460 protein-coding genes, 9 tRNA genes and 7 pseudogenes (2 of these 476 only partly in view) are annotated in these 461373 nt (G+C 57.3%); 218 read left to right on the top strand and 258 right to left on the bottom strand.

Annotated elements, in window-relative coordinates:
• A protein-coding gene (gene glpA / locus MW046_RS03180; protein WP_247994124.1) for an anaerobic glycerol-3-phosphate dehydrogenase subunit GlpA crosses the window boundary here: on the bottom strand, positions 1–1188 show its 5' portion. Its footprint begins 507 nt before the window's first position; 1188 of the gene's 1695 nt are visible here — the first part of the coding sequence; its start codon is at positions 1186–1188; its stop codon lies off the left edge, out of view.
• A gap of 973 nt (positions 1189–2161) precedes the next feature.
• Here glpA and MW046_RS03175 point away from each other — a divergent pair.
• Entirely contained in the window at positions 2162–2710 is a 549-nt protein-coding gene (locus MW046_RS03175; RefSeq protein ID WP_247994123.1) for an ArsR/SmtB family transcription factor, read from the top strand.
• Between the two features lie 47 nt (positions 2711–2757).
• Here the strand turns inward: MW046_RS03175 and MW046_RS03170 are convergent, their stop codons facing one another.
• Complete coding sequence (locus MW046_RS03170) at positions 2758–3879, bottom strand: ORC1-type DNA replication protein (protein ID WP_247994122.1); 1122 nt, start codon at positions 3877–3879, stop codon at positions 2758–2760.
• A 133-nt stretch (positions 3880–4012) separates the two neighbouring features.
• On the opposite strand from MW046_RS03170, the gene dgoD reads away from it, so the two are divergent.
• The 3 genes from dgoD to MW046_RS03155 all read left to right on the top strand — a co-directional run bounded on the left by dgoD (position 4013) and on the right by MW046_RS03155 (position 6470).
• Complete coding sequence (gene dgoD, locus MW046_RS03165) at positions 4013–5164, top strand: galactonate dehydratase (RefSeq protein ID WP_247994121.1); 1152 nt, start codon at positions 4013–4015, stop codon at positions 5162–5164.
• 121 nt (positions 5165–5285) lie between these two features.
• Entirely contained in the window at positions 5286–6008 is a 723-nt protein-coding gene (locus MW046_RS03160) for a CAP domain-containing protein (RefSeq protein ID WP_247994120.1), read from the top strand.
• Between the two features lie 54 nt (positions 6009–6062).
• The gene (locus MW046_RS03155) at positions 6063–6470 is read left to right on the top strand and encodes a hypothetical protein (protein ID WP_247994119.1); all 408 of its coding nucleotides are present in this window, start codon (positions 6063–6065) and stop codon (positions 6468–6470) included.
• Positions 6471–6543: 73 nt separating this feature from the next.
• On the opposite strand, the gene MW046_RS03150 is transcribed toward MW046_RS03155, so the two are convergent.
• Positions 6544–7953 carry a sodium-dependent transporter gene (locus MW046_RS03150; RefSeq protein ID WP_247994118.1) on the bottom strand — a complete coding sequence of 470 codons (1410 nt, stop codon included), beginning with the start codon at positions 7951–7953 and terminating at the stop codon, positions 6544–6546.
• Between the two features lie 135 nt (positions 7954–8088).
• Positions 8089–10092: a MutS-related protein gene (locus MW046_RS03145; protein ID WP_247994117.1), complete on the bottom strand. Its 2004-nt coding sequence runs from the start codon at positions 10090–10092 to the stop codon at positions 8089–8091.
• 687 nt (positions 10093–10779) lie between these two features.
• Here MW046_RS03145 and MW046_RS03140 point away from each other — a divergent pair.
• The 4 genes from MW046_RS03140 to MW046_RS03125 all read left to right on the top strand — a co-directional run bounded on the left by MW046_RS03140 (position 10780) and on the right by MW046_RS03125 (position 13966).
• Entirely contained in the window at positions 10780–11331 is a 552-nt protein-coding gene (locus tag MW046_RS03140) for a hypothetical protein (protein ID WP_247994116.1), read from the top strand.
• Between the two features lie 242 nt (positions 11332–11573).
• Positions 11574–12446, top strand: coding sequence for an ATP-dependent sacrificial sulfur transferase LarE (gene larE / locus MW046_RS03135; protein ID WP_247994115.1), 873 nt, complete (start codon positions 11574–11576; stop codon positions 12444–12446).
• A gap of 48 nt (positions 12447–12494) precedes the next feature.
• Positions 12495–12824 (top strand): tRNA-binding protein, encoded by a 330-nt coding sequence (locus tag MW046_RS03130; RefSeq protein WP_247994114.1) that lies wholly within the window; start codon positions 12495–12497, stop codon positions 12822–12824.
• A gap of 68 nt (positions 12825–12892) precedes the next feature.
• The gene (locus tag MW046_RS03125) at positions 12893–13966 is read left to right on the top strand and encodes a S66 family peptidase (protein ID WP_247994113.1); all 1074 of its coding nucleotides are present in this window, start codon (positions 12893–12895) and stop codon (positions 13964–13966) included.
• Here MW046_RS03125 and MW046_RS03120 read toward each other — a convergent pair whose 3' ends face one another.
• The 3 genes from MW046_RS03120 to MW046_RS19395 all read right to left on the bottom strand — a co-directional run bounded on the left by MW046_RS03120 (position 13967) and on the right by MW046_RS19395 (position 18203).
• Positions 13967–14602, bottom strand: a complete 636-nt coding sequence (locus MW046_RS03120) for a histidine phosphatase family protein (protein ID WP_247994112.1) — start codon at positions 14600–14602, stop codon at positions 13967–13969.
• A gap of 70 nt (positions 14603–14672) precedes the next feature.
• A complete protein-coding gene (locus MW046_RS03115; protein WP_247994111.1) occupies positions 14673–15680 on the bottom strand; it encodes a phosphate uptake regulator PhoU in 1008 nt (335 codons plus the stop codon).
• A gap of 264 nt (positions 15681–15944) precedes the next feature.
• The gene (locus MW046_RS19395; protein WP_282190223.1) at positions 15945–18203 is read right to left on the bottom strand and encodes a twin-arginine translocase subunit TatC; all 2259 of its coding nucleotides are present in this window, start codon (positions 18201–18203) and stop codon (positions 15945–15947) included.
• A 273-nt stretch (positions 18204–18476) separates the two neighbouring features.
• On the opposite strand from MW046_RS19395, the gene MW046_RS03105 reads away from it, so the two are divergent.
• Positions 18477–19235, top strand: coding sequence for an SDR family NAD(P)-dependent oxidoreductase (locus MW046_RS03105; RefSeq protein WP_247994110.1), 759 nt, complete (start codon positions 18477–18479; stop codon positions 19233–19235).
• Positions 19236–19239: 4 nt separating this feature from the next.
• Here MW046_RS03105 and mutL read toward each other — a convergent pair whose 3' ends face one another.
• Entirely contained in the window at positions 19240–21273 is a 2034-nt protein-coding gene (mutL, locus tag MW046_RS03100; RefSeq protein ID WP_247994109.1) for a DNA mismatch repair endonuclease MutL, read from the bottom strand.
• A gap of 430 nt (positions 21274–21703) precedes the next feature.
• Between mutL and MW046_RS03095 the strand changes: the two genes are divergently transcribed.
• Complete coding sequence (locus tag MW046_RS03095) at positions 21704–22894, top strand: ABC transporter substrate-binding protein (protein WP_247994108.1); 1191 nt, start codon at positions 21704–21706, stop codon at positions 22892–22894.
• Positions 22895–22903: 9 nt separating this feature from the next.
• On the opposite strand, the gene mutS is transcribed toward MW046_RS03095, so the two are convergent.
• The gene (mutS, locus tag MW046_RS03090) at positions 22904–25525 is read right to left on the bottom strand and encodes a DNA mismatch repair protein MutS (RefSeq protein WP_247994107.1); all 2622 of its coding nucleotides are present in this window, start codon (positions 25523–25525) and stop codon (positions 22904–22906) included.
• 104 nt (positions 25526–25629) lie between these two features.
• Here mutS and MW046_RS03085 point away from each other — a divergent pair, with 104 nt between their 5' ends.
• Positions 25630–26340 (top strand): AAA family ATPase, encoded by a 711-nt coding sequence (locus tag MW046_RS03085; protein ID WP_247994106.1) that lies wholly within the window; start codon positions 25630–25632, stop codon positions 26338–26340.
• 4 nt (positions 26341–26344) lie between these two features.
• Here MW046_RS03085 and MW046_RS03080 read toward each other — a convergent pair whose 3' ends face one another.
• Positions 26345–26863 carry a DUF7858 family protein gene (locus MW046_RS03080; protein WP_247994105.1) on the bottom strand — a complete coding sequence of 173 codons (519 nt, stop codon included), beginning with the start codon at positions 26861–26863 and terminating at the stop codon, positions 26345–26347.
• A 172-nt stretch (positions 26864–27035) separates the two neighbouring features.
• On the opposite strand from MW046_RS03080, the gene MW046_RS03075 reads away from it, so the two are divergent.
• Positions 27036–27902 (top strand): transcription initiation factor IIB, encoded by an 867-nt coding sequence (locus MW046_RS03075; protein ID WP_247994104.1) that lies wholly within the window; start codon positions 27036–27038, stop codon positions 27900–27902.
• 100 nt (positions 27903–28002) lie between these two features.
• Here MW046_RS03075 and MW046_RS03070 read toward each other — a convergent pair whose 3' ends face one another.
• From MW046_RS03070 to MW046_RS03035, 8 genes are all read right to left on the bottom strand, one after another.
• A complete protein-coding gene (locus MW046_RS03070) occupies positions 28003–28437 on the bottom strand; it encodes a P-loop NTPase family protein (protein WP_247994103.1) in 435 nt (144 codons plus the stop codon).
• 99 nt (positions 28438–28536) lie between these two features.
• Positions 28537–29319, bottom strand: a complete 783-nt coding sequence (locus MW046_RS03065) for a DUF7856 family protein (protein ID WP_247994102.1) — start codon at positions 29317–29319, stop codon at positions 28537–28539.
• Positions 29320–29339: 20 nt separating this feature from the next.
• The gene (locus MW046_RS03060; protein WP_247994101.1) at positions 29340–29678 is read right to left on the bottom strand and encodes a DUF7855 family protein; all 339 of its coding nucleotides are present in this window, start codon (positions 29676–29678) and stop codon (positions 29340–29342) included.
• 95 nt (positions 29679–29773) lie between these two features.
• Positions 29774–30043, bottom strand: a complete 270-nt coding sequence (locus tag MW046_RS03055; RefSeq protein WP_247994100.1) for a DUF7854 family protein — start codon at positions 30041–30043, stop codon at positions 29774–29776.
• Complete coding sequence (locus MW046_RS03050; RefSeq protein ID WP_247994099.1) at positions 30043–32685, bottom strand: hypothetical protein; 2643 nt, start codon at positions 32683–32685, stop codon at positions 30043–30045. Before MW046_RS03050 ends, MW046_RS03055 begins: the two co-directional genes overlap by 1 nt.
• Before the next feature lie 78 nt (positions 32686–32763).
• On the bottom strand, positions 32764–33666 hold the full coding sequence (locus tag MW046_RS03045) for an A24 family peptidase (RefSeq protein ID WP_247994098.1): 903 nt from the start codon (positions 33664–33666) through the stop codon (positions 32764–32766).
• A 33-nt stretch (positions 33667–33699) separates the two neighbouring features.
• Positions 33700–34104, bottom strand: a complete 405-nt coding sequence (locus MW046_RS03040) for a DUF6276 family protein (protein ID WP_247994097.1) — start codon at positions 34102–34104, stop codon at positions 33700–33702.
• A 69-nt stretch (positions 34105–34173) separates the two neighbouring features.
• Positions 34174–34872 carry a V-type ATP synthase subunit D gene (locus MW046_RS03035; RefSeq protein ID WP_247994096.1) on the bottom strand — a complete coding sequence of 233 codons (699 nt, stop codon included), beginning with the start codon at positions 34870–34872 and terminating at the stop codon, positions 34174–34176.
• Positions 34873–35032: 160 nt separating this feature from the next.
• Here MW046_RS03035 and MW046_RS03030 point away from each other — a divergent pair, with 160 nt between their 5' ends.
• Positions 35033–35764 carry a hypothetical protein gene (locus tag MW046_RS03030; RefSeq protein ID WP_247994095.1) on the top strand — a complete coding sequence of 244 codons (732 nt, stop codon included), beginning with the start codon at positions 35033–35035 and terminating at the stop codon, positions 35762–35764.
• 21 nt (positions 35765–35785) lie between these two features.
• On the opposite strand, the gene MW046_RS03025 is transcribed toward MW046_RS03030, so the two are convergent.
• The 8 genes and pseudogenes from MW046_RS03025 to MW046_RS02995 form a co-directional block, all read right to left on the bottom strand.
• Positions 35786–36601, bottom strand: coding sequence for an enoyl-CoA hydratase/isomerase family protein (locus tag MW046_RS03025; protein ID WP_247994094.1), 816 nt, complete (start codon positions 36599–36601; stop codon positions 35786–35788).
• Between the two features lie 84 nt (positions 36602–36685).
• On the bottom strand, positions 36686–38137 hold the full coding sequence (locus MW046_RS03020) for a sulfite oxidase (protein WP_247994093.1): 1452 nt from the start codon (positions 38135–38137) through the stop codon (positions 36686–36688).
• A 55-nt stretch (positions 38138–38192) separates the two neighbouring features.
• On the bottom strand, positions 38193–38621 hold the full coding sequence (locus MW046_RS03015) for a plastocyanin/azurin family copper-binding protein (RefSeq protein WP_247994092.1): 429 nt from the start codon (positions 38619–38621) through the stop codon (positions 38193–38195).
• Positions 38622–38759: 138 nt separating this feature from the next.
• The gene (locus MW046_RS03010; RefSeq protein WP_247994091.1) at positions 38760–39212 is read right to left on the bottom strand and encodes a hypothetical protein; all 453 of its coding nucleotides are present in this window, start codon (positions 39210–39212) and stop codon (positions 38760–38762) included.
• A gap of 68 nt (positions 39213–39280) precedes the next feature.
• A pseudogene (locus tag MW046_RS19540) lies at positions 39281–39876 on the bottom strand (VOC family protein).
• A gap of 184 nt (positions 39877–40060) precedes the next feature.
• Positions 40061–41686 (bottom strand): alkaline phosphatase family protein, encoded by a 1626-nt coding sequence (locus tag MW046_RS03005; protein WP_247994090.1) that lies wholly within the window; start codon positions 41684–41686, stop codon positions 40061–40063.
• A 205-nt stretch (positions 41687–41891) separates the two neighbouring features.
• Complete coding sequence (locus MW046_RS03000) at positions 41892–43892, bottom strand: hypothetical protein (RefSeq protein ID WP_247994089.1); 2001 nt, start codon at positions 43890–43892, stop codon at positions 41892–41894.
• Positions 43893–43901: 9 nt separating this feature from the next.
• Positions 43902–44960 (bottom strand): glycosyltransferase family 2 protein, encoded by a 1059-nt coding sequence (locus MW046_RS02995; RefSeq protein WP_247994088.1) that lies wholly within the window; start codon positions 44958–44960, stop codon positions 43902–43904.
• A 320-nt stretch (positions 44961–45280) separates the two neighbouring features.
• Between MW046_RS02995 and MW046_RS02990 the strand changes: the two genes are divergently transcribed.
• Positions 45281–46540 carry a glycosyltransferase family 4 protein gene (locus MW046_RS02990; RefSeq protein ID WP_247994087.1) on the top strand — a complete coding sequence of 420 codons (1260 nt, stop codon included), beginning with the start codon at positions 45281–45283 and terminating at the stop codon, positions 46538–46540.
• A 14-nt stretch (positions 46541–46554) separates the two neighbouring features.
• On the opposite strand, the gene MW046_RS02985 is transcribed toward MW046_RS02990, so the two are convergent.
• On the bottom strand, positions 46555–47664 hold the full coding sequence (locus tag MW046_RS02985) for a glucosamine inositolphosphorylceramide transferase family protein (RefSeq protein ID WP_247994086.1): 1110 nt from the start codon (positions 47662–47664) through the stop codon (positions 46555–46557).
• 429 nt (positions 47665–48093) lie between these two features.
• On the opposite strand from MW046_RS02985, the gene MW046_RS02980 reads away from it, so the two are divergent.
• The 4 genes from MW046_RS02980 (at position 48094) to MW046_RS02965 (ending at position 52236) form a co-directional block, all read left to right on the top strand.
• Positions 48094–49401, top strand: a complete 1308-nt coding sequence (locus MW046_RS02980) for a polysaccharide deacetylase family protein (RefSeq protein WP_247994085.1) — start codon at positions 48094–48096, stop codon at positions 49399–49401.
• A 72-nt stretch (positions 49402–49473) separates the two neighbouring features.
• Positions 49474–50217: an FAD-dependent thymidylate synthase gene (gene thyX / locus MW046_RS02975; RefSeq protein WP_247994084.1), complete on the top strand. Its 744-nt coding sequence runs from the start codon at positions 49474–49476 to the stop codon at positions 50215–50217.
• A 173-nt stretch (positions 50218–50390) separates the two neighbouring features.
• A complete protein-coding gene (locus MW046_RS02970; RefSeq protein ID WP_247994083.1) occupies positions 50391–51479 on the top strand; it encodes a helix-turn-helix transcriptional regulator in 1089 nt (362 codons plus the stop codon).
• A 295-nt stretch (positions 51480–51774) separates the two neighbouring features.
• The gene (locus tag MW046_RS02965) at positions 51775–52236 is read left to right on the top strand and encodes a hypothetical protein (RefSeq protein ID WP_247994082.1); all 462 of its coding nucleotides are present in this window, start codon (positions 51775–51777) and stop codon (positions 52234–52236) included.
• Between the two features lie 49 nt (positions 52237–52285).
• Here MW046_RS02965 and sucD read toward each other — a convergent pair whose 3' ends face one another.
• On the bottom strand, positions 52286–53155 hold the full coding sequence (gene sucD, locus MW046_RS02960) for a succinate--CoA ligase subunit alpha (RefSeq protein ID WP_247994081.1): 870 nt from the start codon (positions 53153–53155) through the stop codon (positions 52286–52288).
• Positions 53152–54294: an ADP-forming succinate--CoA ligase subunit beta gene (sucC, locus tag MW046_RS02955; RefSeq protein ID WP_247994080.1), complete on the bottom strand. Its 1143-nt coding sequence runs from the start codon at positions 54292–54294 to the stop codon at positions 53152–53154. The genes sucD and sucC overlap by 4 nt, the downstream gene beginning before the upstream one ends.
• 277 nt (positions 54295–54571) lie before the next feature.
• Here sucC and MW046_RS02950 point away from each other — a divergent pair, with 277 nt between their 5' ends.
• Together MW046_RS02950 and MW046_RS02945 are read left to right on the top strand one after the other, a co-directional pair.
• On the top strand, positions 54572–55291 hold the full coding sequence (locus MW046_RS02950; RefSeq protein ID WP_247994079.1) for an SDR family oxidoreductase: 720 nt from the start codon (positions 54572–54574) through the stop codon (positions 55289–55291).
• A 221-nt stretch (positions 55292–55512) separates the two neighbouring features.
• On the top strand, positions 55513–56883 hold the full coding sequence (locus MW046_RS02945; protein ID WP_247994078.1) for a sodium-dependent transporter: 1371 nt from the start codon (positions 55513–55515) through the stop codon (positions 56881–56883).
• A 64-nt stretch (positions 56884–56947) separates the two neighbouring features.
• On the opposite strand, the gene MW046_RS02940 is transcribed toward MW046_RS02945, so the two are convergent.
• The gene (locus MW046_RS02940) at positions 56948–57571 is read right to left on the bottom strand and encodes a uracil-DNA glycosylase family protein (protein WP_247994077.1); all 624 of its coding nucleotides are present in this window, start codon (positions 57569–57571) and stop codon (positions 56948–56950) included.
• Positions 57572–58276: 705 nt separating this feature from the next.
• Between MW046_RS02940 and MW046_RS02935 the strand changes: the two genes are divergently transcribed.
• A complete protein-coding gene (locus MW046_RS02935; RefSeq protein WP_247994076.1) occupies positions 58277–59827 on the top strand; it encodes an acyl-CoA carboxylase subunit beta in 1551 nt (516 codons plus the stop codon).
• Between the two features lie 403 nt (positions 59828–60230).
• On the opposite strand, the gene MW046_RS02930 is transcribed toward MW046_RS02935, so the two are convergent.
• Positions 60231–61052, bottom strand: a complete 822-nt coding sequence (locus MW046_RS02930) for a hypothetical protein (RefSeq protein WP_247994075.1) — start codon at positions 61050–61052, stop codon at positions 60231–60233.
• Between the two features lie 184 nt (positions 61053–61236).
• Positions 61237–62661 carry a phosphomethylpyrimidine synthase ThiC gene (gene thiC / locus MW046_RS02925; protein ID WP_247994074.1) on the bottom strand — a complete coding sequence of 475 codons (1425 nt, stop codon included), beginning with the start codon at positions 62659–62661 and terminating at the stop codon, positions 61237–61239.
• A 152-nt stretch (positions 62662–62813) separates the two neighbouring features.
• Here thiC and MW046_RS19390 point away from each other — a divergent pair, with 152 nt between their 5' ends.
• Together MW046_RS19390 and MW046_RS02920 are read left to right on the top strand one after the other, a co-directional pair.
• Complete coding sequence (locus MW046_RS19390; protein WP_282190222.1) at positions 62814–62942, top strand: hypothetical protein; 129 nt, start codon at positions 62814–62816, stop codon at positions 62940–62942.
• A gap of 108 nt (positions 62943–63050) precedes the next feature.
• Positions 63051–63305, top strand: coding sequence for a hypothetical protein (locus tag MW046_RS02920; protein ID WP_247994073.1), 255 nt, complete (start codon positions 63051–63053; stop codon positions 63303–63305).
• A 38-nt stretch (positions 63306–63343) separates the two neighbouring features.
• Here MW046_RS02920 and pyrI read toward each other — a convergent pair whose 3' ends face one another.
• Positions 63344–63823, bottom strand: coding sequence for an aspartate carbamoyltransferase regulatory subunit (pyrI, locus tag MW046_RS02915; RefSeq protein ID WP_247994072.1), 480 nt, complete (start codon positions 63821–63823; stop codon positions 63344–63346).
• Positions 63820–64734, bottom strand: coding sequence for an aspartate carbamoyltransferase (gene pyrB, locus MW046_RS02910; RefSeq protein ID WP_247994071.1), 915 nt, complete (start codon positions 64732–64734; stop codon positions 63820–63822). The genes pyrI and pyrB overlap by 4 nt, the downstream gene beginning before the upstream one ends.
• A 151-nt stretch (positions 64735–64885) precedes the next feature.
• On the opposite strand from pyrB, the gene MW046_RS02905 reads away from it, so the two are divergent.
• The 3 genes from MW046_RS02905 (at position 64886) to MW046_RS02895 (ending at position 69659) form a co-directional block, all read left to right on the top strand.
• Complete coding sequence (locus MW046_RS02905) at positions 64886–66238, top strand: NAD(P)/FAD-dependent oxidoreductase (protein WP_247994070.1); 1353 nt, start codon at positions 64886–64888, stop codon at positions 66236–66238.
• A gap of 314 nt (positions 66239–66552) precedes the next feature.
• Entirely contained in the window at positions 66553–68133 is a 1581-nt protein-coding gene (locus MW046_RS02900) for an Hsp70 family protein (RefSeq protein WP_247994069.1), read from the top strand.
• A 68-nt stretch (positions 68134–68201) separates the two neighbouring features.
• Positions 68202–69659, top strand: coding sequence for a J domain-containing protein (locus MW046_RS02895; protein ID WP_247994068.1), 1458 nt, complete (start codon positions 68202–68204; stop codon positions 69657–69659).
• Positions 69660–70096: 437 nt separating this feature from the next.
• Here the strand turns inward: MW046_RS02895 and MW046_RS02890 are convergent, their stop codons facing one another.
• Positions 70097–70888, bottom strand: a complete 792-nt coding sequence (locus MW046_RS02890; RefSeq protein ID WP_247994067.1) for a hypothetical protein — start codon at positions 70886–70888, stop codon at positions 70097–70099.
• A 171-nt stretch (positions 70889–71059) separates the two neighbouring features.
• Here MW046_RS02890 and MW046_RS02885 point away from each other — a divergent pair, with 171 nt between their 5' ends.
• The gene (locus MW046_RS02885) at positions 71060–71767 is read left to right on the top strand and encodes a fumarylacetoacetate hydrolase family protein (RefSeq protein WP_247994066.1); all 708 of its coding nucleotides are present in this window, start codon (positions 71060–71062) and stop codon (positions 71765–71767) included.
• Positions 71768–71894: 127 nt separating this feature from the next.
• Here MW046_RS02885 and MW046_RS02880 read toward each other — a convergent pair whose 3' ends face one another.
• The 3 genes from MW046_RS02880 to MW046_RS02870 all read right to left on the bottom strand — a co-directional run bounded on the left by MW046_RS02880 (position 71895) and on the right by MW046_RS02870 (position 74975).
• Positions 71895–72041: a DUF7331 family protein gene (locus tag MW046_RS02880; protein ID WP_247994065.1), complete on the bottom strand. Its 147-nt coding sequence runs from the start codon at positions 72039–72041 to the stop codon at positions 71895–71897.
• A gap of 651 nt (positions 72042–72692) precedes the next feature.
• Positions 72693–73892, bottom strand: coding sequence for an orc1/cdc6 family replication initiation protein (locus tag MW046_RS02875; RefSeq protein WP_247994064.1), 1200 nt, complete (start codon positions 73890–73892; stop codon positions 72693–72695).
• A 534-nt stretch (positions 73893–74426) separates the two neighbouring features.
• The gene (locus tag MW046_RS02870; RefSeq protein ID WP_247994063.1) at positions 74427–74975 is read right to left on the bottom strand and encodes a MogA/MoaB family molybdenum cofactor biosynthesis protein; all 549 of its coding nucleotides are present in this window, start codon (positions 74973–74975) and stop codon (positions 74427–74429) included.
• Between the two features lie 111 nt (positions 74976–75086).
• Here MW046_RS02870 and MW046_RS02865 point away from each other — a divergent pair, with 111 nt between their 5' ends.
• Both MW046_RS02865 and MW046_RS02860 read left to right on the top strand, forming a co-directional pair.
• A complete protein-coding gene (locus tag MW046_RS02865; protein WP_247994062.1) occupies positions 75087–76178 on the top strand; it encodes a zinc-binding dehydrogenase in 1092 nt (363 codons plus the stop codon).
• The gene (locus MW046_RS02860; RefSeq protein WP_247994061.1) at positions 76168–76503 is read left to right on the top strand and encodes a DUF7977 family protein; all 336 of its coding nucleotides are present in this window, start codon (positions 76168–76170) and stop codon (positions 76501–76503) included. Before MW046_RS02865 ends, MW046_RS02860 begins: the two co-directional genes overlap by 11 nt.
• Positions 76504–76813: 310 nt before the next feature.
• Here MW046_RS02860 and MW046_RS02855 read toward each other — a convergent pair whose 3' ends face one another.
• A complete protein-coding gene (locus MW046_RS02855) occupies positions 76814–77035 on the bottom strand; it encodes a hypothetical protein (protein ID WP_247994060.1) in 222 nt (73 codons plus the stop codon).
• A gap of 344 nt (positions 77036–77379) precedes the next feature.
• On the opposite strand from MW046_RS02855, the gene MW046_RS02850 reads away from it, so the two are divergent.
• Together MW046_RS02850 and MW046_RS02845 are read left to right on the top strand one after the other, a co-directional pair.
• Positions 77380–77802 (top strand): DoxX family protein, encoded by a 423-nt coding sequence (locus tag MW046_RS02850; RefSeq protein WP_247994059.1) that lies wholly within the window; start codon positions 77380–77382, stop codon positions 77800–77802.
• 78 nt (positions 77803–77880) lie between these two features.
• Positions 77881–78942 carry an actin-like salactin gene (locus MW046_RS02845; protein WP_247994058.1) on the top strand — a complete coding sequence of 354 codons (1062 nt, stop codon included), beginning with the start codon at positions 77881–77883 and terminating at the stop codon, positions 78940–78942.
• 171 nt (positions 78943–79113) lie between these two features.
• Here MW046_RS02845 and MW046_RS02840 read toward each other — a convergent pair whose 3' ends face one another.
• On the bottom strand, positions 79114–79335 hold the full coding sequence (locus tag MW046_RS02840) for a hypothetical protein (protein WP_247994057.1): 222 nt from the start codon (positions 79333–79335) through the stop codon (positions 79114–79116).
• 562 nt (positions 79336–79897) lie between these two features.
• On the opposite strand from MW046_RS02840, the gene MW046_RS02835 reads away from it, so the two are divergent.
• From MW046_RS02835 to MW046_RS02800, 8 genes are all read left to right on the top strand, one after another.
• Positions 79898–80410, top strand: coding sequence for an Lrp/AsnC family transcriptional regulator (locus MW046_RS02835; protein WP_247994056.1), 513 nt, complete (start codon positions 79898–79900; stop codon positions 80408–80410).
• Between the two features lie 158 nt (positions 80411–80568).
• Positions 80569–81537 carry a DMT family transporter gene (locus tag MW046_RS02830; protein WP_247994055.1) on the top strand — a complete coding sequence of 323 codons (969 nt, stop codon included), beginning with the start codon at positions 80569–80571 and terminating at the stop codon, positions 81535–81537.
• Positions 81538–81601: 64 nt separating this feature from the next.
• Positions 81602–83494 carry an acetate--CoA ligase gene (locus tag MW046_RS02825; protein WP_368411414.1) on the top strand — a complete coding sequence of 631 codons (1893 nt, stop codon included), beginning with the start codon at positions 81602–81604 and terminating at the stop codon, positions 83492–83494.
• 109 nt (positions 83495–83603) lie between these two features.
• Positions 83604–85241, top strand: a complete 1638-nt coding sequence (locus tag MW046_RS02820) for a bacterio-opsin activator domain-containing protein (protein WP_247994053.1) — start codon at positions 83604–83606, stop codon at positions 85239–85241.
• 188 nt (positions 85242–85429) lie between these two features.
• On the top strand, positions 85430–87409 hold the full coding sequence (acs, locus tag MW046_RS02815) for an acetate--CoA ligase (protein WP_247994052.1): 1980 nt from the start codon (positions 85430–85432) through the stop codon (positions 87407–87409).
• Positions 87410–87467: 58 nt separating this feature from the next.
• Positions 87468–87887, top strand: a complete 420-nt coding sequence (locus MW046_RS02810; protein ID WP_247994051.1) for a DUF4212 domain-containing protein — start codon at positions 87468–87470, stop codon at positions 87885–87887.
• On the top strand, positions 87884–89557 hold the full coding sequence (locus MW046_RS02805) for a solute symporter family protein (protein WP_247994050.1): 1674 nt from the start codon (positions 87884–87886) through the stop codon (positions 89555–89557). The genes MW046_RS02810 and MW046_RS02805 overlap by 4 nt, the downstream gene beginning before the upstream one ends.
• A 2-nt stretch (positions 89558–89559) precedes the next feature.
• Positions 89560–90024 carry a universal stress protein gene (locus MW046_RS02800; RefSeq protein ID WP_247994799.1) on the top strand — a complete coding sequence of 155 codons (465 nt, stop codon included), beginning with the start codon at positions 89560–89562 and terminating at the stop codon, positions 90022–90024.
• 131 nt (positions 90025–90155) lie between these two features.
• On the opposite strand, the gene MW046_RS02795 is transcribed toward MW046_RS02800, so the two are convergent.
• From MW046_RS02795 to MW046_RS02770, 6 genes are all read right to left on the bottom strand, one after another.
• Entirely contained in the window at positions 90156–90371 is a 216-nt protein-coding gene (locus MW046_RS02795; protein ID WP_247994049.1) for a DUF8119 family protein, read from the bottom strand.
• A 101-nt stretch (positions 90372–90472) separates the two neighbouring features.
• Positions 90473–90955, bottom strand: coding sequence for a cupin domain-containing protein (locus MW046_RS02790; RefSeq protein ID WP_247994048.1), 483 nt, complete (start codon positions 90953–90955; stop codon positions 90473–90475).
• A gap of 144 nt (positions 90956–91099) precedes the next feature.
• A complete protein-coding gene (gene ileS / locus MW046_RS02785; RefSeq protein WP_247994047.1) occupies positions 91100–94312 on the bottom strand; it encodes an isoleucine--tRNA ligase in 3213 nt (1070 codons plus the stop codon).
• Between the two features lie 84 nt (positions 94313–94396).
• The gene (locus tag MW046_RS02780; RefSeq protein WP_247994046.1) at positions 94397–95908 is read right to left on the bottom strand and encodes an LVIVD repeat-containing protein; all 1512 of its coding nucleotides are present in this window, start codon (positions 95906–95908) and stop codon (positions 94397–94399) included.
• 236 nt (positions 95909–96144) lie between these two features.
• Positions 96145–97080 carry a hypothetical protein gene (locus MW046_RS02775; protein WP_247994045.1) on the bottom strand — a complete coding sequence of 312 codons (936 nt, stop codon included), beginning with the start codon at positions 97078–97080 and terminating at the stop codon, positions 96145–96147.
• A gap of 115 nt (positions 97081–97195) precedes the next feature.
• Positions 97196–99016: an acetyl-CoA carboxylase biotin carboxylase subunit gene (locus MW046_RS02770; protein WP_247994044.1), complete on the bottom strand. Its 1821-nt coding sequence runs from the start codon at positions 99014–99016 to the stop codon at positions 97196–97198.
• 583 nt (positions 99017–99599) lie between these two features.
• Between MW046_RS02770 and MW046_RS02765 the strand changes: the two genes are divergently transcribed.
• On the top strand, positions 99600–100388 hold the full coding sequence (locus tag MW046_RS02765) for a hypothetical protein (RefSeq protein ID WP_247994043.1): 789 nt from the start codon (positions 99600–99602) through the stop codon (positions 100386–100388).
• 258 nt (positions 100389–100646) lie between these two features.
• On the opposite strand, the gene MW046_RS02760 is transcribed toward MW046_RS02765, so the two are convergent.
• Positions 100647–101210, bottom strand: a complete 564-nt coding sequence (locus MW046_RS02760; RefSeq protein ID WP_247994042.1) for a peroxidase-related enzyme — start codon at positions 101208–101210, stop codon at positions 100647–100649.
• Positions 101211–101355: 145 nt separating this feature from the next.
• Between MW046_RS02760 and MW046_RS02755 the strand changes: the two genes are divergently transcribed.
• Complete coding sequence (locus MW046_RS02755) at positions 101356–101727, top strand: hypothetical protein (protein WP_247994041.1); 372 nt, start codon at positions 101356–101358, stop codon at positions 101725–101727.
• Between the two features lie 44 nt (positions 101728–101771).
• On the opposite strand, the gene MW046_RS02750 is transcribed toward MW046_RS02755, so the two are convergent.
• From MW046_RS02750 to btuC, 3 genes are all read right to left on the bottom strand, one after another.
• Positions 101772–101844 (bottom strand) — tRNA-Thr (locus MW046_RS02750).
• Between the two features lie 106 nt (positions 101845–101950).
• Positions 101951–102739 (bottom strand): heme ABC transporter ATP-binding protein, encoded by a 789-nt coding sequence (locus tag MW046_RS02745; protein WP_247994040.1) that lies wholly within the window; start codon positions 102737–102739, stop codon positions 101951–101953.
• A complete protein-coding gene (btuC, locus tag MW046_RS02740) occupies positions 102736–103833 on the bottom strand; it encodes a vitamin B12 ABC transporter permease BtuC (protein ID WP_247994039.1) in 1098 nt (365 codons plus the stop codon). Before btuC ends, MW046_RS02745 begins: the two co-directional genes overlap by 4 nt.
• Before the next feature lie 60 nt (positions 103834–103893).
• Here btuC and MW046_RS02735 point away from each other — a divergent pair, with 60 nt between their 5' ends.
• The 4 genes from MW046_RS02735 (at position 103894) to MW046_RS02720 (ending at position 106612) form a co-directional block, all read left to right on the top strand.
• Positions 103894–104964, top strand: a complete 1071-nt coding sequence (locus tag MW046_RS02735; protein ID WP_247994038.1) for a PGF-CTERM-anchored ABC transporter substrate-binding protein — start codon at positions 103894–103896, stop codon at positions 104962–104964.
• Positions 104965–105009: 45 nt separating this feature from the next.
• A complete protein-coding gene (srp19, locus tag MW046_RS02730) occupies positions 105010–105288 on the top strand; it encodes a signal recognition particle subunit SRP19 (RefSeq protein ID WP_247994037.1) in 279 nt (92 codons plus the stop codon).
• Between the two features lie 19 nt (positions 105289–105307).
• The gene (locus MW046_RS02725) at positions 105308–105541 is read left to right on the top strand and encodes an H/ACA ribonucleoprotein complex subunit GAR1 (RefSeq protein ID WP_247994798.1); all 234 of its coding nucleotides are present in this window, start codon (positions 105308–105310) and stop codon (positions 105539–105541) included.
• A 69-nt stretch (positions 105542–105610) separates the two neighbouring features.
• Positions 105611–106612, top strand: coding sequence for a presenilin family intramembrane aspartyl protease PSH (locus MW046_RS02720; protein ID WP_247994036.1), 1002 nt, complete (start codon positions 105611–105613; stop codon positions 106610–106612).
• An 8-nt stretch (positions 106613–106620) separates the two neighbouring features.
• Here MW046_RS02720 and MW046_RS02715 read toward each other — a convergent pair whose 3' ends face one another.
• The 10 genes from MW046_RS02715 to MW046_RS02670 form a co-directional block, all read right to left on the bottom strand.
• Positions 106621–107610, bottom strand: a complete 990-nt coding sequence (locus MW046_RS02715; RefSeq protein WP_247994035.1) for an ornithine cyclodeaminase family protein — start codon at positions 107608–107610, stop codon at positions 106621–106623.
• A gap of 53 nt (positions 107611–107663) precedes the next feature.
• Entirely contained in the window at positions 107664–107921 is a 258-nt protein-coding gene (locus MW046_RS02710; protein ID WP_247994034.1) for a DUF8015 family protein, read from the bottom strand.
• A gap of 326 nt (positions 107922–108247) precedes the next feature.
• A complete protein-coding gene (locus tag MW046_RS02705) occupies positions 108248–109201 on the bottom strand; it encodes an NAD-dependent epimerase/dehydratase family protein (RefSeq protein ID WP_247994033.1) in 954 nt (317 codons plus the stop codon).
• 73 nt (positions 109202–109274) lie between these two features.
• The gene (locus MW046_RS02700; RefSeq protein ID WP_247994032.1) at positions 109275–110960 is read right to left on the bottom strand and encodes a thiamine pyrophosphate-binding protein; all 1686 of its coding nucleotides are present in this window, start codon (positions 110958–110960) and stop codon (positions 109275–109277) included.
• A complete protein-coding gene (locus tag MW046_RS02695; protein ID WP_247994031.1) occupies positions 110944–111171 on the bottom strand; it encodes a hypothetical protein in 228 nt (75 codons plus the stop codon). Before MW046_RS02695 ends, MW046_RS02700 begins: the two co-directional genes overlap by 17 nt.
• Positions 111164–111439 carry a ubiquitin-like small modifier protein 1 gene (locus MW046_RS02690; protein WP_247994030.1) on the bottom strand — a complete coding sequence of 92 codons (276 nt, stop codon included), beginning with the start codon at positions 111437–111439 and terminating at the stop codon, positions 111164–111166. The genes MW046_RS02695 and MW046_RS02690 overlap by 8 nt, the downstream gene beginning before the upstream one ends.
• Before the next feature lie 64 nt (positions 111440–111503).
• On the bottom strand, positions 111504–113024 hold the full coding sequence (locus MW046_RS02685) for an HPP family protein (RefSeq protein ID WP_247994029.1): 1521 nt from the start codon (positions 113022–113024) through the stop codon (positions 111504–111506).
• Positions 113025–113069: 45 nt separating this feature from the next.
• Positions 113070–113801 (bottom strand): nucleoside phosphorylase, encoded by a 732-nt coding sequence (locus MW046_RS02680; protein ID WP_247994028.1) that lies wholly within the window; start codon positions 113799–113801, stop codon positions 113070–113072.
• 78 nt (positions 113802–113879) lie between these two features.
• The gene (locus MW046_RS02675; RefSeq protein ID WP_247994027.1) at positions 113880–114752 is read right to left on the bottom strand and encodes an ATP-dependent ribose-1-phosphate kinase; all 873 of its coding nucleotides are present in this window, start codon (positions 114750–114752) and stop codon (positions 113880–113882) included.
• A gap of 54 nt (positions 114753–114806) precedes the next feature.
• Complete coding sequence (locus MW046_RS02670) at positions 114807–115607, bottom strand: DUF63 family protein (RefSeq protein ID WP_247994026.1); 801 nt, start codon at positions 115605–115607, stop codon at positions 114807–114809.
• Between the two features lie 89 nt (positions 115608–115696).
• Between MW046_RS02670 and deoC the strand changes: the two genes are divergently transcribed.
• The 3 genes from deoC (at position 115697) to MW046_RS02655 (ending at position 118370) form a co-directional block, all read left to right on the top strand.
• Positions 115697–116332 (top strand): deoxyribose-phosphate aldolase, encoded by a 636-nt coding sequence (gene deoC, locus MW046_RS02665; RefSeq protein WP_247994025.1) that lies wholly within the window; start codon positions 115697–115699, stop codon positions 116330–116332.
• A 33-nt stretch (positions 116333–116365) separates the two neighbouring features.
• A complete protein-coding gene (locus MW046_RS02660) occupies positions 116366–116899 on the top strand; it encodes a cob(I)yrinic acid a,c-diamide adenosyltransferase (RefSeq protein WP_247994024.1) in 534 nt (177 codons plus the stop codon).
• Positions 116900–117104: 205 nt separating this feature from the next.
• Entirely contained in the window at positions 117105–118370 is a 1266-nt protein-coding gene (locus MW046_RS02655) for a hypothetical protein (protein WP_438268178.1), read from the top strand.
• Positions 118371–118589: 219 nt separating this feature from the next.
• Here MW046_RS02655 and MW046_RS02650 read toward each other — a convergent pair.
• The 4 genes from MW046_RS02650 to MW046_RS02635 form a co-directional block, all read right to left on the bottom strand.
• Positions 118590–118664 (bottom strand) — tRNA-Val (locus tag MW046_RS02650).
• A 63-nt stretch (positions 118665–118727) separates the two neighbouring features.
• On the bottom strand, positions 118728–118961 hold the full coding sequence (locus MW046_RS02645) for a hypothetical protein (protein WP_247994023.1): 234 nt from the start codon (positions 118959–118961) through the stop codon (positions 118728–118730).
• Positions 118962–119083: 122 nt separating this feature from the next.
• Positions 119084–119380 (bottom strand): hypothetical protein, encoded by a 297-nt coding sequence (locus MW046_RS02640; RefSeq protein ID WP_247994022.1) that lies wholly within the window; start codon positions 119378–119380, stop codon positions 119084–119086.
• 208 nt (positions 119381–119588) lie between these two features.
• On the bottom strand, positions 119589–120077 hold the full coding sequence (locus tag MW046_RS02635; RefSeq protein WP_247994021.1) for a hypothetical protein: 489 nt from the start codon (positions 120075–120077) through the stop codon (positions 119589–119591).
• A gap of 274 nt (positions 120078–120351) precedes the next feature.
• On the opposite strand from MW046_RS02635, the gene MW046_RS02630 reads away from it, so the two are divergent.
• Positions 120352–122769 carry an AAA family ATPase gene (locus MW046_RS02630; protein ID WP_247994020.1) on the top strand — a complete coding sequence of 806 codons (2418 nt, stop codon included), beginning with the start codon at positions 120352–120354 and terminating at the stop codon, positions 122767–122769.
• A 241-nt stretch (positions 122770–123010) separates the two neighbouring features.
• Here MW046_RS02630 and MW046_RS02625 read toward each other — a convergent pair whose 3' ends face one another.
• The 3 genes from MW046_RS02625 to MW046_RS02615 all read right to left on the bottom strand — a co-directional run bounded on the left by MW046_RS02625 (position 123011) and on the right by MW046_RS02615 (position 125007).
• Complete coding sequence (locus tag MW046_RS02625; RefSeq protein ID WP_247994019.1) at positions 123011–123595, bottom strand: DUF2150 family protein; 585 nt, start codon at positions 123593–123595, stop codon at positions 123011–123013.
• Positions 123596–123674: 79 nt separating this feature from the next.
• Entirely contained in the window at positions 123675–124520 is an 846-nt protein-coding gene (locus MW046_RS02620) for a TatD family hydrolase (protein ID WP_247994018.1), read from the bottom strand.
• A 40-nt stretch (positions 124521–124560) separates the two neighbouring features.
• Complete coding sequence (locus MW046_RS02615; RefSeq protein WP_247994017.1) at positions 124561–125007, bottom strand: NYN domain-containing protein; 447 nt, start codon at positions 125005–125007, stop codon at positions 124561–124563.
• Between the two features lie 170 nt (positions 125008–125177).
• Here MW046_RS02615 and MW046_RS02610 point away from each other — a divergent pair, with 170 nt between their 5' ends.
• Complete coding sequence (locus MW046_RS02610) at positions 125178–126818, top strand: S8 family peptidase (RefSeq protein WP_247994016.1); 1641 nt, start codon at positions 125178–125180, stop codon at positions 126816–126818.
• A gap of 16 nt (positions 126819–126834) precedes the next feature.
• Here the strand turns inward: MW046_RS02610 and MW046_RS02605 are convergent, their stop codons facing one another.
• From MW046_RS02605 to MW046_RS02595, 3 genes are all read right to left on the bottom strand, one after another.
• Positions 126835–127377 carry a hypothetical protein gene (locus MW046_RS02605; RefSeq protein ID WP_247994015.1) on the bottom strand — a complete coding sequence of 181 codons (543 nt, stop codon included), beginning with the start codon at positions 127375–127377 and terminating at the stop codon, positions 126835–126837.
• 335 nt (positions 127378–127712) lie between these two features.
• Entirely contained in the window at positions 127713–127892 is a 180-nt protein-coding gene (locus tag MW046_RS02600) for a hypothetical protein (RefSeq protein WP_247994014.1), read from the bottom strand.
• A 28-nt stretch (positions 127893–127920) separates the two neighbouring features.
• On the bottom strand, positions 127921–128742 hold the full coding sequence (locus tag MW046_RS02595) for a hypothetical protein (RefSeq protein WP_247994013.1): 822 nt from the start codon (positions 128740–128742) through the stop codon (positions 127921–127923).
• Between the two features lie 493 nt (positions 128743–129235).
• On the opposite strand from MW046_RS02595, the gene MW046_RS02590 reads away from it, so the two are divergent.
• The gene (locus MW046_RS02590) at positions 129236–131383 is read left to right on the top strand and encodes an oligosaccharide flippase family protein (protein ID WP_247994012.1); all 2148 of its coding nucleotides are present in this window, start codon (positions 129236–129238) and stop codon (positions 131381–131383) included.
• 57 nt (positions 131384–131440) lie between these two features.
• Here MW046_RS02590 and MW046_RS02585 read toward each other — a convergent pair whose 3' ends face one another.
• The 8 genes from MW046_RS02585 to MW046_RS02550 form a co-directional block, all read right to left on the bottom strand.
• On the bottom strand, positions 131441–132142 hold the full coding sequence (locus MW046_RS02585; RefSeq protein ID WP_247994011.1) for a DUF7344 domain-containing protein: 702 nt from the start codon (positions 132140–132142) through the stop codon (positions 131441–131443).
• A gap of 48 nt (positions 132143–132190) precedes the next feature.
• A complete protein-coding gene (locus tag MW046_RS02580; protein WP_247994010.1) occupies positions 132191–133117 on the bottom strand; it encodes a glycosyltransferase in 927 nt (308 codons plus the stop codon).
• Positions 133101–134123 (bottom strand): DUF354 domain-containing protein, encoded by a 1023-nt coding sequence (locus MW046_RS02575; protein WP_247994009.1) that lies wholly within the window; start codon positions 134121–134123, stop codon positions 133101–133103. Before MW046_RS02575 ends, MW046_RS02580 begins: the two co-directional genes overlap by 17 nt.
• A 16-nt stretch (positions 134124–134139) precedes the next feature.
• Positions 134140–135429, bottom strand: a complete 1290-nt coding sequence (locus tag MW046_RS02570) for a nucleotide sugar dehydrogenase (protein WP_247994008.1) — start codon at positions 135427–135429, stop codon at positions 134140–134142.
• Positions 135422–136816: a nucleotide sugar dehydrogenase gene (locus MW046_RS02565; RefSeq protein WP_247994007.1), complete on the bottom strand. Its 1395-nt coding sequence runs from the start codon at positions 136814–136816 to the stop codon at positions 135422–135424. The genes MW046_RS02570 and MW046_RS02565 overlap by 8 nt, the downstream gene beginning before the upstream one ends.
• A complete protein-coding gene (locus tag MW046_RS02560) occupies positions 136813–137397 on the bottom strand; it encodes an acyltransferase (protein ID WP_247994006.1) in 585 nt (194 codons plus the stop codon). Before MW046_RS02560 ends, MW046_RS02565 begins: the two co-directional genes overlap by 4 nt.
• Before the next feature lie 181 nt (positions 137398–137578).
• Complete coding sequence (locus tag MW046_RS02555; RefSeq protein ID WP_247994005.1) at positions 137579–138574, bottom strand: Gfo/Idh/MocA family protein; 996 nt, start codon at positions 138572–138574, stop codon at positions 137579–137581.
• Positions 138564–139670 (bottom strand): DegT/DnrJ/EryC1/StrS family aminotransferase, encoded by a 1107-nt coding sequence (locus tag MW046_RS02550; RefSeq protein WP_247994004.1) that lies wholly within the window; start codon positions 139668–139670, stop codon positions 138564–138566. The genes MW046_RS02555 and MW046_RS02550 overlap by 11 nt, the downstream gene beginning before the upstream one ends.
• Positions 139671–140013: 343 nt before the next feature.
• Here MW046_RS02550 and MW046_RS02545 point away from each other — a divergent pair, with 343 nt between their 5' ends.
• From MW046_RS02545 to MW046_RS02530, 4 genes are all read left to right on the top strand, one after another.
• A complete protein-coding gene (locus MW046_RS02545; RefSeq protein ID WP_247994003.1) occupies positions 140014–140985 on the top strand; it encodes a DUF8471 domain-containing protein in 972 nt (323 codons plus the stop codon).
• Positions 140986–140987: 2 nt separating this feature from the next.
• On the top strand, positions 140988–141569 hold the full coding sequence (locus MW046_RS02540) for a metal-dependent hydrolase (protein ID WP_247994002.1): 582 nt from the start codon (positions 140988–140990) through the stop codon (positions 141567–141569).
• A 273-nt stretch (positions 141570–141842) separates the two neighbouring features.
• A complete protein-coding gene (locus MW046_RS02535) occupies positions 141843–143495 on the top strand; it encodes a right-handed parallel beta-helix repeat-containing protein (protein ID WP_247994001.1) in 1653 nt (550 codons plus the stop codon).
• A gap of 189 nt (positions 143496–143684) precedes the next feature.
• On the top strand, positions 143685–144269 hold the full coding sequence (locus tag MW046_RS02530; RefSeq protein WP_247994000.1) for an MBL fold metallo-hydrolase: 585 nt from the start codon (positions 143685–143687) through the stop codon (positions 144267–144269).
• Here MW046_RS02530 and MW046_RS02525 read toward each other — a convergent pair.
• From MW046_RS02525 to MW046_RS02500, 6 genes are all read right to left on the bottom strand, one after another.
• Positions 144266–145078 carry an ATPase gene (locus MW046_RS02525; protein WP_247994796.1) on the bottom strand — a complete coding sequence of 271 codons (813 nt, stop codon included), beginning with the start codon at positions 145076–145078 and terminating at the stop codon, positions 144266–144268. The two genes, MW046_RS02530 and MW046_RS02525, sit on opposite strands and share 4 nt — an antisense overlap.
• Before the next feature lies 1 nt (position 145079).
• Positions 145080–145343: a DUF5827 family protein gene (locus MW046_RS02520; protein WP_247993999.1), complete on the bottom strand. Its 264-nt coding sequence runs from the start codon at positions 145341–145343 to the stop codon at positions 145080–145082.
• A 70-nt stretch (positions 145344–145413) separates the two neighbouring features.
• Positions 145414–146025, bottom strand: a complete 612-nt coding sequence (gene sod / locus MW046_RS02515; protein WP_247993998.1) for a superoxide dismutase [Mn] — start codon at positions 146023–146025, stop codon at positions 145414–145416.
• 212 nt (positions 146026–146237) lie between these two features.
• A complete protein-coding gene (locus MW046_RS02510) occupies positions 146238–147446 on the bottom strand; it encodes an acyl-CoA dehydrogenase family protein (protein ID WP_247993997.1) in 1209 nt (402 codons plus the stop codon).
• A 1-nt stretch (position 147447) separates the two neighbouring features.
• On the bottom strand, positions 147448–148020 hold the full coding sequence (locus tag MW046_RS02505; protein ID WP_247993996.1) for an SCP2 sterol-binding domain-containing protein: 573 nt from the start codon (positions 148018–148020) through the stop codon (positions 147448–147450).
• Positions 148021–148178: 158 nt separating this feature from the next.
• Positions 148179–148955, bottom strand: a complete 777-nt coding sequence (locus MW046_RS02500) for an SDR family NAD(P)-dependent oxidoreductase (protein ID WP_247993995.1) — start codon at positions 148953–148955, stop codon at positions 148179–148181.
• Positions 148956–149165: 210 nt separating this feature from the next.
• Between MW046_RS02500 and MW046_RS02495 the strand changes: the two genes are divergently transcribed.
• A complete protein-coding gene (locus MW046_RS02495; protein WP_247993994.1) occupies positions 149166–149696 on the top strand; it encodes an SCP2 sterol-binding domain-containing protein in 531 nt (176 codons plus the stop codon).
• Positions 149697–149998: 302 nt separating this feature from the next.
• Here the strand turns inward: MW046_RS02495 and MW046_RS02490 are convergent, their stop codons facing one another.
• The 4 genes from MW046_RS02490 to MW046_RS02475 form a co-directional block, all read right to left on the bottom strand.
• Positions 149999–150262, bottom strand: coding sequence for an MTH865 family protein (locus MW046_RS02490; RefSeq protein ID WP_247993993.1), 264 nt, complete (start codon positions 150260–150262; stop codon positions 149999–150001).
• A 69-nt stretch (positions 150263–150331) separates the two neighbouring features.
• Entirely contained in the window at positions 150332–150982 is a 651-nt protein-coding gene (locus MW046_RS02485) for a helix-turn-helix domain-containing protein (RefSeq protein ID WP_247993992.1), read from the bottom strand.
• An 83-nt stretch (positions 150983–151065) separates the two neighbouring features.
• Positions 151066–151758, bottom strand: a complete 693-nt coding sequence (locus MW046_RS02480; RefSeq protein ID WP_247993991.1) for an HAD family hydrolase — start codon at positions 151756–151758, stop codon at positions 151066–151068.
• Between the two features lie 50 nt (positions 151759–151808).
• Entirely contained in the window at positions 151809–152801 is a 993-nt protein-coding gene (locus MW046_RS02475) for an MBL fold metallo-hydrolase (RefSeq protein ID WP_247993990.1), read from the bottom strand.
• Between the two features lie 185 nt (positions 152802–152986).
• Here MW046_RS02475 and MW046_RS02470 point away from each other — a divergent pair, with 185 nt between their 5' ends.
• From MW046_RS02470 to MW046_RS02460, 3 genes are read left to right on the top strand one after another with little or no spacing between them, the layout of a single operon-like run.
• Entirely contained in the window at positions 152987–153757 is a 771-nt protein-coding gene (locus MW046_RS02470; RefSeq protein WP_247993989.1) for an SDR family NAD(P)-dependent oxidoreductase, read from the top strand.
• Positions 153754–154752, top strand: coding sequence for a TIGR04024 family LLM class F420-dependent oxidoreductase (locus MW046_RS02465; protein WP_247993988.1), 999 nt, complete (start codon positions 153754–153756; stop codon positions 154750–154752). The genes MW046_RS02470 and MW046_RS02465 overlap by 4 nt, the downstream gene beginning before the upstream one ends.
• 55 nt (positions 154753–154807) lie before the next feature.
• Complete coding sequence (locus tag MW046_RS02460) at positions 154808–156502, top strand: thiamine pyrophosphate-binding protein (RefSeq protein WP_247993987.1); 1695 nt, start codon at positions 154808–154810, stop codon at positions 156500–156502.
• 514 nt (positions 156503–157016) lie between these two features.
• Here the strand turns inward: MW046_RS02460 and ppc are convergent.
• Complete coding sequence (gene ppc, locus MW046_RS02455) at positions 157017–159710, bottom strand: phosphoenolpyruvate carboxylase (protein ID WP_247993986.1); 2694 nt, start codon at positions 159708–159710, stop codon at positions 157017–157019.
• Between the two features lie 617 nt (positions 159711–160327).
• On the opposite strand from ppc, the gene MW046_RS02450 reads away from it, so the two are divergent.
• Positions 160328–161107, top strand: a complete 780-nt coding sequence (locus MW046_RS02450) for an IclR family transcriptional regulator (RefSeq protein ID WP_247993985.1) — start codon at positions 160328–160330, stop codon at positions 161105–161107.
• Between the two features lie 46 nt (positions 161108–161153).
• On the opposite strand, the gene MW046_RS02445 is transcribed toward MW046_RS02450, so the two are convergent.
• On the bottom strand, positions 161154–162713 hold the full coding sequence (locus tag MW046_RS02445) for a S8 family peptidase (RefSeq protein ID WP_247993984.1): 1560 nt from the start codon (positions 162711–162713) through the stop codon (positions 161154–161156).
• A 235-nt stretch (positions 162714–162948) separates the two neighbouring features.
• Here MW046_RS02445 and MW046_RS02440 point away from each other — a divergent pair, with 235 nt between their 5' ends.
• The 3 genes from MW046_RS02440 (at position 162949) to MW046_RS02430 (ending at position 165613) form a co-directional block, all read left to right on the top strand.
• Positions 162949–163668 carry an EthD domain-containing protein gene (locus tag MW046_RS02440; RefSeq protein WP_247993983.1) on the top strand — a complete coding sequence of 240 codons (720 nt, stop codon included), beginning with the start codon at positions 162949–162951 and terminating at the stop codon, positions 163666–163668.
• Positions 163669–163670: 2 nt separating this feature from the next.
• Positions 163671–164276: an HD domain-containing protein gene (locus MW046_RS02435; protein WP_247993982.1), complete on the top strand. Its 606-nt coding sequence runs from the start codon at positions 163671–163673 to the stop codon at positions 164274–164276.
• Positions 164277–164488: 212 nt separating this feature from the next.
• Positions 164489–165613 carry a thiamine pyrophosphate-dependent enzyme gene (locus MW046_RS02430; RefSeq protein WP_247993981.1) on the top strand — a complete coding sequence of 375 codons (1125 nt, stop codon included), beginning with the start codon at positions 164489–164491 and terminating at the stop codon, positions 165611–165613.
• Between the two features lie 47 nt (positions 165614–165660).
• Here the strand turns inward: MW046_RS02430 and MW046_RS02425 are convergent, their stop codons facing one another.
• Complete coding sequence (locus MW046_RS02425; RefSeq protein ID WP_247993980.1) at positions 165661–166671, bottom strand: NADP-dependent oxidoreductase; 1011 nt, start codon at positions 166669–166671, stop codon at positions 165661–165663.
• Positions 166672–166906: 235 nt separating this feature from the next.
• Between MW046_RS02425 and MW046_RS02420 the strand changes: the two genes are divergently transcribed.
• Positions 166907–167374 (top strand): hypothetical protein, encoded by a 468-nt coding sequence (locus MW046_RS02420; RefSeq protein WP_247993979.1) that lies wholly within the window; start codon positions 166907–166909, stop codon positions 167372–167374.
• A gap of 202 nt (positions 167375–167576) precedes the next feature.
• On the opposite strand, the gene MW046_RS02415 is transcribed toward MW046_RS02420, so the two are convergent.
• Entirely contained in the window at positions 167577–168608 is a 1032-nt protein-coding gene (locus tag MW046_RS02415; protein WP_247993978.1) for a tyrosine-type recombinase/integrase, read from the bottom strand.
• Positions 168592–168993, bottom strand: a complete 402-nt coding sequence (locus tag MW046_RS02410) for a DUF5805 domain-containing protein (protein ID WP_247993977.1) — start codon at positions 168991–168993, stop codon at positions 168592–168594. The genes MW046_RS02415 and MW046_RS02410 overlap by 17 nt, the downstream gene beginning before the upstream one ends.
• Positions 168994–169744: 751 nt before the next feature.
• Here MW046_RS02410 and MW046_RS02405 point away from each other — a divergent pair.
• From MW046_RS02405 to MW046_RS02390, 4 genes are all read left to right on the top strand, one after another.
• Positions 169745–170320 carry a DNA-3-methyladenine glycosylase family protein gene (locus MW046_RS02405; protein WP_247993976.1) on the top strand — a complete coding sequence of 192 codons (576 nt, stop codon included), beginning with the start codon at positions 169745–169747 and terminating at the stop codon, positions 170318–170320.
• Positions 170321–170455: 135 nt separating this feature from the next.
• Positions 170456–171643 (top strand): outer membrane protein assembly factor BamB family protein, encoded by a 1188-nt coding sequence (locus tag MW046_RS02400; RefSeq protein ID WP_247993975.1) that lies wholly within the window; start codon positions 170456–170458, stop codon positions 171641–171643.
• A 386-nt stretch (positions 171644–172029) separates the two neighbouring features.
• A complete protein-coding gene (locus MW046_RS02395; RefSeq protein ID WP_247993974.1) occupies positions 172030–172443 on the top strand; it encodes a hypothetical protein in 414 nt (137 codons plus the stop codon).
• Between the two features lie 446 nt (positions 172444–172889).
• Positions 172890–173114 carry a hypothetical protein gene (locus tag MW046_RS02390; protein ID WP_247993973.1) on the top strand — a complete coding sequence of 75 codons (225 nt, stop codon included), beginning with the start codon at positions 172890–172892 and terminating at the stop codon, positions 173112–173114.
• A gap of 142 nt (positions 173115–173256) precedes the next feature.
• Here MW046_RS02390 and MW046_RS02385 read toward each other — a convergent pair whose 3' ends face one another.
• The 3 genes from MW046_RS02385 to MW046_RS02375 form a co-directional block, all read right to left on the bottom strand.
• On the bottom strand, positions 173257–174093 hold the full coding sequence (locus MW046_RS02385; RefSeq protein ID WP_247993972.1) for an SDR family oxidoreductase: 837 nt from the start codon (positions 174091–174093) through the stop codon (positions 173257–173259).
• A gap of 204 nt (positions 174094–174297) precedes the next feature.
• Entirely contained in the window at positions 174298–175089 is a 792-nt protein-coding gene (locus MW046_RS02380) for an enoyl-CoA hydratase/isomerase family protein (protein ID WP_247993971.1), read from the bottom strand.
• 68 nt (positions 175090–175157) lie between these two features.
• Positions 175158–176306 carry a thiolase family protein gene (locus MW046_RS02375; RefSeq protein ID WP_247993970.1) on the bottom strand — a complete coding sequence of 383 codons (1149 nt, stop codon included), beginning with the start codon at positions 176304–176306 and terminating at the stop codon, positions 175158–175160.
• A 267-nt stretch (positions 176307–176573) separates the two neighbouring features.
• On the opposite strand from MW046_RS02375, the gene MW046_RS02370 reads away from it, so the two are divergent.
• The 4 genes from MW046_RS02370 (at position 176574) to MW046_RS02355 (ending at position 182314) form a co-directional block, all read left to right on the top strand.
• The gene (locus MW046_RS02370; RefSeq protein ID WP_247993969.1) at positions 176574–177824 is read left to right on the top strand and encodes a polysaccharide deacetylase family protein; all 1251 of its coding nucleotides are present in this window, start codon (positions 176574–176576) and stop codon (positions 177822–177824) included.
• Positions 177825–178070: 246 nt separating this feature from the next.
• Positions 178071–179777, top strand: coding sequence for a nitrite/sulfite reductase (locus MW046_RS02365; RefSeq protein WP_247993968.1), 1707 nt, complete (start codon positions 178071–178073; stop codon positions 179775–179777).
• Positions 179767–181194, top strand: a complete 1428-nt coding sequence (locus MW046_RS02360) for a Coenzyme F420 hydrogenase/dehydrogenase, beta subunit C-terminal domain (protein ID WP_247993967.1) — start codon at positions 179767–179769, stop codon at positions 181192–181194. The genes MW046_RS02365 and MW046_RS02360 overlap by 11 nt, the downstream gene beginning before the upstream one ends.
• 193 nt (positions 181195–181387) lie before the next feature.
• Positions 181388–182314, top strand: a complete 927-nt coding sequence (locus MW046_RS02355) for a mechanosensitive ion channel family protein (RefSeq protein ID WP_247993966.1) — start codon at positions 181388–181390, stop codon at positions 182312–182314.
• A 34-nt stretch (positions 182315–182348) separates the two neighbouring features.
• On the opposite strand, the gene MW046_RS02350 is transcribed toward MW046_RS02355, so the two are convergent.
• From MW046_RS02350 to MW046_RS02330, 5 genes are all read right to left on the bottom strand, one after another.
• Entirely contained in the window at positions 182349–183530 is a 1182-nt protein-coding gene (locus MW046_RS02350; protein WP_247993965.1) for an alpha-hydroxy-acid oxidizing protein, read from the bottom strand.
• A gap of 24 nt (positions 183531–183554) precedes the next feature.
• Entirely contained in the window at positions 183555–184121 is a 567-nt protein-coding gene (locus tag MW046_RS02345) for an SCP2 sterol-binding domain-containing protein (RefSeq protein WP_247993964.1), read from the bottom strand.
• A 59-nt stretch (positions 184122–184180) separates the two neighbouring features.
• A complete protein-coding gene (locus MW046_RS02340; RefSeq protein WP_247993963.1) occupies positions 184181–185836 on the bottom strand; it encodes a DUF4352 domain-containing protein in 1656 nt (551 codons plus the stop codon).
• Positions 185837–185920: 84 nt separating this feature from the next.
• Positions 185921–187033, bottom strand: coding sequence for a M24 family metallopeptidase (locus tag MW046_RS02335; protein WP_247993962.1), 1113 nt, complete (start codon positions 187031–187033; stop codon positions 185921–185923).
• Positions 187034–187099: 66 nt separating this feature from the next.
• The gene (locus tag MW046_RS02330; protein WP_247993961.1) at positions 187100–187768 is read right to left on the bottom strand and encodes a helix-turn-helix domain-containing protein; all 669 of its coding nucleotides are present in this window, start codon (positions 187766–187768) and stop codon (positions 187100–187102) included.
• A gap of 235 nt (positions 187769–188003) precedes the next feature.
• Here MW046_RS02330 and MW046_RS02325 point away from each other — a divergent pair, with 235 nt between their 5' ends.
• Positions 188004–188948 carry a biotin--[acetyl-CoA-carboxylase] ligase gene (locus tag MW046_RS02325; RefSeq protein WP_247993960.1) on the top strand — a complete coding sequence of 315 codons (945 nt, stop codon included), beginning with the start codon at positions 188004–188006 and terminating at the stop codon, positions 188946–188948.
• A gap of 114 nt (positions 188949–189062) precedes the next feature.
• Positions 189063–191066 (top strand): AMP-dependent synthetase/ligase, encoded by a 2004-nt coding sequence (locus MW046_RS02320; protein WP_247993959.1) that lies wholly within the window; start codon positions 189063–189065, stop codon positions 191064–191066.
• 6 nt (positions 191067–191072) lie between these two features.
• Here MW046_RS02320 and MW046_RS02315 read toward each other — a convergent pair whose 3' ends face one another.
• The 6 genes from MW046_RS02315 to MW046_RS02290 all read right to left on the bottom strand — a co-directional run bounded on the left by MW046_RS02315 (position 191073) and on the right by MW046_RS02290 (position 195126).
• Complete coding sequence (locus tag MW046_RS02315; protein WP_247993958.1) at positions 191073–192317, bottom strand: cation:proton antiporter; 1245 nt, start codon at positions 192315–192317, stop codon at positions 191073–191075.
• A 519-nt stretch (positions 192318–192836) separates the two neighbouring features.
• The gene (locus MW046_RS02310) at positions 192837–193316 is read right to left on the bottom strand and encodes an Lrp/AsnC family transcriptional regulator (RefSeq protein WP_247993957.1); all 480 of its coding nucleotides are present in this window, start codon (positions 193314–193316) and stop codon (positions 192837–192839) included.
• Between the two features lie 50 nt (positions 193317–193366).
• On the bottom strand, positions 193367–194020 hold the full coding sequence (locus MW046_RS02305) for a helix-turn-helix domain-containing protein (protein WP_247993956.1): 654 nt from the start codon (positions 194018–194020) through the stop codon (positions 193367–193369).
• A gap of 207 nt (positions 194021–194227) precedes the next feature.
• A complete protein-coding gene (locus MW046_RS02300; RefSeq protein WP_247993955.1) occupies positions 194228–194626 on the bottom strand; it encodes a DUF5778 family protein in 399 nt (132 codons plus the stop codon).
• Positions 194627–194734: 108 nt separating this feature from the next.
• Entirely contained in the window at positions 194735–194929 is a 195-nt protein-coding gene (locus tag MW046_RS02295) for a cold-shock protein (RefSeq protein ID WP_247993954.1), read from the bottom strand.
• Between the two features lie 2 nt (positions 194930–194931).
• Complete coding sequence (locus tag MW046_RS02290; RefSeq protein WP_247993953.1) at positions 194932–195126, bottom strand: cold-shock protein; 195 nt, start codon at positions 195124–195126, stop codon at positions 194932–194934.
• 113 nt (positions 195127–195239) lie between these two features.
• On the opposite strand from MW046_RS02290, the gene uppS reads away from it, so the two are divergent.
• Positions 195240–196139, top strand: a complete 900-nt coding sequence (uppS, locus tag MW046_RS02285; RefSeq protein WP_247993952.1) for a polyprenyl diphosphate synthase — start codon at positions 195240–195242, stop codon at positions 196137–196139.
• Between the two features lie 6 nt (positions 196140–196145).
• On the opposite strand, the gene MW046_RS02280 is transcribed toward uppS, so the two are convergent.
• A complete protein-coding gene (locus MW046_RS02280; protein ID WP_247993951.1) occupies positions 196146–196754 on the bottom strand; it encodes an undecaprenyl diphosphate synthase family protein in 609 nt (202 codons plus the stop codon).
• A gap of 187 nt (positions 196755–196941) precedes the next feature.
• Here MW046_RS02280 and MW046_RS02275 point away from each other — a divergent pair, with 187 nt between their 5' ends.
• Together MW046_RS02275 and MW046_RS02270 are read left to right on the top strand one after the other, a co-directional pair.
• Positions 196942–198327, top strand: coding sequence for a DUF92 domain-containing protein (locus MW046_RS02275; RefSeq protein WP_247994795.1), 1386 nt, complete (start codon positions 196942–196944; stop codon positions 198325–198327).
• A complete protein-coding gene (locus MW046_RS02270) occupies positions 198324–198809 on the top strand; it encodes a GNAT family N-acetyltransferase (protein ID WP_247993950.1) in 486 nt (161 codons plus the stop codon). The genes MW046_RS02275 and MW046_RS02270 overlap by 4 nt, the downstream gene beginning before the upstream one ends.
• A gap of 19 nt (positions 198810–198828) precedes the next feature.
• On the opposite strand, the gene dnaG is transcribed toward MW046_RS02270, so the two are convergent.
• Complete coding sequence (gene dnaG / locus MW046_RS02265; protein WP_247993949.1) at positions 198829–200112, bottom strand: DNA primase DnaG; 1284 nt, start codon at positions 200110–200112, stop codon at positions 198829–198831.
• 263 nt (positions 200113–200375) lie between these two features.
• Between dnaG and MW046_RS02260 the strand changes: the two genes are divergently transcribed.
• A complete protein-coding gene (locus tag MW046_RS02260; RefSeq protein ID WP_247993948.1) occupies positions 200376–201644 on the top strand; it encodes a M24 family metallopeptidase in 1269 nt (422 codons plus the stop codon).
• Positions 201645–202111: 467 nt separating this feature from the next.
• Here the strand turns inward: MW046_RS02260 and MW046_RS02255 are convergent, their stop codons facing one another.
• Positions 202112–202429: a hypothetical protein gene (locus tag MW046_RS02255; protein ID WP_247993947.1), complete on the bottom strand. Its 318-nt coding sequence runs from the start codon at positions 202427–202429 to the stop codon at positions 202112–202114.
• 169 nt (positions 202430–202598) lie between these two features.
• On the opposite strand from MW046_RS02255, the gene MW046_RS02250 reads away from it, so the two are divergent.
• The 3 genes from MW046_RS02250 to MW046_RS02240 are packed head-to-tail and all read left to right on the top strand — an operon-like array spanning position 202599 to position 205994.
• Positions 202599–203867: a Single-stranded DNA binding protein gene (locus tag MW046_RS02250; protein WP_247993946.1), complete on the top strand. Its 1269-nt coding sequence runs from the start codon at positions 202599–202601 to the stop codon at positions 203865–203867.
• Positions 203864–205216 carry a hypothetical protein gene (locus MW046_RS02245; protein ID WP_247993945.1) on the top strand — a complete coding sequence of 451 codons (1353 nt, stop codon included), beginning with the start codon at positions 203864–203866 and terminating at the stop codon, positions 205214–205216. Before MW046_RS02250 ends, MW046_RS02245 begins: the two co-directional genes overlap by 4 nt.
• A gap of 4 nt (positions 205217–205220) precedes the next feature.
• On the top strand, positions 205221–205994 hold the full coding sequence (locus tag MW046_RS02240; protein WP_247993944.1) for a metallophosphoesterase: 774 nt from the start codon (positions 205221–205223) through the stop codon (positions 205992–205994).
• Between the two features lie 72 nt (positions 205995–206066).
• On the opposite strand, the gene MW046_RS19700 is transcribed toward MW046_RS02240, so the two are convergent.
• The 5 genes from MW046_RS19700 to mvk all read right to left on the bottom strand — a co-directional run bounded on the left by MW046_RS19700 (position 206067) and on the right by mvk (position 210258).
• Positions 206067–206225: a DUF7563 family protein gene (locus tag MW046_RS19700; protein ID WP_438268177.1), complete on the bottom strand. Its 159-nt coding sequence runs from the start codon at positions 206223–206225 to the stop codon at positions 206067–206069.
• A gap of 95 nt (positions 206226–206320) precedes the next feature.
• Positions 206321–206554 carry a glutaredoxin family protein gene (locus MW046_RS02235; RefSeq protein WP_247993943.1) on the bottom strand — a complete coding sequence of 78 codons (234 nt, stop codon included), beginning with the start codon at positions 206552–206554 and terminating at the stop codon, positions 206321–206323.
• Positions 206555–206622: 68 nt separating this feature from the next.
• Positions 206623–208380: a M3 family oligoendopeptidase gene (locus tag MW046_RS02230; protein WP_247993942.1), complete on the bottom strand. Its 1758-nt coding sequence runs from the start codon at positions 208378–208380 to the stop codon at positions 206623–206625.
• 160 nt (positions 208381–208540) lie between these two features.
• The gene (locus tag MW046_RS02225; protein WP_247993941.1) at positions 208541–209272 is read right to left on the bottom strand and encodes an isopentenyl phosphate kinase; all 732 of its coding nucleotides are present in this window, start codon (positions 209270–209272) and stop codon (positions 208541–208543) included.
• Complete coding sequence (gene mvk / locus MW046_RS02220) at positions 209269–210258, bottom strand: mevalonate kinase (RefSeq protein WP_247993940.1); 990 nt, start codon at positions 210256–210258, stop codon at positions 209269–209271. The genes MW046_RS02225 and mvk overlap by 4 nt, the downstream gene beginning before the upstream one ends.
• Before the next feature lie 135 nt (positions 210259–210393).
• Between mvk and MW046_RS02215 the strand changes: the two genes are divergently transcribed.
• On the top strand, positions 210394–211077 hold the full coding sequence (locus MW046_RS02215; RefSeq protein ID WP_247993939.1) for a type 1 glutamine amidotransferase domain-containing protein: 684 nt from the start codon (positions 210394–210396) through the stop codon (positions 211075–211077).
• 25 nt (positions 211078–211102) lie between these two features.
• Here the strand turns inward: MW046_RS02215 and rpsB are convergent, their stop codons facing one another.
• The 15 genes from rpsB to moaA all read right to left on the bottom strand — a co-directional run bounded on the left by rpsB (position 211103) and on the right by moaA (position 219150).
• Complete coding sequence (gene rpsB, locus MW046_RS02210) at positions 211103–211870, bottom strand: 30S ribosomal protein S2 (protein ID WP_282190221.1); 768 nt, start codon at positions 211868–211870, stop codon at positions 211103–211105.
• On the bottom strand, positions 211867–213063 hold the full coding sequence (gene eno / locus MW046_RS02205; RefSeq protein ID WP_247993938.1) for a phosphopyruvate hydratase: 1197 nt from the start codon (positions 213061–213063) through the stop codon (positions 211867–211869). Before eno ends, rpsB begins: the two co-directional genes overlap by 4 nt.
• Positions 213060–213263 carry a DNA-directed RNA polymerase subunit K gene (locus MW046_RS02200; protein ID WP_247993937.1) on the bottom strand — a complete coding sequence of 68 codons (204 nt, stop codon included), beginning with the start codon at positions 213261–213263 and terminating at the stop codon, positions 213060–213062. The genes eno and MW046_RS02200 overlap by 4 nt, the downstream gene beginning before the upstream one ends.
• 2 nt (positions 213264–213265) lie before the next feature.
• Entirely contained in the window at positions 213266–213460 is a 195-nt protein-coding gene (locus tag MW046_RS02195) for a DNA-directed RNA polymerase subunit N (protein ID WP_247993936.1), read from the bottom strand.
• Positions 213461–213471: 11 nt separating this feature from the next.
• The gene (locus MW046_RS02190; RefSeq protein ID WP_247993935.1) at positions 213472–213870 is read right to left on the bottom strand and encodes a 30S ribosomal protein S9; all 399 of its coding nucleotides are present in this window, start codon (positions 213868–213870) and stop codon (positions 213472–213474) included.
• A complete protein-coding gene (locus MW046_RS02185; protein ID WP_247993934.1) occupies positions 213864–214304 on the bottom strand; it encodes a 50S ribosomal protein L13 in 441 nt (146 codons plus the stop codon). Before MW046_RS02185 ends, MW046_RS02190 begins: the two co-directional genes overlap by 7 nt.
• Positions 214301–214648 carry a 50S ribosomal protein L18e gene (locus MW046_RS02180; protein ID WP_247993933.1) on the bottom strand — a complete coding sequence of 116 codons (348 nt, stop codon included), beginning with the start codon at positions 214646–214648 and terminating at the stop codon, positions 214301–214303. Before MW046_RS02180 ends, MW046_RS02185 begins: the two co-directional genes overlap by 4 nt.
• Before the next feature lie 12 nt (positions 214649–214660).
• Positions 214661–214745, bottom strand: a tRNA-Leu gene (locus MW046_RS02175).
• 145 nt (positions 214746–214890) lie between these two features.
• Complete coding sequence (locus MW046_RS02170; protein ID WP_247993932.1) at positions 214891–215703, bottom strand: DNA-directed RNA polymerase subunit D; 813 nt, start codon at positions 215701–215703, stop codon at positions 214891–214893.
• Between the two features lies 1 nt (position 215704).
• On the bottom strand, positions 215705–216094 hold the full coding sequence (locus MW046_RS02165; RefSeq protein ID WP_247993931.1) for a 30S ribosomal protein S11: 390 nt from the start codon (positions 216092–216094) through the stop codon (positions 215705–215707).
• Between the two features lies 1 nt (position 216095).
• Entirely contained in the window at positions 216096–216623 is a 528-nt protein-coding gene (locus tag MW046_RS02160) for a 30S ribosomal protein S4 (RefSeq protein WP_247993930.1), read from the bottom strand.
• On the bottom strand, positions 216623–217111 hold the full coding sequence (locus MW046_RS02155; RefSeq protein ID WP_247993929.1) for a 30S ribosomal protein S13: 489 nt from the start codon (positions 217109–217111) through the stop codon (positions 216623–216625). Before MW046_RS02155 ends, MW046_RS02160 begins: the two co-directional genes overlap by 1 nt.
• Positions 217112–217126: 15 nt before the next feature.
• Positions 217127–217211, bottom strand: a tRNA-Ser gene (locus tag MW046_RS02150).
• Between the two features lie 118 nt (positions 217212–217329).
• Complete coding sequence (locus MW046_RS02145) at positions 217330–218058, bottom strand: DUF2071 domain-containing protein (RefSeq protein WP_247993928.1); 729 nt, start codon at positions 218056–218058, stop codon at positions 217330–217332.
• A 135-nt stretch (positions 218059–218193) separates the two neighbouring features.
• Positions 218194–219150, bottom strand: coding sequence for a GTP 3',8-cyclase MoaA (moaA, locus tag MW046_RS02140; RefSeq protein ID WP_247993927.1), 957 nt, complete (start codon positions 219148–219150; stop codon positions 218194–218196).
• Positions 219151–219300: 150 nt separating this feature from the next.
• On the opposite strand from moaA, the gene MW046_RS02135 reads away from it, so the two are divergent.
• The 3 genes from MW046_RS02135 to MW046_RS02125 all read left to right on the top strand — a co-directional run bounded on the left by MW046_RS02135 (position 219301) and on the right by MW046_RS02125 (position 221160).
• A complete protein-coding gene (locus tag MW046_RS02135) occupies positions 219301–220344 on the top strand; it encodes an Mrp/NBP35 family ATP-binding protein (protein WP_247993926.1) in 1044 nt (347 codons plus the stop codon).
• Complete coding sequence (locus MW046_RS02130; protein ID WP_247993925.1) at positions 220341–220571, top strand: DUF7976 family protein; 231 nt, start codon at positions 220341–220343, stop codon at positions 220569–220571. The genes MW046_RS02135 and MW046_RS02130 overlap by 4 nt, the downstream gene beginning before the upstream one ends.
• Before the next feature lie 70 nt (positions 220572–220641).
• Positions 220642–221160 (top strand): SHOCT domain-containing protein, encoded by a 519-nt coding sequence (locus tag MW046_RS02125; RefSeq protein ID WP_247993924.1) that lies wholly within the window; start codon positions 220642–220644, stop codon positions 221158–221160.
• Positions 221161–221166: 6 nt separating this feature from the next.
• Here the strand turns inward: MW046_RS02125 and MW046_RS02120 are convergent, their stop codons facing one another.
• A complete protein-coding gene (locus MW046_RS02120) occupies positions 221167–223422 on the bottom strand; it encodes a twin-arginine translocase subunit TatC (RefSeq protein WP_247993923.1) in 2256 nt (751 codons plus the stop codon).
• 190 nt (positions 223423–223612) lie between these two features.
• On the opposite strand from MW046_RS02120, the gene MW046_RS02115 reads away from it, so the two are divergent.
• Together MW046_RS02115 and MW046_RS02110 are read left to right on the top strand one after the other, a co-directional pair.
• Positions 223613–225325, top strand: coding sequence for a carbamoyltransferase family protein (locus tag MW046_RS02115; protein ID WP_247993922.1), 1713 nt, complete (start codon positions 223613–223615; stop codon positions 225323–225325).
• A 169-nt stretch (positions 225326–225494) separates the two neighbouring features.
• Positions 225495–225689, top strand: coding sequence for a cold-shock protein (locus MW046_RS02110; RefSeq protein WP_247993921.1), 195 nt, complete (start codon positions 225495–225497; stop codon positions 225687–225689).
• 59 nt (positions 225690–225748) lie between these two features.
• Here MW046_RS02110 and MW046_RS02105 read toward each other — a convergent pair whose 3' ends face one another.
• The gene (locus MW046_RS02105) at positions 225749–226519 is read right to left on the bottom strand and encodes a fumarylacetoacetate hydrolase family protein (RefSeq protein ID WP_247993920.1); all 771 of its coding nucleotides are present in this window, start codon (positions 226517–226519) and stop codon (positions 225749–225751) included.
• 167 nt (positions 226520–226686) lie between these two features.
• On the opposite strand from MW046_RS02105, the gene MW046_RS02100 reads away from it, so the two are divergent.
• From MW046_RS02100 to MW046_RS02075, 6 genes are all read left to right on the top strand, one after another.
• Positions 226687–227400 carry a metal-dependent hydrolase gene (locus MW046_RS02100; RefSeq protein ID WP_247993919.1) on the top strand — a complete coding sequence of 238 codons (714 nt, stop codon included), beginning with the start codon at positions 226687–226689 and terminating at the stop codon, positions 227398–227400.
• A gap of 55 nt (positions 227401–227455) precedes the next feature.
• Entirely contained in the window at positions 227456–227854 is a 399-nt protein-coding gene (locus MW046_RS02095; RefSeq protein WP_247993918.1) for an OsmC family protein, read from the top strand.
• 41 nt (positions 227855–227895) lie between these two features.
• Positions 227896–228330, top strand: coding sequence for a DUF5799 family protein (locus MW046_RS02090; protein WP_247993917.1), 435 nt, complete (start codon positions 227896–227898; stop codon positions 228328–228330).
• Positions 228331–228469: 139 nt separating this feature from the next.
• The gene (locus tag MW046_RS02085) at positions 228470–228991 is read left to right on the top strand and encodes a DUF8114 family protein (RefSeq protein ID WP_247993916.1); all 522 of its coding nucleotides are present in this window, start codon (positions 228470–228472) and stop codon (positions 228989–228991) included.
• Positions 228988–229719: an RNA methyltransferase gene (locus MW046_RS02080; protein WP_247993915.1), complete on the top strand. Its 732-nt coding sequence runs from the start codon at positions 228988–228990 to the stop codon at positions 229717–229719. The genes MW046_RS02085 and MW046_RS02080 overlap by 4 nt, the downstream gene beginning before the upstream one ends.
• Before the next feature lie 406 nt (positions 229720–230125).
• The gene (locus MW046_RS02075) at positions 230126–230482 is read left to right on the top strand and encodes a HesB/IscA family protein (RefSeq protein ID WP_247993914.1); all 357 of its coding nucleotides are present in this window, start codon (positions 230126–230128) and stop codon (positions 230480–230482) included.
• Between the two features lie 20 nt (positions 230483–230502).
• On the opposite strand, the gene MW046_RS02070 is transcribed toward MW046_RS02075, so the two are convergent.
• Positions 230503–230703, bottom strand: a complete 201-nt coding sequence (locus MW046_RS02070) for a dodecin (RefSeq protein ID WP_247993913.1) — start codon at positions 230701–230703, stop codon at positions 230503–230505.
• Positions 230704–230857: 154 nt separating this feature from the next.
• Here MW046_RS02070 and MW046_RS02065 point away from each other — a divergent pair, with 154 nt between their 5' ends.
• From MW046_RS02065 to MW046_RS02055, 3 genes are all read left to right on the top strand, one after another.
• Positions 230858–231022, top strand: coding sequence for an HEWD family protein (locus MW046_RS02065; protein ID WP_247993912.1), 165 nt, complete (start codon positions 230858–230860; stop codon positions 231020–231022).
• 3 nt (positions 231023–231025) lie between these two features.
• On the top strand, positions 231026–231328 hold the full coding sequence (gene cutA, locus MW046_RS02060) for a divalent-cation tolerance protein CutA (protein WP_247993911.1): 303 nt from the start codon (positions 231026–231028) through the stop codon (positions 231326–231328).
• A gap of 113 nt (positions 231329–231441) precedes the next feature.
• The gene (locus MW046_RS02055; protein ID WP_247993910.1) at positions 231442–231819 is read left to right on the top strand and encodes a hypothetical protein; all 378 of its coding nucleotides are present in this window, start codon (positions 231442–231444) and stop codon (positions 231817–231819) included.
• Here MW046_RS02055 and MW046_RS02050 read toward each other — a convergent pair.
• The 4 genes from MW046_RS02050 to MW046_RS02035 form a co-directional block, all read right to left on the bottom strand.
• Positions 231810–232577 carry a ribonuclease H-like domain-containing protein gene (locus MW046_RS02050; RefSeq protein ID WP_247993909.1) on the bottom strand — a complete coding sequence of 256 codons (768 nt, stop codon included), beginning with the start codon at positions 232575–232577 and terminating at the stop codon, positions 231810–231812. The two genes, MW046_RS02055 and MW046_RS02050, sit on opposite strands and share 10 nt — an antisense overlap.
• Positions 232578–232674: 97 nt before the next feature.
• Complete coding sequence (locus MW046_RS02045; RefSeq protein ID WP_247994793.1) at positions 232675–233346, bottom strand: metal-dependent transcriptional regulator; 672 nt, start codon at positions 233344–233346, stop codon at positions 232675–232677.
• A gap of 103 nt (positions 233347–233449) precedes the next feature.
• The gene (locus tag MW046_RS02040; RefSeq protein WP_247993908.1) at positions 233450–234442 is read right to left on the bottom strand and encodes a DUF368 domain-containing protein; all 993 of its coding nucleotides are present in this window, start codon (positions 234440–234442) and stop codon (positions 233450–233452) included.
• The gene (locus tag MW046_RS02035; RefSeq protein ID WP_247993907.1) at positions 234442–237336 is read right to left on the bottom strand and encodes an oligosaccharyl transferase, archaeosortase A system-associated; all 2895 of its coding nucleotides are present in this window, start codon (positions 237334–237336) and stop codon (positions 234442–234444) included. The genes MW046_RS02040 and MW046_RS02035 overlap by 1 nt, the downstream gene beginning before the upstream one ends.
• Before the next feature lie 98 nt (positions 237337–237434).
• On the opposite strand from MW046_RS02035, the gene MW046_RS02030 reads away from it, so the two are divergent.
• Complete coding sequence (locus MW046_RS02030) at positions 237435–238499, top strand: glycosyltransferase family 2 protein (protein ID WP_247993906.1); 1065 nt, start codon at positions 237435–237437, stop codon at positions 238497–238499.
• Here the strand turns inward: MW046_RS02030 and MW046_RS02025 are convergent.
• On the bottom strand, positions 238454–239311 hold the full coding sequence (locus tag MW046_RS02025) for a TrmB family transcriptional regulator (protein ID WP_247993905.1): 858 nt from the start codon (positions 239309–239311) through the stop codon (positions 238454–238456). The two genes, MW046_RS02030 and MW046_RS02025, sit on opposite strands and share 46 nt — an antisense overlap.
• A 104-nt stretch (positions 239312–239415) precedes the next feature.
• On the opposite strand from MW046_RS02025, the gene MW046_RS02020 reads away from it, so the two are divergent.
• Complete coding sequence (locus MW046_RS02020) at positions 239416–240423, top strand: TIGR03557 family F420-dependent LLM class oxidoreductase (protein WP_247993904.1); 1008 nt, start codon at positions 239416–239418, stop codon at positions 240421–240423.
• A 9-nt stretch (positions 240424–240432) separates the two neighbouring features.
• On the opposite strand, the gene MW046_RS02015 is transcribed toward MW046_RS02020, so the two are convergent.
• Genes MW046_RS02015 through fabG form a run of 5 tightly spaced genes read right to left on the bottom strand, consistent with a single transcriptional unit; the run spans position 240433 to position 244737 of the window.
• Entirely contained in the window at positions 240433–240807 is a 375-nt protein-coding gene (locus MW046_RS02015) for an OB-fold domain-containing protein (protein ID WP_247993903.1), read from the bottom strand.
• On the bottom strand, positions 240804–241958 hold the full coding sequence (locus tag MW046_RS02010; protein ID WP_247993902.1) for a thiolase family protein: 1155 nt from the start codon (positions 241956–241958) through the stop codon (positions 240804–240806). Before MW046_RS02010 ends, MW046_RS02015 begins: the two co-directional genes overlap by 4 nt.
• Before the next feature lies 1 nt (position 241959).
• Positions 241960–242349 (bottom strand): DUF8022 family protein, encoded by a 390-nt coding sequence (locus MW046_RS02005; protein ID WP_247993901.1) that lies wholly within the window; start codon positions 242347–242349, stop codon positions 241960–241962.
• A 47-nt stretch (positions 242350–242396) separates the two neighbouring features.
• The gene (locus MW046_RS02000) at positions 242397–243989 is read right to left on the bottom strand and encodes an acyl-CoA carboxylase subunit beta (protein WP_247993900.1); all 1593 of its coding nucleotides are present in this window, start codon (positions 243987–243989) and stop codon (positions 242397–242399) included.
• A 4-nt stretch (positions 243990–243993) separates the two neighbouring features.
• The gene (gene fabG / locus MW046_RS01995; protein WP_247993899.1) at positions 243994–244737 is read right to left on the bottom strand and encodes a 3-oxoacyl-ACP reductase FabG; all 744 of its coding nucleotides are present in this window, start codon (positions 244735–244737) and stop codon (positions 243994–243996) included.
• Between the two features lie 297 nt (positions 244738–245034).
• On the opposite strand from fabG, the gene MW046_RS01990 reads away from it, so the two are divergent.
• Both MW046_RS01990 and MW046_RS01985 read left to right on the top strand, forming a co-directional pair.
• Positions 245035–246204 carry an alpha-1 4-glucan-protein synthase gene (locus MW046_RS01990; protein WP_247993898.1) on the top strand — a complete coding sequence of 390 codons (1170 nt, stop codon included), beginning with the start codon at positions 245035–245037 and terminating at the stop codon, positions 246202–246204.
• A 150-nt stretch (positions 246205–246354) separates the two neighbouring features.
• Positions 246355–248562, top strand: coding sequence for a DUF7846 domain-containing protein (locus tag MW046_RS01985; RefSeq protein ID WP_247993897.1), 2208 nt, complete (start codon positions 246355–246357; stop codon positions 248560–248562).
• A 123-nt stretch (positions 248563–248685) separates the two neighbouring features.
• Here the strand turns inward: MW046_RS01985 and MW046_RS01980 are convergent, their stop codons facing one another.
• Positions 248686–249387: a dolichyl-phosphate hexose transferase gene (locus MW046_RS01980; protein ID WP_247993896.1), complete on the bottom strand. Its 702-nt coding sequence runs from the start codon at positions 249385–249387 to the stop codon at positions 248686–248688.
• Positions 249388–249680: 293 nt separating this feature from the next.
• Here MW046_RS01980 and MW046_RS01975 point away from each other — a divergent pair, with 293 nt between their 5' ends.
• The gene (locus MW046_RS01975; RefSeq protein ID WP_247993895.1) at positions 249681–250049 is read left to right on the top strand and encodes a DUF7344 domain-containing protein; all 369 of its coding nucleotides are present in this window, start codon (positions 249681–249683) and stop codon (positions 250047–250049) included.
• 50 nt (positions 250050–250099) lie between these two features.
• Positions 250100–251104: an S-layer glycoprotein N-glycosyltransferase AglJ gene (gene aglJ / locus MW046_RS01970; RefSeq protein ID WP_247993894.1), complete on the top strand. Its 1005-nt coding sequence runs from the start codon at positions 250100–250102 to the stop codon at positions 251102–251104.
• Here aglJ and MW046_RS01965 read toward each other — a convergent pair whose 3' ends face one another.
• The gene (locus MW046_RS01965; RefSeq protein ID WP_247993893.1) at positions 251105–251437 is read right to left on the bottom strand and encodes a hypothetical protein; all 333 of its coding nucleotides are present in this window, start codon (positions 251435–251437) and stop codon (positions 251105–251107) included. It abuts the gene before it with no gap.
• Positions 251438–251573: 136 nt separating this feature from the next.
• On the opposite strand from MW046_RS01965, the gene MW046_RS01960 reads away from it, so the two are divergent.
• Positions 251574–251786, top strand: coding sequence for a ribbon-helix-helix domain-containing protein (locus tag MW046_RS01960; RefSeq protein WP_124955293.1), 213 nt, complete (start codon positions 251574–251576; stop codon positions 251784–251786).
• On the opposite strand, the gene MW046_RS01955 is transcribed toward MW046_RS01960, so the two are convergent.
• The 3 genes from MW046_RS01955 to MW046_RS01945 all read right to left on the bottom strand — a co-directional run bounded on the left by MW046_RS01955 (position 251775) and on the right by MW046_RS01945 (position 253788).
• Positions 251775–252176: a JAB/MPN domain protein-containing protein gene (locus tag MW046_RS01955; RefSeq protein ID WP_247993892.1), complete on the bottom strand. Its 402-nt coding sequence runs from the start codon at positions 252174–252176 to the stop codon at positions 251775–251777. The genes MW046_RS01960 and MW046_RS01955 overlap by 12 nt on opposite strands.
• A 65-nt stretch (positions 252177–252241) precedes the next feature.
• Positions 252242–252949 (bottom strand): hypothetical protein, encoded by a 708-nt coding sequence (locus MW046_RS01950; RefSeq protein WP_247993891.1) that lies wholly within the window; start codon positions 252947–252949, stop codon positions 252242–252244.
• 86 nt (positions 252950–253035) lie between these two features.
• A complete protein-coding gene (locus tag MW046_RS01945; RefSeq protein ID WP_247993890.1) occupies positions 253036–253788 on the bottom strand; it encodes a DUF4013 domain-containing protein in 753 nt (250 codons plus the stop codon).
• 623 nt (positions 253789–254411) lie between these two features.
• On the opposite strand from MW046_RS01945, the gene MW046_RS01940 reads away from it, so the two are divergent.
• The gene (locus MW046_RS01940; RefSeq protein ID WP_247993889.1) at positions 254412–255188 is read left to right on the top strand and encodes a 23S rRNA (uridine(2552)-2'-O)-methyltransferase; all 777 of its coding nucleotides are present in this window, start codon (positions 254412–254414) and stop codon (positions 255186–255188) included.
• Between the two features lie 6 nt (positions 255189–255194).
• Here the strand turns inward: MW046_RS01940 and MW046_RS01935 are convergent, their stop codons facing one another.
• The 5 genes from MW046_RS01935 to MW046_RS01915 form a co-directional block, all read right to left on the bottom strand.
• Positions 255195–255938 (bottom strand): queuosine precursor transporter, encoded by a 744-nt coding sequence (locus MW046_RS01935; RefSeq protein WP_247993888.1) that lies wholly within the window; start codon positions 255936–255938, stop codon positions 255195–255197.
• The gene (locus MW046_RS01930; protein ID WP_247993887.1) at positions 255931–256107 is read right to left on the bottom strand and encodes a ribbon-helix-helix domain-containing protein; all 177 of its coding nucleotides are present in this window, start codon (positions 256105–256107) and stop codon (positions 255931–255933) included. The genes MW046_RS01935 and MW046_RS01930 overlap by 8 nt, the downstream gene beginning before the upstream one ends.
• A gap of 72 nt (positions 256108–256179) precedes the next feature.
• The gene (locus tag MW046_RS01925; RefSeq protein ID WP_247993886.1) at positions 256180–257271 is read right to left on the bottom strand and encodes a geranylgeranyl reductase family protein; all 1092 of its coding nucleotides are present in this window, start codon (positions 257269–257271) and stop codon (positions 256180–256182) included.
• A 40-nt stretch (positions 257272–257311) separates the two neighbouring features.
• Positions 257312–258157, bottom strand: coding sequence for a formate/nitrite transporter family protein (locus MW046_RS01920; RefSeq protein WP_247993885.1), 846 nt, complete (start codon positions 258155–258157; stop codon positions 257312–257314).
• Positions 258158–258277: 120 nt separating this feature from the next.
• The gene (locus MW046_RS01915; RefSeq protein ID WP_247993884.1) at positions 258278–259234 is read right to left on the bottom strand and encodes a diacylglycerol/lipid kinase family protein; all 957 of its coding nucleotides are present in this window, start codon (positions 259232–259234) and stop codon (positions 258278–258280) included.
• Positions 259235–259544: 310 nt separating this feature from the next.
• Between MW046_RS01915 and MW046_RS01910 the strand changes: the two genes are divergently transcribed.
• The 6 genes from MW046_RS01910 (at position 259545) to hemA (ending at position 266235) form a co-directional block, all read left to right on the top strand.
• On the top strand, positions 259545–260204 hold the full coding sequence (locus MW046_RS01910) for a CehA/McbA family metallohydrolase (RefSeq protein ID WP_247993883.1): 660 nt from the start codon (positions 259545–259547) through the stop codon (positions 260202–260204).
• Between the two features lie 51 nt (positions 260205–260255).
• Positions 260256–261320, top strand: a complete 1065-nt coding sequence (locus tag MW046_RS01905) for an actin-like salactin (protein ID WP_247993882.1) — start codon at positions 260256–260258, stop codon at positions 261318–261320.
• 211 nt (positions 261321–261531) lie between these two features.
• Entirely contained in the window at positions 261532–262935 is a 1404-nt protein-coding gene (locus MW046_RS01900) for a short-chain fatty acid transporter (RefSeq protein ID WP_247993881.1), read from the top strand.
• A 245-nt stretch (positions 262936–263180) separates the two neighbouring features.
• On the top strand, positions 263181–264245 hold the full coding sequence (gene ahbB / locus MW046_RS01895; RefSeq protein ID WP_247993880.1) for a siroheme decarboxylase subunit beta: 1065 nt from the start codon (positions 263181–263183) through the stop codon (positions 264243–264245).
• Positions 264242–264889, top strand: coding sequence for a precorrin-2 dehydrogenase/sirohydrochlorin ferrochelatase family protein (locus MW046_RS01890; protein ID WP_247993879.1), 648 nt, complete (start codon positions 264242–264244; stop codon positions 264887–264889). Before ahbB ends, MW046_RS01890 begins: the two co-directional genes overlap by 4 nt.
• Entirely contained in the window at positions 264886–266235 is a 1350-nt protein-coding gene (gene hemA, locus MW046_RS01885; protein WP_247993878.1) for a glutamyl-tRNA reductase, read from the top strand. The genes MW046_RS01890 and hemA overlap by 4 nt, the downstream gene beginning before the upstream one ends.
• A gap of 23 nt (positions 266236–266258) precedes the next feature.
• On the opposite strand, the gene gcvH is transcribed toward hemA, so the two are convergent.
• The 5 genes from gcvH to MW046_RS01860 form a co-directional block, all read right to left on the bottom strand.
• Positions 266259–266648 carry a glycine cleavage system protein GcvH gene (gene gcvH, locus MW046_RS01880; protein ID WP_247993877.1) on the bottom strand — a complete coding sequence of 130 codons (390 nt, stop codon included), beginning with the start codon at positions 266646–266648 and terminating at the stop codon, positions 266259–266261.
• Positions 266645–267736: a glycine cleavage system aminomethyltransferase GcvT gene (gene gcvT / locus MW046_RS01875; protein WP_247993876.1), complete on the bottom strand. Its 1092-nt coding sequence runs from the start codon at positions 267734–267736 to the stop codon at positions 266645–266647. Before gcvT ends, gcvH begins: the two co-directional genes overlap by 4 nt.
• Before the next feature lie 68 nt (positions 267737–267804).
• Positions 267805–268653, bottom strand: a complete 849-nt coding sequence (locus MW046_RS01870) for an ABC transporter permease (protein ID WP_247993875.1) — start codon at positions 268651–268653, stop codon at positions 267805–267807.
• The gene (locus tag MW046_RS01865; RefSeq protein ID WP_247993874.1) at positions 268650–269570 is read right to left on the bottom strand and encodes an ABC transporter ATP-binding protein; all 921 of its coding nucleotides are present in this window, start codon (positions 269568–269570) and stop codon (positions 268650–268652) included. Before MW046_RS01865 ends, MW046_RS01870 begins: the two co-directional genes overlap by 4 nt.
• Positions 269571–269687: 117 nt before the next feature.
• Positions 269688–270272, bottom strand: coding sequence for a GNAT family N-acetyltransferase (locus tag MW046_RS01860; protein ID WP_247993873.1), 585 nt, complete (start codon positions 270270–270272; stop codon positions 269688–269690).
• A 171-nt stretch (positions 270273–270443) separates the two neighbouring features.
• Here MW046_RS01860 and MW046_RS01855 point away from each other — a divergent pair, with 171 nt between their 5' ends.
• The 3 genes and pseudogenes from MW046_RS01855 (at position 270444) to MW046_RS01845 (ending at position 272589) form a co-directional block, all read left to right on the top strand.
• The gene (locus MW046_RS01855) at positions 270444–270674 is read left to right on the top strand and encodes an AbrB/MazE/SpoVT family DNA-binding domain-containing protein (protein ID WP_247993872.1); all 231 of its coding nucleotides are present in this window, start codon (positions 270444–270446) and stop codon (positions 270672–270674) included.
• Positions 270675–271051, top strand: a pseudogene (locus tag MW046_RS19535) (PIN domain-containing protein).
• Between the two features lie 107 nt (positions 271052–271158).
• Positions 271159–272589 carry a replication factor C large subunit gene (locus MW046_RS01845; RefSeq protein WP_247993870.1) on the top strand — a complete coding sequence of 477 codons (1431 nt, stop codon included), beginning with the start codon at positions 271159–271161 and terminating at the stop codon, positions 272587–272589.
• A gap of 46 nt (positions 272590–272635) precedes the next feature.
• On the opposite strand, the gene MW046_RS01840 is transcribed toward MW046_RS01845, so the two are convergent.
• Positions 272636–273526, bottom strand: coding sequence for a COX15/CtaA family protein (locus tag MW046_RS01840; RefSeq protein ID WP_247993869.1), 891 nt, complete (start codon positions 273524–273526; stop codon positions 272636–272638).
• A 146-nt stretch (positions 273527–273672) separates the two neighbouring features.
• On the opposite strand from MW046_RS01840, the gene MW046_RS01835 reads away from it, so the two are divergent.
• The gene (locus tag MW046_RS01835) at positions 273673–275925 is read left to right on the top strand and encodes an NADP-dependent malic enzyme (RefSeq protein WP_247993868.1); all 2253 of its coding nucleotides are present in this window, start codon (positions 273673–273675) and stop codon (positions 275923–275925) included.
• A 50-nt stretch (positions 275926–275975) separates the two neighbouring features.
• Here MW046_RS01835 and pan2 read toward each other — a convergent pair whose 3' ends face one another.
• The gene (gene pan2 / locus MW046_RS01830; protein WP_247993867.1) at positions 275976–277196 is read right to left on the bottom strand and encodes a proteasome-activating nucleotidase Pan2; all 1221 of its coding nucleotides are present in this window, start codon (positions 277194–277196) and stop codon (positions 275976–275978) included.
• Positions 277197–277705: 509 nt separating this feature from the next.
• On the opposite strand from pan2, the gene MW046_RS01825 reads away from it, so the two are divergent.
• The 3 genes from MW046_RS01825 to MW046_RS01815 all read left to right on the top strand — a co-directional run bounded on the left by MW046_RS01825 (position 277706) and on the right by MW046_RS01815 (position 279340).
• The gene (locus MW046_RS01825) at positions 277706–277939 is read left to right on the top strand and encodes a DUF5816 domain-containing protein (protein ID WP_247993866.1); all 234 of its coding nucleotides are present in this window, start codon (positions 277706–277708) and stop codon (positions 277937–277939) included.
• Positions 277940–278216: 277 nt separating this feature from the next.
• Positions 278217–278981, top strand: a complete 765-nt coding sequence (locus MW046_RS01820) for a helix-turn-helix transcriptional regulator (RefSeq protein ID WP_247993865.1) — start codon at positions 278217–278219, stop codon at positions 278979–278981.
• 62 nt (positions 278982–279043) lie between these two features.
• Positions 279044–279340, top strand: a complete 297-nt coding sequence (locus MW046_RS01815) for a PRC-barrel domain-containing protein (RefSeq protein ID WP_247993864.1) — start codon at positions 279044–279046, stop codon at positions 279338–279340.
• 13 nt (positions 279341–279353) lie between these two features.
• Here MW046_RS01815 and MW046_RS01810 read toward each other — a convergent pair whose 3' ends face one another.
• Entirely contained in the window at positions 279354–280802 is a 1449-nt protein-coding gene (locus MW046_RS01810; RefSeq protein ID WP_247993863.1) for a DHH family phosphoesterase, read from the bottom strand.
• 95 nt (positions 280803–280897) lie between these two features.
• On the opposite strand from MW046_RS01810, the gene MW046_RS01805 reads away from it, so the two are divergent.
• Positions 280898–280971: transfer RNA gene (locus MW046_RS01805), tRNA-Lys, on the top strand.
• A gap of 1 nt (position 280972) precedes the next feature.
• Here MW046_RS01805 and guaB read toward each other — a convergent pair.
• The gene (gene guaB / locus MW046_RS01800; RefSeq protein WP_247993862.1) at positions 280973–282463 is read right to left on the bottom strand and encodes an IMP dehydrogenase; all 1491 of its coding nucleotides are present in this window, start codon (positions 282461–282463) and stop codon (positions 280973–280975) included.
• Positions 282464–282721: 258 nt separating this feature from the next.
• Between guaB and MW046_RS01795 the strand changes: the two genes are divergently transcribed.
• Positions 282722–283069: a hypothetical protein gene (locus MW046_RS01795; RefSeq protein ID WP_247993861.1), complete on the top strand. Its 348-nt coding sequence runs from the start codon at positions 282722–282724 to the stop codon at positions 283067–283069.
• 19 nt (positions 283070–283088) lie between these two features.
• Here MW046_RS01795 and MW046_RS01790 read toward each other — a convergent pair whose 3' ends face one another.
• Positions 283089–283862: a hypothetical protein gene (locus tag MW046_RS01790; RefSeq protein WP_247993860.1), complete on the bottom strand. Its 774-nt coding sequence runs from the start codon at positions 283860–283862 to the stop codon at positions 283089–283091.
• A gap of 157 nt (positions 283863–284019) precedes the next feature.
• On the opposite strand from MW046_RS01790, the gene udk reads away from it, so the two are divergent.
• A complete protein-coding gene (udk, locus tag MW046_RS01785; RefSeq protein WP_247993859.1) occupies positions 284020–284664 on the top strand; it encodes a uridine kinase in 645 nt (214 codons plus the stop codon).
• Between the two features lie 29 nt (positions 284665–284693).
• On the opposite strand, the gene MW046_RS01780 is transcribed toward udk, so the two are convergent.
• The 3 genes and pseudogenes from MW046_RS01780 to MW046_RS01770 form a co-directional block, all read right to left on the bottom strand.
• The gene (locus MW046_RS01780; protein WP_247993858.1) at positions 284694–285578 is read right to left on the bottom strand and encodes a glycoside hydrolase family 16 protein; all 885 of its coding nucleotides are present in this window, start codon (positions 285576–285578) and stop codon (positions 284694–284696) included.
• A gap of 386 nt (positions 285579–285964) precedes the next feature.
• Positions 285965–286349: pseudogene (locus MW046_RS01775) on the bottom strand (PIN domain-containing protein).
• Positions 286350–286524: 175 nt separating this feature from the next.
• Positions 286525–286815 carry an AF_0619 family ribbon-helix-helix protein gene (locus tag MW046_RS01770; RefSeq protein WP_247993856.1) on the bottom strand — a complete coding sequence of 97 codons (291 nt, stop codon included), beginning with the start codon at positions 286813–286815 and terminating at the stop codon, positions 286525–286527.
• Positions 286816–287024: 209 nt separating this feature from the next.
• Here MW046_RS01770 and MW046_RS01765 point away from each other — a divergent pair, with 209 nt between their 5' ends.
• From MW046_RS01765 to MW046_RS01715, 11 genes and pseudogenes are all read left to right on the top strand, one after another.
• The gene (locus MW046_RS01765) at positions 287025–287255 is read left to right on the top strand and encodes a hypothetical protein (RefSeq protein ID WP_247993855.1); all 231 of its coding nucleotides are present in this window, start codon (positions 287025–287027) and stop codon (positions 287253–287255) included.
• Positions 287256–287261: 6 nt separating this feature from the next.
• Entirely contained in the window at positions 287262–288272 is a 1011-nt protein-coding gene (locus tag MW046_RS01760) for a tyrosine-type recombinase/integrase (RefSeq protein ID WP_247993854.1), read from the top strand.
• 532 nt (positions 288273–288804) lie between these two features.
• Positions 288805–290952: an N-6 DNA methylase family protein gene (locus MW046_RS01755; RefSeq protein ID WP_368411341.1), complete on the top strand. Its 2148-nt coding sequence runs from the start codon at positions 288805–288807 to the stop codon at positions 290950–290952.
• Between the two features lie 31 nt (positions 290953–290983).
• The gene (locus MW046_RS01750; RefSeq protein WP_247993852.1) at positions 290984–293095 is read left to right on the top strand and encodes a DEAD/DEAH box helicase family protein; all 2112 of its coding nucleotides are present in this window, start codon (positions 290984–290986) and stop codon (positions 293093–293095) included.
• A gap of 2 nt (positions 293096–293097) precedes the next feature.
• Positions 293098–293283, top strand: a complete 186-nt coding sequence (locus MW046_RS01745) for a hypothetical protein (protein ID WP_247993851.1) — start codon at positions 293098–293100, stop codon at positions 293281–293283.
• A gap of 14 nt (positions 293284–293297) precedes the next feature.
• Positions 293298–295250, top strand: coding sequence for an AAA family ATPase (locus MW046_RS01740; protein WP_247993850.1), 1953 nt, complete (start codon positions 293298–293300; stop codon positions 295248–295250).
• 112 nt (positions 295251–295362) lie between these two features.
• Complete coding sequence (locus MW046_RS01735) at positions 295363–295665, top strand: hypothetical protein (RefSeq protein ID WP_247993849.1); 303 nt, start codon at positions 295363–295365, stop codon at positions 295663–295665.
• 98 nt (positions 295666–295763) lie between these two features.
• Entirely contained in the window at positions 295764–297986 is a 2223-nt protein-coding gene (locus MW046_RS01730; protein WP_247993848.1) for a sensor histidine kinase, read from the top strand.
• Entirely contained in the window at positions 297983–299065 is a 1083-nt protein-coding gene (locus tag MW046_RS01725; protein ID WP_247993847.1) for a hypothetical protein, read from the top strand. The genes MW046_RS01730 and MW046_RS01725 overlap by 4 nt, the downstream gene beginning before the upstream one ends.
• An 8-nt stretch (positions 299066–299073) precedes the next feature.
• Positions 299074–299856, top strand: coding sequence for a hypothetical protein (locus MW046_RS01720; RefSeq protein ID WP_247993846.1), 783 nt, complete (start codon positions 299074–299076; stop codon positions 299854–299856).
• Between the two features lie 194 nt (positions 299857–300050).
• Positions 300051–300224 (top strand): annotated as a pseudogene (locus tag MW046_RS01715) (IS5 family transposase); the annotation flags it as partial.
• Between the two features lie 73 nt (positions 300225–300297).
• Here MW046_RS01715 and MW046_RS01710 read toward each other — a convergent pair.
• The 5 genes from MW046_RS01710 to MW046_RS01690 are packed head-to-tail and all read right to left on the bottom strand — an operon-like array spanning position 300298 to position 304710.
• Positions 300298–301542, bottom strand: coding sequence for an NRAMP family divalent metal transporter (locus MW046_RS01710; protein ID WP_247993845.1), 1245 nt, complete (start codon positions 301540–301542; stop codon positions 300298–300300).
• 58 nt (positions 301543–301600) lie between these two features.
• Positions 301601–302392 carry a PEP/pyruvate-binding domain-containing protein gene (locus MW046_RS01705; protein ID WP_247993844.1) on the bottom strand — a complete coding sequence of 264 codons (792 nt, stop codon included), beginning with the start codon at positions 302390–302392 and terminating at the stop codon, positions 301601–301603.
• Complete coding sequence (locus MW046_RS01700; RefSeq protein ID WP_247993843.1) at positions 302389–302937, bottom strand: histidine phosphatase family protein; 549 nt, start codon at positions 302935–302937, stop codon at positions 302389–302391. The genes MW046_RS01705 and MW046_RS01700 overlap by 4 nt, the downstream gene beginning before the upstream one ends.
• On the bottom strand, positions 302934–304397 hold the full coding sequence (locus tag MW046_RS01695) for a PEP-utilizing enzyme (protein ID WP_247993842.1): 1464 nt from the start codon (positions 304395–304397) through the stop codon (positions 302934–302936). Before MW046_RS01695 ends, MW046_RS01700 begins: the two co-directional genes overlap by 4 nt.
• Positions 304387–304710 (bottom strand): hypothetical protein, encoded by a 324-nt coding sequence (locus MW046_RS01690; RefSeq protein WP_247993841.1) that lies wholly within the window; start codon positions 304708–304710, stop codon positions 304387–304389. Before MW046_RS01690 ends, MW046_RS01695 begins: the two co-directional genes overlap by 11 nt.
• A gap of 151 nt (positions 304711–304861) precedes the next feature.
• Between MW046_RS01690 and MW046_RS01685 the strand changes: the two genes are divergently transcribed.
• The 3 genes from MW046_RS01685 (at position 304862) to MW046_RS01675 (ending at position 307932) form a co-directional block, all read left to right on the top strand.
• On the top strand, positions 304862–306001 hold the full coding sequence (locus tag MW046_RS01685) for a helix-turn-helix domain-containing protein (protein WP_247993840.1): 1140 nt from the start codon (positions 304862–304864) through the stop codon (positions 305999–306001).
• Between the two features lie 224 nt (positions 306002–306225).
• Positions 306226–307455 carry a hypothetical protein gene (locus MW046_RS01680; RefSeq protein ID WP_247993839.1) on the top strand — a complete coding sequence of 410 codons (1230 nt, stop codon included), beginning with the start codon at positions 306226–306228 and terminating at the stop codon, positions 307453–307455.
• 33 nt (positions 307456–307488) lie between these two features.
• A complete protein-coding gene (locus MW046_RS01675; protein WP_247993838.1) occupies positions 307489–307932 on the top strand; it encodes a hypothetical protein in 444 nt (147 codons plus the stop codon).
• 8 nt (positions 307933–307940) lie between these two features.
• On the opposite strand, the gene fni is transcribed toward MW046_RS01675, so the two are convergent.
• From fni to MW046_RS01650, 5 genes are all read right to left on the bottom strand, one after another.
• Positions 307941–309002: a type 2 isopentenyl-diphosphate Delta-isomerase gene (fni, locus tag MW046_RS01670; protein WP_247993837.1), complete on the bottom strand. Its 1062-nt coding sequence runs from the start codon at positions 309000–309002 to the stop codon at positions 307941–307943.
• Between the two features lie 74 nt (positions 309003–309076).
• Entirely contained in the window at positions 309077–310324 is a 1248-nt protein-coding gene (locus MW046_RS01665; RefSeq protein WP_247993836.1) for a hypothetical protein, read from the bottom strand.
• A gap of 271 nt (positions 310325–310595) precedes the next feature.
• Positions 310596–312299 (bottom strand): ComEC/Rec2 family competence protein, encoded by a 1704-nt coding sequence (locus MW046_RS01660; protein ID WP_247993835.1) that lies wholly within the window; start codon positions 312297–312299, stop codon positions 310596–310598.
• Between the two features lie 202 nt (positions 312300–312501).
• Complete coding sequence (locus MW046_RS01655; protein ID WP_247993834.1) at positions 312502–312825, bottom strand: hypothetical protein; 324 nt, start codon at positions 312823–312825, stop codon at positions 312502–312504.
• Positions 312826–312957: 132 nt separating this feature from the next.
• A complete protein-coding gene (locus tag MW046_RS01650) occupies positions 312958–313650 on the bottom strand; it encodes an HAD family hydrolase (protein ID WP_247993833.1) in 693 nt (230 codons plus the stop codon).
• Positions 313651–314381: 731 nt separating this feature from the next.
• Between MW046_RS01650 and MW046_RS01645 the strand changes: the two genes are divergently transcribed.
• From MW046_RS01645 to MW046_RS01635, 3 genes are all read left to right on the top strand, one after another.
• On the top strand, positions 314382–316094 hold the full coding sequence (locus MW046_RS01645) for a hypothetical protein (RefSeq protein WP_247993832.1): 1713 nt from the start codon (positions 314382–314384) through the stop codon (positions 316092–316094).
• Between the two features lie 417 nt (positions 316095–316511).
• A complete protein-coding gene (locus MW046_RS01640; protein ID WP_247993831.1) occupies positions 316512–317660 on the top strand; it encodes a tyrosine-type recombinase/integrase in 1149 nt (382 codons plus the stop codon).
• An 86-nt stretch (positions 317661–317746) separates the two neighbouring features.
• A complete protein-coding gene (locus tag MW046_RS01635) occupies positions 317747–319081 on the top strand; it encodes a recombinase family protein (RefSeq protein WP_247993830.1) in 1335 nt (444 codons plus the stop codon).
• 25 nt (positions 319082–319106) lie between these two features.
• Here MW046_RS01635 and MW046_RS01630 read toward each other — a convergent pair whose 3' ends face one another.
• From MW046_RS01630 to MW046_RS01615, 4 genes are all read right to left on the bottom strand, one after another.
• Positions 319107–320039 carry a recombinase family protein gene (locus tag MW046_RS01630; protein ID WP_247993829.1) on the bottom strand — a complete coding sequence of 311 codons (933 nt, stop codon included), beginning with the start codon at positions 320037–320039 and terminating at the stop codon, positions 319107–319109.
• Positions 320032–320763, bottom strand: coding sequence for a transcription initiation factor IIB family protein (locus MW046_RS01625; protein WP_247993828.1), 732 nt, complete (start codon positions 320761–320763; stop codon positions 320032–320034). The genes MW046_RS01630 and MW046_RS01625 overlap by 8 nt, the downstream gene beginning before the upstream one ends.
• A gap of 62 nt (positions 320764–320825) precedes the next feature.
• The gene (locus MW046_RS01620; protein WP_247993827.1) at positions 320826–321914 is read right to left on the bottom strand and encodes a CRISPR-associated protein Cas4; all 1089 of its coding nucleotides are present in this window, start codon (positions 321912–321914) and stop codon (positions 320826–320828) included.
• A 66-nt stretch (positions 321915–321980) separates the two neighbouring features.
• Positions 321981–322370 (bottom strand): DUF7344 domain-containing protein, encoded by a 390-nt coding sequence (locus MW046_RS01615; protein WP_247993826.1) that lies wholly within the window; start codon positions 322368–322370, stop codon positions 321981–321983.
• Between the two features lie 202 nt (positions 322371–322572).
• Between MW046_RS01615 and MW046_RS01610 the strand changes: the two genes are divergently transcribed.
• Positions 322573–322833, top strand: a complete 261-nt coding sequence (locus MW046_RS01610) for a winged helix-turn-helix domain-containing protein (protein ID WP_247993825.1) — start codon at positions 322573–322575, stop codon at positions 322831–322833.
• Positions 322834–322873: 40 nt separating this feature from the next.
• Here MW046_RS01610 and MW046_RS01605 read toward each other — a convergent pair whose 3' ends face one another.
• The 3 genes from MW046_RS01605 to MW046_RS01595 form a co-directional block, all read right to left on the bottom strand.
• Positions 322874–323353 (bottom strand): PIN domain-containing protein, encoded by a 480-nt coding sequence (locus tag MW046_RS01605; RefSeq protein WP_247993824.1) that lies wholly within the window; start codon positions 323351–323353, stop codon positions 322874–322876.
• 82 nt (positions 323354–323435) lie between these two features.
• On the bottom strand, positions 323436–323726 hold the full coding sequence (locus tag MW046_RS01600; RefSeq protein ID WP_247993823.1) for an AF_0619 family ribbon-helix-helix protein: 291 nt from the start codon (positions 323724–323726) through the stop codon (positions 323436–323438).
• Positions 323727–324058: 332 nt separating this feature from the next.
• A tRNA-Arg gene (locus tag MW046_RS01595) sits at positions 324059–324135 on the bottom strand.
• Positions 324136–324294: 159 nt separating this feature from the next.
• Between MW046_RS01595 and MW046_RS01590 the strand changes: the two genes are divergently transcribed.
• Positions 324295–325128 (top strand): geranylgeranylglycerol-phosphate geranylgeranyltransferase, encoded by an 834-nt coding sequence (locus MW046_RS01590; RefSeq protein WP_247993822.1) that lies wholly within the window; start codon positions 324295–324297, stop codon positions 325126–325128.
• Positions 325129–325175: 47 nt separating this feature from the next.
• Positions 325176–325589: a CoA-binding protein gene (locus MW046_RS01585; protein ID WP_247993821.1), complete on the top strand. Its 414-nt coding sequence runs from the start codon at positions 325176–325178 to the stop codon at positions 325587–325589.
• A gap of 10 nt (positions 325590–325599) precedes the next feature.
• On the opposite strand, the gene MW046_RS01580 is transcribed toward MW046_RS01585, so the two are convergent.
• Positions 325600–325974 (bottom strand): DUF5798 family protein, encoded by a 375-nt coding sequence (locus MW046_RS01580; RefSeq protein WP_247993820.1) that lies wholly within the window; start codon positions 325972–325974, stop codon positions 325600–325602.
• Positions 325975–326056: 82 nt separating this feature from the next.
• On the opposite strand from MW046_RS01580, the gene MW046_RS01575 reads away from it, so the two are divergent.
• Entirely contained in the window at positions 326057–326467 is a 411-nt protein-coding gene (locus MW046_RS01575; protein WP_247993819.1) for a DUF7548 family protein, read from the top strand.
• A 104-nt stretch (positions 326468–326571) separates the two neighbouring features.
• On the opposite strand, the gene MW046_RS01570 is transcribed toward MW046_RS01575, so the two are convergent.
• On the bottom strand, positions 326572–326889 hold the full coding sequence (locus MW046_RS01570; RefSeq protein ID WP_247993818.1) for a hypothetical protein: 318 nt from the start codon (positions 326887–326889) through the stop codon (positions 326572–326574).
• A gap of 263 nt (positions 326890–327152) precedes the next feature.
• A complete protein-coding gene (locus MW046_RS01565) occupies positions 327153–328112 on the bottom strand; it encodes a twin-arginine translocation signal domain-containing protein (protein WP_247993817.1) in 960 nt (319 codons plus the stop codon).
• 265 nt (positions 328113–328377) lie between these two features.
• On the opposite strand from MW046_RS01565, the gene MW046_RS01560 reads away from it, so the two are divergent.
• The 9 genes from MW046_RS01560 to MW046_RS01520 all read left to right on the top strand — a co-directional run bounded on the left by MW046_RS01560 (position 328378) and on the right by MW046_RS01520 (position 337954).
• On the top strand, positions 328378–328650 hold the full coding sequence (locus MW046_RS01560; protein WP_247993816.1) for an NADH-quinone oxidoreductase subunit J: 273 nt from the start codon (positions 328378–328380) through the stop codon (positions 328648–328650).
• Entirely contained in the window at positions 328647–329003 is a 357-nt protein-coding gene (locus tag MW046_RS01555) for an NADH-quinone oxidoreductase subunit J family protein (RefSeq protein ID WP_247993815.1), read from the top strand. The genes MW046_RS01560 and MW046_RS01555 overlap by 4 nt, the downstream gene beginning before the upstream one ends.
• Entirely contained in the window at positions 329000–329302 is a 303-nt protein-coding gene (gene nuoK, locus MW046_RS01550; protein WP_124953296.1) for an NADH-quinone oxidoreductase subunit NuoK, read from the top strand. The genes MW046_RS01555 and nuoK overlap by 4 nt, the downstream gene beginning before the upstream one ends.
• A gap of 4 nt (positions 329303–329306) precedes the next feature.
• Complete coding sequence (gene nuoL / locus MW046_RS01545) at positions 329307–331340, top strand: NADH-quinone oxidoreductase subunit L (protein ID WP_247993814.1); 2034 nt, start codon at positions 329307–329309, stop codon at positions 331338–331340.
• On the top strand, positions 331337–332932 hold the full coding sequence (locus tag MW046_RS01540; RefSeq protein WP_247993813.1) for a complex I subunit 4 family protein: 1596 nt from the start codon (positions 331337–331339) through the stop codon (positions 332930–332932). The genes nuoL and MW046_RS01540 overlap by 4 nt, the downstream gene beginning before the upstream one ends.
• A gap of 98 nt (positions 332933–333030) precedes the next feature.
• Complete coding sequence (locus MW046_RS01535; protein ID WP_247994792.1) at positions 333031–334473, top strand: NADH-quinone oxidoreductase subunit N; 1443 nt, start codon at positions 333031–333033, stop codon at positions 334471–334473.
• 106 nt (positions 334474–334579) lie between these two features.
• Positions 334580–336055 (top strand): DHH family phosphoesterase, encoded by a 1476-nt coding sequence (locus MW046_RS01530; RefSeq protein WP_247993812.1) that lies wholly within the window; start codon positions 334580–334582, stop codon positions 336053–336055.
• A gap of 59 nt (positions 336056–336114) precedes the next feature.
• Positions 336115–336924 (top strand): CBS domain-containing ParB/RepB/Spo0J family partition protein, encoded by an 810-nt coding sequence (locus tag MW046_RS01525; protein WP_247993811.1) that lies wholly within the window; start codon positions 336115–336117, stop codon positions 336922–336924.
• A 55-nt stretch (positions 336925–336979) separates the two neighbouring features.
• Positions 336980–337954, top strand: a complete 975-nt coding sequence (locus MW046_RS01520; protein WP_247993810.1) for a Gfo/Idh/MocA family protein — start codon at positions 336980–336982, stop codon at positions 337952–337954.
• A 22-nt stretch (positions 337955–337976) separates the two neighbouring features.
• Here the strand turns inward: MW046_RS01520 and MW046_RS01515 are convergent, their stop codons facing one another.
• From MW046_RS01515 to MW046_RS01435, 17 genes are all read right to left on the bottom strand, one after another.
• Entirely contained in the window at positions 337977–339146 is a 1170-nt protein-coding gene (locus MW046_RS01515) for a pyridoxal-phosphate-dependent aminotransferase family protein (protein WP_247993809.1), read from the bottom strand.
• Between the two features lie 64 nt (positions 339147–339210).
• Positions 339211–339633: a hypothetical protein gene (locus tag MW046_RS01510; RefSeq protein ID WP_247993808.1), complete on the bottom strand. Its 423-nt coding sequence runs from the start codon at positions 339631–339633 to the stop codon at positions 339211–339213.
• Positions 339630–340865 carry an outer membrane protein assembly factor BamB family protein gene (locus MW046_RS01505; RefSeq protein WP_247993807.1) on the bottom strand — a complete coding sequence of 412 codons (1236 nt, stop codon included), beginning with the start codon at positions 340863–340865 and terminating at the stop codon, positions 339630–339632. Before MW046_RS01505 ends, MW046_RS01510 begins: the two co-directional genes overlap by 4 nt.
• Positions 340866–341066: 201 nt before the next feature.
• Complete coding sequence (locus MW046_RS01500; RefSeq protein ID WP_247993806.1) at positions 341067–341564, bottom strand: hypothetical protein; 498 nt, start codon at positions 341562–341564, stop codon at positions 341067–341069.
• Positions 341565–341594: 30 nt separating this feature from the next.
• On the bottom strand, positions 341595–342620 hold the full coding sequence (locus tag MW046_RS01495; RefSeq protein ID WP_247993805.1) for a tyrosine--tRNA ligase: 1026 nt from the start codon (positions 342618–342620) through the stop codon (positions 341595–341597).
• 118 nt (positions 342621–342738) lie between these two features.
• Entirely contained in the window at positions 342739–343815 is a 1077-nt protein-coding gene (locus tag MW046_RS01490) for a methionine synthase (RefSeq protein ID WP_247993804.1), read from the bottom strand.
• Entirely contained in the window at positions 343816–344808 is a 993-nt protein-coding gene (locus tag MW046_RS01485) for a 5-methyltetrahydropteroyltriglutamate--homocysteine methyltransferase (protein WP_247993803.1), read from the bottom strand.
• Between the two features lie 45 nt (positions 344809–344853).
• Entirely contained in the window at positions 344854–345429 is a 576-nt protein-coding gene (locus MW046_RS01480; RefSeq protein ID WP_247993802.1) for a HemK2/MTQ2 family protein methyltransferase, read from the bottom strand.
• A complete protein-coding gene (locus MW046_RS01475) occupies positions 345422–346291 on the bottom strand; it encodes a 16S ribosomal RNA methyltransferase A (protein WP_247993801.1) in 870 nt (289 codons plus the stop codon). The genes MW046_RS01480 and MW046_RS01475 overlap by 8 nt, the downstream gene beginning before the upstream one ends.
• A 52-nt stretch (positions 346292–346343) precedes the next feature.
• The gene (locus tag MW046_RS01470; protein ID WP_247993800.1) at positions 346344–346898 is read right to left on the bottom strand and encodes a DUF655 domain-containing protein; all 555 of its coding nucleotides are present in this window, start codon (positions 346896–346898) and stop codon (positions 346344–346346) included.
• Positions 346899–346994: 96 nt separating this feature from the next.
• Positions 346995–347351, bottom strand: a complete 357-nt coding sequence (locus MW046_RS01465) for an RNA polymerase Rpb4 family protein (protein ID WP_247993799.1) — start codon at positions 347349–347351, stop codon at positions 346995–346997.
• Positions 347348–347638 carry a 50S ribosomal protein L21e gene (locus MW046_RS01460; protein ID WP_247993798.1) on the bottom strand — a complete coding sequence of 97 codons (291 nt, stop codon included), beginning with the start codon at positions 347636–347638 and terminating at the stop codon, positions 347348–347350. Before MW046_RS01460 ends, MW046_RS01465 begins: the two co-directional genes overlap by 4 nt.
• A 76-nt stretch (positions 347639–347714) precedes the next feature.
• Positions 347715–348959, bottom strand: a complete 1245-nt coding sequence (locus tag MW046_RS01455) for an inorganic phosphate transporter (RefSeq protein WP_247993797.1) — start codon at positions 348957–348959, stop codon at positions 347715–347717.
• Positions 348960–349056: 97 nt separating this feature from the next.
• Entirely contained in the window at positions 349057–349323 is a 267-nt protein-coding gene (locus MW046_RS01450; RefSeq protein ID WP_247993796.1) for an elongation factor 1-beta, read from the bottom strand.
• Between the two features lie 10 nt (positions 349324–349333).
• Complete coding sequence (locus MW046_RS01445; protein ID WP_124953315.1) at positions 349334–349510, bottom strand: HVO_2753 family zinc finger protein; 177 nt, start codon at positions 349508–349510, stop codon at positions 349334–349336.
• Positions 349511–349574: 64 nt separating this feature from the next.
• Entirely contained in the window at positions 349575–350990 is a 1416-nt protein-coding gene (locus MW046_RS01440) for a zinc ribbon domain-containing protein (protein ID WP_247993795.1), read from the bottom strand.
• A complete protein-coding gene (locus tag MW046_RS01435) occupies positions 350987–352186 on the bottom strand; it encodes a thiolase domain-containing protein (protein ID WP_247993794.1) in 1200 nt (399 codons plus the stop codon). Before MW046_RS01435 ends, MW046_RS01440 begins: the two co-directional genes overlap by 4 nt.
• 151 nt (positions 352187–352337) lie before the next feature.
• Here MW046_RS01435 and MW046_RS01430 point away from each other — a divergent pair, with 151 nt between their 5' ends.
• Positions 352338–353576 carry a putative manganese transporter gene (locus MW046_RS01430; RefSeq protein ID WP_247993793.1) on the top strand — a complete coding sequence of 413 codons (1239 nt, stop codon included), beginning with the start codon at positions 352338–352340 and terminating at the stop codon, positions 353574–353576.
• Positions 353577–353663: 87 nt separating this feature from the next.
• Positions 353664–354842 (top strand): DUF8743 domain-containing protein, encoded by a 1179-nt coding sequence (locus MW046_RS01425; protein ID WP_247993792.1) that lies wholly within the window; start codon positions 353664–353666, stop codon positions 354840–354842.
• Positions 354843–354942: 100 nt separating this feature from the next.
• On the opposite strand, the gene MW046_RS01420 is transcribed toward MW046_RS01425, so the two are convergent.
• Positions 354943–355026, bottom strand: a tRNA-Leu gene (locus MW046_RS01420).
• Positions 355027–355141: 115 nt separating this feature from the next.
• Between MW046_RS01420 and MW046_RS01415 the strand changes: the two genes are divergently transcribed.
• The gene (locus MW046_RS01415) at positions 355142–355450 is read left to right on the top strand and encodes a transcription initiation factor IIB family protein (RefSeq protein ID WP_247993791.1); all 309 of its coding nucleotides are present in this window, start codon (positions 355142–355144) and stop codon (positions 355448–355450) included.
• A 2-nt stretch (positions 355451–355452) separates the two neighbouring features.
• Here MW046_RS01415 and MW046_RS01410 read toward each other — a convergent pair whose 3' ends face one another.
• Both MW046_RS01410 and MW046_RS01405 read right to left on the bottom strand, forming a co-directional pair.
• Positions 355453–355944 (bottom strand): phosphopantetheine adenylyltransferase, encoded by a 492-nt coding sequence (locus MW046_RS01410; RefSeq protein WP_247993790.1) that lies wholly within the window; start codon positions 355942–355944, stop codon positions 355453–355455.
• Positions 355945–356029: 85 nt separating this feature from the next.
• On the bottom strand, positions 356030–356605 hold the full coding sequence (locus MW046_RS01405) for a winged helix-turn-helix domain-containing protein (protein WP_247993789.1): 576 nt from the start codon (positions 356603–356605) through the stop codon (positions 356030–356032).
• Positions 356606–356907: 302 nt separating this feature from the next.
• Here MW046_RS01405 and MW046_RS01400 point away from each other — a divergent pair, with 302 nt between their 5' ends.
• From MW046_RS01400 to MW046_RS01390, 3 genes are read left to right on the top strand one after another with little or no spacing between them, the layout of a single operon-like run.
• A complete protein-coding gene (locus MW046_RS01400) occupies positions 356908–357477 on the top strand; it encodes a hypothetical protein (RefSeq protein WP_247993788.1) in 570 nt (189 codons plus the stop codon).
• On the top strand, positions 357474–359048 hold the full coding sequence (locus tag MW046_RS01395) for a sodium/proline symporter (RefSeq protein WP_247993787.1): 1575 nt from the start codon (positions 357474–357476) through the stop codon (positions 359046–359048). Before MW046_RS01400 ends, MW046_RS01395 begins: the two co-directional genes overlap by 4 nt.
• The gene (locus MW046_RS01390) at positions 359045–359491 is read left to right on the top strand and encodes a hypothetical protein (RefSeq protein WP_247993786.1); all 447 of its coding nucleotides are present in this window, start codon (positions 359045–359047) and stop codon (positions 359489–359491) included. The genes MW046_RS01395 and MW046_RS01390 overlap by 4 nt, the downstream gene beginning before the upstream one ends.
• Positions 359492–359522: 31 nt before the next feature.
• Here MW046_RS01390 and MW046_RS01385 read toward each other — a convergent pair whose 3' ends face one another.
• Complete coding sequence (locus MW046_RS01385) at positions 359523–360242, bottom strand: helix-turn-helix domain-containing protein (protein ID WP_247993785.1); 720 nt, start codon at positions 360240–360242, stop codon at positions 359523–359525.
• Between the two features lie 106 nt (positions 360243–360348).
• Between MW046_RS01385 and MW046_RS01380 the strand changes: the two genes are divergently transcribed.
• Positions 360349–361218 carry an SDR family oxidoreductase gene (locus tag MW046_RS01380; RefSeq protein WP_247993784.1) on the top strand — a complete coding sequence of 290 codons (870 nt, stop codon included), beginning with the start codon at positions 360349–360351 and terminating at the stop codon, positions 361216–361218.
• 1 nt (position 361219) lies between these two features.
• On the opposite strand, the gene MW046_RS01375 is transcribed toward MW046_RS01380, so the two are convergent.
• From MW046_RS01375 to cyaB, 5 genes are read right to left on the bottom strand one after another with little or no spacing between them, the layout of a single operon-like run.
• Positions 361220–362383, bottom strand: coding sequence for a glutamate--cysteine ligase (locus tag MW046_RS01375; protein WP_247993783.1), 1164 nt, complete (start codon positions 362381–362383; stop codon positions 361220–361222).
• 31 nt (positions 362384–362414) lie between these two features.
• A complete protein-coding gene (locus tag MW046_RS01370; RefSeq protein WP_247993782.1) occupies positions 362415–363275 on the bottom strand; it encodes an alpha/beta fold hydrolase in 861 nt (286 codons plus the stop codon).
• Positions 363276–363315: 40 nt separating this feature from the next.
• A complete protein-coding gene (locus tag MW046_RS01365; RefSeq protein WP_247993781.1) occupies positions 363316–363783 on the bottom strand; it encodes a DUF5804 family protein in 468 nt (155 codons plus the stop codon).
• Positions 363784–363824: 41 nt separating this feature from the next.
• On the bottom strand, positions 363825–365030 hold the full coding sequence (locus MW046_RS01360) for a methionine adenosyltransferase (protein WP_247993780.1): 1206 nt from the start codon (positions 365028–365030) through the stop codon (positions 363825–363827).
• Between the two features lie 60 nt (positions 365031–365090).
• Positions 365091–365654, bottom strand: coding sequence for a class IV adenylate cyclase (cyaB, locus tag MW046_RS01355; RefSeq protein ID WP_247993779.1), 564 nt, complete (start codon positions 365652–365654; stop codon positions 365091–365093).
• Between the two features lie 109 nt (positions 365655–365763).
• On the opposite strand from cyaB, the gene MW046_RS01350 reads away from it, so the two are divergent.
• The 3 genes from MW046_RS01350 (at position 365764) to MW046_RS01340 (ending at position 367544) form a co-directional block, all read left to right on the top strand.
• Positions 365764–366741 carry an FKBP-type peptidyl-prolyl cis-trans isomerase gene (locus MW046_RS01350; protein WP_247993778.1) on the top strand — a complete coding sequence of 326 codons (978 nt, stop codon included), beginning with the start codon at positions 365764–365766 and terminating at the stop codon, positions 366739–366741.
• A 98-nt stretch (positions 366742–366839) separates the two neighbouring features.
• Positions 366840–367349, top strand: coding sequence for an FxsA family protein (locus tag MW046_RS01345; RefSeq protein ID WP_247993777.1), 510 nt, complete (start codon positions 366840–366842; stop codon positions 367347–367349).
• A 121-nt stretch (positions 367350–367470) separates the two neighbouring features.
• Positions 367471–367544, top strand: a tRNA-Ile gene (locus tag MW046_RS01340).
• Between the two features lie 1908 nt (positions 367545–369452).
• Here the strand turns inward: MW046_RS01340 and MW046_RS01335 are convergent.
• A complete protein-coding gene (locus MW046_RS01335; RefSeq protein WP_247993776.1) occupies positions 369453–370628 on the bottom strand; it encodes a ComEC/Rec2 family competence protein in 1176 nt (391 codons plus the stop codon).
• Positions 370629–370630: 2 nt separating this feature from the next.
• Positions 370631–370999: a hypothetical protein gene (locus tag MW046_RS01330; protein WP_247993775.1), complete on the bottom strand. Its 369-nt coding sequence runs from the start codon at positions 370997–370999 to the stop codon at positions 370631–370633.
• 467 nt (positions 371000–371466) lie between these two features.
• On the opposite strand from MW046_RS01330, the gene MW046_RS01325 reads away from it, so the two are divergent.
• A complete protein-coding gene (locus MW046_RS01325; RefSeq protein WP_247993774.1) occupies positions 371467–371706 on the top strand; it encodes a hypothetical protein in 240 nt (79 codons plus the stop codon).
• Between the two features lie 177 nt (positions 371707–371883).
• Positions 371884–372297, top strand: coding sequence for a peptide-methionine (R)-S-oxide reductase MsrB (gene msrB / locus MW046_RS01320; RefSeq protein WP_247993773.1), 414 nt, complete (start codon positions 371884–371886; stop codon positions 372295–372297).
• On the opposite strand, the gene arcS is transcribed toward msrB, so the two are convergent.
• The 3 genes from arcS to MW046_RS01305 form a co-directional block, all read right to left on the bottom strand.
• Positions 372294–374048 carry an archaeosine synthase subunit alpha gene (arcS, locus tag MW046_RS01315; RefSeq protein WP_247993772.1) on the bottom strand — a complete coding sequence of 585 codons (1755 nt, stop codon included), beginning with the start codon at positions 374046–374048 and terminating at the stop codon, positions 372294–372296. The genes msrB and arcS overlap by 4 nt on opposite strands.
• A gap of 65 nt (positions 374049–374113) precedes the next feature.
• Positions 374114–375586: a tRNA guanosine(15) transglycosylase TgtA gene (gene tgtA, locus MW046_RS01310; RefSeq protein ID WP_247993771.1), complete on the bottom strand. Its 1473-nt coding sequence runs from the start codon at positions 375584–375586 to the stop codon at positions 374114–374116.
• Positions 375587–375616: 30 nt separating this feature from the next.
• Complete coding sequence (locus tag MW046_RS01305; RefSeq protein ID WP_247993770.1) at positions 375617–376171, bottom strand: NUDIX hydrolase; 555 nt, start codon at positions 376169–376171, stop codon at positions 375617–375619.
• Between the two features lie 181 nt (positions 376172–376352).
• Here MW046_RS01305 and MW046_RS01300 point away from each other — a divergent pair, with 181 nt between their 5' ends.
• From MW046_RS01300 to cofG, 3 genes are all read left to right on the top strand, one after another.
• Positions 376353–377066: a TMEM165/GDT1 family protein gene (locus tag MW046_RS01300; protein ID WP_247993769.1), complete on the top strand. Its 714-nt coding sequence runs from the start codon at positions 376353–376355 to the stop codon at positions 377064–377066.
• Between the two features lie 118 nt (positions 377067–377184).
• Positions 377185–377916: a CofC family guanylyltransferase gene (locus tag MW046_RS01295; RefSeq protein WP_247993768.1), complete on the top strand. Its 732-nt coding sequence runs from the start codon at positions 377185–377187 to the stop codon at positions 377914–377916.
• A 342-nt stretch (positions 377917–378258) separates the two neighbouring features.
• Entirely contained in the window at positions 378259–379314 is a 1056-nt protein-coding gene (cofG, locus tag MW046_RS01290; RefSeq protein ID WP_247994791.1) for a 7,8-didemethyl-8-hydroxy-5-deazariboflavin synthase subunit CofG, read from the top strand.
• Positions 379315–379320: 6 nt separating this feature from the next.
• Here cofG and MW046_RS01285 read toward each other — a convergent pair whose 3' ends face one another.
• The gene (locus tag MW046_RS01285; protein WP_247993767.1) at positions 379321–380832 is read right to left on the bottom strand and encodes a J domain-containing protein; all 1512 of its coding nucleotides are present in this window, start codon (positions 380830–380832) and stop codon (positions 379321–379323) included.
• A 54-nt stretch (positions 380833–380886) separates the two neighbouring features.
• Positions 380887–382524, bottom strand: a complete 1638-nt coding sequence (locus MW046_RS01280) for an Hsp70 family protein (protein ID WP_247993766.1) — start codon at positions 382522–382524, stop codon at positions 380887–380889.
• Positions 382525–382765: 241 nt separating this feature from the next.
• Between MW046_RS01280 and MW046_RS01275 the strand changes: the two genes are divergently transcribed.
• On the top strand, positions 382766–383785 hold the full coding sequence (locus tag MW046_RS01275) for a phosphoribosylaminoimidazolesuccinocarboxamide synthase (RefSeq protein WP_247993765.1): 1020 nt from the start codon (positions 382766–382768) through the stop codon (positions 383783–383785).
• A 152-nt stretch (positions 383786–383937) separates the two neighbouring features.
• Positions 383938–384759 carry a M14 family metallopeptidase gene (locus tag MW046_RS01270; RefSeq protein WP_247993764.1) on the top strand — a complete coding sequence of 274 codons (822 nt, stop codon included), beginning with the start codon at positions 383938–383940 and terminating at the stop codon, positions 384757–384759.
• 77 nt (positions 384760–384836) lie between these two features.
• Here the strand turns inward: MW046_RS01270 and MW046_RS01265 are convergent, their stop codons facing one another.
• Positions 384837–385349, bottom strand: a complete 513-nt coding sequence (locus MW046_RS01265; protein ID WP_247993763.1) for a hypothetical protein — start codon at positions 385347–385349, stop codon at positions 384837–384839.
• Between the two features lie 225 nt (positions 385350–385574).
• Here MW046_RS01265 and MW046_RS01260 point away from each other — a divergent pair, with 225 nt between their 5' ends.
• On the top strand, positions 385575–386498 hold the full coding sequence (locus MW046_RS01260) for a helix-turn-helix domain-containing protein (RefSeq protein ID WP_247993762.1): 924 nt from the start codon (positions 385575–385577) through the stop codon (positions 386496–386498).
• Here the strand turns inward: MW046_RS01260 and MW046_RS01255 are convergent.
• On the bottom strand, positions 386495–387184 hold the full coding sequence (locus MW046_RS01255) for a phenylalanine--tRNA ligase beta subunit-related protein (RefSeq protein WP_247993761.1): 690 nt from the start codon (positions 387182–387184) through the stop codon (positions 386495–386497). The two genes, MW046_RS01260 and MW046_RS01255, sit on opposite strands and share 4 nt — an antisense overlap.
• A 302-nt stretch (positions 387185–387486) precedes the next feature.
• Here MW046_RS01255 and purS point away from each other — a divergent pair, with 302 nt between their 5' ends.
• Together purS and purQ are read left to right on the top strand one after the other, a co-directional pair.
• On the top strand, positions 387487–387738 hold the full coding sequence (gene purS / locus MW046_RS01250) for a phosphoribosylformylglycinamidine synthase subunit PurS (RefSeq protein WP_247993760.1): 252 nt from the start codon (positions 387487–387489) through the stop codon (positions 387736–387738).
• Positions 387735–388424: a phosphoribosylformylglycinamidine synthase I gene (purQ, locus tag MW046_RS01245; RefSeq protein ID WP_247993759.1), complete on the top strand. Its 690-nt coding sequence runs from the start codon at positions 387735–387737 to the stop codon at positions 388422–388424. The genes purS and purQ overlap by 4 nt, the downstream gene beginning before the upstream one ends.
• Before the next feature lie 9 nt (positions 388425–388433).
• On the opposite strand, the gene MW046_RS01240 is transcribed toward purQ, so the two are convergent.
• From MW046_RS01240 to MW046_RS01220, 5 genes are all read right to left on the bottom strand, one after another.
• Positions 388434–392129, bottom strand: coding sequence for a tetratricopeptide repeat protein (locus tag MW046_RS01240; RefSeq protein WP_438268176.1), 3696 nt, complete (start codon positions 392127–392129; stop codon positions 388434–388436).
• A 56-nt stretch (positions 392130–392185) separates the two neighbouring features.
• Positions 392186–393256: an archaeosine biosynthesis radical SAM protein RaSEA gene (locus tag MW046_RS01235; protein ID WP_247993757.1), complete on the bottom strand. Its 1071-nt coding sequence runs from the start codon at positions 393254–393256 to the stop codon at positions 392186–392188.
• Positions 393257–393320: 64 nt separating this feature from the next.
• Entirely contained in the window at positions 393321–394994 is a 1674-nt protein-coding gene (locus MW046_RS01230) for a Na+/H+ antiporter NhaC family protein (RefSeq protein WP_247993756.1), read from the bottom strand.
• 60 nt (positions 394995–395054) lie between these two features.
• Positions 395055–396569 carry an ATP-binding protein gene (locus tag MW046_RS01225; protein ID WP_247993755.1) on the bottom strand — a complete coding sequence of 505 codons (1515 nt, stop codon included), beginning with the start codon at positions 396567–396569 and terminating at the stop codon, positions 395055–395057.
• A 325-nt stretch (positions 396570–396894) separates the two neighbouring features.
• On the bottom strand, positions 396895–397836 hold the full coding sequence (locus MW046_RS01220) for a cation diffusion facilitator family transporter (RefSeq protein ID WP_247993754.1): 942 nt from the start codon (positions 397834–397836) through the stop codon (positions 396895–396897).
• 163 nt (positions 397837–397999) lie between these two features.
• Here MW046_RS01220 and MW046_RS01215 point away from each other — a divergent pair, with 163 nt between their 5' ends.
• Together MW046_RS01215 and MW046_RS19385 are read left to right on the top strand one after the other, a co-directional pair.
• Positions 398000–398518 carry a metallophosphoesterase gene (locus MW046_RS01215; RefSeq protein WP_247993753.1) on the top strand — a complete coding sequence of 173 codons (519 nt, stop codon included), beginning with the start codon at positions 398000–398002 and terminating at the stop codon, positions 398516–398518.
• Positions 398519–398567: 49 nt separating this feature from the next.
• Complete coding sequence (locus tag MW046_RS19385; RefSeq protein WP_282190220.1) at positions 398568–398702, top strand: DUF7859 family protein; 135 nt, start codon at positions 398568–398570, stop codon at positions 398700–398702.
• An 84-nt stretch (positions 398703–398786) separates the two neighbouring features.
• On the opposite strand, the gene MW046_RS01210 is transcribed toward MW046_RS19385, so the two are convergent.
• Together MW046_RS01210 and MW046_RS01205 are read right to left on the bottom strand one after the other, a co-directional pair.
• Entirely contained in the window at positions 398787–399794 is a 1008-nt protein-coding gene (locus MW046_RS01210) for a threonine aldolase family protein (protein WP_247993752.1), read from the bottom strand.
• Between the two features lie 152 nt (positions 399795–399946).
• Positions 399947–400159 (bottom strand): YgaP family membrane protein, encoded by a 213-nt coding sequence (locus MW046_RS01205; RefSeq protein WP_247993751.1) that lies wholly within the window; start codon positions 400157–400159, stop codon positions 399947–399949.
• A gap of 244 nt (positions 400160–400403) precedes the next feature.
• Here MW046_RS01205 and MW046_RS01200 point away from each other — a divergent pair, with 244 nt between their 5' ends.
• On the top strand, positions 400404–401498 hold the full coding sequence (locus MW046_RS01200) for an aminopeptidase (RefSeq protein ID WP_247993750.1): 1095 nt from the start codon (positions 400404–400406) through the stop codon (positions 401496–401498).
• Between the two features lie 7 nt (positions 401499–401505).
• On the opposite strand, the gene MW046_RS01195 is transcribed toward MW046_RS01200, so the two are convergent.
• Positions 401506–401910 carry a hypothetical protein gene (locus tag MW046_RS01195; protein ID WP_247993749.1) on the bottom strand — a complete coding sequence of 135 codons (405 nt, stop codon included), beginning with the start codon at positions 401908–401910 and terminating at the stop codon, positions 401506–401508.
• Positions 401911–402003: 93 nt separating this feature from the next.
• A tRNA-Arg gene (locus MW046_RS01190) sits at positions 402004–402079 on the bottom strand.
• Positions 402080–402177: 98 nt separating this feature from the next.
• Here MW046_RS01190 and MW046_RS01185 point away from each other — a divergent pair.
• Together MW046_RS01185 and MW046_RS01180 are read left to right on the top strand one after the other, a co-directional pair.
• A complete protein-coding gene (locus tag MW046_RS01185; RefSeq protein WP_247993748.1) occupies positions 402178–402723 on the top strand; it encodes an AAA family ATPase in 546 nt (181 codons plus the stop codon).
• Positions 402707–403159, top strand: a complete 453-nt coding sequence (locus MW046_RS01180) for an RNA-binding domain-containing protein (protein WP_247993747.1) — start codon at positions 402707–402709, stop codon at positions 403157–403159. The genes MW046_RS01185 and MW046_RS01180 overlap by 17 nt, the downstream gene beginning before the upstream one ends.
• A 77-nt stretch (positions 403160–403236) precedes the next feature.
• On the opposite strand, the gene MW046_RS01175 is transcribed toward MW046_RS01180, so the two are convergent.
• Positions 403237–403422, bottom strand: a complete 186-nt coding sequence (locus MW046_RS01175) for an HVO_0416 family zinc finger protein (RefSeq protein ID WP_247993746.1) — start codon at positions 403420–403422, stop codon at positions 403237–403239.
• A 117-nt stretch (positions 403423–403539) separates the two neighbouring features.
• Between MW046_RS01175 and MW046_RS01170 the strand changes: the two genes are divergently transcribed.
• A complete protein-coding gene (locus MW046_RS01170) occupies positions 403540–404559 on the top strand; it encodes a PrsW family intramembrane metalloprotease (protein ID WP_247993745.1) in 1020 nt (339 codons plus the stop codon).
• Positions 404560–404566: 7 nt separating this feature from the next.
• Here MW046_RS01170 and MW046_RS01165 read toward each other — a convergent pair whose 3' ends face one another.
• A complete protein-coding gene (locus MW046_RS01165) occupies positions 404567–405223 on the bottom strand; it encodes a riboflavin synthase (RefSeq protein WP_247993744.1) in 657 nt (218 codons plus the stop codon).
• A gap of 106 nt (positions 405224–405329) precedes the next feature.
• On the opposite strand from MW046_RS01165, the gene MW046_RS01160 reads away from it, so the two are divergent.
• The 3 genes from MW046_RS01160 to MW046_RS01150 are packed head-to-tail and all read left to right on the top strand — an operon-like array spanning position 405330 to position 407546.
• Entirely contained in the window at positions 405330–405701 is a 372-nt protein-coding gene (locus tag MW046_RS01160) for a DUF7532 family protein (protein WP_247994790.1), read from the top strand.
• Complete coding sequence (locus MW046_RS01155; protein WP_247993743.1) at positions 405698–407077, top strand: ribonuclease FAU-1 family protein; 1380 nt, start codon at positions 405698–405700, stop codon at positions 407075–407077. Before MW046_RS01160 ends, MW046_RS01155 begins: the two co-directional genes overlap by 4 nt.
• Before the next feature lie 49 nt (positions 407078–407126).
• Positions 407127–407546 carry a hypothetical protein gene (locus MW046_RS01150; protein WP_247993742.1) on the top strand — a complete coding sequence of 140 codons (420 nt, stop codon included), beginning with the start codon at positions 407127–407129 and terminating at the stop codon, positions 407544–407546.
• A gap of 45 nt (positions 407547–407591) precedes the next feature.
• On the opposite strand, the gene MW046_RS01145 is transcribed toward MW046_RS01150, so the two are convergent.
• Together MW046_RS01145 and MW046_RS01140 are read right to left on the bottom strand one after the other, a co-directional pair.
• Positions 407592–408575, bottom strand: coding sequence for a hypothetical protein (locus MW046_RS01145; protein ID WP_247993741.1), 984 nt, complete (start codon positions 408573–408575; stop codon positions 407592–407594).
• 510 nt (positions 408576–409085) lie between these two features.
• On the bottom strand, positions 409086–409904 hold the full coding sequence (locus MW046_RS01140; protein ID WP_247993740.1) for a sister chromatid cohesion protein PDS5: 819 nt from the start codon (positions 409902–409904) through the stop codon (positions 409086–409088).
• A 444-nt stretch (positions 409905–410348) separates the two neighbouring features.
• Here MW046_RS01140 and MW046_RS01135 point away from each other — a divergent pair, with 444 nt between their 5' ends.
• Positions 410349–410591, top strand: coding sequence for a hypothetical protein (locus tag MW046_RS01135; protein WP_247993739.1), 243 nt, complete (start codon positions 410349–410351; stop codon positions 410589–410591).
• A gap of 84 nt (positions 410592–410675) precedes the next feature.
• Here the strand turns inward: MW046_RS01135 and MW046_RS01130 are convergent, their stop codons facing one another.
• Genes MW046_RS01130 through MW046_RS01115 form a run of 4 tightly spaced genes read right to left on the bottom strand, consistent with a single transcriptional unit; the run spans position 410676 to position 413668 of the window.
• On the bottom strand, positions 410676–411356 hold the full coding sequence (locus MW046_RS01130; protein ID WP_368411413.1) for an HAD family hydrolase: 681 nt from the start codon (positions 411354–411356) through the stop codon (positions 410676–410678).
• A 36-nt stretch (positions 411357–411392) separates the two neighbouring features.
• Complete coding sequence (locus MW046_RS01125) at positions 411393–412178, bottom strand: ABC transporter permease subunit (RefSeq protein ID WP_247993737.1); 786 nt, start codon at positions 412176–412178, stop codon at positions 411393–411395.
• Positions 412175–413089: an ABC transporter ATP-binding protein gene (locus MW046_RS01120; RefSeq protein ID WP_247993736.1), complete on the bottom strand. Its 915-nt coding sequence runs from the start codon at positions 413087–413089 to the stop codon at positions 412175–412177. The genes MW046_RS01125 and MW046_RS01120 overlap by 4 nt, the downstream gene beginning before the upstream one ends.
• 51 nt (positions 413090–413140) lie before the next feature.
• A complete protein-coding gene (locus tag MW046_RS01115; RefSeq protein WP_247993735.1) occupies positions 413141–413668 on the bottom strand; it encodes a GNAT family N-acetyltransferase in 528 nt (175 codons plus the stop codon).
• A gap of 110 nt (positions 413669–413778) precedes the next feature.
• Here MW046_RS01115 and MW046_RS01110 point away from each other — a divergent pair, with 110 nt between their 5' ends.
• Positions 413779–414516, top strand: coding sequence for an SDR family NAD(P)-dependent oxidoreductase (locus MW046_RS01110; RefSeq protein ID WP_247993734.1), 738 nt, complete (start codon positions 413779–413781; stop codon positions 414514–414516).
• A 3-nt stretch (positions 414517–414519) separates the two neighbouring features.
• Here the strand turns inward: MW046_RS01110 and engB are convergent, their stop codons facing one another.
• Both engB and MW046_RS01100 read right to left on the bottom strand, forming a co-directional pair.
• Complete coding sequence (engB, locus tag MW046_RS01105; protein ID WP_247993733.1) at positions 414520–415137, bottom strand: GTP-binding protein EngB; 618 nt, start codon at positions 415135–415137, stop codon at positions 414520–414522.
• A gap of 5 nt (positions 415138–415142) precedes the next feature.
• Positions 415143–416114, bottom strand: a complete 972-nt coding sequence (locus tag MW046_RS01100) for an NOG1 family protein (RefSeq protein WP_247993732.1) — start codon at positions 416112–416114, stop codon at positions 415143–415145.
• 100 nt (positions 416115–416214) lie between these two features.
• Between MW046_RS01100 and MW046_RS01095 the strand changes: the two genes are divergently transcribed.
• The gene (locus MW046_RS01095; RefSeq protein ID WP_247993731.1) at positions 416215–416574 is read left to right on the top strand and encodes a DUF5518 domain-containing protein; all 360 of its coding nucleotides are present in this window, start codon (positions 416215–416217) and stop codon (positions 416572–416574) included.
• Between the two features lie 2 nt (positions 416575–416576).
• Here the strand turns inward: MW046_RS01095 and hisE are convergent.
• From hisE to MW046_RS01075, 4 genes and pseudogenes are all read right to left on the bottom strand, one after another.
• Positions 416577–416847, bottom strand: a pseudogene (hisE, locus tag MW046_RS01090) (phosphoribosyl-ATP diphosphatase).
• Positions 416840–417337, bottom strand: a complete 498-nt coding sequence (locus MW046_RS01085) for a bifunctional nuclease family protein (RefSeq protein WP_247993730.1) — start codon at positions 417335–417337, stop codon at positions 416840–416842. Before MW046_RS01085 ends, hisE begins: the two are co-directional and overlap by 8 nt.
• 42 nt (positions 417338–417379) lie before the next feature.
• Positions 417380–417976, bottom strand: coding sequence for a pyridoxal 5'-phosphate synthase glutaminase subunit PdxT (pdxT, locus tag MW046_RS01080; protein ID WP_247993729.1), 597 nt, complete (start codon positions 417974–417976; stop codon positions 417380–417382).
• A gap of 40 nt (positions 417977–418016) precedes the next feature.
• Positions 418017–418175 (bottom strand): preprotein translocase subunit Sec61beta, encoded by a 159-nt coding sequence (locus tag MW046_RS01075; protein WP_247993728.1) that lies wholly within the window; start codon positions 418173–418175, stop codon positions 418017–418019.
• Between the two features lie 101 nt (positions 418176–418276).
• On the opposite strand from MW046_RS01075, the gene MW046_RS01070 reads away from it, so the two are divergent.
• The gene (locus tag MW046_RS01070) at positions 418277–418546 is read left to right on the top strand and encodes a thioredoxin family protein (RefSeq protein ID WP_247993727.1); all 270 of its coding nucleotides are present in this window, start codon (positions 418277–418279) and stop codon (positions 418544–418546) included.
• Between the two features lie 33 nt (positions 418547–418579).
• On the opposite strand, the gene MW046_RS01065 is transcribed toward MW046_RS01070, so the two are convergent.
• Entirely contained in the window at positions 418580–418852 is a 273-nt protein-coding gene (locus tag MW046_RS01065) for an ArsR family transcriptional regulator (protein ID WP_247993726.1), read from the bottom strand.
• Positions 418853–419059: 207 nt separating this feature from the next.
• Here MW046_RS01065 and MW046_RS01060 point away from each other — a divergent pair, with 207 nt between their 5' ends.
• Complete coding sequence (locus MW046_RS01060) at positions 419060–419377, top strand: EMC6-like membrane protein (protein WP_247993725.1); 318 nt, start codon at positions 419060–419062, stop codon at positions 419375–419377.
• On the top strand, positions 419377–421200 hold the full coding sequence (locus MW046_RS01055) for a ribosome biogenesis/translation initiation ATPase RLI (protein WP_247993724.1): 1824 nt from the start codon (positions 419377–419379) through the stop codon (positions 421198–421200). The genes MW046_RS01060 and MW046_RS01055 overlap by 1 nt, the downstream gene beginning before the upstream one ends.
• Before the next feature lie 50 nt (positions 421201–421250).
• Here MW046_RS01055 and MW046_RS01050 read toward each other — a convergent pair whose 3' ends face one another.
• Entirely contained in the window at positions 421251–421436 is a 186-nt protein-coding gene (locus MW046_RS01050; RefSeq protein ID WP_247993723.1) for a hypothetical protein, read from the bottom strand.
• A gap of 139 nt (positions 421437–421575) precedes the next feature.
• Positions 421576–422097 carry an archaemetzincin family Zn-dependent metalloprotease gene (locus MW046_RS01045; RefSeq protein ID WP_247993722.1) on the bottom strand — a complete coding sequence of 174 codons (522 nt, stop codon included), beginning with the start codon at positions 422095–422097 and terminating at the stop codon, positions 421576–421578.
• On the opposite strand from MW046_RS01045, the gene MW046_RS01040 reads away from it, so the two are divergent.
• Entirely contained in the window at positions 422092–422544 is a 453-nt protein-coding gene (locus MW046_RS01040) for a UPF0146 family protein (protein WP_247993721.1), read from the top strand. The genes MW046_RS01045 and MW046_RS01040 overlap by 6 nt on opposite strands.
• Positions 422541–423410, top strand: a complete 870-nt coding sequence (locus MW046_RS01035; protein WP_247993720.1) for a TIGR01548 family HAD-type hydrolase — start codon at positions 422541–422543, stop codon at positions 423408–423410. The genes MW046_RS01040 and MW046_RS01035 overlap by 4 nt, the downstream gene beginning before the upstream one ends.
• A 48-nt stretch (positions 423411–423458) precedes the next feature.
• On the opposite strand, the gene dnaK is transcribed toward MW046_RS01035, so the two are convergent.
• Entirely contained in the window at positions 423459–425357 is a 1899-nt protein-coding gene (dnaK, locus tag MW046_RS01030) for a molecular chaperone DnaK (RefSeq protein ID WP_247993719.1), read from the bottom strand.
• Between the two features lie 190 nt (positions 425358–425547).
• Here dnaK and MW046_RS01025 point away from each other — a divergent pair, with 190 nt between their 5' ends.
• The 4 genes from MW046_RS01025 (at position 425548) to MW046_RS01010 (ending at position 429350) form a co-directional block, all read left to right on the top strand.
• Entirely contained in the window at positions 425548–426924 is a 1377-nt protein-coding gene (locus MW046_RS01025; RefSeq protein WP_247993718.1) for a signal recognition particle protein Srp54, read from the top strand.
• 112 nt (positions 426925–427036) lie between these two features.
• A complete protein-coding gene (locus MW046_RS01020; protein WP_247993717.1) occupies positions 427037–428182 on the top strand; it encodes a DNA-methyltransferase in 1146 nt (381 codons plus the stop codon).
• A gap of 44 nt (positions 428183–428226) precedes the next feature.
• On the top strand, positions 428227–428799 hold the full coding sequence (locus MW046_RS01015; RefSeq protein WP_247993716.1) for a magnesium transporter: 573 nt from the start codon (positions 428227–428229) through the stop codon (positions 428797–428799).
• Positions 428796–429350: a magnesium transporter gene (locus MW046_RS01010; RefSeq protein WP_247993715.1), complete on the top strand. Its 555-nt coding sequence runs from the start codon at positions 428796–428798 to the stop codon at positions 429348–429350. Before MW046_RS01015 ends, MW046_RS01010 begins: the two co-directional genes overlap by 4 nt.
• Positions 429351–429378: 28 nt before the next feature.
• Here the strand turns inward: MW046_RS01010 and MW046_RS01005 are convergent, their stop codons facing one another.
• The 5 genes from MW046_RS01005 to MW046_RS00985 all read right to left on the bottom strand — a co-directional run bounded on the left by MW046_RS01005 (position 429379) and on the right by MW046_RS00985 (position 433938).
• Positions 429379–430335, bottom strand: a complete 957-nt coding sequence (locus MW046_RS01005; protein WP_247993714.1) for a DUF8108 domain-containing protein — start codon at positions 430333–430335, stop codon at positions 429379–429381.
• 26 nt (positions 430336–430361) lie between these two features.
• Positions 430362–430892: a DUF2617 family protein gene (locus tag MW046_RS01000; protein ID WP_247993713.1), complete on the bottom strand. Its 531-nt coding sequence runs from the start codon at positions 430890–430892 to the stop codon at positions 430362–430364.
• A gap of 13 nt (positions 430893–430905) precedes the next feature.
• Positions 430906–432645: a spermidine synthase gene (locus MW046_RS00995; RefSeq protein ID WP_247993712.1), complete on the bottom strand. Its 1740-nt coding sequence runs from the start codon at positions 432643–432645 to the stop codon at positions 430906–430908.
• A gap of 46 nt (positions 432646–432691) precedes the next feature.
• Positions 432692–433351 (bottom strand): hypothetical protein, encoded by a 660-nt coding sequence (locus tag MW046_RS00990; RefSeq protein ID WP_247993711.1) that lies wholly within the window; start codon positions 433349–433351, stop codon positions 432692–432694.
• Between the two features lie 86 nt (positions 433352–433437).
• Entirely contained in the window at positions 433438–433938 is a 501-nt protein-coding gene (locus MW046_RS00985; protein ID WP_438268192.1) for a DUF6789 family protein, read from the bottom strand.
• Positions 433939–434124: 186 nt separating this feature from the next.
• On the opposite strand from MW046_RS00985, the gene MW046_RS00980 reads away from it, so the two are divergent.
• The 8 genes and pseudogenes from MW046_RS00980 to MW046_RS00945 all read left to right on the top strand — a co-directional run bounded on the left by MW046_RS00980 (position 434125) and on the right by MW046_RS00945 (position 441429).
• On the top strand, positions 434125–434466 hold the full coding sequence (locus MW046_RS00980) for a hypothetical protein (protein WP_247993709.1): 342 nt from the start codon (positions 434125–434127) through the stop codon (positions 434464–434466).
• Between the two features lie 35 nt (positions 434467–434501).
• A complete protein-coding gene (locus MW046_RS00975) occupies positions 434502–435335 on the top strand; it encodes an MBL fold metallo-hydrolase (protein ID WP_247993708.1) in 834 nt (277 codons plus the stop codon).
• Positions 435336–435430: 95 nt separating this feature from the next.
• Positions 435431–436603 carry a hypothetical protein gene (locus MW046_RS00970; protein ID WP_247993707.1) on the top strand — a complete coding sequence of 391 codons (1173 nt, stop codon included), beginning with the start codon at positions 435431–435433 and terminating at the stop codon, positions 436601–436603.
• Between the two features lie 479 nt (positions 436604–437082).
• Positions 437083–438291, top strand: coding sequence for an outer membrane protein assembly factor BamB family protein (locus MW046_RS00965; RefSeq protein ID WP_247993706.1), 1209 nt, complete (start codon positions 437083–437085; stop codon positions 438289–438291).
• 72 nt (positions 438292–438363) lie between these two features.
• Positions 438364–439251 carry a phosphoribosyltransferase HisG-related protein gene (locus MW046_RS00960; protein ID WP_247993705.1) on the top strand — a complete coding sequence of 296 codons (888 nt, stop codon included), beginning with the start codon at positions 438364–438366 and terminating at the stop codon, positions 439249–439251.
• Positions 439252–439479: 228 nt separating this feature from the next.
• On the top strand, positions 439480–440757 hold the full coding sequence (locus MW046_RS00955; RefSeq protein ID WP_247993704.1) for an MFS transporter: 1278 nt from the start codon (positions 439480–439482) through the stop codon (positions 440755–440757).
• A 324-nt stretch (positions 440758–441081) separates the two neighbouring features.
• Positions 441082–441144, top strand: a pseudogene (locus MW046_RS00950) (hypothetical protein); the annotation flags it as partial.
• A gap of 9 nt (positions 441145–441153) precedes the next feature.
• Complete coding sequence (locus MW046_RS00945; RefSeq protein ID WP_247993703.1) at positions 441154–441429, top strand: hypothetical protein; 276 nt, start codon at positions 441154–441156, stop codon at positions 441427–441429.
• Between the two features lie 27 nt (positions 441430–441456).
• On the opposite strand, the gene MW046_RS00940 is transcribed toward MW046_RS00945, so the two are convergent.
• A complete protein-coding gene (locus MW046_RS00940; RefSeq protein ID WP_247993702.1) occupies positions 441457–442320 on the bottom strand; it encodes a DUF5694 domain-containing protein in 864 nt (287 codons plus the stop codon).
• A 103-nt stretch (positions 442321–442423) separates the two neighbouring features.
• On the opposite strand from MW046_RS00940, the gene MW046_RS00935 reads away from it, so the two are divergent.
• The 8 genes from MW046_RS00935 to MW046_RS00900 all read left to right on the top strand — a co-directional run bounded on the left by MW046_RS00935 (position 442424) and on the right by MW046_RS00900 (position 447503).
• Complete coding sequence (locus tag MW046_RS00935; protein WP_247993701.1) at positions 442424–443020, top strand: AsnC family transcriptional regulator; 597 nt, start codon at positions 442424–442426, stop codon at positions 443018–443020.
• 66 nt (positions 443021–443086) lie between these two features.
• Positions 443087–444154: a histidinol-phosphate transaminase gene (gene hisC / locus MW046_RS00930; RefSeq protein ID WP_247993700.1), complete on the top strand. Its 1068-nt coding sequence runs from the start codon at positions 443087–443089 to the stop codon at positions 444152–444154.
• Entirely contained in the window at positions 444151–444645 is a 495-nt protein-coding gene (locus MW046_RS00925) for an adenylate kinase family protein (protein WP_247993699.1), read from the top strand. Before hisC ends, MW046_RS00925 begins: the two co-directional genes overlap by 4 nt.
• The gene (locus MW046_RS00920; protein ID WP_247993698.1) at positions 444642–445253 is read left to right on the top strand and encodes a CDP-alcohol phosphatidyltransferase family protein; all 612 of its coding nucleotides are present in this window, start codon (positions 444642–444644) and stop codon (positions 445251–445253) included. The genes MW046_RS00925 and MW046_RS00920 overlap by 4 nt, the downstream gene beginning before the upstream one ends.
• 128 nt (positions 445254–445381) lie before the next feature.
• A complete protein-coding gene (locus MW046_RS00915) occupies positions 445382–445903 on the top strand; it encodes a multiprotein bridging factor aMBF1 (RefSeq protein WP_247993697.1) in 522 nt (173 codons plus the stop codon).
• A 68-nt stretch (positions 445904–445971) separates the two neighbouring features.
• Positions 445972–446616: a triose-phosphate isomerase gene (tpiA, locus tag MW046_RS00910; protein ID WP_247993696.1), complete on the top strand. Its 645-nt coding sequence runs from the start codon at positions 445972–445974 to the stop codon at positions 446614–446616.
• A gap of 68 nt (positions 446617–446684) precedes the next feature.
• The gene (locus tag MW046_RS00905) at positions 446685–447233 is read left to right on the top strand and encodes a hypothetical protein (protein ID WP_247993695.1); all 549 of its coding nucleotides are present in this window, start codon (positions 446685–446687) and stop codon (positions 447231–447233) included.
• 63 nt (positions 447234–447296) lie between these two features.
• A complete protein-coding gene (locus tag MW046_RS00900; protein ID WP_247993694.1) occupies positions 447297–447503 on the top strand; it encodes a DUF8527 family protein in 207 nt (68 codons plus the stop codon).
• Positions 447504–447506: 3 nt separating this feature from the next.
• On the opposite strand, the gene MW046_RS00895 is transcribed toward MW046_RS00900, so the two are convergent.
• Positions 447507–447815 (bottom strand): lycopene cyclase domain-containing protein, encoded by a 309-nt coding sequence (locus MW046_RS00895; protein ID WP_247994789.1) that lies wholly within the window; start codon positions 447813–447815, stop codon positions 447507–447509.
• Positions 447816–447911: 96 nt separating this feature from the next.
• Between MW046_RS00895 and MW046_RS00890 the strand changes: the two genes are divergently transcribed.
• On the top strand, positions 447912–449054 hold the full coding sequence (locus MW046_RS00890; RefSeq protein WP_247993693.1) for a CBS domain-containing protein: 1143 nt from the start codon (positions 447912–447914) through the stop codon (positions 449052–449054).
• Between the two features lie 389 nt (positions 449055–449443).
• Entirely contained in the window at positions 449444–450502 is a 1059-nt protein-coding gene (locus tag MW046_RS00885; RefSeq protein WP_247993692.1) for a S8 family peptidase, read from the top strand.
• Between the two features lie 24 nt (positions 450503–450526).
• Here MW046_RS00885 and MW046_RS00880 read toward each other — a convergent pair whose 3' ends face one another.
• Together MW046_RS00880 and MW046_RS00875 are read right to left on the bottom strand one after the other, a co-directional pair.
• Positions 450527–451912, bottom strand: coding sequence for a S8 family serine peptidase (locus MW046_RS00880; protein ID WP_247993691.1), 1386 nt, complete (start codon positions 451910–451912; stop codon positions 450527–450529).
• Positions 451913–452385: 473 nt separating this feature from the next.
• The gene (locus MW046_RS00875) at positions 452386–453297 is read right to left on the bottom strand and encodes an MBL fold metallo-hydrolase (protein WP_247993690.1); all 912 of its coding nucleotides are present in this window, start codon (positions 453295–453297) and stop codon (positions 452386–452388) included.
• A gap of 109 nt (positions 453298–453406) precedes the next feature.
• Here MW046_RS00875 and serS point away from each other — a divergent pair, with 109 nt between their 5' ends.
• From serS to MW046_RS00840, 6 genes and pseudogenes are all read left to right on the top strand, one after another.
• A complete protein-coding gene (gene serS / locus MW046_RS00870) occupies positions 453407–454765 on the top strand; it encodes a serine--tRNA ligase (protein ID WP_247993689.1) in 1359 nt (452 codons plus the stop codon).
• A gap of 72 nt (positions 454766–454837) precedes the next feature.
• Positions 454838–455596, top strand: a complete 759-nt coding sequence (locus MW046_RS00865) for a CPBP family intramembrane glutamic endopeptidase (protein ID WP_247993688.1) — start codon at positions 454838–454840, stop codon at positions 455594–455596.
• Between the two features lie 60 nt (positions 455597–455656).
• Complete coding sequence (locus MW046_RS00860; RefSeq protein ID WP_247993687.1) at positions 455657–455941, top strand: DNA-directed RNA polymerase subunit L; 285 nt, start codon at positions 455657–455659, stop codon at positions 455939–455941.
• Between the two features lie 85 nt (positions 455942–456026).
• Positions 456027–456832 (top strand): annotated as a pseudogene (locus tag MW046_RS19530) (AAC(3) family N-acetyltransferase).
• Between the two features lie 186 nt (positions 456833–457018).
• Positions 457019–457972: a DUF3592 domain-containing protein gene (locus tag MW046_RS00845; RefSeq protein WP_247993685.1), complete on the top strand. Its 954-nt coding sequence runs from the start codon at positions 457019–457021 to the stop codon at positions 457970–457972.
• Between the two features lie 108 nt (positions 457973–458080).
• Positions 458081–459217 carry an acyl-CoA dehydrogenase family protein gene (locus MW046_RS00840; RefSeq protein WP_247993684.1) on the top strand — a complete coding sequence of 379 codons (1137 nt, stop codon included), beginning with the start codon at positions 458081–458083 and terminating at the stop codon, positions 459215–459217.
• Here MW046_RS00840 and MW046_RS00835 read toward each other — a convergent pair.
• Positions 459203–459679: an NUDIX hydrolase gene (locus MW046_RS00835; protein ID WP_247993683.1), complete on the bottom strand. Its 477-nt coding sequence runs from the start codon at positions 459677–459679 to the stop codon at positions 459203–459205. The two genes, MW046_RS00840 and MW046_RS00835, sit on opposite strands and share 15 nt — an antisense overlap.
• Positions 459680–459876: 197 nt before the next feature.
• On the opposite strand from MW046_RS00835, the gene MW046_RS00830 reads away from it, so the two are divergent.
• The 3 genes from MW046_RS00830 to MW046_RS00820 form a co-directional block, all read left to right on the top strand.
• Positions 459877–460149: a hypothetical protein gene (locus tag MW046_RS00830; protein ID WP_247993682.1), complete on the top strand. Its 273-nt coding sequence runs from the start codon at positions 459877–459879 to the stop codon at positions 460147–460149.
• Between the two features lie 108 nt (positions 460150–460257).
• Entirely contained in the window at positions 460258–460809 is a 552-nt protein-coding gene (locus tag MW046_RS00825; RefSeq protein ID WP_247993681.1) for a hypothetical protein, read from the top strand.
• 265 nt (positions 460810–461074) lie between these two features.
• On the top strand, positions 461075–461373 hold the 5' portion of the coding sequence (locus tag MW046_RS00820; RefSeq protein ID WP_247993680.1) for an HAD family hydrolase. Its footprint extends 217 nt past the window's final position; 299 of the gene's 516 nt are visible here — the first part of the coding sequence; it begins with the start codon at positions 461075–461077; the stop codon falls past the right edge of the window.

Genomic DNA, 461373 nt, shown 5'->3' with positions numbered 1-461373 from the left:
ATCCTCACTGCCGGGCAAGGGTTCGTCAGCGGTCCGGCAGTCGGCCCTGATCCCGAACTGTTCACACACGTGATCGGTGATCCGTTCGGCCATCATCCGATAGGTGGTAAACTTCCCACCGACGATACTGGTCATCCCCGCCAGCCCGTCGCGTTCTTTGTGGTCCAACAGGAAGAAATCCCGCGTGATGTCCGTCGGATCTGTCGTCCCCGTTCCCGGCGGTTCGTACAACGGCCGAACTCCCCAAAACGAGCGGATAGTCCGAGACTCCCGAAGGATGGGAACCAGTTCCGACAGCTCTTCGATCATCAGATCAACCTCCCACTGTTCTTCGGGATACTCTTCCGGATCGTCCACCTCCTCGTCGGTCGTTCCGAGGATCGCCGTCGTCTCGTGAGGCACGATGATATCCGCATCGCCTTTTGGACGACAGCGGTTGATCACCGTATCGACCTGCCGAACGTTCATGATTACCATCGCCCCTTTCGAGGGACGAACCTCGATATCGACACCTGCCAGATCGCCGATCTGACCGGCCCACGCTCCGGTGGCGTTCACGACGTAGTCCGCCCGGATCTCCTCGGTCGTTCCCGGTGTTCGGTGGGTGCGCTTTCCCGGGCCAGTGTCGTGGCGCACCACACATCCGACAACGGTGTCGTCTTCGACCAACACGTCGGTGACCTCTGCGTGCGTCTCGATGCGCGCCCCGTGTCGTTGGGCACTGAGAGCGTTGGCGACACAGAGCCGAAACGGGTCGATCGCCCCGTCGGGAACGGCGATCGACCGTTCGATGTCCCCAGCCACCGCCGGCTCTTTCGCTTTGGTTTCCTCCGCTGAGAGCACGGTCGCCGGGATGTCACACTCACGACACCCCTGTAACTTCTCTTGAAAGTACGCGTCGGAGTCTTCGGGCCGCTGGATGAACAACCCCTCCGTCATTTCCACACAGTGACTGGCGATGTCGCGCAGGACGCGGTTCTCCTTGATACACTCTTTGGCGCTGGCTTGGTCGGAGACGGCGTACCGCCCACCGCTGTGGAGCAACCCGTGCATCCGTCCGGTCGTCCCGTTCGTGAGGTTGCCTTTCTCCACGAGCGTGACGTCAAATCCCCGCATCGCGAGATCACGGGCGATCCCACAGCCGGTTGAGCCCCCTCCGATCACGAGCACCGCCGGAGCATCTACCATCGTGTAGACGTACGTTGCCCACTACTTTACTTTATCTCTATTGCGCGGTTATCGGTAAACATAATGAACGAACAGGGTGACCGCTCCGATTACCCTGCTGTATGCAAATATACGTCTCATTTACTATCGTTTGATCGCTGCCATCGTCTACTCATCAATGATTACTGCTGAAGGCGTAAGGGACAGTAAAGAATTAATGACGGACCCACAGCAGTGGAGGATCCCCGGTGCGTACATCGATGTTCTGACAACTAATGTCCAGAACTAAGATTGCCAGGGGGAACAATGGTCGTTCCCTTCGAGAGAGAGACCAGATGGGGGTCGGCGGGGGAGTACCTTAGCAGGATCATGGTACTGCTGTAGGGCCATCGTATAGCGCATGGTGCATTCCCGCGCGACATCAAGTTTATAGGCAAACACCTGTAAAAATCTTCCTATACACACTCGATCGTCTGACAAATATAAGATAAGTAATAAAATTACGAATTACTGTATAATATTGGCGACATGCAGGGGGTAAGCGTGTCGAACTGGAGTGGTCGGAAAGCATCGTAATCCGGAACAGGTATTAGGGCTCGGTAAGATCCAGCACATATGTTCGGTCTCCTGTTTGTAACACTCACTCTCGATTCGCTGTTTTTGGGAGCGGGATTGTTCACTTTATGTGTCGGTTTCACGTTTCAATCGCTGCGAACACGCGATCGTCGGGCGGTAGCGCTTTCGATCGTGTGTGCAAGCGGGTTCGTGAGTATCGTCTGTGGTCTCCTATCGCCAACAACGGTAGCTACGTACATGCTCCTCGCGGCGCAGATCGGTGGTGTGGCGTTCTTTGCTCTCTTTTTCCACCAGTGGCTCAATTCTCTTCCTCCATCCACGTCCGAACGGCACCGTCGATTTTGATCGGTCTGAATGTATCAAATGAAAGTTTGAAACATCAAAACGATCATGGGTGATGACGATATACAGTTATCTGATGAGTTTGTTGCCGCTACGTGGGGAGACACAATCGACCCCAAACGAGCCGCGCGTTCTCGGTCTCGACAATGAGGCGGCGGAGGAGGCCTTCGAGACGTTGACGGCCTCAACAACCCGGAAAGTGCTTTCGATCATCTATGAACAGCCATCGACTCCCACAGAGATCCGAGATGAGATCGATACGTCACTACAGAACGTCCACTATCATTTGGGGAAGCTAGAGGACGCGGGACTCATCGAGCCGTCCGGTGTCGGCTATTCGGAGAAAGGAACGGAGATGACCGTGTATGCGCCGGCGAACGAGGCGGTAGTGTTGTTCGCTGGCCGCAAGTCCGACCGGCTTCGTCTCCGTGATTTCCTTCGCCGGGCGCTGGGTGCGGTCGTCGTGCTCGCCGGGGTGAGCACCCTCTTCAGCTTCCTGTTCACCGTGAATAAAATGGGGGCGTCCACCGCCCAGCTCTTCGTGGCCGATTCGGTGTTAATGTTCCTCGTGGGCGGTCTCTTTTCGATCTTCGTTATCGGTGTATTGTGGTATTTCGATCAGTGATATCCCGTGGTGGTGGCTGCGAGACACCCATTTCTACTGACAATAAGTCACTCGATGCGTTCGCGCACGGCGGATTCTTCGTACGTTAGCGATAGCTTACGCGACCGTCCGCGCCCGTCGACGCTCGTATACTCCGCGTCGATGAGGTCGAGCTGATCAAGTTTATTGATGAGTTCGGAGTACCGGGTGTAGCCCAACCCAGTTCGGTCCTCGAACGACTCGTACACCACGCCCGCGCGCTCGCCGTTGTGCTCTGCGATCGCTTTGACGAGCGCGATCTCGGTATCGCTGAGATCTCGCAGCCGACGAGATAGATGGATGTACTTCGATTTGTCGTACGCTCGGTCGATGTCCTCGATCTCGACCGTAGTGCTTGCGCGCATTTCGGCATTCAACCCGGCCCGTCGGAGAAGATCGATTCCGACCCGAACGTCACCCCCCGTTCCGGCGGTAAGCTCCGCTACCCGGTCGAGGATATCCCTCCCGGCGACGCCCTCGTGAAAGCCCCTGTCGACCCGTTCTTGTAAGATATCCATTAATTCTGGTTCGTCGTACCGTGGGAAGTACACTTCTTCGGGTCGAAACACGCTCTGAACGCGCGTGTCGAGCTCTTCGATGATGTCGAGATCCAAATCCGAGGAGACGAGGATCACGCCGATCTTCGCCCCTGTGTGGGCTTCGTGTGCGCGCAAGAGCGAATAGAGGGTGTCCGACGCTTCACTCTCATAAAACAGGTAGTTCACGTCGTCGAGCGCGACAGCAAGTACTTCCTCTTGTTCGACGAGGCGGTCGGTGATCTGTCCGAACAGCTTTTTGAACGAGATACCGCTCGTGGGCGGTTCGTACTCGAACATCTCCTCGAACAGCCGCGAGAAGACCGCGTATCGGGTCGAATCGACCTGACAGTTCACGTGTGCAACGTTTACGTTCGAATGTGTTTGGAGATCGGACGCGAGCAGTTGTAATGCTGTGGTTTTTCCCGTTCCTGACGGTCCTCGTACCATCACGTTCAGTGGACGCGAGCCCCGGACGGCGGGACGCAGGGCGTATTGGAGCTGTCGTGTTTGTTCTTCCCGGTGGTGGAAGGTTTCGGGGACGTAGTCGATCTCGAAGACGTGTTCGTCCCGAAACACGGTTTCGTCCCACGACAGCATCTCTTCGTCCGACATTCCACGTGCATCTCACCTGCGAGAACACATAAGGATTGGGCGCGAGCCGATCAGAATGCCTTCGCTTCAGAACGGCTTGTACCCGTCGACGGACATCAAACGCGTTATCCGTACGCGTCCGTACGATCACCAAATGGAGATCGTAGAGTACGAGCTGTTCGAGGTTCCGCCACGATGGCTGTTTCTCAAGGTATCGACGGATACGGGACTCGTAGGTTGGGGTGAGCCGATCGTTGAAGGACGAGCGAAATCCGTCCGAAGCGCTGTCGAAGAGCTGATGGACACCTATCTGATCGGGACTGATCCTCAGCACATCGAGAAACACTGGCAGACGATGTATCGCGGCGGCTTCTACCGGGGCGGTCCCGTGTTGATGTCGGCGATTGCCGGAATCGATCAGGCTCTCTGGGACATCAAAGGCAAACAGTACGACGCTCCCGTCTACGAGCTGCTCGGCGGGCGAGCACGGGACCGCATCCGAGTGTATCAGTGGATCGGCGGCGATGAACCGTCCGAAGTGGGAAGAGCCGCCCGCGAAAAGGTCGATGCCGGGTTCACCGCGCTCAAGATGAACGGAACAGCGAAGGTTCGCCACATCGACACGCCTGCCGTGGTCGATGATGCGGTACGACGGCTGTCGGAGGTTCGGGATACCGTCGGCGAGGATATCGATATCGCCGTCGACTTCCACGGCCGGGTTTCGAAGTCGATGGCCAAACGCCTCGTGGAAGCGCTGGACCCCTACGATCCGATGTTCATCGAAGAGCCTGTACTTCCGGAGCACGAGGAGGCGCTCCCGGCGATCGCCGAATGTACGACGACGCCCATCGCTACCGGAGAACGCATGTTCTCGCGGTGGGATTTCAAAAACCTTCTCGAACAGGGCGTCGTCGATCTGATCCAGCCCGACCTCAGTCACGCCGGCGGCATCACCGAGGTGCACAAGATCGCATCCATGGCAGAGGCGTACGACGTGGCCATCGCTCCGCACTGTCCACTCGGACCGATCGCATTGGCGTCGTGTGTCCAGGTGGACGCAACTTCGCCCAACGCCCTCATTCAAGAACAGAGTCTCGACATCCACTACAACGAGGGGAGCGACGAAACCGAATATCTGTCCGATCCGACCTTGTTCGAGTACGAAGAGGGCTACATCGATCTGCCGACCGAGCCAGGACTCGGCATCCGCATCGACGAGAAGACGGTGCGCGAACGCGCTCAGGAAGACGTCGACTGGCATAACCCCGTCTGGGAGTATCCGGACGGGAGCATTGCGGAGTGGTAACTGGGATCTAAGGAGGAGCGGAGCGAATCCCTCCCATGGAGCGTACAGCCACGTCCCGCCCAGAACAGACGTTTCGGCATCGATCTGCCGAGGAACGATCTCCACCGAGGTAGTACCAGTCATGCGCCAACCGATCGGTCGCTTCGTCGCTGTTGTGATGCGGCTCCTGTTCGGTGTCATCCTTGTATCGGTGCTACTCTCGGTGGCCATCTCGATGGGAGCGATCGACATCGATTCGACAGATAATGGAACCATAGACACGCCGGAGCCGCTTCCGGACTGGCCACTCGTGTGGGAGGTGCCGGTCGACACGGAACTCGAAACCGAGCAGCCACCACGGCCCGACCCTGTCGAGACCACGAACGAAAGCAAGCCACATACGGTAGATCCGGGACCAACGCGCCTCAATACCGGCGGGACATCGATTCAGTCCGATGCGATCGAAACACGCATCCATGACCGAATCAATACGATCCGCTCCGAGAACGACCTCTCTCTCCTCGATCATAACGATGAGATTGCTAGCATCGGCCGGACCTACAGCTACGATATGGCCGAACGGGGGTATTTCAGCCACGTTAGTCCTGAAGGGGAAGGCCCTGATGACCGGTTGAGTGGCCTGTATCCGAGCACGTGTCGGGCTGTCGGTGAGAACCTCGCGTACGTCGGTATTGCCGGTGCTACTGATGCTGACGAACTCGCAGAACGGATCGTCACCGGCTGGATGAACTCGAAGGGACACCGTGAGAACGTTCTCACTGGTCGATGGGACAGCCACGGTATCGGTGTCTACATCGGTGACCAGCGGGTGTACGCGACACAGAACTTCTGTGATGAGTGGTGAGGACCGTGTCATCACTCAGTGACATAATACTTCCCGAACACATACCAATGCAGTATGAACGATCAGCTGCTTGGAACACCTACGTCTCAACGCTGGGCGAGTGGGATGATCATCAGCAGCATCGGACTGGTAACTGGGCTTGCCCACCTCGATCATCTTATTGAGGATGCGTATGCGATGCCGGTTGTTTCCAGCATTTTGTTCCCTTTGGGTCTCTCAGTGGGATTGCTTCGTGCCGGATATTGGCTGGCGAAAAGTGACTATGGGAGTGAACAGGCCGTGAGTATCGTTATCTGGAGTGTCATCGGCGCTGTCGCGCTCACGCTTTCGGGGGCAGTCGTCCAACACGCTGTATCGGTAACAGGCGATACGACGGTCATGATTGTCCTTCCGAGCAGTGTGACGGAAGGCACAGCCATCGGCTTCGCGTACGGTGTGTACGCGATTTGGAACGATGAGTAGGGAACAGGCTGGGGGCAGTAGCCAGCAGAACGGCAGTGTGAGAGCGCCGAACAACTGCGCGAACGAACAGGCGTTAATCGTTATTCGGGCGACCAGCCTGGAAAAGCGATCCAGTAACCGGGAGGCCGGTAAGGACTGTTAATCCCACAACCGCCACCGGTGGAAGTGAGATTCCGAGGAGACTGATGACGTTCGTATAGAACGAAAACAGCAGGAACAACGGGAGTATCGTTCCGACGGTGTACCGCCACGGCACGCCCACCGTTCGCGCGATCGTTCCACCCCCCTTGGTGAATTCCTCGACGGCTTCATCACCGAGTATCCACGCGGTGTAGAGCATAAAGCCGATGAGACCGAGCGTAAGCAGTTGGTTTACGATCGGCCCGGCGACGATTTCGAACACGTTCGAATCGAACGCGTTGATCGCTCCTGCACCCAAAACCAGAGCGAACAGTCCACCCGTAGCCTGAGGGCGGTCGTAGTCGAACTCGTCGACGAGATACGCAACGGGGATTTCGAGCATGCTGATCGAACTCGAGAGCGCTGCCAGTAGAATCGTGAAAAAGAACAGCCCGCCGATGAGTCGGCCACCTGGCAGGGTAGCGAACGCGCCCGCGATGCTCACGAACAGCGCGCCGGTACCGCCGCCGGTCGGTTCACCCACGAACGAGAACAGCAAGGGAAAGACGACCAACCCCGCAAGCACGCCGACGCCGAGGTTCAACAGGGCGATGATCGATCCATCAGCCGGTAATGATCGATCCTCTTCGAGGTAGGACGCATACGTAAGCATCGTTCCGCTGCCGATCGAGAGCGTAAAAAGCGCCTGCCCAGCCGCTGCACCCAACACTGCGATGAAGTTATCAGCGAGATACTGCACGTCGAACGCGAGATAAAACTCGTACCCGCTGGCGGTGTCGGGCTGGTAGAACGCCCACACCGCCAACCCACCCAGAAGTAGTATGATGGCCGGTGTCATGAGTTTGGTCGTCGCTTCGATCCCTTTTCGAACGCCAGCCATGACGACCACGACGGTCACGAGCAAAAAGACCACCTGATAGAAAAACGCCTGCGTGCCAAAGGCGATGCTGTCGAAATGAGCCGCCGGTTGAGTGAAGTATGCGCCAGTGAAGCTTTCGAGGAGATACCGAAGGATCCACCCGCCGACGACGGTGTAAAAGGAGATGAGCACGATCGACGTGACGACACAGAGTCCACCCAATGCTGTCCAGACACGCCCACCCCCGAGCGATTTGAACGCCCCCACTGGGTTTCGTTTCGAGCGTCGACCGATGACGAACGACGCCAACAACCCCGGCACGCCGACGCCGAGCACGATGATCAGATACACGAGTAAAAACGCGCTGCCACCGTTCTGTGCGGTCAGCCACGGGAATCGCCAGATGTTTCCGAGACCGACCGCACTCCCGACGGCCGCGAAGATGAATCCCGCCCGCGAAATCCAGGTTTCTCGTTCTACCATGGTGATAGTACTGCTATTGAGCGGGGAGTTATAACTCCCTCATTACTACCCCCAATCAAATTTATTTGGTATTATATCTTTGCATTCCATATTTGAGTGGATCTATACTGCGCGTGTCCACGACCGAAGCGTCGATCACTCAGGATCGTCGAACCGTGCCAGCAGCCGCTCGTAAAATTGGTGTTCAGTTTCGTCGGCGGTGGCGAGCTTTTCGACGATGAGTTCTGGCGTCGATCGTGCCAGTCGTCCTTTGACGGGCGAACGGTTGACTTCTAACTGGCCGTCTACGAGCCCAATGGCCTCGATTCCGTCGATCTGCACGTCGATGTCGGCGGCGACTTGAACTTCTTCGGCCAGATGCGAAACGAACACGCTGGTGGCCCCTTGTTCGTTCAGTGCCCCGAGGATTCCAGCGATGATCTTCGCGCTGGCCCCCGGTTCGGTGATGCTCTCCAGTTCGTCGACGAGGATCAGACGGGTTCCTGTACCGGCGACGAGATCGCCGAACGAGCGGAGCGTCGCTTCAAATGCCCCCGCATCGAGGGTACCTTGACTTTTGGCTTGATAGTACAACGAATCGAACCGTTCGAGACGGACATGATCCGCGGGGACGGGGAGCCCCATCTGGGCGAGGATCACGATGAATCCGACGAGATCGATCAGCGAGGTTTTCCCACCACTGTTTACCCCCGAGAGGATCGCGTTGCCCTCGACAGCGTAATCGACCGGTTCGACTGCTCGAAACGGAACGTCGAGCAGCGGAGAGCGTCCGCCTTCGATGTGAACGCCGGTGTTCGTTCCCGTTCCATCGTTATCAATGATGGGCATCGTACAGTCGAACTCCCGAGCGAACCGCGAGATAGCAAGTTTGACATCGAGTTCGAGCGCCCGCCCGACGAGCGTCTCGGCAGGATCTCGGAGCACGGACAGTTCGGACGCGAGATCGGATTTCAATCGCTCGGCCCGGCGATCGCGAGCAGCCGTCAATTCCGATCGGAGTTGTGAAACGGTTTCGGGGCGTCGTTCGACCGGGAACGCCGGTTCGTCCGGAAACACCCGCTCCGCGATGGCGTCGTACTCCTCCACAGCAAGCGTCTCACACAGGTGCTCTCGGGCTGCCTCGATTGCCTCGGTGAATTCCTCGGACAGCTCGCGTTCGAGCAACGAATCGACGCGTGCGCCTTGCTCGACGAGTGAGAGGAGATCGGCCCCCTCGATAGTGACGTCACGTTCTTGGATCGCTTCCCGCAGCTGGTCGTTTGCCACGCGTTCGGCGGTGGCGATCGCCGCGTCGAGATCGTCGAGTGCGCGTTGGAGTCGGGCGAGTTCATCATCGCCTGTGATCGTCCCATCCCCGTTCAAGCGTTCGAGACAGCCATCGAGTGTGTCGAGATCGCACGGCGGATCGAGGCCTGCGATCTCGTGGACGGATGCGGCAGCGCGCAAGCGATCCCGATTCGTTGCGAAGAACGCGAGCAGTCGTTCGGGGACGATCTCGTCGACTCGATCGAACGCGTCCGGACGAACTCGCACGTTCTCCCCGAGATCCAACCCGGCGAACGTCTCATCAACCGCGATCACCGTCGAGTAACCACGGGCCAGCTCGGAGAGATCGCGGGCGTCATCGACCAGTTCTACCGACAGCGCTGGAAACTGTTGTTCAGCACGGGCGTACGTTTCGGCGTCGGCGGTTGCGATACACCGCTCGCGCACTCGCAGTTCGGTGGGAGACTCGATGGGTGATACGTCGGACAACGCCTCGATCACCGCTGGCCCCGGTTCGTGGTCGATGGCCTCGGTCACGAACGCCCTGACTTCCTCGATGCGTGACCGAGTGGTGCTCGGATACAGCGTTTCGAGGTGTTTTCGGGCGTGGTCGGTCACAGCGCGCTCTTGGAGCAACGACAGCGCCGACTGATACAGCTCGCGCGCGCGATCGGTTTGGAGGAACTCCGCCTGATCCTCGTGTCGCTCACGGATAGCGTTGCGAGCGATGCGGGCCGCGCGCCCTTCGCTGATGTTCGGTGCCCGTGCGATCGTCGTCACATCCCCCTCTCGGAGCGCACGCTCGGGATCATCAAGCACAGACAACTGCTCGGCGGTCCTCGCGCCGACGCCCGGAACGGTCTCCAACTCCATCGACTGAGTGCTCGACACCGAAGGGAAAAAAGACTCCCACATTTTGTACGCCCACCTTTTTTGCGTGAGGGTGGCGCAGCCACCCGAACGCAAAAAATCTGGACCAAAAAAAGCCGCGAGCTTCGCTCGCGGTGACTACACCTGCGTCTCCCGCCTCCGCGACCGCACCGCACGGTTCGGATTGGACTACGTCCTGTCAGTACGATATCATCAGATAGAACGCGACCCGATCCGATAGCTCGGTCCCATCTCGACCGGGATTTGACTGAAGAACAGTTGTTAGTACGACACGACATTACTCATTACATCAGTACCTTTATGTGTGATGACGGAAGCAACGATAAACGAGGACGCCAGCAGCGCCATGAGGGCGTGCGCGTTCACTGAAACGCGCCGGGTGTGCATACCACCCGACGCTGGGGTTCTCATGACCGCTAGAACCCATGATTGGGAACGAAGCAGAGACATGTAACGGTGTCGAATCGTATCAGAAAAATAAACAGCGACAGCGATGTCCCCGCTGTGGGCGGCCAGTCCGTACCCGCCTCGACCATCGGATCGGCTGTCCGTTAGGGCGGTGGTGGCGATGACCCTCCACCTTTTTTGTGCTCGGGTGGCCGTCGGCCACCACTCCCACAAAAAACGTGGGCGAAAAAAGCCGCGAGCGAAGCTCGCGGGGCAAACGAGATGACGTTACCAGTGTTTCAGTTCTGGGATCGGCTGGGCGAGTCGGTAAACCTCTCGACGGTCGAGGATCGATCGACAATCTCGAAGGCTGAACTGTATTACGTCGTGGACGTGGGGACAGGAACGTGGTGTAGACCGTGTCGGAGTACGGGTTGCGCGCACGCTACCCAGATCGAGGAGATACTGGCGACGGCCGGGCTTGGTCGGTCACAGACGGAGTACGATGATCTGCCCGGCATAGCGAACGTCACGCGCTACAACGCGGCAAAAGAGTCGGTCGTCGCTGGCTGGTTCGAGAACGGTGGGCGCGTGCGCTATCACGAACAACGTGATGGGACGGTGGTTCAGTCGGTGTACACCCCCGAAAACGATCGAGAGCCAGCCGAGGTGACCGAACAGCCCGAGGCGAAGAGTGCACCCGCCGCGTTGGTCGCAACGCTGGCGGAGTATTGCCACTATCGCCAGCATGGGGATCTCGATGGACTACGGGCCTGTTATCCCGAGGTCGCACGCGTCGTTGGCGAGTCGCCGGTCATCCACGCTGACGACTGAGAATCAGTAGAGCTGGCGGGAGCAGTGCGGAAGCGGTCGCGGAGCGGTCGCGGGAGAGGCAAGGTCACTCACCGCGAGCGAAGCGAGCGGCTTTTTTTGGTCTTCCCGCGAGCGAAGCGAGTGGGAGCCTGCAAGAGCTTCGCTCTTGCAATGCAGATTTTTTGCGGGAGGGTGGCGCAGCCACCCGAGCGGAAAATAGGTGGATCCGAACGCAAAAAAGGTGGGGGTGACAAACCCATTGCATGAGTATCGCGGACAAGCTGAGTAACGCTCGTGAGGATCTCGCCGGGCGCGATGGGGTGCTCATCGCCTTCTCCGGCGGTGTGGACTCGAGCGTCGTCGCTGCGCTCGCCCACGAGGCGCTCGGTGAGAACGCGGTGGCGTGCACCGCGAAAAGCGAGACGCTACCGGCCGAGGAACTCGCCGATACGAAGCGCGTTGCAGACGAGATCGGCATCCGCCACGAGATCGTCGAGTTCTCGGAGCTGGAAAACCCGGCGTTCGTGGAAAACGACGACGACCGGTGTTATCACTGCCGGACGATGCGGCTGGGGAAGATGTACGAAACCGCCCGCGAGTTGGGTATCGGGACGGTCTGTGATGGGACGAACGCCTCCGATCCGGGCGAAGGCCACCGGCCGGGACTCAGAGCCGTCGAAGAACTCGACGTCTACTCCCCGCTGCTCGCACACGACTTTTCGAAGCCGGAGGTCCGAGACGCAGCTGACCACTACGGGCTGTCAGTCGCGGACAAACCCTCGATGGCATGTCTCTCCTCGCGTATTCCGACCGGACTCGACGTGACTGAGTCGCGGCTCACCCGGATCGAAAAAGCAGAGCGACTCCTCCGAACGTGGGGGTTCGAACAGTTCCGCGTGCGCGATCATGACGGACTCGCGCGCATCGAAGTCGGCAGCGACGAACTCGACCGCGCGCTCGATCCCGACTTCGTCCGTGCAGCGCGAGAGCATCTCTCGGAGATCGGCTTCGAACACGTCACCCTCGATCTCCACGGCTACGAAACCGGAAGCGTCAGCCCCGAGACGGAGCACCCCGACGATTCCGAGCCGGTGGTCGAAAACGTGTTCGACACCGACTATCCGACTGCCGAGTGACACACCACGATCAACGGATTCTATACGGACGGCGACATGCAGCGGCGTATGAGCGACACCGAAACGCCGTTCGATGTGCAACTCCAAGTCGGCGAGATACTGCGTGCAGAGCCGTTTCCGGAGGCAAACAAACCCGAAATGGCAAAGCTCTGGATCGACATCGGAACCCAAGAGCTTCCATCGGCGGCCCAGACGGGCTATAACTACGAGCCGGACGAACTGGTCGGTCGGCAGGTTCTCTGTGCGACGAACCTCGGTACAGTGCGGATCGCCGGGTTCAAATCAGAAGCGCTGACCGTCGGCGTGCCCGACGAGGACGGTCATCCCGTCTTGGTCACACCCGACGCGGCAGTTCCGCTGGGTGGCGCGCTCTACTGACGAACAGTCAGGTGATGTGGTGATGACACCAAAAAATATTTAATTTGTGTGTGATTTGATGGGGGGAAATGACGTTCAGGACCCCCCCAGCGATGACCCCCGGTGATAGCGTCGCCGTGATCGCCCCATCGAGCGGTGGTGCACGGAACGCTCCCCACGTGTTCGAACTCGCGCTCGAACGGCTTCGGACGGTGTTCGATCTCGATCCTATCGTGTACCCGACGGCCCGTCAGGGCGACGAGTTCCTCGCGGCGAACCCACGGGCGCGGGCGGCAGACGTTCACGCCGCGTTCGAAGATCCGGACATCACTGGCATCTTCGCAACGATCGGCGGCTGGGAACAGCTCCGGGTCCTGAAACACCTCGATCCTACAGTATTGCGCGAGCATCCCACACGTTTTTTCGGGATGAGTGACAACACGAACCTCTCGCTTGCGCTCTGGAACTGCGGCATCGTTTCCTACAACGGTGCCCAGCTGATGAACGAAATCGCCGTGCCGGGCGAGCTGCCGGCGTACACGGAGCGATACTGCCGTCGGGCGTTTTTCGAGGACTCGCTCGGCGAACTCACCCCGTCTTCGGAATGGACGGATGAACCAGTGCCGTGGGGCGATCCGGACGCTTTCGAATCATCACCATCGTACGAACCCAATCCCGGTTGGCGCTGGGCGGGCGATAAAACGCCTACAACGGGCCGGCTCTGGGGTGGTTGCCGGGCCATCGTTGAGTGGCAGCTAGCGACCGATCGATATCTCCCGGAGCCGAACGCGTTCGATGGCGCGGTACTCGCGATCGAAATCGCAGAGGATCTCCCAGATCCAGAAATCGTCGCGGGAACGCTCGTCTGTCTCGGCGAGCGGGGACTCCTCGAACGGTTCGAAGCTGTCGTCATGGGTCGAGCACCGGGTCGAAGCTTCCTCAAAGAGCCGCCACGGGACGAGCGAGACGCCTACCGCGAACAGGTGTACGACGTCGTCATCGAACAGGTGGAGCGATACAACCCCACTGCGCCGGTCGTGTGCGGCATCGACTGGGGACACACCACCCCGATCGCACCGCTCCCGATCGGGGACACCATCACTGTCGATCCCGAGCGAGAAACGATTACCCTTGGAGTGGATCCGGCAGACCAGAATCCGTGATCAATCGTCAGTCCAGGGGACCACGTTCGTGCGGACGATCGACGGATCGGTGTCGGTGCCGTCGGGAACGTTTATCTCGGCAAACGAGCAGTTGATGGGGGCTTCGTCGATCAGCGCTTGCTCGAGTGGCACGTTTCGGATGTGCCCGAGCACGATCTGGATCGGTCCTCCGTGTGTCACCACGAGAACATACTCGTCCGGTTCGCTCAGTTCGAGCAGTTCTTTCCAGCTGGTGATGACCCGATTTTGGAGGTGAACGAAGCTTTCACCGCCCTCGGGCGTTCGATCGGAAGCGTTCGCCGCCGTCGTGCCGAGACCGAACTCTGGGAAACGGTCAGCCACCGTCGAAAGCGAAAGCCCCTGGTACACGCCCAGATCCCGTTCGCGCCACGCCGTTTCGAACCGGACTGGTACATCGATCGCTGATCGAACTAGTTCGGTCGTCTCCTTGGTGCGCGTGAGATCCGAGGACACTACTCGATCGGGCGTAACTGTGTCCTCCTTGTCGAAATACGCTCCAGTACTGGTCGCCTGCTCGCGGCCCCGATCGTTCAACGTGACCGGAGCCCATCCCTGTAATCGTCCCTCCAAGTTCCAGGCCGTTTCACCGTGTCGCAACAGCATCACCGTCGTCATCTTTGTTTACGTTGACGTATTGTATACATGTGTATTACGGATTGAAAAATGTGACCGGAACACTGACGAACTATTCGGAGAGGCTACCGGTCCTGACGGCGCGCTGAATCATCGTTTCGGCGATATTACCTCCGTACTCGGATGTTCTGCGGACACTGTCGAGGAGGAGCCCCGCGGGGTGTTGATCGGAACTATCGCTGTCGTACAGCCGTTTGTCCGATCGATCGAGTTCGGCCAGGAGGGTATCGCGGTCATCGAGCGCCCGGTAGGCCATCTCGACATCTGCACCAGCGAGCAGAACGCTGGACGCGTCAGTGACGATACCTCGTGCGGAGCGGGCAATCGAGTCGAAGTTGGGAATAGTATCTGCTGCTGATACATCGAGTCGATCCGCGATCACTGCCATCTTTTCGGCGTGGTCTGCGACCCGTTCGAGTTGCTGGGCGGTCGTGTAGTAGTCCGCGATCGACGGGCGGTCGATATCGAGTTGATCGATGGCTTGCAAGTCGGATAACGACTGCTGATAGTGGCGGCTCACCATCCCGAACAGCCGGTCAGCTTCGTCATCACGGTTACAGACACGAGCTGCGAGCTCGCTATCTCCGTTGATAGCTGCGGTCACTGCGTTCTCGTGCATCGACAGCGTGATCCGTTGGAGTTGGATCACTGTCTGTCGAATAGAGACATCACTCGTGTCGAGTAAGCTTTGGAGCACGACACGGCGTCTGGATTCCGAGACGATCTCTAGTCCAACAAGCCCGTCTACAGTTCGTGTGACTGCTGTGCGCTGGGAGTCGTCGATGCCACCGGTAGCAACGAGCGTGATCCTATCGAACCCTGATACGTAGCCGGCCCGGACCGTTTGAACGATGTCTTCATCACTGCGGTGATCGACAGTGAGGGCGATCTCTCGTTCTCCGTTGTTCGTGGGATCCGGACGAACGAGCAACGATCCATCACTGTGGGGGTACAGGTGCATTTGCGCGCCCGATTCGAGACCATGCTCTTTCGCCCACCGTTTCGGGAGTGAAACGGTGAACGTCGACCCACCGGTAAGCTGGATCTTACGAGTTTCCATGCGGTGGCTCCTCCCTCAGTGGCTGGTCGACGATGGCGCGCTCTTGCATGATCGGTCGGCTGCCATACCGGTCGATCCCCTTTCGCTTCGGTTGTGTCGGCTGCATCCGTTATTATTCATGTATTGGTTGTTGGTTCTAAAATAACTATATATGTCAGATATATCTACGAAATATTCATCAATAGTTCTTTGTAGGGAAACGATATTGGGGGAGAGATACATACCTCTCGGTAGTTACTATCCGAACGGGAACCGTGGGTCGTGTTAGCCGCTATCGGTCCACTTGAGGAGGAGTAACGTGGATTCGAAGAGAACCACCATCGAAATTGCCACGATGATCGGGGCCATACCGGTCGGATCCGGATTCGTGACGAACGCGAGACCGAGAAAGCCGCCCCAGAAGTAGAGCCGACGGTCAGTGAGCCACGTTCGGCTCGTTACGCCCATCATGACAGCGAGCATGATGAATAGGGGTATCTGGAAGATGAGCGCGAAAAAGCCCATCAGAAGGAGCATTAGCCCGAACGTATCTGACAGTCCGAACGCGATTTCAGCGGTTCCCTCCGTGTATCCCAGGAAGTACATGAAGATGAGAGGCAGAACGATAAAGAAGGCGAATGCGACGCCGAGCGTGGCGAGCACGAGGCTAGTCGGGATCGCAGCGATGTAGTATCGCCGTTCACGCGGATACAATCCGGGGCGCATGAAGAGGTACGTTTCGTACACGAACACCGGCATTGCGATGACGAAACCAGCAAGAGTAGCGACTTTCAACCGTGCGAGCACGAGCGCAAGCGGATGATACACCCGAGGTTGTACCGTTTTCGTATCCGCCAGTCCAAGAATCGAATACCAGATATTATTGATAAGCTGATCGGCAAACGGAAACGTGAGCGCACTCACGATAGACATCACCACGACAACAACTAACACCCGTCGGACCATCTCCTCGATGTGAGCACTCAGAGGCATCTCCTGGTCCTCGGAGGGACCGCTCGGAACGAGCGAATCGTCCTCGTTCGAAACGTCCGGCGTCGAGGCCGGTTCGAGAGCGTTCGTGGTGCTCGCCTCTGCCGATGTTTTCGGTTCCGTCGTGGTAGACGAATCAGCCGAGGACGGAGGAGCCGGTACCCCTGAGCGCTCTTCGTCCGTTACCGGCGCCGAGGCGTCGGCATCCTCTGGAGATGAGGACTGTGTCGTGTTGTGGTCGTTCTGGTCCGAACGAGAGGCCGATTCGCGTTTCCACGGAACTCCGGATCCGGATCCACCGAAGCCCTGAGATCCATCGGACTCTTCGTCGGACGACTCCGACTCTTCGGGAGGGTCTCTGTCAGACGGGGATGATCGTGCCGGCTCAGGATCCTGATGATGTGGTCGTTCACGATCCGTGTCGGTCCCTGATCCGGGGGAATCTCTCGTCCCCCCCGTGAAATCATAGCCGGGAGAATCCGTCGGCTCCCGGTCTCGAGACCCACCAGCGTCGGAGGTGAAATCATAGCCGCGGGAATCCGTTGGGTCTCGGTCTCGAGACCCACCAGCGTCGGAGGTGAAGTCGTGGCTGGGAGAATTCGTCGGCTCCCGGTCTCGAGACCCACCAGCGTCTGAGGTGAAGTCGTGGCTGGGAGAATTCGTCGGCTCCCGGTCTCGAGACCCACCAGCGTCTGAGGTGAAGTCGTGGCTGGGAGAATTCGTCGGCTCCCGGTCTCGAGACCCACCAGCGTCTGAGGTGAAGTCGTGGCTGGGAGAATCCGTTGGGTCTCGGTCTCGAGATCCACCAGCGTCTGAGGTGAAGTCGTGGCTGGGAGAATCCGTTGGGTCTCGGTTCCGGGATCTCCCAGCGTCTGAGGTGAAATCATAGCCAGAGGACTCCGTCGAGCTTTGTCGTCGGGAGCTTTCTGCGTTCGTATCGAAGTTATTTCGTGGCTCGTTTCTATTTCGTGACTCGTTTCTATTTCGTGGCTCGTTTCGGTCCGTGTTCCTCGAATCTGTCGGATCTATCGTCGATTCTCGACTCTGGGTGTGCGTATCGAAGCGGTCTCGATCCGTGTCGGTACTCCAGTCCTGTGAGCGCATCGAATCCGAATCCACACCCTGCTCCTGGAAGGAGGGTCGATCGGAATCCACGTTGTTCCGAGACGATGTTCGGACGTGTTCTCTCGGTTGTCGTGTGGGAGTGGTCTCCGTATCCCGGTTCGAAGTAGTCGATCGACGGCGGTCGCGCCGAGCGTTTTGAGAACGATTCCGCTCGTTCGAACTCGACGTGTACGACCGATCACGCGCATCGGAAGACGCAGTCGTTGGATCACGGCTACGTCTCCCCCAGCCTCGTTCGGGCTGGTTGGTCGAATCTGAACCGCTGTTGGGAGGATTCGAACGGGCATCCTCATCTAGCTCGTCGAAAAAACCGGAATCATCGGAGAAGACGAAACTCTCCCGATCTTGCATCTCATCATCGGATGAAACGTCCCGTGATCCATTTCCTGGCGGGTTATCACGGGACCTGCGTCCGTCGTCTCCGCCCATTAGGCTACTCTCGTATCCCATCGATTGTAAGCCTTCTCACCCAATAGCACACGGGGTAAACCATTGAAACGTTCCCAACATATCTCGATACATTGAATTCAGTGCGTATCCGTACTGAGCCTCGATCACGTGCGGTCTGTGATGGCTCTTACTCGGATCATCATGCGATAATACACCTCAGTCGATCTGACATCAAAACTGCGGGGCGATCTCTGGATGGCTGAGTGCCAATGATTATTAGCCAACCAGTCGTACTCGTGTTCGTATCAGAAAATGTTAGATAACAAAACTGTATTTATTACTGGAGCCGGTGGTGGAATCGGGAGCGAAACGGCACGCCAGTGTGCCGACGCTGGTGCGCGTGTCGTCCTTACGGACGTGGACAACGACGGCGTCGAGTCGGTCGCGGAATCGATTCGAGAGACGGGTGGCAACGCCGTTGCCCACGATCTCGACGTGACGAACAACGAGCAGTTCGAGGATCTCGTTGCCGTGACGGCGGAGGAGTACGGACTCGACGTGATCGTGAACAACGCCGGGATCGGACACGACGCGGCGTACACGGAAGATCTGCCGGAGGATGCACGAGACCGGGTGATGTCAGTCAACATCAACGGCGTCTGGAACGGTTGTCAGGCGGCGCTACCGATCATGAAAGAGCAAGGGCACGGATCGATCATCAACGTCGCCTCGTTGGCGGCGATCGTCGGACTCCCGAAACAGGCAGTGTACTCGCTCACGAAAGGAGCAATCGTCAGTTTCACTCGTGCCGTTGCTGTCGAGAGTGGGCCCAGCGGCGTGCGTGCCAACGCAGTCTGTCCGGGCTTCATCGATACCGGCGTCGGCAAGGAGTATTTCGATTCGGCAGACGATCCACAAAAAGCCCGCGAACGCAGCAAACGAGCGTATCCGTTACGGCGGCTTGGCGACGCCGAAGAGGTCGCAGCCGCGATTCGGTTCCTCGCGAGCGATGAGTCGTCGTACATCACGGGGAACGCTCTCAGGATCGACGGCGGCTACTCGGTCGCATGAATCGCTACGTTCGGTGTCCGTCGTGGCCGGGATAATCGCGTTCGAAGCGTTCTTCTAACTCCTGTTCACTGAGTTCGATGATGACCGGGCGACCGTGCGGACAGGCGTACGGATTCTCACACGCATCGAGCTCACGGAGGAGATCGACGATCGACCCCTCCATGAGTGACGTGTTTGCCGTGATCGATGGATAACAAGCGAGATCCGCGAGCAGATCGTCAGCGGCAGCCTCGACTGTGCTTGCGCCGTCGTCAGTGACCAACGTCGCGAGAAGATCACGAACGAGTTCCGGCCCAACCGATTCCGCCAACAGTTCGGGAACGGTTCGCACTTGTGCGATTCGGTCGTCTAGAAGCGAAGCGTGGAAGCCGAGCTGTGCGAGTGCATCGATGTCGTCTTCGAACAGCTCCGCTTCCCGGGCCGTGAGTTCGAGTTTGACAGGCTGAGCGAGCGCCTGAACGGCCATTTCATCGTCGAACGTCGTTCGTAACCGCTCGTAGTTGATCCGCTCGTCTGCGGCGTGTTGGTCGATGAGTACCAGTCCGGACTCCGTTTCGGCGACGATGTACGTCTCGTGTAGTTGACCGAGAACGGTCAACGGCGGCAGCTGTTCCAGATCGAACGATAGTCGATCGGTCGACTCCCGGTCGGTCAGCTGTGATTGAGTGGTTGGGCCACGAAGCCGGTGTGATCGCTGCGTTTCGCTCCCCGTGTCGGCATCGACGGTCGTGGTCTCTGTCTCTCCCGCCTCTCCGGGCGCTGTCGTCGTTTCTTGCTCGGATGTGGAGTCGTCTCGCTGTCGATCAGCCGGAGAGGTCGCTCGCTCGTCCGACGGTTCGGTATCTGTCTCGTTCGTCGTCGTAGTCGTCTTAAGAGTTGGTCCGTCGGTCCGTTTCTCGTTTTGAGAGTTGGTTTCGCTCGTCGTGCTCGTTCGCTCCGTATTTGCGTCACCCCCCGAAGTGATCTCGGTCTGTTCGGGTGCCGATCGTCCGCGAGGGGCACTCGATCGAAGTTCCCCTGCCTCTTGGAGTGCGGTTTCGACCGCGTTGGTGACTTGAGCGTGCGCTCGTGTGTCGTCCACGAAGCGAACCTCCAACTTTCGAGGATGGACGTTCACGTCGACGGCCTCCGGGTCGAGGGTCACCGCTACGACAGCAAACGGATAGCGGTCAGCGGCGAGTTGGGAGCCGTACGCCTCGATGATTGCCTCGCGTACTGATCGTGCGGTTACGTACCGTCCGTTGACGAACGTCGTACAGTAGTCCCGGCTCGCGCGGTTGGTTTCCGGGTGACTTACCAACCCCTCCACAGCGGTGAGTGGTCCCTCCGGAAGATCCCCTGTGCTGTGCTCGACATCGATCATCGCGCTCGCGACCTCCCGTCCGTAGACGGCTAGCACCGCTCCGCGGAGATCGCCGCGACCACTCGTCGAAAACAGTTCGCGGCCATCGTGTTCGAGCGTGATCGATACTTCAGGATTTGCGAGCGCATAGCCCGTCACGATCCGCTGAATGTGGTCGAATTCGGTACGCTCCTGTTTGAGATACTTCCGCCGGGCAGGGACATTGTAGAAGAGATCGGTCACCTCGACGGTCGTTCCGTGCGGACAGCCAGCCGGTTCGACGTGGGTTCGTTCGCCACCTTCGATGTGGATCTCGGTTCCACGTGTCCCACCGTCTGCCTTCGTAGTGATCGTCGTTCGGGATACCGCACCGATCGCGTGTAGCGCCTCGCCGCGAAATCCCAGCGTCCGGATTCCCGTTTCGAGATCCGTGATATCGTCGATCTTGCTCGTCGTGTGCTGTTTCACGGCGCGTTTCGCGTCCGCTTCGTCCATTCCGTGGCCGTCGTCGCTTACCCGGAGCAGTTCCGTTCCGTCTGCTTCGACGGCGACTGTCACTCGTGAGGCGTCCGCGTCCAGACTGTTTTCCAACAGTTCCTTTACGACGGACGCCGGACGCTCGACGACTTCCCCGGCGGCGATGCGCTCGATCGTCCGCTCATCGAGTTCGTGAATCTGTCGCTCCTGAGCGTCCATTCGGTTACACACACGTAATAGACGCGTATCAATCTACTTGGTTGGTGGTAGGCCGGCAAACCGTTCCGTTTCACTGCTACAGTGGAGAGAAGACTGTTCCGAACGATCCCGGTCACTGAGTGAGGCGAGCGATTCCGACTATGACGGTGAACAGAGACCAGATCAAAACGATAGCGATCAGCAGTCGAAGACGACCCGGAATACGGAGGATAAACGACATGATCGTGGGGGGATCTGGTCCGGAGATAAGCATTTCGACGATCGAAATGGCAGTCCGTCCCCGTAGACCATGAACCGGCTTGGTCACGGATTCACGACGTTCGTCTCGACGGTACCTAGATCGGTGCCGATCTGACTCGGACCCGGAATCGATAGCCAATCCCATCTACAATTCGGTGTGCTTATGCTGTATTAGGCCAGCCTAAAATACATGGTCGAGAGAGACCGTTCAGTGAGACCTCCAACGCGGCGCGGGGTGCTCAAAGCCGGGGGTGGCGTTCTCGTTGGGGGGCTGCTTGCGGGGTGTATCGACGGTCGGTCGGGAACTGGATCGACGTCCTCTCCGGATGGGGAGGGTCGTTCCGTAGCGGTAGCACCGGTGGGGGACGTGTCGTTGGATACCCCGCCGGAACGGATATTCAGCGTGTATCCACAGTACGCTGATATGGCAGTCGCGCTCGGGTACAGCGACGCTGTGAACTCGGTGTACGTCCCGGAGATGTCGGGATCGACGATGAACCACTACTACAATCAGTTGGAGGGTGTTTCGTTCGATTGGGAAGATCTAGAGAGTCCGCTGAGTGATGGGTTGGCCAAGGAGTTGCTGTACGAACTCGACAGTGACGTCCATTTCGCTGACCCCGCGTGGGTCTCGACCCAGAAAGGCTGGACACAAGCGGACATAACCGATGTTCGAGAGCACGTCGCCCCGTGGATCGGGAATTTCTACAGCGGAACGCACGCCGATCCACCGAAGGGATACGCCGATCGATACGAATACTACACGCTCTGGGAGCTGTTCGGTGCGATCGCGGAGCTGCTGGGAGAACAGAAGCGATACCGCTCGCTCAAAAAGATCCACGCCGACATGCACTCGACGATCGAATCGAAGCTTCCACCGAAAAATGAACGGCCGACTGCGGTCCGGGTGACGCTCGGTGACGGCGTGTTTTGGACCTACCACCTGAATCGACCGGGCTACTGGCTCGCGGATACCCGTCCACTCGGCGCGATCGACGCGTTCGCCGATCGGAACTGGGAGCAGCTCTGGGGAGAGGTCGGCTATGAGGCGATGGTCGAGGCTGATCCCGACGTTATCCTCCATCTCTGGGGCATGACACCCGATTACAGCACCGAGCAGGTGCTCGATACCATGGCGAACCATCCCGTCGGAAAGCGGCTTTCGGCCGTATCGAACGATCGGGTGTACGCGCAGGGCATGCGCTACCAGGGACCGATCATGAACCTCTTCCAACTAGAGATGACCGCAAAGCAGCTGTATCCCGACCAGTTCGGAGCGTGGCCGGGGTACGTCGATGGGGATCCTTATCCTGAGATCCCCGAGGACGAACGGCTATTCGACCGCGGACGCGTCGCGGAGATAATCACCGGAAACGCGTGAACGATCGCGTCACTCCTCCAACCGTTCCTGCCAGCGTTGGACGGTCGACAGCAACTCCACGGGAGACTGTTCGTTCACGTCGATGTCACTCAGCTCTTCGATCACGGCCTCACGTTCGTCATCCGTTTCGTCTCCGCCGTCAGCACTCGCCCGTTTGAACTGTCCCGATCCCAGATCAAACACCACCTGTTGGGTGTCGCCAGTGCCGCTCTTTGCCCCTCGAACGTCGATCGCTTTGTCCTCGCGCAGACGTTTCAGAACGGTGCGAGATCGATCGACCACGGGCGAGGGGACGCTCGCTAACTCAGCGACATGGATCCCATACGACCGATCGGCGGGACCGTCCTCGATCGTCCAGAGGAAGGTGACATCGCCGCCTCGGTCCTCAGCCGCCATGTGGACGTTGTGAACGCCGGGCAATCGATCCGCGAGGTCGGTCAACTCGTGGTAGTGGGTGGCAAACAGCGTCTTGGCGTTGATCCGGTTGTGAAGATACTCCGTGGTGGCCCACGCGATCGAGATTCCGTCGTAGGTGGCAGTCCCCCGGCCTACCTCATCGAGGATCACGAGCGACTCCTCAGTCGCGGAATGGAGGATGTTGGATAGCTCTTGCATCTCGATCATGAACGTCGACCGGCCTTGTGCGAGCTCGTCGATCGCACCGACCCGCGTATAAATCCCATCGACTAAACCGATCGTCGCCTCTCGTGCTGGAATGAAACTGCCGATCTGAGCGAGGAGCACGATCAACGCGGTTTGTCGCATGTACGTCGATTTCCCGCTCATGTTTGGACCGGTTACCACGAGAAAGCGCCAGTCCTCAGTCATCGAGAGGTCGTTAGGAACGAACTCAGTCTGTGTTTCCACGACGGGATGACGGCCGGCTTGAATGTCGATCGGACCGGGGCCGGTGAGCATCGGCCGAGTCCAGTCGTGGCGCACGGCATGACGGGCGAGACTCGCAACCACATCGAGTTCGGCCAGCGATCGACCCACGTCTTGAAGCAGGCTAGCATGCTCGGCCACGCGCGTGCGCAGTTCCTCGAACAGTTCGTACTCCAGTTCTCCCCGTCGTTCTTCGAGTCGGAGAACGTCGCGCTCGCGTTCGCGGAGTTCGTCGGTGACGTACCGCTGGGAGTTTTTCAGCGTCTTGATCCCTTCGTATTCGTCGGGAACGGCGTCAGTTTCGGATTTCGGCACCTGAATGTAGTAGCCGTCGGTTTTGTTACGATCGACCGACAGCCGTCCGATGTCGTGACGACGACTCTCCCGTTCCGCGAGTGTATCGATCCATTCGACGGCGCTTTCGTACTCCTTGATGAGTGCATCAAGTTCGTCGTCGTACCCCCGACGGATGAGTTCTCCTTGGGTGAGCGTCTGTGGTGGATCATCGGCTAACGCGTCCGACAGCGCTGTCTGAAGCTCCACAACGGCAGTGTGGTCGGGCCGTCCGACGATCTCCGACAGTGGCGAGCCGGCGAGGCGATCAGATCGTTCGATCCGGTCGGCCACCTTGGGTAGCAGCGCGAGCGTCTCCCGAACACGAAGCAGGGTGTGGGCGTCCGCGCTGCCCGATACCGACCGACTAGCCGCTCGTTCCAGATCCGAAGCGTCGTCAAGCAGCTCGCGCAGTTCCTCGCGTACCATCGCGGATTCACAGAGCGCTTGGACACACGCTTGGCGGCGCTCTAACTCGCTTTGTGAGCGCCGTGGACGTGTGAGCCACTCTTTTAACAGCCGTCTACCGGCACTCGTCACAGTGTGATCGATCGTTTCGAACAGGGATCGTCCCCCACCGGTCATGGTTTCGACCAGTTCGAGATTACGCTGGGTCGTCGCATCCAGTTCGACGTGGTCGTCGGGGTGATATCGGTGGAGTCGCGTTACGGCAGCGAGCACGGAGATCCCTGTTTCATCGATGTAGGACAACACGGCTCCGGCTGCACGGATTGCCGTCTCGCGTTCGAGGCCGACGCTCTCTTTGACTGCACCGAACTGTTCGCGTACAGTGTGTCTGGCACGGCCGGGTGCGAACGCCTCAGTCGTGTGGAGTGTGGTGTTCGTTTCGACGCGCTCGGCAAGCCGTTCGAGGAGCCGATCGTTGCTCCGCGTGTCGGGTCCGGGGAGGACCTCCGTCGGCGTGAATCGATACAGTTCTGTGAGCACGGCGTCCTCGCCCGTTACTGTCGTAACGTGGAACTGTCCGGTCGTGATGTCGACGAAGGCGAGGCCGTACTCGGTGTCCTCGGTTTGGTCCGCCCCCTCCACGACGGCCGCGAGATACTGGGCATCTTCCGTCGTCGTTTCGAGCAGTGTTCCGGGCGTAACCACCCGCGTGATCGATCGGGCGTGGCCGTTTTCGGTCTCGTGTTGGTCCGCCACTGCCACGCGATACCCTCGTTCGACTAGTGCTCGTACGTACGGTGTGAGATCGTCGACCGGCACCCCTGCCATTTGGTAGGTTTCGCCGCCGCTCGATCGTTCCGATACCTTCAGATCCAACTCCTGACCCACCGTCTTCGCATCATCATGAAAGAACTCGTAGAAATCACCCATCTGCATCGCCAGCAAGTCCGCGTCCGAATCGCGCTTTAACGCGAGATACTCGCCGACGATTCCCTCCGCGGTCATACAAATCCGGTGGTGCGCCATCGGGTAAAACGCTATGGGTTTGATGTCCGTCTCGTCGATCGGACGCGTAGATTTATATTCCGAAAGGGGGCCACCACGAATCTATGAGCAGCCTCGCAGTCGTCGGCGCAACCGGTGGAGCAGGTACGACTCGGACGTGTTTGGAACTCGCAGGAATGCTAGCGCGGGACGGTCGCTCAGTCGTGATTCTGGACGCCGCATACGCGACTCAAGGCTTGTCCGATCACATATCGGATCGGATCGCTCCCGATATGACTGCGCTCGTGTTGGACGACGCGCCGCTGGCATTGGGTCTCATCGAGTTCGAAACGCCCGAGGGGCGACTAGCGTGTTGTCCGGCCCGAGCGCCGTTCGAACGGCTCGCACGGGCTAAGACGCCGACAGCGGCCCGCCGATTCGGGGAGCTGATCGAGGAGGCCACCACGTCGTTCGATCACGTACTCGTCGATACCCCGCCAGTCGCGTCGAACCAAGCCATCGCCGCTGTCACGAGCGTCGATCACATCGTCGTCGCCATCCGTGCGAACAGTCCGGGTATCGACGGATGGGTGCGGATTCACGACCGCCTCGCCGATCTGGGCTGTCCCGAACCGACGATGATTCGGACGAACGCGGATGGAAACGGGAGCAGTGAGCGGCGGCTCCCCCCACCCGACACTACCGATCCAAATCGGACACCGACAGTACTTCACGCAGACACCTCCTTCACTGCCGCCGTGGCTAGAACTGTCGAAACAGTGTTCGACACCACGCTCGACCTCACGATCGAAACCGGACGAGACGGTCTGTTGTAACCCCTTAGCGGAGATCGTCCGCATTACTCATCGTCTCGGCCAACACGTCGCGTTTCGTGATCGTCGACCGTTTGGCCGAATCCGGTGTGAACACCGGTTCGAGCGTTTCACGCACGCCCGGCAGTGGATCGTGGGTCTCTACGAACACTGCAAGCGCGAACTCCACCTCGCTGGCGTTCGAAAGTTCGAGGGCCTCTGCCCGCGTACACTGGGCATCGATCCACTCCCGAACCACACGGCGACCCATCGGTGAAAGTGGTGCGATCGGCTCGCCAAGTAGATGCAACGTCTTCGCGCCAGTGACGGGGGCAAGACCAGCCGTCCGGGCGCTCTTTCCGACGCTCGACCCGTCAACGTACGACTCGACCAGCGTCACAGCCGCTTCGACAGTACACGGAAGATCGTCGGCGAACGGAGCCAAACGATTGGAGAGCGGCGTATCGGTCGCATCGACCGCCGCGATACTCCGATCATGCTGCTTCGATGTCACCTTCACCCCGGAGGCAATGTCAGATAATCCCACACCCCTGTGAACGGATCATACTACCTTAAATGTTTATTCATATGGGCGTGTTATCAAACCCCGTAGTTCTCGAACCTACCAATAACCGATACGCTCTCGTCCTCACATCGGTCGATATTCGCCCTCATCGACTTCATTTTTAAAGGTCAGATGGAGCATAGTTTCATATGTGATGCATTCCACAGCAATCCCATCATGTCCAGAATGTGATAGTCGTGTGAGACACGATGGAACCGAAAGCGTTTGTGAACAGTGTGGTCTGGTACTTGGTGAGGATCCGATCGATCACGGTCCGGAGTGGCGCTCGTTCGATGACGACGACACGAATCCTGTTCGAACGGGGGCACCCCTCACTCGATCGCGCCACGATCGGGGTTTATCGACCGAGATCGGCTACTCATCGCGGGTGAAAGGACGAAAACGGCGTCAGCTCGCTCGGATGCGCCGCCAGCACAGTCGGGCCCAGATCTCGACGAAGGCCGAGCGCAACCAAGTGTACGCCTTTACCGAGATTAGACGTCTCACGAGCGCGCTGTCTCTACCGACGTCGATTCGAGATCGTGCATGTGTGCTGTTCGATTCAGCCCAGAACGCGAATCTGCTTCGGGGTCGATCGATCGAAGGGTTCACAGCAGCAGTCATTTACGCCACGTGCCGGGCGGATTCGGTGTCACGAACGCTTGAGGAGATCACAGCGACGGCCCGTGCATCGGAAGCCGAATTGAAAGCGGCTTATCGCGCTCTCAACCGCGAACTCGGATTGCCGACGGGACCCATCGATCCTACGGAGTATCTCCCACGGTTTGCGTGTGAGCTTGATCTCCCCCAGTCCATCGAACGCCGTGCTCGGGAACTGGTCACGGAAGCCCACGAACGAGGCCTGATAGCCGGCCGAAATCCGGGAGGGATCGCCGCTGCTTGTCTGTACACTGCTGCCGAGGAAGCGTCGTATGGTCTCACTCAAGATGACGCTGCTGCCGTTGCCGGAGTGACGCCTGTGACCCTCCGGTCGACGTACTACGATCTCACCGACGTCTGAACCGAATCAGCGAGTCGACGGAGCGCTCGTTGGATCGGTTCCGCTATGAAATGATCCGACGTCATCGAAACGGTCGAACTGGGAATCCCCGGAATCGGTGTTACAGCGCCCGAAACTGCTGTTCAAACCGTTTAAAGGCTGCTTCTGTCGTTCTGTCGGCACCGAGGAGTGCGATGGCCACAACCGTGTCGAGCATCACATCTGGCCCGCACGCTTCATTCCGATCGAAAACGGCGGATGTCCATACTAGTACCACACCCTGAGAAGTGGACGATACGTTGTGCATCGTCCTCGGCCAGTCGATAAGAACTGTGTTGTACTCGTGCTCGACGGCGTGGAGAACTTCAGCAAGCTCCACCTCCGGGGTTTTATCGATGGAACGTCCACACGGAAGGATTGCCACAGGACCGTCTTGACACACCGCCTCGATCGGGGACGCTCGTCCTGCGAGCACATCGTGGATGTCCGGTCCTCTGGTGGCTGGGTCGCGTTCCCAACTCAGTTCCAGTGCGCCGTCAACGACGACTGCGTTCATATGTACACCGAGGTGAGAAGTGACCGCCGATCGCTCCCTACTCGGCCACCCGGTCACTGTGAGAATCACACGGTGTGTGGGTTCGTCATCGGTTATCAATCACAGGCCGATGACCGGCACGTTCAGCCAGTCGGCGGCCGTCTGAACAGTGTCGAATCGACCACATTCGAGCACGATCGGGGCACTGATCTCTCCCAGACGGACGAGCGCAAGCGCGGTAGCCACTGGGCCGTCGTCCGCTCCCGGAACGGACTCGACCGTCCGTGTAAACTCGTCGTGGAGACGGTCACACAGATGTCTGCGAGCGGCTCGCGCTAAATTCGCGGCTCGGTCTTCGAGCGCGAGCCGCTCATCGTAGCGATCGTGGAGTCGACGTTGGCGTTCCCGTGCTCGTTCCAGCGTCTGCTCGGCCGCAGCACGTTCGGTTTCGAGCTCGCTGAGCTTCTGTATTGCACGTTTGAGTTCCTGATACGGTTCCGATGTTTGCTGTTCCGGACGCTGTCGGAGGGCTTTGACCTCTCCTTGTAGCCGAGCAACCCGTTCTCGCTGTCGCTCGATTTCGTCGGTGGTTTCAGCCAATCGCCTTCGTGCGTCATCGGTGTCGATGCCTGCTATCGACAGTTCCTCGATGCGGTCCTGTATTCGGCTGTACTCCTCGTCTTGGGGTGCCGACCATCCCCGAGACCGAGCGGCCGCGGCAAGCGCAGTGGATCGCTGTACGGTCATCTCTGGCTCGATCCGACCCACGTGTGCGTAAAGTTCACACGGCTCTTCACACACGACACGAAGCTTCTCGCGCGTCCCTGCTATCGCATCGATGATCTGTGCCCCGTCGAACGGAGGGGTGACACCTGACAGATCGATAGCTCGTCCCCGCCACACCGAGTCGCCTCGTTCTATTCTCACAGCTCCCGCCGGGCCATCGTCGCCACATCCGGGTGGTCCGTTCCAGCGGCGAACGCTACATACGGTGTACTCCTATGCTCACGCTCTGTGTACGCCCGTACCGCTTCTCGAACGCGCTGGGGTACTTCCCTATACTCGTTGAACGGTCGAGTCCGTTCGATCTGGACCGCCTTCGGGTGTTTTTCCCGAAGGCGAAGTCCATGGAACGCACCGAGCTCTGTCGCCTCGAACAGCGCCGATCGACCGAACCACCGAACCACGACATCTTCGTGAGAACGACGGACGTTTCGGAGGCTGCTCCGAGCGGACCGAGTGTATGTGATGATCAGGAGCATCCAATTACTACTCGTATCCACTTGATATTTAATTCTATATTAAGATTTATAAATATGATTGTTAGATTGTTAGAATAGAAGACATGTTGTCGATGTTAGTCGACTGTCTCGACGTCGAACCGGTCGACATCGTCGACGAGACTTCGGATCCGTTCGCGCGCATCGTGGGGAGAATCAGCAACGACGATGAGACCGTCGACCGGTGGGGGGCCGCTGGCTTTGTACGCGTCCCGTTCTTCGAAATTCGTCGCGTAGGTACGAAGGATCGACCGTACCCGGATCTCCATCGATCCGAGATCGATCTCGCCGTCCTCGAACTCCGTGAGAGCGTCTTCGACGTTTCTGAGGGCGGATATGCGGTCCATCACACCGTTCGGAACGTATCGGCTTGGGGTTCGTACACGTCACCTTGTCGGCGTAGCTTTTCGAGTTCGTATTCGGCTTTCTCTCGGTCCATTCCTGCTGCTTCCACACGATCGAGCACGTCCTCGCGTGGGGCACCCACGTCGTGGTCCTCTTCGACTTCGGCGATGATGCCTTTGAGGTTGCGGATCCGGTCACGTTGACTTTTCGACGTTCCTGTTTCGATCACGTCGGCATCGAACTCTCCAGTTTCGGGATCCATCCCGATATCTTCGAGTGATGCAGTCACGATGTCTAGAACGCGATCGACGTCTTCGGAATCGACGGTGTCGGACAGACGAACACGAGCACTCGCTTCGGCCAAGCGCACGAGTGCTTCGAGTTTCCGGGCCGTTACCGGGACCGGTGCGTCGTTGTCCGTCCCCTGTGATCGAAGATCCACGTAGAACTCCTCGATGGCGGTCTTTGCCTCCTCAGTCATCATCGGGAAGCAGCTCCGTCTCGCGTACGCGATGTATTTACGCAGAAGATCAGCGTCGATCGCCGGCTCGACGTCTTCAGTAACCGTGTCGACTTCTTCTTGGGAGACGTCCGACGCGCTGTTTTCGGCCCGATGGGTGTGTAACTCTCCAGCGTAGTTCGTGTTGAGGATGTGTTGTGCGAGTTTCTTGTCCTCCTCGGGATCCGGCTTGTCCGTCACGGTGAATATGATATCGAACCGAGATATAAGGGCTGGTTCGAGATCGATCTGTCCCGCGACTGCCTCGAATTCGTCGAACCGGCCGTATTTTGGGTTCGCAGCCCCGAGCAGCGAACACCTGGATTTGAGGGTGGCGTTGATGCCAGCCTTACTGACGCTGATCTCCTGCTGTTCGAGGGCCTCGTGCATCGCCGATCGATCCTCGGAGTTGTGGACGACCATCCCGTTGGCGATGAAGTTGTGTGTCCCCACGACGGTAAGATCGTACACCGACTCGTGATCGTGATCTTCGATCATCCGAGTGGTCTCGACCCGACGATAGGAGATATCTCGTGTCGGTTCTCGAATCGGTGAGACGGCTGTGCGGTGGACGGTTCCACCATCGGTGATCGCTCGGGACCTATCGGGAACAGCCACCGAATCGCCGGGCGTGATCGATCGAGCCGGCGTCTCGGTGCGCTCTCCCGCATCGAGAACGAAAAACGGATGGTCCGGCGTCGCCGTGAGTTGCTCGCCGGATTCGAGTGTCACCTCACACAGGCGGTTCGGGGCGTCGTACTCGTGGACCGCCTCGACAGATCTGCGAACCACGCGATCGTGGTCGGTCGCTGTCAACACGTCGATGTCCGTTCCACGGATCGTTTTGCCGTTTCGATGGTGTTCGGTGTTACCGTGCTGTGATGCGTCGTGTGCGAGTTCTCGGATGGGGACGACATCATCGTCGGTTCGGACGAGGGTATCACCGGTCACACACCGCATCTTGTCCAGTTCGTCGACCGCCGCAACACCTTGGTCTGCGAGCACGAGTGCGCCCGCTTCGAGCGACCACTGCTGTCCGTCACCGAAATCATCGCGGACTGCTGCGGCCGTGATTCCTGCCGCTGAGGACCCCTTCCCGGAGGTGTACACCGAACGGGGTGCGATGTTTCTCACGTACTGCAACAGCTGGGACTTTCCCGTTCCCGGATCACCGATCAACAGGATGTGCATGTCACCCCGTATCCGCGATCCGTCCGGGAGATGTTTCGTTACTCCGGAGAACAACTGTAGCATGATGGCGAGCTTTTCCTTTTCATAGCCGTAGATCGAGGGAGCCATCGATGCGACCATCTGCTGGTAGATGTCCTTTTCGTCGGACAACGAAATGATGCGTTTTTTCTCCTCCTCACTGATCGTCATGTCTTCGAACCGGTCGTCCTCGATCTCGACCGTCACTCCGTCCATGTAGATATCGAACATCGTGGACTTCTCGCCGTGGGACTCCTGCTGATCGAGATGTAACACACCTGTTACTCTGACTGTGTCCCCGGCGGTAACCTCGCCGGTGATGTCGTCTTCGATGTTGATATCGATGCTCTGGGGTCGTTCGCCACCGCGTAGTCCTTCTGGACTCTCCTGCACTCGGAGTTTCTGAGCGTCGACGAACTCCGATTGATCGAAGTTGATCCGGAACGGACCTTGCCGTTCACACCCCTGACACTCGTGTGGAGAGTGGAAATCGCCGCCAGCCTGAGGAATACGCGTCAACGTCCCACACCGCTGGCATTCGAACGCCGCATCTTGGATCTTCGGACGGACGTTCGTCGCTTTTCGGATGATTCCACGGAGGCTCACCAGCTGTCCGTGGTGGTGCGAACGAATATCTCGGATCCCGGTCGTCTCCGGAAGATCATACACGCGGACGTGTGCCTGTCCGAGGCTCACGTCCACCGGGAGATCGTAGAGACGTAACGCCTCTTCTGCGTACTCTTGGAACTGCTCGGGCTGTGTTCGAACGTCCTCAGCGAGGGACTGATCGAAACGGTACAGGTCGTTCCACGAGATGTACAGTGAGCGCTGATCGTTCGGATATTTGCGCGCCAGCTCACCGATCTCGTTGCGGTAGTACGTGCGGTAGAACTCCTCGAAGCGATCGATGATGTCGGTGTTCTCCGCGCGGGCCATCGAGTCGTGGTTATGCATCTCCGGATAAGTACCTTCGCACAGTCGGGTGAAAGTGAATGTAGATGTATGAGGGTCATCTCATACCAGTCCGAACGCTCCTAACACCGTGCTGAGTACGTCTCCGTGGGTGAGCGCGATCATCAGCCCGAGACAGACGACGGCGAGAAACGGGATGCCGGGAGTGATCCACACTGATTCGACCGTCGGTGTACAGAGCCACTCCAACCCCCTACGCAGCTGATCTGGCGTAGTTCCGTACGCAGTTCCCTCGATCTCGGAGAGAAACGCCGTCGCTCCCCACTGGTCTCCGGCCGACGCGCTCGAACAGTTCACGGGATCGCGGTAGGTATCGGGGGCGGCACGGAGGGCAGCGAGCGACGTTTCCCGCCACCGAAGATACATCCGAAGCGCATCGAGATCGAGTCCGCCGGTGAGGATACGACCGGTTTCATCTTCGAGTAGTTGTCCATAGATTGACGATACGTCAGCGATACGGTACGGACGACCCACGAACATTGTGGGACGGATCCGGCCGTTGATACCGTTGTAGACGGCAAGAACGATCGGAATCACCAGCCCCACGAGCACGGTGTTCGTGAGGATCGTAAGCGCGAATACGCCGTGGGACGCCCGTTCGATCGGGAGGACACCCCATCGAAAATAGATGGTGGGATAGACGGGAAACACGAGCGCAAGCGTTCCGATCGCTTTGGCATCCGCACCGCCAACGATCCCCAACCGCGAGCAGAGCCACCCGATCGGGGCAACCACGCCGAGACTTACGGCACACCGGAGTACGAACGCGGTTCGAACGGGGCCAGCGACGACCGACGTGTCAATGAGGAGGGCAACGACACCACCAACGGTGAGCGGCAGCCAGATCCAGTTCGGAATCCGACGGGTCTGGATATCGTGATACCCCGTCCAAGCGATACAGGGAACGACGAGCAACCGGAGCAGATCGGGCAGTGTCACGAACACACCGGCCGTGGATCCGGTTTCGAATATAAGAGTTCACCCCCCCAAGAACTGCTCCAGTTGGTGGCGACGGCGGTCAATATCCCACTCTGGATCGACACTTCCCTGTCGATCGAGTTCGCCGAGGAACGACAACGGATCGGCTCCTGCTCGTTCTACCCGCTCGATCAGATGTTCGATCTCCGAGCGATTGAGTGCCAGCGACTCCAAAAGTCCGAGCGCGAGAGCCATCGGGACCGCGGCCTCCCCCGTCGGAAACGCATTGCTGATGCGGCTGAAATCGGACGCTTCTTCGGTGGCTGTGGACGACGCTGTGGGTGGATGTAAGGTGAGACATCGAGTGCAGATAGCGAGCGTCTCCATCGTGGTTGGGGCGTATTCACGAAGTTCGGATGGGACAACGAACGAAACGAGGGGTGCATCGCAATCGGGACAGGACATACACAGCGTTGGACGACCGCTTTGAAAAAGCGTTATACTCGATGTGGACAGCCGAACACGAGGGGGATTTCAGGCGGTCGGTGGAGCAGTCTCGTGTTCCTCTCTGTCGTCGGTAGACTGGTCGTTAGCTGCCTCCGCTTCTTCCGCTTCCTTTTTGTTTTTGATCTTCTTCAGCCGGAAAATCTCCTCACGTTCCTGTTCTTCGAGCTTCTGCTCGATGTACTCCTGGCTTTCGTACAGATCCGGAAGGAGCTTGAATTCGAGGGCATTGACCCGGCGCTTGGTCGTTTCGATCTCTTCGAGCATCTTTTTCATCGCGGTTTCGACTTCTGCGGCGAGAATGATCTGTTCTAGGAGATCCTCGTACGCTTCGGCGGCCTCGTCGATCCGAGCGCTGGTGCCGACGACGCCGTAGCCGCGTTCGTCGAGCGATTTTTTGACTTTCGAGGACTCGATCTGTGGCACCACCACACCCATGATGTTCTTCGATTGGGTGGTGATCTCGGGATACTCTTTCAACGCCGCCGCAGCCCCACGCACCGCGATATCGCCGTCCATCGCCCGCGCCATGTTGATTTTGCGCTGAGCGTCGTCGTAGGCGGTGTTGAGATCCGAGCGCACGTCTTGGGCCTGATCGAGGATGTCCATGAACTCCATGATGAGCCCATCGCGTTTCTGTTCGAGCGTGTCGTGACCGCGTTCGGACAGTTCGATGCGGTCCTCGATCGCCATGAGGTTCTTTCTGGTCGGCTTGACGTCCGTGGCCATGGTTGGATGTCCGGAAGTTACCGATGGAGGCTCTTACGTGTTGTCGTTGCCTGTAGACGAAAGTCATCCGGACACGGGAGACGATGGTCTCGGTCGGCGACCTGAATGATATACGATCCTACATCGGTAATGTCATAACGTCAACAGCCATGTTGAAAATATGAACAGACGGCGCGTCCTGGTAGGACTTACGGCAGGACTCTCCTCTCTCGCCGGATGTGGCACGTATTTTGATATCGACGGGAACGACACGGCGACCCGCTCTCCCACGACAACGGTCACCGAAACGGCGCGTACCACGGCTTCCAACACCCCGGTTCCGACGGCCACAGCGACACCTCCCTCGGCCGCAGACACGTGGCCGACTGGCACGGTCACAGAGGGCGAGACGGCCCCCGATTTTTCGACCCGCGAGACGTACACCAACGACCGCTATGCATACACCATTGAGTATCCGATGGGATGGGTAGTCGACGCTACGGATCCGACCGCCGTGACGATCGGTTCGAACGTGGGTGCCTTGGTCGTGGAGGTGATGGAGGACGTTCCATCGTCGCTCACGGTTTCGGACATCGTTCCGGTGTTTATAGAAGGATACAAAGAGTCGATCGAAGAGGACGGTGGAACCATCGAAGAACTCGATCGGAAGGACGAAACTCTCTCTAACGGACACGACGCCATGATGATCGATCTGCGGATGGAACAGAACGCCACCGTGCTCCAACAAAAAATACTCCTCACCGTTGCTAACGAAATCGCCTACGTAGCTGTCATCGTGGTCTCTGATTCCGTCTATACGGCCGCTGTCGAGGGGAACATGGAAACGATCCTGTTGACGTTGAGCATCACTGAATCGACCATCAAGACCGAATCAGCCGGCGTGCCGGTGTGATCGGTCGACCGTCGGTGCTCTTTATTCCTCCGATCGGGGGGGCCGAACACCGTCGAAGCCACGAGGATCGAGTTCCTCATCGGCGAGAAACGCCGCAGCTCGTTCCCGGAACTCCTCGGAATCCCAGACGCGTGCGGTGAGATCACGAGCCATCTCTTGTCCGAGAAGACCGAAATTCGTCCATGGTTTCATGATCGCCTTGATTGTTCGGTACGCCTGTGGACTCGTGTGATCGACGATCGTTTCCGTGAGATCGACGGCGCGGGTTTCGGCGTCGTTCTCGGGAACCACGCGATTGATCAGCCCCATCGCACGAGCTTCTTCGGCTTCGATCATACGCCCGGTCAACAACAGATCCTTGGCGCGTTTTTCGCCCACGATGAGCGGGAGTAGTTGGACGCCACCGCCCGCCGCCGTGGCACCGACGCCAGCTTCCGGTTGGGTGAACCGTGCGGTTTCGTCGGCGACGACCAAATCACACGCAGACACGAGTTCGTTACCGCCAGCGGCACAGATTCCCTGTACACCGGCGACGGCCGGCTTGCCCGTGTCTCGGAGCAGATCTAGCGCTTCGAAATACGCCGTCATAAAGCGGGTTCCCTCCTCGAACGACAGCTCTTTGAGATAGTTCAGATCCGCCCCCGCGCAGAACATCTCTCCGGTCGCGCTCACGACAATCCCCTCGACGTCATCGTCGCGGTCAGCTTCGGTGACGGCCAGGGTGAATTCCTGTATCATCTGCATATCCAGCACATTGTTCCGGCTGGGAGCGTCGAGTCGTACGATTGCGATTCGATCGCCAGCAGCGTGGTCCATATCGATGGTATCGTACGCCATGGTCCGATCTCTCATCGAGTGCTCATAGTTCCGATGGCCCCTCCCGAACATCGCGACGAACGGCCAGCGACGCCGACGGTGATCTCAGCTCCCTTCAGAGACCGTCACAGTGATCGCTTCGGGCATGTACGCATTGACACCGTACCCTTTCTGGTTCCACGGGTATTTGTCGTCTTCTATCCCTCTGAGCCCTTCCTCAAGGTCCGAGACGGTTGCTGGTTGTGTCCGTCCCTCGTCGTCGGTTGCCCGCGAAACGAGCGTATGCTCACCCGGCGTCGCCTCCCACTCGAACCGGAACAGCCGCCACGCAGTCGGGCCGTGTTCGGGACCGGTGAACTCGGCGTCGGCGAACTCCTCGCCGCCGTCAGTCGAAATCTCGACCCCTTGTAGCTCGTTGTCACCGGCCCACGCCACTCCGCGCACCGTTACGGTGCCGTCGTCGGGCGAGACGGTCGTCTCCTCTACTGGCGACGTGATGAGTGATTTCACTAGCATATCATACATGTAGGGCTGTTCGATCTCGTCGGCAGCCATCTGTGCCTCCGTGTCGAGCGTATCGATGCTCGTGTGCTGGCGCGGTTCGTTGTCCTGTTCGGGAAGGATCCGGTACGAGGACTGTTGCCAGTGGGTGTATCGCTCTGGGTTGTCCATGGTGTCGTCCTCGTCGTGGAGCATCGTCTCCATGACGCGCATCCGATCGACCCACTTGACACTGTTACAGCCATACCATCCCGGAACGACGAGCCGGACCGGAAAGCCGTGTTCGGCGGTGAGTGGCTCACCGTCGCGTTCATAGGCGAGGATACAGTCCTTTTTGATCTTCGACATCGGGATCGAACGCGCGAACACCTTTTTTCCCTCGGGCGCGTCGGCACCCATCACGGCCAAATACAGCTCGTCGTCCGTCTGTGCACCGTGCTGTTCGAGCACTTCCCCGACCGGCGTGCCCGCATAGATCGCGGTGCCCATCGCGCCGAACGTCCATTGCGTCCCGGCGACGTTCGGATCGAGATAGCTCCGTCCGTTGCCCGCACACTGCATCGTGTGCGCCACCTCGACGGTCGAAAACTCTGATTTGAGCGCGTCCATCGAGAGTTCTGTCGATTCCTCGATTAATCCCTCCAACGAGATAGTGTGGTCGGCTTCGGTGAGCTTTGGGGAATCGTAGTGGCTTCGGATGTACGTCGCATCGACGCTCGTCGTGAACTCAGTGTACTGATCCCGGCTCTCGGTCTCGGCGTTCGGCGGCTGGTTCGAGAAGATCCGCAACGCCGGATATTTCTCCTCCAGTTCGGACGTGCTGTACGTGTGATAGCCGGGCCGCTCTTCCACACCGGGTTCCGTTCGCGTCGCCGTCGGTGTCCGCTCATCCCCTGTCCCTGTCAGTTGACTACATCCAGCGAAAGCGCTCACACCGGCAGTCAACCCCACAGCAAGATACTGTCGCCGATTCAGATATCGCTCGTAGGGAGCAGGTGTTTCGTTTTCGGTGTCCGTCGACTCCTCGTCCGATGTCGATCCGCGCGTGGGGGGCATCGTCGTGGTACTCTGTTACCCACCGACGTATTTCTATCTTCATATCGGTTGGATATTATTGAGAAACGATTACATCTCCGATCATCCCAACCGCAATGTGTGGCACACAGACGTACGTGTACGTTCCAGCGGTCTCGAACGTGTGGCTGTACGTTTCCCCTTTGGGTATGAGTTCGTACGTGTTGTCTCCCTCGAAGCTCGCAAACGGCGTTGCGCCGTCAGGAATCTTCACCTTCGGGTCGTCTTCCGGCCGTGCGCTCACGTTGTGGCCGTCGCTTTCGAACCGCCACGTGACTGTTTCGCCGACCGAGATTTCGATCGATTCGGGATCGAAGACGGGGTTACCGTTCGGCCCAGCGATCACTTCGTTCGTGTCGGTCTCAGTCGGGGTCTCACTCCCATCCGACATACCGAGACAGCCCGCTCCAGTTACTGTAGTTCCAAGCATACCCATCCGCATCAGAACGCTTCGCCGCGTTACCATCATCTACCTCTTCGAACAGCCCGGATACCAAAACCACATGTACCGGATATAATCTCCGGAAGATCGTCATCCGACGTCCGGACCGATTCGGTGGCTGAGCCGAGAGGAGTGAGTCCCCCCTACGTTCTACCGGAATATTTATCTATTAATAACCGTAACGAATGTGTCCCCGTCGCAGTCGGGACTGTCGCCACGTCGACCATGAGTGTAGACATTGTGATCGCTGATGGTTCGATTACAACGTAGGAACAACCCATGACGCACGACGAGATAACCAGCAAGAACGAACCACTGGAGGTACGGCTTCGGATCACGCCACGGGAGGGCAAGCCGATCGAGTGTTCGATCCCCGCTGTTCGGTGGGCCATCGTACAACGGGGCGGTTCCCGACTCCTGTACTGCCCCAGCTGCAACGAACTCGTCAAAGAAACAAACTGCCGTCCCCCCTCGGAGATCGAACAGTATCCGGATCGATCCTCCTTGTGTGCACACTGTCATGAATGGATGGTGATCGTGGATTTCATCCAGCGCCTTGATGTTTCGCTGCCACCCAGAAAGAACAGTCGGGAGATGTGGACGCCGGTTCGTCACCGACCTTCTATCCCCTGAACGCTGTCAGGTCTTCCGACACCATCAATTATTTCATATTACGTTCGGCTCTACATATCGGGGAGGTCGTACCGTTCGATCGAGATTCCTAGCTCGGTGAGTGCGGACTCTATATGTTCCGTTTCGACGTGATGAGCTCCTGCTTCCGTGCAAATTTGATGGACGATCGCAAGCACTTCACCTCGTCTTTCATCCGGTATTTGATACTGTTCGGCAGTCAGTTCGATCGTGAGACCGTTGTGATCGCGGGTGTGCAGCGAGTGAAACGCTCCACGATCGACTCGTTGACCCGGTGGCCCCCTCCCTGAGCGCCTGTCGTACGTCGAGAAACCGCTTCGGGTCGAGACGGAACACCAGATGATGGACGGCACCGACAGAGGGACGTCGTGGCCCGTCGTGGGATTTACGAAAAACGAAAGCATACGTCCATCCCCTGTGTCGAAAAACGGGTGAGTCACGTCGGGGCATCGAGGTTCAGCTGTCGGAGCACGAGCGACATTCCGAGCACGTCCCGGTAGAACGCGATCGTCTCTGCCTCGTTGCTACCGACGGGTGTAGTGTGATCCGTACCGGCGGTGTGAATCGGACTTTCGGGCGATTCTGAAGAAATGTCGCCATCGGTCGGCTGGTCGGGGGAATCAACTATACCGTTCGTTCGCGCTGGAGAATCGTGGGATTATCCCTCGTTTGAAGAGTCGTCCCGTCTGATTGAAATCGTCCCGGAATCGTAATATTAAATGTGACTATCTGTGTGAATCATCAACCGTGAATATAGCGCCCCGGGTGCTTTGTTCGACGTAAGAGGCGCAAACGGACACGTTGTCGCGTTCTCAGAGATAACCAAGATCGGCCAGCCTGCTTTCGACAGCTTCGTCGGTAACGTTGTCCTCAACATCGTCACCGTATTCGGGGTATTCGGCCGTGCCAGTGTCCTCGACGACTGGAAGAACGCGTCCATCCATGCGGTCGCTGCGAGGAACGCCAAGCGCAGCCATGATCGTCGGAGCGACATCGTACAAATGCGCGTCCTCAATCGATGCGGAGTCGTTGATACCCTCACCCATTGCCGCGAACACCCCGTCTCGCTTATGATTCCACGGTTCGGTTGGTGGCCCGAACTGATCGCCGAGCAACTGTGCTGAGAGGAAGTACTCGAAGTCGTTGGGGATGGTCACGATGTCGACGGCGTTTTCGGTGTACGATCCCTCATAATACTCCTCCCGGGGGGCGACAGTCTCGAACATCGGTTCACCTTCGGGGGTCTCCACGGCTTTTAATCGATTGATGAGATCGGATCGAACCGATTCGTACTCGCTTTGAGCTACGACCCCGTCCGGTTCGCGTCCTTCGAGGTTGATCCGCACCCCCAATTCGATACGTGCACGCATGTACGCTGTCGATTCCGGAAAGTTAACCTGCTCGCTAGCCGTCCGCGCGACGTTGTCGGGTACGTACTGCTTTACGATGTGATTGAGACCGATCTTTCGGAGACCGTCGCCGACGCGCGAGGCGGTGACGCCGTGCTGTGCGACTTTTGCTGCGAGCCGTTCGAAGAGACCGGGTTCCCACGTCTCTTCGTTTTCGCCCTCCCGAAGCTGGTTCCGGATCGGGTTCCACGAGGGCATCCCTTTACCGCCCTGAGTCGTTACGACGAATCCCTCGTCTTTGAGGAACTCGTTCATACGAAACTCCTGTTTGTCGTAGGGACCCATTCCGTGGTCACTCGCGATAAAGACGCGTTTCGCATCACACTCTTCTAGGAGCTTTCCGATCTGACGATCGGTCTCCTTATAGACAGCTTTCACCTTTTCCCAATCACCGCGGAACTCGTGAAACACGGTGTCCGGTTTTTGGAATTCGACGAAGCCGAACTCCGGCTCGAACCGCCCGTGAAGATACCGGAACGCTTCACCGCGCATCCGAACCAACGTCGTGTATTCGTCCATCTTTTCTGCGTCCGTCCACGTTTCATCATCGCGTTCGTAGATCGGATACACTCGATACTCCCCGAGTTCCTCTTGGACATCTTCGAGAATCCCCTCGGGGTGTGATTCCGGGTGCTCCGGGCCGATGAATCCGGGAATGATCGCCCCATCGATCTCATCTGGCGGATGGGTGACTGGGACGTTTACCACGACGCTCGACATATCGTGTTCTTCTAACAGCGTCCATACCGCATGCTCGCGGACGTGATCAGAACTCACGACGTGCCAGTCGTACCCATCGTAATCGACGAAACCGAACGTTCCGTGTTTACCCGGATTCACGCCGGTGTACATCGACGGCCACGCGCTAGGCGTCCACGGTGGAATCTGTGAGGTGAGCGGTCCGGTAGCGCCTTGTTCACAGATCGATCGAATGTTCGGTATGAGATCGTCTTCCATCAGACGCTCAAACACCGGTAAACAACCGGCATCGATCCCGATCAACAATGCCTCCATCCGATGATCACTCATCGTGATTCACCATCCGCTGTCGTTCCATTGTCGTGTATTGTATCCGTTTGTCTATTAACCATCCGTTCAAGATCTGGTTGACGAGAGAGTGATCTGACTGACATCCATACGTTTCTCATTGTTATTTCGGATCGCTCCGTGTGCACTTATTCCTTCCTTCCTTTCCACGACAGTGAAGACAACACGTGTCGGAACTGTGCTATATCTACGCTTCCGGCTGGCTACATATTTTCACCTGACTATTGCTATATAATATATTCATATTATCGCCACAGGTCTGTTGGAAGGAGACCGATGGCTTATGTGCTATACTCGAATGGTTGTGATAGAAGTTGAAATTCGCTGCCCCTTTTCTGTGATAATCACGGTAGATGACTGTTTCACTCTCGTTTAGGGTCTCATTGCCAGTTGCATCCGTTCCGACCCAGCCCTGGACAGAGCCGTTTTTGAACATCGACGCCGCCATGTAGCCGTCGGATCGTGCTTCCGTGCGTTCGAACACCGTGTAGTACGGCTGATCAGTCGACCACATCGTCCGGTTTTTTTCGAAGTAGGTGTCGACGACGTTGACGGCAGCTATCTCCGATTCGGTGTAACTGTATCGGGTTTGGGTGTCCGAGAACGGCGGACTCTCTTGGGTGCTGTCGCTTGCGAGGAACGACGTCGCTGGGAAGGCGATGATGAACACCAACAACACGACTACGACAACCGACGGATTGGTGTTGTTCACGAGATACGACAGCCCGATCGCCGCGACGACCGCCATCGGTGCCGCGACGAATGGGAACCACCGTCCGGGAACGAACGTCCGCACCCCAAGCATCGGGAAGCCGAAGACGAAGATGAGCATGAGGACGGTGGCAACCACGCTCGTGAACATCGCATGAGAGATGTTCTCTTGGCGGATGATGTAATAACAACCGACGATCGTTAACATCAACATCAACAGGAACCCCAGCACGTCGAGATACTCGACGACTGTACTCATAAACGAGGGCTGGGGCGCAACGCTGGGCGGGACGGTTCCCCCAGCCAGATCACCCACGCTTCCGGATTGGAGCGTCTCAGTGAAGTAGCTAACCATCACCGTTAGAAACGTTCCATCATACTGGGGAGTGAGCGACCACATGAACGTGATCAGCCCGAGATCGAACACCAACAGCCCGGTGAGGTTCACCGACTCCCGGGTCGAGGAACGCGCCCAGTTGGGGCGTCCGATGTCGAACAGTCCGAGTCCGAGCGCGAAGTACGCGAGCAGTCCGGATCCGGTGAACACGAGCATGATGAACGCAGAGATCTGGTGTGTCAGGATGACCGCAACGCTGAAGAAGACCACCATCCCGAAATCGCGGGGTTTGTAGTCGATCCGTAACATCCGATCGAGGCTGTAGAAGACGGCAAGGAAGAATACCAACCCGAGACTGGTCGGGATGATGTGGATCCCCCACTCGATCACTGCTGCACTCATCGCGTAGATCGCTGTGGCGAACACCGCCCATCGTTTACGGACGAAAAACGTCGCTGTCGAATAGATGAGCAACACCACTAGCGGCATCGCCACCCCGAGAACGAGATACAGCGCCATTTTGAGGGGGACATCCAACAACAGACTCGATCCAACGACGAGTAGGTGGTACAGCGGCGCAGCGTAGTACTTTCGACCGGAGATCGGCTGGAGCGACTGTGCTTCGAGGATGGCCGGACCCCAGTTCCCCATGTGGGTCCAGATGTCGATCCCGATGAATCCAGGCGTCGTGTACAGCGCCGTAAATCGGAACACCATCCCGAACAGGACGACCAGAAACAACAGTAGGGATGGAGAGAAGTGATCCCTATCCACGAACAAGATCGTCACTAACAGCGTCGTCCCGATGGCGGCTGCGATGTCGTAGAACAACAGCGTCCGCTCGCCTTGTATCCCCGCGAGCAAGATGAGCAGCGCTGACCCCAACACGATGAGTGAGGGGAGCACCCGCGACAAGGTCGGCGACAGCGTCGGTAGATCGCCAGGATACTCGTCCCTGGCCGCGATCAGGTACAACAGCGAAGCGATACCGAGAACGATCGGAAGGGTCCGGACGTACACGTCGTCCAGAAACAGCTGCAAAGGCAGCATAGCGATCGCTGCCAATAGTCCGAGCAAGCCCGCGATAATATCGAGACGGCCCTGTCGTGCCATCCCGAGGAGGCCAGGTCGAGTACTCATCGATATCGATCAGTCGTCGTCGGCTGGAATAGCTTTCGACTCAGTACGTCCGTTCTTCGAAACGTCGGTCGTTGTGAGTGACGTCGGTGTTTCCCTGACTTGTACGCCTTTATCCTCGTTTTCGATTCGATCGAGCACCATCGCCGCCAGCAGGAGCACGACTCCCGACAACGCCGTGAAGAACCAGCTATTGGACTGTTCACGCCGGGTGGCGAGCGTCGAAACCAGTTTCGCAACACCGAGACCGGTGACGCCGGCACCGAGGTAGTACGCCGCTGCGAAGGGCCGGAAGTCCTTGAGGATGTATTTCTGATTCAATCGCCACAAAAAGCGATGGAGCAGCATGTACGACACCTTCGGAACGTACGCGGAGTAGTTGATGTGGCTCTTCCAGTCGTCGTCGTAAACGGTGTCCGCCGAGTGAACGACATCGGCGACACGACAGTCCGCGAGGTTGAGCCTGACCAACAGGTCGTTGCAGTACCCATAATACTCGTACATTCCATCGATGTCGACGCGCTGGAGTGCCTCCTGTGAGATGGCTGTGTATCCGTTTTGTGGGTCGGAGATGTTCCAGTAGCCGCTCGAAATCTTCGTCAACAACGAGAGGAGGGTGTTACCAAACAGCCGGAATCGGGGCATCGCATCGAGGGTTTGGAACTTCATAAACCGATTTCCTTTCGCGTAATGGGCCTTCCCCTCGACGACGGGATCGATGAATTTCGTCAGCACGTCCGGATCCATCTGCCCGTCACCACCCATTACGGCCGTGACATCGATGCCGTCCTCCAATGCTTGCAAGTAGCCAGTTTTGATCGCACCCCCAACCCCTCGATTCACCTTGTGTTGAATGGGTACGACACGAGCGTCGTACCCGTTCGTGGCCGAATGTGTCGCGTTATACTCCGTGGAGTGCTCGGTTATTTCGAGCCACGTGTCGTCCGTCGAACCGTCGTCTATGACGTACGCCCTATCGACAAACGAGGGCAACGTGTCAATAACCTCTCCTACGTAGCCTTCTTCGTTGTACGCCGGTATGACGACGCCGATCGTGTGTTCGTGATACATATTATCGCGTGTCTACTCTCTCGTCTCCTGTTTATTGGTGGAGGGATATTACAATACACCCCCTAAACCCGGAGACCCGGTCTTACTAGATGCATAGCTTCCTACGGTCTTATTATCGTTTCTAGATCGAACGACAGACGACAGACACACGTCTAACGACGATAACCGTCCGGTACATCCGTAGCTATGGGTCATTTGGGGTAATATAACTCCGGGGTAGTTGGTACCATACTCCATTGTAGCCAACGAAAGCAAGTAATCAAGAGTTCGGAGCCGAGACCGGACAGACATGACCAAGGTTACTGATGGGGTGAAACCGCGTGAATGAACGGCTGGATGTAGGCTTTATTCCCGCAGAGTGTCCGGGTGCGGCTGGTACCGGTGCTGTCCGTACATCGACGTTGCTCATCGAACGACTCTCGAAACACCACGATTTGACCGTCTACGTGTCGAGCCAGATGGACGCATCGAGCGCGACATTACCGGCCGAGGATCGGGTCAATTACGTGATTCACGATAATCTACCGAAGCTCCCTCACCCACTCACGAACAAGATCGACACGTTGGAAGGGGAGATTGACGCGCTCGAACGACACGAACTGATACACTCTTATTCTTCTGCGTTCATTCCCGTGCTCGCAGAGCTCGACACACCGACGCTCTCGACGCTCAACTCCTATCTTCCAGTCTGCCCGAAGGGGGACATGATGTACGACGGAGAGCGGAAATGTTCGGGACCTGGACGACTGAAATGCGCTAGTTGTATCTCAACGACGGCACTCAAACGCCGGCAGGGCGTCGATGCAGAGCTTCGCAGCGGGTACGTTTCGCTCGGACAGATCGAGTTCGTCTTCGACTCGATCGATCGGGCGTGGGAGATAGACGCATACCACGCGCTATCACCGCATCTCGCCAAGGATTTCGGTGCGATCGGCTTTCCCGACAACCGGATCGAGGTCATCCCCCACTTCTACGACGAGACGTTCGCAACGATCACCGACGAAGGAGAAAGCGAGCGCGAACCGACGCCGGAAGACGACGAGCCGATCACGCTCTTGTATGTGGGTGCGCTCCAAGATATCAAGGGCGTGCACGTCCTTATCCGCGGCCTTTCCCGCATTCTCAGCCGAGGATACGACATCGAACTGCAGGTTGCTGGTTCGGGTCCCTACGAGCAGCAGCTCCACGAACTCGCTCAGGATCTCGATCTCGACGAAGCAATCCGGTGGCTCGGATACGTCGACCACGATCGACTCGCAGCTGTCTATGAGAATGCGGACGTGTTCGTCTATCCAGGACTCCTCGATGAGCCGTTCGGGCGCGTGCTCCTTGAGGCACTGTCGTCTCATACCCCGATCCTCGCTGCCGATGTTGGGAGTACCGACTACATCGTTGGACCGGCTGGAGAGCAGTTCATGTCCGGCGAACCCGAAGCGCTTGCGGACGCCTTCGAACGACTCATCGACGATTACACTGCCCATTACGACGCTATTCCCGAGCACATCGAACGGTTTGCTCCCGAAACGGTTGAACGGGCATTCTCCGAACGATACCACGACGTCGCCTCGATGGCCGATTGAGAAGCGACGCTAGGTCAACTGGAACCGAGCGTGCTGTTCGGCGGAATATCGAGTATTCCGATGGTCCACTGGTCGTCAAGTGACTCCTGATCGCGGACGCCGTCGACGGCACAGCGCCACCCCTTATCGGGCCCGCGCCACCACGGATCGAACGTGTGCATGCCGTTGTTCGCCCATCCGGTGCCGAACTCTTCGAGCACCGGCGACCCCGAAACTTCCTGATCCGTGTATGTAGACGGGGATAACTGGGTCACCTCACAACACCGGATCGCATCGCCGTAGTTGTCGACCAAATCTTGGAAATACAGGTACAGGCGACCGTCGTGGATGATCGGCCGCCCGCCCTGTCGGGCAGCATCGCGGCGGTCGGTGACGACGGGATTCCGCTCGTGGGGCGTCCAGCCTTCCCGTTCGAGGTCTCGAGAGTGATACACCATCACCTGCTCGTTACCCCGGTCGGTGAACAGCCACCACCGGCCGTCGTACCGAACGAACGTCGGATCGTGGGGATAGTAGTCCACGTCGATCGCGTTGCCGATGTGGGTCCACTCGGTCGGAAACCGATCGGCTTTGTACAACTCGACCTTCTGGCCCGTCGGCGGACACATGTAGTAGCTCCCGGCGTGTTTCCACACTAGCGGAAACGACGTGTGATACCGCTTTTCCAACACCACCTGATCGTACGTCCAATCCAGCCCATCGGAACTGGTGGCGTGGCCGATCGGCGCGTCCGGCTCCCGATCGCTGTTCAATATCTCGAAAAACATGTGCCACTCACCCTCCTCAACGAACAAAAACGGATCGGCAACGTACTCCACGTCGCCGTAATCCGTCACATCGTCCCCTGACAACACCGGCTGGGCGGCCGACGGCTGAACGTGGCTCCCCGTCGGGGGGGCCACATCGGCTGGCGCATGGGGCGACTCCGGAATCCTCGGACCGACGTACAGCGTCTCAGTGTCGGCGTCGGAGGGTTCGGTCTCCGTTGTTCCCACTTCCTCCGGTGTTGGTGGTGATTCCGGCTCGGGTTCCCCGTCAGTCTCCGTCCGTAGATCGGTCTCAGGAGACGTAGCATTCGGGCGCGTCGAGGATCGGGGGAGAACCGTTGTTGACTCTGAAGACATATTTGATGATCTAGTGCGAATTCGATGAATGTCTGAGGTGGTCGTCCCATTCGAATCGAGGTCAGGTTGTTGACATCCACTACATGCGGCTATGAGTGCTGTGCTCCACAGGAATCGACGTCGCGTCCACTCCATTAGTCAGAAATCAAATAGACAGACGTTAAATCTACTGGTTGCGGCCCTGTCAAATGAAACTGTAATATGATATATCTAACAATATACAGCCTATTCTGAACATCCGCGGTTATTTTCCACTATAGAAATAATTTTGATAACTAGTTGTTGGTATTACCCACCACATACATAATAAGAAAAATATACAATTCGGATAACGTCCCACGGTATGACCGAGGGAGCTAAGACACACTTCTCCAAGATTATGAGTTGGATTATAAAGTGTTTTGACTCCGTTGGGAGAGAGTACAATCAATGAGGCGCCCAACAACCCGCCGCACATTGCTTGCAACGCTCGGAGCAGCCAGTACATTCTCGCTCGCCGGTTGTTCTGGTATGATTCCGACTGGTCCCAGCGGTGATAGTGAAACCACGAGCACCCCGACGGGCACGCCGGACGGTTCCGGAACGGAGGGAGACGGCTCTGGGTCGTCTTCGGGACCCGGTGGATCGGTGATAGACGATTTCGAGGGTAACGTCAAAGACCGCTGGGAGGTGGATGCAGGCAAGTTCACGACAGATACGGAAAACGCGTTCCAGGGAGGCCAATCCCTCGTGTTACAGGCTAAGGGAAAACAGGGAGAAGGAAACGCCACTATCTCTCGTTCGTTCTACTCGGATTCAAACGACAGCAGTGCTCTCGATCTGAGCAGTCACGACCTTTCGCTGGCGGTTCGATTCGAGAAGCCAAAAAGCGGCCACATCGCGATTAGCTGCCACGCTCCAACGGAGAGCAGTAGTCTCACGTGCCGTCGATTCATCCCGCAGGAACTGAACGGATGGACTCGTTTCGATCTCGGCTACACCGGGAAACAGGGCCAACCAGACCCTTCTAAGGTGTTCACCGTACAGATCAGCGTCATGACCGACAATGGTGAACCGATCAAGGTCGGGATCGACGATCTCCGAAAGGTCCCGAAAGCCAGCAAAGGAAAGGTGATGTTCCAGTTCGACGACTCGGTCAAGTCTGCCTACGATACGGTGTTCCCCATGTTCAACGAACGCGACTGGCAGGCGGGGGTCGCCATTATCCCCGACGTGATTGGCTCTCAGGGCCGATTGAGCACCGGAAATATGCGTGAGATGGCAGATGCCGGATGGGATATGATGTCACACACATCGACGGACAAGCTCCCGACACAGTCCAAGCAGGACCAGAAAAAAGCGATCGAACAATCGAAACAACAGCTCAAATCGATCGGATTCAAGACTGGATCTAGGCATTTCGTCGCGCCCAACGGTCGAGTCAACAGAGCGACTCTCGACATCATTCGAAACAACCATAAGACCAATTTCATGTTCGGGGCCGGACCGGGTAACGCCAAACAGCCTACGAACATGTACACCATCCCCCGCGTGATGGGTGCTTCACCCGACGCAGTCGTCGATCTGCTGGATCTTGCCGAGCAGTTCAACCAGCTGGTCGTCGTTCAGTATCACGGGATCGGTGGTGACGACAAAGAGACAACGACAGCGGAGTTCGAACAGGTCGTCAAGCACGTGGAGAAAAAGGACATGGACGTGGTCTCACCGAGCCAGTTCCTCGATTCGATCGGGAACTAACTCATCGACGATCGGGTAGACTCGTTCAACCCAAACCAAACTTAAGGACTCGTCGCGTTTCCGGAACCGACTATGGACGTACACTTGCTCGAAGCGACCGATACCCCCGAGCGTGTCATCTGTACAGCTGCGAGAAACGATTACTCGAGCAGTTTCGTCGGCGAGCAATCGTTCGAATCCACGATGGAACCGGTCGAAGGAGAGACGATCGAGGAGAAAAAGCGTACCCTCATCGGCCGCCTTCTTCGGCACGGTCATTTCGGACCGTTCGAACACGTTCATGCGACGTTCGCCGTGAAAGGTATCAGCCGTTCGTGTATGGCCCAGATCACCCGTCACCGGCACGTCTCGTTCGATATTCAGAGCCAGCGATACGTGTCGTTCGATGACATCGATCCCGAGGACGTGCGGGAGGGTGAGTTGGTCGTTACGCCACCGTCCGTGAGTGATGCCGATTGGATCGGACGAAACCAACAGAGTGGCTCCGTTTCCGAGGAAACGCTCGAAGAACGCGAACGAGTGTTCAAAGAGTCGGTCAGTCGCTCGGTCGAGTCGTATCAGCAACTCCTTGATCTCGGACTCCCGCCCGAAGACGCTCGGTTCGTGTTGCCGATCGGAAGCAAAGTGAACATGGTGATGACGCTCAACGCCCGGATGTTGATGCACGTCGCGGATATGCGATCGGCTGCTGATAGTCAGTGGGAGATCAGGCGAATGACCGAGCAAGTACTCGATCTGGCTGGTGAATGGTGTCCGATCACGTTCCAGCACTACGAAAAGCACATGAAAGGACGGAAGAATAGGCTAGCACCATGATGTCGCCTCTCTTTGATGAACGGACGGTTGACCTGATTTACAACACAAAGACGGTCACTCGGGACGAGACCAACCACGAGTCGTGGGTCGATCGCGCAACTGCCGATGAAACGGGTGCGGTCACACGGATAAGTCACACCCGTTTTATATCCTCACGAGAAGAGTAACGAACGATGCTACGGGTGTTCGCTGCCGTGGTCCTCGTGTTCACAGCTGCTGGTGTGGCAACCGTTGCTGAGCCTCAGCCGACGTCGTCATCACCCGACACACAGCCGGAGTTGGTCGTCGACGGACAGGAGTTCGACCGGCAGACGTTCCGAATCGACGTCGAAAAGAACGGATCTGTACGCTGGACATACGTGTATCGCCGTGATCTGACGAGCCAATCGGAGCGAGAGCAGTTCACGTCGTTTGCCGAGCGATTCAACGAACGAGAAAATCCAGAGCTGTACGCCCACTTCAAGCAGGGTGCCCACCTGTTGACCGACAAAGGAACGAACCAGACTGGACGACAGATGAACGCGTCGTCGTTCACTCACGAGGCCTACGTGAGCCGGCTGGACAACTCCGGTATCGTTGAAATGTCCTTTCTGTGGTCAAACTTTTCGAAGGTCGATGAAAACCGGGTGATCGTCGGTGACGTGTTCACCGGTGGACTGTACATCCGGCAGAACCAACGGATCGAGATATCGTGGAGCGACGAGCTGTCAGTCGTAAGTGTGAGTCCGCAACCGGACGATCGGTCGTCGAACACGTTCACGTGGGTCGCCTCGAACACTAGCCGGCAGTTTTACGACAGCAAGCCCCGGGTCGTGCTCGAAACGAACAGTGGAGAGACGTCCGAGTACGCAGCGACGGCGGATTCGGTGCCCCGTTCCTGGTTCGTCGGACTCGCTGTGGTGGTGCTGGTGGGACTTGGTGGCGGTATCGCGTTCCACCGCGGTGTTCTCACCCTCAGATTACCGGTCGAACTGCGTGATCGGTCCACTGAGGAGAGCGGCTCAGAGATGCCAGCAATCACCGAGACGGATCTCATGACTGATGAAGACCGCATCTTGTCGCTGCTGCGCGATAACGGCGGTCGAATGAAGCAGGTAAAGATCGTAGAAGAAACCGGTTGGTCGAAATCGAAAGTCAGCATGCTCCTTTCGGAGATGGATGACGAGGACCTCATCAGTAAGCTCCGGGTTGGTAGAGAAAACATCATCAGTCTCGTCGGCGACGAACCTGAAGCCGTTCGATCCCCGTTCGAGGACGAGTAGACGGCGGTACCAGATCACACACAATTGTCATATTTTTATTACCTTAGTCCAGTGGTCGACAGAACCCTGATCGATACCCAAATTATTGTGAAACACACCAATATATAAGAAATAATACTATTTTTATCATGCGGCAGCATCGCATTTTCTCCAATCTGCATCAGATATCCGATTATTTTGTTCATACAGGCAGGTATTTATGCTGTGGGACCTTTGAATGTAGTACGAGGGTCACAGAGTGCTGAGTCTCAGCCCGTATACAGATCGGGCGGTGGCTCTCAGGGTGAGTGCAACCATGCAAACGACGGAGGCAGACGGACACGACTCCAACGAACAGGAGACCGGGCAGGACCAGAGCGATACCTACGAGTGGTGGTGGGACGATCGGCTGATGACGTTCCTTCAAACCGCCGACGACATCGCTGAGAAGTGCCTCAATCAGGTGTTCGGCTCAGCAGTACAAGATCACGTCCACGTCGATAACTTGGCGGACATAGAGGAGATCGAAGAGTATCACGATACGCTCACACCTACCCGGTTCATCGAAAGCGAGGGGGGAACGTACGATCTCAACTGGGAGATCGAGACGACTGACGGAATCGTTACTGATGTGTATATGACGTGTCACGCCGAATACGTCGATGAGAATCGGGAAGTTTCGACGGAAGTCGACGTGGCGATCGTTGCCAGTTCTGACGCAACGGAGACGGAATGTGTAACGGAGCCACACATCATTCACCGACCGAACAGCACATGAGCAACTACTTTCGGTTGAATGGCCGAAATACGTAGGGGGACGGACGTTCTTACAAGCGGTTCTCGACGTAATCAGCGACAGCTGCTGGTGTATCGCCAACGGGAACGTCTGCGCTTTCGAGTGCTTCGATCTTACTCGCTGCGGTGCCCGTTCCCGAACCGCTCACGATAGCTCCAGCGTGTCCCATCCGCTTTCCAGGTGGGGCGGTACGACCGGCGATAAACCCGACGACGGGCGTCGTGACGTTGTCGTCGATGTATGCGGCGGCCTCTTCTTCGTCCTCGCCGCCAATCTCTCCACACATCACGATGGCGTCGGTGTCGGTGTCGGCTTCGAACAGCTCCAGAGCATCGATGAAGTCGGTACCGATGATCGGATCACCGCCGATACCGATCGCAGTCGACTGACCGATATCGCGTTGCGTGAGGTTGTCGACAACTTGGTACGTGAGTGTGCCCGATCGGGAGACCAGCCCCACGTTCCCCTCGGTGAAGATGTTCCCGGGAAGGATCCCGAGCTTGGACTGTCCTGGCGTGATGATCCCTGGACAGTTGGGACCGATGAGCCGCGTGTCGGTTTCCTGAAGACGCCGGTAGACACGGCTCATATCCTGTTGGGGAACGCCCTCGGTGATCGTCACGACGAGATCGACACTGGTGTCGAGCGCCTCGAACATCGCATCCGCAGCGAAGGCGGGCGGGACGAACACTACGACAGCGGTCGCGTCGTGTTCGGTCACCGCCGACTGAAGAGTGTCGTACACTGGTACGCCGGAAACGCGCTCTCCGCCGCGGCCTGGGACGGCACCGGCGACGATGTTCGTACCGTATTCGATCATCTGGTCGGTGTGGAACTTGCCTTCCCCACCGGTGATTCCCTGTACTACAACGCGCGTGTCATCATCGACTAGTACGCTCATCTGTCTGCCTCCTGTGCGTTTTCGACAGCGTGTTGAACGGCCGCCTCAAGCGTCTCCTCGACCGAAACGAGATCGGTGTTCAGTATCTCCCGTCCTTCTTCTGCGTTGGTCCCTGCTAATCGAACGGTGACCGGTTTGGGGATCTCATCGAGTTGTTCGAGGGCTTCGTTGATCCCAGCTGCGACCTCGTCGCCGCGGGTAATGCCTCCGAAGATGTTGAACACGACCGACTCGACGTTTTCGTCCGAGAACACCATATCCAGCGCGTTCGTCACTCGTTCGGCTTTCGCTCCACCGCCGATATCGAGGAAGTTCGCGGGTTCACCCCCGTAGTAATCCACGATATCGAGCGTCGTCATCACTAACCCAGCACCGTTGCCGATGATGCCGACGTTGCCGTCGAGACGAACGTAATCGAAGTCGTACTCGTTTGCCTTCCGTTCGAGATCGTCGTCTGCCGCCTCGCTTTCCATCTCGGCGATCTCGGAGTGACGGAACAAGGCGTCGTCGTCGACGTTCATCACCGCATCAGCCGCGATCACCGACTCGTCGTCGGTGACCATCAACGGATTGATCTCCACTTCGGTCGCGTCGTTGTCCTCCCACAGCTCATACAACGTAGATAGCACACGAGCAACGTCCGTGGCAACCTCTTCAAGACCGGCCTCGAACGCTACACGCCGTGCTTGATAGGGATGTAGCCCGAACGCTGGATCGACGTGTTCGCGGGCGATCGCATCAGGATCTTCGGCGGCGACTTCCTCGATATCGACGCCACCACGGGCGGACACCATCACGACGGGTTTGCCTGCCCCACGGTCCATCGTCACACCCACGTACAATTCGTCGGTGAAATCGACTGCCTCCTCTACGAGCACTTCCTCGACGTGCAGCCCCTTGAGATCCATTCCGAGGATATCGGAGGCCACAGAGCGAGCCTCATCTTCGTTTTCGGCGAGTTTGATTCCGCCGGCTTTTCCACGCCCACCTACGTGTACCTGAGCTTTGATGGCGACGGGATAGCCGATCGCGTCGGCTGCATCGACCGCTTCCTCGACGCTCGATGCGAGTTGTGAGGACGGTGTCGGGATACCCGTATCCGCGAACACTCCCTTCGCCTGATGCTCGTGTAACTTCATCAATCGATTAGTTGACCGTCACGCGCATAAATCCCGTCCATTTGTCGTTGTAGATGGTCTTTGATCATGAAGAATACGCAGCTTCGGCTAGTTAACAGACAGGAGAATGATCAGTACAACCAGATCGTGTGCGTTTCCACCCAGCGATACGCATTATTCATTTATATTTTATCTTTCATATGAATTAAGATTCTAGGTACAGCAGGTTGAATTTGGAAATAGTCAACTCGGATTGGCTCGACCTAGATTTATCCGATGGACGGCCGTGATCGTCGGTATGTCCCGATCATTCGACGTCGATTTCAGCGATTCGGTCGTGGTAGTGACGGGAGCCTGTGGTGCGCTCGGAAGTGCGGTTGTCGATCGGTTCGTACAGGCAGGAGCAACCGTCTGTGGGACCGACATCGTAAATCCCGACGATGAGGAGGCGCTGCTCGACGCCGGGCACGAATCGGTCCACTTCTATGAGGGTGATTTCACTGACGAGACCGATGTCGAGCGCGTGATGGCAGCGATCACTGACGACCATGGGCGTATCGATACCCTCTGTGCCATCGCCGGTACGTGGCGTGGTGGTGACCCCATCGAAGAGACCGACGTCGAAACGTTTGAGTTGCTGTTCGATGTGAACCTCAAAACTATGTTCCTCGCAACGAAACACGCACTGCCAGCGCTCAAGCGCTGCGAAGGTACCGTGATCGCCGTGTCCTCACGCTCCTCGCTCGAAGGCGGGGAGGGCGACGGGCCATACCGCGCCGCTAAAGCCGGTGTCAGACGACTTACTGAAACTGTTGCAGCCGAAAATACGGGTTCGGTCCGAGCGAACGCCATCATGCCCAGCGTCATCGACACGCCTGCAAACCGCGAGGCAATGCCTGATGCCGATCACGAATCGTGGGTCGATCCCGATGACATCGCTGACGTGGTCGTCTTTCTCTGTAGCAGCGGAGCGAGCGTCACCAGCGGGGCGGCGGTCCCCGTGTACGGTACTGCCTGACAAATCAAACGAGCGAGTACTGCTGGAGTCATTCGCACGCTACGATCGCAGAAGGAAATAACACCATGAACGTCATTTTATCACCGGGAATAAACATTTATATCAAGATTATATAATATTATCTCGACGGATGTAGTGATAACGCCAGTTTCACTGTGATATCGCGTACCACGTTATTCATCGTCGCACTTATATGGATTCGTTCATTCAGGCAAATGTTAATGGCTGAACGAGAGACTTGGACTACACGGATCGGTTTCATTTTGGCAGCGGTCGGCAGCGCCGTCGGACTCGGGAACATCTGGCGATTTCCGTTTAGCGCTGCTGAATCGGGCGGTGGAGCGTTCCTCATCGTGTACCTGATTGCGATACTTATCGTCGGGATTCCGGCATTGCTGGCGGAGTTCGTGATCGGACGGCGTGCCAATGTAGATGCAATCGGTGCGTTTCGTGCGATCGGCAAAGGAAACTGGCGGTTCATCGGTGCGATCGGGGTGCTCGCCAGCTTCTGGACGTTATCCTACTACAGCGTCATCGGAGGCTGGGTGTTTCGATACGTGATCGGCAGCGCGACTGGGTCTGCACTCGCCGATCCGGAGGCGTACTTCGGTGCGGTATCAGTCGGTGGTAGCTCGGTGTTGACCCACGTCGTGTTTATGATGGTCACGATCGGAATCGTGGCGTTCGGGATCGAGCGCGGGATCGAGCTTGCGACGAAGTTCATGGTACCCAGTATCGTCGTGCTGTTGCTCGGACTCGCAGGGTACGCGTTCACACTTCCGGATGCAGCGCCGGGGTACGACTTCCTGTTTGATCCGGATTTCGCTGCGATCACGTCGAACCTCGCACAGATCATTCCGGCTGCGACAGGACAAGCCCTGTTTTCCTTGTCGGTTGGATTCAGCGTGATGATCACGTACGCGTCTTATCTCGGTAAGGACGACAGTCTCGGGGCTGATGGGCTGTCGATCGCCGTCACGAACACGTTCATCGGTATCCTCGCTGGGATGGTCGTGCTCCCGTTGTTGTTCGCCGGGGGGCTGTCGGTGGGCTCGGGTGCCGCCGAAGGAGGCGGTATCGGTGCCGTGTTCGTGGCCATCCCGATCGCGCTCGGTGATTTCTCGTCGTTGATCGGCCACACTCTCGGTATCGTGTTTTTCTTTATCGTTCTGATTGCAGCGCTCTCCTCCGCGATCAGTTTGTTGGAGGCCCCCGTCGCCTACGTCGTAGACGAGTTTGATGTCCCTCGGATGCAGGCGACGCTGGGAATCGGTGGCGCTGCCTTCGTGCTCGGCGTTCCGTCCGCATGGGACACCGCGTGGCTCGGCTGGTTCGACGGGATCGGCGTCGCGCTGTTGCTTCCCACGACAGTGCTGTTCGTCGTGATCTTCGTCGGGTGGATCATGGGCGAAGATGCTATTGACGAGATCAAAAAGGGCATGGCAAACGGCTCCTTCGGGAACATCTGGCTGTGGTCGCTCCGAACGTTCGTGTTGGTAGCGGTCGTCGTCGTGTTCCTCTTGAACATCCACGACCTGTTTTTCACCCTTGAGGAAGGAACGTCCATCCTCCCACCGCCATTCCAGCAATAGATTTGCTGAACAAACGGTTCTCTGGGCTTTTTTCGAGCGGATCGAGTGATCTCCCAGTCGGTCGTTACCGCACGTGATACGGTTCGTCGGAGGGGAGAAATCGCCCTAAATCTGCCTGTCGGGAGTAGTCGGTGGCTCGTAGTTCAGTGAGAGAAGCGATGAGTTGCTCTTTGTCCTCGTCGTTCCATTCGTGGGGATCGAGGATCGGATAGACGAGAAAGCCACTGCCACGGATCTCCGTGGCGTGTCGCTCGGTGAGCGTCGCTCCGTCCACCGCCCGCGCAGTGTACGTTCCGAGGACGTGTCTGGTCGCGCGCTCGCCGACCGGCAACAACACATGGGCTGAGATAGCCCGGAGCTCGGCGTCGAAAAACCGCTCCATATCCGTGTACGCGCGCTCGGTCGGATCGCCGTCGGGCACACAGAGATGCAGATAGGAGAAAAACGTCCCATTCATCGTGGGCTGCTCACCAGATTGTTCGACCAGTCCCGCCGCGGCGAGCGCGCGTTGGAGGGACAATCCAGCCGCGTTCGTGAATGGCACGCCCGTCTCGCGTCCCCCGTGAACGCCGGGGTGGTCACCGATGACGTGAAAATCGGCGTTGGCGTCCCCATACCCGGGCACGTACCGGTCACAGGACGGCGACATCCCGAACGGGTTACTCGTGCGATCGGTTACGTTTTCCACATCTAAGTAATCGCTTCCGATCGCTAAATGGTCCTCGGTTCGACAGCAACCATCACGATCGATGAGTATCGTCCTGAGAGTGGAGTATGGTCGTCTTTCAGGAAATCCTGACTGATGGCTCTCACAATGCCATTTATGTGTAAACCCTACACATAGACGTGCTGTCAGAGGAAACTCCAGCCAGTTTCAACACTCTGACACCGCAGATAGAGCAGGCCGACACCGTCGCCGATCTGCTTGATAGTTCCCGAACGAATCGGCTTCGAAACGGTCGAATCGGTGCTGGGGACCGAAGAAGCGATACGAACGAGACTCCATCGGGATTCGCTGGACCGCGAACCGCCGAAACCGCAGATCAAAGACGACGAACGATCGACTTCTCCACATTTCCTATGAATTTTCTTATATAATGTCGGTGTCTGTATCGAACAGTTTTCTGTGCGAACATAGAGACCAAACCGATGAGTGAGATAGCATCCATCATTTATCGTTCGGGAATCACAGCACACTGTTTCGAACTCTACTGCCCGTGTTGTCGGCATACCATCCATATCAGTTCGAGGAACGCACGAACCGCGTGACGTAACCAGTATTTCGACGAAAATATTATTCAATGAAATATTAGCAACGAAATAGAAACGCCGGACGCGTTTTCGAGGTTCGGTATCCTTTTGCTTTCGGTGGTGGAAACCACGGTATTCAGCCATGACGATGGACGAGAAGATTGAGGCGTTGCGCGAACGCAGAGAGCGAGCGCTACTCGGCGGCGGGAAGGATCGTATCGAATCCCAGCACGAAAAGGGAAAGATGACCGCCCGCGAGCGAATCGACTACTTCCTCGATGAGGGGACGTTCGAGGAGTTCGACCAGCTCCGGACCCACGACTGTCACAACTTCGACATGGAGGAGACTCAGATCCCGGGCGATGGGGTCGTGACCGGCTACGGTGAGGTCGAGGGACGGACAGTGTTCGTGTTCGCGCACGATTTCACGGTGTTCGGTGGCTCGTTAGGTGAGGTGTTCGCTGAGAAGGTGTGTAAGGTGATGGATCGGGCGATGGAAGTCGGCGCACCGATCATCGGATTGAACGACTCGGCCGGCGCTCGGATTCAAGAGGGCGTCGATTCGCTGGCGGGCTATGCAGACATCTTCCATCGGAACCAGCTTGCAAGCGGCGTTGTGCCCCAGATCTCGGCCATCATGGGACCGTGTGCCGGTGGCGCGGTGTACTCGCCCGCTATCACGGACTTCATCTTCATGGTCAAAGAGACCAGCCACATGTTCATCACTGGGCCGGACGTGATCAAAACGGTCACGGGTGAAGAGGTCGGGTTCGAGGAGCTTGGTGGCGCTCAGACCCACGCCAGCGAGAGCGGGGTTGCACACTTCTCGGTGGACGCGGAGAAGGAGGCGTTGGACGACATCCGCCGATTGCTGTCGTACGTCCCGCAAAACAACGTCGAGGACCCCCCCCGCGTCGAGCCGTGGGACGATCCCAATCGGGCCGCCGAGGAACTCACCGAAATCGTCCCCGATGAACCACAGAAACCGTACGACATCACGGCGGTCATCGATCACATCGTGGACTCAGATTCGTTTTTCGAGGTTGCCGGAGAGTTTGCCCGGAACATTGTCACTGGATTCGCCCGCCTCGATGGCCACAGCGTGGGCGTCGTCGGTAATCAGCCCCGAGCGAACGCAGGGACTCTCGACATCGACGCGAGTCTGAAAGGCTCACGGTTCGTTCGCTTTTGTGATGCCTTTAACATCCCGATCGTGACGTTCGTCGATGTACCAGGATTCATGCCCGGTACTGACCAGGAGCACGGTGGCATCATCAAACACGGCGCGAAGCTTCTGTACGCGTACTCGGAGGCGACTGTTCCGTTGCTCACGGTCATCACCCGGAAGGCATACGGCGGCGCGTACGATGTGATGGCCTCCAAGCACGTGGGCGCGGACGTCAACTACGCGTGGCCGTCCGCCGAGATCGCCGTGATGGGACCACAGGGTGCGGTTAATATCCTGTACGACGACGAGCTTGAGGCGGCCGAGGAGGTTGAGGAACGCAGGCAGGAACTCATCGACGAATACCGCGACGCCTTTGCGAACCCATACACCGCTGCGGATCGGGGCTACGTCGACGACGTGCTCGAACCCCCCGAAACCCGCAGGCGTCTCATTGCGGATCTCGAAATGCTACGGAGCAAGCGCACCGATCATCCATCCAGAAAACACGGAAATATCCCCTTGTAACCACCGATTTCTGGGTGGGAACCTACGTTGACGTGGGGTGCGCCAAAGACGGATCAGTTTGGAGATCATCGTTCATGGTGAGCGATTAGTGTCAAATGAGAAGTGAGAGAAAGCATCGGTTGGGAGAGGGGGAATCGGAGCGTCGGACACGGAGATGAGTGCCATCCAACCCGTTCGGGTCGATGAGCCCTGGGATGTCAGCCTTGGGGGGTGTGTCTGTACGACGCCCGATCCATGTGGAAGAGTGACCGATACCCATAAGTGTTTTGTGGCTGATCCTTGCCGCGCGCAGGTTCTCTGCGCCTAGGAGATGCAGAGCAGACCCAACTCGTCATGTTCTTCGAGACCACTTGCCGTAACAGTCGTTCGCGACCGGTTTCTGAACGTATGACAGTACGAGTGCTTAGGGTCCGTACGACTTTCCGTCCTGCGTAGCAGCGTTCAGTCGGCGGAGGGCTGCTCGAGCGGTGCTCGCGTCGTAGCCGAAAACAACGTCCTTTGCATAGGTCTGGGCGACCTCACTCGCCGCGATGAGGTTGTCGATGTCGACGTTGACGGCGTACAACTCGATGCTGAAGGGTGTCGAAAGTGCGTCGACAAACCCCTTGGCGAGGATTTCGAGCCAGTACGTGGTGGCGTACGCCGTGTCGTAGAGCGGGACGACGAATTCATCGACATAGTCGAGCGCAGCCACATCGATGCCGGTTCGTCGATAGAGATGTCCCGGATACGGGTCGGGGTACAGCGTGAGATACAACCGGCCCGGAACGCGCTCGCGGACCGACCGAACGAACGACTCGATGACCGACGCGCGCCACGCAAAGCGATCGTCGTACTCGCTGTCTGCGAAGGCCTGCTCACACCGTTGGCAGTGACAGTACTCCGCTCGCGGAAATCCAACGTCGTCCAGACGAACATCCTCGTTGACCGTAGTACACTCCTCGATCGTCTCTAGCAAGCCTCGTCGGTATGACTCGTGACTTGGACAGACGTGCGCCCAATCGAAATACGGCTGCTCGCGTGTGGCGCGTTCGCCCGTCTCACTCACCGGTACGACATCGGGTGAATCGCGCGCAGCAGCGTTATCAGCGAAACACGACACCGCGTTCACTGCATTGGGCTGTGGAGTCTCGGCCCGGCCCGAAACGGATTTCACTTCATAGAAAGCCGAATCGAACTCCGGCCACGTCAACTCCCCCTCGTTACGGGTGATAACGCCGTACATACCAGTGGTTTACGGAGCCGCCGGGTAAGTCGTTCGCTCGGGAAAAGTGGATGTGTCTGTGCGTCGACGCAATTATCGTTTCATGGCAATCGCGGCAACGACGACTGCAACCAGTGCGAACGCAACGAGTATTTTCTTGGACATCACGCTACCTGTGGGCACCGATCGCTAAATCATTTTCCACTCAATGGTCGGCCGTGTACTCCTCGAGGGACTGCTGGGGGAGCTGTTCCGTGTCATGAGTGCCCACCGGCGGACGGTTTACCTCCGCTGCAGAGGTGGTTTCGAGATTAGTCGTCTCATCGAGCGAATCGAGGGCATCGAGATCGCCCGCATCGCGGGCATCCTGATCGATGCGCATCGAACAAAACTGTGCGCCACACATCGCACAAAAGCGCGCGTCTTTGTAGTTGTCACCCGGAAGCGTCTGATCGTGATACGACTGTGCTCGTTCGGGATCGAGCGCGAGGTCGAACTGCTCGCGCCAGTCGAAGGCGTACCGTGCTCGTGAGAGCGCGTCGTCCCAGTCGCGGGCGCCGGGCAGCCCGTTGGCCACGTCCCCGGCGTGTGCGGCGATCCGGTAGGCGGCCAGCCCCTCACGTACGTCCTCCTCGTCGGGTAATCCGAGGTGCTCTTTGGGTGTCACATAACAGAGCATCGCCGCGCCGGCACGGGCGGCTTCTGTCGCACCGATAGCGCTCGTGATGTGGTCGTATCCCGGCGCGATATCCGTCACCAACGGTCCGAGCACGTAGAACGGAGCACCGTCACAGACCTCCTGTTGGCGCTCGACGTTCCCTTTGATCTGGTCCATCGGGACGTGCCCCGGTCCCTCCACCATCACCTGAACGTCGTATTCCCACGCCGTCCGCGTGAGTTCGCCCAACGTGTCGAGTTCGGCAAACTGAGCCGCGTCGCTCGCGTCCGCGAGACTCCCCGGGCGAAGCCCATCACCGAGGCTGAACGTCACATCGTGTTCGTGGAAGATCTCACAGATCGATTCGAACTCCGTGTACAAGGGGTTCTGCTCGCCGTGTTCTTCCATCCACTGGGCGAGGATCGATCCTCCACGCGAGACGATCCCGGTCGTCCGTCCCTCCGTCAGGGGGAGATGTTCCATCAACACCCCAGCGTGAATCGTCTGGTAATCCACTCCCTGTTCGGCGTGTTTTTCGATCACCTCCAACAACAGTTCGGGAGTGAGCGCCTCAACGTCACCTGCTCGCTTGAGCGCCTCATAGATCGGTACCGTTCCGACGGGGACCGGGGAGTGCTCGACGTTCATCTCCCGAATTGGATCGAGATCCTCACCCGTGCTCAGGTCCATCACGGTGTCGGCTCCGTGGTGCACCGCCGTGTGGAGTTTCGTTAATTCCTCTTCGCGGCTACTCGTCGTCTCGCTGTTGCCGATATTTGCGTTCACCTTCGTCGAAAATTCACGGCCAATGACCATCGGATCTAGCGACTCGTGGCTGTGGTTCGAGGGAATGACTGCCTGACCCGTTGCGACCTGCTCGCGTACGAACTCGATGCTCCTGTTCTCCCGCTCGGCAACCCGTTTCATCGCCGCCGTCACCTCGCCAGCGCGTGCTCGCTGTAGCTGCGTCATCAAACACCTAGTGGTATCACTTGGTGATAAATATTGCTGTGACCCAATTAGAGTAATAAATAAGGAAAAATACATTGTCAAGTGCTTTCCTTGCTCGGGTGACGTTTCCACGGTTGGGAACAGCTATAGGTTACAACCACCATTCATCGATAGTGACAGACTTCAAACAGTGCTTCGAGTGTGGGAGCGGAAACGTGACAGAGTACGCTGGCGACCAGTACGAAGATGGGTGTTTGGTGTGTGATGACTGTGGGATGCTCATCCCACAGTGGCGCGGATGACATCGGGAGTCGCGGTACACCACACTGCTCAACTGATCAGCTGATCACCTTATGATATTTGCATATCCCAACAATATAAAATACTACTAGCGTATAGTAGTTATAATCATGGATTGGGACCGGTCGCCGGGTGTGATGGATGACGGGGTGAAAGTCCGTGTGATGACGTACGTAGACGAGGAAATGGAGTGTACACTCGACGCCGAGGAGTGGGCCGCCTTCAAAGACGACACTCCAACTCTGTATGGGTGTACGTCGTGTGAACTCCTTTCTGAAAGTACCCGTCCCTATCCGGGTGCATGGAGCAAATGCCCCAGATGCAAGCGCCGAATGGCCGAAGTGAAATACATGATAAAGAAGTAGCCGAGCTGGAACGGGAGGGCAGCTATCGCGTAGGACGTTCACCCAGTTTGAATATGCTCGGCGAGATCATCGCGTACGATGGTGTCACAGTAGATACACCGCACACCGTCATCGACCACGTCGAATTTGGAGACGACGGGTTCGCTTTGTGTCGTGATGCAGTTGCGGTTTGGACAGGCGATCACGTCGGTTACGGTCGCGGGTCGATCCACGCGACTCTTCTCGATAACATCGAACTCTCGGATGATGTTGATCGACGCATCGGGCGCGATGAGTGAGATCACGTCCACCTCGTTTTGGCTCAGCTCGCGGCTTTCGACTTTCACGATGTCCTTTCGACCGAGCTTCTCACTCGGGATGTTCATACCGATACTGACAGTTTCACCAGTAGAGCCGTCGATATCAAGGATCGCAAGCACTTTCAGGGCTTGACCCCCCGGAACGTGGTCGATGACAGTGCCGTTTTCGATCTTGCTGACGCGCAGTTCGCGGTCGTTATCGGTTGGGTGATCGGTCATTTGTTGGCTCCTCCGAGTAGTAGGTCTAACAGCGCCATCCTGACGGGGACACCGTTGTGGGCTTGCTGGAAATATTTCGCGTGCGCCGTTTCGTCGACATCGGGAGCGATCTCGTCCACCCGCGGGAGTGGATGCATTACGATGAGGTCGTCGTCAGCCCCTTCGAGGAGATCCGGAGTGATGTGATACTGGCCGGCGACTTTTCGATACTCGTTTTCGTCGTGGAATCGCTCGCGTTGGATTCGGGTCACGTACAACACGTCTAACGAGGAAAGCACGTCCTCGATCTCGGTGTGTTCGCGTACGTTCGCTCCCGCCTCATGGAGATCGTATCGAACCGAGCGGGGCAATCGAAGGCTCTCCGGGCTGATGAAATGCTGTCTGGCGTCCAGTTTCGTGAGCGCGTGTGAGAGCGAGTGAACGGTTCGTCCGTATTTCAGATCGCCCATGATCCCGATCGACAGATCGTCGAAGCCGACGTTTTCTCGGATGGTGTACAGATCGAGCAGCGTTTGAGTCGGATGATGGCCGGCTCCGTCACCGGCGTTGATGAGGGGTACGTCGACGAACTCGCTGGCCATTTTCGCGGCGCCCTCGCTCGGGTGACGGAGGACGATCCCATCGGCGTAGCCTTCGATGACACGGACAGTGTCGGCGAGACTTTCACCCTTCGTGACGCTTGATGATCCGACGGGACCGAGATCGACTGTCGTACCGCCGAGGCGCTTCATGGCGGTATCGAAGCTCATTTTCGTCCGTGTACTCGGTTCGAAAAAGAGCAACGCAAGTATCGTGTCCTCATACTGCGATCGATCCGGGGGATCACGGGCGATGTCGACGGCTCGGTCAAGCACCGCCTCGATATCGCTCCGCGATAGCTCTTTCGTGGTGAGAACGTGCTCGCGACGCATTGTTCGATAGGGGGGTATGAACTGTCTTGAATCTCCCGACCGACGTAGATCACTGTCATGGGTTCTCGATCCACCCTCCGCAGGGAGCTGTGTACTAAATCACTACCGGAGAGCGAAGGCGTTTTCTCGTTCGATGTGAGCAACTACTGCTATGCAACGTGTGGATGTGGCCGTCGTGGGTGGGGGTCCAGCCGGTACTGCTGCGGGAACCGCTGCCGCCGAAAACGATGCGGATGCTCTCATCATCGAAAAAGGGGTCCCTCGAGCTGATCGAGAACAGCCGGGGCCGGACTCGACCGACGCTGCGGGAATGCTCGACTACTGGACCGATCTGATGGATTTAAACGAGCCGGTTCCTGAGTGGGTGAAATGCCGCGAGTTGGACGGGACCGTCTTTCGCGGACCGACGGAAAACGTGACGATACGATCGACGGGAATCGATAGCTCCTATCCCAACTTCGGCTTCACGTTCAATCGGGCGCGGTTCGACGACTGGTTACGCGAACGGGCCGAAGACGCTGGAGCGACCTATCGCGTCGGCAACGGCGTCCAACACGTCGATGTCGATCCCCGGGCGGGGCACACTCTCACGCTTCGAGACGGTGAGGAGATCACTGCCGAATACGTCATTCTGGCGGATGGTCCACAGCGCACCGTCACGAACCGAGTGCTCGAACCACTGCTTTCTGACGATGCGATCGATCGGCTCGCCTCCACGCGGGCGAACCACATCGCCTACCAGGAACACCGCGAGTTCCCCGAAGAGGTGTTCGATGAATCACTCCTCACGTTCTGGTGGGGATTCATCCCGGGACACACGGCCTATCCATGGGTGTTTCCGAACGACGGCACGGTTGCCCGTGTCGGTCTCACGATGCCGATCGGACTCGATCTCTCGACGGTCGAGAGCCACAAAGAGTATGCGCTCCTCCGAGAGAGCGACGATACGGTTCCTGCCGGTAACGTGTACATTCGTCGGCTGCTCGAACGCGAGTACGGCGATGAATACGACATCGACGAAGCGTTTCCGCTCGTCGAGGACCGGGGGAAACGAAACGGGACCGAAACGTATCCGATCTCCTCGACACGGCCGATCGATTCGCCCACAGCGGCGAAGGTTGCCATCGTCGGTGGCGCGATGGGAGCAACGTCGGCGTTTCACGAGGGAGGTGACCACGTCGCAGTCCGTACAGGAAAGATCGCCGGTCGCCTGGCCGCGCTCGGAGCGTTGCGCGCGTACAACTCCGAATGGAAGCACGCTATCGGTGACGAAATCCTCCGCAACGTCTCGCTCGCGGACGTAGTGCGCGGATACGAGCCGAGCGATTGGGATCGCGCGTTCGGTGTCGTCGACCGGATGTTGAACGATGGCAAATATCATACCCGGAAAGCGCTGACGTCCGGCTTGCGAGGACTCAGTCTGCTCGGAACCTACGAATGGACGAAGTTCGGCTACCGGAACCATCGCTACGTCCAGATCCAAGAGGAACAGTACGAACGGTGAAACGGCGTGCATCAGCGCGCGACGAACGGATGCCTTCGAACGCGCGCCGATCGATTCGAACGAGCGAACGGCTTCAAACGATGTGGATCACGATGCTTCGGAACGGACCGTAGCCCCTGAATCGTCGAGATCATATCGTTTGGGAAACGGTGATGGGACCCGTCGCTCGACCAGCTCGACTTCCCGAGGACACAAACAAACATTGATAACTCATTGCAGTAGTATTTGGCAGTGACGTGAGACCGATCTGGGATGTATCGGAGCGAAGCACCGGCCACCGTGACACGGATTCGGATAAGCTGTGAGCACGTGATATGACGGGGACACCAACTATCGGCATCGATCTCGGGACGACGAACAGTGCGATTGCGCACGCGAAAGATGACGACATCAATATACTCCCGGCAGCGACGGGTGACCGAACGATACCGTCGGTAGTCGCGTTCGAGGAGAAAAGTGGAGAGGCTCTCGTAGGTAGACAGGCGGTGAATCAGGCCGTCGCTCACCCGGACCGAACCGTCTTCGCCGTCAAGCGTTTCATGGGAACCGAGGAGACGATCCTCCTCGGATCGAGAGAATGTGAGTTCACACCGGAGGAGATATCTGGACTCATTCTACGGAAGCTAAAACGCGATGCGCAAGCGTATCTGGAGCGCTCCATCGAGAACGCGGTTATTACGGTGCCAGCATACTTCAACGACCGGCAGCGTCAAGCGACAAAACACGCTGGAGCGCTGGCTGGGTTGGAAGTCGACCGGATAATCAACGAACCGACGGCGGCCTGTCTCGCCTACGGGCTCCAAACAGCTCAGGACAAGACGGTGTTGGTGTACGACCTTGGTGGCGGAACGTTCGACAGTTCGTTGATCGAGATCACAAACGGCGTCTTCGAGGTTGTCGGCACCAGCGGCGATACCCGGCTAGGTGGAAACGATTGGGACGCACTCATCGTTGAATGGCTCGAAGATCGAATCGAACGCGACCACGGTATCTCGGTCGCGGACACGCCACTTGCAGAGGAACGGCTCTTCGATGCGGCACAGACCGCTAAGCACGAGTTGTCGAACCGACACGCGACGACGATCACGATCCCGTTTTTAGAACACGACGACGGCACCAGCGACATCGAGCAGACACTCCACCGCGATACGTTCGAAGAGATGACGCAGGAACTGCTCGATACGACGATCGAACGCTGTGAAACGCTGTTCGATCAGGCAGGGTACGACCGATCCGAGATCGACGAAATCCTGCTCGTCGGAGGTGCGACGCGAATGCCACAGGTCAGACGCCGAATCAAAGATCGGTTCGGTGTCGAGCCATCCAAGCGCATCAACCCCGATGAAGCCGTGGCGATCGGCGCAGCAGCCCAAGCGGCGATTCTTGACGGCGAGTTGCTCCCCGGACAGTGGTCACAGACACACCGACGCACACAACCGACCGAACTGTCACCCACTTCGGCTTCGGATAACGTGGTGTTGCTCGACGTCACTCCACAGTCGTTCGGCGTGGAGTTGATCGATAGAGAAACGTACGAGCCGTACTACCACGTCGTTATCGAACGCAATTCTCCGATTCCCGCTCGGAATTCTTATATGACGACGACTTCACGAGATAACCAAACCGAAATCGAAATACCGGTGTATCAGGGGCACAACGATCAACTCGAAGAGAACGAATTCCTCGACTCGTTCGAACTCGGACCGATCCCACAACGACCTGAAGGAGTACCGAACATCGAAGTCAAATTTATGCTTGATGAGAATGGAATCTTGAACGTAAGCGCAAGGGATGTCGATCACGAGATCGGTGATGCAATCGAGATTCAATCGGTGTTTGGCTTCACCGACGACGAACTCTCTGTCATGCAACAGAACTTGCCTGAAATCAAATAAGATACAGAGGTGAACAAGTGTGAGCATGAGCGTCAACGGGGGTGTAAGACATCCATAGTCCGACCAGCATGACCGAATCGTATTATGAGCTGCTTGACGTCAGTCCGAACGCTTCCGAATCGGAGATCCGAAAAGCCTACCGCGAGCAAGTAAAGCGCCACCATCCGGACGTGAGCGATGAGCCGGATGCTCGTCAGAAGATCATCCAAATCCGCGAAGCCAAGGAGGTGTTGACGGACGAGCAACAGCGAACCGCGTACGACCGCAAGCGCGCCTCGGGCAACGGGCGGAAAGAAGGGACACGGGGTGCAAGTGCGAGTCCGAATTCGAGTGAGGACCGCCATCAACGTGGGTCAGAGAACGATCGATGGTGGACGCGGACGCGTGCGAACCGTTGGACTCGAACACGGACCCGTGAGCGTGAACGGACTGCCAGTACCGAGCGCGTCGATCCGACGATGCGCGAACAAATCGAATGGGCCGCTGATCGACTCCGAGAGTCGACTGCGTTGTTCGTCCGGGCGATCACGGAACCACCGCCCAATCCCGTACCGTTCGTTCGAGGATGGCTCGAAGGTAAGATGCAATCACCGACCGCCATCCGACTCGGGTTCGCGGCGTTGCTCGTGCTCACGTTTACCCAGAGTCTTCCCTCTGTGATCGATGCGTACTCCCCGAACGATCCCGTGTTCGGGATGGGAATCGTGCTCGGTTCCCTGTTCATCAGCTACGCTGGATATGAGTTCGTTTCACCCCTCCCGTTCGAGCCACCAAGACAGCGCGAACGGTACAAGCCTGCTGGAAAGCTACGGCTCTGGCCGATCATCGGTGCGAATCTAGTTAGTCTTCTCATGATTGCTCTCGGCTATGCGATGGGGGCAGCCAACGGTGGAACAGGCTTTGCTCTCGCCTCAGTAGTGGTGTTTGGGGTGTTCTTCGTCGTCATTCCTTCGGTGTTCGGTAACGGATTACGGTTCCTCGTCGGAGGCAACGAAGACGTTGCTAAACACACGACCTGGGTCGGCGTCGGTCTCGGCGTGCTCACTGCTATCGTGGTGTTGTTCACCCCTATCGGCGGGGAAACGTTCCAGCGATTGATCTCGCTCGTGGGTGATCCATCCTCATCGCCATGGGTCGATCCGTTTCTTTTGGGTCCGGTTCGAATCGGAACCCTACTGAACTTCCTGCTCGGGATGACGCTGATCAGTGGCCTTCTCTGGAGTAGCGTGGCGATGTGTCGAGACCTCACTGCAGCGCCGTGGAGCGATCGGTACGATCACGGCTACCGGATCCATCCCGCTATTTGGAACGCTGCCCTTGCCGCTCCGTTCGCTGTCGTCGCGTGGATGATCGGTTCGGGAATTCATCAGATACCCCTTCAACTGCCGTTCGTTGCCACGCTCATGATCACACGCCACAGCATGGCTTCGGTCATCGTGTTGTTACCCACCGTACTCACCGGTGTGTACATCCTTCGCCGACGCGCCGAACCGTTGTTCCGAGAACGACTGTACGGCCAACAGTAGGATGGTACTCTGGTTGTGGACGCAACTTCTTAGTTCGTCTCGCCATTAGTACGGATGCGTGCCAGTAGTCCCCGCCCGAGTACATCCCCTAGGGATGCGATGACAGCGCGGCGAACCCGGGCACGCGACACACCCGACACGAGGGTTTCCCGGCCGACACGGCACACAGCCCGGAATGACGCCGGACGTTAGTGTCTCGGGTGATATTTCGTATTGCTTCTCACGGTGGGACGAATCGATTCACGACGATGAAACGGTGTAGCTATATAACAAGATAATCTCATTACTGAGACTGACGTTGATACGTCGGACCTGCTAGTCACAGGCAGATAACCCGTGGAAATAACACTGTGACGATCGATTCTACAACGGGATCGTTCCGCTTCATGATCGGCACTGGAAACTCCAGCAGTTGGGAGGTTACCTTATGCCTGTGATCACGCTGTTATTTGCACGTCATCAAGGACGAACCCCTTATACTGGTCTTGATCCTGTTGACTATCTCTCGATTCGATCAGCTCGGGTCCGTCGGGACTGAAATCGATCGTGGTCGTGTCAGAGGCACTTGCCTCTCCACTCGTCCTGAGGCGGGCGTACGCGGCGTAGGTGGTGGTTTCAGACGTCGAAAGCAGCACGGACTCCCTCACAGTGGCGCTGCGAACGATCGCCGTGCCGTCCTGCACCGCTTGGTCGAACAGTTTCCGTTCGTGAATAGTGTCCGTTGAGAACGTGGGTGACGTATCGAACCCCAGTGCAGCTCCGTATACGGTTTCGTAGGGACCCACTCCATAAACCATACTCGTTGTCACTGATGAGTCCATACCCGCTTGGAGTGCGCCCTTGTACCGTCCATCGAACGCGACGGTGAGATCGACAGTCTCGTCGGTGACGACAGTGAACGGTGTGCCGATCACTGCCGTCTGTGTGAACTCGCCAGTGCGTTGCTCCGGAACAGTGGCGTACGCTGTCGCCCTGTTCGTCGGCGTGCGTGCGGCCTGTTCGGTTTTAACGAACTGCCCGGACGTAGCCTCGATTCCCCAGCCGATCGATGTCTCTTCAATGCGGAGGAGATCATCCTCGGCTGGGATGAACGTCGGTGTCGTTTGGGAGGGCTGCAAACGAGTCCTACCACTACCAACATTCCCTGCCGTAGCAGGGAGCAGCGAGATGGCTGTGAGACCGGTAAGTGAACACAACACCCCGCGTCGAGTGGACGTCGTATCGCCCATACCCCACATGGGTGATGAGACTACTAATAAATTTTTCACAGAATTATGCATGAATACATCCCATGTTGTGCCTTACAATAGGAATGTACATACAATAACCTCCGTCAACGGTTGGCGTACGAACCGCCGCTCGATGACAACTGCTATTTCGCTCACCCGATATCGCTCGGTATGAAGCTCACGCGCATTGAGACAACGGACGGGATCAAGACGGGAGAGTACGTGGATGGAACGGTCATCACGGACGATGATCGATACGAGCCGACGGAGTACGAACTTCTCTCGCCGTGTGAACCTTCAGCGTGTTTCTGTGTCGGACGCAATTTCGGCGAGAAGGTAGACCAGATGGAGTACGACGTTCCTGAGGAACCAGACTTTTTCATCAAGCCTCCGATCGCAGTGCACGCCCCTGAGACTCCGATTCAACGTCCTGATTTCACGTCTGAGCTCACCTACGCAGGTGAACTGGCCGCTGTCATCGATCGGGAGTGCTCACACGTTCCGAAATCGGATATCAATACCGTGGTACGGGGCTACACCATCCTAAACGATCTCGATGCACTGGATCAACCTCGACGCACGGCCCGCAAAGCCTTCGATGGGAGTGCGCCGCTCGGTCCTTGGATTGAAACCGACATCGATCCCGTTGGTATCGAGATGCAGACGACCATCAACGGTGAACAGCGTCAGTCGGACAACACCGATCGGATGTTCTTCAAGCCCGCCGAAATTATTTCGTTCTTATCTGAAAGGTTTACATTCAGGAGTGGCGACGTTATTTCCTTCGGAAGTCCCGCAAACCCTGGTCTCCTCGAACCAGGTGACGAGATCGAGATCACCTACGAGGGTATCGGAACGCTCAGGAACACAGTTCAGTGAAACGTTGATTGACTCATGTCTATACATGAGTGACGTATCGCTGATAGCATCGCTGTTTAACACCGGATGAAGCGATAGTGATCCTCAACACCGATCGGGGGTTGCGTGGAATACGGTTCGATCGTCGCTACTCTTCGAGGATCGAGATGGTATCCGAACGAATCCATGCGTTCGGATTGTCGTGCTCGTACACCACGAGGAGTCCCTCACGGGTTTCGAAGCGTCCGTAATTTTCGTATCGACCGTCCGTTCGTGTGCGAGATCTTTCTTCCATGGCGTCTCGTTGGTGGCAACCGAACGGACAACCCAACACACCAACGCCGACTGAACGTCAAACACCGCCGAGACATCGCGTCAACCCATTGTCACGATGGCCGTCCGGTATCGTTGTGTACAACGATAAGTCTTACAGTTATAAGGATGTTCCTAAATTGTCTTGGATTCATTTATACTCATTTAGGGAAAATGGTTTGTTTTTGTCATAGCGATTTCTTCTGATATCGTCGTTGGGAACTGTCTCATTGGGTGTTGTCTACAACTAATGAATAGAATTCATCATTTATTATTGGTGCTGGTTCTCTGGTGTAGCTGTTTGTAGATCGTATTGTTTCCGTTGTAGCTGGCGGTTCGGTGGAGGAGTAGCGAGTCGAAAGACTAGCGGCAGACCCGGCCGAATATCTGCTGATAGCCGAAACCGGCCGGAGGCTCTGGAAGTGGTCTACCGCTTACATTACCATTTCGTGTGGTGTCCGAAATACCGGTAGTCGGTGTTCACCAGCGAGCAAAGGACCGTCTCGAAGGCCTCATCGAACGATTGTACAATGAAGGCGTTGCGACAGTGCATGTCGGCAAGCTTATCGAGGCGCTAATGCCTGTCCAAGAATCCAGCGTGAGCAACTCCACGGATTTAACCGTGTAGGGGATGTCAAGTTGTGCTTTCCTCTTCGATCTCTTTTCGGGCAGTGAATACGGCGTCCGCGTCCATCGCTAACTCGTACTCGTAGTAAGCACCACCGGCTCTTCCGTCGTTTCGTTCCGTTCTGCTGAGAAAGCCGAGCATCTTGAGCTCCGAAAGATGATCTTGGACACTGCGTAACGAGGAGAGTGGATCGGTCCCCCAGTACGTAGCGACTTGTTCGTAGGTGCTTTGAATAGTTTTCGATCGAACAGGTGTTTCCTGGCTCTCTTCTAATTGCGCGATCGCTTCGAGTATCAGCTGTGCGTGTGGTGTCTGATCACGTATCTTATTTCTCACACGTCCTCGTTGGACACGAGTCTCCGCAGCTAGGATGTGGTCGTCGGTAACGGTGTCGTCGCCGTTGTCTTCGGCGATGTCCCCGCCCGTGCTGAGAAGATCGAGTGCTTGTCGGGCGCTTCCTGTGTCCTGTGCAGCCTTTGCTGCACAGAGCGCGATAGCGCTCTGGACGTACGCGTCCTCGACGAACGCTTTTTCAGCCCGGTGAGAGAGGATCGTCCGGAGTTCGTCGGCGTCGTACGGCGAAAAGGAGAGTTCCTTTTCCATTAAGGTGCCTTTGACTTTCGGACTGAGGCTGTCTCGGAACCGATAGTTGTTGCTGATACCGATAACGCCGATCTTTGCTTGGTCGAGATGCCCGTTCGATCTTGCCCGAGGGATCTCATAGAGGAGTGAATTGACCTTCGCGAGATGGTCGATTTCATCGAGCACGAGCAGGAACGTTCCGCTGATCTCATCGAGTAACGAGTAAAACTCCTCCAGTGCATCACTCGTCGACAGTCCCTTTTTGGGGAACGTTGGAGCATCGTCGCTCCGAAGTGTGTTGATGAACGCACGGAGCGTCCCATAGGCCGAGTCGTTGTTGCAGTTGTGGAACAGAACGTGGAGTCGATCGGCTTCGTCACGTTTTTCGACCTGATATTGTAAAGCATCCATCATATATCTCGTGACGGCTGTTTTGCCGACACCAGTTTTTCCATAAATAAATATATTTGATGGGCTACGACCAAAGAGCACGTCTTTGAGGGCGTTTCGATACGCTTCTATTTCGGCTTCCCGCTCGAGAATCGTTTCTGGATCGTAATCTTCTTCGAGTACGTGTTTATTATCAAAAATCTGACTTGTTAGACCTTCGAATGGATCGTTCATGTCAGTATCTTAGACTAGGTGGGTTTTACACAGCAGACATAAATAGATACCGTTCGTCTGTTTCGTGTGTTCTCACTCTTTAAGTAGAAGACACACAGTACGTTTCGTCTGTTTTCTAGCTAGAAAACATCCACTCCGTTTCGGATGTATGGGGATCTTATTGCTGCTATCGAAAGATTCAATCACTATAGAGAGGTTCGACAGAACAGACGAAACGTACCGTGGGTCCAACCCGCGAACGAGGCAGGTCGTGAAGCAGGAGGGGGGGATCTCTTCGAGGAAGAACAGACGAAACGTACTGTGTGTCCCCCCACCTCCCCGGGTCTGATCCCTCTGGGAACAGACGAAACGTACTGTCTGTGTGCTCGAAACAGACGAAAATACCTCTTACATTCGAACAAGTCTATGCTGTATCTCTCGTCGAACACGTAATGACCGACGCGGCCGGACTCGTATTCTACGATCGAGTTTCACACGGGCGCGCAACGACACCGACAATGTCGTGTGACTGCGAGTTACCGTGAGTTGGAGCTATTACCGCTGTGCGAGACCAATGAGGTGGGGTAGTTCGGAGATGATGATCTCAGAAACACCCAACTGCGCAGCGTTTTCGCTTCCCGGTAAGCAGAACACTGGCATCTCAGCCACGACACCCGCAGTGGCACGCGTTCCGATGACACGCGTTCCGATCTCATCGGCAGAGCGCCGTCGAAACAGTTCACCAAACCCAGGCAGATCCTTCGTGAACAGCGACGAAACTGCTTCGACGGTCACGTCATCAGGAGTTACTCCCGTCCCACCGGTCGTGACGACGGCATCGACACGCTCGTCGGTCGTGTAGGATTCAACGCGCGATCGGATCGCGTCGTAGTCGTCACCGACACTCTCGCGCTCGACAACGCGGTAGTCGGCATCATTGAGCGCGGTTTCGATCGCGTCACCGGATGGATCGTCGTCGACTGACCGCGAGGAGGACACGGTCAGAACGGCCACGCCGGGATCTTCTACATCGTGGTGGTGATGGTTGTGCTCGTGATTTCTATCTGATTCTTCCTCGGACCGATCGTATGGTTGCGTTGGCATACTTCTCATTGGTGTGTCCCCTACAAGTGGTTTGATTCCGGTGACAGACCGTCCGCCATAACGGGTTGGAACTATCAACAGTGTTTTGCGTCCAGACACGGAGAATCGAGCATGAAGGCCGTACAGTTCACCGAGCACGGCGATAGGAGCGTTCTGTCCTACGAAGAGCATCCAGATCCCGAGATATCGGCTGATGAGGTACTGCTCGACATCAAAGCAGCGGCACTGAATCACCTCGATATCCACACCCGTCGTGGACTGCCAGGCGTCGATCTTGCGATGCCTCACATTCCCGGCAGCGACGCGGCTGGTGTGGTCAGCGAGACCGGTTCGGCAGTGAGCCGTTTTTCGGACGGTGATCGCGTTGCCGTCTCGCCCGGACGATCGTGTGGAACGTGTGAGTACTGTCGCCATGGACAGCAATCGATGTGTGAGTCGTTTCATCTGATCGGAGAGCACGTGACTGGCGTTCACGCGGAGTTAGCTGCCATCCCGGCTGACAACCTCGTTCCCGTTCCTGAGACCGTCGAGTGGCCGACCGCCGGCTCGGCTGCACTGGTTTTCCAGACCGCGTGGCGGATGCTTCACACACAGGCCGATATCGCCGCTGGCGAGCACGTCCTCGTCCACGGTGCGAGCGGCGGAGTCGGACATGCGGCGGTCCAGATCGCGGCCCACGCTGGTGCTGTGGTGTACGCCACGGCGAGTAGCGATGAAAAACTCGATCATGCGCGTGACTGTGGTGCGGATCATCTCATCAACTACGAGGAAACCGAATTTACCGATGAGATCTATGCTCTGACCGACGGGCGAGGTGTCGACGTCGTCGTCGATCACGTCGGTCCTGCAACATGGGAAGACTCCTTGAAATCACTCGCTAAAGGGGGACGATTGGTTACGTGTGGGGCAACCACCGGACCGACCGCCGAAACGAACATCAACCGAATCTTCTGGAACCAGCTCCGTATTATCGGCTCCACGATGGCGACCCCGGGAGAGACCGACGACGCGTTGTCACTGGTTTGGGACGGTACGTTCGAACCCCACCGCCGGACGATACTCCCGATGAGCGATATCGCGCGCGCTCACGAACTCCTTGAGGAACGCGAGGGATTCGGCAAGGTCGTCGTCGTTCCTGACAGCGAGGTACAACGCGCCTCGGACAGCCAGACACAGTCTGGTGACAGTGCATATGACCGGTGAGAACGACGGTTACGTCCATGATCCCGAGTCGTTCCGAGACCAGACCGATCACGATGAACCCGACCGGACGACAAAGGCGTATCTCGATGGGCCGAAAGGAGACCGCTCCGACCAGGCGTTTGGACGGCGTGGCTGGTTTCTCCTCGGAATGCTTGCTGTCGCCTTCGTCGTCGCTCCTGCGACGATACTGTATCTCCCGTACGCAGAACCTGTTATCACCGCGCTAGGACTGTCTTTTCGGGATGCGTATCTCGTTTTGCCCCTCGTGCCAGCACTCGCACTCGGATCGGTCGCTGTCTGGACTGCTATCAGTGGTGTACGCTGACCCCTCTCTTCTGACTCACTGAGAAAAAACCGAGGCAGGACGTTTGTTCGAATGAGCTGCCTCGTGGAGAGCAAACACAGATCGCAGACTGCCCCTCTGTTGTACTAAGTATCGTATGCCGTCTCGTCTATTCAATCGTGGACAGTCTACTTTGGTGGTCCCACTCGAACCCTAAAAACGCATCGAAACATATCCATAAGTAATGAATTATTAACAATTATGAAGCGTGTTGTGATACGATTTCTGCTATCGGTATTGCTTGCTATCTGTTTGAGACAGCACATCAAAAAAATCGTTTGGTCGGTTCACCCTATACGATGTCGAAGAAATCCTTATCGTCGAAGCCGTCGTCGTCGCTACGGTCCTCGTAATCAACGACGACGTTACCGCCTTTATTATCGACATCGACATCATCATCGTCACTGATATCGTCTCCTGAGCAACCGTGCGCTGCAACTGGTGTCGCGCCGGCTCCCGCAATCATGCCCAACAGCATGAATGCGGCCAACGCAACGCGGATAGATCGTTTCATGGGTATATGGACTGGGATCCACTATGATCCCTCCAATGAGGGAATCGTGGACTGCTCGCCCAGCAGATATTCATTCGAGCACATCTGCAATAAATATTTCTTCGACTGATAGTAATGAAACAATCGATTCAATTTAACTTATCATGATACGTTACTACCTGATGTGAATATATTTTGTCATCTCATACTTGACTGCACGGCGTCGATAGTCCGATTTCCACTGTTATTGGTGTATCACTTATCCATAATGAAGTGCATTCGTAACATATCAACAATTACATTAAACGAGAACAATAGTGAATGGTATGGAAAACGTTTAATCTGGAGACGAGAGGACGTGATGCATGGCGAAGTTAGGTACTCAGGGACCGGCATCTCTGATCCTCATCAGGCTGTTAGTTGGTGGCGTTTTCATTACAGAAGGAATACAAAAACTGCTGTTCCCAGGGATACTTGGCACAACGCGTTTTGCCACGATGGGCTTTCCCGTCCCCCAAACCACAGCTACCGTTGTGGGAGTGATTGAGGTTATTGCGGGCGGTGCTGTACTCGTTGGGCTTGCAACGCGATTGGCTGCCGTGTTTCTGTTGTTGATCGCTTTCGGTGCGATTGTCACAACGAAGATTCCGATTCTCGTTGGTCACGGCATCTGGGTATTTCCGGTTCAAGACGCCGAACGCTACGGAGTTTGGGGATTCCTTCACGCGTGGCGCGGTGATATCGCAATGCTACTTGGATCACTTTATTTACTTATTGAAATCGATTGACGTGTGCGTCGGAATGTGAGAACATACACATAATTTACAAAAGGTCGAAATACCTCCCACCAGAACCAATGGATCGATATGCTCGAAGAGAATGCGTCCGCGAGTGGGACGAGTGAAGACGGAGGGGATGTCCCAACCCCGGTCGGTCTCATTGTCGGTGGCGTTCGAACGGTCGCTGCTCGGTCGGTGGACGACACCGTTCAAACGGAGGTGGCTTTGACGTGCTCGGCGACGTATCAGGACGTGCTGACGGGCAAGCGCCGAACTGTTTACGGCGACCGAGCGGCGACCGAGTACCCTGACCGAGCGCAGTTCATGCTCCAATCGGAGCTGACCGACGAGCGGGCCACTGTAACGCATTCGTTTCTTGATGCGTTTGCTCGGGCGAACGAGCTTCCGTCTAACAGCGTCGTGGTGTATGCGATCCCCTCGTTCGACAACCGAGCGACGATGCTCGACACCATCGTCGAAGAGAGCATCGGTGAGCGTCTTCTCTGTGGCTATCCGATGGCATTGTGCGGCTCGATTCCGGTGTTTGAAAGCGGATTGGATGCGCTCGATCGGATCTTTATTGCGATCAATGCAGGATCGACGAATCTTGAAGGATGCGTGTATCGTCGTGGAGAGCAGCTAGCACGATTTTCGACGGGATCGGTCAGGGGCTTTGAGGTCGATAAATGGATCATCAACAACGTCGAGGAAAGAACTCAAGGTCGGGTTCACATCGATCGGACCACGGCACGAGAATACAAAGAAGGACGCACCGATCACGACGATTTTCGACCGTTTACTGACAGTGCCACCAGCACCGGGAAACCGATCCACGAATCCACTGTCGAACACGGGGTGAGCGACGCAATCGATCGATACGTTGAGAAAGCCGTCGACGAAATCGCAAACGGGTTTCTCCCCCGCCTTGCCAGTCGTTCCATCAAAATCTACAAACGGACCTTGGAGAAGCCGATCGTCCTTACCGGTGATATGGCTGTCGTCCCTGGCTTGGGTAAAGCGTTCGAGGACCGACTCAGCACGGAACTCCAACGGAATATCGTGGTGATCGCTCCCGAAGAACCGACAACTGCCGCTGCACGTGGTGCCCACCGTATTGCGCGACGACTCGTCGAGACCAAAGAGTACTGATAGCTCCGACACTGGCCAGTCACCGGTGTTAGAGAATCACAGCATATAATACACTGCCCGAGAACCTGTTGAGTGGGTCGGTAACAAACGACCAGCGCAGACGTAGCTCTCACCGGCACGAAACGGAGGTAATCACGAGCGTCAACGAGATGGAACGAGGCTCCCTACACCTTACAGGATATCCAAGCCGAGGTCTAGGAAGTCGTTGTCTTCGCTATCGTCGATGATAACGTTGGAGGAATCATCGACATCGACGCCGTCGTTGTCGACGCCGTGGTTGTCATCGTCGTAGGTGACGTCTGTGCTCTCTGCCATAGCGGGTGTCGCGCCGGCCCCCGCGATCATGCCCAACAGCATGAACGCGGCCAACGCAACGTGGATAGCTCGTTTCATGGGTATCATCTGGGACGAATCCCACGTTGACGATTTTTTGCCGAACTGATCCACACCGGAAGTCGGCAAATCGATCGTGGAGTTTCCCAGTACAACCATATTCAAACACATATATTATAAACGTTACTACTCAGATGGACATAGAACATTACTATACAGCTCTTCTATCTCTCGTCAGGACTAATGTATTGACTCTCCTACATCCCACGGTTTTCTAGTTAATTATCTAACACCAAACTAATCAAAATTTCATTATCATCTCTCACAGAGCTACTATACAGGTATAAAAATTCATTGTCAGGAATCAGGTGATCGACCGATAACTGTTACTAGTGATCAAATCGCCACTAGATCCTAACGAATTCCTTTATACACATCCCCCCTAGGAACGGTCGCCGGACCATGGCAAATTAGCCCTGTGTTCCCTCGTTGGCGGCGTACCTCCGTCGTTTCGCCGGTCATCGATCGACAATGCCTGAATACTTTTCGAGTGGTTGCTCGTAATCCCCACGAGCGGCCGGTCGTTGTATTGTCGTTCAATACCGGACGAAAGATTTGAGAGATGGACCAGCCAGATACGGATATGGACGTCGATGAAAAGGACATCGATATTTTGAAAACCATCGCAGACACGGAAACCCGAAGCCCGGATCGCATCTCGGAGGTGACTGGAATCCCCCTTTCGACCGTGAACTACCGACTGAAACAGCTCCGGGAAGCGGAGGTCATACGCAACGATCATTACGACATCGATCTTGAGGCGCTTGGCTTTGAGATCACGTTTGTGATTCAGATCATTGCCGGTTATGAGGAAGATACCTACGAGCCACTCGGTGAGAAACTCGCCGACATCGACGGTATCACCCACGTTTACTTCACGGCGGGCGACACCGACTTCTTCGTGATCGCACAACTGTCTGATCCCGAAATGGTTGAGGACCTCATCACCACACTCGAACGTCTCGACGGAGTCGAACGAACGATCTCCACGTACACGATCAGCACGCTGCTCGACGGTCACGAGCCGCTACAACAGATCTCTCGGGAAACGATGCGTGATCGCCTTCTCGATTGATCTTATACATACAATCGATATAATCAGCATTTATCGTACCACAGTTCAACCAACAGCTATATCATACACTACTCTACAATATTTTCCATGAACGCGATCCGTTCACTACGTCGTATCGGCGAGGGCGTGTGCTCTCGCCACTATCGGAGTGATAGCCAATGAGACGACAGCTGGTCGGGGCATTTTTGCTTCTCGGTACGCTGTGGGGAAGTTCGTTTGTGGCGATCGATATCGGGCTGGGATATTTTCCACCGATCGAGTTCGCAGCACTGCGGTATCTCATCGCGGGCGTCGTCGTGCTCGGTTACGCCTGGTATTCGACACCACAGTGGTATCCCCGCTCCCACAGGGAGTGGTTAGTCGCCGGAATCGCTGGGAGCTTTCTCATCGGTGGCCACCACGCGTTTCTGTATCTCGGTCAACAACACGTCAGTGGTCCGATCGCAGCGGTGATCGTCAGCCTGGGTCCAGTGTTAACAGCGTTGTTCGCGGCTGGACTGCTTGACAATCAGGTGACGTCGATGGATTTCGTCGGATTTGCCCTCGGATTTCTGGGCGTGTTTTTCGTCGCCCAACCGGGCGTGCCCGAGGGTGTCGGGCAGTCGTTAGCTGTGCGATTTTTGGCCTTGGACCCGGGCGCGCTGTTGACAGGAGATGGGATCGGCGTTGCGACGGTGTTTCTCGGTGCCGTCTGCTTCGCGCTTGGAGCGGTGTTGACTCAACCTATCGAGACGTCGCTTCCGCCTCGGACGGTACAAGCGTGGGCGATGCTCATCGGCTCAGCGTTGCTGTTCGTCGCTGGTCTCGTTCGCGGCGAATCACTGGCAGCGATTCAGTGGACACCGATTGCTGGCATCTCCCTCGTGTACCTCGGAATCGTCACTGGTGCGGGGGCGTTTCTTCTGTATTTCGAACTGCTCGATCGGATCGGTCCGACACAGATCAATCTCATCGGGTACCTCGAACCGGTCTCGGCTACGGTTCTCTCATGGTTGTTGTTGGGTGATCTGATCGATCCGCTCACGGCGTGTGGTTTTTTCACGATTCTCGCCGGGTTCGTCTGCATCCAGCGGCGTTCGTTCGTTCCGATCATCGCATCCCGATTCGACGCCATCTCTTTCCGGTGAATTACCGGCCGGGACACCGATGGAGGCCAATCCTTTTCCGGCGGTACGGCCTATCGACACACCGATGGAGGCCGACGATTCGGTCGAGCCGCCGGTGTCGTTCCGCGAGCAGGCAAACCGTGTGAATCGGGACTTCCGATCCCAAACGGCCGATACGTCGTGGGATAGGGCAACCGACGTACTCGATTGGTACGAATCCTACGAGTCGGTTCGAGCAGGGGATGATCCCCCGTTCGATTGGTACACTGGCGGTCGGCTCAACGCCTGCTATGAGTGTCTCGATCGTCATCTCGACGCGCGGAAAAACCGGCTCGCCCTCCGGTGGGAAGGTGAGTTAGGAGAGACGCGGAGCTACACGTATCTAGATCTCTATCGGGAAGTAAATGCGATCGCCGGGGCACTCCGAGATCTCGGCGTCGAAACCGGTGATGTCGTCACTCTTTATATGCCAGTACTGCCCGAACTGGTCGCGTCGATGCTGGCGTGTGCCCGCCTCGGTGCGCCTCATAACGTCGTGTTTGCCGGGCTATCCGCAGACGCGCTTGCTGCCCGGATGGATCGGGCGGATTCGGCGTGTCTCATCACGTGTGATGGTTACTACCGTCGGGGTGATGCGATCAACCAGAAGCGTCGAGCGGACAACGCTCGGATGGCTCTCGATCACGAACTCCACGACACCGTGGTCGTCGAACGGCTCGGCGAGCCGTCGCTCGGTGAAAACCAACACAGCTACGATTCGTTGCTTACCGAGTACGCTGGAGCTACTGTCGAGCCTATCATCCGTCGGACGGACGACGTTCTGTTTCAGCTGTACACGTCAGGTACGACCGGCGAACCGAAACGCGTTACCCACACTACAGGCGGTTATCTCGCTCACGTCGCAGTGACTGCACAGGACGTACTCGATATCACTCCGGAAGACACCTACTGGTGCACCGCAGACATCGGCTGGATTACCGGCCATTCCTACGTCGTGTACGGTCCGCTCGCGCTCGGTACCACGACCGTCATGTACGAGGGCACCCCCGACCATCCCGATCCAGACCGCATCTGGTCGATCGTCGAACGCAACGCTGTCGACGTGTTGTACACGACACCGACGGCCATCCGATCGTTCATGAAGGGTGATGAGGCGTCTCCCGACGAGCACGATCTTTCGAGCCTCCGGCTGTTGGGCACCGTAGGAAAACCCATTGATCCCTCCACGTGGGAGTGGTATTACACTCACGTCGGCGATGAAGACTGTCCAGTCGTCGATACGTGGTGGCAGACCGAAACTGGTGGAATTCTGGTCTCGACGCTGCCGGGGATCGACGTGATGAAACCCGGTTCAGCGGGACCATCGTTACCCGGCGTCGAAGCTGCGGTCGTCGACAGTGATCGGCAGGAACTTCCACCGGGTGAGCGAGGGCTGCTCGCAATCCGGACACCGTGGCCTGGGATGGCCCGCGAACTCGCGGACGCATCGGAGTGGGGGCGTAGCGCTGCGGGCGAGGAGTGGATGTATCTACCGGGCGACGAAGCTGTGATGGATGAGGACGGTTACATCACCCTACTGGGCCGAGTCGACGACGGTCTCACTGTCGATGGCCAGCGGATCGGGACCACCGAGATCGAACGAGCGATCGTCTCAGTCGACGGCGTCGCTGAAGCGGCCGTCATCGGTATCGACCGTCCGCTGACGACCGCCGTTCACGCTTACGTCAGTCCGACACTCAGAACGGATATCGATCCGCTCCGTGATGCGGTGCGTGATGCCGTCGAGGACACATTTGGGCCGGAACTCACGTTCGACCAGATCGTGTTTACACCCGATCTTCCGAAAACCCGGTCGGGAAAGATCATGCGTCGAATGCTCGTTGCGATCGCCACCGGTCGGGAGTACGGCGACACTAGCGCGCTTCGGAATCCGGAGATCGTCGGCGAACTCGAACGCCACGACGATTCGGAAACGTAGCGAATTCCGAAACGGATTCGATCTTCTTCTCGGAGTGATTTTATTCTTTACAGTCGTTACTGCCCCTATTCCGGAATTACTATTTCGTTCTATTAGCTATATCCGAAACATGGCCGAGATAGTTCGGTTTCTCTGTGAGGGTGGATACGATCGTCTTCGTCGGGCGACGCGCACCCACCGGAGCGATCTCATCGTTCGGCTGTGTGGAGAGGTCGGACTTCGGCCTAGCGAGGTGGTGGAAGTACGACGGGACGACATCGTAACTGTCGATGGGACGCGATTTCTCGACATTGGAGATCGAGAAGCGGCTTTGCCAACAGCGGTTGCCCACGCCTTCGAGAAGTACGCTCGATCGAACGGTGCTGAAAGAACACTGTTTTCGGTTTCTGAACGACGGATACAGATGATCGTCAAAGAGTGTGGAAACAGGGCTTCGACTGCGACTGGCGATGATCGCTTTCGGGAGGTGTCGACCCGAGAACTGCGGGCTACTCACGCGATGGGGCTGCTTCGCGAGGGAATCGATCCACAGGTCGTCCTCGCCGTCACCGCGTACGATCGGCTGTCCGCGCTGGAACCGTACGTCGAACGCCCGGATCGTGAGCAGATCGCGGCGACGTTCGCCAACGAACACCAGCCGATGGAACAGCCCACACAGCTCCACCGAACCCTGTCGGTTGCGGCGGACGTTGGTGATGCGCTCGCGGCGGCCACTGCTCCTTCGGAGATCCACGACGCCGTATGCGCCAGACTGGCCGAAACGGAGGGGTATCGCTTCGCGTGGGCCGCCGAGACGACTGGTGACGGACTGGTCACACAGGCCCATGCTGGCGCCGAGCGCGAGATGATCGATCGATTGGTGTCCGATCATCCGGAACTCATGGCATCGGCGATCGAAGCGCAAGCGGTCAGAGTGAAGGACACGCCGACAGCCACCCTGATCGCGGTTCCACTCGTCGGTGGAGAAACCCCTCGCGGGCTGCTCGGTATCGGGACGGAGCCGGACGGATTCGGTGCCGGTGAACGCGATCTTCTCACAGTATTGGGTGCGCAGGTCGGCCACGCGCTGGCCGCAGTCGAGCGAAAGCGACGGCTGCTCGCCGATACCGTGACCGAACTGACGTTCGGCGTCGATTCGAAAGATGCTCCCCTTCCGGCCACCGCAGTGGCGCTTTCGTGTACGTTCGAGCTGAACGGAGTCGTTCCAGTCGAGGAAGGGATACTGTGTTACGTCGTCGCTCGCGACACCACCCCCGACGCGGTGTTCGACCGGACGGATACTACCGATGCGGTAGTAAACAGTCGGTTCGTTGGAGAGAACAACACTGAGTGTTTGCTCGAACTGACGCTTCGGCGTTCACCGATACGAACGTTCACGGCAACCGGCGGTCGCGTTCGGTCGTACACCGTCGATCCCAAGCGTGGACAACTGGTTGGGGAAGTTTCGACTGATACTGACGTCCGCGGCGTTGTCGAACGGCTCACCGACTCGTTTCCCGGCGTATATTTAAAAGCAAAACGACAGGGCGAACGAACGGTCACGACCGATACGGGGTTGGTGGAGACGCTTACCGACCGTCAGGCGGCGGTGCTCCGCTCGGCGTACTTCGGCGGGTACTTCGAATGGCCCCGTGATTCGACGGCTGAGGAACTGGCCGATTCGCTTGGCGTTTCCTCCCCGACGCTCCACCACCACCTCCGAATCGCACAGCAGAAGCTCCTTCGTGCCATCATCGAAGACGCGTGACTCGCCCCGGTGTCGAACCTAACTATCTAGGCGCTATCCAACCGGTTTCAGACGGTTCGTGTCCCTGTGGGAGAATAAACCCGTGAGACACACTGTGATAGTTGTTTTCGATCTGGTCCACCACACAGCCGAGTTGTGATAATTAGCGGGGTCGTTTATGGTCGATGGTTAATGACGTGGAGTCATCCATGGCGGATGATACTGGAGAATTGGAGGCACGACTGGCCGAACAAGACGAGTTCGCTCCTCCTGAGTCGTTCGTCGAGCAGGCGAACGTCTCAGATGAGTCGATCTACGAGCGGTTCGAGGAGAACTGGCCCGAATGTTGGAACGCAGCGGCCGAACTCATCGATTGGTCGAGCGACTACGAGACGACCCTCGATGATTCGAATCCACCGTTTTACGAATGGTTCACTGGGGGAGAACTCAACGCCTCCCAGAACTGTCTCGATCGGCATCTCGACGAGCGGGGTGAGGAGGTCGCCATCGAGTGGATCGGTGAACTGGGCGAGACGCGGCGCTACACCTACTCAGAACTTCACCGAGAGGTCAACGAAGTGGCTGCCACACTCAGGGAGCTCGGTGTCGAGGAAGACGACGTCGTCACGCTGTACATGCCGATGGTGCCGGAGCTACCGATCGCCATGCTGGCGTGTGCGCGCATCGGTGCGCCCCACTCGGTCGTCTTCGCGGGCTTTTCGGCCGAAGCACTGACGACCCGGATGAACAGCGCCGATTCGGAGTATCTCATCACGTGTGACGGCTACTACCGGCGTGGTGACGCGCTCGAACACAAGGAGAAAGCTGACGAAGGCGTGTCCGGCGTCGACCACGACGTAACGGGGATCGTCGTGGACCGTCTCGGTGAGGAGTACGACCACCCGATGAGAGAGCGCGACCACGATTACGACGAACTGGTCGCCGAACAAGCGGGAGCCACCGTAGCTCCCGTCGATCGGGACGCCGAAGACATGCTGTTTTTGATGTACACCTCCGGCACCACGGGCAAGCCAAAAGGCGTCAAACACACCACAGGGGGCTATCTCGCGTGGGTCGCGTGGACCGCCCAAGCCGTACTCGACATCAAACCCGAAGACACCTACTGGTGTTCGGCTGACATCGGCTGGATTACCGGCCACTCCTACATCGTGTACGGTCCGCTCGCGCTCGGCACCACGACCGTCATGTACGAGGGCACCCCCGACTACCCTGAGAAAGATCGGATATGGGAGATCGTCGAGGAGTACGACGTTACTCAACTGTACACCGCTCCCACCGCCATCCGGGCATTCATGAAATGGGGCACGGAGTATCCCGACGAGCACGATCTTTCGAGCCTCCGGCTGTTGGGTACCGTCGGTGAGCCGATCAATCCCCGCGCGTGGAAGTGGTACTACACTCACATCGGCGATGAAGACTGTCCGGTCGTCGATACGTGGTGGCAGACCGAAACTGGTGGGATGATGGTGACGACGCTGCCCGGCGTCGGAAACATGAAACCTGGTTCAGCAGGACCGCCATTGCCGGGTCTCGACGCACAACTCCTCGACAGCGAGGGTGATCCGGTCGACAATGGACGGGCTGGCTATCTCACCATCCAGAAGCCGTGGCCCGGCATGCTCCGGACGCTGTACCAAAACGACGAGCGATTCGTCGAAGAGTACTGGTCTGAGTACTCTGACACCGATTCGGACGATCCCGACGACTGGGTGTACTTCCCGGAGGACGGCGCGAAAGTCGACGACGATGGTTACATCACCGTTCTCGGACGGGTCGACGACGTGATCAACGTCTCGGGCCACCGGCTCGGAACGATGGAAATCGAAAGCGCGATCGTCGGCGTCGAGGGCATCGCGGAAGCCGCCGTCGTCGGTGGCTCCCACGAGCTGAAAGGTGAATCCGTATACGCCTACGTTATCACCGAAGATGAGTATGAGGAAAGCGATGACCTCCACGACGCGATCGTTGCGAGCGTCGAGGAGGCGATTGGTCCCATCGCCCGCCCTGAGGAGGTCGTGTTCACGCCCGAACTCCCGAAAACCCGGTCAGGGAAGATCATGCGTCGACTGCTCGAAGATATCGCTAACGACGACGAGCTGGGCACCACAAGCACGCTGCGAAACCCGAATGTCGTCAGCGATATCCAACAGAAGGTCACCGACAACTAACCCTCGAATATTATTTCGATTACAAAAACCACGAAAAACGATTCACATCACAGCACCCATGACAGATAACACCAATCACGACACTGAGTTGACCGAGAGTACGGCCGTTGAGACGGACGGCGGCGTTGTGACGGAAACGTACCTCGATAAGGAAATAAACATCTTCAAACCGGCGACCCCGTTCATGCGGGATCACCTGCGGGTGATCGGGATTTCGTTCATCGCGTGGGTCATCGTCGTCTTTGGGCCGACGACGGCGACGCTGCTCGCCCCCGACACGATGACGGGAATCACGGTTTTCGGCGGATTCCCGTTACACTTCTTTCTGACGGCGGTCTTCACACCGCTTGCGGCGCTGTTACTGTCGGTCGCCTACGCGATGCAGCGGGACCGACTCGACAGCAAGTACGGCATCTCTCACGACACTGAGGAGGCACAAGCCAATGGCGTTGCCGCTGACGGGGGTGAGGGCGAATGATGGAGGCCATTGCGACGATCGACCCAGTTATTTTGCAGGGAACCGCGTTAGACGTCGGTGAGTTCAAACTGCTCCCGGCACTGACGGTTATTTCCATGCTGGGGCTGTTCCTCGGCGTCGGGTACCTTTTCCGTGTCGCCGCAGTCGACGAACTGTGGGTCGCAGGTCGGTCGATCGGTTCGATCGAGAACGGGATGGCGATCGGCGCTAACTGGATGAGTGCCGCGTCGTATCTCGGTGTCGCTGGCCTGATCGCGACTGCTGGCTACTTCGGACTTGCGTACGTCGTCGGCTGGACCACGGGATATTTCATTTTGCTGATCTTCATGGCCGCGCAGTTCCGCCGCTTCGGGAAGTACACCGCCCCCGACTTCGTCGGTGACCGGTTTTACTCCGACTGGGCGCGCGGTATCGCGGCGTTCACCACGCTCGCGATCGCGTTCGTCTACGCGGTCGGTCAGGCCAGCGGTATGGGTCTGATGGGCCAGTACATCTTCGGCGTCTCCTATGAGGTTGGCGTCATCCTGCTGATGGCAGTCACCATCGGCTACGTCGCCCTTTCCGGGATGCTTGGCACGACCAAGAACATGGCGATTCAGTACATCATCCTCATCCTCGCGTTTACGATCGGTCTTTATGCGACCGGTTGGGCCGAGGGGTGGTCGATCGCCGTGCCGTATCTGGAGGCGGGTCCGCAAGTCGCCGAGGCCGCCAGCATTGAGGCGCAGTTCGTCGAACCGTTCGCGAACGCGGGCTACTTCGCATGGACCGCACTGGCCTTCAGCCTGATCGTCGGGACCTGTGGTCTCCCGCACGTGCTCGTGCGCTTCTACACGGTCGACAATGAACGAACCGCTCGCTGGTCGACCGTCTGGGGACTGTTCTCTATTTGCCTCCTCTACTGGGGGACGGCAACCTACGCTGCCTTCGGTGGCCTCCTCTACAACCGTGAGGTCAGCGACGGTACGGGCTTCATGGGGATGGCCGGATCGGAGTCCGACGCGATCGTTCTACTGACGGCTCAGCTTGCGGGTCTTCCGGAATGGCTTGTTGGCCTCGTTGCTGCAGGCGCGGTTTCGGCCGCACTCGCGACGACAGCGGGACTGTTCGTCACCGCCTCGTCGGCAGCCGCCCACGACATTTACACGAATCTCTATAAGGACAACGCGACACAGCGCGAGCAGATGATCGTCGGCCGGGGAACGATCATCGGGATCGGCATCCTCGTGACCGTCGTTGGCCTCAATCCTCCCGCACTGATCGGTGAACTCGTTGCGATGGCGTTCGCGATCGCCGGTTGCATCTTCTTCCCGGTGTTCTTCCTCGGGCTCTGGTGGGAGAACACGACGAGAGAAGGTGCCCTCGCCGGGATGATTGCGGGAATCATCATCTCGTTCGGTGCGATCATAAACGATACCGTGATTCCGATGTACACTGGTGTCGAAGATGCCCTTCTTCCGGGACTTGCGACCTGGCTTCCCGGAACTTCCTCAGCGCTCGTCGGTGTCCCGATCGTCTTCGCCGTGATTATCGCCGTCTCGATGGTGACTGACAATCCGCCCGAGGACATCAAGCGTCTCGTCCGCCAGTGTCACAGTCCAGAACCGATGAGTCAGATGGAAACCGCCGAAGATGTCGCTACCGATGGCGGGACTACGGAGGGTCGATGACGGTGTACGACACGATACTCGTTCCGACCGACGGTAGCGCCGTCGCAGAGGGTGCTGTCAATCACGCGCTCAATCTCGCTGAAATGTACGATGCGGACGTCCACGCGCTGTATGTCATCGACACCAGCGCGATGGACATCAGCCTCGGCACCGAGCAGGTCGATCGAATTAGGCAGGGTCAGTACGACGAGATGTCCGAGATTCAGGACCGAGCTAACCAGGCGACCGGTGCGGTCGCCGAGCAAGCCGTCCAGTATGGGCTCGAGGTAACGGAAGCGGTCGCTGCCGGGCAGCCCCACGATCGAATCGACGGGTACGCCGAGGATCACGGCGTCGATCTCATCGTGATGGGATCGGCTGGCCGCGGCGGTGTCAAACGTGTCCTGCTGGGTAGCGTCGCCGAGCGGACTCTTCGGACGACGACCGTTCCCGTCCTCGTGGTTGACGTTCATGAAGGTGAAGACTAGCGCTGGTTGAGCAGCGAGCTTTTCGGCGTCGACGAGACGGTTCTCGACCTTCGGTCGATGACGAGATACAGACACACAGGGTCGTGAAACGTCCTACATACCGGGAGCGATCGGTACCGAGCCACTGGTCCTCACCGCTGGCTTTTCGCGAGTTCGAGGTTCCAGAACAGTCCGAAGTACGCGATGATACCCGCAAGCATGAACATGTAGTAGGCCCAAACAGGTCCTTCGAGGACCCGAAAGAGGAGATCGACCATCGTCACCCACACGATCGCGAAGACGAGGTCGACGAGCAGCCCCCACCGCTCCTCGCGGGCTTGCTGGAGCCACTCACGGAGGCTCGTCATCGGCTACTCACCCGGTTCGAGTCGCTCCGACTGGTAGTCATACGTGAGTCTTTCTCAGGGAGTTGAAAAAGCCTATCGACAGTTGAGAACGGCCGTTGTCGTCACTCGTTCCAGTACTCGGTCTCGGCGTTGCTGTCGTAGTAGCCCTCGAACGATCGTTCCTCACGCCTGCCGGGCGGTGAGCCGACGTAGACGCCGAATTTCTCCATCTCGGGGTAGATCGTGATATCAGGCTCGTTCATCGTCGAAAGCAGCAGGTATCGGAGCGGTTCGTCGCTGTCGTTGATGATTCGATGACCGCCGCGTTCGTCCGCCGGAAACGCGACGAAGTCTCCCGCAGCGAGCGGCTTCTCGCCGTCGGACGCGACGAGCAGACCTTCACCCGCCAGCACGTACAGCGCCTCTTCGTTCGCCGTGTGGTAGTGGTACGGCCACGAGCGCATTCCTGATGGGAGTTCATAGAGGCTACAGCCGAGTTCGCCGCCATCGGTGTGACTTGAGAGCTGTTTGCGCCGAAACGCTACGTCATCAGGGTCAGGATCGTACTCAGTCCACTCGATGTCGGACTCGTTGATTTTCTCCATCTCCTGTTACCGACACCAGTCACCTGTATAAGGGTTCTCAAGGCTCGGAGGGAGACGATCCGAATGCGAACCGACCGCCGGGGAGACGTTCGGTATCGTTTGCTTTGAGAGCGTGACGACTGAGCCGTACTCGTTTGGATCGAACTACGTCGAAGCTTTCTGTGGTGCCACCGGCTCGATGGTAAGCGTGAGCGCAACCGGCGTATCGTTGTCGACGTTCGTGATCTCCCATTCTTTCCGGTATCCGTCTTCGACGGTTCCGATCGTCTCCGCACGAACCTCCTCCCGGATGAGTTCCGATCGTTCGGTGATGTGTTGGGCGATTCGCTCGTCGTCGACCGTGATATCGAGTTGGATGCGCTGGCTGTTGTCGAGTTCCAAATCGCTGCGCATCTCGTTGACCCGTCGGGTGACTTCGCGCGCGTACCCCTCGTTTCTGATCTCCGGTGTCAACGACGTATCGACGTAGACGACACCGCTTTGCTCGCCGTTGGTATCGAACGCCGTTCCGGTCACATCGGCGGGTGTTTTGGTGACGATTTCGACCATCTCTTCGGTCAGCGAAACCGGCTCGTAGGTTTCTGACACGGCCGTTTCGAGCGCCTCGACGGTCGGTTCTGTGACGCTTGCATCGTTGAGCGCGTTCATGATCTGCCCTGCGTCGTCGCCAAACGTGGGTCCGAGAACACTCATATCCGCCTCAGCGGCGTATCGAAGCTCTCCCCACTGTTCGCCCGGTTCGACGAGTTGGATCTCCTGAGCGTTGAGTCTGTTTTTGATGAGATCACGCCGGCGGTCGACGGCTGTGACAGTCGTTTCGGTCTCGGCGGCAACGACGATCCGCTCGACCGGCCAGCGCAGGCTCCGCTCTGCTTTCTGTCTGGCGTTCGATCCGGCTTCCTCGACCGCTCGGACGATCTCGATATCGGCTTCGAGGGTTCGATCGCGCCACTGGTCTGCTGGTTCGGGCCAGTCGCACATGTGGACGGTGTCGTACTCGGTGTCGCCCGTGAGATGCTGGTATAACGTGTCTGCGACGAAGGGCGCAAACGGGGCGAGAAGTGCGACCGTCTCTTCGAGAACGGTGTACAGAGTGGCGTACGCCGCCGTCTTCGAGGGAGAGTCCGCTTCGGGCCACACCCGATCACGAATCTCTTGTACGTAAAACCGAGAAACGTCCTCGACGACGAACTCGATCAGTCGGTTGAACGCCTTGTCTTGCTCGAACGCCTCGAAATGCTCCGCCATCTCCGCTTCGACGGTCTGTAGCCGCGACAGTACCCATTCGTCGACGACCTCCGTTTGTGCGTCCGCGACCGAGACCTGTTCGGGATCGAAGCCGTCGGGGCGCATGTACTGCAACGAGAACCGGAACACGTTCCAGAGGATGTTGAGTCGGCGTTTCATCTCGGCCACCTCATCCCACGAGAACTTCATGTCTTCGGCTCTGGCGGTGAACGACAGCAAGAACGCCCGCATGGGATCAGTGCCGTACTCATCGATCACCTCGTGTGGATCGATGAGGATGTCCTTGGATTTGGACATCGCCCGGCCGTCGGGCATCAGCGCCCAGCCGTGCATCAGCACCTGCTCGTAGGGCACCTCGCCGAGTGCGGCGGTGCCCATCCCCAACTGGGACCAGAACCAGCCCCGCGTCTGGTCGTGAGCTTCGATGATGAGATCCGCCGGCCACAGCTCCTCGAACGCCGCCTCGTTGTGGGGATAGTCGAGTGTGCCCCACGTGGCGACTGCTGAATCTATCCACACGTCGAACACGTCGCTGATGCGGGTGTACGTGCGTCCGTCCTCAGTGATGGTCAGCTCGTCAACGGTGTCTTTGTGAAGATCGACTGTTTCAGGATCGATCGCTTGGTCCACCCGATCGGCCAGTTCCTCGCGCGTGCCAACGACGATCACCTCGTCCATCTTCCCCGACCACTCCTCGGGCGTCCAGATCGGGATCGGAACGCCCCAGTACCGCTGTCGGGAGACGTTCCAGTCCGGTGACGCCTGCACGAAGTCTTTGAATCGGTTGTCGCGGGCTGACTGTGGATACCATTCGCTGTCTTCGATGTTCTCTAACAGCTCGTCTTTGATCTCCGAGACGGTGATGAACCACTGATCGGTGACGATCTGGATGATGCCCGTATCACACCGCCAGCAGTGGCCGTAATCGTGAGAGACGGTGCCTTCAGCGAGCAACAACCCCTTACGGTCGAGATCCGCCATGATCTCCGTGTCGGCGTCTTTGACGAACTGCCCGGCGTACGCCCCAGCGCGTTCGGTGAACACACCGTCTGGACCGACCGGACAGACGACCGGCAGCCCGAGTTCCTGTCCTCGTTCGAAGTCTTCCTCACCGTGCCCGGGGGCGCTGTGAACGAGACCGGTGCGATCGATCTCGACGTAGTCGCCGGTGTACACCTGAAGCGCGTCCTCCCCCTCGGGATGGTCAGGAACTTCCTCGTCAAGGGGATGTTCGTACGTCCACCCCACCAGCTCCTCGCCGTCGAACGACTCGATGACTTCGTACCCATCGTATCCACCCCGGTCGAGAACCGCCTCGACACAGGACGCTTCGAGATACAGCGTCTCCGTCCCTCCGTCAGTTTCGGCCCGAACAGCCTGGTAGGTTGCATCGCCATCGATGGCGACGAACGTGTTCGCCGGAATCGTCCACGGGGTAGTCGTCCAGATTACGAGCGATCCCTCCCGCTCCGTCAGCGGAAACTTCACGTAAATGGATGGATCGTCTACGACCTCGTATTCCACTTCGTTGTTGGCGATGGCGGTCTCACACCGGGGACACTGGCTGATCGATCGTTGTCCCTGTTCGACTAATTCCCGTTCGTGGGCCTGCTTGAACCCCCACCATGTGGACTCCATATACTCCGACGAGACCGTCTTGTAGGGGTTCTCCCAGTCCATCCACACACCGAACGACTGGAAGTCCTCCTGAAGACCATCTAACTGCTCATCGGCGAACGATTTACACTCCTCGATGAACCGCTGTTCTCCGAACGCCTCGATGTCTTTCTTGTTCTCGAAGCCGAGACGCTCTTCGACGCGGGTCTCGATCGGCAGCCCGTGCATGTCGTAGCCCGGTCGGTCCGTCACGTCGTAGCCCGACATCCGGAGGTACCGAATATAACAGTCTTTCAGTGTTTTATTCCACGTGGTTCCCATGTGGGCCGACCCTGACGTGTACGGCGGTCCATCCACGAAGAAGTACGGCTGTTCCCCATCCCTGTGTGCTTTCGTCTGCTCGTAGGCGTCGACCGCATCCCAGTATTCGGCGGTCTCACGCTCGACCGCGTGGGGATCGTAACGGTCGTCTATCTCCTCGAACCGGCTCATAGGGAAGCTATCCACTGCAATCATTAAAGGAAGATCGGTCTGGCAGCTTCGGCTGTCGCGTCGTTTCGATCGAGAACCGAGCCGTTACATGGTGGTCGCGCTCTGTGATGCCGCATCGACACGCCGTTCGATCTCTGCGAGAACCTCGTCGGTCAACACCTTCCCTCCGGTGTTCGGAACGGTCGCGTGTTCTTCGTTGTAGTGTCTGGCGAGATCGAGTTCCCGAGCACCGATCTCGCCGGTCGGTTCGAACGATCGAGCGAGTTCTTCCTCGATCGTCCGGAACTCGAAGGAGTCCGCGGAGATGTCGAAGACGTACGCGCCAGTAATGGAATCGCTCGCAAACACGAAGCCCCGTGTCTCGTTGTATTCGGCAGACCACACGAACGGGGGATGTATCGAATCGAGGGAATCGATGATTGGGCCGCTTCCTAACTGTTTTGCGCGGTGTTCGTCTTTGCGGGTCTGGAACTGCTGGGAGGGCGTCGGATCCCTCGGATCGGTGATGTCTGCGATCCAGACACCTTCGTGATAGCCGCCGTCTACGAGGAGGGTGGTATCACCACACGATGCCACGTCGTGGAAGTGGGTCGTCCAGAAGAACTGCTCGTCATCGCCTTGCTCGGTGGCGTTGGGTGAGTGGGTGAACCCGAGGTGGACCGGATCCTCCGGGGAGCCGTCGCCCCATCCGATGTCGAATACGTGCTTGCCGCCTGGGATTCCCGTCCCTCGTTCGTCGCTGAGGACCGCAAGTTTCCGTTCAGGATCGAACCGTGCTGAATGACACGCTTCGAATCCGGCGAGATCGATCGCCTCGTAATCGGGCCGGTCGGCGTAATCAACCCGGCCACGTTCGGTCGGTGAGGTGGGATCCGCGATATCGAACACGACGTATCCGACGAACCGCCCATCGATGTACGCCACATGTAGAAGGTCCCGATCGGCTTCGACAGTGATGTCGTGGGCGTAGCCGTACGGACCAGTCACATCGATCAACACCGGGTCGGTCGGATCGCTCGTGTCGTAAGTGAGCACGCCCGGCTCGTTCCCCTTTTTGTCGACGGCGTACACCAACGGCGCTTCGGGATGGGACTCGATGTGGTGGACCCCCGTTCGTGGCGTATCCACGTCTGCGACGATCGTCGGCTCCGAAACGGTACCCGTCGCATACCCGTAATCGACGACCTGAAACCCTCGTTCGCCGTCTTCAGTGTTCGGCTCCTGAGTACGGTAGTACAACCCATCGCGGGCGTCGAACGCCACGTCATTCTGTCGGTTCGTCATCGGTGATCTGAGACGGTGGGCCTGTGTGGGATTCGAGAGATCTTCGAGATCGACGAGAAAGCTTCCACCCTCCCCGTAGTATCCACCCAACAGCCCGTATCGTCCGTCGTCTCTGAGCACGCCGTTACTGTAGATTCCCGGTGGATTGTCAAGAAAAGCGTGTCCAAGTAGCTCAAGCCGTCCCGGGACGGTGTGAGATGCTCTCGCGTTGGTTTCCGGAGTCCTCCGTGCCGTTCCTGGCCTCGCCGAACCGATTGCGGTGGTTACGATCCCAGTGTACCTCAGGAAATCGCGTCGTGAACGATCGATCATCCGCAACTCCCTACTCACTTTACTATCTTATGTCTGTTTATCAATATATTGTAATTGAAAATAAATGCAATTAGATTGTGAAACTAGACAAAACTATGATATTTGAGGGAGCGTACCGTTGGAAAACGGCGACAACTAGGGACGATTACATTCTGCCGTACGTTTGTTTTTCTCCATCTGAATAAAATGGCATCGGTGATTTCGTTTCGATCGACTCAGAGTGATACGCTTTCGGCTTATACGTCGTCCGACCATCCTCTCGTTCGTGGCGTTGAGGAAAGCACGTCGTCGAGCGTCATCTCCTCGGTGAGGTCTGCTCTCGGGAGCTGGATCCGTTCGGTGTACTCTTCGCCGAACACGTCTTCGTACGTGATCTCGAAGGAGAGGTCGACCGCTTGGACACCGTCCTCGTAGAAGACGCGCATTGCATCCGTGAATCGACACGTTACGGTGTGTTTCCGAGCCTGCTCGGGAAGATCCTCAGAAACATCGACTAGAACGACCATTCCGATATCCAGACCGTCGGCGTACGGCGGAATCCGAACCGACTGGTGTCGATTGTCGGTCCGGGTCGCCGGACAGATCGCGTGACTCCCGCTGACGCTGTACTTTTCGGGCGGATCGACCAGTTCGATCTCCGAACGGACGGTAACGTTTAGCGCAGCACCAAACGACAGGTTCGTAACGGTGAACTGGGCTCCATCTGCCGATTCGTCCCCGTTGGTCGATCGGAGCCAATCGATTTCGAGCGATGGGGCATACAACGCGCGGTGGGTTGCCTGTTGTTCCGTGAGCAGTCCCATCGCTTGTTGGAGTTTCTCGGTTTGCTCGTGGAGGTCTGTGAACCCCTCGGAACCTCGTGTGCGATGTTCACGAACCGATGCGACCCCTCGGTTTATCGCTTCGCTCTGACGGAGATAGCCCAAGAAGTTTGTACTGGCCAACAACAGCACAGCGAGGATTCCCATGATGAGAAGGGCGTCCTCCCGCGGTGCAACTCTGAGCTCGGTCAAAACGGTGATGTACGCGAACGCAACGATTCCGGTTCCGGCAGCTAGCACGACCGTTGCAGCAACGACAGTTCGGAACGGCTGATCGAAAACGAATTCCGGTAGCTTCGATCCCGTTTGAGATCGAGTACTCGTGGCATTGGAGTCGGTTGTCGCACCCATCTATCTGGTATATATCCAAGGTGTGATTGGTAAAACCCGTTGATTCGATTCCATCTCGGTCGGTTCGCTGCAGCCGTTCCGACGCGATCACAGACGGTGTAGTCGGACTATCCTATCAGTCGATGACGACGAGCGCATCGCCCATGTCGACGCTTTGTCCTTGCTCTACGGCGACTTCCGTGACGGTTCCGCCGTGACTGGCGACGATGTCGTTTTCCATTTTCATCGCTTCAAGCACACAGAGTACGTCTCCTGCATCGATCTCGTCGCCTTCCGAGACGTCCACCGAGAGGATCGTCCCTTGCATCTCTGCAGTAATGCGTTCACCTTCTGCTGTGGTGACCGGACCGTCATTGCTTCCCCCGCTGCTTCCGCCTGCGCTGTTGGTTTCGGGGTTGTTCGGACGGGATCCCCGTTCGTTGCCCTGTCCGTTCGTCGGAAGCGGTGGTGCACCGCGTTCCTCGAGATTCACCTCAAAGCGCTTGCCGTTGACCTCCACGGTGAACTGACGTTCGACGACCGATTCCTCTTGACCGTCCGTGGATGGGTCGATCGAATCGGATCCCCACCGGGTTTGGGCCTCCTCGATGGCGCTGGGATCGAGTTCACTATCGAGATACTTCGTGGTGTGCGTTCCAGTAGTGAACGCTTCGTCGGTGAGCATCAGCCGGTGGAACGGGATCACCGTGGTGAGTCCGTCGATGTCGTACTCTGCGAGTGCCCGACGTGCGCGCGCGATGCACTCCTCACGGGTGCTCCCGTGGATGATGAGTTTTGCGACCAACGAGTCGTACTCCCCGCTGATGGTGTCGCCTTCCTTGAGCGCGTCGTCGAGACGGACACCGATGCCACCCGGCGGGTCGTACGTGGTGAGGGTACCGGTTTCCGGAGCGAACTCCTCGGCGGCGTTCTCGGCGTTGATACGAAACTCCATGCCGTGGCCGTCGAATTCGACTTCCGACTGGTCGAACTCCAGTTCGTCGCCGTCGGCGACCCGGAGTTGCCACTTCACGATGTCGATGCCAGTGATCTCCTCGGTAACGGTGTGTTCGACCTGAATCCGGGTGTTGACTTCGAGGAAGTAAAACTCCCCGTCCTCGACGAGAAACTCCACAGTGCCGGCGTTGGTGTAATCGGATTCGCGGACGCCTCGTCGTGCGGCTTCACCGATCTCCTCGCGGAGATCGTCGTTGAGCGCCGGGGAAGGTGCTTCCTCGATGACCTTCTGGTGACGGCGTTGGAGCGAACAGTCCCGCTCTCCGAGGTGGCGGACGTTGCCGTGCTGGTCGGCGATGATCTGTACCTCGATGTGACGCGGCTGTTCGAGATAGCGCTCGACGTACACCGAATCGTTGTCGAAATACGCCTCACCCTCCCGCTGTGCGCTTTCGAGTTGATCTTCGACTTCGTCAGCGTTCCGAACCACTTTCAGACCACGACCGCCTCCGCCGCCCTCGGCTTTGATTGCAAGTGGGTAGCCGTGTTTCTCGCCGAACGCCACGATCTCCTCGGGATCTGTGACCGGCTCGGTCGTCCCCGGCACGATCGGGACGTCAGCGGTCTCCATCACCGTTCGGGCTTTCGTCTTCTCGCCGAGCTGTTCCATCGACTGACTCGATGGGCCGACCCACGTAACGTCGTCCGTTTCCTCTACGAGCGCTGCGAATTCGGCGTTTTCGGCGAGGAATCCGTACCCCGGATGGATGGCGTCCGCTCCCGAACGGATGGCAACGTCCACGATCGCCTCCTGGTCCAGATACGAGTCGGCTGCACGGGCCGGACCGACGTTGTACGCCTCATCAGCGTATCGGACGTGACCGGCGTCTTTGTCGGCCTCGCTGTAGATTGCAACCGTGGCGATGTCAAGCTCCTCACACGCGCGCATCACACGGACGGCGATCTCTCCCCGATTCGCAATCAATACCTTCTCGAACATGGCTATCCCTATCAGGAGTTTCCCTATAAATCCACAGGTGATGGCTCCCATGTGATGTGCGCTGATTGGTTTCCCTATGGGACTGTTCCGAATGGGTTTTGACTGCTGTTTGCCGTTCTTCCCACCTTATCCACCGAAACGAAACAGCTATCGGTAGTTCACGAGAGTGCCGTGGTACCACGCTCGGCGCTGGGTCAGCCGAATTCGACCACGATGTTATTCGTATTAGGTGACAGAATATGTGAGTGTCGAGCATACCATCAGCAACGTTATACAGATTCGGAAAATATCAATATAGCTATGGTAGTCATGATGGTTTGGACGAATTCTTGTCTAGAAGTGGTAATATATAATCATTACCCAATGACTCGATCGACATGGGCGACTACAAACCCGTTATTTCGTGGTCTGTGGGATGTCTCTGGAGGTATTGGTAGACAGTCATATCGCGTTCATCTATGTCGTTACTATTAAATAGTGAGACTATCACGTGTTAGGTAGACTCATTCGATCGGCACGAACCGGAAACCGGTTCCCTCGAACGTGATACCAACACGTTCGAAGAATGGGTTTGGACAAATCTATGTTCAATCAACCCAATGGTACGGACGGTCGGAGCACAGTTAAATTTACTGAATCTGATGCTGTTGTCGATAAACTCATCAGTGCGATTCACGAGACCCGCGACCGGGTAACGGAGCTCGAAGAGACGGTGAGTGAACAACAGGATACGCTCGCTGAGCAACAGGAGACGATCGACGAACAGGCGACGACGATCGAAGAGCAAGACGAGCGGATCGACGCGCTCGAAGAAGAGCTCGCCAGCTACCGGACGGAAAACGAGCGCGACAAGGCCGACATTCGGAGCACGGTCACCGATGCCGACGAACAGTCGTCGGTCAACCTCAACGTGATCGACAAGCTCAACACGAAAATGAAAGAGATCACGGGAGAGCTCAAACGGGTCAACGGCGGGCGCAGCTCCTTGGAACAGATCGTCAGACTGCCCGACGCGATCGCCACCGAAGCGCTCTCAAAGAATCAACTTCGAAGTCGAGCGATCGTCAGCGAGATCAAAAGCGTCAAATCCAAAACAGCGATGAAGGGACGGAAGGTGATCGACTCGCGGGCGATTCGGGACAAACTCCGTGAGACGTACAGCAAGGCCCACCACCAGACGGTGAGCCGGGTGATGGAGTTCATCGAAGAGATGGGCGGGGACGATGTGCGGCTGAAACAGGGGAAAAAACGCAAGAAGCTCGTGTTCGAACCCGAACTGATCGAGCAGTTGGATCGAGCCGAACAGCTGGACGGTGAGGAAATCGATGACGTGCACACGAACGGTGTGATGGCCACCGTCCGTGGAGGGTGACTGATCGTGATGAGCACTCCCCTAATAGGGTAACTATCTAGGCCAACGCAACAACAACAAAACAACAACCTCGTTCACTAGCGACAGCCACGAATAAACCTCCTTTATTCATAATACTAATACAGTGGATTATGACGAAACTCGTCGTCGTTCTCACGTTTGCGCTCGGTGGTGATCACACCAAACGTGATGAAAGTGCGGCCCACGACGGTGTGCGTACTTGAGTAGCGTTCGTGGCAGTTGAGCCAGCGAGCTGGTTTATCGACCGAGTTCGTAGAACTCCTTGTTAGGGCGCAGATCGGCCACGGTTGCCATCCGGTTCGAGAGGTTGTAGAAAGCGACGACGCTGGCGATGTCCCAGATCTCCTCCTCGGAGAAGCCGACGTTACGGAGTTGGGCGAGGTCGCCCCGGGTGACCGTCTCCGGTGATTCGGTGAGCTTCACAGCAAAATCGAGCATTTCTTGGTGGTTTGGGCTGAGATCCGCACTTCGGTGGTTGGTAGCGAGTTGGTCGGCCAGCTGCGGTGCCTCGGCGTAGATTCGGACCAGCGCGCCGTGGGCGACGACGCAGTACAGACAGTCGTTTACGCCGCTGACGGTGACGACGATCATCTCGATCTCTTCGCGTTCGAGCGTGGTCTCCTCTACTAGCGCATCGTGATATGCGAAAAAAGCCCGGAAATGGCTCGGCTTGTAGCCGAAGGCGCTGAACACGTTCGGCGTAAACCCTGTCTGTTCGGTCTCGTCTTCGATCCGCTCGCGGAGATCCTCGGGTAGTTCCTCGTGATCGGGTACCGGAAAGTTTCGCATTGGTTTGGACATACGAGTGCATGACTCCGCAGGTACTTATTCATCGTGTGGGTTCGACTTCCATCCAGAACCGTCTCGAAATCGGGTTTGTGAAGGTCTCTTGACGCCGCTTTGAGTCGACAGAAGAGACTTATCGCTGCATCACCAACCGATAGATATGCGGTACCGACCGAGCTTCAGACAGGCCGTTGTAGTAATGGCGCTTGTTCTCGTGACGCTCGGAGCGACGAGTGTCGTTGCCGGAGCCGGATCAGCGGCTGCGAGCGCAGACACGGAGGCCAAGCAGATCGGACAGGTGGACATCGAGATATCCAACGAACAAGTAACGGTGGGTGATATTCACGTTAGCGGGTCGGGGCTTCCCACTGTCGACATCCAGGAACGCACCTACACCGTCCATAATGCCTCCATGACGACTGACGGATTCACTGTCTCGCTCAACGGGCAGGATTATGAGGTCGGTTCAGTCTCGATCGTCGTTGAGGACGTCTCGGTGACGCTCGAAAACGTGCAGGTTGATTCCGAGTGAATTCCTCTCTGGCTGAAGATTATTTCAAGAATAACGAAGTAATAAGCCAGTGAAGGGATTTGAACCCTTGGCCTAATCCTTACGAAGGATTCGCTCTGCCAGCTGAGCTACACTGGCGCAACCCGCGATTCGCTTCACATACAACTCGACTCAAGAGCAGTATAAGGATTCCGGAGTGAACCGATATCGACACGGACTCACACACCGTGTGGTCAGACGGCGCTTACGGATCCCCCGATCGAAGCATCGTGATCGATGGTGAGTCAGTGGCAGGATTTTCGTGGATGTGAACCCGCGTCTCTCCGCCGAACGCCTGCTCGATCACTGACTCGGTGAAGACGGTCTCGGGCGATCCGCGAGCGAGCACCTGACCGTCGGCGAGCACGACGATGGCGTCACAGAATCGTGCGGCGAGATCGAGATCGTGGATCGCCGCGAGCGCAGTCTTCCCCTCGTCGACGAGTGTTCGAACGAGCCCGAGCGTTCGCACTTGATGGGTGACGTCGAGACTGGCTGTCGGTTCGTCGAGCACCAATGCGGGTGTTTCTTGGGCTAACGCTCGCGCCAACAGGACGCGCTGGCGCTCACCTCCGCTTACTGTCTCGATCGACCGATCGGCCAGCTCGGCGGTTCGTGTTCGTTCGAGCGCCCGCTCGATCGGCTCCCGTTCCATGCGTCGGAACCGCGATCGGTGGGGTGTGCGTCCCATGGCGACGACGTCCCGAACGGAAAATGAAAAGGAGACCGTCGTATCCTGAGCCACCGTTGCGACCGACCGGGCGATCGCTCGGGATGACAACGACTGTATATCCCGCCCATCGATCGATACGGATCCCCTGTCGGGAGTGAGGACGCCGTTGATCGTGCGCAACAGCGTCGTTTTCCCAGCCCCATTCGGCCCGACGAGCGCGACGAACGAACCCGACGGCACCGACAGCGAGACGTCACGGAGGATCCGTGTCTCTCCGAGTGCCACTGACACGCTATCGACATCGATCAAGGGATCACTCACAGTTGATGTACCTCGCGTTGGCGTAGTAGATACAGGAAAAACGGTGCACCGAGTGCTGCTGTCACGATGCCGACAGGCAACTGTGTGGCCCCTCCTCGCGCGACGGTGTCGGTCCCGACGAGAAATATTGCCCCTGCGATGGCGCTGGTCGGCAACAACACCCGGTGATCCGGTCCGACGAGCAACCGAAGCATGTGGGGAACGATGAGTCCAACGAAACCGATGACGCCGGCCACGGACACCGCGGCGGCAGTAGCGAGGGTCGCCACCGTCAACAGGATGCGTTTCGTTCGTTCGACATCGATCCCCACCGTTTGGGCTTGTTCTTCACCCAACAAGAGGACGTTCAGATCCTGCGCGAAGACGAGCAGAACGGCGAACGAACCCAGCGACAGAACCAGCGTTCCAGTCACGTCATCCCATCCGGCAGTGGCGAGGTCTCCCATCAGCCAGTGCAACACCGCGTTGACGCTCTCACCCGCTTGTAACAATAGATACGAGACGACTGCACCGAGGAACGTCTGCACGGCGACACCAGCGAGAAGGAGCGTCTCGACTGGTGTCCGTCCGTTTGTCGTGGCGATGAGATACACGGCAAACGCCGTGATGAGTGCCGACAGAAAAGCGACTCCTTGTAGTCCGAACGGGACCGAAATCCCAAACACCAGTAGTGTGACTGCCCCGACGGCGGCTCCCGAGGATACCCCGATGACTGAGGGGTCGGCCATCGGATTCCGAAACAGCCCTTGCATGACGGTCCCGGCCGTAGCGAGCGCGAATCCGACGATCGCAGCGAGTACGATCCGTGGCAGACGAATCTGCGCGACGATGATTTGTTTGGCGCGTGGAACGGGAAACGAAAATGGATGGACGAACGCCACGTCGATCCCCACCCACGGAACGTGAGCGATCGGAGCGCTCGTTCCGGGATCGACCGTCACCGATGTGGGAATCGCCACCGTGTTGAGGATCGCCTGTACCACGGTAGCCGCCGGAACGCTCACCGGACCGACGGTAACGCTCCAGACGATGGTCACGCCGAGAAACACCGACAGCCAGAGTGACCACCACAGGGTCCGCTTCCACCGTTCCATGTTCACAACCTCGTTTGGATTAGCCAAATATTTATTGCAAACGAACCCTCCGCTCGAGTGATGAACCGAGTGATCGTGTTCCTCGTCGGAGTGGTGCTTTTCAGTACGATGCCAGCGGCTGTTGGCGCACCTGTGTCCGTATCGGCCCAGTCAGCACAGCCGTCGTGTTCGTTCCCGTTCAGCGCGACCGACGCGACGGGGACTCACGTGACCGTCGATAGCGAGCCTGAACGTGTCGTCGCGCTCCAGCCAAGCGCGGCCCAGACGATGTGGGAGATCGACGCGGATGGAAAGGTCGTGGGCATGCCGATCGGTCCGACGACCTCGTATCTGAACGGGTCTGAGTCACGAACGGACGTTACTGGCGACGACGGCTTCTCGACATCCATCGAGACGGTCGTGTCGGCGGAGCCGGATCTCGTGCTCGCGCCGAACAGCGTCCCGAACGAAACGGTCGAAACGCTCCGAAGCGCGGGGCTAACGGTGTACAAGTTCGGATTGAGCGAGTCGATCGAGGACGTTTCGACCAAAACGTCTCACACCGGACGGCTCGTCGGGGCGTGTGAAGCGGCTTCCCAGCGTGCCGAGGCGATGAACGAAACCGTGGCGTCGATCGAATCGGCTACGACGGATCAGGACCGCCCGCGGGTGCTGTACGTGATGTCCGACGGCTACACGCCGGGTAACGGGACGTTCATTCACGAGATCATCACGAGCGCAGGCGCGGAGAACGTCGCCGCTACCGCCAACATCACGGGCTATCAACAGATCAATCCGGAGACGGTGATCCAACGGGATCCCCAATGGATCATCACGCCGGATCACATGTCTGCCCTCCCGAACCGAACCGCGTATGCGGAAACGACCGCGCTCCAGAACGACCAAACGGTGAGCGTCGATTCGAACTACGTCAGTCAGCCCGCGCCGCGGGTGGTGCGCCCGATGAAAACGCTCGCTCAAACGTTCCATCCCGATGCGTTCTCGGCATCGACCGCGTCATCGCCCGGTGACGAAAGAACGGACGTTACCTCCGGACCACAGGCGACAGCCACCACCGGCCCCGGCTTCAGTGTCGTTGCCGCAGTGCTCGCGGTGCTGACCCTCTCGGGCGCGTTGTTCGCCCGGCGGTAGGGACTTCCCGTAAGATTCGTTGCCGTTCCCCCGATACGCCCCGGTATGGTCGAAAACGTGATTTGGCCCGCCGCATTCGATTCGACGTTGTCTCGAAACGAGGGCCGTCGTGTGTCGCTGGATCTCGCGGTCGAAAATCCGACCGTTGACGAGATTGCTACCGCCGTTCAACAGGTCGGATACGACGCCGTCATCGAACGAGAGATGACGTATCCCCGCGAGTACGAACCGCGTGGGCGCGTCGTCGTTCGAGATGCCGACGACGCGAGCAAGAGCGATCTGCTCCAGGCCGTCGGCGCGTACGTCACTGCGATCCGAGGGTGACCGATAGATGCCAACGGGGATCCAACGCGTCGGAGCAGTCGTGAACACCGCTCAAGGACTCGCAGTCGTCCGCGCATCGGACGCGTCGTATCCGGATCTCGGCACCACTGTAATCGACGAACGACTCGACACTGTCGGACAGGTGGTGGACGTGTTCGGTCCTGTGGACCGTCCTTTCGTGGCGGTCTCGCCGGCGTCGGAGACCCAGCTGGCCCCGCTGCTTGGCACCGTCGTCTACGCTCGGTCCGAGTGAGGATGCGCTTCGGGTCCGGAACGGACCAAGAGCGGGAAAGACTTGTCGATCATCTCCGTGTGTATTCGTATGACCAAGCGTCTGTACGTTGCTGGAGGTGTGACGATCGCGGTGTTCGTGTTGGTTCAGATCGGTGCAGTGGCGCTGGTCGAACCGTTTCGTGCTGCTGGCTACCAGCCCGTCGAAGATCCGTCGGATCCGACAAACACCGTGTTGTATCTCCTCGGTGTGTTCGTCGTGACCGGAGTGATGCTTCTTGCGTTTCGGTTCGATGCCGATACGTTGATTCGAATGTTTATCGTTGGTTCGAGTGCACTGCTCACTTACTACGTTTTTTCGGTGTTCCTACCGCCCATCGAGGTCGGTCCCGGAATCGTTGGAGTCATGAACGGACCGGCTGCCCTCACAGCACTCGCGGGCTCGTTCGCGCTGTGGTTCTACCCCGAGTGGTACGTCATCGACGCCGCTGGCGTCGTGATCGGGATGGGTGCTGCCGGACTGTTCGGGATCAGCCTCGGTCTCCTTCCCGCACTGTTGTTGTTGATCGCGCTTGCGGTGTATGACGCTATCAGCGTGTACAAAACCGAACATATGCTCACGTTGGCGTCGGGGATGATGGATCTCAAAATTCCAGTCGTACTCGTGGTCCCACTTACGCGTTCGTATTCGTATCTCGACGCTGCCGACCGAGACGAGCACGGAACGGAATCGACTGACACTGCTAGCAACGATTCCGATCGACCCGAGACGATGTCCGACTCTCGCCCCGAACGCGATGCGCTGTACATTGGTTTGGGCGACGCCGTGATGCCGTCGGTGTTGGTCGCAAGCGCAGCGTATTTCCTCCCTTCAGAACCGGTCGTCTTGGGCGGTCTGCTTTCGGTCCCTGTGCTCGCTGCGATGGGTGGTACTCTCGTCGGTCTCCTCGTACTCATCAAACTGGTGACAGCAGGTCGGCCTCACGCTGGGCTCCCGCTGTTGAACGGGGGTGCGATCGCGGGCTACCTGTTCGGAGCGATCGCCAGCGGCGTCCCGCTTCTCACCGCGGTCGGTCTGACGCCGTACGTCTGATCGGTGCGTTACTCACCGGTCAACGCTGCACTTCCGGGTGCGATGTCGATGTACTCGCCGAGATCGTGCTCGATCGCTTTTTCGTACAACATGTACGCGGCGGCGACGGTTTCGATGCCAGTGCCGCCACTGTCGAACACCGTGATCTCGGTCTCCGTCGTTCGCCCCGGCACCTCCTCAGCGAGCACCTGACCCAGATCACCGTGGATGTCCGCTTCCGTCAGCCCTCGTTCGTCCATCGCCTGTAAGAACGCGCCCGCATCGCTGGTTGCGCGAGCGCGGAGATCGGGCACGTACGTCGCGCGTTCGACGGTCGTCGCATCGATCTCTCTGACATTGGGATCGTACTGACCCATCGCCGTGACGTGAGTGCCCGGTTCGAGTCGGTCGCCGTCGAACACCGGTTCTGTGGCGTTCGTGGCCGTGATGACCACGTCAGATCCTTCGACGGCAGCCTCGCTCGTCGCTACCGGTCGAACCGTTGCATCGTATCGGTCGTTCATCGCGTCGGCGAACGCTTCGCGGCTCTCCGCTGTCGGCGAGTACACCGTCACCGTCTCGAACGGGCGGACCGTCATCGTAGCCCGGAGCTGGCCGCGTGCTTGTGCGCCACTGCCGATGAGTCCGAGAGTCCGGGCATCTTGGCGCGCGAGCGCGTCAACACCGACTGCTCCGGTCGCTCCCGTTTTGAACGGATTGAGGCTTGCCCCATCCAACAGAGCGAGAGGCCGTCCGCTGTCGGCGTCGAACAACGGAAGGAAAAAGTGGACGTCCTCGTCTCCGAATCCTGCTGCGTACGTATATCCGCCCATCGCCCCCGTTTCTGGAAGGATGGCTAAGTACCCGGTCAGCATCCCCGCGTTATCATCGGCGACGAGTTTCGTTCGAGGTGCAGCGGATCCTTGCTGTCTATACCCTTCCCGAACTGCCGATACGTACTCCGAGGGAGTCGCCAATCCTGAGAGCTCCTTACTTCGTAGAAACAGCGTCTCCGTCATACGTATACGAAACGCAGAGTGGAGGCTTAACGATGGTGTCTGGACGTCGGTCGTTAGTCAGATCTGACTGGATTCGTCTCGACGCGAGCTGAGCGTTCCGTGCTCTGGTCGGTCGACAACTGCTCGGCTGGCTCCTGATCGGTCGGCGTCCGAACGAACAACGCGTGGCCCATGAATGCCACTGCGATCGACGCCGCGACCAGTACGGAGAGTGTTGTCTCCACCCCGACAACGGTCAACACACCCGATACACCGAATAGGGACAACGGTATCACCCCCAGCACAAAATCGTAATATCCAGTCATAGTCATCATAACGTAGTGCTTGCTCCATTAATAAAGCTTTCCCCGTCACCAACCGATACCATCTGGTGTAGCCATAGCATACCCACAAGCGACTCTTTAAAAATCCTCTCCATAACTTATGAATGGGTTTCTCAGCGGACACGCCTGCTACCGGTGCTTTTCGAGATATATATGAGTTTCGTACCATGGTAGACAATACCTAACATATTATCCGATAACATCATGATGGTCTCAAGCGAGAAACGTTGGCGTAGATTTCGGCCAGCGCTAGTAGACGTATGTTATCAAACAGCTGTGCTATCGGTCATGTGCGCCGGACACGTCGAAGAATTTCACACCGGCTGTAATCCTCTGTCTTCTCTAAGAATATTGATGTATTCTTTGATGCCTCGTTCGAGATCGTAGTTTACCTCATAGCCCATATCCGATTCGATCGCGTTCATATCGAGTTGCTGCGTCCACGGTAGTTCACCGTCATCGGAAACGGTGAGATCGGCTTCGGGAAGGATCGCTTCGACGGTTTCGGCGGCGTCTCGGATAGTGGCACACTCTCCACGAACGTTGTAAATCCGGCGTGATAGCTGTGAATCGTCAGTGAGGGTCGCAAGGCGGAACGCTTGTGCGATGTCTTTGACGTACTGCCAGTCGATGATCTGATCGCCGTACTCGACGCTGAACGGCTCGCCGAGCGCCGGTTTTTCGATGAGGTTTGCGAGAAACGCCGATCCACCCGTTTCTCGATAGGGTCCGTACGCGACGGTCGGACGAAGCCCGACGTGAGAGACGCCGTATTCTTCGTGGTAGCACCGGGCTTGGTGTTCGTTGTACTCCTTCGTCGCACCGTACAGCGTGTCGGGATACACGAGATCGTCCTCGCCGACCCAGCCGTCGTAGTTCTCTGGGGGTGCGAACACGGCTGCACTCGACGCCCACGCGACGCGCTCGATCTGGTCGTCGAGGATCCGAGCCGCCTCGAACACTGTATTCGTACCGCCAATGTTGACCGCATGAGCGAGTCGGGGCTGTTCGCGCGCGCTGCTCGTCAACAACGCCGCAAGATGAACGACGTGCGTTGCACCCGTCTCGGTTATCGCGCGCATGAAGTCAGTCGGATCGGTAACATCACCGCGTCGGATCGAAATCCGATCTGCGATACCGAGCTGTTCCAGTACGTGTGTGTCGGTCGACGTATCGTACGCGATTACTTCGTGACCCGCTTGGATGAACTCTTGTGCGACATACGATCCGATGAATCCGGTACCGCCCGTGATGAGTACGGATACCATACAGGTCTTTCTTTGAGCGAGTGGAAAAAGTTGCCGATACCAGATATCTTGTCAGCAATGATCTATTCTGTGCTCACTCGTGGAGTCCTCCGATGTCGGCGTAAAATGATGATTGAAGCGTCTCGCTCATCTGGATCTCGGGATCGATTCGCACGTCGACCACCGTCGGTTCGTCGGCTTTCATTCCCGCAGTGAGTGCGGGTTCGAGATTCTCGGGCGCTTCGACGCGTTCGGCGCGCGCACCGAACGCGTCTGCAACGTCGGTGAACTCCGTATCGGAGAACGTGACACCGGGGATCCGGTCGTCCATCTGGCGCACCATGCCGAGACCGGTGTCGTTGAGTACGACGAACGTCGGCGCCACGCCGTATTCGAGCGCGGTTTCGACGGCGGTCATCGTCATCGCGAATCCGCCATCGCCAGCCACGGCGATCACGTTTTTGTCGGTGACGAGCGCAGCGCTCACCGCCGCTGGCGGTGCCCATCCCATTCCGCCGACGCCACCGCTTCCGAAGTAGGTCCGGGGAGCGGGCGTTTGGAGGTACTGTAACAACCAAAACCGGTTGTTTCCCGAGTCAGCCGTGACGAGAGTCTCACTATCCACGACCGAGTCGATCGCCGCCACCGCGCGTTGGGGTGTGATCGGGACGGCGTCCGATTCACACATCGGATCGGTGAAGTCCTCGCGTGCGTTTGCCGCTCGATCCAGCGCCCACGACGACGATTGATGGCCGGACTCGGCGAGCAGGGACAGGGTTTCACGGGCGTCACCGACCAGCCCGATGTCCGCTGGATACACCCACCCAGTGTTGCGCGGGTCGATGTCGGCGTGAATGATCGTCTGTTCGTCAGGGCGGATGAATCCGGGTGCCTGCCAGTTGGTGTCCATCGGGTTGAGTCGACAGCCGACCACCAACAGCACGTCCGCTTCGCTTACGATCCTGTTGGCCCCTTCGTGACCGAACGAACCGATCACGCCTGCCGCGCGGTTGTGGGTTTCAGCGATCGTCGACTTCCCGAGGTAGGAGGTCGTTACGACGGCGTCGTAGGCAGCCGCGACCGTTCGAAGCTCCTCGTAGGCCTGCGCCGCGTGGACGCCGTTTCCAGCGACGATGACCGGCCTTTCAGCCGATTCGAGTGCTTCAGTCGCGGCTCGAACGTCCGTGTCTGGGGGGGCGGTAGTCCACGTTCGAGTTTGTGCTGCCGGATCCCAGACGGGCGGTATCGGATCGGTAGGCACCGTCTCAGTGATCGCATCGCCGTCGAAGACGACTGCTGTCGGACCAGGCCGTCCCGCGACAGCGTGTTTGAATGCGAGCTGTACGCTTCGGAGCGTCTCGGCGGGCGTTCTCGGTGACCAATGCTCTTTGGTGATGCCATCGAGCACGGTCGAGAGATCCAACCCCCCATAATCGCCTCGGGCCTGCTGATAGGGGGCCAGCGTGGAATACTCGCCTCGCTCCGAGGACTCGGTGAGTACGACCATCGGAGAGGAGCCGAGCCGAGCTTCCATCTGCCCGATCGCACCGATGCTACCGATCCACGGTCCCTGTCCAGCAAGCACACCGGGCTGTCGGGTGAGTCGGCCACACGTTTCGGCCATCACGCTCGCTTCCCGTTCATCGCGCGGGCGAACGACCTGAATATCCGATTCCGCGAGCGCTTCGAACAGTTCGATGACGCGTCCACCCGGATACCCGAACACGAACTCGATGCCGAGCGTTTCGAGCGTGTCTACGACGCTATCGACCGTTTTCATCGTCAGCCTCCGTGTGATTGCCGTTGGGCTGTTCGGCTTCTCGTCGACGCATCGTGATCGGTACCGATGTGTTGTCACCGGCTTGGATAGTCGGGACCATCCCATTGCTAGCCGGGGGCAGCCGACTTCGTTCTAGGGATGTCGGAAGCGATCGATGAACGCTTCGGCGGTCTCGATGGATCGACGGGATGGTATCGACCGACCTACCCACCGCTCACCGGCGGAAACAAGGCCAGTTCATCATCCTCTGCAACCCTCGTATCGAGCCCGTCGTTCGTGAATGGATCCTGTCCGTTCCGAAGCAGGCGGATGTGATCGTACAGTTCGCCCTCCCCATCGAACACCTCCTCGCGGAGTTCGGGGTGGGCGTCAAACAGCGCTTCGAGGGCCTCATCGAGGGTTGCACCTGATTCGACGTCGACCGACACTTTCCGCTTTCCAGCGGTCTCGCTCAGCGTGGCAAACAGTTTCCAGCGCATACGTTCCGGTATGGGATCCACAACAGCGTAGTCGTTCCGTTCGATCGAGGGGTCGGAGATACCGTCACATCCGGTAATTTCGATCGAGGATCGCCACGTCGGAGTCGAGCGAGTCGATCTGATAGAAGGTAGGTGGTGAGATGAACCGAGAGGTCGCACTCCGTTCTTGACTCGCACCGATGATGACCAGATCGTAGCCACGTGTGTAGGTGTCGAGAAACGACTCGATAGCAGCCCGGGCGACACGTGTCTCACAAGCGATCGTCACGGTTTCTGTGAGGTGGGACAGCATCTCTTCGGCAGTGCGCCGCTGGCGTTCGTTCGAGATGCAGTGGGCAACGGAGACGTGTCCTGTTCGTCCGACTAATCGGACGGCGAAATCGATCATGCTGTGTGCCACGTCGCTCTCCTGTCGAACGGGCACGAGTACACGTTTCCAGTCGGTGCGTTCATCGGCCGATCGGTGGACGAGTACGTCGGTGTCCCCCCTAAACAACTCCCGGAGGAACGGTGATAGCGATCCATACCGCGTTTCATACGGTACCGCGATGAGATCACAGTTCGTTTCATGAACGGTGTGTAGCACCGTTCGGGCCGGATTTGCTCCTTCACTGGCCACGACGACCTCACAGGGCACGCCGACTTTCGTTCGGATCATGTGTGCCCGTTTTTCCAACGCCGACGCGAACGCCGATGCGGCGCGTTCCTCGACCGACTGTGATTCGTCCGCTTCGTCCACGTCGATCTCCCCCTCGTTTCGGGCTGCTTCCGAGCTAGTCGTGACAGTCTGTTCCCCTTGGACTGGGGTGCTGTCTCCCGTATCGTCGGAGCCGGATCCGCCGACGCTTTCGATCGCGTCATTGTCGGCCATCTGTAGCAACACGACCTTTCCGGCGTCGTGGGCGCTGGCGAGTCGCGCACCCAACATTGCGGTCGCATTGGGATGTTCACCGCGCATCACGACGAGAACGTGGTCGTCCCCTTGGGTTGATTGGTACAGATACTCCGCGCGTTCGGCATAGACGCTCTTGCGCCAAAGGACGAACACGACTGCGACCAGCGTACTCGACACCGCGATGCTCAAAACGTAGATGCCGGCCCGATCGGGTGTTCCGGTAAGCAACACGAGAAGCGCCGTCGAGAACGCCGAGGAGATCTCTGTATCCAGCACCCACGTGACAACCCCCGTGAAAAAGATCGACATCGCTGCGCCTGCCGGTGAGACACCCCCGATCGTTCCCATCGGAAGCCATCCCGTGTGAGGAATGATCAACGTGAGCCAGCCACACAACGCCCCGATCGTCAACCCACCGACGAAGTTCCACGGGGTGGAATACGTGCCCTCGGGATCGGAAAAGAGGGTGTGGGTTCCCGACGCGAGTGGCGGGAACAGGAGAAACGAGAGTGCCGGATTTACGTGTGAGATGAACGTGACCAGCGCGAGCAACAGGGGGATTACCACCAAACTTGTGAGGCGGATGAGGTTTCGTGTCGTTTCGATCCACGCCCGAAACTCTCGGAGTTCACGCCGTTCGATCCGATGAAGCCTCCGAGCGTACGCCCATAGACGGTCCCCCCCGAACATACAGCCTGTTTCGTCCGAACTGAGAAAAAAGCTGTTTCGTTCGCCTCACAGCTCTGCTGCCGCGGACAACGACAGCTCGATCGCGCGGCCAACGTTGTCGCGTGCTTTCTCCGGAAGCTCCTCGGCATCGGTCTCGCCTTTCTGGGTGCCGCGGACGAGATTTCCATCGACGGTACAGATCGCGCCCGCTCGTAGTCCCTTCCGACGGGCGAGGGTGAAGATCGCCGCCGCTTCCATCTCCACGGAGAGTAGTCCCGCTGCCTCCCACGCCTTCACGTATTCGTCAGTTTCGGCGTAGAACGCGTCGTCGGTAGCGATCGGTCCGACGTGAACGGTCTCATCGTTTCGGTTTGCCGCATCGACCAGTGCCGACAACACCTCGAAATCCGCCACTGCCGGAATCGTCGACGATTCATAGCGCTTCGTAGTGCCTTCGTCTTTGGCTGCGGCTGATGCGACGATCATGTCGCCGATCTCGATATCGGACTGCAACGCGCCGGTGGTTCCGACACGGATGAACGTCTCGACGCCGACGGCAGAGAGTTCTTCGACTGCGACCGTTGCGGATGGGGCACCGATGCCAGTCGAGCAGATGGTGAGATCACGACCCTCATACACGGCGTTGACGAGCTTGTATTCGCGGTTTTCGGCGATCGTTTCTGCGCTGTCACACTGTTCAGCGATGCGATCGACCCGTCCGGGATCGCCCGGCACGAGTGCGATGTCTGCTGTCTCGTCCGGCCCGACGAGCAGATGTGGCTGCTTTTGTTCGCTCATACCATCCACTTCGAGGGCGGAGACAAACGTTTGCCGGATCGCGTTTTCCTCTGGTGATGGACACGGAGTATCTAACAGTCACTGATTCGATCCGGTGGCCGACTCCCGAACCGATTCGATCGCATCCCATGATAGTTCCGGGCGGGTGCCACTCGATCGGGCAGCGATCGCCCCACACGCGTTGCCGACGGTGAGCGGCCGGTGGTATCCTGCGTCGGACCCGGAGAGATAAGCGTAGATGAAGCCCGCGGCGAAGGCATCACCGGCTCCTGTCGTATCGACCGCATCGATGTCGTACCCCGGATGGTGGGCCGTTCCGTTTGGCGTGTGTGCGTCCGCTCCCCCTTCTCCGTGTTTTCTGACCACGATACATTCTTCGGGGCTGTCGATCATCTCGGATTCGCGGCGATTCAGAAAGACGATGTCAGCAACCTCGAGCGTCCGGTCGTACGTCCGCCCAGTGCACCGCCGCCCGGGATCGAAGCTCACACTGACGCCGGCTTGTGTGGCGATCTCAGCCAGTTTACCAGCAGTCTCGGGGTCCTGGCCAGTTAGATGGAGGTGGTCGGCGGCTCCGATGTACGCTTCGGAAACGTCGTCGAGATCGACAGCTTCGTTCACGCCGTCGGTGCCAAGAACGAACGCCTCCCCGTCGGGAGCGACGACGAGGTATTTCACGGCCGTTTGTCCCTCTACGATCTGTAGCTCCGTAGTGTCCACGCCACGTTCCCGTAGCTCAGAACGAGCTGATCGACCGTTGGCGTCGGCTCCGACGCTTCCAATGATCCCGGTCGAGACACCCAGTTGTGCGAGCGCTACAGCCGTGTTCGCTGCGCTCCCCCCTCCTCCACTGTGGCGCTCGTAAATTCGTGCCTCGCTGTCTGCTGTCGGAAGGTGCCCGACGTGGAGTGTGACATCCCAGTTGGCGTGTCCGGCACAGATAACGCGCATTATCACATCGTACATCCGACCGACCCAAAAACGTCTCCTCTTCGAACACACCGGTCATCCCACGATGGCGAACAGAACCACGTTGTGAACACCCGGACCCAGACCGACGGCGGCGATGGCTGCGAGCAGTAGATTCCCTTCGGAGGGTTCCTCTCTGACGTAGTCGGTGAGAAGACCAACGATCACCACTGCGAGAAGCACTTTCACGACGACGAACAACCCCACGCCACCGGCATCGATCAGGAGTTGGGAGAGCGGTGTCTGCTCGCCGAATCCGAGAAACGCCAGTCCGACGGCAGTCGATAGGCCATCGAGCGCGTGGCCGAACACGACGAGCAGTCCAGCCCCACCGGTTTCCTCGATGGCTGTCGGAAAAAAAGACCGAAACAACAGCCATCCTCCACCGGTGATCGCGGCGGCTCCCACGACGGCAACGCCCGGCCAAAACACGTGTACCGGTGGTGACTGGACAGCAGCGATACCTGCAACGGCGAACACACCGATAGCCACCACTGTTCCCGTAATGAGCACCACCCCGGGTGTGCTATCGATCGCGAACCGAGCGGGTTGGCGATCCCCAACCACGGCAACGATCGCTCCCACGACGACGAACGTCGTGAGATACACGGTTGGCGCACTCGCAAACGGTGCGAGCACTGCCGGAACCACCGTAGCTTGTTCGAGCGCGTACAGTCCGGCTCCGACCGTCATCCATGGCGCGAGCGCGACGACTGTCTGCTTTGTAATTCGTGGCGTCTGCCGGTACAGCACACCAACGATCACGAGGCTCACGAGGACGATCCCGACCAGATACGGCAGTGGCGGGAGTACGAACCCTTCGGGTAACAGTTGCATTGAGCGAACTGTTCCGCGCTGGCGGCAAAGCCCTACCGACATTTAACGACCACCGACGGACGTATCTCACTCCGTGTGTATTCCTCCGTATGGACGATTTTCCCGCTCGCATCGATCACACGGTTCTCGGCGTAGACACGACGGCAGCTGACGCCAAACGGGTCGTTAGAGACGCCGAACGGTATGGAATGAACGCCTGTATTCCGCCCTGCTACGTTCCCACCGTCGAAACGGATGTGGTGTTGACGACAGTTATCGGCTTTCCTCACGGACAACACACGCCGGAAACCAAACGCGTCGAAGCCCAACAAGCCTACAGCAACGGCTGTGACGAGCTTGATATGGTCATCAACGTCGGCCGACTCAAGGCAGGTGCGGATGAAGCCCTCGTCGCCGACATCGAGACCGTCGTCGATGCCGTTCCGATTCCGGTGAAAGCCATCATCGAAACGGCGGTGCTCGAACCCGAGGAGAAACACCGCGCCTGTGAGCTTGCGGCCGCTGCGGGCGCGGATTTCGTGAAAACTTCGACCGGTTTCGCCGATGGGGGCGCGACCGTCGACGACGTGGCGCTCATGAGCGAGTATCTGCCTGTGAAAGCGAGTGGTGGGATCGGTTCGTACGACCGAGCGAACGCCCTCCTTGAAGCCGGTGCCGAACGCATCGGTGCCTCAAGCGGCGTTCAGCTCGTCAAGGAGTATCGAACGGTAAACGATCGGACGTGAGAATATAAGACAGTAGCAGCCGAGTATCGATCCATGAAGATCTACACGGGGCGTGGTGATGAGGGCCAGACCGATCTCCGAAACATGTCTCGCGTCTCGAAGACGAACCCGAGAATCGAAGCCTACGGCACCGTGGACGAAGCCAACGCGCTCATCGGCGTCATCGTTCCGTCCGGTCACGACGACGTGGACCAACGGCTCCGAGAGGTTCAAAACCACCTTCACATCATCCAGGCTGACTTCGCCGATCCTGACGAAGACAGCGACAGTCCACGACTCGACGACCCGGAGATCGACCGCCTCGAAGCGTGGATCGACGACTACGACGAGGAACTCGATCCGCTGGAATCGTTCGTACTCCCCGGTGGCAGTACAGCGGGCGCGAAACTCCACCACGCACGAGCTGTCGTCCGCCGCGCAGAACGCCGGGCTGTCGCGCTTGCGACGAACGAACCCGTGAACGAAACGGCCATCACGTATCTAAACCGGCTTTCTGACGCGCTGTTCGTCTTCGCACGAGTCGTAAACGAACGCGAAGGTATCACTGAAGAATCACCGACATACTGATAGGAACAGAGATGTACTGTCGGCGAAAAGAACTACGAACCGACAGTACTTTCGCCCACTGTCATTTTTGACCGATGCGTACAGCTCGGCTCTCCCCGAGCCGTAGTCTTTAGGTATGCCTAAAAGACTGTAAATGTTTTGGCTATGCAGACGACGGTTTCGGTTCGGATGTCCCGCACCGTAACTGTTCTTGGGTGGCCAGCAGATGAACGGTCATATGGCAAGCGCAACACCACTTTCGGAGCCGATGGTCCTCGCCCACACCAAAGACCACCTTTTCTCCGATCTCGCGGCATCGAACACGTACGCCGTCGTCGACACGCAGTTTGCGGTAGAAGAGTGGCTTTCCGGTCGCCCGATTCCGTCGCCCGTTCGTGAGCGGTTGGCTCCTTTCAACCACGTCGAACTTGGATCGGGGTTTCCGGATCTCGTTGGCGTCTGCTCGCCCGGGCCGGAACTGCTTGCAGTCGAGCGTTTCGGTGAGCGACCGCCGCTGATCGCTGTCGAGGCAAAAGGGGATACCGACGCTGAGACGGCCGATGTCGAACGGGGGATTATCCAGGCGTACGACCGTCTTCACCAAGCCAATGCCGCGTACGTCACAGCACCCGCCGAGACCGTCTCCCAAACCGACCGGGCGCTCGCTCGAGAACTCAACGTCGGTGTCCTCGGCGTCGATTCTGACGGGACCGTCACACCGCTTGAAGTCCCCCGTGTCGTCGGCAACCGAACGTCCGGCGATGCGAATGCGATTCGGTTTCAGGCGACTGCTCACGGCGTTGCTGGCAAATCTTTCGGACTGAATCATCCGAAAAACTATCTTGGATATCCGCTCGCGCTGTGTCATCCTGACGACACCGCCACCGTCTTCTCCAAGCACGTCATCGACGCCGTCGAAGGCGCTCGCAGGGGTGCAGCCTTTCTCGGTCTTATCGAGGAACGTCCCAGCGGTGTCGTTCTCACATCACTCGGTGAGGAGGTGATCAGGTTCGCTTTGCGTCGGTATGAATCTATCACTGCTGCGCTGGCGTCGTTCGAGGCGTGGAACGGATCGAGACGCCGGTTCTGTGAATGTGCGCCCGAATGGGGATCGTTGACGAGACGGGTCGTGTGGGAATATCCGGCAACGAAGCTTCTCGTCACGGAACTCCAGACGATGCACGACGACGGGTTCACCACGCCATCGCTCGTGGATCTCGTCGAGTGGTTACACATTACATATCCAACATTCACTGTGGAGCTGTTTCTCCGTGGTACGGAGGACGTTCGTCGTCGAGTACTCGATGTGAACGGTGACCTTCGTTCTACTGCGCTCAAAGAGGGCGACGTTTTCCATTCACCGACCGTTTTTCAGTTGAAAGCGATCCTCTATCACGCGGGCATCCTCACGGATCGAGGAGCCGAGCCACACCGCCTCGAACCAGCCAACGACGTGTGGAAACTGCGAGAGCCGTTGGACAGGACGTCTTAACCACTCTGGTTGTCACTGGCTGTAATCCAGTCGTGAATCCAAAAATCGGCGTGTAAATGACAGTGACCTGCAGCTAGTCGGTAACGATCTACAGGAGCAATAGGTCGGGGTGAATTTGAACCTCGGTCGTTCCGCACGCTCCATTCCCTGATTCAAATCCGATCCAATCCAATCCAGTCCAGTACAGTACAGTCGCTCACGTTCGTTCGCGCCAGAACATGGGTTGGGGCGGATTTGAACCGCCGACTTCCTCCGTGTGAAGGAGGTATCATAACCAGCCTAGATCACCAACCCACAATCGGTAGAAACGAGCGCGGTAACTTAAGGATTCCTTTCGACTCCGCGGTCCGGAGTGGTTTAGATTCGGGTCTGTGCCCGGTGGTACATTCGTTTCGCTCGGCTTCGGTACGCTTCGAACTCCGCTTTTAGTCGTTCACTCCGAGTCCGTTTCGACTCCGGCTCGATCGATTTGATCCCGAGTCGGGTACGGAGGTCCTTTTCGAGGGGTGAAACTGCTTCCATTACGCCGAGTCGACTTTCATGGCTGGCTCGCTTGAGGTAGTACCACGCATCTTTGAAATGCTTATTCATACCTCACAGTAGTCGTCGAGTGGATAAAGTGCTTTTGCCAGTTTGAGCGGCTGGGTCCGTCACTCGGTAGTTGTAAGAGCCGTTGATCGAAGAAGATCGAACATCAGGTAGCCGGGGTGGTTTCAGCGTCCTGTGCGTTCGTGGTATTCGTCTCTCGCTTCGGTGATCGCGGCGGCGAAGATAGCGAGCATGTCGAACATGTCGAGCTCTCGTTGATTACTGGTTATCGATTCCGTCATGCTCGTCGGTTCGCTAGTGGTGCTCTCCTCTGAAACCGTTTCTGTGTCCGTTGGTTCATGTTCGTCTTCTTCGGTCTCGCTCGTTTGGTCACTTCCCCGACGCCGCAACAGGATGGACACCCCAACGATCGCCAACAGAACGATCGTTAGCTTGCGCTTGGTCTCATTACCGTCTTTCATACCTACTAGCATCGTGTCAACTAGTGTCGAGCGTATTGTCATGGAACGATGTGTACGTCTTCTCGCTTCATCCCTGTATAGTTATTTGATTCTCAGTCCCCGAACTGTACTACTTTGATAGGAAGTTCCGAACTACCCCTTTGGCGATCGATCTCGATCGAACGCGAACGATACGGAGAACGGACGGATCTCCGACGGCCGAACGGTCTCAGGTGGAAAGACAGACCGCGATGGTACTTTGTCCGATCTGGAGGACGCTAGTGATAACGGTTGGGAAGAGTGCTCCAGCGAGCGAGAACGTCGGACCCATGATATCCGGCGTCTGACTACCCGCTCGGCTGAGCCTTATCATCGACCGAACGAGGAATTTGGTGAAAAAGACGATCGTCGTGAACTGTAACACGGTCGCTATCATGGGGGCGATCCCGAGACCCATCCAACCACTGGTACAGAGTATCCGTCCAACCACGATGAGTCCGAAATCGTACGCCGCAACGAGGATGAGCCACAGTGGACCGACAAGTCCAACCGTTACGATCGCCGATATGCGAAAATCCTCCCAACCGGACTGCGTTACGATCCGTACGAGTTTGTTCCAGATCCACCAAACCACGTAGCTTACGCGGCGATACCCACCCCTTACCTGTCCGAACGACGATGATACAGATTCAGGAACACGGTCTGAAATCCGCCCCATACAGTAAGTATCACACTAAGTTAGAGGGTAAAAAAGATATTGAGAGAGCAGTTATATTTATTGAATGTATTTATTTCACTACGATATATGGTGGGTTCTATGACGTATCGATATCGATGCCCACCGTATGAATGAAGTCCTTATGCGCCATGGGTAATAATACTAACCAGTACCCAAAGAAAGATAGAACGATGAATTCTTCCTCTGTACCGCTGGGTGTCACGTCACCTCTTTCGAGAAGCGTTATCTTCCGGCCAGTCCTTTGGAGGTCACGATGAGCGTACGCTGGACCGATCAGAGGATGATACGGTTGGGAATTGGGTTTGCATTGATCTTTATCGTAATTATCATCGCTCAGAGGATTTTCGACACGTTTTTCGATCAGCTCGCCCCTTCTACCGCGGCTAAAAACGTAGTACTCATCGTAGTCATCGTGATACTAGCCGCCATATTTTATTTCTATGTTCTGAGGACGTTATGGAATGGCCGACTCCGAAAACGCGCTCAGGAGTTACAGGAGCGTTCGACGCCGGAGGCGGGTGCGGAAGCGATTTCATTACTCGGTCGGCGAGACAAGCAGGTACGAACCGTTGCCGCTTCAGTGATCGCCCACAGTTGTCGCGGTGCCCCGGGCAAGGTCGTAAAGCAGTCTTCGAAAGACGCTGAAGAGATCGTTGCGCGGCTCGTTCGTCGGCTCGGTGATTCAGTGGGTAACGTTCGTGCCAACGCAGCTGTGGCGTTGAAATTCTTCGCGCGGGACTATCCTGATGCCGTGATTGAACACGCAGACGCCGTACAGAACGCACTCACCAGCTCCGATTCGTCGGTCCAAACTCATACTGCGCTTGCGGCTGGCAATCTCGTTGCAGCGTTCCCTGATCGCGCTGACCAGTTCAGAGAGCCACTTTCCGAACTGTGCTCCGACGAGGATCCGGAGGTTCGTGGGGCGGCGTGCGTCGCGTTCGGACACTTCCCCGGCTCGATCCCTCCCGATCTCAACGAACTCTCTGACGATCCCAGTCCGGTCGTTTCGGAGGCGGTTGCTGTAGCACAGGCGATGTCGAACGGTGATCCACACGCCGCTAATCAACTCTTTGCTGGCGTGGCCACCGGACGGTCCACCTCACAAACGGAACTCGTCGACAACTCTCCCGATTTGGATTTCGACGACGTAGCCGGGATGGAATCGCTCAAAGAAACGTTGCGACGACAGATCATCGAACCGTTTTCAGGCAATAACGTGTTCGAAAAGTACGGTGTGGCAGCGGATAACGGTGTGCTCTTTCATGGGCCGCCCGGAACCGGGAAAACTCATATCTCGAAATGTCTCGCCGGTGAGATTGGCTGTCAGTACATCAGCATCGATGGGGGAAGTATCGATCGTCAACGAGGAAATGTGATGGCACAGCTGTTCGAGGAGGCCCGGCAGAATCAGCCGTGTCTCGTGTTCATCGACGAGATCGACGCGATCGCCTCCGATCGATCGGGGATACATCAGCGTCCAGAGGACACGAAACTGATTTCCCAACTGCTCAGTGAACTCTCGACCCTCGGTAGCGAGGATGACATCGTCGTGATCGGCGCGACGAACGCCCCAGAGAGCATGGATGATGCGATGCTTCGAACGGGTCGATTCGACTCCAAGATCCACGTTCCCCCGCCCGACGCTGAGGCTCGCATCGCTATTTTCAACCAGCACATGAGTGCCCCCATCGACGCGATCGATCTCGACCAGTTCAAACGCAACACGGACGGTCTCGTGGCGTCGGATATGGTCGAGGTCGCGCGGCGAGCCAGCGTCAAAGCGGCGACCAGAGAGCAGGAAACGGGACGTGAGAGTGTTGTCACCGAATCAGATCTGTTCAGTGCTATCGACGAGATCACGTCCCAACAGGGAATGACGGGGTCGTACGTCCAACGTTCCCCAGCGATGGACTTTTCGGACGTGGTTGGCGCGGATGAACTGAAAGACCAGCTTCGACGAACCATCATCGATCCCCTCACACAGCCGGAATTTCACGAGGAGTACGGTCTGGGCGTTGAAAACGGTGTACTTCTGCACGGTCCACCCGGAACCGGGAAGACGTACGTTTCGAAATGTCTTGCTGGTGAACTCGACTGTTCGTTCATCAGCATTAAAGCGAGCGATCTCGTCAGCAAATGGATCGGTGAAGGTGCACAAAACGTCGGAGCGATGTTCGAGGAGGCCCGGCAGAATCAGCCGTGTCTCGTGTTCATCGACGAGATCGACGCCCTAGCCACAGACCGGAACGTACACCAAGTCAAAAGTGAACGCCAGATGGTCAATCAGTTCCTTGCTGAGCTCTCACAACTCAACGACGACGATGAAGACGTCGTGGTGATCGGTGCAACCAATAAGGTGGACGATATCGATCCGGCGATGTTGCGAACGGGTCGATTCAGCGAGCTGATCGAGGTCCCTCCGCCGGATACAGACACCAGAATTGCGCTGTTTGATGCGTCCCTTTCAGCGCCAACTGATGGGCTTTCACTGGATGATGTCGGTGCTATGACCGAGGGGTTCGTCGCTAGTGACATCGAACACGCTGCCGAACTGTCCGCCCGGAAGGCGATGCAACGCGCGAAAACCGGAAGCGGTCCGAAAAACGTCACACAACGGGACGTAACCGAATCCGTCCAAGAGATCCGAGCGAGTTTGGACAAGCGGTAACGGTCGCCGTTTCTTGGTGGAACGGAGTACACCGGATTTCGACGCCACGACAGTCTCGATTTCTCGTGTGGGGTGATTTGGACGCTCTTGTCCTCGTGGCTTCTGTAGAAATCGTCCGAATCGAGGGCGTCGACCGGTTCGATGTAGAGCGTTCAATGGCTGTACTGGTCGTCGTGATTCCGTTCCTGAAACCCAGGAACAACCGTGATTCGGACCGTCGGGCTATGACTGTGGTTTCGTTTCAGCTGTCTTCAGGCTCGACCACTTCGGGATCGGCCATTGCGCCTTGGAGGCTTCGCAGGCCAGTGATCCAATCAGCCACGGGTCCGTACTCGATCTCTTCACCGGCGTCAGCCGGTAGTTCCTTTCCGGCGATGATGGCCGCCCCCGCTTGTGCGCAGTACCCAAGTGCTGTTTCGAACTCCTCTTGGGCTTCCGCGTCGCGCGCGGCATGAATACACTGTTCGACGTCCGTTTCGGTGTCGGTGTCGACGACGTACTCTTCTGCGGCATAAAACACACAGACGAGTGCCGTCTGAACGGCGTTCACCAACATCAGTGTGTTTTCGTTTTCCTCGTCGAGTTCGAGATCCGTAAGCACGATCTCGCGCACGTCAGTGAGTTCCGATAACGCCGTCTCCTCATCGAGTATCTCGTCGTCGTAATCGGAGACGATCTTTGCGATCGCGATGACCGTATCATCCTGAAAATTCTGAAGCAGACGCCCCGATTCTTCGTCTTCGAGGTCGATCTCTTCCGATGTTAATCGATCGATCCAGTTCTGCCAACGCTCTTCGGTGTAATACTCACCCTCGGGAGCACTCATATCACGATACAACAGCCAGTCGATGATATGCCTTTCTCACTCATCGTCGGTTTTCGGACACAGCGACAGATGGGATGGCTCACTCAAGCGTCTCGTTCGTATCGATGCCGTACACGCGGTGGGGCGTTTCGACGTGAGCGATTTCGAGGGCGGTCTCGTAGCCCTGCTCTCGGAGCCACGTCGTTCTACGTGGAACGGTCTTGGGTCCGAGTACAGCTCCCGGTCGCTCGGGATCATCGATGAAATCCGTTTCCATCATGAACGGCTCACCCGCCTCGGCTGCCCGAAGTAGCTCGTCTTTGTCGGAGAGAACGCTGGGTGTCGGACCGGTCACTCGTCCCCCGGCGTAGTGTTTCACCACCCGGTGACGAGACATCCCAGCGTCGGCTGCCCACTGTGCCACTTCGGTGAACTCCTCACCCCCTTCGGTGTGGAGTTGGACGGCACAGTCGTTGGCGGCTCCGAGTGAGAACGCGTGGCGCATCACCGAGTTCGAAGCCGTCCAGACGGCCTCGTCCACTTCGTAGTGAGGCCGGCCCGATTTGAGCGCGAGTGCATCGCCCGAGGCGACGTATTCAGCCGCCACATCGAGACCCGTCTGCATGAGATCCCGCGCTTCTTCGGGTGTGAATCCTTGGTCTGTGAGCCGCGAAATCAGTGTCGGGTGAACGCCGAGTACCGCCCACGCGCGGCCCGGTAACACTGCTGTTGACCGGCGCGTCACGTCGAGCGTGTGTTCGAAACCCGCGCGGAAATCGTCCGCATCCGTGATCTCCCCACCGTAGTGCCACGACGGTTTGTTCAATACGAGCAAATGCGTCCCACCGACGGCAGCGAACTCTTCGGCTGCGGCGACACCACGGCCGTTTACCGGATCAAGGTGGAGATGGTTGTCGAGTGTCGGTGTCGGTTGTGTCTCGTCCATGGTTAGAGTGGCTCTGTGTCCCTTAGAAAAAAGACCGTTGTCACTCGAGGGTGATCGCAGTGTGAGCCGCGTTCTGTAGTCCGTCCGAGCGTCCGTATTCGCCGGGTGCAACGGCAAGTGTCTGTATCCCTTCTCTCGCTGCGACTTCGAGAACCGGCTTGAAATCCATGTCTCGTGAAACGATCGCTAACGTATCGAACTCGTCGCGCACGGCGGCCGAAGCGGCGTCCACTGCGAGCTTCACGTCGACATCACCACTCGTGACGACGATTTCGAATCCGCGAGCCTCGGCGGCTTGGATCAACTCGGGTGTCGCGTGCTCGTCGACGTACAACCGTGTCACAACTGCTCGACCGTGTTCTCGCGTCGCTGATCGCACGTCATCGAGATCGACATCGAACTCCGATCGGAGTACGTTCGGCCCATCTACGAACACTCCTATCCGAGAATCGCTGGAAAATCGGTTATAAAGCCTCTCCATGTCCATTACAGGCTCTCGTCCTTCAAAGTCGTTACTAGAACACACTACCGCGTTTCGAACTGCATCGCTTACGATCCATCATATTATTTAACCAATAGGTACTATCCGTATAATTGGAAATTGTGTGCTGATATAGTAAGCTTTAACGTATTATTGCTAATTCTGTTAACCAGAATATGATGGGCCGTTCGGGGCTTGACCGACGAATGTTCCTTCGATTGAGTGGCGCTGCCAGCTTGGGGGGCTTTTCGGGCGTCGCTTCGGCGACTCCCGGCCGTGATCCGGGACCGAAGCCGACTGAGTGGATCGTTGGTGTCGGAGTTGGGGAGAACCGTCTACGGGACGAGGTCGATCCGTACCTCCCGAGCTCGGCCAGCGTGGTTCATGAAAACGACACGATCGGCTACGCTGCCGTCGAGCTGCCAGGAGATGAGGACGCCACACAGACGCAACAAGCGTTGTCACAGGCGGTAACGGACACCAGTTCCGTTAAATACATAGAAAAAAACGAGACGTATCACGCGCAGTTCCTTCCGAACGATCCTCGCTACGAGGAGCAGTACGTCGCCGAGGCGATCAATGCACCCACAGCGTGGGAAGAAACTCTCGGAAGTTCCGACGTAACGATCGCCATGGTGGATCAAGGGGTACAGTACGACCATCCCGATCTGGAGCCGAACATGGCGTCTTCCCCCGGTCGGGACTTCGTCGACGGTGACAACGATCCGTATCCGGAAGATCTTTCGAAGGAACCCCACGGAACCCACGTAGCGGGTATCGCGGGTGCCCACACGGACAATGACCAGGGTGTCTCCGGTATCAGCGATTCGACTCTGTTGTCGGCTCGAGTGCTTAATGGTGGGGGGTGGGGATCCGTCTCCGACATCGCGGACGGCATCGAATGGGCCGTCGACCAGGGTGCGGACATCATCAACCTCTCGCTGGGCGGTGGTGGTCGCTCCCAGACGATGCAAAACGCCGTCACATACGCCAGTTCCAACGGCGCACTCGTCGTCGTTGCTGCCGGTAACAACGGAAGCAATGAGACGGCCTATCCCGCAGCCTATGACGAGTGTATCGCCGTATCGGCTCTCGACCCGGACGAATCGTTAGCGTCCTATTCGAACTACGGCGATGCGATCGAACTGACGGCTCCCGGGACGAACATCGTCTCGACGTGGACAGACGATGGATACAACACCGCTTCCGGTACATCGATGGCAGCACCGGTCGTTTCGGGGGTCGCAGCGCTTACTCTCGCGAAGTATGATCTGACGAGCGAGGAGTTGCGAACTCACCTTCGAAACACCGCCGTTGATACTGGGCTTTCGGAATCGAAACAGGGTGTCGGTCGAATCGATGCGGGCACAGCGATCACGACGTCACCCGGTGACACCACCGGGTCCGATTCTAACACCGATTCCGATGCTCGACCGGATGATTCAAACTCCGAGACGGGTTCGGATCGGAACACGAACGACGGTGGTTCCGATATCAAGTCGACTGCGACGGAGGTGGGCGGTGCCCTTTCGGATTCCAAGCCAAAAAACTACTTCTCCTACACGTGGGGGTATGACTCACCGAGCAAGGTCGTGATCACCCTCAATGGTCCGTCGGACGCCGATTTCGATCTGTACGTGATCGATGGACGGGATATTCTTCCCACAGGAGGGCAACACGACTACGCCGGTCAGTCGAGCAACAGTCAAGAACGGATCACGATCGAACCACCCAAAGCGATCGCTCCCATGTATGTTGCTGTCGACTCCTTCAGTGGCAGCGGAGAGTTCACGCTGTCGTTCGAGGAGTTCGCTTAAACGTCCGTCCTGTTAGCTATCCTTCTGTGTCGTTCCCGAGACCAGGTGGGATGACGGGGTCTTGTGGTGTGGTTTGGGGCGGTGTTGCTTCCGTTGTCTGGGTTGGTGTCGGTTCAGGTGTCGGTGTCGATGGGGGAGGGGATTCGGTCGTGGTCGTAGTGGTCGGTTGGGTTTCCGTCGGAGTGGTCGGTGATTCGATAGTAGTTGTCGGGGCTGATGTGGTCGTGGTGGGGTTCGTCGGATTCGTCGGATTCGCCGGATTCGAATCGGAAGTCGTGGTGTCGGCTGGTTCCTCGGTGGACGACGGATCCGACGGTTCTTCTGTCGGTACTGCTGACGGTGTCGATGGTTTCGGCGTCGACGTGTCGTTGAGACTGGGTAGTGATGGAAAGCCCCCGAGCAGGGTGATGAGGATGCCGACGGCGAACAGCCCGATCCCGGCGAGTACCAATCCTCCTTGCACGAGGCGCTGTTTTCCGATTGATCGATCCCCATCACGGGATGATCGTCTGTCTCGGTTGCGTCGTGATCGCGACCGACGCTTATCGCGGTTTCCCATGCGTTACTTAGTACAGGGGATGCTTAATTATTTTAGCACACTACTATCGCGATGAATATTGGACAGATGACACTACTAATATGGATATGTCCCCTTCCGGAGACACAAGCACGCTACCAACGGGATACCGAGTGTGGCTGGTAGTGGCGATGGCACATAGGGTTCGATATCCCGTTTCGACCCGTGCAATCAGACACCTCCAGTGGAGGCGCAGTTTCTCCTAGCTCGTACATCACCTTAGTTATCTGCCCCATAACTGTTTTTGTGATCGTTACTCCTATGACACCGTTTCTCTGGTAGGTAACAGCTGTCCGTGCCTCATCTAGAAAGTGCGCTCAAAGATCGTCCTGCTCCGTATCCGAAGTCGTGTCAGTACGGACTTTCCGATGGATCATCGAAACGCAGTGCGTTTTTGAAACGGGTCGGTCTCCGTCGTGATGGCGAGAGTGGACGGTTCCCTCGTCGAGAAAATCGAAGTAGTTGTGAGCGTACGCGAACCCGGTGTACGTGCCCAAATCTCCACCTGATGGCGGAGCGAGGGTCTCACCCGGAACACACGGTGGTCGAGAATTCGACGATCATGTTCTGAAGTGCGTCGCCTTGATCAGTATCGAAGATGCCTTGTCCGTGTCCCTCTGTCGGGAGCACTTCGAGCCGTTTCGGATTGGATGCCTGCTGATGCATCCCTTTGGTGACTTGGACATATCGGGTTTCATCATTCTTTCCGACGATGAACAGCAGTCGACCGGAGAGTTCACGAGCGTAGCTCTCTGCCCCGCCAGCTGAGATGATGACCGAGCCGTCGATAGTCGTTCCGGAAATCGTGCTCGCTCTCACGACAGCATTGGCTCCGGAGCTGGCACCGATAGCACAGACTGTCTTTGCACCCTGTTCGTCCCGGAGATACGAGACGGCACCGGCGATCGTCTTGGCCTTTGTGGCGGGGGTGTCGGTGTCCATCGTTACCGCCAGGGCCGTGTGACCTTCTTGGGCGATTGCGTTTGCCTGAGGCTCCCAAGCCGTTCTGTCGTATCCATCCCCGGGAACGAGGATGGCCGCACAGGAGCCGCTGCTGTACAAGGTTCCTTTCGCCGTTCGACCATCGTTCGTCGAAAAGGAGACACTCTTTCCGCTAGCGTCCGATTGTTCGGTCGTTTGAGTGGTCGTCGTCGTATCCTCGGTGGCTGTCGGTTCTGCAGTTCCCGTCGACGGCGCAGTGGTTTGTGTCGCTGTGGGCGTCGATCCTTGCGTCGTGGTAGTCGTGTTGTTTGCTGCTTCGTCCTCTGTACACCCAGCAAGGCTACCTGTAACAGTTAATCCACAGAACAGCTTCATTGTCTGTCGTCTGCTGATTGAGTGGTCCATCTTCTACCTCTACTGTGTGATGCGTCGATATTACTATCCGCCACATAAATCGGATAACAACTGTTTCTCAACGATTGAAACAGTTGTTTCCGACTGCGACCGTACTCACAGCTGGCTAGTGATTCGTGAGCAACCGTCTTCGTGTGTTTCTCATCATTCATAGCCGCTCATTGCTCTGTGACGTTTGGAGTAGTCTTCCTATCGAACTTGGTCGGTGGAGATGAAATACCAATATAAATAATGAGATAGAGATGTGATTCATCTCGTTTTTGTCTCTTCGCTCAGCAAGTCATTAGATGGTCTATAATAATGTGGATCAGACGTGTAGTACCGGTACGCCAAATACTGACGTCGCTATGCCCTCACACACACATTCCTCAGGTCGATGTATCCTCTCCGGTGGCTGTTGTCTAACGGTATCGATGGGAGCAGATGCTCCGTCGAAGCGAACCGATAAAGAGAACCCCCCGGCTCACATTCGTGTGGACAACGCGTGAAACGGAATCTCGTTACTGCATTTGCCGCGGTTGCCGGTTCACAGGTGCTGATCACGATCGCCCAGGCGCTGTTTTCTCCCCTCCTTATCCGTACCCTCGGTCCCACCACGTACGGAGTATTTGGGACACTGTCCGCAGGGTTCGGTATACTGATGATCCTGGTTAGCTCTGGCATTAACGGCGGCGTCCGCAAGTATATCGCCGAAGAACATGAGGCGGAAATGTGGAAAAACAATGTATTTGCGTACTATTTCCGGCTCGCGCTTCTCTTTGCGGTCATCGCAGCGATCGTATTAGTGCTCGCTGCCGAGTTCGGTATCGTCGGAACGATCTTCGATCCCAGATACACCCCGTACCTCTACATACTAGCGCTGCTCGTGTTCGCAGCGCAGTTCCGCGAGTACGTTCGTCGGACGCTGATGGGGCTGAAACTCGAACACATCGGGGGTATGTTGAACGTAGTGTACAAGATCACCTACTACATCGCGGCGATCGGGCTCGCGCTTCTCGGCTACGGCGTTGCTGGCGTTTTCGTCGGGCAGGTCTTGGCGAGCATGATCGCGTTCGTCATTGGATTCATCTACATCTCGAAATCACTCTCACTCAAATTCTTGTTCCGGTCGACACCGTCTGATTTCCCTCGAAAAGAGCTGTTTTACTTCAACCATAATTCGATCATTTATTTCTTCTTATTAAAAACGATGTATGAGTTCGACATCCTCATGCTCAGTGCGTTCACCAACAGCACGTTAACGGGCTATTACAGGGGTGCACTCACTCTGGTACAGTTCCTCTGGTTGCTCCCGACAACGCTTCAGGGACTCATGATCCAGTCCACGTCGGATCATTGGGCAAAGGAACGCCTTGGGAAGATCGAGGAGTTAGCGACGCGATCGACCCGATACGTTATGTTGTTGATGTTGCTGTTGGCGATCGGTCTCGGGGCGCTTGCCTCGGAGTTCGTGCCGTGGTATCTCGGTACTGCGATGGAACCAGCAGTAACGCCGCTGCTCATCTTGCTCCCCGGAACGGTCGGGTTCGCAATCGCCCGTCCTCTGTTGACGATCAATCAGGCGAGTGGGAACATGCGGACCGTGATCGTGGCGACTGGGGTTTCAGCCGTGATAAATCTCCTTCTCAACTTCCTGCTCATTCCCCAGTATGGAATGCTCGGGGCAGCGCTGTCGACTTCGATAGGGTACGGCTCCCTACCGATCTTTCAGATGTGGGGTGCGCGGGTACTGGGATACTACCCGTTCAAAAACGCCCGTCTGGGCCGGATCAGCGCGACGGCGATCCTCAGTGCCAGCGTCATCGCTATTATGTCGATGTCGTTCGGCTCGACGACGTTCGCTGATTTGGGACCCTCGTGGCTCGGCATTTTTGGGGCGATTCCCATCGCCATCGTGATCGTCCCGCCGCTGGGTTTTCTGCTCTACTCGTTGATCGCTATCGCCACAGGGGCGATCGATCTCGGCGAGATATTCGAAATCCTCGTGAAAATCCCCGATCCCGTCGGGTCGACCGTTCGGCCGATCAAACGCCGGTTTGAGGCGTCCGAACAGTTCGGGAACGAACAGAGCCGGGCGTCCGCGATCAAACTGATCGTCGGACTCGCGGCGGTGATCGTGGTCGTTAGCGGTGCTGTCATGGCTGCTGGCTTCCCGTTGTTGGCCATGACACCGTTCGGATCGGCGGACGAGGGTGTGCTCGGATCGATCGTGGATCGGCCTCCGGCTCCACCATCGTCACCGGAAGGACCGAGCTACAATGGAACCGTCGGACTCACCCCTGAGCCGACGCCGTCGGATACCCCGATGACGGCTCCCACGTCGTCATCACCAACGGACGATACGAGCGCCGCACCACCACCGGCGGACGACGGTGGAGAAACCGTGCCACCACCGGCGAACGAGACGACAACGACGGTCCCTTCACCGGCGAACGAGACGACGACGACGGTCCCTTCACCGGCGAACGAGACGACGACGACGGTCCCATCACCGGCGAACGAGACGACGACGGTCCCATCACCGGCGAACGAGACGACGACCGTTCCCTTGCCAACGAACGAGACGACGACGGAACCGGACGACGGACTGTTCGGATTCCAACTATCACCGCCATCGGTGAACGGCGTCTAATACATCGAGTCGATCGCCGTTGAGAAAACGTTAGTTTTGAACCGTCGACCGGTTCGTTCAGTTCGGTAGTAAGTCGCGTTGGAACGCTGCAATGCCGACGGTAACGGTGACGAACAGTGCCGTGACGAGGGCCGCTAAAACGCCCTGAGAGAGGGTGATAACGTCGGCCATCGAAGCAGCGATCGACAGGACGCTACCGACGGTCGCAACGCCATAATACTGGAGGAAACGAGTGGAACGAACTGTGGTCTCCGGGTCGTTCGCCTCCGTCTTTCGTTCGTGAGTGCTCGATGGATCCGATGGATTCGATGGATTTGTGGATGATCCGGTGTCGGGTGCGGACGGCTCGATGTTGAGATACGCATCGAGCTGGTCGGCCAGATCCGTCCGCGAGACGATGCCTCGCTGTTGGTTGTACGTGAGCACACCGGCATCGTCGAGTTTGGGAAGGTGGGATTGATACAGCGCGATATACACGCGCTGGCGCTCATTGGAGTCAAGTGCGTCGATCGTCGTGTCGTTTTCCCACGCCGCAACCTGCTCCGCAACGTCGCGCATGTTGATTTCGCCATCCGTATCCTGGAGAAACTCCAGTACTTGTCGGCGTCGTTGATTCTGAAGCAGGTGAAACAGCTCGTCTTTCGACAGTTCGGACGACCGTTCGTCCGATTCCGTCGAACGTGAATCCTCACCTGCTCGCGGTTCTGGGTTCGTATCTACACCAGTGTCTGTATTCACCACTGCGTTCATAGTACTCATCCCTATGTGCCAGGGAAAGGGTGCCTTCAGTGTGGGTAAGTGTCCGATTCAGTTAAGAACCTTCTGATAGACGTGAACGAGATCTCGTCCGAGCCGATCGAGGCTTCGGTCGAGGACGGCTCGTCCGTTCGACTGCTCGTCGGCGTCGAGCACGTCCGTGAGCGCAGCGACGAGTTCGTCTTCGGTGTCGACGATCCCGCTCGGCTCGACGTCATCTAACACGTCGGAAACGAAGCCGACGTCCCGTGAGACGACGGGAAGGTTACACGCCGTGGCTTCACAGACGCTCATCGGTCCGCTCTCGTGATCAGACGTTACGAGCAACGCGTCGCTTGCGTTCATGTAGTCGGGCATCGTCTCGTATGCCGCCCCCGTGACCGTCTTGAGCGTCGCGTTTGGAACGCGGGCAACGACGCGTTCGGCCAACTCGTGGTTTTTGACCGGCCGATCCGGATCGTAGGGGAACAAAACGACCCGTTCGTCGGTGTCCCACCCCACGCGCTGGCGGGCAGCATCACGATCAGCTGGCTCGAACAAGTCAGTGTCGACACCGAACGGCACGTACTCGTGTGGTACGTCGAGCCGGCGAGCGAGCGGTTTCGATGGCGCGATGACGGCATCGCTCCCCCGCGCGGCGACGTGGCTCACCTTCCGGAGCCACCGCGGTCCCATCACGTCCGATCCCCACAGCGTCATCACGACCGGCCGGGTAGGCTGACAGAGCGCGAGCGGACCGACCAGCCCGTAGTTGACGTGCACGAGATCGAAATCAGCGATCCCTTTACCGAGCAGTTGAAGATACGCGCTCAGATACTCCCGCGGACCGCGCCCACCCGATCGGGGACGGGGGACGATCAACGTTTCACACTCGACGCCGCGCTCTTCTAGTACCTGTACCTGTTGCTGGAAGAACGACCGGTTCGAGGTCGTCACTTGCAATACACGAAGGTCGGATGGATCAGTTTCGGCTGTCATCGAGTGCGTTCAGTATCACGTCAGTCGTATCGACCGTCTCTGCTAGCAGCTGTTGACGGCGCTCCTCCCAGTCGGTGTCGTCGGTGAGGATGTCCACGGCGGTTTCGAGCGCGTTGTGGTGTCGGTACGATCCTTGGCAGTTGTACAGCAGACCGTATTTGGCTTCGATCTCGTCGGTGTAGCCCATCCGAAGCGTGTTCACGTACACCGCTGGTGTGCCAAGCACTGCGCTTTCGACCGCCATCGTTGCACCCTCTCCCACGAAGAGATCCGCGTACGCGAGGAGATCGTGCATTCGATGGGGTGGAACGGTCGCGCGATTGTCTTCGAGACGACTCGGCAATTCCGTCTCCGAGGTAATGAGCACGCGCGCGCCGGTCGCCTCTAACCGGTCGACAACGTCGGTCACGTCGTCGAATCCGCTTTCACCCATGTCGTGGGAGGCGTCCCACGAGACCAACCGGAGCACGACGAACCGATCGTCTGGTTCGAGATCTACGCTGTCGAGGACGCTGGGATCCGGATCGAACCGGTTGGGATGGAGGTAGGCCAGTTCGTGATAGCCGTCGTATCGCTCGTGTGTCACCCTCGTCTCGTCGGTGAAACATGCTGGGGTCCAGATCTCATCAGCGAAGGGAAACGTGATCGTATTGCCTGGCGCGTGTTCCGTGTCAGTGAACACGACGCTTTTGGCCCCACAGATCGTTGCGACGTGGGCGACGGCCGTTCCTCCGATCGCGGCCATCACGTCGGGTCGTTCCTCGCGTGCGCGCTGGAGCAGCCGATACTCCCAGCGGGGTTGGTCGACGAGCAGCCCTTGGATCCCGTTCGACTGTCCGTCGACGAGCACCTCGTGATCGATGTCGTACGCATCAAGGAGATCGACGGCCACCTCCTTGTCGCGGGCGAACACCGACACGTCGTGTCCATCGGACCGCAGTTCCCTGATCGCGTGTTTGAAGAAGTGGACGTGGGCCGGGTGCTGGATCGTGATGCAGTAGTGCATGATGTTCGATCCTCGATCACAGCCGGTTGTAATCGAAGTTCGCTTCGATCGCCCGGTCTTTCTCCCACGCACCCGCCACGTCCACGAGAATCGGCTCCTCGTCGAGTTCGGACGCCACCGTCTCAGGCGACAGCGTCATGAACTCCTCGTGGCCAGTTGCAAGTACGACGCCGTCGAACTCGGTAAACGACAGCTCGGATTGGATCTCGATGCCAAACGACTCGCGTGCGGTGTCGGGATCGACGTGTGGGTCGTAGCCGACCACGTCGACGCCGTACTCCGCAAGCGCACGGATCACGCCGTGGACTTGGGAGGTGCGGATGTCCCCAACGTTGGATTTATACGAGAGTCCCAGCACGAGGATCCGCGATTCTTTGAGTACCTTTCCGCTCCGATTGAGTGCCTGTAGTACGAGCTCCGCTGTGTGTTTTGGCATGTACTCGTTGACTTCCCGCCCTTGCATGATGAGCTGGGGCCGGTAGCCGACCCGTTCTGCGCCGTGGGCGAGATACAACGGATCGATCGGAATGCAGTGCCCGCCGACGAGTCCGGGTCGGTACTGGTGAAAGTTCCACTTCGAGCCAGCAGCTTCGAGCACCTCGTGCGTGTCGAGATCCATGTGCTCACAGACGATCGCCAACTCGTTCATCAACGCGATGTTGATGTCGCGCTGGACGTTCTCTGTTACCTTTGCGGCCTCTGCGGTCTCGATGGTGGGCGCGCGGTAGATCCCCTCATCAACGACGGATCCATACAGCTCCGCGAGTCGGTCCAACGTCTCCTCGTCCGACCCACTGACGATCTTCGTCACCTCGCGCAGTCCACGACCGGCGTCGCCGGGGGAGAGCCGTTCGGGTGAGTACCCCAACGACAGTTCCTCTCCGACGGTCAGCCCGGAATTCTCTTCGATGATCGGGCCCAGAACGTCTTGGGTGACGCCCGGATAGACGGTCGATTCGAGCACGACCGTCGTCTCTTCGGAGACGTGTTCGCCGACCGTCGTGGCGGCTGCCTCGATGAACGAGAGATCGGGGTTTTTCGAATCGTCGACCGGCGTTGGAACCGTGACGATTATGATTGACGCGCGTTCGAGCGTGCTTGCATCCGTGGTAAACGTGATGTCGCTGTCAGCGATCGTCTCGTCACCGTGGTCGCCCGTCGGATCGGTGCCCGACGTGAGCGTGTCGATCTTCTGTTCGCTGATGTCGTAGCCGATGACGTCATATCCTTCCTGGTCGAACGCCAGCGCCAGTGGCAACCCAACGTATCCTTGGCCGATAATACAGATCGTCGATGTTTCAGACATTGATACCTATTCCTCGGTAATGAATTGCGTCGTGACCACGTAGGCTTTTCAGTTCTTGTCGACCGTCGACGAGCACGAGCCGTTGATCCGTCTCCGTTGGCCCGAGCGCAGGAACGTCGAGATCGTCGAACGCCGGCTGTGGCGTCACGAGCACCACCGCGTCGTAGTCTTCGCCTATCTCCGCGATCGAAACGATCGTCGCTCCTGCCACCTCGAACGGTTCGGTGTGACTGTTCACCGGATCGACGGCGGTCACAGCCGTGCCCGCGTCATCCAATTTCTCAACGATCGGCAGTGCTGGGGTGGCACGGATTTCGTTGACGCCGGGACGGTAGGTCAGTCCCAACACCAGTACCTCCGCATCTTCCGGATCGATCCCCTCCGCTCGGAGTCCATCGAGCGCGTGGGTCGCCGTGTAGTGGGGCATCTCTTCGTTCGTCTCTCGTGCCTGCTCCATTACTGGCGTCTCGCTCTCGACGGTTCCCATCACGAACCGGGGATAGTACGGAATGCAGTGGCCGCCAACGCCCGCTCCGGGCTGGTGGATCTCACAGAACGGCTGTGTGTTCGCGGCATCGATGGCCTCGGTCACGTCGATGTCAAACTCCTCGGTCAGGCGGGCCAGCTCGTTCGCCAATCCGATATTGACGTCGCGGTAGACGCCTTCGAACACTTTCACCGCTTCGGCGGTCGTCGCATCCGAGACCGAAACGATCTCGTTGTCGTTGATCTCTCCGTAGATGAGCTCGGCCACGCGGGTGCTTTCCGCGTCGAGTCCGCCCACGATCTTCGGATACGCCCCTCGGATGTCTTCGAGTGCCCGACCGCTCGCGGTTCGCTCGGGACAGAAGGCCATTCCGAACTCCCCGAGCGACAGACCACTTTCGGCTTCGAGCACCGGCAGCAACCGGTCAACACAGCTCCGTGGCGGCAACGTCGATTCCGCGATCACGATGTCGCCCGGTTCGAGTCCGCCGGCGATAGTGCGCATGGCTGTCTCCATCACCGACAGATCCGGCTGGTCGTTTTCGTCGATGAGCGTCGGGACGATCGCGACGTGAACGCGCGCGTTCGTGGCGGCTGCCGTGCCGTCGGTAGTTGCAGTGAGCTTTCCGGCAGCGACCAGCTCCGATACGAGCTCGGGGAGTCCCGGCTCGCCGGTGATGTGACACTCTCCTTCGGTGATCTGATCGACCACCGCCCGGTCGATATCAACGCCGGTGACGTTGCTAGTCACGTCGGCGTACACCGCTGCGAGGGGTAGCCCCATCTTCCCGAGTCCAGTCACCGACACCGGGACCGCGCCGTTTTTCAGGGCGTTCCGTTGTTCTGCGATCGATGCATCCGAATTATAAAGTCCGACGCTCGTCGTCTGTGTGTCGCTCATCGTAGCATGTTCTCCGGGGTCAGTTCCTGTGGTAACTGTTGGTGAACCGCCGGTGTGCCGACCGCCAGCGTCTTCGGCGGTACGTTCCTCGTAACCACGGCCCCAGCGGCCACAAACGCGCCCTCTCCGACGGTTACGTCGGGGAGTATCGTCGCGTTTGCCCCGATCGAGACGCCATCTTCGATGACCGGTCCGACGAGATCGACATCCCGGCGTACGGGATAGGGATCGTTCGTCAGTACGGCCCGGGGTCCGATAAACACGTTGTCCCCGATCTCCGTGTCGCGTGGCACGTACACTCCAGTTTGGAGGCTCACGTGTGAACCGATGCTTGTGGTTCCGTCGATAACGGCGTCCGTGCCGACGACCACCGAGTCACCGATCGTCGTCTCCTCTCGCACGAGTGCCCGGTGGCCCGTGGTGAAATCGTCCCCGATCTGTACGTCCGTGTAGATGATCGTGCCGGCCCGGACCCGTGCCCGATCGCCCAACACCGTGGCCGATGCGTCGTCGTCGTGTCGGTATCCAACGGTCGCCCGCTCGTCGATGTCGACGTCAACCCCCGCGTCGTATGCGGTCATCGGACGCCCCTCGCGCTCACTGTGGCTATCTTGCCGATCTCATTCCTTCCCGCGTCGATACCGTTCGTCTTCGATCCCGAATCAGGATGTTCGCGTGTGATTCCTCGTTGCTTCATGATCGTTCAGTTGTCATCGGTGTGAGTCGACTTGTGTGTTTCGTCGCTTCGGCGTCGGTTACTGGTCAATCGACGGCGGAGTAGGAAAATGGACTGGATTGTGTCTCTGCCGTTTTGTCGTTTACCTTCGTATCGATCGTCTGAGTTAGTTCGAGCGCCCGAAGTCCGTCTTCACCCGTCACGATCGGGGCTTCGTGGTTCCGAACCGCGGTTGCGAACGACGTTAGTTCGTTTTTCAGAGGCTCGGTTTGGTCGATCGAGAGTCGCTCAACGACGTTCGAATGACGATGGTGGATATCACCTTTGTTGACGAACTCAGAAGAAGACTGTCGGTGGACCTCGACAGACTGGTTGATGTAGTCGAGTTCGACCCAACAGCTTTCAGCGGAGATCGTGAGCCGCCTGATCTTTCGCTGAGTCACCCGGCTCGCGCTCAACTGCCCGATGATCCCCGATTCGAATTCGAGTAACGACTCGGCGTATCGTCCCTCGTGGTTTCCAGCGGCTTGGACCGACGCCACCGGCTCGCCGACGATCGCGAGCATGATCTCTACGTCGTGGATCATTAGATCCATGACGGCGGTGTCCTCGATGGCTCGACTCGGCGGTGGTCCCAACCGCTCGACGTTGATACCGATGATGTCGAGATCGTCGACCATCCCCATGAGCGCTCTCACCGCCGGATTGAACCGTTCGATGTGCCCGACCTGCAGAATGACGTCGCGCTCATCCGCGCGCTCGATAAGATCGCGTCCTTCCGCTGGATCCCCGACGAACGGCTTTTCGATGAGAAGATCTACGTTGGCAGCGATACAGTCGCGCGCGATCGTGCTGTGATACTGAGTCGGAACGGCGATCGACACCATGTCCACGTGATCGAGTAGCGAGGCGATCGCGTAGGCGTCCGTTCCATACTCCGACGCGATCGACTGCGCGCGCGAAGCGTTCGCGTCAGCGACGCCAACGAGTTCGGTTTCCGATAGCTCGTTGTACACTCGAGCGTGGTTCTGTCCCATGCTCCCAACGCCGATCACTCCCGCTCGAAGCGACTCATCGGACATGCTCGACCTCACTGTCTCGTATCGTTTCACCGATTCGATCTACGTCTGCGTCTGACAGCGACGGGTGAACGGGGACGGAAAGCACTTCCTCGGCGCACCGTTCTGCGACCGGCATCGACGCGTCGTGCCCGTCGTACACCGGGAGCTGGTGGATCGGTGTGGGGTAGTAGATGCTCGTTCCGATTCCTGCCTCGGTGAGCGCTTCTTGTACTTCGTCCCGGTTACCACACCGAATCGTGTACTGGTTGTAGGCGTGGTATCGCCCGTCCGGTTCCGTCGGCGTGACGGCAGGTGTCGTTTCCAGATAGTCGGTCAGCCGGGCCGCGTTTTCCCGGCGCTGTTCGACGTACTCGGGTAGTCGCGGGAGTTGATTCTGTCCGATGGCTCCCGCGATGTTCGTCATCCGGAAGTTGTGTCCGAGGGATGCGTGTTCGTAGCCGTAGCCACCATCGGTTCGTCCGTGGTTGATGAACTGCCTCGCGGCCGCTGCGATCGATTCGTCGTCGGTCGTGATCATCCCTCCTTCTCCCGAAGTCATGTTCTTGGTGGGATAGAAGGAGAAACACGCCACGTCCCCGAGCGATCCGATCCGTTCGCCGTGATATCGCCCTCCGTGGGCCTGTGCGGCGTCCTCGATGAGCGTTGTGTCGTACCGTTCGCCCAGCTCTCGAAACCGATCCATGTCCGCCGCCAACGCGAACAGATGGACCGGCATGATCGCGTCAACGTCCCCGTCACGCTCTTCGATGCGCGCTTCGACCGCATCGGGATCGAGCGCGTACGTCGATGGATCGATGTCCGCGAACACCGGCTCGGCTCCGGCGAGTCGGATCACGTTCGCGGTTGCGACGAACGAGAACGGCGTCGTAATCACGGTGTCGCCCTCGCCGATTCCGGCGGCGACGAGCGCTGTATGCAGCGCAGTCGTCCCGTTCGTGGTTGCGACCGCGTGCTCGGCGTTACAGAACTCCGCGAACGCTTCCTCGAACGCGGCTACCGCCTCCCCGGCCGCGAGATCACCGGCTTCGAGTACGTCGAGCACTGCGGCTCGCTCGGCTTCCCCGAGTTGGGGATCGGCGATCGGTATCTCGGACACAGCTATCTCACCCCGCTTGCTGATCGCGCGCTACGACCACTGACATCCCACTGCCTGCTGAGCTCGAAGCCCAGACGTCGCTTCTGGTTTTGGTGCCTCAACCCGTGCATTTTCGCTTACCACGAACTCGGTGCTCTTTATTATAGGTTGTCTAATGCACTCGCCGAGGTACTCGGTAGCATTGTTGTGATCTGTTTCCATCCACTCCGAGGAGGGGTTTTCCCGTCTCGGCTGTTTTTCCGGGTCTGAGACTATAGCTGGAGCGTATTCGTTTGGAAGCCAAACTGCAACGATGGAAACAGTCTAGTGAGCTTTAACCTCCTCCAACCGCTACAGCGCCTAAATGGTACGTTGGCTGCTCGACCTCCTCGCCGTCGCGCTCTTATCGGCCGTGGCGGGTGTGGCCCTGTTTACGCTCGATGGACCGGCACGAACCGCCCTCGTCTACCCACTTCTGGTGTTCCTGCCCGGGTACGCGTTTCTCTCGGCATTGTTCCCCGAAGAAAGTCAGCTCTCCCGGTCGCGCCGGGGTCGCCAGCCATGGGGCTCACCGAATCGACAAGCCCAACAGGGTTCCGAGACGGACTTTCTGTTGGGTAACATCGAACGGTTCGTGCTGTCGATCGCGCTTAGTCTCGCTGTCGTTGCATTCACCGTTTTCGGGCTGAATTTCACGGTGGGATTCGACACGCGACGGATCGCTATCATGCTGTTTGGCTTCACTGGATCGATGATTATCTTCGCCATCGCTCGACGGATCGTTCTTCCTCCGGAAGAGCGTTACACCGTCGAAATAACCACGAAAGGGATCCCGATGGACGCGTCTTTCCTCGGGATGTTCGGCCTCAGTTTACTCGTGTTGGTTGCCAGCACCGCTGGCTTTGTGTTCATGGATCCAGCTCAATCTTCTAACTCCGGATTCCTCGTCGTTGCACAGAACGAAAGCTCCAACAACGTGTCGGCACAAGCAGCGGAAACGGCGGTCGTAGAGGGACGACCAGTGACGGCAGTGATCTGGAACAACGAGAGTGCGGCCCAAGAGTACACGGTCGTCGTCACCAACGATGGCGAGGAGATCAATGAAACGACTCGAACCGTCGATGGCGGCGAGGAGGGACGCATCAGATACGACCCACCCAACGATGGAGAACAGCTCACGTTTTACATGTACGAGGGTAGTGCGCCCGACCAACATTCGCTCAATTCCACCGACTACGTCTCTCGATTCCAGCTTTCCTCGTCCGATGGTGATGAACAGGAGTCGCTCGCTGCGCCAGCGGTTCTGGAGCCATCACGCGCCCTAGGGAGTTCATAACGATGTGGCCATGGGGTCACGCCGCGTTCGGCTATCTGCTGTACTCCTTTGGATCGAGGTTGTTCGGTCGAACGCCACAGGGGTATCCAGTGATCGTGCTCCTGCTCGGGACCCAGCTCCCTGATCTCGTCGATAAAACGCTGTCGTGGGTGTTTGAGCTGTTCCCACAGGGGTATTCGGTTGCTCATTCGGTGTTCGTTGCGGTTCCCCTCGGGATGCTCGTGGTTGCGGGTGCCGTGTGGCGACGACGGACCGAATACGGGTTGGCGTTCCTCCTCGGCTACTGGTCACACATCGTCGGCGATCTCCTCTTTGGGTTGTTCTCCGGCAATCCCTACACCTTCGCGCGTGTGTTGTGGCCAGTCGTGACCCTCCCACCGTATTCTACCGATCTCAGCGGACTCGCGCGCGTGCAAGCCTACATCATCTCGTTCCTCAATTTCTTCGCGGACGAGGGGTTGGCTGCCGTGCTGGTCCTTCTCGCGGTGTATTTCGGTCCGGTGGTGCTCGCCGTCGTCGTCTGGCTCTTCGATGGTGCGCCGGGGATCACCGCGATACGGCGCTTTCTCACTCCGTCGAACTAACGGATCCTCGCGCGGGTGATGTTTGAGGATGATGCTGCAAGCATATGGGGAGGAAATAACACCAAATATCAAGAAATAAACCCGGATGATTAGCATTGAATATATATTATTCCTACATCTAGTAGGATACTAGTACGCTACGTTTCCATAAACCGGAGTTATTGGCTGTTACAGTACTATATTCTTTTTGGCTGCTGGACCGTATTTGTCTGGCAGATGGCTGATCGATATAGTAAGTTATTTTGTAGAGTACTCCCGTGATCCCAATGGACTATGCCAGAGAGAGAAGAGGCCAGTACACTGTCGCGTCTGTCACCAGGCGTCAGTCGCCGATCGTTCCTTGGAACGACCGGTGCTGCAGCAGCATCGCTTTCGGTGTCCGGGACGGCCGCTGCGTCGTCCTGTTCGCGGCAGGATACGGGCGATATCGACCAGGACGTGGAGCTGAAAAAGGCATCCACGGACGAGGTCGAGCTTCAGACCGAGGCGCCGGAGTCCGAGTCGGAGCCAGAAATCGAGTACGACGAAGTTATCAACGTCGTCGAAGCGGGAGCGGACAACACCGGGGGAAAATCGATTTCTTCCGTAATCCAGAAGTTGGCTGGCGATAACACGCTACTCAAGTTCCCGGAAGGACGCTACTACATCGACGAGCTGGTTCGGCTTACCGGCTTCGAGAACTTCGGAATGATCGGTAACAATGCCACGCTCGTGCCAGCTCCTGCGGACGAGTACAAGAGCGAGGCCCGGATGTTCAAATTCGGTGTGCGCTACAATCCGGGACGGAACCTTGAGGTTAAGAACTTCACGGTCGATTACTCCGCGCCGAACACCGGCCTGCGCGCGTTCGATATGTCGGTTTCCGACGGATTGATCGCCGAGAATATCACCTTCGAGGGAGTTCACGATGCTGGAACGTGGGGACCGATGCACGTCGACATCGTCGGTTCCGATGGATACGGCGTCGTCAGGAACGTCGAAATGCCCGAGGGAGGCGAATTCACGAAAAACACCTCCCAGGACGCTATGCCCACTGTCGAATGGGGACCGACTGCATTCCTTCTGTCTCCCTATCACACCGGTCGCGTCGACATCGAAAACTGTGTTATCGGCGCGTTCCCCGACAACGGCGTGTATGACTCCAACAGCCCCGGTCAGGTTCTGGTCAAAGGGGGACGATTCCAGAACTGTAAATCCGGGAGCATCCGCATTACGGGCGACAACAGCGGTGTGTACGGTGCCCACGTCGTTATCGACCAGAACCGTCCTCTCGACGATGGACAACACGGCATCCGTCTCGATGGCGGGAGCAACATCACCATCTCCGATTGTCTCATCGAGATGCCCCGACCGAACGGTCACGCCATTTTCGCCCGTGAACCAGTCGAATCCGCGGTGATCAAAAACACCGAGATCGTCACTGAGGACAACGACGCACGGGACAGTATCGATTCGGTCGCCATCCGTAAGGGTGCTGGTGAGGTTCTCATGGAAGGCTGTTCCATCACTCATAACCACCCAGGGCAGGCACTGCAGATCAAAGACGGTGATCTTCCGGTTGTCGTCAAAAACCTCACCCTCAAAGGGGAAGCGACCGGTGAAAGCGGTGGTCGCAACGCCATCTACTGCGCACGCGATGGGTGTGAGTTCCACGATCTCGATGTCGATCTGCCCGCAGGCGACCACCGTCGCGCGCTCGGGATCTTCTCTGACAACGTTCTCGTCAAGGGCGGTGACTACGCGTCGAGCGGTCGTCCGCTCACTATCGAAGGGGAGGGAGTCAGTGTTCGTGAGATTACTGCCGGTGCTTACAACGGCGACGTCGCTGTCAAGGTCGTCAAAGGAGCTGCCGAGCTCGTTAACAACACCCTCTACCAGGGCATCTCTGGTTCGAACGTTGCAACCAGTGGTAATCAGTACAAATAACGGTACTACACTAGCAACGATCAGACAAGTATTTTATAACAGTGCGGGAGGTTTTCCTCCGGGCGTCTCTGGAGGATGTCACCTCAGATCAGGCGTGTGAGCCACCGTCTGTATTGACGACGATCGATCAGGAGTATATCCATCTCCAGCGATCGATATGCACAAACGCCCATCTATTGTACTGGGTGTATGACGGAAATCACGAATCTCGCGCAGGGGGAACAGGGATTTACGAGCAATGCGTTTCTCCTTTCAGGAGAGCGGACGGTCGTCGTCGATCCGGGGAGCGGATTCGACGCGTCCGCCCGAATTCGTGACCACGTATCGGACATCGATGCGGTCGTGCTCACTCATACACATCCGGATCACATCGGCAATCTTTCGGAAGTAAAAACGTCCTTTGGCGTTTCAGCGTGGGGATTTGACACTGATCAGGCCGGTGTCGACAACGCGATCGACGATGGTGACAGTGTTCAGCTAGGTGATCACACGTACACCGCGTTGCACACGCCGGGCCACAAAAACGACCATCTCTGTTTCTATGCAGCTGCTCCGGGTATCCTGTTCGCGGGTGATCTCGTTTTTGCGGGCGGGAGCTTCGGGCGTACGGATCTCGAAGAAGGTGACCGCAAACAGCTCATCCGAAGCATCGACCGCGTTCTCGATACAGCCGATACCTCGCTATCGGAGATGCACACCGGTCACGGTCAGAGTGTGCGTTCCGATCCGTACCGCGACATCCAACTGGCGCGCCAAGCGGCGGAGATGTATTAGGTCTCTCGTGCCGTCGTACACAGGGCGTCGTACGCCGGTGCGTACGCGTTTGCGATCCGTTCGGGTTTGGCTTGCGTTTCGCTGTCGAGTGCTGGGAGTTCGACGGTCGCTTGCCGTTCGATGAGATCGACCACCCGATCGACCGGCACTTCGAGTCGTCCTTCCCGTGCGCTCCCGCTGGCTACCGTACACGCCTTCGCGTACCGCGCACCGTCGTAAATCCGCACGATCCCGGGTTCGACGACTGCGACTGCATCGGGTTCCAGCGTCGTGATCGGACGAGCGATGGCTCCGTAGGATTCGATCACGGATCGATCGGTCGCTTCGATCCGGTCGCCGATCCGTTCCAGTGCCGGGAGGTGAACACGTCTCATCACTTCGTTGAACTCTTCGAGCGAGGCGACACGGATAGCCGAGTTCAGTGGGAGCTGCGTGGTGATCGACGCCGGTAGCTCGACCGTGTCGTTTACGACGTAGGTGGGGTCGTCCCATCCCACCCGGTCGACGACGAACTCGCGGTCCGTACGACCCAACAGCCCCTCGTTTGGGCCGGGCGATGGTTGCCATAGCCGATGGATCGGGTTGATCGTCTCGGGTGATCGGTCGTCATTCACGGCTGCAAGCCGACGGGCGTCTTTCCCGTAGAGGCGGCCTGCTGTCGTGGCATGGCAGTAATCGTCGTGATCGAACCAGTAATCGTTGCCAGCGCGGGGTTTGAATCCGGTTCCACCGACGTGATCGAGCAATCCGACCGAAAACGTCGTCTTTCCCGCATCGACCTGCGTGCTGCCTGCGACGAGCAGTTGCATCTCACTTGAGTCCATAGTATCCGGGCTCGTCATCGGATTCCGGGGCGGCGAAGACGAACGAGTCGGCGTTGACCATTATCCACGGGATAGCCCAGTCCAACAAGACAGATTCCGTTTCGGCATCGAGTTCCCAGCCAGGATCGAGTCCCTGAAGCAACCGGGCGATCTCATAGGTGGTGTACATCGTCTCCTCCTCCAGCACCTCCTCCGGTGATTTGAACGTGAGCGGCTGTGTGCGTTCGAACGTTTCTTTTGGACGAGGCATATCGATGTAGACAGCCCCCCAGAACTAAAGCCGCTTGATCCAGCCACAAAAACGTGAAACGACCGGGCCGCTACTCGTAGGTCGATACGACCTTCGTGTACTGATCTGAGACGCTCGACCAGTCGATGACCTCGAAAAAGGCGTCGATGAACGAGCTACGATCCGGTCCGTAGTCGTAGTAATACGAGTGTTCCCACACGTCGAGCGCGAGGATCGGATGCGCACTCCACAGCGCCCCCTGATCGTGTCTGTTGACCCTGAGATTTCGGAGTTGCTTTGCGATGGGATCGTACACTAACAGCGCCCACCCGCTGGCGGCGCTTCCAGCCGCCTCGAACTCGCCTTTCCACCCCTCATACGAACCGAAATCCTCCTCGATGCGGTCGGCCAGCGCACCCTCTGGCGTTCCTCCACCGTCTGGAGACATGTTATCCCAAAACAGGGTGTGAAGATAATGACCACAGCCGTTGTGGGTGACGTTTGCCAATGCGCCGCCGGTCGTGGAAAAGTCACCATCTGCGCGGTTTTGCGCCAACTCTTCTTCGGCGCTCTCTAACCCGTTTACGTAGCCCTGATGGTGAGTGTCGTGGTGCCAGGTGAGCACCTGCTCGGAGATATGTGGTTCAAGCGCGGTGTAGTCGTACGGTAGCGATGGCAGCTCTGGATTTGAACGTTCAGCCATTGTCTTTCGCCTCAGAGCAACCATCTACGGGGGGGCTGTTAAATCTTGACCATCAATTCGAAGATAATAAAAATAATTCAAATTAAACCAATTAATTCTGTGCGATCGTTGGCGGCGGTACGGTTTACAAACGTGTTGTCGTTTCGATCATGGGGTTAACACTCATGACCGCGGTCGGGAGGCGATCGACGCCCGTGTCGGAGGGCTCGGTATCAGTGGTAGGCACTCATGTCGGTGAGTTCCGATCCGACGATGAGCTTTTGAATTTCGGTCGTCCCATCGGGGATGGTCATGACCCGTGCATCCCGGTAGTAGCGTTCGAGACGGTTTTCCGGCTTGAGACCCTCTGCTCCGAACACTTGAAGCGCGTCGTCGGCCACTTGCTTGCTAGTTTCTGACGTGTAGCCTTTCGCCAGCGACGACATGAGTCGAGCGTCGGGGTCACCGGATTCGAGCAACTCGGCCGCTCGACGAGACAGTTGGCGAGAGGTTTCGAGTCCCACTTTCATGTCGTATAACTTCTCTTGGACGAGTTGGTGTTGTGCGATTGGCTTTTCGAACGTCTCCCGTTCGGTCGCGTAGCCAAGCGCTTCATCCATGGCGGCTTGCATGATGCCGACTGCCATGAACGACATCCCGGTTCGCATGAACGAGAACGTCGCATTGAGCGGCTTCTGTTCGAAGAACAGTTGTGTGACGCTCTCGGGGAACGGAACGATCTCGTTCATGTCGTACCCTTCCATGATGGCGTTACTGAAAATGTTCGACAGCCGATTGTCCGCCGGGACGCGCACCGAGTCGAACGTTATCTTCGCGTTCGAGACGCCTTTCCAGCCGAGCTTGTCGAGCTCCTCGGTTTCGAAGGAGGCGTTTTCTCGGTCGACGAGGAACATGTCCTGTGCGCCCGTCGATTCGTCATGAGCGACAACCAGACATACGTCTGCATAATGAGCGTTCCCGACCCACGTCTTCTGTCCGTCGATCACGAACTCGTCGCCATCTTTGCGGGCGGTCGTCCGCGGGCGGGCAGTGTCGCTGCCGCCACTCGGTTCAGTGACTGCGAGGCTTCCGAGACACTCGCCGGTTTCGAGTTTTGGAAGCATCGCCTCACGGGTTTCTTCGGCGGCAAAACGCACGAATACGGAGGGGAACGACATCATCAAGCCGACGTTCAAGCTGGGCCAGACGTAGCTGATCTCCTCCGCAGTGAGCATGAACTTCCACACGTCACCGAAAAAGTCGGGTGCTATCTCGGGATCGAACCCGATACCTAGCTCCCGTAGGTCGGTGATAAAGCCCATCAACGTATCACGATCCATCGGTCCGTTTCGGTCCAATTCGTCGACCACCGGATCGACGTTCTCCTGCAAGTACCCCCGGAGATCGGCCCGAAACGCCTTTTGTTCGTCAGTTAGGCGCATCTCACTGATCGACTTGAGCCTGTTCGGACAGCGTGTTCATGATCGGTGCCAATCGGGTGCCCTTCTGAACCGGGCCATCCATCTGATACTGCTGTTGCATGAACCCTTGGATCGGATCGACGTTGCCGGTGATGAGTCCAACGAGTACGTCTGCCGGACCGGTGATCGCGATGTCGGGATCGTCGAGTACGCCCGCCCCGCCCGTTACGGTCGATTCGGACTCATTAACTTCCACGTGGCCCGTCATCGGACAGTCGTCGGCCTCGAAGTTGACGGTGATGTCCTCGTTGATCTGCTGTTGGACTTCCTCATTGCCCTCCGCGACGATACGCACACCCGACCAGAGCAGATCCTGGAACTGGTCGGCGGTTTCGGGGTTCTCAGAGACGAACGACGCGATATCCATCTCGCTCATGCGGTTCAGGATCTTCGAGACGATTTCGGGCTGTTGGCGCACCAACTCGTCCGATTTTCCCTCGATATCCGCGAGGAGCCCCGGAAGTTCCGATTCGAGTTCGTCGTCGTCTTTCTCGAATGAGGTTTCGATCCGTTGAATGAGTTCGTCGTCTACCATCGTCGTGTCTCACTGTACCACCGAAACCAGAATGGATCTGTCTCATCGGATAGGAGGGTGTTTATATACGTTGTTTTGGTGGTCGTCGAAACGATCCTGCACTCTGCCATCTACCGGTCAAAAGCTACGAGAACGGGGGCTGACCTGAATCGACTCGTTCAGAAGCTGAACAGATCGACACCACCGGTAACGCCGACGACCTGTCCGGTGATGTATTCGGCCTGTTCGCTGCACAAGAAGGCGATGAGGTTCGATACGTCTTCTTCCTTACCGAGCGTTCGCATCGGTGTTGCCTTTGCGATGCGGGCGAAATGCTCATCGACCTGTTCGAGCTGTTCGATGGGAAGATCAGCGAGTGCGCCGACGACGATGTTCGGTGCCACCACGTTGCAGGTGACGCCGCTCTGTGCGCCTTCGAGCGCGAGCGTTTTGCCAAAGCCGATCAGCGCCGCCTTCGTCGTGGCATACGACGCTTGGCCGAACCCACCCTGTATACCTGTGATCGAGGACATATTGATGATCCGTCCCCATTCACGTTCACACATCCCCGGGAACACCTCATGAGTGATGTTGTACGTGCCGGTGATGTTGATCGACATGTCCCGGTCCCAAGTGTCGTCATCGAAATCCTCCATTCGAGCACGGGCGTCGACCATCCCTGCATTGTTGATGAGGATGTCGATACCACCGGTTTCCTCGCGGAGCGCATCGACAGTCGCGCTTACTTCTTCTCTATTGGTGAGGTCACACTCGACCGCGTGAGCTGTCCCGCCGTCTTCTTCGATCTCGTCTGCCACGTCTTGGGCGGCATCCTCTTTCACGTCGAGGACGACTACCTCTGCGCCCTCCTCTGCGAGCACGTGACAGTCTTCACTCCCGATCCGTCCAGCACCGCCCGTCACGAGGGCTGTCTTGTCGTCGAATCCGAAATCCATTACGGCGAACGATTGGGGGATGACTGACTAATACTTTCCCTGCCGAATACGCGGTCGCTTATACCGACCGGTCGGGACGGGTGTCCCCAACCGTGGCCGTCTGGTTTGCCCGCGCTCGCGGTCGATCGGGCTTCATCCATGAGGGGTTTTAAACCGACGTCCATATCCCGAGATAGATTTATACCAGCCGCGAGGTTCCTGTCGGACGCAATGGTCGATGTGGATTACGATCCAGACCCGATGCTCTTTCCGAGCCAAGCATGGTTTATCGAGTACGGAACGCGTGTCGACGAAGACGAGGAATATCAAGACGTGAGCGAGGGATGGGGTGTCGATTTCGACGGTGACTTCATCTTTGAGATGACTGACATGCCGATCGACGAGATGGACGTCGACGCGATGCCGGAGTATCTCCAAGACGAACTCGGAACGTACGTTACAGAAACCAGTGATCGAGGATACGTCGGACAGGCGTACATAGCCCTCGAAGACGGCAACTGTTCTGAGTGTTATCTCATCGAAAGTAAGGACGAGGTCGAAAACGGGTTTTATCTGAGTGCGGACACCGACACGTGGAAGGCCTTGTTGCGTCAGGAACTGGGCGTCATTGACGGCCTGATGGGTGGAGACTTCGAGCTGGACGGTGACATGCAGAAAGTGCTCCAGTACTCCGATGCTGCTGTCCAGCTCACTGAGGTGGCGTCCAGTATCGACGCGGAGTTCGCTGACGAGCGGTTCTAGCCCAACCGGTCGCTGCTATCGAATCGGTACCGGGGTCGCTCAGCCTCCGAGCGACTGAGACAGAGCGCTAGTCGTCACGAACCGGAATTCATCGGTATCGGTGACACGTCGAATCCGGATAGCAAGTGCTTGAGGAAACAATGTGGTTTTGGGTACAGCTGTCAGCTGTGAAATCTCCATGAGGAGGACGAGGCTGACAGCAACTTCGAGACAGCGATCTCACCCATGACTCGCAGTCGGTGAATTTCAAACGATAGCCGACCGTCGTTGTAGCCGTGGTCGGACCTACTGTGGATGTACCGTCAGGCCTCGTCCAGATAGCCTTCGTCTTCGAGACCGTCCATGATGTCGTTGACGAGCGTGTCGACGCTGTCGTAAGGGAACGATTGTTTGCTCCCTGCCTGTGCGTTGAGTTCCATCGCAGTGAAGCTTACACCATCGGATTCGAACGTCGTGGCGGGACCGTTCGGCAGCGCCGGAACGAGATCCATGGGACTGTTAACTGGGTAGTCAGCGTCTTCGAAGGCGTCGGTGAGCTGCTGTCTGAGGTCGTTTTTATCGACCATTGTGACTGTTCGTACCGAATCAGAACACCTAATCCCACTGCCTTTGATACCCGTGGTATTAAGTCGAGATCAGGGCGTAATCTCGTTGAGGAGTTTCGCTTCGATCTTTCGGAGGTGTTCTCCGACAGTTCCACCCGAACAGTCGAGCGATTCGGCAACGTCTTGGTGGGTGACCTGTCGAGGAACTTCATAATACCCCTGCCGAATGGCTTCCATCAGGATCTCCTGTTGGCGGTCCGTGAGTAACGAGAACAACCGCTCGGTGGTCGGTTCGTACTCTCCGAGTTGTTCGAGCTTGAACCGAAGCGAAGCGGGAATCTCTGGCATCGCTTCCCGAAACACCGTTTCCTCACCGATGATCGTCACCCGAAGTCCACCGCGGTGAGTGTACACCATCGGCGTATCGACGACGAGCTCGTACTCGTTCGGGATGGTGAGCAACTCCGAGATGATTTCGTTCGTTTCCAAGTGGATGTACACGTGGTGGCTCTCCCGCGTTTCAGTGATATTGTATTCTAGTACTTCGGGTTCGGTGTCGAGGATCGCTTCGACTGCGCCGATCTCTCCATCCAACTCGAAGATGACTACAGCTGTTTCGTCCGCGAGTAGATTGATGTGTTGGATCGACCGGCGCGTGATGTTCGGCGCGGTCCCGAACGCCCGATCGGTGTCGGTCAATCCGCCATTCGGAGGGATGATGACGAAGGTAATGTACCTCATAGCACACGATACTACTTGCGAGACGTATATACCTTCGACCCGGAATATCGGGGGAACTATCCACCCAGCCCGTCTATACTCCCTTAGAGGCCGACGAGATCACACAGCTCACCGAGGTCATCGATCACGTGATCGACAGCAGCACTGTCGGCGTGTTCTGTGGCACTGCCGCCGTAGGCAACTGTAACCAACCCGATCTGGCTGCCGCCTTTCATGTCGTGCTCGTAGCGATCGCCCACGTACAGACACTGCTCGGGCTCGATGGGTGCCTTCTCGATTGCTGTTTCGAAGATCGCCCGATCGGGTTTGGTCCGGCCGACCTCTTCGGAAGTGGTGATGTGATCGAACCGATCTGCGGTGTCGAACTGTGCGAGCATCGACTCCGCTTCCCAGGTATCAATATCGGAGATCACCCCGAGATACAGTCCCGCGCGATCAAGCGTTCGGATCGTCTCGGCTGCGGCGGGGTTCGGCTCTAAACACGTTGTACTCGCCGCTTCGAACGCCGGCATCCACTTCGGTTCGGGTAGCTCGTATCCGATTGCCGTGTCGACAGCGTGCTGATAGCCCGTCTTCGCCCGACGATATTCAGTGCCATTCCGTTCTCGGAAGTACGTTCCCAACGTCGAGCGCCACTCCTCGATGAACGTCTCCACGTTTTCGACGCCTTCCTGTTCGGCCAGTCGGGTTAGAAAGTCGACGTGACCGTCCTTTACTGACGTGAGATCAAGGATAACCCCGCCGATGTCGAAGAACACCCCATCGTATTCGGTCATCGTTGGTGATCGTATGATATTTCGTGTGACGGTATCACGTCCTTTTCGGATCACTCTGGAACGTAGTGTCTCATGCCGTCCCTCTCGGTGGCTCGGATCTGTCCCGTTGAGCGGAGGTACGAAAGCGCTGCCACCACCTCCACGGCGATGTAGGTGGTGTCACGACTCCCGGTGCGTTCTGTAGCGACGTCCGCTGCCGTCATCGGTGTTTCAGATCCATCACCGTGTCCTTCACCCACCGTGTCCACGGCTTTTTCGAGCGTTCGGTCGAGGCTGTTCCGGTCGCGTTCGAGTGTGGCTTCGAAATCCGTGTGAACTGGGCCGTGCCCGGGGTACACCCGATCGATGTCGAGCGCACTGATCCGATCGAGTGCCGTATAGAACCCCTCGACTGCCCGCTCGACGCCTTGATCCAACCCTGCGTGGAGAATCACCGGTCGGAACGGTTCGATGACCATATCACCGGAGATGAGTACGTCCTCACCGTTCAGTTCGAGACGGTAACAGCAGTGATCCGCTTGGTGGCCCGGTGTGTGGAGCACGTCGACGACCGCTTCACCGATCTCGACGATGTCACCGCCATCAACCCACACGTCGACGACCTCCGGAGCCAACAGCTCCCGGTTGCGTCGGAGCGATTCGACGGCTTTGTCGACCAGAACATCACGTTCTGCCTCCGAGAACCCTGCGGTACGCGCGTTCTCCCGAACCGTGGTTTCGAGTCCTTCGAGATTCCGTTCGAACCGCGTTTGGACACCAACCGGTGCGTACACTGTGGGTGAGGCCGCATCGACGATTTCGGATATCTGTCCGATGTGATCGATGTGGGGGTGGGTGACGATGAGATGTTCGATGTCGTTGAGATCATACCCGTGGGTAGCGAGTGTCTCACACAGTCGTTTCCGTCCGTCTGCTCCCGGCATCCCAGCGTCGACTAACACCGGCTGTTCACAACCGATCAGATAGCTGGCTACGTGTTCGGGTGGCCAGTTGACATCGTATTCGATCCGGTGGATCGGAACGGTTCGCTCACATGACGCCATTACCGACACATCCCGGAGCACGAGAATAAGGCTGGCGTCCCGCCTTTTTTGCGGAGGGTAGCGCAGCTACCCGAGCGGAAAAAGTGGGGTGACGAAACCGGCGGTCGGTACCGGAATCACTGTTGTTTATATACTGTCTTTCTTAACGAACAATGGAGAACAACGATGAATATGGTGACAGGAACATGAAAACCGATCAGTTCAGTGTCGACGGAAAAACCGTCGTTATCACCGGCTCTTCGCAAGGAATCGGGAAAGTTACTGCGGAACGCTTCGCGGCCAGTGGTGCGAACGTGGTCGTCTCGTCGCGGACCCAAGAGAAGATAGATGAGGTGGTAGCGGGGATCGACGGTCCGGGCGAGGCGCTCGCCATGGAGTGTGACGTCCGAGAGCGCGATGCTGTCGAAGCGTTGATAGAGGCGACTGTCGAGGAGTTCGGTAGTGTTGACGTGCTCGTGAACAATGCGGGTGCGAGCTTCATGGCGAACTTCGAAGGAATTTCCGAGAACGGCTGGAAAACGATCGTCGATATCAATCTTCACGGCACATACCACTGTACCCAGGTCGCTGGTGAGGAAATGCGCGAGCAGGGTCACGGTAACATCATCAACTTCGCTAGCGTTGCCGGGACCGAGGGCGCGCCGTACATGAGCCACTACGCAGCAGCGAAGGCTGCGGTCGTCAATCTCACTCGGACGCTGGCGTTCGAGTGGGCGAGTGACGACGTGCGGGTAAACTGCGTCGCACCGGGATTCGTTGCGACACCCGGCGTCGAGTCTCAGATGGGGGTGACTGCCGATGAGATCGACCGAGAGACCGTCGATCGTCGGATCGGACTGAGCGAGGAGATTGCTGACACCGTCCAATTCCTTGCCTCTCCAGCGTCATCCTACATCACCGGCGAAACCATCACGGTTCGTGGCGTTCCCGATATCATGGAATCACCTGACGTATGACCCGTATCGACGTCTCGCTTCCTGTCGCTTCACAACCCAGCGTAGACGTCCTCAGCGATCAGGCGACGCGTGCCGAGTCTCTGGGGTACGATCGCGTATGGATGCCGGAGACGTGGGGACGTGATGTGGTAACGTTACTTACCACCCTTGCCGAGCGGACCGACACCGTCGGCATCGGTGCGTCGATCATGCCGGTGTACTCCCGTTCACCCGCGCTCATCGGTCAAACGGCGGCCACGCTACAGGAGGTATCCGACGGACGATTCCGTCTGGGTCTCGGTCCTAGCGGGCCGATCGTCATCGAGAACTGGCATGGCGCTTCCTTCGATCGCCCACTCCGTCGGACGCGGGAGACGATCGAGATCGTCAAGCGCGTGCTGTCGGACGAAACAGTGACCTACGACGGCGAACAGTTCGAACTGTCCGGATTTCGACTCCGGTGTGAGTCACCCGACCCACGACCGTCGATCGATGCAGCCGGAATGGGACCCAAGGCGGTGGAACTCGCCGGTCGATTCGCCGATGGCTGGCACGCGATCATGCTCACGCCACAGGGCGTAGAAAGCCGACTGGACGATCTCCGGCGTGGCGCAGAACTCGCCGATCGTGATCCAGCCGAGCTACGAACGACGCTGTCGTTGACCTGCTGTGCGACCGAGGATGAACACCGAGCGAGAGCACTCGTCAAACAACACCTCGCGTTTTACATCGGTGGCATGGGAACGTTTTACCGTGATACGATCGCCCAACAGGGGTACGACACGGCTGCCAACGAGATTTACGAGCGGTGGAACGCTGACGATCGTGAGGGAGCAATGGATGCGATTCCTGAAGCGTTGGTAGAACAACTCGCTGTCGCTGGCACGCCCGAACAGGCTCGCGATCAACTCGAACGGTTCACGGCGATCGACGGCGTCGATGCGCTTTCCGTCTCGTTCCCTCGGGCAGCCGAGCCGAACGATATCGATACGACCTTGGCTGCGCTCGCTCCGTGAGTATCTGACCAACGATGAACAAACAACCGTTCCCGAACGATCGGAGGAACCGCGTATGAGTGACTCGTCCACTGGCGCAGAGCTATTCGTGGATACGCTCGAGGAGTACGGCGTTTCGCGCGTCTTTGGCAATCCGGGTACTACCGAACTGCCAGTTTTGAACGCCATCGCGGAGAGCGATCTCGAATACGTCCTCGGTCTCCACGAGGACATCGCCGTCGGAATGGCTGCCGGCTACGCGAGCACGCGCCGCTATCATCACCACAGTGACGACGCCGATAGCCAGCCACCGGTCGGTGTCGTTAATCTGCACATCACACCGGGCGTCGCTCACGGTCTGGGAAACTTGTATGCGGCTCATTGGGCAGGTGCGCCCGTCGTTCTCACTGCTGGTAATCACGAATTGGATTTCCGCCACGAGGAGCCACTGCTGTCAGGCGATCTCAAGGCGATGGTCGAGCAGTTCACGAAGTTCAGCGCGGAAGTAACGGACGTGAGTGCCCTTCCGTTGTTGCTCAGACGGGCGTTCCGGACCGCGCTTACCCCCCCGACGGGACCGGTTTTTCTCGGATTACCGATGGACGTGATGCTTACCGAAACCGATGAAACCTCCCAACGGCTCGGCGCGATCCCGAACGCCGGACGGGGGGACCCAACGCAAATCGCCGCGGCAGCTGACGCACTCATCGAAGCTGACGATCCGGTGTTGATTGTCGGTGACCACGTCGCCCGCGCCGGTGCCGTCGATGCAGCTGTGGCGCTAGCCGAAGCGAGCGGCGCGCGCGTTCACGGAGAAATCCTCGCTTGTGAGGTGAATTTCCCCGGTGATCACGAACAGTGGATCTCTCATATCCCACCGAACGAAGGCATCGCGTCGATGCTCATGGACACCGACACCATCGTCTTCGTGGGCTGTTCGACCAACACCACGCTGTTGCGCCACGAAACCGATCTCGTGGGAGACACGACCACTTGTGTCGCTATTACCGACGCCCCCCGGGAGATCGGAAAGCGCAATCCTGCCGACATCGCCGTCATTGGAGATCCCGGTCTCGTCATGGACGATCTCACGACGCGCGTTCGAGATCGTCTTTCCTCGGAAACACACAGTCAACGACTCGAATCCGTACGGGCACTGAAACAGTCGCTATCGGGGATGATCGAATCCATGGGTAAAGACGAAACACCGCCTGAGGAAACCCGAGCTTCTAAGGCTGATCTCGTCGATGCGCTGTATACAGTCGCTCCCGACTGTTTCATCGTCGACGAAGGCGTCACTGCCAAATACCCATTGTTGACCCGGTGGCCACTCGAACGACGACAGCTCCTTTCGAACAAGGGCGGTGGATTGGGCTACGGACTCCCAGCATCGCTCGGCGCGGCGTTTGCCGAGAGCGAACGAGCGAACCCACGCAACGTGGTTGGATACGTGGGTGATGGATCGTATCTGTATTATCCACACGCGTTGTACACCGCTGCTCGATACGATCTGGATCTCACGGTTGTGATCCCCGATAACCGGAATTACCGCATCCTCAAGGACAACACGAACGCCATCTTCGGTGGCGACGATGCGGATCACACCTTCGTTGGCATGGATTTCGACCCGCCTGTCGACCTCGTCAAAAACGCGGAAAGCCATGGAGCGTGTGCACACCGCGTCGAAACTCCCGAGGACATTCGTCCGACACTTGAGATGGCTCTTTCCAATTCTGGCCCGGATGTGCTTGACGTGCTCGTTCACGACTGATGTCGCTCCGAAAATAATAAAACGATTTGTATTATACACCGATAGCATCGAGCGGCGAACAATCGACCAGCCATCAACACGATTCGGTCTGACAACTGTGTAGATTAGCTGATTTATAATTGTTATTTTGTGTAGTTAGAAACGATAGAACGCTACGTAATGACGATATATTCTCTAATATATAGTATTAAATTTATATTGAGGGATAGACGTGGTACATGATGATTCGATTCGCATGACTACTGGGAGATGCCTGGTACGATCCCTGACGTTTTCGTGCGTCAAACAGTAGCAAGTGCATACAATCAATTATGTGTGATTAGCGTGCTCTTTCCTGAGATTTGGTAACTACCCACAATGGCGTGGGCGATAAAACACGTTCTCGTTTTCATCTCCCAGCGGTAGCTATTACATAGTTACCATTGTAATCCGTACTGATCAGTACCACAACAGAGTACGCATAGGCAAGTCGTGGGACGTACAGAGTTAGGTGGGTACGATTCGTTTCGGTGCGCTACCCGGTGTTTTTCATACCGGCAGCGATCCCATTCACCGTGAGTCGGAGCGCACGTTCCTCTTCAGGCGAACGATCGTCTGCGTCTGTTCCGAGGAGCTGGACTTGTAGAAGATTGAGTGGGTCGACGTATGGATTGCGTCGTTCGAGGCTTTTTCGTAACCACTCGCGGTCGATGAGGTGTTCGCGATCCGTGATCGCTAAGACGAGTTCTCGGGCGCGTTCGTGCTCATCAGACAATCGGGGGAAGATTCGATCACGGAGTTCGTCGTCGGCGAGCGTGGCGTACTCGGCAGCGATTTCCATATCTGTTCGTGCGATCGCGAGTGCGGCGTTATCGAGCGTCGTTCGGAAGAACGGCCACTGCTCGTACATCTCCTGTAGCGTTTCGACAGTACCGTTCTCGAGGTACGCCTCGATCCCAGCAGCTAACCCATACCAACCCGGTAGTATACACCGCGACTGGGTCCAGGAGAACACCCACGGGATCGCCCGAAGGTCTTCAACGGAGCGCTCGTCCGAGCGCGAGGCCGGTCGTGACCCAAGATTGAGCGTCTCGATCACCGTAATCGGCGTTGCCTGCTCGAAATACGAGACGAACCCGTCGGTCGTGAGGAGATCCTGATAGGCTTCGCGCGCGGCATCGGCCATCGTTTCCATCGCGTCCACCCAGTGGGATTCGATCGGTGCTTTGGACGCTTGTATGGCCTCCAATCGGGCGCGGAGCTGTGCGGTAAGCATCTGTTCGAGATTACGTTCCGCGATCCGAGGGTTGGCGTATTTCTCTGCGATCGCTTCACCTTGTTCGGTGAATTTGACCTCACCAGTCACCGTTTCCGGTGGGAGTGCGAGGAGTGCTTCGTTCATCGGCCCGCCCCCTCGTGAGATCGAACCTCCTCGACCGTGGAACAGGCGCAGATCCACGTCGAACTCCTCGGTGATGTGGCCGAGGCGGCGTTGGTTGCGATACAGCGCCCAGTTCGCGGCGAGAAAGCCGTTTTCCTTGTTGGAATCGGAGTAGCCCAGCATGATCTCTTGGGTGTCTCCCCGCAGTGAGAGCGCCCGCGCGTATGCCTCGTTCTCGAAGAGAGTTCCCATGATCTCACGAGCGTTCGAAAGCGCATGCTTCGTTTCGAGTAGCGGAACCACGTCGATACCGGCGTAGTCTGGCAACGAGACGACGTCGGCTTGATCCGCTAAAAACAGCACTTCGAGCACGTGGCTTGGCTGTTCAGTCATGCTGATACAGTACGTATCGATCGCGTGGCTTCCGTATTCGGCTTGCCAGTCGGCGAGCCGAACGAACCGCTCACAGACGCGTGCTGCCGTTTCCGACAGCTCCGCGGTGTCGGTGAGATCGATCACCGACTGCGTTTGAGTGATCGCATCGGTGAGCAGTTCGACGCGTTCGGATTCGCTGAGGGTTTCGTACTCGATCCCCTCGCGTTGGAGCATTTCGGACACGGTCGCGGTGTGGTTCTCGCGGTGATCCCGAAGATCCAAGCTCGCGAGCGTGAAATCGAACGTGTCGACCTGCCGTTGGAGTGGAGCGAGGTGGGACTCGACGATCGACTCGCCACCGTTGTTCCGGACGCTCTCGGCCAGGATTGCGAGGTCCTCGGCGAAGGCATCGGCGTCGGGGTAGCCGCCGGGACGAACGTCACCGATCCGATCGAGTCGTTCGCTCATCAGTCGGATCTTCTGTCGGTACGGCTCGTCCGAGTACGCTTCTGAAGCCGTGTCGGCCACCTGAGGCAACTCCTCTCGATCCGTTTTGAGTGATTGACGGAACTCCGAGCCCAGCGATAACCGTGTGCGGTCATGACTTAACACCAGCCGTAACGAATCGAGCGCATCCTGGTACTGTTCCAGTACGATCTCACGTTGGCGAGCTAGTGTTCTCGAAGTCACCTCCGGGGTTACGTAGGGATTTCCGTCTCGGTCGCTGCCAGCCCACGACCGGAATTCGAACAACTTCGGTACGTCGACCGATGCGGCCATATCCGATTCACACACCGATTCGAACTCCGTGTACACATCACCGACCACGTCGAACAGCACGTGTTCGAGGTACCACTGCACGTTGTGGGCCTCGTCGTCCGGCGTCGGCTGACGGCTACGGACCTGAGCCGTCTGCCAGAGACTCGTCACCTCGGTGTGTAATGCCCGCTCTACGTGCTCCCGCTCGATATCTGTCAGCGTCCGCTCATCGAGCGTTTCGAGAAGCGATTCGATCGACCGAAGTTTGGCTTTGATCGTCTTGCGTCGTGCCTCCGTCGGGTGCGCAGTAAACGTCGGTTCGATCAACACGTCGTCCACGATCTGTTGTACCGTCGACTCGTCTACGTCGTCCAATGCGGTGGCTACGTCCGAAAAGCTGCCCGCAAGCTCCTGATTCTGAGACGCAGACCGGACTGAACGGATCCGCTCTCGTTCTTCTGCGAGGTTGATCAGCTCGAAGTACGTCGTAAATGCCCGAGCAACGCTCCGTCTGCGTTCGGGTTCGAGCGCCGTGAGATCCTCGTGTAACACCGATCGTGAATCACGTTCACCACGGCGGTATTCGATCGCTGTCGTCCGAAGCGATTCGACCGCGTCGAATGCTCCTTCGGAGGCCTGGTTTTCTAGCACCTCTCCGAGCAAGGATCCAAGCTCACGAACGTCTTGACGGACATCTCTGCTGTGCAATGCCATACCACCAATCTGTGACCGATCTATTAAACTTTCTCGTTTGCGGACAATTCCTGTCGGTTGTTCATGAGAATCACACCCGAAGAATATCTACTGCAACTGTCTCGCCATGGTGAAGGTGAACCGAGAGCAAAGAAGTCTAACGGCTGATAGAAATATATCAGGTTTCATCGATACATTAGAACGATATGGGTTCAAAATTACTGGAATGCGAGACGACGGACGCAACAAATCACCGTCCTGAGTATGGCCGAAAAAACGACGTATATTCAGTTTCTTCGCAGACATCGACCGATACTACCTTTCTATACGCTTATTCCATCGTCATTAATTCAATAATTCATATTATTTACAGTAATTAAGACATATATGGAAATATATGAGATAGTAATAGAATTGGTGTATTCTGTGTTCTACCACTCTACAATTACTTGAATGGGAGCCGCACTGCAGTCACGTTCCTGTAGGTGGTTACATCAGTACTCGCGTAACGGCATGCTCGGGGTCGGTGGCCTCATCCCCAGTCGTCTCAGCTATCTGTCATCCTTAGCATCCAAGCTTCTTGGACGTCCGACCGTGGGTCGGATAAGAACTATACCATTGATCGCCTAACACGAACCATGTCGAACACCGACGGTCCGAATCGCGCGGTTACGACGACTGAGACGTCGTTTCGGATTCTCGAACGACTCGAACAGAGTGATGGGCTTACACTCGGGGAGTTGGCGGAGGAGTTAGCCATCGCTCGGAGCACGATTCATCGACACCTTCTCACACTCGAATCCAATGATTTTGTTGTCCGAGATAACGGGACGTTCCACATCGGACTTCGATTTCTTGAGTTCGGCATCAGTGCTCGGGACGGCGTTCCGTTTTTCGATGTCGCCCGCGAACCTGTTGATCGGCTGGCGGCAAACACCGGTGAGAAAGTCTGGTTGGCCGCAAAAGAGGGGGATTTCAGCGTTCATCTGTACAAAGCGTTCGGTGACAATCCACTCAAAACATCGGCGCGGATCGGACAGCGTCGCTATCTGCATCAACTCGCAGCTGGCAAGGCAATCCTCGCGGCACTTCCTGTCGGGGAACGCAAGGAGATCATCGAACGAAGGGGGCTTCCCGAACAGACATCGAACACGATCACCGATCCGGATGAGTTACTCGATGAGTTGGCGACGATCGAAGAGCGCGGTTATGCTTTCAACCTCGGTGAATCGATCGAGGGACTGAATGCGGTGGGTGCAGCGATCTGTGATTCGAATGAGGATCCGATCGGGAGTATCAGCATCTCAGGCCCAGCGAATCGGGTCAAAGGAGACCTCCTTCGCACTCGGCTTCCGGATCAGCTGCTCGCTACGATCGACGAGATCCACATTCACCTTCGATACTCTTCGAACGGATAGCTCTCTACTGGACGTGGCCCACGCGAAAATCACCGTGTCGTCGTTCCTACGCAGATTCGGTAACGGTGAGTGTGTACTCTCCGCTGCCGCTGTAGGAATCGACGAGCATGTACAGAGCAGCTGACGTATCGGGATTCTCTATCGTGATCGACTCCTGGCTGTTGGTTGACCAAGCGTTGTGTGTGTAGTTGGATCTGGATGGACAGCTTCCCGTGCCTTCGTTGACGAAGAGATCGAAGTCCGCACTCGACGGACCGTCGAGTTCAACGACGATCTGTGTCGGATCGCTGAACTCCCAGTTCCAGGAGTGACATTCGCTGTCCCAATATCCGGACAGTGAACTCGTAACGCTGTCCGTGATAGAGTCGTCGCCTCCACCACCGCCTCCTCCATCTCCTGGCTCGGTAGTGACCGCGTTGCCAGCGTCGGCGCGGCCGCTCCCCTGTTTGTCGCTGGAAAGATCGACGTCGACAGCGGTGTTCTTGAGATGACTTCGGAGTTCGCTATTGGTGAGATCCCATTTGGCGAGGGTGAGTCCTGCGATTCCCGCAACTACCGGCGTCGCCATCGACGTACCGGAGATCCTGTTGTAGCCGTCGTCGGTCCACGCCGAGAGAACGTCCGTCCCCGGCGCAGCAAGCTCGATGTCAGTCCCATATTGGGAATACGATGCGAGTGAACCGTCGGAATCGAGTGCCGAGATCGCCACACATTCGCTGTACGCTGCCGGGTAGGAGACGCCTTGACTCCCAGAGTTCCCCGCAGCCGCGACGATGAGTGCCCCGTTGTCGGTGGCATACGAAACGGCGTTTTTCATCGTCTGGTTATAACCACCCCCACCGAGTGAGAGATTGATTACGTCTGCCCCCTGATCGGCAGCCCACTCGACGGCGTCAGCGATGTCACTGGTCGAACCCGTCCCGTCTTCACTCAGTGCGCGCCCGGAAATGATCGTCGAATTTCCGATTCCCGACACCCCTGTACCGTTGTCGACGCCAGCGGCTGCGATCCCGGCGACATGTGTTCCGTGGATCTCTTCGGATAGATTGTCCGGATACGGATCCCCGTCGCCGTCGACGAAATCCTGTCCTGGATCACTAGCCATGTTCCCCGACAAGTCCGGATGGTCGTACTTTATCCCTTGGTCGACAACGGCGATCGTCACACCCGAATCCCCTAGCGTGTCTTCCCACGCGGTAGGGGCGTTCACCATCTGATCGGCGTACTGATCACCGTACTGAGGATCGTTCGGCGTGTAAAACGCTCGGTGGGTCGTATTCGGCTCGACGTACTTCACTGCGCCCCGGTTCTCTACGGCTTGTTTCAGAGATTCGTAGGCCTGATCGTTAGCTTGATCGGGAAGTTCGACAGCGACGTATCCCAAGGTATCGTTCTCGTGAACGACGTTCGCTTGGCTTGGAAGATGCGACTCGACTGACGCACGCGGACTACTCGCCGTCGCGCTCACACCGACCAGCAGTTCATCGGTCTTCGGTCCTGGCTCTCGACTCGGGGTTGCAACTGAGACCCCTGTCGCGCCTGCAAGACCGGACATTCCCAGCAATTGCAGGAATCGTCGCCTATTTACAGAGTGATCTTCTCGCATACCCAGCACAATGGTTAGCTCACTATAATATAAAACTTTTTCTTATTCAAATTCATGTCATATTGTAAATTTAATATTGTATATCTAGATGTATATTATATTTATGAAACTGTTGTTGGTATGTATATGGAATCTACGACGGTCGGTATGCGCCAGTTCGGGGGACGAAATAGTTCTCGGTGCTATCGTGTTCGGCCCTATGTTTTATCAAGACGGTATACCAATAGTTTCCCGGATGTACAAACACGTAGCCCTTCTCGTCCGCAAGGCGGGGCTGAGTCACGATGCGTTTCTCGATCACTGGCGCGAGACCCACACGCCGATCGCCCGCGACATCGAGGGGGTCGTGCGCTACCATCAGGTTCTTCCGGTGGATCGGGCAGCAACCGAGTTCGATGGGATCGCAGAGCTATACTTCGAAGAGTTAGATGCACTGTACGACGCGCTCGGAAGCGAAGGGTCACGAGATTACGATCCGTCACGCCGCGTTGCGGCGCAGGCCCGAGCGGATGTGGACAGTTTTCTCGACGTGGAACAGCGTCCCCGGTTGATCGGCGAAGAGACTGTCGAGTTAGATGCGGTCGATGGTGATACCGAGGGCCTGTACAAACACTCGGCGTTTCTCGTCCGTAAGGACGGAATGAGCTACGATGCGTTTCTCGATCACTGGGTGAACGAACATGTGCCGCTCGCTCGTGAGATTCCCGGTGTGGTCCGGTACACTCGCGTCACCCCGACCGATCCCGAACACGCGGAGTTCGATGGAATTGCAGAGCTGTATTTCGAAGAATTGGACGCCCTCCGGGCCGGATTGGGACACGAATCGTCCCGCGACTACGACCCGAACCATCCGAAAGCGTCCGCTCCCCGCGAAGACGTAGACAACTTCCTCTCGATCGAGGATCGACCTCGCTTTGTCGGTCAGGAACGACTCATCAAAGACGAAACCGAATAGCGATGTCCGAGTCCAACGATCCAGCGTACGAGACACAGGTCCGAACCGCATTTCCAGAACTCGAACGGGTTGAGGACGACCAGCTCCGTGAACAGATCTCCGAGGCATGGGTGCTCGGATTGGAGCGGGGGGGGTGGCGCGACATCGCAGACATCCCCTACGCGTGGAACATCCACGAGGTGAACACCGTCGAACACGTACGTGGGGTAACTGAAATCGCGCTCGAATCGATGGCAGTTCAGCGTGCCCGTCACGGTGCTACACCGGATTCGGACGTGGTCGTTGGGGCTTGTCTGTTACACGATGTCGGAAAGTGTTACGAGTACACTGAGTACGTGGACTCGTCACTCCTCGAGTCCCCCGATCGCCACCGGTATGCCGACGGTGTGATTCCACACTCCATCTCGGGGTACGCGCTCGCTCACGAGGTCGGCTGTCCGCTTTCGGTGCAGCGAGCGATCCCTCATTATCACGGCGAGATCCCTGCGCGAACGCTCGAAGCCGAACTCGTCAAAAGCGCGAATGCAGCGTCATCGAACGCTATCACACAGGCAACGATGGGTATCACTCTCCAGGAGTGGATCGAGGAACATAGCCAAACGCAGTGATCGATCTATGTGAACTACAGCCACGGAACTATTAAGTATCAATCACCACTTTATTGAAACATGCCGGCAGACAGAGCTTTAGCGTCCAGTATGTCGATGGAGTCAGATCGACGTCCCGGTGGGTCTGTGACGGATATCGCGGCCCATCGAGCCGTGCTTCCGTGCGTTTATCGGGTATCGATGAGCGGTCACGCCGCGTACCACCGATCGTCATGAGTACACACGACGATCCCGACCGGGTCCGAAGGACCATGACGGATACGGAGCCGTTTTCCGTGCTTGACCGCGATGGTCATCTCCGGGTGGAGACGGAGACGCTCGGACTGTCCAAAAGCGATCGACTCGCGTTGTACGAGCACATCAAGCTCGCTCGACACTTCGATCAGCGAATGCTCAGTCTTCAGCGTCGGGGACAGATCGGAACGTACGCACCGATGACGGGGCAGGAAGGGTCACAGGTTGCGACGAGCTACGCGCTTGATGCGGGTGATTGGCTGTTTCCGACCTACCGCGAGCACGCCGCGAAGTACGTTCACGGTATCGATCTCGCGTCGGTGATCCGTTCGCTGTTGGGGTATGAGTATGCCGTACCCGAAGATGTGAACGTCATGCCTGAGTACATCCCTATTGCAACGCAAATTCCCCACGCAGTCGGTGTCGCGTGGGGCTGTACGCTTCAAAACAACCACGACACCGCTGTGTTGTGTCACCTCGGGGACGGAGCAACCAGCGAAGGAGATTTCCACGAAGGGTTGAACTTCGCCGGTGTGTTCGACGTTCCTGTCGTTTTCGTTTGTAACAACAATCAGTGGGCGATATCGGTTCCGCGTGAACGCCAAACTGCCAGCGAGACGCTCGCAGTGAAGGCCCGTGCTTATGGATTCGACGGCGTTCGGGTCGATGGACTGGATCCACTCGCCGTGTACATGGTTACGCAGAACGCGCTCGAAAAAGCAAAAAATCCCCGAACGGACGAACGCCGCCCGACGCTCATCGAGTCGGTTCAGTATCGATACGGTGCCCACACGACCGCTGACGATCCCAGCGTTTACCGGGAGGAGACTGCCGTCGAAAAGTGGAAAGAACGCGATCCACTCGACCGCCTCGAAACGCACCTATATCGAACGGGGATCCTCGACATGGACCGCCAAGCCACGATCGACGACCGGATCGAATCACAGGTGCAAACCGCTATCGACACGGCGCGATCGGTGTCGGTCGATCCCGGACGGATGATCGACCACACGTACGAGTCACTACCGGACAGACTTCGGAAACAACGAGAGGAACTCTCTGCGTTCGTGGACCACGATACGTCCATCACGGACGGAGCCTGACGCTCTCCGGATCGGGATTGTTCGCGTGCGTCCGAGATACTCGGACGCTACTCGTCTGTGACCTGCACGAGCTGTTTTCCGATGTTCTCTCCCTCGAACAGTCCGAGGAACGCATCGGGTGCGTTTTCGAGTCCCTCCGTGATGGTCTCGCGGTAGGTGATATCACCGGCTGCGACCCAATTCCCGAGACGTTGGGTCGCTTGCTCGAATCGAGGAGCATAATCACTAACGATGAAGCCACTGATCGTCGCGCGAGTCGGAAGAATCTGGGGGAGCTTTCGCGGCCCGGTTACTACTCCTTCCTCGTTGTAGTGTGCGATCTGCCCACACACCGCGATGCGGGCATCGGTGTTGAGTTTGGTGAACACGGCGTCACTGATCGGTCCGCCAACGTTATCGAAGTACACGTCTACCCCCTCCGGCGCAGCGTCATCAAGCGCAGCACGATAGTCGTCGGTTTGCTTGTAGTTGATCGCGGCGTCGGCCCCGATCTCTTCGAGATACTCGATTTTGGTATCGCTACCGGCGAAACCGACGACGCGACACCCCGCGATCGACGCGATCTGAACAACGGTGGAACCGACCGCTCCGGCCGCGCCCGAAACGACGACGGTGTCACCGGGGGTTGGCTTGCCTTCTTCGAGTAGTCCGAAGTACGCCGTTCGGCCGGGCATGCCGAGCACACCGAGATACGTCGAGAGGGGTGCCAGATCGGGATCGACTGGATGGAGGGCGCTACCGCCGGTCACTGTGTACTCTGCCCAGTCAAGTTCACCGGTAACGTAGTCGCCTTCGTTCCACTGACCGTTCTCGGAGTCGACGACGCGACCGACGACGGCTGCCTGCATCGGGTCGCCGACGTCCCACGGCTCTGCGTACGACTCGCCCGCCCGCATTCGATCGCGCATGTACGGATCGACGGACAGGTACACGGTCTGAACGAGTACTTGACCCGTTTCAAGGTCGGGGATTTCGGTCTCTTCGAGTTCAAACGTTTCTTTATCCGGAACGCCCTCGGGACGCTTTGCGAGCACGTACCGCCGATTCGTTTCGTGCATATTGGTGTTTCGAGAGGATCACATTATGCCTCCGCGATCCCGGACAGTGTAACCGGATCCGTAATCACACTCTGTTACACTGATCGATGCGTGTTCTACCGACGTGTCGTACCCACCGCAGTGTACTCGAACTGTACGAAATCATGCGATTTGAAGTAATATCTATATATGTATTATATCACATAGCTGTTTTATCTATGAGAAAGTTGATATCGAATCACACGCAGGATAAGGTATGCGACGACGTACCCTCTTTCGATCGGTATCAGGGTATCTAACGCTGTTACTCGGTGGATCTACGCTACTTCTTACTCGTGATGATACAGTCGAACCTGAGCAATCAGCTAATTTCAAATTATTAACTGATGTGCCGAATGGACGGACTTCTGATGGTCCAACGATATCGATCGATCGCGGTGCTACTGAAACGATCGTTACGGGAACGATAGAGCGGGGAAGTTCCTGTGAAACCGTAGAACCCACGAAGATATCGTACGATGATTCCGATGAAACACTTGACATCGTGATTGCATCGGTGCAGTCCCCTCGTCCGGTATGGATGACTAGCTGCCAACCGTCGCTTGGCGTGGAACCGTATCGGTTGGTAGTCGGGTTCCCGGACAGTCTCCCAGCCACAATCACCGTCACGGAACGACCGACCGATGGGTTCGAACACCGAACGGCGACGAAGACAGTGCGGTGAACCCCCCGAGTGCAATCGATTTCTGATCCGCTTCGAAAGCCATATTTGTCTTGTTACCGTTCAGTCTATATTCGCAGCTGATCAGTCCGGAATGTTCATACGATAAAACCCATTCCGTACCGACTGATGACAAGCCTCGATCACTGAGAGAATCATATTTCATATAGTGGTATGTGATGTACACTCGTGGTGGCGTTGTGGGTTAGCGGAGCGAGTAGATGTTTGATTCGTACACCGCCCGAACACGGTTCCCCCAGTCGTGGGTGTAGGTATCAATGATGTCCTGTGCGACGTCTCCCCGAAGATATTTCACGATCCCACGGTCACCAGTCCGGTCACGCAGATAGGTCGTGAAGAAGTGACGAAAATAATGCGGGGTGACGTTCTCCGAGGCACCGCCACCGACACGGTACCATCCTCTCCGTTCGGCGTGCCTTCGGACGAACGTCCGCACTTGGGACGGTTTGAGACGATGTCCCCAGCTCCGTCCCGTGTCCGCAAACAACGGCTTTGCAGATGAGGGCGTTCCGGGACGGATCGCAAGCCATCTGATGAGCGTCTCTTTTAGCTCCGCGTCGATGGGAATCATCGTCACTCGCTTTCGTTTGTTCGAAGCGGTTCGCTCTTCGCCGTTGACCGTCTGTCCGGCCGCGATGTCGTTCGAAACGAACAGTGTGTCGGCCCGTCCGTCCAGTTGTGGTCGATGGGTGTAGTCGTACTCCGCACGGACGGCCGGTGCATCGAGATTGAGATCCCGGAGGTCGAGATTGCAACACTCCCCGACGCGCAGTCCTGTTTTCAAAAGCAACAGCGTGACGGTCCGTTCCAGCGGATGGGTGATCTCATCAAGGAATGTGCGCATCTCTTCGATAGAGATCTCACGCCGGGTCGGATCCGTGTTGATTGATTCGTCCATTTCGGCCATCACGAGAGTCATCGGGTTCGTATCGAGTTCCCCCGTTTGCGTCATGTAGGCGTAAAATCGGTGAACGTAGGACGCATACGACGCCACGGTACTCGTAGCGAGTGAGTCTCGAAGCGAATGGACGAACGCCATGCAGTCGCGTTGGGTAGCCGTCGCCGGGGTAGCGTCTCGATCGGCCACGAACCGCTCGAAACGACGAAGTACCCGCTCGTACGCCTTGAGCGTGCGTTCGGATTTTCCGTGGTAAGTGAGGTCGTCGATGAAGTATGTGATCGGATCGGATCCGTCCGAGTCAGTTCGTGCTTTCATTCTGTATCGTGTAGCCGCCGTTTCGGCCGCTGTATTTGATCTGGTTGGTTTCTTGGAGTGAATCGAGCGTTGCTTCGAGCTGTTCTTCGATGTCGTCAGTGACACCGGCGAGAAGTTCTTCCCAACCGAGATAGTCGAGGTCGGAATTCCGGAGCACATCGAGGACACGTGTTTCGAGGTCGTTACCCCTAGGGGTAGCACCGTTGGAACCGGTCTCTGGCGGCTCCGAAGATTCCCCACCGAACCCTCGACGACCGGCCTGTACCATCGACCGGACGAACTCGCTTTGGGTCATGTCGAGTTGGTCGGCGTTGGCAACCCAGCGCTTTTTCTGCCACCGAGGCATATGTACTTTTATCGACACCCTGTCGTCGTCTTCAACCATGATCGTGCGATCTTTCTCGGGGCCTATCAATCTGTCCCTATCTATTAGGATAAGGATTCTTATCCCGATTGATGTCGAAAGATATCGGAACTATATCCCGCTTCATATGGTCACTACATTCACTATTCACCCCATGAGATGGGATATATTTTTGCGCTGTGAATGACCATCGGGTATGTATCCGTAGGATATATCAGTATCATGGCAGTATGTGTCCCGTCCCGGAGAAAGGATTCAGCGTGTCGGGTAGGTACTCTGCGGAGTCGCTTCCATCGGTCCCGATGGATGTGAATACGTCTCAGACGAGAACGCTCGTCTGTCATGATGACGCTTCTGTCTGCGCCACAGCGTCGAACGGCGGTTCATGTGGCCGTTGTCGTCAATGCTCGTCATGGGGACAACCCACGACTGAAAACGAGACCACAGCAGAGGCACGGAAAACCCTGTGGCGATCCCTGACGTTCCACGACATTCATTTCTATATTTTATAAATTCATCTAAACCCACCATTACTCATACTCAGACTATATTTTAAACAAATAAATTATATATCACTGTATAGAATACGGGGTGATTCCGTCTCCGTGACTGACGGCGTCCGGATCCCTTGATAGGTGGTCGTCTTCGGAGAATATTGAGACGAGGACGAGGCGATGATGAACACGGACAGCTCGACGATTTCGTACTTTGATGCCGTTCGGTGACATGGTAACGCAGGGTTTTTCACGTATGGTGTCCCCCAGACGGAACGATGGAACCGTTACGGACCGACCCAGTCCTTGCGGAGGTCATCGATACGTACGGACCGCTCTCGCTCGAACCCACAGACGATCCCTTCGTGCAGTTGGTCGTTTCGATCATCGAACAACAGCTTTCGACCGCTTCGGCGAACGCGATCCGTGAGCGTGTATTCGCTCGCTTTGAGATCGCTCCTGAAGTGCTGATAGATGTTGATGCGACTGAGCTCAACGATCTAGGCGTATCACACAGGAAAATCGAATATATCCAGGACGCTGCCCAAGCGTTTATGGAAAACGATTTTACCCGTGATTCGTTCGAAGAGATGACTGATCAGGAGGTGATCGAGAAATTGACGACGATCCACGGAGTAGGTGTCTGGACGGCGAAAATGTTTTTGATGTTTTCACTCGGTCGTGAGGACGTTTTCCCCTTAGAGGATCTCGGTATCAGAAACGGGATGATCAAGTTGTATGGGGAATGTACCCGGAAAGAGATGATCGAAGTGGCCGAACAGTGGCGACCGTATCGCAGTATCGCAGCGTTATATATCTGGCAATATTATGAAGATACACCAATAAAAGATTGAATGCTGCCGATAAAAACATGATATTCTATGGGTCATTTCGTGTTTTCGAAGAGAATTGATCTTGGCACCACCCAACAACACTCATGTACTGTCCATACCACAAAACACATAGCATTCGTTTATTAATTCTATCCAATGGTATCCCGTCGTGTATTTCTCAGCGGAGGAGGGGGTGTACTAACGGCAGTGCTTGCTGGCTGTCTAAACAGTGATAATTCGTCACTCGCCCCCGGAACGGATACGAGCACGGATTGGCCCTACCCTCGAGCTGATACTGCCAATACGGGATACGTTCCGGATGCGAAAGCACCTCGGGAGTCCGTCCGCGAACGCTGGACCGTCGGGAGAGAAACGGCGACTGGGATACCAGCGATCGTGGACGAGCGGATCTATCTTCCGACAGCAGGTATGCTCCTTGCTCTAGACGCCGAGAGTGGAAACGAACTGTGGCGGTTTACCCTTCCAGAGGCGAGAGACCCCTCTTCTCCCATCGTCTACGATGGGCGGGTGTATATGACGAGTGAAAAACGCCTGTACGCTCTCGATCCAGCGACAGGTACCTCCCACTGGTCTTACGGGGCCGACGGTCACGAGTATACCACACTTACAGTCGTCGCTGGTGAGGGGGTTCCCACGCCACACCTCATCGCCGGTACCACATCTGGAACGATAGTGGCAGTTGCGCTCCAGACAGGCGATGAGATGTGGCAGAAAGATCTTTCCAGTGCGATCTCTGCGTTCGGATTCCGTTCGTTCGTTCTGTACGTGGGGACTGACGAGGGAACGGTGTATGCGTTTTATTGGAAAGAGACCGATACGTTTCCACATGAAGCGTGGCGCAGTACGGTAGACGGTGCTATTGGAACGACGATTCCGTCTTCGGATGGTGTCGCCGTCCACACGACCGATGATTCTCTGAGCTTGCTCCAAGGCGGGGAATCGAATGGAACCACCCTCTGGACGATCGATCGTAAACTCGCACGTGTAGCTCCCATTTACACCAATCCTACGTTCTATACGGCTGGAACGCAGGGGATCACGGCGATTCGAGAGTATAACGAGCAGACGGACTGGCAGATCGATGGACGATACGACGCTGTTGCTCCCGTCGCTGCCGGGGACACTCTGTATCTCAGTAGTGGTGATACGGTCCATGCGTTCGCGGCTGACGGCGGTTTTGGAATCGGCTCGATACGCACGGGCGCAAAACGATGGTCTCATTCGACATCGTCCACTGTTCAGGGACTCGCGATCGCTAACGGTGCCCTCTTCGTCGCGTGTGAGGGATCCGATCAAACCTTGTACTGTCTCGAAGCAGCGTGACACTTCTGTGATGACTGATTGTACGGAACTGTCTCGCTCTACCATCATTCGAACACTCACAAAACCCCGACACTGCTGTACGACGGTTGCATCTCATTCAATCATACCACCGTTTGATGCTTCATCACGTTTTATACCCTCCTCCTCGGTAACATCGATACTGGGGAATGATACGAGACGGCACTCACAATCACTGTTGGATATGATGCATGATGATATAATAGAACAAGTATAAGTATATCCGATACTATAAATTTTGATCAATATGTGTGTGGAGATCAGTCAGTATCGGTCGTGCTGTACCCTGTTCTGGTCGGATTGCTCAGTGCTGCTGTGAGTGATACGTACTTCGTCTAGTGGTGATCGGACCCCAGCAAGAGACAACCATGACACGAACATTCCGAACCGCATTGACTGCTATCCTGCTCGTGACGCTCATCGCAGGCGGAGCTGGTACCGCTGCTGCCGAACAGACCGACATTAACAGCGGTGAGACGACAGTCGTTAATGACAACGATCTCGTTGAACTTGACAACGTTCTGAATAACATCAGCACCAACGTGTTGGGCGTTCAGGTCGACGACTCCAACGTGATCATCCTCTCAGCGCTGGATAACGATCAGGTGGATGAACAAGACGATGCTCAACAGAGAAGCGAACGAACCGAGATCAACAGTGGCGAAACCACGGTCGTCAACGACGACGACCTCGTGGACGTTGACGACACGGCCAACAACATCAGCACCAACGTGTTGGGCGTTCAGGTCGACGACACCAACGTACACGTCCTCTCTGGATAAAGAAGAAATATAATTTTTTATTTTTTGGTGTATTATTGGTATGATATATGTAGATACATCGTTACCGAGCTTTGTATCCGGGTGCCCTCTTTTGTTCCCATTACCAAATTTGATCGCGGTTCTTACTGATTCATCAGAGTTCGACTACAGGCCCTATCAATCATATCACTGTTTGATACTCCACCATATTTTATATCCTCCTCCTCGGTAGACAGCGATACTGGGGAATGACACAAGGCATCATCGAAAGTTATTTCGATATATTAAATATATTGGTATGATCGATAGATGATCAGGACAAACGACACTACCGATTTCGATTGGCATGCCGGTCGAATCGGTCGGTATCGGCTGTGCTGATCTCCCTCTCGATCGGATAATCGGCGCCGAGAATGGATGATGTACTCATCGTTCAACCGTGATCAGGCCCCAGCGAAGATCCAATCATGACACGAACATTCCGAACCGTACTGACCGTTGCCCTGCTCGTGACGCTCATCGCAGGCGGGGCTGGTACCGCTGCTGCCGAACAGACCGATATCAACAGTGGGTGTACCACTGTCGTTAACGACAACGACCTCGTGGACGTCGACAACACGGCCAACAATATCAGTACCAACGTGTTGGGCATTCAGGCCGACGACACCAACGTGCACGTCCTCTCTGGATAGAGAGACACGCGGTCGCATCCGTTTTTTGCGAAGACACAACCGCCAGCACTCGCTATCCTCGGTGTATCGATTCAGTGTCGCCCACAACGTTACTCTCCTGTCTGGGCCACCGACCGCCACACCAGAAACGATTCGTGGACCGTTAGGGACGCTCGTACTCCGGATCGAACATTTGGGCAGAGAGCGGTGCTGGGTCTCCTTCTGTGAGATTGTACTGCGAGAAGTCCTCGATGCCAGACTCTCGAAGGACCTCTTCGTCATAGAGTGCGTTCCCAGTGAACTGGTCAGGATCACGAGCAAGGATTTCGAGCACCGCATCCGCCACGACGTCCGGTGACCGCCAGTCGTCTTCGGTACCCATTCCGAAATACCGCGTTGCACGGGTATCGATGGCGGTAACGGGCCACAGGGTGTTGGCTGCGATCCCGTCGCTGGCGAGTTCCTTAGCGAGCGAGAGAGTTGCGAACGTCATACCGAGCTTCGACCACGAATACGCCGCGCTGCCCGGCGAACGATCCGTGGTGATCGGCGGTGCGTTTGTCAGGATGTGACCGCCCCCGATCTCGCGCAGGTGTGGAATGAACGCCCGACTGGTGAGATACGTTCCTCGCACGTTGACGTCAGTCATTAGATCGAATCGGTCGGCCGGCATCTCCTCGACAGGGGCTAATTGAATGGCGCTCGCGTTGTTGATGACGATGTCGATCTCACCGAACACGTCGATCGCCTCCTCGACAGCCGCCCGCACGTTCTCCTCGTCCCGGAGATTCAGCCGAATGGCATGGGCCTGTACGCCGCGTTCTTCACACTCTTGAGCGGTTTGGTGGATCGTCCCCGGCAACTCCCCACCCTCTTCGGTCGTCTTTCCCGTAGAAACGATGTTACACCCTGCCTCCGCGAGGCTGAGTGCGATCTGTTTTCCGATCCCTCGGGTTGTCCCCGTGATAAATGCGGTTCGACCATCCAAATCCGGTACCATACTCGCTACTCGATTCGCCCACAGATAAGCGATGTGAGTGTGACAGAATCGGCCGCACTCTCTTTGATTTCCAAACTACGATTTTCAACGAGTGTAATGTCGTATTTGGAAAGTTCTTGCTGTCGTGTCCGAATCGCGTCTTCAAATTATCATGTGACTGTCGAGATATGCGTGCTCACCGATAAGCGCCGCAGTCTCCGGGGGCTATTCGCCGGTGAAATCGGGCTCCCGGCGTTCCATGAACGCTGATGCACCTTCCTTGTGGTCGTGGGTTTCGAAGACGGCCGCCTGATGGGCAGCTTCGCGGGTCATCGCCTGATCGAGTGACTGTTCGAGACCTTGGTTGAGTGCTCGTTTCGAGGCTTCAAGCGCGATGGTGGGACCGTGAGCGAGTTGAGCGACGAACTCGGCGGCCCGTTCTTCGAAGTCCTCGTGGTAGACGTGGTTTATGAGACCGAACTGCTTTGCTCGATCGGCCTCAAGCACTTGACCGGTAAAGACGAGTTCTTTTGCGGTGTTCAATCCCACCAGTCGTGGGAGCAGATACGACGTTCCGGTGTCAGTCGCAAGCCCAACGTTCCGGAAGCCAAAACTGATCTTCGCATCACTGCTTCCGAGTTGGATGTCACACGCAATGGCGAGGTTCGCTCCCGCCCCGAACGCCACGCCCTCGATCAGCGCGACGGTCGGAAGATGACACTCATACACTCGTTGAACAGCGCGGCTCGTCTGCTGATGAATCCGCCGCACAGCCTCGTACAGTTCCACGTCGCCGCTCATTCGCTCCATCATCGCGGAGACATCACCCCCCGAACAGAACGCATCGCCAGCACCCCTGATCACGACGGCGCGGGCGTCGCTCCCTTCGATCGTGCGAATCGCTTCGATGATACCGGTTGATACGTCCTCGGAGAGTGCGTTTCGCATTCCGGGGTTGTTCAACGTGATCGTCGCGGTTCCGTCTTCGATGTCGAGCAGGACTGCATCCTCGCTCATTGGATGAGCCGCGTCGTCCACCAGCATAATTCTTCCGGGTCACTGAAACGATCGGATCGCATGCGCGCTTACACGCGTTCGATGAGTGTAGCAATACCCTGTCCGAAGCCGATACACATGGTCGAAAGTGCGGTGTCTAAGCCGGTACGGTCGAGTTCGTGGGCGAGTTTCGTTACGAGTGCAGCTCCGGTAGCTCCGAGTGGGTGTCCGTGAGCGATCGCCCCGCCGTTGACGTTAGTTCGATCCCAGTCTGCACCGGTCTCTTCGAGCCACGCACAGATCACCGGCGCGAACGCCTCGTTGACTTCGAACAGATCGATATCGTCGACCGTTATGTCGTGTTGGTCGAGGAGTTCCTGCGTGGCTGGAATGGGTCCTGTGAGCATCGTGATCGGATCGACGCCGACGACGTGGCTGTCGACGATCCGGGCCATCGGCTCCCAGCCGTGTTTGTCGGCAGCATCGGCACTTGCGATCAACAGTGCTGATGAGCCGTCTACGATCCCCGAGGAGTTCCCTGGATGAACGACACCGTCGCCCGGTGATCGAAACGCGAGTGGTAGATTGTGAAGCGTCTCCTCGGTCGTCTCGGGACGTGGGTGTTCGTCTCGCTCGACCGTCACAGGTTCGCCGTCGATCTCAGCTTCGACAGAGACGATCTGATCGTCATAGTGGCCTGCCTCCCACGCATCACCCCATCGATGTTGGGAATCGGCAGCGATCGCGTCGACGTCCTCCCGCGTGAATCCCCACTGCTCTGCGATCCGTTCGGCTCCCTCTCCTTGTGTTGTAAGCTCATCGAACTGCTCGAAATACGTTTCTGATAGGGAATTCCCATCCGAACCCATCGGCACACAGGACATGTGCTCGATACCGCCCGCGATGACCACGTCGTGTGTTCCCGCTTGTATCTGCCCGGCTGCGAAGTTGACTGCCTGCTGGCCCGACCCACACATGCGATTGAGCTGAACACCCGGAACGCCGTCACCCCACCCAGCGACCATCGAGGCGATCCGGCCGATGTTCAGTCCTTGTTCTTCGACTGGGGTTACACAGCCGTAGATCACGTCTTCGATGCTCTCTGGATCGAACCCGTTGCGCTCTTGGAGTCCGACCAACGGCTCGGCTGCCAGATCCTGTGGATGAATGTCACTGAATACACCCGATTGCTTGCCAAACGGAGTGCGGACGGCGTCGACGATGACTGCTTCTCGCATCGCTGTACCGTATTGTCTGATCACTCAAATAACTCATCGAGGGGATACGAGCCGTTTTATATAAGCTACTGGTTCACTGAGTACGGTTGCGTTGTCTCACACTGATTCGATGTAGCGATGTCGAATAATACTACGACTCGGATTCAGAGAATATTGCATTATTATAAATAATAAATAAAACATTAAATTTCATATATCCTAATTAAATTGGCATACAATTCAGGACGTCCACAAAACGTATAATGACTACCAACTGATTGACGATACATGCAACGACAGTCAACTCGACGGACATTCCTTACGACAGTCGGTGTAGCTGGGGCGATGTCGGTTGCTGGGTGTTCCTCGCTTCCGGGAAGCGGTGGATCAACGTCCACCCCTCCTACCGACACGAAGAACACGGATAACGGAACGAACGACGATTCCGGTGCACCTGGTACGTCGGTTGATGACTTCGAGGACATCTCGAGGTGGGAGGTCACCAACGGGCGGTTGCGAGGCACCGGTCAAGACGTGTTTCAGGGCAGTCAATCGATGGTGCTCGAACCCAAAAACGGTGCGAGCGAACCGGTTGCCAAGATTTCCCGCGCATTCTATCCGGAGGCGTTGAACCTCAGTAGCCACGACCTCTCATTGGCAGTAAAGGTAAATAAACCCGACAGTATCAAGGTACGGGCGGAGATCATCGCTCCTGCCCAAAGCACGATGCTCACGAGCACTCGACACATTCCGATCGAACTCGATGGCTGGGTCCGCTTTGATCTCGGGTACACTGGCAAACGGGGGAATCCGGTGTTGGACAGCGTGACCAAGGTGAACGTTCAGATCGGACCCGTGGACAAGCCGTTTCAGGTGTTGGTCGACGACCTGCGGAAGATACCGAAGCCCGACACCGGAAAGGTGATGTTTCAGTTCGACGACGGACACGTGAGTGCTTACGAAACGGCCTATCCGACGTTGAAACAGAACGGCTGGTCGGGCGCTGTCGCCGTCGCTCCGAACGCGGTCGGTGGCGATGACCGCATTACTGAAGCCGACATGCGTGAGATGGGCGGGGATGGATGGGATATGATCGGACACGCCAGTGAACTCCTCCCGGATCACTCATCTAAGGAACAACGACAGATCCTCCAGCAAACCAAACAGTATCTCGAAGTCAAGGGGTTCACGAACGGCGCTCGCCATTTCGTCGCTCCCTACAGCCGGGTCGATACGACCACTCTCAACCACATCAACGATCTGTTCGAAACCGGGTATCTCTTCGGAGCAGGGCCGAACAACGCCAAGCATCCGAGTAATTCTGCATTCATCTCTCGCGTACAGGGTCCATCAGCCGACGGAACGAGCCAAATCGTCGATATGGCCGCGGAATTCAACCAATTAGCTGTTATCTCGTACCACGAAATCGGAAGTGAGGGCGTTTCCGTCGATACGTTTGAGCAGATCGTCGACCACGTCAACAGCAAAGATGTCGATGTCGTCACCCCATCGCAGCTCATCGACAGCGATGGCTGGTGACGTTCGATGGAATCGATACTTGATCTTCCGTGGCGTTTTCCGGTAGCTGGGACGCCGTGATCATCACCGTTCTCCGTGAGTAATCGTCTGTCGAGCACTGTCTGCTACGTCTCGACTGATCGTTCGGTGTTACTCTGTCACACATTATGGCAAAACCCGCCTCGATCGGGTAGCATCGACATGACTGGCCGCAAGGCAGAGATACAATCTCATGGGTGAGCTTGTATCACAGGCCACGGAGAATTCATGAATACTGTCGAACAGTGGAAACAGGACAAACATCCGTTAGACGTTATCGACGACGTGTACGAATATGCTCACGAGGGATTGACGTTCGACGAGATCGAAGCCCGTGCCGGAGAGGGGGAGTGGGAGCGGCTGAAATGGGCCGGGCTGTACACGCATGGCCAACATCAGGGGTATTTCATGCTCCGAACGAAGGTTCCGGGGGGGTATTTGACTCCCGAGCAAGCCGAAGTGATCGGTACCGTCGCCGAGGAGTTCGCTACTGCTCCCGAGGCATTCGGCGGGAGCGAGCAAAACGAGGAGTGGGGTGACGGTTTCCTCGATATCACGACCCGTCAAGACGTCCAAATGCATTGGATCGAGATCGAGGACATCCCTGAGATATGGAAGCGATACGATGCGGTGGGTCTCACGACGGTACAGGGGTGTGGCGATGGTGCACGAAACGTCTTGGGCTGTCCGGTCGCAGGTCTCGACGATCACGAGTGTTTCGACGCTCAGCCGGTCGTGAACGCGGTTTCGGACTTTTTCACGGGGAATCGAGAGTATGCGAACCTTCCTCGGAAGTTCAAAATGACGATCACGGGCTGCCGGGAGGATTGTGCCCAATCACAGATCAACGACGTGGGATTGATACCGGCAAAGCGACGCATCGACGGCGAGTGGTACTACGGCTTTCACGCCCGCGTCGGTGGCGGGCTGTCGGATGGACCGCGGATGGCCTCACCGCTCGATGTGTTCGTCCCTCCGGAGGATACAGTCGAATTCTGTCGTGCCATCGCGCAGGTGTTCAAAGAGTTGGGTGACCGTCACAACCGCGGGGTGTGCCGAATGCGGTATCTTGTCGAACAGCTCGGTCCGGAAACGTTCGAGCAAGCCGTCCGTGACCGGTGTTCGGTTCCCTTGCGTGACCGCGGCGTAGATCTCACCGAAGGATACACCGGCGACCACGTGGGCGTTCACGAACAGAAAGACGACGGACTGTCGTACGTCGGCTTCAACGTCGTCGCCGGACGGATCGGTGGATCGGAGTTCGCGTCAGCCGCTCGTGCCGCTCGCCGATACGGTACCGACGAGGCCTCGGTTCGGTTGGCGACTGAGCAGAACTTCCTGCTCAGTCACGTACCGAACGACGCCACCGACGATCTCATCTCCGAGCCGTTCGCTGCCGAATACCAGCCCGATCCTGGTCCCTTTTCCCGGGGTGCAGTCGGTTGTACCGGCAGCGAATTCTGCAACTACGGAATCATCGAGACGAAACAGCGCGTGAAGCAGTGGGCGCGAGAATTAGACGACCGCATCGAGACGCCGGAAGATTTGGACGTCGTTCGGATGCACATGAGCGGTTGTTCGGCCTCCTGCGCCCAGCCCCAGATCGCTGATATCGGTTTCCGAGGCGAGACGGTCACGATAACCGATCCCGACCGAAGCTCCAACGACGAAGGCGACACCATCGTCGAAGGGATGGATTTCGGACTCGGGGGCAGCCTCGGCGTGGACAACGCCTTTATCGACTGGGTCGAAACGGCCGTTCCGGCTGAAGCCGTGATCCCAGCACTCGAACAGCTGTTTGCCGTCTACGCCGAGGAACGTGCCGATGGCGAACGATTCTATGAATGGTGTCGCCGGGTGGACAACGACAGACTGCGAACGCTCATGCAACGCGCCGATGCGCCAGTCTCACGGGGTGTTTCTCATGGGGACTGATCCGGCGTCCGCCAACGAGCGATCGCTGCCGGGCGTTCCGTCCGCTCAGCACACGGTCACGGATGGAGGAAGCGTTCCGACGAACGTTGATCGGGACGGCGATCTCGGCGAGATCGAATTCACCCAGCCAGCGGACGACGCCAGTCAGGACGTCGATCACGGCCGGCCCGACGAGCGCGTCGGCGTTCCCGATGGCGTGGCGCTCGATACGCCGGGATACGGCATTCGTGATGAGATGAACGGGATCGAAACGCCCGACGAGAAAACGTGGTTCATGGAACTCGACGAGGCAGTCATCCAGGACGACCGGTGTATCCAGTGTGGGACCTGTGTCGCGTCCTGTCCGTCCGATTCGATCGGAATCGGTGAGGACGGACTCCCGAAACTGGTGAAGATGTGTACGGGCTGTTCTCTGTGTTGGGACTTCTGTCCCCGGGGTGGACTTCGGTACGAGCGTCAATGGAAGATCACCGGCGGCGAGGACAACGTAAGCGGTGCGGGCGATCCAATCACCGAGTTCTCAGCCAAAGTCAGAGACGAGTGGCGCGAAAACGCCCAAGACGGCGGCGTCGTCACGAGCGTCCTGATTCATTTGCTCGAGGCCGACGAGATCGATGGGGCGCTCATCGCCACCGAATCCGAGACAGACCCTTGGAAAGCCGAGTCGTTCCTCGCAATCACACCCTCAGAGCTGATCGAGAACGCCGGGAGCTTCTACAACCAGACGATGGCGCTCGGAAATCTCGACATAGCCCGCTGGGAGGACAAACTCCCGGATAAATCTCCAGAAGATCTTTCGTTGGCGCTCGTGGGAACGCCGTGTGAGATCGAAGGTGTTCGGGCGCTTCAGGACTTCGAGTGGGACTATCAGTCTCAAAATGTGGGTGTGCGCGCGATCGATTACACGATCGCGCTGATGTGTACGAAAAACTTCAACTACCAGAAACTCATTGGAGAGCAACTCGAAGCAAAGCGAGGGATCGATCCGAATGACATCGGCAAGCTCGACGTGCTTCACGGGAAGATGATGGTGTACGACCGGGAGGGGGAGATGCTGCTCGAAGAGGACGTCGAACAGTTCCACGACGCGGCGCTCAAAGGCTGTGATGAGTGTGCGGATTTCTCGGGACTCTGTGCGGATCTGGCCGTCGGTTCGGTCGGAAGCAGCGAGGAGTTCTCTAGTGTTATTGTTCGCACTGAGACGGGCATGGCCGCGTGGGAACTGACGGCTGAGGACCTCGAGTACCACGATCTCGAAGACCGCAGCGCGATCGGCAAGCTTCAGGGCTGGGACAAAAAGAAGGCCTTCGACTCGCTCGAACGACCGTTCGATCCCGATGCACCTCGGTTCATCGAGTACACGGACCACGCAGATCAGTACGCTACCGAACCCAACCCCCACGACGCTGACCACTGATCGGGCGCGGATAACTCATTATTTGAAGCCTACAAATAAGTATTTGAATTTTTATTGATTGTAGGGGCAGATACGTGGACGGTCTCGAACCCCCCGAGACCGTTACTGTCGCACCGGATAGTACAATATAGTTGTTTGATTAGTTTCGAAAACAACCGCAACGGTTATACGACTATTACTGTTCATACCAACAATGCATCCAATACTCCAGGCGAGCGCTTCGACGAACAATTCGACAGTTTCGGATTTCGACAAGCTGATCGAGCAGTCCCAAGGAACGGCGTTCGAAGCGCTCGGGACGATGATAACGTTCGTCGCTGCGTTCGCGCTGTTGTACTACGCGCTGAAACGGGTATTCAAGCCTGCACTTCAGCGTCTTCTCCACTCCCGTGATGTGGACCCGACGGTGGTTAGCCTCTCGATGAGCATTGTGGAGGCGGTTGCCCTGCTCATTTCGATCGCGGCCGCCTCGACCATCGCGGGCTTCGAGGTCGTGATGTCAGCGTTTGCAACGCTCACCGGAGCAGTGGCGCTGGCGGTCGGGTTTGCCGCTCAAGACATGGTCAGCAACTTCGTGTCCGGCGTCTTCATCCTTCGCGACGAGCCGTTTCACGTCGGTGACTGGATCGAGTGGAACGACAACGAGGGAGTCGTACGCGAAGTTCAGCTTCGAACGTCGAAGATCGAGACGTTCGACAACGAAGTGATCACCGTTCCGAACTCCCATCTCGCGAACAACGCGGTTACGAACCCCGTTTCGAACGACACGCTGCGGATCACGTTCTTGTTCGGGATCGACTACGACGACGACATCGAACACGCAAAGCAGGTCATCCTTGAGGAAGCACGCAGCACACCGGGTACGGTCAGCGATCCGAGTCCTGTCGTCAGACTCACGGAGCTTGGTGATTCATACGTCGGATTGACGGGCGCGGTCTGGATCGCCGACCCGACACACAGTGACTACGTGAAGGTTCGATCCGATTTCGTCCAAGCAGTCAAAGAGCGGTTCGACGCCGAGGGAATCGACATGCCCTACCCCTTCACCGAACTCACTGGCGAGGTTTCGGTCTCCGATCCCGTCATGCCGCCCCAGCGTGACGCGACGGTCAACGACTGAACCGGTGTAAAACCGTCCGTTTTCCGATCACCGATCACCGAGCAACGAGCAGCGATCGGTCGAGGTCGGCAACGTTCGTTCGGCCGGTGTTTGCGAGCGTGAGGTCCAACCCCGCCCGGATGTTTTCGAGCACCGATCGAACACCATCGGCACCGTCAAGCGCCAACCCGTACACGACGGGACGACCGATTCCTACTGCATCGGCACCGAGCGCGAGAGCCGTGAGCGCGTCGGCTCCCGATCTGACGCCGCTGTCGAAGAACACGGCGCTCCGTCCAGCTACCCGTTCGACGATCCGGGGAAGCGCCTCAAGCGCGCCGAGTTCCCCATCGACCTGCCGCCCTCCGTGATTGGAGACGACGATACCGTCCACGCCATGGTCTACGGCTGTCTCAGCATCGTCGGGGTGGAGTACTCCTTTGATGACCACTGGGAGATCGGTCATCGAGCACAGATCAGACACCGCATTCCACGTAATCGTTGGATCGCCGAACACGTCGAGAAAGTGTTGGATGGCAGCGTCCTCGTTTTCCGCCGGTGAATCCGAAAGCCCATCACAGAACGCCGGATCACTCGTGTAGTTCGCGATCCCGTGTCCTTCGAGCATCGGGAGATACCCCTGTTCGAGATCTCGCTCACGCCACCCCAAAAGCGGCACGTCGACCGTGAGAACGATCGCGTTACACCCGGTGTTCTCGGCCCGCCGCACGAAGCTCTCGGTGATCGAACGATCCGACGACCAGTACAGTTGGAACCACGTCGGTGTCTCTCCCAGTTTGGCCGTGATCTCCTCGATCGGAGACGATGAAACCGAGCTCAGACAGATCGGAACGTCGAGATCCGCAGCTGCTCGTGCGGTTGCGAGGACTCCGTCCTCGTGGACGATCGACTGCACGCCGATTGGCGCGATCTGCAATGGGAGATCCCACTGTCGTCCGAACACGTCGACACTAAGATCGCGCTCGCTCACATCCCGAAGCAGCCGTGGCACGATGCGCCACTGGGCGAACGCACGGCGGTTCTCGTCCACCGTTTCCCCGCTACCGGCACCGCCAGAGACGTACGCCGCTGCCCGGTCGTCCATCGCCTCGATCGCTGCCGTTTCGAGGGCAGTCCATCGAACCGGGATCTCCGGTGGCTGATCGGCAAGTGTCCCCATCGCGTAGATCTCCTGTTGACGATACTCCCCGTACGGCTCGCTCGGATCGAACGTCATATTGATATGATAAATATGAACGGTTCAGCTTGGAAGTAGCTTCGTGAGCTGGCCCATGGTAGCTGCGAGCTGTGTACCTTTCTGGATCTCGCCATCCAGCTGGTAGTTCTGTTGCATACCGCCCTGAGTCGGATCGACAGCGCCAGTGATGAGATCGACGAGTTCGTCTGCCGGACCTCTGATGGTGAGGTCAGGTGCATCGAGCAGGACCGTTCCACCTTCGATCGTCTGCTCGTCTTCGATCACTTCGAGGTGGCCCGTCATCGGCGCGTCGGTCGCCTCGAAGTTGACGCTGATATCTTCGGTGATCGACTCGCGCACGTCGGGGCTGGCGCGTACGAGCAGCCCCATTCCGGTCCACAGCATCCCTTGAAACTGCTCGACCGTCTTGGGGTGTTCGGTAGCGAACGCACCGATATCCACCGCTTCCATCCGTTGGGTGATCTGTGCGAACAGCGCCGGATTGTCGAGCAGCACCGCCTCGATATCCCCTTCGATTTCATCGAGCAGCGCCGGCAGCTCCGCGGCGAGCTGATCGTCGGGCGCGTCTAGCACCGTCTCGATCCGTTGGGTGATGTCCGTAGTCGTCATCGACGCTTCAGTTGTGACACCACACGTATATTGCTATCACCTCCCATGATGGGATGTTTTTATTTTTTGCTCCACTCCACTTTCGAGACACCCCTATCGTTATACTCCTTTTCGAGAATGACGGTCGTGTTTTCTGGGGTAACGTCCGATGGAACGTCGAAGCTAATCCATCCCGTCCACGGTTCTTTTGCCCGGATCTGACTGCCGCTGAGAGCGGAACGGTAAAACCGACCTTCGATCGGTGAATCCATCGGTCCCTTGAGGCTCCCGGATTCGGGATGTATCGTCCCGTTTGCTCGGATCGAGAAGTGATCGTCGTCAGGCATGTTCGTGACATCGCCGCTGTCGGGAATGAACTCCACGTACGCAAAGAGGAACGCATCGCCGTTATCTGGTGTGTAGGTGGTCCCTCCCCAACCACTGTCCACCACGTAGGACGACTGTGTCTGTAAGTCGTTCACTCGGATCTCTCCGTTCGGAATCCGCGCTTTCTCTCCGAAGGACAGCTTCGGAGCCGTGATCTCGACACTGTCAGTTTTGCCGAACGGACGCAGACGGAAGTCGACAGTTCCGACGGACAGATAGCTGTTTTTGACGTCGAACGTTTTGCTCTGATCGGGATCGAGATCAGCCTTGAACCGCGAGAGCGATTTCCAGTTGCCTTGATCGTGTCTGTAATCGAGTGAGCCGTAAAACGTGCCTGTGGCCTTCCCGGTGTTTTTCACCGTGACGTGCTGGGTGTACGACCCCGTTACCTGATCTCCGAGTTTCTCCCACGTTTCGAGGCTGAACGAGGGAATATCCCTCGATTCGACGGTCCACGCTCGCTCGGGGGTTGTTTTCCGTTCGTCTCGTTGCCATTCGACTGACGTACCGTTTTTTGCCTGCGGTTTCGGAACCGCTCCGAGCAGCCATCCTCTGATGTTCTGTCCTCCTTTCACCGACGTACCGCTGAGAGGTGTGCCATCCACGGTGGCAGCTGCATCCATGGGTACGCCGTCGAGATCCGGGAGAAGAGACGACCCATTCATCGAAAACGATGTCGAATTGACCGACACTGGTTCCGTTCCCTTGTTCTCGACTTCGAATTGAAGTACTGCAAGAACGTTTCCGGATTGGGGTAACGTCGTTCCCGCCACCGTCTCCGAAGAAAAGAACCCCTGTTTTTCCGTCTTGTATTCGATACCGTGTCGATACGTCACGTCGGTCAGCGTCGCCCGGAGCTGCTCATTCAGGTCGAACGTTTCTCCGACCGGTTTCTCCTTTGGCCCGACTGTGACCGTCGACGTGGTCACCGGCTTTTCCATCGCCTGCGGGGTTGACGACGGGGGCGTCTCGAACACCCCTAGAACGAATTCATCTCCCACCGAAAACTCCAGTTCGACAGCTGTCTCTCCCCGTGAGCCGGAGTCGACGTCGGTGAGTTTGACCGGCTTCGAGATCGACTGGGCCCCTTCGACGGCGGCGAGCGTTGCGCTGACACCGCCGGCTTGCGAACCGTAGTTAAACGCGGACACCGTCACACTCACCGGCGTGTCGACAGCCGCGTTTCCCGGCGGTTCGATCTTGTAGTCGGTGAACTGTGCAGGTCCTTCGACGATCGTCGGGGTGGGCGTCGTAGATCCCTCATTACTGTTACTAGAAAGCATACTACAACCAGCTAGTCCCGAGAGTCCGATCCCACTCACCGCAGCGAGATACATACGACGATCCATCATGTATGAATTACTATTTATATTAAAAAACATTTCGATAGCATATCGTATTAGCACCAGTTCATCACGTATACGTGAATCACCCTACGCACACATCAATCCACGATCGGCGTGATTCAGTCGTTCACAGCCATCCTCGGTGACGACCATCAGATCTTCGATCCGAACGCCGAACTCATCAGATACGTACACCCCGGGTTCGATGCTGAACACCATCCCTGGTTGCAGGGTTCGGTCGTTGTCAGCCACGATGTATGGCTCTTCGTGGACATCGAGACCGACACCGTGACCGGTTCGATGGATGAACTGGTCGCCATATCCAGCCGATTCGATGACGTCGCGCGCTGCGGTGTCGACCGTGCTCGCTTCGACGCCGGGCGCGACGGCGTCGACGGCCGCTGCCTGGGCGTCCATGACGATCTCGTGTACGTCGGTGACTTTTTCGGGGGGCTCACCGTCGAAGACGAGCGTTCTCGTTTGATCACTGGGATATCCCTCCACACGCGTACCGAAATCCAGTACCACCGGCTCCCCAGGACGGATTTCGCGGTCCTCGTGGCTGTGGTGGGGTTTCGCGCCGTTGGGTCCGGATCCGACGATCGGTGCGAACGACACGCCCGATCCGCCCGCTGCCTGCAACCGCTTTTCGATGTCGGCTGCGAGTTCGGATTCAGTCAGTCCGATCGCATCCGAGCCGAGTCCTCTGACCGATGCGACCACCTGATCGGTGATCGCCGCTGCCGTTTTGAGAGACTCGATCTCTGCGTCGTCCTTTCGACGTCGAAGCGATGCGAGCACTTCGCTCGCCAGCCCGAACGTTGCTGTCGGAAACAACGAACGAAGCTCTTGGGTGAATCGTGCTCCCATCGTATCATCGACGAGAAGACGGTTCTGTGGGTCGATCGATGAGTTTCGCACAACTGTTTCGATGAGAGTGCGGGGATCGTCACTGTCCCCCCACGTTCGTACATCTGTCACCCACGTCTCGGAACGAAGCTGTTTCCCATACAGTTCGGGAACGACGAACACCGGTTCTCCCGCCGCAGGGACGATGAAAAACAGGTGTCGCTCGCCCGGCTCCTCTACGAATGACGTCGTGTACTGAAGGTTTCGGCTCGGAAACAACACGACGGCCTCGGTCTCCTGTTCGCGGAGTCGTCGTTGACAGGCGCGTGTTCGACGCTCGAACGGTGTCATACACCGGCTTCGAACGGCGGTCACTAATCCGTTCCTCCTGTCAGCAGATCACGGTTGGCACGTCGGTCACGTGTCGCCCTCCGTTTCCGTACCACCGAGCGTGTTCTTGATGAGAAGATGACAGCCTCGACGGAGGCGTTCGGACGCTGCTTGGCGAGAGATGTCTAACTCCTTTGCGAGGTCTTCGAGTGTGATCGTCCGTGGAACGGTGTAATATCCACGACTTACTGCCTCTTGTAGCGCGGTTTCTTGCTTCTGAGACAGCCCATACTGACTGTTTCCGGCTGCTCCGTCGTCTTCGTACAATCCTTGGAGCGAGAGAGTGACGCCGTATTCATCACATATCTCCCGGAATCGTCGAAGCGCCCTCCGGTCGGGAAGTCGCATTCTGGTCTCAACGCCATTTTCGCTGACCGAAACCGATAGCCGCGACGTGCCAGCCTTGAGTTCTGCCGGGTACAGCACCATCTCCGATCGCTCAGTGACCTGCACCCGATAGAGCCGACGATCGCCCGTGTCCTCGATCCGTGTCGAATCCTCTACGGTACAATCGGCTGTGAGTGCCGACTCGAACGTCTCGAAATCGTCACCGCTTGCCCACAGAAACAGGATGGGCTGGCCCGAGTGTTCGGCAATCGCCTGTTCGACCCGTAACCGCATATCGGGAACTGTAGAGAGCGAATCCATGAGTGGGAAATTCGGATTGAAGAGACGAAACTCAGCGATAAGACTCATAACCTAGTTGGGACGGCGATTGGTAAAACGTTGATCGTACGCTGCCCTCCGTCTCGTATCTTTCACAGGCCGTTCGTACGTTTCCCGTCTGCTTCGAATTCTTCACACCGGATCGTTGTTCGTTTGTATCCGCACACCCTTCGACTACCACATACCATCAGCTTACTAGCAGATATGGCAGGGATAGCGTAGCGGATGTCTCAACGCTGAAGGTGATGGCCGGTGTACCTTGGTCATGACCCATCCACGCCACCGCATCGCGCGGGCGCTTGCAGACAGTGACGGATCGGTGTCCGGACCGACGCTTGCAGAGGAGCTTTCGGTTTCACGGACAGCAGTGTGGAAACAGATCGAAGGGCTCCGGGAGGAAGGATTCGAGATCGAAAGCGACGAGAGCGGCTACCGATTGATCGGCGTTCCGGAACGGGGCTCGACAGCGCTTGCGTTGGGGCTCGATGCGCCGTTCGAGGTGGAGTACCACGAGACGATCGACAGCACGAACCGGCGCGCGCGGGAACTAGCAGAGAGTGGTGCGACGGACACCGTGATCGTCGCTGACGCACAAACCGCGGGACGAGGGCGTCTCGACCGATCGTGGGAGTCTCCTCCCGGTGGCGTCTACGTCAGTATCCTTTGTCGTCCCGACCGTCCACCCGCCGAAGCCCCCTTGTACACCCTTGCTGGGGCTGTAGCGACGACGCATGCGGTGCGCGAGACGGGACTCGACGCGCGGATCAAGTGGCCAAACGATGTCCTCCTCGTCGATGACGACTCGGAGAACAAGATCGCAGGGATCTTGACCGAAATGCAAGGCGAGACAGACCGCATCGCGTGGCTCGCCGTGGGTATCGGGGTGAACATGGACGATCCAGGGATCGAAGGAGCCACCGGTCTCCGGGCCGCGCTCGATGATCACGTTCCGCTGCGGACGTTCGTCCACCACCTGCTAGAATCGTTCGATGCGCTTCGAAAGCAAGAATCCGAATCGATCCTTGCTCGCTGGCGTGAGGCTGCTGCCACGCTGGGACAGCACGTTCGCGTCGAAACGCCGGACGGCGTCGTCGTCGGACGTGCTGTCGATGTCGAACCACCGGGTGCACTCGTGGTCGAAACGGACGACGAAACGGTCAGCCTTCACGCCGGTGACTGTGAACATCTGCGGTGTGCACAACTCCATTGAGGCGATATCCCGAACGGATGGCTAGCGTGTGAACGGTGTGAAGGGCCGAACTGGTCGATGCTACCGATTCCTCACGCAACATTGATTTTTCATGGGCCGCATACGATCGGGATAATGGCTGATAGCGAGGAGAGTGATGTCTCGAACTGGCGAGAGGCCGAAAGCCGACATGGGACTGACGATGAGGTGATCGGCGTGTCTACGCTTGGACGGCTGTTCGAAGGGAGTACTAGTCGCAACCGCGACCGGAATGCACAGCTGTACAAAGGCGGCGTGTACGACCGTTCGCTCGTTTCGGAGGGGGTGATCGATGCCTCGGCAGCCGGACGATACTCACCGTTGACCTACAACGAGATGCAACATATCGTCCACAATCTCGCTGCGGGCTTTCGAGACATGGGCATCGAACCGGGCGACCGCGTCGGACTTTTTGCGAGTACCCGGATGGAGTGGGCACAGGTCGATTTCGCGCTGCACGTTGCGGGTGGCGTCGTGACCACTGTGTACACCGAATCCTCGCCGGAACAAGTGCAGTTTCTGCTTGGAGATTGCAGTGCCTCGGCAGTCGTCGTCGAGAACCAAGAACTGCTAGAGCGCGTCCTCGCCGTTGAGGACCAACTCGACCTCTCCTTGATCGTCGTCATGGACGAGTACGCCGGATACGACGACCGAGAGGACATACTCACACTCGGTGAACTACATCGACGAGGAGAGGGGATTTCGTGGCCGTTACAGCTCGAAAGCTGGCTCAACGAACGAGATGTCGACGATCTGGCGAGCATCATTTACACCTCAGGAACGACCGGAAAACCCAAAGGTGTGAGACTCACACACAGGCAGCTCAGATCGAACATCAACCAGACCAGAACGCGGCTCGGTCCGCGGCCGGATAAGGACCCGGAACTGCCCGTGATCGATAAGGAGGTAACGACGCTGGCGTTCCTTCCACTCGCACACGTGTTCGAGCGGACCGCCAATCACTTCCTGATGTTCGCCTCCGGAGCGACGGTGGCGTACGCCGAGTCGTCCGATACAGTAGCCGACGATCTCCAGACCGTGCAGCCGAGCAATATAGCGAGTGTGCCCCGGATCTACGAGCGGATCTACGACAGTATGCTCGAAGAAGTCAGTGGGTCGTCGCTCAAAGAACGTATCTTCGATTGGTCCGTTGGCGTTGCCCGCGAACATGCTCGAAGCGATTCCCACGGGATCATCCACCGACTGAAATACGCACTGGCAGATCGGTTGGTGTACAGTGACGTGAAAGAGCAGCTGGGAGGAAACATCAACATCTTCATCAGCGGTGGGGGAAGTCTCTCGAAGGATCTCTCGGAACTGTTCTTGGGGATGGGTGTTCGTATCGTCGAAGGATACGGACTCACCGAGGCCTCCCCCGTCGTGAGCGTCAATCCCCTAGAGAACGTCAAACCGGGGACGCTCGGACCTCCCCTGCCCGGCGTAGAGGTCGGCATCGATCAGACGGTTCTGAGTGAGGAGCAAAAACAGCACATGTCGGGCGACGTCGGCGAACTGCTGGTTCAAGGTCCGAACGTCACGGAAGGCTACTGGGAAAACCAAGCGGCGACCGAAGACGCGTTCACCAATGGTTGGCTCCGAACCGGTGATATCGTCGAGCAGACCGACGATGGGTATCTCATCTTCCACGATCGACTCAAACAGGTTCTTGTCCTCTCGACGGGGAAGAACATCAGTCCTCGACCCATCGAAGACGAGTTTGCAACCAGCGATCGGATCGAACAGATCATGGTCATCGGGGATAACGAGAAGTTCGTGGCTGCGCTGATCGTTCCGAACTTCGAGACCATCGAACGATGGGCCAACCAGCGACAAGTCAATCTTCCTGATAACAAGGCAGCCATCTGTCAAAATGATCTGGTAAAACGATGGGTTCTCGAAGAGGTCGATATGGTGAACGAACAGCTCGAATACGAAGAACGGATCAAGATGTTCGAACTCATTCCCGAAGAGTGGACACCTGACAACGATCTCCTCACTCCGTCACTGAAGAAAAAACGCCGCAATATCTTACAGCGGTACGCCGGACAGGTCGATCGGATCTACGCCGATACCACGCGACCAGCCCTCCCCGAGCACTGATCGCCATCAATCAGCATTGATGTCGGCAGCTTCTCGGGTGTACACCAACTCGTCGGTTTGGGACAGCCAATCGACGCCCCATTTGACAGTCACCGGCACCAGAGCTGTCGTGAACACCGCGATGAAGACGAGGATCGAGAACATCCCTTGACCGATGATCCCGTTGGAGAGACCGATCGATGCGATGATGATCTCGACGGTTCCACGACCGTTCATTCCGAACCCGATGACGAATCCCTCCTTGGAAGAGAGATCCGTCGGTAGGGCAAACAGCCACGACCCGACGATCTTTCCGACGAACGCAATGCCCACGAGCAATACGAGAAGCGGGAGGTTTTCGGTAAACACACCGAGGGTTATCTCGAAGGCAACTGTTACGAAGAAGATCGGTGCGAAAAATCCGATCGCCAAATCGTAGATGACTGCGTGCATATGTTCGTACAGTGCCTCCTGAAGGTCGGCTTGTCGCAGAAACATTCCGGCTATGAACCCACCGATGATCATGTGCAGTCCCGCGAGATGGGCGAGCTCCGCGAAGACGAGCGCGACGAGCAACGCGATCGAGAACACTGACGTCTTATCGACGAATCCATACTGCTCTCGCAGCGACTCAACTCGTTCCCAAACGTGGGGCAAGAACCGGTATCCGATGAAGAGAGTGATAGCGAAAAACGCGATCGCCTTGAGAAGTATCGTCCCCAGCGTGACTATCTCCACTGTACCGGCCTGAATGAAGCCCAGAACGCCCGCGAACGCGACGAGCACTCCAACATCAGAGACGAGCGCACCCCCTAACAGGATGTTGGCGATCCGCGTATCGAGGATGTCGAGATCGACGAGGATCCGAGATTTCGTCGCCAACGACGTTGCCGCCATTGCGAGTCCGAGAAACAGTGCCCCGTCGACGCTTGCGACGGTCAAGATACCGCTTGCGTAACCGAGCGCAAACGGAATGATGAACGCACCGATCGCGATGACGAGCGCTTGGGGACCCATCGCGAACAGGTCGTCGAGATCCACTTCCATTCCGACGTACACCATCAGAAGGAAGACGCCAAGCTCAGCGAACACGTCGAGCGTTTCAGAGGGTTGTAACATTCCCAACAGCGGTGGTCCGAACACGAACCCAGCGACCAGCTCCCCCATCATCGCCGGATAACTCAGCCGCTCGGCAATAGCGCCACAGATCCACGCTACCACCAACACCAACAGGAGATTCAGAATATCGAATCCCGCAGCTGCTTCAACCATCTTGACACCCCCTAATGATCGCTTCAAACGGGTCGAGTACTCGATCGTCGATCCGGTTATGCGGTGCTATCGTGTGTGTTATTGTCATAATGTTGAATGTTTAGTACGGTTGTGTCCCTAGTACTCCGATGCCGGCGCGTATCGACATTGGACCGAGGACAGCGGCTTGGTAATCACTGTTCGTTTCAGAGTGCATAGTCAGAATAGTGGGATCACACCCACAGCGCCATGTTGTAGAACCGTACGACCCGCTCGATCGAACCGGTCTCGTTCTTACTCACACCTACTTATAAAGAACATATCGTGATAAAACTTCCGAATGAATTACCAGAACGTGAAATATTAGGGCGATATATGACGATATGGTAATCCATGTCGAGCGGGCGACCTGCGTCGAGTAGACAGTGGGTTTTCGGCGATATTCGTATCGAGGGTCGAAACGAGTGACCGGTAGCGTCCCGACCATCGTGGTTATGCTGACAGCTGCTCGGCATCCTCAGCTTCGCGAAAAACGACGCGTTACCGTTCGATATCGTCTCGTGCGAGAAAGCCGCGATAGGAGCAGACGTACTCGTTGTGAATTATCTGTTCGTCTTCGATTTCGAGTCCCAGATCGTACAGGTCCTTTCCGATCCGGCTTAGATCCTCGTGGTCGGTCCCGAGAACGTTGATGTAGACGTTTTTGTGCCCGTTCATGATCTCGCGTACCGCTTCGACCCCTGGTATCTCAAGCGCCTGCTTGGCGAGGGTTTCCCGTTCCGGTATCGGTGCTGAACAGATCAGTTTCGCGTACAATGGGAATCCAGCCGCCTCATAATCGATGTCGACGTGATAGCCGGTGATGACCCCATTCTCTTCCAACCGTTGCAAGCGCTTTCGCACCGTACTGGACGAGACCCCCCATTCTTCAGCGATATCCCCCGATGAGGTGTTTCGAGCGTCTTGCTGGAGGGAATAAAGGATGTAGCGGTCGAGTTCGTCAAGCCTCCCGTTTTTCATCACCGTCCAGTAGTGAGAAACCCGTAATGAATGTTTTGTGTGATGGACGGTCAGTCTACGAGCGTCGAGAGAACGCGTGATTCGGCTTTTCGGAGGTGTTCATCGATCGTCGAGGGGGCACAGTCGAGTTCGTTTGCGAGTTTTTCGTGCGTCGTTTGGCGTGGAATCTCATAGTACCCCATCTCGACCGCTAGTTGGAACACTTCGGCTTGGCGTTCGGTGAGCAACGAAAGGAGATACGGCCGTTCGGGTGAATACTGTCCGACCTGTTCGACGGAGATCTGGATGTCTTCCGGCAGAGCTTCGAGCGCCCGGCGTAACATGTCGTGAGTTCCGACGACGGTCACTCGAAGCCCACCACGGTCGGTAAACGCGAGAGGCGTATCAATGATGAGCGCGTATTTCTGAGCAAGTGCCATCAGCTTTCCTGCTGGCTCTCCGGGCCGAACATGGAGATACAGGTGAAACACGTCCCCCTCAACGTCGAGAACGTCGTGAGCGATGACGTCGGCAACCTCGGTAAGTGCCTCTTGAATCGGGGCGGCATCACCGCGAAGTCGATACAGCATGACGCCAGTGCCATCCCCGAGTGCGTTGATGTGCAACAAAGCCTCGCGTGTCACGCCGGCGTGCTCCGCGATGATCGTATCTACCGGATGAATGGATCCCTCCTCGGGTGTCAGCGTGAAATCGAAATACCTCATCGGTGGGCTAGCCGTGCTATCCAGAATATACCGCATGATTGTTTATCCTTTTCGTTCCCGCCACTTCCTTCGAGGAGAGGATCCCGCCGTTTACGGCGACACCAGACTGCATCTGGCGACGGGCGTAAATCCGACCCGTCCTCCACGATCCACGACGGATTACGAAAGTGCGAGGAGAAAGCCCTGCCCTTTAGGGCATGGGGGATATCAATCGCCTTCCACACTCGTTACTCGAACATCTTCGCTTTCGACATCGTCGAGGAGTGCTGACTGATCGACGGTGGCCTCGTAGTAAAAGACAACATCGAACGTGCCGTCTCGGAGCAGCTGTTGGCACTCCCAAACGAACGCATCATCGGCGAGCGTGAGTCCTTGGTGTTGGTTCAGCCCGAACTCCGGATCGTCGTTTCCGGAATACACGTACGTCTCGCCCGCATCGGCGTGGTTAGCGATCTGTTCTCCTACATCGAGTGTGAGTTGATGGAGACGGGACTCCTGGTCGCTTTCCAGTTCGGTGTGGACGATGAGTCCGTTCAGTTCGATCTCACCCGGTTCGAGCAATGCCTTCGTCCGTTCGATGAGATCTTCTTCGAGAACGTTGTCCATATTCGGATATGGACCGCTGATCCGTATACTTCTCACGATTACACAACCGGACCCGCCACTCACGATCGTGTCTCAAAGAAAACCGCATTCAGTCCAGTACAGACTGTGTTACAATCGAGTGAGTTCCGAGGCGCGCGGGCCTTTATCGGCCTGCACGATCTCGAACTCGACTTCTTGACCTTCTTCGAGGTCAGGGCCTCCGACGTCTTCCATGTGGAAAAACACGTCCTCGTCAGCGTCCTCTGTATCGATGAAACCGTAGCCCCCAGTGTCGTTGAAGAAATCAACCTTACCAGTCGCCATGATTAAAGCCTCGTTAGATCCTTCGCACGCGGGCCTTTATCGGCCTGCACGATCTCGAACTCGACTTCTTGACCTTCTTCGAGGTCGGGGCCTCCGACGTCTTCCATGTGGAAAAACACGTCCTCGTCGGACTCGTCAGTATCGATGAAACCGTAACCGCCAGTGTCGTTGAAGAAATCAACCGTACCGGTCGCCATTGCGTTTTACTGGTAGAGACGACCCTATTAAAATCCTCTGGGTGATGCTTCCCGCGCGGAAGCGACCAGACACCGGTCACAAGTTTCATACGCTCAGACGGACACCTCCCGGTATGTTACGACGGTTTCGTCGGTGGGCGCTCGATCTGTATGAGCGAAATCTCGAACGCGAGTTCTCCGGCGTACCGAGCCACATCGCGGTCATTCAGGATGGTAACCGCCGATACGCTGACGAACGCGGTGAAGGAACGGCGTTTGGCCACCGAGAAGGAGTGAAAACCACGGAGTCGATCCTCGAATGGTGTGCGGATCTTGGCGTCGAAGAGCTTACCTTATACACGTTTTCGACCGAGAATTTCAACCGCCCGCCCGACCAACGAAAGGAGTTGTTTGATCTCATCGAATCCAAGCTCAAGACGTTTGCGGACGAGCCAGAGATTCACGAACGAGGGGTACACATCCGTGCTATCGGGCAGATCACCCGTCTTCCGGAGCGGGTGCGGGACGCGATCGAGTACGCCGAATCGAAAACCGCCGATTACGATCGCTTTCATCTGAACATCGCGCTCGCGTACGGTGGACGCGCGGAGTTGCTTGATGCCGCACGCGACGCCGCCGCTGCCGTCGAACGCGGTGACCTCTCGCCCGCTGAGATCGATATCGATGACATCGAAAAGCGGTTGTACTCCCACTCCGGGCGCGATGTCGATCTCATCATTCGAACGGGAGGCGCAGAACGCACGAGCAACTTTCTCCCGTGGCACGCCAACGGCAACGAAGCCGCCGTGTTCTTCTGTACGCCCTACTGGCCCGAGTTCAGACGGATCGATCTCCTGCGCGCGATCCGGACTTACGAATCACGCCAACAGTCGTGGCGCAGAACGCGCGTCCAACGCGCGATCACGTTAGTGCGTGTTCTCGGATCGGACGACGGACTTCGGTCTCGGCTTCGCAGACAGGTGGGCGAATTCGATGGGTTCGATATCGAGGACGACCCCACACCCAAGCAGTGAACGTCGTCACGTGCCAAACCGTCGTTGTCGCTCCTGGTAGTCAAGAATCGCGCGTAGATAATCCCGCTTTCTGAAGTCCCGCCAGTTGATATCGGTGAAATACAACTCGGAGTACACCGACTGCCAGATCATGAAGTCCGACAGCCGTTCGGCGCCGGTCTTGATGATGAGATCGGGATTTGTAGGAAAGACAAGGTGTTGCTCGATCTGTGGCTCGTCGATCGCATCTGCGGTCAGTTCACCACATTCGACGCTTCGAGTGACTTGTTGTACGGCTTTCGCAAATTCGGCCTTTCCGCCGAGTCCGATGCTCACCTGAATCGGCGTGTCCACCCGTTCGTTGTCATCGGGAACTCGGATCGCAAGCTCACGGGGAGTTTCGATCTCGGCGAGTGCACTTTCGAGCGTCGGTACTGCGGCTTCGTCGAGAACGCTCACGTACACCATGACGCGGCGGGCACCGTTCTCGAACGTCCATCGAAAGAACGCCTCAAGCGTCGAGTAGGCTCCCGGATTGAGGAGATCCCGCTCGGTGATCACGAGCGCGATGCTCTGAGGAAGATCCGCATCGTTCCACCGCGTCCGGGCAGCGAGATACCGATCGTAAAGGGACACGTACGCAGAAAACGGATAAACAAGCCTAAACTTCACGCCTCGATCTTCGCACTCTCACTGTTCCATAGGCCATAAATACAATAAATTTTATATTAATTTATTCACCAGTATGTTTGGTTTCATAATTCAGGCTGAACGTCGATCTGGCACCCGAGAGGATTAAGTGACCGACAACAAAATCGAGGGTGTGGCATCCACAGTCCGGCGGGCGGTAGGGTTCGCCTTCGTTGGGTCGTTTGCCCTTCTCGTGCCGGTATTCGTTGGGTGGGGCGAACTCCAGACGATAGTCGGCACCATTCCGGTCGGTTCGGTTCTCGATCCAGCACAGGCAACGACGATCTTGGTCAGCGTCCCGTTTCTCGCAGTCACAGCCCTTTCGCTGATCACAACCCGGGGTCGGTTGTTCGATCTGTTTGCGTTTCCGGCTGACCACGAGGAAGGACGACTGTACGGACTCGCGAGTTTCTGTTTCGTAACCGCGGGATTGACGATGTTCGCCCTCCAGTTCGATCTGTCCCTCCCTGCGTTTGTCGCCAGCGTGTTCTTACTAGTGTATGGGAACCTCGCGGAGAAGGTAGCTCATCAGTTCACTAAGGATCCGTTCGTGTTAACGACCATCTTCGCCGGAACTGCCTTCTGTATGGCAGTGACTGGACAGGTTCTCACGTCCTCGATTTTGGGAACACCACTGTCACTTTCGCTTGCAGTCTTTCTCGGAGCGAGTGGCAGCCTTCTAGCTGCGCTGTTGCGGTCGATGCTGTTCGATCGGGACGATCCGATCGTTCTGCTTGCAGTGGCGTTCGCTCTTTGGCTGTTCGCCGATCTTCCACTTTCGCTGAATGGGATTCACGTGGTCGGGGCGCTCTGTCTAACCCTTGTGTTTGGCTATCTTTCCTACGCGCTCGAAACCGCATCGGTCACTGGAATGCTGTCCGGTGTCTTGCTCGCGTTGTTGACCGTCGTCCTCGGTGACTACGGCTGGTTTGCGGTGTTGATTTCCTTTTTCGTCGTCGGTGGACTTGCGACCAAGTTCCGGTATGAGACCAAACGTCACCGCGGTCTCGCCCAAGAGAACGAGGGTGCCCGTGGCAGCGGGAACGTGCTTGCCAACTCGGCCGTCGCTCTCATCGCCGTCATCGGGGCGGCAGCGCACACCACGTTCGGCGTTTCCGAATCGGTGTTTCTGTTCGCATTCACAGGAGCGATCGCCGCAGCGATGAGCGATACACTATCGAGCGAGATCGGCGGGTTGTTCGGACCTCCCCGGCTCATCACGACGATGCGGCCCGTACAGCCCGGAACCAACGGTGGAGTGACGTGGCAAGGTGTCGTCGCCGGCATCGGTGGCGCTGCCGTTGTTGCAATGATCGCTGTGATCTTCTTCGATCTCACTGCGCTCGGTGCGGGTATTGTCGTTCTTGCCGGGGTCGTCGGTATGACGGTCGATAGTCTCCTAGGGGCAACCGTGGAGGGACCACTGCTCGACAACATGGCTGTCAACTTCCTCGCTACCCTCTCTGCGGCGATCGCCGCCGTGGGGATGTCGCTCGTAACTGGCGTCGTGGTACTGTGATTCGAGACGTCACTCCTGCCGATCGTTCCGTTCTCAAGGCGATTCAACGCGAGTCGCTTTTGGCACCCTGGCCGGAACTACTCGACACCGCCGTTCAGGCATCTGATCTCGACCTGGACGGTCCACTCTGTCTCGTAGCAACGTCTCCAACGTCGAACACGCCCGTCGGCTACGTATTAGCGGTCGAGGGTCGCCCCGACGAACAGGATGCGGTCGGTTACGAAGGGACTGAGGGACAGTGTTACGTGGCGGAGATCGCCGTCGCAGCCGATCACCGCCGTGAGGGCTATGGCTCTGCGCTCCTCAAAGCTATCGTCGATCGAACTGACGCGGAGGAAATCGTTCTGACTGCCCGGGCCAAAGCGGACGCTACCCGAGCGTTTTACACCGCTAACAGTTTCCGCGTGATCGATCGGCTTACCGCCTACTACGACGGTGAAGAGGGACCAGAGGACGGACTATTGTTTTCAAAGCGAACGTGAGGACGGAAATCGGTTCGGGCTAAGACTCCGTTTGGACGAGCTGGTCTCCCGTTCGGACCCGCACGCTGGTCGGTTGTTTGACGAACGCCGCTGTTTCGCGCGCGACGATCTGGGCCACCCCGCGCTGGGCAGCGATGTCGAGTATCCGCTGGCTCAGCTCGTCGTCGAGGACCACCGCCGCCGGAACCGGCTCGCACGCTTTGATCCGATCGAACGCCTCCTCAGCATTGCCTTCGTCGAGCGTGTCGAACTGCTCATCGAGCAACCGGACAGAACCGGTGTCCTCGACGATGACCGATCGGGTGTGTCCACGGAGCGTTTCTGGCTCGGTTTGTGGCGTGTGCTCGTCGGACGGTGCTCGTTCGTCTGTGATCTCCGTCCTGGCATCGGTATCGGCGGGCTCGCTGTCCGCCACGTCCGAAGACGGCGGTGTGGCAGCCGGCGGAGCAGGACGAGCACTCCCGTCGGTTGCGGCCATCGCATCGCGTGGGGTGCCCGCGTCGGCGACCGTCTCGTAGGGGACTTTCTCCCTGAGCGCTTTCATCACAGCGCTCCGAGAGAGATCTTCGACGTTTCGTCCTGGTGGCGTGATGGCGACGTAATCGATGTTTGCGACTTGACTGAGTTCTTTGAGGATGAGATCCCCACCGCGGTCGCCGTCGAAAAACACCGTAACAGTGCGCTCGGTCGCGAGTTCGGTGATCGGTGCTGGGACGTTCGTCCCTTCGACGCCGATCGCGTTTTTCACACCGTACTGGAGCAGCGTGAGCACGTCCGACCGGCCTTCGACGACGATGATGGCATCGGAATCTTCGACGCGTGGACCGGCTGGAAGCCCGTCGTATTCGGTGATGTCCTCGACTCGGATCGATCGACGAACTTCCTCGACGAGTTCCTCACTGGTGAGGATTCCCCCGTCGAACGCCTCACCGAGCAGCGTTTTCGCCCGGTCAACGATCTGTCGGCGCTTTGCAGCCCGAACGTCCTCGATGCGGTCGATCTCGACGCGGGACCGACAGGGACCGACCCGTTCGATCGTTTCGAGCGCGGCTGCGAGGATCGCGGTTTCGACCTGATCCAACCCACTCGCTATCGTAACGGTCCCGAACGACTGACCCTGTTCGGAATCAATCTCGACGTCGATGCGACCGATCTTCGAGGAATCCTGGAGATCACGGAGGTCGAGTTCGTCCCCGAGCAACCCCTCGGTCTGTCCGAAGACGGCCCCGACAACATCACTCCGTTCGACCACCCCCTCCGCAGTGATATTGGCGTGTATAAGGTATTTCGCTGTATCGTACATGATTGTGTGAGTGCCCGTATGGGCGTGATTGTGATGGTGTCCATGCCCTGCGCATGAGACACTATAAAATCGGGGCTATCGACACATAAACCATACGGGATAGGCTTTTTCGAGCGCTGTTTCCGTCCGTCTGCTGTCGGATTTCGAGACCTACGACTAGCGCTTATATGCCCGTATCACCGTCGTGGTTCGTCGAACGATGATACCAGTTAGTGGCAACATTTGTGTGGGGTTTCAAGGTGCCCGTCGCAGTACTGACAGCTATGTACGAGCGCGACTTCATGGAAGGAACGCGCGGAACGATGGCGGTCGACTGGGAGGAACGCATCGACGTGGGGCGGCTTCGGAGAGAGCGAAAAGAACGCGCACTCGAGCGCCTACAGGACAGCGAGATGGGAAGCATGCTGTTGGTGTCAGACCCCAATATCCGGTACGTCACTGGACTGGCGATGACCGGTGGGAGTGGGGCTGATCACTACACGCTGCTCACCGAAGACGGTGATGTCGTCCACTGGGACACCGCCGATCACGCGAGCAACCAGCGGTTTAACTGTCCGTGGCTCACCGACGTCCGATACGCCTGTCCTGGACTTGGAAACGTCCCAAGAGCGTCCGGACGGGCCTCTGCTCGACAGTTCCTACTGGACACGATGGTCGATGAGATCGTCATGGCGATGGACGAATACGGCGTGAAAACGGAGCCGATGGGGCTTGATGTCGGTCATCAACGACTCCTCAACGTGTTCGAAACACGGGGCGTCGACGTGCGATCCGAGGAGTGCACACAGGCGATGGAGGATGCCCGGAAGATCAAAACCAGAGATGAGATCGAATGTCTCAGGCAGGCCGCGGCGATCTGTGAGGCTGGGTTCGGTCGTATCACTGAGGAAATCCGTCCCGGAAAGCGGGAATCGGAGGTATGGGGTACAGCGGTCAAGGAACTGTGGCGACACGGCGCGATGGTGCAGGGTGGCTATCTCACGTCGGGACCGAACACGTGGCCCAAACACCAAGCCAACACGACTGATCGGCTGATCCGGCCGGGAGATCTCGTGTACGCCGACTTTTACAACGTCGGCTACCTCGGATACCGGTCGTGTTACTACCGGACGTTCAGCGTCGGACAGCCCACCCAAGCCCAATGCGATGCCTACGAGATCGCCCGTGACAACCTATACGACGTACTCGAACGGATCGAGCCGGGTGCCACGACGGACGAGATCTGTGAAGGGTTTCCAGATATGGAGGGCGAACACGCCGAGTGGTACGGTGCGAGCGATCATTGGCAGATGACCACCAACCACTGGGCGCACGGGCTGGGTCTCCAACTGTACGAGGTGCCGTTGATCTGGCGCGGACTCTCTCCGGAGCACCCCATCGAAATCGAGGAAGGAATGACGATGGCCGTCGAAACGATGGAGCCGGCGAACCGGCAAGGCGTCCGAATCGAGGAGATGGTAGTCGTCCGCGAAAACGGCGTCGAAATCCTTAGCCAGTGGCCGATCGAAGAGATAACGACAATTAGTTATTAACTAGTACTCAATGATATGTGGTTAATCAACAGATTACATTCCTAGAGGAGTTTCACAATCGTTTTGTTGATCGGATCGGTCTGTACCGATGTCGTCCATCAGACCTGACCCACTCGGCGGACACGGACGGCACAAAGCCCCGGTGTCGATCCCTCCTACCTTTTCCGGATGGCACCGGTCGGTTTCTTGGGGGAATTCTGTTCCCGGTTCGCGTTGCTTCAGGTATTTTTGGCCTATATTTCCATAAGATTCATAACAACCTACAATGAATAATGAACTGGACGATGGGGCGAGATAACGGCCGTGCCTTAGCTCCGTGCGCCAGTGGTCCCATCGTTCGCACGCTCCCTAGCACGTTTTCCCAGCGGACGGGTGGTGTTTGAATCACCTGTCCGATACCCTTCTGTGGCCAGCAGTCGCTCAGGAATCGATCGTATACGCCGTTATTTTGGGGTGTGCCGTCCGTTTCACTTGACTCCGATTTGTTCTCGGATTTCGTCTGCGTGATTGAGCATCACTTGGACACCGTTTGCCCAGAAGAGCTGGTTCGGTTCGAGCCTCTCTCCGTACCGTTGATAGAAATCTCCATCCAGCTCGTCATACAGCGAAATAATCTCGTCCGCAAGCTCGTCAGGCAACCGCATCTGTACCGTGGTTCCCTCTTCCTCGTCATTCGAGTCGGAAGGCAACCCCACCGTTCCACGGACTTCCACGTGGCTTTGTCCGCTTTCTTGGGCGTCGTTGACCCAAACGAATTCACTCGAATCGGACTGGTCCTCGACCATCATCTGCTATGTGGAAACTAATACAAATATACCTTGGGAGTTGCTGGTGTGTATCGTGAGTTACCTCTCAGCTTATGGTCAAATTATTGGCTACTGGGGATGATTGCCGAGAGAACCGGTGTATTGGCACGAACGCTTTTTGTGAGTGTACACCTACGGATAAGATGCGATGGATATCGACAGCCACGCCGGGGAACTCGCCTCCGATCTCGGCGTCGAGAAACAGGAGGTCGTAGCGGATCTCAAGACGCTTCTGGAGTACGACGTTCCCTTGAACGAGGCCAAACAGAGCCTTCGTCGGAAGTACGGTGGGACCAGCGGGGGGACATCGCCCACCGCAACTTCGATCGGTGACATTACGACCACGGATTCGAGCGTGACGATCACCGGTCGCGTTCTCACACTCGGGACGCGAACGATCATGTACAACGGAGAGGAACGAACCATCTCAGAGGGTGAGATCGCCGACGAAACGGGTGTGATCTCCTACACCGCGTGGGATACGTTCGGATTCGAGGTCGGTGATACGATCACTATCGGAAATGCAGGTGTCCGCGAGTGGGATGGCGAGCCACAACTCAATCTCAACGAGAACACCTCGGTCACGACGGAGTCGGAGTCGCTTTCGGTCCCCTATGAGATCGGTGGAGAGCGCTCCCTCGTCGATCTCGAACCCGGCGACCGTGGCGTGGTGGTTGAGGTGACCGTGATCGAATGTGAACAGAGAACGATCGACGGGCGGTCCGGTCCGACTGACATTCTGAGTGGCGTGCTCGGTGACGACACCACACGACTCCCGTTCACCGATTGGGACGTTCACCCCGAGATCGAACCCGGCGCGTCGGTTCGTCTCGATGACTGTTACGTTCGGGAACACCGTGGTGTGCCGTCGGTAAACGTCTCTGAATTCACGACGGTCGAACTGTTGGATCGTTCGGTCGCAGTAACCGAAACAGCGCCGACCATGGCGATCGGAACGGCGATCACCGAGGGAAGCACGTTCGACGTCGAGTTACACGGAACCGTGATCGACGTTCGTGACGGTTCTGGACTGATTCAGCGGTGTCCGGAGTGTAATCGGGTTATCCAGAACGGACAATGTCGAAGCCACGGCGCGGTCTCGGGTGTCGATGATCTCCGGGTGAAGGCCATTTTCGACGACGGAACAGGGACGGCCACCGTCGTCCTTGGTCGGGAGCTAACCGAGCGTGTCTATGGCGGGACGATCGAGGACGCACGCGATCAGGCCCGTGACGCGATGGATAAGGACGTCGTTACCACCACGATCGCCGAGGAGATCGTCGGATTTGAACACCGCGTACGGGGATCGCTTAGCGTCGATGAGTACGGTGCGACACTCGATGCCACCGAATTCGAACCGATCACGGACGATCCGACGGATCGCGCCCGAACGCTGCTCGCGGAGGTGGATGGATGAGCCGCAATTCGTCGTCCACGGTTGGTACCCCTAGTGGTCGGGAGGTTGCACGCCGACTGTTCGCGGCTGAGTACACGGATGCGACCTATTCGTATTCGGAGAGTGATGAGGAACGAGCACCCAACTACGTCGTCACGCCGACCGGCGTGCGTATAAACCGCCTGTTCGTCGCAGGGGTACTGACTGAAGTCTCACCGGCCGGTGAGAGCATGCTCCGCGCCCGTATCGTTGATCCAACGGGCGCGTTCGTCGTGTACGCAGGCCAGTATCAGCCCGACGCAATGACGTTTCTCGACAGCGCCACCCCCCCTGTGTTCGTGTGTGTTACCGGCAAAGCCCGGACGTTCTCGCCCGACGATACGGACGTCGTGTACACCTCGATCCGACCGGAGATGATCGCGGAGATCGACAGCGATACTCGCGATCGATGGACGGTCTCGACGGCAAAGCGAACCCTCGAACGGATCGCTACCGTCACCGGTGCGCTTCGGAGTGACCGCTCCGAACGTAGTGGAGACCTCACGACTGCTCTTAGGGACGCGGGTGTCGATCCGAGCCTTGCAGCTGGCGTTCCGATCGCGATCGAACAGTACGGTACCACCGAGGCGTACCTTGCGGATTTACAGCGTCTCTCACTCGATGCGGTACAGCTCGTTGCCGGAGAGATCGACGCCGTCGACGAACTCTCCCGTTCACCCGATGAGAAGGCAACTGACGTGTCGTTCACACCGGTGATCGATCCTGCTCTACAGCCTGCGGCGCCGGACAGCAAAGCGAAGCCAGAACCATCCCCAGTGGACCGCGAGACCGTCGACGAACCGGCGCTTGAGGACTCGACGGAGACGCCCCCCGAAGCCGTATCCGAGGAGACCGACGCGGCGTTTGATATCGAAGCAGACATCGATGAGGAGTTCGATCCCGAGGAGTTCGAGCTAGACGCCGAGATCCGAAACGAGGTTGAATCGGAGTTCGGAACGGAGTTTTCGACGGCTGCTGAGGTCGATACATCCGAAGAGCCTACATCCGAAGAGTCGTCGGCTGACGACGGTATCGGTGGTGAGAGTGCAGAACCGTCCGACAGTGACGCCGATGCTCCGGTGGCGTCGGTGACCGACGAGGCGAGTGACGAGGCTGCGACCGACGACGCCACCGAGCGTGACGTGACGACAGTGTTGCTCGAGACGATGCGTGATCTCGACGACGGTGACGGTGCGGATCGGGACCGACTCATCGAACGGGTGAGCGAGACGACCGGTGCGTCCGAGACGGCGGTTTCAGATGCGATTCAGGACGCGCTGATGAGTGGACAGTGCTACGAACCCGACGACGAGACGCTGAAACCGATCTGATCCGATGGTATCTTTAGAGCCGGTACCGGACGAACCGGCGGCAGTTGCCTCCATCGGTTCCGAGCGTGCGCTCGTCGTGGCGGACTATCACGCCGGAATCGAAATCGAACTCCGTCAGGAAGGCGTCGAGCTTTCGAGTCGTGCGACCGACCGCAGAGAGGCCATTCTTTCGTTGCTCGATGAGACGAACGCGAATCGGTTGATCGTGGTCGGTGATCTCACGACCGAGATCGGAGAGCCGAGTCCACCGGAACGCAACGAGCTTCGAACGCTGTTAGAGCAGGTCACAGAACGGGTTCCGATGACGATCGTGAAGGGCAACCACGACGGATCGATCGAGACGATCGTCGAGACAGTCGTGAGCGAGCACGATCCTCCACATGAGATCCACGTCACACCGACCGACGGATATCGCATAGGTGCCATTGGATTCGTCCATGGACACACGTGGCCGACTCCAGATGTGCTCAATGCCGATGTGATCGGGATGGGACACGAGCATCCGATGGTCCGGCTGACTGATGCGGTCGGTGGGAGCCGAACGGAACGGGTGTGGCTCCGGGGATCGCTCTGTCCGGAGCCGTTCGAAACACACCACGGAACCTCGATCGACATCGATGGTGATCTCGTCGTCTTCCCTGCGTTCAACGATCTGACCGGCGGAACGTGGACCAACACCGGGCAAGGGTTTCTCGCTCCGTATCTTCCAGCGGGCGTCAGGACCACTCAGGCGTATCTACTGAACGGAACCCGACTCGGACGATACGACCGAATCTGAGTCGCTTCTCGATCGAGAAAATGAGACGACAGGCTCAGATGTCGCTGCCGACAGTGCCTGTAGAAGTCCGAATCAGTTGCCGCGAGAGGACCGAGCCTGCCGAATCGATGCACCGTCACGGAGCTTATCTTCGCAGTTTGGACACACGCGAACGGACTCCATTCCGTTCGGAGCGAACACTCGTACATAAGCTTCCGTCACGAACGATCCACAGTTCTGGCACTCTGGCATCCTCTGAAGCAATTCCATTCGTGTACATACATCTTACGTATTTGAACGAGAAGAAATAATGTTCGTATCCGAAAGACTGATCAGCTTTGATATTTTTATGACGTGTCGAGATATTCGAGTATGCGTTCCGATTCGGCCATCGTAATACCCCGTTCGTCGTCGACGAGGACAGGAACGGCTCGCTGTCCGGAGACACGTTTGACCTCGTCGCGTTTCGAATGGAGGCCGTCCACCCATACGCTGTCAAAATCGACGTCGAGTTCGTTCAGGCGGTCGACCACTCGTTCACAGTAGGGACACCCTTCGAGCCGGTAGAGTGTGACGGTCATACGAACAGTATGGCGTGATGGAATAAATAGTCGTGGGCGGTCTCTCGCCGATGCCCGAGTGACGGCGGCTACAACCGATCGAGATACTCTTCGAACGTGGTGGTAGCGCGTTCGTACGGCACCGTCCGTCGGATATCGAGTCCGATCCGTTCGAACAGTTCCACGGACGGATGTCGGCCCGTCGATTCGAGGAACATCCGATACGCCTCCGGATCGAGAGTACCGGTGTCGAGTTGATCACGAACGGCGAGTGCCCCGACCACGCCGAGTACATACTGGTAGGAGTGGTATGGCTGTCTGGTGAGGCTCCCGGCGAGCCACGCCCGGGACGCCCGTTCGGGCCAGTCGACCTCCGGCTCGAACGTCTCGAGGCAGTCGGCGTACGTCTCGGAGATCCGGTCGGTGGTGAGTGCCGTGCTCTCCTCAACGGCGCTCGCTAAACGGTGGACGAATGCGGACCACATGGCGGTGCCGTACAGCAGGTACCCGATCGAACGGAGCAGCCTGTTTCGAGCGTGATCGGCGAGCGCCCCACCCGCGTCGAGACAGTACTCGATCAACAGGAGTTCGTGGAGCGTACTCGGGATTTCCGATACCGGTCGTGGACTCCCGACGTACCGCGGCGGGCCCTCCCGGAGCTGCTCGATGTGAATGGCGTGTCCGAGTTCGTGGCACAGGATGAACATCGATTCAACATCATCTTGATAGTTCATCAGGATGAACGCGCCGTCATCGGCAGAGGACGGACAGTATCCGATGTCGTTTCGTCTGTTCTCGTGTGGATACGCGTCGATCCGGTCGGCGTCGAGAAACGCCTTGGTCGCCTGCTGATAGTCGGTGCCCAGCGGTGTGAGTGCTGCAACGATGTGATCGGCTGCGGTCTCGAACGAGACGGTCGGCTCCGGTGTGTCGGTGATCGGTGCACGGAGATCCCACGGCCGAAGCTGCTCGACACCGAGCCGGTCGGCCCGGAGCCGTCGGGCGCGGTGCCACGGATCGAGGTTCGCTTCGATCGCAGCAAGCATCGTGTCGTGCACATCGGTCGGCAATGCGAGTGCTAGCCCCGTCTCCGGGTAGTACGCGCGGCGAAATTGTAGCTGGCGCACCGAGTCGTAGCCACGAGCGTCCGCGAGCGTGCTCGCAGCCGCCAGCTTTTCGGCGTACGCCGTTGTGATCGCTTCCACGTGGCTGTCGAACACCGAATGATAGGCGTCGTACACCCGCTTTCGATACGCTCGGTCGGAATGGGCGAGTTCCGTCCGAAACCGGCCGGGCGTGATCTCGACCCCGGTGCCGTCGGGCCGTTCTACTTCGGGCGGATCGAAATCCTCGGTCGTTACCGCGCGGAGAATCCGGGTCGATGCCGTTCGGGTCTCCTCGTACGCTGTGATCGTCTCCTCGACCACGGGATCTCGGGCGTGGTCGGCTTGTTCGCGGAGGTTCTCGAAGTAGTACGCACACTCACCGAGATCGAGATCCGGATCGGCCGATCGGAGCGTCGGGTATACACGAGACATCGTCGAGTCGAACGTCGATTCAACGTCCCGAAACCGTCGCAGTCGATCCTCGGCCGCTCCATCGTCGGTGTGCACGTTTCGGAACAACGTTGCGTACAGTTCTAAGCGCTGCTTTCGGCGGTGACACTCGGCGATCCGGTCGAGCAGGTCGATCCACTCGTGGGGTGTCGTCGGGCGGTCAGCGTCGAGTGCCGACAGCTCCGACCGGAGCGTGGTGAGACAGTCGTTCCATTCGGTGGGTGTGGTAAAGATTTGAGTGAGATCCCACTGATACTGGTCGTCGATACCGTTTCTATCTGGTGGTGACATGTATGTCTGTGTTGATGATCGAACGCGATACGAACGCACAGCTACCGGTGTGCTAACCGAACGAACAAGGAGATCAGCAGGTCATCGTTCGCCTGTGTTACCTTTCTGTTAGTGATTGGAATGTAAATATGTGTGGGTACGAACGGGCTTTTTCAACAGCCTATCCGATCCGTGTTCCCGGCTGCCTTCCCATCAAGAACGGTTCGAGACCACCGCGGTCGAAGACGAACGCGGGCGTTTCGAGATCGAGTAGCGCCCGCACTTTTCCGGCCATCCCGCCGGTGACGTCGGTCGATTCACTCGCTCCGAGCACGTGGGCCACGTCCTCGAAGTCGTTGATCTCGGGGATCACGTCCTCACCGTCGAGCACGCCGGGCACCGCCGAACACAGCCCGACTCGGTCGGCTGACAACGCCTCAGCGAGCGCACAGACCAACTCGTCCCCACTGAGGATGGTTGCCCCCATCGCCTCGTGGCCGATCACGTCGCCATGTAACACGGGAACGAACCCTTCAGTAAGCAACGTTCGCACCTGTTGGGATGGGAGCCGTAGCTCATCCTCCATCGATCGATGGGCGACCGAGAGCGGATGTACTGGAATCGCAGGCACATCCACAGCGGCCAGCGCGTCGACAACCTGTTCGTTGAGCCGCTTCATCGCTCGGTGAACGTCTCGAACGGCAGTATCGTCGTGGGTGCCAGCCGTTCGACTGACGCCGTGAGCGGCGGCGTGGTGGTGGCCGAAACTCCCGCCGCCGTGAACGATCACGAGATCGGTGTCGCCGTATGCGGCGATCGTGGAACTGGCTGCGTCGAGTGCCGCTCGATCGACGGTCTCGGGTGTATCCTTGTCCGTGATGACGCTGCCACCGAGTTTCAACACGACAGTCACTCTGATTCCACCCGGACTCCGTCGTGGTCTAGTTCGGCACGGAAGGTTTCCTCACAGCCGGGCGTGTACTGGAGTGCAGTCGCCGTATCCGGCGTGGGATCGAGCGCAACGATACAGCCACCTCCGCCTGCCCCCGTCAGCTTCGCACCGAACGCACCCGCGTCGCGAGCCGCCCACACCATCGCATCCAGCGATCGGGAGGATACCCCGAGCGCCGACAACAGTCCGTGGTTGAAGTTCATCAGTCGACCTAGCTCCCGTTGGTCTTCCGTGGTGATCGCTCGCTCGCCCGTACGTACGATGTCACCGATCGTTCTCACCGTGTCCGCGGCGAATTCGTACTCCTCTTTGAGATTTCGTACACCAGCGACAAGCGTGCCAGTGTCTCCAGCACTCCCGTCGAAACCGACGACAAAGGGAAGTTCCGGTGGCTCCTCGATCGGCCGACAGTCGTCGCCTTCGACGCGAACCGCTTTCCCCATCGCAGAACAGAACGTGTCGGCGCGGGAGGCCTGTCCGTCCTGAACGTCGTATTCCACGCGGTAGGCTCGCTGTGCGATCTCTTCGGGAGTGAGTTCGACGCCCATCTCCCGCGTGGCGGCGTCGATGGCCGCAACCACGACCGCAGCCGACGATCCCAGCCCGGCACCCAGCGGAATGTCGCTCTCGATAGTGATCGTGAATCCGGTGGTGTCGACCACCTCCCTGACCTGCTCGATCGCTCCGTCGACGTAGCCCACGGCAGCCTCGATGAGCGGATGGGGAACGTCGATGTTTGCGGACTCATCCACCACGCCGTCACCATACTCGACGGAAAATCCATCGATCGTCAAATCGCGGGCCTGTACTCGGATCCGATCGTCGTCCCGTGCTGTCGCGGTAACTGTCGCTCGTCGGTCGATGGCACACAGCACCGCTGGCTCACCGTACACGACGGCGTGTTCGCCGAGAAGATACACCTTGCCCGGCGCGCTCGAAACGGTCATACCTCATCTTCCGGAGCGAACAGTTAAAACCATCTGAAAGCTCCTCGGATACACGATCAATAGTCCATTGATTGCAGAGATCCTCCGGGGTTGCACACGACTTTTCTTCGAACTCGGCGTACGACGATCCGTATTATGCCATCAGCACTGTTCATCGTCAGCGAAGAGGGCTACTGGGGCGAAGAGTGTATCGAGCCGTTGACGGCGCTCTCGGAGGCGGGTGTCGACGTCACAGTGTCGACACCATCAGGATCTCCGCCAGTCATCGACGAACGGTCGGTCGATCCTGAGGAAGTCGGAGCCGAGACCGCAGATCACATCCGTTCCGTTCACGAGACCGACGAACGGTTGAACGATCCGATCCCGCTTGCCGAAGTCGACGCCGATGCCTACGACGCCGTGGTGTTTCCTGGCGGCCACGGAACGGTGTGGGATATCAACCACGACCGCCACGCCCGCCGAGCACTTGCCACCGCTGTGGCGGGTGAGACAGGCGTCGCACTCGTTATCTGTCACGCAGTCGGGATCTTCGCGTTTGCCCGAACGGAAACCGGTGAACCGCTCGCTGAGGGACGGGACGTGACCGGCTTTCCAGACGCGTGGGAGGAGGGCATCGTCGACGACCACGACCGGCTACCCGATGGCCGGAAGATCCCTTATTGGGTCGAAGACGAAGTCACTGCTGTCGGAGCCAACTGGGACGCTGAACTCGACGCCGACACGAGCGTCACTGTCGATGGAGATCTCATCACCGCACGCGGGCCGGAATCCTCGACAGCAGCCGCTCAAACACTCCTAGAAGAACTCGAGATCGCGTAGAATAGAACTTCCTCTACCGGCTCGCTCACATTCCCTCTTCGAAATCCTCGAGCGCGTACGTGGGTTCGCCGCCACGGTTGTCGATCACTTCGTTAGCGAGCAGCCAGTAAACGACCGACAACGCGCGCCGACCTTTGTTGTTCGTCGGAACGACGAGATCGACGTTTCCGGTCGTGTTATTCGAGTCACACATCGCCACAACGGGTATTCCGACCGTGATAGCCTCTTTGACGGCCTGTGCGTCGCCGATTGGGTCCGTGACGACGATCACGTCCGGTTCGATGTAGCCTTCGTATTCGGGATTCGTGAGCGTTCCCGGGATGAACCGACCCGTCCGAGCGCGCGCACCGACTGCCGTCGCGAACTTCTCGGCCGGGAACCGACCGTATTGACGCGATGACGCGACGAGGATCTGGTCGGGTTGGTAGTTCGCGATGAACTGTGCTGCCGTCCGGATACGTGAGTCGGTTTGACTCACATCGAGCACGTACAGCCCATCAGTTCGAACGCGGTGAATGAACCGCTCCATCGACTCCGTCTTTTGTTGGGTTCCGATGTGAACACCGGCAGCCAAGTATTCCTCGACTGGGATGAGGAGATCCGCCTCCTCGTCCGGCATCACGTTTTCGTCGAGCACCGGTTCGTTCTCCTCGGCCGGGTCGTCCTGTTCGGGCGTTTCCTCGGGTGCTGATTCGGTTTCGCTCTCTACTTTCGTTGTCATGTCGTCCGTGTCGGTTTGGGAAGCCTCGACATCGTCGTCTGGCTCCTCTAGTCCTTCTTCGTTGTTGCTCATACGTTCGTCTCGATTCGGATGAGTTCGTTCAATTTCGCCGTTCGCTCGCCGCCGACCGCGCCCGTTTTGATGTACGGTGCTGCGGTCGCCACTGCGAGGTGTGCGATGGTGGTGTCTTCGGTCTCGCCGCTTCGGTGTGAGATGACCGGCGCGTAGCCGTTTTCGACGGCCAACTCGACGGCGTCGAACGCGTCGCTCAGCGTTCCGATCTGGTTTGGCTTCACCAAAATACTGTTTGCGGCTCCGTGCTCGATGCCGTCTTCGAGCCGATCGGTGTTCGTTACGAACAGGTCGTCGCCACAGATGAGCGTTCGATCGCCGACCCGTGAAGTGAGTTCGGCGAATCCCGCATAATCGTTTTCATCGAGGGGATCTTCCACGTAGACGAGATCGTACTCCTCGACGAGGTCGGCGACGTATGCGATCTGTTCGTCGGCCGTTCGGGTTTGGTCCTCGTATTCGTATTCCTCCCCATCGAACAGTTCGGATGCCGCAACGTCGAGTCCGATTTCGATCGTAAAGCCCATCTCGTCGCCGACGACTGCCGTCGCCTCGGCCATGATCTCGAACGCCTCACTGTCAGCAATCGGAGGTGCCCACGCACCTTCGTCCCCTTTCTCGACTGCAACACCCTGTTCGGAAAGGAGTTCTCGTACCTTGCCGTGAACAGCTGCGTTGGCAAAAACGGCGTCGGAAACACTCGGTGCGCCGACCGGGACCGAAAGGAACTCCTGAATGTCGGTTCCACCGGATGCGTGCTCGCCGCCACCGATCACGTTGCCGAGTGGCGTCGGAGACGTGGCTCCACGGAACGCTCCACCGAGATGCTGGTACAGCGGTGCTCCGAGCATGTCAGCGCCCGCTTTCGCTGCCGCCATGCTGATGGCGACTGCGCTGTTCGCGCCGATCTCACCGAAGTCGTCGGTACCATCGGCTTCGTGGAGCAGTTGATCGACTGAGCGCTGATCGCCAGCGTACACCTGCCCTTCGAGCCGTGGAACGGCCAACTCCCGCGTGTTGGCGATCGCCTCGTCGACAGGGAGCTCGATCGCTTCGTACTCGCCCGTGCTCGCCCCGCTTGGGGCACTCGCACGACCGAACCCGCCACTCTCGGTCGATACGTCCGCTTCGACCGTCGGATTCCCCCTAGAATCCAACACTTTCCTGAGTCGAACTTCGGTGATAAGCGTCATCGTGCTTCCTCCGTATGGCTGCCCGTCTCTCGTTTCACGGTGAACGGGAGCACCCCCGCGTCGTACTCTTCGGCTGCGACGAGGATCGGTTCCTTCCGGTCGGACTCGATGAGAACGGGCGCACCATACGTTACTTGAAGCGCTCGCGCGCCGATGATGCGAGCCTTCTCATACCGATTGTGTCGTTGTTGTGTCGACATAGTTACTGGTAGGGGGAGACGATATCGACGAGATCCTTATGCGAGACGAGCATCCGTCGACAGCACGGTCGTTCGATACCGAGGTCGTCGAGTACGGATTCGGCGGATTCGCCGTTTTCGTTGGTCCGCTGTTTGAACTCCTCCCAGTGTTCGCCGACGACCTTACCACACGTGAAACATCGAACGGGTACCATCATACGTGATCACCTCAGCGGTAGGATTTTTGATAGCGAGCACGCGCTCCGGGACCGCCCCACTTTTTGGCTTCCGACTGTCGGACGTCGTTCACCAGCAGCGAGCGGTCGAAGTTCATGAAGGCGTCGCGCAGCTCTGCGTCGTTCGTGTGGTCGACCAGCCCGCGTGCGATGGCCGTCCGAACGGCGTCGGCCTGTCCACTGACCCCACCACCGGACACCTCCACGTTGATGTCGACGTTCTCGCGCAGTTCCGAACCAGCGATGCGGAACGGTTCGAGCATCTTCAGACGGGACTGTTCTGGCTCGACCAGTTCGATCGGTTGTGCATTGATACGAACACGCCCCTCGCCATCGTCAACCGTGGCGCGGGCGATTGCCGTCTTTTTCTTCCCACTCGTGTTAGTTACCATGTGACGTTAGCCCCCAACTGCTCGCTGATATCACTCAGCTGAATGAATTTGATGTTCGATAATCGATCGAGAGAGGTGTCTTCGAGCACCTCCGAATCCACATCCTCGTAGGGATCGCCGACGTAACACCGGACGTTTTCGAACGCCTGACGTCCGCGTTGGCGTTTGTACGGCAACATCCCGCGAACCGAGCGTTTGAAGATCCGATCGGGCCGTTTGGGGTAGTACGGTCCGCGATCGGAACCGATGTTCAGTCGCTTTTCGTACACCGACATGATGTCCTCGTCGTTGCCAGTGATCACTGCCCGCTCGGTGTTGACGACGGCGATGCGCTCTCCTTCAAGCGCGCGATCCGCGACGGTGCTTGCAACCCGTCCGAGGATGCAATCGCGGGCGTCGATGACCACGTCAGCGTCGAATTCGGTGACACTCATCGAATCACCCGGACACCGGTGCCGTCTGGATTGCGTTCGAGTGCCTGTTCGAGATCGATCGCTTCACCGACTTGGCTAATTTTCGTTTTCGCAGTCCCGGAGAAATCAACGGCAGCGACGGTAACTTCCTTCTGGAGCACGCCACTACCGAGCACTTTTCCGGGAATGAGTACCGTCTCGTCCTCTTTGGCGTATCGCTCGATACGTCCGAGATTGACTTCGGCGTGGGTCCGGCGGGGTTTTTCCAACCGTTCGGCGACATCACCCCACACGGAGCCACCGCCTCTGGCTGCCCGTTTACAGTCGGCGATGAGACTCGTGAGTCTCGGATTCGTCTTATTCATGATTCTGAGAAATGCAGGGAGCAGGATTTGAACCTGCGGACCTCTACAGGACAGCGCCCTGAACGCTGCGCCGTTGGCCTGACTTGGCTATCCCTGCTCAATGTGTGTGTAGTTTCTGCCCCCCACATACCACTTTCGGTACGCCTGCCCTCTCCCGATCGCAGACACCACGTACTCACTGTCCGAGCGGTCGTGTGCGCCGAGAGTGAAAGCGCGGCCGATGTGGATGTGGGATGCATGTGTTACAGTGAAACTGCTTGTTCGAGTTCGTCTGCTCGGTCGAAAAGCGTGTCAGTGGCCGTGAGCACCAGCTCGTCGATGCTCATCGAGCCGTCGCTCTCGACGTGGAACACGAACGCTTCCGGTACGTCGTGTACCTCGACCTCCTTATCAGGGTACCGCTGTGAGAGGTCGTTGTCGAACGTTTCGGTTGGGACGAGCTCACCGTTTTCGGGGGTCTCACCGTCAGAACCAACGGCCTCTTCGGCCGCTTGTTCCTCGATGACGCCACGAAGAATGGAATCCTCGGTGCCGTCGTCGAATGCGTCACGGTCACCGACGATGTCGACGGTCTGGAGATGCCGGTAACCGACGGCAATCCCGCCCTGATTTTTAGCGTGGTCACGTCCACGTCCCATCACGGCGTCGGCTTCGAGTTCCAAACGCTGTGGGGAGTCCGCCGTTTCCGGATATTTCAATTCGATGATCGGAATGTTCTTGTCGGCGGGTTCGACGAGTTCGTGATTCGAGACGAGATCACCGGAGTAGGCCGTCTCCGGCCCCTCGACGTCGAGCGCGAGCGTAACGCTGTCGCCCTCCTCGAACTCGTCCGGTGGCGTGGTGAGCGGGACTAGCCCCAACCGAAGAGCGATCTGCTCGTCGAACATCACCGAGGAGTTCTCGATGATCCGGACCGAGTCGATCGAGAGTGTCGGCACGTCCGCGATGATCGCCCGTCGAAGACCGTTTGCGAACGCGGGCGTCACCCCTCGGACGACAAAGCGCGCTGTGCGCTCGCCGCGGTCGATAAACTGCACCTCGAAATCTCCTGTCATTTCAGAACCCGCTGTTTTTCGGTGGTCGCGTCCCATCGTGTGGGATCGGTGTAACGTCCTCGATGCGCCCGATTTCCAAGCCAGCGCGGGCGAGCGCACGGATCGCAGCTTGTGCGCCCGGTCCAGCGTTCTTTTGGAGATTGCCCCCCGGCCCACGGACCCGAACGTGTACGCCTTCGAGCCCCTGAGCCATGATATCCTCGGCGACGACTTCCGCCATCTGCATTGCGGCGTAGGGTGATGCCTCGTCTCGGTTCTGTTTCACGACTGACCCACCGCTGGATTTCGCAAGCGTCTCCGCGCCCGTCTCATCCGTGATGGTGATGATCGTGTTGTTGAACGATGCGTGAATGTGAGCGATGCCCCAACGTTCGTCTGATCCTGAACTCATGTTATTCCTGTCCCTCCGCCCGTGCTGGGTGTAGCTCATCAGCAATCGGGCTGGTTTCATCGTACGCGATGCTCCCTTCCTCATCGGTGTTTACAGTGTATGAGGGGGTCGTCACCCGGTGGCCATCGATCGTGATGTGTCCATGGGTGATGAACTGGCGCGCCTGCTTCGGTGTGTTCCCGAGACCCTTCCGGTAGACGATCGTCTGGAGCCGTCGTTCGAGCAGGTCGGTCACTTCGAGACCCAACACGTCGTCGGCGCCGTCTTCACGTCCGAGAACACCGACCCGTCGGAGCCGGTCTAGAAATTCCGTCGCCTCTTCGGCGATCGCCTCGGAAGCGCCTTGCTCGCGTCCGAGCAGTGATCGGGCTTCCCGACGGAACGACCGAAGCTCCGACTGGGTGCGCCACAGCTCTTCTTTGTTCTTCAACCCATACTGGCCGATCAGCCCGCTTTCCTCGGCGATCCGCTCGCCTTGGTAGGGATGGTTCGGCGTTTCGTAGAACTTCGTGTTTTTCCCGAGTGTCATTACTCAGCCTCCTCCTCTTTGATCGCTTCGACGTTGACACCGATCGTCCCCTCCGTACGGCCCGTAGACTTGGTGCGCTGTCCGCGAACCTTCTGGCCACGCTTGTGTCTGGTGCCCTTGTAGGAGTCGATCATTTTCATACGGTTAACGTCCTGTCGAACGGTCATTTCGAGATCGTTGCCGGTCTCGTGGGTGGTTTCTCCCGTGAAGTAGCTCCGTCGATGGTTCGTGAGCCACTCCGGGACGGTATCTGCGTACGCATCGACCTGATCGATGACGGCGTCGATCTCCGAGTCGTCAAGCTGTCCGAACGTCGCGGTACGGTCGATACCGACCTTCTGACAGATGATCCGCGCCGTTCGTCGCCCGACACCGTTCATTTCGCTCAACGCCCGCTCGGCGGATTTCGTTCCGTCGAGATCAGTTTGTCCGATGCGGACGAAGTAGCGAATATCCTCCTCGTCCGCTTGTGTGTCTTCGGAACTCATGGATGGATGATCAAACGTCGTGGCGGGGATTCGAACCCCGGAGGCTTAACGCCACTGAGTTAGCAACCCAGCGCCTTGGGCCAAGCTTGGCTACCACGACCCGCACTCTCGCCCGTGAGGACTCGGGGGTAGCCCCCCTACATTCATTCGATTGCATTCGTACCAACCCCGTCGTCGTACTTAAACACACCGATGATATCGGGACGGTTGTGGCTCGATCACATTGCCACGGATAGTTCACTACAGCCGCTACACGACGCTTCTCCGTCGTGCCATTCGTGATCAATATCGGACATCAGTAGCGCGTGGTCGAAGGTGATGTCGTCGGGAATCCGGTCGAGGTAGTTCGAAGACACCTCGGTGACGGAAAACGGCGTCACGTTCCACTCATCGGTGCGTAGTTCGAGTGCCTCGAACTCACCCCGCCGTTCGTTCGGAGAGTAGCCAACGACATCCTTCTCGACAAACGCCGATGCGTCCGCCACTGACTCGAACATCGAATCGACGGGCAGTGAATCGGCTGGCTCGCCAGCCACCTGCACACGGATTTCAGTGCTTTGCATCGTGAGTTTGTACTGTGTCCGCGATTCGTCGATATCGAACGTGCCGTGATAGTGGCTCCCCGGGAAGAGGCGTCCACCACACAAACGATTTATCAGGGAGTCTGTGTGGCGATGAGGAATGTACACCCCGGTTCGTTCGTCTCCGTTTTCCCGCCATTTGACGGCGAACTGGTGGGCTTGGTTCTCCGAGGTGAATCCGATCCGACGGGGAATCCCCGTCGGACGGAGATCACGAAGTCTAATGAGACAGATACCGCCAATGGCGTTCCCTGCTACCGTTTGGGGTTCGAACGGTTCCGGCAGCCAATCGGATAACACCTCCGGAGCGATGCGGAAGTTCACAAGAATACGACGGTCGATGATCCCACGAAGTGATGCAAACATATGTTTGGTTCGATAGTATCTAGAAAAATTCTATAATAGATGAAAAATGCTATGATTTGATTACTGTGTAGTGGTGAGCGTCGTTTGTTCGGGTACACACCAGATACCGTACAATCAAGTGACTCTCCCGGTCAATCACGCATCGATGTACTTCTCATTGAGCACCCATTCGTCGCCGTCTTTGATCATGTACTCGCCGTAGTAAGGTACACGGTCGTTGACGACCTCCCGGAACGCCGTTCGGATTTCGGGTTTCGTCATCTCACCCATGGGTTTGAGATCGTCGTTTCGGTTGAGACAGCCCTTGAGATGCCCCGTATGAGTCACGCGGACTCGGTGGCAGTTGGCACAAAACTCCTCGTTGCCGACGGGATCGACGACTTCGACCAACCCGCCGTCGATCCAGTAGCGCCGTCGGTCGTGCATTTCGCGGTGTTCGATCCGATCGGCTTGATCGGCGAGCCATCCGTGAACCCGTTCGATGTCGATCGCCCAGTCGGGTCGTCCGGCGAGCTCGGGCATGTACTCGATGAGTTGGAGCTGTAATCCCTCGCGTTCGGCAACGTGTTCGACCATCTCCGGAACGTAACCCGCCGTCGCCTCGAAAACGACCATGTTCAGTTTGACAGGCGTCAGTCCGGCGTCGACCGCCGCCATCACTCCCTCGATGACGTCGTCGTACGCACCGCTTTTGGTAACCTCTCGGAACGCTGCCGGATCCAATGCGTCTTGAGAGACGTTCACGCGGTCGAGTCCTGCCTCGACCAATTTCTCAGAACGACCGGGAAGAAAGACGCCGTTGGTCGTCAGGGACGCCGCCATCGAGTCGGGCGTCCGGCGAACGATCGATTCGAGATCCTCCCGAAGCATCGGTTCCCCACCGGTGAACTTGACCGCTTCCACATCGAACTCCTCAGCCACTTCGAGAAATCGCACCACATCGTCGGTGCTCATCTCCTCGTCTTGGGGTTCCATCGGCCCGCGCGTATCGCCGAGTCCTTCGTTGTGACAGTACACACAATCGAAGTTGCAGCGGTCAGTAAGAGAGATCCGAACCCCGGTCACTTCACGGCCGAATCCGTCCACGAGCATGTGAAACACTACCGCTACGTACGGTTAAGCCTCGTGCTATTCCCAGTTACATTGATCTATCCCTTGACGAGACGATCACATCGTGTACTCGCTCACAGCCTTGATTTGGTGGTTCACAATCCTTATTCACGGGCCAGCGGTAGCAGGGGCATGAACAAACAGGACGTTCTCGACCGGCTTGAAGCCGTCGAGGACCCCGATTTTGAGGATGACATCGTTTCTCTTGGGTTAGTCAACACCGTCGATATCGAAGACGAGACGGCACACATCTCGCTCGCGCTCGGTGCACCCTACTCACCGACGGAAACGGCGATCGCAAACGAAGTGCGCCAAGCGCTTTCCGATACCGCGTTGGACGTGACGCTCTCGGCGTCGGTCGAGACGGGTATCGCGCCTGACGAACAGGTGTTACCGAACGTACAAAACATCATCGCGGTCGCTTCAGGGAAAGGCGGTGTCGGAAAGAGCACGGTCGCGGTGAACTTGGCTGCCGGATTAGCCGATCGCGGTGCCCGTGTCGGACTGTTCGATGCCGATATTTACGGACCGAACGTTCCTCGGATGGTCAGCGCCGACGAACGGCCGCGTGCGACCGCCGAGGAAACGATTATTCCTCCGGAACGCTTCGGCGTGCGGCTGATGAGCATGGCGTTTCTTCTCGGGGATGACGATCCCGTCATCTGGCGCGGGCCGATGGTTCACAAGATCATCACCCAGCTCTGGGAAGATGTCGAATGGGGGACGCTCGATTACATGGTCGTCGATTTGCCGCCGGGGACGGGTGATACACAGCTCACGCTGTTACAGAGCGTCCCGCTGGCCGGTGCAGTGATCGTCACGACACCCCAAGCGGTCGCGATCGACGACGCGCGCAAAGGATTACAAATGTTCGGCGAGCACGACACGCCCGTATTGGGGATCGTCGAAAACATGAGCGCGTTCCAATGTCCCGATTGTGGCTCGACACATCAGATCTTCGGTGAAGGCGGTGGGCGTGCGTTCGCCGATGAGGTTGACATGCCGTTTTTGGGAGAGCTACCGCTCGATCCAGCCGTCCGCGAGCGGGGCGATACCGGCGATCCGGTCGTTCTCGAATCGGACTCCACAACCGCCGAAAGCTTTCGTTCGTTCACCGAGAACGTGGCGAACAACGTCGGCATCGTTCGGAGACGGAAACACCGCTCTCAGTCATGAGCATCGACGACGATCCAGAAACCGCAGCGACGCTACGATCGATCGCCGAGGAAATCCGCCAGACAGACGGTACCAACACTGAACAGATCGCCGCCATGCTGTATCGCGTTTCGGATCTGTACGATCCCGAAGAGTCCACCACGACACAGGACATCTACCTGAACATGCGAAACATCCTAAACGTCAAAGAGCGCGGCGGCATTCGCCGTAGCTCGGATTCGGAGTGAACAGCGGTCGAGACCCACGATCACCGCCGCGAAGTAAGATATAGGGTGCTTGACTGTTAATGGGACCAACATGGGATGGTTCCGTGATCACCTCTTCGTGATTTCGTTGAGCGCGTTTCTCCTTTCCGTCCTCGTGTCGGTTCTCATGGTGGGTTTTGGGGGAGTCGTTGTCCTCTCAGCGTTGTTCTCCGGATCGTTGACCGTCGATGTGCTGTTGGGACTGTGGCCGTCGATACCAGTGCTCGCAGTGGCGTTCACCGTCGCCGCCCTCTCTAGTCTCGGCATGGGATGGTCGGCACTCAGCCGGATTTCGCTGCCATCGCTTGACACTCGAGCGGTCTCCGAACGAATCCATCCCCTCGTCCAAACGCTCGAACGGAAGAACGGTACCCTCGCGTCACTGTCGCTGTCGGAGTACGTTGCTCCGCCAGAGCCGTCGGACGAGGAGAAAGTCGAGCGCTTGAAACAACAGTACGTCGAGGGAACGATCGACGAGCGCGAGTTCGAACGACGCGTCGAACGACTCACGTCGGTCGACACCGCATCGGTCGATACGGATCGGAACCGAATCGTCGAGCGAGGACGGTGATCGGCCTCACGCCCTTCGTGATTTTCTCAGCGGACTGACGCGCCGTCCACCGAAGGTGTACACCCAGAGACAGCCAACCCCCAAGAGATACGCACCGACGACCGGTATCGAAAACAGGAGCATCCCGAAGACGCCACCGGGCGCTGCGACCGAGATGATGCCGATGATGAGGACCACGGCCTCCCGCCAGCGTCCTTTGATCATCGAGAACGGAACGAACCCGCTACGGTGGAGGAACACGAGCGTCGTCGGGACCGTCGCAAGCAGGCCCACACCGATGGTCGTGAAAAACACCAGCCAGCCGGCGGCGCTGATGCGGTATTTGATCAACATTCCCGAGTCGATGGCGTCGTAGGCCAGCCACGAAATGATCGTCGGTGCCACGAGAGCGTACCCGATGATCGTCCCGACGAGGAGCATAATGAAGGAGGTCATCGTCCACATGAAGATGATCCCACGATTGCCGCTGTCACGCGAGACGAAGCCTCGCTCTTTCAGCGCAGGCCAGATGTAATAGAGCAGGACCGGCAACACGGCGACGATTCCAGCGACGGCGGCGATCTTCACGTTGAAGATCAGCCCTTCGACAGGGTGTAACGGAACGACATCGACCTCACTGGCCGTGACGCCTTCGGGAAGCCGTCGTAGGAAGTCTCGCTGGAGTGCCCCCAATCCGCCCCTGTACATCGCCGTGAACACCCCACCCATCACGACGATGAACAGACCGATGATTCGGAACGTCTTGGAGGTGAGACTGCTCAGAATGAACTGGATGTCGTAGAAATACCCACCGATGTCGTCCTCCGAACGCTCCTCATCGGTGAAGGAGTTGACCACGCCTGTCGTGGTTCCGGTGATAACGTCGCCGACATCGTTGTCAGATCCAGACTCCTCGGCGGTCGCTTGTGCGGCGTCGCCAGTCCCACCGGCGGCTGATGGAGATTGATTCTGTGGTGGTGGAGAGCCACTACCCCCGCTCCCGCCCCCGCCAGCCGTCGCTTGTGCGGCGTCGAATCGATCGAGGATTGCTTCTGCTTTCTCCGGATTCTCCCGCTCCATCGCCTGATTGGCGTATTCGAGCGCCTCATCTTCGCTCATCGAGGTGAACACTTCCGGCGGAGCGACAGCGATACTGTCAGCGTCGAGTCGGGAGAGATCCACTTCGCTGGGATCACCAGCGCTGGCGGGCGCTGGCGAGTATCGCGCTTCCGTGGGATCGACCGTCTTGAACAGTTGTATGAAATACGCACTGATCCCAGCGATGAGCGCGATCACTGCGCCGAGCGCGAGCATCGCTGGCTGGCGTGACAGCGGAACGAACGACTCGATCGGCGGCAGTTGGGGTATCCCGTACGTCGTGAGATACGCACTCGCCATTGCGCCGTATCCTCTCGCGAGACTCCAGTAGACGAGCGTGCCGGCCAACAGCATGCTTCCGAGGATGATGTTCCAGTGTTTCGCCGCGATCTTGAGGAGTCCGAACTCGTCGCTCGAATATTTGATCGTGAGGATGATCCGCGTCAGCAGAAGACTAAACATGTACAGCAACAACAACGGTGTTGCCCACATGACCTGTGTGAACGGGTCCGGGGGGGTGAACACTGCCCCGAAGGTGTAAATGATTACGACTGCATGTCGCCATTTATCACGGAACGTCTGATACGGGACGATGTTGCTGTACGACAGTAACACCATGAACAGCGGTAACTCCGCGGCCAGCCCCATCCCGAGGGTGATCAACATCAGAAACCGGAACCACTTCACGAACGAGTAGTGAGGAGCCAGTCCCGACTGCTGTGCGTTGGAGATGAGGAAATCGAACAGTAGCGGCATAAAGAACGAGTGAGCGTACAGGAGACCGAGGAGGAAGAGAAAACTAACGCCGACACACAGAAGAATGAGCTGCCACAGAGACAGTGGGTTGTCCGGAAGCCATCCCCGATCTCGTAGTGTTTTTCTGGAGACGTACAGTATTACAGGGGTCGCTATCAGGATCCCACCGATCATCGATATCTTCGTCTGGAGGAGCACGACGTCGAACGCGGTGAGCGCGTTGACTGATGCCTCTGTGTTCGTTATAGTGCGTGTTTTGAGATACGGGAACAGCCACTGTCGGAGAAGATAAAACGAGCCCGCGAATCCAAGGGCGAACACGATAAAGATCTTCTGGAGCTCAGTTTGAGCATCCGACAGTATCTCCCCGGCTGCTGCGCGTCCATCATCGATCGTTCGGAGAGTGCTCTCGTCGATCGCCCCGGCCATAAATCGTCTTATTCATCGGTTGTTGTCAATCTTCCCTCTTTGTTCGCGTCCATCGCCCTGTCTCTGCCCGACGGCATTTGCCATCTTGATGTGTCATACGACACGTTCATCTCCCAGGCAAGCAATCTCCATCTACGTACTATAAAAGAGAAAGTATTTAACGGCAACTTGAATACCGGCCGGTATTACGATGACGTTCTATCGTCTCACGTTTAAACCCGCGATCGGACTGTACGGACAACACGATCCGAGCGTGGCGCTTTTCGAAGACGATCAACTCGTGTTTGCTGTCGAAGAGGAACGACTCAGCCGTGACAAACATGCCGTCAACTCTTTCCCGGGGAACGCGATCAGGGAGTGTTTGGAGTATCGGGATCTTTCTCTCAGCGATATTGACGAGATCGTTCTTCCGTACGAGCCATCTCTTCGATGGAAGATACTGCCCCATTACGTTCGAGCCTCTCTATCGCTCGACGAGCGGCTCAAACAGTTCGTTTCGCTCGGGAGCACCGTGGTCTCACAGATTCGTGGTCAGCTGTATCCGACTCGCCAGATCGAAAACGAGCTGGCATCGATCGGAACTCCGGTGCCCCCGATCGAAACCCATCCTCACCACGCATGTCACGCTGCGAGCGCGTTTCATCCTTCTGGGTTCGAGGATGCGCTCGTTCTCACCCTCGACGCCAAAGGCGAATACGACGCGACCGTCGTCTGGAAAGGGACGCTCGACGGACTGGAACGAGTCCGGACGTACAAGCATCCGAACAGTCTCGGGTTGTTTTTCGCTGCGATCACCGAGTATCTCGGCTTTCGGATGTTCAACGGCGAAGGGAAGGTGATGGGGCTTGCTCCCTATGGACGACCCAACCGCGCGATCGAAACCGGGCTTCGGGAGTTGGTCGACACCGGTGTCGACTACGACGTGACCGATCTCACGAAACACTGGGGGGCTGACGCCGGCGTCGCAGAACTCGAAGCAGTGTTCGACCGTCCCCGTCGGACCGACTCGGGGGAGTTCACCCAATGGGAGAAGGATCTGGCGTTCGAGGCCCAATCACTCCTCGAAGAGATCGTGCTCGACCTCACTGAGACGTACTGCCGACAGCTCGGTGTGAGCAACGTCGCACTCGCTGGCGGCGTCGCGCTCAACTGTAAACTGAACCAGCAGGTCGGCGCGCTCGATGTCGTCGACGACGTATTCATCCAACCGGTAGCCAACGACGCCGGGTTAGCCCTCGGTGCCGGCTGGTTCGATCAGGCACCCAGAACCGTCGCGCCGATGTCCGACGTGTATCTCGGCCCATCGTTTTCGACAGCGGCGATCAAACGCCGCCTCGACGCCAACAAGATCGAGTACACCGAGCCGGACGATCTGGAACGAGATGTCGCCCAACGGCTCGCGGACGGTGCACTCGTCGGCTGGTTTCAGGGACGGCTCGAACTGGGTCCCAGAGCGCTCGGCAACCGGAGCATTCTCGCCGATCCTCGAACGATCGCCTCCCGCGATCGGGTCAACAAGCACGTCAAACACCGCGAGGAGTGGCGACCGTTCGCGCCTTCGATGCTCGAGCGTGCAGCCAAAGAGTATCTCACGAGCGACGGCAGCACACCCTTCATGATCACCACCGCGGACGTGCGAGACGAGCGGGTCGACGACATGGCGGCTGTGATCCATCCAGCCGACGAGACGACCCGGCCACAAACCGTTCGAGAGGAGCAAAACCCCCGGTATGCCCGACTGTTGTCGGAGTTCGAAACGCTCACCGACATCCCCGTGTTGTTGAACACCTCCTTCAACGACCACGGTGAGCCGATCGTGACGACGCCAAATCAGGCGATCAAGGATTTCTACGGTATGGGACTGGATTTCCTTGTGCTCGAAGACATCGTTATCGAGAAGTAGCACTCGTAAGTGTCTCAATCGTTGGCGCTTCATTCATATAATTGTCATATAGTTGGCGTCGGACGCACCACCGACGACGGGAGCAACGGGTCCAAATCCGGCAATCGAGCGTCGTGATACCGCGACCCCCGGAACTGTTATCCGTGACCGGACAGTATGATGGCCTGTAATGGCAACCGGAACGGTTGATTTCTTCAACGACACTGGCGGTTACGGGTTCATTTCTACCGAGGATGCAGACGACGACGTGTTCTTCCATATGGAGGATATCGGCGGCCCTGACCTCGAAGAAGGAACTGAGATCGAATTCGACATCGAACAGGCTCCGAAGGGGCCGCGCGCGACGAACGTCGTTCGAGTCTGAAACACAGTCGTTTCACAGCGACACTGTTATCTTTTTCAGAGTCGCTTCCCCAGCAGCAGTTACGGAATCCGAACGGTGTGCGATAGCGTTCCGATTCCGTCGATTTCGATATCGACCTCATCGCCGTCACGCAACGGTCCCACACCCGCAGGCGTGCCGGTCGAGATGATATCTCCCGATCGGAGTGTCATGAAACTCGTAAGCTCCTCGATGAGGGCCTCGATGGGTACGATGAGCTCGTCGATGGTCGAATCCTGTTTGCAGTCGCCGTTGACCCACAGCTGGATCGACGCGTCGTTCGCGACGTTTTCGGGTCGGGAGATGACGGGACCGATCGGCGCAGAGCCGTCGAACGCTTTTCCGCGAACCCAGTTCTGTTCGATCGATTGGTCGTCGCGGTTCGAGATGTCGTTAAGACACGTAAACCCTGCGACGACATCCATCGCGTTTTTCGCCCGGACGTTCTTGCACGTGTCAGCGATGACGACGGCCAACTCCGCCTCGTAATCGATCCGTTCTTTCCCTGCTGGAAGCGTGATCGTGTCGCCGTGTCCTGCGACCGTGGAGGGCGGTTTGAGGAAATAAGACGGACGTTCAGGGATCGACTCGTTCTGTTCGATCGCGTGGTCCTCGTAGTTCAATCCGACACACACGATCTTGCTCGGGTCACAGGGCGGAAGCACGTCGATCTCTTCGGGCAGAAACGTCTCGTTTCCGAGCGCAACGCGACCACCGTAGTTCGTACGAAGCGTTATCTCATCACCTGGTTGACCACTCCACTCGCCACGCCGGACGTTCCCCGCTGGATCGCGGAATCGAACAGTTCGCATACCGGACGGCTCACGCCCGATCCGAATAAATCTGGTCGAACGTCCTCACTCGAAACAATCATTTTTATTATATGTTTGTTGGTCATACAACTGTTCTCGATCGCCGGGGAATCTTCCGGTGTGCGTTCCGATCACCTTTAAGTGTTCGAGACGAGATGTGGCTTGATATGGAACTGACTTGGCATGGCCATTCGACATGGAACGTTACTGTTGGGGACACCACACTGCTCGTCGATCCGTTTTTTGACAATCCTCACACGGAGTTCGATCCTCTCGACATCGAATCCCCGGAGTATCTCCTGTTGACCCACGCTCACGCAGATCACATCGCAGACGTCGGGTCGTTCACCGATGCCACAGTCGTTACGACGCCCGAGTTGGCGGGGTACGTCGAAGACGAACACGGCGTGACCGAGACGATCGGTATGAACATCGGTGGTACCGTCGAGTGTGACGACGCGTTCGTGACGATGCATCGTGCCGATCACACCAACGGGGCAATGACCGACTACGAACACTCCATGGGTGAGCCGACCGGCTTTCTCATCAGCGATGCGGAGCCGACACCAAACAGCACTGACAGCGCCACGACGTTCTATCACGCGGGGGATACGGCGCTGATGACGGAAATGCGCGATGTAATCGGTCCGTATCTCAGTCCCGACGCTGCGGCGCTTCCCATCGGCGATCATTTCACGATGGGACCGTGGCAGGCGGCGATCGCCACCGAGTGGCTCGGGGTTGATCACGTCTTTCCCATGCACTACGATACGTTCCCACCGATCGAGATCGATGTGAGCAAGTTCGAAACTGCCGTCGAATCGTCCGAGAGTGACGCTCGAACCGTCGTTCTCGACGGCGACGAAATGTTCTCGCTCTGAATTACTCTCAGAAATAGCCATACCTTTTTCCCGACTCGGAGTGATTCACCGGTGTATGGAAACGATCGAAGCAACGACCACGTCCGAGTCCGGTTACACGTCGGTAAGCCGTGTTGGGGAGTACGAACTGACGATCGACGCGGCCAACGAGGAGGGTCCGACCCCGAACGAAGTGCTCGTGGTCGATTACGTCTCCTGTTTCGTTCCGGCGTTTCGCGTCGGTGCAAACAAGGAGGGCCACGACGACCTCGGTCGGATCGACGTCGACGCGGAGGCCGATATCGACGACAGTGACGATCTCGACGCGGTTCGGTTTTCGATGAACGTCGAGGCGGACCTTTCCGATGAGGAGTTCGACGACATCGTCGAGCGCGCCGAAAACATCTGTCACGTTCACGATGCGCTTCGAGAGGGTCTGCACGCCGACGTCGAAGTTAACGGAAACGCATTCTGACCGACACGAACGCTCATATTCGTCCCGATTCGAACTCGTGTATGACCGAACAGTGGACCGATCGGATCGTCGGTGCGCGGATGGCGGTCGACAACGAGTTCGAAGACCGGATTCAAAGCTCCGATCTTTCGAGACAACAGTGGGGGTTAGTGATGACGGCTGTCGAGTTCGACATCGAGCACCCTGATGATCCCGGCCGCGCTCGTATCGTTGCGAACACTGATGATCTTTCCGCGATCATGCCCGAGCTTGAGACCGTTGGAAACATGTCCTCGATGGGTCCGCCGGAGCGTGACCGATCGGGTGGCATACTGGCGTCGGTTAAAGATGCGCTCGGACTCGATAGCACCGGTATCGACGAGCAAAAGCGGGAAACGGCCGAGCAGTTGGCAGACGAATACGCTCGACAGCTCCAACAATATCTCGAACGACGCGGCTCGTGGGAGGAGATACGGCGTCTCGCAACCGACCCGTAAGCCTCTGCGGCCAGCGTTCGTCTCTTGATCGATCATCCGAGTATGAAGTTCTCACAGAACAGTCCCACTCTGACGGCGTGGTGGTGGGTACAGCGGGTAAAACACCGTGTTTTTCACCGCTCACCGGCTACGTCGGCACATGACGAAGGTAAGCATCGGTCTCCGAGGGTGGCGCTTCGAGGAGGAGGAGGTGTTCGACGAGTCGGGAGCGTTTCGACCGTTCACAGAGATGGCACCCGATACGCGCGATCGAATCGGACGGCTGATGGCCATCATCGACAACCCTTGTGATGCCTGCTGGCTCATTCATGGAGAAGAGAAGCAACAGCGCTGTCGACCCGCCACTGTCGTCTACGGCGAACCACTCCGGGAGGTCGTTCTGTGTGACACCCACGAGGTGGATTTCCTCTACTGGTTCCGAGAAGCGGGTGGGCGCGATCTCGCTGGCAAGCGGACGTTCCAGAACGGCTTTCATCAGTGGTTCGCCGACGGTGGACGCGCTCCAGATGGGTACGCTGGGATCGAACACGTCGAAACGGAGCCTGATCTGGTGCCTGAGCCATCCCGTGAAGAAGCTACTTCCGTTGATGATGAGATAGCCTCGTTGAGTGAGGAAGACCGGGAATCACTCGACATCGACCTCGACGATCTGGATGTATGAGTGAAACGTCGATCTCGGTGGCGATCGTCGACGCACAAACGCCCGGCAACGTCGGAACCATCGCCCGTACGATGAAAAATTTCGGGCTTTCAGATCTGTATCTCGTCGATCCACCGTCTCTCGATCCCGACGGTGAGGCCTACGGGTTTGCGGGACAGGCGCGAGAGGACGTGCTTCCGAACGCCCAAACAGTCCAGTTCGAATATCTCGTGGAAAACTTCCACACCGTTGGATGTACGGCGGTCACCAACACCGACGACCGGCGTCACATCCGTTATCCGTTCAAAACACCCCGAGAACTAGCTGATTCGCTCTCTGGGATCGAGACCGACACTCTGGTCGTGTTCGGCCGCGAACGCGTCGGACTTCACAACGAGGAACTCGACCGACTCGATGAGATCTGTTCCATCCCTGCAAGCGCGTCGTATCCGGTACTCAACCTTGGGCAAGCAGCGACCGTCGTCCTCTATGAACTCCGAACCGTGACGCTCGAAGAAACTCAACACCCCGACGAGATCGTCCGCGCGCCCGAACGGGATCTCGAAGGACTACACGATCAGTTTGCCACCTTTCTCGAACCAATCGAAGCCGAACCTGAACAACGAACACGGCTGCAACGTCTCTGGCGACGCCTCCTCGGCCGGGCTCATCCCACACGACGGGAAGTAAGCTCGCTTCGAGGCGTGTTTCGACGCGCGCAAGCACGGCTCAAAGAACGAGACGACTAACCCGAACAAACGAATCGAGCGTCAGTGTGTCGGTCAATCACACCGGCGCTCGTGACACGCAATACGAATTACCATCGGTCGGGTCCAGAGAGGCAGCGTCCCATCACGCTGGCACATCGTTGTGTTGGCATCGAGAGAAACGAGCGCCAGAGCACCCGTCCCTCCTAATCACGATCGGACCCGTCGGATGAAGGTCGCGCCAGCGAGGGGTTAACCACTGCCGAGTTGCGTCAGCATCTGATACGCACACCCAATCAACATATATTTTCGAATTGGATATAATGTTAATGTAATATTACATATATGTCTATTCAGAAATATTATGTTGTCGTTCACGAGACGGGGTCGTCCCTGGTTCGTGTAGGTGTGCGTTAGGATTAACAGCTTCCGTCCGGTAGTGAGAACTATGAGTTCTACGGTCAAGTCGGACACGCCGATCACTGTAACAGAGACGGCTGCGGAGGAGGCAATCGATCTGTTAGAGGGCGAGGATATGGATATCACGGAGGCGGGTCTCCGGCTGTTCGTTCAGCAAGGGGGATGTGCCGGTCTTTCGTACGGGATGCGGTTCGATCTCCAGCCAGAGGCCGACGACACGGTGTATGAACACCACGGTCTACGCGTGTTCGTCGATCCAGCTAGCATGGAGTACATCGAGGGAAGCGTACTAGATTTCGAAGGAGGACTGCAGGGGGCCGGATTCCACGTCGAGAATCCGAACGTGGTGAGTGAGTGTGGCTGTGGTGAATCGTTCCGGACGTGACGCGGATGACGATCGTCCGGTTAGTCCGCTAATTCGAACGCCACTTCGACCTCGGCTTGGTACTCGCGGGTGTCCGCGGTTGCAATCTCGACGCCCAGATCTTCGACTTCGACCCAGAGCACATTGTCGAGCGTCTGCTCCGCTCGATCGATAGCGTTCGCCGTCGCCGAATCGAATCCGTCCTCACTGGTCCCAATGAGGGTGATTTTTTTGTACACCATGAGTATCGTGATTCGTCAGTGGTGATCGTTCGTCGATATCCATGCTGGAACGAAAGTGATCCAGCGACTGAAGCTACGCTCGCCGTCGTAGTCAAAGTGGTGGGTAACAGTCGCCGTCGAACGATTGATACAGGCCGGGACCACAATGTGTTGCATGGTTACGATCAACCCGCCGCGTGAACGGACGTGTGAACGCTGTGGCCGCACGGACGTGTGGCAGCCAGAACGTAACAACTGGGTCGTCGACGGCGATGTCGGCGATCCGTACTGCCTCCACGATTGGGATATCACTGGCAGCTACAATCCGATCGAGAAGTAACGTATGCCGACTGCGTTCATCACGTGTCCGCGATCGGACGCTGACGAACTCGCCACGGGACTGCTTGAAGATCGGCTCGCCGCCTGTGTCAACGTCGTCGACTGTCGATCCGTCTATCGGTGGGAAGGTGAGACCGTTGCAGACGAGGAAGCGATCCTCCTCGCAAAAACGACCGACGAGCGGTACGACGATCTCGTGACGGCAGTGCAAGCCGAGCACCCCCACGACGTTCCGTGTATCGAGCGCTTCGAGGAAACGCCGATCGACTCCTTCCGTGCGTGGCGCGATCGAAACGTCGGAGAGTAGTCCTCTTCAGTTCGTGGACTGCGTTCGACCACGAGAGTTATTACCGTTGGCGAGAGACACAATTCTATGGTTGATGGGTGCTGTGAAAATCAACTTCAGGAGTGGGTGTTTAAATGGTCGATCCGCCACAACGGGATCTGATCGGTCAGTTCGTCGGCAGTGATTGCGACCCTTGTCACGCCACCTGTAGTTTTCACGAGGATACGTGTACGCTCAAAGCAGGTGACACACTACAGATCGAAGTCGAGTACGTCGATGAAGGATGGATACCCCTGTTTCATCGCTGTACGGCCCATGCCGTCCCGTTGTTTCCCGAAGAACACAGCGTCTACGGCGTCGATCAGGCACTCATGGAAACCACCCTCTCACCGACCGGTGCACACCTTCCACGGACGAACGAGTACGTGCCGGAGGCACTCACGATCACGGATATCACCGTCGTGGATCACTCACCCGCTACGGAGGGCCGGCGACCGACCGATCAGTACTGACAGACCGACGCAAACACGTCGTCGTGCAGCGTTTCCGCGACGTGGTCCATCAATCGCCGCAGATTCACCGTATCGTCGCGGTTGTACGAGACCAGCGTCGTCAGTGCATCGGTGTCACCGCGTTCGTACTCCCGCCACAGACGGACGGCATCACGGCCCGTGATGTCTGGCCGGTCTCGATCGATGCCGACCGTCTTCTCGATCCGTTTCAAGCCGCCGGTGAGATCGAGCTGTCTACAGGGATACATGAGATCGATGTGGGGTACGTTGATATCGATATCGAGCGCCGTTTCGAGGAAGGGAACGTCGAAGCGTTTGCCGTTGAACGTCACGAGCAGTGGTGCGTCCCCGATCGTCGCGCGGATCTTCTCGGGCGCGAGCGGTTCACCGACGACAGGATCGGTGTCGTTGACAAACGTTCGGGTTGTGTCGTCCCGATGGACGCTGACGGTCGTCACCTCGTCGGTCGAGTGGTTCAACCCCGTGGTCTCAATGTCGAAAAAGCAGGCTTTGTTCCGGAAGTTCTCGTACAGCCGCCACTGGTGTTTGCTCGGAAACGCGTCGTCGAAAAAGTGGGCATCGTTCGCGTCGAGTCGCGCTCTGGCCGTCTCGATGAACGACTCGATCCGCTCGCCCGTCGTCTCACCCACCGCGTCACGTTCGAACTCCTCCCAGTGAGTGATACCCTGCTGCCAGAGCTTTCGCTCCGTCGTCTCTCCCACCCCACTCACCGGAATGAAACTGTTCTCGATGCGCACGACTCAACTGGGACGATGCATCTACCTAAATCCCACCTTTTTTGCGTTCGGGTGGCGCAGCCACCCGAGCGTAAAAAAAGTGGAAATAGGTGGGTTGTTATTGTACGAGTTCAGCGACCGGCGTAACGCGGATCAGCTGCGCGATCTCATCAGGAAGGCTCTGGCGTCCGTGCTCGCCATCGACCGTTATCATCCCGAAAGGGGCGATTTCGATGATCTCGACTTCGGTGCCCGGAGTGACGCCAGCCTCGGAGAGATACCGGAGTTCCTCGTCGGTACGGTGGCGGACCCGTTTGATGACGACGTGCTCGCCCACGTCACAGTCGATAAGCCGCTGGCCCGATTCCTCCTGTGGCGGAGAGAGATCTGCCGTCGGAATCGGATCGCCGTGTGGATCCACGCGCGGATCCCCAAGCAACTCGGCGATACGCTTCTCGAAACGTTCGCTGATGTAATGCTCGAGGCGGTCGGCCTCCTCGTGAACGTCCGTCCAGTCGTAATCGAGTTCGCTTGCGAGATACGCCTCGATGAGCCGGTGGTGTCTGAGGACCTCGATCGCAACCGTCTCCCCCTCTGGGGTGAGCTCGACGCCCTTGTACTTCTCCCGTTCGACCAGCCCGCGCTCTTCGAGCTTGTCGATCATGCTCGTAACGGTTGGTGACGTGACGTTCATCCGATCGGCGATAGCGGACGTGGCAACCTGTGTGCCAGTCTCCTGGTGGAGCACGTAGATGGTTTTCAGATAGTCCTCCATCACGTCACTGAGCATAGTCATACGAGGAGATGCCTGAATAAAAACCGTTCTATCTGCACCCTTACATAGTGAGACTAATCCAGCGACGCTCTGGCAAAATCATCGTGTGAACGATAAGTCAGTCGTTCACTGGCGTTTCGGTTCGTGGCGGTCGCTGTTCGTCAGTACCGAATTCGATGTCTTCAGTGAACTGATCGAGAGCGATCACCAGGAACGCGCCTCCGATGCCGGTGACGACGCTCGCTCCGATGAGCGCTGGGGAGAGATCACCAGCGTTCGCCGCTATATCACTGATCGGAGCTCGCAACGACCCAACCATCAGGCTCACCAGAAACGTCAACGTCGCCTCGTGATAATGTTCGAGTGCGTAGTTGACGGCGTGTGCGATCGTGAACAGTCCGACGAGTGCACCGCCGATGAACACCGCGATCGGGGTGCCGACCGCGATCAGCGCGCTCGGGTCACCGCTTCCCACGAACGAAGAGAGTTCGGAAATGAATTCTCCTGGCAGCCCACTCATGTATTCGTACAGTCCCAGCATGTAGAGGATGAACGCCCCCGAGACCCCCGGTAACACCATGGCGCTGATCGCAAGCGCGCCGCTCCCAAAGAGGATCACCAGCGAGCCGGAGCCACCACTGCCCTCAGTGAAGCCCGCAACGTACACTGCAAGCCCGAATCCTATCAGCCCCGCGGCGATCCGTCCCGGGGAATCGACCGATACGTACCGAAAGAGTACGACGGCGGCGGCCGCGATCAACCCGAAGAAGAACGCGGCGGTCGGTGTCGGGAACTGATCCATCGCCGCGTGCATGATCCCGGACATGACGGCGAGCGCCGTCACCATTCCGCCTCCGAGCGCGACCAGGAACGGAACGTCCATCTCGATGAGGTCATGAACGAACGCGGCGCGTCCGTCTTCGGTGTGCAGTCGCGGGAGATGTTCTAAGACGCGTGGATCCAATCCCGCGATGGCATCGATCAGCCGCTCGTAGATCCCTGTGATGAGTGCGATCGTGCCGCCGGACACGCCGGGTACCGAGTCGGCGGCCCCCATACACAGCCCTTTGAGATACACGATCAGCCATTCGCGTAAGCTGCTCTCCGCCATTAGGCCACCTTCGCTTTTGGTTCGTGTTCGGTTTTGCGTTGTGTGTTTGATTTCGCTCCAGTAGCTCCAACGTCGTCTACAGTGCGCATCTCGGTACTATCAACTGCTTGGCTCGTGTTGGCTGTTTCGTTTGTGGACTGGTTTCCCCCTTCTATCGTCACCGTAACTGGATCTGAATCGTTTTTGATGACTTGGGCTTCGGTCACGTTGGCCGTGGTGCTCTCGTTCGTCGCGTTCGTGCTGAACGTGTACGGACCAGTCGCTCGGACGCTCACGTTCGTGTGACCCGACTCGGGGCCCCACTTTTCGTAGCCCGTCGTCGAATACGGAAGCGTCATCGTGAACTGTCCTTGCTCGTTGGTTTCAGCGTGCTGTTCGTAGGTGAACGTCTCACCTGTACTTGACATTCGCATCGTGACGTTGGCCGTCACGGTTGTGTTCGCCGGTCCGGTCCCGTTTACGGTTGCCCCCGGAACGCGCTCGAACGTCTTCACCCACGGCTGACCGTTGACGGACTGGGGACCAGTCTCTGTGCTCACATGGACCATCCGGTAATGTTTCAACGCCGGAATCGGCTCCGACGGTGTATTCATCCCCCCGAGTCGAGATGAGTTATCCTGCTCGACGTACTCTCGAGCAGCGCTCATGTTGTCGAACTGCTTGAACGGATTCGAACCATCCGATGGCAGCGTACGGATCGTCACGGGTCCACTTTCAGTTTGTACTGGCTGCTCGTCCCAATCGAACACGACCGGTTTCGGTTCGACCGCACTGCCGTTGAACAGGTACATCCGCGTGCGCAGGCTCTCGAAGTGGCGCTGGGTCGGGATCCTAGTGATCGCTCGGTACATTCCTGTCTGTGAGTTCTCTTGGTACAGCGGAACTGCAAGATCGTTCGCTGTGATGCTGTGATTCGTCTCGAACTGCGTCGGTGCAGCGTATTTCGAGCGTACACTCACTATTTGCCAATCAACCATCACGTATCGCGTCGACTCCGCACCGTCAATGAGGTCGGTCGCGTTGCTCTCGTTAGTGGCCAGCAGGAAGTTGGCAGCGGTCTTTGCGCCCTGTTGGAACGGGTTCGCATTCGGAATACGCTCGCCCCGTGCCGTGATCCAGTGACCGTAGTCCCACCACGCCATGACGCCGTACGCTCCGTTCGGATACTGGTAGTTGTCTGTCTGATCGTACGTTCCGTAATACTCCATCGCTGTGCCGTTGGGGTTTCCGTAGCGTCCCTCCTCTGGTGTGTCGTTCGACAGCCACGAGAGGCTTGACTGCCAGGCGATCCCATCGGGAGCGTTGTTCTGACCCGCTTGGATCGTCGAAACGCCGATCCCCTGTGAACTGGCCTGTCCGGGCGCGTTTGAGTTTCCAACAGCGATAAATGGGCTGGTAATAAGGAAGACGATGGTAAGAACGGTCAACAGTTGATGAATCTCGATGTCGCTGACCGTCGAGACAGCATCGAGACCGAGAAACCGGGCGATGGTACCGACGAGATATCCCGTGAAAACGGCGACTGGCAGCACGAAGTAGTAGTTGAATCGGACCTGTGTGAACACCGCCAGCGTCATGAACACCCCCCAGACGATCAACAGCAGCTTTTCGGGATGGGTGTCGTCGTCGGTTACGATCCGAACGAGTGCGACGAACACCCCGACGATAGCGAGATAGAACGCGAGTCCATAAGCGGCGTTCATGATGCTGGCCCAGTAGTTGCGTGCGTTCGAATCCATGCTGAGTGGCTGGGCCTCGGTGACGGTGCGCTGAGCGGCGGTCGTCGACAGTCCGATGAAACGTAGCGACTGTGACACCATGTACGAATACAGGTCGGGGAACACGAGCGCGACAGTCCCTACCGTAAGAACGACTCCGCCGAGAATCACGATCGGATACAGCCGTCGATCGATTCCCTTCGCGTCGAATCCCCGTGCGATCGCGGCCATCACAGCGAGACCGAGAGCCACGATCACCAACAGCGCAGGCTGAAGCAAGGAGAAGTCGGTCGCCGTGAACGAAAGCGTCGAGATCCGGCTGGCAACGAGCAGTCCAGCAACGACGAACGCACTGATAGAGACGAACGCCGTGTGTTCCGGGCTCTGCCCTCGGAGATAATCAAGCGACAGCTGTACGATGAAAAAGACGCTGAAGACCGCGGCGATCATGATTCCCGGTGGCCACACCCAGATGTACAGCGCGATCGCAACACCCGCGATCAACGCGGCTTTGAGCGGCCGATAGAGCGCATCGGTTTCACGCGCTATGAGCAGCTCGTACACGGGTTTCTCTTCTTTGGCCACCTTGAGAGCAACCATCAGTCCGAGAACGGCGACGGCTTGAAAGAACGCCTCCGCAGCGTGATGGTCCGAAAACCCGACCAGTGTCCGCTGGAGGAACGCCCCGGTCGTGAACGAAAGCACGAGCACCGCCGTCAGTCCACCGAGCCGTCCGCTGATCCGGCGCGCGATGAAGTACACCGGGATCGCCGTGAGCGTTCCGAATACAGCGGGCGCAAACAGAAGCGTGAGCTCGATCGTTCCCTGATCCGGGCTACCCAGCCCGACGATGAGCGCGACGGTCGCAACGATCTGATCGTAAAACGTTCCGAACTGCCCTGACGCAGTCCCGATCGGGAAATGCGTCCATGGATCGAACGGCATCGTCCAGGGCCAGTTGTGGACGGTGTAGGTTGTCTGTCGAAGGTGATACCACGCGTCGTTGCCCGAGAAAAACACGCCGTTGTCGGTTACGAACCGTTGCCACGTCCGCACCCGATTCCAGAACATGAACGCGAGCAACCCGAGGAGTATCGGCACGTGATACCACTTCATCATCCACTCCAACAGCTGCTCCTGGCTCACCGTTGTCTGTTGCCCGGTTCGCTGATTCATTGGGTGAGTGGAACGCAAAAACGCGGATAAAACTTTGGAAACCATCTACACGTCCGCTGAGACGAAACACCCCTATCCATCGATCTCTGAGGAGGGATATGCGAATCTCGGTCGTCGTCTGTACCCACACTGAAGACCGATTGCCCGCCCTTCGGGATGCCATCGAGAGCGTGCTCGACCAAACGTATTCCGACCGCGAACTCATCGTCGTCAGCGACGGCAACCCGACGGTCGCTCAGCAGGTTCAAGCAGAGTTCGGCGATCATCCGGACGTGCGGGTTCGCCTCCAAGCAACCAATCGGGGGCTGCTTGCCACCCGAAACACCGGTGCATCGCTCGCGCAGGGAGACGTCGTAGCATTTCTCGACGACGACGCCGTCGCACACCCCGAGTGGCTCGCCGAACTCGCACGGGCGTATCGAGAACGGGACGTCAATACTGATCTCGACCACGAGTATCCACTCGCAGTCGGCGGAAAGATGACGCCGGAGTGGATTGCGGACAAGCCTTCGTTTCTCCCTGCCGAGTTTTACTGGCTGATCGGTGTCACTCATCGTGGCTTTGCCGACGGACCGGGCGAGGTCCGAAACACTCCCGGCTCTAACTTCTCGATGCGGCGGGCGGTGTTTCAGGAACTCGGTGGGTTCGATACGGAGATCGGCGGACGACAGGGGAACAAACAGCTCCAAGGTGGCGAGACGGAACTCTGTGCACGACTCCGAAACCGGTACGGCGTCGGTGTGTTCTACACCCCCGACGCGCGGGTCGCCCACAAAGTGTTTGAATACCGAACTGATATGCGGTGGCTCGTAACCCGTGCGTTCTGGCAAGGCTACTCGAAACGCGGGATGGCGGTGTTGCTTTCCGACACGACGGCGACAGAGAGAAACGAAGTTCCTCAAGCAATCGACAAGAAGCCGGTGACAGAGTCGAATAATCTTCGACAAGCAACCGGACAGAAGCCGGTGACAGCCGAAGAGTCTGCGTTTTTGGGTCAATTGGTCCGGAAATTCATCCCACGACGACTTTTCGAGATGATTCGACGGCCCTCGATCGCCGGGTTCGCACAGTTACTCATGGTGTTCGTCCTCACCGCCGTGGTCGGCGTCGGATACGGTTACGGCGTGTTGGCGTGGCGCTCTCCGACTTCGTCGCTCTCGTGAGTCCACACTAAATCGAAGTACCGGCCCACGCCAGCGACGAACGAGCCGTTTTCGGTGATCGCGGCTTGTCGCATGTGGTTTGGCACTTCGTCTTCTTGAACGAGCAAGATTGCGGTCCCGCTGTCATATTCCATGCTCGGATCCGCGATCGTTCCACGCCACGGCAGCGGGCGATCGCTGTACCGAATTCCGACGCTCGGATACGTGTCGGTGATGTGAGCGACGGTGTCCGCTTGCTGGTCTCGCGCCGGTGGTGCGAGTCGGTTCGGTGACAACAGCAGGATCCGTACGTCAAGCCCCCGTTCGACCGCATCGGCGAACGCCGGCTCGATGCGGTCGAGATATTCGAAGGCTTTGCTCAACACACGGACGCTCTCGGTCGCGGTGTGGTAGATTCGCCGCGTCCCGGACTCGCTCGGTTCTCCCACATCAACGACCCGAAACAGCTCTTCGGCCGGTCGGTCGCCTTCTGTCGCGTGTTCATAGCGCGGCTGGAACTCCGTGAGAAACGCCTCTCGATTCCGTTCGACCTCCTGTTTGAATCGTTCGAACGACTGTCGTTCGTTCTCTGTGGCTCGATCGAGCACTGCGTCGGGCGGTTTTGCGATGTACTCCTTCGGTCGACCTGGAATCACCTCTACGTATCCGTCATCGGCGAGTGAACCCAGTACGTCGTAGATGCGTGCCTTCGGAATCCCGGTCGCCTCAGCGAGGTTCGGAGCCGTCGTGCGGCCGAGATCGAACAGATCGATCAGCGCATCCCGTTCGTAATCAGTCAGTTCGAGCCGATCGAACACGTCTCTGGCAGTCATAGCCGTTACAATCGGTGAGAGACGGATAAGTCAGTCGCCCGTCTGCGGATCGGCTCTGGGGTCACCGTACGTTTTTCTCACTGCCCGACGAGACTGAGCGTACGATGACTCGCTTTGGCTATTTCGCGTCACTCGAAGAGTTCTCCCCAACGGAGTGTCTTGAACAGGCAGTTCTCGCAGAACAGACCGGGTTCGACAGCGTTTGGGTCAACGATCACTTTCATCCGTGGTTCGACCATCACTCGGATGGAACGCCTGCAAACGGTGGCAACTGCTGGTCGTGGCTGCCAGCAGCCCTCGAGCGAACCGACGAAATCGAAATCGGAACAGGGGTGACGGCGATCCTCAACCGGTACCACCCCGCGAACGTCGCTCACAGGCTCGCAACACTGCTCGAATTGGCTTCCGATCGGGTGTTTCTCGGCATCGGAACGGGAGAAGCGCTGAACGAGCGCCCGCTTGGGAATCCGTGGCCCGCCTACGGCGAGCGCGCCCGCCGGACCGCCGAAGCGATCCGGATCATCCGCACGCTGTTCGAAGAGGAGTTCGTCGATTACGACGGACAGTTCTGGTCGCTTGACGGAGCGAACCTCTACACCGGGCCGAACGATGCCCCACCGATTCACATCGCAGGAGGGGGCCCGACCACCGCTAGAATGGCCGGTGATCTGGGTGATGGGTTCGTCACCGTGTATGAAGACACGGAAACAGTCACCGAAGAGCTGTTTCCCGCCGTCGAACGCGGTGTCGAGAAATCCGACCGAAACGAGTCGCTCACCGACGTCGAAAAGACGGTTCATATCCACTGTTCGTACGCCCAAACCGAACAGCAAGCCGTTGAGCCGTGTCTCCCCTGGCGGCTCACGCTGCTCCCGATGGTGTTCGAACAGAACGTTGCCGATCCACGCTACCTCCAAGCCCACGGTGATCTCCTCAGTACCGAGGTGCTGAAAGATGCGTTCGTCATCACCACAGATCCCGAGGATCTGCTCGCTGTCACCGAAGAGTACGTCGAGTGTGGCTTCGATCACATCGTCTTTCAGAGTTCGAGTCCCGACCAGACGGCGTTCTGTGAGGTCGTCGCCGAAGAAGTGATGCCGTCTTTTACCTGATCGGAAAAATTACTCCACCGGCTCGAACCGGTAACCATCCCATTCTTGGCTCTCGGGTTCACGGATACCCACACCGGGTTCGCGGAGTTGTTCTGTGTACACAGGTCGAACGGTGTCGTTGATCTCCACGTCATCGTCCGTGAGCTGGCCGATCGCGCGAACCGACTGCCCGTCGATGTCGAACTCGACGATCGCCAGATGGTTCGGTTCGCGCACTCCGGGCGGCGTTGCAGTGCTGGTCGTCCACGTCACCACCGTCGCCGTGTGTTCGCTCAGATCGATGGTGTCGACTGGTTCGCTCCCATTCGGGCCGACCGGATGGCCGGGATAGCTGATAGTGCCGTCCGCATATCGGGTTGCCGTTAGTGCGTTTCGTTCGCTCATCGTTCGTCCTCCATGATCACGGTCGTGACGCAGTTGCCAAACCCACCGACGTTACAGGCCAGCCCGACATCCGCCTCGACCTGCCGCGGTCCTGCGTCGTCGATGAGCTGTTTGTATATCTCATACCCCTGTGCGACCCCCGTCGCACCGAGAGGGTGCCCTTTCGATTTGAGTCCGCCGGACGTGTTGATCGGGAGCTGCCCGTCACTGGCAGTCTCTCCGTTTTGGGTGGCCTTCCACGCCTGCCCCGGATCGAAAAAGCCCAACCCCTCTGATTGAAGGAACTCTAGAATGGTAAACATATCGTGTAACTCGGCCACGTCGATGTCTTCGGGGTAGTAGTCGCTCATCTCGTAGGCCTGTTGTCCGCTCTCGACGACGCCTCCCATCGTTGTCGGATCCGTCCGCTCGTGAACGACGTGTGTGTCCGTCGCGCCACCGATGCCCGCAATAGAAACGTAGTCCTCTGTGTACTGGGCTGCGTCTTCGAGCGGGCAGAACAACAGCGCCGAACTTCCATCAGTTATTGGACAGAAGTCGTACAGCCGAAGCGGATCGGCCACGATCGGCGAGTTGAGTACAGTTTCGGTGTCGACTTCCTTTCGGAACTGGGCGTGTGGATTGTCAACACCGTTTCTATGATTTTTCACTGCCACCGTGGCGAGGCTTTCCCGTGGCGCATCGTACGTATCCAGATACAGCCGGGCGGTCAAGCCTGCGAAACTCGGCAGCGTCACGCCGTGTTTGTACTCGACGGGATGGGTTACCGAGGCGATGATGTCGGTCGTTTCCGACGTCGAGCGGTGGGTCATTTTCTCCCCGCCGACCAGCAGCGTCATGTCGCTCGTTCCCGAGGCGATCGACTGCCAGGCGGTGTAGATGCCTGCACCGCCAGAGGACGACGTCTGGTCGACGCGCTGTGTGAATGCTGGTAGTACGCCAATATCGTGGGCCAGCGCGTTCGATGCGCCCGTCTGTCCTTCGAACTCGCCGCTGGCCATGTTCGAGACGTACAGGTGTTCGATCTCCTCCGGATCGACGTTCCCATCCCGTAAACAGGCAGTTCCGGCCTGTGCGAGGAGTTCCTGAAGCCACGCCTCGCGCTGACCGAACTTCGACATCGACGCGCCGATGACGGCGACGTCTCGCATCTTACCGCCACCTCCCGGTCCGTCCGGCCATCTTCCATTCCTCGCCGCGAGTCACCGACCGTGGTAAATCAGCGTACGTATCACAGTCATACCGACTCGCAAGCGACCAGCCATCAGCCAGCACGTCGTCCTGTCCATCGTCGGTGGCTGCGGCCGCGCGCTGTTCGCGGAGATACGCGCTCAAACACGCTGTAAGCGCCGCAGCCTCTCCGTCGGTCGCGTTCGAAGGGATATCGATCAGACGCCTGTGCCCGTTGCCTTTCTCACGATCGTTTTCCGTTTCCATGGTCGTGGTCGTGGCCGTGGTCGTCGAACTGTGCTCCGACCCGAGATCGGAATCAGCTGCCCCGTTCTCGGGCGTCCCCGTCGTTGATGCATCCGTTTTTGACATAGTTTGTGCGCTGTTTGAAGTAGAATCTGTGTGCGTGTTGAGTGCCATTACAGTGGAATATTACCGTGATCTTTGGGATGTGTTTCTCCACGTTTGGTATTGAGGAGATCAAGGTCGTCGATGAGTCGCCTGCGAGTCACCTGCGGTTCGATCACGTTGTCGATGTATCCCCGCTCGGCAGGTTTATAAGGATTGGCGAATTCCTCGCGATACTCCTCGATCAAGGCTTCGCGTTTGGTGTCGGTGTCGTCTGCGGCCGCGAGTTCCTTCCGGTAGAGGATGTTGACCGCGCCTTTCGGTCCGAGCACTGCCAGCTCGGCGGTGGGCCACGCGTAGGTTCGGTCGGCTCCTAGCTCCTTCGATCCCATGACGATGTACGCGCCGCCGTAGGCTTTCCGGGTGATGACCGTGAGCAACGGGACGGTCGCTTCCGCGTACGCGTAGATCAGCTTTGCTCCATGGCGGATGATTCCGTTGTGTTCCTGGTCGGTGCCGGGCAGGAAGCCGGGCGTGTCGACAAGGGTGATGATCGGGAGGTTGTACGAATCACAGAAGCGGACGAATCTGGCGGCCTTCGCGCTGGCGTCGATGTCGATCGTGCCCGCCATCGCACGGGGCTGATTGGCGACGACCCCGACCGCCTGTCCGTCCAGGCGGGCGAATCCCACGACGATACTTCGAGCAAATCGATCGTGAACCTCGAAAAACGACCCTTCGTCGACGATTTCACCGATCGCGTCGTTCATGTCGTAGGGCTTTTTCGCATCCGTCGGAACGATCTCAGTCAGCCGATCACAGGTCCGATCGGGATCGTCCCACGGATCAAGCGTAGGCGGATCTTCCATGTTGTTTTGTGGGAGATACGACAGCAGCCGACGGATCCCATCCAGCGCGTCGGTCTCAGTTCGGTACCCCATGTGTGCGACGCCGCTTTTGTTCGTATGAGCCGTCGCACCACCGAGTTCGGCCATCGAGATCTGTTCGCCCGTGACGGTCTCTATCACGTCCGGGCCGGTGATCATCATGTGGCTGGTCTGATCGACCATGAACGTGAAATCGGTGAGCGCGGGCGAGTAGGTTGCTCCACCCGCACAGGGACCCATGATACATGAGATCTGCGGAATCACACCGCTGGCATCGGTGTTCCGCTTGAAAATCCGAGCAAATCCACCGAGTGAATCGACTCCTTCCTGAATGCGCGCACCACCGGAGTCGTTCAGTCCGATGACGGGCACGCCTGCGTCCACAGCCTGATCCATCACGCGGCAGATCTTGTCGGCGACGACCTCACCCACCGATCCACCGAGCACCGTGAAATCGTGCGCGAACACGAACGTCTTACGGCCGTGGATCTCACCGTATCCCGTCACCACCGCATCGCCGGGAAACTGCTTGTCGTCCATTCCGAACTCCGTACACCGGTGTTCGGAAAACGGCGCGATCTCCCGGAACGTTCCGGGATCAAGCAAGTATTCGATCCGCTCGTAGGCGGTCATCTTGCCCTTTTCGTGCTGGGATTCGATCCGATCTTTTCCGCCACCTTCACGCGACCGTTCACGACGACGACGCAACTCCTCGATCGCTTCCCACTCCGATTCGCTCACGTCTGCTTTGTGAGTGGGCGTCAGTTCGTTACTCATCGGTTTACCACTCCATGCCACCGGTGATCGGAAGGATCTGCCCGGTCATGTAGCCGGAACGAGACCCTGCGAGATACCGGACGAGTCCAGCGATATCTTTCGGTTCTGCGAACCGATTCAATGGAATCTGATCCAGAATAGACTCTTGGATCTCTTTAGGGACATCTTCGAGCATATCAGTTTTGGTGAATCCGGGAGCAATGCAATTAACGGTTGTCCCTGATTTGGACATTTCGAGGGCCAGAGTGCGGGTAAGTCCGAACAGTCCGCTTTTTGCGGCCGCATAGTTGGCTTGCCCGTAGTTGCCTTTCAAACCGACCATCGACGAAACGTTGATCACTCGTCCCGTATCGGCGTTGTACACATCATCGAAATACGCCTTGATGCAGTTGAACGCGCCGTTGAGATTGACCGAAACGACCGACTGCCACTCTTCGGTCGTCATGTTATCGAACGTCTGATCGGCCGTGATCCCAGCGTTGTTCACAACCACTTCCGCCGGTCCGAACACCCGTCGAGTCGTCTCGCACATCGCCTCCATTTCATCGATTTCGGAGACGTTGCCCTGAACGGCGATCGCGTTACCACCAGATTCCTCGATAGCGTCGACGACATCGTGTGCCTGTGCTTCGGACGTGTGGTAGTTGACCACAACGTCTCCTCCAGCACGGCCTAACTCCTCGGCGATTCCTCGTCCGATACCTCTGGAGGCACCGGTTACCACACACGTCTTCTCTTCCAACGACATGGTATCTGAATTTGCTCCGTTATAACCTTAATATTTTTTATACGTGTGGCGTTGATCGCTCGCATCCCCGCCGTTTTGTTCTTTCTATAAACACATTCAGTTGGATAAACTCCTTCATCGTTGTCTCACATTTCTCCCTACAACATCGCCCATAATAAGCGTATGTTCTACGCGCATCCGAATATCGTAATACAATCATCTATAGGATTATGGAAATACTAACTCGTAAGATAGAGATGATTCTTCGATCGCAACCAACAGCTACTTTTGGATATCCTAGGTAGGGGTTGATACGGAATGACTGTAGACACGTGTGTTATTATCCCGACAATTAGGGAGTATGAATGTGTGCGAGCGTACGTTGCAAACGCCCGCGAGCACGGTTTCGATCTCGACCGGCTGTTTTTCTTGTTAGTCACAGAAGATTTCTGCGACACGGATGAGATGGAGTCGATGCTTGCAGAAGAGGACGTCGCCGGTGCGGTCTTTGACGGCTCACGCCGCGAGTCGTGGTATGACAGCCACGATATCAGCGAGTACTCCCATCTCGTCCCCGCTGCCAGCCACGCCGAGACGAGTTTCGGTCTGCTGTACATGTGGGCGAATTCGGAGTACGAGTACGGCTTTTTCATCGACGATGACACGCTGCCCCACGAGGAATTCGACTTCTTCGGGCGTCATTTCGAAAACATCGCGTTCGAAGGAGAGATCGAGAGTGTTGCCTCCGAGAAACAGTGGGTGAACGTTCTCTATCAGAACTTCGACGATCACGGGTTGTATCCGCGGGGGTACCCCTACAGCGCGATGGATGAATCGGTGGAGACGGACACCGAACACGTTGACAGCGTCGTCGCCTCGCAGGGTCTCTGGACGAACGTTCCCGACCTCGACGCCGTTCGCATCCTGATGGATGGTGATCTACAAGGTCAGGCCCAAACCCGCACGTCGATGGCAGACTTCGACGGGGACTTCGTAGCCCAATCGGGACAGTATCTCACCGTCTGCTCGATGAATCTCGCGTTTCGCCGCGAAGTCGTCCCTGCGTTCTACCAGCTTCCGATGGATGACAATCCGTGGGATGTCGGTCGATTCGACGACATCTGGAGCGGCGTCTTCTTGAAGCGGGCATGTGACATTCTCGGCAAACAGGTGTACAACGGCTACCCGCTGTGTGAACACAACAAGGCGGCGCGCTCGACGTTCGACGATCTCAACAACGAGGTTCCCGCGCTCGAACTCAACGAGCACGTCTGGGAGATCGTCGATGCGGTCGGAGACGACGCGAGCACCTACGCGGAGGCGTTCGACGCCATGGCGTCCGCCCTCGTCCAACACGACGGCGAGTACAACAACGACGACTTCCTCGTCTACGTCGGAGAGTACATGCACGAGTGGCTCGACTGTCTCGACGAGTTGACGCCGCTCTCCGAGCATCCGCGCGCAAGCGTTACCGCGACTGACGATTGATCGACTCGAACGTGGGTTGGACCCAATAGGGTCGTTCATCGATTTCGATTCGGAGTGGAGTCACGACTGTCATCGATCCAATGGATACGTATCTGATACAGAACGATTCATTCGTACCTGCCGACTTCGGTGAGACGGACAGCGCCAGCAATGAGCAGTACGGTAACGTGGGAGGCGAGGATGGAATCTAAGCGGGCGTTTCGCGTCGGTATCGCTGCTCTGTCCGTGCTTGGCGGGATCGTGGTGTTTCTCATTGCTCACGATTTGCTTCCGTATTTGTCTTCGAACCACGACGAAGGCGTCTATCTTCAGCAGGCTGCGATGCTCCTCGAAGGTAATCTCTGGCTCACGAGCGTGGTTCCGGACGCCGTCCGGCCGTGGTTTTTCGTCCAGGATGGACAGCGCCTCTACCCCAAGTATACACCGGTTGCCGCGCTCATGTACGCCCCGGGCGTCATGGTTGGGATGCCTCGGATAATACTCGGCCTGATCGCGGCGGGCAACATCGCACTCGTCGGTACGCTCGCTAGCGAGGTGTTCGATCGTCAAACGGGCATTCTCGCCGCGGGGTTCGCCCTCATAACGCCGTTTTTCCTGTTTATCTCCGCGACGTTTATGGCGTACGCACCCACGACGCTGTTGAACCTGCTGTTCGCCCTCGGATACGTCCGTATGTTCCGTCGGGAGAGCAAGCGGTACGCGGTGCTCGCGGGAATCGCTATCGGGCTTGCGTTTTTCTCTCGATCGTACACGGCGGTGCTGTTCGCCTTTCCGTTCGTCGTTCACGCCGCAACCGTTGTCGGACAGGATCTCTACCAGCGCTCGTTTTGGACGCCGACGATCCAACGGGAAGCGATCATCGGCGTCCTCGGGATCGTTGGTGTCGGGGTTGCGCTGGCGTACAACCACGTGATGACCGGGGACGCGCTCGTGTTTCCATATCAGGCGTTCGCCCCGTTGGATGGGCTGGGCTTTGGTGACCGGAAGCTGCGCGGCCGCGAGATCGAATACACGATCGAACTGGCGTGGCGGGCGAACAAACATCTCATCGCCGAGCTGTTCACACGGTGGACGGCTGCACCGCCGCTCGGTTCGCTCCTCGCGGCGATCGGTGTGTTCGCGTTCGTGCTCGGTTATCGACAGCGTCGGACAGCCCGACTGTCCGATCGCACGCTCGGGATTATACTGCTCGGAACCGGCCTGTCGATCCTACTCGGTAACATCTACTTTTGGGGAACGTTCAACACGCTTGGAGCCGTTGCTAACCCCACTGACGGCTTCATGAGCCGGTTCGGTCCGTTCTATCACTTTGATCTCGTCTTACCACTGTCGGTGTTCGGAAGCGCCGGCATGCTTTGGCTCGGTCGAACCCTTCGATCGCACCTTTCACGACAGTTTTCCTCACAGCAGATACGTGTCTTGTTCCTTGTGCTGATGGCTATCTCTGCGTTGGTCGGTGCAAGCGCGGAGTACAGCCGGATGGACACAGCCATCGAAAAACACGCGTCTACTACCGAACAGCAACGGTCCGTGGCCGCGCCGTTCGAGAATCGGACGTTCGAGAACGCGCTCGTTTTGATGCCGACCACATACGGACCGTGGCTGTCCCACCCGTTCCAACAGCTTCGAAACGGTGGATCGCTTGAGAAGGGACCGGTGTTGTACGCCCAGGACCGAGGGCCCGGTCTGAACTTCCTTACGCTCGATGCCTATTCCAATCGAACCCCCTATCGATTCACGTACCGCGGGCAGTGGCCCGGCGTCGTTACTCCTCATCTCCATCCACTGACCGTACACAACGATAGTTCTCACCAGCTCACCACGACCGTCACCCCGGTCGGAGAGGTGTCGTCCGTTCAGATCAGGACCGGAAACGATCGGGTTGTCTGGGAGCCTCCGGTCAACGAAACGGAGCGGACGATCAACGGTTCGTTCGACGTCACATGGTCGATCAACGGGACACACGCTACCCTCGATTCCATCAACGAGATGGCCGTTGCGCAGCGATCGGACGAGTACGAACGGGAACCTCCCTTGAACGGTGCAGCCCTTGCCCCCTCGACGTCACAGGGGTTATCGTCCACATCGATCGGGATCAACGGGTCTACCAGGGTGACGCTGGCGATCACCTTCGATCGACCCAACGGCGACATTCTCACCTACTGGTATCAGGTGGACGTCGATCCGAACGCTACCAACACCCGCATCCTGTGGCCCAACGAACGGAAAATATGTGATGATGCGCGCTACTGTGGACACAAGGGAACGTACATTCCGGGAGAGAAATACCCCGGAGGCGCTGCTATGAACACGACGTACACTGAGAGTTCCGACAACCGAACTGGAACCAGCGGGTAACCAGTCCTCTTTCGCTCGCTCGGGAGGCGAGGGTTCCGTCCTCGTTCGTGAACGGATCGAAAACGAGCTACGCACCGCGCGGCCCGAACGTCTGCCTGCAAAGAGCGTCGTCCGTTCTGTCGCTCATCGCAGTCGCTCTTGTAAACACACTTTCACGATGGATTTGGCGATCGCCAGCCCGCCCTCGATCGGGTCGAGTTTGGTTTCGCCACGACGTTCGCGGTACGTGATCGGTCGTTCACGGACGTTGTAACCCCGCATCAACGGTCGAATGAGCAGCTCTGCGGAAAGCCCGGTGTTTTCGGTCCACTTGATCTGTTGGACGACTTCTCGTCGGTAGGCGCGCATTCCCGTCGTCGTGTCGTGGACACGTTCACCCATCAACCCGCTGGCGAGCAGTGCGAACGCTGCGTTTCCAAACCGATTGAACGCGGGCATCTTCTCAGCCCCGTGGTACAGTCGGTCACCACTAACCACGTCGTATCCCTCATTGATCAACGAGAGGAAATCGCCAAGTGCCTCCATCGGATACGTGTCATCGCAATCAGTCGTGACGACCACCGGTCGGTTCGCGCTCAAAACGGCCTCCCGAACGGCTACACCGTATCCTTGCGGCTTTTGCTCGATGACGGTTGCCCCGTGTTCTCGGGCGATCTCGGGCGTGCGATCGCTCGAACCGTCGACACAGATGATCTCCGCATCGCCGTCGGTTACCCGCTCGATGTCCTCAAGGACGACTCCAATCGACTCCTCTTCGTTGTACGTTCCCATCACGACGCTCAGATCTTCGAACGTGAGCTGAGCCGATTCCGTTTCTTGTTGCATTAACCGCTACTCGGACGAGTGTACACTTCAGCGTTATCAAGCGCGCTACCGTCAATATCATAATGTGTGGTCATTGGCAACATTGATGTTCCGGTGTCCGTCCCTCGTTTCGGCTCCCGATACTGCTCGAACTGACGGTGTACCTCACGTTAATTTCACTATCGATATAATTGTCAGAGTGAAAGATTATTTATCATGGAGTACTATTGTTATATCATGATTGGAGATACTAATAACGTATTTATTAAACAAGGATGGCTGCATACGTTGCTTCGTCTGGTGGGTGATTTCCAATGACGGGTGAGTTGACGATCCACACGGAGTCACTTCGATCGCTGCCCGACGATACAGCGGTGTTCGAATCGATTATCAACTTCCGTCGTCGGACGATGATTCGGTATATGGGGCAGCTTCCTCCCGACGCCGCCGTGGAAACGTCAGAGCTTGCGCGCGTGTGTGCGGCCGTTGAGCAAGATCTTCCGCTCCATAAGGTAAATCACCAAACGTATCGCCACGCCTACCAAGCGGTTCGCCAGCGGGACATTCCTCATCTTGCAGACGAGAACGTTCTCAAGCGCCACGACCGGGACACTATCACTCGAGGCAAAGCGTTCCCCGTCTTCATCGAACTACTCGGCGCCATGGATGGCCAACTAGACTGATCGACGGGAGACGATGGGGTTTTTGTGGACAAGCCAGTAGTAAGCTATCGATGGCTTTCGATGACGTGTGTGTGCTCATACCGACGTTCAATGAGGCCCCGACGATCGGATCGGTCGTCGACGGCTTCATCGATCGAGGGTACACGAACGTTCTCGTGATCGACGGCGGATCGACCGACGACACTCAGACGGTCGCTGCCGCTCACGGCGCACGCGTCATCGAGCAACGCCGTTCTGGGAAGGGGCAAGCGGTTCGGGAAGGACTCGAATACATCGACACCAAGTACATCGTGTTGATCGATGGCGATTCGACTTACGATCCCGCCGACGCCGACCGACTCCTCGAACCACTGTTCGACGGACGCGCCGAGCACGTCATCGGGAATCGATTGGCCCAGTTGGACGACGAAGCGATGAGCCGACTCAACCAGTTTGGAAACCGGCTCATCAACAGTGCGTTCACGATGATTCACGGGCGCGATTTCGGCGATATTCTCAGTGGATACCGGGCGTTCACCCGTGATTCGCTCGAACAGATCAGGCTGTCTGCCGATGGATTCACCATCGAAACCGAGTTGGCGGTCGCAGCAGTCAAACATCGGATTCCGACCACTGTCGTTCCGATCGAATACGCTCCTCGACCTTCCGATTCGGAGACGAACCTCGATCCGATCCGGGACGGTGGCCGGATCATTCACGCGCTGTACAGTCTGGCTCGGAGGAACAATCCCCTGTTTTACTTCGGGAGTGTCGGTGGATTGAGTATCCTGTTTGGCAGCGGTGTCGGCGTGTTCGTGGGATACGAATGGTTCGTCCGCCACATTTCTCACGAAGCGCTCGCTGTGGTCTCGGCGTTCGCAATCCTTCTCGGCGTCCAACTGTTCATGTTCGGTGTGCTGTCCGATATGGTGGTTGCCGTGAACCGAGAACACACTCGACAAGTCCAAGCGCTGGCAACACAGCTCCGTCAAGAATCGACCGACACCACGGAAGAAGCGAGCGAAACGACGGACGAAACACCTGAAGAGACCACGACGATCGACGCTGAGAACTGATCACAACGGAAAGACCGACCGGATCCGATCGAGGAGTTGATTGCCTTCCTCTTGGCGGTACCGCTCGAACACTGGATGAAGCTCGTTCAACAGTTCCTGTTTGGTTTCAAACTCTCGAGTTGGCGTGTGATCCAGTGCTGTGTCTAACTGTATCGTATTCCCAGTGGCGTTGTAAGGTACCTCGATGTGCCCGAGGGTCTCTCTGAGGGTTCGTTTGTCCGTTGGAAACGATACGTCGGCGTCGGAGAGGTACGAATCGAGCGCAGCGATGCCGAACGCGATCATATCCTGCCCATCACCGACGCCGTTGTCTTGGGGTGGTGGAGCTTTCATTAGCTACGGTATGTTCCCCTGCGTTGAAAAGCTACTCCCTGCTCCGTGATGTCTGTCCACACATACCGTTCAGATGGTTGGTGGTACGTTCCAGCGAGGGAGAGGGTATATCCGATTGGATTGATTGAACATACGTATGACGGACTACACAACGGTTTCCATCCCGAAAGATCTCGCCGACCGCGTCGAGGACACGATCGAGGGAACGAGCTTTTCGAGTACGAGCGATCTCGTTCGGTTCCTTCTCCGAAGCATCGTCATCCAACACCAACGTTCGGGAAACCTTTCGGAAGCTGAGTTCGAGGAAATCGCCCGTCAGTTGCAGGATCTCGGTTACCTACACGATTGATTCAGTCGGTGGTTCAGCATCGATGACGGTCACCGGAAGCGAGCTGCCACTCCGGTCGAACGCAGTGATCTCGTTCCACGGCGGGATCGCCAGAAACACCACTTCGTGGAGATCGTCCTCCAAGGAAAGTTCGCGTCCGCCGTCCGGATGAGAGACGAACCGGCCCTGTGAGCGTGGCATGCCGAGATCCATGCCGAAGACGGCAGTTACCGATTCACCGGTGCTCGGGTGGTAGAAGTGGGTGAATACCGGCGTCTCGGCCGAGAGTGATTCGGCACCCGTAAGTATCCCTGCGCGCGTCACCGTCAGATCGATCGACACTTGCTCGGGATCTTGCTCGCGGGCGAAATCGAGCAGTACCGACGCGAGTCCACGAGTGATGTAGCGCACACCGACTGTTGGGTGTGTAACTGGATAACTTGTCGGGTGGGATGGAGTGTATCCTGACGATGCTGTCAGCTAAACCGTTCACGGAGCAATTTCACGCAGAGCGATGGAGCGCGCGAGCGCGAGCTACGGATCGCGTTCCGGAGCGCTTGTTGGGTGTCGTCGGTGATCCCGGAACCGTGCCCGACCAACAGACGTTCGACCGCGAGTCCGCCGAGACCGCTTGGCGGCGTCAGTCGAAGCATCGGATGCACCCCGAGGTGCTCATCGGGTGCACAGAAATAATCGACCGTTCCGAGAGATTCCGGTACGAGGAGACTCCCATCGTCGGGGCGATACAGCACCGCTTCTTTCCAGATCGGGAGATCTAGTCGTTTTCGAACGCGGTAGCCCGTTCCACCGAGTGTTGTGCCCAGCGCACGTATCGGTGCATCGATCGCTTCATCGATCGAATTCATCCACGTCGGCCGGTGCACCGCAACATCGTGACGACGAGCGATCGCTGCAGCATCGCGTTTGTGCCTATCAAGCAACACAACCGTGCCGAGGACGTCGCCAAATCCCTCGAGCAGTTCATCGAGATCGTCAGCATCGACGGGATCGACCAACCAAACACCATCCTGTCTGGTTCCGGTGTCACCGTCGTTTTCCGCCCGGTCTACGAGTGCATGGCTCGCGCGCTGCATCCGCTCGTCCGGATAGGCGATCCATCCAACACCGTCTTCTCGCCTATCGATCTCTCGTAGCTCCGTCAAGTCGGACCCCTTCATCGGCATGGTGTACGGTTTCGACCGCGAGGATATAATAAACTGGCACGTGACACAGTCACAAACGAGGTGTGATCCGGAACAATTCGTGGCACTCAGTGGTGTCCTGTCTCGGTTTCGAACGCGTTCGAAACCGACAGTCCATACAGATACTGGACGGAGACGCGCAGGTAAAACCGGAGGAAAAAGCCGATGAGCAGCGTCTGTAACGCGATCGTGATGGGAAGCAGGACGATCCGAAGCAAGCCTGCGATCACCCAGCCAACGACGTAATCCTCCGTAACGACACAGGACCGGAGTGCGACGTGATCGAACGCTGCCCGGATCGACCGTCGGGTAGCGAACAAAGCTGTGGCTGCGGGCAGGAGATACGCGGCGACGATGAGTGCGAACAGTCCGAGCAGAAGCGTTACCGCACCCATCGCGTTGAGTACCCAGTGCAGTCCTTGTCCAGTCGGTCGTCGAAGAGAGAGACCGACGATTCCCAACGCGAGCGATGGCACGAAATACCCCAGGAGGATTACGGTCGCTCTGATCCCATCGAAGACGGCACTCAGACGAAATACCGGCGCAGTGGGTTCGTCGCTTCTGACGACGGCACGCAAGACGGCGATGTCATAGCCTCGCAGAATCAGAGATATGACAGCATAGCAGACGACAGCCCCACCGAGGAGAGGGGAAGACTGACGCCACGCGCTCTCTCCAGCAAGAAAACGCGGCCCGAAATCGAAAAGTCGCGTTTCGAGCAACACTGTCGTTCCGGCACCTACAGCTCCGAGCACGCCGAACAGGACGCCTCCGATGACGACCGCCTTTGAGCCGTCGTTCCCCGACGGTGGAAAGTTCAACGCAGCACGAATCACTGCCAAGACAGTAGGCCGTGACGACTATAACAGGCTCGAAATGAAATCCGTTGAACAGCTCGTGGTTGGAGGGCGTTCGCTAACGGCAGTTACCCGGCGTCGGTGGACAAAAGCGTCTCCTCACTCGGATCGTTTGCACTCCTTGAGATACACGAAAACCGCCCGAGAGCGTCGGAAAGCCTACGGCTTGTTCAGGCCGACCGAGACGGAGCCGCTTTCGATGAAGAAGTTGTATCGAACTTCGTTCTCTTCTCTGGGAGAACACCAGTTTGGGGTGCCAGCACCACCCTGGACCGTTTCGCAGTTCATCCGGATGTTCTCGACTCCTTTGTCTAAACAATGGATGATAGACGTTTGGAATACTTGTCATAGTGTGGATGGAGACCGTGTATGACGCGGTGGGACGACCGTTCAGTAGCGGAGCACTCGAGTGGATATCATGGTAATTAACCTGATATTCATCGATTGAATTCTCAATCGATATATCTATCGGGCGTGTGCGGACCATCCGGTGTGCCTTTCCGGGTCGACCGCCTCACTCTCGGTATGACCGAGGCGTCGTCTGCAGTGTTCGCACTGAACAGAAACAGGCAGCACGTAGTGAGACCATGAGTCACCGAGATCAATACTACAATAAGGCCAAACAGGAAGGCTACCGTTCGCGCGCGGCGTACAAGCTCAAACAGCTCGACGAGGCGACAACGTTGCTCAACGAGAGTGCGACGGTGGTCGACCTCGGGGCGGCTCCGGGAGGATGGCTTCAGGTTGCCACTGAGCGCGTCGGCGAGGAGGGGACGGTGGTGGGCGTCGATCGCCAACGCATCGACCCGATCGACGGCGTACAGACGATCAGGGGCGATATGACCGACGATGAAACCCGTGAACGGGTTGCAGATCGGATCGAGGAATCCACGGGAGATGGCGTGGCCGATGTCGTTCTCTCGGACATGGCACCGAATATGACCGGAGAGTACTCCCTCGACCACGCGCGTTCGATCCATCTTGCCCGGCAGGCGTTCGACACAGCGATGGCAGTGTTAGCTCCCGGTGGAGATTTCGTCGTGAAGGTGTTCGATGGCTCCGATCTGGCAGCGTTCCGAGCGGAGATCGAATCGGAGTTCAAATACGTCCGTGCCGTCCACCCCGACGCTTCCCGTGATGAGTCTTCTGAGCTGTATCTGGTCGGCAAAGGTCACATCACGGTCCCGCTCGAAGCTGGTGTCGAGACCACCGTCGAGATCGTCGACACCGGTCACGAAGGCGACGGCATCGCCAAGGTCGACGGCTACACCCTGTTTGTTCCCGACACCGAGGCGGGAGAAACCGTCCGGGTGGTCGTCACAGACGTGAAGCCGAATTTCGGCTTCGCCGAGCGAATCGAATGACGCTTCTCAGGCCGTCACCGCGGTTTTCGATCGGTTCGATCGAACGAACCCCACGACCACGTACACGAACGGCGTATCCAGCAGCGCGATGAGGAGTTTCAGCAGGTACTGTCCCACGACGAGCGGAGCGACAGCACCCCACGAGAGCGGTGCGCCGGTGTCCAACAGAACGGGGGCGATCACGAACCCGATCCCGACGAAGACGACCGTATCGATCAGCTGGCTTGTTGCGGTTGAGCCGATGTTGCGAAGCCAGAGCTGCGCGCCGCCGGTCGCTTCTCGCAGCCGGTGAAACACGATTACATCCCAATTTTGACTGAGGAGATAGGCTGTGAGACTTCCGAGAACGATGTTCGTGCTCGCGCCAAGTACCGTCTGGAAGGCATCGGGATCGACGGCGTTGGTTTGGGCTGAGGGGGCCCAGATCGTGCTCCAGACGAGTGCTAGCAACACGATGTTCATGAAAAATCCGACGTTCACCACCATCTGGGCCGATCGCTTGCCGTACAGCTCCGTGATGCAGTCCGAGGCGAAAAACGTGAGCGCGTAGGCCAGCGCTGCACCGGGCATGGCGAGCGAGCTACCAGCGACCGGTATCGCTACCGGAAGGGTGAACTCGATCACCTTCGCGGCCGTCAGCTGAGCGGTGACGAGTGCCGTGATGAACAGTGACACCAACACGAGCGCGGAAACGGACAGTACGAGCGAATCAGGTGCCCGTGTGCTGTCTTGGGGGCGATCTTCACTCATCCGTCTCCAATCGACCGTGTCGCTCGTCGATCTCGTCGAGCAGATCGAGCGTCTTCCGGACCGACGCCCGAATGGCATCGCTCCGGTTGACGAACTTCCCGTCTTCCCCGACGTGTTCGTCGAGATCGTCGAGCAGTTCTTCTGGTATCTCTACGCTTATCTTGACCATACTCTAGGGTATAGAATTTCACGGCTAATATCCACGGTTTCGGCCGGCGGAGTGGCAATCGGAGTGACGAGCTTACCGTTCGGAAGCAGAGAGCACAGCTCGTAACTGTTCGCGTGAGAACAACGTCGACGGTCGATCCATATGAACACCGATTTCGCCAGATAGAGCGTCTAACCCGGCTGACTGGACGGCAGACGGGAGCGAATACGCACGCCGAACCCAATGCCCGAGACGGATCTCGGTGCTGAGGTCGTCTCGCCACGCGCGTTCGTACTCACCGAGCGTTCCGGGACGAGTCGGATCGATCTCGCGGGCAGCATGGTCGGCGGCGCGCATGCCATACAAGATACCGCCGCCGGTGAACGGTTTGGTCTGGCCGGCTGCATCGCCAATGAGGAAGCTGCGTCGGCCGATCACTCGGCGCGGTGGACCGATCGGGATCGCCCCCGAACAACGGTGTGAGACATCGACGCCGTAGGCATCACAGAACGAGGAAAAGCGCCCCGACACGTCGCTGTCCGGAGCGACCGCCAACCCGTACTCGACCCCCGCTTCGCCGCGTGGAATGCGCCACGCGAAAAACTCCGGAACGGTGAGATGAACGTCCACGAACGCTTCGTGGTCGGGTGTCGAATCGAACGCCAACACCCCATGGAGGAACTCCTCGGGTTGGGGCAGATCACACTCCCGGCGTACCCGTGACCGAGGACCGTCACAGCCTGCAACCATTCGCGCGTCGTGGCGCTCGGTTCCGTCTGGACCGTTCACTGTCACTGTGACGTGGTCGCGGTGCTCTTCGAGGGCTGTCACGGTGTGCTGATCACGGACATCCGCGCCGGCTCGGTCGGCCATGCGCGCGAGCGTTTTATCCAGCCCCACCCGGTCGATGGCGTTCGAGACCGGTTCGTCCTTGTAGAACGGCTCACCGTCCGTTTCCGGCCCGCCGATATGAAACCGTGCACCCCGGATCTCGTTTTGAAAGAGTTCATCCCGGGCGTCCGCAGGAACGTACTCCCAGATGTCTGTGCTAACGTGTCCAGAACAGGCGAGGGGTCGACCGATCTCCCCGTGTTCGAACACGAGCACGTCGTGGTTTCGCTCGGCCGCGCTGCGGGCAAACCGCGAACCGGCAGGTCCCGCACCCACAACGATGAAATCGTGCATTACCGGGCGAAAACACGCCAGCGAAGATATACCCCTCGAATCAGGAATCGTCCATCTCTTTCGCTTCGAATTCGACGTCTTTCTGCTCGCCTGCCAGAGCGATGTGGCCGTAATTGATCAGGCCCACGAAAACGGTCCCGCCGATTATGTTTCCGATCGTCGTACACAACAAGAAGAGTCCGAACGCTTCGAGCGTGACGCCCGTGCCGAGCGCCACTGCTGAGAGCACCTCTGTCGTGCCGAGGATAGCGTGGTGAAACGGGCCGAATCCGATGGCTGCAGTGGTGAGTAACACAAAGATGATGCGGCCGATCGTGTCGCGGCTGGCGGCTGAGAGCCACGTCGCCAATCCCATCAACCACCCGGCAATGACTCCCGAGAGCACGATGACCCACCACGGAAGCCCTACTAACGCCCCAGCAAGCGAGCCGAACGCCGCAGGCTCGGCGATACCCATCGGATCACCGATAGCGACGATCAGGGCGACGAATGCACCACACCCAACCAGATTCGAGACGTACGTCACGCTCCAAATGCGTCCCAGATCGGAAATCGACGCGCGCCCATCGAAAACGGGGAGGACCGCCATCGTCGAATGGGCGGTAAACAGTTCAGTTTGTCCGATAACCACGAACAGAAACGGGATCGAAGAGACACCAGCGAGGACGACCTGTTTCGTGAGTTCTGAGCCAAACCCACCGGAAAATGTCAGCACCATCGCCATGAACAACGCACCGAAGCTCAGGTTGAGCCCCGCAGAGAACCCAGAGATGAACGTCCCCAGCACCGGCCGATCCATCTCTTTGAGCGCGCTTTCCATCTCCCGTTCGAGGATCTTGCGATACGAGAGCGTTGCACCGGTTGGACCGTCGGAATCAGTTCCCATGTACGTCTTCCCTGCTGTTCATCCTACAAAACAGTTCGTCTGTGACCGGGGTGTGCCTTCGCTGTCGGTGTGGTTACAGAAGTACGAGAAGAAAGCCTCGCCCTTTAGGGCGGGAGGATGTCAGTCCGGCTCTGGGGCGTACTCCGGTCCCACGACGATCTCCAACTCCCGCGGGCGGATATTCAGCGACAGCTTCTGATGAGAACGTATCTCTCCATCGAGACTGAACTCGACCTCGGTGTCCTGTTGATTCGTTATCTCTAGATGATCGGACGTAAAACGCAGCATATGTTCGGTCGTTTCTCCGAACCACCGCTGTATCGCGGCTTCGGTGAGGAGGTCGTTCGTCGGCATCTCTTCGACGATCAGCACCTCGAAGAGACCGTCCTCTGCGTTTGCTTGTCCGCCGTTGCCCACGAACCGCCGGGCGTTCCCGATGAGGATACAGAGCGCCTCTCCCTGCCACGTGGACTCCGGAGCGGTGGCCCCAGTATCGATCTCTACGTGAAGCGGGTCGAACTCGGCTGCTTGTCGTATTCCGGTGAGGACGTACGCGAGCGTTCCGAACCGTTCTTTGAGTTCTGAACTTGTTTCGGAGCTTGTCTGTGCTGTGATACCCGCGATACAGGAGTTCGTGAACAGTTCACCATCGGCGACTCCAACGTCGATCCGTCGACGCTCACCTGTTTCGAGCAGCTCGAACGCCCGTTCGATGGTTTCCACGCCGAGATTCTGCGCGAAGTTGTTCCCAGTGCCAGCAGGAAGCACGCCGAACGTTACATCGGAGAGGGATCCAGCCCGATCGTACCCATCGACGACCTGGTGTATCGTCCCATCCCCACCACACGCGGCGAGCCGAGAGATGTTTTCGCGGGCGGCTTCTTTCCCCAGTTCGACCGCATCACCCGCCGCTTCCGTTTCGATAACCGTATGTCCTCGATCAGCCGCGTACGACCGAACCTCCTCAACGTGATTTCCCGTCCCACTTGAGGGATTGAGTACGATCCACCATCGATCGTTGTCGGGAGAAACGGCCGTCGACGAGTCATCGCCCGAATCGATGTGTTCATCCTTCATACTGTCGTATTGGTGGATATCAAATGCTGTTTGCCACGGTCGATCGTTCGCACGATTCGATTCCGGCGTTAAAACGGCCCATACGCGATAATTACTGACTGTTGGTGTTCCATCTACAAATAGACGTGGTTCGTCTCCGCAGGAAAGAAACCCTTTGGGCGAGAAAGACACACTGTTATCACACGCCGGGAATGCACTGTCGATTTCATTGAACCATGGTGAACGGGCCCCCATCTATCACGTGCATTTCACACATCAGTGGATTCGACCATTTCAGACCGCCTGCCAGGCCGATCATGGCGTCTACACAATGATTACAGTAGATCTTCACACCCACACCCGGTTTTTCCACGCGTTCAGCGGTCCGACCAGCTACGACCCGGTCGGCGCGCGTCTGTTAGTGGCGTTCGCACAGTGGCGTGGACTCGACGCCGTCGCAGTGACCAACCACGACTACTACAGCTGTCTCGACATCGATACGAGGGGAGTAACCCTCATTCCGGGGGTTGAGGTGTCGACGAGCGCCGGTCACATGCTGGTGATCGGACCGGACCCTCCCACGCGAACGACGCCGGGAGCACTCACGCCGGAGGAAACCATCGATATCGCACACGCCCGAGACTGTGCAGCGATCGTAGCTCATCCGTTTCGGAACAGCGTGGTTCGTGATCTTGATTTGCCGTTCGATGCCTACGAAGTCAACGGTAAGCGCTCCGTACCGATCGATCAGATCCAACAGCTGTCTGAAGCGGACGACACACCTCTCATCGGTGGTAGTGACGCCCATTACCCCTTCGAAGTCGGACGGGCGTACACGCGGGTTGACACCGAGAAATCCACTCCCAAAGCAGTCGCCGAAGCGATCCGGAACGGACGTACCGACTACCGTCTCAACGAATCGTTCCCGCTCCAGTTGCTACGGCAGCTATACCAACGTGTTCATCGACTCAAAGGCCACGTCGATGCCTGATCCACGATCGATCTGTGATCGTTTATCCGTCTGCCTTTGAAAGAGAGACGTATGCTTGGGGAGACACCGCCTGTCCGGGGAGATCGAGACGGTCCAGTTCCGATCGGGATCAAGATCGGGAGTACGCGAACCGTCATCGCTCGACCGGACGAGTCGGGGATCGAGACCCACGCAACACTCACCTGTTTGGCCCAATACGAGGATGTCCTGTCGGGAACGACGCAGGTCATCTACGGTGAGAAAGCGGCGTACGAATATCCCGAGCGGGTGGAGTTCATGCTGCGGACGGGACTCCCCGAGGACGATGATCGGGCGGCGGCCACGGCGACGTTTTTCGAGCAGATCGTCGATGAGAACGACCTTCCGACGAACAGCGTTGCAGTGTACGCCATTCCGGCGATCAACAACGAAACCGGATTGCGGAACCTGACCGACGTGATCGAACGGACCGCTATCGGTGGTCGGCTCATCCGGGGCTATCCGGAGTCGTTGTGTGGATCGATTCCCGCGTTCGGCTCGGAACTGACAGCGATCGGGCGCGTTTTTATATCGATCAATATGGGATCGACGAACATCGGTGCGTGTGCATACCGCCATGGAAAACAGCTATCGCGGTTCACGACGGGATCGATCGCTGGAAACGAAGTCGACCGATGGATCGCTACCAACGTCGAGGAAGAGACCCAAGGCCGGGTCCACATCGATGGGACCACGGCGAGAGAGTATAAGGAGGAACACGGTGATTTCAACGACTTTCGGCCGTTTACCGACGTTATCCAGCAACCCGGCGGAGGGACCCACGAGTTCACCATCGAACGCAGCGTGATGGACGCACTCGACCGGTACGTCGACGACGCTGTCGACGCGATCGCAAACGAGTTCCTCCCACAGCTGGCCACCGATCACACGAAAGTATACAAACACGTTCTCAACGAACCGATCGCTCTCACCGGTGGGATGGCCGCGGTTCCGGGGTTACCCGAAACGTTCGAACGCCGGCTCGGCGAGGAACTCCAACACAAGGTCAACGTGATCGCGCCCGAAGACCCCGAGACGGCCGCTGCTCGAGGTGCGTTCAGTCTCGCAGACCAGTTCATCGAGAAGGAATGGTACTAACCATCACAAAGAGAGGTCACACGTAATCGAGCGTATCGTATCGAGTAACGACCCCGTTAAAATCAGTATCGAACGCGAGAACGTCGTCGATTTCGCGTTGTTTACGTACTAATAAATGATCTCGCTATGAACCGTTCGATCCACACGGTAGCGGTTCTCCATCCCGTACAGTACCAACCATTAAGCAGATACAATTAGATACACGATCAGTATGTCGCCAGAATGGACAAGTGCGGGAAGCGGCAATTGGTTCGAGCGGGCGGGCCACCGGCTTGCGGGCGTCGTAGAGCGGTGGATGCCGAGTCCGTTTCTGTTTGCGATCATCCTGAGCTACGTGGTGTTCGTCGCAGGTATCGTTCTCGAAGGAGTCGGGCCGACCGCGATGGTCGGCCATTGGTTCGATGGGTTTTGGACGTTTCTCTCGTTCGGCATGCAGATGGTTCTCATTCTGATGACTGGATTCGTCATCGCGTATCATCCACGAGTGAACGGCAGACTTCGGCAGCTGGCACAGCTCCCATCGACCGGTCGGCAGGCGGTCGTGATGGTCGGCGTGTTCTCGATGGCCATGGCGTGGGTACACTGGGGGTTCAGTCTCATCCTCGGGGCCATTTTTGCCCGCGAGATGGGGATCGCTGCCGATGAGAACGGCGTCGACGTCCACTACCCGTTGTTGTGCGTGGCGGGATACATGGGACTGGGACTGACGTGGCACTGGGGGCTGTCGGGATCAGCGCCGCTGTTGCTCGCTACCGAGGGAAACGAGTTCATTGAACTCGGCGTGCTTGACGGCGTCATCAGCACCACTCGAACGATCTTCCACCCCTACGCGCTTGCGTTGACCACTCTCGGAATCGGGTACGCCGCCGTCGCATTGGCGCTGCTTACTCCCTCTCCCGCCCGGTCTCGATCCATCTCCACGTATCTTTCCGCCGAGGAACTCGACCGGGACCGGGCTGGAAGCGATCCCCCGACCGATCCACAGGCCCCAGCCCAGCGCATCGACAACAGCCGTGTGCTCGGCGGGGTGATCGCACTGACGGGGCTGTCGTACGTGGCGTTCCTGTTCGTAACCCAAGGTCTGGATGCACTCACGCTGAACGTCGTCAATTTCGGCTTCCTGTTTCTCGGCGTCGCCCTGTACACCCGGCCGGCCGTCTACCGCGAGCGGTTCGAGGAAGCGGCCTCAGCCGCATCAGGGATCATCCTTCTGTTTCCCTTTTTCGCGGGCATCCAAGGAATGATGAACGCCTCCGGACTGTCAGAGCGGCTGGCCGAAACGTTGCTGTCGGTCTCGACAGCCGAGACGTTCCCCGTTATCGCGTGGCTCACCGGTTCGGTCGTCAACCTCTTCGTGCCCTCGGGCGGTGGGGAATGGATCGTACTCGGGCCCTCTGTCGTGGACGCCGCACAACAGTTGGGCGTTCCGGTCGGGCAGGCGACGATCGCGTACGCCGTCGGGGATGCACACACCAACCTGCTCAATCCGTTCTGGGCGCTTCCCCTGCTAGCGATCACCGGGCTCAAGGCCCGTGAACTGTTCGGCTACGCTGTCGCCATGCTGCTGTTGCTTATCCCGTTTCTGAGCGTCGCCTTGTTGGTGCTTCCGTATTGAGTTCGGATACACAGTCCTCGTTGGGGATGAACCGGACTTTCTCCGATACGGGAAGCTCCAACTGTTCCCGATCTCTTTCGGGATCGTTGCTTGCCCGCTTCGAGTAACGGTGACGATTCGACCGATTATTATTCCATTATATTCATAACATTAGATTGTTGTAATGGATCTTCTCCTGTGGTCACGCTGAGACAGTACCTCGAGACGAACGCGTCGTTTATGGGAAGAAAGCCCGGAGAAAGCACATGAGCACCGAGGAGTTGGACCGTACCGATCGGGCCATCATCAATGGGTTTCAGGGCGGATTTCCGGTTACAGCACGACCGTTCGAAGCGGCGGCCGACGCGCTCGGTGACCGATCGATCGACGTGACAGCCAACGAGCTTCTTGATCGGATCCGGACGCTGTCGGAAGAGGGTGTCCTCACGCGGTTCGGACCGCTCATCAACGCCGAAGCGATCGGGGGCACGGCGACGCTGGTGGCTATGCACGCCCCAGAAGAACGGTTCGAGGAGATCGTACGGCAGGTCAATGACCACCGGGAGATCGCCCACAACTACGAGCGCGAGCACCCCCATCTCAACATGTGGTTCGTCGTGTCGGTAGCCGACGCCGACCGCGTAGAGAATGTGTTGGACACCATCGAGTCTGAAACCGGACAGCCGACGTACAACATGCCAAAACAGAGGGAGTTCCGCGTCGAGGCGAAGTTTCCGATCGATGGACCTCTACGCGATACCGGACTCGACCTCTCCGAGTTAGGACCCGCTCCCGATCCGATCTCCGCCGAGCAGACGGGACTCACGCCTGCGGAACGGGTGTTACTCCGGGAGATTCAGGACGGGTTACCACTGACACAGACACCGTACGCCGACGTTGGGCGGGCCATCGACCAGCCGCTCGACTGGACGCTCGAAACGATCGCACGATTCAACGAGCGCGGGCAGATCCGGCGCATCGGCGTGATTCCAAACCACTACGCGCTCGGGTATACGGAAAACGGGATGACTGTGTGGAACGTCCCGGACGATCTCGTCGAAGCGGTCGGACCGGAGATCGCATCTTTGGAGTACGTCACCCACTGTTATGAGCGTCCACGCCACGAGGACGTGTGGCCGTACAACTTCTTTGCGATGACCCACGGTCGCACTGACGCCGAAAGCGACCGACGGATCCGGGCGATTCGAGATCGAATGGCCGAGTTTTGGGACGTCGATGCCGACCAGTGGGACACGCTGTTCTCGACGTCGGTGTTGAAAAAAACGGGCATCAGGCTCGACGATCGGCTGTCGGACACGGGGTCAGCGTGATTCCCCTGTTACACGATTTTACCGGTACTCGGGTGCTCGTCTTTGGGGGTGGGCGGGTCGGTGCGCGCCGTGCCCGCACATTCGACCGCGAAGCCGACGTGGTGGTCGTCAGTCCCACGTTCGTCGAGGAGTCGTTCGGCTCGGCGGCTCGCGTCCGCGCCGCGCCCGAACCGGCTGCTGTCGGTGACTGGATCGACCGCGTCGATCCGGCGGTGATCGTCGCAGCCACCGATCGAACGGCACTGAATGACGCGATCGCCACCGCTGGCCACGATCGTGGTGTGCTCGTCAACCGAGCCGATCAGGCGGCTGGAGCCGACAGAACGGTCTCTGATGTCGCCGTTCCCGCTACCGTCTGGTCGGAACCGGTCGTCGTGGGCATCTCGACGGGGGGACGGAGTCCGGCGCTGACCCGCGTGCTCCGAGAACGGATCGAGCCTCACATCGAGGATGCAGGTGAGATGGCACGAGTAACGGGATCTCTTCGAGCGGCACTAAACGACGTCTCACCGGAACAACGACGATCGGCCCTCCGCGCTGTCGTGCGGTCCGATCGCGTTTGGAAGGCTTTAGGTGATAGCCATACGAACACGGAGCAAGCAGTGAGCGAAGTCATCGCTTCTGAACTGGGTGAAACGGAATGACTGCCGGGACTGGCGTCATCACGGGATGGAGCATCAGCCACAGCAACGCCGACATCGACACGATCGAGACTGCGTGTTCGAGATCCGACTCGGAAATCATCGAATCAGTGCTCGATCAGTCCGCTGTCACCGAAGCCGTCTGTATCCAGACGTGCAACCGGGTCGAAACCTACGTCGTCACTGATTCGTCTGCTACCGGTCGGGAGGCTCTCGAAACGGTCCGCCCCGACGTTTCCGACGCGGCTATCAGTGAACTGGACCACGAGGGATCGCTACGACACCTGATGCGCGTCGCCTGTGGCCTAGAATCGCTCGTCCTCGGCGAAGACCAGATCCTCGGTCAGTTACGGGATGCGTATCTGACCGCACGGTCGATGGACGCCGTCGGGCCCGTGCTTGAAACGGGGTTGACGAAGGCAATCCACGTTGGAGAGCGGGCGAGAAGTGAGACGACGATCAACGAAGGCGTCGTTTCGTTGGGAAGTGCGGCCGTGGAGTTGGCCAACCGGGAAACCGAACTTGCCTCTGCGACGGCGATGGTCGTCGGTGTGGGTGAGATGGGTACGATCGCGGCGAGCGCGCTCGCTCCCGACGTGAACCAGCTCATCGTCGCCAACCGAACCACCGAACACGCCGAGCACCTCGTGGATGCCCTTGACGGTGCCCGTGCCATCGGTCTCGATTCGCTTTCGGACACGATCGCGGACTGTGACATCGTCGTCAGCGCCACAGGTAGCGATACCCCGATCATCGACCGCTCGATGGTGAACGCAAGTGATGATCCGACGCTACTCATCGATATCGCTCAGCCTCGTGATATCGCTCCGACCGTCGGCTCATTTCCGGGCGTGGAGCTGTACGATCTCGACGCACTCGAATCGATTACGGCCGAGACGACAGAAGCCCGCCGCGGGGCCGCCCGACAGGTCGAGGAGATGATCGATGAGGCGATCGACCGGCTTCTCACTCAGTACAAACGAAAGCAGGCAGATGAGGTCATCGCCGCCATGTATGAGGGGGCAGAACGCATCAAACAACGAGAGCTACAGACTGCGCTCTCACAGCTCGATGCAGCGGATGAACTCACCGCTGAACAGCGCGAAACCGTCGAATCGCTCGCGGATGCACTCGTCGGACAACTGCTCGCTGCACCGACGAAAAGCCTCCGTGACGCCGCAGAACGCGACGACTGGTCGACGATCAACACCGCGCTTCAGCTGTTTGATCCTGGCTTCGAAGAACGGCCGTCACGGTCAGACCGATCTCCTCAGTATTCATCTCCGAATACAAAGCCGACGGCGGCAAACGCCGGAATCACGGGATCGGATGCTTCGGACGATGACTGACCGTACGCAGAACGGGAACTGACTTACTCGATCTGCTGTTCGTACTCCTCGGCAGTGAGAAGCGCGTCACTTTCGGACGCGTCGATCTCATCGAGTTCGAGTAGCCACCCATCGCCGTAGGGATCGTCGTTGAGGCGTTCGGGTTCGTCGAACACTGCTTCGTTCACCGTAGCAACGGTTCCCGACAGCGGTGAATACAGATCCGAGACGGCTTTGATCGATTCCACCACGCCGAGTTCGCCGTCTTGATCGATTTCCTCGTCCGGCTCCGGTAGCTCGACGAACACGATGTCACCGAGTTCGTCTTGTGCGAATTCAGAGATTCCGACGCGCGCGGTTCCGGCTTGCTCGTCAATACGCGCCCATTCGTGTGTTTCTAGGTAGTAGCAGTCCTCTGGTATCTCGAAGCTCATTGTTCGACAGTTGGGTGCTCAAAGGGCGGGTTCTTGATGAGTCCTGCCTTTCGATCGTCACGAATGACAACTCGGATCTCCGTTCCCGGCTCGGCGTGATCCGTGGACACGTATCCTAACCCGATCGGAACGCCGAGCGTCGGGCTGAGTGTCCCACTGGTTACGGTTCCGATCGGCGTGCCGTCGGCGCTCTCGACCGCGTATCCGTTGCGTGGCACGCCGCGCTCGGTGAGTTCGATCCCGACGAACTGCTCGTTCGGCGTAGCATCGACGAGCACGTCCCGTCCCAAGAACTGCGTATCGGTATCGACGACGAAACCGATACCCGCTTCATACGGCGTTCGTGGGTTCGATTCCGGATCAAAATCCTGTCCCGACAGCAAAAACCCCTGTTCGATCCGGAGCGTATCCCGCGCCCCGAGTCCGCAGGGCTGACCGTCTATGGCGTCCCACACTGCTCGTGTGTCCTCCCACGGACAGAGCAGTTCGAAGCCGTCCTCGCCGGTGTATCCCGTCCGCGAACAGAGACAGTCCACGCCTGCGATGGACACCGACTGGATTTTGAACCGTCCGAGATCGCGGGCGGTCTCGATCACCGCACCGACGCGCGCCTCGCTCTCAGGTCCCTGAACGGCGATCATCGCGTATCGTTCGGTGACGTTCGCAACCGTACAATCGAGATCCCACTTCTCGCGGTGGGAACGCCAATGGTCGTACAGCTCCTCGTCGTGACCGGCGTTTGGAACGAACAGGTATCCTTCGTCGTCCGGACGGTTGTAGACGACCGTATCGTCCAGCATGATCCCGCGTTCGTCGGTGACTGCCGAGTACTGACCGTCCCCCGGCTCGAGAGCGGTCACATCGTTCGTGGTGAGTCGTTGTGTGAGCTCGTCCGCGTCCGGCCCACGAACCTCGATCTCGCCCATGTGTGAGACGTCGAATTTGCCGATCGACTCCCGAACGGCCTCATGTTCGGTTTTGATCGATTCGAACTCGACCGGCATCTCCCAGCCGCCGAACGATGTGAGAGATGCCCCACGGTCCATGTGGACATCGCCCAGCGGTGGCTGTCGCAACTCCTGTGCCATACGCTCTCCACGAACTGGATCGGGTAATCGTTTGCCTTCGTTCGAACGGGTAGTGACGACCGGGAGCGTTACAGATCCACGCTCCGGAATCGGAGGGTGCCAAGCGCGGCCGGAAGGACGATCCAAGCTATGAGAATGAGCAGCGCGAACCACGCCGAGAGGTAGAACGGATCGCCGGGCTGAGACGTGAATACCTCATTGAAGCTAGCCTCTGAAACCATTGCCGCCGTCACAGTGCTGAACGCGCCGTTCGGACTCAACTGTGTGTACAACAGAAACCAGTCCGGAATGCCCTGCCTGAAAAAGAACGTTCCGCTGATGATCCAGTCGATCCCGATTCCGATCGTTTCCCACAGCCAGTTGAACAGGAGATAGACGCCGAAGATGCCGGCTCCGGCCTTCGTCGTGGATTTCGTCAGCGCGGAGAATCCGATCCCGATGCTCACGTAGGCAGCACCGAACAAGACGGCCAACAGCACGAACAACGCGAATCGGCCCGGGGACATTTCGGGATACAGGGCCAACATAACGGCCGTGGCAACAGCGAATCCGACGACGATCGACACCGTCAGCACGGATACCCGACCGATGAGCTTACCCATCACGACACTTGACCGACGGTGAGGCAGCGACAGGAGAAGCTTCACGCTGCCGTTCTCGACCTCTCCCGAAATGGCCTTGTATCCGAGCATCAGCCCGATGATCGGAACGAGCATTGTGACGGGGGTTTGTAAGAAATCGACGAATCCGAGCGAAGAGATGACGTCGTTCGCACCGCCTTGTTGGATCGCCGGGATCTGGGCGTACAGGAACGCACTGCCAGCTGCAAACAGGATGAACAGTAACGACACGACCCACAGCAGCTTCGAGCGTCCGGCGTCACGGAAGTCCTTCTGTGCGACGATCGCCCAGCTCATGCGACCACCCGCTGTTCGTCGTTGGTGTACGCCATAAACAGATCTTCGAGACTCGCGTCTTCGGTAGCGAAGTCCTCGACGGTCGCACCGCTCTCTTCGATCGTACTCAACACCGCAGATTTCGAGTCGTCACTCGATTCGACCGTAATGGCCGTCCCGTCGACCATGACCCCTGACACGCCGCTGAGCGCCCGGAGCCGCTGTTCGATGTCGTCTGGTATCCGGTCGACGTGGACAACTAACGTCGACTGAGTTCCGATCGCATCGCGCAGTCCATTGATCGTGTCCTCCGCGACGAGTTTACCCTCCCGAAGGATGCCAACTCGGTCACAGATCGAATCGACCTGACCGAGGATATGACTCGAAAAGAACACGGAGGCACCGCGATTGCACTCCTCACGGATGATTTCACGCATCTCGCGAGCGCCTGCGGGATCTAGTCCCGTCGATGGCTCGTCTAGGATAAGTAGGTCTGGCTCCCCGACGAGCGCCATTCCGAGTACAAGTCGTTGGGCCATTCCTTTCGAGTAGCCGCCTGCCTTCCGATCCGCGGCGTCGGCGATACCGACCCGTGATAGCAACTCGTCAGGGTCATCGTCGGCGTTCTTCGAATCGATGGCGAACTGGAGGTGTTGACGGCCGGTAAGCCGATCGTACACGTGATAGCCGTCGGGCAACACGCCGACGCGCTGTCTGATCTGGGTGCTCTCCTCGCGGGCGTCATAACCAAGCACCCGCGCACTTCCGGCTGTCGGGCGCACGAAATCGAGCAACACGTTGATCGTCGTCGATTTTCCAGCACCGTTTGGACCTAAAAAGCCGTATATCTCGCCGTTCTCTACTGTAAGATCGAGGTCATTCAGGGCGGTGACCTCTCCAAACCGTTTTGTTACGCCTTGGAGTTCGATGGCGGCCATACCGCTCATTGAGCGTCATGCATTATAACAGTGATTATTTCGCGCTCTAACTTTGTTATAATTCTGTATGCAACTGTTTAGCTCACGAATAATTTTTTGCCTTACTGGTCATGACAACTAGTGATTTCGGTACTCGGACTGGGCGATGCTGTAGCGCACCACGTCCATAACAGTGCCGTCTTGGGTCGCGAGGTGGTTGCGGAGTTGTCCCTCACGGCGACCGCCGTGTGCCTCGACGTATTTTCGGATCGCGCGCTGGGAGCTGTCGTTGTCTGGATGGTGGCTGACAGTCACGAGATCCAGATCCAGCCGCTCGAACGCCAATTCTAGCAGCGCATCCGCCCGCTCACCGGAGTAGCCCCGACCCCACAGCGGCTTACGTAACCAGAGTCCAAGCGTTCCCACTCGCCGTTTCCAGTCGATTCCGAGTCCCGTCGTTCCACCGAACTCACCGGCGTTGGCTTCGGTCTCCTGTGGATACACCACGTACGTTGCACCCTCACCGTCCTCCCACACCTCCTGTTGGCGCTCGATGAACGTTCGGGTCTCGTTCAGCGACCGGTGGGGCGACCAGTTGAGGTGTCGCGTGATCTCCTCGATGTGGGGGGCGTCGACAGACGCGTGCTCGTAACACTCAAACAGGTGTTCCATTGTCAACCGGTCGAGTACCAGCCGATCGGTCTCGATCGTCTCCGGAAACATAGTTGATACTATCACGAAACGATGATAAGCGTTCTGTAGCTGTGTGAATGTATGACGTGGGCGGTGTACAGCATTCCCTATCGAAGCGGAGGGCAGCGATACCGAAACTGTCTGTAGAAAATATCATTTTTCAGAGATATATTTTCATTTATTCCCATCCTTGCATTAGGTATGTCGGAGACAACGCTCGATAGTCGCGGTCGGCTCACGCTTTCCAAAGCGATACGAGAGCGGCACGGGGAGCGTTACCACATCGTTGAGCTACACGATAGCATTAAACTCATTCCCATCGCGGACGATCCGCTCTCAGCACTCCGAGAGGAGTTCGCAGGCGTTGAGCAGTCGGTCGATGAACTCCGCGAACACGCGCGACGTGACGCGCTTGACGAGACTGGTAGGTGAATGTACGTCGAAACTGATTTTCTGCTCGCCCTCATCAAAGACGACGATTGGTTCAGTGACGCCGCCGAGACGGCGTATCACGAACACCGGGAGTCACTCTGGACATCGCAGTTCACACTCATCGAGCTTCTTTTCGTCGCGTACCTATAAGAATTAAATACTGAGCGTGTCATTGCTAATGCTTCCAGTCTCATCGACGTTCGGGGTGATGCCGAGACGGTCGTTGCGGCGGCGAGCCACGTCGAAGAGCACGGGTTCACCTCCTTCGACGCGCTCTATCTCGTCGAATCGGACGGCGACACTGTCGTGTCGAGTGATGGATCGTACGAAGGGTTCGCGCCCGTCTCGATCTGAACACGGTCGATGATCAAGCGTGACTGACTCCGAACAACCTCAGCGTTAAGTTCGAACCCCTCCGAGAGCAGGTAACGAATGTGCTCGAACGGGTCGCATACGAACGGAATGGTGGTGTGCCGGTGGAACGATGACTGATTGGACCGAGAAATACCGCCCGACCACACTGGCCGAAGTCCGGGGGAACAACAAAGCCCGCGATGCGCTCCGCGAGTGGGCCGAGTCGTGGGATGAACACAGAGAGAGTGTCATCCTCCACGGCAGTCCGGGCGTCGGAAAGACATCCGCAGCTCACGCGCTCGCAAACGATATGAATTGGTCGACCATCGAGCTCAACGCCAGCGACCAGCGCACTGCGGACGCGATCGATCGGGTCGCGGGTGGTGCTGCGATGAATCAGTCCCTATCGGGCACCGGACGACAGCTCGTGATCCTGGATGAAGCGGACAATATCCACGGCAACGCCGATCGAGGTGGTGCGCGTGCCGTCACCCAACTCGTCAAAGAGACCCAACAACCGATGGTGCTCATCGCAAACGAGTATTACGACATGTCGAACGCGCTCCGGAACGCCTGTCAGGAGATCGAGTTTCGAGACGTTTCGGCGCGGTCGATCGTCCCCGTGCTTAGGGACATCTGCCGGAAAGAAGACATCGAATACGAGTCGTCGGCGCTTGATGCGATCGCAGAGACCAACAGCGGGGATCTCCGGGGCGCGGTGAACGATCTCCAAGCGATCGCTGGCAACCGTGGACGGATCGAAGAATCCAACGTCGTGACTGGTGACCGTGATCGAACGGAGGGGATCTTTCAGTTGCTCGATGCCGTCTTCAAAGAGAAGGATGCCCGGGGTGCGCTCGAATTTTCGTACGATGTGGACGAAACGCCGGACGATGTCGTCAACTGGATCGAGGACAACGTTCCGAAGGACTACCACGGGGCGGAGCTTGCTGACGCATACGAACGCCTCGCAGCTGCCGATCGATGGCTCGGACGCGTCCGTGCGACACAGAACTACTCCTACTGGCGATACGTGAGCGACAACACGACCGCGGGCGTCGCTGCCGCGCGTCAAGAACCCAAAGGCGGCTGGACGCGCTACAGTCCTCCCAGCTACTGGTCGAAGCTCGGCCGATCGAAAAGCACCCGAGCCAAACGGGACTACGTCGCTCAGGGGATCGCTACGTCGAGTGGAACGAGTATCGCAACCGCCCGCAAGGAGGTACTACCCTACCTCGCTACGATGACTCACCACTGTACTAACCGCGAACTCACTGTCACCATGGCCGCCCGCTACGATCTCGACACCGAACACGTCGCTTTCGTCACTGGAAGCGGTGAAAACACGAAAAAAGTCGAATCGATCGTTGAGGAGGCCCAGCGGCTACGATCGATGCCTGACCCCATGGACGGGAACGATACCGCTGACGATTCGACGACTGAGGAAACTGTTGACTCCGACGAGACAGGAGAGTCTAACGGAACAGGGGACACCGACCAGACGGACGATCCCGACCCCGAGAACGACGATCAACAGACTGGTCTCGGGGATTTCGTGTGAATCGACGAACGGAGTCACCGCGGTTTACGGATGACGAACTAGGTTCTCACTCGGACTCGTGAACTGTGGACTCTTGACCGGGTGATCGACCGGTTCCTCGGAAGACGAGCCATCCTGTAGCGATGAGGATGAGACCCAACACGAACGTGAGACCGTCGGACACCATCGGTGAGACGGATCCCCACAGCTGTCGATCAACCAGCATTTGTGCTGCGAGTACCACTGTTCCGGCCGTCGATAGCTGGCTCACGTGACCGAGCCGCCGCATCGAGATCGGTGATACAACTCGCGCGGTCCAGACAGCCATGGAGACGAGCACGCCGAACAACAACAGAGACAGCGCGTAGTAGACGATCTGTACTACCGGCGAGTACACGAACACGGTTCCGTAGTTGAACAGATACTGTACGGGCAGTAAAACGAGCGCGGCTAGAGTTCCCCAGCGAAGCCGGGATCGGAACTGCCGACGCTCGGTTTCTCCCCTCGGAGGCGAAGAGATCGTGAGTGCTGTTGCCACCGTCAACAAGGCGAGAATGGCGAGCGCAACGGTGTAATGTAAAAGCTGTACACTCGGTGCATAACCCCACGGGAATACACCACTGAGCGTTACCGTCACCGCTCCCAGCCCAATCTGAAGCGGTAACAATCCCACTGCGAGTGTGATCGCCCATGCCACCCGACGATCGTCCTGTCGCGTCCAGCCGGCGTACGCTGCCCCGAGGATGACAAAGCCGGTAATCATGGCGACGAGTCGGTGGAACCACTCGATGAAACTCGGAAGGTTCGCCGGGAACAGCCCCAGCCACCCATCACAGAACGGCCACCGTGCACCGCACGTCAGTCCGGCACCGAACGCGGCAGTGTAGATGCCCAGCAACATGAGAACGTACGTCAGCCCCGTCGTGACCACAATGAGCCGACGGAATCGAACCCTCATACACGTTGCTCCGTTCTGAGACCATTTGAATCCCCTCACTTGGTGGTGCCCCTCGTTTCGTTTTGGGAGGGACGCGGAGTAACTGCCCGTATGATTGAGAGAGTGTATCGAGATAGTTATTTAGGGTTCCTCTGCAGAGGGCGAACATGGGACTAGATGAGGATTCGCTGGCGTATCACCGGCGATCTCCAGAAGGGAAGATAGCGATGTCGACGACAAAACCGACGAGTACCCAACGCGATCTAAGCTTGGCGTACTCACCGGGTGTGGCTGCTCCGTGCCGCGCGATCGATGAGGATCCAGCAGCGGCCTACCAGTACACGACCAAAGGAAACTTGGTGAGCGTGGTATCGAACGGCAGCGCGGTGTTAGGGCTGGGCGACATCGGCGCTCAAGCCTCGAAGCCGGTGATGGAAGGCAAAGGCGTACTGTTCAAGCGGTTCGCGGACATCGACGTGTTCGACATTGAGCTCGACGAATCCGATGTGGACGCGTTCGTGGACGCAGTCGCGGCGATGGAGCCGACGTTCGGCGGAATCAATCTCGAGGACATCGCGGCACCGGCGTGTTTCGAGATCGAACGACGGTTACGCGAACGGATGGATATCCCCGTGTTCCACGACGACCAACACGGTACCGCTATCATCTCTGGGGCTGCCCTGGTGAACGCCGCCGAAATCGCTGATAAACAGCTTTCGGAGCTTGACATCGTCTTTTCCGGCGCAGGCGCGAGCGCGATCGCCACAGCGCGATTTTACGTCTCCCTCGGCGCTAAAAAGGAAAACATCACGATGTGTGATTCCTCGGGGATCATCACCCAGTCGCGGGTGGCAAGTGGAGAGATCAACAATTTCAAACAAGAGTTCGCACGGGACATCCCGGGCGGTGATCTCTCGGATGCGATGGCCGATGCAGACGTGTTCGTGGGGCTGTCGGTCGGTGGGATCGTCAGCCAAGAGATGATCCGGTCGATGGCACGGGATCCAATCGTGTTCGCTATGGCGAACCCCGATCCGGAGATCGGCTACGAGGAAGCCAAAACCGCCCGCGAGGATACGGTGATCATGGCGACGGGCCGGTCTGATTATCCCAATCAGGTGAACAACGTGTTGGGGTTCCCGTTCATCTTCCGGGGTGCCTTGGACGTTCGCGCGAGCGAGATCAACGAACAGATGAAAGTCGCTGCAGCGCGCGCGCTTGCCGACTTGGCCCGACAGGACGTTCCCGATGCAGTAGTCAAAGCGTACGGCGACCAGCCCCTCCAGTTCGGCTCGGAGTACATCATTCCCAAGCCGCTGGATCCGCGAGTGTTGTTCGAGGTGTCGGGAGCAGTCGCTCAAGCGGCTGTAGACAGCGGAGTCGCCCGCGAGACCATCGAACAGCCGAGCTACCGCGAGCAACTGGAAGCTCGTCTCGGTAAATCCCGCGAGATGATGCGAGTGGTGCTCAACAAAGCCAAATCCGCCGACCAGCGCATCGTCCTCGCAGAAGGCACCAACGAAAAAGTCATTCGAGCAGCCCACCAGCTCATCGAGCAGAACATCGCACAGCCCATCCTCATCGGCGACAGGGATGCGATTCACGACACCGCCACCTCGCTCAGACTGGAGATGGATCCGGAGATCGTTGATCCGAATGAAGATTCGTTGACGGCGTACGCAGATCGGTTGTACGAACTGCGAAAACGCAAGGGAATGACCCGTCGTGAAGCCGACGATCTGATCCGCGATGGAAACTACTTGGGAAGTGTGATGGTGGACGTCGGAGATGCGGACGGATTGTTGGCAGGATTGACCCATCACTACCCATCAGCGTTGCGCCCTCCCTTGCAGGTGATCGGAACTGCTCCCGAAGCTGACTACGCGGCCGGAGTGTATCTGTTGACGTTCAAAAATCGAGTGGTGTTCTGTGCAGACGCGACGGTGAATCAGGATCCGGATGCTGCGGTACTAGCCGAAATTGCCCAACACACCGCGGCACTTGCCCGCCGGTTCAACGTCTCTCCCCGAGTGGCGTTCCTCTCGTACTCGGATTTCGGCAGCGTGCGTACTGAAGGCACCGTCAAACCACGAGAGGCGGCCAATCAGTTGCGCGTCGATCCCTCGGTCGACTTCCCGGTCGACGGCGAAATGCAGGCTGACACCGCGGTGATCGAGGAGATGTTAACGGGTACGTACGACTTCGCCGAGCTGGATGAACCCGCAAACGTCCTCGTGTTTCCAAACCTCGAAGCGGGGAACATCGGCTACAAGCTACTCCAGCGTCTGGGGGGTGCCGACGCGATCGGTCCCATGCTGGTAGGAATGGCCAAACCCGTTCACATCCTCCAGCGCGGCGACGAAGTCGCCGACATTGTCAACCTCGCTAGTATCGCTGCCGTCGACGCACAAACGAATTAGAACTAGCACCCGTCCCGCTCGAATGATAGGACGGTTTCGACCGTCAGGAATCAGTAGAACGTAGCAGTTCGTACCGTTGTGTCTTCTTCGTCGTCTAGCTTGTCATAAGCCGCCTCGAAATCCTCGGCCCGTACCGTCGTCCGTTCGTCCCGCACTGCAAACATCCCAGCTTCGGTGACTAAGCTCGACAGTTGAGCACCGCTGAATCCCTCGGTCATCGTCGCGAGCTCGTCGTACTCGATATCGTCGCTGAGATCCATCTCGGACGCATGGATCTCGATGATCCGTTTGCGACCCTCTTGATCTGGTTTTGGGACTTCGATGAGGCGGTCGAACCGTCCGGGGCGGAGGATGGCGCGATCGAGCATATCGAAGCGGTTTGTGGCGGCGATGATGCTGATCTCGCCGCGGTCGTCGAAGCCGTCCATCTCCGAGAGCAACTGCATCATGGTCCGCTGGACCTCGGCGTCTCCGGAGGTTTTCGAATCGGTGCGTTTTGCAGCGATCGCATCGATTTCGTCGATGAACAGCACTGCTGGCTCGCGTTCTGCGGCCAACTCGAACAGATCCCGTACCAACCGCGCACCTTCTCCGATGAACTTCTGGACGAGTTCCGAGCCGGCCATCTTGATGAACGTCGCCTCCGTCTGGTTGGCGACCGCTTTGGCCAACATCGTCTTCCCCGTCCCCGGCGGCCCATGCAACAACACCCCTGACGGTGGATCGATCCCCACCGCATCGAACTGATCGGGATCGAGCAACGGCTCCTCGACCGTTTCTCGGACCTCGAGGATCTCTTCGTTCAGTCCACCGATGTCCTCGTATGTGACGCTCGGGCGCTGTGTAACTTCCATCGCTTGTGCCCGCGAATCCGTCTCACTGCTAAGAACCGTCTGGACGGTGAACGAATCGCTGATCGAAACGCGATCGCCAGCATCGATCTGTTCTTGCAGTCGAGGGGAGAGATCGGTCAAAACCTCCTGATTGTTGCCGTGCTGTTTGATCACGACTTGGTCGTCAATGACCTCCTCAACGGTGGCGATGTACTGAGCAGAGGTCTTCAGTGTCTCGTTTTCCCGCTGCAATTGTTCGACGTCCTCACGAAGTGCGCCCTGTTGTGACTGGGCGGACTGGAGCTGGTCGTCGAGCTGTTCATTTACTTCTAGAATACGACAATAATGCTGCTGCAGCGCATCGAGGCGCTCGGCCGGCGGCATTTCCGGATCAAGTTCCAACTGCGGTCGATCCGGCAACGAAGGACTACGGGACATAGAGTTACCCTACCTATGGCACTAAGCTAAAAGTGACTTTGGGTTGCGTCAGGCCTCCATCACCTGCAAGCGACCACGATCGCCCGGTTATTCGGGTAGTTCACGGCATTACACCATTGATCTCAACGCGGCAAATCATGTCGACACACCAACCCAGCGAGCACGCTGTCAATGAGGGGGACCACTCACGTCGACCAGCCAAATGGATGGCAGCGTGATCCCCGTTAGATACTCGAATGAGCGCCACGGAACGTGGCAATGCTGTCGGTTGTGGTGTGACAGGACAACCGACACAGAGTGGTTGACAGCCGATTCAAAATGCGCTTGGCTGGCAGTTGCCGGGTCGTTTCTCCTCGTTTTCGAACTGCTCCGATCAGGGCTGCGTCAACGAGGTATAGCGGCGATCACGAACGCTGTAACTGTTGAATTTGCAGGCTGGGTTCGTTGTTGTCGGCTTTTGACTGCTATCATCCGACCAGTATATGTTGCTCGATCCCCGATACTGGCGTATGGAGGAGCGAACCCATCCCGGGGGAGAGACGCTGTACGTCGATTTCACACAGGCCGAACGAGGATCGAAAGCCCCCTTCTACGTCGTATACAACACCGATCAGAAACGGTGGGGCTTTTTCTGTTCAAATTGTGAGTCATTTGACACTGCTGTTGATTCTATGGGACGTATCAAATGTGACAATTGTAGCAATCTTCACAAAGCTGAAGAATGGGATGCAGCACACGAATGATCCGTGCATCGATGTCAGGAATTCTTAGAGAGCTATAGCTCTATGGCTCGTGTTTCGGAATCCGTGGCGGATCGGGCAGTACCGCCACCGATAGGATAGCTGCCGGGGTGTCAGAGGCATCCGGCAATTCATCCATGTGCCTGCATGTATATCACCTTACTCCCTGAATATCTGACTCGAAGTTGGGTAATAGTATATAAAATTTTCCCTTACTTATGGGGGACACGAGGATCTTTTACCGCATTACTTTTAGTACTGGCAAGTAACTATTTACGCGATGGAAGATACGGAGCCGTCACAGCTCCTTTTGAACCGCATAACGCTTCTTCGGGAGTTGGATGGCGACCCTCAAGACACTGACAGCCTTGGTGCTACGCTTGAGGTGTCCGAATCGACAATCAATAGGGCCGTGTACGATCTCCAATCGCGAGGATACATCGAACAGGACGAAGATGAGTATTTGACGACGCTTACCGGTCGGCTGGCACTCAAGGCGTACGACCGGTTTGAACGGCGAATGGCATGCATTCAGGAGGCGATCGAGTTGCTCTCCGTGCTCGACTCGGATGTGCCGCTCGTTCCTGCGGTAGTCGCAGACGCCGAAATCGTCCACACCACCGGTGACCGGTCTCACTCCGCTCGAATCGAGCGGCTCCTCGATGGCGCACGACGGATTCGATCCGTTCCATCAGCAATTTCCGAACCGTATCTCGATCTGCTCTACGAACGAGTGATGGACGGGACCGAACTATCACTCGTCATCTCCTCGTCGCTCGTCGAGCAACTCGTCACTGGCCAAAACGACGAGCTCGTCGCGGCCCTTACCACCGAACAAACCGAACTTGGACAGATAGACACTGAGCCGCCGTTTGGCACGACCATCGTCGAATCCGATGAACGAACGGTCATCGAACTGCGGGTGTACGGTCCGGATGGTGTTCGTGGAAGTATCATCAACGATACTCCGGAGGCAGTCGCGTGGGCGATGGACTACTACGAAGAGATGCAGAACGAATCGCTTTCGATCTATTCACCCGGTTGATACCTTCTCGCATCGGTCTGAGATCCACAAACGGTTAAGATGCTTCGCATCGACGCTCGCGTATGGTGACCGAATCGGAACCACGGGAGATCACGGCCCTCATCGATCACGATGTGTACTCGGCCAGTGGAACGTTCATCGGTCGCGTCGACGATCTCAAACTTGATCTCGATGCCGAAATAGTGACTGGTCTTGCGCTGGGGGAAATCAACAGGGCACTTTTCGAAGAGTACGTTTCGGAGGGCCAAGGGGTCGTCGTTCCCTATCGTTGGGTACGGTCGGTCGGTGACGTCGTTATCGTCAACGACACCATCGATCGACTCAAACAACCGAGCGACCAAACGGAGGCCGCAGAGTAAGGTCAGCCGGCGATTACGAACCGTTCCCGTCGCTCGTTTCGACTCCCAGTGCTTCGAAGAGCTTGGTTCTGACGGCTTTTTCCACGAGAGAGAGGAGTGTGCCGCGGTTTTCCTCGCTCGTTTCGATCCCTGTGAAGATTCCGAGTGGAATAGTGGCACTAGCGTCGGTCGAGTGACCGGCGGTTTCTCCAATGTCACCGAAGGCATCTTCGAGTACGGAACCGATGTTCATCCGGATGTCTTTCGATCGGGCGGCGAGATAGATTGCGTCGTCAGTGATGGCGAAGACGGCGCTGGTAGTGATCCCTTCGAGATTGAGGAGTCGCTGGGCAGCTTGGCCAAGCGCGTCCTGATCTCGCACGAAGCCAGCGTTCGTGACGAGGTGGCTCCCTTTCACCTCTCGGTTGTGGATGGCTTCTGCGAGCACGTCGAGCGTTTCAGGACTCATACTCGGTGCTTCGACCTGTTCTAAGGTGTCGTGATCGGCAAACGGGTAGAGGTACGCCGCGGCCGTGAGATCCGCCGGCGTCGTATCGCGCTTGAAATCGAGCGTTTCGGCACGGATCCCATACAATAGAGCCGTTGCGACCTCCTCGCTGACTGTGAGATCGAGGGTTTGGAGATATTTCGTGAGAATCGTCGATGAAGAGGACACGTTCGGGCGGATATCTGAAAACGCGACTTCCATCTCGAACTGAGGTTCAGCGTGATCAATGTAGATGTCGACGACGCCGTCTACCGCCGGTTCGGTGGCGTGGGCGTGGTTAATGAGCGTGATCGTGTCGTACGTATCAAGAGAGATGTCCGCTTTCGAGACGAGATCGATTCCCAACAAATTGACGAATGCCCTGTTCTCTTGGAGCGACATCTCGCCGTCGTAAATCACGTCGGCGTCGACATCCCGGTCATCTGCGATCGCTTGCAGGGCGACAGCGCTGGCGATCGCGTCCGGATTTGGTCGATGATGCGTGAGGATTGCCATCTTGGATGTCGTGCTGTCGATGCTATCGACGAGTTCGCCCGTTTTGTACTCCAGTTCGCCGGATTCGAGCGCTCGGAGCGCAGAGTCGGCGATGACCGTCGACGGATTGATCACGACATCGGCTCCCAAGTCCGTGAACTCGTCCGCCGAGACGGGATCTGACGCACGAACGACGATGTACCGCTCGCCTGACTGCTCCCGGAGATGTTTCACGGCCGTTTTGTTCGTCTCTACATCCGTGGCCATGATGAGGATCACATCTCGGTCAGCGATGGATTCGGCGACCGCCGATTCGCGGATGTCTGCGGTTCGGGCGTCGAGATCTTGATCCCTGAGGGCTTCGACGCGATCTTCGTCCTTATCGAGAATGAGCACGTCTTTTTGTTCGCGTTCGAGTTCTTCAGCAACGGCGTGACCGACACTTCCACACCCAAGAATCGCGTAGGTAGACATCGACGCCATCGTAATGGCGGTACTCATGGTACCCAACTTGGGGGTCCGACACACTTGAAACTCTCTTCTTTGCGGTCAGCAAAGGAAACGTATATCAATCAACCCCCGTAATGCGATGATGAGGGCTGATAGCTCAGCCAGGCAGAGCATCTGGCTCTTAACCAGACGGCCGAGGGTTCAAATCCCTCTCAGCCCGGTCAGTTCTCGCGTGGTTTGTAATTCGGTGCTTCGTCGGTGATCACTACATCGTGAGGATGGCCTTCGGTTTGGCCGGCGGGTGAGACGCGCACGAACTCGGCGTCATCTTTAACGTCGGCGATGGATTCGGCACCCACATATCCCATCCCGGACTGCATCCCACCAACGAGCTGGTGGAGTTCGCTTTCGAGACTGCCTTTGTACGGTGTTGCGGCTTCGACGCCCTCGGGCACGTACTCTTCGTCTTCGTCGGCCTCTTTCAGGTAGCGGTCACCGCCGCCCGACTGCATCGCGCCGACACTTCCCATCCCTCGGTACTGCTTGTATTTTTTCCCGTTTCTGGTGATGATTCGCCCGGGAGCCTCGTCTGTACCGGCAAAATAAGAGCCGAGCATGACCACGTCCGCACCGGCCGCGATAGCTTTGATCGCATCACCCGAGTACCGAATTCCACCATCGGCAATGACGGGCACATCGTGTTGATTTGCCACATCTGCGACGTTGGCGATGGCAGTCATTTGGGGCATCCCGGCACCGCTGACGACGCGCGTGGTACAGATACTTCCTGGACCGATCCCGACTTTCAATCCATCAGCGAAGTCGACGAGTGCCCGTGCGGCCTCCGATGTTCCAATGTTCCCGACGACCACGTCGGCTTCGACCGTCGATGTGATCTCTCGGGCACTCTCGATGACCGAACGGTTGTGCGCGTGCGCACAGTCAATGAACAGCACGTCAGCACCAGCGTCGTCGGCAGCGACCGCGCGGTCGTCTTCGAACGGTCCGACAGCAACCCCGACACGGAGGCGACCGTCCTCATCACGAGCGGCGTCGTCGTACTCACGGCGCTGGAGGATGCCCTGCATCGTCACCAGCCCGGTGAGTATTCCCGATTCGTCGACGATCGGCACGCGCTCGATCTTGTGCTCATACATCAGTTCAAGCGCTTCTCGGGCGGTCACGTCGTCGGCAGCCGTGATGACCTCGTCGGTCATCGCCTCGCGTACCTCATCACGGTCACCGACCTCTAGGTACGGTCGGATATCAGTCCCGGAGATGATGCCCAAAACCACACCGTCCTCATCGACGACGGGAGCACCGCTGACTCCCTTCTCGTTCATCATTCGGTCGACTTCCTGTACCGTCTGGTCGGGGTTTGCCGTCACGACATCACGGATGATCAGTTCGTCTGCGCGTTTGACGCGCTCGACTGACCGAACGGTCTCTTCGATCGGCATATTGCGATGGAGGACACCGAGTCCACCCTGGCGAGCCATCTCGGTCGCCATCCCGCTTTCGGTCACCGTGTCCATCGCCGCCGACAACACTGGAACGGATAATTCAACGTTTTTTGAAACGTTTGTCCGCGTGTCAGCTTCTTCTGGCTCGATGTGACTTTCGGTCGGACGCAAAAGAACGTCGTCGAACGTCAACGCCTCCGGTACGTTCAACTTCTCCAGAAAGGTCTGGTCGTGCGGTTCCTTCGCCATGTTAACGGTCGTAGATCCCCTGATAAAAGGATTGTGTGATGGGGGTTGTCGTCACAAAGACGACGATTATACATATTCATGTATTCATAATTGAAGAACATCTCTGTTTCGACCGAATCTCCAATTCTTCGGTTCAATCATTCATGAAGCTCTTCAACTGATGAATTAGGTGTCCTATGATGTGTTATCAGATGGGATGTTTGGTGTGTGACGGATGTCTGACGAAGCTTCTTGGGTACGTAATCCCAATTGAAAGGCATGGAATCGTTGAATGGCGCGACTTCTCGAACACCGGCCGTCGGGCAGTCGAAGGAATGGGTAGAGCGCACCAACATGGCCTTACAGCTACTCGGCGTATTTTTGCTCATTAATGGCATTTATTTTGCCCTTTTTGAGGCAGATATCTACACCGCGTTGGTGTTCTATTCGTTCGTCCTGATGGTCCTCACTGGTGTCGGATACTGCTATTACTTCACCGCAGAAGACGTAGAATACGTGTTAAGATCTTGCCAGTATACTGGCTCCTCGATGATCGATTCTATCGATCTGCTCAACGGACGGTCAACGCCTAACCAGCAGTCAACGTCCGAACGACGCCGTCTCTGATCGTTCAGGAGACGAACCGTTACAGGCTTCCGTACGGATCGGGAGAAAAGCTTCCTATCGTCGGTCTGACCCGATTTTCGAAGATAACTTCGAAATACGTCTGATCATCGATCTGGGCGTTGTTGTACGCCTTTTCGGAAGCGTAGTACGTTTGGATGAACGGATCGCCGTTCGGTCCCTCCCCGTGATCGACCGTGATACGGTAGGAGGGGACATCGTTCGCTGTATCCGCCTTGGAGAACTTTTTCCGTATCGTACCTTCCCGAATTATCAGTGTTATAGCGCTTATTCTCTGGTTATCAAACATATCCAGTGTGTACTCGATCCGATCGCCCGAGAGCAACTTTCCGAACATCTCCCGCGAAAGGAGATACCGAGGCGTGCCACCGATCGCGGGTTGTCTCGGTTTTTCTCCAGAGCTGGTTTCGACGAGCGGTCCGTGACCGTTCAGTTTGCGAAGTTGGACGTAGTAGTGGACATCGTTGTATTTGCGCTTGAGTTTGTTATGGAGCGACGGTGAGATCGTGGTGTTCGCTGGTTCTTCGGATCGAGGGAATTCGGATTGGAGCACCTCGTCTTCAATCTCGATTTTGATCTCGTTGTTCCCGGCTTTGAGCACTGGAACCCGTCGATTGTTATGCTCCCCGAAGATTCCTTTTTGTATGAGTACCCCTTGTGGAGGGGGAAGTGGATGGACACAGCCAGCACTGCTTGCGAACAGCCCCGCACCGATTGCGGAGAGGACCGTTCTGCGAGAAACGCGATCATCCTCGGAGCGAAGATTCGGCCACACAGGTGTGTGTCGTTTCCGAACAGGACATAACTCTACTGAAAAGCAGTCGTCGCGACCGACTAATCGGCGTGAACACGCTCAATCGGTGTGTGCTGTTCACACAAAGGAAGACGGATCGATAGAGCAGTTTAAACGAGTTGGGTTCTCAACAAAGCCAATGACAGCTCCCTCGTTCGTGATCGGAATCGCGGGTGGGACGGGTGCAGGAAAGACAGCTGTCGCGCGCGAGGTCGGTGAAACGGTCGGTGAAGCGGTATCGATCCTCCCGCTCGATAACTACTATCAGGATCACTCCCATCTCCCGGTTGAGGAACGCGATCAGGTGAACTACGATCATCCCTCGGCGTTCGAGTGGGAACTACTGGCTGAACAGATCGAGACGCTCCTCGACGGTACCCCTATCGAGATGCCACAGTACGATTTCACCGTTCACAACCGCACGGACGAACGTGTTCGGGTCGAGCCGACCGAGATCCTGATCGTGGAGGGCATTCTCTCGCTGTTCGAAGAGCGCCTGCGCGAACTGTATGATCTGTGTATCTACGTCCAAACCGACGCCGACGTTCGCATCCTTCGCCGAATTCGACGCGACGTCATCGAACGCGATCGCACCCTCGAAGGCGTCATGAATCAGTATCTCACGACGGTTAAACCGATGCACGAGCGACACGTCGAACCGACAAAAGAGCACGCCGACGTTATCATTCCTGAAGGACTCAACCACAGCGCAGTCGATCTCATCACTAAAACCATTCACACCGAAATGCGAGAGCAAGAGCCACCAGTGTCCGATGTGTCGTGAGAAAACGGTTCCGTCACGGAGCCGTCAGGCTACACCCAATCGTAAACCCGGATGTAATCGACCTCCATGCGCTGGGGGAACGACGTACTGGCATCGGGATAGCCGGGCCAGTCGCCGCCGACAGCGACGTTCAAGATGAGGAAAAATGATCCGTTGTCGAACACCCATTCGTATCCCGAATCCTGCACATCATAGAGAGTGACCGTAAAGTAGTGCTGGCCGTCGACGAAGAACTTGATCGCGTCGGGATACCATGTGAGCTGGAAGACGTGATATGCGTCGGCGAACGAACCGTTGGTGTAGCTGCCACCGATGCTGTTGCCGCCGGAGTAACTGGGACCGTGGATAGTACCGTGGACAGTGTCGACATCGCTCCCAATGAGTTCCATGATATCGATTTCGCCGCAGTTTGGCCATCCAACCGACCCAATATCGGCACCGAGCATCCAGATCGCAGGCCATATTCCTTGCCCCTGTGGGAGACGAGCACGCACGTCTACGCGCCCGTACTGCTTTTCGTACTTACCTGCAGTGGTCATGCGCGCAGAAGTGTACTCATACCCATCGACCCCTTGTTCGCGGGCCTCGATGACGAGTTGATCGTTCTCGATCCACGCGTTCTCACGTTGGTAGTACTGGAGTTCGTTGTTCCCCCAGCCGTCGTTGTTGCCGGTCTCGAAGTTCCAGACACCTTGGTCGATAGACCCAGTATCGAACTCCTCACGCCAACTGAGCGTCCATTCATTGCCGTCGAACGCTTGTGTGTGCACCTGCTTCGAATCGACCGCAGCACTCGCCGTCGAAGCGGCCCATATGCCCCCGAGAGTAACCCCTGCGGTCTGCAGAAAGTGCCTCCGCCGGAGTCGGTTGTTGGTCGGTGCGTCTCTCGATCCGCGTGAGCTGTCGTCAGTCATTGTCGTTGCACTCCATCGTCGGACACGACCACCCCCCGATGCGAGTAGGACAGTCGAGTAGCCGACAGACAAAAACAAATACAACCCAAATATTATAAATTATTTTATCTATATTAGTATTGTTTAGGAGAATAAAAAATATTTATGATTACATTTTAGGCATAGGTACTATCCGACTCTTATAAAATATCAGTGGAGTTGGAAGCGTAGCTTGTCGTGCTTTTGCTACATCACAGACGCCGAACTTCTGCAACGAGTGGATGCCTCGAACTACCGCCTTACAGCGCTCGGTGAATCATTCATTACAGGCAAAGCCACAGCAGAAGAGATAGGATTGGACGGATAGACAGCACCGTGCCCCTCGTGCAAACGAAAAAGAGGATGCGTCACACTTCTTGATCGAACGCATCACCGGTCTCTCGTTGTTCCTGCCGGACTCGTGCGACCATTGCCTCTGTTGTGAGAGCTGGCGTCAGCGTCTGTTCGTGGAGATCGGGGTCATTACTCCAGATTGCTGCGTCGAGTTCGAGCGCGGCAGCGACATAGAGCGTCCTTGACATCGATCTCGTTCATTGCTTGCTCTGCTTGCTTGTGATACCGGGTTGTACGATCCTCCGGAAGGGTCTCGATCGGCGTGAAAAGCGTGTCGAGGAGTGCGTCAAGGTCTGCGTCTGCAAGGCCGGACTTATCCCTGAGCACGGCACGATGCTTGTCCAGTTCGTCACGAATGAACGCGGGTGAGTAGAGTTCATCCTCGGTTGTGAGGAGCATCTCTCGGGTGATCCCGGGCGTCAACGTCGCCGAAATGAGTGTGTTTGCATCGATAACGATCCTCGCCGGGTACGAAACGTGCTCGTCGTTCATCAATTCGATTCGTCTGCTGCCGCGTCTCCGTCAGAAACCACTCTCAGAGGGTGCGTTGGAACGGTCCCTGTGGGTACCAGCGTCATTGTGTGGCGACCGTGCCGCTGTTTTTCGAGTGATCGTCCTCGTCACTAGCGTCCCGTGCTCGCCTGTTGGCAGAGTCAGTGATACTTTCGGCGATCTCGTGTGCCTCTCGCTCAGTCAGCTGATTACTCGCCGCAATATCGTCCATCGTTTCCAGATCCTCGATGGTGGTTCGGATAGCCTTGCGCGCGACGCCACTCCAGTTGATCTCCTCACGCTCGTCCATCTTTGCTTTGAGCGAGCTGTCGAGTCGAACGGTGATCATCTCCTCTTTTCGATCGGTGCTCATGGGTTCTCAATTGTGTATAGTCGTGTATATACAAAAGTCTGCCTCCTAAAGCGTCAGTTGTCTCCTCCGTGACCGCGTGGTGGTCGCCGCTATCGCTCATGAGTAATAACGCGCGTCGTCACTGTGGCCATATATTAATCGCAGAGCCAACAGGCTCAGTGAGCGATTGATGAAGTGGGTTGCCCCCAGAGTTGGATGTAGCGAACCGCATGACAGCACCGACCTCTGTTGGAATCGACCCGAAACCGAACGAACTCTCAGCTGCAAACGACGGTAGCGTTATATACACCACACTGCCGTCCCTTGGATTCGAATCGTTCGGAAAACGAACGGGCGCTGAGGGCGCTCGTTCGGGCGACGAATGGATTCCCTTGGTGGCTGTGACTCGTACGATATCGGGCATTCTGAATCGGTGGGTGCTGTCTGTGGTCGCTGGATAGGTACTCATGAGTCTCAAACCGATCGACCCGGAAACTGCGCTCGACTTCTACCTCGCAGACCGACAAGCGGAGTTGTCGCAGGCGACGCTCTATTCGCACAGCTCCCGTCTTGGCCATTTCCTCCGTTGGTGCGATCAGGAAGACATCGAAAACCTCAACGACCTGAGCGGCCGACAGCTCCATCTGTATCGATTGTGGCGACGCAACGAGGGAGATCTACGGCCAGTCTCGGAGAAAACCCAGATGGATACGCTCCGCGTCTTCATTCGATGGTTAGAATCGATCGAAGGAGTTGAACGGGATTTAAGTACCAAAGTGCAGTCACCGACGCTTGCACCGACGGAGAACACACGCGACGTGATGTTGGATGCCGAACACGCAGAGAGCATTCTGACGTATCTAGAAAAGTACGAATACGCAACGCTTGCGCATGTGAGTATTGCGCTGATGTGGCACACGATGATGCGCATCGGTGCGGTCCACGCGCTCGATGTCGACGACTATCACTCCGACGATCGGTACGTTGTGGTCAGTCATCGCCCAAAAACGGGAACACCGATTAAGAACAAGGAACGAGGCGAACGGATGGTTGCACTCTCCGATCAGATCTGTGAATTACTAGACGATTGGATTGCTGACCGACGGCCGTCCGTCTGTGACGATCATGGACGACAGCCACTGCTCGCTACGCATTATGGACGGGTGAGCAAGTCGGTTCTTCGAGACTACGTCTATCAGTGGACGAGACCCTGTACATATGGCATACCGTGCCCGCATAACCGTGATCCAGCGGAGTGTCCGGCGACAGATCGTGATCATGCGTCGAGCTGTCCATCGAGTGTGAGTCCACACGCGATTCGTCGTGGAAGCATCACCCATTATCTTCACAAGGAAATACCAGAGAAGGCTGTCAGCGATCGAGCAAACGTCACCCAGAGAGTGATCGACAAACACTACGATCGGCGGACTGAACGAGAAAAAATGGAGCAGCGTCGTCGATATCTGGACGGTTTTTGAACGTACCGCGTGACAGGTCCCACCCGATCAGACGGATTTGGCAGGCAGTGTCGTGGATTGTATTTCGAAGAACGACGTTTCATACCTCTCATGGGAGTTTGGGGCGGGTCTCCGATGAATAGGATGAGAGTATCGCCCACCTTGCGTCGTTCACCGTCGTGTCGTAGTGATAGTTGAGAGCGGATCAAGCGTCGGCGCCGGGGATTACAGCCTATTCGGGATGGTGATCCCAGTTGGGTTGGAGGGACCGTTGGTTTGATCATGCATGCGATGGGGTAAGCTATGCCGACCTCGGTGGATTGAGTACGCCAATTCACGAGCTGGCGTCCCGACGTAGTTTTATTCACGGCGCGGTTGGAGGTGATATCGGATTCAGTAATCTGATCCACGAGCAGGTTGAGACGATCCCTGAACGGTCGCGGAAGCAGGTTGTTCAAGTGATTGGAGGGGAGATGGCTGTCTTTATCAACACTATCTTAATATGGGTGGTTCATAACAGTACTATCCAACAAGGATCCTTTCAAGTCTACTCATGAGCAAGGAAACAACTTTAATATCTGCCATCAGGGATGTTGCTGAGAATATTGATAAAAATATCGATGTCAATTCTGATCCCCAATTTTCTCACAAATTATCAGAATGGATGGAATCCCATGGTCTCACACGCGTCACCGATCCCGAGGGGACTGTTTGTCAGTTGGCTTGCTTCAACTGTTTGCTCAAAATCACACTTTACAAACTCTACCGTGATGCCGGAAAGGACCTTCAGCCACTTTCCAGTAATACAGATCTTTATTCATGCCTGACACATGCACATGCCGAAACTCAGGATCAGGCGTTTAAGGAGAATGTTCTCGACTGCCTCATCGAACCCGTCGGCGAATCTGTGTTTGCCCCACTACTTGAGGCACGACACCACCTCATTAACCGTGAGGCCTCCATTGACGAAGTAGGGCGTATCTTTGAATCATTGGTGCCACAGGAGGCACGACGCCGACTCGGCCAGTTTCGGACTCCGATGTATATTGCCGAATTCATGGCAGACTGGGCCGTCCAGCGGGGTGGTGACCAGGTTCTTGATCCCGGAATCGGGGCAGGCGTGTTGACCGCAGCGATGTACGACGCAAAACACACCGCCGAGGGAGACGCTCATGTCGATGAAATGTGGGGAGTAGATCTGAGTGAGTTGGCGACCGTGATGTCGTCGACTGCGCTGAAACTCACCAACGGGGAAGGATCACCAAACTTCATCCAGGACGACTTCATGGAGACAAGCACCGAAGGCCAACCACAACGGCCCGACCAGCAGAACCCCCACGTCCCCCCGAAAATGGACGCTGTTGTCTCCAATCCGCCGTATTCCCGAAGTCACGAGCTGAGTCGTGAGAAGAAGAATCGCATCAACCGTATCGCGGAAGACGAGGCTGGGATGGAGATCTCGCAGAAAGCACCGATGTATCACTACTTCTTCGTCCATGCGGCACAATTCCTGAACGCCGGTGGCCGTATGGCGTTCATCACCCCTGCCCGGTTCCTGGAAACGAACTACGGCATTACTCTCCGAACATTCCTACTCGATCATTTCGACATCCACGGGATGATCCTGCTGGACGGTGATATTCCAGTATTCGAGAATGTCGATACTGATCCGTGCATCACGTTTCTGGAGAAAAACGTAGACGAGGAGAGTAACTGCGCGACTACGTTCGTGCGAGCTGACAAGTGGCCAGGAGCAGAACCACTATTTGAGGCAGTGGGTGGCGATGTGCAGGGCAAAATGTCGTATGGGTTTGTGAATCAGGTAGCGCAACGCGAACTCATGCCCGAGTTCAACTGGACCGAGTACATCGATCCAGAATCAGTTGACGCCATTCCCGGCCTGAAGCCGTTCCGGGAGATCGCTGATATCAAGCGTGGTATCGCAACCGGAAAAAATGACTACTTCTGTCTGACACAGGCCGAAGTCGACGAATGGGGGCTTAACGAGGAGTATCTCGTCCCCTTGATTCGGCGAACGAAGGGCGTATCAGATTATGACCTCCGAGAACACGAGAACTGGAAGCAGTGGCTGCGCGACGGGGATGAAGCGTGGTTGCTCTACTGTTATGACGAGGACGGCGAACCAATCACCGACATTGACGACCCGGAGTTACAGGCATACCTGGAACACGGTGAAGAGAACGGAGCCGCCAACAGCTATCTCGCGCAAAACCGGACGCCATGGTACGTCGTCGATCAACGGGACGCGGCATCCATCCTCGTCACCTACATGAGCAAAGACGGCTTCCAATTCATCCACAACAAGGCGGGTGTAGTCAGTCTCAACAATCTGCACAACGTCTTCCTCGACGGATATGAGGATACGGAGGTTGAAGCACTGCTCGCCTATCTGAACAGCAGTGTAGCGAACGCTATCGCCAAACGGAGTGGCCGCACTTACTCCCGTGGACTGCACAAGATTGAGCCGAACGAGCTGAAGGACCTCCCCATTGTCGACCCTGACGACCTGTCCACGGGAGAGGCGACGGCATTGTCCCGGAAGTTTCGGGAGGTGTGTGAGGCGTCCCGGGATAACGACAGGAACGTCGACGCAGAGATGCAGGAACTTGATGAAAAAGTAATCGAGGTGATTAGTCCCGGACAGCAGACGTTAGACCTTCCTCGGCGGGGAACGGATTAAGGTCTTTCATGTAGAATATAAGCCCGATTAGATGGGGATCCGAGATCGATCGTGGAAAGGATATTACCCAGGACACCATGACCATTTACGGGATGTCTTTATCCCAGCACTGGAGAATAGTATCCAGTACGACCGAATTACGGGCGATTTCAGCTCTGCAGTACTCTCAATTTTTGCGGAGGGGCTGGAGACCTTCGTCAAGAACGACGGCGTGATGAGGATTATAACCGGTGTCGAGTTGTTTGAGGAGGATACCGACGCGATTGAGCGCGGGCAGGCCGATGACGTCCTGATTGACATAATTAACTGGGATGCGATCAGGGACGGATACTCGGAGGCTGTCTCAGAGGCATTGGCGTGGCTGGTTGCCGAAGGACATCTGGATTTTAAGCTCGGTGCAGTCCGTGATGAGGAAGGGAATGTCCGTGGCAACGAATACGGTGCGTGGCACCAGAAGCTGGCGATTTTTACGGATACTCAGGGTGACAGCATCTCGATTGTCGGCTCGCCGAACGAATCATTCAAAGCTCTCCGACGGAACCGCGAGTCGATCAGCGTCAACCGGAGCTGGGTATCAAACACGGAGGAGAAATGGGATGAACAGCGACGGGTTTCGAGCCACCGCGAGGAGTTTGAGCAGTTGTGGTTTGACGATGCACTGGACTCCATAGTGATGAAACTGCCGGAGGCGATCGAACGGGACCTGCTGCAGTTCAAGCCCGATACGGAACCGGACTGGGAAGTGGTCGTGGCCCAGATCAACGAGGAGCTCCAGGAAGACGATGACGGCGGAGCGGAACTTCCCAATCCATACCCATATCAGCAGCGCGCAATCGAGCGGTTCAAAGAGAACAGGAACCGAATTCTACTGGAGCACGCCACTGGCGCAGGGAAGACGTGGACCTCTCTGTTCGCGGCACGTGATATCGCAGCACCGGATAGTGTCGTCATCGTGCTAGCACCGACGACGGATCTCGTTGAACAATGGGATAATCAGGATAATATCGGCCAATTCTTCCCAATGTCCCGCGTCATCCGGTGTGTCGGCGAGAACCCGAGCTGGCGGAAAATACTATATCAGGCGTTAGTCTCGGATCAGTCTACGCCCTTGATTGCTGTCTCAACGATGCATCCGACGACGATGGGGGACCTGTTCGATATCGTGTCGGATCATACTCACCCAGAGCAGCGGGTTCTCATTGCCGATGAGGTACACAACGTCGGAGCGGAACAGCGCCGGGGCATTCTCCGTCAGTTCGACGCGGCTGGGGGCCGCCTCGGGCTTAGCGCGACACCGGAACGGGATGATGAAGGTGACCAGTTCATAGAGTCCTATTTTGGATCGATGCGGGATGTAATCCTGCTTGAAGAGGCGATTCACGACTACGAGGTGCTAAGCGAATACCGGTATTACGTACATATAGTTTCTCTGACTAGATACGAACGCGATGAGTATCTCAAGCTGTCGAAGCAGATTATGGACATGTATCAGAAGCATCAGGAATACGACGACCAACCGTTGCTGGAAACGGCGGATCAGCACCAGCCGCTCCGTGGGAAGATCATGAAGCGAGCGAATATCGCCAAGGAAGCAACTGCGAAGGATTCGGTGGTCACCGATATTATTAGTGATGCTGGGAAGAAGACGATGATTTTCTGTAACACCCGGGCACATGCACGGCGAGTTAAGCGGGCGATCGACGAGAACTCAACTCGCCGTGTTGGGCTATTTTTTGGGAGCCTTTCCCCGGAAGATCGAGATAATTTCCGGGAAGACTTCGAGAACGGGACGATTGATACCTTGACATCGATCGATGTTCTGACGGAAGGAGTCGACATTCCGCAATGTGATTCTGCCATTTTAATATCAAATTCATTATCATATCGAGAAGCGGTCCAGCGACGGGGACGCGTCCTGCGTAAGTCCGAGGAGGATCGAAAAGCAGTTATCCATGATTTCATCACACTTCCCGTGTCTCAGGAATTACTTGAGAACGGCGATACTGACCTCTCAGGGTATGAAATCAGTCTAATCGAGAAGGAAATCAATCGTGTGCGGCGAATGAACAAGGAAGCATATAACTGGGAGAGGAATGACCTGATACTTATTAGGTTGCAAAATGCATTAGCGATGTACCAATAAGCATGCCGAGCCTAGATCCTGATCTGGAGCGTCTTATCGATGAAGAGATTTCCGACCTGAGTGAGCAGAATCTCCTGAAGAATATCCTCGACTGGCAGGTTGATAAGATCCAGCAACCCCGGTACGGGAAGCTGGATCAAATGGACGAATACACCGAGGAATATCTCAACGACGCGGAGGACGTGTAATCACAGGAGGAACGATGCAACTTCGCCATATTGAAATCACTAATTTCAGGCCGTATCGGAATGTCGAGGTCGATCTGGTGGATACGGACGGCCATATTCACATTATTGAGGGGCCACAGGGCGCCGGGAAGACGAGTTTCCATCGTGCGGTTCAATGGGGATTATACGGTGGTGAAGGCCCAACAACGAACTACAAAACCAACTGGAATGAAACTGCTCGGGAGAACGGCGACGAGCGGATGGGAGTCCGAATAAAGTTCGAGGAAGAGGGCCGCGACCACATCCTGCACCGAGAGATCGATCGGTTCAATCAAGATCGAAAGGAGGCCCACGAGAAACGGGTGCTCATTATCGACGGCGATACCCGGCGGGAAGGCGAAGACGCGGATGAGTACATCCGTGACCTGCTGCCTGAGCAGCTGAAGGATTTTTTCTTTCTAGATGGGGAAATAATCCAGAACCTGATCGATGACGACACAGGGGTTGAGGTGAAAGATGATATAGAGACTGTCTTGAAACACGAGGCGATCATCAACGCCCGAGAGGATCTGCAGTCCTTAATCAAAGACCGGTACGAGCCGGAACGGGACCGGATCGAAAACGAGCGCGATGAGCGCAGCGAACTTGATGATCGTATCAGTGAACTACGGGAGGAACGTCGGGAACTTCGAGAGCGCCGTGAGGAACTACGTGAGGAACGGCAGGAGGTCGCCGACGATATCGAGGAGACCCGGGGGGAACTGGAGCAGTACAACGAGGAACTGATTGATGAGCTAAATACGTACGATGAAGAGATACGAAATCTGGAACGTGAACAGCGTGAGACTGCGGAGAAGATGAAGGAAGCTTGGGAGGATATCCATGTCGGAATCCTGTCTGAGCCGATCGCAGAGGCACGAGAGCAGCTACGGGAGCAAGAAGAACACTACGAAAAGTTGCGGTCGACACTCCAGAAGCAGGATATCGTCCAACGGTTACAGCGACAGGTCCAGAAGGAAGGTGAGTGCCCGATCTGTGGCAACGATCACGTTCAGAAGGTCCCTGATGTCAACTTCCAGGATGAAGTCGAGGAAACAGAGGTCGAGCTGACCCGAAAGGTTACGGACTGTCGGGAAAAGCATCGGCGGTTATCAGATGCGCCGCGGCCGAATGTTTCCCCAGTAAGGGCGGCAAACCGGGTGCAGGAACTGCGAGAAGATATTCGGACGAAGGAGCAGGAACAGAATGAACTGTTACAGGAATATGGTGGGCGGCCACAGGAAGGGCAGAAGGAGCAGTACGAGGAGATGCTGCGGAGTCTGAACCGGAAACAGGAAGAACTGGATGATGAGTGGAACGATGTTCGTGAACGGACTCAAGAGCTAGACAACGAGATTGAGCAGAAGAGGAATGAGAAACAGCGGAAGGATGGGGAGCAAGCGTACAAGAGGATTCGGGCGAAGATCAAGGCAGCCGAGATGGCAATCGATCATCTCGACACGATCCGGCACGAGCATATCCAGCAGAAACGGGACAAGATCAAGCAAGAGATGAATGCGGTGTTTGAGCAGGTATCGCAGTCGGAGTTTATCAAAGGTCGATATAGGGGCATTGATTTTCGGGGCGATCCCGGGGAAGAGGACTCCTTCGTACTGGAACTGATCAAGCAGGGCGGAGAACGGAAGGCTATGGATGATCGGCCGCCATCTGCTGGTGAGGCGCAGCTCACAGCACTCAGCTTCATTTTCGGGCTGAATGAATGGGCTAAGTATTCGACAACGATTGTCTTTGACACGGTGGCTGGGCGGCTGGACCTACAGAACAGCAAGGCGCAGGGTGACTTCTTCACCACACTAGATGAAGGCCTGATTCTGTTGGTGACGGATGCAGAGCTGCAGAAGCTGTGGCCGGCGATCAAGACGGATATCGGGAAGCATTATCGGATCAGGCCGGATGAAGAGATGAACTCACAACTGGAGGTGAAGTAAGATGCCGAACGGGAGTTTCGACAATATCGAGGGAGGATTCACGATCCGTGCGAGTCGTGATGCGTGGGAGACGGTTCGGAGGAATATCTTTGAGGAGTTCCAGGGCGAGGACGTGAGCATCAATACGGGCCGGGTTGTGGATACAGCGATAGCTGTCGGGGTTGCGGATGAGAAGATGCTGGAACCTAGCGGACCAGATCCGTATCGGACGTCGACGGAGTCAGTGGACCCGTACGATGTTCTGAAAACGTTGATCGAAATCCGTCACCCGGATCGGGACGCAGACAAACTGCAAGAGGCGATGATTCGTTATTTCGAGGGCGGTCTGCAGGTGATCTCAGGTGAGATTGAGGAGAATGGGTATTTTGACTATGAAAAGTATCTACCAGAAGATATTTCTGGTTTAAGATTATAAACTATACACCATTAATCAATGAATGCGGATAAAGGTGGCTTGGTGTAATAGATTTCAATAATTTATTAGCCATGACTATCATAGTATAAGCAGCTACCGTGTCTGAGTCCCAGCAAATCATCAAACAGGAGCAAACTCGATTCACCAGCGACAGCCAACTTCTGTCCGAGTTGGGTGAACGTCTGATCGCCACCAGCCATGTCGCACTTGCCGAACTAATCAAGAATGCCTACGACGCCGACGCAACCCGGTGCAATATCTGGATTAACGACAACAACAGCGCACTCATAATCAAGGACAACGGCCATGGAATGACTGAGGCGGAATTCAAAGACTTCTGGATGACTATCGCTACCTCAAATCGGGACAGAAACCCCACATCGCGGCGTTACAGCCGGGAAGTACAGGGGTCAAAAGGCGTCGGCAGGTTTGCTGTCCGGAACCTTGGACTGTTCCTAGAGCTCCGGACTATTGCTTACTACGAGGAAGCGGACGAGTATCGCCGCCTCATCGCCAATTTCGACTGGGAAGCGTTCGAGAGTGGGACTGGCCTTCAAGAGATGGAAGTTAGCTACCGGATTGAGGCCAGCGCAACAGCAGAAGAGGAGGGCACGACACTCCGCATCTCCGACCTGCAGGACGAGTGGACCGAGGAAGAACTGGAGGAAGTCTCGGCCAAAGTCCTCGACATCGTATCGGCACCGTATGAATCTTCACCTTCGGAAATCGAGGGAAGTGACGATGAAGACCCTGGATTCAACGTCTACTTCGCCCCACCCGGGAAGGGCTCCCCGCGAACCAGCGTTGCGCAGGAAATCTACGAACGATACGTTGCTAAGGTAGAAATCACCGTCGACGGTCAAACCTTAATATACGAGTACGACTACGAAGGCGGCGAGTCCCGCACCTACAAATACGAACTGGATGAGAACCTCGTCGGCGATATTGAAGGCGAAATTCGGTGGATTCCACGACGGAAAGGTGTACTAGCCGGGATGCGGACTGCGGACGGACGAAAGGCCCGTAGCTGGCTGAGCGAGAACGGCGGCATCCGAATTGTCGATAACAACTTCCGCATGCCCCCATACGGCGATCAAGGAGATGACTGGCTCGGTCTATCCCAAGCGCAGGCCCGCCGCTCGCGGAACTGGGAGTCACCCATAACCGAGGCATTATTCCCGGAAGGCGAACGGAAAATCACTGAAAGCCAAGCCATGCTCCAATTACCGCGGAAAGTTCAGGTGCTTGGAGCTATCCACGTCTCCAGCTACCGGTCTGAGGAGATTGCCAGTACAGTGATGAAAGATCGGCTCATGCCGTCAATGGACCGGCAAGGCTTCGTCGAAAACGACGCCTACGAACAGCTCGTTGATATCACGCGGGGGAGCCTCGAAATCCTCGGTGTTATCGACCGACTTGAGGAGCAGAAGCAAAAGAAAAAGAAGGCTGAAGAGAAGAAAGACAAGACCACGTCCACAATTAGCTCGACCAAAGAATTTGTACAGGAGAGCGACGATATCGGGGAAGCAACACAACAGGAACTACTTGACCAAGTCGAGGATATTGAGATACAGGTTGAAGAGCACCATGAGGCCGAGAAAGAGGCCCGGGAAGCCGTTGAATCGATGAACTTACTCGGAGTCGTGTCCGCGTTCATGAGTCATGAGACAACCCTGATCTTGGACTCAGCGAAGGACATGCTCGATCACTGGAAGCAAGTACCACCGAAGGACCGCAGCGACGAGTTCCAAGACCGGATTGAGCATACAGAACAGGCAGTGGAGGATTTCGAGACGCATCTGAGTTACTCCCAGGCGTTCGTCGAACAGATCTCATCCGGATCTGACTCCAGTTTCAAGCCCAAGCCACAAGTGAACATGATTATTGAAAAGTTTGAACGGTACACCGAGCGACGGGAGATAGAGGTGGAGAACGCGATCAGGTTCGGACTAGAGACGCCCGAGGTGAATGTTGGTCTCTACAGCGGTGTTCTGATCAATTTATACACGAACGCTATCAAGGCCGTCGTCGAGGATTCGATTGGTGACGACGGTCGTAAGATCCGATTTGAAGCCGAAAATACGAGTGACTGGCATAAGGTGCGAGTGATTGATAATGGCGTCGGCATCTCAAAGGAAGAACGGACACGCATTTTCGAACCGATGTACTCCACGACAGATGTTGAAGGTCCGACTAGTGTTGGATCTGGGCTCGGACTGTATATCGTCAAACAAGTCGTGGAGCGTGTTGGTGGTAAGATATCACTCGTCGACTCACCGGATGAGTTTGAAACCGCCTTTGAGGTGAGGCTAACACGATGACTGCGTTCGATGACAGAGTACTTGTGTTCGAGGATATCGACGAGAATTTTAAGGATATTCGAGCACCTCTCGAAGAGGAATTATTGGATGAATTATCATTACAGCGATTCGATCACGATACTCCATTTGATACGGATGGGGTAATGGATGAACTGGAGAATCGGGTCAAAAGTCCACATTTCCCGTTACTTATTGTTCTTGATTATGACCTAACAGCAGCAAGTAATCAAGTCCGGAGAGAACACGTCCGCCAGCTCTGTGAAGACCACGATCTACCGCTTTGCATTTATCACCGGATCGATAGTGGACTAGAAGATGAGCGCCGCGTCAAAGTATATGAAGAAGATAGAATCAAAATAAATCCTAGCAAGGGGCCAGAAGAAGTCGCTCGCGACGCAGCGAACATTGCCAAAGGATTCAACCAGATCAGGAATTCATTTGCAGACGCGCTCGGAACAGAGTCCCAACCTGCCATTCCAGAGATTTTGGACGCTCCGCGCGGTGTCCGCGGGAAACTCGATCAATATTCTTGGGGGAATCCTGGTGCATTGATGGGCGGTGGACCGGATATGAATCGTGATGATCTCATCCGCCGGTCGACCACCCATCTGGGGTATTGGATACACAACGAACTCCTCGAGTTTCCGGGGGCCCTACTGAACCCGATCGCCTTGGCCGCTTATCTTAATGTCGATCACGAATCGTTCTGCGAGGCTCTGGCATATCAAGAGCCGTTTAACAACGCCCTGTACGAGGGGCCGTTCTCGGAACTCGGTCGGTGGTGGTGGACGCCGAAGGTCGACAAAATCCGAGCGGAACATATGACCGACACCGACACGGAGATGCCATTGGGCCAGACCATATTCCGGCGATTGGAGTTACCGGAGATTGAGCAGGCTGTCTGCCATGACGGTGAATCGGAGAATCACGAAGATGCCCGGTATTACTGTATCATCAAGGAAAAATCGGTGTGTGAGGAGCATTCGAAGAATCCCGAGGGCTGGATTCCGATGGGTGCCACCCGGTCACGGATTTCGCGGGATGAACTGGCTCGACTGGAGCCCTGGACACTAAGTTAATATCTATTATGCCCGGAGAAATCGTTGATCTGGACAGCGAAGACTTGTATGAGATTAAAATAGCGTACAAGTCGTTTTGGAATCGGTTCAAGGGTTCCCAAGGGATCAAAGCTGAGGGAAACTCCGACAACATCAACGTCTCGAAATATGAAGGAAAACTCCAGGTTGAGGTTCCAACCTATTTCAAGATCAGTGGACTGCAGTACCGTCGGGACAGGCCTGACGACCTGTTCGATATCTGTTTCCGGCCTGAGCTGACTATCCGTGGCCGAGAGCATGATGATGGCATCCGATATGAGATTGACAAGTCGACTACACGGGTGTCGTATCTCCGGAGACAGAGTGACCGGGAAGATGATGGTCGGTTCCCAGCAGAGATCAAACAGGGGATGCACTACGACTTCGAGTCGGAGCCAGACGCACGGCACCCGATTTTTCACGTACAGTATGCACCGACAGCGATTGGCATCGGAGTGCTCAATCAAGAGTACCGGATTACGAATGAGGACGAATTGTTGGAAGAGTATCCTGACTTTCCCCGGATACCGTCGCCGCCTATGGATTTCGTCGGCATCCTGTACCTGATTATCAAAGATCACGAGCAGGCCGAAAACGCAACGTGGCCGAACAAGGTGTTGACCTCTCTCGAAAATCTCCCAACCTTCCCAAAGGGATGTTTCGATCCGAATCCACAGTCCGGACGTGAGATGATCCCAGAGTGGTGGTACGTCCACGCCGATGGAGGTCCCCATATTCCTGATGGGATTATTGACATGCGGTGTGTGGACTGACAGAGTCGATCTCTGGAACGAGGAGTGGTACAGATCGACCAAGTGGCCGGCTTGGGTCAATGGTTCGGTGCACTGTCGGTTGTACGTGAGAAACGCTATGAGCGTTCTGACTAACAGCAGCTTAATGAAAAACGGCGGCAATCCGTCGAGGATCCACAGCCCACTAACCACGACCAAGACGCCAAAGCTGAGCCAAACATTGTGTCCATGCACCGTACGATTACGCCTACAACGCTCGGATCGATGACGATCTCTACGGACAGCGAGCGATGACAGAAACCGTCAACACCTTCGTCAAGCGCTCGCTCGACACTGCTGGGCGAGCGCGGGAATGGTACTAGGAGTTCCGTGAGACCGTTCTTATATGAATATTCTATAATATTAAGTATATCGTCGAACAGTGAAATCCATTGTCTTACAGCGATTCAAGGAGTCAAATATTCATATCCAATGAATGATCTGTCCGTGAAGACCCTGCGCTGTTAGCAGCCCTAGCACGAACATCAATCCAACGAGGAGAGCGAAGTAGATTCGAAGCAACAGCGGATGGTCGAAGAACTTCCGGTTTGCGAAATAGAGTGCAAGTGCGGTGATCGGTAACCCGATGAGACCGTTCACAGCAGGCATCACGAGGGCAAGACGAACCGTACTCATATCGGTGACTTCCAACAGCAGGATTGCAAAGATGACCGATAGGACAATCAGTGCTTGGACGATCCGTCGAAACAGATAGTCACCGAAAACGGTCGTGTATCCCCACGCCTGCGGAACCAGGAACCCGGCACCGAACAGCGTTCCGGTTGCTGAGGTGAACGACGCCAGAAACACCGCGAAGACGAACACAGTCAGTGCTGTTGACCCAAGTATCGATGCCAGTGGTGTACCAGGACTGGTAAGAGTTGGTGTGCCTGGTTCTAAGACTGCCGCCGAAACGGAGATAACGGCTATGCTGAGAAGGATAACAAAGGTGATTCCAACGAAATTATCCCGTCGGTATAAGGCCATCTCTGTCCATCCCTTCGTGGGGCGGATACTTGACTGGATAAAGAAGTTCGGGTAGTAGACTGTTGTCCCAAACAGCCCGACGATGGTCACCAGATATCCAATGTCGCTTGTCAGTGCTGGGACCAGCCCAGTTGCAACCTGCTGTACCGGGAGATTGATCCCGAAAACGAGAACAAGGTAGATACCGAACACAGCAAATATGAGTGTCGTGATCGCAGCCTCAATACGGTCGTACACCCGAAGTTCAAGAATGGCGATCCCACTACCAGCAGCAAGTATCATCCCGAGATAGGTATTGTTGATCGGTGTCAACCACACGAGTGCAGTGCCTGCCACCGCGTAGTTCGAAATCGCCCAAAAATGCATGATAAACGCGAGTCCGACGGAGACGACCTTGGACGGACCCGTCCCGATCGTATTGCGGATGTACTCCATGAGCGGTTTGTCAATCGTGGCAAGTCGGCCGGACATTTCGTGCATACCCATGTCGACGAACAACGCAAGCGGTAACGTCCACAGGAGAGTGAAGCCGAAATTCGCTCCAGTATTCGAAAGGATGTATACCGAGCCAGCTCCGAATACGTTCGCTGAAAATAACAGACCAAGTCCGTAGGCGTCAATGATGGCTTTCGATCGCTGTACTGGAAGCCACGAGGGGAAACGCCACCAATTCGAGATCATGCGTGCTGATTGGACATTCGTCGTTGGATTCGGCCAGTAGTATTGGTTATCAAACTGCTCATGTCGTGATAGGACGGGCTTGCAGGATGAACACCGTTCCATCCCGTACGGCCCATTCGATATCTGCTTGGTAGCTAAGCGCTTTCTCGATGCCCAGACATTGTTCAGCGATGCGTACGACCGTGCTATCGGTAACAACCTGCCTCTCTATGGCTGATTCTCGGTCGATGAGTCCGTCCTCAGTCAGCGCAGTCGTATACTGTTGCACTGAGACATCTTTCGTTACCAGCTCCCCGTCTTGGGAGACAACGAAGCGATCGGGTGTCACATCATCTTGTTCCGAGTAGCCGATACCAGCAGCTGCCTCGATAACCACCGTATCATCGTCCCGGACTGGATGGGTTGTGAAACAGACTCCGCAGGCATCGGCATCTACTACTTCCTGAACGATGACACCAAGCCGAATCGTCTCCGGATCAATTCCGAACGTCTGGCTGTACGTTGTGACCCTGGTGGAATCAATGAAGCTGTAACAGCGCTCAACTGCATCCAAGACATCATCAGGCGGTACGATGAAGCTCTCAAACAGCCCAGCAAAGCTGTTTGCTGCTCCATCTTCGATGTTGGCGCTGCTCCGGACAATAACTGGAGTAGATCCTCGGGACCGCGCCCACTCCTCAACTCGGTCACCGATCCTGTGGAGATGGCCGTTGTGAGAGAACTGTGCCTCCACAGCGATCCCGTCCGGAACGGTATACCCTTCTTGGATAAGCCTGGCGAGTGTGGTGGCCTTCCCTCCGTACTGCTCGACGGCGTTCGGGTTGACATCGGCCAAAGAGACGAGACTCATGTCTCGAAGACCTCCACCAACTCAGCTCGATCTACTTCGATGATCTCCCCGAAACCAAGCTCTTTCCAGAACGCAAGCGGTTTCTCATCTCGGCACTGCGAAAAGAGCACAGACAAGAAGATTCCGTGAGAAACGGCCATCACTCGGCCTTCATCCGGACCAACTGTATCGAGGAACGTTCTGATGCGATTCTCGACATCAATCCTGTCTTCCCATTCGAACGGCACGGTCGGGTTCCTAAGCAGTTCACCGACCATGCGCACGTACTCATCCGGATCCTCGATGAAGCCCTCTCCGCTCCTGTCGGCCTCTCGAAGCGCATCCACCGTTCGACAGTCGATATCTTGCTCCGCAGCGACGGCCTGGGCCGTGTAGCGGGCCTTGTGCTCTGGGCTGGAATACACCCTCGTCAGTCCGTCGATGGTGGGACTTTCGAGTAGTTTCTGCATGGCTATTTCGCCGTCTTCAGTCAGTTCCCATTCAGAGACGGGTTTCTCTTCGTCGATCTGTGTCTCGAAATGACGGAGAAAAACGATTCGTGTCATATTTGATCACCCAGCACCGTTATTTCGCCCCCATCGGCATCAACACGGACGCGTTTCCCGCCTTCAAGCAGTTCAGTCGCCTTTTCGACTCCGATGAGACACGGGATGTCCAGCTCTCGACTGATGACTGCGGCGTGGCTTAGGATTCCACCCTCCTCCGTCACGATAGCACCGGCCCGTTGCATCGCGTTGATGAGGTCAAAATCTGTGCCCGGTGCGACCATGACATCGCCGAGATTCATTCGATCGTTGTCGCTGCTATCTCGAACGACACGAACCACTCCTTCGTATGTCCCAACCGAGGCACACTCGCCAGCTAACACACCGGTAGCGTCGTCTTCGATGGCAAACGATGCGTTTGTATCGACGAGTTCGTTGCGGGTGAAGACCATACCAACCTTTCGCGACGCTATCGTTTCGTCATCGATCCGTGAGCCGTTGTCCAATAGCTTGCACAGCTCCGTAAGGAAATACCAGTTGAGTTCTTCACGTGGCACACCGGATCGTTCACTGATTTCGTTGAGGAGTTGCTCTCTGTACTTCGTGCTTTGGCCAAGCAATGCCTTGTTTCTGTCACGAAGGGTTCCGACGCTGGCCATCAACTCAACAAGCTCTTTCAACTGCTCGTTGTGGTCGATCTTCGATAGATATTCCTCCCGTCGATGAGCAGCCCGCTTGTCAGCTGCTTCGATCTGCTGAAGGGTGGTCTCGATATGTGCGATCCCTTTGTCCGCGAGATCGTTATAGCGTTCAACGTAGTACTCGAATTCGTATGGCTCGGCTCCGTACGCGCTATGAATGTATCTGTACTCCTCGAAATGATCACGGACAGCAGTAACAGCGTTTCCGTCTCCCTGTTCGATGGTGTCTATTCCCAGTTCAAGACCGTCTTTGACCAGTTCGTAGAACGCTTGCTTCTCTTCAACACCAACGGTCAACTTGTCTGCATAGATGAGTGTCGACTTGGCTTTATTGAACTCCTCTTCATCGTCGAATTCCCTTTCAAGAAGGGTATCGATCGCCCCATTCAGTGCGTGTTCTATCTGGACGTGATTGACTGTGTAGAGTTCGGTCAGCGGGACGAACTGGATATCAATGAGGGCCATAGCGAGTTCCTCGTTATCCAGCTCTGTGATGTCTGCCGTCTCCATCTCCTCAAGGAACCGATGGAACCTCTCTTTCGGTCGGTCGAGGTATGACTGCAAATTGTCAATAACCGCTTGGTCTTTCTTAAGAAATCGTTTTCCGAACCATTTCCCCATGAATTCCCATTCATCCTTCGGAGCGTAGCTGGTGACCTGCTTTCCCTCCGTCGCTATGACCGTGTTCTTGAATCGGAGACAGTTGATCTCTGGGTGGTATCTATTGTAGAGTTCATGGAGAAATTCCATGCCAAGAACCGTCTTGACAGTCCGGAAGTTGATCTGCTTCCACTGTCTTTCACGAGTCTCACCCAGCATAGTACACCTCCTCGGCGAACTGTTCAAGTGCCGATCCAACCAGAACCGAGACGCGAGTACAGCGTACACAGCGAAGCGGCTGATCCTGAAACTCGTGAGGATCGCCTTTCAATGGATTCGGGTATTCACTGCCAGAACAGACGAACGCGAAGTAGAACGCATCGTCTGTCGTCGAGTCGAGTCCGTGCTTAATCGTGAAGTTTGGGCAGTACTGCTCGTCGACAAACTGTGCTATATCGACCTTGTGTGTCTCATTGTTCGGTTGGTCCTGTTGCATCTTCTCTACCGCTCGTCGCCTTTCAATATCGCACATCTATACTAGCTTTATTCGAAGTAGAAGATAAATATTTGGGTATAAGGTATAGTATTGGTGCTAGTAGACATAATTTTCATATGTATCGGGCTTCTATGTGCATGCGATGGTTTGCCAAACGTACAATAGGAGAATGTGAGTCACCCTGGCCATGCCTCATCCGAACACTACTGACCGACCAACACCCGTAATCGTTGCTACTGGGGAGATTCTGCGGACACTGACACCACCAACACTGGCGTCGCTTCTCGTTATGTACGATACCACAACCGAGGATCAGGCCGAGATCGCTGCGGCTATCGGCCGGACCCAATCAACCGTTTCGTCTTACATTCGATCGTTAGCGTCGCTTCCCGTTCCACTTATAGCAAAGCGAGGATCTCGCTACACCGTCACGGATGCCGGAGAATCCATCATCGGCCTGATTAGCGGGATGATGGATCGACTAGGCTGTGATCTTCATGCTGTTGAGTGGCAGGAAGAGGCTGACAAAGACGCAGTCGCAGGAATGCTTACCCCCTTGCACGACTCTCGGAGTACACTCCCGTTTTTACTCCTCGATTCGTTGTATGAACGGAGTGATCTTGATGGACTTATCGGAACACCGCAGCCGGTGTGGATCGATGATGTCGTCTCAGATATCGATACGCGACGGCAAGAGCGAGGTGAGAGTGTAACGACAAAGCAGGTTCGGCAGGCGGTCCAACGCTTCAATGAGGCGGAAGTGCTTTCGTTCGATGGGAGCCAGATCGAACTCACCGAAAAAGGGCAGGAACACGTACGGTTGTTTCATGAGATCACCCAGTTACTCCGTGAACAAGATAAGATCAACGTGAGTGACGGAGCTGAGGGGAATGCTCTAACTGCGGGTAACGATACTAAAAACCGTAGTGAATCAGGTGAAAGCCATCGTCTTCCGACTGGAGAGGATGAGCACTCTCACCGTCAATCTGTTACGGGTGATATTACCAATCAGTTCCAGCCACAGGGATTCAGTGGTGGTCAGCCGCAACCTACGGGCAAGAGAAATATACAGGAATCACCGACAGTCGTGCTTGGGTACTGTGTGACTCGTGAGGACACAAATGATACACCACATGATCAACAGGAGGTACAGCCTATACTACCGATCAGGGAGATGACAGCTGAAGAACTACTCGCACGGCTGAGCCGAATCGTTGATGAGCACGATACGAGCAGACAGCTGACGCCGTACTGGCTGCTTGATGTGGACTCCGGTGTGTACCCATTGGGACCGGTCGAAGAGACCGAGAATCAGTCCCACAACTGATGACCACCAGAGACTCTTCGAGAACTATCACGATCGAACTCGGTCCGACGTTTGGTCAGGCGTCTACCGACATCACCCGAATTCGAAACAGCCAGACCAGTTGGCTGGGTGAACTGATCGAGACCAAAAAGCCGATTTTCACTATTGAGATGCCGCTTGAGATAGCTGGAGTAGCTGTACATCAATCAACGAAGCACCAGACATCTTCACACGCTGCTTCATCGATGCTAACGTTCGTCCCCACTGGTGAGCCGACTATCAAGGGAACCACACCTGATGTCCACGTTCGTGGTGCGCTAGGGATGCACGGCCATATGGGGATGAGTGTAGACTCCTTATCCCGATCAATGCTCCTCACCGATATCGACGAGCGGGCACTCATTGACCTGATCCACAGCCGGGCCACTGTTGATGCCGAAAGCCGTGATGCTCTCCGCCAGGATCTTCTCATACCGGGGCTGTACGAGTCGTTCGATGACACTGTCGCGACGCAAGCAGCGACTCTCCTCAAAGAGAACATCCGCCGGCATGAACGTGAGCACGTGCAATGTTTATTAGATCCCGACACCGCCCTGTGGAAGGAATTCGAATTGTACTATCGGTCTATTCTCGTCGGGGCAGAAGCACGCACATGGACCGACATGGAGTTCCTTGATCGATTAGCAGTGCTGTATACAACACCGAGTCGATTCATCGTTGAGTTGCTGGCGATGTTGACCGAGGACTATACGATGGCTGATCCAGCCGTCCAACGGGCTGTTGAATCTCGTGTGACTGCTCTTCGAGGAACTGAAGCGACACTCTGGCGACTCATGAGGAACCACGACGTTGAGTTCGATCAGTTGGACAAAACACTCCGATCACCCGTCAGTGAGCAATACTGTGATCTTTGGTTGGTTTATGTTATTCACGAGCTTCGTGCGGGACGATCGCTACAAGAGATTACCGCTGATGATTTTCACCACACCTGTTCACCGGCGGCGGCGCCTCACGATGCAATCGTTTCCGATACCGAGACACGGACCATGTACGTTGATCTTCTGCACGAACGACTTCGGGGGCCGGTCATCGAAGTCGTTCGACTCAAACTTGTTGAGGGCACGTTCACACTCGAACGAGCCTGGTACTCACTGAATCCTAACGTGGCCACTGAGGACAGTCTGATCGCTGTGCGACGGGCTCTGTTTCGACGACAGTTTCTGACCGCGTTCGGGAACGAAAGTGGACTTGGTCGTATTCGATCTGAACGAGAGGCAGAGATTGAAAGAATTATCCGAGGAACACCGCTCGCTGAAAGCTCTGTCTTCGCCTTCTCTCTTCCATCCTCAGATGACATTGCCCAGTGCTTGCCAGCGGCGTGTGAAACCGCCGCCACGGCTCTCCTTGGGGAGAACGCAACAGTAGAAGAGCTTACCGCGTGGTTAAACGATCCTCAGGCTGCATTTCCAGAATAACTCGTTCAAATACACCAGATGGAGGACACGGTGATGACCGAGAAGCAATCCACGAGACAACGTACAGAGGACGAGAATTCACAGATTGAGGCCGCAAGTCGACGGCGATTCCTGAAACACACTGCTCTCTGTGGTGTCGTCGGACTGCTCGATGGGCCTCGTCTGGCCCAGTCTGCGACTCCAACAGATGCGACCTATACTAGTTCTCCGGCGAACCATACCCCGTGCCACGATCAGAACGATGAGAAGATGTTGCGTATAACGGGAATGGGTGATGATATCAACTACTACCATATCGAAACAGAACAGACAATTATGACACGACCGGAGCCCGACGACAGATCCACAAGAGATGTGACCGTCATTGAGGGAGCCGTTCGTCAAAACGAAACTGATGGGCACCCGATCGAAGGATGGGTGACAACCGTGCGTACGAACGGGAGTGTTACATACACTGTTGAGGCCCGTATTGAGTAGGGAGATACTCAGAATTGCTCAAGGAATTCCTTCGTTCGGCCCACTACTGCGTAGTCAGTCTCCTGTAATGCGTCAACTGATACTGCTCCGGAGACGAACATAGCTGTTCGGATCTCTGCGATGGTATCCTCAATAAGATCTACAACAGCGTCAGCACCTGTTGTCGCTGGTTGGAGGAACGGTTTCGCCATCCCGCCAGCACATGCACCCAGTGCGATTGCCTTTGCGATGTCCAACCCTGATCGAACGCCTCCACTTGCGACCACGCAAGGATGGACAGCAGCTGCACGGGCTGTACTCACCGCGGTTGGAATGCCCCAGCTCTGAAAGCGCTTCCCGATCTTGGCATGGCGATTCGCTCCGGCTGCGCGCGCACGGTAGGCCTCGATACCAGACCACGTCGTTCCTCCTTTCCCAGCAACGTCAAGAACATCGACACCAGCTGCGGTGAGTTGACTGGCGGTTTCCTCGGAAATTCCGTTGCCGGTTTCCTTGACTATCACAGGAACGCTCAGATCAGACGCGATGATCGAGATTTGTTCCAAGCAACCTCTCGCGTCAGTATCACCCTCCGGCTGAGCGGCCTCTTGGAGGAAGTTCAGATGGATCGCCAGTGCGTCAGCGTCGATCATCGATACAGCCTGTTCGACACCCGAGACACCGTACTCCGAAAGCTGTGCAGCACCGATGTTTCCGTAGATGAACGCATCAGGTGCCACATCTCGGACCACAGTAAACGACTCCATCAACTCATCGTTATCGGGGTTCTCAAGCCCGGCACGTTGGCTCCCAACACCCATCGCAATGCCGGTTCTCTGTGCGGCTTTGGCCAACGAACGATTGATCTTGGTCGTATTCGGATGGCCGCCAGTCATGCTTTCGATGATCACCGGCGCAGTGAGGTCTTGACCACAGAACTCAACCGATGTATCGATGTGGTCTTGATGCAATTCCGGAAGCGCTTCGTGGAGTAGTTGCACATCTGAGAAACCGGTCCCAGAAGTCTCGACATCTTCTCGGAGAATAATATCGATGTGATCGTCTTTCCGGTCAGAAGTCTGGTGTTCCATCTCCTATGGTTAGAGAGATGGAACGCTTCAACTGTTTGGTTCTGCGGACGTGTTTGGTTGTCATACATCTGATACTACCGCCAACGATCAACCGCTTCAAACCAATCAACAGAATCCCTCCACGTGATACTTTGACGTTCCTTTCGAAACTGAGCTGGTTTCATATCATCGAAGGATTCGGGGGCCAGTCGGTGTAACATTTCCATACATCGCTGATACACTGCCTCATCTTCGTGGTATCGGCCACTTTCAACGATGCTGACTCCGATCAATGCAGCAGCTTCTGAGACAGTTTCTCTCTCAGTGAGGGTGCGTAATTCTCGGGCGTAGTTTGACAGGGTGAATAGATACTCAACCATATCTGTTAGTCCCGCTGGTTGGTCAGTGTTCGTAGGTGAGGACAAACCAAATTGTTCAGCCACCCACCCAGCATCATACTGTAACTCATTCGGCGACGTCTCGTCTGCTCTACTTGCATCTAACGTATTGATAACACTCTCTATTTCTGCAACAAGGCGCTCAATGTCATACGTACGTGCCTGTCGATGGATCATGTCGAAGTCAAATATGTCTTGATAGTTCGGAATAGCGAACGACGGAGAAAGCATAAACCAGTCGTTATGCTGTACTCCAGCGATCTCGGTCGTCACCCGACTCGTGACGGAAAGAAGGTCTTGTGTTTGTGAAATCATAGATGTATTAATGCCTACAGTCCGTCTGACGGGTTCTAATGCTGCTATCTCATCGGTATCAATACTGGGACGACATCGATCAGTACCCGGTCCAGACGATTGGGTAGCGGATGAGAGAAAGTCATCGATAATCTCATACTGGGAGCTACAAATGACCCCCCGAACATCAAGATTCAACTGCTGTTGGGTCTGTTGGCGAATAGCAAGCGCAGCCATCCCTTTATTGAGTGTTTTCTCGTTCCGTCGAACTGGATTACTCGTGCCGCGTTTTAGCTTTCGTTGTTGGTGTTCCTCATCTGAACGGAGATCAACAAACGAGCTAGTTTCCTCACCAATTGCTTCACGGAACGGTTTTTGGTACGCTCCTCGACCATAGTCAATCCACTCATCAAGTGCGTCCACTGCCAAACGGTGATGAACGTCTTCTGGAGTGTTCCTCAGTAGTGCTTGAGTCCGTTGAAGCGACCGTTCTTGGGTTACTGGTGAATGAAACGTTGCGTAATCGACCAGTTGAATCACATCGCGCCGACGTAATTCATCGAATGCCATAGTGAGATAAAGTCCTTTCAGATTCCCCGCCGCAGCTTGGAGTGTCCGTGCTCGAAGCCGATCATAATCGTATCGGTCCATTAGGATTACGGGAAGCATCTCGGCAGAAAAATGAACAATAGTCGGGATGTTAAGAAGAGCAGTTGTAAAGGACACCCGCGGGGGGAGGAGATAGGCTGGTCTGTGTACCATTATCTGAACAGTATACATTTATACTATAATAATTTTTTCTATGATGTTTGAGATGACGGGCGTGATGAAATCAGAATGCAGATGTTCTGAAATGCGCGTTGGAAGAGAATAATGTGGGGAGTGTACCGATACCAACGGCGAGTGTTCGTGTCCACTACCGTTAGAGTGAGAATCCACTCTCATCGGAGCGATCTCTGCTGGAATCTTGTTCCTGATGTGTCGATGTAGAACGCGTCTGGTCGGACGTGTGGGCTGTCGGTTGCGCTTGCTCTTGAGTCGTTTCCTTTTCTCTGGTGGTTTTGGCGTGCTCTTGATCCGTCGATTCTGTCTCTTCCGTCGTCGTCTCCGTGTCAGTGTCCGCCAGCGAGGAGGCTGTTTCCGAAAAGCGTGCGCGTCGGATTTCAGTCGGCTGGGTATCGCCCGTATCGGAACTGATAGCCGCGGTGAGACGATCGAGCAGACCTGGAGAGGAGATTTCCTGTTCAAGCGTCCCGACATGAGCCATCAGGTCCTCAACCTGTTCGGTGAGTTCGGTGACCTCGGCTCTCAGCACGGCGTTTCGCTGTTCGTAGGCGGCAATCGTGGCATCAATATCATCTGACTGCTCGGCGTCGCCGTCCTGTGGATCGGCCTCAGCCTCACTGGGGTGTGTGTCTGCGTCTGTGGACGGACGATCATGTCCCTCATCTTCGGTGGGGTCCGGTTCCTCTTCTCGGTGGTCGACTGTCGTGTCCTTCTGGGACATCCCATCGCCAGTGGTTTTACCATCCCAGAGTGAACCAACAGCCCCAGTGAGACGCTCAGTCAACCCTGTATCGGTTTCATACTCCTGTTCGAGGTCAGTCTTCGTTTCATGGAGTTCGTCGCGAGTCTCTTCGAGTTGGTATTTCTCCGCTTTGAGATCTTTCCGTTCGGTTTCCAGCTCATGGAGTTCCTCGATTTTCTCCGGATCAATCGTGGACTGTTCAGTGACGAGCGAGACCTCATTCACCCACTCGGGTGTCTCTTCAGGCAGCTCCGAGCGCGTGATTTCCTCAATCTCGGCGAGAGCCTCCTGGTCGAGATCGTTCTCCTGCCCGTAGTATTTCAGCGCGGCGATGTCGGCCGCGTCGGTGGTTTCGATCGTGGTGTCGTGATCGAGTGTGATGTTCTCCTCTTCGACGGTCGTGTCTACCGTTCCGTGGACGGCCGTCCAGTGAACATCGATCTCCCGCTCGTGGAGGCGTTTGAGGGTTTCGTCGTGTGGGTGACCGTCATACTGATTCTTACTGGTGTAGTTGTTGTCGAGCCCGCTCGAAATCACAACGTGCGCGGGATCGACCTCGTTGAGAAACTTCTCACCCGTTGAGTTCTTTGAGCCGTGGTGACCGAGAAACAGGATGTTGGTGTTCAGATCCACGTCGCTGTCGGATTCATCGTGCTGTTCGACCAGCCAGCTTTCGGCATTGTGAGCACTCTCATCGCCTACATCGCCCATAAACAGTCCCGAAACGCCGTTCGGACCCTCAAACTTACAGACGACGCCGTTACCGTTCGCCTTTTCCGGCTTGAGCGTACACCAATGGCCAGAGGTCTGGCTCGTCGTCTCAACCGTCTTCGCGGTTGCTGGAGGGGAGAGAGCTGTGAGGGTGGTGTCTTCCTCTTCGAGTATTGGGTCGCCCTCAGTGAGCTGGTTGATTTCATTGGGTTCGATCCCGTGATCAGATAATGCCTCAAAATATGCACCTAATACGGCCCTTTTGACTCGACCATCCTTTCCAGTCTCGTATCGAATAGCGCTTGGTTGATATGCTTGATCGATGGTGTAGCCGGTATCTTTGAGCACCCGAACACCATCAACGTGGTCATCATGGATATGTGTCACCGCAAAATGATCGATTGTCTGTGGCTCAGTTCCATCATCTGTAACTCGATCAGCGAATATCTGATCTAACCCATCTGCGATCTGTTCCTCGTCAGCGTCTATTACTGTTGTTGTTCCTTTTGGAGATATGATCACATGTGCATCAGCTTGTTCAACATCAAGGGTATATTTCTCCCACACTCCATTAGCAAGTGGTTCAGAATCATTCGTCGTCGTCATTTAACTCCTGTCGACTGGCTTCCTGCATTTCTTGATGTATTTTTTCCACCTCTTCGTATGTTTCTTTTTTCTCCTCAGTGAATTCGGGATCAAATTGTAGAGTTACAATCTCATTTTCTTCTATCTCGACCCAGAAGTGATCTTCAAATTCAGTTTCCGGTGGCACATCGTCTGGATCCATTGTCATTCGACGGACTGCTCTATCGAAGTCTAAATCAGGATCACGCGTAAATAGCGAAAATATCGCTGCTCCGTCCTCGATCCCGTGATAAACGACGTATTTGTCGTTGTCTTCTATCGATGTCATACTTTAGTGCAAAAAGATATCCATCAAGTATAATTGTTGTGGTCTGTTTATATACTACTGTGTTCGCTATCTCCTGTGCCGTCTTCGTTGCTGCTTCTCTGAGTGAGAGCTAGTCAAGTGCCCATTCGACGATTACACACCGAGAAGCGATGGGAGCTCCGCTAACGAGCCAATCTGGACGGTTGGTAGTGTCTCGGCGTCGGTTGGTGGGGACTCGTTGGACACCCACACCGTGTCAATCCCAACAGCGTCAGCACCGAGCACATCGGACTCGAAGTTATCGCCAACATAGAGCGCGTCGTCAGAAACTACGCCTCGTTCCTGTAACGCCCGTTCGAACGGTTCTGGATGCGGCTTATATTCGGTGTCATGCCCGGCGTAGACGATCGTCTCGAACAGGGGACGGATGTCGAGATGCTCCAGTTTCGGCCGCTGGACTGCTTCTTCGGCGTTCGTTATGAGACTGAGCTCGTACTGGTCGGCGAGCATCGAGAGCGCCGTCTCAGACCCGTCAAGGAACTCAACCGGACCGTATCTCCACCGATGAGAGTACACCTCTCCGAGTTCGGTGCCGATAGAGCGAGCATAGCCATGTTCAACTGCCAGTGCTTCACAGCTTTTACGACGGCAGTCCGACTTCGTCGTTACCGCATCATCACCTTCAAACGTCTCCATCGCTGCCTCGAACGCCTCGATCGTGAAAAACGACTCCAACCCACACTCTTCGAACGCACGCATTAGAACCTCCTCCTTTGATCGACTGTACGTACAAATCGTCCGATCAAGATCGAGAATGACGACCTGTTTCTTTGCCAAATCAGACATCGTATACGTAACAAATAATCCGAGACATATATAGTAACGAGTGGTTGGGATCACCGCCCTCTATCGAACAGCTCGAACTAGTCAGTGTGTTCCTTCCATGTGGCGTTTCCGCGCTCTTTGTGAACTTCACTGCACAGCGTTTGTTCGTTCAATACTAATTGAATTTTTAGACAGCAGCAGATGAGTTTGGTGACGACAATCCAACAACCGTCTTTGTGCAACATTAACAAGGAAACTCAAAGAAACTCCTGAGTTCCTCGCGGCAATATCGACAATATTTAGAGTGTACTATGATAATAAATCGCGGTAACGAGAACGTTAAGGTCCCCCACTCGTGGAATCTGTCATCTGTTTGCCGTGGCTGGTTGGACACATCCTCGGCAAGTAGACGACTCAACTAACTCACTTTGTGAAGAACTATGTTAAAGTCAATCCGTAAGGCCACGAAGGATGCTATTGAGGAAGCGATTCACTGTGAGGAACCCGTCTTAATCGAAGCTCCACCTAGCAGTGGTAAAACACGCAACGCAGTTCGACTGAGTGCAGAAACCGACTGCAACGTTACGTATCTAGCATCGAGGAGAGACCTCTATGAACAAGCGCGAACGTTTGCTCGCGATACGGGCACCATCACGTATAGAACGATTCCTAGTCCATATCGGGATTGTTCAACATTCTGTAACGAAAATAGCGGTGAGACACAGAAAGCTCGGCAATTGTACGCCAAAGGAATGACGGCAGTGGAGGTTCACAATGTAAGCCCAGAAACCGTCTATACGCCGTGCGTAACCGCCAATAAAGACGAAGAAGGGAGAACTGGATGCAAGTACGTTCAAAAGTATAGACGGCTACAAGACGAAACCGAGTACGAGAATGTCGACCTTCTCATCGGCAATCATCAACACGCTCTCAATGAGAAATACATAGCCGATCGAGTGGTGATCCTTGACGAATTCAACTCAGGTCCGTTTCTCAACCGATTCCCGTCAGATAACAACATCCGCGATGATCCTGCTGACTTGGTCTCTCACTTTCTCACATCCCATGACTCCCTCCCTCTCAACGACATTACCGATATCATTGAGGCTCGCATTGAGCAATCTGATCGATTATTGACCGCAGTTGATTGGTTGAAGGATACAGGGGTAGACCGAGAAAGTGCCCGCGAGTTACTCGAAATAACCCCTAGCCCTTTCGAGACGACGCATGTTCTGACGCCACTTCTCACGTTGAGTCTCTTATTGATGGAAAAGAAGAGTCTAGGCATGGAACACGTACATGCACCCGACCATTGGGAAGCTGCAGGCGTGAGTAGAGGGGTGCAGTGTGCTCGAGATCGGAATTCGGGTGAGATGGTGATCCTTGATCCACCACGCCTTACCTCTGCGAAGCAGGTTGTGGGTCTTGATGCACTGCCCACAGAGAAAATGTGGGAGGCAGTCTACGACTGTAGCTTTACAACGAAACAGATCCTTCCGCGCGATCGGCTGGATACGTACCTTAGAGATGCATTCGACATGCAGCTCGTCCAGCTTGCCGATGGGTCTAATCTCTATTCCGGTGGAAATGTCTCCAGCCGAGACGACAAGCGGTTCAAAGCTGTTCGGATCATTGAGGATTCGACCTACCCAGTAATTGCTCCGAAGAAAGCACTCGAAGAATACCGCTCGAGATCAAACAGTTCGTGGTTTGAGCAGTGTATCAAGTCCGATCCAGATTGCACTACGTCTGAATATAGTACGGGCGATCTGTGTGCCCTAAATTATGCATCTATCACGAGTTCGAACAAATTCGCAGAGGAATCTCTCGGATTCGTCTCTGGCTGTCCATATCCTGGTGACGATATCGTCACCCAGTGGTCGGTTCTCTGTGGAGAGGCAACAGAGCCGAACCGATCTCCGGATGGGGGGCTCACAGGGTTCACAGGATTCGGAGACGACATCTATCGTCATTTTACCAGCAATAAAGTGTTTCAAGCAATTCTTCGGTTCGGTCGATCCGATGAGATAGAAGACACTACGACTGTGTACGTGAATACACAAGCACTTCCTGAGTTTTTGTCAGCCTCAATAGAGTACACGATCAAAGACGAACGCAACGCATTGAAAGAAGTCCTCGGTATAGAAGCCTTGATCAATGCTGCATGGGATGAGGACCAATTCAGTAAACAGACTGCCTCTACACTCAATACGAAGATCACCGAACAACTCTACGAACAGAATCGGGGTGACACAGGGGATGTTTCTAATGATCATATTCGTTCAATACTACGGAGTCTAGATGAAGATTTAATAATACGATATGAGGATGCTGCGACTGGAGGGGCAGACCAGTATCGTTGGGATGGTGACGAAGCACTTCATCGATGCCGAATCGATGATCGGTCGAACTATCTCCTTCGAAGTGGTGCGACGCTCTATTTTCTTCGTCTTGAGGAGGACTAATCTTCAAATTCTATCTTGCTATATGCTAGCATCGCAGATGCACACGACTTTAGCATCAAATAACAAGCGTACATCTAGTACTAGTACACTAGTCTAGTCCGTTTATTTTCACCATAGGAATGACTCAGTGTGGAGACAAAACCATACAATAGCTGGTTGGATCACGCTAGCTCCGTACTTGGGTCCTTGAGCGCGTTAGTAATAGCATCGTCAGCAACCGACAAGTAAGCTGGGTTCAGACGGAGGGGATTCTACCCGTTCCAGCTGGATTCATAGAGTCGTTGATCACGTCGTGGTCTGCTGACGTTTAGATCGTCCAACCAGCACGGGACAGACTATGATGAGACACATCTCTCGCGATCCTGAGTATCGTGACGCGAACACACAGATAGCGGTTCCAACTGAGGTGAAACGAGCGTGAGCCAATCGGACGTAATCGAAGTTCTACAGGCGTTGGATCCAGATTTAGTCGAGCATGTGCGTGAATTAGACGAGAACGCGCCTGGAAGTCTGCAACCGATCACTCCCGAAGAAGCGATCACCCGATTCTTGGAAAACAAATCGACGGATATCCGTCCTAATACAATTGCTGAATATCGGCGGAAGCTCACACACTTTGAACACTTCTGTGACACACTGCAGATCGAGAACTTGAACGACCTCGACGGACGTCAGCTTCAGGAGTACCGCCAGTGGCGGCGTACCGAATCGACCGATCAAACCACTCCGCTGTCAAACAAAACGCTTAGGGATGATATGTATCTCCTTCGTGACTTCTTCCGGTTTCTTGGACAAATCGAAGGTGTTCCTGCGGGCTTCCACGAAAAGATCAATGTCCCAGAACTCAACGAGACTGACGGCGTTCGAGATGTTCGGCTCGATCCAGATCGACTTAGATCAATTTTGGAGTATTTCAAGAAGTACGAGTACGCAACTCGTACGCACGTCATTTGGGCATTTCATGCTCATACAGGCCGACGCCCTGGCTGTCTCCACTCACTTGATCTCGAAGATCTCCATCTCAACCGTGACAATCCGTACGTTGAATTCCATCATCGACCCGAGGAAACATCCCTGAAAAACGGTGTGAAGGGCGAAGGCCAGATCTCTATTTCCGATGACGTTGCGCAGGTTTTCCGTGACTATATCGATAACAACAGGATCGAAGTCACGACGGAAAGTGGACGGTCACCCTTTATCACCTCGAATCACGGTCGACTCTCGAAATCAACGATGCGAAAACACGTCTACAAGTGGAGTCGCCCGTGTACTCTTTCTGGAGAGTGTCCCCATGATCGCGATATCGACGCTTGTGAAGCAGCTCAACGAGACGATGCTGCATCACGGTGTCCCTCCAGTCGGCCACCATACGCACTTCGTCACGGGTACCTCACTCAGAAACGTCAGGAAGGCGTTCCTGATCGAACACTCAGCGAACGGTGTGATGTTAGTAGAGAGATAATTGAGAAGCACTACGACGAACGGACTGACGAAGAGAAGCGGGCTCTCCGCCAGCGAATCTTGGACAAGACTCGAGAGGAGAGTTCTGGGGGTGGGTACCTGTGAACGGCCACAGTGAACAAAAACGCCCCTCCCATGCGACGCTTTATAACAAACCCACGATCTGGTACAGAACACTTAAAGAAGGTAGGATGCGATCAGGGAAGGGTGACCGTATCCTATCTCATATAAGAAGCCGAGTACAGAGCTTAAAGCGTTGGATTCCACGAGTCCATTTAGAGCGTCAACCCTCATCCAAGAAGGAGTCAGATGCTCGATCGAATCAATCACGTCTTACAGCGTTTGAGTCCGAGGACTCGGACTTAGATTCGGTATCTCCCGACGATCCACCGCAAAATGAACCAGACAAGGATCGTCATACGGGGATCATCTACGCCCGCGTCAGCACTCAGAAACAAGTCACCGATGGTACGAGTCTCGAATCGCAGATCGCTATCCTGAGGGAGATTGCCGACAACGAAGGAATTTCCCTTGAGTGTGAGCCGATTCGAGACAAAGGAGAGACAGGGACGAGCTTCGATCGAGATGGGATTCAAGAGGTGTTTCAGCAGGCGCAAAAGGAGGCTGTTTCCTATCTCCTCGTTCAAGACATCAGTCGGATCGGACGAGCAGCAGCTGAAACGCTCTATTTCATCTATCTCCTCCAGACGGAGTGTGACGTGACACTGGTGACGCCATCCGGTGAGCAGGATATCAGTAGTACCCAAGGTCTCCTACGGACACACCTGATGTCGTTGATGGGCCAGCTGATGAATGAGATGCGGCTCCGGAAAGCAAACGAATCCGTCATCCGCAGTTTCATTGACGAGAAAGATTGGCGAGCATACAATCCAATTATTCCACTAGGATATTCGGCGACAGAGGACGGCTGGATCGAGAAGGACCCAGAGCTGGCTCCAGTCGTTCAAGAGACCTTCCACGAATTCATTGACTGTGAAAATTACGCAGAGACAAAACGACGGATCGAGAACGAGTACGGTCCCGTATTCGATGGACATCGAATCAAAACCTGTCTACAGGAGCACGCGTACATTGGGAGGCCCCAGGTATCAGCTGAAGCCGCCAGTGACTATCACGGCACGCGGGTGATTGACGATCCAGCATTGCAGATGATTGAAGAAGAGACGTTCGATGAGGTCCAAGCAATCATCGAACGAAAAAACGAAATCCATGCCATGAACGACGACACGGAAGAAATCGTGGATTTCATCGAGGAATTCGACCTGTTCGGTGTCGTCGAATCGAGTCCAGCTGTCACACTCAGGTGTGAGAACTGTGGTAGTAATGAGATGGTAAAAAACGGACAACGGGATCTAACCGGTACGTCACTATCTGCGTACATGTATCGGTGTAAGGAATGTAGCACCACGAGAAAATGGCCGAGAGACAGTGAGTACAGCCATATGAAACTCCTTCAAGAGATTCCCCAACTCCGTGGACTGCGCGAGCAACTGACCAACAACTGAATTCTCCTGAGATGACGATGAATATTCAGCAGCGATAGCTCTGCAAATACTCATCGTATGTGTCGAGCATCTCGTTGACGATTCTCTCTTTACGGGAGGCGGGCATCGAAGTCCGTTTCTCTTTCTCTCTCCGAAAACGATGTCTCACAGCAGTAACCCGCTGGAAGACATCGTCATCGACGATGCGATATTCGGGGACGGTCTCAACTATATCACCGACTTCGTACTCCCCGATATAGATGCTGTTGCGGAGAACGTCTCCAACTGCGCGGGCACACCATCGGTTTCCCGCTTTGGTGGTTGTTTCTCTTCCGTTGAGCAGCTCTGCGACCGCAGGCATCGATCGTTCTTGAAGATACAGGTCGAATATCTCCCGAACTAGCTCGGCTTCAGACTTCTCAAGCCGTAGTGTGCCATCAGCGCGTTTTGCGTACCCGAGCGGTGGTTGATCGTTCGGCCACTTATGATCGAGCGCAAGCGCTCTGAGTCCCATCTGCGTTCGCTGCTGGATCATGTCTCGTTCGAACTCGGCAGCGCTCGCAATGTTCCGGAAGTTGAAGCGGCCAGCCGCTGATGTCGTATCGATCTGTTCGGTAACGCTGTACAACCCCACTCCGTGTGTCCGCACCTCCGTCTCTAGCTGGACTGCGTGCATGAGACTCCGGGAGAAGCGATCCAACTTCCAGAACATGATCACGTCGAAATGTCTCTGTTTGGCTGCCCGCAGCAACTTCTGAAACATCGGTCTATCCGTGTCCTTTCCACTCTCCGCTTCGTCTTTGTAGATGAAGGCGACTGTCCAGCCCAACATCTCACAGTGCTCGATACACACCCGAACCTGTTCGTTCAACGAATACCCGAAGCGCTGATTTCTCGATGAGGTCCGGGCGTAGATAGCGACATCACTCTGCTCTTGGGCTTCGGAGGAATGAGCCGCTCTCCATCTCGGCTCACTCAAGGATCCCCACCTCTCTGCACTCCGCGATCCTGACGCGCAGCGTTTCCTGAGAAATGCCCGCTGCATCACTGATCTCGCTCTGTGTTCGCTCGCCAGCGAGAATCGTATACACTATTGCCGCCACGAATCCAACTGGATTCTTCCCCGACGTAGCGTATTTTGTACTGATCTCGTTTAGTAGCCGCTGGCTTTCGTGCTCTTGTCGTTCACTGAGTCCCAACGTCGAACTGAAGTAGGGCAGGTAATCACTAGGTACGGGCGTCGGGAGAGCAAGATCGAGCGAGTCATCCAGTACGCGTACTACTCGATAGAACGTTCGCGAGTTGATCCCGGCCGTATCGATGAGTACTACCGATGGTAGTGGCACACCGTGCTCTTTCGCGGCGCAGTAGAGGGCGGCTGTTACGATCACATCAGCATCTCGACCATCTGTAAGCTTCTCTCGAATAGATTCACCGTATAGCTCGGCACCTCGAAATCGAACGTCGACACCGATCTCTAGACTGTCGCCGATCCCATCCAATACGTCGATCCCGCGGGCCAATCGGTCTTCGGTTGCATTCTGGACTGTGCAGTAATTGAGCCACGAAGGGGAGAGCGTTTCTGGCGTTTCCGTTAGGTCTGCAATCGCTTTCTCCGGCTGGTTCGTCACATCAGAGGCGTCGTGTACGACGTAGCCACACTTGTTACAGACGGCCTCGAACTGTTCGTACGTCTGATCCATCGAATTCGCGCTGCAAGCAGGGCACTTGACTTCAGAGACCGATTCAGGCGGTTTCAGATCACTCATTCGTCTACCTGATGTTGCTGAGGTGGTCTCGATAACACGGTGAGTTCCCCCTCCTCTGCACAGTGTGGACACAGCGGTTCTGTTGCCGAAGTGACCACGTCCCACTCGATTCGGGAGCTACATGCATCACAGTACCAGTCGGCAACCTCGTATCTCTCTGCGAGATCTGGGTATTGGAGCGCGAGGGCCGGCGTGAGAACCGCATCAGGATTCCCTTCGAGATATTCGATCACTCTCGCTCGTGGATAGCCAGTAAATCCAGGGAGGAACCCAGAAACGCCAGCATCATCGTACGATGTAGTACCTTTTCCACAGCGCTCGCGGTATGAGCAGAATTTACACTCCCAGTTTGACTCCGGCTTAGCGGGCGGCAGATCTTCTTGAAGACGGTGTTTCGTGTGATCCGTAGCCCAGTCCAACACAACGTCGTTCCAGAAACGTTCGTTAAATTCGATCTCGAACGTTTGTATCTCCAGCGACTCCCGACTTCCGTAGACGATGAGTCCCGTTGTCAGATCTATATCGTATTTCTCGGAGAGACCAACCATGTACGCGTGAAGCTGCGCAGTATGGTGTCGCATTGGCGAAGACACATGGTTGAGTGATTGTTTGGTCTTGATCTCAGTTGGTAGGAGTGGAACCGCGCCCGAGTCGACGATGACTGGATCTGTGGAACCCTTGATCTCTAAAGATTCGTCGACAGTATCGACGGAATACTCGATCCAATCCGTGTTGCGAACGTAGGTGCTCTGTTCTGTGGCCGCGTATCGTAGGAATGGAATCGCGATCTCCGTCTCGAACTGGGCTCCGAACCAGAAGATGCCCTTCGGCTCCGGTTGTTCTGCTGGTGCGTTACACTGTTGATACGTGATTTTTCGGTGGCACTGGAGGAGTTTACTGGGGCTATGTCGTTCTGGACTGGGAACGAACCCAGATTCATTGTAGTGTGGGGTTCCCTCCTCGATGTTCTTCCGATACTGACGCTCCTTGTACCAGTGCTGAAATTGGGTTTCTGAGAGTGCAGCAAGTAGCTCATCAAGAACTGATCGCTCACGCCCGGTTGAACCGTCGTCTATCGACTCCATGACTTTGGACGAGATCGGCTGTTTCTCGGCACCATCGAACGCACCAATGAGAGGAATCGATATACTCTATCGGTGATTGTGGGGGTCGTCGTCATTTTCCTCCGTCATTGAACCAAACGTCTTGACAGTGGGCGTGTTGATCTCAAGAAGGAGTGCCGCAAGCTCGAACCGTTTTCCGTGAAGGACCGTCTGGCGCTGTGGGTCGTAGATGATGATGCCAGCGCGCGCTAGTGTCGGTAAATGCGTCTGAGACAGTGCGTTGTAGACGTTCCGATACGGCTCTCCAGTGGCTTGTTGGTCAGTAAGACCTTGTTCACGGCTTGCGATCTGTCGAGCCAATTCGCGCGTCGTTATCACCTCGTCATCGTTCTGCTGGAGAAAGTGAATAACAGCTCGTCGTCGAGGCGCTCGAAGAGCGTGATAGAGTGCCGACAGCGCCTCTTCCGAGTTACTCATATCCGGAGTGACGATACTGCACCTGACGGCATACCCCATCCCAATACCTCGATTGGTGTGTACGGTGGTCAATTGATCGCTCTACCATGAGTGATTATACCATGTTCAACATCAAAAATCTGTGTCTAGCAGTTCTGTTTTCGGTGTCTAGAGACAGGTTTTCACCTGGTGTAAGGTGGTCATTCTGTGTATTCGAAGGCACATGCGGCCACGGATAGATTGGATGACTCAAGGGGATGAGCGCATCATGGAGTTTCTCTACGAGAAGGAAATTGTTGCATCCCCCTCAGTGATCGCCGCGAATATCGATTACACGGGAGAGTACATCTCTCGACGATGTCGAACGCTCACAGACGCCGAACTTCTGCAACGAGTGGATGCCTCGAACTACCGGCTTACAGCGCTCGGTGAATCGTTCATTACAGGTGAGGCCACAGCAGATGAAATAGAATTCGACGGATAGATAGCGCCGTGTCACTCGTCAAAGCGACGCATAGAGTGCATCACTCTTCCCGGTCGGACGCATCACCGGTCTCTCGTTGTGCCTGCCGGACTCGTGCGACCATTGCCTCTGTTGTGAGAGCTGGCGTCAGCGTCTGTTCGTGGAGATCGGGGTCATTACTCCAGATTGCTGCGTTGAGTTCGAGCGCAGCAGCGACATAGAGCGCGTCCTTGACATCGATCTCGTCCATTGCTTGCTCTGCTTGCTTGTGATACCGGGTTGTACGATCCTCCGGAAGGGTCTCGATCGGCGTGAAAAGCGCATCGAGGAGTGTGTCAAGGTCTGCGTCTGCAAGGCCGGACTTGTCCCTGAGCACGGCCCGATGCTTGTCCAGTTCGTCACGAATGAACGCGGGTGAGTAGAGTTCATCCTCGGTTGTGAGGAGCATCTCTCGGGTGATCCCGGGCGTCAACGTTGCCGAAATGAGCGTGTTTGCATCGATAACGATCCTCGCCGGGTACGAAACGTGCTCGTCGTTCATCAATTCGATTCGTCTGCCGCCGCGTCTCCGTCAGAAACCACTCTCAGAGGGTGCGTTGGAACGGTCCCTGTGGGTGCCATCGTCATTGTGTGGCGACCGTGCCGCTGTTTTTCGAGTGATCGTCCTCTTCGCTAGCGTCCCGTGCTCGCCTGTTGGCGGCGTCGGTGATGCTTTCGGCGATCTCGTGGGCCTCTTGCTCAGTCAGCTGGTTACTCGCCGCGATCTCGTCCATCGTTTCCAAATCCTCGATGGTGGTTCGGATGGCCTTGCGCGCGACGCCACTCCAGTTGATCTCCTCACGCTCGTCCATCTTTGCTTTGAGCGAGCTATCGAGTCGAACGGTGATCATCTCCTCTTTTCGATCGGTGCTCATGCGTTCCCAATTAGTGTATAGTCATGTATATACAAAAGTGTGTCCTCCTAAAGCGTCAGCTGTCTCCTCCGTGACCGCGTGGTGGTCGCCGCTATCGCTCATGAGTAATGACGCGCGTGGTCAATGTGGCCATATATTAATCGCAGAGCCAACAGGCTCATTGGGCGATTGATGAAGTGGGTTGCCCTCGGAGTTGGATGTAGCGAACCGCATGACAGCACCGACCTCTGTCGGAATCGACCCGAAACCGAACGAACTCTCAGCTGCAAACGACGGTAGCGTTATATACACCAAACTGCCGTCTGTTGGATTCGAATCGTTCGGAAAACGAACGGGCGCTGAGGGATTTGAACCCCCGGCAACTTGGTCCGAAGCCAAGCACTCTAAATCCAGGCTGAGCTAAGCGCCCTATTCAGTGGGAATCATCGGAGTGATTTAAACTTTACCAAAGGGATTGCATCGACCACTATCGTTTCGAGGTGCCACGAGGAAATTTCACCGAAACGGCGAACCGAATATCATCTATCGGTTTCGCGCCACTTATTTCGTAGCCCCAGTACCACCTCGCATGAACAGGCTTCGTGGACTGATCGAACTCACTCGTCCCGTGAACGCCCTCGCTGCGGGGATACTCACGCTCATCGGCGCGTACGTCGGCAGTAACATCGTTCAACATCTGATTCCTGTGGGTGCTGCCAGTGTCGCGACCGTTCTCGCAACCGGTGCGGGCAACGCCGTCAACGACTATTTTGACCGGGAGATTGATCGCATCAACGCCCCCGATCGGCCCATCCCACGAGGAGACGTGTCACCACGCGGAGCACTTACGCTGAGTATCGGTCTTTTTGCTGCCGCTGTTGGGATCTCTCTCGTGCTTCCGTGGCTTGCGATCGCCATCGCAGTGGTCAATCTCATTGCTCTCGTCGCCTACACGGAACTGTTCAAGGGACTACCGGGCGTTGGGAACGTAGTCGTGGCGTGTCTCGGGGGAAGTACGTTTTTGTTCGGTGGCGCAGCAGTGGAAAGTGGTTCCTTGGAGACGGTCGCGATCCTTGCCCTCCTAGCAGCGCTTTCGACGATCTGCCGTGAGATCGTGAAAGACGTTGAGGACATCGACGGCGACCGGCAAGAGGGGCTTAACACGCTTCCGATCGCTATCGGAGCGCGACCAGCCCTCTTCATCGCGCTCGTGAGCTGTCTCGCAACAGTGTTTGCGAGTCCCATTCCGTATCTCGACGATACGTTTGGTCGTGCGTATCTCGCGGTCGTGATCCCGGCTGATCTGGTGTTGCTCGGGGCAACGATGGAGGCGTTCCGTAATCCTTCCGCGGCTCAGTCCCACATGAAATACGGCATGTTCCTCGCAGCAGCGGCGTTCATCGCCGGGCGAGCAGTGGTTTGATCCCTTCCTACCGGACTGTTTTTACCAGTGATCGTGGTAGTACCGGTATGGTTCGCTCGACGGACGACAGCACACTCCGTTCGATCCTCGACGCAGACACCATCGCCGTGGTTGGCTGTTCGTCGACTCCCGGGAAGGATGCTCACGAAATCCCGAAGTATCTGGCCGAACACGGGTATACGGTCGTTCCCGTCAACCCTTACGCCGAGGAAATCTTCGGTCAGACCGCGTACGACTCTCTGAGTGAGGTCGATGACGAAATCGATATCGTCGACGTTTTTCGGCCGAGCGAAGAAGTGGACGGCATCGTTATGGAGGTGCTCGACCGGGATGACGTCGAAACCGTCTGGCTCCAACTCGGGATTCGGGACGACAGAGCTGGCCGGCGAGTGGAGTCGTCTGGACGGCAGTTCGTCCAAGACAGCTGTATGAAAGTAGAACACCGACGGCTGTTAGGATAACAGACCGGAATCAGCCCTCTTGGTTTCCTGGTGGCCGGTCGACCGACGACGAGCCGGGGGCTGTCCCTCGTCCACCCCGTCGCCCGCGATCGTGTTCATCGGGTGGATGGCCGCGGTGAGGCTGCTCGGACTGTCGCGGTTCCCTCGGCTCGTTCGTGTCCGTACGAACGTCATCGATGTCGATCCCCTGTTTTTCCGCCAGTTGCTCAACCAGTGCGCGTGTCTCGGCATGCTCCCGTCGGAGCTGTTCGACTGTCGTGTCCGTTTGCTCGACCGTTTGACTGAGGCCGTTGAGCTGCTCGCGGAGATCGTTCACTCGGGCATACATCTCTTCGGCCATGTTGGCGATCTGCTGGAGCTTTTTCGCTGTTCCACCGAGGCCCATACTGGATTCGAGGGCCGAATGATTGTGTACTTTGCGGTGCCGTTTCACGAGAATTAAGCCGATCGCGCTCGGGGTGACAGATATGGACGACGTTCGTCTCGCCCCTCTGGTCGGTATCATCGCTTGTGTGTCAGTCGTACTCGTTCTCGCGGTTCCATACGTCCTCCTCTCACCGACGGCAGCGAACACGTATTACACCACCGGCGCGTTCAATCCGCTGTTTGCCGGCCTGTTCGCGCTCGTCTGTGTCGTCGTGTTCGCTTCCGGCCGTTCTCGACGTTCCGATCCCGCACTCGCTGCTGGAGTGTGTCTCGTTTTTGGTCTGTTCATCGCCGGCTTTTCCGCGGTTTGGGCTCTTACCGTTCCCACTCAGCTCGCGTTTTCCCACCCCACGGGTGCCACCTTCGAATATCACCGTTACGTGCTGATTCTCATCGCGCTCGCTGTTCCTGTGAGTGCAACATGGTACACCCGCGCTCTGAATCTAATTTAATAGTAACAGAATCGAGCAGGTGATCGAATGACTGTAGTCGGATTCACCACGATCTGGGGGCTTTGCCTTCGTTCGTATCTCGTGTCGTACGATCCGATATCTCGTTATTGGCGCTGGTGGGCTTGCGATTCATTCCCCTCATACAGGGCGACTTCCGCCTCGATATTTTGGCGTTGGGGAACGTCGGTCGGACTCAAACAGATTCCTCCCGGGGTATTGAACAAGACGATCGGTCCCGGTTCGTCGTGAGGCGTTCGGAGCTGGACCGTGATTTCTGGTCGTCCCTCGATGACGTTAAGCTCGAATCCGTCGACGATGAACGCGTCTTCTCGACCTGTTTCCAACGAGCGAACTTGAATGTGATCGTTGATACGAAGATCCGTGATTCGACCAACGGTCTGTGTATTGGTTCGATTAGCCATGCCTAGTACATACGATCAATGCGAACCATCCTACACAAATGTTTCTACAGATAGCAAGGTGGGTGCTTCGGGATTCTGTGTCCCCGCCGCATCCCTGCCCTGAACGGAGTTGTGGCGGCTGCGATCCACAGACTGCTTTTTCGTAGCTTCGACGAAGATCTTATCAGTGAAGCCATCACTGATGGGACGCTTCTGGAGACTCCCCATGTAGAGACAGCAGTTCGACTGCCATGAGAACATCTTCTCTTCCTAGGAGGGTGAAATCACACGTAGAGAAGGTGTTCGTTTTCGAAAACCGCGTATCCGATGTGTTCAGGGATGTCGCTCGCATCGGTGTTCGGTTCGTGGGCGGGACGGATCGCCGCATTCTCGCTGTTGAGATTGGCGACCCGGGTACTGACGGCATCGGGGCTCGTTTGGACGCCTGCAAGCAGGATGGGCTGATCGTAGGTGTGTTCGAACACGAGCTGATGCCATGGGTCCATGACGGATTTCTGCGCCGTAGCGATCTCGAACCGACCCAACAGCTGGTTACTCGCGCCCATCGGTGGATCCAATACACCCGATCCAGGTTCGAAGGCGAGATATCCGACGGTTTCTGATTGCTTGAACCGTTGGTGCTGTCCCCGCGCTTGAAGACGGACGGAAAACTGATCCGAACCGGTGACGTCGATCTGGGGGGTGATCGACTGCTCCGATCCGGCAGCGGCTCCTTGATGACTGTGGGTTTGCGATTGGGCGAAGACGATCGGTCGCTCAGCGAACGAGTGATCGAACGAGACGGTCTGGAGAGACGTATCAGCGGCTACAAAGCCAGCTTCCGCGTTTATCAGAGAGCCACTCAACTCGTGAACGCCCCGGGCGACGGCGAGATAGCTGACCCGTGCTGGTTCATCCTTTCTATAGCCGTTCTGTCCCGTGAATGTGAACTCGAACCCTCGCCGCGTCACCTTCCGAATAGAGACGGGAACCGAATCGCGCGTTCCGACCGGTTGCATGATCACTACCGGTGTGAGTGCGAACGGTGTCTCGAAGTTGACGCGTTGCCACTGTCCAGGCGTACTGTGGCTGGCCACGATCGTTCCTGTCTGTCCGATTACTGACGGTCCCTCGATCGCCGGCACCGCTCGGCTTTTCCGAGAGGCGACGCTGCTGATTCCTACTGACGTTGCACCTGCTGCTGCCAACTGCAAAAACCGACGACGTGACTGCTCTCGAACCATGGCAATATGCCGTATGTCGAAATATTATTTAAGGATACCCCTTCTCTAAAATGTTGGGCATGGATTAGTTTAACTGCTCCACAAATATCGGAGATAACATCAGTATTACCAAGGTCACTCTGCCATCAGTAACTTCCAGTAATAGAATGTATTATTATATTTTGTGTAGTTGATACAAATGTAAAGATAGACTGTCGTGATGGTGGCTGGCTGTTCTCCGTGCGTTCTCGAAATCTTCAAAGGGAAGCCAACATGAGGGACACTAATGGCAGTAGCACCGTATGAGACATTGGCATTCGCGCTGTTTGCCGTTATCACGGTGGGGAGCAGTTTGGGCGTCGTGCTCGTGCGCGACGTATGGCATTCTGCCCTCTTGCTCGGGATAGCGCTTCTTTCGGTTGCAGTGCATTATGTCATGCGTCAAGCGGCGTTCGTCGCCACGATGCAGATACTCGTGTACATCGGGGGAGTGTTGATCCTGATCACGTTCGCGGTCATGCTCACTCGTGATGATCCGATCGAGGAGGCGGTGACATGACGACTCGACCACGGTTGTATCTCGGTCGACACCTCCTGTCGGGATTGGCGGCAGTTGCGTTGTTTGTCGTTATGGCAGCGGCGTTTCTGTCGGCTCAATTTCCACCGGTACAGGGGTTCGAATCGGGATCAGTCACCGCAAGCATCGGGTACGCGCTGTTCGATCTGAGCGGCCCGATAGCCTCGGAGTATTTCCTTGTCGCGTTCGAGGTTATGGGCGTTCTCCTCGTGGCTGCGCTCACGGGAGCCGTGATGCTTGCGCGACGGGAGAGTGATTCCGACTCCGCTTCCGATGTTTCGTCGAGAGACGTTCGTACTGACGGTGGCACCGCGTCCACGGAGGACCGACGATGATCCCGTCCCAGTACTATCTCGTGCTTTCGGCGGCAGTGTTCTGTATTGGGCTGTTCGGCATCCTGACTCGTCGGAACGCGCTGATCTTTCTGATGAGCGTCGAGTTGATGTTGAACGCTGCGAACATCAATTTCGTCGCCTTTTCCATCCAGAACGGTAACCTCACGGGACAGGTGTTCAGTCTGTTCACGATAGCGCTTGCCGCCGCAGAGGTGGCTGTTGGGATCGGCATCATTCTCGTCCTCTATCGGAACTTCAATGACGTGGACGTGACGACGGCAACTACGATGAGGTGGTAATCCTATGGCAGGAGCCTTCGAATTTGCACCGGCAATCGCTGCATTACCGTTCGTATCGTTCCTGATCGCTCTCTTTGGGGGTCGGTACATGCCCAAAAAGGGCGCGTTCGCAGGAATCACGGCGACAGGAGGGTCGTTGTTGCTCTCCGTGTGGGTGTATTTCGCGGTGTTGACCTCCGGTGAGCCCCACCAGGAGATCGTTCACACGCTCGTCGCCGTCACTGATCCGTTCGCCCTCGAACTCGGCATTCTCATCGACCAACTGTCGGCATTGATGTTGCTCATCGTTTCGCTCATCTCCTTTTTGGTGTTCGTGTTTTCGTTGGGCTACATGAACGACGAGGGAGAAACCGGTCTACCTCGGTATTACGCCGGTTTGAGCCTGTTCAGCTTCAGCATGCTGGCCTTCGTCATGGCGTCGAACCTGTTCATGGCGTTCATGTTCTTCGAGCTGGTCGGGCTGTGTTCGTATCTCCTTATTGGATTCTGGTTTCGGGCAGACGCCCCGCCATCGGCGGCGAAAAAGGCGTTTCTCGTCACCCGGTTCGGGGATTACTTCTTCCTCATCGGCGTGGTCGGTGTGCTCGGGACGTTCGGCACGTCGGCGTTCGCTGGCGGGGCCGGGGCGGAAAGCTTCCCAGTACTGGCAGAACAGGCACTCGCCGGTGAAACGGCTGGGATCAACACGTTCGGATTCGATCCCCAGACGTGGTTCACCATCCTCGGGCTGCTGGTGTTGGGTGGCGTGATGGGAAAGTCGGCTCAGTTCCCGTTACACACGTGGCTACCCGATGCGATGGAAGGTCCGACGCCCGTCTCGGCGCTCATTCACGCGGCGACGATGGTCGCTGCCGGTGTGTACCTCGTCGCGCGCATGTACGGATTCTACGCGCTCTCACCGACTGCGCTCGCCATCATCGCCTTCGTCGGTGGGTTTACCGCACTGTTCGCGGCGACGATGGGTGTCGTCAAACGAGAGATCAAGCAGGTGCTCGCGTATTCGACCATCTCACAGTATGGATATATGATGCTCGCGCTTGGCGTTGGCGGATACGTCGCTGGCGTGTTCCACTTGACCACCCACGCGGTGTTCAAGGCACTACTGTTCCTCGGCGCGGGAGCAGTGATCGTCGCGATGCACCATGACGAAGACATGTGGAAGATGGGCGGGTTGAAAGAGCGCCTGCCGGTCACGTACTACACGTTCCTCGCAGGATCGCTCGCGCTCGCGGGGATCATCCCGTTCTCGGGCTTCTGGTCGAAGGATGAAGTGCTGTTCGAGGCGTTGCTCCGCGGGATGGACAACCCGATCTTCCTCGCCGCCTACGCGATGGGACTGCTCGGGGTGTTTTTCACTGGGTTTTACACATTCCGAATGGTCTTTCTCACGTTCCACGGTGAGCCGCGCACTACCGTCGCGGAGGACCCCCATCGCTTTGGCTGGAACATGAAGTTCCCGCTGGTGGTGCTCGGCGTGTTGGCCACGGTCATCGGATTCATCAACATGACGCCGATCGCGGAGTTGACCGGGGCACACATCGAGTTCCTCCACAGCTGGTTCGAACACGGGAGCGAGACGCTCACCGTCGAGCATTACGGTGGACTGCTCGAACAGTGGGCTGACTACGGAGAAGTGCACGCAGGATCGGCACTCGTGGTCGCCTCGGGAGCCGTCTCCTTGCTGCTCGCGCTCGCCGGAGCAGGGGCTGCACACGTCCTCTACAACGTTCCCGACCCGGACGAACACACGGACAAGCTCGGATCGATCAAGACGGTGCTGTTCAACAACTACTACCAGGACGAATATCAGGTATGGCTCGCAGAAGGTTTGACAGCGAACGTGGCCCGCGGTGCGGACACGTTCGATCAAGGAATCATCGACGGCACTGTCAACGGTATCTCTAGCGTTTCGCTACACATCGGTGATCGTGCCCGTCGCGTCCAAACCGGTGACGTCACCAATTACGCTGCGCTGCTCACGGTCGGTCTGGTCGTGTTGCTGGTTGCCGTCGGCGTTCTCGGGGGGTGGTTCGTATGATGATCGAGCTACTCATCGGCATTTCCCTCGTGGGGGCCGCGGCCGTATTCTTGCTGCCTGATAAGTATTCGGCCCGGCTGTCGTTCGGGATCAGTCTACTTCCGATCCTCGGGAGTCTGTACATGTACGCCACCTTCGACGGCGTCGGTAACGCGTTGCTCGAAGGCAGCACGCTCGCCTTCGAGACGAAGATCAATTGGCTGAGTGTCGGTCCCTACGAACTGTTCTATCACGTCGGATTGGACGGTGTGAGCATGCCGTTGATCGTGCTCACGACGATACTGTCGACGCTCGCCATTCTGAGCGCGTGGACGCCCATTGACGAGCGGCAATCCCAGTTCTATGGGCTGATGCTTCTAATGGAGGCGAGTCTCATCGGCGTGTTCGCGGCACTGGACTTTTTCGTCTGGTTCGTCTTCTGGGAAGCCGTACTCATCCCGATGTATTTCCTCATCGGTGTGTGGGGCGGGCCACGCAGAAAGTACGCCGCGATCAAGTTCTTCGTCTATACGAACGTCGCATCGCTCGTAATGTTCGTGGGCTTTTTCCTGTTGGTGTTCGGGCTTGGTGATTCGATTCAGACGCTTGATCTCCCGGCGATCGCGGGGGCACTTTCGACGCCCGGCGCTGTGGGATCGATCGCGGGTATGTCTCCCAACACGGTGAAAGCGGTCGCTTTCTTCCTCATGTTCGCCGGCTTTGCGGTGAAAGTACCGGTCGTTCCGGTGCACACGTGGCTGCCTGACGCTCACGTCGAAGCCCCGACACCGGTGTCGGTGATCCTGGCGGGAGTGCTGTTGAAGATGGGAACGTACGCGTTGCTCCGATTCAACTTCACTTTGCTTCCAGAGATCGCACAGCAGTACGCGCTGATACTCGTCGCTATCGCTGTCCTATCAGTGATTTACGGCGCGTTGCTCGCGCTTGCTCAGCAGGACCTCAAACGAATCGTCGCCTACTCCTCAGTGTCGTCGATGGGGTATGTGATCCTCGGACTGGTCGCGTTCACGCTGTACGGACTGGGGGGAGCGACGTTCCAGATGATCAGTCACGGACTGATCTCGGGGCTGTTGTTCCTGGGTGTCGGCGTTATTTACAACACGACGCACACCCGAATGGTCGGTGATATGAGCGGACTCGCCGACCGGATGCCTGTCACTGCCGGGGCGATCGTGACGGGCTCGTTCGCTTACATGGGTCTGCCGTTGATGTCCGGCTTCGTGGCCGAGTTCCTCGTGTTCAGTGGTTCGTTCTCTGCGGACTTCGCGTACGCACCGTTGCTCACAGCGATCGCCATGTTCGGGATCGTCATCGTGGCGGGATACTACCTGTTTGCGATGCAGCGGACGCTGTTCGGGCAGTTCAGTGTGAGTACCGACTACGAGATCACTCGCGCCTCCGTCCACGATGTGGTGCCGCTGGTGGTGCTCATCGTGTTGATCATCGCGCTTGGGTCCGTTCCCGAACTCGTCTTTGACATGATCGAGGGCGCAGTCAGACCCATGACCGAACTCACGGCCACTCAACAGGCCGACGCCGGTCCTGAGATGCTCGGACTCGGTGTTTCGATTCTCGGAGGTGTTTTGCTATGAGTGTTGCAACCACGATCACGACACCGACAGCCCTGGTAGTGCCAGCATCGAATCAACCGTTGCAGCTCGGACTGGGGGGATATGAGGGGCTTGCGCCGATGATCATCCTCGGACTCACGGCACTCGCGTTGTTCACGATCGACAGCGTGTATCCCGAATCGAAAAACAACACGTTGTTGTCGGGTGTGACGGTCCTCGGCTCGCTCATTGCGCTGGTCGTCACGGGTACGCAGCTGTTGAACGGTGCCGGATCGACCGAGTTGTTCAGTGGTCAACTAGTGGTCGATGAGATGAGCCTGTTTTTCACGTTCATCTTCACTAGCGTCACCGCCCTCATCGCGCTCGCCAGCCACGAATACGTGGGTAAGCGGGAGTATCAGGGCGAATACTACGTGTTAGTGGTACTGGCGGCCATCGGAATGACACTCCTTGCGAGTTCGAACAGTTTCGCGACGGCGTTCGTGAGTCTCGAGCTCGCGTCATTGCCATCGTATGCGCTCGTCGCATACCTCAAGGACAACCGCGGCAGCGTCGAGGCTGGAATGAAATACTTCCTCATCGGCGCGCTTTCGTCAGCGGTGTTCGCCTACGGGATCAGCCTCGTCTACGCTGCGACGGGGAGCCTTCTGTTCACTGACATCGCAGCCACGCTCACCGACGGTATCGATGGGAGCCTCACTGGCGTGCTGGGAATCGGTGTGATGATGGTTCTCGGTGGTGTGGCGTTCAAAACCGCGAGCGTCCCGTTCCACTTCTGGGCACCGGAGGCTTACGAGGGTGCCCCAGCCCCCATTTCGGCGTTCCTTTCGTCGGCATCCAAGGCCGCCGGGTTCGTGTTGGCGTTCCGGATCTTCATCACCGCGTTCCCGGCTGACGCGATCGCTGGCGTCGACTGGGTGCTGGCGTTCCAGATCCTCGCGTTGGTGACGATGACGCTCGGCAACTTCGCCGCTGCCACCCAAGAGACGGTCAAGCGGATGCTCGCGTACTCATCGATCGGTCACGCGGGCTACGCGCTCATCGCGCTCGGCGCGATGACGGGCACTGCGAACCAGCCGTTCGTGCTCAGTGCGGGCATGCTCCATCTGCTCGTGTATGGATTCATGAACACCGGTGCGTTCCTGTTCGTCGCGTTGGCCGAGCACTGGGGAATCGGACGCACGTTCGAGGATTACAACGGACTTGCGAACAAAGCGCCGGTGGCCTGCGCGGCCATGTCCATCTTCCTGTTCAGTCTCGCTGGCCTGCCAACCGGCGGCGGGATGCTCTCGAAGTACTTCCTGTTGCTCGGTGCCGTCGAAGCCCAGACGTACGTGCTCGCAGTCGGGCTAATCGTCAACAGTGCCTTGTCGCTGTACTTCTACGCCCGGGTGGTCAAAGCGATGTGGATCGAAGAGCCGGCGAGTGATCTCTCCATCGATGGGTATCCGACCGGGCTGTACGCCGCGATCGTCGTGGCGGCAGTCGTAACGGTGTTGCTCCTCCCGGCGCTGTTCGTTTTCTCCGAACCGGCACTGACGGCTGGTAGCGGACTGTTCTGAACGCGGCTACCGTTTTATTTCGTCCCGTCGAAGCGCGACTCACGAAAGCGCACGATGTGGGAACTGAAAGAAGAAGTATTTACCGGCCGACTCCACTATGGAGTGTATGGTAACCCGGCTGGTGCTTGGGTGTGGGTCACTCGGGCAACTGCTGGCCGATACACTCGATGAGCGCCCCGGCGAGTTGCAGGTCATCGTCCGTAACACGGCTCGGGCCGAAACACTACGCGGTGACGGTATTCCAGCCGTCCAGACCGATGACTTCTCGCCGGAGGTACTCCGATCGGTGTGTAACCCGCCCGTAGATTCGATTCTAGTCGCGAGCGACGACACACGCCAGAACCACCGGACAGCACACACGGCGCGAGCAGCCTATCCTCAGGCGATGCTCGTCGCCTATCTGGGTGCCAGCGCTGACAACGAGATTCGCTCGGAACTGTCGTCGGTCGCCGATCGTGTGATCGATCCGGGGGCAGCGATCGCAGAGCAGGTACTCGCCTCTGCCGGTCGACAAGGCCACCGCGTCCGACAACTCCACCGCACGCTCCGGGCTATCGACGGCCGCCTCGCCGTCGTGATGCACGACAACCCCGATCCGGACGCGATCGCAAGCGCGCTCGCGCTGGTGGATCTCGCAGAGCGAGTAAACTGTTCGGCCGACGCATGTTATTCTGGTGATATTACTCACCAGGAAAACCGCGCGCTCGTGAACGTCCTCGATTACGATCTGCTTCATTTTGCGAGTGACGAGATCGATCTTTCCGAGTACGGCGGCATTGCGCTCGTGGATCACGCGCGACCGGGGGTGAACGATCCACTTCCGCCGGGAACTGAGGTAGATATCGTCATCGATCATCATCCGCCACGAAAGCCCGTCGAAGCTCGATTCGTCGATCTGCGGAGCGATGTCGGCGCGACGAGCACGCTACTCGTTGATTATTTCCAGAGACTCGACATCGTACCAAAGACACCGATCACCACCGGATTACTGTTCGGAATTTGGGTCGACACGAAGCAGTTCAGCCGCGAGATCGCTGTCGATGATTTCGAAGCTGCGGCGTATCTCACTCCGTTTGCGGACATGGGTATTCTCGCTCAGATCGAGGAACCCCAGATGACCGTCGAGACGTTCGAAACGATCGGTCGTGCGATTCGAAATCGCACTGTCAAGGGCTCGGTACTCACGAGCTGTGTGGAGTTCTTTCGGGATCGAGACGCGATCGCTCAAGCGTCCGATCGGTTACTCGACATTGATGGGGTTACGACTACGCTGGTCTATGGCATCCGTGACGATACGGTGTATGCTTCAGCCCGGACCCGAAGTACCCCTCTCGACGTGGGTGAAACCCTCCGTGACGCGTTCGATCAGATCGGTGACGCCGGCGGTCACGCGGACATGGCAGGCGCACAGATCCCACTCGGATTTTTGGGAGTCATCGAAGACGAGGAGGCTCCCGACGACGGACGCGATCGATTGATCGAAACTGTTCGGACGGTCATCGACGAACGATTTTTCGAGACGATTCGTGAACGCCCATCGTGGCAGCGAAACACTTCAGACGTTAATTCCGTTTATTGGTGACCGTCCATCAGTCACGTCGACCGGGAAACATTTAACCAGTACATACGTACACGAATATAATGGAAGACAGCGAGGGGAGCAAACCGCGCGTGAAAGATTACATGACTCGGGAAGTCGTGACTGTCAGCCCGGATGAGACCGTTGCTGACGTTGCTCGACGCATCGCCGAGAATGAAGGTCACAGCGGATTCCCGGTGTGTAACGGTCGATACGTACAGGGAATTATCACCGCGCGTGATCTCCTCCTCGCTGAGGAGGCGGATCCGATCTTCACGGTGATGAGTGAGGAACTCATCGTCGCCCATCCGGAAATGGACATTACCGACGCCGCGCGCGTTATTCTCCGATCGGGCATTCAGAAGCTACCGGTCGTCGACGACGCAGGGCATCTCGTTGGGATCATCTCGAACGCCGACGTCGTCCGGAGTCAGATCGAGCGTGCAACCCCCGGCAAGGTCGACAAACTCGTGCAGACACTCAAGAATATCCATGGCGTCGAGATGCGCCAACTCCGGCGGACCGTTTTGCTGTCGGAGCTCATTCCGACTCAAGGGAAGGTGTACACCGACGAGTTGGAGGGTCGGGTGTACGAACTCGAAAACGGTCTGGCCGAGCCGCTGGTCGTGATTGACAACGGTGGCCAACGACTGTTGCTCGCCGACGGTCACCATCGCGTGAAAGCCGCTGCCCGCCTTGGGATCGAGGAGATGGACGCCTACGTCATCGTGCTCAAAGAGCCGGTCCAGTTGGGTATGGCCGAAACAGCACGCAAAGGCGAACTGGAGGACATCGACGACATCGCTGTCGTCGATTACGCCCACCACCCGCTCATCGAGACGACGACCCGCCTACAGTCCGACTCCCGGTGATCGCCTCGGCGCCCAGTTCTCAAAGACTATACACACCCGGATCGCTGTTCTGTGTATGGAGTTCGGTGTGATAAGTACGGCAGGTATTGCCCAAAAGGCAGTTATTCCCGCGATACAGAAAACCGATCATCACCTGCGATGTATTAGCTCCCGGAGCGAGCGCGCGGCTCAAGCGACCGCCGACGCGTTCGATATCCCGCAGTGGTATCCGAGCTACGAGGGGATGTTAGACGATGATCGATTGGACGCTGTGTACATCCCACTTCCGAACGCACTTCATGCAACATGGGTGAAGCGGGCGGCTGACGCCGGGTTACACGTGCTCTGTGAAAAACCGCTCGCAGTCGATGCGGATGCGTGCCGGGAGCTACGACAGTACTGTGCGGATCGTGACGTGATCCTGATGGAAGGATTCATGTACCGGTTTCATCCCCGGACCCGACGAGCACTCGAACTCGCTGACGACTCGCTCGGTCGGCTCACGTCGTTCCGGTCGGGTTTCAAATATCCGCTTTGGGGGCGACCAGACGACATTCGACTCGATCCACAGCTCGACGGCGGGAGTCTAATGGACGTGGGCTGCTATCCCATCAACGCGGCGCGGCTCTTTCTCGGCGACCCGGCCGCCGTTACCGGCGTGTTACACGACGCCCGCGACTCTGGCGTCGACACAGCCATGACTGCTTTATTGGAGTACGAATCGGGGCTGTGTGCCACGGTCGAATCGAGTTTCGACACACAGATGGAGCAGTACTACCGGATCGAGGCCGAAAACGGTTGGATCGAGACCCACACGGCGTTCGACATCGACAGCACCGAACAAGCGACGCTCGAGTATACGGTCGACGGACGACGCGGTACGGAACGCTTCGATCCCGTCGATCAGTACGAACGAGAGATCAACCACTTCGCCCGCTGTGTCGCCGACGACAGCACGCCCGAAACGGACGCCTGCGATGCCGAGAAGAACATGGCCGTTCTCGACGCGATCGTTCGAAGCTCCGAATCGAACGAACGAATCGAACTATAGCGTGCTCACGATCCGTGGGTTCTCACAGCTCTAATTGCTGTCGGGCCGCATCGACCCCATCCGTCACCGGACAGTCGACGCCGATCTCGGTGAGAGATTCACCGACCGTCCGCACGCCACGGAGCACCTGCTCAGCCGTGAGGTTCCCCATGTTGCTCACCCGGAAGATCTCGCCACCGAGGTGGGCTTGGCCGCCGCTGATGGAGACGTTTCGTTCACCAACCGCGTCGAAGAACGCTTCAGGCGACTCTTTCACCGACTCAGGCAGATCGATCGCCGTGAGGGTGTTCGAAAGCTGAGTCGGACCCTCGACCGTCGGGAACGAATCCAGTCCGAACGCCTCGAACCCAGCACGGAACGCGCGTGATTGCCGTCGGTGGCGGCGGATTCGGGTGTCCATCCCCTCCTCGCGGATGTTCTCGACGGCGACTGCGAGCGCTCGGAACAACGGAACGGCGCTGGTAAACGGCGTTTGGTTGTCCTCTGATTTCCGGAGGTGCCAATCGAGATCTTCGTAGAACGGTGCCGACTCACCGGTCGCTGCCGCTGCTGCCCGGTCGGTGACGTATATCGCACTGATACCTGGCGGAGCAGCGAGCGCTTTTTGAGCGTCGGTGAGCGCGACATCAACGTGCCAATCGTCGATGTGGAACGCATCGCCACCGATGCTCGTGACCCCATCGACAACGAACAGCGCGTCGTGTTCGGACGCGAGTTCACCGACTTCGGCAACCGGGTTGAGTAGTCCCGTACTCGTCTCGTTGTGGACCATCGTGACGAGATCAGTGTCGTCAGTGATCGCTCGGTCGACTGCGTCGAGATCGAACGATTCGCCCCACGCGACTTCGACGGGGGTGATGCGGGCGTGACGCTCCGCGATCCGCTTGAACCGCCGCCCGAACTTCCCGTTGACGAGCGCGACGATCTCACTATCGGCGTCGGTGAGATTCGCCACCGCCATCTCCATCCCCATCGTCGCCGTGCCGTTGAGGATGAGACTCGTTCCGTTGCCCGTCGTCCGTCCGTCGAGCGTGGACTGACTGAAGACGTAGTCGAGGTCGCGCTGTGCGCGTTCGTAAGTTGCTTCGAACGCCGTCGACCGGTGTGACACCAGCGGCTCGTCCATTGCCCCACGTACGTCGTCTGTCAGCGGTACTGGTCCCGGGTTCAACAGAAGGAACTCGTCCGACATACTCACATCTACCCCCTCGAAGGGATAAGCACCGCCTTTTCTCACAATCCTCGCCGTTTTTGGGCTATCCCCACGGGAGGAGTTCCCGCCAGTCGTCGGTCCAGACGGCGACACAGCCGATCGCAAGCGCCGCGATCCAGCTCAAAAGGGCGGTCACGATGTAGTACAGCGACCCGCTCGTCGGTGGATCTAACGATCCAGTCACCATCGCCAGCACAGCAAACACGAGAGCGGTCGTCCACCCGAATCGCAAGATGGGTTCCGTTTTGCTATCTGAATATGAAAAATAAATAAAAACTGTCGCACACGCTGTCAGGATGCTGCTCGCGTACAGCGGCAACCGAAACGGCTCGTTGATCAGTGTGACAGAAAGTACGGCAGTGAGACCGAAGGTTATAGCACCCATAAGAGCGATCCAGAGGGTCACGAGCTGGTCAATTTTGGTAAACCCGTTCCGGATGTTCTGGAGTGCGCTTTCGTCGCTCATGACTGGTCGGTGAAAGCGTACAGCGTCTGGTCAAGCACAATGTACAGCGTGGAGCCTGCAAGAACTGACGCGGTGATCGATGTGGACACGTGGTCCTCCCCGACTTGCACGCGAAACCGTTCGTTTCCGGTGACTTTGTCGAGTGCGACGACGCCGTGTTCGAGGACAACGTACAGTGTCTCATCAGTGAGTGTTGCTGTCCTTCCGCCAAGGAGTCCGTGAATCTGCTTGCGCCACTGCACGTCCCCAGTCTGCCCATCGAGCGCGAGAACCTGATCGTGCCCGCCGAGTGCGAGATAAACTGTCGGTCCATCGGAAACAGGTCTGAGGTCGGTGTCGGATTCCACCACTGTCCGTCTCCATCGGATCGATCCATCGTCTACATTCAGGGCATGTAACGTTCCCGTCCCGCAGTAGACGGTGTCGTTCGTGATGCACGGCCCGCGGCTCAGGTCACTGTTATCGATATCTCGGGTCCATTCAACGGAGCCGGACGACGCTTCGACAGCACCGAACTGTCCGTCTCGACCGAGCACTGGGCCGACGACGTATCCTTGTGCATACGCTTGCGGGTGGACACCCGTGCCCGCCTCCGTTTTCCAGCGCTCAAGTCCCGCTGTGGCATCCACAGCCACGAGTGGCTCATCGCCTAACGACGAGAAGTACACCGTGGTGTCAGTAACAAGCGTCTCGTCCGGACTGAAGTTCGTTTCGTACCCCCACAGTGGACTGCCGTCAGCTGGATCGATAGCATATAGGACGGTTCTAGTAGTTCCCGAGACGATGAACAGCCGGTCGTTGCTGAGTGCTGGTGGCGCTTGGATCGACAGCGTGCCATCGTTCCACGGATGCAGGCCGTCGGTCCATGGAAGCGTACCGAGTCTGTTCGTCTGCCACTGTGGTTCTCCGGTTTCTGCATCAACCGCGAGCAGCTTGTCGTACGTCGAGAGATACACTTGCTCGCTCGAACAAACGAGTCCCCGAAACGAGTGGTCGTCTCCAACTGTGGTTTGCCACGCGACGGCTGGCTTTTCTGTTGGACCATCAGCCTGTGTGTATCCGGTTCGTGCCGGATCATGTCGTTCCATCGGCCACGCAGTACGCTCGACCGTCTCCGTAGATTCGACAGGCTCCATGAACCACCGTCGAGGGAGCACAACGCTTCCGGTGGCCGCGCTGAGACCGACCGCGAGGGCCTTGCGACGGGTGATTGGAGACCGCTCTTTGGGCATGTATGGTACTCTTGTTCTGTTATATTATATTTGTCTTCTATCATTGATAAGTAGATAGGACTGCTGAGAGAGACGATGCGACCGTGAAACGGCTCCGGGGTGCTTTCTCCGGACGAGGCTGCTCAGTTTGAGCGGCGGTCCTTCGAGCGGTCATCCGATCGTATCGGAGAGTATGATATCGGTACAGAAGAACCGCGGGCGCTAGTAGGTTATCGACAACCCATCACTTTGTGAACTGTTCGTGGTGTAGTCGATGAGTCCGACCATCTCACGAACAGTGATGAAATTCGTCGTCGTGTTCGAACCTTCCGGGAGATAGTAGCGAATAGTACCAGCGTTGATCTCAGCGACGATGGCTTTGTGAACGTTGGGATGCTCTTTCAGCAGTTCCTGTCGAGCGTTATTGAGATCGTCAGGCCCCTCGTCGTATTTGTTCTCCAAAATAGCTTGTCTCACAGCGTCCTGTATCTCGATGCCTGTGTCCTCGGGGCGATACGCCATCGGTCGCCCGAAGTCGTTCGCTACAAACACGATCAGCTCTCCTTCCTGTCGTTCGTTCAATCTGCGTACCGTCCCTGCGACGATCTCACGGTCGAACAACGACCGTGTTTCGCGGAGCCGGGCCATCTCACGCCGCAGAATCTTATATCTCTCGTGAGGATTATCGGTGTTACTGTACTCCGCCATCCAATCGGCCATGGCGGTGTTTTTCTCTCACGAGCAAATCAATTACTCGGGATAGGCCGTTTCGAGCAACTCGGGATCGTCTCGCAGTGCCTCGCCGACGGGGGCGACGATCTCGGCAATCTCGCTTGCGGCGGCGTTTTTCAAATCCTGTGGGTGGAGTTCCTCGCTGAGGAAATCCGCTTCGAGTTCTTCGTAGCTCTCATACACGAGGTCGCCGCCGAACTTCTCAGGGCGCTCAACGTGGAAGGATTTGTCGCGCTCTTCGAGCACCGGGAAGAGGAGATAGCGGACGTATTCGAGTACACCGTTGTCCTCTGTCTCGCCTTGTGGGCAGTACGCTTGGTTTAACTTCTCTTGAATCTCCTCGGAATCGTCCGTCAGACCCACTTTCGAGGATTCATCCGAGGCGCTCATTTTCCCACCCGAAAGCCCAGACAGCAACGGCGCGAACGCACACACCGGCTTCTCATAGCCCCATTTGGGGAGCAGTTCGCGGGACAGCATGTAGATCCCTCGCTGATCGATGCCGCCGTAGGCCACGTCGGCTTCGAGCGCCGCGACGTCGAGCGACTGCATCAGCGAGTAGAGCACGCCGCCAAGCTTCGGATTTTCGCTCTGACGGACGACTTCGCTGCCAGCGCGTTGCGCACGTTTGATCGTCGTATCGGCCGCCATCTGGAGGAGTTCGAGAGTGTACTCCGAATCGAGTTCGAACTCGCTTCCACGCACGAACGTGAGCCGGTCAGCCGACGCACCGGCGGTTTCGATCATCGCCTCGATCGCAGTTCGGTAGTACCGTGATCTGGCATCGAGCAGTTCGAAAGGGCTCTTTTCGTCGTCCAAATGGGCGTGTAGATCCGCGATCAACACCGTCACGTCGAATCCTGCCCGGATGAAATCCGCGAGCTTGCGGATCGTGGTGAAATGACCGATATGCATCTCGCCGGTCGGCGCGTAGCCGATGTACACGGTTGGCTGCTCGCGGGCCAACAACTCATCGAGTTCCTCCTCGGTAACGATCTCCTCCGTGTAGCGGGTCACGAGCGCCCGCCGCTCGGCGGTGTCCATGCTCCCGCTTTCTTCGTGGTTCGAATAAATGGTTCGCTACGAGAGCACGGTAGCGATCCCGCCATACCGTCGCGTCAAGCTGCCCGGCGAGAAACAGACGCCCCGGTATCGTCCGTTCTCAGTCGTCGGCGCTCGCTACGGGCGCACTCACGTCGATCGTTCCTGCGTCCAGTTCCTGCTCGATTTCGCGGGCGGCTTTGACCATGTTCTCCATTTTGCCGTAAGCGATCTTCCGGGGAAGCAGTTTCAACCCACAGTCCGGACTGATCGTGAGCTGCTCGGGTGGAACGACCTCCAAGCCCTTCTTGATGTTCGCTTTGATCTCCGGGACGGACTCGACCGAGGCAGTGTGAACGTCAACGACGCCCAATGCGAGATCCTTCGTGAATGCCGTCTCTTTGAACACCGACAGCTGATCGTAATCACCGTTGGCGAGTTCGAGATCGTACTCGTGGACTGGATACTCGAGAATCTCGGGATAGATGCGCGAATAGTCCCCATAACAGACGTGCAGCCCCAGCCGAACGTTCTCGGGGATTCCCGCGGAGATGGTCTCCAAACACTCTCCGACGATGGCATGGTCGTTTGGAGTGGTCGCAAGTGCGGGTTCGTCGATCTGGATGTACCGCGCGCCTGCGTCCACGAGTCGGCTGATCTCCTCGTTGACCAGTTCGGCCACGTCGTAGGCCAGTTCTTCCTCAGTTTTTTCAGTCTCGTTGAAACTCCAGTTAGCGAGCGTGTACGGTCCCGTGATCGGCACTTTGACGGGACGGGCAGCGATGCCATCGGTGAACGCGAATTCGTCAACCAACCACGGTTCGTCGTACTCGACCTCCTGCGTGATCGAGGGCTTGTCGAAGTAGTTGTGTCCCCAGACCTTCACTGGTCCGTTGAACTCGTATCCTTCGATCCGATCGGCGAAATACTCGACCATCTCGGTACGGCGCATCTCGCCGTCGACGACAACGTCGAGTCCGGCCCGTTCGTGTTCGTCGGTAATGACCCGTGCAGCGTCGTCTTTGGCCTCCTGCCACTGCTGTCGGTCGAACTCCGCATCACACCCCAATTCATCCTCGTGGAGGTCACGAATGCGGTGGAGCCATTTCGGTTTCGGATAACTCCCGACCACGGTCGTTAGCAGGAAATGATCGTTCGGATGCTCCTCCGGTCTGAACTGTTCGCGCGTATCAGTCATCTATGCGTGCACCTCCTCGGCGGTCGCTGCCTCGCCAAGCGCGTCAAGTTTCTCTTCGAAGCGGTTCATAGGTAGATAAAACAGCCCGGTGTTTGGTGTCGCGTACACCGTCTCGAAGTCGGCTCCTGGCGTGTTTTCTTGGACCCACTCGATCCGTTCGCGGATCGTGTCGGCCTCTTCTACCCGGGTGTTCTGCCCGTCGACGACGCCGAGTGCGACGTCGTCTTTCGTTCCGTACTCGTTGATGTTATAAAGGGAGTCCTCGTGGTCGGTCACGAAGTCGTATCCCACAGCGTCGATGTCGGCGTCAAGTAGGTGGGCGTGGACCTTCTCGGGCAACGCGCCGAAATACGTGTGCACGACGACATCCGTGTCGATCGCGCTTGCGACCGTGTCGATCGCTTCGCTCGCCGTAGCGTCCCGTCCATCCCCCGGTGGGGTTTCGACCAGCGACGGTTCGAGAACGAACAGCGTTTCGACCGACGGGAACGACTCGATCTCTCCGGACAGGAATTCGGCGACTGCACCGAGAAATTCATCGTCATCCCCGTAGTATTCGTCGCTCGCAAGCTCAGAAAGCGAGTACGGTCCCGGAACGACCGCTTGCAATCCATCGACATCCCCAGCACTGGCGAGATCAGCCGCCATATCACCGCTTTCGGTCAACTCGCCGGTGACGACCGGCTCCCGATAGAAATTGTTGTTGTCGTAGTACCGAACGATTCCCCCCGTCTCGACGTTGTCGTGGACGGTCAGGGGATGAGCGAGCATGTCGTCCCAGCGCGCCTGTCCCTCGACGATACGATCGAGACCTGCTGTCTGCTGGCGCTCGATCAACTCGGCTCGGACGCGGTCGTACACCGCTGAAACCGCCGCTCCCTCGTCACCATCGACCAGATCGCTCTTCTGATGTCCTTTCAGATCCGATAGCTCCGTTTTTGCTGGATCCGGGAGCGGGAACAGCCCCGGTGTGGATGCGACTACGTTCACCATTGGCGCGGGCTACGCAATCCCTACAAATAATATTTTCTACTGAGTCTAATGTTTCGTGGTAATTTCGAGGACGACGAGCGTTTCGAACGGGACGGATTCCTCTCCGACGACAGTGGTTTCACAGCCGTTTTCGTCGGCGCGTTCGGCAACGGCGTCGAGATCAGACAGCGTGCTGGCGACGAGATACGCCCGTCCGGACGGATCGAGCACCGACCCAAGCGCATCGAGAAAGTCGTTAATGACGGCCCGGCCGGTAGGTCCACCCGAAAGGGCGTACTCCATCCAGTCGTCCCACTCCTCGTCCGGGTCGGTCGGCAGATACGGCGGGTTACACAGGACGACGTCGAACGAGCCACAGATTCCATCAATGAGGTCCGTTCGAACGACGTCGACACCGTGGCTGTGGGCCTGCTGGCAGGCGTGTGGGTTGACGTCCGTTCCTAGCACGGTCGCTTCCGTCCGTTCTTGAACGATCGAGGCGACGTAGCCCGACCCCGTCCCGACGTCGAGTACCCAGTCGTCGGCACGGATGCGCTCACACGCGGTGGTGGCGAGCAGATGCGAGTCTTCGGCGGGTTGATACACTTGTTCGACATCGCGTTGTTCACGCGGATCAGTCACGGCTGTCCACCTTCGGCTCGCCGTGTTTGAACGCCGAACGGGCCAGCGCCGCGAACTGGCTGGGCGAAAGATCCCCGGGGCGTTTACTCAGCGTTTCGTCCTCAATGGCAGACACGACGTTCTCGGGGTCCCTGAGGTTCGAGATGTGGACGGTGTTGCGGATCGCGTTGCGAACCGTCTTTCTGCGCTGTGTGAACACTGCCGTCACGAAGTCCAGAAAGAATTCGTCGTCGGGAACCGTGTACGTTGGTGTGTGTGGCACTACACGAACCACGGCACTCTCGACGGGTGGTGATGGGGAAAACGCTTCTCTGGGGACTGGCTCGACGATCTCACACTCTCCGTAATGGCCGGCCGTGACCGACAGCCGCCCGTACTCGTCGGTGCCCGGATCCGCGGCCATGCGTGCAGCGAACTCCCGCTGGACCATCACTACTAGCGGAATGGAACGCGGTAGCAACCGGAACAGAATGTCACTGCTCGCGCTGTAGGGAAGATTCGATACCGATGCAGTCACATCGGGCAACTCGACGTCGAGTGCATCCCCTTCGATGACCGTCAACCGATCGGTCGTGATGGCGTCCTCGAACTCCGATCGGAGAAATTCCACGAGCGCCGGATCGCGTTCGATGGCTGTCACCCGTTTGCCGTGTTCGAGGAGTCGGTCGGTGAGCGCTCCTGTTCCCGCACCGATTTCGAGTAGATGGCTCCTGTCGGTATCTGTCGGAAGATACCCTGTCAGTCGGTCGAGCACACGATCGTCGACGAGAAAGTGTTGGTCGTGGTTTGGATCGCCAGCCACGCCCGCCCGAGCGATGAGCGCGTCGGGATCACGAAACGACCGAGAGGACGAATCCTTCATCATCCCGACGTACGCCATGGCGTTGCAAAACGGTTCGCTATCGACGTGGGGATCAGCCGACGAACGATCGGTATTTCAGATCTTCCTCCCGAAGCTCCTCGTGGATTCGTTCCCCGAGGATCTCGCGGGGGTTGTGCAGGCCGGAAACGCGATCTTCGAGATCTTCGAAACTCTCGAACGGTGTGCGTTTTCGCTCCTCTAATATGTTGTTTCGGAGCTTCTTCCCGATACCGGGCAGTAGATTCAACTGGTGGAGGCGGAGTGTGATCGGTTGGGCTTCGTTGTAATACTCCACGAACCGCTGTTCGTCGTCGTCGATGATCGCCCGGATGGCGTATTCGATTTCGGAGCGCGCACTGGTCGTAAGCTCATCGTAGGAAACTGGTCGGGTTCGATCGACGCTTTCACCGTCGAGTGCCACCGTGTCGCCGATCGACACCGATGCGTCGTCGCTCAGTACACACTCGAGGAGTTCGAACTCCTCGATCCCGATGACGTGTGCAAGTGACGGCTTCTTGTATTGGGGACGATCGTCGTCAGGACGCCCGTGAGGGAGGTAATCCAGTACGACAGCGGAACTCGATTCCCCGGTTTCGGCATCACTCATATTCCGTACAAAGGGGACCATCTACTTAAGTGAACTACCCGGAACATTGGTATGGAACGACCACAGGAACACGACTGGAAACCGATCGGCCAGCAATCAAACGTACTGTGCGATGATATTTAAGATCTCGTCGAGCTCCTCGCCCGACAGTGAGTAGCGTTCCTGAGCATAAACTGCACGGAGTTCGTCTCGGGTTTGTGGAAGAAGGTTAACAATTTTGAACGCGGTCTGCGTCTCTACTTTCTCGTGTTCCTGTAGCTCTTCGACGAGCGCGCGCGAATCGTCGGCACTCAGCTCGGAGAATCGGTTGACGTGCTCGATTGCGCGCGCGAGTTCATAGCGCATCTCACGCTCCTCATCGGCGGCGCGCTCGGCTTCGATCTCGGCGAGCAACTCTTTGACCTCCGGGATCGTGAGGTGCTCTTCCTCGATCTTCTCTTTGAATATCGTCATCGCTGCCGGCGGAGGTGAGCTGGACGGGAGATGAGCGTCTTCTGTGAGCCGCCGTCGGTGATCTGAACCTTGAACGCTCGTCCTTGTTTGCCAACGACTTCCCCAGTGGTACCGTCAAAACGGGGATGGAACCGTCCTTCGTGAACGCTCGGATCGATCTTGAGGTGGACCGTCTCGCCCACCTCGAACTCTTCGACCTGTTGTTGTGGAGGTGTGGTCCCCCTGTCTCGGGGATCGTTCGAGAGCTTATCGCGGGTGCTGTTAAAGGGTCCGTTGGAACTCGGCATTTCCAGTACGTACCCCGGTGAGAGATATAAAAGGTGCGTTCTGCGATCGCGCTTCGTCAGTATCGCGGACTGCCGGTCACGCTAGCGGGACAAACCGAAACAGGAGATACGCCCCGAGAGTTGCAATGCCGGGCACGAAGTTCTGGAGCGCAATGACCCTCGCAGTGGTGCCGGGTTCGAAAAGCTCCTCTGCGCTGGGGATGTCCGCAGGATCCTCCTCGCCGATAGACGGGACGTTCTCGACGCGGCCGTCGTTTCCTTCCTCAACATCAGCCACGACGGGGTTGGGGTGGCCGACGGTCGGTACGCCGGTGTCTTCTCCTTCTGCGGCTAGGGCACCAACCGAGACGCTTCCATTGGTTCCTTTCCGAACGGCATCAGAGGCCGTAACTGTGCGGGTGGCCCGGCCCCAACCGAGTCCCAGGATCGACATCGTCGCGATCACGACGAAGCTGGCGGGGATCCCGAGCCACGATAGGAAACTCACGAGTACAGCGGTGACGAACTCCACGATGACCGCTGCCAGCAACGGCAGCTCGGTGAGATCGTTCCCGACAGTGTCGAGTGTGCGCCGTCCGACGGTCAGTCCACCAAGACCGATAGCAAGCCCACCAAGCACGACGCCCTGTTCCATTCCGATCGCTTCAAACCCTACCAGCGGTGCGACAGCGTTTGCAACGTTGCTCGCGCCCGCCGAAAACGCCATCGCACAGCCGATAACGACGACGACAGCCGTTCCGAGCACCTCCCGTCGGGTGGTGCCGGGACCGAACGCGATCCTGGGGACCGTTCCCGATCGATTCAACTGAAACAGCGGTCCTTGGGTCCGAGCGATTTCGAACTTCGCAACCAGTATCGGGTAGAAGTAGCGTCCGACGACGCCACTGACCCAAAACGCCAGAATGGGCGCGACCAACCACCAGACGACGATCCGTCCCATCACTGCCCAGTCGAGTTGTCCAGTGGCTAATCCAAGCCCTGCGATAGCGCCGACTGCCGTCATCGACGTGGAAGCAGGCACCCCAAACCAGTTCGAAATGAGTAGTGCGAATCCGATGAAAAAGAGGATCGCAATGCTGACTTCGATCGAAAACAGCCGAGCAGGAACGACGTCACCACCGAGTGTCTCAACGACGTTTGGACCGAGAACCCACCCCCCGAGCAGCGCAAACAGCGCCATCAATCCGCCAGCAGCCAGCTTCGAGAGTACGTTACTACCGACAGCTGGACCGAACGCAGCTCCCGTATTTGATCCTCCGATGTTGATCCCGACGAAAACTGCCATTACGAGACCGATAGCGAGGAGTATGACGTCCACCATCGTGTAGAATCTGCACCCGAAGCGTTATGATTCGTTCGCGATGCGACCAGACCAGTCTCCCACCGCTGTCGTCCCAGTGGAAGATGTCGAGAACGATTCAGATACGACCGACGTTTTCGACGGAGACGCTTTCGACGCCATCAATGTCGGAAAACGCATCTTCCACTGTTTCAGTTCCGCCCGAATCGTCAGGAACGATGACGGTCGGAACGAGTGCGACGAGACCGAACGCGACATCATCGCGTTCGAACCCGTTGATCTTGGCTCCTTCGGGGAGCGAGTTCTCGAGTCGCTCTTGAAGCTCGTCGAGATCGATATCCGGGCTTTCCGGCATGACCTTGATGTTGGCTGCAACTTTTCCCATAGTTATCTCGTTATGGACCCGTGAATCCGCAGTCTGGACACTCATAGAGGTTGCTCTGCTTCCGGCAACGCTCACACCGGTGGAGCTGGTGGCCACACTCCGGGCAGTCGAACGACGCCGCGCTCAACCCGGCGATGTTGATGCCACACGAGGTGCATTTGCGCTGTGCTCGCTGTTCTGCGCTCATACCCGTCGTGAGTAGACCCCGAGGTATAATTGTTGTTAAACCGCCCGTCGGATCGTGGACCGCGTCACCGATGGGCAGTGAGCGGCGTGAACTTTACGCCGTATCGCGGGACACCCTCTTGGGTGTAGATGTGTCTGATGACCGGGACGACGGTCTCGCCGACGGCTGCCTCCTCGGTGAGTTGGCCGGGAAGGCTGACGGTGTTCCCCTCGTGTTCGAATCGGACGATCGCCACGCCGAACGCGCCAGCACGCGCTTGGTGTTCGGCGAATTCGGGCGGTGCACCGCCGCGTCCGATGTTCGTTACGGTTTCGACGGTGCCGGTCGTCCACAGTTCGATCGGCTCGTACGCCACGAGTTCGCCACAACCCGAGCAGGCGCCTTCCGGTGGGAACATGAGGTCGCCACAGTCGGGACACTGTCCTGCTACCAACCGGTGGCGCTGGGGAAGCGACCGCTCCCACGACGGAACGGAGACGTACGCCGCGCCCGTATCGATCCCTGACGTGGTGACTGACCCCCGTCGCCGGAGATAGGCGGGATAGGTGAGCGTTCGCTCGCCGGTGAAAGCACAGTCGCTCATCACCGCGTCTTCGACTTCGACTTCGATGCGAAACACGTCCGCACCAGCGCCGCTGCCGAACGATGCCGCAAGCACTGTCTCGTGATCGCCATCAGTGAGCGCGTGGGCCAGCGAAAGTGGAACGCTCGCTGCACCGGTGTCTCCGAGTTCGTGGACGGTCGCACACGTACTGATTGTGTCGGGTTCGATATCGAGTGCAGCCGTGACTCGATACGGTCGTTTCCCGTTGGGCGCTTGAACCGCTGCCGCTGTCGCCCCCTCGGTCGGTACCGACGTGGCGGCTTTAGAAATCGTCTCGGAGAACGCTCGGCGTTCGTAGCTGCCGATATCGATCTCCTCGACGTGCTCGCCGCCCCTCGATCGAAATCGGGTGCCGGGGTACGGTGTAGCGTACTCGCCGTGATCGGTGACTATGGCCCCTCCGTCCGGATCAAGCACGAACGCCGCCGCACCCGCGCCGGCAGCGTGTTCACGTTGTTCGTCGGGCGCACCGTGGGGACAGTCAGCCGCGACGACGAGCGCGGTTTCGAACGAGGCTCCAGCGAGCAACGCTCGGGTGCCAGCACGCGTACTTCCAAGGAACGTCTGTGTCCGTGTCCGTTCGTTGACGCCGAGCATCGACGCGAGCCGTGGCGTGAGCTCCCCCTCAGCCAGCGGTGGCGTCGTGGTCGCAAAGCCAAGCCAGTCGATCGCTTCCCCGTCGATTCCCGCTGCCGTCAGTGCTCGTCGTCCCGCTGCGGCCGCCATCGTCAGCGCATCCTCATCAGCATCGGGAACGGCCTTGGATTCGATTCCCGGCGGATCGAACTGCCCCCACGCATCCGCGAACGATTCGGACTCGATCCGAAGCGCGGGCGTGTAGACACCGACAGACCGGATCCGTGTGATCTCACTCATTGGTCCACCTCCGTCGTCCGTGAATCACGTTCGCGCTCGCGCTCGAAGACGTGAACCACCGCCGCGCCACCGCTGCCACCGACGTTGTGTGTGAGTCCGTATCGAGGCGTTTCGAGTTGGCGGTCACCCGCCCGCCCGGACAGTTGTTTGAACACCTCGACGACCTGCCCGGTACCAGTCGCACCGATCGGATGGCCTTTCGACTTCAACCCGCCTGATGTGTTGATCGGAAGCTCGCCATCGAGTGCTGTCGCGCCGCTCTCGACGAACGATCCGGCGTGCCCGCGGTCACAGAACCCCAGATCCTCGTACGCCAGCAGCTCCGCGATCGCAAAGCAGTCGTGGACCTCCGCGAAATCAACGTCTTCGGGACCGATTCCGGCCGTCTCGTAGGCCCGCGTGGCTGCCTGTCTGGACGCAGGAATCCCAGTGTACGTCTCGCGCTGGAACAGTCCGACCGCGTCGCTTGCCGCCCCGACACCAGCTACCCGGATCCGGTCGTCAGTGTACTGTTCGACCACGTCTTCGCTCACGATGAGCACACACGCGGCACCGTCCGTCGTCGGACAACAGTGGTACAATGTGAGCGGCTCCGCAACGGTCGGTGCCGACTGGGCGTCCTCCAACGAACAGGAAAACTGCAGGTGTGCGTGGGGGTTTTTCGCACCGTTCTCGTGGTTTTTCACTGCCACACGAGAGAGCTGTTCGGCTGTCGTATCGTACGTCTCCATGTGCGCGCGGGCCATCTGGGCGTACACGCCGGCGAACGTCGTTCCGGACAGCCGTTCCCACTCGGTTTCACCGCTCACACCGAGCCAGTACCGTACTGACTCACCGGACACGTCCGTCATCACCTCGAAGCCCCCAGCGAGCACGACGTCCGCCATCCCGGACCGAACGGCCATCACGGCCTGACGAACGGCGTACCCGCCCGCAGCACACGCGTTCTCCACGCGGGTACACGGGACGCCATCCAAGCCGACGTGCTCGGTGACCGCTGGGCCGGACAGCCCGAGCTGGCGCCCACCGACGCCGAGCGTACCGACGTACGCCTCATCGATATCTCCCGGCGAAACCCCGCTTGGAACACTGTCGAGCGCGTTCTCATAGGCCGTCGTGAACAACGACCGATAGCTTTCCTCGGGAAACGAGCCGAAATCCGACTGTCCCGCCCCGACGACATACGCCTTGGACATACTCGACATCAGCCAGCACAACATTACTGTGCTACGATCGAGAAAGTATTCCCATATCGAACGAGTATAATAATCCACACGGTAGTTATTTATGATAGTAGGCTAAAGATAGGTTTAGACATGACTAATCTATCTGGTCGAGGTGACCTTTATGCTCGGTGAGTTGTGGGAGATCTTCGTCCTCTCCGTTCGGGATGGGTTCGTGCAGGTGAGCGCGTTCGTGGCGATTACGGTGTTTCTGTTCAGCTACATCCAGTACAAGACTGACGGGCAGTTGATCGGATGGCTCGAATCGAACCGTCGCGCACAGCCGATCGTCGGCGCGCTGCTCGGATTGACGCCGGGGTGTGGCGGTGCGATCGTCGTGATGCCGTTGTACATCCGTGGCAGCGTGACGTTCGGGACAGTGGTGGCGACACTCATCGCCACAGCCGGTGATTCGGCGTTCGTCATCCTTGCGCTCGCTCCTGAGGCGGCGCTATACGCCTACGGTATCGGATTCGCCGTGGCGATCTTGTCGGGATACGCTGTCGACCGGTTCGGGTTCGGCGTCGACCGCATCGATCAGGCTGTGAGCCAACTCAGCCCCACCGTAACGGATGGGGGAACAGTGGCTAACGGCGGCGTTGTGCAGGCGGAGACGAACGCTCCCGCGGGTGTGGGGAGTCAGGTGCATCACTACCCCGATGAGAGCTGTGACCACGGGTCGGCCACGCGTGAATCACCGTTTATGACGAAGATGAGTCAGGGTGTACTCGCGCTCTGGTGGGTGATCGCAATCGGTGCGCTGGTCGCAGGCGTGATGTATCTCGTGCGCGGTGCCCCTGAGATACCACTGGTAGCAAACGCCAGCTTTGCAGGTGTGTTCACGGTGGTCGGCATCGTCGGCACCGTTCTCTCGTTCTATCTCTACTTCGTCGGTCGGCGGTACATCGGCCACGGACGGATGGAGCAGGCGAGTGATGCGTTCGATAGCGCGCGGGAGGCGTTGACCCACGCGGCGATGGAAACCTCTTTCGTCACCGTCTGGGTGTTGGCCGCGTACCTCGTTTATGAGTACAGCGTCGTGTTGTTCTCGCTCGACATCGCTGGAGTCGCCGCTGCGGCCGGACTGGGAACGCCAGTCGCCGGAGCCGCTCTGGGATTGATCCCCGGGTGTGGCCCACAGATCGTTCTCGCGACTGCCTATTCGGAGGGGAGCATTCCCTTCTCGGCGCTGACTGCCAACGCTATCAGCCAAGACGGCGACGCGTTGTTCCCGCTCATCGCGATGGATAAAAAAGCCGCCATCATCGCCTCGATCTACACCACTGTCCCCGCGCTCCTCGTCGGCGTGGGGCTGCATCTGCTCGTCGGTCCCATGTTCGGCTTCGGCGTGCTTGGGGGGTGAGCATCGATCACTGCGGTTCGGGCGCGATCGATCGATCGTGTCCATCCTTCCTGTGATATATGTATACTCACCGTTCAATATCGACCGATGGATCGGGATGCGGTTATCGAATACGTAGGTCGGTGTCAACAGCTCATCGAGTCATCACTTCGAATGGACGAAGAGAACTCGAAGGTCAAACTCGTTCATCCGTTCCTCAGACTCCTCGGCTGGGATCTCTACTCAACCGAAGTCGTGCTAGAATACACCGTTCCGATGGCTTCCGGTAGCACCCACGTTGATTATGCTCTCCTTGTCGGGGAAACTCCTGTCATGTTCGTAGAGGTAAAGCCTGTTCGTACTCCTTTGACTGACGAGAACGTTCAGCAGTTGCGTAGCTACATGCGACAGGAACTCGATGTCGACTGGGGACTTCTCACCAACGGAAAATCGTTTGAAGTGCTCACTAAAGTTCCCTCGCAGAACAGCGGTGAGGAGGTGTCTGTCGTCCAGTTCGGTCTCAATGACCTTCCTGAGAATCCCGGTGTGCTGGAACTGCTTTCAAAGGAATCAATCCGTTCAGGACAGTCCGATGAAATAGCAGAACAAGTCGCACAGACGAACCGAGCGATTCGACACTTCCAAGAAAATGAAGGCGATGTTACCGAGTCTATTGTCGAGACGGTGGAAATGGAAGTGGGAGCACTGACGATCGATCTTGAAGAACAGACTCGGGAGTTCGTACAACGTCTCATCTCAGTTCTTCAGGAGCAACGACAGTTTGTTAATCAGGAACCAGCTATCAGTTCTAGTGGGGAATCAAGAGTACCGAATATCACTAATCAGTCAGAACCGATCGAAGACCACGTAAATGGTACGATAGCTCGAAACGGGATTGATGGAGATCCGAGCAGCAATGTCGCGGTTTTTCCTGCTAAAGAGTCCGGTCTTCCCCTTCTCAAGGAAAACGAAGCGTGGGGGTTCGCTCGAATTGGTAGAGAATTTGATTACGTGGCGATGTATATCACAGGAGACGTTCGAGCTGTGAAATACTTTGCAACAGTGGACGCTGTAATGACACCCGAAGCGGCTCCGCTGATGCGAGAGCCGTCCGATTACATAGACCAAGACGAGATAGCAGACGACAAGATGGTCGTAGTCTTCGAAAAAGGATCGCTCTACGAACTCGAAACTCCAATTCCGTATGAGAACAAGTACCCACAGAGCCTTCGATACACGACACTCAGTGATGTTCAAAACGCAGAGACAACCGATGACTTGTTCTAACTGCTATGCTGAGAACGTGAAAGATATATAATTATCAGTCTATATCCCATTTATTGCCCCTACTCGTCGTTTTCTCGTTCGCTAGCTCACTCGAAAAGACTGCGTGGGACCGGATTTGAACCGGCGGACCCCTACGGGACAGCGTCCTAAGCGCTGCGCCGTTTCCTGGCTTGGCTACCCACGCGCACCCGAACGTACAACGATGGGTGAAAAAAGCCTGTCGTTACCGTCGGAATGTGTGCTACCACACCTCACAAAGATTTACTCCGATCCTGATCAATGTCACGGTAGAGCGATTCATGTACCGCGCTCGGGAGCAGGTGGAAAACGAGCGATGGCTCGCGGAGATCGAACGAGCGACCGAGCAGCTAGATCTCGACACGACGGTCAGGTCACGCGCAACGGATCTGTTTCTCTCGACGGTTCCCGACGCTGAACGATCGAAGCGCGCCACAGTGGCGGCCAGCCTGTACGCCGGCGCACTCATCGAAGGCGATCGCCGATCACAACAGGCCGTTGCGGATGCCGTCGGTGTGTCACGGCTGACGATCCAACAGCGCTGGAAAGAACTCATCGAAGCGGCTGGGCTACGACCACCGGAGTGGTGACATCACTGCTCGGAGGCCGGGCGTCCCTGTCGCTCGGGGGTGAGAGCGCCGTGTTCGTCGATTTCACCCTTCACGATTCGTGTACTCGAAATACGATCGCCGTCCTCGGCCGTGAGATGATCAACGACGACGATTTCGAGTGGATCGAGACCTCGGTCCGCTCGAATCTGGTTGATCGTCTTCCCTGTCGGTTTGGTCTCTGGGGAGACGATGAGATACTCAAAGCCCGGCTCGGTTGCGATACCGGTCGGCTCGTCGAGCTGTCGGATCTCGAACTGACTGCCGCAGTGGTCAGCAATTCGTTCGAGTTCGCGTTCGAGTTCGCGTTTCCGTTCCTCGAACGGACGGATATGGCGTTGTTCGTTACGGGTTTGGGGCGCCAACTCGTCGCTCGTGAGACCGACAGTAACATCGCCGAGCTGGAACGCCCTATCAAACAACTCCCGATGGCCGTCGTGAACCGGATCGAACGTCCCCCCTAACGCGACTTGCATACGTTCGGTCATGCGTCCCCCATGGCTTAGTGGCTTCGGCTCGTACACTTCCGACTCCGGTTCATGCACCGACTGTAGGGTGCTGTCACCCCTCCTCGGAGCGAGACGGAGCATCCGTGACGGTGATCGAGATGGGCTGTCGTGTGGATTCTCGCTCTCGATCTTTCCCGTGTTGTTCGTGTATCGGTGTCCTACAACCGGTTTTTTGGGCGGCAGATGTCCGATCGATACCGTCCTTGACGCCGAGTAGCTCATCAAGTACGAACACCGTGTTCAGTCTCTCCTGTATCGGTTCGAGAATGTCGAGTACTAACTCCGTTGGAGGAATGCTTTCATAGACGTACCGTCGCTCCTCCTCGTCGTTCAGCTCGCGCTCATACCGATCGACAGTGTCCTCCTCATGTAGTACTGCGAGCGACTCCCGTACGGTGCTCGGATACAACCCCGTCCCCGTTGCGATCTCCTCGCTCGTCGCTCCGGGCTGTTGACGGAGGTACAGATAAATCCGAGCGCGCGTATCGGTGCCAAGTATCCACGTCAGCAACTCGACGAGGGATTCGTCCACCTCCCCTATGGCGGCACTCCGTCTGAGCCGCGGATGGACAGAATCGCTCTGTTCGGCATCTATCCGACGTTCATCTCGTGTGTTGTTCGGGGACATGGCTCAGCCACTGTGCATGTTGACGAAACTCTCGGATAAAAACCCTTGCTTGTACGGGTCAGTCAGCCTGAATTGTTTGCGAAAGATCACCTATGGATTATATTCACAATAATTTACAGAGTTGGTGGGGCCTGCGTTTCCAAGGGGTCTACTGATAGAAGACGCCGCTTTCCGTGCCGGACAGCATCGATGTCGTCCATCGTTCATATATCAACCTATCATTTTTCGATCGTTGCTTCCTGATACAGCTACGAATGGAGACTGCACGAACACAGTCAACGCGAAAAGCTCGAAACGGACTAATGAGCGTGATCGCTCTCCTCGGGGGGTGTCTGTTACTCACAGGAAGTGTCGGGAGGTATCGCCTGTTTTCGTACGTCGCGGCGGTGTTTATCGTCGCGGTTCTCGGAACAGCATCGCTCGAACGAAACGACAGCGAACTGGATCTTGCACCGTACTCTCGGTTGGTACTCGGTCTGGGTACGATCTTCTTCATCGGGTTGACAGGGATCTGGTCCAGTTGGCACCCCGGAACGACGGACTACACGTATCTGCTCGGGTTGCCCACCTCAACGATGACGTACGTCGTCTTTCTCTGGTTGCTTCCGATCCTGGGTGCGGTGTATTACGCGCTCGTGTTTCCGTCGATCGGGAGTGACCAGATCGTTGATGACATCATACGTGACAGCAGACGAGCACAACGAACAGCGCAGTATCCTCTCGTTCCATCTCGTTCCGAAGCCGACGGCGAAGGGTCTTCGTCTCGGACAACGTTGGAATCCAGTACAGCCCCGAGTGGGAGGAGAGCACGAGAAACGTCTCGAGAGGAGACGGATCGCAATGAAAGCGAGACGGCAGACCGAAAGCGATGATGCCGGTCTCACCGACAGTTCCGTTGCAGGAGATACCGATCACGGATAGCCCGTACGTGTTGCTGTTCGGGGGCGTCTATCTTCTGCTGGTGCTCGGGATCGGCGTCTGGGGCTACCTTCAGACCGAGAGCACCGCGGATTTTCTCATTACTGGTAAGAGCGTCGGGACGTGGGTACTCGCGTTGACAGCGTTCTCAGTCGTCCAATCCGGGTTTGGATTCGTGGGAGGTCCAGAGCTCATCTATTCGTTTGGAACGACAGCTCTGTGGATCTTTTTCACCGCTCCACTGGGATTCGTCGTCACGTGGGTGCTGCTGGCCAAACGGATGCGCCTGTTGGCTGACGTTCGGGACGTGTTGACGCTCGCCGATGGGATGTACGCCCGGTATGAGAGCGCGTGGGTGCAGGGACTGACGGCTGTCGCGGTCATCATCGGTGTGATGGCCTATCTTGCGACCAACCTCGCGGCGTTGCAGTACGTGATGCGGGCGATCTTCGGCCTGCCAGTACTGTGGGGTCTGTTCGGTGGCGCGTTCGTTCTCCTGTTGTACAGTGTTCTCGGCGGCATGATCGCAGGCGTCTGGACGGACTTCGTCCAAGCCATCACGATGATCATCGGTTCGGCTCTCGTTTTCGTCTTTGCGCTCTCGTTTGGTGGCGGCATGGAGTCCATCTCCCGATCGCTTGCGAGCACCGATCCGGCGTTCATTTCACCGTTTGGAGCGATAGATGCTCCCGTTCCAACGATCTTCACGGCGCTCGGCTGGTGGATCCTGTTTTCTCTCGGGGCAGCCGGACAGCCACACCTGATAACCAAGTTCTACATGAGTCGGAATATCCGTATCCTCCGGTGGGGTGCACCGATCGCCGCAGTGACGTATGCGATATCGAGCCTACTCGCGTTTTCGACCGGACTGTCGATGCGTGCGATGGTCGAAGCCGGGCAGACCGCAGCCCCGAACAGCGCTTCCGTCGTGGGACCGGTGTTCGTACTCGAACACACGCCCGGCGTCGTGGCCGGGCTCATCCTGGCGGCGCTGTTGGCGGCAATCATGAGCACGAGCGACTCGTTTCTCAATATCGGCGCAGCGGCCATCTCCCGGGACCTCCCCCACGCACTGGGACGACCGATCGAAGACGACACGGCGGAGCTCCGAGTGACTCAGGCCGCTCTCGCGGGCATCGTCCTCGTCTCGACGCTCATCGTCTACTTCTCGGAGACGCTAGTTGGTATCCTCGGCACCATCGGGTGGGGGTTTTTTGCAGCGACGTTTTTCGCTGTCGTGGCGCTCGGATTGAACTGGACTGGTGCGACCAAGGAAGGAGCGATCACCGCGCTCGTCAGTGGTTTGGGGATCAACCTGTTTTACAGCGCCGTGCCGCGAATCGCCGAGACGGCCGGATTCGGTGGTATTGCCACGATCATCATGGGGCTGTACCCGTTTCCGGAGTCGTTCCCGGTCGGAACGGTCGCGTTGCTCGTCACTGTCGTTCTTTTCGTCGTCGTGTCGATCGTGACTCAAAAAGATCGGCCAGTGCCCGAAGATATCGCCATCCTTATCGAACGATGACGACGAACGAACAGCGTCTTTCCCGGTTTACAGGCTGGTTCCAGCGGCGACCGACATCGCTCGCGTTCTGGGAACTGCTCGTGACCGACCGCCGTATCATCTGGTGTTTCGTCGGCGAGTCGTTCAAATCACTTCTCTTACGAGCAGACACGGGTGAACGCGGTCGTCAACAACTCAAGCGTACGTCCCCCGAGGCGGCGTTAGCACTCGACCAACGGAATTTCGCGGTATCGCTCGCGTCACTTCGCTCCGTTCGTCTTCGAGAACGATCTTGGCTCCGGCGCACCATGCTGACGGTGACGTGGGTCGACGACGACACAACCACGGTCGAACTGTACAGCACGCGTTCGCGGGCGTCACCCGCCGATGTCGTCCGGACACTCCAGAATCGACCCGAACTCTCCCACGTCGGTATCACGATCAAAACGCCACGACTGGTATGATCGTCGTCTCTGATCCCGGTTTTTCCGTGCGCTACTCCCGATGCTCGTCCGTGTCGACCGACGAAAACAGACTGACTGCCCGATTGAGGACCTTCCGCTCGGCACGCCGCAAGTTCTTCGAAACTCCTGTCTTCGAAATGTCGAACACATCGGTCAGCGTTTCGAGCGTCGCATCGCGTGGCGTCCGAAAGTACCCACCTTCGACTGCCGCCTTGAGCGTCTGGCGTTCGGTGTCGGAAAGCTCTCGACACACATCAAGGAACCCTTTCGCCGCGTCGATGTGTTGGATGACGTCGAGATACTCTTCGAACGACGTATCATTCCGTGCTTCCACCCTGAAATCGTTTTTCGTCGAGAGGTCGGACAAGGCGGCGTCAGCGGCCATATCCGTGTCGAAGCCGACGCTCCAGCGCTCGCTTCCATCACGAATCTGGAACGGCCCGGTGATGTAGCCGTCGTGTTTTCGGATCGTTCCCATCGCGTTCGTCTGACCGATGGACGATTTGATCACTGCCGTCTCGCCGTGCCGCGAGAGCAACTCGAACCCCATCATCCCCTCGTGGTGTTGTAACGCCTCGAACCCGTTTGTCAGCGCACCGCGATCCGCTCCTGTGATGAGGATCCGTGTCTCGAGTTCCTCCTGAGCAGTGTTGAAATCCCAATGCATCGTGTGAAACGACACGTCGATGTCGTCGGTCACGTCGATGTACGGACAGTCGTACTGCACCATGTCCATTGTTACCGAGATCATATCATTTCTCATTCCTAACCATGAATAATAAGGGTTGTCATCGATCACAGTGTCGTTTACATATGAACCCCGTGTTTTTCGCCTGATTCTCTCGAACAATGCGGCGATGGCTGAATCAGCAAACGAACAGCAGGTCGCCCCACCGACGGTCTCGGCCGATGAGATCCTCCGGATCGATGACGAGCGTTTCACCGATACAACCGTTTGTATCGTGACGGGGGCTGGCTCCGGGATCGGACGAGCGATAGCTCTCGCACTGGCGGGCAACGGGATGACCGTCGTCGGAACCGATATCGACGATGCGGGTCTCGACGAGACTGCCGACCGAGTAACTGCCCTCGATCTCGATGGCAGATTTGAACGAGTGAGTGCCGATCTCACCAACGATGAAGATTTACAGCGCATCGTCACAGCGGCGGCCGATCACGGATCTATCCGGTATCTCGCCAACGTCGCCGGGCTCCAACACATCGATCCGATCGAGGAGTTCCCGATGGATATCTACGACGCAATGCACCGAATCATGCTCAGGGCACCGCTGTATCTTTCGAAACTGTGTCTGCCCCACATGCGATCGACCGATGACGGTGTCGGTTGTGTCGGCAATATGTGTTCGGCCCACGGTCACTACGTCACCGCCGATAAGGTCGCGTACAACATCACGAAGTTCGGGCTTCGAGGACTGACCCAATCGATCGCGGCTGAGGGGAACGGAATGGTTCGCTCGTTTTCGGTCAGCACGGGCTACGTGAAGACGCCGCTCGTCACCGATCAGCTCTCGGATACGGCCGACCAGAGGGGGCTCTCCGTCGAGGAGGTAATCGAGGACGTGATGCTTGGACAGGCACGAACGACGGAGATGATGACGCCGATCGACGTCGCAAACCTGTTCGTGTTCGGCTTTTCGAAACACGCCACGCACCTAAACGGCGGTGATCTGCTGTTCGATGGCGGCATGACGCTCACCTACGAGTAGTCTACAGCGTGAGTGTCCGACAGAGGGCATCGAGACCGCGCTCGCGGTGGATGCGCCGCTGTCGTTGTGCGCCGCTTTCTGCTTCATACAGTCGTCGAAGACCGGTGATGCCGAGCCGTTCACACTCTCGCTCGACGGCCTCCCCGAGATCGACGACCCCCGTACAGTCGCGGTCGATAAACGACGCGTCGTGACCGGAGCGGATCGCCCGCCACTTGTTCTCGTCGAGCGTTTCCCGCCGGTGTCTTGTGGACTCGCTGTGTTCGCCGTCCTCATAGCGCGCGGCGTAGTCCATGACGAGCGCGTGGGTGTATTCGACGAACGCGAGCACGCGCTCCGGGTCGGCCTGTGCGTCAGGTGTCCGGATCTCGACGGTCCCGTGGACGGAGTGGGGCCGCACCTCGTACCACAGTTCCCCCCGGTCCCGAATCGAACCAGTATCAATCATCCGTCGTTCGAGATCGAGAAACTCCTCGAAAGAGTCGAACGCCGTCGGCATTCCGGTGTTTGGAAGCCCTTCGAAGATTTTCGCCCGCGCAGATGCGAGTCCGGTGTCGTAGCCGTTCCAAAACGGAGAGTTCGCCGACAGTGCGAGCATAATTGGAAGATGCCACCGGAGTCGGTTTGCGATCCACGTTGCCTTGTCCGCGTCATCGACGCCGACGTGGACGTGTAGCCCCGTCGTCGTATTGCGGTGTTGCGGATACTGAATGCGGTCGAGTTGGGATCGGTATCGGGGCTTCTGTGCGTGTTCAAGCTCGCGCCACTTCGCGGCTGGATGGAGTCCGGCAGCCGCAATGGTGTAGCCGTGCGCCTCGGCGTGATCGACCAGCGCAGCCCGAACCGTCCGGAGCGTGTCCTCGGCGCTGTCAAGCCGTTCGATCACCGGCGTCTGTGTCTCGATGACGCATTTGAACAGCTCGTGATCCAGTCGCTCTTCGAGGATCGCCGGTGGCGTGCTCTCATAGACGAGTTCATCCGTTCCTGACGTCGGCCGACCACGCTCGTCGACGACGTAAAACTCCTCTTCGATACCGATCGTTCCCAACTGGTCGAACGCCTCTGGGGAGCCGATCTCCGCTACGTCGCCGGATCCCGACGGTTGCTCTGAGGTCGTCTCAGCAGTCGGTTCCGTCGGTCGTTCACCGTCCCGCTGCGATGTCATATCCGAACTCCCGCCTCCGGTGGATAAACACTTACTTTCCGCGGTCGTCACTGGACACGAGAAACGGACGGGCCACGTCGACTACCGCATCGGGGCGCTCCCGGGGTGCCCAGTGGCCACACGCAGAAAGAACGCGAAGATCGCTGCACGGAACGAGCATAGCTGCTCTCTGTGCCCATTCGACGGGCACCAACGCATCCTGTTCACCGTGGACGAACAACGTGGGCACCGAGAGAGCGGGAAGCACGTCGACGTAGTTGGTCTGAACACCCCAGCGACCGAGTTCCGCTCGCTGGAACGCCTGCCACGCGTTCGTCGCGTCCGGTCGATCGAGCTGTACGAGCACGTCGTCGAACAACTCAGTAGTGAGGTTGGGTGGGTGAATGACGAGCCAGATGCTCAACAACGCCAGTAGACGACTTCGGCGGATGAGCCACCACAGCGGCGTAGATAGGACTGACCCGACGATCGACGTCGTGATCGGGTGGCCCGGAACAGTGCTGCCCAAGCCGTAGCTGTCGACGGCGACCAGTCGGCGGACCCGTGTAGGGTGAGCGAGCGCGTAGCCAAGCGCAATTCCGCCCCCGAGAGAGACGCCGAGCAATGCCGGCTGCTCGATACCGACGGCGTCGAGAAACCCATCGAGCACCTCGATGTAATACTCGGTCGTCGGCGTCCGCTCCGGCGGATCACTTTCCCCGTATCCAGGCCAGTCCAGCGCGTACACGCGAAACGATTCTGATAGCGCAGGACGAACATCTCGCCAGGAAACCGTTGTCGCGTCGAATCCCCCGCCGTGTAACAGAACGACTGCCGGCGCGTCCTTCCGCCCGGAGACGATGTACGAAACAGCCGCGCTACCGACACGGACCGTTCGTCTCGAACCTACCATACGCCAACTACGTGAGCGGCGCACAAACCGTTCGCCTGTGCTACGGTCGGTCTTCCGATTCGGTGATACGGACCACAACTGTTTCGTCCACGTCGTGTTGATCGTACTCCGGGGCCCTTCCGTCGGTAACTGTCGTGTACGTCGGATCGACGAGACAGGGTGGGCCGTCCTCATCGCTCACGACGCCGTACACCACGCGGTGGGGCGTGTGTTCCTCGGGTGAGATCGTCCCATCGCGGATGGCGGTCGCAAGCTCCTGTGAAAGCCACTCCGTCTCACTGACGGACGGTTCGAGAACGAGGGCGGCCGCGGCAAAGCGAGCAAGATACCAGCTCAGATCGTTACAAAACGAAACGGCCGCACCGAGGCTGATCGTCTCGATCGCAACGGTGTTGGCGTACGGACGTTCGAGATGGTACGTTGAAAGTGCTTTGCGGGCGGTCTGTCGGGACACCAGTTCGGTGTGGAGATCGTGACTCTCACGCCCAACGAGACAGACCCGGGTCATAGCATGGGTTTCACGGAGGGACGCTAAAGCGGTTTCCGTTCTCAGAACGTCGCCAGCTCACCAGCGATGACTCGTTCGGTAAGTGCCGTGATGTTCGCCAGTTCCTCGTCGATGATCGCGGTGATATCCGCTTCGATCTCATCCAACGACACGTCCGATTCAGTGACGACCGCTCCGTCAGCGACGTGTGGATGGTCGATCGGCTGGCCGATCTGTGAGAGCAACCGAATCCGGATCTCACGGATCCCATCGACCTCCGTTACAACTCTGTCGGCGATCTCTGTCGAAAGGAGGTTGTAGATCTTACCGATATGGTTGACAGGATTTTTACCGCTGGTCGCTTCCATGCTCATCGATCGGTTCGGCGTGATCAGTCCGTTGGCGCGGTTCCCCCGACCGACCGATCCGTCGTCGCCTTGCTCTGCGCTGGTGCCGGTCGTCGTGAGATAAATCGCGCCTTCCTCGTAGTCGTCAGCAGTGTTGACGTGGACTGTTACTGACCGATCGGTGAGCTCTCTTGCCAACTCATGGACGTACTCACGCATCTCCCGAACCGACGTCCGGTAAGCCGCCATGTCCTCAAGGTGGGCGTCGATCATTGCCGCTGCCACCGTGACGTCGATCCGATCCCCTTCGCGTTTCCCCATCACCTTGATGTCGGTGCCGACTTCGGGATGATCGCTCGCGTACTCGGTGTTCAGGCGTCGTTCGGTCGATCTGACGATGCGCTCGGTCTCGGTGAGCGGCGCGTGCCCGACGCCAAAGCTCGTATCGTTCGCCATCGGGATCTGTCGGCCTGATTCTCCGAACACTTCCCGGAGGTCGCCGCTGCCCTCTCCCAGCTCCACATCGACGACGATGTCGCTTCCGAAATCCAACTCCGGAATCTGTGTTCCGAGATACTCCCGTGCGGCTTTCAGTGCGATCGTTTCCGTCGGAATCGTCGTTCCATCGTACTCCCGCGTCGCCCGGCCCACGATGAGAAGACGAATCGGAGTGGTCACTTCACCACCACCGAACGCCGGTGCCGTAGAACCAGCTATGAGCTGCGTTTCATCGGTGTTGTAATGCAACACTGTTCCGACGCGATCGAGGTACTCCCGTGCAAGCGCCTCAGAAACGTGCTCTGCAACCCCATCACAGATTGAGTCTGGATGTCCGACCCCCTTTCGCTCGACGATTTCGACGGCTTGGTCTTCGACAGCCAGCCGTCGCATCGGCTCGACCTGAATGTTCCGGCTGCTCATTTTTATGCTGTTGGCCCGGATTCGTTCTATAACTTACGGAAACCTTCGAAGCCTATTTGATTACTGTTGGTTATCCAAGAGCAGACCGAGGTAGGACGTTCGGATCCCTTCATCCGGATCGAGGCCGAGATCTCGTAGGAGCGAGAACGCTTCTTCACGCGCAGTTTCGATCGCCTCAGTGGTCGCGTCGGGTTCGAGTTCGGTTTCGACCTCGACGAACGTTCCGAGACCGTCGACTGCATCGAGCGTAACGGTGTAGGCGTTGATCACATACCGATCGCGCGTCTTCTCGACGGTTGCCGCAGGGGTGAACCCGAGGTTTTCGAGGATGCCTGCGAGCTGTTCGTGGCTCGCTACCCCCGTTTCGATCTCCGCGCGCGTTTTCGATGCGTCGTCGATGCGTGGGCCTTTGTAGGTGAGACGCGTCTCGGTTCCTGTCTCGGGTTCGAGTGTGCGCTCGGTTCTGATGCGAAGCGCTTCGTCAGTCGCCTCGAACTCCCGATGAGGGGCATCGTAGTAGGTGTCGGTCTGTTCGACCGTCGCCGTGTGAGTGGCGTCGGCTGCTGCCAATCGGGCCTGTACACGGTCGTGGGACGCTTTCACCTTCACTTCGACTTCGTACATGGTTACTGTCGGTTGGGTTTGGAAACACTGTCGCCGTGAGCGTGGCAGTTGCGCACACGCTGTCAATGGAAACGTGACGGTTAAGGGCGTATCGGAAGACGTATTCGATATGACTGGCGAACCAGAAGAGACGAACGCAGGATCTGATGCAGAAACCGAAGCGGAGTCGCCGGAGGCGACCGAACAGAACAGGACGGGGCTGCAAGAGGACGATTTCGTCCGTCTCGCATACACTGCCCGCACGGTCGAGGACGGATCATTGGTCGATACGACCGACGAGGAAGTCGCAGAAGAAGAAGGGGTTGGGGAGGATCAAACCTTCGAGCCGCGCGTCATCGTTCTCGGTTCCGAACACATCTTCCCGGGCGTCGAAGAGGACATCATCGGCAAAGAGGTCGGTGACAGCGGCTCGGTTACCATCCCCTCCGAAGAAGCCTTCGGGGAGTACGATCAGGAAGAAGTGCGTACCGTGAGCGCCGAAAAGATCCCAGAAGACGACCGTTATCCCGGCGCACAGGTGCAGATCGATCAACAACAGGGATACCTCGAAACCATCATCGGCGGTCGCGCCCGCGTCGACTTCAACCATCCGCTCGCTGGCGAGGACATCGAGTACGAGTACGAGATCGTCGAGCAGGTCGAAGACGATCTCGAACGCGCTGAGGGTCTCATGGGCATGTTCTTCGACATCGATCTCGATATGGAGATCCAAACCGACGAGGTCGAAGAACAACAGCCGGTCGAAAGCGAAGATGAAGACGAAGACGAGGCTGAACCCGAATACGAGACGGTCACCGTCGAGAAGAAATCGCTGTACATCGAATCGACCCCGCAGCTGGCGATGAACCAGCAATGGATGTTCCAGAAACAGCAGATCGCCCAGCAGCTCATCGATCAGACCGGGATCGACCGCGTCGTCGTTCAGGAGATCATCGACGACAGCCCGATGGGCGGAATGGGTATGCCCGGAATGATGGGCGGTGCTGGCGGCGGCGACATCGAAGAAGCGCTCGACGATGTCGACGTTGATGCCGATGAAATCGTCGAGGAGATCGAGGGCGAAGAGCCGGACGAATCCGCCGAGTAATCCGGGCGGCTTCCACGGCGAATCGGGTGTGGTTTGATGATGTATCCGATCACGGACCGGAACATAACACGTTTGCCCCCGGAGATCATAGGCCAGCTATGAAGCGGATCATCGCCCTGCTGTTGCTCATCCCGCTTGCGGACATCGTCCTTCTCGTCGGGGTGGCACAACTCATCGGACCGGTTGCGACGGTTCTACTAGTTGTACTGACGGCTCTCATCGGGATGTTGCTCGTTCGGGCGGAGGGTCGCCACACTGTCCGGCGGATCAACCGCAAGCTGTCTCATGGTGAGATTCCCGATTCTGAACTCGTCGATGGAGCGTTACTCATCGCCGCAGGGGCCTTCTTCCTCACCCCCGGTCTGGTTACCGATCTCTGTGGGTTGCTCCTCGTCATCCCCCCAACGCGGTATCCGGTCAGACTGTTGGTACAGAAGTACGTCATCACGCCGTATCTCGACGGCAAAAGTGATGGATTCGTTACTGGAACGGTTTACACCGGTGGCTTTCCGAATCCTAACGCCAACGCCAGTAACGAGCAAACCACGACGACGTACAATCTCGGCGAGGACGAGTACAGCATCGATGGCGATAGCAAAAAAGACTGAGCTGGTATAACGATCGTACCGTGGCACTCCGTGGGTCGTTTCCGATGAGCAAACGGCCCTCCCCGGAATTTGTTTTGGTAAGGTTTAAACGGGACTGGGCAGTACGGATGAATGCGTTCGCGGGCCGATAGCTCAGTTAGGTTGAGCGCTCGGCTGATAACCGGGAGGTCCACGGTTCAAATCCGTGTCGGCCCATATTTTCAAATTCGTCATCACTTTCTGTACTTCTGTTGATGTGTACATATCGTTGGAGTAAGCGGATTTGAATCAGGGAAGGAAACGAACGAAGTGAGTGGACTGACCGAGGTTCAAATCCGTGTCGGCCCATGCTTTTGCTGAACGGTTTTCATTCGACACAGACCACTACAACACAGTGATTTGCACCTGTCATTTCGGAATCTATTTCGTGAGAGCCTGACCTGCGCTGCTCCCCATCTGGAACTCATCCACATGTGACATCCTTCCGCTCTGCTCGCTCGCCCTTGCTCGGCCTTTGGTTTCGGTCGTTGAGGGCTCGCCGAGCAAAGCTCAGCTGCTAATCAGGACTTGGGGTCCTGATGAAGGGCTTTCAGCGTGGGCTCGTGTCTTCTTATTTTGCGTACTTACCGCTATATTCATCACAGCATCATAGTCAGGACCAACGGTGGAATTCAATCCCCATCAGTCGTTTGACCTGAAAGGATAACATCCTTCGCCACGCAGTGATATCTGAAGGATATGACTCCTAATATGATATAGAAACCAATGATAGAAGCAAAAGAGAGGGCCAAATGCGTCTTTGGTTGTACATCAACCCACACGATGGTAAGGAACAAACCCACAAGGAATGTCACCATCATTGGGAGTCCGGGGTCAAATTCATCAAACATAATCTATGTTTGGCTATTCAATATAAAAATATTCCGCAATTATCCACAGCTATTTATACATCCTATTCATGTTCCCAATCATGTTCGAAGAAGTAAACCCAAGACTCCCGTTAATGATTACTATCCTTACTGGGCTATTCATATCCATCATAATCGGGGAACTGGGTATCGAAAATTTAGAGATGACCAAATGGATTTCAGCGATCGGCTTCCTTATTGTTTTGACAGTTTTGGCCCATCGGTATTCCCTTCAAGCACGGGAAGAATTGCGAAAATAAAATAACTAAACGATTCAACCATACCACTTCACTGTCCGCCCTCCGATTGGTGCCTTTGACTGTTTTTCAAAATGTATTACCCACGTGATCAGCTTGCGAGATACGCGCTGTACATCTAGCTTGATATTTGGTTCGCAATAGTTTCTGCTGCTCAGTCAAGTGTTTACCTCTTAAGAACCATATTCTGACCACCGAGTGAGCGAATCGTTCGTCCTCATCATCGACTGTATTCCGTCAATATTCCGGATGGTGTCGCCTGACTCCTTACAGTATGTTTTGAGATACCTCATGTTGTCTCGTGCCAAGGTACATATCTCTCGCCAGCTGGGGCGAGAGAGGTTCAAGCTCTTCTGTTATCGCTCTCCAAAGCGCCCGGATTCGAGGAATAGAGGTCCTAATAACTGGGACCTCCACAATTCAAATCTGGACCACGCATGAGCGAACGAAGTGAGCGAAGAGTAGGACTGGATTTGAAGCAGGGAAGGAACCGAACAGATGTGAGTGAACTGACCGAGGTTCAAATCCGTGTCGGCCCATTCTACGAACGTATGGATATTTCAAGTTCATTCTGTAGCTGCCATTCATGCATGACTGGAACCTCATGACGATCTGACTGAGAATCTGAGCTGGCTTATAAACTCGATCTATCGTCGGCGACGCCGGGACTGACTATTTCTACTGCTTTTGTCGTCACCTTCATCATCGCTTTCACTGGTGTTGTGTGTTGTATCCGCTGGGTTCTCGTCTTTGGGTGAGCTATTTGCCATCTCACTCCCGACACTGGCCTGAGAGCCGTTACTGTTGGACTGCGACTGGAACTCCTCCACGGCCGCGTTCGTTTGATCGCCCGCCGTTTCCGAGCCATTCCCCAGCCCTGACCCGCGACTGTCTTGAGCCGTCTTCGGGGATAGTTCCCGCTCTGTAGCGTTCGAGGTAGTCTGCTCTTCAGAAGCTGTCTACTCCTTAGTGGCTTGTTCGAGCGCCGCAAGACGATTTTGCAACTGCTCAATCCGCTGGTCCTTTTCGTCGATTATATTATCTTTTGCGTCGATCACATCGTCCTTCGCGTCGATCACGTCGTCCTTTGCGTCGAGCGCTTCAGTTGCCTCATCGAGTTGGTCCTGAAGTGCTTCGTTCTCGTCTTGAAGTGTTTGTACCGCCTGTGAATCCTCGATGATGGACGCGTTGTCGACGATTTCATAAGGAATACTGGCGAGGAGGTCACTGCGAGCGATCGAGTCGATCTCATCAAGGGCCACGTCATTGTCTCGGTGGTAATGGATCAGGGCTGCGAAATCGGTGGCATCGTGAAGGTCCGTGTCGTTCGTGTGCTCGACGGCGATCTCATTTTGGCCGTCGAACGTCAGGCTAGTCGTTCCATGAAGGGCCGTCGAGTGTGCGTTGTCGGCCTGTGTCGTCCGGGTGACTGTCTCCGTGTCCGGGTGATCGTGTTTGCTCTCTTCGGCATGGGAATACAGGACGGTCTCAGGCTCGCACGTCTCCAACAACGCCTCGCCTGTCGAAAATTTTGACCCGTGATGAGCGGTTTTGAGCACATCAACGTCACTGAGTTGCTCAGCATGTTTTTCGACGAGTTGTGTTTCAGCCTTCCCTTTAATATCGCCAGCCAGTAGAATACTTTGCTTTCCGTACGTGGCTTGCATGACGACACTGTTTTCGTTTCGTGCTTTACTGTCAATTTCTTCTGAGGGATTGAGTATATCGATGGTTACGCCATCGAGATCAAGCGCAGCAGACTCCGCATGGAGTTGGTTTTCCTTTATTCCATTCTCTGCCAGTGCCGTCTTGTATTGAGTCACCGCTGCCGACCGTTTTCCCTCTTCTTCTTTCGCGGGACTATACACTGTTCCAATTCCGTCAGAGCCGAATTCATCGATGATATCGGCGTGTCCACCAATGTGATCCCAATCATCATGAGTTGCCACGAGATAATCGAGGTGATCTATCTCGCTCTCATTGAGATGATCAAGGACATGTTCACCCTCATCATGCCAATGTCCTGAATCAACGAGCATCGTAGTTCCGTCCGGACCTTCAAGCAGGATGCTATCAGCCTGTCCGACATCGATGACATCTATATGAAACTTACCGCTGCCATCGCGGACTGCCATCCCTATTGATCTCTATCCTCGCTCGCGTTCGGATTCGATCCATCATCAGTTTCCCCCTGAACCCGCTTAGAAAGCTCTTCCGCTTCCTTACGCCGTTGTTCCGTAAGTTCGGGATCGTATCTCAATGTGGTAAGTTCTCCATCCTCAACCGATCCATGAAAGATGGCTGTTCTGACAACATCATCCGGGTCAATCTCGGGGACTTCGGCAGTCGGGACAGTGATATCACCGAGGGGTCGCTCCTTTTTGTCAACAATAAAGAGGCCAGCATGGTCGTGATAGCTATCGATTGATTCGAAATGATCGAACTGGAGTTCGTACTCGCCGTCGTCCGGTTCCTCTTGCCAACTGTAGTAGGCGTCGTCGAACATGATTGGATTTACCGTACGATTGAAGCGGAGCAACCCACCACACGAACACCAAGCATAGCGGTGTAAACGGCGGGCGAGTCTGCCATTTTGCTTCATATTTACTCTTCAGCGACGATGCATATATTATATGGTTAGGTGAAAACATATGTGCATAGCTGAAGCCTCGGATTTGGATTCGAAAACCGACTGCTTCCCGGAGGTGCACTTCGCCGACGCCGACGAACAGGAGATCATAGAAGAATATCTTGACGTGTTCTAAAATTGTCGTCCGTCGGAGGGTCCTCCCTATCCACCAGAGCTGATCGATCAGTAGTATTGACAGTTTTCTTTCCTGTTCGATAGCTTTTTACTCACACGTTGCGATGAGAAGCACGAACGCCGCTTGACACGCGAAAAGTGTCCGGGTGCTGAAGACACCCGAACGGCGGTGTTCTGCGAACCCGCGTAATGCGAGAGGTCGAACACCAATGGATCCTAACGACACGGACGTAGAGAAAAGTATCGGTTGTGACCAGAACGACGAGCCGGTGGCTCGGGAGACGTGCATCAAGCCGTGGTGTGAGGCGGCAGTGAACACCCGGATCAGCAAAGAGGAGGATGGTAGCGTCGAGATCAAACGCTGTGCCAAAGGGCATTTCGTCCGAAAACGCTTGCTCGACGTCGACGGAGAGGCATACCGAACGTTCCGATCGATCCTCGGGCCGTAGGCCCTGCGTCGGTCGCTCCTTGCGGCCATCGCTCGATGGATCGATCAGTAATTGTTTTGATTAGTACTGAAGGCAATACTTACATCCCTTGTACAATCCATCCCCTCATCCCAGCAGACGTTCACCACCACACGATCGACCGAAACCCACAACGACCCTGCGCACCTATCGTTTCGTATGTCCGAACAGGAGTCCCTTCCCGAGACCGAATCGGAGTGGCGGGATGTTCTCACCGAGGAGGAGTACCGGATTCTCCGCGAAAGCGGGACCGAGCCCAAGTTCAGCGGGGAGTACATCGACGAGAGTGGTGACGGCACGTACCGGTGTGGCGGGTGTGGTGCGGCGCTGTTCGATTCGGAGACGAAGTTCGGATCAAAGACAGGGTGGCCGAGCTTCTTCGACGCCAACGATGACGCCGTGGAGTTCCACCGCGACACCAGCCACGGGATGGACCGGACGGAGGTCGTCTGCGCCCGGTGTGGCGGGCACCTCGGTCACGTGTTCGAGGACGGTCCCGAGCCGACCGGCAAGCGCTACTGCATCAACTCCGTCGCGCTCGATTTTGACGCTGAAGACGACGCTGAAAACTAACGTTCTTCGACGTGTCGGACTTCGACCGCGATACCACGCGTACTCGTGTTCATTTCCGGTCCACTCATCGCCGCTCGGCCGACAGCAAGCGCCTTCGGCCCCTCGATGAGTACTTCATCGCCCACACGGATCGATTCGCTCGCTCGTTCGATACCGGGAGCGAGCACGCTGCCTTGCGGGACGAACGGATCGATCTCGACGCGATCGGTCGGAACGTCGCTGGCCCCCCAGCGGCGCACCCCGGCGAGGGTGAGCGCGAGCGTGCCGTACTGGGGGACGATCGTCGCTAACTGCTCGTGGTCGTCGGCTGCATGGATACGTAGCGACGGTAATTGTCCTTCGACCGTTATCGTCCCGAACAGCTCCGATCCGGCGTCAGAACCGAACTGGTAGTCAGCGATGGCGCGGACGGTGTTGTGTTCGCGTTCTCGTTTGCGGTATTTCGATTCGCCCGCCAGCGTGTCCCGAAGCGTCTCCAAGGACTCGGCTGTCGTCGGATGATCGTCGACGGTGTACTCGAACTCGATGTCAGTTCTGTCCTCGACCTGTTCACAGATCGATCGATATCCACCGGGTGGGACGTGGGCGATGTAACGCGGATACTCGTTGCGCTCGAGATACCGGGTGAGAACGCGAGCAACGAAGTCGATCTCCTCTTTTGACCAGCGACCCGTCACGACGCTGTCGTACTGCTGGGCTGGATAGGTGTACTCCAGCTCTTGGGGAACGACGCCAATGGGCGACGTCATCGATACCTTGTGTGCCCGGTAGTTGATCGCGTCGTGGAACTGCCCATGACTCTGAGAGGAACTGTAGGGCTTGCGAGCAGAACAGGGAACGAGCACCAGCGGCTGCTCGAACCGGTTTCGGTACCGGGAACACACCCGATCCGCGAAGCGTTGGATCTCGACCCGGCGCATGCTGTCCTCGCTCGCCGCGAGCAGCGTGCTCGACCGAACGATCGGCGTCCGCTGTTCGAGATACGCGTACTGATCGTCCAGCCGTCGCAGCAACGCCGTCAACCACGCCTCGTGACGGGCTTGGCCTTCGATGTACGTCCGAAGCCGTCCCGATCGAATGCGCTCGCGGACGCGAGCCAGCGCCGTTTGGAGGGCTGTCACGTTGTGCTCGGCACAGTCTTCTCGATCGAACGCTTCCAGCCCCTGCTGACAAGCCGGGCACGAACACGGAAGCTCCTCGAGATCTTCGAGGAAGCGCTCGCCGTCTGTGGTCTGGTAGAAGCCATCCAGTCCACGGACGTACGCCCGGTGGCTATCGAAGAGATCAACACCCGAGTACGCGAGGGTGGCGACGTTCGCCGGTGTTGCGACTCCCGACAGCAACACCGCAGTGTCGGCCGGAATCGATTGCCGAACGTCGACGATCGTCTCGGCGAACGCTGCCGCATTCCCGGCGACACCGGGTGCCGATGAAAGCACGTACGCATCGCTGCCGTGGTTCCGTGCAGTCTCACTTGAGACGACGACCGCACTCGGGAAGTCGACAGTGGGGTAATCGACTTCGAACGCCGTTTGCACCTCAGGGGCGGTTCCCGCCGGGAACCCCCGGTGTGGAAGAACGGTGAGCGTTGAAGTATTTCCCGACGGTAATGTACGTTTCTCGGACCAGAGGCTTCCCCCATCCTCGATCACGTCGTCGACGAGCGCAGGGGTCTGAAGCGGATCGTCAAGCCGAAGCTCCCCCAGCCGAGCCGCTCCGTCGCGCTCGTGTACCTCGAAATACTCGGTCATTGCTCCCATTCGGAGGCCGATGCGGAACTACCTTTCTTGTTCGTGGTTGTGTGTGGACGGTCCGGTCAGTCGAGTTGCCACACCGCCACCCTGTTGGGCAGTTGCTCCAGTGCGCTGTCGGGCCAGTCGTAGTGTGCCAGCGTAAACGAAGTGTGAGGGTTCGCCCCAGCGAGCGCACAAACGCCTGCCGCCGCCGATTCGTAGCTCGCTCGCTCCAACCGCTCTGGCACTTCAACGGTGAGCGGGTACGTGTCCGACAGTGCGCGGGGGAACGGGCCAAAGGGAGGAACGACGCGCCACGTCTCGGTGTACGCCTCATTGGGACCGCCTTCCGATAACAACACATCGCCCTCCACTGAGATCCGTTCGAGTCGTTCGTGATGGCGAGTGACCTCCGGTCGGCGCGCACAATCGGACGAGACGTGAAAAACGGCGTCTTTCGACACCGGATCGGACCGTTCTAACAGCTCAGTGTGATCGAGCAGCGTCCGGTAGCCATCTAGCAGCTTCGGGTGGCTTCGGGCGCGCATATCCACGAGTTCGAGCAGATTTCCGCTCCGGACGGCCTCTTTCACCCGGCGGAGCTCCGCGAACGTGACGTGCAGATTGTGGCGCGCGAGCAGTCGCTCACGGACGTCCTCACCCATCGTCTCCAGCTCCTCGGGCGTGTGGTCGGTACACACCGGACACGAACACGGGAAATACGACAGCTCCGAGAGGTGCTCGGTGCCACGAACGGTGAGATAACGGTCGTCGCGCGCGTAAATCGCGTACGCCGCCGAGTCAAACAGATCACAGCCGAGCGCGACGGCCAGTGCGAACATCATCGGATGACCGGCACCGAACAGGTGAACGGGCGCGTCTACGCCCAGCCCGCGCTTTGTGGCTGCGACGATCTCGGCCACGTCGGCGTATCGATAGGCGTTCAACAGCGGCACGACCGCCCCGATCGGAAACACGTCCAGCCCACTCGCGTCGGCGTGGCGGGCGGCATCCGTCCGGAGATCGAGGTGTGTCGATCCCTGAATGGGGGCCGTGACCAGCATCTCCTCGGACAACGCTCCCTTCACTCGTTTTGCGAGTTCGATTCGTTTCTGTGTCGTTCGAAGCTCCTCACTCGCCCGCTCCCTGTCCACATCAGGAGGTGTCGGAATGTCGACTGGTGTTCCGATATCGGATCCGATTTCGTGTTGAAAGCGGAGGATCTCTTCGGTCGTAACCTCGATTTCGCCGTACTCGGCCAGCTGGAACGAGCCGGAGTCAGTCATGATCGCACCGGGAAAGTCCAACAGGGCGTGTACCCCCTCTGACTGCACCTGTTCACGAAGATCATCGCTCTGGTGGAGGATGTAGCTGTTCGTGATGAGCAGCTCCGCGTCGAAGGTGGTGTACAACTCTGCGGGATCGATCGTTTGGATGTGTGGGTTCACGACGGGCAACAAAGCTGGCGTCTCGATGGTCACGCCCGCCCGTGGCACGGTCAACTCTCCGATCCGGCCGCCTGCATCGAACGCCCGCGTCTCGAATCGCCCACTCATGTTCGTTGCCTCACGTTGCCCGAGCGCACTCTAAGCCTCGTCGCTTCCGAAGGCTTCGTGGTAGAGGACACCGAGCACAGCTCGGCCGTCCCGGATCTCATCCGTTCGGATGGCCTCTTTCAGCGCATCGAGCGTCGTCGTTTCGGCCCGGATCGACTCGTTGAAATCAAGCTGTTGGCTATCAGTTTGGGAACAGCCATGCGCCACGAAGAAGTGAAGGACTGAATCGGCGATCCCGTTGGCCGGTTCGACGGTACACAGCTGTTCGACCCGATCGGCCGTGTACCCTGTCTCCTCACGGAGCTCTCGCCGAGCGGCGGCGTCGAGATCCTCGTCAGTCGGCTCGACGCTACCGACCGGAAGCCCGCGGTTGACGCGTTGTACGGCCTGTCGCCACTCCTCAATTACGACCACCTTCCCGTCAGTCGTGAACGGGAGCACGACGACGGCTGCCGGTTCGCTCAGATAGTCGAACTCCGTTTCCGTGCTGTCGGGCAGCACCACGGACTCGTTTCTGATCGTAAATCCCGGACACTCATACGCCGTTTGGGAGTCGAGCGTCTCCCACGCGAGATCGTCGGTCATACGCCGGGTTGGTCGAAGCCGATGAAAAACAGTCGGGTTCTCCGGTCCTGACCGCCGTATCGTGATAGTCGTAAGCAATAACTTAGAAGGATCTAATATTATAATGAGATGAGTCAGGATTCGGTCGTTGATGACCCACTCGACCCCGTGATGATCGGCCAAAACCGAGGCGAGAGGTAACATGACCGGATTTCTGAGCATCGTCGTCGTCGCGGCCATCGCACAACTCACTGTTCTACCTGGTGAGAAGGGCCAGTTCATTATTGCTGGACTCTCCACCCGGTACAAACCGCTGGTCGTCGTTGGTGCGGCCGCCACCGCTTTCGGGACGTGGACCATCGTCGAAATCCTGTTCGGACAGATGGTTCAAGGGCTGTTTCCGGGGATCGTTCTCGATGGCTTCACGGCTGGGCTGTTCCTGTTGTTTGCCGTGGTGCTGTTTCGCTCGGCTCAGGACGGTTCGGAGCCGTTCGCCGACTCGGTGCACGGGGACGGGATCATGGGATCATGGGCCGGGATCTCACACCCCTCGTTCAACATCTTCGGGCACACGATCGACGGTCGAATCGGACAGTTTTGTTCCATCTTCGCGCTGATGGCTGCCGGGGAGTTCGGCGATAAGACACAGCTGATCACGATCGGGTTGGCGGTCCAATACGGGGCAACATCTGCAATCTGGCTGGGTGAAATGATCGCGATCGTTCCCGTGAGCCTAGCGAACGCCTACCTTTTTCACCGGTTCGCCGACCGTTTCGACGTTCGAACGATCCAGTTCGTCGGGGCATTTCTGTTCGCCTTTTTCGGCGTAGACACCGTGCTGGCGATGCTCACCGGGGTATCGGTTTGGGAGCAGTTCGTCGGTGTGATCTCCGACAGCGTGCTCACAGTAGTGTGAATTCAACGCGTCCGTTCTCGGACTCCATGCTCCGTTTCACTGACCAGCTGACAGCTTTTTGTTCGTCCGGTGTGGAAGTCGGATGTGCGACGACCATCGATCAATCATCGTCTCAGATATGACACGCGTGCTCGTTCCCTACCGCGTCGCTGAACCGAAAACACGGCTTGAGCCCGTCCTCGACGCCAACGAACGTCGGGAGCTGTCTCGGTGCATGCTCGAAGACGTACTCAGCGCCGTACGAGCGGCAGGGTACGATCCGACAGTGCTCTCGACAGCTCCACTTTCGGAGACGAACTGTATCGTCGACGACCGCCCGTTGACCGCAGCTGTGAACGCGCATCTCGAACTAGGGGCAGAGTCGAACGAAGTCCGGCAAGCAGCGAGAGACTCCGTCTCTCAGGCAGTCGGGCCCAACCCAACGACGCAGTCCGACGACACAGCCCGACGCAGTCCGACGACAGCCGGCCTACGGCCGGCAACAGCGGTCGTGATGGCTGATCTCGCGCTCACGACTTCGGAGGCGATCACCCGACTGCTCGAAACCACCGGTGACGTAGTGTTCGCCCCGGGCCGTGGTGGTGGAACGAACGCTGTCGTCACGCGCCATCCCGATTTCCGGGTGGACTACCACGGGGCATCGTACCGGGATCACCTAGCTCACTGTGAGGCGATCGGTGCCAACGTCCGGACAATCGATTCCTACCGGCTTGGAACGGACATCGACGAACCGGCGGATCTCGCCGAGTTGCTCATCCACGGCACCGGTACCGCTGCCGACTGGCTCAGCGACCGGTTCACGCTGTGTACCGATGCCGAGACTGGACGGGTCGGCATCGAACGCGTATAAAATTTTCAGACTGATCATTCTTCACATGGGTTGTGACTCAATATGCGTACGGTTCAACTGAGTTCGATTACCTGTAGGACAAAGATTATACCGTGTTATACCATAGCACAATGCGCGGGGGTCGCATGTGTGTGACTGTTCACCGCAAACGGATTGCCAAAGCGGGACGGTCCCGTACAGTGAGGAGGCGGGACTGGGGCTGGCTCCCCCTTCGGGAGTGACAGCCTTTTTTATCACCGGAATGAATCACTGCGCGTGACACCACCGAGGACGGACGACGATGCTAGCAGAATCGACGCCGATACGAACGGCAAGGAGGATTCGATATCCGTCTCGGAGTCGCTGTCGATAGCATCATCAGAGATCGACCGGTTGGTAGACGTTACCCCCGACGACGTCGAAGCGCCATCGGAGTTGAGTTTTGCCCGCAACGTGTTCGTACCGCTTACGACAGCGTGTCGGTACACGTGTACATACTGTACGTACTACGATCCGCCAGGACAGGCGTCGCTCATGAGTCCCGAGGAGATACGGGACACCGTGCGGATTGGCGCTGACGCAGGCTGTACGGAAGCCTTGTTCACTTTCGGCGACGACCCGGACGATCGATACACCCAAATCCACGAGCAACTCGCCGACTGGGGCCATGAGTCGATCCATTCGTATCTCCGAGAAGCGTGTGAAATCGCGCTCGATGAGGGTCTTCTTCCCCACTCGAATCCCGGAGACCAGACACGCGCGCAGATGGAGCAGGTAGCCGACGTGAACGCAAGCATGGGGGTGATGCTGGAGACGACGGCCGACGTTCGAGCTCACGGCGGTCCTCGAGCAAAATCGGCCGAGCAGCGATTGAATACGATCCGTGTTGCCGGCGAACTCGACGTTCCCTTTACCACCGGCATTCTCGTCGGAATCGGAGAAACGTGGCGTGATCGTGCGGAGAGTTTGCTGGCGATCGCCGAGCTACACGAACGATACGGCCACATCCAGGAGGTACTGGTCCAGAACGTCGTTCCCAACGAACGGTGGCAAGAGGATCCTGTTTCCGTAACGACGATGCGCCGCGCCGTTGCAATGGCTCGGGTTGCCCTGCCGGAGTCGGTGAGCGTCCAAGTGCCACCCAACCTGTCGCCCGTTCGTGAACTGGTGGATTGTGGGATCGACGATCTCGGCGGGGTCTCGCCCATCACCGACGACTACATCAATCCCGATTACGCGTGGCCCGGGCTAGATGAACTCCGAGATATCGCTGACACAGCCGGTGTTCCGCTCACCGAACGCCTGCCGGTCTACGATCGATACGTCGAAGGGGAGTGGCTCTCTCCACGGATCGAACGCGCTATCGAGACCGAAACCGAAGCAGGACGGCGGTTTCGCTCGGTGTTAGACTGCTATTGATCCCGTTCACACGTGAAACATCGGTTCGAGTCGTCGCCGGAGGATGTACAGCCCGGTCAACACTGACGGGAGGAGAAACACGGCCATTAGCAGTCCTTGTTGGGTGATCGTGATCGTCGAGATTCCTGCTGGAATCTCGATCGTGGACACGCCTGCGATGATCATCCATCCGATGACGACGAACGGTCCGGCAACCAACAGGTTCCACGGACCGGGACGAATCTGGTAACCGTAGCTGTACCGGTCGGCCCACGGTGCGGCAGTGAGGTGAAGACACATGGCGTACACGCTCCAGAGCAGACAGATACAGACCAGCACACCGACGAGGAGGTTGAGCACGATTCCCACGTACACTCCGCCGAGCGTGAGCCGTCCGAACCACGGCGTTGCGGTCATCACCCCCGACTGCTCCAGTAGTGTGGGGGTGTCGAGTCCCCAGTGGGTGAAGACGACAAACCCGATCACGACTGGAGGCAATAGACTCACCGATCGTGTAAGGACACTGAGCAAATATTCGATACTGGCCGAGTAATCGGACGACGTCGTGGGACGGACGACGTCCGAAAGCACGAACGAAACGACGATGGGCACCAGCACTGTTCCCGTGAACAGGATGCCGCCGGTGGGTGCACCGCCGACCAGTGCAATGGTGATGAGACCGATCCCGAGGAGATTCGTCGCTACGATGGGCCAGAGTCGCTGTACGCCGTCCGGGTCGTACCGTTGCTGTGTCGGTGGTTCGTAATACGGCGTCGGGAACAGGAGATCGTACCCGGTGTAGCTTCCGATCAGTCCCACGACGACGATCGCTAATCCGATCGCTGGCGACGTCTGAATGTCGAGACCGACGTAGCTAGCAACGATGGTCGCCGCAAGCACGAACGCGATCGTCGCGCCGATCCGGATGCCTGTCGGTGTCGTTGTCGCCTCTTTGAGGCGTGCTCGGTCGATGGCCAGCCGGCGCGGACACCGAACCATCGTCACCACGGTCCGTACGATCCACGACAACATCGCTCCCCACTTCCAAACCGTCGTTACGATCATTGTCCGTCGCTCGTCCCACACAGATCGTCGCGATCGAGAGGCACTAGATGTCCGGCTCTGGGATGTGTGTCGTGTCCGCCGAGAACGGTGTGGATCTGATCGGTCCGTCCAACTGCTCCGTCTCCGGTACCGCTCTCGTTCTTCGGCGTTCGTCCGCTGCTGTCGGTCAGCTTGCTCGTCGGGTGACGATCCGTCGTGTGCTCGACGGTGGGACCCCGTTTCCCCGGACGTATCGTTAGTATCGGCGTCGGTCTCCGACTCGGATGTCGTTCGACGACGATCGTACTTCGCCCGCTGTTGAGGATCAGTCAATACTGCGCGTGCCTCTTGGACCTGCATGAACGTCTCTTCGGCGTCAGAGCGATCACTTTTGTCGGGATGGATCTGTTTGACCGTCTCTCGATAGGCGGTCTCGATCTCCTCACGCGAGGCGTCCGGTTCCACACCGAGGAGTTCGTAGTACGACTCAGACATGCTACGACTCGAACCGTTGCTGTCTCGGCGATCCGTTCGACGCTTCGAAGCCGGTCATCGAACAGTCGGTAGTTCCTGTTTCATCGTCCCGATCTTCGTTTCCGTGTGGCGATAGACGGCTCTGGTTTCGAGCGTCCCGTCCCGTTCGGCGTCGAGATCTATGGCGTGTGCGTGAACGATTCCGTCGGGATCGAACTCGAACGTCACCTCGATAGATGGGTCACCAGCGTGACGGGGGCGTAACGGTCCGATACGGAACGCATCGAGCAGACGATGGGTCGCCTGCCGGTCGTCGGCTCGCTCGCTCGTAGTCGTGGCAGTGTCATCCATGCTTCGATCGGTCGTCGTTCGATCAGTACTCTGACTCGGCTCAGTTTGGTGGTTTCGCTTCTCACGTGATGTCTTTATAACATGATCGTAGTACACCGGAACGACCAGATACTGTTGCCGATCAGTCGTCGTCGTGAACACCGCTGTCGCCCGCTGTGGAAGCGTGGTGTTGGTGGAGACGAGTCGGTCAGTGATTCCGGATCTCGGCTTGAGACGGAGCGAGTGTGGCGCCGCGTCGAGGACGACAGTCTCGGTGGGTGAGAACCCCATGGATGCAGTGCTTGTCGGTGATCCTGTGGTGTCAACGATCGCCGCCCGCATCGCTCCACCCAACGCGATCGCTTCGGAGGCGTCTTGCCAGTTTTCCACGCGTTCGAATCGATCGGTGATGCGCTCCCGGACGAACGGTAAATCAGTCACTCCGCCGACGAACAGCAAGCCATCTAGATGTCGTTCTCGTCGCCCGGTCGCATCGAGAAGTTCCTCACAGACGCTGATCGTCCGTGATACGAGATCACGCGTGCGTCGCTCCAGTTGGTTTCGGTGGAGCGGCTGTCTGATCTCGTAGCGTCGTCCTTCGTGTTCGATGGTAGCAGTGATGGTCGTTGAGGTGTGAGTTCCCAATTCGCGTTTCGCCGTTCGGGCCGCCATAAACAGCCGTTCCGTAGCGACTGGATCGTCTTCGAGATGAATATCGTATTTCCGTTCGAGATGGAGATCCAGCCATTCCACGATCGTTGCGTCGAATGCAGCACCTCCAAGCCATTGATCCCCGCGTGTTCCGAGGACGTCAAACACCCCCTCTGTGATGTCGATGAGTGCCGCGTCGAACCCTCCACCACCCAAATCGTACACGAGAATCGTTCCTTCAGTTTCGGTCTGTATCCCGTGGGTAAGCGCCGCTGCTGTCGGTCCAGTCATGAGACGAGCGACGTCGATCCCAGCGATCTCACAGGCCTGACACAGTGCTCGACGCTGACGAGCGGTGAACGTCGTTGGCACCGTGACGACGACGCGATCGAACGAGGACAGTTCTTCGATCGTAGCGTGGGCCGTTCGCTGTAGTTTCGTGAGTACCAATGCTGTCAGTTCTTCCGGCGTGTACTCACGGGTTTGTCCATCGACGACGATCGAAACGCGCTCACCGGTCCCGAGAAGGGAGGTAAACGACCTCACAGTGCGGATCGGAGTTCTGACTGCTCGGTCACGCGCTGATTCCCCGACGATCGCATGCTCTCCTTCAAACGAAATGACGGTGGGGATACACACCCACTCTCCCGTGGGAACCGTCGTTCCATCACCTACTGTTGCTAGCACGCTGGTCGTCGTTCCGATGTCGATGCCAACGTTCGGTGTCCTCATCGTTGCCCCCGACTGTCCGTTCGAACCGTACCCTGGTCGAGCGTTACATTACCCAATTGATCTTCTTCTATGATAAATCAACTGCTATCTAGTCACTGAACGAACTGGTTTGAATATCAACCGGTGTCTATCCATCCCGATGTGGGATGGGAAAGGCCTATACGCCGCGAGAAGACCAACAGAACGGAGAAAATCCTCCGTCGATAGAAATCGATTAGTGCGACCCGAGGAAGGATGCAGTATGACGAGCGTCAAAGAGATTCACGTCGAGAAGGCGCCAACACCGGATCGACTTGGTCGGGGCCGATTTCTCTTTACCAACGATTACTCGGTGTTCGACTGGGGGAAGATGCCAGATCCGATCCCACAAAAGGGAGCTAGTCTGTGTGCGATGGGTGCTGCTAACTTCGAACTCCTCGAAGAGAACGGCATCGACACCCATTATCAGGGGGTCATAGATAAAGGCGATACGGCGAGCCTCGATGCTGTGACGCTTCCTCCCCAGGAGATGGTGATCGACCTCACTCGGATTCCCGAACTCCCCCACGAAGGACGAGAATACGACTATGAGGCGTTCCATTCGGCGGCAGGGGACAACTACCTCATTCCGCTCGAAATCGTTTTCCGAAATCAGGTCCCTGTAGGATCGAGTCTCCGTTCCCGAGCTGATCCCGAAGATGTGGGTCTCGATACGGACGAATGGCCCGATGAATCCGTCGATTTACCGGAGCCAGTCATCGAATTCACGAGCAAATACGAGGAGTCCGATCGGCTACTCTCTCGTGAGCAAGCGGATACGATCGCAGGTCGAGCCGATATCGACGATCTCGAATCACTCGCCCAGTCGGTCAACGAACTCATCACACAACGGGCTGACGACGTGGGATTACACCACGAGGATGGAAAGATCGAATGTCTCTACTCCGATGGCGACATCCGCGTGGCAGACGTCGTCGGCACCTTCGATGAGAATCGCTTCTCATACGACGACCAACAAGTATCGAAAGAACTGCTCCGACAGTATCACAAACGGACCCAATCCGAGTGGGTGGAAAGCGTCAAGCAGGCCAAACAGAACGCCCGGGAGCAGGATATCGCCGATTGGCGGACGCTCTGTGACGTGGACCCCCAACCGCTCGATCGAGCAGTGATCGATGCGGTGTCCGATCTGTACACGGCAGGCGCTAACGCCTATATCGAACAGGATCTGTTCGATGCACCATCGCTCGATGACGCCGTTGATGGTGTTAAAGAATTGTAATACTCTTCGACTAGATGAGTGTCGGGACAAGAGAATAGTCAAATACTACGAATAATATTATATATCAATCTCTCGTAGAGTTCTTACTGTTTGCTAATTATTCATATCCATATTAGAAAAGTTTTATTGTAGGGTTGCTCTAATTAATGGCCATGCCAAAGCCACGGGGAAGACGGTCGTTTTTAGCCGCGATGACGACGGTTAGCGCCAGTGCTGCGTGGATTGGCCAGGCGTCGGCAGCGGAAAATCGCAGCGGAAAACTGGCCAACGCGTGTTCCCGCCGGGATATGGGAGACCAGACCAGTCCCGTTCCGACCGGAACTTCAGATATAACTGATATTTTGGATGTGGCTATAACTGACAGTAAGAACGAAGGACGAACGGCGTTCATCGCAGGTGGGATCCATGGCGATGAACGTGCCGGAATCACCGCTGCCAAAAACATCACGGAGTGGACGCCGGACTACGGACGGTTAGTAGTGCTTCCCGAAGCGAATCCCGAAGCCATCGAACGAAACAGTCGAGAGAACTCCTCAGGCAACCTGAACCGGAAGTTTCCCGTTGGGTCGGAGCCGAGATCGGCGTTGGCACGATCCATCTGGGATGCTGTTACCGCTGTGGATCCCGATCTACTCATCACCCTACACGAGTCGAAAGGAATCAACAGCGGAACGCCCGCAGGTGTCGGTCAGGGGGTGTTTCATCGGGGACGGCCGGACACCCACAACGCCACCCAAATGGGAATCAGACGGGCCAACAAGACGATCGGCAAGAAGCGTTTACGGTTCAGTCACGGACGGATCAGCGGACCGAACCACCCACCGACGGGACTGCTGTCCGAGAAGGCCGATTACGATGCCGGAATCTCCTCGTTTATCATCGAAACCTATGAAGGCGTAAACGAAAACACGCGAGTTCAGTGGCAAAAAACGATTACACGGGGGATATTGGATCACTACGATATTTATGAGTGAGACTCGCCAGCCATCGATTTCGCTCGCTCGAGCAACTTCACATTGTCTTTCTAATAATTCTTGACGGCACCACCGACTTAGTAACCCTCGATGAGAACGGTAGCAATGTGGGGCCGCTGAATCCCCAATCCCCGAACGGTGTATTTGTCGTATCGTTCCACCTCTCGCTGGAGATATTCCCTCGGAGTGTCGCAGTCGTCTTGGTCGAATTCGACTTTGAATGAGGCAACCTCGTCGCCCTCGGCAGTAAACATCTCTTCGTACACCCACTCATCCGCAGCCTTTCGGTACTGCAGCCATGCACCACTCTCGAAAAACAACCGCGCGATCGGTCGCCCCTCACTGTCTTTTCCCACTGTGTAATTGACGATCGCTGGCGGCCGTTCGACTTCTTCTTCGTTTGGTGCCCAATACGTATCAGTATGCTTGCACCACGAACACATCACTTCAGCCTCACTTTCATTCAAAATGACGATCTGGTGCGCCATCGAGGCGTTGAATCCTCGACTGCAGTTCGTACACGTGTACTCCCAATCGATCTCCGATGATGCTTTCTGTATCGGCCTTGCCCGTTCGTTTGCTTGTTTCATTTTTACACCAGCAGCTATCCGTATTCATTACTTTCATACGATACTTCATTTTCTTATGCGTGTATGGTTGTTGTGATTTAGTGATACACGATGTTTTCTCATATATGTGCACAGACCATGGCAGCTTATAACCTAGTTATTATTCACTTCACATGGTTTTCATTAGGCTATATTTGAGATATACAATCCACTACTGATTATAGCGATCCGGTATTAGGTACGACTATGAAGGATACGAGTGAGATCAAACTCGAAAGTAAAATCTCCGAGTTACTTGCTCTCTCAAATGAAACAAATGCCGAAATTGCAGATAAAATGGGGATTTCTGGAGCAACATTATCGGCATACCGGCAGGGCCAAGCACGACCGAGCTTCGATTCTCTCGTCTCGATGTCCGAGGTGTTCGACGTCAGTCTCGACTATCTCGTTTTTGGTGAAAACGCTGACAGCAGTGAGATAAATGCCGGGCCTGTGGTTCGGTACATGGGGGAGTCGTTACAAGATTCACAGCTTCGACAGGCACAACGGATCTCTATGGTCTCGAACGTGGGACACAGGATTTCACAAAAGTTGGACGAAGAGATTGAAAATTATCTGTCGGATTCTTCGACACAGCAGCTGTTCTCGGGGACGATGAGTAATCCGCAAGTGTTGGCGTTGGAAGAAAACAGCGTCGAGATACGGTTGTTACTCAAATCATTCCATTATAATCTGCTTGATCCCCAGACCGAAACGCCCGGGAAATTCTTTACGACTGTTGTGAAAAATTTGAGTCAAGGGCACACGTACCGGTATCTTCTTCCCGCCAATAGCGATGATTGGGTATCTGTTGTCGATTCGTTCAGGGACCTGTTGATAGACAATATGCACAGTGAAGCGACTGTAAGGAATAATTGTAAATTCCGTGTGACCAATACGCCGACGATCACCGGGTGTGGTCTTTACCGGTTAGATATGGAGGAGTTACGATCTGAACACCCCGTGATATACGATTTTCTCTTAGAACATGATTACTGCTCCGATAGATGGGTCGGATACACGATCGGGCCCGCAGAATCAGCTCAAGGGACGATGGTGATGGACACTGACCACCTGAAAGAGTCGATAAATATATTCGAATACTTGTGGGAAAAAGCGGAACCGATCTAGTGAAGCGCGGGTTTTTTCACGTCGATGAATTCCAACTCTGCATCGGGATTGACCTGCTCGATGAGGTCAAACGTTTGAATACACAGTCGTCGGTTGTGTTCTTCGGACGTCTTGTCATTCCCGGGAATCATTAGAAGGACTTCTTCTGTGGATTCGGTAACTTTGAATGCATCTGCGTCACGACTGATCGGACCGAGAAGAGCTAATACGTCTTCTTCGGACTCCCAGATTAGATCGCCGTTCGATGCCGTCTCCGGCTCATCGTGGAAGATCGGCAGCATCGTTTCACCTCCATCAGCACGTCTAACCGTGATCTTCTCACCGAGTTGCGCTGTATCGTGCATCCCCATAACAGCGCCGGAGCGTCCCCCGACGATGTTGTACGCATCTACAACGTGATTGTGACGATTGAGTCCGCTCGTTTCGATGAGCGTTACGAGCTGCTCCCCAGCAGGCTCTTGTTCAGGATATCCGAGCCGGCTGAAAAGTTCCCGGGATCCAACCACGTCTTGGGATTGGAGAACCGACTCAGCGTCGTTTGTAAGTTGTTTTTCTACTGCTCGAATCTCATCATCCAATTCGTTCGTTTCCGATTGAATATCGAGATTCCGAATGACACACCCCACGGGATTGATACCCAGTTTATGAGCATCGCCATGAATGACGATTTCATTGATGCTATCCATGCTTATCAGACCGATACTGATCTCTTTATAATCTGGACAATTATATCATTTGGTTAATTGTCTGACTATAGAGAATCGTTTTGATTTATAGATAATATAAAACTAATCGGCTAGAGTGTAGGTTCATTATTGTACTCTACTATTACTTATTTATGTATTTCTGATACGACAACTATGTTATGATCATTCGTTTCGTTATGACGTAGCGATTCATGTAGTGACCGTAATATGTGTACAGTCGTGGTGAGGCTGTATGATCGAGATAACAACCCATTTGGCTTCTCAACCCCGAGACGGGATTAATGACCGCGTACACGGCGACAGTGACCGTCCGTCCGAAGCGGGGTGTTCTCAATCCGGAGGCAGAGACGACACAGCAAGCGCTTTCGCGGCTGGGATTTGATGTAAACGCGCTGCGTTCTGCCGATCGATTCGAGATCGATTTCGACGCCGAATCGAGCGAAGCAGCCGCCGAGCGTGCCGAGGAGATGGCCGAGCGTCTCCTTGCGAATCCAACCATTCATGACTATGAGGTCGTGGTTACGGACCGATGATCGCAGTGGTGCAGTTCGGTGGGAGCAACTGCGACCGGGATGTCGTCCGTGCGCTCGACCACGTGGGATTGGAAGCTCAGCGCGTCTGGCACGAGGACGGTCTTCCCACCGAAACCGACGGAATCGTCCTTCCGGGTGGATTTTCCTACGGTGATTACCTCCGTGCCGGTGCGATGGCCGCCCGGTCGCCGGTGATGGAGGATGTTCGTCAGTGTATCGAGGACGGAACGCCCGTGTTGGGAGTGTGTAACGGCGCACAAATCGGCTGTGAGGCACGTCTCACGCCCGGCGCGTTCACCACGAACCGGAGCGCGCGGTTTCAATGTGAGCACGTCCATCTCAGGGTCGAGAACGCGAACACGCCGTGGACGCACGCCTACGAGGAGGGAGCGGTCATTTCGCTGCCGATCGCCCATGGTGAAGGACGGTTCGAGATCGCAGAAGAGAGACTATCGGAGCTAAACGCCGACGATCGGGTTCTTTTCCGGTACTGTGATGCTACCGGAGCGGTCACCGAGGCGGCGAATCCGAACGGATCGACGGACAACGTCGCTGGCGTGCTCGGGGAACGCGACACGACGGCGGTGTTGATGCCTCACCCCGAACGTGCCACGCTTCCGGCGATCGCCGAGAACGGGACGGACGGCCACCCCATCCTCGAAGGGTTTACTGTCTCGAACACATAGCGAAGCGGCCTAGCTGTTAGTCGTTCCGTCGGTTGAAGGGGGTGGTTGTGACGTCGTCCGACCATCGGTCCGTCGATTCAGCGTGTCGTGGTCGGTTCCGATGACACATTCGAATTCGATAGCCGTGTTGCGGTGGGTCGCCGCTGTCTCTGGCTCGTCGAGCGCTTCACAAATAGCCACGAGTTCGTGGCACGTCTCGACGACGTCGGGTCGCGCGCCGATGTCACTGAACGTCGACAGAGCCGACTCGTGGTGTTCTTTGGCCCGTTCGAGGTCGTCGTGCACCTCTGCAAGCCGACCGAGTTCGCGTAGCGTTCGTGCTTCACCGAGCCGGTGGTTGCTCTCTCGGGTTCGTTCGAGGCTCCGATCGAGACTGTCCTTTGCGCGCTCGGTTCGCCCGGTATTGCGGTAAAGCGCTCCCAGAAGCTCTAGAGCAGTGGCTTCACCGCGCACGTCGCCGTGTTGCCGGTAGCGATCGAGACCGCACTTCACGCGATCCAGCGCGGTCTCGATCGCGCCCGTACGCAGAGCGATCCGACCGAGGCTGATGAGACACTCTGCGATCCCGCGTTGATCTCCGATGTCAACGCGGAGATCATAGCTGCGTTCGTACCGCTGTTTGGCAGCGTCGAGCCTGCCTCGACGGCGATCCAAGGTGGCGTGATCGTGGAGACAGCGCGCCACCCCGTGTGTGTCACTGGCATCACGATAGCGATCGAGACTGCGCTCGTAATACTCGACTGCGCGCTCGAAGTTACCGCGAATCTGGGCGACATACCCCAAGCCGTGGAGACTGCCTGCTTGTCCGAGTTCGTCTCCGACGTCGCGATACGTGTCGAATGCCCTGGTGAGATGACGCTCTGCGGTGTCCAGCTCGCCACACTCGCGCTTGAGAACGCCGAGATTGTTGAGTGCATTCGCCTCCGACCGGCTGTTGCCCGCCGATCGGTACCGATCGAGACAGACCTGATACTGCTCCGTTGCGGTTTCGGTATCACCTTCCACGTTGAGTACCATCGCCCGGTTGAATCTGGCATCAGCCGCGGCGACGTGATCACCCAGTTTCTGGTACCGGTCGAGACTCCATTGGAGTCGTTCCTTTGCGGCAGCAAGTTCACCACGCGACCACGCGACGATCCCGAGATTGTTGACTACGTCGGCTTCACCTTGCTCATCACCCGCCGCACGATAGGCCCGGCGGCTGCGGTTGTAGAACGACTCCGCACGATCGTACTCGCTCCGTCGAAACGCGACCGTCCCCTGGTATTTCAGGCATCTAGCCTCCAAACAGTCGGCATCGACCGACGCGGGGGGATCGTCTGCCAGCGCAGCAAGGTGTTCGAACTCCGTCGCTGCCTGATCCGGCGCTCCCGCCTGTAAAGCCATCCGTCCACACCACTCCGTGCAGCGAATTTCCATCTCGTCCGAACACGCCTCGGGAAGTTCGATCCACGAATTCGCGCTCGTTTCGAACAACGGAACGAGCGAAGAATGGGTGAGACCAAGGGTGAAGAGACGTTCTGTGGTCTCGTCGGCCCACGCCTGTGGATCGGCGGAGATCTCTTTGATCACGGTTGAGGTGCCAGTACTCTGCCAGTCGATACAGGCCCGCTTGGTCTGGTCGTCGGCTAACGACAACAGAGCTGTGACAACCCGACCGAATCGACGCTGTGCAGCCCGCATCTCGTCGACACTGGTCACCCGTTCGTGGAGCTGTCTGAGAAACAGTACGGACCACGATTTGTGAACCGATCGGTAGGACGGCATTCCGTTGTTTTCGTTCTCGTCGTCGCTGTCGGATCGGTCGAAGATGACGCGTCCTTCTAGCAGCGCTAGGGCTTCTTCGATCGCTTCGGTCGTTTCCGAGGTGAGTGCGTAGACGAGTTCGGGATGTACGCCGATGTCGGCAGCGTTGAGCAACGAAACGAGCACGCCGACGTCGAGCGCCCGATCACCGACCGCTCGCAGATCGTCGAACGTTCGTCGAACGTCCTCTGTGAGCGTTGTCGGAGTCGTGTCTCGAACCGAGGCGAGTGGATCGACCGACAACACGAGCCGATGGAGTACGACGAGCAACGTGGCGGGATCGCTGCTCTGTTCGGGGGAGTCGAGAAGATCGGAGACTTCAATGGCGAGTTGTCGGCCCTGCATCGCTTCGAAGTGGCGAATGAGACGTTCGCATTCGATGATATCTAGCGCTGGCATTCGCACGCAGTCGATCGATTCGGTTCGGTAGCTGTCGAGCCGGGGTGCCAACCCTGAAGAGGACGCCGACGGATCAGCCCACGCGTGTTCACGCGATTCGACGAGGAACGTCACCGCCGGATCGTCACGGTAGTCAGCCATCACCCGAAACACGGCCTTGGCCTCGGGTGAAAGGACGTCTTCGATGACGATCAGGGCGTGGCCCTCACATTCACGTAGCCGAGCACGAAGTGCCGCCGTGCTGGTGAACGTCCGACCAGCTCCTCCCTCTCGGTAAAGTACGTCTCCGCGGTCGGTCTCGTGCCACCGATAGGCGACCATCTTACAAACCGTGCTTTTTCCCGAGCCTGGAAGTCCAACTAGCGCGTGGTCGTTCCCGGAACTGAGTCCATCGAGAAGTGTCCCAACGAGTGATGCCCGCCCGCTGGTAGGCTCTTCGACGCCAGTAGATGACGCTTGCGAGTCCGTCTCCGTGCTCGGAGAACGATCGCCGTCGTACGTGCGTTCGATGGCGTGTCCAACAGCGATCTCGGCGAAGTCGATCCCGGTTCGCCAGCTCGTCGTCGGCTCTCCCGGCTCGTGAGATTCGATGTACGCGTCGGTCAGCTCGATGAACCCTTCCCGCTCGAGCACGCTTAGAGGGTGGCTATCGGTCCTGCCGGGCTGGGATCGTTGCTGAGGGCCCATCATGGGAGTCTGTCTTTTCATCGTCTCCCCTGTGTCAGTGATCTCCGTCGCTTGCTCGATGATCGAGTCGACGTACTCCTGTGCAGCCTCGAACGCACCTTGGCGGCGGTTCCGAAACATCGCGGAATGTGCCCCTTCCTCGTAGACGATGACGAACCCCTCCCGTCCCGAAGACCCTTCAAGAAGGAACATGGGATGTGGTGGTGAGTGGGCTGCGCGTAAGAACCGCTGTCCGTGGTGAGATAACACTGAAAGCGTGTCCGGGGAGCGTTCGTGAAGCGCATCGTATAGATTCGGTCCGACGATCAGGGTGAGATCTAAGGAACCTTCCACCGCTTGCGATTGGCAAAATTCCAGTATGATCGGGTCAGAGATGACCGGCATAAGCGCTGTGAGCGAGTGGGCATCTTCGATCGCTTCCCGAAGCTCTGTTGGAATCTCATACGGTGTATGGTCGTCGATTGGAACGGGTTCTATGCCCCATAGGGACGCCATGGGTACAGGGTACTCCCGATCGAGCGTTTCGAGCAGCGGCGTGGCCGTGTGCACATCAGAGACCATCTCGGTGAATTCGGTGTACGTGGCAGCGGCGAGTCGACCGGCGAGTGTAGTCGTATACCCCTCTTTGCTACGCTTTAGCAATCCGGCCTGTTGGAGTTCCCGAACGGCACGGTCGACGGTTGACCGCGACCATTCGAGACGATCTACCATCTCCGGTTTCTGTCTGGGAGATGATTCGAGACACCGTAGGAACTCTATCCGCCGATGCAGCAACCGAATAAAAACATCGTCGGAGCCGACGGGGGTGACCATCTTACGAAAGAATTCTTGCGAGAAACCTTAAACCCGAACGTTCTCCCGCACGAGTATCAATGAAGTAATGGATTTCCGTAGGCCGTTTCCCGTTCCATCACCGCGTTCCACGTCAATTTACAATCACATGACACTTGTTCGAACACGGAGGGGTCCTGTCGGAGGTCGAAATCCTTGATGGCGGTTTGGACTCGGTCGTCACACTCCCCACAGTTGTGTGGTCCCCGATCGCTGCCGTGACCGACGGGATCGGAGACGACGATGGCATCGACATCGGCCGTCTCTCGGAGCACGTCGGTGACCGACCAGAGCCACGGTGGCCGGTAGCCGCCTTCGTGGTACAGTTCCTCGACCATCGTGTGTCGCTGGACGTTTGTCGGATTCATCGAGACGGTGTGAGCGTGTTCGGCACACCGACGGATCGACCGTTTCATGTCGGTGACGGCTTCGGATTCGGTGAGAAACGGCGGTTTCATCAGGAGATACGCTTTGATCCCTGCTCCGACAGCGCTCGCAATCTCGCTCGCTCGTCTGAAATCCTCGAAATCGAAATACTTGTTGATGCAGTCGTGTCGAACGCGGTCGGTCGCCGTTTCGAGACCGATCGCAACGTCCACGTCGAGGCCCGTAGCGGTGAAATCTTCGAGCTTCTCGTGATCGACGAAATCGGGAAGGCTTTCGACGACGATGCGTTCGCGGTCGGCGAACGTCGAGGCGATGGCTCGGCGCGTTTGGGCTGGCACTTCCCGTTCGTCGAGAAAGGAGCCGGACGTGTAGATCTTGATGAGGTCGGCGGGCGCGTCGGCGTGCTCGCGTTCGTGTTCGAGACACGCTTCGATCTGGTCGATTAGCGCGTCGTGGGAGACGGTTCCACCATCGACCGATTCGGCGACGTACCCACACATCGTACAGCCGCCAGCGCGCGCCCACCGACAGCCGCCGGTGTTGAGGATAATCGTCAGCGACTGGTGAACGCCGGAGGGCGTGTTGTCTTCATCCAGCCAGACGCGCGTTGGTTCGTGGGGATCGTACGTTTGCTGGTTGCGCGCGCGAATTCCACGCATCACCTGATTGTGCGCGTCCATCCCACGGCCCTGCTCGTACACGTCGGGATCGGGGGTGCTCATTACCCACGGTATTCGATTCGTGCGTAAAACCGTCGCGGTCACTCCCCACGCGCGTGGCGTCCGATCAGTACGGAAGGATCCTGAATCCCTGTGGGACTAGCACGCCGAAGACGACGAACAGTACTGCCGTGACTCCCGCCGTCACTAGCGCATACGGGATCTGGGTCCGGACGTGGACCATGTGGTCGCTGCCGCTCGTACTCGAAGAGAGAACGGTCGTGTCACTGATGGGTGAACAATGATCACCGAAAATACCGCCGCTGAACACTGCACCCATGACGAGCGGAAGGTTCGTGCCCGTCGTGAACGCGATGGGCATGGCGATCGGGAACATGATACCGTAGGTCGCCCACGAGCTTCCATCGGAGAAGCTGATGAATGCAGTCACGAGAAAGAGCGCAACGGGGATGATCGCAGGAGGGACGCCCGTGAACCAGTTAGTAACGAACGAGGAGATCCCGAGCGTCGTAACGCTGTTTTGGATCGAACTCGCCAGCGTGAGGATGGCAGCAGCGAGGAGAATGCCTTTGAAGCCGTGAACGGTGGCGTCTGCTGCGTCCGCGTTCGTCGGAATATCACCCCGCAGTCGGTACAACAGGAACGCCGCGACCAGTCCTCCAGTGGCAGCCAGTCCGAGCCTGACATCGCCAATGTTGAACGACCATTGCCCGCCGTCAGGAACGATCAGGGAGTATCCGCCGATGGAAAACAGTGTCGACATCTCAGAGGCCTGTATCACCGGCGACGCCCGCCAGAACATCGCCGCAAACGCGAGCAAGATCATCGTCCCGATCGGAACGGCGAAGTTACGCCAGTCGGGAGTGGCCACATCGGCCATCTCGTACCGATCCATCTCTTCGGAGATCATCGGACTGGCGTCCGGACCGATGACACCATCACCGTTGCGTGCACGTTCTTCTTCGCGTTTCATCGGACCGAAGTTCGGAACCACCTGCCACGCGACCAGTGCCGCGAGAATCAACGCGATCCACGAGTAAAAGCCGAACAGTAGGCTGTTGAAAAACAGCGGCCACAGTTCTGCGGTGGCCGCGCTAGCCTCTTGCCCGGTGCCCGAAACGAGATTCCCCATCCCCGACGGCAGTGATCCCCCTTTTTGTGCCTGAACGAGTCCTTGTCCGATGAATCCGATGAGTGCGACCCCCCACGTCGAGTAAAACGCCAGTCGAGCCGCTGGACTCCCTGCGCTGTCGACGTAGTAGGCGAGCTTTGCCCGTGAGACGTCGTACCGATCTGTGAGCGGTCGCATCATCGATCCGACCACTAGACAATTGAAATAATCGTCGATATGGATGATCATCCCAGCCAAAAACGACGCTCGTTCGGCGTCGGCCGGGGAATCGACACGTGCCGCGAGCGCTTCGAGGACGCCCTGAATCGCCCCAGACCGGATCATGAGACCGATCATGCCGCCGATCATGAACAGGGCGATCAACACGTTCTCGACGTACCACGGGTCGTCGAACAGCGGTGCCGTGGCAATCAGCGTTGGCACAGCCGTTAGTCCCATCACTCCACCAAGAACGATTCCGGAGATTCCCCCAGCGAGTCCCTCTGGAACGCCCACTGCAACCGGTGTATGCGCTCCGTACACGATTCCCGCTCCGACGATGCCGGCGAACAGCCCGATGAGTGCGTCACGGATGTACCACGCCAATCCGATCGCAAGCAGGGGTGGAACGAGCGTCCAGACACCTGCGTTAATGGTTTCGAGCGACATAACTGCTCCAACGTCCGTTTCTGTCTATAAAAACTCCCCGTATCAGTACGCATCTGAAATTCATTCGCTGGGGATGTTCGTCGAAGGAGTCGGTGGCTGGTGGTCGAGCGTGGCGCTCGGCAGATGGATGGTGACGATGCTTCCGCGCGGTTCGTTGTCATCGAACGTCACGTTCCCGCCGGAATCGACGACGATCCAGTTGACGAACCAGAGTCCCAATCCCAACGAATGGTGGTGTTGTGATTCCGATCCTTGTTCGATGACGTTCCGTTCGCGCTTCGGGATCCCGGGACCGTTGTCCGCGATTTCGATCGAAACGAAATCGGAAATCTTATTCGAGACAGTGATAGAGACGGCTGGTTGATCCGAGTCGTTGTGTTCGACGGCGTTTTCGATGATGTTTTCGAGCGCGACATCGATTCGATCGTTGGCGATGACCGGGATCTGCCCATCCACACAGCTGTCTAGTCGAACGTCGGCGTCGGGATAGTCGTCGTTTGCCTGCTCGATACACGACGTGAGCACTTCACGCAACGCGATCGGTCCGTTCGTCCGTTGGTCACAGTCCAGCGCGTTTTCTATTTCTCCAACTGTATCACTGAGTTCGACGAGATCGGATGCCGCTTCATAAATGGTTTCGACCTGGGTCTGCTCCGAAAGCCGTTCGTTGAGCAAGTCGGTACTCCCGAGGATGATGCCCGCAGCATTACGGAGGTCGTGTCGTAACACTCGATTCAGAACTTCAAGCCTGCGCACGTGCTGATTTCGATCGGTGATGTCGGCAGCGATGATGTGGCCGGTCTGTTCAGTGGCTACTTGGGGTGGGATGACGAGCAAGCGGAAATCTCGGATCCCAACGGCCGTCTTGAGCCGTACCTCGTGTTGTACCACGGTGTCAGCGTGGAGCGTCGCATCGAGATCGATCGCCGACTGTTCGAGGTTGGACAGCACGAGGTGCTGCCTGACAGGGGTGCCATGGGCTGCGGTGCCATCGACGTCGAATAGCCGCTCGAACGCCGGATTCACGACTCGGATGACTGCTGTGTCGTCCGTGAGATCGTACTGAACGACTGGATCGGGGAGATTATCGAACAGCGCAACGAACCTGTCGCGTTCCCGTTCCAGTCGGTGTTGGTACCGGTCTAACTGCGTGGCTTGGCGTTTGATCCGGATCGCATACAGCCCGAACGCGAACCCGATGGCCATGCCACCAGTGATCACGTTGATGATAACGAACAGCTGGTCACTCAGAATGATTCCCATCGACTGCTGGTATCGGATCATCATTCCCCCAGAGACGCTAAACACGCCACCTCCGGCGATGCTCCAACTGGCAATTCTGAGCGTGTACGGTGCTGGGAGATTGCTCCGGCCGGTCCACCACCCTGCAGCGATCAGTCCGACCGACAGACAAAGCGGAAGAACGATGCTGTACGCGATCGTGGGAAGCGACTCCGGACTGTCTGTAACGAAATGCAACCCCTGAATCGCGCCCGTGACGACGCCACAGCCTCCGATAATTATGGCACTACCCCACCGCCACAGCCGATCCCTTCTGCCCAACCGATTCGTCATGTCCGTCTCCGTCTTATCTGGATAAACGGCATCTGGACAGTTCTCACGGTCGTTTTATGCTCCACAGTTCCGTAGCTGTCGCGCCGGTCGCGCTGGCGGTTTCGGTGTCTGTTCTCGGTACATGATCGGTCCCGTCGGGGTGTCCTCAGTCAACGTCTCTATTCGTGTTCATCTCAGTGGTGGGTAATAACTATTCACCCATCCACCAACCATCGGAAGGACTATACAAAATATCGACAAAAGAAGCGTATTCCCCTACGATACGGTGTGTGACGGCCGATCGGCTTCGGTTCTGCCTGCATGATGTTCCGATAATGGTGGAACATCACGTTTCCGGTTCGATGTACACCGTTTTGATCTGATCGTCGTTTTGGGTAAGCGTCGTTTCGATCGTAGAGATCCGCTCGTCAATCCCTTCGGTGGTGAGTGTGGCTTCGAAGCTGACACTTGCGGCGACGAGGAGGTGTTCAGGACCAAAGAACACCGTTCGGAGATCATCGACGTGGTGAACGCCGTCGATGGTGGTAATCAGCTCTTTCAACGAACGCTCATTCTCGGAGGGGAGACTTTCCCCGAGCAAGAGACGTTTGTTTTCCCACGCAAGCGCTAGCGAAAACCCCATCAACAAGACGCCGATACCGATCGAGGCGGCTGCGTCGTACCGTGGATCGCCCGTAACGCGCGTGAGATAGACACCTCCCAGTGCGATCCCGGCACCAGCGACAGCGATGGTGTCTTCCGTGAACGCCGTCAGCGTCGTCACGTCGCTCGTTTTCGTGAACGCCTCGGAGATGGTTTTCCAGTCGTGTTCGTGCATCTGTCGGGTGAGTCCGTTGTGGGCCGTTTTGAGTGCGTAGCTCTCGAAGGCGATCGCACCGAGGAGAACGATGTAGTTGACCCAGTGGGAGGGAAACCGGTACCCGAACAGCGTTTCTGTCGTGGCCCGAACGGGTTCGGGGTGGGTGAACGTGTGGATCCCGTGGGAAAGACTCTCCCAGCCGGCGATCCCGAACAGGAGCACGGCGACGAGAAACGAGTAGAAAAACTGGGCTTTTCCGTAGCCAAACGGGTGTTTTTGAGTGGGATCCCGTCCGCTGTAGCGGATACCAAACAGGAGAAACAGTTGGTTTCCTGTATCGGAGATCGAATGGTACACCTCCGAAAGCATTGCTGCACTGCCGGTCAGAAGAAATCCGAGGAATTTCAACACTGCGATCGCTGCGTTTGCGATGAAAGCCGCGATGACGACGGATTTGCTGCTCGCCATTACCCCTTCAACCGATTGTCGACCGAAATATCTACCGCTCGTGGCCGTCTTTGTCGGACTGAGGCCCACACATGGCCAACCGAACTGACATACTAATGAGAACTCTCACAGACGCAACTACTGTTAGAGCGGCTACGTGCCGTATGCTTCTCCACCGTTATCGATGATTACCGTCGTTTCTGATACCCACGGACGAACTACTCATCGACTGTCGGGTCAGTTACTCACTGCCGTTCGAGAGGCGGATCTCGTGATTCACGCCGGTGATCTCATTACTGAATCCGTGCTGTCGGCGTTCGAGTCCGAAAGCTCGCGCCTCGTCGGTGTTGCCGGTAACAGCGACACGCTTTCCGTCCAACAGCGACTCCCAGAAACGCACACCATCGAGCACGATGGGATTCGGATCGCAGTCATACACGGCCACCACCACACCGAAACGTCGCGCTCGCTGTTCGCTCGTCAACAACACGCTGACTTGCTCGTCGTCGGTCATTCCCATGCTCCAACGGTTCGGTCGACCGATGAATACACGCTTCTCAATCCGGGGAGTCACGCCGAGCCACGCGGCAATCGACCGGCGTACGCGACACTCAAGCCGACCGACGACGGATTCACCGGGCGGCTTCGTGCGCTGGATGGAACCGTCTTCGAGACGTTCATAGTTCCGAGTCGACCGTTCTAACCCACAGAACGGACGAAATGGTTTTAATGACAGCGTCGTGAGTTGGGGTATGGCGTTCGATCTCAATGATCCACTCCTCATCGTCGTGCTTGCTGTCGTCGTACTGTTCCTTTTCGCGTTGTACCTGCTGTTCCGACGAACCGCACTCGCCTTTCAGGAGGGAATGGACGGTAAGAACCGATGATCGGCGCTTTTCGTACGGTCGTGTTTTCCGAGCAGCCGGTAGCGATCGCAGTGTACTGATCGGGGCGGTCGAACGAGGGCGATCTCAGCAGACGGTAGCGATCCGATCAACTGCCGTTTCGATGTCGTCTCTGTCGACATCCCAGTGGATGGTAAAACGCACGAGGTGATCGTCGAACGCGACGCCACCGACACCGACGTCCGAACACCGATCGAGAAACGCTGTTGCGGTGCGTTCGGTTTCCACGAGCACAATGTTCGTTTCGGGTTCTTGAACTGATAAGCCGGGCAGCTCGGACAGCGATTCCGCTAGTAAGCGCGCATTCTCGTGATCCGCCGCGAGGCGATCGACGTTGTCCAACGCGCGCAATCCGGGGGCCGCGACGATACCCGCCTGTCTGAGACCACCCCCGAGTAGCTTTCGGACGCGCCGTGCACGTTCGATGAACGCTTCCGATCCCGCGAGCACCGATCCGACTGGCGCGCCGAGCCCTTTCGAGAGACACAGCATCACCGAGTCGACTTCCCGTGTCATCCGGGATAGAGAGACGTCCTGAGCAACGGCAGCGTTACCGAGCCGCGCACCATCGAGGTGGACGGGAACGCCGTGATCGTGGGCCGCCTGCGCCGTGGCGTCGATAGCGTCGGGCGCAACTGCAGTGCCACCGGCGGCGTTGTGGGTGTTTTCGAGCGCGAGCAGCCCCGTTCCGGGACGGTGGCCGTCGGCCGAGACGACGCCATCATGAACGGTTTCGGGCGTGAGCACCCCCCGGTCGGTTCCATCGAGTGGACGCGTCTGGAGCGCTCCATGCTGTGCGAGACCAGCCAGCTCCCACCGGTAGATGTGACTGTTCCGTTCGAGGAGGATCTCTTGGCCGCGCTCGGTGTGGGTCCGTGCAGCAACCTGATTACCCATCGTTCCTGACGGAACGAACAACGCTGCCTCCATTCCGAGCCGCTCAGCTGCGCGGCGTTCGAGTTCGTTGACGGTCGGATCTTCTTGATACACGTCGTCACCGACCGTCGCGTCTCGTGCGCTCTCGCGCATCGCATCGCTGGGTCGGGTCACAGTGTCGCTTCGTAGATCGATCATGCATACCACCTTTTTTCCGCTCGGGTGGCCTTCGGCCACCGCTCACGCAAAAAATCTGGACCAAAAAAAGCCACTCGCTTCACTCGCAGTACTGCGTCTTCCCCGCTTCCGCACTGCCACCGCTCCGCTACCGCTGTTACGAATTACTTCACTCACCGTTGACAGCTATCGACGCCGAGCGCCGCATTCAATCCACACCAGCCAATGACGACGTTAAACAACAACCCGACGCTTGCGATGCCCGTAGCGAATGCTTTCGTTCGCTGGCCGTTGAGCATGGCCCTTATAGTAACTAAGAGTAACCAAGTTCCAAGCACGCCACGAACGATTCGGTCGATCCCACCAACGTTGCGCTCAAACGCCATTACCGCGTCTCGAACTCGTAGAACCATAAATCAGTACACGTTACTGTCATTTGGTAGACTGCTTCAAAAGCTGTACACTGGTACGCTTGTAGCGGTAGCGGAACGGTACGGTAACAGAGTGTACCCACCGCGAGCGAAGCGAGCGGCTTTTTTGCCCTATCTTTTTTCCGCGAGGGTAGCAAAGCTACCCTCGCGGAAAAAGGTGGTTCGAAAGTTGTTTTTCCGGCAAAAACAGTCACCGGGTATGGACGCACGAATCCGTCGGCACGCGTCGATCATCGTGAATCACTCTGTAGATCTCCAGCCGGGCGACAACGTGGTCGTCTCTGCTCCGTCTGATGCAGAAGACCTCGCTGTCGCGCTCCACGAAGCGATCGGTGACATCGGCGCGACGCCAGTGTTTCTCGACGACAGCAGCCGAGCCAAGCGGGCGTACCTCCGGGCAGTGGATGCGAACGAGATCGAAACGCCCGCCCACGAGTTGGCGTTGTATGAAGCCGCGGACGCGCTCATCCGGGTGCGTGGCGGGGTGAACGCAACGGAGGAAAGTGACGTGTCCCCGGAAACGATGGCGGCGAACCAGCGGAGCTACAAACCCGTTCAAGAGATGGCGCTGTCCCAGCGGTGGTGTCTCACCCAGTTCCCGAGCACGAGCTACGCGCAACTCGCCGAGATGAGCACCGAAGCATACGAGAACTTCGTGTGGGACGCCATCGACAAAGACTGGGCGACCCAACGTCAGCACCAACATCAGATGGTCAAGCGGCTCGATCCGGCCAGTGAGGTCCGGATCGTCAGCGGGGACACGACCGACGTGACGATGTCCGTGGACGGCATGGTAACCGAAAACGACGACGCCGAGAACAACCTTCCTGGCGGGGAGGTGTTCACCGCCCCAGTTCCCGACTCCGTCGACGGCGAAGTGCTGTTCGACATGCCGTTGTACCACCAAGGCCGGGAGGTCACGGGCGCACATCTCGTCTTCGAGGACGGTCGGGTCGTCGAACACGACGCCGACACGAACGAGGACGTGTTAACCGGCGTGCTCGAAACCGATGAGGGAGCCAGACGGCTGGGTGAGTTGGGAATCGGCATGAACCGCGACATCGACCAGTTCACGTACAACATGCTGTTCGATGAGAAGATGGGTGACACCGTCCACATGGCGCTCGGCAAGGCCTACGACGACACCGTCGGCCCGGACCGAGAACGAAACGACAGCGCCGTTCACGTCGATATGATCGTCGACATGAGTGAAGAATCGTTCATCGAACTCGACGGCGAGGTCGTCCAGCGAAACGGACGGTTCGTCTTCGAAGACGGATTCGAAGCGACATAGCGTCTGCTTACAACGTTTTCGTGTCTCTCAATAGGTCACAGAGGACGTGGGCGTAGACGACGACGACAGTGAAACAGGCCAGAAACGGCGCGATGAAAAACGAGCCGAGCGCGAGCACCCCGCCGATGATCGTGTGGCTCAACAGCCGTTCCGCCCGCATCGTGACGTCACTGAACAGCCATTTTGGAGCCGTGAACGCTCGCTTTGGCGTCGTGAGTGCCTCGAATAGCGCCTCCCAGTCGCCCGTGTAGTATCTGGCGAGCACGAAGTGATCGAGATCGATGAAGACGCTCAGGAACACTCCATAACACCAGAGCGCTGCCTTCCATGGGCGGGAAAGGTGATCTCCAACCGCGCGGACACCGAGCGCGCTGACGACAGCGCCGACGACCGCATGTTCCGTCGATTTCATCGGAAAAACGTTCGATAGGGAGGGGTATTAGCCTACCGACACGCGACGAACACGGTTCGCAGTTTTACAAAAATGCAAGATGAACATCGATACCGAGCACGGTGGGATTTGAACCCACGGCCGTCGGATTAGAAGTCCGACGCTCTAATCCTAGCTGAGCTACGTGCCCGCATTCGAATCAATTTACGCCAACCATCAAAAACGGTTGGATTCGTCTCGACGGACTGAACGTAGCCGTTAAGGATACATCGGTCCGAATTCCGGTCGATGGGAATCATTGGAACCGTCGGACTTCCGGGCAGCGGGAAAGGCGAGGCTGCCTCCGTCGCGCGCGAGCTCGACATCCCCGTCGTGACGATGGGGGACGTTATCCGTGAGGAGTGTCGTGCACGCGGACTCGATCCTGCGGATCACCACGGCGAGATAGCGGTTGCCCTGCGGGAAGAAGAAGGTCCGACAGCGATCGCAGACCGCTCAATAGAACGCATCCGTGAGGCGTACACGGAGACCGACACCGTTCTCGTCGATGGCATTCGTTCGGATGTCGAGGTAGAACGCTTCGAAGCAGCGTTTGGATCTGAGTTCCGACTGGTCGCCATCGAGGCACCCTTCGACGTTCGGAAAGACCGAATCGACGACCGGGATCGGGACAACGCTACCGAAAGTCTCGAAGAACGAGATCGTCGAGAACTTGCCTTCGGCATGGACGCAGCGATCGAGAACGCCGACGTTACGATCGAAAACACGAGCAGTATCGACACGTACTACGAACGGATCCACGAGCTACTCCAAGACGATGATTTACAGCGTTGACACGACCATCGAAGTAGCGGTACAACCGACGGAAGTGACCGATCGCGTGGTCGCTGTCGTCCAGAACCTCTTTCCCGACGCCACGATCGAAGAGCGACCAGCGACGACGGACGCGACTGATGGACAGCCCGCCGGTGAGATCGTCGCCACGACCCACTCTCTCGAACACCTTTCGGAGCTGTTTCACGAGCAGGCGATCCTCGATACGGCGCGCTCGGCTATGATGGACGGGATCGATGCCGAGACGGACACGTTCCAGTTCCGGCTAAAAAAACAGGCCGCCTTCGAGGAGGTCGTGAACTTTGCAGTCGGGAATCCGGACGAACTTGGCGACGTTCGCGTCACTGTGACAGTCGAGGAGCCGGACCCGGAGACGTACATCCAGTATCTCGCACCGCCGACCGAGGAAGGCGTGCCGATCGACGACGACCAGTGACTCGATCGGACGGCTGGCTCCGCAAACGTGTCGAGTACAGTGAAAGACGGAACGTCCGCTCCCCGACGGCTCACCGGCTACGACGACTCGTGGGGCGCCCATCCACAGACCGAACACTCCGTTGCGGGTGGATCGTGGAGACCGCCACACTCGGGACACTGTTTTTTCCTGTGATCACGCTTCCACCCGACGCTGTCGGGTTCCGTTCGGTGACCACGCTGTGACAGAAACGCATCGAAAACGTCGTCGTTCCCAAGCGCCATACGTGATTGCCATGGTATCTCATAACAATAAACGTATCGACGAGTTACGTATCGTTGACACGCGTTCCCGTCGCTAGGTAACAAAGCAGCTTATATTCCCCCGTGGGATGGGATGATATGGTGGATCGGGATCCATTAGAGCGGTTGGCTAACCAGTCACGCGATCTGTACGACGTGTCGACGTGGGAGCCTCGGACGGCGCTCGATCGATTGGCGAGCAAGCTGTATACGTGGGGGATCGTCGGTGTACGGTGGGGCACGGTACTCATCGCGCTGTTGTTCACGATCGCGATACTGTACGTCTCGTTCAAAGATCTGCGGACGAGATCAGTGCCCGTCATCGGTGTGTTGACAATACTCTCTGCGCTGCCAGCACTGGCAATCGTGGTTTATGTGTACGTATCGGACGTTACAGCGTCGGAACCGATCGATCTCGTCGCATCGACGTTCGTTCTCGGCATGTTGTTTTCGGGGCTGGCTGGTCTCGTCGAAGCACCGTTTTCGGCTGTTCTGGGCGGACCGATCGGAACGATCGTCATGTACTTTCTGATCGTCGGTCCGGTCGAGGAGTTCGTCAAACTCTGTTCCGTGTGGCTATTTGCCTACCGGCAGCCGAGTTTCAACGCGGTCATCGATGGTGCCGTCTACGGTGCCGTGGCAGGTCTTGGATTTGCGACCATCGAAAACGCTCTCTACATCGGCGTTGACTTCGTTCGTATTCCGGGGAATACGGTGCTCCAAACCGTTACTGCCGGATCAGATATCACCGCAACGCGAGCGCTCGCCGGACCGGGACACGTCATTTACTCGGCGTTCTCCGGTTACTATCTGGGTTTAGCGAAATTCAATCCGAACGACGCAGGTCCCATCGTGATGAAAGGACTGCTCATCGCGGTGTTCATTCACGCCACCTATAACACGCTTTCGGGGCTGTTCGTCGGGACAGTCTCCACTGTGTTCCCGACCGTGCCGACACTCGTCCCGTTTTTTGGGTTCGTACTCGTCTTTTTGGGACTGTTCGGCTATCTCCTGTTTCGAAAGATCGATCGGTATCGACGGCTGTACGTGACACTCACAGACGAATCGATGGAGGACGGATCGTCCCTCACCGTCGATCGGACGGAGTTCGACGAGTAGAGCGATCTCAGTGGGGAATGGGGCTGTGCTCGGTCCGCTCGCCGGCCGTCGGCTCGGCGTTGTCGTGAGCCAACAGTCGCTCGGTGTATTTGGCGAGTACGTCGACTTCGATGTGGACCGGATCGCCCACCACCTTCTCAGAGAGCGTTGTTAGTTCATACGTCGTCGGGATGATCGCCGTGGTGAACGTCGCGTCGGTGTCTTCGCCGTCCGACTCGTGAGTGGCCACTGTGAGCGAGATCCCGTCGATAGCGACCGATCCCTTTTCGACGACGTACTGCTCGAGACTGTCGGGAATCGAGAACTCGAACGTCCAGTCGTCGCCGACGGATTCGATGGCTGTGACCGTCGCTGTGGCATCGACGTGCCCTTGCACGATGTGGCCGTCGAACCGATCGTTAGCAGCAAGCGCGCGTTCGAGGTTCACGCGATCGCCACGATCGATCTGGTCGAAATACGTTCGTTCGATCGTCTCTGCGGAGAGAAACAGCTCGAAACTGTCGGCGTCGTGGTCTTCGACCGTGAGACAGCAGCCGTTGATTGCGATGCTCTGGCCAGCTGTGAGTTCCTCAGCGAACGACCCTTCGACGCGAAGCCGACGACCCTCATCAGTGGCATCGACCTCGACGACGGTCCCCGTTTCCTCGACGATCCCTGTGAACATACGCCGTTTTACCTGTCTGTCCTACGAAAGCGTTCCGTTCTCTTCGGTATCGATCCGGTTCGCTTCGGATCGCGGTCTTTTCGGTGTCGGCGGTGTCAGAGACGGTATGCACTTCGACCAACGAACGCAAGCCGCGCTCCGCGCGGTGGGGTTGTCGATGGACGAGATCCAAGAAGCATCGGAACACGTCGTCACCGCCACGCGCGAGACGGCAGCGGAGATAACGGCGTTTTTCGATACGGATACCGTGTACTCGGAGATGGATCGCGCCCACAGCAGCGGAGGCATCCAGGAGCACACGGTCGAATACGTCGACTGCTACACCCACGCGGCCGACATCCGTGGGTATCTCCGGTTCGAGAACTGGGGCGTGCCGATCGAAGGCGGCCGCGTGCTCGATGACGGTTCGGTCGAGCTCACGCTTGGTCCAACGGTACACGACCGCGTTCGGTTCGTCGACGACTCCGAGCAACTATGACTACCGTTCGTGTCCGAGGGATCTACGCGACGGCGTTGACACGGCTGCTCTCGGAGATGGAGGAGTACGAGATCGTACAGCCCTCCGAGCCGATCGAAGCGCGCTTTCCGGCATCGTTTGCTGACACGCCAGCAACCGTCACGATCGAGACGACCGACGACCGGCTGGGTGTGGGCGTCGACAGCACTGCGGACGCATCCGGACAGGACGTCACGAACGCCATCGCCGATAGGGGAATCGATGCGTTGTCGTGGAGCGACCCCGTTCCCCCGGAAGCGGTGTTCGACGGTCGCGTGATAGACACCACCACCAACGGCGCAGTCGTGGATCTCGGCGCGAGTGAGGGGTACCTGCCGTTTACCAACACGAACGACCACGTCGAGCGCGGTGATCAGCTCCGCGTACAGGTGGCGACAGCCGTTCCGCCGTGGACTGACGACCGACCCATACTCCGGTGTGATACCGCCGTGTCGAACGGGTTCGCTCGTCTCGTCCGCGGTGAAACCACGTCTGCTTCGAACACGATCGACATCACAGAGCTGCTCTCGACGGAGCCACGTGAGGGGTGGACAGTTCGGTGGAGCGACCGCGCGAGTGATTCAAGCTTCGACGCGCTAACAGAGGCGCTTGAAGCCCTCAATGAGCGGGCCGCTCGCATCGATCACGCGCTCGAAGACGCTGTGGGTGATCCACGACGAAGGGTCACGCCGCGGTCGACGGCATGGGTGTGGTTCGGACGGGAAACCCGTTTTGCCCTCGATGAACATCGTCGATCGGTGACGTCTACGATGGACGGCCACCACCGAATCAAAGCCGGCGCTAACGCCGCCAGTGCGGCCGTCGACTTCACCGAAGCGGTCTGTGAACCGACTGGCTCGTTTCCGTTCGATGTGACAATCCGTCAGTTCGGTCCCCACGTCGGTGATCGGATCGCGCTTCGTCACGGCAAGCCCGATGGCCGGTGTTTCGATCTTGGTCCGGGGAAGGTCACGGATCACACCGACGAGACGATCACGATCGAGCGACGGATGTCTCCCGGTGGCACGTACGACGCACTCGGCATCGAACGACGGGCGGGTGACACCGCCGTCACGAAACTCACGGAGGGGCGCTGGTGGTATCCAACCGTCTACCGCAGCGCGGAGGACAAGCGACGAGGCACGTACGTCAACGTCTGTACGCCCGTGGAACTGTTCCCCGAATCGGCACGCTACGTCGACCTCCATGTAGATGTCGTCAAACACGCTGATGGCACCGTCGAACGCGTCGACGACGACGAACTCGACGCGGCCTGTGATCGGGGAGACGTTCCCGACGTGCTCGCAGAGCGTGCCCGAACCGTAGCGACCTCGATCCAGCGGGCGCTCTCGGAGTGACCTGTGAACCGAGGACAGGTATATTCGTAGTGAGGCGCTATCACACCTCATGGAGGAACGCGAGTCGAACGAGTTGAGCGACACCGAACGCAGGGCGCTTCACGAGATCGAACTCGGGGCAGAGTGGGTCCACCGCGCCCATGGGGCCCTCATCGAGTTCCACCACGACATCGGTCACGGAATGGATCATTTCGCGCGGGCAGAGACGCTGCTTCGGGACGCTGGCTGGACGGAGTTGGCCGACGCGCTGCGGGACGAACAGCTTCCCCGGGGTGTCGACGGACACGACCGCTGGAGCTACGAGGTCATCGAGGAGTTTCGGGACGGGTTTTTGGGCGAGATCACCGCCTTCGAGAACACTGCGCATCGACGCATTGCAGGCGGGAAACGCCACGTCGCCGAACGGGCACAGAAACAGGAGTGGAGCAACCGAGCGCACACCGAACCGGATGAACCATCAAGTGAGTAGCCTGAGCGGCTCGGATCAGCCTTCACGGTTCACTGTACCGAGCCATCACTCGAAGTCAGGGTGGCCGCCGTTGGGGGATGGATCCTCATCGCGTTCATCATTGTTCCGATCGTAGCCGTTTTGGCGCTCATCGGAAGCCTGCTCTTCGGTTTGTTCCATCCAGTCGGGGCGATTTTCGGGAGGATTAGGCCCAAGCCACTTATCGTTTGCAGCCCGGGTCGGCTCGTGGCCGTTGGTCGTCGCTTCCGTCACCGCGATTGCGTCGTCTCGCACCGAAGACTGTCCCTGCTGCTCGGTTCGGGGGGCGTTGGATGTGGACGGTGGCGTGGTATTCTGGACGGCTTCAGGGTCCCGCTCCGTTGCTAGATCGTTGCTCGGTTCGCCCGTGAGTGGGGCGTCACCGACGGCAAACTGGACGTCACCGTTGTCGCCGGTCTCCATCTGGATCTCGTTGTCACCGGGAGCGACACGGACGTTCCCGTCGTTGAGCGAGAGTTGGATGTCACCATTCCCGAAGGATCGATCGACCTCGTCGTTCTCAGCGGGAGAGACCGCCATGGTGGTGCCCGCATCGCTGCCGAGCCCCACCGTGACGGAGCCGTCCTCACCGGGAGAAACGTCGGGGATATCATTGTCGAGCGACACGTGGACCCTCGTGCCCGGGACCGTGGTCTCCCCGTCTGTGAAGGCGAGATCGACAGCCCCGTTGGAGAACGACGTGTCAACCTCGGTTTCCTCCGTGGGCGAAACGTGGAGACGTGCCTCTTCGGCGTGGGACTCCTCTGGTGAAGGCATCTCCTGTTCCGTCGAGGACCCACCAGCGGGGGCGACGGCACCGTTCTGAGTGGGGTCCTGACCGTCGCTTCCAACCCGCTGTTTGATCGCGCCGACGGCGCTGCTGACGCCGCTTCCCACCTTGGTTGCAGCGCTGCTCGCACCGCTTCGAGCCTTGCTCACGGCGGTACCGATGCCGCTCTTCGCTTTGCCTGCATAGCGGCTAATGGTACTCTTGCTTTTAGATTCAGTCATTGAACCAATTTCATCAATAGAATTATTAGAAAAATCAAATGTGCTCTTCTCATCCAACATTTCAGCTATATCTTCTTCCTCAAGACTATTATCTACATCTATTTGCTTTGATAATTCCTCTATGTTTTCAATCCCTCTGTTTATTTTATCGGCTATATTATTGTCGCATCCCTCAGTCAAACAGCCAGAAACAACATCATCCTGTTCAGGATCTGGATTTTCAATCCAAGTAATAGTAGGGCCCGACTCAATCGGAATATTTACTGAAACACTATCAGTTTCATTTATAGCACCTTTCAGTTCACTGGAACTTCCTGCTTTCCCAGACAGCTTTGGCCCGGTAAAAGAGACACTGGCCCCACCTTGGACTGAGCTTTTTGAAATAGATTCGATAGTATTTTGTCTGCTGCTATCAACCTGCAATGTTACATTATTCTTGCTCTCTTCTACTCTAACATGACTTACATCATCTCCACAATTCGAGCATGTATCAAGTGAGTCAGCCATGGCTTAGTTTCCGTCTACTAGCTTTTCTTCAATATATTGGCACGCTTCTCTCACTGCCTGTAGTTCTCCATCATCCAGATCAGCTTGTTCGGCAGCTTCTCTGAGTGCTGAGGCAACTACACTTGGCCGAACAATCGCGGTCGGTTGCTCATGGCGGAACTGAATATACGCGCTGATAGTGGGCCGACGAGTTTCGGGATCGTCTAGTTGGGTTGGAAGGCGATCAAGTGCCGTTGAGACGGCCCTTGGGTGAGCCAGTCCAATCTGAGTAAGCGTGATTACTGTGGCGGTTCGAACCTTGTGATCTGGGTCATTGAGTCTGTCTGCGAGTGGTTCGTCAATTCGAATAGCAAGATCACGATCAGCTTCGCTAAGATCTCCGAGTGCTGAAACCGCTCTCAATCGCGTATTCCGTGCTTGATCGATCTCCCAGTCTTCTTCGTAAGTCAATAGTTCGATGAGTCTATCGACATCCTCAGATAGTGCGGCGGGCGATTCTGGGGTGGTTCGTCTTGCCGCCGCAGTAGCAAACGCGAGTACGAGCGGATCATCGCTCGTGAGCAGCGTACTCACAACGGAACTATAGGGTATGACAGCACTGGGATCGTGACCAGCAACGGTTGCAAGGATCCCTGCGACATTAGACTGGACGTTCTCATCCTCATCTTCGGCGAATGAACAGATGAGATCTAGATGCGGGACAAGATCGCTTGGCTGATCTTCTGCATGGTCGAGGAGGAGTCGTAGTGCTCTGAGTTGCTCCTCCTCGGTCCCATCCTCAAGAGAGTTGACTGCTCTCTCGACATCAGTTGATTCTGCCATCTAACACACCCCTCCGCTCGGACTGGATACTGTGGTGGCGATCATTGACGAATGACAACTTAATTCATCAAACCATCGCGCGACATATAGTACTTTCTATGACTCATACCGAGAATTCTCTGCCTCCTCGCAACCGGCATACGTCACGAACGGACACAAACTCATAAAATAGGACCGATAGCCGAAAATAACTTGTCGAAATCGTATATCCATATCTCTCACTGTCCCCTCTTCCACCGAAACCACATTCACAGTGCCCCGGATAGTTCACAAGAATTGATCGATCACTAATATTGACAATTATCTATCCTGTTCGATAGCTTTTTACTTACACATTCCGATGAGAAGCACGAACGCCGCTCGACACACGAAGTGTCCGGGTGTTAGGACCACCCGAACGGCGGTGTTCAGCACGACTCGCGTAACGCGAGGGATTGAACACCAATGGATCCTAACGACACCGACGTAGAGAAAAGTATCGGTTGTGACCAGAACGACGACGAGCCACCAGCTCGGGAGACGTGCATCAAGCCGTGGTGTGACGCAGCAGTGTACACCCGGATCAGCAAGGAGGAGGGTGGCAGCGTCGAGATCAAACGCTGTGCGAAAGGGCACTTCGTCCGAAAGCGCTTGCTTGACGTTGATGGGCAGGCGTATCGGACGTTCCGCTCGATCTTGGGACCGTAGCCCCCAGTTGTAGCCGGACGAACAGACGCGCTCGGCGACCACGCCCCACCGCGAACGAATCAACAGGGGTGTCGTCCGGGCGGGTCAGCCGCTGATGAGCGGTTCGATCTCGGAGAGATCCGCGATCTCGTGCGTCGGCGCGGCCGCAAGCTCAACGCCGCGGCAGTGGGATCGGCGGACGAACGCCGAGTCGATGCCCGCCCGCTCGGCGGCGACGATGTCCGTCTCGCGATCACCAACGTACAGCGCCGAATCGTTTTCGGCTTCCAGTTCTGCGAGTGCGCGTTCGAGGTAGTGCGGATTCGGTTTCTTCAACGCGAGGCTTTCGATCGTTTTCGGCCGACCGTAGTACGTGTCGAACGCCGACTGCAACCCGAAAAACGAAAGCACGAACTCGATCGTGCTGTGGTGGTTGTTGCTCACCACGCCACAGCGCTGGGAGAGTTCCAAGACGACATCGATATCGTCGTAACACGTTCGATCCCCTGCCCTGAACGCCTCGAACTGCGAGCGTTCGTCGTGGCGCTCACGAACTGCCCAGAACTCGGCTGGCTCCAGATCGTAACCGGCACAAAGTGCAGACAACCGATCACTCGTCACACCATTCACGATGTCCATGAGGTGCTCATGATCGACATCCTCGACACCCATCTCACGGAATGCGGCCCGTGTGGCCCCCAATTGGGTCTCACGGGTGGGGGGTTCGACCAACACGCCGTCGCTGTCGAACACCACTGTATCGTAGCTCACACCGCTCGTACTCAGGACCACACCTTGATGATTTCGTTGTGAGATGGTCGGTTATAAATCACGCCGTTCGAACAGCCAGCCCCCGATCGTCACGGACACGAACGCCCAGCACACGAGAACGAGGATCCCGAACCACGCGGTCGTGTGAACGCCGGATTCAAACAGCAGCGTCTCCGTCGGGTGCAGACGCTGGACGAGGTGACTGAACGCCCGCATGGGATTCAGCGCCACGAACACGTCGACCCACGCCGGTTGAGGTGGTTGGGGCATCGAAAACCCGTTGCGCACGTAGCGGATCCCACGCAAAAGCAGATCCCACCCACCGAAAAACAGCAACACGAACGTGAACGAGGCGATCGCAGCGCGGTTCACGGTTCGAGACGCCGCGGAGACGCCGACGGCCAACACCGTCAGACTGACACCCAACAGCACGGCAGCGAACCACACCACAAGGGTTAGTACGACACTGTATGCGTCAAGCGTGAACAACGCGACCGCACCAGCAACGAGATAGCCGACCGAAACGACGCCCACCGTGAAGAGACTCCGCCCGACCACCGTACCGACCACGACATCCCGACGCGAATGTGGATAAGAAAGCACCACTCGGAGGCTCCCGGTTTGGTGTGGTTCCGCGATCGTCCGGTAGTTGCCAACGATCGACAGCAGTGGGACGAACAACGCACCCAAACCGAGAAGCATCGAGACCAAGCCAGCCCTCGTAACCATGTAGACGCCGCCCCCGAACAGCAGTACAGTCACGCCGAGCACCACCCACAGATACCGCGACCGGTAGGGATCGAGTAGCCGTCGCTTGGCGACGACCAGCCAACTCATCCGTCTGCTCCGGTGTAGGCGGCGAACAGTTCGTCAAGTGACACCTCACTGGTTTCGATGTCGAGCACCGACGCGCCGTTCTGCCGGAGTGTATCAATGACAGCAACCTTCTGACGGGCTGGACACGACACGGAGACGACGCCGTCAGTATCGGAAACCGAGACGTTTCTCACGTCGGGAAGCTGTCTGACCGATTCGATCGTCTCACCCGGCTGGCTGTCGAGTGTTACCCGAAGCGTTTCTGAGGTCCCGACGGTCTCCTGCAGTCCTCCGATGCTGTCTTCTGCGACGATCGTTCCGTCCACGAGAATGCCGACGCGATCACACACTGCTTGGACCTGTCCGAGGATGTGGCTAGAGAAAAACACCGTCGCGCCGCGGTCACACTCCTCACGGACGATCGTCCGCATCCTGCGCGCGCCGTTGGGATCCAATCCGGTTGAGGGCTCATCGAAAATGAGCAGTTCCGGCTCGCCGACCAACGCCAATGCCAGCGCCAGCCGCTGTTCCATTCCTTTCGAAAAACCACCGACGGCCCGATCTGCGACCGATCCGAGTCCGACGCGATCTAGCACGGCGTCCGAGTCGTCGTCTGTGTCCATCGATTCGATGGCGAATTCGACGTGATTGCGGGCGCTCAGGTGGCCGTCGAGATGGTACGCGTCTGGAAGCACACCGACGCGACGATGCACCGCCTTCGTCTCCTGCTGTGCATCCAACCCGAACACGGTCGCCGTTCCAGCAGTGGGCCGGACGTAATCGAGCACCACGTCGATCATCGTCGACTTTCCGGCACCGTTCGGTCCGAGGAGACCGAACACCTCTCCCGCGTGAACGGTGAGATCGACATCCCGAAGCGCAACGATATCGTCGAACTGCTTGTGAAGTGACTCCAATTCGATTGCGGCCATTGATCGAACGCTCAAACCACTCCGGGTATATGTTTTGTGTACATCAGATTGCTACGTATGGTATTCATTAGCAAGGAGTCCGTAGCGAAGCACATCGACGTACTCTCCCTCGACGAACCCTTCCTGGCGGAACCGACCTTCTTGGGTAAAACCCGCTTTTTCCAACACCCGATGTGATCCCGGATTTCCCGCGTAGGCGCGGGCATACACCTTGTTGAGCCGTCGTTCGTCGAACGCGTAGCCACAGAGCAGCTTCACTGCGTCGGTGGCGTAGCCGTTGCCCCACTGTTCGGGAACGACCATGTAGCCGATTTCGACCACGCCATCCACTTCGTTCGGGGGCTTGAGGCTGATGCTCCCGACGGGGGTGCCATCGACACACATCGACAGATGCGTTCCCGCACGTTCACCGAGCGACTCGATCCACTCCCGTTCCGCTGTGTGATTCATCGCCTCGACAGAACCGATCGAGATTCGGACGCGCGGATCGTTGATAAGCCGCTGGAAGAACTCGGCGTCGTCGTCCTCGATCGTCCGGAGGCTCACGTCCGTACCCTCCAGAAATACTGGTCCAGGCATACACAGCTGATAGAAAGCGATCATCTTGAACGTATTTGATATATGATATCGAGTTGCACGCCTGAAACTGCAACCGACGGTCGCTACTACGTACCCCCCTATCGCTCTGTATGGAGCAACCGGATCTCACCGGACGGACAGCACTCATAACGGGAAGCGCGACGGGCATCGGTCGCGGGTTGGTTTCGGCGGTCGCCGAGTGTGGCGCGGACGTCGCGGTCCACTACTATACGAGCGCCGACGCGGCGCAGAAAACGGCACAAACAGCGTGCGAGCGCCATGGCGTCCGAACGACGGTTGTGCAGGGTGACGTTACCGATCCTGACGCCGTTGATGGGCTGTTCGACGCGATCGAAACCGAACTCGGTAGCGTCGATCTCCTCGTGAACAACGTCGGCGACTTCGCACCGACACACTGGGAAGACATTGACTGGGAGACGTGGAACCGCGTGCTGGATACGAACTTCAACGCCACGTATCTCTGCTCGAAACGCGCGCTGGCACCGATGCGCGACGCCGAATTCGGACGGATCGTCAATATTGGCTACGCAAGCGCCGAGAAAGGGCTGGTCAGTCCGACGAACTTCCCATATTTCGTAGCCAAAGCTGGCGTGCTCATGTTCACACGGATGCTCGCAGCTGATACCCAAGGAGACGGCATCACCGTCAACGCCGTGTCACCGTACGTCGTCGAAACGTCCGATGCGTTTCCCGAGGCGCTCCCGCGGGACCGTCCTGCAACGCTGACGGACGTGATCGATCCTGTCCTGTTCTTTCTCGGCGGCACGGCGTACATCAGCGGGCAGAACATTGAGGTTGATGGCGGGTGGCTTCCGGAAACAGTGTAGCGATCAGAAAAACCCGAGGAGATCGTCGCGCTTGGCCTCATGAAGGTGGTGTCTGACCGCGTCGGTGAGTGGAGTGATCTGGCCGCGCTTTGCGCTGATCGGGGCGATCGTCTCGTCCCACTGCTGCCACGGGGGAACGAGTCCAAGCCGATCACAGAGCGCATCAAGGCGGTCGTCGCGGTCATCGACCTTATCCATCTTGTTGACGGCCACGACCGGTGGGATTCCGACGTCCCGAAGGAAATGGAACAGTTCCACGTCGTGGGGGATTTCCCCGCGTTCTGAGTGCCGGTCGATGATGTCGATGGCGCTCTTGCCGTCAACCACGACCACCCCGGCGAGGATCGACTCGGCGTAGTTTTCGACATACCGGACGACGTCCGTTTTGATCGCTTCGCGGCGCTCTTCGGGCACTCCTTCCATGAACCCAAACCCGGGGAGATCAGTGAGTACGAAGTCCTCAGCGACCCAATCGTAGTGGTTGGGCGAGCGGGTCACACCGGGCTTTGATCCGGTCGACACCGTGTGTCCGGTCAACTCGCGCATCAGTGTGGATTTCCCCACGTTCGAGCGACCGACGAGCACGACCTCCGCGGATCGATCCGGACGGCTATCGAACATGGTCGTTACTCCGTCGATTCGAACGGCAGTTCGATCGTGTGATCGATCCGGTCGATCGCCGTTTCGAGCAGTTCGTCGACGCCTTCCTCCTCGGCAACGCTGAGATGCAGATCGGCGTCTAGCTCTCGCGACCGGTCGGCTTTGGCACAGACGGTCACCACTGGCACCCCGGCGAATCGGGATTCGAGCTCATCTCTGAGCGCGAGCTGTACGTCGACCGGATAGCCACACGACGCGCTAGCATCGACGAACACGAGGATACAGTCGGCGAGGTGAGTAAGCGCGCTCACGGCTTGGGATTCGATGTCGTTGCGATCCGCCGCTGGCCGGTCTAGCAGTCCCGGCGTGTCGATGAGTTGGTATCGGATGTGGTTGCGCTCGATGTGACCGACTTGCACCCGTTTGGTGGTAAACGGGTACGACGCGATCTCGTTTCGGGCGTTGGTCACGTGGTTCACGAACGTCGATTTGCCGACGTTCGGGTAGCCGGCGATGACGATCGCCGGCTCATCCGGACGGATGTCGGGAAGCTGCTTGAGCTGGTCGCGTGCCGCGTTGAGCGCTTGGAGATCCTCGGACACCTCGCGTGTGACATCAGCGAGCCGAGCGAACGCCTGCTTTCGAAACAGCCGTGCAGTTTCAGTCTCCCCCCGGAGCCGAGACTGATACTCCGAACGGATCTCGGCGGCCTTCTCGCTGGCCCACATCACTTCCGAGAGGTGTTGTTTGAGCGCATCGACGCCACCGTCGGCCACGGCGTCGGCCAGCTCGTGATAAAACGGGTCGAGCGCGTCGAAATCCGGCCACGTCGTCGAAACGTTCTGTAGATTATCGGAAATGATATTCGAGGCTGTGACCAGCATCGACTGTTGTGCCTCGATGCCGGATTTCGCTCGTCCCGCCCGAGCGGCCCGAGAAAACGCTGTATCGATGAGTTCCTCCGACCGAGGGACGGTCGGCAAATCCTCGAACGTCATACACGGACTACCAGTCCGGCAGGTAAAAGCACGTTCGTTGAACCGACGTCCGCTCGGCCAGTGCACGAAACGATTTAACAGGGAGCGCACTACATGGAATATGACCAATTGGCGCGCTGTCGTCATCGGTTTTCTGGTCGAACTGGTGCTCGGACTGATCGGCTTTGCCGTTCCGGTGTTGGGCCACGCTGCTGCCGGTCTGCTAGGGGGATTCGTCGCCGGTTACCTCGCGGGTGGTGGGCTAGGTCGTGGTGCGTGGCACGGGCTGCTCGCGGGAGCGTTGGGTGGCATCCTACTGGGTATCGTCGTCCTCCTCGGCGGAACGGTCATCGGGGGGATCGCTGCCGGTCCCGTCGGACTGCTCGGGGGACTCGGTCTCGGCGTGATCGCGATTTTGGTGGCGTTGTTGACCGCGATACCGAGCGCGATCACCGGCGCACTCGGCGGTGCCGTCGCGTGAGGTCACCGCCGACGCTCTAGCTCTTCAAGGAGATCCTCTAGCTGCATATCGTACATCGCGAGCAACACGAGCAAGTGATAGACGATGTCGGCGCTTTCGTGAGCGATCTCTTCGTGATCGTTGTCCTTCGCAGCCAGAACGAGTTCCGTGCTTTCCTCTCCCAACTTCTCAAGCACAGCGTTCGATCCCTTTTCGTGGGTAAACAGAGCCATCCGGTAACGTTTCCTTTCGGTCTTCGATCACTTCGAACAGCTCCGCGAGCACCTCACTCATCGAATTCCTCCTCCGTGGACGGCCACACGTCGGGACCGGAACCATCGATTACCTCGCGGATGTCGTGGAGTTGGAGATACTGCTCCGGATCGTCCCCCCCACCATCGAATACGTCTGGTGCGATTTCGATCGGGGCGTTCGTCCGGGCGGCAAGCGCGAGAGCGTCGCTCGGACGAGAATCGATCACGACAGACTCCCGTGGAGTGTCGAGATGAAGATCGGCGAAGTACGTCCCGTCTTCGACCGCCGTAATAGCCACGTGATCGATCCGACCACCGAGTTCTTCGATCCCATCGAGCAACAGATCGTGTGTGAGCGGTCGGCCGATGTCGTCGGCGTCGAGACCACGGACGATACTCGTGGCCTCCGAGAAACCGATAAAGATCGGCAGGAGATCCGTTTCGTCCTCGTCGTCGGGCGCGAGTGTGACGACCGGAACTGCACCCCGCTGTGTGCCCGCTACTCGGACGCCTTCGATGGATGCGTTCATACAACAACTGTAGAGCGCGCACGGCAAAACCCCTCGGGAACGTCAGTACAAACGATCGGTATCGAACAGCGCGAGATCGTGCAGTCGCGTGTCGGAGGTGAGTTCGGGATGGAACGACGTGCCCACGACCGGGCCTTCCCGAACGGCGACTGGGTTGCCGTCGTACTCTGCGAGCACCTCGACGTCCGATCCCGCTGCGTCGATGAGAGGTGCACGAATGAACACTGACGGAAACGGCGTCTCTAGCCCATCGATCCGGAGCTGTGTCTCGAAACTATCGCGTTGCCGGCCGAACGCGTTCCGATCGACCGATACGTCGAGAAGGTTCAACGATCGAACGCGTTCGTCTTTCGGATCTCGACTGGCGACGATCAACCCGGCACACGTGGCAAACAACGGATTGCCCGCTTCGACGTGGCTCGTGATCTCCCCGTCGATCCCCTGTTTCCGGAGCAGTCGGGAGATCGTCGTCGACTCGCCACCAGGCATGAGAACCATGTCACAGTCCGGAACCACCCCTGACGTTCGGATCTCGCGGACGTCCGGATCCACGTCATGACGGCGAGCAGCGCGTCGAATCGCCATCTCGTGCTCCGTAACGTCACCCTGAACAGCGATGACACCGACAGTGAGAGTCATCTATTGAGATTTGTTGGTGGCACAACGGAAAAGCGCCGCGTTACAGCGCGTTGAGAACGATAATGAGAACGCCGAACAGAACACCGAACGCGACGACGGTGCGCGGATCAATCCGGGGTGCGTTGCGGTCTTCAGAGTCGAAATACCGGACCAACCCGGCACTCGACATCAGCCCGCCTGAACTTTGTCCTTTACTCATACGAATACATTCGGACCATCGTTTGTAGGCGTTTCGGCGTGGGAGGGTACAGTGGATAGTGAAAACCCTTATTCCGACGGCTTGGTTAGCTTTGGTGTACGATGACCATCACGCTGAAGGATTTCTATGCGGACTGGTGTGGCCCGTGTAAGACCCAAGATCCGATCCTCGAAGAGCTCCACGAAGACTGGGGAGATCGGTTCGAGGTCGAAAAAGTGAACGTCGACGAACAACAGGACGTTGCCAACGAGTATCAGGTACGATCGTTGCCGACGCTCATCATCGAAAACGAGGAGGGCGTCGTCGAGCGCTTCGTCGGCGTTACACAGCGCGACGACATCGAAACCGCGCTCGAAAAGGCAGGAGCGTAACCAAGGAGACGACGAGATGCGGTATGAGGGGTATCAATCGTTACAGACGGCTGCTTCCGCGTTTTCTGTCCCGATCTCACCAGTGATCTCATACAGATTCTGCCGGGCATCAGCGAAGTAAACGTCCTCATCGACTGCGTCGATTCCTTCGAGTCGTTCGAGTGCGTACCGCACCGTACGCGCGGACAACATCGACTCTTCGACGATACCCTTTTGCGTCAACGGACCGTTGTACTCAAGGACTTTGTAGACGAGTTTCGCGCTCGGGGGGAGATCGACAAGACCCTCTGTGGCCGTATCACTCATTTTCTCGATACTCACACGTTCAGGGCGTATAAAGATTGAGGCAAATCATGCTGACAAATCAGGAATATCAACATAATGTACATGATATGTATGGAAAACACTTTGTGGTCATACAGTATGGAGGACGTCAAACCGTTCTGATCCTGCCGATACGGGATGAGAGACACAATCGAACGGTTTTTGCGGCCAGCCAGCCGACGTAGTGGCATGGCAACCGATACGACTGATGCCCACAGCGACTATCTACGCGGGGTAACAGTCACGGCGTTGTCCGCCGTTCTCGGGATCACCGCGGCCTATGGCTCTCTCGTCGTCACTGGTGACGTGGCCCCAGCAGAGACCGCGACGAGTTCCACTGTGGTGTACGTGCTCGCGGCGGCCATCGCGGTGCAGTTCCCGATACTCAAACTGAGTGGGCTCAAAGACGAGTTTTCAGGGAAGGACATCCTTTATGTTTCATTCATGACGTTTGCGGTTTGGTTCGTCAGCCTAACAGTCCTTCTCACCGCTGGAGTGAGCGTCTGATGGCGGACGATAGCATCGCTGTCGTGGATCTCGACCGGTGTCAGCCCGACCGGTGTAACTACGAGTGTGCAAACTACTGTCCACCCAACCGAACCGGGAAGGAGTGCATCACCAAACGCGGTGAGGAGACCGTTCGAGGGACGGCGGATCAAGTGCAGATCTCCGAAGAGATCTGCTTAGGAGAGTCGTGTGGGATCTGCGTCACGAAGTGTCCGTTCGATGCTATCGAGATTATCAATCTCCCCCAAGAGTTGGACCAGACACCGGTTCACCGCTACGGCGAGAACTCCTTCGCCCTCTATGGGCTACCTGTTCCACAGGAAGGGTCGGTGACCGGGATTCTCGGACCCAACGGGATCGGGAAAACGACCGCGGTTCGGATCCTTGCCGACGAGATCCAACCGAACCTCGGCGACTACGACACTACTCCCGATTGGGACACCGTGATCGACGAATACCGAGGCACCGAACTCCAATCCTATTTGGAGAAGTTACAAACCGGCACCGTCACGGTCGCACGAAAGCCCCAGTACGTCGATAAGATCCCGAATCAGTTCGATGGGAACACTCGCGAGCTACTCGCTGGGGCGGACGAACGGGGCGTCGTCGACGATCTCATCGAACGGCTGTCGATCGGTCCAGTCGTCGACCAGCCGATCGACACGCTTTCGGGCGGTGAGCTACAGCGCGTCGCGCTCGCGGCAACGCTGTCCCGTGATGCGGACTTTTATTTCCTCGATGAGATCACGCCGTATCTGGACATTGGACAGCGGGTAACCGCAGCGCGACTCATTCGAGAACTCGCAGCTAACGGCGATCGGTCGATGCTCGTCGTCGAGCACGATCTCGCGGTGCTCGATCTGCTTGCAGACACCATCCACGTCGCATACGGTGAGCCCGGTGCGTTCGGCGTCATCACACCACCCAAATCGACGCGACAGGGCATCAACGAGTATCTCACCGGCTATCTGGAGTCCGAGAACATGCGTATCCGGCCCGAAGCGATCGAGTTCGAGCAACACGCCCCCCGAACGGCCTCGACGGGTGACGTCCTCGTCGAGTATCCGGATCTCGTCAAATCCTACGGGGAAAACGAGTTCTCTTTGACGGTCGAATCGGGTATGATCCGGGAAAAGGAGGTGCTCGGGGCGGTCGGACCCAACGGGATCGGAAAATCCACGTTTGCGAAGCTTCTCACTGGATCGCTCGAACCGACGGAGGGATCGGTCGACACCCATCTCGACATCGCGTACAAGCCACAATACATCGAGATCGACGAACCGATGCGGGTTGATGCCTTCCTCTCTTCGATCACCGATCAGTTCGGTTCCTCCTACTGGGAGACGGAGATCGCACAGCCGCTCCAGCTTGAACGGATCATGGAACAGACGCTCACGGATCTGTCAGGTGGGGAGCGCCAGCGGGTCGCTATCGCCGCGTGTTTGTCCGAAGAGGCCGACCTTTACCTCCTGGACGAGCCGTCTGCTCACCTCGACGTCGAACAGCGCGTGCTCGCCACCCGCGCCATCCGTCGTTACACCGAAAACCACGACGCCACTGCGCTGGTCATCGACCACGACACGTACATGATCGATCTCCTCGCGGATCGACTTCTCGTCTTCAACGGCACTCCTGCCACCGACGGCCATGCCTCATCGCCCGTCGGTATGCGGGAAGGTATGAACCAGTTCCTCAGCAACCTCGGAGTCACGTTCCGACGTGATCAGCGGACGACACGCCCGCGAATCAACAAGCCCGGTAGCCAACTCGATCGGGAACAGAAAGCAGCTGGCGAATACTACTACGCCCCACAAGAGGAGTAACTCTCAAACCACGACTACGACCACGGGAGCTTCGACCGATTGTCACCCGTTTATGTCCGTAGTTGGTACCACGCGGCGATCACCACGGTCCCGACCACCAGACCGACCGGGAGCGCGATATGGAACTGTATCGGTTGGGGCAGTGGATCGTACAGAGAAACGACTCCTACGAGAAATGCGATCAACACGAGTGCGGCCCCACCCCGAACCGTGGCATCCCTTCTCATGTCCATCATACTAACTATTATATTGCGTACGATACAAATCTTTCGCCTATTTACCATGAATATATTGGTAACTGACGGGGGCCATTGCGTTCCATCGCAGTAGTGGTTGCCTTTCGAACGGTTTGGTATGATCGGAGCAACACAGTATTTAGTGTATTAACCGACTGCAACTGCCACAGAGAAACTGTTCTTTCACGTCGACCTCTCGGACGGTCGGTGAGAAGTTCATCACACATCGTTTGTTGTCACAGTGTTCGAGTCCGAGCGTATGTCCGATCTCGTGGATCACTTCCTTTCTGACCCGGTCTGCAAACACTTCCCTACCGGAGTTGGTTGCCAGTCCACCGTCGGTGGTTGTTTGGAGACGATACGTAGAGACGACGCTGCCGTTACCATCGAGGTAGGCGAGTCCGAAGACGTAGTTTCGACGGCGATAAAAGAGATCTTTTGCGGTAAGCGCGATGTTTTTGCCACCGGAACCGATACGACTGGCGAGTTCGATGAACTCCTCAGCACGGTACTGGTTTCGGTTTGAATCGTACGCGCCGTCGGGAATCGGCTGCTCTTCGTGGACAGTGACATCACACTCGTACACGGAACGGAGGCCAGAGGAGGCCTCGCGTTTTACAGCCGCAGGAACATCACCGACCGGCACGATGTCAACATGCATAGAAAGGGATTAGAACGGACCGGCTATAAATATCCCGACGTGACGACATCCCGAACGCGCGAGGCGTTGGTCGACCGTCTCGCCAGTTACGAGACGGTCATCGAGGTCGGCATCGGTGCTCGGACCGACGTCGCAACCGCGCTTGCCAATCGCACAGAGGTCATCGCGGTCGATGTACAGGAGTGTTCGGTCCCACCGGGCGTTACGTTCGTTCGAGATGATATCACCGCACCACAGTCGGAAGTGTACACGACAGGGGATGCGATCTACGCCCTGAACTGTCCACCGGAGTTACAACGGCCGCTCTGGTCGATCGCTCGGGACGTGGACGCGGACTGTTTGTTTACGACGCTCGGGAACGATCCGGCGTTGCCCCGCGTCGAATCCGAAACGCTGCCGGGTGAGACTCTGTTTCGGGTTCGTACCGAACGGGGTGAACTGCCGTGAGGATCGATGCCGTCGTCCTCGATATCGATGGCGTACTCGTCGACGTGGCCGACTCCTATCGCCGGGCCATCGTCGAGTCGGTGTTGCATGTCTATGGGGATACGATTCCGAAAAGCGATGTCCAACTGTTCAAGAACGCTGGCGGGTTCAACAACGACTGGGAACTCACGCACGCGACAGCGCTGTACGTTCTCGCGCGCAAGGAAGGGCTAGCCTACGATCTGGCGACGTTCACCGACGCGATCGAGGCGAGCGGCGGCGGGCTTGAGGGCGCACGAACCGTTATCGCCAACGCGGTCGATCCCGACGTCCGAGAACGGGTTTATGCGCGGTGGGACCGAGATCGTCTTACCACCGTTTTCCAGCAGCTGTATCTCGGGAGTGACCTGTATCAGAGCCTTCATGAAAACGAGCCGGACTTGGAAACGGAGGGGTTCATTCACGACGAACCGGTGTTCGTCACACCAGACACTGTGACGTGGCTCGCTGATCAACCGCTCGGGATCGTCACCGGTCGACCCGCAGCCGAGGCTGCGCTCGCGCTCGATCGGACCGGGATAGACGTTTCGGACGAGCGGCTGTTCACGATGGACAGCAATACACCCGGAAAACCGGCGCCCGACGCGCTGATCGATCTCACCAAGCAGTTCGGCAACGGAACGAACCGCGTGGCGTTCGCAGGCGACACGCTCGACGACATCAAAACGGTCCACAACGCGGCTGACGCCGATCCTGAACACGATTATTTCGCCATCGGTGTTCAATCCGGTGGGCTTTCGGGGGAGAGTGGCCATCAGGCGTTCGAAAACGCGGGTGCTCACATGGTCGTCGAAACCGTCAACGAACTCCCAACGATACTGGAGTAATCAAAGACGGACAGTCCGCCCAACTATCGGCCGATCGGTGACTCAGACTTAGGTCGATGACTCGTCTTCGACGTCGTCGAAGTCGGCATCGACATACTCCTGATCGTCGCTACCAGTGCCCGCTGCACCAGCGCCTGCTGCGCCAGCACCAGCACCGGCTCCGGCTGCACCGGCACCACCGGGACCTGCGCCAGCACCGCCAGCCTGTTGCTGATACATGTGCTTGCCGATCTCCTGTAGCTCTTCGGAGAGCTGTTCCGTCGCGTCGGTGAGTTCTTCGGTCGTGGCGTCCTCGTCTTCGAGCGTCTCTTCGAGCGATTCCATCGCGTCCTCGATGTCATCGCGGATCTCGTCGGTGATCTCGTCTTCGTTCTCTTCGAGGAGCGTTTTGGCTTGTTGGACGGTCGATTCTGCGGTGTTACGGGCCTCAATCCGCTCGCGGCGTTTTTCGTCTTCCTCGGCGTGGGCCTCGGCGTCCTCTTTCATCTGCTCGATCTCTTCGTCGGAAAGCCCAGTACCGCCTTCGATGGTGATCGATTCGGCGTTGCCGCCTTGTTCTTCCTCGGCTTCGACGTTGACAATGCCGTTCTCGTCGATATTGAACGTCACTTCGATCTGTGGCGTCCCGGCTGGAGCAGGCGGGATGCCGTCGAGTTGGAACGCTCCCAACAGCTCGTTTTCGTTTGCGACTTCCCGCTCGCCCTGGAAGACGCGCACTTGGACGCTCTGTTGGTTGTCAGCGGCCGTGGTGAAGATCTTCGACTCTTTGGTTGGGATGGTGGTGTTCTTCTCGATGAGTCGCTCGAACAGACCACCTTTGACCTCGATCCCGAGCGAGAGCGGCGTTACGTCGAGCAACACGATGTCGTCGACTTCCCCACCGAGAACGCCACCCTGAATGGCCGCTCCGAGCGCGACGGCCTCGTCAGGATTGACGTTTTTCTTCGGCTCTTGTCCGGTGAGCTTCTCGACTTGCTCTTGGATCATCGGCATCCGGGTCGATCCCCCCACGAGGATCACGTCATCGATGTCGTTTTTGGAGTAGCCAGCGTCGGCCAGCGCCTGCTCCGTCGGCTCGATCGTCCGCTTGACGAGATCTTCCGTGAGTGCCTCGAACTTCGCCCGCGTGAGCTTCGTTTCGAGCGTGAGCGGTCCCGAGTCGGTCGTTGCGATGAACGGGAGGTTGATATTCGTCTCTTTGCGGCTCGAAAGTTCGACCTTCGCGTCTTCTGCGGCGTCTTTCAAGCGTTGGAGCGCCTGACGTTCCTCGCGGAGATCCTTGCCGTGTTCCTCCTCGAAGTCGTCGGCCAACCAGTCGATGATCGCCTGATCCCAGTCGTCGCCACCCAGTTCGTTGTCACCGTTAGTGGCAACCACCTCGTACACACCGCCTCCGAGATCGAGAAGAGAAACGTCGAACGTCCCACCGCCGAGGTCGAACACGAGTACGGTTTGGTCGGTGTCGTCATCGAGTCCGTAGGCCATCGACGCAGCCGTCGGCTCGTTGACGATGCGTTCGACCTCGAACCCGGCGATCTCACCGGCGTCTTTGGTGGCCTGTCGCTGACTGTCCGAGAAGTACGCCGGGACCGTAATTACGGCCCGTTCGATTTCCTCGCCGAGATACTCCTCGGCGTCACGTTTGATCTTCTGGAGGATCATCGCGGAGATCTGCTCGGGCGTGTACTCCTCGCCATCGATGTCGACCGTGTACCCATCTTCACCGATGTGTCGCTTGATCGATTCGATGGTCCGCTCCGGATTCTGGACGGCCTGGTTTTTCGCCGGGCCACCGATGAGTCGCTCCTCGTCGGTAAACGCGACGACTGAGGGCGTCGTCCGGTCGCCTTCGGCGTTGACGATCAGTTCGGGATCGCCACCTTCCATCACTGCAAACGCACTGTTTGTCGTCCCAAGATCGATACCAAGAATCTTGTTACTCGCCATGTTACTCGTCCCTATTGCTGTCGAACCGTTAAACCTTGCTGAATACAGTGTCTCACACAACGGTTCTATTCCGTCGATTTCGTGTGATTGTGGGTATGATATCTTAGGTGAAAATAGGCGCTAAGAGACAAACGAGGATCATCCTGAAAGACGAGAAAGCCTTTACTGTCGAATGGGCTAGGATGGAGCAATGGTACTCGACAATCTCGGCAGCTCGCTCCGCGGGACGCTTTCTACGCTTCAAGGTAAGTCCCGGCTGAGCGAGGAGGACGTAGCGGAGGTCGTAAAAGAGATCCAACGTTCGCTGTTGCAGGCCGACGTTGATGTTAGTTTGGTGATGGAACTCTCTGATTCGATCGAGCAGCGTGCACTCGATGAGGATCCCCCAGCAGGGACGAGTGCTCGGGATCACGTGCTCCGGATCGTATACGAGGAGATGGTGTCGCTCATCGGGGAGAGCACTGAGATTCCCCTCGAATCACAAACTGTCCTCCTCGCAGGTCTCCAGGGATCGGGGAAAACGACATCGGCAGCGAAGATGGCGTGGTGGTTCTCGAAGAAAGGACTTCGCCCAGCCGTGATTCAGACCGACACGTTCCGACCCGGGGCGTACGATCAGGCGAAACAGATGTGTGAGCGCGCGGAAGTCGAGTTCTACGGCGATCCCGACGCCGACGATCCCGTCCAAATCGCCCGCGATGGATTGGCAGCGACGGACGACTGTGACGTCCACATCGTGGATACAGCGGGTCGACACGCGCTCGAATCGGAATTGATCGACGAGATCGAAGAGATCGATAGCCTCGTCGATCCCGACATCAGTCTGCTGGTGCTCGATGCGGCGATCGGACAAGGAGCCAGCGATCAAGCCAAGGAGTTCGAGCGGGCCATCGGTATCGATGGGGTCGTCATCACCAAACTCGACGGGACGGCCAAAGGTGGCGGTGCGCTTGCGGCCGTAAACGAGACCGATTCGACGATCGCCTTCCTCGGAACGGGCGAGACGGTGCAGGACGTCGAACGGTTCGAGCCGAGCGGGTTCATCTCCCGGCTGCTGGGCATGGGTGATCTCAAACAGCTCTCCGAGCGCGTCGAGCGCGCAATGGAGGAGACTCAGGCCCAAGAGGAAGACTGGGAGCCTGAAGACCTCATGAAGGGCCAGTTCACCCTCAACGACATGCGAAAACAGATGCAGGCGATGAACCGGATGGGTCCCCTCGATCAGGTGATCGATATGATTCCGGGCTTTGGCGGCAACATCCGCGATCAGCTCCCCGACGACGCGATGGACGTCACACAGGATCGGCTTCGAGATTTCGACGTCATCATGGACTCGATGACCGACGACGAACTCGAACATCCTCGATCGGTCGGTGCAGACCGCGTCAAACGCATCGCACGCGGCTCCGGACAGCCTCCCGAGCGGGTCCGTGAACTGCTCGAACAACACCGGATGATGGAGCAGATGCTCAAACAGTTCCAGGGGATGGGCGACAGCGACATGCAACGAATGATGAAGAAGATGGACAACAAAGGTGGCGGACTCGGTGGGCTCGGTCCGTTCTAACGGAGCCGTGATGATCGCTCGGATCGAAATAACGCTTCGTCGAACCTAATGTCTAATTTCTAATATAGAATAGTAGCGAAGGATATTAGTCTAGAGAAGGGTAGCACAAATCATGAAAACGTCACACTGTGTCCGAATCACGGATGCACGGGAGATGACGCTTGATGATGATTCGGTAGAGCTGGTGGTAACGTCACCACCGTATCCGATGATCGAGATGTGGGATGAACTGTTTTCGGAGCTATCTCCGGGGGTCCGTCAGGCCCTCACAGAGGAAAACGGAACGAGGGCGTTCGAGTTGATGCACGAGGAGCTCGACGCGGTCTGGGAGGAACTCAGCCGCGTCCTCGTCGATGGTGGCATCGCGTGTATCAACGTCGGGGATGCGACCCGAAAAGTCGGCGAGGGATTTCGTGTTTATCAGAATCACGTTCGGATCAGCGAAGCGATGAAAGAGTTGGGCTTCGAGCCGTTGCCGGACGTGCTCTGGCGTAAGCCGGCGAACTCGGGAACGAAGTTCATGGGCAGTGGCATGGTGCCGCCGAACGCGTACGTCACCCTCGAACACGAGTACATCCTCGTGTTCCGGAACGGGTCCCAGAGGCGTCGTTTCGCGGTCGGGTCGGACCAGCGGTATCAGTCGGCGTACTTCTGGGAAGAGCGCAATCAGTGGTTTACCGACGTGTGGACCGACATCAACGGCACGACCCAACTACTCGAACCAGAACGAGAGCAGGCGACGGAAACTGAGACCGATACGGACGACGTTCGGGATCGGTCCGGAGCGTTTCCACTCGCCATCCCATATCGGTTGATCAATATGTATTCCGTATACGGCGACACTGTTCTCGATCCGTTCTGGGGAATCGGAACGACGACCCTCGCCGCGATGATCGCGGGTCGCAACTCGGCCGGCTACGAGATCGAATCCGCGTTCGCTGACATCTTCGAGCGACGGATCACCGATCTCGGTGCGCTGTCGGAGGCGGTCGTCGATGATCGTCTCGATGATCACCGAGCGTTCATCGAGCAACGCCTTACCGAAGAGGACGAGGGCTACGAGGCGACCCACTACGATTTCCACGTGATGACGAAACAGGAAACGGATATTCAGTTTCACTCGGTATCGGACGTGACTCGTTCCTCGATCGACACCGGGACCGAATACGTGGTGACACACGATCCCGTCGTCTCTACGGAGTCCGGCATCATCGACAGTCTCGAACGAGCAAAGATCGATTCGTTATCCGATTTGTGACTCGAATCGACCGTCTTTTTGTGATTAGCGACCCCCGGTAGCATATGGGTGTTCGAGCAGTCGCTATCAGGGCTTACCGAGAGGGATTGGGTGCCCTCAGCGCGAGCACGATCGGAAGTCTTCTCGCTGGAATCGTTCTGAGCGGGCTAAAGGCAGAATTCCGGGTGCTGCCCGGGTTACTCGTGCTCGTGCCTGCGCTGCTTGCCACTCGTGGAAACGTGTACGGTTCGCTCGGTGCTCGCATCGCCACCGCGCTCCATCAAGGGCTTCTCACGCCGTCTCTGTTCTCTCATGCTGAACGACAACGACTCAAATCGGCAGTCGTCGCTGCACTCGCGAGCGGGATACTCACGAGTGCATTCGCTGCCATTGCGGCGTCCGTTTTTCTCTGGGTGCTCTCCGAGCCGGCCGCGTTGCGCGCCCTCCTCGCCGTCGCAGTGCTGGCCGGACTGCTTTCGGGGATCGCGTTGTCAGTCATCGTCATCGCCGTCGTGTTCGTCGGGTACCGACGTGGGTACAATCCGGATACTCTGGTCGGGCCGGCCGTAACGACCACCGGCGACATCTTCGGTGTCTTCTTTCTGTATCTCGCGGTCAAGGTGGTGCTTGCGCTGTGACGACCGACTGGACCGTCCGGGCCATTATGCGCGCGACGCTACCCGTGCTGTTTGTACTGACGCTCATCGAGATCGGGAGTGGACTCGTACTCAACGAGTTCGAAGCGGCGTTGTTGCGGTACCCCACGCTGTTGGTGCTCGTTCCGGTGGTCATCGGAACGGCCGGTAATCTCGGCAGTATACTTGCTTCTCGGCTCTCGACGGCGCTTCATCTCGGGACGTTGTCCTTCGGCATGGATGCGCTGTTGGTTGGCAATGCCCTCGCCACGGTCGTGCTCGCGTTCACTGTGTTTCCGGGCGTTGGCATCGGTGCGTGGACGCTCACGACCCTCCTCGGAACCGCACAGCTTCCCGTCGTAACGGTCCTCCTGGTTGCAGTGGGGAGTGGGGGAGCGTTGGCCGTAATCACGGTGCTCGTTACGGTCGCCGCGACCTACATCGCTTACCGGCTCCAACTGGATCCCGACGACGTGGTGATCCCGGTCGTCACGAACGTCTGTGACGTTCTTGGAGTCATCGTGCTGTTCGTCGTGGTCCAGCTGATCGTCTAGCCGCGATAACTCCGCTCGGAAGCAACTACTACCTGAGGAGGTTCTTTCTCTCGGTTTCGGACAGCTCGGTAGCGACAGTGTTCATCGAGCAGTGTTCACACTCCATTGCCGGGTTCATGCTTTTACCGTACACCCTGACCGGACGGCCGAAGAGAAACCACGCATCGAGCTGGTGGCGTTCGATGATCGCGTCGGCTGCTTCCCCGCAGTTTTGACACCACTGTTCGTCCGTTGCAGGAACCTGATAGGTGACTTTCGACCGTCCGAAGCCAGCGGCATCGAACGCCTCGTCTTTCGTGGTTTCGATGAGATCCTCGACCGGGTACGGATCGTCGATGATCTCGTTGTCAAAGCCCGTGGTGGTCCGGTCGTCGACTGAAAGCCGCTGTCCGACTCGAACGGTGTTCTCGTAACCGAGTATAACAACGTTGATATCAGCGTCACGTCCCGTGACCGTCACCTCGTGGCCGTACCCGACGACGTACACATCGATGTCGGTCGACGTCCGATCGATTTCGACAGTGTGGTGTGCCCCGGTAACGTACACGCCCGTTTCGGGGTCTTCGATGGCATCCGACTGTCGCCATCCCGTCGTGGTGCTGTCATACACCCGTGTATCCGTAGGAACGTCGATTTCCGCGGCCGAATACGTGTTCTCAGCGCCATCGGTCGAAACGGTTCGTGCTGCGTGCACCGGAACGAACACGTCCTCGGCGTCAGTAACGATGAGATCCCCAGCGACCCCACCATTTCGTACGTATCCGTCTTCGAGATCGCCACGAACGGTCGTTTCAGCGTCGATCGCGGAGGGTGCATCTCCCAAGGAAAGATGCGTGAACACGTTTTCCGGATTGCTCGCTATCAGATCGCCATCGACGCCCTCCATCTGGATGAACACGTCGTCGGGATCGCGGATCTCGATCGGTGCGTCCAACGAACCGGTCAGTGTTACGTCGCCGCTGTAGGTCGTCGCGGAATCACTCATACGTACCATTTTGATTTTGATTTACATCAATCTGTTTGGATACGACAATCCGTTGTGAGTGGTGGGTCGATGTCTGACGATTCGATGTCTGTAACCGCTGTGAGGTGTGTTCGAGTGTACAGCGTACAGTCGTACTCGGGGTACGTGTGATACGTCTCATAACCCGTTCTCGTAAGGGTAATCATCGTCCATGCTTCGGAGGCAAACCGATAGGCGATGTCGGCGTGGTCCGTCGTGGGATGATCCGAGAGCGGCCGCGTTTCGAGCGTCGTCGACGCCGACAGCAGGTCGTTCTCGAACGTGAACGACTGATCGACTGGCTCTAACAGCGACACGCTGGCCATTGACTCGGCGTGAAGCGGGCGACACGAACAGAGTTCGTGAAAGCCGAGCTGTCGACTGGCAATGTAGTGTGACGAACCGATGATTGTGAGCGTGGCAGGTTTTCCGAACAACTCGGCCGAAACCGTTCGTTTCACGTCGAATCGGTCGAGCGGCGGCGGTGCCAGCGTGTATGCGAAATACAGCCGTTCGGAAACGATACTGTCGTCTGTCATACGATGTGTACACTCATCTGTCGACGATGATGTCGTAGTTCGGATGGAAAATCGAATTGCTCCGTACGCCAGTATACCGCGGAATCGGCTCCCACTGTACCGTTTCGTAGCGCTCTGTGTACCGACGGCCGTACGCCGTTCGGGTGGGATCGATCGGCTCTCGCGCCGTCGGTGCAAGCAGGGAGAACTGTTCGACGCGTTCGGTTCGGCTGTCGCTGTCGGTGTCCTCCCACGCCGAGTACGGAAGCTGCTGTGTAAAACCCGCCTCGCGGAGGGTGTTGCTGTACGCCTTGTAGTGTTGGGGATGGGTGTTCGGGGAGTAGATCCACGTGCCGACCATCCCGTCGTCTTTGAGATGGGTTCGAAGGAGCTGGTAGAACTCGGTTGAATACAGCTTGAGGAGATCATCGTCCGACGCGCCGGGGATGTCGAGTAGGATGAGATCGTACTGTTGGTTCGTCCGCTGGAGATACGTGTACCCGTCCTCGGCAGTGGTGTTGAGTCTCGAATACGAATACGAATCGTTGTGCCACTTCCTGAAAAACGGCGTTCGTTTGGTGTGCTCCATGAACTGGGCGTCGAGATCCACATGGTCGATGCTGACGTTGTAGTTCCGAAGGTGGTCGATGGCGATCCAATCCCCGCCACCGATCACGAGTACCTCAGTGTCGGGTGTGTGTTCGTACATCGACATCGGTACGTCCACGAGACCATTGTGATAGGAGTCCGCCCAACTCTCACACAGTTGCACGTCCATCCCGAGCCGAAGACACTGCTCAGTCCGACCGGTAAAGTAGGGGTTCGGACTCGACTCCGCCCACGTCCGGCGGTAACGAACGAGGTGCTGGTATTTTGTCGTTTTCTGTTCGATGATCTCGGTCTCCATGGTTCCCGGCGCATATTCGGATTCCATTTTCTGTTCGAGATACAGCTCCGTCACCTGATCATCGAGCCGTTCGTGGTGGGTGAGCGCTCCGGCGTGACCGGCAGTGAGGAGTAAACACACGACCAACAACACCCGGGGTTCGTTGGCAAACGAAAGCGCAGTTCCACCGCCAACCCCCCACCGATCGCTGAACCGAGCGAGAAATACTAGCGCCGTGACCGCGTTGACCAGCGATAGCACCACGATCGTAGTGATGAGCCCCAGTTGGGGGTAGAGAACCCGCGCGTAGACGACCGCACCGGCCAGTCCGCCGATGTAATCCAGTGCGAGTACGATCGATAATCCGCTTCGTGCATCTCCTGATGAGTGAGTGTGCCAGAACGGCTCCAGTCCGCGCCGTCCGAGCGTCGCGACACGTCCGGCTACCCGCCCGGTCCACGAGGCGTCTTCGTCGGTTTGCTGGACCATCCTCGTCAGCAACGGCAGTTCAAATCCCGATAGAACACCCACAGCGATCACTGGAAGCCGCGCGAGTACCCACACGATGGCGGCAGGCACCCACGACGGGATCGTGACACTGTTGAGCGCGACGATGAGCAAGAACCCGGTTGGAGCAACCGCCGCGAGATACACCTCGGTTCGAAAGAAGTTCGCCGGACGGTCGGCCCCGAGATCGTCTGACAGCCCAGCACCCACACCGAGGCTGAAAAAATACAGCCCGACCGTGATAACGTACTGGGTGACTGTCCCCCCATACATCACGGTGAGCAGTTCCGAATAGACGAACTCATACGCAAAGCTACAAAACGATACGACAAACGTCACTGCGAGTAACACGATCCTCCGAGAGTGTAGTGGGCGTTTCATATGTGTCTACGTATCTCCGATCACTGCGGTCCTGACGCGATACCACTCAGATTCGGGGTGACACTTTCCACTCCTTTCCGACAGTGTAAGACTGTCCTACAGAACGGATCTCGAAGTCGATACACTCCCACTGAAAGTCATGGTCGACCCGTTTGCCGACGATGTGCGCTCCCACGCGATACCAGCCCGGTTTCCGGATCGGATGGTCGATTCGGTGGTCCGGAAATCGGTAGGTCCAATCCCAGTCGACCGGTCCGGCACCGGGACGATCTTTCTTGAACACGTCGTCGGAACCGAAATGACGCACCCCGATCTCCTCGATTTGAACCGGATACCGACTCGTTTCGTCGTCGTGGTCCTCATACCAGTCGTCGGCGTACGCGCCACCGTGCCACCACGCCCATCCGTGATTGGTTCTGGGTGCACTCGCGTGTCCACCCCCTGCCCGGCCCGTTGCACCCCGGGCACTGCCGGCGCCGCCACCCTTGGCGGCCGCGACACCAACCGCGATCGACGAACGAGGAGGCGTGTACCGCGAGAGGACCCACGCCTGATTCGCGAGGTCGATACGAATCATCCCGTTTTTGGTCTCAAGCTGCTCGACGACACTGGATTTGCGTGGGGGAGGGGTTTCCTCGGACGAACAGCCAGCGAGAACCGTCAGGGTCGTAGCACTGATAACTGCAAGAAAGCGACGGCGATGCATCCTGTGTTACTTATTCTCACCAAACGACGATAAGTCTTGCTTATTGAGAGAAACAGCACCTCCGATGGGCAACTTCTTACCGGCAGTTACACCAACGTATCAGGTCTATTACCAAGGTAGTCGAACACGGATCCGAGACCGAAGCCGTACAGCCAGTGGGCCACCAACGTGGTGACGAGATACACGTACAGCGCCGTTCCCGTATGCCCGCCGTAAAACGCGAGCACGAACCCCGTCCAGAGAATCGTTCCGAATGGAATCCCTCGCTGGCGGATCGTTTTCCCCGGGAGATACTGCTCAACGGAAGCGAACAGCAACGGCCACGTCGTCATCCCGCCGCCGAGAAAGATGAAGTAGCCGGCTGGAACGGCAGGCGCGATCGTATCGAGACTGGTAAGTTCGGCAAGAACGGCGAAGCTCGACAGGTCGAATCCACCGAGGGCGTTCCCCACGAGCAGAACGACCGTCATGAGCGCTGTCCCTACTAACCCTCCAGCAGCGCCAACGACCCCGTCTCTAATGATCGCAGTAAGCTCTTCGGTCGTCGTGCCGATCTCAGTTATCGACGTCTTTTCGGTGTCAGCCATCGTCGTCGTTCCACCTTCGGAGGTCGTCGTCCGCTCGTTCTCATCGACTACCATACATGCGGTAACACCACCCACAAATAAAAACCTGAATATAATAATAGATACATTAGCTTTGGACGGTAGTCGTCACTGTGATCTAGTAGATCGGCCAGAAGCCTATTTAGGAAGGGGGTCGAGCGTAGAGATATGAGCCAGTACGGCTCCCGGAATCGGACTCGGTCACCGATCACCCGAATCGTTCCGGACCTTCGGATCACTAACTACGATCTGATGGAGCGCGAGGTGAGCGTGGAGATCACCGACGAAGCGGATGAAACGGTCGTAACGGCCGATCGAACCGTCGTTCGTGGCGGCGATCTCACGTGGCGCGGTGTCTTTCAACGACCTGGGACCTACAACGTAACCGTCTCGTTGCACTACGGCGAATCGGTTGCCGCAACGTACTCCGTGCGACCGGGCCGAACAGGAATCGGTTTGGATATCCATCCTGACAGCATCGAGATCTACCGCGTCCCGGCGAGTGAGTGAAGGATATTTTACGATCGGGGTGAAACTGGTCGCGTATGACTCACAGTGACTGGGGTGATTGGTTACTCCGGGAGATCGAGGCGACGGTACCAGAATCGTTGTCAGTGTGGTATTTGGGGTGCAACGGGTTTGTTGTGAAGGCCAACGACGGCACGACGATCTTCATCGATCCGTATCTCGGGACGGGTGATCCGCCGCGGACGGTTCGGATGATTCCGGTCCCGTTCGATCCGACGGACGTACAGGTTGCCGACGCCGTGGTGGCGACCCACGAGCACACCGATCACGTTCACGGCCCGAGCCAAGGTCCGATCCTTAAAGCGACGGATGCTCGCTTCTACGCCCCCGACGACAGTCTGGCTGTCACCGAACGCGAGGGCTGGCAAGAAACGTACGATCTCACTGACGCCGTGTTTGAGCAGGTGTACGAGGGCGATACGGTCGAGATCGGCCCGGTGACCGTTCACGTCGAGCCGGCGAACGACCCCGACGCGACGCACCCGGTGTCGTATCTCATCGAACACGATGGAAAGACGTTCTTCCACGGCGGGGACGCCAGACCGAGCGACGCGTTCGAATCGATCGGATCGACGTACGACATCGATCTCGGTGCGTTGGCGTTCGGAACCATCGGGATGATCCCCGATAAAGAGACCGGCGAGCCGGTTCGCACCCGGTGGTACAACGACGAAAACGAGATCATCGAGGCAGCGGAGCAGCTCCAACTCGATCGGCTCATACCCACCCATTGGGACATGTGGCGCGGACTCACCGCCGATCCAACGACGCTCGAACACCATCGGTACACGATGGCATACCCCCGACGGCTCGAAATCTGTCGGATCGGCGATCGTGTTCAGATTGAGTGAACTTATCCGTCTCTGAGACAGTCGGATAGGTGCTCTATTCGCACGATCGGCAACGGACTAGATTTATGCGCCGTGAGCTGTAGCGTTAGAGTAACATGCGTACAGCAGAGTCAGAGGCTGTCATCGCCGAAGCGGCTGGCGTGACAGTAGAAAAACGCTTCGAACCAGATGAATTTCCGGTGCCGGCTATCGCTTTTACCATCAGCTCGAAGCGTGACGACCCCATCACGCTCCGCATGCACGATACGCTTCCCGATGAAGTAAACTCCGATCACATCGGGCTTCATCCGGAGTACGGCGGTGAATACTGGTCCGTTGAGGAGAACAGCGCCGTCTTCAAACGCCCGTTCGACCCGAACGAGGAGTATGTGACTGTATACGGGCTTCGCCACATCTACGTGGACACTGCCGATCAGTTTCTCGTCGAGCCGGAGATCGAGATCCTCGATCCCGCGACAGACATCCTTGGAGAGAACAGTGGACAACACGTCCGAGAGGTCATCGCGGGCGAGAGCGACGACGTTCGGAGTCCCGATCCGAGGGCAGGAGCTGGTGGCAACACTCGTGGCGGTACGAGCGTCCGTCCTGGTGGCCGATCCGGGGAACAGCCCCAATCGGGCGCGCCTGCTATGGACTCCGTCGCGGACGCGTTGGCCGAGGAAATCAGAAACGGTACGGTCGACGATCAGACGCTGGAAACGCTGCAAGAGAGCCTCACGATCGAACCCCAACGGCCCGACCGTTCCCAACGCCAACGAGGCGGGGGAGCGAAAAGCGACAGCAGCATGGACGCCCGTATCCGTCGCCTACAAGCCGATGTCGGCGATCTCCGCGCTTACACCGATGCTCTCGAAGGATTTCTCGATGAGAACGGGGAAGCACAAGTTATCCTCTCCGATTTCAGGCAGGAATTAGACGATCTCAGCCCCCGTGTCAGCTCACTCGAAACCCAAACCAACGAGATGTCCGAGGAGCTGTCGAACACCATCGATGATTTCTCTGGGGAGATCGGTGCCCTTTCTTCCGATGTGGATTCTCTCACGACCGAAATCGATTCGCTCAATGACTACATCGATTCTCTGTCTGATGATCTCAGCACGTTCGAATCGGATCTCGAATCGGTCTCCTCTGACGTTTCTCGGTTGCAATCGCGGGTTAGACGACTCGATAACAGCACCGCGACCGAAGAAGATCTTGAACAGATCCAGGCAGAACTCGACAGCCTTGCGACGTTCCGCCAACGGATGCAGTCGGTGTTCGATGGGTGACGTGGACCGACTGAACACGCCGGTTCCGCTCTGATTATAGATCGGTCTAGAACTGAACGCGTTCGAGAGACGTATCTTCGTGGGTGCTGGTATCTTCCCCCAGAGGAGCGTACGCCATGAAACGATAGCCGAGAGCGTTCTCCGCGACCGATGAGCGATATACAACGACCAGCAACAGTGACTGTTCCGGACCGAGATGAATCCGACATATTGAATGTTTCCTCACTCATTGATGGCTTTGTGCACGGGATCTTGACAGTTACTTCGGTGTTCGTTCCGACGCATACCGGAACCGAACACATACGCCGGCCGTGCCAGCCGATACAAACCGATCAGACACCTCGAAGTCCAGATGGGAGGACCGGTGTCGGGGCATCACTACGTTCCGTGCTCTGGGTGCTACCCGTCGGAGAGAATCGGATGGATGGCTCGTGTTTACCGGCACAGAAAGGTCTCGCGCTACAGCATGAGAATCAGTGATGTCTACTATCGACCAACTCTCTCGCCGCCATATTCTGACAACGATGGGAAGTTGCCTCGGAGGCGTGCTTGCTGGGTGTGTGGGTGCTTCCAGTCCGACCCACGATCCGAACGCTTCCAAAGAGAGCGGTAGCTGGCCTACTGTGGGTCACGATCCAGCGAACACGAGACACGCCTCACGGGGAACAGTGAATTCGCAGCCGACGAAGGCCTGGCAGTTCCAGACCGGTTTGCCGACTGACCAACCCGTCGTTGCGGAGGGACAGGTGTACATTCCCGATAGTACCGGGCTTCACGTTCTCGACGCGGTGACAGGATCACAGCAATGGACGCACACCACTGACGCGAACACGACCCAGCTGTATACGGCACCGACGGTTCGGAATGGCGTCGTCTATCTCGGAGTGACGAAGGGTGCAGAAAGCGTCGTGGCGTTGGATGCAACCAGTGGTGAACGACTGTGGACGTTTGAAGGCCAACAGACTGGTGCCGTCTCGGGCACACCGACGCTCAACGACGCCGGTGATGCGCTGTACGTCGGAACGGACACAGAACAGGTGTACGCGCTCGATCCTGCTACAGGTGAACAACGCTGGCAACAGACGGTGCTCGGATCGGTCACGACGAGTTTAGCAGTCGACTCACCGCTCGTCGTTGTCACTACCCGCTCGGGCGAGGTGTACGCGTTCGAGGAAAACGGCACCACTCTGTGGCGGCAGCGACTCCAAGCGGGCAGCGAGACTCCACCAGTGATCTCGGATCGGACGGTGTTCGCCGGAGGGACGAACAACAACGTCTACAGTCTCGATCCGATTACAGGCAATTATCGGTGGACCAGCTACGTCAACACACTGTATCAACACGGATTTGCCGTGCGGAATTCGTCGGTGTATGCTGTCTCTGGCCGTAATATCGTCGTTCTCGGCGGGGACGAAGGCGACAAAGGGGTGACGATCGATCTCGGCGAGTTCATCAGGTGTGCACCGATTCTTCTCGACGATACGTTGTACGTCGGCGGTCGACGTCTGTTCGCGCTCGATCCATCGGGCGGTATCGGAATCGCCCCGATCCGGTTCGGTGCGACGCGCTGGTCAATGGATTTGGGTCAGCACGTCGGTCCAGGTGTCGCTGCGACGACTGAACGGCTGTTCGTCCCCGTGAAACACGGCGATGGCACGCACGAACTGGTCGCCCTCCACGAGACATGAGACAACACGGTCGGTCCGACAGTGCCGTCCGAGACCGGTCGGGTTTTACTGCTCGATGGGTTCGGTTCGGTAATGACGACCATTCGGGTAGCCGTCCCCCGGAAGGGGAGACCGTTGTACGCCGTTCTCGAACGATTGGCGGAGCAAAGCGGGACGACGGCGTTGGCCGACCAGATCATTTCTACTCTCAGACACGAAAAGTCCATCACCAAAAGAGAGAACGATCCGACTCAGTCGGTGTACGAACGGCTCGCGGAGTACAGCGATCCCACTGACGCGACCGCCCCGGAGTATACGCTGTTTCGAGACGCTCGTTCGGGACTTCCCCGCCGGATCGTGTTCGATTCCGTAACGTTTCCCGTCGGAGACGACGAGATCCAACTCATCGGGCGGGAGGAGCCGTTTCGAGCGCTGCGGAAACACGAGTTCGCGCTCGGATTCGACAGTGCCGATCTCGTACTCGAGGAAGTCGTTACACTCCGCTCCGACCCGCTTACCGACATGGATGCGGTGAACGACCGCATCAATCCACATGACACCGACGTGCGTGTCGTCAACGGACTCGGTGACACTGTCTATCATACGCTGCTCGGGGATCCGACCGTCGTCGGTGACGATCCGACACGAGCGTTCGTCGAATCCTACTCCGGCCCGCTGTGTATCTCTCCCCGGTATGAACGTCTCGTCGAGGCCGTACTCGGAACCACCACCGTCGAAACCGTCGAGTTCTGCTATCCGGACGACGGTATCGAAGAGGAAGCCGCGATCGCCGATGCCGGTCTCGGTGTGTATCTTACTGTCTCCGGATCAACGGCACGGGAGCACGGTCTCGTCCTCGGTGAACGTCTTTTCCCGAGCGAAACCGTACTACTGGAGAATCGAACGGAGTTAACCGCCCAACACGAACGAACGAAAGGGTTGTTTGAAACGATCGAAACGGTCGTTTCACCGTCTCTGTGACTCGCTTTCCCGAACGTGGGAGCACCGCGGCGCTTGATCTGTTGGCTCATTGGCGGCTCAGAAACTTGATTGGCAGGACGGACATAGACCCACGTGCTGACTATGATACAGGACCGCTTTCTTTCGATCGGAACGCTCCTTTCGATGACCTGTACGATGGGCAGATCCGACCGATCGGTTGGAGTGTGGCACACTGGTCGTCGATCCGTCTATGAGGTCGGCGGATAGATGGAAACGTTCGATATCAACCGCGCGGTGGTGTCGCTGGCACTCGCTCGGATGGTCGATTCGTTCGGCAATTCGTTTCTGATCATCGTTCTTCCACTGTACATCGCACGCGGCATCAGCGGCGGCTTCTTCGGGCTGGAGGAATCTCTCATCACCGGCATCGTCCTCTCGATGTTTGGGTTCCTCAACAGTTTCGGACAGCCGTTTACCGGTCGGTTATCCGACCGGCTCGGTCGGCGAAAGGTGTTCGTTCTGGCGGGGCTCTCCGTGCTGTGTATTGCGAGTTTCGCGTACTCGTTCGCTACGAGCTACACTGCGTTGCTCGTCATTCGAGCGGCCCAAGGCGTCGGAGCGGCGCTGACGATTCCGGCCACGGTCGCGCTCATCGATGAGTACGCCACGGACACGAGCCGCGGCAGTAACATGGGCGTTTACAACACGTTTCGGCTCGTCGGATTCGGTCTCGGTCCGGTCGTGGCCGGTTCGGTTGTGCATCTGGGACCGTACCACGTCTCGGTGTTGGATGGAAGGTATTCGATCAGCGGATTCAACGCGGCGTTTTACATCGCTGCTGGAGCGATCCTCACAAGCTTCTTCGTCGTCGCCGCGTTCGTTGAGGACAGCCCACAGACCGAACCGACCGCGGAGGAACTTTCGGTGTCGGTGTTCTCAGACGGACGGACGACGCTGGATCCCGTGTTCACGCTTGCACTCGCGTCGTTGTTCATGGCAGTCAGTATCGCGTTGCTCTCGACGATCGAACCCCACGTCAACCGCCGGCTTCACCAGACAGCAGCGATGTTCGGCGTTCAGTTCGGGGCGTTCGTCGTGGCCCAAGTGATCTTTCAGACGCCGATCGGCCACGCCAGCGATCGGTACGGACGGCGACCGTTCATCGTGATCGGAATGTTGCTGTTGGTGCCGGCAACGCTCGTCCAGGGGTTCATCACCACTTCCTGGGGAATGGTGATCGCACGGTTTGCCCAAGGCATCGCAGGGGCGATGGTGTTCGCGCCCGCGCTGGCGCTTGCTGGCGATTTCGCGTTGGAAGGTCACTCCGGCACCCAGCTTTCTCTGTTGACGATGACGTTCGGTCTCGGAACCGCCCTCGGACCGCTCACGTCGGGCTTTCTCATCCGGTTTGGCTATCCTGTTCCGTTCGTCTTCGGAGCGGCGCTCGCGCTGGTCGGAACCCTTCTCGTCGTTACGCAGGTGTACGACCCCGGCAAGACCAGCAAGGAGACGGCGGTCGGTGAGCCGTCGACGCCCGACGACTGAGTGTCAGCTCTCGTGAATCGGGTCGTCGTCCGTCGCGTTGGTCGCGCTGTTGAACGCGAATGGCTGATCTTCCGAGAACGACGCTCAACCCCTCTACAACGCTCTACGACACGATTTACTTCCATTGATTTCTTCCATCACCAGCGGTGAAACACTTAGAATCATCCGAAAAATACGTATATATGTGATTATCGAACGAGAACCGTTGACGATACACCCCCATCTCGGAAACGACTACAGTCCGTCTTTGAGCAACTTGCGAACGATCGAAAGCTCGATCTCCTCGGATACGCGGCCGAGCAGGGTGAATTCACTGTTACGGAGCTGAAGACCGATCTCGATCATCCACACACGACTGCCCACGAGTATTGTCGTGAGCTGCAGTCCGCTGGGTTGTTGGAACGCAAACAGGGGAAATCGGCACGGTATGCGCCCGTCGACTTCGAGTTTCATCTCTCGCCCGGGGTGATCGCAACAGCAGTTGAAACCGAATCAGAGAGGCTGGATTATCTCGTCGATACCTACGGTCAAGACAGCATTGAGGCGATCCTTGATATTCGGGATGCGGTCGAAGAGAGAGAGTTGACGTACCGAGAGGCCAGTGCAACCGTTGAGATAGAGCATGCTGACTTCCTGTGGGGCGTGGCCGAACTCGGTCTCTTTGAGCGATGAGTGTAGTGATCGTGGATGGGAACGTTGTCATTGTTCACGCGGTAAATACGGTAACGGACTGACGGGACACAACGGCGGAAATTCGGTGAGCAGCTGCCGGAGGATGTGGACGTGGCCGGAGCCGACGACGAACAGAACGCGCCCGGTATCCTCAGCTACAGCTCGCCACACGTTGTGGGCCATCCGAAGGTTTCGCTGATACCACGTAGCGAGGGCGTCGGGACCGGCGTAGTTGTCGCCCTCGCCGTATCGGAGGAACTCATCGAACATGTTATCATTACCGTGGAGCGCAGTCTCCTCGTTCAGGTGTCTGAGATATGCGAGAATCGTGGATTCGGCGAGGCGTTCGTCGAGCGATGCTTGTAGATCGTCGGTGTCTAATCGCGGCACGTCCGTTTTGACTGTGGGTTCAAAGTCCGCTGTTTCGAGCGCTTCGAAGTCGGAACTGTCTCCGAGCGTTGCCGGAACGTCGATAGGATAGACGCGCTCGTGTCCGAGGCGATCGGCGAGCCGGAATCCGATCTGGACGACCTCGCTTCGACACGCCATCAGCTCATCGTCGCGCTCTGGATGTCGGGGTTCGAACGCGTGTTCCTCATCGTACGCGATGTCCCCATCCCGATAGCGCGCGTAGATGTCGTTCACGGCATTCGACCGTGACGCGGGCCGCTCGACAGCAACGTGGTCCGGCTCTGCGCGTTCGAGATTCGAAGCAAGGGTTTCGAGCTCGCACTGGCGATCGTCAGCGAGAACGTCATCGGCGCTGACGTTCACTTCGTCTAGGCCCGGCTCATCCATGTGATGCGTTCCGAGAAGAACGACTTCGATCTGCTCGGCGGTCGGCGTCGGCCACGTCGGGGTCTTGCGTGCGGTCGCTTTCGGTCGAAACATCACAGAGACGAGTGTCGATACAGACATGAATGCTTATATATATTTCTGTGGCAGTGTGATCCCGGTGAGCTAGCCTTATTGTCGTGGTGCGTCTACCGTCCGTATGCGGACGCTCGACGAGACGGACGTTCAGATCCTCTCGCTGCTGGCGGAGGACGCCCGCCAACCGTACAGCGACATCGCCCAAGAGGTAGAGCTATCACCACCGGCGGTGTCCGACCGCATCGAACGGTTGCAGGAATCGGGCGTCATTCGGCGGTTTACGGTCGATCTCAACCGGTCGAAGCTGCACGCCGGGGTCTCCGTGTTCGTGACAGTAACGCTCCCGCTCAAAGCGATCGACGGCGTTCGGTCGACACTCAAAGCCGCTGACTCCGTGGAACACGTGTTCACAACCGCCGGAAGCGAACTCCTGTTCACGGCACGGGTCGAACCAACGTCGATCAGGGAGTCGGTGCTCGAACTCCTCGACGGTGTGGAGATCGAGGCGTACGACGTGCAGCTACTCTCGGACACCGAGTGGACGCCGACCGTCGGCGGGACGGCGTTCGCGCTGACGTGCGCGGAGTGTGGCAACACCGTCACCGAGGAGGGCGTCGTGACGCGGCTCGACGGCTCCGTCTATCACTTCTGCTGTCCGTCGTGTGAACAGCAGTTCACCGAAACGTACGAGAAACACAAAGCTAGAGCGTCCGAGTAGACCAGTGTCTGTGCCGATCCGTGTGGGCACGTTTAAGCCCAATCGTCTGTAGCCTTTATGTAGATAATGCAACCCCGGGACCTCTCCACCCACAGCGTCTATCGGGCAGGACGCGGTATCGAGGAAGTCGCCCGCGAACTCGATGTAGACCCCGACGAACTGGTCAAACTGTCTTCAAACGAGAACCCACTCGGGCCGAGTCCGGCCGCGGTCGAAGCGATCCAGCAACACGCCAGCCACAGCCACACGTATCCGAAATCTTCACACACGGATCTGATCGACGCGATCGCGCGCGAGTGGGACGTGTCACCCTCACAGGTGTGGTTGGCCAACGGCGGCGATGGGGCGCTCGACTATCTCGCCCGCGCGTTCTTGGAGCCTGACGATCGAGTGCTCGTTCCTCAACCGGGGTTCGCCTACTACCCGATGAGTGCCCGGTACCATCACGGTACGGTCGGAACGTACCAGCTCGACAAAGCCGACGACTTCGAACAGACCGCGACGACCGTTCTCGAAAGCTACGACGGCGAGCGCATCGTTTACGTCACCAGCCCACACAATCCGACCGGTCGAGAACTGCCCCGGGCGGAACTCCTCGCGCTCGCGGACCAAACCGACGATTCGACGCTCATTCTTATCGATGAGGCGTACGCCGAGTTCTCCGAAACCGATAGCGCGGTGGATCTGGTCGATCAGCGCGACGACATCGCCGTTCTCCGCACGTTCTCAAAGGCCTATGGATTGGCCGGCGTCCGGCTTGGATACCTCCTCGCGCCACCGACGTGGGCCGACGCCTACGAACGCGTCACGACGCCGTTTGCAGCGAGCGAACTCGCGTGTCGGGCGGGACTGGCAGCGCTCGAAGACGACGCCCATCTCGATAACACGATCGAACTGGTTCGGTGGGCACGCGAGTACATGCATGACCGACTCCAGCCCCCGACATGGCCGAGCGGTGGAAACTTCGTACTCACAGCCGTCGACGACGCCCAAGCGGTGGCTCACGCTAGCAAAGAGCACGGCGTCATCGTTCGGGACTGTACGAGCTTCGGTCTGTCCGATTGTATTCGGATCAGCTGTGGAACGCGCGAGGCAACGAAACGCGCCGTCGACGTTATCAACGATATCGTATGAAACTCGCTATCACTGGTACCCCTGGAACGGGGAAGACGACCGCCGCACAACTGCTTGAACCGGACGTCGTCCATCTCAACGAGGTGATCCGCGAACGAGGCCTTTACACCGAGACCGACGATACGCGCGACAGTCGCGTCGTAGACTTCGACCAAACCGAGGCGTGGCTCGCCGAGCGCGAGCCGACGATCGTCGAATCGCATCTCGCTCACCACTTCGAGGCAGAGCGCGTCGTCGTACTCCGGTGTCACCCCGAGAAACTCCGCCGACGGCTGCGCGAACGCGGTGAATCCGAAGCGTCTGCAGAAGAAAACGCTGAGGCCGAAGCACTCGACGTAATTCTCGTGGAGGCGCTCGATCGCCACGCCGATGTCTACGAGATCGACACCACCGATCAGGACCCGTCGGCGGTCGCAACGGAGATCAATCGGGTGCTTGCCGATGAACGCAAGCCAAGTGCTGGGAACGTCGATTTCACAGACTACCTATGACGCTTGATCGTTTCCGTCCACTGGTATCCCGCGTAATGAACCCGTTCGTGAACGCTTCGGCCAGTGTGGGACTGACACCGAATGCGGTGAGCGTCATGGCGTTCGCGCTGGCACTCGGTGCCGGTATCGCGTTTTCGTTCGTGGACATCACTCCGTGGCTGGCGATGGGAGGGTCCGTGCTCGTGTTCTGTAACGGGTGGCTCGACTTACTCGATGGAGCGCTCGCCCGCCGACTGAACGCCGCTTCCTCGACGGGTGATCTCCTTGATCACGTCCTCGATCGGTACGCGGACATCGTCGTCATCATCGGACTTGCTGCCGGAAGCGACCGCTATGGTCTCGGGATAGCAGCAGTCACCGGCGTGTTGATGACGTCGTATCTCGGAACACAAGCACAAGCCGTCGGTCTCGATCGCGTGTATGGAGGGATACTCGGCCGCGCCGACCGGCTCGCGCTCATCGGCATCACCGGTATGCTTTATGCGCTCGTTCCCGGCCGGTTCTACGAACTGACCGTCATCGGCTGGTTGCTTGTCCTGTTTGCTGTTGTGGGACATCTCACGGCGATCCAACGGTTCTACCACGCGATAGCAGCGCTCGATGGCTGACTCGAAACCGGGTGATGCTCCTAGTATCTCGGCTGAACATCACAATAGACGTCCGAAATATGGTATGACAATCATTGTGAGTCGTAGTCAGCGTACCATTTATGCCTCATGGTGGCAAAGATTCAGCTATGCCTCAATGTGAGATGTGTGGCAAAGAGGTACCGTCCCTGACAGCAGTCCGGATCGAGGGGGCGGAGATCGACGTTTGTGATGATTGTGCGGACTTCGGAACTGAGGTTCGTACGGAGTCGACCTCTCAATCCACGAAATACTCGACGGACAGTGGGGCAGCAGGCTCCTCATCCACGTCAGGCACGCCGTCTACGGGATCGAGCAGCACCGAATCTCGGGGCCACGATATGTTCGACGAGATGGACGAGATCGTTCAGGATTACGACCAGCGCATTCGGAGCGCCCGGGAGTCGGCTGGTCTTTCACAGGAGGAACTGGCGAACCAGCTCAACGAGAAATCGAGTTTGATCCGAAAGCTCGAACACGGTGACAGTCTTCCGAGCGACTCGGTTCAGACGAAACTCGAACGCAAGCTGGGCATCTCGCTTTCGGAATCGGCCGAGATGGACGACAGCGACTGGGACGGTGGTTCGTCGTCTGGAAGCTACACGCTGGGGGACGTCGTCCGTCGAAAGTAGTGAACCATCTCGTGGCGGTGATCACCACAAACGGGTAGTTATATCAGCCTCGGCGTGTCGTCTTCGGTATGTTCATCCTCGTCAATCTGAAGGCCTACGACTGTGACCCAGTTGCGATCGCCACAGCAGCCGCTGCTGTCGGTGACGACGCGGACGTACGTGTTGCTGTCGCCCCCCAGACGGCAGATATCGCACGCGTTGCGGAAACGGGCGTCGAAACGTGGGCACAACACGTCGATCCCGTCGGCCACGGGAGCCATACGGGAAGCACCCTCGCGGACTCGGTCGTTACGGCGGGCGCGCAGGGCACCTTGCTCAATCACTCCGAACGCCGGCTACGGCTGGCAGATATCGACGCGGGGATTCGTGCGACCGAACGGGCCGGTCTCGACACCATCGTCTGCGCAAACGATCCGAAACAGATCGGTGCTGTCACTGCACTGTCGCCGGATATGGTGGCTGTCGAACCTCCCGAACTCATCGGCACCGGCACGCCGGTCAGCCACGCCGATCCCGAGGTCGTCCGCGAGGCCGTCAGCGCGGCCGATGCCGTCGACAGTTCGATTCCCGTGCTCTGTGGCGCGGGCATCTCATCAGGAGAGGACGTGACAGCTGCTGGGGAGCTTGGTAGCGAGGGCGTACTACTCGCAAGCGGGGTCGCAAAAGCTGACGATCCCCGCGCTGCGCTCGCCGATCTCGTCACCGGGCTGTGAGCTTCCCACGATCGATCACAGTTGTGATAGCCGACACGCTCATTTGATAGTCGTCCGTAGAGTCACCAATGCGTATCCGTGATTGGCAGGACATACTGACCGACGTTGTCGATTCAACTGCGACACCCGATGACTGGCGTGCCGTCGCCGGTACCCGAAGCGAGGGCGTCGGGGAGGACATGTATCTCGGCCATCCCGATATGGGGGTGTTCCAGCTCAAAACGTATGCGAAAAACCCCTTCGAAGTGAAAGGCGTCGGGGGAAAGGTCGCTCGACGACTCGACGACGAACTCGATCCTCTGTTTCCGACCGATAGCACCGGTCGATTCGGTGTCCAATCGCCGATCGAAGACGAAACCCAGGCCGAACAGACAGCAACCGAACTCGAAGAGGTGATCAAAACCCACGCAGATGCCCCAACCACACCGGACGCGCTGTTCGAGGACGTGATGGGCGCGCTCGACAGTCCCGCCTACGGTCCCATGGAGTACGACCAGTACGACCGTCCCGAACCGCTCGAAGATCTCAACACGACCTTCGAAGAAGCCGAGCGACTCCTCGAGCGGGATTTCGAGGACATCATTACCGACGACGGTGTCGACCGGGGATTCCAGTGATCGGTATCCGTGCCTAGAAACACGTCAAACGTTGCTCACGATCGAGTTCACGGGTGAGATACCATGGTCGGTCCTTCTTCCAGCGATCGGAACCGCTTCGAGTGGATACGGCCCGCGATCGTCGTTCTCGTGGGCGCGTCCTCCGGGCTCATCACGCTCGTCGGTGATGCGACCATCACCGAAACCGCACTCGTCGTTCTCGCAGGACTGCTTCTTGGGGGCCTCCTCGCTAAGATCGTAGTTCCCGACGGTCGACGCCGGTCGCGGTAGCGGTCAGGATCGGTCCCACGACCGGAGGGTTTCGTGGAGACCGACGACTAACGCCGGAACGACCAGCATGAAGATGTGCTCTTCGATGGGTATGCCGAGCAGCTCGACCCCGGTACGGAGTGGGATCACGAACACGCCCACTCGTAACGTGTACCAGTCCCAAACGTACGCGAACGGATACAAAACGAGAATCGTTCGAACAGTACTCCGAACGACACCGGCGTACCACACCAGCGCGAACGCGATCGTTCCCCAGAACAGTTCAGTAACGAGGTAGGTGTACGGGCCGAACACCCCGATATCTGGGAGCACACTGACCATACGCCTTGTTCGACCACTACAATCATAGCCCTGCTGCCCTACCAACTTTGATTATCGTACAAGACAAACTGAACTGGGAGGCTACCAATGGACATAGTAGACATCGCAACGCGGGAGGCGATCGAAGTAGAGGCATCACAACGCCTTGCCAAGGTTCGGAGCGTTTTCGAACGCGAGAATCCGAAAGGAGTCATTGTCACCGAGGAGGGAGAGTACGCAGGGATCATCACTGAACAGCAGCTGTTGCAATCTCACGTCGAAGACGGCACGAAAGTCGGTGCGATGATCGAATCCGCCCCGAAAATCGAGCGGGCGAGCGACGTTCGGGAGGTCGCACGGATGCTCGTCGAGGGCGGCACCAAAGTCGCTCCTGTTTTCGAAAACGGCGATCACTGGGGGATGATTACCGCGGATGCGATCTTGGAGGCTGTCTTTGACCATCTGGATGTCCTCTCGATCGACCAGATCTACACCGACAGCGTCGTCACAGTCACCGAGGACACCAACGTCGGCCGGACCATCAATCTCCTGCGCGAGAACGGTATCTCACGACTCCCTGTACTCAACGAGAGCGGAAAGTTGACGGGCATGGTTACGACCCACGATATCATCGAGGTCGCCGTCCGAGATGTGGATAAACCCACTCACGGAGACCGTGCTGGGGACCGCAATCGCGTACTCGACATTCCCGTCTACGACGTGATGCAAAGTCCCGTTGAAACCGTGAAGATCGACCGCTCCGTTCGAGACGCCGTGGACGTAATGCTCGAACACGACTACGGTGGTGTGGTGGTCACGCCGGTCCACGAGGACGACGTCGTCGCTGGCGTGCTCACGAAAACTGACGTACTCCGGGCGCTCACGTTCACTGAAGAGGAGTATCTCGACGTGCAGATCACGAATATCGATCTCCTCGATACGCTCCAACGCGAGGAGCTCAGACAGAGCATCGAGCAGGTCGTCGAGAAATACCAACAGATGAGTGTCCAACACGCTCACGTTCGTTTTCAGAAACACAAAGAAAAGCTCCGAGGAACGCCGCTCATTCAGTGCCAGATCCGGCTCCGGACCAACCGCGGCCAGATCGCTGGTACTGGTGAAGGGTACGGCGCCGATTCGGCCTTTCGGGTCGCGCTCGATCGGCTAGAACGCAACGTTCTCGAACTGAAAGGCACCCGGAGCGATGAACAGTACGAGGGGCAACTGTTACGAAAGCTCAATAGGCTGTGAAAACACACCTGTTCCCGGCAAACGTCGAACGCTGAGTCGACCGAGGGCCTCCGCCATCTCACACATCGCCCCGTAGCTCACTGGATACAGAATCCCCTTATTTCCGCTGAGCTGGTCTATGTAGTTTATATACACTAATGATACCATCAAAATAATGTGGCAGTGAGGGACATCTGTCTCTAGGAACAGTGAACTGATAATCGTTGACAATTATCACGTCCCACATTATCATATATTCCTATATTTATGAGATAATTAATATATTTTCTTCATGTTAGTAAACAAAAAATATAAGTTATAGCGATATAATTGTTTTTCTGGGTATGCGAGGTAACAATAGCGGTATATCGAGGCGGAGATTGCTGCAAACGATCGGTGGCGCCACAGCATTGACGGGGGTCAGCGGGGTCGGATCGGCAGAAACGGACGACGAAGTCTACGTGAACGTCGGATTCGATCGCGATGCAGGCCGGCGTATGACAGTTGCCGAGGCAAACGAGACCGTCCGCGAGTTCTCTTTCGGCGCGGTTACGGCCCGCCTGCCTACACAGGCGGTAGAACGGCTACAGCAGCATTCTGACGTTCGATACGTCGAGAAGAACGGACAGATGCACGCACTCGCCCAAACGACACCGTGGGGCGTTGATCGGGTCGATGCCGACGTTGCTCACGAGGCGGGACACACCGGCTCGGGGGCTGACATCGCCATCATCGACACTGGGATCGATGCCAGTCATCCGGACCTCCAAGCGAATCTCGGTGCAGGATACGCTGTCACGAGCTGTTTGTGGGGGTGTGACTACGACTGGGGAGACGACAACGGCCATGGAACACACTGTGCGGGGATCGCCAACGCGGTGAACAACACGGAGGGCGTCGTCGGGGTGAGCACCAACGCCACGCTGCACGCCGTCAAAGTGCTCGATTCCCGCGGGGGTGGTTCCTACTCGGACATCGCTGCCGGTATCGAATACGTCGCCGATCAGGGGTGGGACGTCGCAAGTCTCAGTCTCGGAGGGTCGTATTCCGCAGCAGTGGCCGACGCCGTCGACTACGCTTACAACCGGGGTGTCCTTGTAGTCGCGGCTGCCGGCAACAGCGGTCCGTGTACGGACTGTGTGTCTCATCCGGCGTCCCATTCCAACGCCGTCGCGGTGAGTGCGACGAACGACGCCGATGGGCTTGCGAGTTTCTCCTCGACCGGCCCGGAGGTCGAGATCGCCGCACCCGGTGCAGACATCTACTCGACGTACACCAGCGACAGCTACAACACGCTCAGCGGAACCTCGATGGCGTGCCCGCACGTCGCGGGAGCAGGAGGACTGCTCATGGGTGAGGGGTATACGAACACGGAAGCACGCCAGCGACTCACATCGACAGCCGAGAACATCGGACTGCCGAGCAACGAGCAGGGGGCCGGGCTGTTAGACGCTGAGGGCGCGCTCTGACTCTGAGATAAATCACCTCGTTTTTTATCGGGCAAGCGTAACGTCCTCGAAGTCGGCAAGATCACCGGATTCAGCCCGGGAGACGGCCGCGACGCTGTCGACGAACCCGGAACCGATGCTAATAGCCGTGTACTCGCTTCGATCGGTGATCGCCGTCGCTTCGATAGTGTTGAGTACGTCGATAGGAGCAGGGGTTCCGTGGCCGTTCTGCTGGTAGGCGTCGATGAGAAGCGCAGCGATGCCTGAAACACACGGACAGGACATCGACGTTCCCGAAAGCTCCGTGTAGTAGCGCTCGGAGTTCGCACCGGTGAGATTTAAGGTGTCCGCCGGACTTACCGTGCTAACGATGGCGTCTCCCGGCGCGCCGACGCCTATCCGTTCGAGAGCGATCACATCGGTGTCCTCGGATTCGACGGTCGAGAGCGCACGCTGGCGGTCGAACACACCGTTCGGATTCCCCCGGGAGGAAAACTCCGTGACCTGCCGCTGGTCGTTGGTTGCACCGACGCCGAGCACGTAGGGGGCTTTCGCGTACGGGTTGAGCGTGGCCGAATCAGGTCCGGCGTTGCCCGCCGAAAACACGGGCAAGATGCCGGCGTCATACGCCTGTTTGGTCGCCACGTTCATCGGTGCGGTCGGATCGAACGGTTCCCCTCCCGTCGATCCGTACGAGTTCGAAACGACCTGTACGTCGGGATGAGTGGCGAGGAGGTGGTCGTACGCCGCACTGGCTTTCAGAATGCTGAGAGAGACGCCCGCCGAATAAGCCGTCACCGGTGCACCGGGCGCGTGGCCGCGTTCCTGCCCATCACTTGCCGATCCATCGCCCCCGATGGTTCCAGTGACGTGTGTTCCATGACCGAGTGTATCAGTATCGAGCGGTCCCGTCTGCCCCCACAGCGTCGGTTCTCCGAACGGATTACCGATCCACTGATAGTTGTTCTCGACATTCGACAGATCGGGATGATTCCCGTCGACGCCGCTGTCGATCACCGCGACGTGCGTGCTACTCCCGTCATATCCATCGACACCCTCTCCGGCCTGCACGTCGTTCGTCCCTGTTACATCGCGCGCATCAGCGTTGTGATACTCGAGTTCACGGTTAGCTCGAACGGCGATGACATCATCGAGCGCTGCGAGTTTCTGTAACATCCTCCCACCGGCGGCGATGTACGCCAACGGAAGCACGTCGTAGGCGTAGTGTTCGACCAGCCCACCGAGTACCTCCCCGATGAGTGCGTTCGATTCGAAAACGACGATCGTCTCCTGAACGGCGCTCGTCGTCGTATCAAGCGCCGCATCGATCACCCCGCTGGTTCCTTGCCCAGAACGCGTACCGAGAACAGTTCCGACACCGAACACGCCGACTGTTTTCAAAAACCCCCGTCGACCAATGGCACTTCCCATGTTACTACGTATCGAGACCAGTCATAGAGCGTATCCCCCAGTATAACCGGTTATTTAATTGAGGGATTGAATCGTGTACTACGAATTTCGATTCTGACCGTGCGTCACCAAAATACACACTCTGGAAGGACGAGTTATCCGAAGAGCAGTTGTCTTGAACCTTCTCGACCAGTGATCAGCGTTCGGGAAGGCAAGGCCATTCGGTTCGTTCGATCGAGTAACTGCCACACTGTGGACAGACGTGCCGTTGTAGCTCGAATCGCATCTCACAGCTGCCACACTCATATGGAGACTTTTCGGTTGGTGTCGTGTTTGTAAACTCCTCCTTAAGTGCGGTCATAATGTTCATTCTGTTTCACCAACCTTGGTACTCTGGTACGTAGAATGGGGGTATAAGTCTTCAGGTGGATAAAACAGTCACTGAAAGGGGTTAGAACTGGGATGAACGGCACGTGACAGCGGGCGGAGTCGCCTCACTCGGACCGTCCGTCGAGATATTGGAGGACGCCTCGTGTGTTCATGTCTGCTTCAGCGCGTGCCTTTCGTTCTCCCCACACATCGATCATCGATGTGTTTTCGGCGAAGTGTTCGACGACGTCCCTATCGTTCTCGACCTGCTGGCGTTTCGTCTCGACAGCCACAACCCAATCGGTGAGCACGTCGGCGTACTCCGCGAGTCGATCCGCAGTTGGAGTTGGTCCGAAATGGGCGTATAGAAGCGTTTCGGGATCGATGTCTTCGAGCAGTTCGATATCAGAAAGGCACTGTTCGAGATCGAACTCCGAAGGGGGCGACGTCTCGCGGACGGCGTCGATAGTAGGGACGTAGATTCCGGCCGCGTCTGCGGTGAACACCGCATCGTTGGCTGGGTCTTCGAACACGACTTGGTGGGATGCGTGGCCTGGGACGTGGTGGGTGTGGAGTTGATGGTCACCGAGATCGATGACGTCGCCGTCCGTGAGTGGCTGAATCCGGTCTTCGGGGATAGGGACTGGCTCCTCGTAGAACTGCCATTGGTCGCCGACAGCAGCTTTCGTTCCCTCGATGAGCCGTGCTGGATCGACGAGGTGGCGAACTCCCCGCTCGTGAACTACGACCGTCGCGTTCGGACAGTGCCGAGCGAGATAGCCCGCTCCGCCCGCGTGATCGAGGTGAACGTGGGTTGGAGCGATGATGTCGAGTTCCTCGGGGGCGATGCCGACCGACTCCAGCGCATCCAGGATCAGGTCGTAGTGTCGTCCAATCCCCGTATCGATAAGGGCAGATCGCTCCCCAGCGAGGATGTAGACGGCACCGTACTCGGCAGTGTCGTACATCCCGGTATCCAGATAGAAGAGGTCGGTACACTCGCCCGTTTCGACTGGATAACAGTCACCGATTGCCATATCCGAACCCCACGACCGGCGGACAAAAGTGTTCTGTCGGAGCGATCGGTGTGTCTCGTTCGAACACGGATGCGATACGCCTTAGTTCTGTCCGCGGAAAACGGGGGGCATGTTATCGAGGCAGTTCGTCCGTGAGCATCCCGACGTCGTCCGGGATACGCTCGAACGGCGAGGAATGACCGATGAAATCGATCTCGATCGCGTTCTGACGATCGATTCGGAATGGCGCGAACACAAAGCGCGGGGCGACGAACTCCGCCACGAGCGCAACGAGGTCAGCGAGCGGATCGGCACACTCAAACGCGACGGCAAAGAGGAGGCTGCCCAGCAGGCGATCGAGCGCTCCCAAAAGCTCAAAACGGAACTCGAAGAGGTTCAAAACCGCGCGGAGGAATTGGAACAGCAACTGGAGTCGATGCTGCTCGAACTGCCCCAGATCCTCCACGAGAGCGTTCCATCCGGCATGGATGAATCCGACAACGTCCAACTCCGGCGGGAGGGGTTCGGTGAGCTTCGTTCGCTGCCCGAAACGATCGTTCCCCATTACGAGCTTGGGGAACGACTGGCGATCATCGACGAAGCACGAGGGGCGAAAACCACTGGCGGTGGCTACTATTTCCTCACCGGCGACGGTGCACGGCTCGAACACGCACTCGTTCAGTTCATGCTTGATCTCCACCGTGAACAGGGATACGTCGACGTGTTCCCTCCGATCCCGATCAACAGCGATTCGATGACCGGCACGGGACAACTGCCGAAGTTCGCAGACGACGCCTACAAGATCGAAAACGAGGATCTCTGGCTCTGTCCCACTGCGGAGGTGCCACTCACGAACATGTACGCCGAGGAGATCCTCCTCCGTGATGATCTCCCGCTCAAACATCAAGCGTACACGCCGAATTTCCGGCGCGAGGCCGGTGAACACGGTACCGAAACGCGGGGGATCGTCCGCGTCCACCAGTTCAACAAGGTCGAACTGGTGAACTTCGTCGAACCCGACGACAGCTACGAGCGCTTCGACGCGCTGCTCGAAGAGGCTGAGGAGACGTTACAACGACTCGGACTTCCCTACCGGATCTTGGACATCTGTGCGGGAGACATCGGTAACAAACAGTCCAAACAGGTCGATATCGAGGTGTGGGCACCTGCTGACGACATGGACGACGGCCCATCCGAGGGTGGGCGATGGCTCGAAGTGTCGAGCGTGTCGAACTTCGAAGACTATCAGGCACGCCGGGCAGGACTGCGCTACCGGCCCGAACGCCACGAGAGCGCGGAGTATCTCCATACCCTCAACGCTTCGGGGGTCGCACTTCCGCGCGTGATGGTTGCCATCCTCGAATACTATCAGAACGAGGATGGGACCGTCGACGTGCCCGAGGCGCTCCAACCATATATGAGTGGTCAAGAGATCATCGATGGCCACGCCCACGTGGGCGAAAGCGCGCTCGGAAGTACCGACGAGTAGAAGATCTGAATTTCGGGGAGTGAAAGGAAGAGGATATTTGTCTTCGGCGAACGGACGACAGACCATATACACATGAATCGCTCTGCTTGGTCGCCCCATCTGAGAGCAATCGGGATCGCTGTGATGATCGCTGCATTGGCGATCGGTGTCACGAAATACGTACTCACACCGGTCGTCTTTCTCGTGTTCGAAGTGATTTCGGTTACCCTGCCAGCGTGGGCCAGCCTGACGCTCAGCGTGCTGTTACAACAAGGGCTGGTGTTCGGCTCTATCGCGGCTGGATATCTGTGGGTTCGTGACCTCGATCTCGGCTGGATCGGTCTCTCTCGCCCGAGTCTCAAAGAGGCATTGTGGATCGGACTCGGCTGGATCATGGCGTTTGGCTCCGTCGTCGGCTTGTTGATCGTCGTGCTCCTGTTGGGCTTGAATCCGGGACAGAACCAGATTCAGGGGCTGGTTGCCGAAAATCCGGATTTGATTCCATTGTTGATCGTACTGACGATCGTTCTCATCGGACCCGGTGAGGAACTCCTCTTTCGAGGGATCATCCAAGGCTCTCTCCGGGAACGGTTCGGGCCCATGACAGCGATCATTCTCGCGTCCGTCATCTTTGCGAGCGCACACGTTGGGTCGCTAACGGGCTCACTCGGTGATCGTGCTATCACGGTCGGCGTCTTGCTCGTTCCGAGCCTGATCTTCGGTATTGCCTACGAACGGACGAACAACCTCGTCGTTCCGTCGCTCATCCACGGACTGTACAACGCAACCCTGTTTTCGATCACGTATGTGGGATTGAAATACGGGCCGACGACTCCTGCGGTCTTATTCTGACCGTCGACCGCGTGGATGTCCGTCCGAAACGTTCAAACGCCGGATCGACAACATACATCCATGGAACTCCGGGTCATCGACAAGGAGCCGACAGAACTCTCCATCGAAATCGCCGGTGAGGATCACACGTTCATGAACGTACTCAAAGGGGCGCTCCTCGAAATCGACGGTGTCGCCGCCGCGACGTACGATCTGAACCCCGAACAGTCAGGCGGACAGACCGATCCGATCCTCACCATCAAAACCGAAGACGGGATCGATCCGCTCGATATGTTGTCTCTGGCTGCCGAAAACATCAAAACCAAAGCCACGGATTTCCGAACGACGTTCGAAACCGCCGCGTAACGATCGCAGTCGGACCGCGCTCGTCGGTGTGTGATTTCCGTTTTGAACATCAATTATAATATAGATCGGTTGATGAATGAGGAGCATGGGCGAACGCGGAACCATCGAGCGGGTGGCCGATCCGGTGACTGTGTCGTCGATCGTGAGTGACGTCCGTGAGCTCGGTCTCGGTACGGGTGACACCATTCTCGTCCACTCTTCTTTGAGCGCGCTGGGCTGGGTATCCGGCGGTGCCCAAGCGGTCGTGGAGGCACTCCGGACAGCGGTGACGCCATCTGGCACTGTGGTGATGCCGGCGTTCACGGGGCAGTACAGTGATCCAGCGGTGTGGTCGAACCCGCCGGTTCCGGACGACTGGGAGCCGACCATTCGTGAGACACGGCCAGCGTTCCGACCGGCCGTTACGCCGATCCGTGATGTCGGTGCGGTGCCGGAGTGTTTCCGTGGGTATCCGGCACCGTTCGGAGCCGTCATCCGGAGTTTTCGTTCGCGGCGTGGGGCCACGCGGCCGAGGAGATCACCGCTGATCACGGCTTCGACGACGGACTCGGTGAGCACTCACCGCTCGCGCGCCTCTATGACCGGTATGCCGACGTGCTGTTTCTCGGCACTGATCACAGCACGAACACGTCGCTTCATCTCGCGGAGTACCGGGCCGACATCCCTGCTGAGCGAACGTCGAACGTCGTCCCGGTCGCCGAGGACGGCGAACGACACCGTATCGAATACGAGAATATCGAGACGAACACTGAGGATTTCCCTGAACTCGGAACCGCTTTCGAGCGAGAGGTCGGCTGTGCGACCGGTACCGTCGGTGCTGCCGAATCGAAGCTCATGAACCAGCGCGAGATGGTCGACTTCGCCGTCGACTGGCTCGAAACGAACAGGTGAACACGAAAAAGAATGGGGCCGTAGTGAAATCCGCAGCAAAGTACGGATTCAGCCGATAGCAGGGCGAGATTGTGAACTGACAATCAGATTGTATCTACCTCCACAAGCGTGGTCGATCCTAGCGATTTATTCTTTTCTATCATAGTACATATTATACAGATGGAGTTCTCAGTAAGAGGAATACCTGTGGCGGTCAGCCGTTCGACCGTCGTGATAGTGCTCATTGCACTCGCTGTCTTCACGTTCGGCGGGTACGATTACGCCCAGCAGTCGGCGGCGATTGATGACGCCGTGTCCGTCGAGGCGACTGTCGTTGAATCCTCCGTCTCACCGTCAGGAGGCGGTGGCACCGAATACGAGGTTCGTGTCGAGTATCGCTACCGCTATCAGGGAACCGAGTACAGGAGTGACAAGTTGTTTCCCGGCTATCTCGGCCGCCTCTATGAGACGGAGTCGAAGGCACAGTCCGTAATCGAGCCCTACGACTCAGGCGCAACCGTCACTGCGTACGTCGATCCTGCCGCCCCTAGCGAGGCGTTCTTGAAGCAACAAACGACCCAGTCGCCACTCATATTTATGCTGCTTGGTGGGTTTTGGATGCTCTGGATAACGCTTGATGCTGTCGGTGCGCAAGATCCCGGGCAGGGGACAACGCTGCGATCAGAAAGCGAATACGAACCGACACGGTATCAAACGCTGTTCGGTATCGACCGTGATACAGTCAACTGGATCAGTAAAAGATTGATCGTGGCGGCACTGATCGTCCTGCCAGTGTCACTAGTCGGAGCGGTGCTTCTCGCGCTCTCGTCGGGGTCGGCTGGTACGTCCACAGCACCGATGATGGTTGAACTATCAGATCCGATTGGGTTGCTATTCGTGACGGCGTTCATTGCGATCCTCCTCCTGATCGCATCGTTGTTGCTCTATACTGTCTGGTCGTTCACCGAGTACCGACGTCTCCGTGAGCGAATACCGGAACCACGTCCACCGAGTCCGTTCAAACACCCTACACGACTCGTTACGATACTCACTGGGGATGACGATCTCGACGACTATGGACGACGGGTCAAGCGAACCGGCTTCACGTTCGTACTGGCGCTTTTTTTCAGCGGAGCCCTCCTCGGAGTGCTTGTGTTCTAAGTGTGATCGTCCGCTGAGACGGATATCGACGGCCTCCCAACGGTGTGAGACTGCGTACGGCCGCCACACGAACGGGTAATTTTTGCGCCAGCACCACGACGGGCGGATATGGAGCTGACGACCGAGCAAGAGGCGATCCGCGACCTGGTCCACGAGTTCGCCGTCGAGGAGATCCAACCGCTCGCACGCGAGGCCGACGAAAACGAAGCGTTTCCCGAATCGGTGTGGGACGGGCTTGCTGAACTGGATCTGATGGGGATGACGGTGCCCGAAGAGTACGGTGGTATCGACGCCGATCCGGTCACCTACAGTCTCGTCAACGAACAGCTCGCGTACGGCATGTTAGCGGTGGCGACCGCCTTCTCGGTGCACTGTCTGGCGACCTCCTGTATCGCGTCGTTTGGGTCCGACGAGCAGAAAGAGCGCTGGCTGCCCGATATGGCCGAAGGCCGGCCTGTGGGGGCGTTCGCGCTGTCGGAGACGGGCGCAGGGTCGAATCCGGCTCAGATGCAGACGACCGCTGAACGCGCCAGCGGGCACGCAGGCGATAGCTACGTCATCAACGGTGACAAGCAGTGGATCACCAACGGAAAACGTGCTGACGTGATCGTGCTGTTCGCCAAAACGGGCCCCGAGGAGATCACCCAGTTCGTCGTCCCGAAAGACGCCGAGGGACTTTCGATCGGGCCCAAAGAGGACAAACTCGGACTGCGGGCGAGCGACACCACGCCGCTCACGTTCGACGACGTTCGAATTCCCGCCGAGAACCGGCTCACACCCGAGGGGGAAGGGTTGAGCGCGGCGCTGTCGATCCTCACCGGCGGTCGGATCGCTATTGCCTCCCAAGCGGTGGGACTCGCCCAGTCAGCGCTCGACGTGACGCTCGACTACGTCACCGAACGCGAACAGTTCGGTGGGCCGATCAGCGAGATTCAGGCGGTTCGTCACACGCTCGCGGAGATGCACGCGAAAACCGAAGCCGGGCGGCTGTTGGCTCGGGAGGCGGCCCGCAAACGCCATGCGGACGCACCCGACGCTCCAATGGCGGCGAGCACGGCGAAATACGTCGCCAGCGAGAACGCGATGGACGTGACCAACGACGCCGTCCAACTCCACGGCGGGTACGGCTACACGACTGATTTCCCCGTCGAACGACTGTACCGTGATGCGAAGATCACCACCATCTACGAGGGCACCACCCAGATCCAAAAGACGGTCATCGCTCGTGGGCTACTCGGTGAGTGATTTTTCTGCCATCCGTATCGCTTCGCTACCGAACTGAACGACGTTCGGTGAAAGGTCGCTGTCCCGCAGTTCATCCACCGTGTACCAGTCCCACGCGTCTGCGCTCACTTCATCGGGTCTGGGAGCGATGTCGCGGCTTGGAACCGTCGTGTAGTAGATGTGATCGATGTGTTGGTGCCCAACGTCCCCATCGTGAACGTTTATGTCGTAGAGCATTTGATGACGAGGGCGCGGGAGCACTCGACCATCTGGCGTATCGACCAGCTGTGTGTCGTCGAGTAGCGTCGGATCGAGTCCCGTCTCTTCGCGCACCTCCCTGAGACCTGCTTCGTGAGGAAGCTCATCCCGATCAACGTGACCGCCGGGCGGAATGCGTTTGCCGACTTCCTGATGGTTATGCAACGCGGTCGCGCCGTCGTTGACGATGTAGACGGTCGCTGTGAAATGACGGGTCGTCTCCATACCCCGGTTAGCCGCGTATCGGCATTTGTACCTTATCACTTTGATGTGATGGAGTATAATTCTAAAAGAAATTATTTTCTATCGTCATGTATCGTCAACCGTTCCATAGCTGCCACAGTTCGGTCCGCTCCGAGTCGCACGAACTGGCGAACGAGTTGTTAGTGTGACATAACATTACTCATTGCGTCAGTACTTTTATGTGTGAAGGGGTAAGGAACGATAAACGAGAACGCCAGCATGGCGGCAACGCATGCGCGTTCATTGAAACGCGCCGGGTGTTCAAGGCACCCGACGCTGGGGTTCTCAGCCGCAAACGAAAACCCATGATTGGGAACGAAGCAGAGACATGTAACGGTGTCGAATCGTATCAGAAAACCAAACAGCGCACACGCTGCCGGAACTGTGGGCGGCCAGTCAAGACACGGCTCGATCATCGGATCGGCTGTCCGTTGGGACGGTGGTGGCGATGACCCTCCACCTTTTTTCCGTTCGGGTGCGCGGAGCGCACCCTCACGCAAAAAACGTGGGCGAAAAAAGCCGCTCGCTTCGCTCGCGGGAACTGCGTTCGTGAGGGGAAGATGACGCTGCCGGTGTTTCAGTTCTGGGACCGGCTGGGCGAGTCGGTGAACCTCTCGATGGTTGAGGATCGAGGGAAAATTTCGAAGGCCGAACTGTATCACGTCGTGGATGTGGGCACAGGAACGTGGTGTCGACCCTGTCGGAGTACGGGCTGTGCCCACGCCACGCAGATCGAGGAGATTCTAGCGATGGCTGGGCTTGGCCGATCACAGACGAACTACGACGATTTGCCCGGCATTGCGAACGTCACGCGCTATGAGGCGGCAAAAGAGCTGGTCGTCACGGGTTGGTTCGAGAACGGCGGCCGGGTGCGCTATCACGAACAACGTGATGGGACCGTCGCCCAGTCGGTGTACACGCCGGAAGACGATCGAGAGCCAGCCGAGGTGACTGAACAGCCCGAGGCGACGAGTGCCCCAGCAGCGTTGGTCACGACGCTGGCGGAGTACTGCCACTATCGCCAGCATGGGGATCTCGATGGCTTGCGCCAACACTATCCCGAAGTCGCACGCGTCGTTAGCGAGCCGCCCGTCGTCCACGCCGACGACTGAGAATAACAAAGTCGGCGAGGCGGTCGCGGGGCGGAAGCGGTCGCGGTGCGGTGGTGGGAGACGCAGGTGTAGTCACCGCGAGCGAAGCGGAGCGCAGCGAGCGGCTTTTTTTAGTCCTCTCAGATGGACGAAGTCCATCTGGGAGCCTGCAAGAGCGAAGCTCTTGCAATGCAGATTTTTTGCGCGAGTGGTGGCCCACGGCCACCCGAGCGGAAAAAAGGTGGGTGACCGGGAAACCTACTACCGGTGAGCACCGAGCGATGATGTGACCGAGTACGACGCGATCGTCTACGATCTCGATGGGACGCTCGTCGATCTCGCGGTCGACTGGGACGCCGTCGCACAGGAAGGTGCCGAACTCCTCGAAGCGGAAGGTGTCGACACCGACGGAACGGATCTGTGGGAGATGTTGGATCTCGCGGACGACATCGACGCACGCGACAGCATCGAACGCACCATCAGCGAACACGAGTGTCGCGGTGCAGAGCGCTCGACACGGCTCCCAACCGCCGCGGAACTCCCCCGGTCGGTTCCCGTCGCGGTCTGTTCGCTCAACTGTGAGCG

The organism is Halocatena salina, from assembly GCF_023115355.1.
GTDB classification, from domain to species: Archaea; Halobacteriota; Halobacteria; order Halobacteriales; family Haloarculaceae; genus Halocatena; species Halocatena salina.
This window is presented reverse-complemented; position numbering and strand designations above follow the sequence as displayed.

Bases quoted from the DNA above. Each gene is read 5' to 3' on its own strand.
- MW046_RS02655 (WP_438268178.1), top strand. From the start codon at position 117,105: ATGAACGGTCATATGGCAAGCGCAACACCACTTTCGGAGCCGATGGTC.
- MW046_RS01125 (WP_247993737.1), bottom strand. From the start codon at position 412,178: ATGAGTTGGCTGGTCGTCGCCAAGCGACGGCTACTCGATCCCTACCGG.
- MW046_RS02015 (WP_247993903.1), bottom strand. From the start codon at position 240,807: ATGAGCGAACGAAACGCACTAACGGCAACCCGATATGCGGACGGCACT.
- MW046_RS00825 (WP_247993681.1), top strand. From the start codon at position 460,258: ATGACGCTGCCGGTGTTTCAGTTCTGGGACCGGCTGGGCGAGTCGGTG.
- cutA (WP_247993911.1), top strand. From the start codon at position 231,026: ATGCCGACTGCGTTCATCACGTGTCCGCGATCGGACGCTGACGAACTC.
- MW046_RS03070 (WP_247994103.1), bottom strand. From the start codon at position 28,437: ATGAACGCAGTCGTCGTTGACGGCGCACTGGAACTGAGTTGGGAACGC.
- MW046_RS02465 (WP_247993988.1), top strand. From the start codon at position 153,754: ATGACCCGTATCGACGTCTCGCTTCCTGTCGCTTCACAACCCAGCGTA.
- MW046_RS01590 (WP_247993822.1), top strand. From the start codon at position 324,295: ATGAACAGGCTTCGTGGACTGATCGAACTCACTCGTCCCGTGAACGCC.
- MW046_RS02560 (WP_247994006.1), bottom strand. From the start codon at position 137,397: ATGACCGCATACGACGCGGGGGTTGACGTCGACATCGACGAGCGGGCG.
- MW046_RS03040 (WP_247994097.1), bottom strand. From the start codon at position 34,104: ATGTCCTGTCCCGATTGCGATGCACCCCTCGTTTCGTTCGTTGTCCCA.
- MW046_RS01365 (WP_247993781.1), bottom strand. From the start codon at position 363,783: ATGACCCGGGTCTGTCTCGTTGGGCGTGAGAGTCACGATCTCCACACC.
- MW046_RS19700 (WP_438268177.1), bottom strand. From the start codon at position 206,225: ATGCCAGAGTGCCAGAACTGTGGATCGTTCGTGACGGAAGCTTATGTA.
- srp19 (WP_247994037.1), top strand. From the start codon at position 105,010: ATGGTCGAAAACGTGATTTGGCCCGCCGCATTCGATTCGACGTTGTCT.
- udk (WP_247993859.1), top strand. From the start codon at position 284,020: ATGACAGCTCCCTCGTTCGTGATCGGAATCGCGGGTGGGACGGGTGCA.
- MW046_RS02490 (WP_247993993.1), bottom strand. From the start codon at position 150,262: ATGGTCGATAAAAACGACCTCAGACAGCAGCTCACCGACGCCTTCGAA.
- MW046_RS02070 (WP_247993913.1), bottom strand. From the start codon at position 230,703: ATGGTGTACAAAAAAATCACCCTCATTGGGACCAGTGAGGACGGATTC.
- MW046_RS01960 (WP_124955293.1), top strand. From the start codon at position 251,574: ATGACGGACTACACAACGGTTTCCATCCCGAAAGATCTCGCCGACCGC.
- MW046_RS03105 (WP_247994110.1), top strand. From the start codon at position 18,477: ATGTTAGATAACAAAACTGTATTTATTACTGGAGCCGGTGGTGGAATC.
- MW046_RS00865 (WP_247993688.1), top strand. From the start codon at position 454,838: ATGAATCGCTCTGCTTGGTCGCCCCATCTGAGAGCAATCGGGATCGCT.
- MW046_RS03000 (WP_247994089.1), bottom strand. From the start codon at position 43,892: ATGAGTACTCGACCTGGCCTCCTCGGGATGGCACGACAGGGCCGTCTC.
- MW046_RS01765 (WP_247993855.1), top strand. From the start codon at position 287,025: ATGACAGCACCGACCTCTGTTGGAATCGACCCGAAACCGAACGAACTC.
- MW046_RS02810 (WP_247994051.1), top strand. From the start codon at position 87,468: ATGACAGATAACACCAATCACGACACTGAGTTGACCGAGAGTACGGCC.
- purQ (WP_247993759.1), top strand. From the start codon at position 387,735: ATGATCGCAGTGGTGCAGTTCGGTGGGAGCAACTGCGACCGGGATGTC.
- MW046_RS01450 (WP_247993796.1), bottom strand. From the start codon at position 349,323: ATGGGAAAAGTTGCAGCCAACATCAAGGTCATGCCGGAAAGCCCGGAT.
- MW046_RS02325 (WP_247993960.1), top strand. From the start codon at position 188,004: ATGACCCATCCACGCCACCGCATCGCGCGGGCGCTTGCAGACAGTGAC.
- MW046_RS00985 (WP_438268192.1), bottom strand. From the start codon at position 433,938: ATGGCTGACACCGAAAAGACGTCGATAACTGAGATCGGCACGACGACC.
- fabG (WP_247993899.1), bottom strand. From the start codon at position 244,737: ATGTCGTTGGAAGAGAAGACGTGTGTGGTAACCGGTGCCTCCAGAGGT.
- MW046_RS03145 (WP_247994117.1), bottom strand. From the start codon at position 10,092: ATGGAGTTGGAGACCGTTCCGGGCGTCGGCGCGAGGACCGCCGAGCAG.
- MW046_RS02985 (WP_247994086.1), bottom strand. From the start codon at position 47,664: ATGTCTTCAGAGTCAACAACGGTTCTCCCCCGATCCTCGACGCGCCCG.
- ahbB (WP_247993880.1), top strand. From the start codon at position 263,181: ATGAGCACCGAGGAGTTGGACCGTACCGATCGGGCCATCATCAATGGG.
- fni (WP_247993837.1), bottom strand. From the start codon at position 309,002: ATGGAACACCAGACTTCTGACCGGAAAGACGATCACATCGATATTATT.
- MW046_RS00840 (WP_247993684.1), top strand. From the start codon at position 458,081: ATGGAGCTGACGACCGAGCAAGAGGCGATCCGCGACCTGGTCCACGAG.
- MW046_RS01140 (WP_247993740.1), bottom strand. From the start codon at position 409,904: ATGGCAGAATCAACTGATGTCGAGAGAGCAGTCAACTCTCTTGAGGAT.
- MW046_RS02855 (WP_247994060.1), bottom strand. From the start codon at position 77,035: ATGAAACGATCTATCCGCGTTGCGTTGGCCGCATTCATGCTGTTGGGC.
- MW046_RS01690 (WP_247993841.1), bottom strand. From the start codon at position 304,710: ATGTGCGATATTGAAAGGCGACGAGCGGTAGAGAAGATGCAACAGGAC.
- arcS (WP_247993772.1), bottom strand. From the start codon at position 374,048: ATGACCGAGTATTTCGAGGTACACGAGCGCGACGGAGCGGCTCGGCTG.
- MW046_RS03050 (WP_247994099.1), bottom strand. From the start codon at position 32,685: ATGGCCCGCGCGGAGAACACCGACATCATCGATCGCTTCGAGGAGTTC.
- MW046_RS01100 (WP_247993732.1), bottom strand. From the start codon at position 416,114: ATGACGTTCGAGGATTTGCCGACCGTCCCTCGGTCGGAGGAACTCATC.
- MW046_RS01700 (WP_247993843.1), bottom strand. From the start codon at position 302,937: ATGACACGAATCGTTTTTCTCCGTCATTTCGAGACACAGATCGACGAA.
- MW046_RS19385 (WP_282190220.1), top strand. From the start codon at position 398,568: ATGGCGTTCGATCTCAATGATCCACTCCTCATCGTCGTGCTTGCTGTC.
- MW046_RS02705 (WP_247994033.1), bottom strand. From the start codon at position 109,201: ATGGTATCCGTACTCATCACGGGCGGTACCGGATTCATCGGATCGTAT.
- MW046_RS03060 (WP_247994101.1), bottom strand. From the start codon at position 29,678: ATGCTCCTGATCATCACATACACTCGGTCCGCTCGGAGCAGCCTCCGA.
- MW046_RS00905 (WP_247993695.1), top strand. From the start codon at position 446,685: ATGCGTATCCGTGATTGGCAGGACATACTGACCGACGTTGTCGATTCA.
- MW046_RS01200 (WP_247993750.1), top strand. From the start codon at position 400,404: ATGGACGCACGAATCCGTCGGCACGCGTCGATCATCGTGAATCACTCT.
- MW046_RS03160 (WP_247994120.1), top strand. From the start codon at position 5,286: ATGCGCCAACCGATCGGTCGCTTCGTCGCTGTTGTGATGCGGCTCCTG.
- MW046_RS01050 (WP_247993723.1), bottom strand. From the start codon at position 421,436: ATGATGGACATGAGAAGGGATGCCACGGTTCGGGGTGGGGCCGCACTC.
- MW046_RS02945 (WP_247994078.1), top strand. From the start codon at position 55,513: ATGGCTGAACGAGAGACTTGGACTACACGGATCGGTTTCATTTTGGCA.
- MW046_RS02320 (WP_247993959.1), top strand. From the start codon at position 189,063: ATGGCTGATAGCGAGGAGAGTGATGTCTCGAACTGGCGAGAGGCCGAA.
- MW046_RS01635 (WP_247993830.1), top strand. From the start codon at position 317,747: ATGCGATCAGGGAAGGGTGACCGTATCCTATCTCATATAAGAAGCCGA.
- MW046_RS02145 (WP_247993928.1), bottom strand. From the start codon at position 218,058: ATGTTTGCATCACTTCGTGGGATCATCGACCGTCGTATTCTTGTGAAC.
- MW046_RS02980 (WP_247994085.1), top strand. From the start codon at position 48,094: ATGAGGCGCCCAACAACCCGCCGCACATTGCTTGCAACGCTCGGAGCA.
- MW046_RS01000 (WP_247993713.1), bottom strand. From the start codon at position 430,892: ATGACAGACGACAGTATCGTTTCCGAACGGCTGTATTTCGCATACACG.
- MW046_RS02235 (WP_247993943.1), bottom strand. From the start codon at position 206,554: ATGACCGTCACACTCTACCGGCTCGAAGGGTGTCCCTACTGTGAACGA.
- MW046_RS02395 (WP_247993974.1), top strand. From the start codon at position 172,030: ATGACACGAACATTCCGAACCGCATTGACTGCTATCCTGCTCGTGACG.
- MW046_RS03015 (WP_247994092.1), bottom strand. From the start codon at position 38,621: ATGGTAACGCGGCGAAGCGTTCTGATGCGGATGGGTATGCTTGGAACT.
- MW046_RS02430 (WP_247993981.1), top strand. From the start codon at position 164,489: ATGAGTACACACGACGATCCCGACCGGGTCCGAAGGACCATGACGGAT.
- MW046_RS01605 (WP_247993824.1), bottom strand. From the start codon at position 323,353: ATGAACGACGAGCACGTTTCGTACCCGGCGAGGATCGTTATCGATGCA.
- MW046_RS01905 (WP_247993882.1), top strand. From the start codon at position 260,256: ATGCTTGGGGAGACACCGCCTGTCCGGGGAGATCGAGACGGTCCAGTT.
- MW046_RS02215 (WP_247993939.1), top strand. From the start codon at position 210,394: ATGCCATCAGCACTGTTCATCGTCAGCGAAGAGGGCTACTGGGGCGAA.
- MW046_RS02035 (WP_247993907.1), bottom strand. From the start codon at position 237,336: ATGAATCAGCGAACCGGGCAACAGACAACGGTGAGCCAGGAGCAGCTG.
- MW046_RS02065 (WP_247993912.1), top strand. From the start codon at position 230,858: ATGGTTACGATCAACCCGCCGCGTGAACGGACGTGTGAACGCTGTGGC.
- MW046_RS02565 (WP_247994007.1), bottom strand. From the start codon at position 136,816: ATGAGCGACACACAGACGACGAGCGTCGGACTTTATAATTCGGATGCA.
- MW046_RS02005 (WP_247993901.1), bottom strand. From the start codon at position 242,349: ATGTCAAAAACGGATGCATCAACGACGGGGACGCCCGAGAACGGGGCA.
- MW046_RS01285 (WP_247993767.1), bottom strand. From the start codon at position 380,832: ATGTCTGAGTCGTACTACGAACTCCTCGGTGTGGAACCGGACGCCTCG.
- MW046_RS00830 (WP_247993682.1), top strand. From the start codon at position 459,877: ATGTGTGAAGGGGTAAGGAACGATAAACGAGAACGCCAGCATGGCGGC.
- MW046_RS01865 (WP_247993874.1), bottom strand. From the start codon at position 269,570: ATGGCCGCCATCGAACTCCAAGGCGTAACAAAACGGTTTGGAGAGGTC.
- MW046_RS03120 (WP_247994112.1), bottom strand. From the start codon at position 14,602: ATGACGACGGTGATGCTGTTGCGACACGGTGAAACGGCCTGGAACTTG.
- MW046_RS02085 (WP_247993916.1), top strand. From the start codon at position 228,470: ATGACGAAGGTAAGCATCGGTCTCCGAGGGTGGCGCTTCGAGGAGGAG.
- MW046_RS01655 (WP_247993834.1), bottom strand. From the start codon at position 312,825: ATGACATCGATAGAAGACAACGACAAATACGTCGTTTATCACGGGATC.
- MW046_RS02685 (WP_247994029.1), bottom strand. From the start codon at position 113,024: ATGTTCGGGGGGGACCGTCTATGGGCGTACGCTCGGAGGCTTCATCGG.
- MW046_RS02030 (WP_247993906.1), top strand. From the start codon at position 237,435: ATGCGAATCTCGGTCGTCGTCTGTACCCACACTGAAGACCGATTGCCC.
- MW046_RS01840 (WP_247993869.1), bottom strand. From the start codon at position 273,526: ATGAGGGTTCGATTCCGTCGGCTCATTGTGGTCACGACGGGGCTGACG.
- MW046_RS00915 (WP_247993697.1), top strand. From the start codon at position 445,382: ATGCCTCAATGTGAGATGTGTGGCAAAGAGGTACCGTCCCTGACAGCA.
- eno (WP_247993938.1), bottom strand. From the start codon at position 213,063: ATGACGCTTATCACCGAAGTTCGACTCAGGAAAGTGTTGGATTCTAGG.
- MW046_RS01270 (WP_247993764.1), top strand. From the start codon at position 383,938: ATGCCAAAGCCACGGGGAAGACGGTCGTTTTTAGCCGCGATGACGACG.
- MW046_RS02885 (WP_247994066.1), top strand. From the start codon at position 71,060: ATGAAGCTCACGCGCATTGAGACAACGGACGGGATCAAGACGGGAGAG.
- MW046_RS00835 (WP_247993683.1), bottom strand. From the start codon at position 459,679: ATGGAGACGACCCGTCATTTCACAGCGACCGTCTACATCGTCAACGAC.
- MW046_RS03085 (WP_247994106.1), top strand. From the start codon at position 25,630: ATGAGCAGCCTCGCAGTCGTCGGCGCAACCGGTGGAGCAGGTACGACT.
- MW046_RS01055 (WP_247993724.1), top strand. From the start codon at position 419,377: ATGGCGGACGATAGCATCGCTGTCGTGGATCTCGACCGGTGTCAGCCC.
- MW046_RS01560 (WP_247993816.1), top strand. From the start codon at position 328,378: ATGGCAGTAGCACCGTATGAGACATTGGCATTCGCGCTGTTTGCCGTT.
- MW046_RS02830 (WP_247994055.1), top strand. From the start codon at position 80,569: ATGAGACGACAGCTGGTCGGGGCATTTTTGCTTCTCGGTACGCTGTGG.
- MW046_RS01110 (WP_247993734.1), top strand. From the start codon at position 413,779: ATGGAGCAACCGGATCTCACCGGACGGACAGCACTCATAACGGGAAGC.
- MW046_RS01165 (WP_247993744.1), bottom strand. From the start codon at position 405,223: ATGTTCACAGGGATCGTCGAGGAAACGGGGACCGTCGTCGAGGTCGAT.
- MW046_RS01645 (WP_247993832.1), top strand. From the start codon at position 314,382: ATGACGGCAGTGGAGGTTCACAATGTAAGCCCAGAAACCGTCTATACG.
- MW046_RS01015 (WP_247993716.1), top strand. From the start codon at position 428,227: ATGGGTGTTCGAGCAGTCGCTATCAGGGCTTACCGAGAGGGATTGGGT.
- MW046_RS01120 (WP_247993736.1), bottom strand. From the start codon at position 413,089: ATGGCCGCAATCGAATTGGAGTCACTTCACAAGCAGTTCGACGATATC.
- MW046_RS01565 (WP_247993817.1), bottom strand. From the start codon at position 328,112: ATGGTTCGAGAGCAGTCACGTCGTCGGTTTTTGCAGTTGGCAGCAGCA.
- MW046_RS01155 (WP_247993743.1), top strand. From the start codon at position 405,698: ATGACTACCGTTCGTGTCCGAGGGATCTACGCGACGGCGTTGACACGG.
- MW046_RS01230 (WP_247993756.1), bottom strand. From the start codon at position 394,994: ATGTCGCTCGAAACCATTAACGCAGGTGTCTGGACGCTCGTTCCACCC.
- MW046_RS02505 (WP_247993996.1), bottom strand. From the start codon at position 148,020: ATGGTAGACGACGAACTCATTCAACGGATCGAAACCTCATTCGAGAAA.
- MW046_RS02120 (WP_247993923.1), bottom strand. From the start codon at position 223,422: ATGGCCGGGGCGATCGACGAGAGCACTCTCCGAACGATCGATGATGGA.
- MW046_RS03155 (WP_247994119.1), top strand. From the start codon at position 6,063: ATGAACGATCAGCTGCTTGGAACACCTACGTCTCAACGCTGGGCGAGT.
- MW046_RS02190 (WP_247993935.1), bottom strand. From the start codon at position 213,870: ATGGTAACTAACACGAGTGGGAAGAAAAAGACGGCAATCGCCCGCGCC.
- MW046_RS02125 (WP_247993924.1), top strand. From the start codon at position 220,642: ATGGGATGGTTCCGTGATCACCTCTTCGTGATTTCGTTGAGCGCGTTT.
- MW046_RS01240 (WP_438268176.1), bottom strand. From the start codon at position 392,129: ATGGTCACCCCCGTCGGCTCCGACGATGTTTTTATTCGGTTGCTGCAT.
- MW046_RS02440 (WP_247993983.1), top strand. From the start codon at position 162,949: ATGTACAAACACGTAGCCCTTCTCGTCCGCAAGGCGGGGCTGAGTCAC.
- thiC (WP_247994074.1), bottom strand. From the start codon at position 62,661: ATGACGCAGCTACAGCGAGCACGCGCTGGCGAGGTGACGGCGGCGATG.
- MW046_RS02010 (WP_247993902.1), bottom strand. From the start codon at position 241,958: ATGCGAGACGTCGCCGTCATCGGCGCGTCGATGTCGAAGTTCGGTCAG.
- MW046_RS00990 (WP_247993711.1), bottom strand. From the start codon at position 433,351: ATGCATCGCCGTCGCTTTCTTGCAGTTATCAGTGCTACGACCCTGACG.
- MW046_RS02045 (WP_247994793.1), bottom strand. From the start codon at position 233,346: ATGCTCAGTGACGTGATGGAGGACTATCTGAAAACCATCTACGTGCTC.
- MW046_RS02710 (WP_247994034.1), bottom strand. From the start codon at position 107,921: ATGACTATGACTGGATATTACGATTTTGTGCTGGGGGTGATACCGTTG.
- MW046_RS02950 (WP_247994079.1), top strand. From the start codon at position 54,572: ATGTCCCGATCATTCGACGTCGATTTCAGCGATTCGGTCGTGGTAGTG.
- MW046_RS02485 (WP_247993992.1), bottom strand. From the start codon at position 150,982: ATGAGGTACATTACCTTCGTCATCATCCCTCCGAATGGCGGATTGACC.
- thyX (WP_247994084.1), top strand. From the start codon at position 49,474: ATGGACGTACACTTGCTCGAAGCGACCGATACCCCCGAGCGTGTCATC.
- MW046_RS01685 (WP_247993840.1), top strand. From the start codon at position 304,862: ATGCCTCATCCGAACACTACTGACCGACCAACACCCGTAATCGTTGCT.
- MW046_RS02535 (WP_247994001.1), top strand. From the start codon at position 141,843: ATGCCAGAGAGAGAAGAGGCCAGTACACTGTCGCGTCTGTCACCAGGC.
- MW046_RS01405 (WP_247993789.1), bottom strand. From the start codon at position 356,605: ATGTCCCCGAACAACACACGAGATGAACGTCGGATAGATGCCGAACAG.
- MW046_RS02995 (WP_247994088.1), bottom strand. From the start codon at position 44,960: ATGTATCACGAACACACGATCGGCGTCGTCATACCGGCGTACAACGAA.
- MW046_RS01535 (WP_247994792.1), top strand. From the start codon at position 333,031: ATGATCATCCTCGGACTCACGGCACTCGCGTTGTTCACGATCGACAGC.
- MW046_RS01925 (WP_247993886.1), bottom strand. From the start codon at position 257,271: ATGCACGATTTCATCGTTGTGGGTGCGGGACCTGCCGGTTCGCGGTTT.
- MW046_RS01375 (WP_247993783.1), bottom strand. From the start codon at position 362,383: ATGACATCGCAGCGGGACGGTGAACGACCGACGGAACCGACTGCTGAG.
- btuC (WP_247994039.1), bottom strand. From the start codon at position 103,833: ATGGAACGGTGGAAGCGGACCCTGTGGTGGTCACTCTGGCTGTCGGTG.
- MW046_RS02195 (WP_247993936.1), bottom strand. From the start codon at position 213,460: ATGATGGTACCCGTTCGATGTTTCACGTGTGGTAAGGTCGTCGGCGAA.
- MW046_RS00925 (WP_247993699.1), top strand. From the start codon at position 444,151: ATGAAACTCGCTATCACTGGTACCCCTGGAACGGGGAAGACGACCGCC.
- MW046_RS02330 (WP_247993961.1), bottom strand. From the start codon at position 187,768: ATGAGTCTTATCGCTGAGTTTCGTCTCTTCAATCCGAATTTCCCACTC.
- MW046_RS02420 (WP_247993979.1), top strand. From the start codon at position 166,907: ATGCGACGACGTACCCTCTTTCGATCGGTATCAGGGTATCTAACGCTG.
- MW046_RS01985 (WP_247993897.1), top strand. From the start codon at position 246,355: ATGAGCAGTACGGTAACGTGGGAGGCGAGGATGGAATCTAAGCGGGCG.
- MW046_RS01475 (WP_247993801.1), bottom strand. From the start codon at position 346,291: ATGAAGGATTCGTCCTCTCGGTCGTTTCGTGATCCCGACGCGCTCATC.
- MW046_RS01760 (WP_247993854.1), top strand. From the start codon at position 287,262: ATGAGTCTCAAACCGATCGACCCGGAAACTGCGCTCGACTTCTACCTC.
- MW046_RS01620 (WP_247993827.1), bottom strand. From the start codon at position 321,914: ATGGAGTCGATAGACGACGGTTCAACCGGGCGTGAGCGATCAGTTCTT.
- MW046_RS02295 (WP_247993954.1), bottom strand. From the start codon at position 194,929: ATGGCGACTGGTAAGGTTGATTTCTTCAACGACACTGGGGGCTACGGT.
- MW046_RS01360 (WP_247993780.1), bottom strand. From the start codon at position 365,030: ATGAGCAGCCGGAACATTCAGGTCGAGCCGATGCGACGGCTGGCTGTC.
- MW046_RS01705 (WP_247993844.1), bottom strand. From the start codon at position 302,392: ATGAGTCTCGTCTCTTTGGCCGATGTCAACCCGAACGCCGTCGAGCAG.
- MW046_RS00920 (WP_247993698.1), top strand. From the start codon at position 444,642: ATGACGCTTGATCGTTTCCGTCCACTGGTATCCCGCGTAATGAACCCG.
- MW046_RS02315 (WP_247993958.1), bottom strand. From the start codon at position 192,317: ATGGTTGAAGCAGCTGCGGGATTCGATATTCTGAATCTCCTGTTGGTG.
- MW046_RS02160 (WP_247993930.1), bottom strand. From the start codon at position 216,623: ATGACACTCGGGAAAAACACGAAGTTCTACGAAACGCCGAACCATCCC.
- MW046_RS02660 (WP_247994024.1), top strand. From the start codon at position 116,366: ATGAAGATCTACACGGGGCGTGGTGATGAGGGCCAGACCGATCTCCGA.
- MW046_RS01585 (WP_247993821.1), top strand. From the start codon at position 325,176: ATGGTTCGCTCGACGGACGACAGCACACTCCGTTCGATCCTCGACGCA.
- MW046_RS01255 (WP_247993761.1), bottom strand. From the start codon at position 387,184: ATGGATAGCATCAATGAAATCGTCATTCATGGCGATGCTCATAAACTG.
- MW046_RS03095 (WP_247994108.1), top strand. From the start codon at position 21,704: ATGGTCGAGAGAGACCGTTCAGTGAGACCTCCAACGCGGCGCGGGGTG.
- MW046_RS02185 (WP_247993934.1), bottom strand. From the start codon at position 214,304: ATGAGTGTCACCGAATTCGACGCTGACGTGGTCATCGACGCCCGCGAT.
- MW046_RS03150 (WP_247994118.1), bottom strand. From the start codon at position 7,953: ATGGTAGAACGAGAAACCTGGATTTCGCGGGCGGGATTCATCTTCGCG.
- MW046_RS02480 (WP_247993991.1), bottom strand. From the start codon at position 151,758: ATGACCGAATACGATGGGGTGTTCTTCGACATCGGCGGGGTTATCCTT.
- MW046_RS02935 (WP_247994076.1), top strand. From the start codon at position 58,277: ATGACGATGGACGAGAAGATTGAGGCGTTGCGCGAACGCAGAGAGCGA.
- MW046_RS02080 (WP_247993915.1), top strand. From the start codon at position 228,988: ATGAGTGAAACGTCGATCTCGGTGGCGATCGTCGACGCACAAACGCCC.
- MW046_RS02795 (WP_247994049.1), bottom strand. From the start codon at position 90,371: ATGACGAGCCTCCGTGAGTGGCTCCAGCAAGCCCGCGAGGAGCGGTGG.
- MW046_RS03005 (WP_247994090.1), bottom strand. From the start codon at position 41,686: ATGAGTGATCATCGGATGGAGGCATTGTTGATCGGGATCGATGCCGGT.
- MW046_RS19395 (WP_282190223.1), bottom strand. From the start codon at position 18,203: ATGGGCGGAGACGACGGACGCAGGTCCCGTGATAACCCGCCAGGAAAT.
- dnaK (WP_247993719.1), bottom strand. From the start codon at position 425,357: ATGGCGAGTAACAAGATTCTTGGTATCGATCTTGGGACGACAAACAGT.
- MW046_RS01825 (WP_247993866.1), top strand. From the start codon at position 277,706: ATGGAGGAGCGAACCCATCCCGGGGGAGAGACGCTGTACGTCGATTTC.
- MW046_RS02595 (WP_247994013.1), bottom strand. From the start codon at position 128,742: ATGGACCACTCAATCAGCAGACGACAGACAATGAAGCTGTTCTGTGGA.
- MW046_RS02670 (WP_247994026.1), bottom strand. From the start codon at position 115,607: ATGCAACTGTTACCCGAAGGGTTCGTACTCCCGCCACTGCCGTATCTG.
- MW046_RS01870 (WP_247993875.1), bottom strand. From the start codon at position 268,653: ATGAGCTGGGCGATCGTCGCACAGAAGGACTTCCGTGACGCCGGACGC.
- MW046_RS02820 (WP_247994053.1), top strand. From the start codon at position 83,604: ATGGCCGAGATAGTTCGGTTTCTCTGTGAGGGTGGATACGATCGTCTT.
- MW046_RS02165 (WP_247993931.1), bottom strand. From the start codon at position 216,094: ATGAGTTCAGGATCAGACGAACGTTGGGGCATCGCTCACATTCACGCA.
- MW046_RS01575 (WP_247993819.1), top strand. From the start codon at position 326,057: ATGGACGACGTTCGTCTCGCCCCTCTGGTCGGTATCATCGCTTGTGTG.
- dgoD (WP_247994121.1), top strand. From the start codon at position 4,013: ATGGAGATCGTAGAGTACGAGCTGTTCGAGGTTCCGCCACGATGGCTG.
- MW046_RS02860 (WP_247994061.1), top strand. From the start codon at position 76,168: ATGACCGGTGAGAACGACGGTTACGTCCATGATCCCGAGTCGTTCCGA.
- MW046_RS01265 (WP_247993763.1), bottom strand. From the start codon at position 385,349: ATGAAACAAGCAAACGAACGGGCAAGGCCGATACAGAAAGCATCATCG.
- MW046_RS01445 (WP_124953315.1), bottom strand. From the start codon at position 349,510: ATGAGCGCAGAACAGCGAGCACAGCGCAAATGCACCTCGTGTGGCATC.
- MW046_RS01070 (WP_247993727.1), top strand. From the start codon at position 418,277: ATGACCATCACGCTGAAGGATTTCTATGCGGACTGGTGTGGCCCGTGT.
- MW046_RS02355 (WP_247993966.1), top strand. From the start codon at position 181,388: ATGCATCCAATACTCCAGGCGAGCGCTTCGACGAACAATTCGACAGTT.
- MW046_RS03130 (WP_247994114.1), top strand. From the start codon at position 12,495: ATGAGCGACACCGAAACGCCGTTCGATGTGCAACTCCAAGTCGGCGAG.
- MW046_RS02170 (WP_247993932.1), bottom strand. From the start codon at position 215,703: ATGACAGGAGATTTCGAGGTGCAGTTTATCGACCGCGGCGAGCGCACA.
- MW046_RS02760 (WP_247994042.1), bottom strand. From the start codon at position 101,210: ATGTCCAAACCAATGCGAAACTTTCCGGTACCCGATCACGAGGAACTA.
- MW046_RS01695 (WP_247993842.1), bottom strand. From the start codon at position 304,397: ATGCTGGGTGAGACTCGTGAAAGACAGTGGAAGCAGATCAACTTCCGG.
- MW046_RS01390 (WP_247993786.1), top strand. From the start codon at position 359,045: ATGACGACGAACGAACAGCGTCTTTCCCGGTTTACAGGCTGGTTCCAG.
- MW046_RS02460 (WP_247993987.1), top strand. From the start codon at position 154,808: ATGAGTGACTCGTCCACTGGCGCAGAGCTATTCGTGGATACGCTCGAG.
- MW046_RS02625 (WP_247994019.1), bottom strand. From the start codon at position 123,595: ATGAGTGCTCCCGAGGGTGAGTATTACACCGAAGAGCGTTGGCAGAAC.
- purS (WP_247993760.1), top strand. From the start codon at position 387,487: ATGACCGCGTACACGGCGACAGTGACCGTCCGTCCGAAGCGGGGTGTT.
- MW046_RS02090 (WP_247993917.1), top strand. From the start codon at position 227,896: ATGACCGAACAGTGGACCGATCGGATCGTCGGTGCGCGGATGGCGGTC.
- MW046_RS02620 (WP_247994018.1), bottom strand. From the start codon at position 124,520: ATGGACGAGACACAACCGACACCGACACTCGACAACCATCTCCACCTT.
- MW046_RS01305 (WP_247993770.1), bottom strand. From the start codon at position 376,171: ATGACCGACGATCTCGCGTGGGAGACGCTCGACTCCCAAACGGCGTAT.
- MW046_RS02805 (WP_247994050.1), top strand. From the start codon at position 87,884: ATGATGGAGGCCATTGCGACGATCGACCCAGTTATTTTGCAGGGAACC.
- MW046_RS02105 (WP_247993920.1), bottom strand. From the start codon at position 226,519: ATGCGAACTGTTCGATTCCGCGATCCAGCGGGGAACGTCCGGCGTGGC.
- MW046_RS02530 (WP_247994000.1), top strand. From the start codon at position 143,685: ATGACGGAAATCACGAATCTCGCGCAGGGGGAACAGGGATTTACGAGC.
- MW046_RS01330 (WP_247993775.1), bottom strand. From the start codon at position 370,999: ATGTTCGACGACGCCTACTACAGTTGGCAAGAGGAACCGGACGACGGC.
- MW046_RS00970 (WP_247993707.1), top strand. From the start codon at position 435,431: ATGCGTACAGCAGAGTCAGAGGCTGTCATCGCCGAAGCGGCTGGCGTG.
- MW046_RS01370 (WP_247993782.1), bottom strand. From the start codon at position 363,275: ATGGTAGGTTCGAGACGAACGGTCCGTGTCGGTAGCGCGGCTGTTTCG.
- MW046_RS03030 (WP_247994095.1), top strand. From the start codon at position 35,033: ATGAACAGACGGCGCGTCCTGGTAGGACTTACGGCAGGACTCTCCTCT.
- MW046_RS01400 (WP_247993788.1), top strand. From the start codon at position 356,908: ATGAGCGTGATCGCTCTCCTCGGGGGGTGTCTGTTACTCACAGGAAGT.
- MW046_RS02370 (WP_247993969.1), top strand. From the start codon at position 176,574: ATGCAACGACAGTCAACTCGACGGACATTCCTTACGACAGTCGGTGTA.
- MW046_RS03055 (WP_247994100.1), bottom strand. From the start codon at position 30,043: ATGGACCGCATATCCGCCCTCAGAAACGTCGAAGACGCTCTCACGGAG.
- MW046_RS00965 (WP_247993706.1), top strand. From the start codon at position 437,083: ATGTCTACTATCGACCAACTCTCTCGCCGCCATATTCTGACAACGATG.
- MW046_RS01345 (WP_247993777.1), top strand. From the start codon at position 366,840: ATGAAGCGGATCATCGCCCTGCTGTTGCTCATCCCGCTTGCGGACATC.
- MW046_RS02525 (WP_247994796.1), bottom strand. From the start codon at position 145,078: ATGCAACTGCTCGTCGCAGGCAGCACGCAGGTCGATGCGGGAAAGACG.
- MW046_RS02520 (WP_247993999.1), bottom strand. From the start codon at position 145,343: ATGCCTCGTCCAAAAGAAACGTTCGAACGCACACAGCCGCTCACGTTC.
- MW046_RS00880 (WP_247993691.1), bottom strand. From the start codon at position 451,912: ATGGGAAGTGCCATTGGTCGACGGGGGTTTTTGAAAACAGTCGGCGTG.
- MW046_RS01950 (WP_247993891.1), bottom strand. From the start codon at position 252,949: ATGCCGATGAAGGGGTCCGACTTGACGGAGCTACGAGAGATCGATAGG.
- MW046_RS02640 (WP_247994022.1), bottom strand. From the start codon at position 119,380: ATGAAAGACGGTAATGAGACCAAGCGCAAGCTAACGATCGTTCTGTTG.
- MW046_RS02055 (WP_247993910.1), top strand. From the start codon at position 231,442: ATGGTCGATCCGCCACAACGGGATCTGATCGGTCAGTTCGTCGGCAGT.
- MW046_RS02700 (WP_247994032.1), bottom strand. From the start codon at position 110,960: ATGAAAACGGTCGATAGCGTCGTAGACACGCTCGAAACGCTCGGCATC.
- MW046_RS02850 (WP_247994059.1), top strand. From the start codon at position 77,380: ATGGCGAAGTTAGGTACTCAGGGACCGGCATCTCTGATCCTCATCAGG.
- MW046_RS01530 (WP_247993812.1), top strand. From the start codon at position 334,580: ATGGTAACCCGGCTGGTGCTTGGGTGTGGGTCACTCGGGCAACTGCTG.
- pan2 (WP_247993867.1), bottom strand. From the start codon at position 277,196: ATGTCCCGTAGTCCTTCGTTGCCGGATCGACCGCAGTTGGAACTTGAT.
- MW046_RS01460 (WP_247993798.1), bottom strand. From the start codon at position 347,638: ATGCCGAGTTCCAACGGACCCTTTAACAGCACCCGCGATAAGCTCTCG.
- deoC (WP_247994025.1), top strand. From the start codon at position 115,697: ATGGACGATTTTCCCGCTCGCATCGATCACACGGTTCTCGGCGTAGAC.
- MW046_RS02965 (WP_247994082.1), top strand. From the start codon at position 51,775: ATGCAAACGACGGAGGCAGACGGACACGACTCCAACGAACAGGAGACC.
- MW046_RS01600 (WP_247993823.1), bottom strand. From the start codon at position 323,726: ATGAGCACCGATCGAAAAGAGGAGATGATCACCGTTCGACTCGATAGC.
- MW046_RS01180 (WP_247993747.1), top strand. From the start codon at position 402,707: ATGATTTACAGCGTTGACACGACCATCGAAGTAGCGGTACAACCGACG.
- MW046_RS01900 (WP_247993881.1), top strand. From the start codon at position 261,532: ATGTCGCCAGAATGGACAAGTGCGGGAAGCGGCAATTGGTTCGAGCGG.
- MW046_RS01205 (WP_247993751.1), bottom strand. From the start codon at position 400,159: ATGGCGTTTGAGCGCAACGTTGGTGGGATCGACCGAATCGTTCGTGGC.
- MW046_RS02645 (WP_247994023.1), bottom strand. From the start codon at position 118,961: ATGAATAAGCATTTCAAAGATGCGTGGTACTACCTCAAGCGAGCCAGC.
- MW046_RS02410 (WP_247993977.1), bottom strand. From the start codon at position 168,993: ATGGTTGAAGACGACGACAGGGTGTCGATAAAAGTACATATGCCTCGG.
- MW046_RS01615 (WP_247993826.1), bottom strand. From the start codon at position 322,370: ATGAGTAACTCGGAAGAGGCGCTGTCGGCACTCTATCACGCTCTTCGA.
- MW046_RS01520 (WP_247993810.1), top strand. From the start codon at position 336,980: ATGGAGTTCGGTGTGATAAGTACGGCAGGTATTGCCCAAAAGGCAGTT.
- nuoK (WP_124953296.1), top strand. From the start codon at position 329,000: ATGATCCCGTCCCAGTACTATCTCGTGCTTTCGGCGGCAGTGTTCTGT.
- gcvT (WP_247993876.1), bottom strand. From the start codon at position 267,736: ATGGCACAGGAGTTGCGACAGCCACCGCTGGGCGATGTCCACATGGAC.
- MW046_RS01225 (WP_247993755.1), bottom strand. From the start codon at position 396,569: ATGACGAATCGGTTGGGCAGAAGGGATCGGCTGTGGCGGTGGGGTAGT.
- MW046_RS02875 (WP_247994064.1), bottom strand. From the start codon at position 73,892: ATGAACGATCCATTCGAAGGTCTAACAAGTCAGATTTTTGATAATAAA.
- ileS (WP_247994047.1), bottom strand. From the start codon at position 94,312: ATGAGCCGGTTCGAGGAGATAGACGACCGTTACGATCCCCACGCGGTC.
- MW046_RS01515 (WP_247993809.1), bottom strand. From the start codon at position 339,146: ATGTCGGACGAGTTCCTTCTGTTGAACCCGGGACCAGTACCGCTGACA.
- MW046_RS02675 (WP_247994027.1), bottom strand. From the start codon at position 114,752: ATGCGCGTTATCTGTGCCGGACACGCCAACTGGGATGTCACACTCCAC.
- MW046_RS01795 (WP_247993861.1), top strand. From the start codon at position 282,722: ATGGAATCGTTGAATGGCGCGACTTCTCGAACACCGGCCGTCGGGCAG.
- MW046_RS02575 (WP_247994009.1), bottom strand. From the start codon at position 134,123: ATGCACTACTGCATCACGATCCAGCACCCGGCCCACGTCCACTTCTTC.
- MW046_RS01990 (WP_247993898.1), top strand. From the start codon at position 245,035: ATGACTGTAGACACGTGTGTTATTATCCCGACAATTAGGGAGTATGAA.
- MW046_RS02470 (WP_247993989.1), top strand. From the start codon at position 152,987: ATGAAAACCGATCAGTTCAGTGTCGACGGAAAAACCGTCGTTATCACC.
- MW046_RS02755 (WP_247994041.1), top strand. From the start codon at position 101,356: ATGCGGTACCGACCGAGCTTCAGACAGGCCGTTGTAGTAATGGCGCTT.
- MW046_RS01505 (WP_247993807.1), bottom strand. From the start codon at position 340,865: ATGCCCAAAGAGCGGTCTCCAATCACCCGTCGCAAGGCCCTCGCGGTC.
- MW046_RS01610 (WP_247993825.1), top strand. From the start codon at position 322,573: ATGCGGCCACGGATAGATTGGATGACTCAAGGGGATGAGCGCATCATG.
- MW046_RS01665 (WP_247993836.1), bottom strand. From the start codon at position 310,324: ATGGACCGATACGATTATGATCGGCTTCGAGCACGGACACTCCAAGCT.
- MW046_RS01820 (WP_247993865.1), top strand. From the start codon at position 278,217: ATGGAAGATACGGAGCCGTCACAGCTCCTTTTGAACCGCATAACGCTT.
- MW046_RS01275 (WP_247993765.1), top strand. From the start codon at position 382,766: ATGACGAGCGTCAAAGAGATTCACGTCGAGAAGGCGCCAACACCGGAT.
- pyrB (WP_247994071.1), bottom strand. From the start codon at position 64,734: ATGCGTCGCGAGCACGTTCTCACCACGAAAGAGCTATCGCGGAGCGAT.
- MW046_RS02250 (WP_247993946.1), top strand. From the start codon at position 202,599: ATGGATATCGACAGCCACGCCGGGGAACTCGCCTCCGATCTCGGCGTC.
- pdxT (WP_247993729.1), bottom strand. From the start codon at position 417,976: ATGACTCTCACTGTCGGTGTCATCGCTGTTCAGGGTGACGTTACGGAG.
- MW046_RS02475 (WP_247993990.1), bottom strand. From the start codon at position 152,801: ATGGCGTCATGTGAGCGAACCGTTCCGATCCACCGGATCGAATACGAT.
- aglJ (WP_247993894.1), top strand. From the start codon at position 250,100: ATGGCTTTCGATGACGTGTGTGTGCTCATACCGACGTTCAATGAGGCC.
- tpiA (WP_247993696.1), top strand. From the start codon at position 445,972: ATGTTCATCCTCGTCAATCTGAAGGCCTACGACTGTGACCCAGTTGCG.
- MW046_RS02100 (WP_247993919.1), top strand. From the start codon at position 226,687: ATGGAACTGACTTGGCATGGCCATTCGACATGGAACGTTACTGTTGGG.
- MW046_RS02690 (WP_247994030.1), bottom strand. From the start codon at position 111,439: ATGCGCTGGAAACTGTTTGCCACGCTGAGCGAGACCGCTGGAAAGCGG.
- tgtA (WP_247993771.1), bottom strand. From the start codon at position 375,586: ATGAGTGGGCGATTCGAGACGCGGGCGTTCGATGCAGGCGGCCGGATC.
- MW046_RS03035 (WP_247994096.1), bottom strand. From the start codon at position 34,872: ATGGCCACGGACGTCAAGCCGACCAGAAAGAACCTCATGGCGATCGAG.
- MW046_RS01810 (WP_247993863.1), bottom strand. From the start codon at position 280,802: ATGAGTACCGCCATTACGATGGCGTCGATGTCTACCTACGCGATTCTT.
- MW046_RS01440 (WP_247993795.1), bottom strand. From the start codon at position 350,990: ATGAGTGAGATCACACGGATCCGGTCTGTCGGTGTCTACACGCCCGCG.
- MW046_RS03125 (WP_247994113.1), top strand. From the start codon at position 12,893: ATGACGTTCAGGACCCCCCCAGCGATGACCCCCGGTGATAGCGTCGCC.
- MW046_RS02425 (WP_247993980.1), bottom strand. From the start codon at position 166,671: ATGCACGAAACGAATCGGCGGTACGTGCTCGCAAAGCGTCCCGAGGGC.
- MW046_RS01580 (WP_247993820.1), bottom strand. From the start codon at position 325,974: ATGGGCCTCGGTGGAACAGCGAAAAAGCTCCAGCAGATCGCCAACATG.
- MW046_RS01500 (WP_247993806.1), bottom strand. From the start codon at position 341,564: ATGGCCGATTGGATGGCGGAGTACAGTAACACCGATAATCCTCACGAG.
- gcvH (WP_247993877.1), bottom strand. From the start codon at position 266,648: ATGAGCTTCGAGATACCAGAGGACTGCTACTACCTAGAAACACACGAA.
- MW046_RS01455 (WP_247993797.1), bottom strand. From the start codon at position 348,959: ATGGTGGACGTCATACTCCTCGCTATCGGTCTCGTAATGGCAGTTTTC.
- MW046_RS00900 (WP_247993694.1), top strand. From the start codon at position 447,297: ATGGTCGGTCCTTCTTCCAGCGATCGGAACCGCTTCGAGTGGATACGG.
- uppS (WP_247993952.1), top strand. From the start codon at position 195,240: ATGTTACGACGGTTTCGTCGGTGGGCGCTCGATCTGTATGAGCGAAAT.
- MW046_RS01425 (WP_247993792.1), top strand. From the start codon at position 353,664: ATGGATCGGGATGCGGTTATCGAATACGTAGGTCGGTGTCAACAGCTC.
- MW046_RS01385 (WP_247993785.1), bottom strand. From the start codon at position 360,242: ATGATCTCGGTAACAATGGACATGGTGCAGTACGACTGTCCGTACATC.
- MW046_RS02400 (WP_247993975.1), top strand. From the start codon at position 170,456: ATGGTATCCCGTCGTGTATTTCTCAGCGGAGGAGGGGGTGTACTAACG.
- MW046_RS02130 (WP_247993925.1), top strand. From the start codon at position 220,341: ATGAGCATCGACGACGATCCAGAAACCGCAGCGACGCTACGATCGATC.
- MW046_RS00890 (WP_247993693.1), top strand. From the start codon at position 447,912: ATGGACATAGTAGACATCGCAACGCGGGAGGCGATCGAAGTAGAGGCA.
- MW046_RS02635 (WP_247994021.1), bottom strand. From the start codon at position 120,077: ATGGGGCGGATTTCAGACCGTGTTCCTGAATCTGTATCATCGTCGTTC.
- MW046_RS01915 (WP_247993884.1), bottom strand. From the start codon at position 259,234: ATGAAGGATGAACACATCGATTCGGGCGATGACTCGTCGACGGCCGTT.
- MW046_RS01260 (WP_247993762.1), top strand. From the start codon at position 385,575: ATGAAGGATACGAGTGAGATCAAACTCGAAAGTAAAATCTCCGAGTTA.
- msrB (WP_247993773.1), top strand. From the start codon at position 371,884: ATGTCCGAACAGGAGTCCCTTCCCGAGACCGAATCGGAGTGGCGGGAT.
- MW046_RS03115 (WP_247994111.1), bottom strand. From the start codon at position 15,680: ATGGAAACTCGTAAGATCCAGCTTACCGGTGGGTCGACGTTCACCGTT.
- MW046_RS02680 (WP_247994028.1), bottom strand. From the start codon at position 113,801: ATGAGCGAACAAAAGCAGCCACATCTGCTCGTCGGGCCGGACGAGACA.
- MW046_RS02825 (WP_368411414.1), top strand. From the start codon at position 81,602: ATGGAGGCCGACGATTCGGTCGAGCCGCCGGTGTCGTTCCGCGAGCAG.
- MW046_RS02735 (WP_247994038.1), top strand. From the start codon at position 103,894: ATGAACCGAGTGATCGTGTTCCTCGTCGGAGTGGTGCTTTTCAGTACG.
- MW046_RS01755 (WP_368411341.1), top strand. From the start codon at position 288,805: ATGAGCAAGGAAACAACTTTAATATCTGCCATCAGGGATGTTGCTGAG.
- MW046_RS02770 (WP_247994044.1), bottom strand. From the start codon at position 99,016: ATGTTCGAGAAGGTATTGATTGCGAATCGGGGAGAGATCGCCGTCCGT.
- MW046_RS01005 (WP_247993714.1), bottom strand. From the start codon at position 430,335: ATGAGTGATTCCGCGACGACCTACAGCGGCGACGTAACACTGACCGGT.
- MW046_RS02500 (WP_247993995.1), bottom strand. From the start codon at position 148,955: ATGGATTTCGGATTCGACGACAAGACAGCCCTCGTGACGGGCGGTGCT.
- MW046_RS02765 (WP_247994043.1), top strand. From the start codon at position 99,600: ATGTTCAATCAACCCAATGGTACGGACGGTCGGAGCACAGTTAAATTT.
- MW046_RS02445 (WP_247993984.1), bottom strand. From the start codon at position 162,713: ATGCGAGAAGATCACTCTGTAAATAGGCGACGATTCCTGCAATTGCTG.
- MW046_RS02450 (WP_247993985.1), top strand. From the start codon at position 160,328: ATGTCGAACACCGACGGTCCGAATCGCGCGGTTACGACGACTGAGACG.
- MW046_RS00860 (WP_247993687.1), top strand. From the start codon at position 455,657: ATGGAACTCCGGGTCATCGACAAGGAGCCGACAGAACTCTCCATCGAA.
- MW046_RS02630 (WP_247994020.1), top strand. From the start codon at position 120,352: ATGAGCGTACGCTGGACCGATCAGAGGATGATACGGTTGGGAATTGGG.
- MW046_RS01930 (WP_247993887.1), bottom strand. From the start codon at position 256,107: ATGGTCAAGATAAGCGTAGAGATACCAGAAGAACTGCTCGACGATCTC.
- MW046_RS01855 (WP_247993872.1), top strand. From the start codon at position 270,444: ATGTCGGAGACAACGCTCGATAGTCGCGGTCGGCTCACGCTTTCCAAA.
- MW046_RS03175 (WP_247994123.1), top strand. From the start codon at position 2,162: ATGAGTTTGTTGCCGCTACGTGGGGAGACACAATCGACCCCAAACGAG.
- MW046_RS02245 (WP_247993945.1), top strand. From the start codon at position 203,864: ATGAGCCGCAATTCGTCGTCCACGGTTGGTACCCCTAGTGGTCGGGAG.
- MW046_RS02180 (WP_247993933.1), bottom strand. From the start codon at position 214,648: ATGAATAAGACGAATCCGAGACTCACGAGTCTCATCGCCGACTGTAAA.
- larE (WP_247994115.1), top strand. From the start codon at position 11,574: ATGAGTATCGCGGACAAGCTGAGTAACGCTCGTGAGGATCTCGCCGGG.
- MW046_RS01770 (WP_247993856.1), bottom strand. From the start codon at position 286,815: ATGAGCACCGATCGAAAAGAGGAGATGATCACCGTTCGACTCGACAGC.
- MW046_RS01065 (WP_247993726.1), bottom strand. From the start codon at position 418,852: ATGAGTGATACGGCCACAGAGGGTCTTGTCGATCTCCCCCCGAGCGCG.
- MW046_RS01295 (WP_247993768.1), top strand. From the start codon at position 377,185: ATGACACGCGTGCTCGTTCCCTACCGCGTCGCTGAACCGAAAACACGG.
- MW046_RS01570 (WP_247993818.1), bottom strand. From the start codon at position 326,889: ATGGCTAATCGAACCAATACACAGACCGTTGGTCGAATCACGGATCTT.
- MW046_RS02900 (WP_247994069.1), top strand. From the start codon at position 66,553: ATGACGGGGACACCAACTATCGGCATCGATCTCGGGACGACGAACAGT.
- MW046_RS02305 (WP_247993956.1), bottom strand. From the start codon at position 194,020: ATGAGGTATTTCGATTTCACGCTGACACCCGAGGAGGGATCCATTCAT.
- MW046_RS01540 (WP_247993813.1), top strand. From the start codon at position 331,337: ATGATGATCGAGCTACTCATCGGCATTTCCCTCGTGGGGGCCGCGGCC.
- MW046_RS02890 (WP_247994067.1), bottom strand. From the start codon at position 70,888: ATGGGCGATACGACGTCCACTCGACGCGGGGTGTTGTGTTCACTTACC.
- MW046_RS00940 (WP_247993702.1), bottom strand. From the start codon at position 442,320: ATGTTTCGACCGAAAGCGACCGCACGCAAGACCCCGACGTGGCCGACG.
- MW046_RS01920 (WP_247993885.1), bottom strand. From the start codon at position 258,157: ATGGGAACTGATTCCGACGGTCCAACCGGTGCAACGCTCTCGTATCGC.
- MW046_RS01020 (WP_247993717.1), top strand. From the start codon at position 427,037: ATGAAAACGTCACACTGTGTCCGAATCACGGATGCACGGGAGATGACG.
- MW046_RS01835 (WP_247993868.1), top strand. From the start codon at position 273,673: ATGGGACTAGATGAGGATTCGCTGGCGTATCACCGGCGATCTCCAGAA.
- MW046_RS03140 (WP_247994116.1), top strand. From the start codon at position 10,780: ATGACGTTACCAGTGTTTCAGTTCTGGGATCGGCTGGGCGAGTCGGTA.
- MW046_RS02095 (WP_247993918.1), top strand. From the start codon at position 227,456: ATGGAAACGATCGAAGCAACGACCACGTCCGAGTCCGGTTACACGTCG.
- MW046_RS01215 (WP_247993753.1), top strand. From the start codon at position 398,000: ATGATTACCGTCGTTTCTGATACCCACGGACGAACTACTCATCGACTG.
- MW046_RS02495 (WP_247993994.1), top strand. From the start codon at position 149,166: ATGGTCGATGTGGATTACGATCCAGACCCGATGCTCTTTCCGAGCCAA.
- MW046_RS02000 (WP_247993900.1), bottom strand. From the start codon at position 243,989: ATGAGTAACGAACTGACGCCCACTCACAAAGCAGACGTGAGCGAATCG.
- MW046_RS01910 (WP_247993883.1), top strand. From the start codon at position 259,545: ATGATTACAGTAGATCTTCACACCCACACCCGGTTTTTCCACGCGTTC.
- MW046_RS02780 (WP_247994046.1), bottom strand. From the start codon at position 95,908: ATGATCGATCGTTCACGACGCGATTTCCTGAGGTACACTGGGATCGTA.
- MW046_RS01935 (WP_247993888.1), bottom strand. From the start codon at position 255,938: ATGAGTGAAGATCGCCCCCAAGACAGCACACGGGCACCTGATTCGCTC.
- MW046_RS01150 (WP_247993742.1), top strand. From the start codon at position 407,127: ATGGAGGAACGCGAGTCGAACGAGTTGAGCGACACCGAACGCAGGGCG.
- MW046_RS02790 (WP_247994048.1), bottom strand. From the start codon at position 90,955: ATGGAGAAAATCAACGAGTCCGACATCGAGTGGACTGAGTACGATCCT.
- MW046_RS02135 (WP_247993926.1), top strand. From the start codon at position 219,301: ATGAACAAACAGGACGTTCTCGACCGGCTTGAAGCCGTCGAGGACCCC.
- MW046_RS02230 (WP_247993942.1), bottom strand. From the start codon at position 208,380: ATGTCACCACCAGATAGAAACGGTATCGACGACCAGTATCAGTGGGAT.
- MW046_RS01185 (WP_247993748.1), top strand. From the start codon at position 402,178: ATGGGAATCATTGGAACCGTCGGACTTCCGGGCAGCGGGAAAGGCGAG.
- MW046_RS01555 (WP_247993815.1), top strand. From the start codon at position 328,647: ATGACGACTCGACCACGGTTGTATCTCGGTCGACACCTCCTGTCGGGA.
- MW046_RS02845 (WP_247994058.1), top strand. From the start codon at position 77,881: ATGCTCGAAGAGAATGCGTCCGCGAGTGGGACGAGTGAAGACGGAGGG.
- MW046_RS01075 (WP_247993728.1), bottom strand. From the start codon at position 418,175: ATGAGTAAAGGACAAAGTTCAGGCGGGCTGATGTCGAGTGCCGGGTTG.
- MW046_RS02360 (WP_247993967.1), top strand. From the start codon at position 179,767: ATGGGGACTGATCCGGCGTCCGCCAACGAGCGATCGCTGCCGGGCGTT.
- MW046_RS02840 (WP_247994057.1), bottom strand. From the start codon at position 79,335: ATGAAACGAGCTATCCACGTTGCGTTGGCCGCGTTCATGCTGTTGGGC.
- acs (WP_247994052.1), top strand. From the start codon at position 85,430: ATGGCGGATGATACTGGAGAATTGGAGGCACGACTGGCCGAACAAGAC.
- MW046_RS02020 (WP_247993904.1), top strand. From the start codon at position 239,416: ATGACTCGCTTTGGCTATTTCGCGTCACTCGAAGAGTTCTCCCCAACG.
- MW046_RS02835 (WP_247994056.1), top strand. From the start codon at position 79,898: ATGGACCAGCCAGATACGGATATGGACGTCGATGAAAAGGACATCGAT.
- pyrI (WP_247994072.1), bottom strand. From the start codon at position 63,823: ATGACCGATCACCCAACCGATAACGACCGCGAACTGCGCGTCAGCAAG.
- MW046_RS01435 (WP_247993794.1), bottom strand. From the start codon at position 352,186: ATGTCCAAGGCGTATGTCGTCGGGGCGGGACAGTCGGATTTCGGCTCG.
- MW046_RS00960 (WP_247993705.1), top strand. From the start codon at position 438,364: ATGACGACCATTCGGGTAGCCGTCCCCCGGAAGGGGAGACCGTTGTAC.
- MW046_RS02300 (WP_247993955.1), bottom strand. From the start codon at position 194,626: ATGGACAACGTTCTCGAAGAAGATCTCATCGAACGGACGAAGGCATTG.
- MW046_RS02880 (WP_247994065.1), bottom strand. From the start codon at position 72,041: ATGGAAGAAAGATCTCGCACACGAACGGACGGTCGATACGAAAATTAC.
- MW046_RS01210 (WP_247993752.1), bottom strand. From the start codon at position 399,794: ATGATCGATCTACGAAGCGACACTGTGACCCGACCCAGCGATGCGATG.
- MW046_RS02920 (WP_247994073.1), top strand. From the start codon at position 63,051: ATGGATTGGGACCGGTCGCCGGGTGTGATGGATGACGGGGTGAAAGTC.
- MW046_RS02865 (WP_247994062.1), top strand. From the start codon at position 75,087: ATGAAGGCCGTACAGTTCACCGAGCACGGCGATAGGAGCGTTCTGTCC.
- MW046_RS01650 (WP_247993833.1), bottom strand. From the start codon at position 313,650: ATGTCTGATTTGGCAAAGAAACAGGTCGTCATTCTCGATCTTGATCGG.
- MW046_RS02155 (WP_247993929.1), bottom strand. From the start codon at position 217,111: ATGAGTTCCGAAGACACACAAGCGGACGAGGAGGATATTCGCTACTTC.
- MW046_RS01025 (WP_247993718.1), top strand. From the start codon at position 425,548: ATGGTACTCGACAATCTCGGCAGCTCGCTCCGCGGGACGCTTTCTACG.
- MW046_RS02895 (WP_247994068.1), top strand. From the start codon at position 68,202: ATGACCGAATCGTATTATGAGCTGCTTGACGTCAGTCCGAACGCTTCC.
- MW046_RS01415 (WP_247993791.1), top strand. From the start codon at position 355,142: ATGTACCGCGCTCGGGAGCAGGTGGAAAACGAGCGATGGCTCGCGGAG.
- MW046_RS00955 (WP_247993704.1), top strand. From the start codon at position 439,480: ATGGAAACGTTCGATATCAACCGCGCGGTGGTGTCGCTGGCACTCGCT.
- MW046_RS02540 (WP_247994002.1), top strand. From the start codon at position 140,988: ATGTGGCCATGGGGTCACGCCGCGTTCGGCTATCTGCTGTACTCCTTT.
- MW046_RS02380 (WP_247993971.1), bottom strand. From the start codon at position 175,089: ATGAGCGAGGATGCAGTCCTGCTCGACATCGAAGACGGAACCGCGACG.
- MW046_RS02310 (WP_247993957.1), bottom strand. From the start codon at position 193,316: ATGAAAAACGGGAGGCTTGACGAACTCGACCGCTACATCCTTTATTCC.
- MW046_RS02545 (WP_247994003.1), top strand. From the start codon at position 140,014: ATGGTACGTTGGCTGCTCGACCTCCTCGCCGTCGCGCTCTTATCGGCC.
- MW046_RS02025 (WP_247993905.1), bottom strand. From the start codon at position 239,311: ATGACTGCCAGAGACGTGTTCGATCGGCTCGAACTGACTGATTACGAA.
- MW046_RS02350 (WP_247993965.1), bottom strand. From the start codon at position 183,530: ATGACGTTCGATCCGAGCGAGCCGTACGGGGAGTATCGTCAACAGGAG.
- MW046_RS01160 (WP_247994790.1), top strand. From the start codon at position 405,330: ATGCACTTCGACCAACGAACGCAAGCCGCGCTCCGCGCGGTGGGGTTG.
- MW046_RS01060 (WP_247993725.1), top strand. From the start codon at position 419,060: ATGGCAACCGATACGACTGATGCCCACAGCGACTATCTACGCGGGGTA.
- MW046_RS03075 (WP_247994104.1), top strand. From the start codon at position 27,036: ATGCATTCCACAGCAATCCCATCATGTCCAGAATGTGATAGTCGTGTG.
- MW046_RS02585 (WP_247994011.1), bottom strand. From the start codon at position 132,142: ATGAGTACTATGAACGCAGTGGTGAATACAGACACTGGTGTAGATACG.
- MW046_RS01940 (WP_247993889.1), top strand. From the start codon at position 254,412: ATGAGTCACCGAGATCAATACTACAATAAGGCCAAACAGGAAGGCTAC.
- MW046_RS01965 (WP_247993893.1), bottom strand. From the start codon at position 251,437: ATGAAAGCTCCACCACCCCAAGACAACGGCGTCGGTGATGGGCAGGAT.
- rpsB (WP_282190221.1), bottom strand. From the start codon at position 211,870: ATGAGCAACAACGAAGAAGGACTAGAGGAGCCAGACGACGATGTCGAG.
- MW046_RS02345 (WP_247993964.1), bottom strand. From the start codon at position 184,121: ATGACGACTACGGACATCACCCAACGGATCGAGACGGTGCTAGACGCG.
- MW046_RS01220 (WP_247993754.1), bottom strand. From the start codon at position 397,836: ATGGCGAGCAGCAAATCCGTCGTCATCGCGGCTTTCATCGCAAACGCA.
- MW046_RS01780 (WP_247993858.1), bottom strand. From the start codon at position 285,578: ATGACTGACGACAGCTCACGCGGATCGAGAGACGCACCGACCAACAAC.
- MW046_RS01680 (WP_247993839.1), top strand. From the start codon at position 306,226: ATGCTAACGTTCGTCCCCACTGGTGAGCCGACTATCAAGGGAACCACA.
- MW046_RS02715 (WP_247994035.1), bottom strand. From the start codon at position 107,610: ATGACGGAGACGCTGTTTCTACGAAGTAAGGAGCTCTCAGGATTGGCG.
- MW046_RS02870 (WP_247994063.1), bottom strand. From the start codon at position 74,975: ATGCCAACGCAACCATACGATCGGTCCGAGGAAGAATCAGATAGAAAT.
- hemA (WP_247993878.1), top strand. From the start codon at position 264,886: ATGACTGCCGGGACTGGCGTCATCACGGGATGGAGCATCAGCCACAGC.
- MW046_RS02335 (WP_247993962.1), bottom strand. From the start codon at position 187,033: ATGACACCGTTCGAGCGTCGAACACGCGCCTGTCAACGACGACTCCGC.
- MW046_RS02905 (WP_247994070.1), top strand. From the start codon at position 64,886: ATGCAACGTGTGGATGTGGCCGTCGTGGGTGGGGGTCCAGCCGGTACT.
- MW046_RS01740 (WP_247993850.1), top strand. From the start codon at position 293,298: ATGCAACTTCGCCATATTGAAATCACTAATTTCAGGCCGTATCGGAAT.
- MW046_RS02405 (WP_247993976.1), top strand. From the start codon at position 169,745: ATGGAACCGTTACGGACCGACCCAGTCCTTGCGGAGGTCATCGATACG.
- MW046_RS01350 (WP_247993778.1), top strand. From the start codon at position 365,764: ATGACTGGCGAACCAGAAGAGACGAACGCAGGATCTGATGCAGAAACC.
- MW046_RS01380 (WP_247993784.1), top strand. From the start codon at position 360,349: ATGGCTGAATCAGCAAACGAACAGCAGGTCGCCCCACCGACGGTCTCG.
- mutL (WP_247994109.1), bottom strand. From the start codon at position 21,273: ATGGACGCTCAGGAGCGACAGATTCACGAACTCGATGAGCGGACGATC.
- MW046_RS01720 (WP_247993846.1), top strand. From the start codon at position 299,074: ATGCCCGGAGAAATCGTTGATCTGGACAGCGAAGACTTGTATGAGATT.
- MW046_RS01135 (WP_247993739.1), top strand. From the start codon at position 410,349: ATGGATCCTAACGACACCGACGTAGAGAAAAGTATCGGTTGTGACCAG.
- MW046_RS01115 (WP_247993735.1), bottom strand. From the start codon at position 413,668: ATGCCTGGACCAGTATTTCTGGAGGGTACGGACGTGAGCCTCCGGACG.
- MW046_RS01845 (WP_247993870.1), top strand. From the start codon at position 271,159: ATGACTGATTGGACCGAGAAATACCGCCCGACCACACTGGCCGAAGTC.
- MW046_RS01525 (WP_247993811.1), top strand. From the start codon at position 336,115: ATGGAAGACAGCGAGGGGAGCAAACCGCGCGTGAAAGATTACATGACT.
- MW046_RS02040 (WP_247993908.1), bottom strand. From the start codon at position 234,442: ATGGCGGAGAGCAGCTTACGCGAATGGCTGATCGTGTATCTCAAAGGG.
- MW046_RS01675 (WP_247993838.1), top strand. From the start codon at position 307,489: ATGACCGAGAAGCAATCCACGAGACAACGTACAGAGGACGAGAATTCA.
- MW046_RS01485 (WP_247993803.1), bottom strand. From the start codon at position 344,808: ATGGTGAACGTAGTCGCATCCACACCGGGGCTGTTCCCGCTCCCGGAT.
- MW046_RS02115 (WP_247993922.1), top strand. From the start codon at position 223,613: ATGACGTTCTATCGTCTCACGTTTAAACCCGCGATCGGACTGTACGGA.
- ppc (WP_247993986.1), bottom strand. From the start codon at position 159,710: ATGGCATTGCACAGCAGAGATGTCCGTCAAGACGTTCGTGAGCTTGGA.
- MW046_RS01335 (WP_247993776.1), bottom strand. From the start codon at position 370,628: ATGGCAGTCCGCGATGGCAGCGGTAAGTTTCATATAGATGTCATCGAT.
- nuoL (WP_247993814.1), top strand. From the start codon at position 329,307: ATGGCAGGAGCCTTCGAATTTGCACCGGCAATCGCTGCATTACCGTTC.
- MW046_RS01495 (WP_247993805.1), bottom strand. From the start codon at position 342,620: ATGGACACCGCCGAGCGGCGGGCGCTCGTGACCCGCTACACGGAGGAG.
- MW046_RS02435 (WP_247993982.1), top strand. From the start codon at position 163,671: ATGTCCGAGTCCAACGATCCAGCGTACGAGACACAGGTCCGAACCGCA.
- MW046_RS02365 (WP_247993968.1), top strand. From the start codon at position 178,071: ATGAATACTGTCGAACAGTGGAAACAGGACAAACATCCGTTAGACGTT.
- MW046_RS01725 (WP_247993847.1), top strand. From the start codon at position 297,983: ATGACTGCGTTCGATGACAGAGTACTTGTGTTCGAGGATATCGACGAG.
- MW046_RS01045 (WP_247993722.1), bottom strand. From the start codon at position 422,097: ATGCATGTTGACATCGTGCCGGTCGGTGATGTTCCTGCGGCTGTAAAA.
- MW046_RS02075 (WP_247993914.1), top strand. From the start codon at position 230,126: ATGAGTTCTACGGTCAAGTCGGACACGCCGATCACTGTAACAGAGACG.
- MW046_RS01975 (WP_247993895.1), top strand. From the start codon at position 249,681: ATGACGGGTGAGTTGACGATCCACACGGAGTCACTTCGATCGCTGCCC.
- MW046_RS00875 (WP_247993690.1), bottom strand. From the start codon at position 453,297: ATGGCAATCGGTGACTGTTATCCAGTCGAAACGGGCGAGTGTACCGAC.
- MW046_RS01040 (WP_247993721.1), top strand. From the start codon at position 422,092: ATGCATAGAAAGGGATTAGAACGGACCGGCTATAAATATCCCGACGTG.
- MW046_RS02390 (WP_247993973.1), top strand. From the start codon at position 172,890: ATGACACGAACATTCCGAACCGTACTGACCGTTGCCCTGCTCGTGACG.
- MW046_RS03025 (WP_247994094.1), bottom strand. From the start codon at position 36,601: ATGGCGTACGATACCATCGATATGGACCACGCTGCTGGCGATCGAATC.
- MW046_RS02255 (WP_247993947.1), bottom strand. From the start codon at position 202,429: ATGGTCGAGGACCAGTCCGATTCGAGTGAATTCGTTTGGGTCAACGAC.
- MW046_RS02200 (WP_247993937.1), bottom strand. From the start codon at position 213,263: ATGTCGACACAACAACGACACAATCGGTATGAGAAGGCTCGCATCATC.
- mutS (WP_247994107.1), bottom strand. From the start codon at position 25,525: ATGACCGCGGAGGGAATCGTCGGCGAGTATCTCGCGTTAAAGCGCGAT.
- MW046_RS02110 (WP_247993921.1), top strand. From the start codon at position 225,495: ATGGCAACCGGAACGGTTGATTTCTTCAACGACACTGGCGGTTACGGG.
- MW046_RS00935 (WP_247993701.1), top strand. From the start codon at position 442,424: ATGCGGACGCTCGACGAGACGGACGTTCAGATCCTCTCGCTGCTGGCG.
- MW046_RS02775 (WP_247994045.1), bottom strand. From the start codon at position 97,080: ATGGGTGCGACAACCGACTCCAATGCCACGAGTACTCGATCTCAAACG.
- MW046_RS02375 (WP_247993970.1), bottom strand. From the start codon at position 176,306: ATGCGAGAAGCAGTCATCGTCGACGCCGTCCGCACTCCGTTTGGCAAG.
- MW046_RS01085 (WP_247993730.1), bottom strand. From the start codon at position 417,337: ATGAACGCATCCATCGAAGGCGTCCGAGTAGCGGGCACACAGCGGGGT.
- MW046_RS02615 (WP_247994017.1), bottom strand. From the start codon at position 125,007: ATGGACATGGAGAGGCTTTATAACCGATTTTCCAGCGATTCTCGGATA.
- MW046_RS01280 (WP_247993766.1), bottom strand. From the start codon at position 382,524: ATGAGGACACCGAACGTTGGCATCGACATCGGAACGACGACCAGCGTG.
- MW046_RS02260 (WP_247993948.1), top strand. From the start codon at position 200,376: ATGTACGAGCGCGACTTCATGGAAGGAACGCGCGGAACGATGGCGGTC.
- MW046_RS01235 (WP_247993757.1), bottom strand. From the start codon at position 393,256: ATGAGCACCCCCGATCCCGACGTGTACGAGCAGGGCCGTGGGATGGAC.
- MW046_RS02340 (WP_247993963.1), bottom strand. From the start codon at position 185,836: ATGGATCGTCGTATGTATCTCGCTGCGGTGAGTGGGATCGGACTCTCG.
- MW046_RS01470 (WP_247993800.1), bottom strand. From the start codon at position 346,898: ATGAGTGATGCCGAAACCGGGGAATCGAGTTCCGCTGTCGTACTGGAT.
- MW046_RS02415 (WP_247993978.1), bottom strand. From the start codon at position 168,608: ATGAAAGCACGAACTGACTCGGACGGATCCGATCCGATCACATACTTC.
- MW046_RS02970 (WP_247994083.1), top strand. From the start codon at position 50,391: ATGCTACGGGTGTTCGCTGCCGTGGTCCTCGTGTTCACAGCTGCTGGT.
- sod (WP_247993998.1), bottom strand. From the start codon at position 146,025: ATGGCTGAACGTTCAAATCCAGAGCTGCCATCGCTACCGTACGACTAC.
- MW046_RS02720 (WP_247994036.1), top strand. From the start codon at position 105,611: ATGACCAAGCGTCTGTACGTTGCTGGAGGTGTGACGATCGCGGTGTTC.
- MW046_RS03020 (WP_247994093.1), bottom strand. From the start codon at position 38,137: ATGCCCCCCACGCGCGGATCGACATCGGACGAGGAGTCGACGGACACC.
- MW046_RS02510 (WP_247993997.1), bottom strand. From the start codon at position 147,446: ATGCGCCTAACTGACGAACAAAAGGCGTTTCGGGCCGATCTCCGGGGG.
- MW046_RS01815 (WP_247993864.1), top strand. From the start codon at position 279,044: ATGGTGACCGAATCGGAACCACGGGAGATCACGGCCCTCATCGATCAC.
- MW046_RS02385 (WP_247993972.1), bottom strand. From the start codon at position 174,093: ATGGTACCGGATTTGGATGGTCGAACCGCATTTATCACGGGGACAACC.
- sucD (WP_247994081.1), bottom strand. From the start codon at position 53,155: ATGAGCGTACTAGTCGATGATGACACGCGCGTTGTAGTACAGGGAATC.
- MW046_RS03170 (WP_247994122.1), bottom strand. From the start codon at position 3,879: ATGTCGGACGAAGAGATGCTGTCGTGGGACGAAACCGTGTTTCGGGAC.
- MW046_RS00980 (WP_247993709.1), top strand. From the start codon at position 434,125: ATGAGCCAGTACGGCTCCCGGAATCGGACTCGGTCACCGATCACCCGA.
- MW046_RS02930 (WP_247994075.1), bottom strand. From the start codon at position 61,052: ATGTACGGCGTTATCACCCGTAACGAGGGGGAGTTGACGTGGCCGGAG.
- MW046_RS01510 (WP_247993808.1), bottom strand. From the start codon at position 339,633: ATGAGCGACGAAAGCGCACTCCAGAACATCCGGAACGGGTTTACCAAA.
- MW046_RS01430 (WP_247993793.1), top strand. From the start codon at position 352,338: ATGCTCGGTGAGTTGTGGGAGATCTTCGTCCTCTCCGTTCGGGATGGG.
- MW046_RS01095 (WP_247993731.1), top strand. From the start codon at position 416,215: ATGACCAATTGGCGCGCTGTCGTCATCGGTTTTCTGGTCGAACTGGTG.
- MW046_RS02610 (WP_247994016.1), top strand. From the start codon at position 125,178: ATGATGGGCCGTTCGGGGCTTGACCGACGAATGTTCCTTCGATTGAGT.
- sucC (WP_247994080.1), bottom strand. From the start codon at position 54,294: ATGAAGTTACACGAGCATCAGGCGAAGGGAGTGTTCGCGGATACGGGT.
- MW046_RS01325 (WP_247993774.1), top strand. From the start codon at position 371,467: ATGGATCCTAACGACACGGACGTAGAGAAAAGTATCGGTTGTGACCAG.
- MW046_RS01860 (WP_247993873.1), bottom strand. From the start codon at position 270,272: ATGTTTCCGGAGACGATCGAGACCGATCGGCTGGTACTCGACCGGTTG.
- MW046_RS01490 (WP_247993804.1), bottom strand. From the start codon at position 343,815: ATGACTGATACGCGCGAACAGTTCAGACCGGAGGAGCATCCGAACGAT.
- MW046_RS01980 (WP_247993896.1), bottom strand. From the start codon at position 249,387: ATGCAACAAGAAACGGAATCGGCTCAGCTCACGTTCGAAGATCTGAGC.
- moaA (WP_247993927.1), bottom strand. From the start codon at position 219,150: ATGCTCGTGGACGGATTCGGCCGTGAAGTGACCGGGGTTCGGATCTCT.
- MW046_RS02570 (WP_247994008.1), bottom strand. From the start codon at position 135,429: ATGTCTGAAACATCGACGATCTGTATTATCGGCCAAGGATACGTTGGG.
- MW046_RS02555 (WP_247994005.1), bottom strand. From the start codon at position 138,574: ATGTCCGATGAGTCGCTTCGAGCGGGAGTGATCGGCGTTGGGAGCATG.
- engB (WP_247993733.1), bottom strand. From the start codon at position 415,137: ATGTTCGATAGCCGTCCGGATCGATCCGCGGAGGTCGTGCTCGTCGGT.
- MW046_RS02290 (WP_247993953.1), bottom strand. From the start codon at position 195,126: ATGGCGACCGGTACGGTTGATTTCTTCAACGACACTGGCGGTTACGGT.
- MW046_RS01195 (WP_247993749.1), bottom strand. From the start codon at position 401,910: ATGAAATCGACGGAACATGCGGTCGTCGGCGCTGTCGTCAGCGCGCTC.
- MW046_RS01300 (WP_247993769.1), top strand. From the start codon at position 376,353: ATGACCGGATTTCTGAGCATCGTCGTCGTCGCGGCCATCGCACAACTC.
- MW046_RS02580 (WP_247994010.1), bottom strand. From the start codon at position 133,117: ATGACAGCCGAAACTGATCCATCCGACCTTCGTGTATTGCAAGTGACG.
- MW046_RS01745 (WP_247993851.1), top strand. From the start codon at position 293,098: ATGCCGAGCCTAGATCCTGATCTGGAGCGTCTTATCGATGAAGAGATT.
- cyaB (WP_247993779.1), bottom strand. From the start codon at position 365,654: ATGTACGAAGTCGAAGTGAAGGTGAAAGCGTCCCACGACCGTGTACAG.
- MW046_RS01410 (WP_247993790.1), bottom strand. From the start codon at position 355,944: ATGCAAGTCGCGTTAGGGGGGACGTTCGATCCGGTTCACGACGGCCAT.
- serS (WP_247993689.1), top strand. From the start codon at position 453,407: ATGTTATCGAGGCAGTTCGTCCGTGAGCATCCCGACGTCGTCCGGGAT.
- MW046_RS01395 (WP_247993787.1), top strand. From the start codon at position 357,474: ATGATGCCGGTCTCACCGACAGTTCCGTTGCAGGAGATACCGATCACG.
- guaB (WP_247993862.1), bottom strand. From the start codon at position 282,463: ATGGCGAAGGAACCGCACGACCAGACCTTTCTGGAGAAGTTGAACGTA.
- MW046_RS01750 (WP_247993852.1), top strand. From the start codon at position 290,984: ATGGGGATCCGAGATCGATCGTGGAAAGGATATTACCCAGGACACCAT.
- MW046_RS02240 (WP_247993944.1), top strand. From the start codon at position 205,221: ATGGTATCTTTAGAGCCGGTACCGGACGAACCGGCGGCAGTTGCCTCC.
- dnaG (WP_247993949.1), bottom strand. From the start codon at position 200,112: ATGTACGATACAGCGAAATACCTTATACACGCCAATATCACTGCGGAG.
- MW046_RS01175 (WP_247993746.1), bottom strand. From the start codon at position 403,422: ATGGCGCTTGGGAACGACGACGTTTTCGATGCGTTTCTGTCACAGCGT.
- MW046_RS02605 (WP_247994015.1), bottom strand. From the start codon at position 127,377: ATGGGAAACCGCGATAAGCGTCGGTCGCGATCACGACGCAACCGAGAC.
- MW046_RS01170 (WP_247993745.1), top strand. From the start codon at position 403,540: ATGGTGGATCGGGATCCATTAGAGCGGTTGGCTAACCAGTCACGCGAT.
- MW046_RS01145 (WP_247993741.1), bottom strand. From the start codon at position 408,575: ATGACTGAATCTAAAAGCAAGAGTACCATTAGCCGCTATGCAGGCAAA.
- MW046_RS00995 (WP_247993712.1), bottom strand. From the start codon at position 432,645: ATGAAACGCCCACTACACTCTCGGAGGATCGTGTTACTCGCAGTGACG.
- MW046_RS01625 (WP_247993828.1), bottom strand. From the start codon at position 320,763: ATGGATCAGACGTACGAACAGTTCGAGGCCGTCTGTAACAAGTGTGGC.
- MW046_RS00975 (WP_247993708.1), top strand. From the start codon at position 434,502: ATGACTCACAGTGACTGGGGTGATTGGTTACTCCGGGAGATCGAGGCG.
- hisC (WP_247993700.1), top strand. From the start codon at position 443,087: ATGCAACCCCGGGACCTCTCCACCCACAGCGTCTATCGGGCAGGACGC.
- mvk (WP_247993940.1), bottom strand. From the start codon at position 210,258: ATGACCGTTTCGAGCGCGCCGGGCAAGGTGTATCTTCTCGGCGAACAC.
- MW046_RS01465 (WP_247993799.1), bottom strand. From the start codon at position 347,351: ATGACGATATTCAAAGAGAAGATCGAGGAAGAGCACCTCACGATCCCG.
- MW046_RS01710 (WP_247993845.1), bottom strand. From the start codon at position 301,542: ATGATCTCGAATTGGTGGCGTTTCCCCTCGTGGCTTCCAGTACAGCGA.